Below are 374,235 nucleotides of genomic sequence, written 5' to 3' on the forward strand. Positions count from 1 at the left end.
ACCTGGATTCCGGGGCGTTCGGCCATCGCCTGGCCGAGGCGCACCAGGCTGGGGAGCCTGCCCGCGCGGCGCGGCGCGGCGTCGTAGCCGGCGGGCAGCTCCGGGGTCCCGCCCGACTGCCACAGCCGCAGGTAGCGTCGCGCCACCGCCGAGTCCACCAGGAGGACCGCGGGCGTATCGGCCGCCAGGACCTGAAGGAGCAGCGCGACGGCGCGCAACTCCTGGACCAGTACCCGTGAGGGGCCGCTTGGGTCATGGGCGCTCGAACCCCAGGAGCGCATCCCCCATCTCCCATCGGAGGTCACGTACCCCATGCCGGCATGGCGTCCCTTGACGCTGGCGTCGGTGGCGGCGACCAACGGTGTCGTCCCGCTCCACCGCTGCACCCTGCCGTGGTGTCCGCTGAGCGTCCGGGCGGCGCGGCGCGCGCTGATCTCGGCGTCCAGGGCCTCGGCCCGGGCCAGCATCGACTCCGCCGCCGCGAGGTCGCCCACGTGTGCGGCGTCGAAGGCCAGTGCCATCGCCTCGGACACGCTCCTGCGACGCGGTCCGGCGGGGGAGTAGACGACGTGGCCGCGCAGTGCGCGGGCCCGTCCGGCCAGTCGCGGGGGGAGCCGCCCGGCGCACGCGTCGAACTCGTCCGGAGCCACGCCCGCACCACCGTCCCCTCCGCGCCCGGAGAAGAGTCCTTGTCCCTGACTAGGATTTATATGGCCGCACCCCGCGTAGCGCAAGACCTGCGCGCCGTGCATGCGACCAACGGTCCTACCAGTTCGTGGTGATCGCTTCCCCTACCTGGTCGAGATGGTCCAGCATGGTCGCGACCAGTTCCTTGAGATCGGTGCGCCCGGAGCGGCACCAGGCGGTGTGGCCGTTCTGGACGGTGGCGAAGAAGACCGCGGCCACGAGCCCCGGGCGGGGGTCGGTCGCCGGGTCCACCCCGGCGCGCTCGGCGAGCAGGGCCGCCAACTGCTCCTGCCGTTCGTGGCAGTAGCGCAGCTGGGCCGCGAGGAGGTCGGTGTTGGTGTCGATCAGCCGCAGCGCCTCGCCCTGGGCGTGCATCACCGCGGTGTCGGATAGCTCCCATTGGTCGCGCAGCGCGTTGCGCGCGGCGGTGAGCGCGCACTCCTGGAGGGGGCGCGCGCGTACCGCTTGGTAGAGGAGTTCGTCCATGCCCTCCTGGGCGGCCAGGACGAGCTCCTCCTTGGAGCCGAAGTAGCGGAAGAAGGTGCGCTGGGAGACGTCGGCGGACGCGGCGATCTCCTCGGTGGTCGTGGCCTGGTAGCCGCGTTCCCCGAAGAGCCGCATCCCGGCTTCGACCAGGGCTTCCCTGGTGCGGGCCTTCTTGCGTTCGCGCAGCCCCGTGGGCCGGTGTTCGGCGATTGCGGTACCCATGCCGGCCTCCCGGGTGTCACGTGCTTTACCGGGGAGGATACACGCGTGGAACATTGGCGTCATAAGTTGCCAAATGTCAGTGACTGACATACTCTCCATGAGGTTTGCCGGCTCCACGACACCCGCAGGGGGATACATGACGACCACCGCCGCGCCGCCGGTCGCGCAAGCGACGGGCTTGCGTGCCAGCCCGTGGGGGACCCTGGTCGCCATCGCCTTCGGTGTGATGATGGTGGCCCTGGACGGCACGATCGTCGCGGTGGCCAACCCCGCCATCGGTGCGAGCCTGGGGGCCTCCCTCGCCGAGCTCCAGTGGGTCACCCACGGCTACCTGCTCGGCCTCGCGGTCTTCCTCATCACCGCGGGGAGACTGGGCGACCGCTTCGGCCACCGCAAGATGTACCTGGTGGGAACGGTCGGCTTCGTGCTGGCCTCGGTCGCCATCGCCCTGTCCGCCGGTGTCATCATGCTCATCGCGTTTCGCATCCTGCAAGGCGTTTTCGGTGCCCTGCTGCTGCCGTCGGCGATGGGACTGCTGCGCTCGGTCTTCCCCCCGCACAAGCTCGGCCGCGCCTTCGGCGTCTTCGGCAGCCTGATCGGCGCGGCCACCGCGGGCGGCCCCATCATCGGCGGCCTCCTCGTCGGCTCCTTCGGCTGGCAGGCGGTGTTCTACATCAACGTGCCGGTCGGCGCGGTCGCCCTGGGACTGGGGCTGTGGCTACTCGCGGCCAACCGGCCCACCGATCCCGGGTCCCGGCTGGACGTCCCCGGCATCGTACTGCTCAGCGTCGCGATCTTCGCCCTGGTGTGGGCGCTCGTCGAGGCTCCGGCGGTGGGCTGGACCCACCCCGTCACCCTCGCCTCGCTGGGTGCCGCACTGCTGTTCGGGGCGGCCTTCGTGCTCTGGGAGCGTCGCCCCGCCCATCCGCTGCTGCCGCTCGGGATCTTCGCCAACCCCTCCGTGTCCATCGGCACCGTGCTCATGGTGCTCATGGCCCTGGGCCTCATGGGCTCGCTCTTCTTCATCACCTTCTACCTCCAGGGTGTGCGGGGCATGTCGCCGGCCCAAACCGGTATGCAGCTCATCCCCATGACCGCGATGATGGCGATCACCTCGCCCATCGCCGGGCGGGTGCTGGACCGCTTCGGCGCGCGCATCCCCACGGCGCTGGGGCTCGTGCTGTCGGCACTGGGGATGTTCCTCCTGTCGCGGCTCGACGCCGACAGCGGAGTCGCCCACATCTCCATCGGTTTCGTGCTCCTCGGCGTCGGCCTGAGCCTGGTGATGACCGGCGCCACCGCGGCGATCATCGGCAACGCCCCGGTCCGTTTCGCCGGGGTGGCCTCCGCCGTGCAGCAGGCCGCGATGCAATTGGGCGGTTCGCTGGGGACGGCGGTCCTCGGCGCGGTCATGTCGGCGACCATCGTCTCCACCCTCCCCGGGCACTACGCCGCGGCAGGACTGGACGTACCGGCCGGCGAGGAACTGGCCGGGATGCAGAGCCTGGTCGCCCAGGGCGGCGCGGCGCTGCCGGAGGGCGTCGCCCCGGAGACGGCCCAGGCCATCACCCAGGCCAGCAATCTCGCCTTCCTGGACGGAATGCATCTGGCCTTCGGGATCGCCGCCGTCGTGATGACGTTCGCCGCCGTATTGTCGCTGGCGATGCGCTCGGGCACGACCACCGGCGAACCGGCCGTGCACGTCTGACCCCGGGGCCGGACGTCACCGGCCCCGGTCGTAGGCGCTCACCAGGGAGCGCACCCGGGCGGGGGTGGTGGCGCCGTGCAGCGCCGCCAACCGCCCGGGGGAGTCCAGCATCGCGGTCAGTTCCGCCAGCACGGCGCAGTGGCGGTCCCGGTCCACCCCGGCCAGTCCGATCACCAGCCGCACCGGATCGTTCTCGGGGTGACCGAAACGCACGGGGGCGGCCAGCCCGGCCAGTGACAACCCGGTACGCAGCACGGCGCGGCACGGGCGGGCATGGGCCAGCGCGAGGCCGGGGGCGACCACGATGTAGGGCCCGTGCGTCTCGACCACCCGCTGCATGCGCACGATGTAGTCCTCGGTCACCGCCCCGACGGCCATCAGCAGCCCTCCTGCGGCACTGATGGCGTCGCGCCAGTCAGTGGCTTCGACACCGGTGGCGACCGCCCCTTGGCAGAGCAGGCCGGACAGTGTGGTTCGGGCCATGTGTCCCCCTCCCGGCAGCCGGACCGCCCGCGCTCACGGCGTCGCGGGAGGTGATCGGGTCAGGCTAGGCGCAAGAGGGCGATTTCGGCCCGGTCCGCCGCCCTATGGCGGGTCCGGATCGGGTGAAATATCGGTAAGCGTCGCATTACCGCAGGGAGGTACTCATTCCTCACCCTTGGTGATCTTGGCCGCGGTGCGGTCGCGGTGCTCCAGGGTGTTGCTGGTGGTGCGGGCGTGGGCCCGCATCAGCCGCCGGGCGTCGTCGGCGGCGGCGCGTGCGCTCTCGGGCCGGGCGGCCTGGCCGCGCGGCGCGTCGTCGCGGGGCAGGCCGATCCCCTCGGGAAGTCCGGAGCGGCCCACTACGCGCAACTGGGCGTTCTCCTGGGAGACCGAAGGACGGATATCACCGGTGGGGGTCTTCCAGTTGCGCAGCCGATGGTCCAGCCACTCCGGCCCCTGGTAGCCCTCTCCCCGCGCCCAGGGGGCGCCATCGGGCCGCATACTCAACGCGTGCAGCAGGTCGGCGATCGACCAGCCGGCGGAGAAGAACCGCGACGCCTCGTCGCGCAACCTGGAGAACTCCACGCCGTAGAGCGATGCATCACGCCTGCGCAGCAACTCGCACGCCTCGTGGACGTCGCTGCGGGTGTGCACCGGCTGGTTCATCGGATCGGCCGCCGTGCGGGTCAACAGCGCGTCCTCGACGGTCAGGATGACCTCTCCGTCGCGCTTGTCCCAGACGCTGATCCGCTCGCGCGGCCAACCCTGGGACTCGGCAAGAGCAGTGGCGAGCTTGCGCAGGTCAAAGCCGTCACCGGAGGAGATTCGCAACTCCGCCATGGGGTGCCTCCCGACTTCCTCGTCACACCGGTCGGGCCCAGCCTAGGACACCCCGGGGACAGGAACCGGGCCCGCGTGAGCAGGCCGGTTCCTCGGCCTTGTCTTTTGCGTCCGAGTGGATTAGACCGATTCGTGACTGCGTGAACCGGAAAAAGTGGCCGCTGGGGACAGCGGTCGACGATGAGGCGGGGTGGACATGGCCGACGGCAGGGTCTGCGGACACCGGTCCGACGTGCTCCCGGAGGTGGGGCTGGTGGACCTGGACGGCGACACGCCCGTTGTGGCGGCGCTGCGGGCGGCAGTCATGCGGCACCGGCTCGGTCCCGGCCAGCACCGCTTCGTGCAGTCACCGGTCAGCACCCTGCCCCGAGCCGACGCCGACCCCAACCGCACCCCCTTCGCGGTCGTGCACGAGGGCGCCGCGGTGGGTTTCGGCATTATCGACCGGGACGGTCAGCTCCGCGAGATCGCCACGGACCCGGTCCACTCCGTGCTCCTGCGCGCCTTCTACATCGCCCCCCGCTGGCAAGGGCGCGGCCTGGGCCGCGCGGCCTGCGTCGCGGTCCCCGCACTGGTGACCGCCATCGTCCCGCACGCCAGGGCCGTGCTGCTCACCGTCAACGAGGCCAACCCGGCCGCCTACCGGACCTATACCGCTGCGGGCTTCGTCGACACCGGCCGCCGCTACCTCGGCGGCGACGCCGGACCCCAACACGTCCTGCTGCACACCATCGGTGGCTGAGAACGGCCCGCGCCGTGCGTCGGGCACCGCGTCGAGCGTGTCCGGCCTCAGACCGCCTACCCGTTTGCGACCGGCCGATAGGGTGTGACCCCGCGGATCGACAGCGGCCGACGCCGCGCAGGTCACGGTTGCGGCTGGTTATCGAGTCCCCCGCGGTTCGGCGTTGCGACCGGGCCCCGCGCCGGACAGGATCGGTCGCACGGTCCGCACCGCCATAGAGCCACCACGAGGAGAGCCGCCTGTGAGTACCACCGCCCACGACCGCGCCCGGGAAGCCGCCGACGCGCTGCGCTCCCGCACCGGTGTGGACTCCTACAAGGTCGCGCTCGTCATGGGTTCGGGCTGGGCCCCGGCCGCCGACCAGTTGGGGGTCGAGGGGGAGGAGTTCGAGGTCAGCGAACTCCCCGGGTTCCTCGCGCCGACCGTGCAGGGGCACAGCGGCAAGGTGCGCAGCATCATGGACGCCCAGGACGGGGCGCTCCTGGCCTTCCTCGGCCGCACCCACCTCTACGAGGGCCACGGCACGGACGCCGTCGTGCACGGGGTGCGAACGGCCGTCGCGGCGGGCGCCACCACCGTCATCCTCACCAATGCCGCGGGGTCCCTCAACACCGACCTCGGGGTCGGCCAACCGGTTCTGATCAGCGACCACCTCAATCTCACCACGCGGTCGCCGATCGTGGGCGCCAATTTCGTCGACCTCACCGACACCTACGCGATCCAGCTGCGCAAACTCGCCCACGAGGCGGTGCCGGACCTGCCCGAGGGCGTCTACGCCGCCATGCCCGGTCCGCACTACGAGACCCCGGCCGAGATCCGCATGCTCCGCGCGATGGGCGCCGACCTGGTCGGCATGTCCACCGCGCTGGAGGCCATCGCAGCCCGTGAGCTGGGCGCCTCCGTCCTCGGCCTCTCCCTGGTCACCAATGTCGCCGCCGGACTCACCGGCCAGCCGTTGAACCACCAGGAGGTCCTGGACACCGGCCGCGACGCCGCAGCCGATGTCGGCCAGCTCCTCGCGGCCATCGTCGAGCGCATCTGACCCCGGCGCTACTCCCCACACAGAGAAAGGGCGGCACGGCGCGATGACGGTGACCCACCAGCGACAGGCCGAGCAGTGGCTTGCCCAGGACCCCGACCCCGAGACCCGGGCCGAGCTCAAGGCACTTCTCGATGCCGGGGACGGAGCCGAACTGGCCCGTCGGTTCTCCGGGCGCCTGCAGTTCGGCACGGCCGGACTGCGGGGGGAACTGGGGGCCGGTCCCACCCGGATGAACCGGGTGACCGTCATGCGCGCCGCTGCGGGGCTGGCGTCCTGGCTCCCCGACGGATCGACCGTGGTCGTCGGTCACGACGCCCGGTACCGCTCCGCCGATTTCGCCCACGACACCGCCGCGGTCCTGACGGGGGCCGGTCACCGGGCGCTGCTGCTGCCGGGCCCCCTCCCCACCCCGGTTCTCGCCTACACCGTGCGCGCCCACGGCGCCGATGCGGGCGTCATGGTCACCGCCAGCCACAACCCGCCGCGCGACAACGGGTACAAGGTCTATGTCGGCGGCGCCGCCGACGTGGCCGGCAGCCAGATCGTGCCGCCCGTGGACACCGAGATCTCCGCGGCCATCGACGCCGTGGGGTCGGTGGCCGACCTGCCGCTGCGCACCGACTACACGGTTCTCGGCCCCGAAGCCGTGGACGACTACGTCGCGGCCGTGGCCGCACTGCCGTTGGGAGCGGCCCGCGATCTCTTTGTCACCTACACGGCGATGCACGGGGTGGGCACCGCGGTCCTGCTCGCCGCCTTCGAGCGGGCCGGCTTCGCGCCGCCCCGACTCGTTCCCGAGCAGGCCGATCCCGATCCCGACTTTCCCACGGTGGCCTTCCCCAACCCCGAGGAACCCGGCGCGATGGACCTCGCGCTGGCTGCCGGGCAGCTGCACGGCAGCGACCTGATCCTGGCCAACGACCCCGACGCCGACCGGGTCGCGGTGGCGCTTCCCGGCCACGGCCTGCTCACCGGTGACGAGGTCGGCGGACTGCTCGCCGAGCACGTCCTGGCCCGGACCACGGGCGCCGACCGCCTGGTGGCCGCCAGCATCGTCTCCGCGAGCCTGCTCCCCAAGATCGCCGCCGGCCACGGCGTGCACTTCTCCGAGACCCTGACCGGGTTCAAGTGGCTGGTCCGGGCCGGCGGATACGACGAGCTGGGCCGCCCACTGCGCAACGTCTTCTGCTACGAGGAAGCCCTGGGCTACTGCGTCAGCGGGGACGAGGGCCGCCCCGTCGCCGACAAGGACGGCATCAGCGCCGCACTGGCCCTGGCCTCCCTGGCGGCCGAGGCCAAGCAGGAAGGCCGGACCCTGCTGGACCTCCTGGACGACCAGGCCCGCCGCTACGGACTGCACCTGACCCGTCAGCTCTCGGTCCGGGTCAGCGACCTCGACCTGCTCACCTCGACCATGCGCGGGCTGCGGTCCCGGCCGCCGCTCACCTTCGGGGAGCTGAGGGTCGACGCGGTGGAGGACTTCGCGGAGGGCAGGGGCGCGCTGCCGCCCACCGACGCCCTGCGCTACCGCCTGAACGGTCCGCTGCGTGCCACGGTCACGCTGCGCCCTTCGGGTACGGAGCCCAAGCTCAAGGCCTACCTGGAGGTGGTCCTGGCCGATCCCGGGGAGGACGTGCCCGCCGCCCGTCGCGCGGCCGAGGTGTGGCTGGAGGCGCTGCACGAGGCAGTGGCCGCCCTCATCCGGGGATGAACTACTCCACCCGTTCGATGACCAATGGGCGGGGCGTGTACGCGCCGCCGATCGTGTAGCTGCCCGCCAGGGACTCCTCGGCCCGCTCGAAGCGGTCGGGGTCGTCGGAGTGCAGGGTGAACAGCGGGTCGCCGGCCCGTACCTCCTCACCCGGTTTGACGTGCAGGGTGATTCCCGCACCGGCCGAGACCGGGTCCTCCTTGCGTGCGCGTCCCGCCCCCAGGCGCCAGGCGGCCACGCCCACCGCGTGCGCGTCCAGCCGGCTCAGGACACCGCTCCCGGAAGCCAGGACCTCGCGGGTCCGCGCGGCCACCGGCAACGGCGCGTCCGGGTCGCCGCCCTGGGCCGCGACCATGCGACGCCAGGAATCCATCGCCGAGCCGTCGTGCAGCGCCTCTGCCGGATCCTTGGCCCCGGCCAGGCCGGCTGCGGCCAGCATCTCCCGTGCCAGTGCCACCGTCAGCTCGACCACGTCGGCGGGGCCGCCCCCGGCGAGCACCTCCAGGGACTCGGTCACCTCCAGCGCGTTGCCCACGGTACGGCCCAAAGGCGTGTCCATCGCGGTCAGCAGGGCCACCGTGCGCACCCCGTGATCGGTGCCGATGTCCACCATGGTGCGCGCCAGTTCGCGCGCGGACTCCCGGTCCTTCATGAACGCGCCCGCCCCCACCTTGACGTCCAGGACCAGCGCACCGGTCCCCTCGGCGAGCTTCTTGGACATGATCGAGCTCGCGATCAGCGGGATGGACTCCACCGTCCCGGTCACATCGCGCAGCGCGTAGAGCTTGCGGTCGGCTGGTGCCAGCCCGGTGCCCGCCGCGCACACCACCCCGCCCACGTCGGCCAGGATGCGCTGCATCTCCGCGGGCGACACCTCGGCGCGCCAGCCCGGGATGGATTCAAGCTTGTCCAGGGTGCCGCCGGTGTGCCCCAGCCCGCGCCCTGACAACTGGGGTACGGCCGCGCCGCAGGCGGCCACGGTCGGGGTCAGCGGAAGCGTGATCTTGTCGCCCACGCCGCCGGTGGAGTGCTTGTCGGTGGTCGGTCTGTCCAGACCGGAGAAGTCCAGGCGCTCGCCGGAGGCGAGCATCGCCTCGGTCCAGCGCCCCACCTCCGAGCGGCTCATCCCACGCCATACGATCGCCATGTTCAGCGCCGCCATCTGCTCCTCGGCGACCTCACCACGGGTGTAGGCGTCGATCACCCAGTCGATCTGGTCGTTCGACAGCTCTTTGCCGTCGCGCTTGGTGACGATGATGTCGATGACGTCCATGCGCTACATCAGCCTTTCTCGCGTCGGGGCCCCGCGCAGCGCGCGGTCCTGTCCCCATCAAAAACCGAAGGGCCCTCCCGGTCCGCGCGCCGCGCGGACCGGGAGGGCCCCGTGTCCTGGTCCGATCTCATCGGGGTCGGTCGAGGTCGTCCGGCCCGAACGCCTGCGGGAGGAGTGCGCCCAACGGCAGCACGCCCTCGGGAGTGTCCACCAGGAGCCGCGTCCCGCCGTGCTCGTGGAGCAGTTGGCGGCAGCGTCCGCACGGCATCAGGGCGTTTCCCGCCCCGTCCACGCAGGCGAACGCCACCAGGCGCCCGCCCCCGCCGGCGTGCAGCGCCGAGACCAGGCCGCACTCCGCGCACAGCCCCAACCCGTAGGAGGCGTTCTCCACGTTGCAGCCGACCACCGTGCGTCCGTCGTCCACCAGTGCCGCGGCGCCCACCGGGAAATTCGAGTACGGCGCGTACGCGCCGTGCATCGCGGTCGTCGCCGCGGCGCGCAGCCCCGGCCAGTCGACCTCGTGCGGGCCCGTCACGACTTGCCTCCCGGGCGCCACTGCCGGCCCACGGCCGCGGGGGGCCGCAGCCGCTGGGTGGCCAACGCCATCACCAGCAGGGTCGCGATGTGCGGGCTGTAGGTGACCAGTTCGCGCGGCAGCGTGTCGGTCAGCGCCCACCACACCACCAGCAGGGCCGCGACCCCAAGCGAAACGACCGCGCTCAGCCGCTTGCCGCGGGTGAACTGCCAGATCGCGACCGCCACCAGGACGGCGGCGACCAGCAGCAGCAGCGCGTGCACCGCCGCACCCGAGCCGCGGACCTGGAGGGCGTCGGTGAACCCGAACAGGCCCGCGCCCATCGCCAGACCGCCCGGCCGCCAGTTGCCGAAGATCATCGCGGCCAGGCCGATGTAGCCGCGCCCGCCGGTCTGGCCCTCCTGGTAGATGGACGAGGACACCATTGCCAGGAACACACCGCCCATCCCGGCGAGACCACCCGAGACCAGCACCGCGACGTACTTGTAGCGGTACACCGAGACACCCAGGGACTCCGCGGCCTCCGGGCTCTCGCCGCACGAGCGCAGCCGCAGTCCGAACGGCGTCTTCCACAGGATGTAGTAGGAAGCCGGGATGAGCAGGATCGCGACCAGGGTCAACAGGGAGATCCCGGTCGTCAGGCCCAGCACGAGCCCGGCCAGGTCCGAGACGAGGAACCAGCGCTTGTCCTCCAGCGGACCCAACAGGCCCGACACGAAGGGCAGGTCCACGAGCGGGAAGCGCGGCAGCGGCGGCGACTGGGCCGCACCGCCGCCCGGCTGGTCCTGGAAGTACAGGATGGACAGGTAGCGCATGGCGCCCACGGCCAGGATGTTGATCGCCACACCGGAGACGATGTGGTCCACCCCGAAGGTCACCGTTGCCACGGCGTGCAGCAGACCGCCGATGACACCGCCCAGGACGCCTGCGACCAGGCCCGCCCACGGGCTGCCGGTGTTGTAGGCGGCGAACGCCCCGGCCCAGGTGCCCAGCACCATCATGCCTTCGAGGCCGATGTTGATGATGCCGGCGCGCTCGGCCCACAGGCCGCCCAGTCCGGCCATCGCGATGGGAATCGCGAAGGCGAGGCTGGCCTGGATCGTGCCCGAGTCGGTCAGCGCGTTCTGCCCGGTGATCACCCGGACGCCCGCCAGCGCCACGAACACGGCGACGCCGAGGCTGACCAGGCGCCAGGGGGTGACGACACGGCGCGGCGGTTTCTTCTCCGGCGTCGCGACTTCTACGGTCTGGCTCATGACGCGGCCACCTTCTCCCGGCCCAGTTCCCTGCCGACTTGGCGCTGTTGGTAGCGACGGCCCCAACGGTGGACCAGTTCGTACACCACGACGATGGTCAGCACCATCGTGGCCTGCGTGACGACGGCGATCTCCTTGGGGATGCCGTCGATGTCCAGGATTTGCGACGACTGGTCGAGGAAGGCCCAGAACAGCGCCGCGGCGGCGATCCCCACCGGGTGGTTGCGGCCCAGCAGCGCGATCGCGATGCCGGTGAAGCCCAGCCCCAGCGGGAAGTCCAGCGCGTAGTAGTGCGACGAGCCCAGCAGCTGCGGCATCCCGACCAGTCCGGCCACCATGCCGGAGATGACCATGGACAGCACGACCATCTTCTTCACGTTGACGCCGCTGGCCTGGGCCGCGGTCGCCGACTGCCCGGTGGCGCGCAGCTCGAACCCGAACCGGGTGCGGTTGAGCATCCACCAGTAGCCCACGCCCACCGCCACGGCGAGCAGGACCAGGCCGAAGATGGGGCGGGTGGCGCCCATGAAACCCGCGGGGATGCCCGGGACCCACCCGGATTCGGCGATGGGCCGGGTCCCGATGTTGTTGGTGCCCAACTCGACGGCGAGCCGGTTGGTGTTGAGCAGGTAGGCGGTCACGCCGGTGGCGATCGCGTTCAGCATGATCGTGGAGATGACCTCCGACACGCCGCGGGTCACCTTCAGCCAGCCGGCGATACCGGCCCAGAAGCCGCCGACGGCGACCGCCACGGTGATGATCACGATCTGGTGCAGGACGGGGGGAAGCACGAACGCGCCGCCCACCGCCGCGGCCAACAACGCGGCGAGCCGGTACTGGCCGTCCACCCCGATGTTGAACAGCTTCATCTTGAAGCCGATGGCCACGGCCACCGCGGACAGGTAGTAGGTGGTGCCGGTGTTGAGGATCTGCACGACGCTGTTGGGCTGGGAGCCGTAGTTCAGCATCCGCTCGAAGGTGTGCAGCACCTCGACGCCGGTGGCCAGGAGGACCAGGGCGGTGATGCCCAGTGCCAGCACACCGGCCGCTGCGACCGCGCCGAAGGCCAGCGCCAACTGCGTGGGCAGCCGGCGGTACAGCAGTACCGCCACCGCCCCGCCGGCGGCCGCGCCGACGGGGTAGGCGACCGGTTCGATCAGCCACAGGTCGAGGACGATCGCGGCCAACAGGGCGACCAGGACCGACAGCACCAGCGCGATCGGCGTGACCAGGAGCCGGTGGATGCCGGTCGTGGCGTCCTCGGCATCGGAGCCGACCGCCAGCAGCGGGACGGCGAAGGCCAGTGCCACGCCGATGGCCAGTGCGGCCGGTGCCAGTAAGGCAAGGTCGAGAAGGAAGGTGACGGCGGCGGCGGAGAGGGCCGCGACCGCGATTCCCGCGGGTGCGGGGAGGGATTTGATCATGCTCCTGCCTCGTTTTCCGTGGCCGCGTCGTTGCCGTTCGCGGCCCGCGGGTCCAGCCCGGCACCGGTCATCGCCGAGCCGAGCTGTTCGGGGGTCACCGAACGTGGGTCGGCCTCGGCGACCAGCCTTCCGCGCAGGATCACGTACAGGGTGTCGGACATTCCGATGAGTTCGTCCAGATCGGCGGAGATCAGCAGTACTGCGAGCCCCTGGGCGCGCGCGGCGCGCAGGTGGTCCCAGATGGCGGCCTGGGCACCCACGTCCACACCCCGGGTCGGGTGTGCGGCCACGACGACCTTGGGGGAGCCGCTCATCTCGCGGCCCACGATCAGCTTCTGCTGATTGCCTCCGCTGAGCGCGTCGGCCTGCACGTCGATCCCGGGGGTGCGCACGTCGAACTCCTCGACGATGCGCTGGGTGTCGGCGCGTGCTCCCGCACGGTCGATGAGTGGCCCCTTGGCGTTGGGGCGCTGGGTCTGGTGGCCGAGGACGCGATTCTCCCACAGCGGGGACTCCAACAACAGCCCGTGGCGGTGCCGGTCCTCGGGGACGTAGCCGACCCCGGCCTCGCGGATGGCGCGGGTCTGCCAACCGGTGATGTCGGTACCGTCCAGGGTGATGCGGCCCTTGGCGGCCGGGCGCATCCCCATGACGGCCTCGATCAGCTCGCTCTGGCCGTTGCCCTCGACCCCGGCGATGCCCACGATCTCCCCGGCGCGGATGGCCAGGTTCACGCCGTCCACGACCGTGCGGTCCTGGGCCGACTCCACGGTGACGTCGGCCAGCTCCAGCACCACCCGGTCGGTGACGGTGGACTCGCGCAGCTCGGGGACGGGGAGCTGGCCGCCGACCATGAGGGTGGCCAGTTCGCGGGCGGTGGTGTTGGCCGGGTCCACCGTGGCCACGGTGGTGCCGCGCCGGATGACGGTGATGTCGTCGGCGACCGAGAGCACCTCGTCGAGCTTGTGCGAGATGAAGATGACGGTCAGCCCCTCCTGCTTGAGCTCGCGGAGGTTGTCGAAGAGTTCGTCGACCTCCTGCGGCACCAGGACGGCGGTGGGTTCGTCGAGGATGATGATGCGCGCGCCCCGGTAGAGGACCTTCAGGATCTCCACCCGTTGGCGGTCGCCGACACCCAGGTCCTCCATGAGGCGGCCGGGCTCGACACCGAGTCCGTACTGGGCCGACAGCCGGGTGATCGTGGCGCGGGCCTTGGCTCCGATGCCGTGGAGGTGCTCCGCGCCGAGGACGACGTTCTCCAGGACGGTGAGGTTGTCGGCGAGCATGAAGTGCTGGTGCACCATGCCGATGCCCTGCTTGATGGCTTCCGACGGGGAGTTCAGCTGGACCGTGCTCCCGGCGATGGCGATGGTGCCCTCGTCGGGTTGGTGCATGCCGTACAGCGTCTTCATCAGCGTCGACTTGCCTGCGCCGTTCTCACCCACGATGGCGTGCACTGTCCCCGCGCCGACGGCGATGTTGATGTCGTGGTTGGCCACGACGCCGGGAAACCGCTTGGTGATCCCGTGCAACTCGACGGCGGCGGGAGGTGCGGCCCCGTCGCCGGGATGCGTGCTCATCCGACTCCTAGTTCGTCAAGGTGCGGCCGGCGGCCTTGTGAGCCGGTCCGGGCGCCGGCCGCCCGATGCGGATCCGCGTGGGCGGGGGACCGGTGCCGCCGCCCGGTGGGCAACGGCGAAGCGGCGTCCCGCTGCCGTGAGGGCACATTCCCCTCCACGGGCAGACGGGACGCCGCGATGGCGTCGACGCCGGTGGGTCAGGGGGCGGTCGGAACCGTGATCTCACCGTCGATGATCTGCTGCTTCAGCGCGTCGAGCTCCCCCTGGATGTCGGAGATCTCCTCGCTGTTGGACGTGGCGTAGTCCACGCCGCCGCTGGCGAGGTCGAAGCGCTGGATGCCGCCTTCGGCACTGCCGTCCACGATCCCGCTGACGAACTCGAACACCGCGGTGTCCACACCCTTGAGCGCGGAGGTGACGATGAACGGCTTCTGTGCGTCGGAGGCGCCCTCGTACTGGTCGCTGTCGACGCCGATGAACAGCTTGTCCTTGGCCTCGGCCGCGTTCAGCACGCCGTTGCCCGAGGCGCCGGCCGCGTGGTAGATGACGTCGGCGCCGGCGTCGTACTGGCCCTCGGCGGTGGCCTCACCGCGGGAGGGGTCCTGGAACCCGCCGAAGTCCGGGGGCTGGGTCAGGTAGGCGACCTCGATCGTGATGTCGGGGTTGATCTCCTGGGCGCCGGCGGCGTAGCCGGCCTCGAACTTCTTGATCAGCGGGGTCTCGACGCCGCCGATGAAGCCGATGTGGTCCTCTTCGCTCTTGAGTGCGGCGGCCGCGCCGGCGAGGAAGGACGCCTGCTCCTCGGTGAAGACCAGGCTGGTGACGTTGTCGATGTCCTCGATCTCGGAGTCGACGATCGCGAACTGCACGTCGGGGAACTCCGGGGCGACGGCGCGCACGGGCGCGTCGTAGGCGAAACCGACGGCGATGACGACGTTGTAGCCCTCTTCGGCCATGAGCGCCAGACGCTCTTCCTTGGCCGACTCGGGCTCGCCGTCGGTGGGCTCGAGGTCCTGGGCGTCGGTGATGCCCAGTTCGTCCTTGACCCGCTCCAGGCCGCGGTAGGCGGAGTCGTTGAAGGACTTGTCGCCCTTGCCGCCGATGTCGTAGGCCAGGCCCACGCGGATGTCGGACTCGGCCGTGGCACCGTCTCCGCCGGCGGTGCCCTCGTCAGTGCCGCTTCCGCTGTCACAGGCAGTCATCGCCAGGGCCAAGACCCCGGCTGCCGCCATCGCACCGAGACGGGCGACTGTGTTGCGCTTCACGCTTCCTCCCCTTCGAGCCCGTGACCGGTTCGCGATGCGCGAACCGCCGGGTTATGCAGCCGGACACTATCCGTTTGTGCAAATGCCACCAATCGCCACAGGTGGGTTGTTATGAAGGCGAGAGCGGAGTGAAACGGACGTTACCAATGAGTTGTCGTCCAGCTCACATTTCGGCCTTCATGGCAGGTGGCGGGGGTGGCCGCAACGGCAATTATTGCCAAAGGGGGGATGTGTCCAGGTCGGCGCTCGGGGTGATTAGAAACACCCCATATCGCCACAGTTCGGACATGGGGCCTCGGGGTGGCCACCGAGGAGGCCCCGGGCGGGCCGTGCCGGGGGCTCGGCGACGCGCCCGCGGACTGGTCACTCAGGGTGACCAAAGTCGAAGCGTCCGGGAGCTGCGAAGCGTTGCTACCCGGTGTAGTCGGCAGCGGTGCCCGCTCCCCGATCCGGACGATCCAGGAACGCCACCGCGGCCCGTTTGAACGATTGTGCCGACACGGCTGTGCGGTGGTCGCGCCGGGGCACCCGTAGCAGCTCCGCCCCTGCAAGATCCGCCGCCAACCCCTCCGCCCCCGCGGCGATCGGATCGAGCTCCCCGGCCACCAGCAGCACGGGGACGTCCGCCGGGGCGGGGACGGGACGGTAGGGCTCTCGCGCCTGCCCCTTGGCGCAGGCAGCCAGGGCCGTGGGGTCCGCACCGGGCAGGGCGGCCGCCGCGGCGAACACCGCGGCGAAGGGCCCCGCGTCCTCTCCGCCCAGCCGGTCGGGGTCCGTCCCGGCGAAGGCGTCCTCGGGGCCGAAGCCGCCCAGCACGATCCTGCGGACCGACGCGGGGTGGTCCACCGCCAGCTGCCAGGCCAGCCGGGAGCCCATCGAATACGCCACGACGTCGGCGGGTCCGTCGCCCGACTCGGCCAGTACCCGCGCCAGCAGGTCGCCGAGCGATCCGGGGGAGTAGTGGGAAGGGACGTGGGGCTTGGGGGAGCGGCCGTGCCCGGGCAGATCCACTCCGACGAACCGGCGCCCCGTACCTTCCAGCGCCGTCGTCCACCCGGTGCGCACCCAGTTGGCCGCGAAGTCGGAGCCGAATCCGTGCACCAGCAGCACCGTCGGGGCACTCGGCGCGGTGGCACCGCCCACGGTGTAGCGCAGGAGGGGAGCCCCGGTCGCGGGGTCGAGCAGTGTCCGGTCCATGCAGATCCTCACGGGCGGGGCGGGCGGGGGCGGTTCACTCGGACGGCGGTCGCAGACGGACCCGGCGGGTGGGTCGTTCCTCGGTCGGGACGGTCCCCACGATCCCCGCGGATGCCTCGACCTCGAAGGTGACCAGTGCGGCGCCCACCGCCAGCACCTCCCCCTCCGCGGCGTGCAGCCTGGCGACGGTCCCGCTGTGCGGCGAGGGGATCTCCACCGCGGACTTGCTGGTCTCCAGCTCCACCAGGGGCTGGTTGCGCTCGATGTGCTCGCCGGCGCGCACCAGCCATTCCAGGACGGTGGCCTCGACCAGCCCCTCACCGAGATCGGGAAGGGCGAACGTGCGCTCCGCGCCGCCGGGACCCGCGGTTTCGCTCATCGGGACTCCTTGTCGTCACTAACAGGTGGGGCCGACCGGGTCGTGCTCAGAACTCCAGCGTGCGCTGGACCGCGAGCAGGACCCGATCGGCGTTGGGCAGGTACTGCGGTTCCAGCGGCCCCGCCGGATAGGGCACGTCGAACCCGGTGACCCGCTGCACGGGTGCACGCAGGTCCCGGAAGGCGTGCTCCTGGACCAGGGCCGCGATCTCCCCGCCGAGGCCGGCGGTCAAGGGCGCCTCGTGCACCACGACGACCCGCCCGGTACGCCGCACCGACGCGGTCAGTCCCGCGGTGTCGATCGGCTTCAACCAGCGGAGGTCCAGCACCTCCAGTTCCACCCCGTCCTCCGCGGCGAACTCGGCCACCCGCAGGCAGTGGTGCACCATCGCCCCCCACGCCACCAGCGTGGCGTGGCGCCCCTCGCGCACCACCCGGCTCGCCCCGATCGGCAGGTCGGGTTCGGTCAGCGCGCCGGGGGAGCGATTCCAGTAACGGGCCTTGGGCTCCAGGTAGACCACCGGATCGTCGGCACGCACCGACTGCAACAGCAGCCGGTAGGCATCGGCGGGGTCCGAGGGCGAACACACCTTCAACCCGGGGACGTGCGCGAACAGGGCCTCCAGGCTCTCACCGTGGTGCTCGGGGGCCTGGATGCCGCCGAAACTGGGCAGGCGCAGGGTGATCGGCATCGGCGCGGCCCCCCTGGAGCGGTAGTGCATGCGCGCCACCTGGTTGACGATCTGATCGACCGCCGGGTAGGCGAACCCGTCGAACTGCAGTTCCGGGACGGGGCGCCAGCCGTTCATGGCCAGGCCGACGGCCAGCCCGACGATGCCTGACTCCGCCAACGGGGTGTCGAAAACACGCTGGTCGCCGAACTCCGCCTGGAGACCGTCGGTCACCCGGAAGACGCCGCCGAGCCGTCCGACGTCCTCGCCGAAGACGAGCGTCGCGGGGTCCTCGGCGAGAAGAGTGCGCAGCGCCGCGTTGATGGCCTGCTGCATGGAGTGTTCGGAAGCGGTCGCGTCTGCTGACGCGGGGGTGGTCGCGAGCTCGGTCATGACACGCTGCCCTCTCTGGCCGGGGAGTTCGGGCTTGCCGGGGCTGGGGGACGGTTCCGTCCAGAAACGGGGGTCATTGCTCGACCTCGTCGCGCCAGACCCGGTGCTGGCGGCGCAGCTCCTCGGTGGGCTCGCGGTAGACGTGGGCGAACATGTCCGAGCCATCGGGGGGCGGCAGTACGCTCACCTCGTCGCGGACGCGCACGCACTCCGCGCGCACCCGGTCCTCCACATCGGTGAAGAAGTCGGCGTTGGCGTGTTTGTCCCGTTCCAGGGCGCGTCGCATCAGGAGCAGCGGATCGCGTTCGCGCCAGCGCAGTTCCTCGGCCGGATCGCGATAGCGACCGGCGTCATCGGAGGTGGAGTGCGGATTGACCCGGTAGGTCAGCGCCTCGATCACGGTGGGACCGCCACCGGCGCGGGCGCGTTCCAGCGCTGCCCGGGTCGCCTCGAACACCGCGACCACGTCCTGGCCGTCCACGGTGACCCCGGGCATCCCGTATCCGGCACCGCGCGCCGCTATGGAGCCGCCGGCCACCTGGGCGGAGTTGGGCACCGACAGTGCCCACTGGTTGTTCTGGCAGAAGAAGACCACCGGGGAGCCGAAGACCCCCGCGAAGTTCATCGCCTCGTGGACGTCGCCCTCGGAGCTGGCGCCGTCACCGAAGTAGGCGATCGCGCAACCGGGGCCGCCGCGCAGCCGTTCGCCCAGCGCCCAGCCCACCGCGTGGGGGACGGGGCCGCCCACGACGGCGTTGAGGCAGGAGAACCGCGAGGCGATCGGGTCGTAGAGCCCGCCGTGCCACAGGGCACGGTGGCTGGCCAGATAGCCGACCAGGTCCACGCCCATCGTGACGGCCACGGCCAGCTCGCGATAGGTGGGGAAGGCGAAATCGTGTTCGGGGTCCAGGGCTGCGGCGCTGCCGACCTGCGCGGCTTCCTGCCCGTGCAGCGATACGTAGGCGGGGAATACGCCCTGGCGCTGGAGGGCGATCGCTTCGCCGTCCAGCATCCGTGCGGCGAGCATGTGGCGATAGAGCGTGCGCAACGTTTCGGGTGCCAGCGTTCCCGCACCGGTTTCGATGCCCTGCGCGGTCTTCTCGGCGTGCATGTCGGGCGACTCCCTCGTGACCGGGGCGAGACGAGCTCTGGTCCGGCGTTGCCGGTATGCATCAGTGTGCGGAAGAGTTGACACTTTCGCTAGATTGCGACCAGGAGTCGATACGTAAAGTTCCTATCTGCTGATTTTCGTTCTTAAATGTCTAAAATATTGGGGAGTGCTGGCGGGTAAACGCAACACTCTGCTCACCCCTTGGCCAACCGTCGAGATCGGGGGTGCAGAGGGGGATGGGGAGGGGGTCGGTCGCCGGGAGGAAAATGCTGCCAGTTCGATTCGACCGACAGGCGGCGGGCGGATCCGTGTGACGAATAAAGGGTGCGCCGAAAATCGCCCCCCGCTGGCGTGAGGGTGAATAAAAATTGCTGGAACTGTGGTGGGTTGAACGAGGGGGATGCCTCTGTTTCGCGAGTGTAAAGAAAAAAGGTCGGCCTTTTCGGGAGCTGCCGATCGGGTCTGTGGTGCCGCTGTCGCCCCGTGCGCCCGGAGGGGGACATGGTTCTGTCGGGCCAGGCCATGGCGGGAGTCGGCCGTCAAGGGTGGTCGACTCCCGTCGGGGCCGATCGCGGGCGGGGCAGAAAATCCGGATGCCCGCCGAAAGAATGAGTACGGTGCGTCACTTTCCGATTCGGGAGAGTGGTGGAACGGTTGTGTGCGGGCGCGTCGGCGGTGTGCCCTGTTTTTGTCGGGAAAGCGCTTCATAATGATTTTTCGTCTCGGCAATTGAGAAGCAAATAGACGCAGCATCAATAATTCTGATATTTCATTACGAGACATCTAGCGGCTTGGAGCGCGGACATGGCCAACGGCGAGCAGCAACGTCCGGGGCGGCTTCCCGACGCCACCGACACCACCATCATCGGCGCGCTCGCCGATGACGCCCGGACCGGCATCACCGAGGTCGCCGCCATGGCGAACGTCTCCCGGGCCACGGCCTACAACCGGATCAAACGGCTCACCGACGACGGGGTGATCCGCGGATACTCGGTGGTCACCGACCACGTGAAGATGGGTCTGGGCGTCACCGCCCTGGTGCTGATCTCGGGCAGTCAGCCCGACTGGCGCGCCAACCGGGAGGTGCTCTCGTCCTACCCGGAGGTCGAGTACTGCTGGTACGTGGTCGGTTCCGCCGATATCGTGTTGCTCGTCCGGGTCGCCGACACCCATCAGCTCCGCGATCTCATTCTCACCCGGCTCCAGGCGCTCCCCGGTGTGACGGCCACCCAGACCCTGACGGTCATCGACGAGGTCGTCCACCGCCCGGTGGTCCGGCCCCCGGAGTAGTCCGAGCCCGCCGGCGGCGGTCGCCGTCCGAAGTTCCGGCGCTCCGGGCGGTCCGCGATAAAAACCGGCACGCATGCTTGTTTTGTCGGACGCGCCGTGTCACCCTCGTGCCCATGACCGGCACGCCACTGCGCATCGGCAACGCCTCAGGGTTCTACGGCGACCGCATCGACGCCGTGCACGAGATGCTCACCGATGGCGAACTCGACGTGCTCACCGGTGATTACCTGGCCGAACTCACGATGCTCATCCTCGGCAGGGACCGTCGCAAAGACCCCGCGCGCGGGTACGCGCGCACCTTCGTCCGCCAGATGGAGGACTGCATGGGTCTCGCCCTGGAGCGGGGGGTCACCATCGTCACCAACGCCGGCGGACTCAATCCCGGCGGCCTGGCCGCCGAACTACGCGCCATCGCAGCCCGCCTGGGATTGCAGCCGCGGATCGCCCACGTCGAGGGCGACGACCTACTGCCCCGGGCCGTGGAACTCGGGTTCGGCCGGCCCCTCACCGCCAACGCCTACCTGGGCGCCTGGGGCATCGCCCACGCACTCGACACCGGGGCCGACATCGTCGTCACCGGCCGCGTCACCGACGCCTCACTCGTCGTGGGACCCGCCGCGGCCCACTTCGGCTGGCGGCGCACCGACTACGACGCCCTCGCCGGCGCGGTCGTGGCCGGACACATCATCGAGTGCGGCGCCCAGGCCACCGGCGGCAACTACGCCCTCTTCACCGACCTCGGCCCCGACCGCGACCTCCGGCATCCGGGTTTTCCCATCGCCGAGGTCCACGCCGACGGTTCCTCCGTCATCACCAAACACCCCGGCACCGGCGGGGCGGTCACCACCGGTACCGTCACCGCCCAACTGCTCTACGAGATCCAGGGGCCCCGCTACGCAGGCCCCGACGTCACCGCCCGCTTCGACACCGTCGAGCTCGCCCAGCAGGGGCCCGACCGGGTCCGCGTCCACCCCGTCCGCGGCGAGGCCCCGCCCCCCGACACCAAGGTCTGTCTCAACCGCATCGGCGGCTGGCGCAACGAAGCCGTCTTCGTGCTCACCGGCCTGGAGATCCCCGCCAAGGCCGCACTCGTGCGCGAACAGTTGGAGACCGCGCTGGGCGCCGACGCCCCAGCCGAACTCCGCTGGACCCTGGCCCGTACCGACCAGCCCGACGCGGCCACCGAACAGCAGGCCAGCGCGCTGCTGCACTGCGAGGCCAAGGACCCCGAACGCGCAGCGGTGGGGCGCCCGTTCACAGCCGCAGCCGTCGAGTTGGCGCTCGCCTCCTATCCGGGCTTCCACGTCCTCGCCCCTCCGGCCGACGCCGCACCCTACGGCGTCTACCACGCCGGCTATCTCGCCTCCGAGCTCGTGGAACAGGTTGTGGTGCTGGCCGACGGCGAGCGTGTCCCCATCGCCGGGCCCCGGGAGACCCGCCCTCTCGCCGAGCTCCCCCAACCCACGCCACCGCCCTACCGGCCCTCTTCTTCCGCCACCCGATCCGTTCCGCTGGGCCGTCTCACCGGCGCCCGCAGCGGGGACAAGGGCGGCTCCGCCACCCTCGGGGTCTGGGCCCGACACGAACGGGCCTGGCCCTGGTTGGCACACACCCTCACCGTCCAGCGGCTGCGCGAACTGCTGCCCGAGACGGCCGAACTGCCGATCCGTCGGCACCTCTTCCCCCGTCTGCACGCGCTCGCCTTCGTGGTCGACGACCTGCTCGGCGAAGGCGCAGCCGCCCGGGCCCGTTTCGACCCACAGGCAAAGGGCCTGGGCGAGTGGCTGCGCGCCCGCCACGTCGACGTCCCTGAGGAGCTCGCCCGGTGACCGTCCTGCGCTCGACCCTCGACCCCACTAGCGGCGACTACGCGGCCAACCGCACCGCCATGCTGGACAAACTCGCCGCACTCGACACCGAGCACGCCAAAGCACTGGCCGGGGGCGGGGAGAAGTACGTGCGCCGCCACCGCGGACGCGGCAAGCTCACCGCCCGCGAACGGATCGAACTCCTCCTCGACCCCGACTCGCCCTTCCTGGAACTGTCGCCGCTGGCCGCATGGGGAAGCGACTATCCGGTCGGCGCCAGCGTGGTCACCGGGGTCGGCGTGGTCGAGGGGGTCGAGTGCGTCATCGTGGCCAGCGACCCGACCGTTCGGGGCGGCTCCAGCAACCCCTGGACCGTCAAGAAGACCTTCCGGGCCATGGACATCGCCGCCCAGAACCGGCTGCCCCTGATCAACCTGGTGGAGTCCGGCGGTGCGGACCTGCCCAGCCAGAAAGAGATCTTCATTCCGGGCGGACGCCTGTTCCGCGACCTCACCCGCCTCTCCGCCGACAAGATCCCCACCATCGCCGTCGTCTTCGGCAACTCCACCGCCGGCGGTGCCTACGTACCGGGGATGAGCGACCACGTCGTACTCGTCGACCGGCGCTCCACGGTCTTTCTGGGCGGTCCGCCCCTGGTCAAGATGGCCACCGGGGAAGACAGCGACGACGAGTCCCTGGGCGGGGCGCGTATGCACGCCCGCGAGTCGGGACTGGCCGACCATCTCGCCGCGGACGAACCCGACGCCATCCGTGTCGCCCGGCGCATCGTCGCCCGACTCGGTCAACGCACGCCTGACCGCCCGCGGCGGCCCGTCCACCCACCGCGCGCCGACCCCGAGGAGCTGCTCGGCGTGGTCCCCGGTGACCTCAAGGTTCCCTTCGACCCGCGCGAGGTGATCGCCCGTGTCGTGGACGACTCCGACTTCGACGAGGTCAAGCCGCTCTACGGTGCGAGCCTGGTCACGGGGTGGGCCCGCCTGCACGGCTACCCCGTCGGCATCCTCGCCAACGCCCAGGGCGTTCTCTTCAGCGCCGAGGCGCAGAAGGCCGCCCAGTTCGTCCAGCTCGCCAACGCCGCCGACACCCCACTGATCTTCCTGCACAACACCACCGGCTACATGGTGGGCCGCGAATACGAGCGCGGCGGCATCATCAAGCACGGCGCAATGATGATCAACGCCGTCGCGAACAGCGGGGTCCCGCACCTGTCGGTCCTGATGGGCGCCTCCTACGGCGCCGGCCACTACGGCATGTGCGGGCGCGCCTACGACCCCCGCTTCCTCTTCGCCTGGCCCAGCGCCAAGTCCGCTGTCATGGGGCCGGCCCAGTTGGCCGGAGTGCTGTCCATCGTGGCCCGCCGGTCCGCGCTGGCCAAGGGGAACCCCTATGACGACGATGCCGACGCGGCCATGCGCGCCATGGTCGAGGCCCAGGTGGAATCGGAATCCCTGCCGGCCTTCCTGTCCGGCCGGCTCTACGACGACGGAGTCATCGACCCCCGCGACACCCGTACCGTGCTCGGCCTGTGCCTGTCCGCTGTGCACAACGCCCCGGTCCGCGGAGCCGACGGCTTCGGCGTCTTTCGGATGTGACCCCGTTGATGGAGAGCACCGTGCCCACGACCCGTATCGAGACCCTGCTCGTGGCCAACCGCGGCGAGATCGCCCGACGTGTCATCCGCACCTGCCGCGACCTCGGCATCACCACCGTCGCGGTCTACTCCGACGCAGACGCCACCGCCCCGCACGTCGACGAGGCCGATCTGGCCGTGCGCCTCCCCGGCACGGCCCCCGCCGACACCTACCTGCGTGCGGACCTGCTCGTCGCCGCAGCCCGCGCCACCGGCGCCGACGCCCTGCACCCCGGCTACGGTTTCCTCTCCGAGAGCGCGGCCTTCGCCGCCGACGTCCTCGCTGCCGGGGTGACCTGGATCGGGCCTTCACCCGAGGCGATCAGCCGCATGGGCGCCAAGATCGAGGCCAAGCGGCTCCTCGCCGAAGAGGGCCTGCCCGTCCTACGGCGCCACGACCCCCACGAGGTCACCGAAGAACTGCTCCCCGTACTGGTCAAGGCGTCCGCCGGCGGGGGCGGGCGCGGTATCCGCGTGGTCACCGAACTCGCCGGGCTGGAACGGGCCGTGGCATCGGCGGGCGCGGAGGCCGCAGCTGCCTTCGGCGATCCCGCTGTGTTCTGCGAACGCTATGTCCGCCACGGCCGTCACGTCGAGGTCCAGGTTCTCGCCGACACCCACGGCACCGTGTGGACACTGGGCGAACGCGACTGCTCCGTCCAGCGTCGCCACCAGAAGATCATCGAGGAGACCCCCGCACCCGGTCTGCACGACCGGCTGCGCACCGACCTCGCCGCAGCGGCCACGCGCACGGCCCGCTCGGTGGGCTACGTCGGCACGGGAACCGTGGAGTTCCTGGTCGAACCGGACGGCGCCTTCTGGATCCTGGAAATGAACACCCGGCTCCAGGTGGAGCATCCCGTCACCGAGTGCGTCACCGGGCTGGACCTCGTCGCCTGGCAGGTGCGCGTGGCCGAAGGCGCACGCCTGCCCGCCGACGCCCCTGCCCTGCGCGGCCATGCGGTGGAGGCGCGGCTCTACGCCGAGGACCCCGCTGCCGGCTGGCGGCCCTCCCCGGGGGCCCTGTTCGCCCTGGACGTCCCCGGCGTGCGCGCGGAGTTCGCCCCGCTCCCCGAACCCGGCGTCCGCCTCGACGCCGGAGTGCGCGGCGGCGCGCAGATCACAACCTCCTACGACCCCATGCTGGCAAAGGTGATCGCCTGGGCACCCGACCGAGGTGAGGCGATACGCCGACTCGCCGCGACCCTGCGCCGCACCCGGCTGCACGGCGTCACCACCAACCGCGATCTCCTGGTGCGGATCCTGACCTCGCAGGAGTTCACCGACGCCGAACTGCACACCGGATTTCTCGACGGACCGGTCCTGGCCGACCTCGCCCGACCGCTCGCCGACGCCGCCGCGACCCGGCTGTCGGCGTTGGCCGCCGCGCTGGCCGACGCAGAGGCGAACCGCGAGCGCGCCGAGATCTGGGCCGACGTGCCCTCCGGCTGGCGCAACCTGCCGTCACAACCGCAGGTCAAGGGCTACCGCGACACCACCGATACCGATATCGAGGTCCGTTACCGACACACCCGTGCCGGCCTTCGTGTCGAGAACCACCCCGGAATCATCCTTGCCGAAGCGTCCCCCCGTCGCGTGGTCCTGATCGAGGACGGAGTGCGTCGCGCCTTCGATGTCACGGCCTACCAGGATCTGACCTGCGTCGACTCCGGGCTCGGAGCCGTCCGCCTGGTCCCCCTCGATCGCTTCCCCGACCCCGCGGCCCGCCTCGACCCGGGCACCCTGCTCGCCCCCATGCCCGGCACCGTGCGCCGGGTGGTCGTCGCAGCCGGCGACACGGTCGAGTTCGGCCAGCCGCTGCTGTGGATGGAGGCCATGAAGATGGAGCACCGCGTCACCGCCCCCGTCGCCGGGGTCGTCAGCGTGCTGGAGGTCGGACCCGGCGCCCAGGTGGAGGCCGGAGCCGTCCTCGCAGTCGTCGACCCCCGCCCTTGACCCGCGGCCACCGCCCGTTTCACGTCACCGGAGCCCAAGGAGCCGACCATGGCCTTCACCGAACCCGCTGAACGCGTCGCCCTTCGCGAGGCCGTCGCCGCCTTCGCGGCCGACTACGGGACCGCCTACTTCCAGTCCCGCGCCAGGGCCGGGGAGTACCTCACCGACCTGTGGCAGGCGGCGGGCCGGTTGGGCTACCTCGGCGTCAACCTGCCCGAGGAGCACGGAGGCGGCGGGGGAGGGATCGCCGACCTCGCGGCGGTACTGGAGGAGCTGAGCGCAGCCGGCTGCCCCACGCTCATGATGGTGGTCTCCCCGGCGATCTGCGGAACCGTGCTGGCGCGTTTCGGCACCTCCGAGCAACAGAGGCGTTGGGTGCCCGCGATCGCCTCCGGCGAGACGATCCTGGCCTTCGCCATCACCGAGCCCGACGCCGGATCCAACTCCCACACCATCACCACCACCGCCCGCCGCGACGGCGACGACTGGCTGCTGACCGGCCGGAAAACCTACATCTCCGGTGTCGACGTCGCCGAGGCGGTGCTCGTCGTGGCCCGCACCGAGGACGCCCGGACCGGGCAGCTCAAACCCGCACTGTTCCTGGTTCCCACCGATGCCCCGGGATTCGAGGCGCGCCGCATCGAGATGGATCTGGTCAGCCCCGACCACCAGTTCGCCCTCTTCCTGGACGACGTACGACTGCCCGCCGACGCGCTCGTGGGCGATCCCGGAAACGGCCTGCGCCAGCTTTTCGCCGGCCTCAACCCCGAGCGCATCATGGCCGCCGCCCTGGCAACGGGAACGGCCCGTGACGCCTTGCAACGGGCCGTCTCCTACGCGCGCCAGCGCCGGGTCTGGGGAGTGCCCATCGGCGCCCACCAGGGGCTTTCCCATCCTCTCGCCCAGATCAAGATCGAACTGGAACTCGCTCGACTGATGACCCAGAAGGCCGCGGCCTGCTACGACGCAGGGGACGACGACGCGGCCGGTGAGGCCGCGAACATGGCCAAGTACGCTGCCGGTGAGGTGGCGGTACGTGCTGTCGACCAGGCGGTGCAGACCCTTGGGGGCAACGGCCTGGCCAGCGAGTACGGTCTCGGGGCGGCCATCGCGACGTCGCGCTTGGCCCGGATCGCCCCGGTCAGCCGGGAGATGGTTCTCAACTTCGTCGCCCAGCACTCCCTGGACCTTCCCCGGTCCTACTGAGCACAGTCGGTTCCACCGCGCAAGACCCCACCCGCAACGCCCGACGCGTGCCGCCACGACACCGAACGCCAGGGACGGAGAGGCAGATGACGGACGCCGCCACCGGGCGCGAACCGCGCCAGGAGCGCAGCCGCGCAACCCGGCACCGGCTGTTGGAGGCCGCACTGGAATGCCTGGCCGATGTCGGGTGGAGCGCCAGCACGGTGGGGAGGGTCGCCGCACTGGCAGGTGTGTCCCGGGGGGCGGTCCAGCACCACTTCCCCACCAGGGAGGCGTTGTTCACCGCCGCCGTGCGCCACATCAACGGGCGCCGAACCGAGGAGCTGACCCGCCGCGCCGCGGCACTGCCGCACGGTCCCGGCCGCACGGAGGCGGTCGTGCGGATGCTGGTGGAGTCCTACACCGGGCGTGAGTTCGCGGCGGCGGTCCAGCTGTGGGCCGCGGCGGCCAACGACCCGGCCCTGCGTGCCCACGTGCTCCCCTTGGAGGAGGACGTGGGGCGTGAGGCGCACCGCAACGCCCTCGACCTACTGGGCGCCGACGAGTCGCAGCCGGGGGTGCGCGAGTCGGTGCAGGCCACCCTCGACCTGGCCCGCGGCCTGGGCCTCGCCGACCTGCTCACCGACGACCGGGTCCGGCGCACCCGCATCATCGAACAGTGGGCCAGGACCCTCGACGGGGTCCTGGCCCGGACGTGATGCCGGTGCGGGCGCGAGAGTGGGGGCCGCACCGGGGCCGCGTGCCGTCGTGCTGTGCGGCCTTCTCAAAGACGCGCCCGGCTGCCCGGTCGCGGCGGCGGGTCTCCCGGAGCCGACGCGCGCTGGTCACGAGCCGCCGAACAGGCGCCGTCCGCAGTACTTCTTGTGGGCGGCCTGCTTGGACACTCCCAGGGCCGATGCGATCTGCGCCCAGGTGGCGCCGTTCACGCGCGCCCGGCGAACCAGCACCGCCTCCGCCTGCTCGACCTCCGCGCGCAGCTGCGCCAGTGACGCCAGCCCGGCCATCGGGTCGTCGTCGGCCACGTCCTGCGCCAGCACCACCATCTTCTCCGCGCCCATGGGGAAACCGTAGTCAACGGGTGGGGCGTGGTCCATTCCCGGATGCGCCGAGCCCTCGGGGGGCGAAACATCGGGGCCGTCCGTCCCCGGCCGGTAGGCGGCTTTCAGAAAATCTACCTTGTAAAGGTAGGGCTTATCTGGAAATTAGGAGTCGGCGCCGTCGATAGACGAGGGGCAAGCACGTCCCGGGGCGGTTCACCCGAGAACTCCGACCAGCCCCGGCGAGCCCTCTCGGTGTCGACGGTGGTCAAGCTCTCCCTGTCGCACCGGTTCACAGAGTAGGGCGTCGTTGGAGTCGGTCGCCGGCAAGTCGCCGGGACCGCCGTCGGTTTCGACCGGGACGACGCCGGTACCGTCGCGCATGCCGCGCTCGGCCGCCCGGCCCCCTTGCCTTGCGATCGCAGTATGGCGACGGTAGTTCGGTTCGGTGCCGCCGACACTGCAATCGGCCGATTCCGGCCACCATTTTCGTGCGCCATTCGAGCGATTAATTTTTTGTGGCTCCTGGATTTTTTCCTTCGGGGGGTGTATCTGGACGCGGCCAAGCGGCCTGTCGTGATGGCATTTGGGATATGAATGGTGTGACGTTTTCGTCCGGGAAAAGGAAAACAAGTGGAAAAAGGGAAAATCGGATTTTCCTGTCTTGTCGTCCTCGTTCTGCTGTCCTCGTTTCTGTTCGGTACGGCTTCCGCGGAAACCGATCCGGCCAACCAGGGGGCCTACACCGTCACTTCCGTCGACGACGGTGTCCGGTCGACCCTGCGTATCACCCTCGAACCCGAAACGGACGGTTCGCTTCCGGAGCTTACCGCTGCCGAGCAGGAACAGATCGATGCACTCCTCGCCGAGTCGAGCGTTGGTGCCGCTCCGCTTGCGGAGGGAGGTGGCGCGGCTCCTCAGGCGCAGACCCTGGCCGGAAAGAAAAAGGGTCCTTTCTTGATGAAATGCGACAAGAATTCGAAATGGTCAGACGGAAACGGCACGCTCAACGCTCGGTTCAACTGTCGGAGCAACGTCATCAACTGGGGGTATGAAATCTCCACGAAGGTGCGTGGAATCATTACCGGGCAGGTGAACGAGAGGGGGGTCAGCTGGTGGAAGAACGGTACGAGGATACCGAAAGGCGCGCCGCATCTGGTGGGCAAGAACTGCCATTTCCATGGCACGCTCAAGCCGGTGAAGAGCGGTGATGTCGTACAGTTTCAGGATTACATGACATTTCGGGTGAGGGTCGGCGGCAAGACCGGTACCGGCTCGATCACCTGGGCGTCCAACGTCAAGGCCGGGAAGTAAGCAATGGATGCGACCGCCACTTCTGTTCGCCGTTGGGCCGAGGACATCCTGGGGCAGCTCGCCCCACCCCCCGGCTGCACGCTCACGGTCGCGGAACCGCCCTTCGGCGGTCCCGCCCCGACCTTCGAGGGAAGCCCGGGGTTCACGTCACGACTGGCGGTCGACTGGGACGCCGATTTGAAAGACCCGCTCCACCTCGACGCCTCGGTCGTCGTGGGGTTCCCCGACGGGTCGGCGGTCGGCGTCGAACTCACCGAGGCCATGACCGAGGCCGAGGCCGTCGTCACCCTCGCCGACCAGCTTCAGGACACCGTCATGGAGCACACCCACGGGGCCCCGGTCCCGCCGTGCCCCGGACACGGCCACCCGGCGGTGGCCGCAGTGGTGGACGGCGTCGCCTCCTGGACGTGCCCCGACGGCGACGGTGCGCACCGGCCCATCCTCACCGGGAGGGGGTAGCCCGCTGACGTGGTCGGTCAGGCTGCCGGGGAGAGGCCGGGGAACCCCGGGCCGGTTGAGTCAGGGCTCCCGGTCCTGTAGTGGTTTGCGGGCCTCGAAGAGCGTTCGGCAGGAGTACGCGACGAACGGGCCTTCGGCCACGATCAGTTCGTGCAGGTCCCGGAGGCGGTCGCGGTACCGCTCGACGGTGAAGCCCGGTACCGTCCAGAGCACCTTGCGCAGGAAGTACACGACCGCGCCCACGTCGAAGAACTCCATCCGCAGCCGTTCCATCGGGACGTCTGCTACCTCCAGCCCCGCCGCGCGGGCCTGCGCGGCCTCCTCCTCGGGGTGGCGCCGGCGGCGTGGTTCCCCGGTGAGCGGTCCCAGGAAGAACTCGGTCAATGCGAAGACCGTCTCCGGTCCCACGTGCTGTGCGAAGTACGTCCCGCCCGGTGTCAGCACCCGGGCGATCTCCGTCCACCACACGCTTGCCGGGTGCCGGCTGGTGACCAGGTCGAACACTCCATCGCCGAAGGGCAACGGAGGTTCGTCGCGCGCCGCGACGACGGCGACGCCGCGCGGCCCCAGGCGTGCGGCGGCCCTGGCGACGTTGGGCGGCCAGGACTCCGTGGCCACCATCACCGGCGGCAGCCGCTCGACGCCGGCCAGGACTTCCCCGCCGCCGGTCTGGATGTCCAGGGCACGCGACGCCGACCGCACGTGCTCGCCCATCAACCTCTGGTAGCCCCACGAAGGACGCTCCTCGGTGGCCCGCCCCTCCAACCAGGAGAAGTCCCAACCGTCCAGACAGGCCGAGTCGGCCTCGGCCACAAGTTCTTCGAAGGTGCGCGACATGACCGCATCATCGCGGCACGAGGGCGCGAAGCCAACCACTTTTGCCCCCGCGGCACCGGGGTGTGCCCGATTCGTTCACGACGGTTCGCTGTCCCCGGGACGCCATCGGTCCCATGCGTGCCAAGCGCAGATCCGACATGGCTCGGGCGTCTGTCCGACTTCCCCCCGTCCCCACCGCCCGCTCCGCGGCCTGATGGACGCGACCGGAATCAGCGCCGGCCTCGACCGGCTCACGCCAGGACAGGAGGACGGCGGCTGGACGGCGGACCGGGCGGTCCGTTCCCCGGCCGGGGGGCTGGACCGGCGCGGGGACGCGATCGTCGGGTCAGCGGGTGGTGTGCAGGCGGAGTTCCGTACAGATGCGGTCCCAGACGGGAGCGGTCGGGTCGATCACTGCGAAGTGGCCGCCGGTGTCCTCGATGACGGTGACCGGATCGGTTGCGGCGATCGCGTCCCGGACGTAGGCGCGGCTGGTCTCCAGCAGGTTCGGGTCGTCGTCCACGCAGCACACCACGACCTGTCGCAGACCCAGGGGAAGCCGGTGCGCAGGGGAGGACTCCTCGTAGATCGCGGATGCCGCGCCGTAGCGGCCGCCGAGGGCAGCCGACACCGCGCCTTCGCTCAGCCATCGTTCGTCGCCCAGCCGCAGGTCGAGTACCCCGGCCAGTGACACCGCCACCGTCGGGCACACCCGCATCTCCCCGTCGGCAACGGCGTCGGCGCATGCTCGCAGCGCCAGTTGCCCTCCGGCCGAATGCCCCAGGACCGCCACCCGGTCCAGGTCCAGCAGCGGTGCCTGTTCCAGGTCGGCGAGTGTGTCCACCGCCGCGGCCACGTCATCGGTCGTCGCCGCCCACCCGTGCTCGTCGGGCCGACGGTATTCGACGTTCCACGTGGCGTACCCGCGCGCGGTCAGGTCCACGGCCGCGGCGTCCATGAGGTCGTACTCCCAGCGCGAACGCCAGTACCCGCCGTGTACCAGCACGGCCACGGGGAACGGGCCCACGCCGTTCGGCAGGCGCAGTTCGGCGCGTTGTTCCCAGTGGTCGCCGTAGTCGACGACCTCGCCGGGAAAGAACCGGTGGTGGTACCAGCTGTCCACCGCGAAGCCGAGGCCGTCCAGTCCGCGCCCGCGGATGTGTGCCCGTACCCCGGCGGACCGGTCGGGGGAGCACTGGCCGAAATCCACCCGCAGTACCTCGGCAGCCCAGCCCCAGCCTCCCGGGCCGGGGTCCACCGAGCCGGGCACCACGATCGCCTCGCCGTCGGCGCTCGCGATCACCGACCGGATCTCGCTCGCGTCGCCTGCGACGACCAGTTCGCCACTCAGGCCGCGGGCCTCCAGGGCACGCGCGGTGATCTCCTGCGCGGTCCGGACGTGCGTCAGCGCGTCGGACGCGGCGACGATCGTCAGGTGGGGCGCCGGTGCGTTCATCGTCGGGGCACATCCCATCATGTCGGTGAGGAAGGGGAGCGGCTTACCCGCCGGCGGGCGGGTCGGGCGGGGCCATGCCCGACACCAGGATGGTGACGAGGTCGAGGACCCGGGTGCTCTGGTGCCGGCCCGCCATCGTCTGGACCTGGGCCCGACGCTGTTCGAAGACCGGGTGGTTCACCCGGACGTGGACCAGGCCCTCCGAGGGGGCGGTCTCCGCCCGTAGCGAGCTGGCCAGTGCCACGCCGCCCCCGGCCTTGGCGAACTCGTAGATCGGGGCGAACCTGCCGCATTCGAGGACCGGGCGGATGGTCAGCCGCTCCATCCGCACCGCTGCGTCGAACAGTTCCCGCTGGCTCGTGCCTTCCGAGGAGAGCGCCAGCGGGTGCTCGCACAGTTCGGCGAGGCCCACGGAGGAGCGGCCCGCGAGCGGGTGGTCGGGGCGCACCATCGCGAACAGCGGAACGACGACCGAGTGCTCGACCCGCACGTCGTTCTGCTGCCCGATCGCATAAGTGACGGCGATGTCGGACTGCCCCTCCACCACCTGGCGGGTCGCCTCCTCGCGGGTCACCACGTCCAGCCGGAAGGACACCGTTTCGTGCACGCGGCGCAGGGCGGCCATCGCCTGCGGCACCACACGGTAGGAGAACCCCTCCGTGCAGGCCACGCTGACGGTGCGCGATTCGGTGGTGTCGATGCTGCGGATCTCGGTCAGCAGTGCCGAGGTCTCGATCTCGGTGCGGCGCACGTGCGCGAGCAGCCGGTGCCCGGCATCGGTGAGCGTCATCCCGCGGGTGTGCCGGTCGAACAGGGAGGCGCCGACCTCGGATTCCAGTTTCGCGATCTGGCGGCTCACGGCGGAGGTCGCGATGTGGTGGCGTGCGGCGGCCTCGGTGACGGAGCCGGTGCGGGCCACCTCATGGAAGTAGACGAGAGCGGTGGGCATCAACCGCAGCACGGCGCGCTCCCTCCGCACGAGGCGGGAACCGGGTGTCCGTTCCACGGCAACAAACGCTTTCTTGACACTCGCTTTGCTTTATAAGCAAAGCCGACACCGGAAAACGGTAATGGTGCTGGCCGCGGAAGTGACGTTAGCCTCATGCGACGACTCTAACAGCAGCCGGGGGAAGCGCAGATGGATCGTGGTAGTGCTATCGACTTGGCCAGGCAATACTTTGACTCCGGTCGGTTTTTCACCGAGCTTTCCGCTTTGGTGGCGTATCCCACCGAGAGTCAGAATCGTGACCGGCGCGTTGCCATGGAGGCATACCTGTCTGAGGCGATCGAGCCGATCCTCGACGGCCTGGGATGCGAGACGCGCCTCTTCGCCAACCCCGACGAGGCGGGTGGCCCCTTCCTCGTCGCCACCCGGGTCGAGGACAGGGAGCTGCCCGTTGTCCTCTGTTACGGCCACGCCGACGTCGTCGTCGGACAGCAGGGCCGGTGGAGCGAAGGGCGCGACCCCTGGACGCTCACGGCGGTGGGCGACCGCTGGTACGGAAGAGGGACCGCCGACAACAAGGGGCAGCACCTGATCAATCTCGCGGCGTTGCGGCTGCTGCTCGACGAGCGGGGGAGTCTCGGCTTCAACCTCACGGTGCTGTTGGAGACCGGTGAGGAGATCGGTTCGCCCGGTCTCGCCGAGTTCGCCAGGCAGCACCGGGACCTGCTGGCGGCCGACGTGCTCATCGCCTCCGACGGCCCCCGGCTGCGCGCGGACACCCCCACCCTCTTCCTCGGCGCGCGTGGCGGAGTGACCATCGAATTGGATGCCGACCTGCGTGCCGGCTCCTACCACTCGGGCAACTGGGGCGGACTGCTGCGCAACGCCGCCACCACCGTCACCGGAGCCGTCGCCACCCTGGTGGACGGGCACGGGGTCATCACCTGCCCGGCCCTGCTGCCCGGCGCCCCCTCGGAGACGGTCCGCCGTATGCTCCACGAGGTGCGGATCGGCGGATCACCCGGGGATCCGACCGTCGACGAGGACTGGGCCGACCGTTCCCTCAGCGACGCGGAGCGGGTGTTCGCCTGGAACACGCTGGAGGTCCTCGCCCTGGAGGCCGGCGACGCCGCCAGCCCCGTCAACGCCATCCCGGGCAGGGCCCGCGCCGTGCTGCAACTGCGCTTCGTGGTCGGCACCGACCTGGACGGAGCGGCCGACGCCGTGCGTGCCCACCTGGATTCCCACGGCTATCCGATGGTCGGGGTGCGGGTGCTCCAGTCCTTCCCCGCGAGCCGGACCGAGCCGGACCACCCGTGGGTGCGCTGGGCGATCGCGTCGCTGGAACGCACTGTCGACGGGCCCGTCGCGGTACTGCCCACCATCGGCGGTTCCCTGCCCAACCACGTGTTCACCGACATCCTCGGCCTGCCCACGGTCTGGCTGCCGCACTCCTACCCCGGCTGTCTCCAACACGCCCCCGACGAACACCTGCTCGTCGACGTCGCGCGGCAGGGCCTCGAAATCGCAGCCGGTCTGTTTTACGACCTGGGAACCGCCGACCCCGCGACGCGCCCGCCGCGCCCGGCCGGACGCGCGGGCGCCTCCGACCTCGCCCCCACCGCACCGTGAACCAACGCCGCAGCCCCGGCCCGACCGACAACGGACCCCGGACCGTCGACAGGGAGAGTCCCGTGCCGCCCCACACCCACCCAGTGCCCCCCGCCAGGACGGGGCCGCGTCCGGCGCGCGTCATCGTCGCGGCGACCATCGGAAACACCCTGGAATGGTTCGACATCGCGATCTACGCGCTGTTCGCCATCTACATCGGCCGTAATTTCTTCCCCGCCGCCGACCCCGGCGTCGAACTGGTCCAGACGTTCGGCGTCTTCGGGGTGTCCTACCTGATCCGACCGCTCGGCGGCCTGCTCCTGGGCTCCTACGCCGACCGGAAGGGGCGCAAGAAAGCCCTGGTCCAGACGATCAGGCTCATGGTCGTGGGCACAGCCATGATCGCCTTCATGCCCACCTACGAATCGATCGGGGTGCTCGCGCCCCTGGGCATCATCGTCGCCCGCCTGATCCAGGGATTCGCCGCGGGCGGAGAGTTCGGCGCGGCCACTTCGCTCCTCGTCGAGCAGAACGGCGAACGCCGCGGGTTCCTCGGCAGTTTCCAGTTCGCCAGCCAGGGACTCGCCACCCTGCTCGCAGCCGGGTTCGCCGCGGGGCTCACCGCTGTGCTCTCCGACGCCGACATGACCTCCTGGGGGTGGCGCGTCCCCTTCGTGTTCGGACTTCTCGTCGGACCCGTCGGCTACGTCATCCGCCGCTACGTCGACGAGTCCCCGGCGGTGGCCGGGCGTGACACCGGGAACGCGTCCCCGGTCCGCGAGCTCTTCCGGCAGCACTGGGGCGGACTGCTCATCGCGGGAGGGGTGCTCGTGGTCTCGACCGCGCTCAACTTCATCCTCCAGTACCTGCCGACCTTCGGAATCAGCGAGTTGGGGCTCGCCCCTTCGCTGTCCTATGTGGCGCTGGTCATCACCGGGGCCATCCTCACCGTGGTCACCCCGATCGTCGGAGGGGCCTCCGACCGGTTCGGGCGGCTGAGGATCATGCTTCCCTCCGCCGTCCTGATCGGGGTCAGCGTCGTCCCGTTGTTCATGTGGTTGATCGCGGTGCCCTCCTTCGCGACCCTGGCGGCCATGATGGTTCTCCTCGGCCTGCTCAAAGCGCTGTACTTCGGGGCGCTGCCCTCGGTGATGGCCGACGCCTTTCCCGTCGGGGCGCGGGCGACCGGGTTGTCGTTCAGCTACAACACCACCGTGGCGATATTCGGCGGTTTCACCCCCACTATCGCCGCTGCCCTGATCGCCGCGACCGGCCAGCAGGTCTCCCCGGGGTACTACCTCTTCGCCGTCTCGTTCGTGAGCATCGCCGCTCTGCTGGGCGCGGTGCGCTTTCGCGGAATCCGGTAGCCCCGGGGCAGCGCCGGACAGGTAACGGAAAATACGATCAGTGGCCTGTTGGCCGAAGCGACGAGAAGGGTCGAGGACACCATGACGGTAGAGGCGAATTCCAGATCCCTGGAGAAGGAGATCGTCACCGACTTCAGCTCCCGAATGAGCTACGGCTCCTACCTGGAGCTGGAGACGCTGCTCAGCGCGCAGAACCCGGTGAGCAGGCCCGAGCACCACGACGAGATGCTGTTCATCGTCCAGCACCAGACGACCGAACTGTGGCTCAAGCTCGTCCTGCACGAGCTTCTCGCCGCGCGTGCGGCGTTCGACGCGGACGACATGAGCAAAGCCCTCAAGTGCATCGCGCGGGTCAAGCACATCCAGAAGACCCTGACCGAGCAGTGGTCGGTCCTGGCGACGCTCACCCCCACCGAGTACTCCGAGTTCCGTGGCTTCCTCGGCAACTCCTCGGGATTCCAGTCCCACCAGTACCGCGCCGTGGAGTTCGTCCTCGGGAACAAGAACGAGGGCATGCTCGCGGTTTTCGCGTCCGACCCCGACGCCCACCGGCTGCTCGCCGCGCTTTTGAGCGAACCCAGCCTCTACGATGCCTTCTGGCGCTGCCTGGACCGGCGCGGCTACGAGGTCCCGGCCTCGGCACTGGAACGCGACGTCACCAAGGCATATGTCAGCAACCCGGAGCTGATCGGGCTGATCACCTCGGTCTACACCGACTCCGAGAAGAACTGGGCGGTCTACGAGGCGTTCGAGGAGTTCGTCGACCTGGAAGAGAACTTCCAATTGTGGCGGTTCCGGCACATGCGCACGGTCCTGCGCACCATCGGCATGAAGCGGGGGACCGGGGGCTCCAGCGGAGTCGGTTTCCTCCAGCGCGCGCTGGAACTCACCTTCTTCCCCGAGCTGTTGGAAGCCCGAACCGAAATCGGTGCCTGACCCACCCGTCCGCTTCTCCGGTAGAAACGAGAGCACGATGCCCGACAGCGACCTCACCGCACGCGCCGCCGAACTCGACCGGGCCGACCCGCTCGCCTCCTACCGCCAGTTGTTCGTCGGGGTCGACGACCCCGACGTGGTCGCCTACCTCGACGGCAACTCCCTGGGCCGCCCGCTCAAGGCGAGCGCCGCAGAGGTCTCCGACTTCGTCAGCCACACGTGGGGCTCCCGCCTCATCCGCGCCTGGGACGAGCAATGGTTCGACCTTCCCCTCGCCATTGGTGACCGGCTTGCAGCCGCAGCCCTCGGTGCGGCCGGCGGGCAGACCGTCGTCGGCGACTCCACCACGGTCCTGCTGTACAAGCTGGTCCGCGCAGGACTGGCCCTGCGCCCCGGCCGCACCGAGATCGTCGTCGACCGCGACAACTTCCCCACCGACCGCTACGTCCTGGAGGGGGTCGCAGCCGAGCTCGGCCTGACCCTGCGGTGGATCGAGTCGGACCCGTGCGGCGGTGTGACCCCCGAAGAGGTCCGGGCCGTGGTGGGGCCGCGCACCGCCCTCGTCGTGCTCAGCCACGTCGCCTATCGCTCCGGCTATCTCCTCGACGCCCCCGCTGTCACCGAGGCGGTGCACGAGTCCGGGGCACTGCTCCTGCTGGACCTGTGCCACTCGGTGGGCTCGGTGCCCGTGGACCTGGACGCATGGGGCGTGGATCTCGCGGTGGGCTGCACGTACAAGTACCTCAACGGCGGTCCGGGTTCTCCGGCGTTCGCCTACGTGCGTGCCGAGTACCTGCCCGATTTCGCCCAGCCCATCTGGGGGTGGATGGGGAGCGCTCGGGCGTTCGAAATGGGGCAGGGATATGTGCCTGCGGACGGCATCCGCCGGGTGATCAGCGGAACGCCCGTGGTCTCCGCGATGATCGCGATGCAGGGCACGATCGCGCTCATCGAGGAGGTGGGTATGACGGCGATCCGTGCGAAGTCCGTCGCCCTCACCGAGTTCGCCCTCCGGCTCGTCGACGCGTGGCTGACCCCCTACGGGGTCGAGGTCAGTTCGCCCACCGACGCCGAGCGGCGCGGTGGGCACGTCACGATCGACCACCCGGCCTTCAAAGGCATGGCCGAGCGGTTGTGGGAACGCGGGGTCATCCCCGACTTTCGCCGCCCCCAGGGCCTGCGGCTGGGCCTGAGTCCGCTGAGCACGAGCTTCACCGAGGTGCTGACGGGTGTCGCGGCGATCCGCGACGAGCTCGCCCGGGCCTGAGGGGCATCCGCGCCCGCCGGCCCCGGTACGGCGGGCGCGGACACCGAAACCCCCACGGTCGACTGCCCTGCCGCCCGCCATGGTGCCCGCTCCCGTGATGCCTACCCGGCCGCGACCGGGGCCCCCGCGCAGCGCTGCTCCTCCTGGCGGGCGTCCTCCGCCCCCAGGGCGATGGGGGCTGCCAGCCACTCGTCGTTCAGGCCGAACGCGTCGACCAGGTCCCGGGCGTGCGGACGCAGCCGCTTGCACAGGTCGTTCACGGTCGCGGTGACCGCCTTGGCCCGTGCGGGAGTCAGACGCTCGTGCTCCAGGAACCAGGCGCGATCGGCCTCGATCACCGAGAGTGCGTAGAGATCGCACAGCTGGTTCAGTACCGTGCGCACCCCCTCGTCCTCGGCGCGTTCGATGCCGGCCACGAACGCCTCCAGCACGATCCGGTCCACGTGCGCCCGCCCGGCCAGCAAAACGTGGTCCTGGGCGTCGTTGAACACGTCGAAGGCGTCCACCCCCGGAGCCGAGGAGCGTCGCAGCCGCTTGGCCAACCCTTCCAGGACATGGGCCTCACGGTCCTCCAGCAGCTTGCACTGCCAACCGCGATCCAGCAGATCGGCCTCCTCGCCCCGACCCGGCGCCGCGCTGACCAGACGCTCGATCAGCGACCGGGCGGCGGTGCGCTCGATCACCGTCTCGAAGAACTGGCCCGCCGCGAACCTGGCCATGCCCAGCGTGTCCAGGCTGCCGAACTCGTCGCGGTAGTTGGTGAGCAGGCTCTTGCCCACCAGTTGCAGCAGGACCGTGTTGTCGCCCTCGAACGTCGTGAAGACATCGGAGTCGGCCTTGAGCTGGGGGATGCGATTCTCCGCGAGGTATCCCGCACCCCCGCACGCCTCCCGGCACGTCTGAATGGTGTGCGTGGCGTGCCAGGTCGACACCGCCTTCAGCCCGGCCGCGCGCGACTCCAACTCCCTCTGGTCGTGGTCGCTCAGCGCAGGCCCTTGGGCCCCGTCGTGCAGCGCCGACACCAGTTCCTCCTGCGCGAAGTGCAGGGCATAACTGGTGGCCAGCGCCGGCAGCAGTCGCCGCTGATGGGCCAGGTAGTCCAGCAGCCGCACCTCACCGTCCCCGCCCGGCCGGTCGAACTGCCGGCGCGCCTCGCCGTAGCGCACCGCGATGGCCAGTGCGGCCTTGGCCGCCGTACCCGCGCCTCCGGCCACGCTGATACGCCCCCTGATAAGGGTGCCCAGCATCGTGAAGAACCGGCGGTTGGGGTTCTCCACCGGACTGGAGTAGACACCGTCGGAATCCACGTTCCCGTACCGGTTGAGCAGCGACGTGCGCGGCACCCGCACCCGGTCGAACCAGAAACGCCCGTTGTCCACCCCGTTCAGTCCCGCCTTGGTGCCGCAGTCCTCGATGCGCACACCGGGCATCGCCTCGCCGGCGGCGTCACGCACCGGAACCACCAGCGCGTGCACGCCATGCTCCTGCCCGTCCGTGATGAGCTGTGCGAACACCACCGCCACCCGGCCGTCCCTGGCGGCGTTGCCGATGTAGTCCTTGCGCGCCGCCTCGTCAGGGGTGTGCACCACGAACTCGTCGGTGTCGGGATCGTAAGTGGCCGTGGTGCGCAGCCGCTGCACGTCCGAGCCGTGTCCGGTCTCGGTCATGGCGAAGCAGCCGGGCACCTCGACCGACATCACCTTGGGCAGGTACTCGGCGTGGTGTGCCTCGGTTCCCAGCGCCTGGATCGCGCCGCCGAACAGTCCCCACTGCACGCCGACCTTCACCATCAGCGACATGTCGCACACCAACATCTCGAAGGCGACCACCGACGCCCCGATGTCGTCGGCCCCGCCGTGCGCCGAGGAGAAGCCGTATGTCGGGATCTCCGTCCGCGCCAGCGCGTGCAACTGGTCGGTCACCCTGCTGCGGTGCTCCTCCACTCCGAGCCCGTACACGGGCGCGAAGTCCGGACCGCGCAGCACCTCCCGGGCACGATCGCGGATCGCCCCCCAGCGCCCGTCCAGCAGCCTGCGCATCGCCTGTCCATCGATCCCGCCCGATTCCCGGGGGTCACTCATGTGCTCTCCGATCGTTCTTCCCACCCGTCGTACCACTTCTACTCAACCCGCCTCGAACCCGACACGCCCGGTCCGCGCAAGTGCGCAACGGTCCCTTTCCCTCCCCACGGCCGGGGGTGGCCATCCACGGCCGTGTGGTCCACCTCCTGTGCTGCCGTGGTTCTTCCGGTCAGGACATCTTTGTGTCTGGAGAACGGTGGAAAAGGCAAAAAGCAGGTTCCAATCCAGGGCCACCGGGCAAACCTGAAAAGTACGTTTCCGACGTTGGGAGATCCGCCATGGCCCATCTCAGCGAAACCGACCTCCATGACTACATCCGAGGGATCTGCTTCAAGACCGGTCCGCCAGGAACCGTTGGGGCAGAAACGGAATGGCTGGTCAGTGATGTTTCCAGCCCTGGTGCTCCGGTCGCCATCGACCGCCTCCGATCGCTTCTCGCGGATGTCGGACCACTACCCGCCCGCAGCGTCATCACCTTCGAACCCGGCGGACAGATCGAGCTCAGCTCCCCGCCGCAGGACGGGCCAGGCGAGGCCCACACGGCGCTCAGCGCCGACATCGCCCATATCTCCCCCCGATTGAAGTCCGCCGGGCTGCGCCTGCGCGGACTGGGGCTCGACCCTGACCGGCCACCGGTCAACCAGCTCGCAGTCGCCCGTTACACCGCCATGGACCACTACTTCGCGTCCGGCGGCGACGCAGGGCGCACCATGATGTGCTCCACGGCCTCCCTCCAGGTCTGCCTGGACATCGGGGCCGACACCGGTGACGCCCACCGCCGCTGGCGCCGGGCGCAGCGGCTCGGCCCGTTACTGGTCGCGGCCTTCGCCAACTCGCCGCTGTGGCGTGGCCGTCCCACCGGCTGGCGTTCAACCCGCTGGGCGATCTGGGCGGCTATGGATTCCACCCGAACCAGTCCTATGAGCTGCGACGACCCTGCCCGGACCTGGCTGCGCTACGCCCTCGACGCCCGGGTCATGGCCGTACGCTCCGAACACGACCCCTGGACGGTGGACCCCGGGCTCACCATGCGCCAATGGCTGGCCGGTGCGGGTGCGCGTCCGCTCACCATGGACGACTTCGTCTTCCACCTCAGCACCCTGTTTCCGCCGGTGCGTCCACGCGGCTGGCTCGAACTGCGCATGATCGACGCGCTTCCCCTCCAGTGGTGGGGCGTCGCCGTGGGTGTGGCCAGCGCGCTCATCGACGACCCCATCGCAGCGGGCGTCGCCGAAGAGGCCACCGACAAACTCCTCCAGGGCGGTGACCCCCGCCCCCAGGACTGGCTGCGTGCTGCCCGCGACGCTCTCACCGACCCCGAACTGGCCCGGTGCGCCCGGGTCTGCTTCGAGGCCGCTATCCGGGCACTGCCCGGTATGGGCGCCCCCGAACTCGCCGGGCTCGTGCACGACTACGCCGACCGCTACGTCGAACGCGGCCGGTGTCCGGCAGACGACCTGGTGCCCGTGAAGGAGCTCACATGACCGAGGAGACGAGCAGCGACCGCCTCAAAGAGCGCATCGCCACGGAGCTGGGGCGTGCCCGCGCGCGCAGCAACGGGCTCACCGTCGACGCCCTGGACACGCCGGGACTCCAGGCGCAGCACTCCCCGTTGATGTCCCCGCTGGTCTGGGACCTCGCCCACGTCGGCAACTACGAGGAGCAGTGGCTGGTCCGTGCAGCCGCCGGCCAGGAGGCCCTCCGCCCCGACATCGACCGCCTCTACGACGCGTTCGAGAACCCCAGGGCCGCTCGCGTGCAACTGCCGCTGCTCACCCCGCAGGAGGCGGTGCGCTACAACGCCGATGTCCGCGCGCGGGTGCTGGACTCCCTCGACCGCGCCGACCTCTCCCGCTCCGCCCCATTGCTCGCCGACGGGTTCGTCTACGGCATGGTCATCCAGCACGAGCACCAGCACGACGAGACGATGCTGGCCACCCACCAATTGAGAACCGGTGATCCCGTCCTGGCCGGTCTGCTGACCCCCGGCCCGGCCGCGGCCCCGCTCGACCCCGCCGAGGCATGGATCGAACCCGGCCCCTTCACCATGGGCACCGACGACGACCCCTGGTGCCACGACAACGAACGCGGCGCGCACACCGTCGACCTGCCCGGCTACTTCATCGACACCATTCCCGTACGCAACGCCGACTACCTGCAGTTCATGGCTGACGGCGGATACGACCGGCAACACTGGTGGAGTCCCGTCGGGTGGGAGTGGCGCACGCGGTCGGGCAAGCGTGCCCCGGCGTTCTGGCGCCAGGAGGCGGGGGAGTGGACCCGCCGCAGATTCGGCCTGGTCGAACCCGTCCCACCGGAAGAGCCGGTCCAGCACGTCTCCTACCACGAGGCCGATGCCTATGCCCGGTGGGCGGGCAAGCGCCTGCCCACCGAGGCGGAGTGGGAGAAGGCCGCCCGCCACGATCCGGCCACCGGCCGGTCGCGCCGCAATCCGTGGGGCGACCTCGATGCCGGCCCCGATCACGCCAACCTGGGCCAACGCCTGCTGCGCCCCGCGCCTGCCGGGTCCTTCGCCGCTGGGTCCTCGCCGCACGGCGTGCACCAGCTCATCGGTGACGTCTGGGAATGGACTTCCACCCCCTTCCAGGCGTACCCGCGCTTTCGCGCCTTCCCCTACCCGGAGTACTCCGAGGTTTTCTTCGGCGGCGATTACAAGGTGCTGCGCGGGGGGTCCTGGGCCACCCACCCCAGCGTCGCCCGTTCGACCTTCCGGAACTGGGACCACCCCATCCGCCGACAGATCTTCGCGGGTCTGCGCTGTGCGAGGGACGCCGAGTGAGGACCGCCCGCAGCCCTCGACCGGACCGCGCCGCCCCGAACGAATCGGAGGTGTCCTGAATGTGCCGGCACCTGGCCTACCTGGGTCCGGCCCGGACCCTGCACGAACTGCTCTACGCCACGCCACACTCCCTGCACACCCAGTCCTACGCCCCCCGTGAACAGCGGCACGGTTCCGTCAACGCCGACGGGTTCGGGGTCGGCTGGTACCACCCCGACCGTGCCGAACCGGTGCGCTACCGCCGTGCCATGCCGATCTGGGCGGACGCCTCCTTCGCGGACGTCGCCCGGGTCACCCGCAGTACCTGCGTCGTGGCTGCCGTACGCGACGCCACCGTCGGTTTCGCCGTGGACGAGTCCTGCGCCCAGCCGCTGCGCGCAGACACCTGGTTGTTCAGCCACAACGGGGCCGTCGCCGACTACGAGGCGGTGGCCGACGTCGTCGGTCTCCCCCTGCCGTCCGGCGCCCTGGAGGCACGCGCGCCCGTGGACTCCGCCCCGCTGTTCGCCATGGCGGTCCGGCTGTGGCGCAAGGGCGAGGAACTGGGGTCGGCCCTGGCCGCGGTCGTCGCCGCGGCCAGGGCCGTCTCGCCGGGGCGCTACAACCTGCTCGCCTCCGACGGGCACACCCTTGCGGCCACCGTCGCCGGCGACACTCTCTACCTGCGCAGCGACGGCGAATCCGTGCTCGTCGCCTCCGAACCCCTGGACGACGCCTCCGGGTGGGAACGCGTCCCCGACAACTCCGTACTCACCGCCTCGGCCACCGGCCACCACGTCGTACCGATCCGCTGACCGCGTCCAACCGGGAGACCTGATGCCCACCGTCGAGACCCACATCACCGCCGCCGACCTGCACGCGGCCCTGCGCCATGACGTCGAGCAGGGGCTCACCACCCGCCCGCGGACCCTGCCACCCAAATGGCTCTACGACGAGCGTGGAAGCGCGCTGTTCGAGCAGATCACCCGGTTGCCCGAGTACTACCCCACCCGCACCGAGCGCGCCATCCTCGCCTCGGCCGCCGTCGACATCGCCGGGCTCGCCCGCGCCGACACCCTCGTCGAACTGGGGGCGGGGTCGGGGGAGAAGACCCGCCTGCTCCTGGACGGGATGCGCGACACCGGGTTGTTGCGCCGCTTCGTCCCGGTGGACGTGAGCGGCGACTTCCTGGAGGAGGCCGCCGGCAAGATCGGCCTGGACTATCCGGGGCTGGCCGTGCACGCCGTCATCGCCGACTTCGACCGCCACGTCGAACAGCTGCCGGTGGACGGACGTCGCATGGTCGCCATGCTGGGGTCCACCATCGGCAACCAGACCCCGGGGCAACGCCACGATTTCCTCAGTGGGCTGCGCGCCACCCTCAAATCCCAGGATTCCCTGTTGCTGGGGGTCGACCTCGTCAAAGGAATCGACCGTCTGTTGGCCGCCTACGACGACCCCGCGGGGGTGACCGCTTCGTTCAACCGCAACGTACTCCGGGTGATCAACAACGAACTCGGCGCCGACTTCCATCCCGGCCGATTCGGTCACATCGCCCGATGGGACGCCGAGCACGAGTGGATGGAGATGCGACTGCGCTCGGACGAACAGCAGCTCGTGCACATCCCCGATCTCGGACTGACCATCGAGTTCGACCGCGGGGAGGAGATGCGCACCGAGATCTCCGCGAAGTTCCGCATCGACGGCGTACGCGCCGAACTGGCGGAGTGCGGGCTCCCCGTCACCCGGGTCTGGACCGACCCGGAAAAGGACTACGCGGTGCTTCTCGCCCGGCCTTCCTGAGCATCGCCAGGATTCGGCCCGATAACATTCCGGTCCACCGTGAACCGGATGCCGTCCGCCTGCGTCCAAAACCATCGAATCTGTATAAATGGGGGCGGGTAGGCTCGCCGACAGCGGGTATCGCCGGTGCTAAAAGGGCAAGGGAAGCGGGAGAACCTGGTGATCGAACTGGTCGTGGTCGCGCTCATCGTCGGGGTGGTCGTGGGAGTGGTGGTCTATCTGTTGGGTCGATCGAAGAAGGCCACGGTGCCCGCTCCCGCAACGCCACAGCCGAAGGCGCCCGCGGACCCCTTCGCCGAGGTCGGGGGGACCGAGGGCGACCCGCGTTCGCTCAAGGCCGGCGACATGGTGGACTTCGGTGTGGAGCGGAGCTGGATCCGCGGCTCCCTGCGGCTGTCCGAGGGCGGCTCGGTGTGGTCCGAGCACTTCCTGGAGGTGGAGGGCGGCCGTCGCTGGCTGTCGGTGGAGGAGGACCCCGACGTCCAACTCGTGATGTGGACCGGGCGCCCCGACCTCGACCTCGTTCCCGGCCCCAAGCGGCTTGAGGTCGACGGCGTTCAGTACGGTCTCAGCGAGCGCGGTACCGCCTCCTACCGTTCCGAAGGCACCACCGGTCTGCGCGAGCGCGGCGGTATGGACTACGCCGACTACAAGAGCCGCGACGGCCACCACCTCTCCTTCGAGCGCTTCGACCACGGCAGCTGGGAGGCCAGTCTCGGCACCTCGGTGGCACCCGGCTCCTTCACCATCTACCCGGGCAGCTAGACCGTGCGCGCCGCCATCGACGTGCCCTTCACCGACACCAAGGCCGCCGACCTCGCCTGGAGTATCACCCACCCCCTGATCCCGCCGCTGGCCGACCGGGTTCTCTCCCTGGCCGGTGCACGCGTGGAGCTGCGCGTGCTGGGCGCCTCCCACCAGGTGCTCCTGGAACGCGGTGATGTCCGGCTCGTCGAAACGGTGGCCTGTCTGCCCGGACTGCCCGCCGACCTCCCGGCCACGGCCACGCCCGCGGTCCGCGGGGTGGCGCGCCACGACTTCGCCAGCTCGGTCCTGCACCTGACCCCCGACGACTTCACCTGCGCAGTGGCGCGCATCCGCGAGCACCTGGCCGGGCGCCCCGACGCGCTCCTGGCTGTTTTCCCCGGCCACCCCCTCGCGGTGACCGCGCTGCTGGCGCTGGAGGCCGGCCCGGTCGTGCACTGGTGCAGCTGGCACGCCTACCCCCAGACCGGCGAGCTGGTGCGGACCTCTTCCACCACGGTCCTCGCACCCGGCTCCGAGGAAGGACGCTGACCCATGGCACGAGCACGCTCCTCCATCGTGAGCAGAACCGCGCGGGCACGGCGCACCGCCACGGCACTCGCCGTGAGCCTGGCGCTCCTGGCCCTGCCCGCCTGCTCCGAGAACCGACGCACCTGCGGCGACTACCGCAAGGTCGGCAACAACTACCAGTACGATCCGGACCGCGGTACCCACAAGCGAGAGGGCGGCGGCTTCGTCTACGTCGGCGACTGTTCCTCGCGTTCGGGGGGCGGCGGTGGCGGCTTCTGGTACACCGGGGGCGGTGCCAGCGGAAACAACAACGGCAGCGGTAGCGGGGGCATCGGCGGCAGCGGAAGCGGCAACCGCGGCGGCGGACCCGGTTTCGGCAAGTAGCCCCGCCCCTTTTCCACCTTTCCCACCCACGCCCATGAGGATCCTGTGCAACTCCTTCTCGAAGTCATCGCCTGCCTGTCCTACGGACTCGTCGGCACCGCGCTGATGGCCATCGGCTACCTGATCGTGGACGTGCTCACGCCGGGCAAGCTGCACGAACTGATCTGGACCGACCGCAACCGCAACGCCACCCTGATCGTCGTCGCCAACACCCTGGGCGTGTCCATCGTGGTGGCCTCGGCGATCCTGGCAAGCGGGCCCGGTCTGCTGTTCGGCCTGACCAGCACGGCCGCCTACGGTGCGGTGGGGCTGCTGCTGATGGCGCTGTCCTTCTTGCTCATAGACGCGCTCACCCCGGGCAAACTCGGCTCGATCGTCGCTGAGTCGGAGCTGCACCCGGCGGCCTGGGTCAACGCCAGCGCGCACATCGCGGTGGCGATCGTCGTGGCGGCCGCGATCTCCTGATGAGTGATGTGGTCGCCGCCCCGACCGGGGCGGACGAGCCCGCCAAGCCGCGCCTTCCGGTCCGTCCGCGCGTCGCCCGGTTCCTCGTCATGCTCGGGGTGTTCATCTGCGCGGCGTGCGGTCTGGTCTACGAGCTCTCGCTTGTCGCCCTGGGCAGCTACCTGCTCGGCGACACCATCACCCAGGCGTCGGTGGTGCTGTCGGTCATGGTGTTCGCCATGGGTATCGGGTCCTTGGCGTCCAAACGCCTGACCCACCGCCCCGCCTTCTACTTCGCCGTCATCGAAGGACTGCTGTCGCTGATCGGCGGCCTCGCGGTACTGCTGCTGTACGCGGCCTTCGCCTGGTTCTCCCTCTACCAGCCGGCACTGATCGGCATCGCTTTCGTCCTGGGCGCCCTCATCGGCGCCGAGATCCCGCTGCTGATGACGCTCATCCAGCGGATTCGCAAACAGGACGCCGCCAGCGCCGTCGCCGACCTCTTCGCCGCCGACTACGTGGGCGCCCTCATCGGGGGCCTCGCCTTCCCCTTCCTGTTGCTGCCGGTGTTCGGGCTCCCCAGGGGACTGCTGCTGGTCGGTGCGGTCAACGCCGTCATGGGGGTGGCGGTGGTCCTCTGGTTGTTCCGCCGCTCGCTGACCCGGGCCTCCCAGGCCCTGCTCGCCGGAGGGCTGGCACTGGTCCTACTGGTCCTGGGGTCGGCCTTCGCCTTCTCCGAGCAGTTCGAGCTGAGTGCCCGTCAAGCGCTGTACCGCGACCCCATCGTGCTGTCGGAACGCTCCGAGTACCAGGAGATCGTGGTCACCCGGGCGTTCGATGGAACCGACCTGCGTCTCTTCCTCAACGGCGACCTCCAGTTCTCCTCCCTGGACGAGTACCGCTACCACGAGTCGCTGGTCCACCCGGCTATGGCCGAGGCGCACGCCAGCGTGCTCATCCTCGGCGGCGGCGACGGGCTCGGACTGCGCGAAGTGCTGCGCTATCCCGACGTCGAGCGAGTGGTCCTGGTGGACCTGGACCCCGCGGTCGTACGCCTGGCCCGCACCGAACCCGTCATCAGCAGGCTCAACGAAGGGTCGCTGGACGACGACCGGGTGGACGTGGTCAACGCCGACGCCTTCAACTGGCTGCGTGACAACGACGAGCGCTTCGACGTCGTCATCGCCGACCTTCCCGATCCCGACGACGTGGGCACCGCCAAGCTCTACTCGGTGGAGTTCTACACCCTGGCCGAGCGGGCGATGGCCGAGAACGCCCGGATGGTCGTGCAAAGCGGTTCGCCCTACTTCGCAGCCCAGGCGTATTGGAGCGTCGGGCGGACCATCCAGGGGGCGGGCCTGCACACCACCCCCTACAACGTGGACGTGCCCAGTTTCGGGAACTGGGGATTCCACCTCGCCGCCGCCGGGACCGCCCCCGACGTGCGGATGCCCAGCGAGCACCCCGAGACCCGGTTCCTGGACGAGGAGACCCTCGCCGCGGCACAGTCCTTCCCCAAGGACCGCCGCCCCAGCGACACCGACCCGGAGCTGGCCTCGACGCTCCTGCACCCGCGCATCATCGACTACCACCGTGGGGCCTGGCAAGGGTACTGATGTGTGTGAGCGTATGCTCACGCGTCGGAGCGTACGACTGCTGAGCCGCGCGGGTACCCTCGCTCTGACAAGCAGTCCCCGGGACGATCCGGGGCCGCCACCGGTGGATCGGGGAGCACAGATGTCCAGCGGCGCGGTAACGCCACGGACCCGGCAGCGACAGGAGCGCAGCGAGCAGTTGCTCGCCGTCGCCATCGACCTGTTCCGCAGGCACGGCTACCACCAAGTGGGTATGTCCGACATCGCCGCGGGGGCATCCATGTCGGGCCCCGCCCTTTACCGTTATTTCACTGGTAAGGGCGAACTGCTCAGTCGTGCCGTGCGCTCGGCAACGGACGCCTACGTCGCCGTTGAGGCCGACCACGTCCCGGGAAGCCCCGTCGCAAGCGCCTTTCCGTCACTTGCCCTGATGACCGTGGACCGGCGCGACGAGATCGCGCTGAGCCTGCGCGATCACCGCTACCTGGGGGAAACCCAGAAAGCGGAGGGCATTCGCCAGGCCGCGACGTCGTTCGTCTTCTGGCGCACCGAGCTGTGCCGGGAACGCCCCGGGCTCACGGTCGAGGAAGCCGCGGTCCTGGTGGTGGGCGTCTACGGTGTCCTCGGCAGCACGGGGCGCCACCGGGTCCGGATGCCCCGCGCCCGCTACGCCGAACTCCTGGCCCAGGCCGCAGCCCGCGTCCTGCACACCCGGTTCCCGGCCCCCGAGCAGGACTTCCTGCCCGTACTTCAGCCGCTGCAACCGGCCGGTTCGCGACTGGAGGCGGTCACGGCCGAGGCGGCCCGCCTGTTCCGCGAGCGCGGATACCACGGGGTCAGCATGGAGGACATCGGTGCGGCCGCCGGCGTGACCGCCGCCGCCCTGTACAAGCACACCCCCAGCAAAGCGGCCCTGCTCACCGACATGTTCCATTCGGCCTCGGACCGCCTCAACACCGCCACTCGCGAAGCCCTGGTCGGCGTCTCGGATCCGTTGAGCGCCCTGAGTCGGCTCGCCGCGACCCGACTGGGACTGGTCCCGCACTTCAGTGACCTCCTCGCGGTCTACGTGACCGAGAGCGAGAACCTCTCCGACCGCGAACTGGGTCTCCTGCGCCGCCGCCAGCGCGACTATGCCTCGCTGTGGGCCCGATTCATCATGGAGATGCGCCCCCAGGAGGACACCGCGAGCGCCAGGGTCCTGGCCAACTGCGCGATCAACACCATCGACGAATTCGCCAACATCGCCGATGTCACCGCGCGTCCCGCCTTCCGCAACGAGGCAGTGGAGATCGTCCTGCGTGCCATGGGGGTTGTCCCCGCTCCCCGGTAGGAGCCGGGCATCGTCCGTCGACGCCCCCTGCTATGCACCGACCTGGACACATTCGGACGGACGTGACGTAGGGCAGCGTTTCGGTTACTCTGCCCAGCGAATCAAGGGGCGGGAAGCAGCAGACAAGCACCGGCGGCCGGAGTCGCAGCGGCTGTCGTGGGTCGGCTCGGCGCCTCATGGCCGCAAGCCGACGCCGTTTTCTCCCGCCTCATGCTCCGATCGTCCGGGAAAGGACATTGATGCGCCCCATCCCCCTTGCGCTGCCCCCCACCCCCGACCGGCGGCGCCGCTTTGCGCTCGGCGTGTCCGTCGTGGCGGTTGCCGCTCTGATCGGGCCAGCGGCTACCCCCGCCGCGGCCGACCCGGTCGCGGGCCCGGTGGCCGACCTGCGCGCCGACATCAGTGCCCTGCTGGACTCACCCGAACTGCAAGGGGCCACGTCCGGTGTCACGGTGCGCAGCCTCGACAGCGGCGAGCTGTTGTACGGCAACGATGCCGCGACCCCGCTGATCCCGGCGTCCAACGCCAAGCTGCTCACCTCCGCCGCCGCGCTCGACGTCCTCGGCCCCGACCACACGTTCCGCACGACCGTCGACGCGGGGGAGGACCCCGGCGACGGAGTGGTCGAGGGCGACCTGATCCTGAGGGGCACGGGTGATCCCACACTGACCGCCACCGTCTTCGACGCTCTCGCCGCGGAGGTCGCCGGCTCGGGAGTCACCCTGGTCACCGGTGATCTTCTCGCCGACGACACCTGGTTCGACGACCAGCGTCTCGGCGCGGACTGGGATCCCACCGACGAGCCCTACTACTACGCTTCGCAGATCTCCGCACTCACCGTCGCGGCCAACAGTGACTTCGACACCGGTGTGGTCAACGCCACCGCCGCACCCGGTGTTCTGCCCGGGCTGGCGGTGGACCCCGAGCTCGTTCCCGCCGGAGCCAACCTCCAGATCGTCGACCAGGCCACCACCGGCGAGCCCGACAGCGTGGCGACGCTGGGGGTGAACCGCGCCCCGGGCACCAACACCTTCGGGTTCACCGGCTCGCTCCCCGCGGGAGGTTCTGCCTTCCAGACCCTGCGCACCGTGCACGAACCCACCGACCACGCGGCCCACCTCTTCGCCGCGGCTCTGGAGGCCGAGGGGGTCGAGATCGCCGGTGAGGTCCGTCGAGGGTCCGCGCCCGGGACCGTCCATCAGCTGGTCGAGCACGAGTCGATGCCGTTGCAGGACCTGCTCGTACCGTTCATGAAGCTCTCCAACAACGGCCATGCCGAGATCCTCGTCAAGGCCATCGGCCACGAGGCCCTCGGAGAGGGCACCTGGGAGGCGGGGCTTGCCGAGGTGGAGGAGGCGATCAACCGTCTTGGCGTCACCACCGACGACCTGGAGTTGACCGACGGCTCCGGCCTCTCCCACACCAACCTCGTTCGGGCCGACCTCATCGACGACCTGCTCACCGAGGCGACGGATCAGCCGTGGTTCGAGGTGTGGAAGACGTCGCTGCCCTTGGCCGGCGAGGCAGACCGCCTGGTCGGCGGCACACTCGCCCAGCGCATGCGCGGCACCGCGGCCGAGGCGAACGTGTACGCCAAGACCGGCAGCCTCACCGGCGCCAGCGCCCTGTCCGGCTACGTCACCACCGCCGACGGTGAGGAACTGGCGTTCTCCATCGTCAACAACGGCTACCCGGGGATCCCGCCGCGCGCCGTCCAGGACGCGATCGCCGTTCGTCTCGCGGAGTTCACCCGTGACGACCAGGTCCGGCCCCTGTCCCGTTCCACCACTCAGTACGAGAACGAGCAGAGTTACACCGGCGACCTTGAGTGCACCTGGTCGGGCGCCTGCTGAGAGCCTTCCCGCCGTTGATCGTGACCCCGCCCACCGGTGACATGGGGGAGAAGGGGGCGAGGGGTCACGATCAACGGAGGACGGGGGCCTGCACCGCGATCAGCAGCAGCCCCACCGACGCAACGGTGAACGGCACGATCCGACGCGGGCTGACGGCCAGGAACGCCAGATGGGTGGGGACCGCCAACCCCACGACCACGACTCCCGGCAACAGTCCGAGCGCACCGAGTCCCAGGGTCAACTCGACCAGGGCGGCCCCGATCGCCGCCGCACGGAGCAGCGGCAGGAACCAGGGGCCCTCCAGGAGTCCGGCCATCACCTGTGGCGAGGGTACGCGGAAGAAGTCGGGGCTGCCTGCGCGCGCCTGGTAGGCCCCGTAAGCGATGTTGTCCGCTAGGACTCGCCCGCTCATGAAATGCGGGGACCCCAGCTTGCGTATCCCCGCCACCAGATAGAGCTGTGCGGCCCCCAGCGACGCCGCAGCCCCTGCCGGGACCGTCCCGGCCACTCCGACGAGAGGGAGACCCAGGCGCAGCACCAGCACCGAGGCCAGCAACGTCATGCACACCGACGTGTAGCGGGCGGTGTCCAAGGCCCCGTCGCGCACCAGCCAGGCAACACAGGCACAACACAGCGCCAGGGTGGTGTTCTGCGTCCAGGGGGCCGGAACGATAACGGGAGCCAACGCCATCGCCACGGCCAGGAGCAGCCCCAGACGGGCCAACGCCCATCGCGACCGCAGCCGGCCCGGGTGCGTCCAGCCCGCGCCCGGCCGGTAGACCCGGAGGTCGGGATGGTGCAGCCGGATGGTCCGGCTGTCCAACAGGGTCAGACTCGTTCGCCAGGCCAGAGCCAACGCCAGGCAGTACAGCGCAGTCGTCGTCGCGGTGGCACCGGCCCCCCCGTCGGTCAGGCTCACTCGACCTTCCGCAGTACGCAGGTCAGCGCCGGGATCTCTGCCCCGTGGGCGATCTGGGCCACCCGTAACCGGCGCGACTCCGGATCGTAGGCCACCCGCCAGTTTCCTTTGGAACCGATGATCACGCCGTCGAACGCTGGAACCGGACTCGGAACGCACAGTGCGCGCCGCAACTCGACCGGATCGAGGAAATGGCCGTCGGGAGACACGTGGAATTTTTCCAGCGGCAGAGGAATCGTTCGATTTTCGACTGTGCTGTAGAGAAAACCTTTGGCCGATCCCGAATACATGCCCCACGCGAACGGTTTCTGTGGATCGGTTCGCACGCCCCAAACAACAGAAAAGACCAACAGGGCAATACCGCCGACGCTCAGGGCAGACACATCAGGGGCCCATCCCGTCATCGCTCGTCCCTTCCGTCACGGTGTTTTCTGGTAGACCGACACGTGGTACAGAGAGTCGTCGGCCAAAGGACGGCCGCTCCAGTCCCCGTACCTGTCCCGCAGGTGCAGGCCGGCCGCCTCGGCCATCAGGTCGAGCTCGCCCGCTCCCGCATAGCGGAAGGGCACGTGAACGTGGTGCACGCCCTCGCCCGTGGTGACGACATAGTGCGACTCGTAGCGCTGGGTGGAACGGTGCACCCGGCGGTACAGCACCACCAGGTCCTCGTTGCCAGTGGGCACCACGTGCCCACCGCTCATTCGCGGACTCTCCAGCGCCTCGGGCAGCGGCGCGTCGAACACGAACAATCCACCCGGCCGGAGCCGGAGGGCCGCATTGCGCAGGCAACGCACCTGTTCCTCCTGGCTCTGTAACTCGAACAGGGTTCCGCCGACGAGATAGACGAGGGCGTGGCCGCCTTCGTCGGGACCGTCGACGAAGTCGCCGAAGGAAACCGGCACGACGTCGTCGCCGGCCTTCTCCCGCAGTCGCTCCACCATCGCTTTGGACGCCTCCACCCCCCGGACGTCCACGCCCGACCGGGCCAGGGGCAGGGCCACCCGACCGGTGCCGATCCCCAGTTCGACCACGCTTCCGCCATCGGCCACCAGCGAGGCGAGCAGTCGGACACAGTCGTCGGTGGGCGCCGCCGCGCCGAACCAGCGGTCGTAGTTCATGGACAGGAGGTCCTCGTAGGAACGGCCGCTCACCCGGATCGCGTCATCAGACATGGTCACCTTCCGAACGTGGGAACAGACAGGTTCTCGGTGGAGCGGCCCCGCAGTTCAGCCCAGCGGATGCGGGGGGATTCCCGGTCCGCGAGTCCCAGTGCTGAGCCGTTCCGTCACCGGGAGACGACGAGCGCCGGGAGCGACGGTGCGCACCACCACCGCACCGGTGGAGGCCAGGTTCGCGACGGTGGTGTCCACCCCGATGACGTCGCGCTCGGTATGGTCGGCCAGCGTCTGGGCCTGGACCGGCCGGGGAACCATACGGCGATCGGGGTCGGGCCAGTGCATCCGTCCCGCGCAACTCATCAACCGTCCCAGACCGTTCTGCCGGTGGAACGCGTGCAGGGCATGGGCGACCGGTCCGCTGATCCAGGGATTGCGTTCGGTGGCCAGCCAGTCGGCGACCGCGCCCGCTGCCGGAGTCTCCATGCTCCAGCGCACCATCAACGCCTCGTGCGCCGCTGCCCGGGCAGCGGCGGCCACAGCGGGACCGTCCGTGACGTCCCCGACCGCCCGCGCGCCGAAACTCTGCCGGCGCTGCTCGGGGGAGTGCAGGCAGCACAGGATACAGGCGCTGCCCCTGGGGCCGGGCAACAACAGGAACGTACTCGCGAGCGTCAGCGCGTCCAGGGCCTCGCGCAGCGGTTGCGACAACGGCGGGCGCCCGGTCAATTCGAACCGGGGTGCGTAGTCGTACCAGGTGCGGGCGATCAGGTCCCTTTCAAGGACCTCCAGTAAGCCGTGCACCCCCGCTGCGGCATGAGTGGCATGTGCCGCCAGTCCGGTCGAACCCGGCGACGGCAGCGCCACCGAACCCAGGGATGACCGGTGGGCCAAGTACACGGCCCAGGCCGGGACCAGAACCTGCCCGCCGCCGGTCAGGGACTCTCCCGGGACCCATAGCATCTCGGCCTCGCGCAGCCCCGGGTAGCCGGCAAGCTCCGGCCAGGCGAGAGGGTCCAGTGCCGGACGGCCGGTGCGGCGCAACCGGTCGAACCGGCCCATGAGCGCGCCGGGGACCCGCCCCCGCTCGGCCTCGCGACCGGCGACGACGTTGTGGACGCGTTCCAGGAGTTCTCCGCGGGCGCGCACCGTCACCGACTGGGCGGTCTCGCCTGCGGCAGAGCCGATCAGGACCCGTTGGCCGCCGGCAGCGTCGTTGGGCGCGAAGTCGGGTGAGCGGGCCGCGACCCGCCCCATCAGCAGTCCGCTGACCTGGGGGACGGGGGTGAACAACCGCACTGGCCAGCCGGGGGTCACCAGATTGTGTGGCCGTCCGACGGTCTCGGGGACGGGAGGAACCGTGTCAGCGGTGCTCGTCATGCGGACCGCTCCAGGAGTGCAGCTGCTTCCTCGACCATCGAGTGGCCGTGCACGGTGATGCTGTCGGCATGCGCGCGCATCGTCACTACGCCTTTCCTGCCTTGTTCGGCGAGAACCGCCCGGCGCTCGCGCACCGCGTCCCCGTTTGCTCCGGCCCGCAGCGCCCTGTCGTAGAACTCCATGCTGCGTGCCAAGACGATGACCTGTTGGAACAGTCCGGACAGCGGGCGCGGGTCGGCCCTGAGCGGAGTCTGTACCAGGGGGGAGGCCCCACTGTCGGGGAGCAGGAACGGCTCGGCGACAGCAGCGGCATTGCAACGGTTGTGGGTTCCTTCGTGGACCAGTGCCTCGGCGAAGCGCACCGAGCCGGGGAGGCCGTCCTGAGCGTCCTCCAGTCGTTCGCTGTTCACGAACACCACTCCGTGGACGGTGAAATCGGTGAACCCCTCCAGGCCGTGGCCGTCCAGGAGCGCGATCTGGCGCAGGACCACCGCCAACTCCGCGAGCATTTCCGGCCACGCCGCGCCCAGGAGCCGACACGACGCGCGCAGGGCCGCGCGCCGGTCGTCATTCCACGCACCGATGACGACCTCGTCAGCGGTGGTGGTGCGGCCGGGGACCGCGGCGACCTGCGCTGCGGCTCGGCGCACACTCGCGGTGAGGTGCCGTTCCGGGCCGGGGAGGCCCACCTGCCAGAGGTCGTGCACCTTCTCGGTGAACGCGGTTGCCACGACCCGGGTGGCAGCCGCTGCCGTTTCCGCGGTGAACCGACCGCGGACCCCGGCGTTGACGTCGCCACGTCGAGCGGCGCGCTGTGCCGCATGGGCCAGTGAATGGAAGGCGGGGTGCCGCAGCGCCGAGGCCGGGGGCACGCTGTCGGGGCCGATGAGTTCGGTGAGCCGGCCGCGCACCAGTCGGGCGAGATGCTGTTCGTCGCGTTCGGCGGATTGTGCCTCCGGTGCCACCCGCATCCGAATTCCCTTCGCAGAGATTCACCGTGTGAGTGGGGCGGGCCGGCTGACAACCCCACCCCACTGTCTGTCCTGACAGTCGGTCGGTTATCCGGGGACGTCGACCATAAGAGCGAACTCGGGCAGTTCTTCGCCGTCGACCATTTCGATGTCGACGTCGTGCGTGTCTTCCACTATTCCTCCTGGAATCGGGAATTGGGTGTCGCTCCTTCTCGATCGCCGGGCGACAGGAAAATGGTTGCACGGTCAACGGTTCGGGTCTAGATGCCAATTCGTGGGGGCGGCGATGTCCACGCCTTTTGGCAATCCGGGATTCGCGTATTCGCGCACCTCACGAAGATGCGTGAACTAAGGGTTGTGTTGGTTCGGTGACATTCGTGTCACCAGAAAACACGGTGGGAACGCCACGTGAGGAATTCTGGACTTCGAGGCAGGGGAGTCCGAGAGGAATTGTCCGCAGCGGAGTGCGTATTCCGCCGAATCGTTCAGTGGCGAGTGGATCGGGGGCGGTCTCGCTCGCGTGAGCCGGTGGCGGGCGCGCCACTGCGGTGCGGTCTGCGGCCGCTCCGGGAGTGAACCCGGTCACACGGTGCCGGCCCGCGATACGGCCCCGGCGCCCTGTTGTGCCACGTCGCGCCGCGCGACGGGAAGCCGCCGGCCACGGCACGGGCACGAAAGCCGGTCCATGGTGTTGTCGGGGCCGGTCGCCGTGCCCGTGCGGCCGTGCGCAGTCGATGCGGGGTGGTCGCCCCTCGCGGTGAAGAGGGGAAGCGTCAGGCCAGCGCCTCGCTGATACGCGGAACGAGGCGGTCGATCGCGTAGGGAATGGACAGGACCGAGTTGTAGGTGATCGCCCCGCGCTGGTCGAGCGCGGTGGACACGATCGCGTCGGCGCCCACCACGTCCAGCGTGTCGAAGACCGGGGAGTCCTCGGTCACGTCGAAGTCCTCGTCGTCGCCGAGGACGAGGAGGACGTTTCCGTCGAGCATGTCCACTTCTTCGGGGGAGATCTCGACGAAGAAGCTTTCCCCCGTGTCCTGGGCTGTGATCGCTTCGGGGATCTCGAAGCCGAGGGAGACGAGGAACTGTCCACGGGCGTCCCCGGCGAGGAAGGCACCGTACTTGCCCTCGTAGGGCAGTACGGCTGCCCCGGTCCGCCCCGCGAACTCCGGGTGGGCCGCGCGCGTCTCGGCCAGGAGTTCGTCGGTGGCCTCGTTGAGCGCGGCGCCTTCGTCGGGTTTGCCGAGCGCGGTGGCGATGAGCTCCGTCGCGTCCTCCCGGGGGACGGTGTAGGCGGCGACTCCGGCAGGCCGCGCGACCACCGGGGCGATCTGGGACAGGCTCTCGTACACGGAGGCGTCGAACCCTGCGGAGACCCCGATGATGAGGTCCGGGGCCAGAGTCGCGATCTGTTCGATGTTCGGCTCGGAGTCGGACCCGATATGCGTCAGTTCGGCCCCCTCGACGAGGTCGTCGGTCCACGGACCGAGGCCCGTCTCGAAGAACGCGAAACCCGTGTTGCCGACGGGGACCACGCCCAGCGCGAGTACCACGTCGGCGTCGGTGACCCCCAGAGTGACGATCCGCTCCGGTCGCTCCTCGATCGTGGTGGTGCCGAATTCGTGGTCGATCGCCACCAGGAACGGGTCCGCGGAGTTCGTCGGTGCTTCACTGGCGGTGCCGCACGCCGAGAGAAGAACGAGGGAGGCTAGTGCGCAGGTGAGCGTGCGTCCGGGGGACATGGAACTCCGTTCGACTAAGGTTAGGCGTACCTACATTAGCGATTCCTTTCGGAGGCGCCCCGGCGGGGTTGCGGGTCGGGGGCGGCCGCCCCCGGTGTTCTCGACACCGCAGACGTTCGTTGACGAAGGGCCCGGGGAGTGGTGGGCGCGGATGCTGCGGTCGGGGTCCGTCTCGTGGGCCCGGCCAGGGAGGTTTTCGCGTGGCCCGCGGTCCGGTCCCGTTGGGGAGTCGGTGCGGCGAGTCCCGAGGCCGTGTGCCCGTGCTGTCGGGGAAGGGTCTCCGTGTCGGGCGGCAGATGCGTTCCGCGTCTGCTTTCGGTGATTTCCCCTCCTCCGGAGAAGGCATTCCGCGTCCGGGCCTCCGGGGCGGCGGTTCTGTCGCGAGAAAAATTCCTCCAGGTCAGAAGTTGTCTACGTTTCTTCAATCGCGGGGAACGGCGGGTAGTTGCATGACCCCTTCGGCAAGGGGTGGTTATTTTTTTCACCCACTTGGCTTTGTCTGGTGGTTTCCTACAAGGAGTCCCCGCCTCCTTCCCGGCTCCGGCAGTCGTGCCGGTGGGCCGCCGGGAGATTCGTCTCGGATGACGTGGGCGGAGGGACTGCCGGTCGCGCTCCGGCTCCCTCTCTCCCCCGGCTATGGGGCGCGGGGGATCGGCGGACGGTCGGGATCAATTGCCCGGATCGGTGGACCGGCCAAGCGTTGAGCTGTGCTTATCCGGCTCGTATTGTTTGAAGATTTTGGGTTGCGTTTCTGGTCGCGTGCAATATGGTATTGCCTTTCGTGGCGATCGGAGGTGCGTGGTTTAGAGGTTCTCCCGGTTTCCGGAGGTGGTTTTTCTTATTTCTGTCGTAGTGTTCATTTCGTTCCTTGCGGCGCGATCCGCAACGGTTGTTCCCTGGCGAAGGATGCCGTTTTCGGAGACGTTTTCTCGTCTTCATTCGATTCGGTTTGGTGTGGCGTGCCGATCACCCGAATTCGATTGTTGCTTCCGGGGGCGAAACTTTTTTGGTTCACCGGGTGCCTCTGGAGGAGTAAATTTTTGTGGCGGTGTTCGGGGACTTGTCCCGCTGTGTACCAAGGAATGGGGTCGGGGACCTGCTTTCGGTGCTCAGGGGCCAGTTCCTGACACGTTCGCCGGAGCCCCTCTTTGGTCCTTCTCGGGGCGTCCGTGCGCACACCACGTCTCGGCCGTCGCCGGCCCCATGTGTGCCGGGCGGAGGAGAGGAGGAGTGCTGCGGGAACCGGCGCTTTCCGGCTCCGGAAGTTGCTCGTCGGCTGCTCGTCCTGGTGCCGGACGTTCGGGAGAACCGTGCGGTTCAGGAGGTCAACACCCGGTCGATCGCGCCCGCCGTCCGCCCGGGGTGAGCAGGTCCCGCGCCTCCGGGGGGCGTCATCGGTCGGCCCCGCCGCCGTCGGGCGCCTGGGCGGGACGGGCGTTGACCGCGGGTTTGGGCGGTGGCTCCGTAGACCCGTCGGTCGATGACGAGCCCTCCCGCCGCACAGGACTGATCGGCGTCGGAGGGCAGCGGTGGTCATATCGGCCCGGCCACCCTGGTCCCCGGTGTTCCCGGCCGGTTCACCGCTTTCGTTCCGCTCCCGGCCCGGACCTGTGCGGTAGCGCCCGGAGCCGTCCAAGGGGGTCGTGCCGGAACCTGACCCCTTCTGGAGTGGCGACTCCACACATTCGATCCCGACAGCACCGAACACGGACCTCGAATGGAGAAGGCGGCGGGCTCGGACAGGATCGAGGCCCACGGGTTGTGTCGGGTGCGTGGTCCGGTTGCGGGCGCGGGGCCCGGGGAGTGAGTGCTGCGACCTTCGGCGTCGGTCCGCCGATGCGGGCCGACGCCGAAGACGGTCGGGTCCGGATTTGGTGCGTTCGTCTAGCCGCGGTCGACCAGGAGCTGTCCGTCGGTGGACTGCCGGCCGGCCAGGCCGCTGCCGTAGTTGGCCTGGACCCGTGAGCGCTCGGAGGCGTTGGGGGTGGAGTTGGTGCAGCTCACGCCGCCGGTGGAGCCCGACATCAGCGACGAGCACGGGCCGGGCTTGGCGTCGGGCAGGCCCAGGCTGTGGCCCAGTTCATGTGCGGCGATGCGCACCGCGTTGTAACCCTCGGCGGTTCCCTGGCGGCCCATCCAGACGGTGACCTGCCCGCCCGGGCGCACCGGCCCCAGGTTGGCGCGGGGCCAACCGTTGTCGGCGATGATGCGGATCTCGGCGCGTCGTCCGGCGGGGGCCGGCTCCAGGCGAACATTGCTGACGCTGGAGTTCCACACGCGTACGGCCGAGGACACGGCGGAGGCGTACTCCGCGGCCTGGCCGGCGTCGTAGTACAGGATGGTCTGGGCCAGCGGCCGGGGCTGCTCCGCGGGTTCCGCGGTGGCCGGTGAGACGCCTACGAGCGTCAGCGTCAGCGCGCTCAGCGCGACGAGGAGGGGAGTGAGGATCCGTCTCAGCATGGGGGCTCCCTGGGGTGAGGGTGCTGATTCTTTTGGTGACCCGGTGGGGTCGGCCTGATGCTATGTGTAGTGGCGTATTGCTACAAGATGTATAGAACGCCCAATTTCGGCGCTGTATATCGGCCTGAAGATCCTGAGGTGGGGAGAGCTGCGGCAAGCTCCCCCAGGGGCCCGCTCGCCCGTTCGGACGCGGTGTCCGAAGCTGTGCGTCTTCCACCGCGGCTGCCGGGATCGCCGACTCGAACTTCCCCGCACCAGCGGATGCAGCCCCGTCGGGTTCGACGCATCCGCCCGAACGCTCGGGGAGGGGCACGGGAAGCACTCGGTCGTCTCGAAGCGTCGCTCGACCTTCCCGAGCGCCGTTGGCATCGATGCGGGTCTGGTCGAAGGACTCCATCGGTCGGCAAAACCGGTCGAGGCCTCGACTGGTCTTGACAGGTCTAGACCGCCCTGTTTAGGTGACGGCACCCCCCGGCGGCGCGCGACCGGACGTCGCGCCGCATTCAAGGAGTGTGATCACGTGATCCGACGTCTCCTGAGTCAACTGTTCGCGCTCGGTGTGTTCGCCGCTGCGCTCGTCGTCCTCCCGGCGGCCGCCGCGCAGGCTGCCACCTGCGCCCCGGCCTGGAACCCCTCCGCCGTCTACACCGGAGGCGGTGAGGTCTCCTACCAAGGCCGCAACTACACCGCCAAGTGGTGGACGCAGAACGAGCGTCCCGGCGCCTCGGACGTCTGGGCCGACAAGGGCGCCTGTGGCGCCGGCGGAGGAGGTGAGCAGCCCAATCCCAGTGGATTCGTCGTCAGCGAGGCCCAGTTCAACCAGATGTTCCCGAACCGGAACTCCTTCTACACCTACAGCGGCCTCACCGCCGCCCTCGGCTCCTACCCGGCGTTCGCCAAGACCGGCAGCATCGAGGTGCAAAGGCGCGAGGCGGCCGCTTTCCTCGCCAACGTCAGCCATGAGACCGGCGGGCTGGTCCACATCAAGGAAACCAACCAGGCCAACTACCCGCACTACTGCGACTGGGGCATGCCCTACGGCTGTCCTGCGGGTCAGGCCGCCTACTACGGCCGCGGCCCGATCCAGCTCAGCTGGAACTTCAACTACAAGGCCGCTGGTGACGCCCTCGGCATCAACCTGTTGAACAACCCCTACCTGGTGGAGCAGAACGCCTCGGTCGCCTGGCGGACCGGCCTCTGGTACTGGAACACCCAGACCGGCCCCGGCACGATCACCCCCCACAACGCCATCGTCAACGGCCGCGGTTTCGGCGAGACGATCCGTTCGATCAACGGTTCCATCGAGTGCAACGGCGGCAACCCGGCGCAGGTCCAGAGCCGCATCAACAAGTTCACGCAGTTCACCCAGATCCTCGGCACCACCACCGGCTCCAACCTGAGCTGCTGACCTCCGGACCCGTCGAGGTCCGCGTACAGCGCACCGGGGCGGGGGCGGGTCCGGCCGTCATGGCCGGGGACGCCCCCGCCCCGGTATTTCGGGAGCGGCCTCAGGCCGGGAAGCCGGAGAAACTGCCGGGGTCCCGCTGAGGTGCTCCCTCTCCCACCGGATCACCCCACGGTCCGGACGCCTCGGTTCCGGGGGCGCGCCGACGGGGCACGTCGCCGACCGTTTGCGTGCCCATCCGTTCAGGGGCGCAGCGGGGTGAAGTCGCGCGAGGCGACGAAGCCGGGGCGGCGCTCCCGAGCGGAGAAGGGTTCCACCAGGGCGTTGTCCACGCTGTTGAAGACGACGAAGAGGTTCGAACGCGGGTAGGGCGTGATGTTGTTGCCGGATCCGTGCATGCTGTTGCAGTCGAACCACAGGGCGGACCCGCTGGGACCGGTGAACTGCTCGATACCGTGCCGACGGGCCAGTTCGGCGATGTCCTCCTCCTGGGGGACGCCGACCTTCTGGGCCTTCAGGGAGGACTGGTAGTTCTCGTCCGGTGTACGGCCCAGGCACGGAACGAAGGTGCGGTGCGCACCCGGCATGAGCATGAGTCCGCCGTTGTAGGCGTAGTTGTCGGTCAGCCCGATGGAGAGGCTGACCGCCCCCATCCGGGGCATACCGTCCTCCGCGTGCCAGGTCTCGAAGTCCGAGTGCCAGTAGAAACCGTTTCCGCTGAAGCCCGGCATGAAGTTGACCCGGCTCTGGTGGACGTAGACATCGGAGCCCAAGAGCTGCCTCGCCCGATCCAGGATGCGCGGTTCCCTGATGAGGCGGGCGATCCGTTCGCTGATCAGGTGCGCGTCGAAGACGGAGCGGATCTCGTTGGAGGCAGGCTCGGTGACGGTTCGCTCATCGGCGCGGAGAGCGGGGTCCCCGACCATCGAACGGAGCTCGTCCAGGCAGGCGGTCACCTCCTGTTCGGAGAGCAGGTCCCGTTGCACGTGGAACCCGTCGCGGGCGTGGTTGCCGAGTTCCGTGCCGGACGCGGGCCCCTCGGGGACACCGGGCCGCACGGTCGGTTCGTCGCTCGTGATCCACGCCAGTTCGGACTCGGAGTCCACGCGTGTCGGGTACTGATCCTGGACGTGGGCTTCTAGGAGCGTCACTGTTGACCCCTTTCTCTAAACGGGTTCCGACAGGGTTTCCCGTGTCCCGGTGCGATCCTCGGGGCCTCGCGGCCGGACTCCGCCGTGTTCGGCCGTGGCCGGGGTGTGCCGGCCGATGGGCGCGTGAGGCGCGACCTACACGGGTGGGGCGGTCGAGAACGTGGAACGCCGATCACCCCTCGAAACTCACGCTGCCCTCCCGATGGAGCGGATAATCACCGGAGCGGACGCCGTTCTCCCGATGGACTCGGTCCGAGGCGGGTCCGGCGCTCCTCGCCGGGGCACCGGTCCGGACTCCACAGCGCACGCGAGGAACACGTGGAGTGCCAGTAGGGTCGGCCGTCGCAGAGGGTCAGACCACGGTCTCGCGGCAGACGTCGATGAAGGCCTGCACCCGCCGCACCGGCCTGCGTCCGGCGAGCCGCATGATCTCGATACCGAGTCCCTCGGAGCGGATGTCGAGTTCCCTGGCCGCATAGGGCAGATCCTCGTAGCTGCGTTCGAGCACGGTGCGCTGTGTGAGCAGGGCGTTGCCCAGGCCGCGGGCCACCAGGGCACGCACCATCTCGAAGCTCGTGGTTCGAAAGCGCACGTTCGGGGTCAGGCCGGCCTTGTCGAACAGGCCGATGAAGTAGTCACCGCCGGGCGGCAGGTCGAAGAGGATCAGGGGCTCGGGGGCCAGGTCGGCGAGGGTCAGCTCGTTCTTCGTGCTCAGGACGCCGTCCACCGGGGTCAGCGCGTAAGGGGGGTCGGATCGCAGCCACTGGGTGGTCACCCCGGTCGCGGGGCGCACGGAAGCGAGTTCGTAGTGGTAGGTGATCGCCAGGTCGATGCGGGAGTTGAGCAGGTCGTCCAGGAGGGCACCGTGGGCCGCTTCGACGAACGAGAGCTGTACCTGCGGGTGCCGATGAGAGAACTCCGCGATGACCTTCGGCAGGAGGATCGGCGCGATGGTCGCGTAGCAGCCGATGGTGAGGTCACCCTCCACCTCCTCCCGCTCCCGGTTGGCCGACTCCCGGAGCTGTTCGAGGTTGGCCCGCACGTTGTCGGCCACAACCAGGGCACGCTGCCCCGGGGCCGTCAGACGCATCCCCCTGGGGGAGCGGACGAAGAGGGTGACCCCCAGGGCCGATTCCAGGTCGGTCAACGCCGTCGACACCGCTGACTGCGAGACGAACAGCTCCCGTGCCGCCGCCGTCACCGATCCGAGCCTGGCGACGGCTCTGAGGTACTCCAACTGCCGCAGGCTCACGTCGCTCATCGGACCGGTCCACCCTCCGACCCATCGATTTTTCCGAAGGAGATCTTCGGATCTATGTGTTTTACAGATCTTACTCTCCGCCTGAATAGTGGTGACCCATGACACAGGCAGGTCGGATGCCGACAGCACCGGTGGCTCTACCGAGTCCCCCGTAGGCGCTCGACTCCACACACCCGCGTACGAGCGACCTCCTGATCATTCACAGCAACGCCCTGCGGCGACGCAGGCCACCGCGGCCTCCGGGGTTTCCGAGGCGTATGAGAACCAGGCTCCAGGAGGAGAAATGTCGAGCGAGATCTCGGAAAAGGTGGACAGGAAGGACTTGCGGCGGAGTGTGTTCGCCGGGGCGGTGGGCGTCTTCGTCCACTGGTTCGACTGGGCCGTCTACGCGTACCTGGCCACCACCATGGCGAAGGTGTTCTTCCCCGAGCAGGACGGCACGACCGGTCTGCTCTCGGTCTTCGCGGTCTTCGCCGTCGCGTTCTTCGTACGCCCGATCGGCTCGGTGCTCTTCGGCCACCTCGGCGACCGCTTCGGCCGCAAGACGACACTGTCGATCGTCATCATCGCGATGGCCGCGGGCACGCTCATGCTCGGGCTGCTGCCCAGCTACGCGTCCGTCGGCATCATCGCGCCGATCCTGCTCGTGGTCGCCCGCATCATCCAGGGGCTCGCCGCGGGCGGGGAGTTCGGCTCGGCAGCCGCCTTCCTCGCGGAGTTCTCGCCGCCCAAGCGCCGCGGATTCGGCTGCTCGTGGATCGAGTTCGGCTCGGTCGGCGGGTTCCTGTGCGCGTCGTTCGTCGTGTGGGCCCTGCACGCGGTCTTCCCGCCGGAGGTCGTCCTCGATTGGGCGTGGCGGATCCCCTTCCTGCTGACGGTGCCCATGGCCGCGGTCGGTCTCTACATCCGCCTGCGTATCGAGGACACGCCCGAGTACCGCGCCCTCGAGGACATGAACAACGTTCCGAGCCAGCCGGTCGTCGAGGTGTTTCGCTCCAACGGCAAGCAGTTCCTCCAGACGGTCGGTATCGAGACCTTCATGAACTCGACCTTCTACATCGTCCTCGTCTATCTGATCACCTACCAGGAGGAGATCGTCGGGATCCCCGCCGACCGGGCGGCCCTGCTCTCCGCGGCGGCCTCCGTCGTGGCCATGGGGATCATCCCGCTCTCGGGCATGGCGTCCGACCGCGTGGGCCGCAAGCCGGTGCTCTACACTGCCGCCGCCCTGCTGATCGTCGCCGCCGTTCCGTTGTTCCTGCTGATGCAGGCGAACGCGTCGTGGGCGGCTTTCGCCGCGACCTTCGGCCTTGCCGCCATCCTGGCGATCATCCTGGGCACGCACGCCTCCGCGGTGTCGGAGCTCTTCCCGACACGGACCCGGCAGAGCGGCCTGTCGATGGCCTACAGCGTCGCCGGCGCGTTCTTCGCGGGGACGCTGCCGTACCTCATGACCTGGCTCATCTCGGTCACCGGAAGCAGCATGGTCCCGGGATTCACCATGGTCGTGATCGGCGTCATCGGTGTGATCACACTGCGCACGATGCCCGAGACGAGCGGTTCCGACCTGCTGCACGAGAGCGACCGAGCCCTGCGCTGAACAGCGGACGGGCCGCAGACCGTTCGCGGCCGCGCCGCGCACCCACGGTTCTGCGGTCCGCCCGAGAGCAGACCCACCCGCTCGGCGGCCACGGCCGGGAGCGGCCCGGCGGACCCCGCGGACACCACCCGTACGCGGTGACGGAACCCGCCGGCAAAGCACGCAGGGCGTGAGCACCGCCGCTGCGCAACCACACGCGCTCATCGACCCCTGGAGGTTCCGGATGTCAGTTCAAGAGATCGAGGTCGTCGTCGTCGGAGGAGGGCAGGCCGGGATCGCGATGAGCGAGCACCTCGGCGACCGCAAAGTGCCGCACGTCGTCCTGGAGAGGAACCGGATCGCCGAACGCTGGCGCTCGGAACGATGGGATTCGCTGGTCACGAACGGGCCGGTCTGGCACGACCGGTTCCCCGGACTCGAATTCACGGGCCTGGACCCCGAGGACTTCGCCTCGAAGGAACAGGTGGCCGAGTACCTGGCCACCTACGCCGAGAAGATCGGCGCACCGGTTCGCTGCGGTGTCGAGGTGACCTCCGTGCGCAAGCACGCCGGCCGGAGGGGGTTTCGGGTGCGGACCTCGGAGGGGGACTTCGACGCCCGCTACGTGGTGGCCGCCACCGGCCCGTTCCAGCGGCCGGTCGTCCCCCCGATCGTCCCTGAGGACGCGGGGCTGGTCCAGCTCCACTCCAGCGCCTACCGCAACCCCGCGCAACTGCCCGAGGGGGCCGTCCTCGTGGTCGGATCGGGCTCGTCGGGGGTCCAGATCGCCGACGAACTCCGTGCCTCCGGCCGACAGGTATACCTCTCCGTGGGGCCGCACGACCGCCCGCCGCGCAGCTACCGGGGGCACGACTTCGTCTGGTGGCTGGGCGTCCTCGGCAAATGGGAGGCGTCGGCGCCTCCGCAGGGCGCCGAGCACGTCACGATCGCGGTCAGCGGTGCGCACGGCGGCCACACCGTGGACTTCCGTGCCCTGGCCGAACGCGGCATCACCCTGGTCGGCCGGACGGAGTCCTTCGACGCCGGGACCATGCGCTTCGCCTCCGACCTGCGGGACAACATCGCCTTGGGCGACGCCAACTACCTGTCGTTGCTGGACGAGGCCGACGCCTACGTCGAGCGCAACGGCCTCGACCTCCCGGAAGAGCCGCAGGCCCGGGTGCTGGGCGCGTACCCGGAGTCGGTGACCGACCCCGTCCTCGAACTCGACCTCGCCGCCGCCGGGATCACGTCCGTCCTCTGGGCGACCGGTTTCACCGCCGACTACGACTGGCTGGAGGTGGACGCCTTCGGTGATGACGGCAGACCCAGGCACCAGCGCGGGGTCTCCTCCGAGCCCGGCGTCTACTTCATGGGGCTGCCGTGGCAGTCCCGACGCGGTTCCAGCTTCATCTGGGGGGCCTGGCACGACGCCAAATACGTGGCCGACCAGATCTCGATCCAGCGCGGCTACATGGAACACAACGACTCGAACCCACGTCCGTCCCACGCCCAGGGGTAATCATGACCACGCACACGCGTATCCGCACGTTCAACACCAAGGACACCTACCCGGAGCAGAACCTCGACAACGACCTGTGCCAGGCGGTGGTGGCGGGAGGAGTCGTGTACCTGCGCGGCCAGATCGGCCAGGACCTGGACACCCGGGAGTCCGTGGGCGTCGGCGACGTCCGCGCGCAGACCGAGAAGGCCATGGCCAACATCGACCTCCTGCTCAAGGAGGCGGGGAGTGACTTGCGGGACATCGTCAAGGTGACGATCTACCTCGTCGACCCGCGCTACCGCGAGGATGTCTACCGCGAGGTGGGGCGCTGGCTGAAGGGGGTCTACCCGGTCTCCACGGGTATCGTCGTCCAGGCCCTGGCCCGGCCCGAGTGGCTCGTGGAGATCGACGCGACGGCCGTGATCTCAGGAGGCGGAAAGTGACCTTCTCCATCGCAGCCCACCACGGGGGCAGATTCGGCATCGCCGCCGCCTCGTCCTCGCCCGCCGTCGCCGCGCGGGTCGTCCACCTGCGCGACTCCGTCGGCGCGGTCGCCTCACAGAACATCACCGACCCGCGTCTGGGGGCGGTGCTGCTGGACCGGCTCGCCGCGGGCCAGAGCCCGCGGGAGGCGCTCGACTCCGTGGTCGGCAGCGAGCCGAGCGCGGAGTACCGGCAGCTCACCGTGGTGGACGCCTCCGGTGCCGCGGCCACGTTCAGCGGAGGCCGCACCCTCGGCGTCCACGCAGAGGCCAGCGGGCCGCACTGCGCTGCGGCCGGGAACATGCTCTCGGACCCCGGCGTTCCCGCCGCCATGTGCGACGCCTTCGACTCGGCCGCGGGAGAGCTGGAGGAACGCCTCCTCGCAGCTCTCGCCGCCGGCCTCGCGGCCGGGGGCGAGGCCGGGCCGGTGTACTCCGCCGGGCTGGCCACCGTGTCCGCGAACGGCTGGCGCGACACCGACCTGCGCGTCGACTGGCAGGAGAACCCGATCGAGGCGCTGGGAGGACTGCTCGAAATCTGGCTCCCGCAGCGGGACGACTACGTTCGGCGCGGCCTGGAACCGGCCGCCGCACCGGGATACGGGGTGCCGGGCGATGACCGTTGACCCCAGCGGGCTGCCGGGCGTCTCGGACCACCTGGAACGCCTGATCGCCTACTCCGAGACGTTGCACGCCCATCCGGAGACCGCCTGGGAGGAGCACCGCGCCGCGCGGTGGACGGCGGACCTGCTGGAGGAGTTCGGGTTCGCCGTCGAGACCGCCTACCTCGGCTTCCCCACCGCACTGCACGCCTCCTTCGGTTCGGGACGGCGCCGGGTCGGCCTCGTCGTCGAGTACGACGCGCTGCCCGGCCTGGGCCACGCCTGCGGGCACAACCTGATCGCCGCGATGTCGGCGGGCGCGGCGATCGCGCTCCGCCCGTGGGCGGACCAACTCGACCTGCGCGTCGACGTGATCGCCACCCCGGCCGAGGAGGGCGGCGGGGGCAAGATCGAGCTGCTCGACGCGGGGGCCTTCCGGGATCTGGACCTGGCACTGATGGCCCACCCCGGCCCCGTCGACGCCCCGCGGGCCGAGCCCTACGCCGTCGCCCACGACCACGTCCGCTTCACCGGTCGGTCGGCACACGCCGCCGCCTATCCCCACGAGGGCCGCAACGCCAACGACGCCTTCGTCGTCGCACAAGTGGCCCTCGGCCTGCTGCGCCAGCAGCTCCCGCCGGGGACCCGCGTCCACGGAATCCAGACGGTTGGGGGCCAGGCGCCCAACGCCATCCCCGGCTTCACCGAGGGCCGCTGGTACACCCGGGCCGAGAGCCTGGCCCAGTTGGAACCGTTGCGCCGACGGGTGGAGCAGTGCTTCGAGGCGGGGGCACTCGCGACGGACACCGCGATGGAGTTCACACCGGAGTCGCAGCCCTACTCCGAGTTCCGTACGGACGAGCGGGCCCTGGAGATCTACACGCGGCACGCCCTCGACCTGGGGCGGCGCTTCGACGCGCCCGTGGAGCAGCAGACGATGAACCGCGCCTCGACCGACATGGGCAACGTCTCCCAGCACGTGCCGGCCATCCACCCCTACATCGGTCTGGACTGCTTCCCCGTCAGCAACCACCAGCCCGAGTTCGCCGCGGTCTGCGTGGGGGACGCCGCCAACCGGGTCATCGCCGACGGCGCCACACTGCTCGCGCGCACGGCGCACGAGTACTTCGCCCGCGAGTCCGAAGCCGGTGCCGCCGGCCCGTGGCCGCGTTCGACGAAGGGACCGGCATGAGCGCGGACACCACCGAGGGGAGGACGAGGACGGAGACCGACTCGCTCGGTGAGGTGACCCTCCCCGCGGACGCGCTCTGGGGGATCAACACCGCGCGGGCCATGGCGAACTTCCCCGTCACCGGCCGGCCCTGCGGCGATCTGCGCGATCTCGTGTGGGCCTACGGTGCGGTCAAGCTCGCCGCGTGCCGGGCCAACGCCGCGCAGGGGCTGCTGGACCCGGCCCAGGGGCGGGCGATCGCCGAGGCCTGCCGCGAGCTCATGCGGGGCGACCTCGACCAGGAGATCCTCGTCGACCGGGTCCAGGGCGGTGCCGGGACCAGCACCAACATGAACGTGAACGAGGTTCTGGCCAACCGGGCCCTGCGGCTGCTCGGCATCGCGCCGGGAACGCACGCGGTGATCGACCCGCTGGACCACGTCAACCGCAGCCAGAGCACCAACGACACCTATCCCACCGCGGTCAGGCTGGCGCTCCACCGCGGCGTCGAGCGCCTCCTGCCGGCGCTCGGCAGGCTCGCCGCCGAGTTCGACGCCCGCTCGGCGGACTTCCGCGACATCGTGAAGATCGGCCGCACGCAGTTGCAGGACGCGGTGCCGATGACCCTGGGGCAGGAGTTCGCGGCCTTCGCGGAGACGGTGCGGGAGGACGCCGCCCGGCTGGAGGAGTTCCTGCCCCACCTGCGCGAGGTCAACCTCGGCGCCACGGCCATCGGTACCGGCATCACCGCTCCCGCCGGATACCGGCGAAGCGTGGTGGCCGAGCTCAGCGAGGTCACGGGGTACCCGCTGACCCCGGCGAACGATCTGATCGAGGCGACCTCCGACACCGGTGTGTTCGTACTGGCCTCCGGGCTTCTCAAACGCTGCGCGGTCAAACTGTCGAAGATCAGCAGCGACCTCAGGCTCCTGGCCTCCGGTCCGCAGGCGGGGCTGCGGGAGATCGTGCTCCCGGCGGTGCAGGCGGGCTCGTCGATCATGCCGGGGAAGGTCAACCCCGTCATCCCGGAGACTGTGAACCAGGTGGCGTTCCTGGTCGTCGGCGCCGACGCGACCGTGACCATGGCGGCCGAGGCAGGACAGTTGCAGCTCAACGCCTTCGGACCGGTCATCGCCTCGTCCCTCCTGGACTCGGTCGCCCTGCTGACGAGCGCCGCTGACCTGCTCACCGAGCGCTGCGTGAGCGGCATCCACGCCGACGGCGCGTCCATCACCGCGCGGACCAGGGACAGCCTCGCCGTCGCGACCGGCCTCGTCCCCCTCCTCGGGTACGCGTCCACGGCAGCCCTCGTGAAGGAGGCGCTGAACGGCCACCGGACACTGGCCGAGCTGGTCCTGGAACGGGGGCTGCTCGACGAGGGGCAGCTCGACGCCGCGCTGGCGCCGGAGAAGCTGACCGGTGAGGGCGCCGCCGTTCGCTAGCGCCGCGTCGGGCGGCGTTCGCCTCGGATAGGCGGGGCGGGCGCATCCCATTGAGGCAGGGCGGCCGTCCGGTTATGTCGGTGCCGGAGCGTATCGTCCGAGCCATGAACACCCTTCGCCTCGAATCCTGGTCCGAGACAGGCCTGCAGATCCTGCGACGCCAGAACACCCCCGAGATGACCGAGCAGCTCGGGGGACCCGAGACCGAGCAGACGGTCCTCGACCGCCATCAGCGCTACCTGCGTCTTGACAGCGGCGAGATGCTGATGGTCCACCTCGGTGAAGTGGCGATCGGTTCGGTCGGGTACTGGGAACGGGAGTGGGACGGTGCGGACGTGTACGAGACCGGATACGCGATCTTCCCGGAGTTCGGCGGTCGCGGATACGCAGCCGAGGCCCTGCGGCTGGCCGCGGGCCGGGCGGCGGCGCGCGGCGCACGGCGTTACCTGCACGCGTTCCCCCACGTGAGCCACGCGGCGTCGAACGCGGTGTGCCGCAAGGCCGGGTTCGAGCTGTTGGGCGAGGTCTCTTTCGAATACCCCAAGGGCACCTGGGAGCAGTCCAACGACTGGCGGCTCGACCTGAGTGCCCTGGGCGTCTGACGGCACCGGTCGGACAGGTGCACGAAGCCGTTTCGGCGGTCGGGCGACGGGCCGGCTACCGCGTCAGGCGGCGCCGGCCCTGTCATCGCGTCGCCTTCCAGCACCCCCGTGCCCGGAAGGAATCGGGGTCAGCCCCCGCGGATGGTCATTTTGGCGAGCTTGTGACCGGCGGTGGCGAAACTGAACACCGACCTGCCGTTGGCGTGGTCGCTACGCCAGTCACCGATGACGGTGACCTCATCGCCGGTTGCCGTGACCTCCTCGGGTGTGAGGGTGCCGTTGGAACCGATGAACTCCTTTTCGCTCCAGGCCGTGATCGCTTCGCGGCCGACGAAGAGGCGGCCCCAATCATCGACCGCCCCGTCGGGTGTGAAGGCGTCGAGAAACCCGGTCGCGTCGTGACGGTTGACGGTGTCGATGAACGAGGCGACGGGTTCGGGGATGTCCGGATCTGACATCAGTGCTCCCTGATTCGTGAGAACGGGGTGGATCAGCGGGTGGTGTAACCGCCGTTGGCGAAGATCGTCTGTCCGGTGATCCACCACCCCTCGGTGGCCAGGAAGCGCACGATCGGGGCGATGTCCTCGATCTGGGTCAGCTGGTTCCCCATGGCCTGGGACTTGTGGAACTCGACCCGTTCGGGGGTCTCCTGGCCGTAGAAGAACGGGGTGTCCATCGGCCCCGGGGCAATCGCGGTGACCGAGATGCCCCGCTCAGCGAACTCCTTGGCCGCGGCGCGGGTGAAGTGCTCCACCGGGCTCTTGCCGCCCGCGTACGTGGAGTAGCCGTCCGTGAAGGCCCCCAGCAGTGCGGTGACGATCGTGACGATCTTCCCGCCGTCGGCCAGGTGCAGGCCGGCCTCCTTGATGAAGAAGTAGGCGGCCTTGGAGTTGATGTCGAACATCGAGTCGTACTCGTCTTCGGTGGTCTCCGTGATCGGCTTGCGCAGCACCTTGCCCACTGTGTTCACCGCGACGTCGATCGGTCCGAGCGCCGTTGACGCATCGGCGAACAGCCTCCCGACGTTGACCGGCTTCGTCAGGTCTCCTTGCAGGAGGACTCCCTTGCCGCCCGCGGCCTCCACGTCCGCGAGGGTCGCCTCGGCCTCGGGGCGCGAGGACTCGGAGTTGTAGTGGATCGCCACGTTCGCCCCGGCGGCCGCTGTCTGACGGGCGATGAGCCCGCCGAGGTTTTTCCCTCCCCCGGCGATGAGAACGTTCTTGCCTTTGAGCGTGTGTTCGGCCATTGCCTCTCCTGGTCTCCTATCGCTGCTACGGAATTGCATATCAACGATATAAGATAATGTAGCAAAATGACAGAACCGACGCGCGGTGACACGCGGACACTGCTGCTGGGTGCGGCCGCCGCCCTCATCGCCGCTGACCCGGGCGAGGACTTCTCCCTGCGCGCGGTCTGCGACGCGGTCGGCGTAAAGATGCCGACCCTGTATCACTTCTTCGGCAGCAAACAAGGACTCATCGAGGCCGTTATCGAGCGCGGTTTCGACATGTACCTGGAGCAGAAGGCCTCCACCGAGTCCACTGGTGGTCCGATCCAAGACATCCGCGCCGGATGGGACACCCACGTCGCCTTCGGTATCGCCAACCCCGGCTTCTATACGCTCATGTACGGCAAGGTCCGGCCCGGGCACTCGCCGGCAGCGCAGTCACGGCCGAGCCGGATCCTCCAAGAGCTCATGCGCCGTGCCGAGGAGCAGGGCCGTCTGGTCGTACCCGCCGACCAGGCCGCCGCCCACGTCCTCGTTACCAACATCGGGGTCACACTCCGGCAGATCGTTCTCGGCGAGGAGGACCGTGCCCTGTCGATCGCCGTGCGCGAGGGGGCGATCGCCGCGATCACCGGAACCGTGCAGGTGACGGACAACCGTTCCGTGTCCGGCCGCGAAGTGATCGAGTACGCCGCCGCGCACCCCGACATCCTCGGTACCACCGAGACGGAGCTGCTCATCGAGTGGATCCGGCGGCTGCGGGATTCGGACCGGCACCGCCCTGCGAGCTGACCGCTCGCGGGGCGGTGCCGGTCGCTGACCCTCCCGGGTTTTTCCGGGGCGTCCCCGCCCGAGGCGGACGAAACCACCGCCGTGCTTTCACCCGGGGCCGTGGCCCGGGCGGGGGACGGGACTACCGCCCCTTCATACGGGCCTCTCATGGCAGGTCGCTCTCGTGTACGTGGTGGTCCACGCGCGCGTTGACACGGAGAGGGCGGGGTTCCGTCAGGCCAGTCGGGTGGCCCGAAGTCCGGCAAGGGGATACTCGTGGGGGAGTTCCGCCGGATCGCCGGGAACGGTGATCTGCACAGTGATGTGACGTGATTCGCCGGCCGGCAGGAGCTGGTCGCTCTGGGAGTCCAAGTACGCCTTGCCGCCCTCGTAGAGCACGTCTACACCCGAAGCCTCGACCTTGCTTCCCGGGAGCGTCGGCAGATCGAACGAGATCCGGAATTTGCGTACGTCGGCGTTCTTGCCGGGGCTGTTCTTCCCGGCGGAGGCGCTCAGCACCAGATCGAAGCTGTACACCCTGCCCTTGGGGTCGTAGCTTTCCCATGAGGTGGTGAACTTCTTCGTCACGGTGATCTCGTCGTAGCTGGGTTTGAGGGGCATCTGCGTGATCAGGCCCGCCCCGTTCATGACCTCCAGGCCGTCCACGGGGATCTTCCCGTTGCCGATGCGTTCGGCCTTGGCCGGGATCTCGCCGCCGCTCAGGTCCAGGTGGTTGACGTTGCCCGCAGAGTCCACCGCGTAGAAGTTGCCGACGGTGTCGAAGAACATCGCTGAGTAGGCGCGCCTGGACCCGGAGGAGGAGCTTGCTTCGGCGGGCCGGAATACGCCTGGTTTGAGTACGGTCTTCATGGGGTTCTTCTGCGGGTCCACGTTGAGGAGGTCGCCGTTGTCACCCTCCACTGAGATCAAACGGTGGTCCTTGGGATGCTGGGCGAAGTCGTCCCAACGACCGCCGCCAGGGGGGTTCCCAGCGGTCGCCGTTTTGTTCGCGACATCGATCGAGTAGCTGTGGCCTTGGGGGTCGCCCGCGACGAACAGGGTTTTTCCGTCCGTGCTCATGTCACCGTCGTACCAGGTGACGCCGGTCGGCAAGCCCTGGACGGGGTGTTGGGCGACTGTCCCGGCCTCGACGTCGATGACGACGAGGCCGCCCCCGCTGACCGCGAAGAGCAGCGGCTCTTTGCCGTCTTCCCTGTACTGCGCGCCCATGGCGGTGAAACCGCTCTTGTACGGGGCCACGTTATCGACCAGGCGTGTGTCGCCGTCGATCGGATCGAAGCGATAGATTCGGGTGTTCTTCCTGCCAACTGCGAGATACACCTTGCGGTGAGTCACCGAGAGACCTCCGAAGAAGGTGGGCGTTGCCTGTGCCAGGCCCCTGCCCGAGTCAAGGCTGCCCCGGCCAGGGCTAGCGATCCCGACGGGGTTATTACTCCGGATGTTCTCAGTGTCACCGTGAGTTACTGGTTGGTACTTTCGATTATGACGTGTATTACACCCAGGCGTGGGGCGGGGAGGGCGGGTTCTGCCCACCTGTGGACGGGGCGATTGCGTCGTTCGGGACGTGGTGGGGGCTTCGGTGCGGGTCGGGACCGTCTCCCGTCATCCACACGGAGCGGGCCATCGTTGGACCTGCGACAGTCATGTCCGGCCGGTTGGGCGGTGTTGCCGACGGCACGTGCGGCGGCCTGCTGATGGAGTGAACCCGCCACCGGCATCACCTTCGCCCCCGGCCCGCCGCGGCTGAAAAATCGGGGGTGAAGAGAACACGGCCTGCCGGAAAATTCCGCGCGGTGGAGCGACCGGATCCGGGCGGAGCTTGAACGAGGCCCCGCTCAGGGGAGACCCAGGTCCCGGTTTGGGGGTGCTGCCCCACGTCTTCGAAGCCGGGGCCCGCCCTTCCCGGTGCTTGCCGTTTAGAGGGCGGGGCGGCCGTCCTCGCATGTGGGGGACTGGTTCACCCGCGTTGCGCGTGCGGAGGGGAGCCCGCCCATCACGTTGCGCGGGCTCCGCTATGAGCCGGTCTCGATGGCGTCCGTGGCGGAGGTCGGGAGGTGGTCCCGGCCGAGCCGGGCCATTCCATCGCCCACTTCACCCAGGACGCCTACCAGGCGGTGTTCCCGGCCGAGACCACAACGCCCCTGCCACACAGGGCCGTGCCCGCCAGGGGCGGCCGGCGTATGACCGGCCCGGTGGGCCTGACGGTAGGGAGGGGCGCTCGGAGCCGCCCCGTCGTCACCCTTGGGGCGAGTAGGGTTTGAGATGGGTCCTCCGGCCCGTCTGACCTGGGGTTTTGTGGCGCACCCGGCAGGATTCGAACCTGCGACCATCGGATTAGAAGTCCGGTGCTCTATCCACTGAGCTACGGGTGCTCGGATTCAATTGTCCCGTGAGCCGGGAGCCCTTGGTTACCCTTTGACCTGGGGGTTCATGGATTGGTGTACGAACCGTGGTCGCTGTGGGGCGGGGGTGGCCCCATGGGGCGCACGGGGGTGGAGGGGCCGTGGGTGCTGCGGGGCCCTTGGGGCGACATTATAGAGGATTCTGTCCATGTCGCTCAGGCCCGGGCGAAATCGTATCAACTACTGCCATTCGTAGTTGCGTCTCGTTAGCACGCGCTCCCCATCAAACCGGCTGCTATGGCGTCGCCGAACACGTTACCCGTCATCAACGCCGGTAGTGGTGCGCGGAGATGGTGTTTCGCGAACTCGATCCCCCGCCCCACGGCTGTTTCCGCTGTTCCCTCACCAGGTCCAGTACTGTCCCAACCCGATGAGGATCTCGACGATCCAGGTCGTGCGCACGGTGCTCCCTCCTCTCCGGCCCGGTCGGGCGAACGGGGACGGCACGGAGGGGCCCGGTTGCCCTTGAGCATGGGCGGCAGTAAAACGCGAGGTCAATACGGTTGCCCGATTCTTGACCCCGTCCCGTCCACCGGTTGCCCCGTACGTATCGCGCACCCGGTCCGGCACGCCCCCCCGCGCGTGCGGTCGAACTAGGGTTGAGGGGTGAGGACACAGCACAGACGCGCCTCGGGCCGGTCGTGGGCATTGGGACTCGTGGCCGGAGCGGTACTCGACCGGCGGATACCCGATCCCGCACACCGTCATCCGGTGGCGATGTACGGCGACGCCGCCTCAGCCCTGGAACGCCGCCTCTACGCGCCCAGCCGTGTGCGCGGTGCGGTCTTCACCGTGCTGGCGGTGGCGCCGGTCGTGGCCGCCGGCGCGCTCGTGCAGAGCCGTGCAGGCACGGCTCGTACCGTCGCCGCCACCGCGGCCGCCGCCTGGATCACCCTCGGCGGGGCGATGTTGGGCCGCGAGGCGACCCGCATGGCCGAGGCGTTGGAGGACGACGACATCGAGGCCGCGCGCCAACGGCTGCCGAACCTGTGCGGACGGGACCCGGGCGGCATGGATGCGGGGGCGCTGGCCCGTGCGACCATCGAGTCGGTCGCGGAGAACACCTCCGACGCGGTGGTCGCCCCCTTGTTGTGGGGAGCGCTCCTGGGGCCGGCAGGTCTGCTGGGCTATCGCGCGGTCAACACCCTGGACGCGATGGTGGGTCACCGCTCCGCCCATTACGAGCGGTTCGGCTGGGCCTCGGCACGCCTGGACGACGTCGTCAACTGGGCGCCGGCCCGGCTCACCGCGCTGCTGGCGGTGGTGGCCGCCCCGGTGGCGCAAGGCGATCGCCGGGCCGCCTGGCAGACCCGTGCCCGCTACGGCGACCACCATCCCAGCCCCAACTCGGGTCAGTGCGAGGCGGCCTTCGCCGGGGCGCTGGGGATTCGACTGGGCGGGCGCAACGTCTACGGCGGCCGGGTCGAGCACCGCCCCGAACTGGGGCACGGCCGTGAACCGGCGGTCGCCGACATCCGTCGCGCGGTTCGGCTGGCCGGTGCGGTCAACACGGGGGCCGCGCTCGTGGCGGCGGCCCTCGCCTGGTCGCTGGACCGTTGACCTTTCCCCGGTTCAGTTCGGCGCGAACGACGCCAACGACTCCTCGCGGATGCCCTCCTGCTCGTCCCACGCCTCGGCGGGAGTGCCCCACGCCAGCGTGACGTACTGGCCCTCGGCCACGGTGATGTTGCGCGTCATGACGCGTCGGGAGCGTTCGCCGGAGTCGTAGGTGAACTCCCATTCGGCGACCGAGACGTAGCCCACCTGCTCGGTGACGTCCTCCAGGCGGATCTGCTCGTAGCCGGGGAAGCTCCCCGCGGTGAGGGCGTGGTGTTCGTTCTCCACCAGGTTCTGATACTGGTCGTCGGACTGGTTCGGCCGCTGGTCGATCTGCAGGTAACTGCCTCCTGGAGAGTCGAAGTAGACGCTGTCGCCCTGTACCCGCCGCTCCCACCCCTCCGGCACCACGATGGTGAACCCGGCGGGGTCCTGGACCATGCCGTCGGGGAGTTCGGCCCCGCTTTCGGCAAAATCCTCGGCGCCTGTGGGCCTGGCCGGTGCTTCCCCGCCCGCGTTGACCCCTTCGGAGCTGGTGTCCCCCAAGGCGCCGTCCTCCCCGGTGCCGTCCTCCCCGGAAATGAGGAAGAGCCCGCTCGCCAGTACCGCCACGAGCGCGGCCGCGCCCAGGACCGCGCCCAGGGCTCCCAGCAGCAGCGGCAAGGAGAACCGCGACGCCTTGGGGCCTGGCTGGTGGGGCTGGGGCCCGGTGTGCCGCCCGGGGGCCGTCGTCTCGGGCGGTCGGTGGTACTGCGGCCCGGTGGGGGAGCCACCGGTGGTCCCGGTTCCGCCCTGGGGTCGGACGTCCCGCTGGGCCGTCCACGGTTCCATGGTCCCGGGCAGGGGAGTGGTGCCCCAGGCCGGTGTCCCCGGGCCGGTCGGGGAGTGCGGCGTCCACGCGTGCTGGTGCGGTGCCATCGCGGCACCGAGAAGTCCCCGTGCCTCTTCCGCCCCCATGCGCCGGTTCGGGTCCTTGTCCAGGAGCCCTCGGACCGCCGCTGCGAGGGGAGGGGGGACATCGGCCCCCAACGGAGGCGGGTCCTCCCGACGCACCGCCAGCACCGTCCCTTCCAGGGATTGGCGGTGGAACGGTGAGATGCCCGTCAACGCCCCGTGCAGGGTCGCGCCCAGCGCCCACAGGTCCGAGGCCGTCGAGGCGGGTGCGAACGACAGCCGCTCCGGAGAGAGGTAGGCGGGCGAGCCGACCAACCCGTTGGTCTGGGTCAGGCTGCTGTCGCCCTCGATCACCGCGATGCCGAAGTCGGTCAGCACCGCCCGCCCGCTGTCGGTGACCATGATGTTGGCGGGTTTGACGTCACGGTGCAGGATGCCCAGTCCGTGCGCGGTGTGCAGGGCGTCCAGCACGCTGCTTCCCCAGGCCGCGACCTGGAGCGGTTGCTGCGGCCCGTCCTGGGTCATCGCCTGTTTCAAGGACCGGCCGGTCAGGAACTCCATCACGATCCACGGGCGGTCGTCGTCGTGGATCACGTCGTGGACGGTGACGATCGAGGGGTGCGCGCCCATCGCGGCGGCCTGCGCCTCGCGGCCCATGCGCAGGGACAGGCGTTCGCGCTCGGCGCCGTCCAAGCTCTCGGGAAGCAGGAGCTCCTTGAGCGCGACGGTCCGGTTGAGGCGACGGTCGTGGGCCCGCCACACCCGCCCCATCCCGCCACGGCCGAGTTCGGCACCCAGTAGGTAGCGGTCACAGACGAGCCGTTCCTCGTCGGGGGCTGTGGTCATGGGGTCCGCCAGTCCTGTGGAGGGGGTGGGGGGCACACGTGCGGAGCGTTCGGCACCGGGGCCGGGACCCCGCACCCGCACTGCGGGTGACGCCTCGGACGGTGATCCGGTTGTCCGGTTATATCGTGATGCATGTCGGGAGTGCCCTTCACGCGCCGGGGTCGCCGGTGGCCGTCGCATTCCCCCGGTGCGTTGAGGATGTGCGCAGATGATCGACCCGGAGCAGGCGGCTCCCGCGCTGCTGGTGGCCGGAACCACGTCCGACGCCGGCAAGAGCGTGCTCACCGCCGGGCTCTGCCGCTGGCTGGCCCGACAAGGGGTTCGGGTCGCGCCTTTCAAGGCCCAGAACATGTCGCTGAACTCCGTGGTGGCCCCTGACGGCGCCGAGATCGGTCGGGCCCAGGCCATGCAGGCGGCGGCCTGCGGGATCGAGCCCGGTTCCGCCATGAACCCGATCCTGCTCAAGCCGGGCAGCGACCGCAGCAGCCAGGTCATCGTGCGCGGTCGCGCGATCGGAGAGGCAGACGCCCTCACCTACCGCAGTTACACCGACCATCTGCGGAGGGTGTCGCTGGAGGCGCTCGCCGAACTGCGCGCCGACTACGACGTCGTCGTCTGCGAGGGCGCGGGCAGTCCTGCGGAGATCAACCTGCGTGCCGGCGATCTTGCGAACATGGGCCTGGCCCGGGCCGCCCGCCTTCCGGTGCTCGTCGTCGGCGACATCGACCGGGGCGGCGTGTTCGCCGCGCTGCACGGCACGCTGGCACTGCTGGAGCCCCGCGACCAGGCCCTCGTGGCGGGTTTCGTGATCAACAAGTTCCGTGGGGCCCGCGAGATCCTCGACCCGGGCCTGGACATGATCCGTGCGCTCACGGGGCGGCCCGTGTATGGGGTGCTGCCGTGGTTGGACGGGTTGTGGCTGGACGTCGAGGACTCCCTTGCACTGGGCGCCGACCGCGGTCCGGTCCGCGCGCCGGTGGGCGCGCGCTCGTTGCGGGTGGCGGTGGTGCGTCTGCCGCGGATCAGCAACTTCACCGACATCGACGCCCTGACGGTGGAGCCGGGGGTGGATGTGCGGTTCGTAACCTCCCCGCACGAGATCGCCGACGCCGATCTCGCCATCGTGCCGGGCAGTCGCGCCACGGTCGCCGATCTGGCATGGCTGCGCGAGCGCGGGCTGGCCGCGGCCGTCATCGACCGGGCGCGCCGTGGCGCCCCGGTGCTCGGGGTGTGCGGGGGATACCAGATGCTGGCCCGCAGTATCGACGACCGGGTGGAGTCGGGTGCCGGAACCGTCGCGGGTCTGGGCCTGTTGCCCACCCGGGTGGTCTTCGCCCAGGAGAAGACCCTGGGGCGTCCGTCGGGGATCGGGTACGGCCATCCGGTGCACGCCTACGCGATCCATCACGGTGCGGTCCACGCCGACCCCGACGCCCGCACCGAACCGTTCCTGGACGGTCACCTCTTCGGTGCGGTGTACGGCACCACCTGGCACGGGGCCTTGGAGAACGACGCCTTCCGGCGGGCCTTCCTCGCCGACGTCGCGGCGCGCGCGGGCCGCGACTTCACCTGTGCCCCCGACACCGACTTCGCCGCCGAGCGGACCCGTCGCCTGGACGCCCTGGGGGACCTGGTCGAACAGCATCTGGACACCGACGCACTCTGGCGCCTCCTGGAGCAGGGGCCGCCCCACGGTCTGCCGATCGTCCCCCCGGGAGGACCGGGCGGGGCGGCCTGAGCCCTGTGCACGCCGCGGGGCCCGACCGAAACGGTCGGGCCCCGCGGCGAGCCGGTCGGTCACAGCAGGCTGTCGGCCTCCTTGATGAAGCCTTCCGCGACCAGCCAGTCCATGGCCACATAGACGGGGTCCTCGCCCTCTTCGTCGGCCTTGGCGTTGAGCTGGGTGATCGTGTCGTTGTCGAGCTTTTCCGCGATGGGGGCGAAGATCTCCTCCAACTGCGGGTACTGCTCGGCGAAGTCCTGCTTGATGGTGATCGCCGGGTTGTAGATGGGGAACGCCTGGCGGTCGTCCTCCAGCAGGGTCAGCCCCAGCGCGTCGATCCGCCCGTCGGTGCTGTACGCCGAACCCAGGGTGCAGTCGCCGTTCTTGACGGCGGGATACACCACACCCGAGGACATCGTGGTGCTCTCGGAGGGGAACTCGTCCTCGGAGAGGTCGTAGTCCTTGTACAACGACACCAGGCCGTCGTCGCGGTTGGCGAACTCCACGTCCATGCACAGCGACCGCTCGGGCTCGGGGACGTTGCCGAGGTCGGAGATACCCTCCAGGTCGTACTCTTCGGCGGTCTCCGGCGTCACCACGATCGCGTAGGTGTTGTCCATCGGTGCCGGTGGGTCCAACCACACCATCTCGTTCTCTTCGAGGTCGAGATCGCGGATGGCCTCGTACTGCTCCCGGGGGTCCTTGATGACCTCGTTCTGGCCCTCGTAGATCAGCCACGCCGTGCCGGTGTACTCCCACATCAGGTCGTTCTCACCGATCAGCATCGACCGGCGCGCGTTGTCGCTGCCCTGGATGTTGGTCTGGTCGACGACCTCGAACCCGGCCGCGTCCAGTGCCAGCACGGCGATCTTGCCGAGGATGACCTGTTCGGTGAGCTCCTTGGAGGTCACCCGGACCTGCGCGCCCTCCAGTTCCGGGTAGGGCTGGATGGAGCCCGGTTCGATCGCGGGGATGAACCCGGAGGCCGCCTGGAGACCGCAGCCGGCGGTCAGTACGGTCAGGCCCGCGCCGGCGGCGATCAGCCGCGTGTGGCGACGCATCTTCACAGTCCCTTCGGTTGCAGCGCCTTGGTGACCAGGCCCGCGATCCAGTCGACGAGCAGGGCCAGCAGGGCGATCAGGATCGAGCCGACCAGGAGGGTGACCGGCCGGCTCGTGTTGACACCGGCGACCACGATCTCGCCGAGTCCGCCGGCGCCGATGAATCCGGCCAACGCCGCTACACCGACGTTCAGTACCAGGGTCGTGCGGATGCCGGCGAGGATCACCGGCACTGCCAGAGGCAGTTCGATCTTGGCAAGTACCCGCCAGGCCGGCATGCCGATGCCCCGGGCTGCGTCGATGAGGGCGGCGTCCACCTGTTGCAGGCCGACCATCGTGTTGCGCAGCGCGGGCAGCACGCTGTAGACGACCAGCGCGATGATGGCCGGCCAGAAGCCGATACCGACGGTGGCCGCCAGCAGCACGATCGCGCCCACCGGAGGAGTGGCCTGGCCGACGTTGGCGATGCCCAGCACCGCGGGTGTGGACCACCGCATCCAGCGCCGGCTGACCAGGACCCCCAACGGCAGCGCGATGGCCAGCACCAGCACCGTGGAGATCGTGGTGAGCCCGATGTGTTCCCACAGCTTGTCCGCGAGGAAGCCGAGAGAGAGGGAGCGGGCCTCGGTGGAGTCGAGCTCGGCGAACCGGGTGTAGCCGATGGTGGCCGCACCGACCAGTAGGACGGCGAGAGGGGTCAGCAGCACGCGCCAGCGGGAGCCGATCGGGGCTTCCTGCTGTTGTTTCTCCTGTCCCCGGGGGGCCGTGACCGTCGTGCTCACACCGCCACCCCCGGCTGTGCCTCGGCGGCGCGCTGCTTGCGCTGCCGGCGCTCGCGCTCCTTGATCTCGGCGATCGCCTGCTGCACCGTGGACAGCGTCACGGCGCCGACGTAACGGCGCCGCCTGCCGACCACCGGTACGACCTCGGCCTCGGCGTTGAGCAGCGCCTCGACGGCTTCCTGGAGCGTGGCGCGGCCACTGATCACGGTGTCGAACAGGTCGTCCTCCCCCGCGGTCAGGTCGCCGATGGTGCCGGTCGCGCCCTCCAGGTCGGCCAGGCTCTCCCAGCGCAGCGGCCGGTCCTGGGCGTCCAGCACGATGACCCAGTCGCTCTCGGCCTCCTCCAGTTTGCGGCGCACGTCCGCGGCGGAGTCGGCCTCGGTGGCCCGCACCGCCTGCTCCAACGCGACGTCGGAGACGCGGGTGAGCTTCAGCAGTTTCATCGCCGACTCGCCGCCGATGAACTGTTCGACGTAGGAGTCGGCGGGGTTGGTGAGGATCTCCTCGGCGGTGGCGTACTGCACGATCTTGGAGCCGGTCCCCAGAATGGCGATGCGGTCGCCCAACTTGAGCGCCTCGTCGACGTCGTGGGTGACGAACACGATGGTCTTGGACAGCTCGTCCTGGAGGCGCAGGAGCTCGTCCTGGAGGTTTTCCCGGGTGATGGGGTCGAGCGCACCGAACGGCTCGTCCATGAGCATCACCGGCGGGTCGGCCGCCAGCGCCCTGGCCACGCCCACGCGCTGCTGCTGGCCGCCGGAGAGCTGACGCGGGTAGCGGTCGCGAAACTCGTCGGGGGCCAGTCCCACCAGCTCCAGCAGTTCGTCCACCCGGGCGCTGATGCGGTCCTTCTCCCAGCCCAGCATCTGTGGGACCTGCGCGATGTTGCTGCCCACGGTCAGGTGCGGGAACAGCCCGGCCTGCTGGATGACGTAGCCGATGTGGCGGCGCAATTCGTCGGGCTTCTGGGCGCGTGCGTCCAGTCCGCCGATCAGGATGCGTCCCGACGTCGGTTCGATCAGTCGGTTGATCATCCGCATGGTGGTGGTCTTGCCGCAGCCCGAGGGGCCGAGCAGGACGACGATCTCCCCCGCCGGGATGGTCATGGTCAGGTCGTCGACCGCGGCGCCCTTGGTGCCGCTGAAGCGTTTGACCACGTCGATGAGCTCGATCGGCACGCCGCCGGTCCGCTCGCCATCCGCGGCGAGCTCGGCCAGGGACTGCGGGGTTTCGGTGCTCTCAGGCATGGATACGGATCCCTCGTGAAGTGGTGAGTTTGCCGACCAGGACCAGCACGGCGTCGAAGATCAGCGCCAGGACGACGATGCCGATCACGCCGACGAGCGTGGCGTTGAGCGCGTTGGCGGCGCCCACCCGGGCAAGGCCGGAGAAGATCTGGTCGCCCAGGCCGGGGCCGGACACGAACGCGGCGATTGCGCCGATGCCCATGGCCAGTTGGGTGGCGGTTCGCACGCCCGACAGGATGACCGGCCAGGCCAATGGCAGCTGGACACGGGTAAGGACCCGTGTTCTGCTCATGCCGATGCCACGAGCCGCGTCCACGAGGCTGGAATCCACGCCGGTCAGCCCCACGATGGTGTTGCGCAGGATCGGCAGCAGCGCGTACAGCGTGATCGCCGTGACGCTGGGCCATACCCCCAGACCGAGCGGGACGACGAGCAGGCCCAGAAGGGCGAGCGACGGAATGGTGAAGATGAGGCTCGTCGTGCCGGTGGCCAGGGCTGTCGCGCGCTCGTTGCGGTAGACGGCGATGCCCAGGGCCACCCCGATCAGGGTGGCGATGAGTACGCACTGCGCGATCATGCTGGCGTGCTGCAGGGTCTGGAACGCGAGCATGTCCGAGCGGCTCGCGATGTACTCCCATAGGGTCACGGCGAACCCGCCCGCCGGAGTCGGGTGAGGGGGCTAGCTGCGATTTCGGTCATGAGCCCCGTTTTGACCAGCTGAAACCGAAGTACTCCCCCAAGCAGGGCAAAGTGATGGTTCTGTTATGCGTTTGCCAAGGCCAGGCCAATGGGTCGTGGTACCGCCGGCCCAACGCAAACCCTGCGGCCAGGCGGTATCACGGCCGAGGAAAGACCTCAGAACGCCAGGGTGCGCGCGTACTGGAATTGGTCGTGGATCTGGCGTGCCTGCCCGACCGAGTGCACCGGGATCTGGGTGGTGTGGAAGTTGTCGCCCTGGCGGACGCTGACCTGGATGCTGCCGCTCACGGTGGTCTCCTTCACCATCAGGAAGAAGAGACTGAAGACGCAGACGAAGAAGAAGCCGACGAGTGCGACGGCGATCGCCCAGCCGGGCATGTCGCGGCGGACGAACGTCATGTCGTTGAGCGTCCACATGCTGCCCTTGATCGGGAACACTCCGGCCGGCGTCATGACCGTGGACTGCGTCACGGTGATGTCGCCCAGTACCGCGAGCGGCTGCTCGGGGTAGGCCGGCTGCATCTGGGGCGAGTACCCCGGGGGCGCCTGGTAGCCGCCTGTCTGCGCGGAGTAGGGGGACAGGTGCGCGTTGGGGTTGGCGTCCATCGGCGGCGGGACCTGAGGGTTGGGGTGGCCGCCGGTGTTCCAGACGTTGGGGTCGCCCGCACCGTGGTGCGGGTCGGGGTAGTGGGTCATGGTGGCGATTCTCGCAAATCCGGCTGGCCGCGGTAGGCGATCCCGGGTCGGCGGCCGACCCGTTCCCGCCCTACGGGCGCCGCGGACGGGACAACCGTGATCTGCGTGGGCGCTTCTGGTGCACAGAGGGCACCTCTGCCGTCGTTCTTGTGGTCCACATCACTGGCAGTGGCCGGAAGTGGCCAGTGTCGTTGCTTTTCCCCCGATTGCGCGATTGCGGAGGGTTCTTGTCGTGTCACTCCTGGTCGTGCGGCCGAGGGGTGCGAGGTGCACGCCTCGCTCGGAAGGTGCCGTGTCGGAGGAGGCGGGGGCGGCGGCGAAGAAAAACATGAAACTCTTTCGCAAATCGTCCATGGCTACGTAACCTGCCGCCAACCCCGCGTGAACGGAGAGTGCGGATATGATCCAGCACGCTCGTGGACGTGCGGCCGCCGCGGCAAGTGTGGCGCTCGCGTGTCTGGTGACCGGCTTGGCGACGGCGCCCCCCGCCGCGGCCCAGCCCCGGCAGCCCAGCCCCTCCGAACTGATGGCGGCCGTCGAGGACTACTGCGGCGACGGGTGCCGCGACATCCTCGCCCCCGGCCAGAACGGCAACGCCACCCTCGTCGAGATCCTCGGCAACCAGGTGTTCGGCACCCGACCGGCGTTCTCCGACACCCAGCTGGAGGCGTACGACGACCTCCTGCACGACTACGACGGTCTCACCGACGGCGCGCTCGGCGACTACTACCTCGACGCCTCCTTCGGAGTGGACCCCGCCGACGTGGGGCGCACCTACCGGCCCCGCTCCGACGTCACCATCGTCCGCGACAAGCACCACGGAATCCCGCACATCTACGGCACCACCAGGGGCGGCACCATGTTCGGTGCCGGCTACGCCGCAGCCGAGAACCGGCTGTTCCTCATGGACCTGCTCCGCAACCTCGGCAAGGGCAAGCTGACCGCGTTCGCCGGCGGAGCGCAGAGCAACCGCGAGCTGGAACAGAGCCTGTGGGCCGGCGCCCCCTACACCGAGGCCGACAAACAGGCGCAGATCGACCGGGTGGCCGCATCCGGGCCGCGGGGACAGCAGGCGCTCGCGGACGTGGACGCCTATCTCGCCGGCATCAACTCCTACATCACCCGCTCCCAGCAGCCCCTGGTCTGGAACTATCCCGGCGAGTACGTGCTCGCCGGACACAAGGACTCCATCACGCAGGCCGGGACCATCCACCACTTCACCCGTACCGACGTCGTCGGGATCGCCGCGATGGTCGGCCTGCTCTTCGGCGGCGGAGGCGGCGGCGAGGTCCAGTCCGCGCTGCTCAAGTCCGCCTTCCAGGACCAGTATGGTCCGGAGGAAGGCGAACGGGTCTGGCGGACCTGGCGGACGGAGAACGACCCCGAGGCGGTCACCACCGTCTCGGGCACCTTCGACTACGCCCAGACCCCCGACGACGCAGTCGGCCAGGTCCTTCCCGACCCCGGGTCGGTCGTGGACTACGACCTCGTCCACGACGCCACCGGATCGGCTGCCGCCGGCGCCACCGCCGCCCCACTCGCCGCTGCCGCACCGGAGGAGGGGCAGAACGGTTCCGCAACCCTTGCCGACCTCCCCGAGCAGTCCAGGAAGAAGCTCGACCAACTGATCGAGGACGGGGACCTGAGCTCGGCCGAGGGCATCTTCAACAATGGGGTGCTGCCCGCCGACCTGTTCGAGGGCGAACCCAGCATGTCCAACGCCGTCGTCGTCGGCGGGGAGCACACCCGGGACAACAACCCCGTCTCGGTCTCGGGCCCCCAGACCGGCTACTACTCGCCCCAACTGCTCATGGTCCAGGAGTTGCAGGGCCCCGGGATCAGTGCCCGCGGCGCGTCCTTCCCCGGAGTCAGCTTCTACGTACAGATCGGCCGTGGCGCCGACTACGCCTGGAGCCCCACCTCCGCCAACCAGGACATCACCGACACCTTCGCCCTCGAACTGTGCGAGCCGGGCGGCGGGCAGGCCGACCTGGACACGCGCCACTACCGCGACGGCGCCGACTGCGTGGCCTTCGAAGAGCTCAGTGTCACCAACAGCTGGTCGCCCACCGTTGCCGACCAGACCCCCGCCGGCTCCTACCGCCTGACGTCACTGCGCTCCGCGTACGGGCTCGTCGACTCCTTCGGGACCGTCGGGGGAGTCCCGCACGCGTTCGTCCTGCGCCGGTCCACCTACCAACACGAGGTGGGATCCATCATCGGGTTCCAGAAGTTCAACGATCCCGAACTCATCACCTCGGCGACCGCCTTCCAGGAAGCCTCGACCGACATCGGCTACGCCTTCAACTGGCACTACAACGACGCCGACGACATCGCTTTCGTCAATTCCGGGCTCAACCCGGTGCGTCTGCCCGGAACCGATCCCAATCTGCCCATCGCCGTCGACTCGGCGGCAGGCTGGGCGGGCTGGAACCCCGCCGACAACTCCGCCGACTACACACCGCTGTCCCAGCATCCCAACGCACTCAACGACGACTACTACGTCAACTGGAACAACAAGCCCGCCCCCGGGTACACCTCCGGGTACGCCACCGGTTCGGTGCACCGCGCCGACCTGCTGGACGACCGCATCGGTGCGCTCGTGGGCTCCGGGAACCCCGTCACGGCCGCGCAGGTCGTCCAGGCCATGGAGGACGCGGCGAACGTCGATCTGCGCGGTGAACAGGTACTCCCCGAACTCCTGGCGGTCCTCGAGAGTGAACCCGTCACCGACCCCGCTCTCGCCGCCACCATCGCCGAACTCCGGGTGTGGATGGAGTCGGGGGCCAACCGGCGCGAACCCACCAAGGGAGCGGGGACCTACGCGCACTCCCGGGCGATCCGCGTCATGGACGCTTGGTGGCCGCGACTGGTGGAGGCCCAGTTCCGGCCGGGGATGGGCGACGACCTCTACACCCGGATGACCTCGGTCGCCCAGATCGACGAGTCCCCGTCCGGATTCACCGGGGGCGGGGGGACAGGCGGGATCAACCAGGGCCAGGCCCACAAGGGATCCAGTTTCCAGTACGGCTTCTGGTCCTACGTGGACAAGGACCTGCGGGCCGTCCTCGGTCAGGACGTCCAGGGGCCGTTGGGAGACGCCTACTGCGGTGGCGGCGAACTCGCCGCGTGCCGCACGGTTCTGGTGGACTCCCTGACCGCTGCCGCTGCCGTACCCGCCAATCAGGTCTATCCCGGTGACGCCGAGTGCGCTGCCGGCGACCAGGTCTGCGCGGACTCGATCGTGCACTCCAGGCTCGGTGGCATCAACCTGAACAGGGTGGCCTGGCAGAACCGTCCCACCTATCAGCTCGTCCACCAGTTCGGGGCGAGACGGAACTGAACCGCCTGTGCAGCCGTTGTAATGGGTGCCGGAACATTCCGGCACCCAGCACCCGATCCGGGTACAGACAGATTCCTCGCAGGTGTGATCCCGGGCTCATCGGGGGTAGTTCTACGGCATACCCGCCACATGACGGGAGGGCGATTCCATGCCGGTGTGGGTTCTCTGGCTGATCGCGGGCGCGGCGCTGGGCGTCGCGGAAGTATTCACCCTCACTCTGTCCCTCGGCCTACTGGCCGCAGCAGCCATCGTCGCCGGAGTCGTCGGGGCACTCGGTCTGGGAGTGGCGTTCCAAGTCGTCGCTTTCGTCGCCACCGCCTCGGCCGGCCTCCTCGTCGTCCGCCCCATCGCCCGTCGGCAACTGGGACAGCCGCCCCTGCTCCGCTCGGGGACCGACGCCCTGGTCGGTCGCTCCGCTGTCGTCATCCAGGAGATCGCCGCCGACCGGGGCCGGATCAAACTCTCCGGAGAGGAGTGGTCGGCCCGCGCGCTGGACGACACGCTGACGATTCCCGCGGGCGCCCAGGTAGATGTCATGGAGATCGAAGGCGCCACCGCGGTCGTCTATCCGCGGGAGATGCTGCCCTGACCCCTGGCATCGCGATCTAGGGCTCGCCAGAGCCACCGATCTGGAAAGGAGCGGCGTACGCAATGGAGATCCTGTTCATCGCATTGGCGTTCATCGCGGTCATCGTGGTGGTCTCCACGGTGCGAATCGTGCCGCAGGCCCGTGCCTACAACATCGAGCGTTTCGGTCGCTACATGCGAACCCTGCAGCCCGGACTCAACTTCATCATCCCGGGCGTGGACCGGGTCAACACCAAGTTCGACCTGCGCGAGCAGGTGTTCACCTCGCGGCCCCAGCCGGTCATCACCGAGGACAACCTGGTCGTCAACATCGACACCGTCCTCTACTACCAGATCACCGTGCCCAAGTCCGCGGCTTATGAAGTGGCCAACTACCTTCAGGCCATCGATCAGCTCACCGTGACCACCCTGCGCAACGTCATCGGCGGGATGGACCTGGAACGCACGCTGACCTCGCGCGAAGAGATCAACTCCCGGCTGCGCGGGGTCCTGGACGAGGCCACCGGCAAATGGGGGATCCGGGTGAACCGGGTCGAGATAAAGGCCATCGATCCTCCGCCCTCCATCAAGGAGGCCATGGAGAAGCAGATGCGTGCCGAGCGCGACAAGCGCGCCACGATCCTGCACGCCGAGGGTGAGCGCCAGTCGCGCATCCTGACCGCCGAAGGCGCGCGTCAACAGGCCATCCTGGAGGCACAGGGAGCGCAGCAGTCCGCCATTCTGCGCGCCGACGGTGAGGCCAAGGCCATCGAGCGGGTCTTCCAGGCGGTGCACGCCAACAACGCCGACTCCAAGCTGCTGGCCTACAAGTACCTGGAGACGTTGCCCAGCCTGGCCCAGGGAGAGGGCAACACCTTCTGGGTCATTCCGGGCGAGCTCACCCAGGCCATCCAAAACGTCAGCAAGGCGTTCGGGCCCGACGCCGGTGATGCCTCGGCGCAGACGCGGCACACGCCGGGCGACGACGAGGACACCCGGGAGGCGGAAGGGCCGCAACAGCTCACCTCGGGCGACCCGGCCGATTCCACGGCCCTGCAAGCGGCCACCGAGGCGGCCGAGAACGCGGAGGCCGCAGTGGCCGAGGCCAAGGCGGAGGCAGACGCGGCGTCCAACCCCACCACCCTGTCGGGTAAGCGCATCACCTAGATCCGCCGGGACGGCCCCGGTGCCGCGTTCCTCGATTCGAAAACGCGGCACCGGGGCCGTCCGCCGACACGGCTGCGATGCCGTGGGGCCCTCGACCGGGCGGGTGCTCGTGCCGTCGGCAGCCGAGCCGGATCGGGATCAGACCAGGAGAAGTTTGCCGGTGGTCGCGCGCGCGGCAAGGTCGGTGTGCGCCTTGGCCGCCTCGTCCAACGGATAGTGGCCGCCCACGTGCACGTTGAGACTGCCGATCCCCACCAGGCCGAGCACATCGGTTGCACGTTCGAGCAGTTCTGCGCGTTCGGCCGTGTAGTGCACCAGGGTGGGCCTGGTCAGGTAGACCGATCCGGCGCTGTTGAGGCGCTGCGGGTCCACCGGGGGCACCGGTCCGCTGGCCTGCCCGAACAGGACGAGCACACCGCGCGGGCGCAGACTGGCCAGGCTCGCGTCGAAGGTGTCGGCCCCCACACCGTCGTAGACCGCTGCCACACCGGCGCCGTCGGTCAACCGCGCGACCTCCTCGGCGATGTCGGACTCGGAGTAGCGGATGATCTCGTCTGCCCCGGCGTCCCGGGCCTGCTTCTCCTTGGCCTCGGTGGAGACCGTGCCGATCACCCTGGCGCCGCGCAACTTGGCCAACTGGGTGATGAGGAGTCCGGTTCCGCCCGCGGCGGCGTGGACCAGTACGGTGTCGCCCGGTTGGATCGAATACGTGGAGTGGGTCAGGTAGTGGGCCGTCAACCCCTGGAGCAGTACGGCGGCCGCCTGCTCGGTGCTGACGCTGTCGGGCAGCGGCACGAGGGCGTCGACCGGGACCACCGCGCGTTCCGCGTAGGAGCCCGCCACCGCCACCGAGCCGACCCGGTCGCCCACCGCGAACTCGGTGACGCCCTCGCCGACCGCGCTCACCCGGCCCGCGCCCTCACTGCCGGGGGTGAAGGGGACGGACATCGGGTAGGCGCCGGAGCGCTGGTAGATCTCGATGAAGTTGACCCCGCGGGCCTCGATGTCCACCACGACCTGTCCCGGTCCTGCGACGGGGTCGGGCGCCTCGGCCGGGCGCAGTACCTCAGGACCGCCGGTCTCCCCAATGACAATCGCGCGCATACCCGTCAACTCCCTGCTGTTCGTCTGGACACCCATCGTGGGGTGGCCCCGGGCCCGGTCGCGGCCGTGCCGGGGCCCACCCCATGATGGGTGCAATGGTGTGGTGGCGGCTAGTTCGACGAAGGTGTCGCGATCGGGTTGTTCCCGTCGACGGCGCCCAACTGGTAGAGCGCGAAGTCGTCGAAGGCGACCTGGGTGAGTCGGCCGCCCTGCCCACCGGCCACGGCGAGTCCGGGGGAGGGGCCTTCACCGGTCGAGGGCAGTGGCTGTTCGTCCACCGCCTCCAGCACGTGCTCGCCGTTGACCCACAGGTTGAGGGTCATCGTCGCGGCGGTCTCGTCCAGCTCGCAGGAGAAGTCCAGTTTGTTACGGGGGGAGTCCGCGCCCCGATCCCCGGAACCGTTCTCCGCGGGAGCGAAACCGGGGACAGGGTCTCCGCCGACCCTGTTCAGGCTCCGTGATCCGCCTTCGCCGGCCTCGCGCCGGATCTCCGCCTCTGCTCCGTCCACCCGTACGTAGGCCCGGTAGTAGGTGGAGTCGTCGTCGTTCTCGTACTTGAAGCAGGACAGGCCGAAGGCGCCGTAGGCCGGTCCGCTCTGGACGACCGCCGTGGCGCTGACCAGGACCCGGGAGGGGACGCCCAGGATCTCGGGGTAGGCGCCGCTGGAGACCTGGCGGTCACCGTCCGCGGACACGACGAACGTGTCGTCCTGGTAGCCCACCCAGCTGCTGTTGCTCCCCGGGTCGAACTCGCGGTCGGGCCAGGCGTTGTCCTGGACGGCGAAGTCGTGACTGTAGAACTCGGTCCCGGTGGGAACCGGGGGGCCGCCCCGCAGCCAGATCCCACCGGCCACCGCCGCACCCGCCACCACGAGGGCCAGTGCTGCGGCGCCGACCCACTTCGTCGGGAAGGGGGTGCGGCCTGAGACGACGCCACCTCCGGGCGGGGTGGGGCCGCCGAAGTCCCCGTTGCGGGTGTCCCCCGGGTACCCGTAGGGCGGCTGCCCGTTGTAACCGTGACCGCCCTGCCGGCCGGGCGGTGGATAACCGCTCCCGGGGTACCCGAAGCCGGGCTGGTTCGGTCCTGAAGGCCCACTGTAAGGGGGCTGCGGGGGACGGGCCGCCGGGGCCGGAAGCGCGTTGGTGCGCTGCTGGGCGAAATCGGTGGTGGGCTCTGCGGGAGGCGAGCCGTCGGGCCGGAGACCGCCGGGCGCCGGTGGAGTCGCGCCGGTGGGCTCCGCCGGGCGCGGACCGGTGTCGGGGATCACGGATCGGTTGGTCGAGGGCGGGGTCCAGGAACGCACCACGGTTTCGTCGATCACCGCGGGGCTGGGGGACTCCTGGCCGATCAGGATGTTCAGCAACTGCTGCGCGGTGGGGCGGTTCGCCGGCGTTTTGTCCAGCGCCTGTCGGACGAGCCCCAGCAGGTGGGGGTCGAGACCGGTGAGGTCCGGCTCCATCGAGATGATCTGGTGCAGGACCGCGGGCACGGTGGGCCCGTCGAAGGGCGTCCTGCCGGTTCCGGCGAAAGCGACGAGACAGCCCCAGGAGAAGATGTCGGCGGGCGGGGCCACCGAATCCCCGGAAATGAGCTCGGGGGCCAGGTAAGCGGGGGTCCCCATCAGTTGACTCGACCGGGTGACCGAGCCGTCGGCGTCCATCGCCCGTGCGATTCCGAAGTCGATGACCTTGGGCCCGACCGAGGACAACAGCACGTTGGCGGGTTTCAGGTCGCGGTGGACCACACCCGCACCGTGGATCGCGCTGAGTGCGGCGGCCACCCCCATGGCCAGACCCTCCAGGGTGCCTCCTGCCATCGGGCCCTCGCTCTTGACGGCCTCGGCGAGGGTGGGGCCGGCCACGTACTCGGAGACGATGAAGAGGGGGTCGCCTTCGAGGCGGGCGTCGATCACCGAGGCGGTGGAGAAACGGGCGACGCTGCGCGCTGACCGGACCTCGCGGGAGAAACGGCGCCGGAACGCCTCGTCGTCGCTGAGGTCGGGGCGGATCAGTTTCACCGCCACGTTGCGGTCCGCGGAGTCCTTGGCGAGGTAGACCGTTCCCATGCCGCCCTGGCCCAGGCGTCCGACGATGCGGTACCCGCCCAACTCGGTCGGATCACTCGTGCGGAGGGGTTGGGTGCGCTCGTGCCCGTTTGGCGTCACAGTGATGGGTTCCTTTGGGGATCGCGTCATTCGCGCCTCACAGCGTATCGACCTCTGAGGGGCATCCCCGGGGCCGCTCGGGAAAGGGGCGCAGGTCTACGGGGGTGCGTCCCCAGAAGCTAACCATGGCCGGGTGTTTTGCCGCGAGCCGGGAGGAGGCGCCTGCCGGTTGTCCGGTGCAGTGGTTCTCGGGACGGGGGCGCGGGCGGATCGCTTCTCGCTGTCAGTGGCCTTCGCTATGATTAGTACATACGTTCGATAATGTTCGAGTGTGTCGCCGACCAGCCGGACGGCACGCAAACTCCTTGGGTCGGGTGAGGACGGTGGTGGTGGCTCGTGTCTACGGAGTGCCGGTGCGGGTGTGGGAACACGGCGGGCGACCTGCACGTTTCGTCTGGGAGGGGCGCGTATACGTGGTGCAGCGCATCATCGACCACTGGGTGACGCCGCGTTCGGGTGCTGCTTCCGCCAAAGGACAGGGCCCGACCGCTCGTTCGTCCTGGCGCGTGCAGGCGGGGGCGGGGGCCGCGTCGGGGCACTACGAACTCAGCCACGACTCCGTGAGCGGCGCCTGGCTGCTCGCCAGGGTCGCGGAGTAAGGAATCACCTGCGGCCGGGGCGTGTTGAGGCCACTGTCACGACCCCGGCCACGAGGAGCCAACCCCATCATGCTCAAGGCGTCTGTCCTCGACTACGTGCTGAGCCCGCCAGGCGTCAGCGCCCACGAAGCGTTGACCGAGGCGGTGCGCTCCGCAGTTCTCGTCGAGCAACTCGGTTACGAGCGGCTGTGGTTCTCCGAGCACCACAACTCGGCCGGCCTGGCGTGCAGTGCGCCCGAGTTGATCATCGCGCGGGTCGCCGCCGAGACCTCGCGTCTTCGCGTGGGGGCGGGCGGCATCATGCTGCCCAACCACGCGCCCCTGAAGGTCGCCGAACTGTTCCACACCCTCGAAGCCCTCTATCCGGGGCGCATCGACCTCGGCCTCGGGCGTGCCCCGGGGACGGACGGCGCCACCGCTATGGCTCTGCGCGGATCGCGTCGAGCCGTCGTCCAGGTCGATTTCGACTCACTCGCCGAGGAACTGTTCGGCTTCCTGGACAACAGCTTCCCGCTGGGCCACCCGCTCGCCGACATCGTGGCCTCTCCGGCGGTCCCGGCACCGCCGCAGGTCTGGATGCTGGGCTCCAGCGACTACGGCGCCACTTATGCGGCGGCGCACGGTCTGCCCTTCTCCTTCGCCCAGCAGATCAACCCCGACGCGGCAGTCGCCATGCTGCGCCGTTACCGCGACACCTTCCGCCCCTCCGAACGCGCGGCCACGCCCTACAGCAGTTTCTCGGTCGTCGCCTTCGCCTCCGATGACGACGAGGAGTCGGAGGACTTCGCAGCCTACTGGGCACTGACCATGACCAAGCTGCGCTCCAACGTACGCACCCCCACCAGTCTGGACGAGGCGCGCGCGTTCCGTACGGGGGAACGCTATGCGTCCATTCGCGCGGCCATGGCCGATCGCCTGTTCACCGGAACCCCCGACGAAGTGGGTGCGCGGGTGCGGGCGGTCGCGGAACAGGCCCGGGCCGACGAGGTCGTCCTGGCGGTCCCCATGCCCGACCCCCTGCTGCGGCACAAGGCGCTGCGCCTGCTCGCCACGGAGTTCGCCCTTCCCGCGGGTGGTTGATCTCGCTCGACCCGGGCGGTGTGGACCTTCTTGACGAAGGTCCACACCGGCTTCCGCCACCGCTTCAGGACAACGGCGGCCGTCGCTCGCCGAAGCGTGTGGCTGCCTCGAAGGCCCGGCCCACTTCCAGTACCCGGCGCTCGGCCAGGTGCGGGCCGACGATCTGTACCCCCACCGGAAGCCCCGATTCCGTGAACCCCGCCGGCACCGACAGGGCCGGGCAGCCGGTGACGGAGATCCAGTACGCCGAGCGCATCCAGTCCAGGTAGGTCTGCTGCACCTGGCCGTCGATATCGGTGGGGTACTCCTGGGCGGCATCGAAAGGGGCCACCTGGCTGACCGGCAACAGCAGCACGTCGTAGCGCTCGAAGAACACGCGCACGCGGTGGAAGAGTTCGGTGTGCAACCGTTCGGCACGGGCGAGGTCGGGGCCGGTGAGCCTGCGGCCCGCTTCGATGTTCCACACCACCGACGGCTTGAGCTTGGACCGGTCCGCGTCCAGCAGCGCACCGAAGTTGCTCTCGAACACCCAGGCGCGCAAGGTTCGAAACACCTCGTCGGCGCCGCTGAGGTCAGGCGCGTCCAGCTCTACCGTGCAGCCGAGGTCGGAGAATGTGCCCAGCTGCGCGGTCAGGGTCTCCACTACGGCCCGCTCGCAGGTCAGCGCCCCGTTCAGATCCGGTGACCACGCCACGCGCAGTCCGCTCAGCTCGCGGTCCAACGGACCGGCGGAGGGATCGAAGACGCTTCCGGGCTCGGCGACCGCGATCGGACTGCGCGAGTCGGGGCCGGCCAGTACCGACAACAGCAGGGCGGTGTCGCCGACGTCACGGGCCATGGGGCCCTGGACCGAGAGGGTCGACCAGCCCAGCGGTTCCGGGTGGGCCGGCACCCGGCCGGGGGAGGGCCGTAGTCCCACCACATTGTTGAACGAGGCCGGATTGCGGAGCGAGCCGCCCATGTCGGAGCCGTCGGCCAGGGCGTGCATGCCGCACGCCAGAGCAGCGGCCGCGCCCCCGCTGCTGCCGCCGGCCGACCGGCTCGTGTCGTAGGGGTTCACCGTGGTGCCGAACAGGGTGTTGAACGTGTGCGATCCGGCCGCGAACTCGGGCACGTTGGTCTTGCCGATGGTGATCGCGCCCGCTGCGCGCATCCGTTCCACGATCAGCTCGTCGTGGTCGGGAACGTGGTCGGCGAAGAAGGGCGAGCCGAAGGTGGTGCGGACACCGGCGGTCGCATGGGTGTCCTTGTGCGCGATCGGCAGGCCGTGCAGCGGACCCGGGGTCCCCCCGGACGCCATGAAGTCGTCCGCCGCCGCCGCCTCCTCCATCGCGCGTTCGCCGCACACGGTGACCACCGCGTTGATCCGGGGGTTCACCTCCTCGATCCGTGCGAGGTGGGCCGCGACGACCTCGCGCGCGGAGATCTCCCGCTTCCGCAGCATCCGGGCCAGTTCCCGGGCGGGACGGTAGACGATCTCCTCGTGCATCGCGCGCTCCTTCTCGGGGGTGCAGGCCACCATCCCAGCCTGCGTTTCCACCGTGAACTACGGTAGCGATTGCCGGAAAAACAAGGTTTGTTGGGCGATATTTGCGGTCGGTTCCGGCCGATGGGAGCTGTTTCGCCGTCATCGCGCGCAGCTCCGGCTGCGCGATCGACCGCCGTGCGTTCTCCCCGGGGCCGTGCCACGGTACGAGGCGGCTCAGTCCCCTCCGCCGCCACCGCTGTCGCCACCGCTGTCGCCTCCGCTGCCGCCCGAGTCCCACGACCCCCAGGCCCAGGCCCCGCCGCCGTCTCCGCCCCCGCCCCCTCCGCCCCCTCCGCCCCCTCCCGATGGGCGTCGCCGCGCGGGTCCGGCGCTGTCGCGTGTCCGGCCTGCGCGGGAGACGAGTACGACCACGACCAGGGCCACCAGGGCGATCGCGGTCACGAGGACGGCGACGATGACCAGGGGGGTGAAAAGAAGGGTTGAGACGGGGGTCTCCACGGACGATGCTCCAATGTGCGAGTCCTGTACGGTCGCGGACAAAAGGATCTAACCAGGTGGTGCCGTGGTGTTCCACCCGTTCGGCGCAGTGATGCGGCCGGAGTCGGCCGATTCCCTGACCGTGCGGATCCGTGCCGCTACGGTGAACGCCATGACTGACCTGCTGGCCGGAGCCGTCGACGAGGCCGTTGAGGCGTTCTGGGCGCTCGGTGGAGAGACGCGCGCCCTCAACGGCGCGCACCTCGTGCGCAACCGGTCGGCCGGCCACGTGGGTTTCGCCAACTTCGTGACCCGTCTGGTGGGTGACGACCCCGTTCAGGTCGCCGACGTCCTCGGCCGGGCCTGGGAGTGGATCGGTGCACCGTCGGCCCGGGTCCAAGTGGGAGCCAGTACCCCACCCGCCACCGAGGCGGCGCTCGTGTTGAAGGGGTGGCGCCACAACGCCACCCGGATCGCGCTCGTGGGAACCGCCCCACCGCCCGCCCGGCACGCCGACACCGAGGTCCGTTCGGTGGACAGCCCCGAGGACTGGGCCCGTCTGGCCGAGCTGTTTCGCGCCGACCACGAGGAAGAGGACCGGTCCAGGGGCAGGCTGCCGCGCCCGATCGAACACACCGAGCAGGCGGTGCTCGTGCGCAGGGCCAAGACACCCGACGTCCATTACTGGCTGGCCTGCAAGGACGGGGTCGCCTGTGGTTTCTTCTCCTCCTGGCAGGGGGCAGGCGTGCTGTCGGTGGTCGAGGACCTCTTCGTCCATCCCGACCACCGCGGAGGCGGAATCGCCGACCAGCTGCTGCGCCACGCCACAGTGGATGCGGGGCTCAACGGCGCACGCCCGGTCCTCGTTCTCCCCGATGCAGGGGACCGGCCCAAGAACTTCTACCATCGCCGCGGTTTTCGCCCGGTGTCCACCATCCGTTACTACGCGCCTCCGGATCGACGGGTCTGAGGGGCGTTGTCGCCTGTTCGACCTGGCACACTATGGGCGCTGTGCCCGACCACGGGGAAGCGGCCCGTGTCGTGCCCACAGCCAACCGTTTCGACCGGAGAGAACATCCGTTGAATCCTGACCCCATCTGGCCCAGCGTCATCCTGGAGACCGACCGATTGGTCCTGCGGGCCTTCACCGCCGATGACGTGGATGACGTCTACCGAGCCGCCAACGACCCCGTCACGCAGCGCTGGGTTCCGCTGCCCGAACCAGGCCGGCGTCCCTACACCCGCTCGGACGCGGAAGAGTGGTGCACGGTCATCGCCCCGCATATGCGCGCCAGCGGTGACGGTCAGCAGTGGGCCGTGGTGATCCGCGACACGGGCGAGTTCGCCGGCGCGTTCGGTCTGGTGCGCACCCTCTGGCGCGCGCGCACCACCGAGATTGGCTATTGGACGGCTCCGTGGGTCCGCGGCAAGGGCGTTGCCACCGAAGCCGTCGCGGTGATCGCCCGCTGGGCATTGCTGGAGCAGTCTTTCGAGCGGGTGGAGATCAAAGCGGCCACCGCCAACACCGCCTCCCGCAGGGTCGCCGAGAAGACGGGCTTTCTCTACGAGGGCACCGAACGCAGTGCGATGCCCCTGCACGAAGGGCGCGTCGACCTCGCCGTCTACGGCCTCGTCCGCGCAGATCTGACCCACTCGGATTCATGACCCGCCCGCGTGTCCCGGCTCGTCTTTTGACATCCTGTGACACGTGAACGAATTGAACATCCGCCGTGCCGCGCCCCGGGACCTGCCCGCCATCGTCGCCCTTCTGGCCGACGACGAACTGGGCGCGGCCCGGGAGAACCCCGGGGAGCTGGGGCCCTACCGAGAGGCGTTCGCCGCCATTGACGCCGACTCCCACCAGATCCTCGCTGTTGCCGAGCAGGACGGTGATGTGGTGGGCACCCTCCAGCTGACCTTCCTGCCGGGGCTGTCGCACCGGGGAGCGACCCGCGCCCAGATCGAGGCGGTGCGGGTGCTCAGCGCACTACGGGGCAAAGGGCTCGGTTCCCAGCTCGTCACCTGGGCGGTGGGCGAGGCGCGGAAGCGCGGCTGCCTGATGGTCCAGCTCACCTCGAACGCCTCCCGGGCCGACGCCCACACCTTCTACGAGCGACTGGGGTTCACCCCCTCCCACATCGGGTTCAAGATGGCGTTGGGGCAGGATTGACCTTTCGGTCAACGGTCGGTGCGGGGTGAGCGCGAACAGGGCGGAGCCGTCGGGCCGCAGGGATGCGACGGGCAGCGAGGCGGCCACCGCCGTCGTCACGGAGGGACCTCCACCATGGTCGATCTGCGTCACCACGGTGATCGCGAGGTCGCCCCGGGCATGGTGGACTTCGCGGTCAATGTACGGGTTGCGACTCCGCCGCGCTGGCTGGCCGAACGCCTTGCCGCCTCCGTCACCGACCTCGCCGCCTACCCCGACCCCGGTCCCGCCCGCGCAGCTGTGGCCCGCCGTCATCGGCGCGACCCCGCAGAGGTTCTTCTGACCGCCGGTGCCGCCGAGGCGTTCGTCCTGTTGGCCAGGGCCCTGAACCCACGCCGCGCCGTCGTGGTGCACCCGCAGTTCACCGAACCCGAGGCCGCGCTGCGCGCAGCCGGACACCGGGTGGACCACGTCGTTCTCACCGGTGGCTTCACCCTCGATCCGGCCCTGGTCCCCACGGACGCCGACCTCGTCGTGATCGGCAATCCCACCAACCCCACCTCGGTCCTGCACCCCGCAAAGACCCTGGCCGGGCTGGCCCGCCCCGGGCGCGTCCTCGTCGTCGACGAGGCGTTCGCCGACTGCGTGCCGGGGGAGGCGGAGTCCCTCGCCGCGCGGACCGACCTCCCCGGTCTCGTCGTCGTGCGCAGCCTCACCAAGACGTGGGGACTTGCGGGATTGCGCGTCGGCTATCTGCTCGCCGCACCCGAAACGGTCGGGGCCCTGGCCGCAGCCCAACCGCTGTGGTCGGTCTCCACCCCGGCACTGGTGGCCGCGGACGCGTGCAGTTCTCCACGAGCCCTCGCCGAGGCCGACGCCTGGGCCGGTGCCCTCGGTCCTCTGCGCGACGACCTCGCCGTCCGCCTCCGAGAGCTGGGTCTGACGGTGACACCGAACCCCCGAGCCTCGTTCGTACTGGTGAACGCGTCGGGAGCCGATGGGCTGCGTCGGAGGCTCAGAGACGAAGGTGTCGCCGTTCGCAGGGGCGACACTTTTCCCGGACTGGGACCCGACTACGTGCGGATCGCGGTGCGAGACTTCGAGACCAACGCACGGATGACCCGAATTCTGGCAAAGTTGCTCTAGCCCGGGTGCGCCCGGCCGCCGGCGCCATCGCCCGTTTCCAGGGCCCTATCAGCGAGTGCTGTCGGAGAAGACCGCGGTGCGACGACCGCGCAGTCCATTGGGGGACGACATGCCGACGACGAGACCGCAAACCGTGACCGCGGAGGATCTCCATGACTGGTGACGACCGCGACAGCGGCGTGGCAGAACCCGAGGACGGGCGGGGGCGCCCCCAGGGGCGCTGGGACGTGGTTCCCCCGTCCGGCGACGCCCTTGCCGGCGGCCTCCTGGACGACCTGCCCGAGCAGGGGAGAGGCGCCGGCGCGTTGCGCTACCCCGCTTTGCGCACCCCGCAGGCCGCGCCCCGCCGCCCCGGCCTCAACCCCGACCGCCCGCCTGTCGATCCTCTGCCGCGGGTCGCCCAGTGGTCCCCGTTCTCCCAGCAGGGCCGCCCTTCCGTCCCGGCCCCGGAGGAGCCATCGGAGCCGCCTCCTGAGCCGGTTCGCCAACCCAACGTGATTCCGTTCCGCAGTGCGACCGTCGAGCGCACGCTGCCCCCGCGCCAGCCGGTGCAGCCGTCCCCGCCAAGCGACTCCGTGCCACCGCCCCCTGCGCCGCCCCAGGACGCCCCCGCGCCCTCCGTGCCAGCCGAACCCGAGACCGATGGTGAAACAGTGAACGCAGCAGCCGCCGCGGTCCCCTTTCCGGACCCCGTTGAGACCGAGCCCGCGACAGAGGAGCCGGTCCCCGCGCTGCTGGAGCCGGCTCCCGCCGCCGAGGCCGCCCCCGAGGCCGCCCCCGAGCCGCCGGAGCCGCCCGTGCCGCCTGTGCAGCCCGCGTCGACCCCGCGTCCCGCGCCGCTCCAGCCCGGGCCCCAGTATTTGGAGCAGAGCGCCGCGCCGGCGGCACACGCCTATTCCGAGGCCGAGCGCGCGACCGTCTACCGGGCCATTCGCGAGCGTCGCGACGTCAGGGCCGGTTTCCGTCCCGACCCTGTCCCCGACGCGGTCCTGACCCGGGTCCTCCAGGCCGCCCACCAGGCGCCGTCGGTCGGCTTCTCCCAACCCTGGGATTTCGTCGTGATCAGCGACTCCGAGGTTCGCACCCGGGTGCGCGACCTCGTCCAGCGCCAGAGCGAGGACTACGCCCGGGCTCTGCCCGGGGCCCGGGCCCGCGCGTTCTCCGGTCTCAAGGTCGAGGCCATCTTGGACACCCCGGTCAACGTCGTCGTCACCGTCGACCCCACCCGCGGTGGGCGTCCGTCGCTCGGTCGCCACGCCCAGCCGCACGCGGCCGGCTACTCCGCGGCCCTGGCGGTCGAGAACCTCTGGTTGGCGGCCCGTGCAGAAGGACTCGGCGTCGGCTGGGTCAGTTTCTCCGCTGAACGCGAGCTCGCCCGCGCGCTCGACCTTCCCCCCCATCTCCAGGTGGTCGCCTACCTCTGCGTGGGGTACGTGGAGGACTTCCCGACCGAGCCCGAACTGTCCCTGGGCGGTTGGGCGCAGCGTCGCCCCCTCTCCTGGGCGGTGCACCACGACCACTACGGCCAGCGCGGCCTGCCCGGCGAGCAGCCCACCAGCCTGCTGGAGGAGACCGTGGCCGCCATCGCGCCGCTCAACCAGCGTGCGGTGGGCGAGGCCCGCGACCGCCAGGCCCGCATGACCAAGCCGGCCGGATCGTTGGGTGTTCTGGAGGACCTGTCCGCGCAGCTGGCCGGACTGACGGGGGAGTGCCCGGCGCCGTTGCCGGAACCGGCGACCGTCGCGGTCTTCGCCGCGGACCACGGGGTCGAGGCCCAGGGGGTCACCATTTGGCCCCGGGAGGTCACCGCGCAGATGGTGCGCAACTTCCTGGCCGGGGGTGCAGTGGTCAACGCCTTCGCCGCGCAGGTGGGGGCGGAGGTCACGGTCGTCGACGTCGGTGTGGTCGAAGACCTGCCCGAGGGGCCGGGGCTGCTGCCGCGCAAGATCGCGCGCGGTACCGCCGACATGACGCTGGGGCCGGCCATGACCCGGACCCAGGCAGGGTATGCGCTCGAAGCCGGGATCGAGGTCGCCCGCGACCTCGTGGCGGCCGGCAACCGCTGCTTGGTCACCGGTGACATGGGGATCGCCAACACCACGGCTTCGGCCGCGCTCGTCGCGGCGTTCACCGGACAGGACCCGGCCGTCGTCACCGGCCGTGGAACCGGGGTGGACGACGCCATGCACGAGCACAAGATCGAGATCGTGCGTGCGGCACTGCGGGTCAACTCCATCGATCCCCACGACCCGGTCGGAGTGCTCGCAGCAGTCGGGGGTCTGGAGCATGCCGCGCTCACCGGGTTCATCCTCGGTGCGGCAGCTCTTCGGGTCCCCGTGGTGATCGACGGCGTGATCGCGGCCTCGGCCGCACTGGCGGCCGTGGCGCTGGCCCCCGACGCCGTGCACGCCTGCATCGCCGGCCACCGCTCGACCGAGCCCGGCCACACCGTCGCCCTCGACCACTTGGCCCTGCGGCCTTTGGTGGACCTGGAGATGCGGCTCGGCGAGGGGTCGGGCGCGCTACTCGCGGTTCCCCTCGTCCAGGCCGCTGCACGGGCATTGCGTGACGTCGCCACCTTCGACGACGCAGGGATCGCCCAGCGCGGCTAGTACCGGGAGCGTCCCGCCGCAGAAGCGGGGAAGGGGCGCTCCCGACGCGCGGGTGTGACCCGGGAGGGAAGCAGTAGCGGGGCGCGGCACGGTATTTTGGGCGTGTCCGGCAATAAAGGCTGCATGGCCCGGGTCGGGGCGGATCCGCCGGGACACGCGCCCCGTTCGCCCGGTCGGCGCAGGCCCGGGCGGCCCGCTGCGGTTCGCAGGCGAGGCATCGACATCTGGAGGCTGTCTCGATGACGTATCTTCTCGGCCTGCGCCTGGAGGGACGCGACGTGCTGGTGGTCGGCGGCGGTCACGTCGCCCAGCGGCGCGTTCCCGTCCTGCTTCGGGCCGGGGCCCGCGTCACGGTGGTCTCCCCGGAGCTCACCGCGACCTTGGAGGACCTGGTCACGGCCGGGCGGCTGGTCTGGCACCGGAGGCGTTACCGGACCGGAGACCTCACCGATCCGCGGTTGGGCGCTTTCTGGCTGGTCCACGTTGCCACCGACGTCCGAGACGTCAACGAAACCGTCAGCGCCGAGGCCGAGGCCGCGCGCATCTGGTGCGTACGCGCCGACGACCGTCATGCGGCCACCGCCTGGACCCCGGCCAGTGGGAGCACCTCGGGCATCACCGTCGGCGTCATCGCGGGGGGAGACCCCAGGCGGGCAGCCGGACTGCGCGATGCCGTTGTCGACGGGCTCGCCGACGGGACACTGGACGCCCGCAGAGGGCGTGAACGGATGCGCGGTGTCGCGTTGGTCGGGGGTGGGCCGGGCGACCCCGGTCTGATCACGGTGCGCGGCCGTCAACTCCTGGCGCAGGCCGATGTCGTCGTGGTCGACCGCCTGGCCCCGATGAGCCTGCTGGACCAGTTGCCAGGGGAGGTCGAGATCATCGACGCCGCCAAGATCCCCTACGGTCGCTCGATGGCTCAGGAGGCCATCAACGACGTTCTCGTGAACCGCGCCGAACAGGGCAAGTTCGTGGTGCGGCTCAAGGGCGGCGATTCCTTCCTCTTCGGCCGCGGGGGGGAGGAAGCCGCAGCCTGCATCGCACGCAATATCCCCGTCACCGTGGTGCCGGGGGTGACCAGTGCGCTGGCAGCCCCCGCCAGCGCGGGGATCCCCGCCACCCATCGGGGTGTCGCCCAGCACATCCACATCGTCTCGGCCCACGTCGCCCCCGGGGACGAGCGTTCCACCGTCGACTGGGCCGGCCTAGCGCGTTCCGGTGGCACGATCGTCGTCCTCATGGGGGTCGAGCGCATCGGCCGTATCGCCGACGCCCTCATCGGGTACGGTCGCGATCCTGAGACTTCCGTCGCCGTTGTTCAGGACGCCACTCTGCCGACCCAGGCGACTCTCCTCGCCTCGCTGGCCACGGTGGAGACGGCCGCGCGCGAAGCGGGGGTCAGGGCGCCGGCGGTCGTCGTCATCGGAGAAGTGGTGAAGGCGGCTCAGGAGCTTGACATACTGCACGGGGGTCAATACACCACGGACCTGTCGACCTCGACGGGGCGGCCGGCCGACCAGGAGTGATATGTGGCCTAGGGGAATCGGGTGCTGTGACCACGAACACCGATGAGAAGGGCGGAGCCGACATGACCCGGCCGCCTGCTGTGCCGGAACCGACAGGGACGGGTGGTTCGACACCGCTCGCCTTCGAACAGGCCGAATCGAGTACGGTCGGCACGTCACGAAGCCGGACCGCGCCCGAACCAGGTTCGTCGGGCGGGCGGCACGGTTCCTCCCGCTCCGCAGGAGCCCACCGTGGCCCCGCCGCCGGCGCCGCGCAGCTCGAACAGAACTTGGAAGCGCTGCGCGCCAGGATCCGCGGTATCGAGTTCACCGACGGCCTCCCCGGGGCTCAGGAGGGGCGTACCGCTCGCGCCGACGTGCTCGACCAGCTCAGCGATTACGTACTCCCTCGTGTGCGAAAGACCGACACCCCGCTGCTCATCGCAGTTGCGGGTTCGACCGGTGCGGGCAAGTCGACGCTGGTCAACAGCCTGGTGGGCGAACAGGTGACCACCACCGGGGTGCGCCGTCCCACGACCAACAGTCCCGTCCTGGCCTGCAACCCCGCCGACGTCGACTTCTTCAGCGAGGCGGCCTTCCTCCCCTCCCTGCCCCGTGTGCGCCAACAGGGCCTTGCGATGCCCGGCAAGGACGGCATGCTGGTCCTCGCCGCCAGTGAGTGCATGCCCGAGGGCGTCGCCCTGTTGGACACCCCCGACGTCGACTCGGCCGTCGCAGCCCACCACGAGTTCGCCGCCAAGTTCCTCGACGCCGCCGACCTCTGGGTGTTCGTCACCACCAGCCGCCGTTACGCCGACGCCCGTGTGTGGGAGTTCCTCCAGGTGGCCCGCGACCGCGACACCTCGCTCGCCGTGGTCCTGTCCCGCGTTCCGCGTCGGGGGCGAAAACAGCTCGTGGACCACTTCGGCGCAATGCTCGAAGCCAACGGGCTGGCCAGGGCCACTCGCTTCACCATTCCCGAGACCGACCAGATCGCGGGCGGTCGCTTCACCGCCAACACCGCCGACCAGATCCGCGACTACCTCGTCGACGTGGCCGCCGATCCGGTCGAACGCGAGCGTGTCTCGCGCCGCACACTCCTGGGAGTACTGGAGAGTTTTCGTACCAGGATCCCCGAACTCGCCAAACAGGTCGAGGTCCAGGCACAGGTGGGGCGCACCCTCGCCTCGTCGGCGGGGACGGCGTTCGCGGCGGCCCTGGCAGAGGTCGAGCGCGGTACGTCCGACGGTTCGCTGTTGCGCGGCAACGTACTGGCCCGTTGGCAGGACATCGCCGCCAGCGGGGAACTGGTCCGCTCGTTGCGGCTGCGTACCAAGCGCAAGGCCCGGGTCGATCCGGACGAGCCGTCGCGGGTGCACGCCCTTGAGCAAGCGATCCGGGACGCTGTCGAAGCACTCGTCGTCTCCAGCGCGGAGCGCGCGATCGAGGAGACGATGGAGCGGTGGTCCGCGGTGCCCGGCAGCCAGGACATCGCCCAGCAGCACCGGCTGGCCGAGTTGCCCGAGGACTTCGCTCGAAGGGCCCGCGCAGCCATCGCCGAATGGCAGCGCAGGGTCATGGAGCTGATCGCCTCCGACGGCGTTGCCAAACGTTCGGTGGCGCGCTTCGTCACCTACGACGAGGAAGCGTTCGCGCTCGTCCTCATCGTCGGTCTGCTGGGTTTCGGGATCTTTGAGAGCGAGCGGGGCTCCGCATCGTCCAAGGCCGCGCCGCATCGGCTGCTCAAGGGTCTTTTCGGAGCCGAGTCGCTTCGCAATATCGGCACCCGGGCGCGCGACGATCTGCGCGCCCGCACCAGCGCTGTCTTCGAAGAGGAGAAGCACCGATTCGCCGAGGCACTGTCCGCGGTGAACCTGCCGGACGAGTCCGACGCCGTCCAGCTCTACCAGGCCACGTACAACCTTGAGATTGCGTGATGACGACTCATCGGAATTCCGCGCACCCCGAGCAGGATCCTGATCTGCTGCGATCCGCTGCACCCGACGCGGACCCTGCTGATGCCGACCGTGTCGAGGCACCGTCGGGCCGTCCCGAAGCGGGCGGCGACGCAGCACGGCCCGACTGGGGCCATGGCTGGGCGCGCCCGTCCGGCTCCTGGCCGGCCGCTGAGGAGTCCGAGGAGGACTCCTACCCCGATCTGCGCCGTGCGGTCGACGACCACTCGGGCCCTCAGGAGCCTCAGCCCGAGCGGCCTGCCGCTTTCAGCTACAAGGTGCCCATCGCGCCGGCCGAGCCGGAGCCGGGGCCGGCCGCGGCGGTCGCCGAACTGGCCGACGAGATGGCGGCCGAAGCAGAGCGATCCGCGGAGCGTCCCCAGCAGGGCCGGCACACCTCGAAGGCCCAAGAAGCCGTGCCTGCCGACAGCGGAGGCTCCGACGACCCCGATGATCCCGATGATCCCGACCAGCTCGCCGAATGGGTGGGCAGCCTGGCCGGCGCGGTCGGTGAGCAGGACCAGATCGCCGGACGGCGTACCGGTCCCATTTCCGCGCTTCCCCGAGACGCGGTGGACACCGCAGCTGCTCCCCAACCGCAGGAAAGCGCTCCGTTCACCTCCGGTCGGACCGTCCCCGAGCCCCCGGAGAACCCGCGCGGTGGCTGGGTGCAGGACGTCGAGGAGGACGAGGGGCCGTCATGGGAGACGTCGCCTTCGGCCGAGGACGACGACCACGATGACGGCGGCGAGTATCGTCCCTCAAGCGGTGACGACTGGCAGCCCATGCCGGCCACCACCCGCGCCGAGCTGATCAATCGCCTCGATGCGCTGGCCACGCTCGTCGAGATCGGCCGTGACCATTTCGCCCCCAAGCTCATCGACCGGGCGCGGGGCCTGCTCACGCATGCCGGAGCCCGCCTCCGGCTCTCGGCCGATCATACGGTGATCGCCCTGGCCGGTGGGACCGGAAGCGGTAAGTCCTCGCTGTTCAACGCCTTGAGCGGACTGGAGCTGTCCAGAGTCGGCATCACCCGCCCCACGACCTCGTCGGCGCACGCCTGCGTGTGGGGACTCGAAGGAGCGGACGGGTTGCTCGACTGGCTCGGCGTTCCGCCGCGCCATCGGCACTCCCGCGCCAGCGAACTGGACAAGGGCGATTCCGAGCTCACCGGTCTGATCCTGCTCGACCTGCCCGACCACGACTCCGTGCGCGCCGCGCACACCGCCGAGGCCGACCACCTGATCGGTGCGGCCGATCTGCTGGTGTGGGTGCTCGACCCGCAGAAGTACGCCGACGCAGCCGTGCATCACCGCTATCTCGCCGAGATGGCCGGGCACGGCGCGGTGATGGTGGCCGTGCTCAACCAGGTGGACCGGGTCGAACCGGAAGAGGCCGAAGAGCTGCTCACCGATCTGCGCCGCCTGCTGGAGACCGAGTCCGGTGTCCATCCCCGGGTCCTCACCTCCTCCACGATCACGGGGGAGGGCCTGCGCGACCTCCGGGCGCTGCTCACCGAGACGGTCGCGGAGCGCAGGGCCGCCATCGACCGGCTCGTGGCCGACCTCGAACAGGTCATCGTCGATTTCGAGGAGTACGGCGTCGCCGACGCCGAAGCGGGGTTGTCCCAGCCCGTGCGTCGTGAGCTGCTGGACCGCCTGGCCGGGGCCAGCGGTGTCGCGGCTATCGCAGACGCCACCGAGACCTCCTACGAGCGCAAGGGCGCCAGGCGAGTGGGGTGGCCCCTGGTCCGCTGGGCCAAGCGGCTGCGCCGCGATCCTCTGCGCGCGGTTCAGCTGGACTTCCTCAACGAGGACGACTCGGGTGAGGCCGTGGGTCCGGTCGGCGCGCAGCGGGTCGAACTCGACACCGCGATCGTGGCGGCCTCCGACGCCTCTGCCGCCGGGCTGCCCGGACCGTGGCCCAAGCGGGTGCGCGCGGCCGGGCGTTCGCACCTGGAGACGCTGCCCGACGAGTTGGGGACGGCTGTGGCCGCGGCGGTGCCCGACGACACGGACACCCCGTTGTGGTGGGGAGTGGTCCGTGTGCTCCAGTACTTCCTCGTGGGAGTCGCCGGTTTCGGGATCGTGTGGCTGGTGACCCTCGCCGTCAGCTGGTTCCTGGGCGGGGTCACCGGTCTCGCGGTGCTGGACGACGCGATCTTCATGGCCTTCGCCGCGGTGCTCGCGGCATCGGGCCTGCTGCTCGGCTGGCTGACCGGGATCGGGTGCCGCAGCCTCGTCTCCGTCGAGGCCGGCCGTCGGCGCGAGCGGGTCGAGGAGCAGGGGACCGAGCGGGTGTTCGCCATCATCACCGAACGTGTCGTCACCCCCATGGAGCGCGAGCTCGCCGACTACGTTCGCTACGGCCAGGCTCTGGGCACGGCGCGAGCCAAGGAGTACGAATCCGTGGAGTGAGCCCGGCCGCACGCGGTCGGACGCGTGCACGAGCTTGGGCGACGCCTGCATCACCAGGATGATGGCGCAGGTGAAAGCGGTACAAGGCTGAGTCGAGAGGCGCCGACCGGGGGAACCCGGTCGGCGCCTTCGTATTGACACCGTGGCCATCCAATGGATCTGTTTTCGCATCGGTGTGCACTGTTAGCGATTAGGGTATTACTGAATGTGATCTCCGATCGTGTCCCGACCACCGCCCTCGTGTGCGCGAAACGGTGAAAAGCAGCGATGGAAACGGTGAAGTGGCCGTGTCGGATCGGCTGGCGGTAAGGAGACCAGAATGACGGCAGCGCGGTTCACCGTCACTGATCGTGACGGAACGGCGGTTTTTCGTCCCCGCGCGTGGCCCCTCTTCGCGCAGCCCAGTGCAGTGGTGGCCTTTGTCGTGACCGTCGTCGTCGTCGACGTCGTCCTCTTTCTGGCAGGCGTTCTCACCACCACCCTGCGCATGGAGGAGATGCTCACCGGTGCGGCGTTGATCGCTTCAGGAGCGGTCTGCGTCGAGGCGATGCGTCGACTGGGAATGCCCCAAGGGCTGGTGCGCGACCTGCTCGGCGCGTGGTGGATTCCCACGCTCCTGCTGCTCCCGCCCGTGTATTCCATGATCATTCCGGTGCCGCTCTACTTGATGCTGCAATACCGCATCAAGCGCACGGTGGTCTTTCGGCGGGTGTTCAGCGCCGCCGCCGTCGCGCTCGCCGGGTTCGCCGCCTCCTCGGTCTTCCATGCCTCCGTTGCCGGGCGGATCGTCCTGCTCGACGGAATCTCCGGCGCGGCCGCGCGCAGTGTGCTCCTCACCGGCGACGCGGTGTTGGCCGCGGTGCTGTGCGCGGCGTTGTTCACGGTCCTGAACACGCTCCTGGTGGCGGGTGCGATCCGGCTGAGCAGCCGGGGCGGGCCGCGCCGCAAGATGATCTGGGACTTCGAGTCGCTCATGCTCGACGGGGTCGAGGTCTGCGTCGGCCTGGTCGTCACCATCCTGTGCGGACTCTCCCTGTTCCTGTTGTTCATCGTCTTGCCCCCGGTCCTGCTCCTGCAGCGCAGCCTCCTCTTCCAGCAGTTGCAGACCGCCGCGCGCACCGACCCCAAGACCGGGTTGCTCAACGCCGCCACCTGGGAACAGGAGGCCGAGGCGGAACTCGCACGGTCGATCGCCTCCGGGCGCCCCATGGCTGTGCTGATCGTGGACATCGACCACTTCAAACGGGTCAACGACACGCACGGGCACCTCTTCGGCGACCAGGTGTTGGTGGGGGTCGCCACCACCCTCACCCACCAACTGCGTCAGTACGATGTCGTGGGCCGATTCGGCGGTGAGGAGTTCGTGATCCTGCTGCCCGGTGCGGACATGGCCGAGGCATGCCGTATCGCCGAGCGCCTGCGCACAAGGGTGGGGAGGATGGCGCTGCCGGTCGGCGAGATCGCCGTTGCCGTCACCGTCTCCATCGGTGTGGCGCTGCTGCGGGTGCACGGCAGGGACCTGCTGGAACTCATGACCGCAGCCGACCTCGCGCTCTACCGCGCAAAGGACTCCGGACGCAACCGCATCTGTCTGCCGGTCGCCCCGACCGCCGGGGTCCCCGCTCAGGCACGCCAGAGCGAGGTCGCCGAGGAGCAGCACAGCGGCGAACCGGGATAGCGCCGGTCGATCCAGGGTTGTCCACAGATCGCCCATCCACCCCGTCCCGGTGCTGCGTGCCCGCCGCATCGTGGAGGCATGGCTGTTCACGAAACCCCGCCGTCACCGTCTCCACTACGACTGCGCACCCCCGTCGATCTTCTCGCCGCCGTGCCCTATCTGATCGGGTTCCAGCCCGAGCACGGGCTCGTCGTCCTCGGCATCACCGAGCCGAACGAATCCGTGGCCTTCATCGCCGGGGACGCCCTGCCCCCAGACCCCGCAGCCGGGTCCACCGATCCCGCCGACCGGCTGGCCGCCCTGTTCGTCCAGGAGAACTGCCGTTACGCGCTCATCGTCGGCTACGGCTCCCCCGAGCACGTCACACCGTGCGCGGCTGCTTTGCGAGGGCGGTTGGCGGCCCTGGACGTCCTGGTGCTGGACGCGCTACGTCTTCACCAGGGCCGGTACTGGTCCTACACCTGCACTTCCGCCGCGTGTTGTCCACCAGAGGGGCGGCCCTACGCCCCCGAGGACTCACCGGTCCCGTCCGCCGCGCTTGCCGCCGGTTTCCGGGCCGGACGCCCCCGGGCCGAGAGCGCGCGGCTGCTGGAACCCGTCACGGGTGAGTCACGCCGGTCCATGAGCGAGGCCATCCGCTCCGCGGAGGCACGCGGCGCCCGGTACCGCAGCATCTCCGACACCGCTTTCCCCACCGAGGGCAGCCGTGCCGTCCGGCGCGCGATCGCGGCGCTGCTCGCGGGACAGGGCCCGCCGCGATCCCACGACGAGACCGGCTGGTTGGGAGTCGCGCTGACCGACCTACGGGTCAGGGACGAGGCATGGGCCGCGATCGACGCTCCGTGTGCGGCCCGGCACGTCCGCCTGTGGTCGCATGTGCTGCGCCGGGTCGACGCCGGTTACGCCGCTGCCCCGGCATCACTGGTGGCTTTCGCTGCCTGGCAGGACGGCGACCCGATCCTGGCCCATCTCGCGCTCGACGTCGCCCTGGCGGCACACCCCGGTTATCCCATGGCCACGCTGGTCCGCCAAGCGTTGTGGGCCAATGTCTCCCCCGCACGCTGGAGGCCGCTCCGATCCCGTGGGCCGGTCGGGTCGGCTGACGGCCGAGGAGTGTCCGGGGCACCGGAGCGGACGCTCTAGGCTGGTGGACATGCCGGAGTACATCTACACCATGCAGAGCGTGCGCAAAGCGCACGGCGACAAGGTTGTCCTCGACGACGTCTCGGGATCGTTCCTCCCCGGAGCGAAGATCGGCGTCGTGGGACCCAACGGCGCTGGTAAGTCCACGCTCCTGAAACTGATGGCCGGTATCGAGCAGCCGTCCAACGGCGAGGCCCGGTTGATGCCCGGTTTCACCAGCGGACTGCTCGCCCAGGAACCCCAGCTCAACCCGGACAAGACGGTTCTCGAGAACGTCCAGGAGGGCGTCGCCGAGACCAAGGGCATGCTCGACCGGTTCAACGAGATCGCCGAACTCATGGCGACCGACTACTCCGACGCGTTGCTGGAGGAGATGGGCAAGCTCCAGGACAAACTCGACCACCGCAACGCCTGGGATCTCGACAGCCAGCTCGCCCAGGCCATGGACGCCCTGCGCTGTCCGCCCGCCGACGCCGACGTCTCGGTCCTCTCCGGTGGCGAGAAGCGCCGCGTGGCACTGTGCAAGCTCCTGCTGGAGCAGCCCGACCTGCTGTTGCTGGACGAGCCCACCAACCACCTGGACGCGGAGAGCGTGCAGTGGCTGGAGCAGCACCTGGAGAACTACCCCGGCACGATCATCGCGATCACACACGACCGGTACTTCCTCGACAACGTCGCCACCTGGATCCTTGAGATCGACCGCGGCCGGCTCTACCCCTACGAGGGCAACTACACGACCTACCTCGACACCAAGGCCACCCGACTGAAGGTCGAGGGAGCCAAGGACGTCAAGAAGCAGAAGCGTCTGCAGGACGAGTTGGAGTGGGTCCGCTCCAACGCCAAGGCCCGCCAGACCAAGAGCAAGGCGCGGCTGCAACGCTACGAGGAGATGGCGGCCGAGGCCGACAAGACCCGCAAGCTCGACTTCGAGGAGATCCAGATCCCGCCGGGCCCGCGTCTGGGCACGACGGTGGTCGAGGTCAAGAAGCTCACCAAGGGCTTCGACGAGCGCATTCTCATCGAGGACCTCAGCTTCTCGCTTCCGCCCAACGGCATCGTGGGCGTCATCGGCCCCAACGGTGTGGGTAAGACCACCCTGTTCAAGATGATCGTCGGTGAGGAGCAGCCGGACACCGGTTCGATCCGGGTCGGCGACACCGTCAAGATCTCCTACGTCGACCAGTACCGCGGGCGCATCGCCGACGACAAGAACGTCTGGGAGGTCATCTCCGACGGCGAGAGCTTCATCCGGGTCGGAAACGTCGAGATCCCCAGTCGCGCCTACGTCGCCGCGTTCGGCTTCAAGGGCTCGGACCAGCAGAAGTCGGCCGGTGTCCTCTCCGGTGGTGAGCGCAACCGGGTCAACCTGGCGCTGACCCTCAAGCAGGGGGGAAACCTGCTCCTGCTGGACGAGCCCACGAACGACCTGGACGTCGACACCCTCGGTTCGCTGGAGAACGCCCTCCTGGAGTTCCCGGGCTGCGCCGTGATCACCAGCCACGACCGCTGGTTCCTGGACCGCGTCGCCACCCACATCCTTGCGTGGGAGGGCGACTCCGACTGGTACTGGTTCGAGGGCAACTTCGAGTCCTACGAGAAGAACAAGATCGAGCGCTTGGGCCCCGAGGCAGCCCGCCCGCACGCAGTCACCCACCGCAAGCTCACCCGCGGCTGACCGCACGATCCGTTTGCGGCGCGGGTCGGGCGTCACTGGACGCCCGGCCCGCGCCGCGTCGTATTCCCTCGGCGCAAGCCCGCTCGCGGTACTGCCGTCCAGCACGTAGTCTGGTTGCGATCATGACTTCCCCGCGCGATGACCAAGTGACCTTCTTTGAGGCGGCCGGCGGCGAGGAGACGTTCACCCGTCTCGTACGCCGCTTCTACCAGGGTGTAGCCGCCGATCCCGTGTTGCGTCCGATGTACCCCGAAGAGGATCTCGGCCCAGCCGAAGAGCGGTTCCGGCTGTTCCTCATCCAGTACTGGGGCGGCCCCCGCACCTACAACGAGCAGCGGGGCCATCCGCGATTGCGGATGCGCCACTTCCCGTTTCGCATCGGCGCACTGGAACGCGACCACTGGTTGGCCCACATGCGCGCGGCCGTCGACGAGATCGCCCTGCCGCCCGCGCTGGAGCAGCCGCTGTGGGAGTACATGGTGCACGCCGCGCACAGCATGGTGAACGTACCCGAAGAGACCGGTGCCCCCACGGTCACCCAGGTCGCAGACCCCACTTCGATCACTGTTCGCAATGACGCCCGCGGTCGTGACGACGGCGACGAGGGCGAGACGGTCCGGATCTCCCTCAAGTAGTCCGCAGCGCGGCCCGACCGGCAGCCGGGACCACGGCGATCGCCGCGATGCTGAACAGTGCCGCCGCAGCGAAGGCCGCCGGGAATCCCTGCCAGCCGATGATCGCCCCCATCAGGATCGGGGTCAGTGCGGAGCTCACCGCCTGTAGTGAGTTCTGTGCTGCCATCGCCCGACCAGCCCACGCCATTCCCGCGGTCTCGGCCACCGCGGTGAAGGTCAGTCCGTTGTGGCTCATCGTCAGGACCGTGCTCAGCACCAGCAGCGCCACCGCGGTGGCAGGCAGCAGCAGTGAGGTGCCCGCCAGCAGGAGCAGGGAGACAGCCCCGCCCGCGGCGATCACACGTACCGGAGCCATGCGGCTGCCCACCCGGTCCGACCACACGCCGGTGCCCAGACGGGCGAGGGCCGCAGGGACCTGGACGAGTGCGATCAGCACCCCCGCGCCGGGAGCGGACCACCCGTGGTCCTCGACGAGGTAGACCAGGGTGTAGGTCATCACGGTCACCTGGGCGACGCCCAGCAGCATGCTCACGCCGTGCACCCGCCAGATGGTGGCGTGTCGATAGGGAGAAAAGGGGCGGGTCTCTCGTGGTGGGGCAGCTGCCCCCGCGTCGGCCCTTCGGGGTGGTACCGCAAAGATCAGTATCAGCGGTAGTACCAGTATCGAGAGCACCGCGGGCAGCAGCATCGCGGCAGCGAACCCGTACAGTTGCGCCACCAGCGGCATCGCCGCGGCAGCCATCCCCATCCCCAAGGGCTGGGCGGTCTGGCGGATGCCCATCGCCAGGCCGCGCTCGCGCGCCGAGAACCAGCCCAGCACCAGACGTCCGCCCGCCGCGTTCACCGGACCGCCCGCGGCGCCCACCAGAACCAGCACCGTACCCGCGGCCAGAGGGGTGTGTGCGACGCCGAGCAGGACGAGGAACAAGGCCGTCAGGGTGAGACTCGCGGCCATCGTGACGCGTTCGCCGTAGCGGTCGATGATGACGCCCCACCCGAGCAGGGTCAGCAGCAGACCAAGGCTGGGCAGCCCGGCAAGGGTCCCCGCCTGGGCGATACTCAACCCGTACTCCTGGCGCAGTGCCGGCAGGACGAGCGGAACCCCGAACAGTGACGTCAGACTCGCGATCTGGGCGGCCATGGTTAGCGACAGGATCAACCAGCGTTTCCCCACCGGAACAGGGTAGTCAACAGCGTTTACCGATTGGGTGCGGGGTCGGGGCAAGGAACGGCATCCGAGGGCCCAACCCTCAGGAAAACGAGATGACGTGGGGCTTTGTCCTTGCTAGTTTCGGACACCATGGATTCCGCCGCAGATGACGCCATCCGCGCGTCCTTCGTCAACTGCTCGAAAGGCGAGGCACGCCGCCTCAACCTGCCCACGGCCTTTCCCGAGACGCCCTGGCCCGACCTGGACTTCCTGGGGTGGCGCGATCCGGGGGCGCCTGATCGCGGCTACCTCGTGGTCGAACGTGACGGACGGCTGACGGGGTTCACGCTCCGGGTACCGCCGAGAGTGAACCGCAGCCTCACCAACACGGCCCTCTGCTCGATCTGTCTGACCGGCCACTCCGGATCGGGGGTCTCCCTGCTCACCGCGCCCAAGGTCGGCGCCGCGGGACGCCAGGGCAACACGGTCGGGGTCTACATGTGCGACGACCTCGCCTGCTCCCTCTACGTTCGAGGCAAGAAGAAATCCGCGCGGGTCAAGAAGTACGAGGAGTCCCTCACCGAGGGGGAGCGGATCATCCGGCTCCGCACCAACCTGGACCTCTTCCTGGACCGGGTCATGGATCTGCCCGCCCCCTCCACGGCCGCACGCTGACAACCGGGGGTGCGTCGGCGCTGGATCAGCGCTCCGGCGGAGCGAGCGGTGGCCCGGGGCGGCCCCGCCTGACCGGCATCATGGGAGCCGAAACCGAGCCGTCCACGAAGTCCAGTGCCAGGGACGCGCACAGCTCCGGCCGTTCGAACACGAGCGTGTGGGAGGTCCCGGGCACCACGGCCAACTCGGATCGGGGGATCGCCCGGTACATCGCCACGGCGTGTTCCAGAGCGACGATGTCGTCGTCGGCGACCATCACCTGCACCGCCACGGCAACGTGTGCCAGGTCGTCGACCGTGAGGGTGGGCCCCTCGACGGCCATCCGCATGACTTTGGCGGCCACCACCGGAAGGTGCTCCACACCGTCCGGGGACACCTCCCCGTAGGCGTTCACGATCAGGTCGGGCAGTCCGGCGGGTTCTCCCGACGTGTCGTCGAGTATTCCCGGCACGGTCCCCTCGTGGTGGAAGACCCCGCTGATGGCGACCGCACGACGCACCAAGTCGGGACGCAGCAACGCGACCTGCAACGCAACGGTCGCCCCGTCGCTGTAACCGACGAGATGGGCCGGGCCGTTCACCACGCTCTCCAGGAAAGCGATCGTGTCGTGCGCCATCAGCGCGTAACTCATCGGTCCCTCGACATCTGGAGTGCGGCCATGGCCGCGCCGATCCGGGCGAAACACCCGGTATCGCGTGGCGAACTCCCCGACCACGCCGTCGAAGTCGCGAGAATCGCCCAGCCCGCCGTGCAGCATCACCAGAGGTTCACCCGCACCGTGTTCCGCGTACCAGGTGTGCACGTCCCCCAGTCGCACCTGCGCCGCCATACCGCCCCTTTCCTCGACCGACTGTCGTCCGGACCCCATCCAACCCCTCGGATGTGACGGTTTCCTGTCGGCAGAAGCAGGGCCTAGCGTTGCGCACCGCGCTGGCGGGCCGCTTCGTAGAGGATGACGGTGGCGGCGTTCGCCGCGTTGAGCGAACTCGCCGAGCCGGTCATGGGAATACGGACCATGGTGTCGCACGCCTCACGCCATGCAGCGCTGAGCCCGGAGGTCTCGTTGCCGATCAGCAGCAGACTCGGACCGGTGAGGTCGTGATCGGAGATGTCGGCGTCGCCGTCCTCGTCCGTACCGACCAGGGACAGCGCGACCCCCCGGGCCCGGATCTCCTCGACCCAGGCGAGTACCTCTTTGGCGGACGGCGCGCGTACCACCGGCGTGGCGAACAGCGATCCTGTGCTGGCCCGCACCGCCTTGGGGTCGTAAGGGTCGGCGGCATGTCCGCTCACGATGACCCCGGACCCGCCGAAGGCATCCACCGAGCGCATGATCGTGCCGATGTTGCCCGGACTGGTCGGGCGGTCGAACACCGCGCCCAGGAAGTCCGGCCCCACCGTGATCCGGGACAGTTCGTCGGAGGGCATGGCGACCACGGCCAGCAGCTCCGGAGTCTGATCGGCGCCGTCCTTCTCCCCGAGCTCGCGCAGCAGCTCGGGCGACATCGCCACGTGCTGGGCACCCGAGACCTCGTACAGGATGTCCTCGGCCCACCGTGACAGCGACCGGTCCATGTCGTAGAGGACGGCGCGCACCGGCCACCGGTACTCCACCGCCAACGAGATCGGCCGCACCCCCTGCACCAGGAACTCGCCCGCGCGCTGGCGCTTGGTCCGGTTGGACAAGAGCGCCTGCCACTGCTGGAAGGCGGCGTTGCGCGCCGTCACCCGCAGATCCCTGCCCACGGTTCACCATCACTCTCGACCCGCTGCCCCGGCCCGTTCACCGGACCCTTTCGCGCCAGCATCCCATCTCCGGCGCGGTGCCCGGGTCATTCGGTCGGGGACCCCAGCAGGTGGGCGCGCTCCTCCTCGCCCAACCGGCGAATCGCCTGGGTCTCCAGGTCGAAGCCGACCAGCACCGAACGGGCCCGCAGATAGACGTGGTCGTCGTCGAGGATCTCGTACTCCAGGGTGAAACTGGCGTTCTTGACCTCGGTCACCCAGGTCTCCACCCGCACCGGTTCGCGGCGCAGTTGCAGGGGACGCACGTAGTCGACCTCGTGCCGGGCCACCACCAGGCTGCCGAAGGGCGGACCGCCGTCCACGTCCCAGCGCAGGAAGGAGACGCGGGCGTCCTCCAGGTAGGTGAGCATCCGCACGTTGTTGACGTGGTTGAGCGGGTCGAGATCGGCGAAGCGGATGTGCGCGAGGTGCACGTGTCGCCTGCTCCGTGCCGTTTTAGCCTCGGGCCCGCTCCCGTTCCTGCCCGCTGTTGCCGTTGCCACCTGCATCCGCTCCTATCCGTCCTCGGTCGGCGTCGACCCGATTGTGCCAACCGCGCACCTCGCAGCCGTGGCCGGGTGCGGTGGGCCGCGCGTCGTCCACGCTACGCGCGGCCCATGAGCGGTCAGACCGTCGGTTCGGCACTCCCGGCAATCACCAGACCGGTGTGATGGGCCAGGAAGGACAGCTGGTCGGCACTCAGCCGGACACTGCGGCTGACCGACCTGGAGCTGTGCCCGACCTCCGCCTCCCGGCGCAGCAGCACCGGAGCACGGTCCCTGGGTGCGCTCGTGGCGTGCTGTAGTGCCGCGCACATCTTGCGAGCGTGCAACGGGTCCACGCGGGTGTCGTTGTCGAACACGGTGAACAGGGTCGCCGGGTAGGCAGTGCCTTCGAGAACGTTGTGGTAAGGGGAGTAGGCGAGCAGCCAGGCGAGGGCGGCGGGGTCCTCGGCGCTTCCGTACTCCACGTTCCACAGTTGGCCCAGTCCGAACCGCTCGTAACGCACCATGTCCAGCAGCGGGGCAGAGCAGACCGCGGCCGTGTAGAGGTCGGGGCGCTGGGTGACGGCGGCACCGACCAGCAGCCCGCCGTTGCTGCCACCCATCACCGCGAGCCGGTCGGCAGTGGTGACGCCGGTGGCGATCAGATGCTCGGCCGCGGCATGGCAGTCGTCGAAGACGTTCTGCTTGTTGGCGAGCATGCCGCCCCGGTGCCACTCCTCGCCCTCTTCGAGACCGCCGCGCAGGTTGGCGATGGCATACACGCCGCCCGCCCGTACCCAGGACAGCACCGATGCGGAGTAGCCGGGGGTCAGCGAGATCGAGAAGCCGCCGTAGCCGTACAGCACGGTCGGCAGCGGACCCTCGGCACCGGGCGGTGACATCACCAGCATCCGTACCTGCGTGCCGTCGGCAGAGGTGTAGGTGACCTGCTCGGTGCGGACCTCGGGGAGGTCGAGGCCGGTCCGGGGGCCCCGCCAGGCCACGACCTGGTCGGTGCGCAGGTCATAGCGGTACACCTGGGAGGGGGTGGTGTTGTCGGTGTACCCGAACCACGCCTCGCTCCCGCCCTCCGGGCGTGTGACGAGGCCGCCCACCGATCCCAGGCCGGGCAGTGCGATCGCGCCCAGCCTGCTGCCGGAGACAAGGTCGTGCCGGCTCACCTCGCTGATCGCGTGGCGCTGCCAGCTGACCAGCAACGCCGATTCCTCTTGGTCGGGGCCGTCGACGACGGCGTAGTCGCTGAGCACCGCGTCGGGGTCGGTCGCCACGAGGGTGCGCCAGTCCTGATATCCGGGGGCGGTCGGATCGGCCACGCACAGCCGTCCCCGCGGTGCGTCGCGATCGGTGAACAGGTACAGCCGGCCGTCGCGTCCGACGCGCGGAGAGACCTCGGCGTCCACTCCCTCCTGGATGGTCTGCCATCGGGGGGACGCCACCGGAGCCGCGGTCAGGTCGGCGATCCAGGCGTCGTTGCGCGGGGCGGTGCCGGGGGAGGCGGTCAACACCAGCCAGCGTCCGTCCCAGCTCACCGACAGCCCGTAGTACTCGGTTTTGTCCCGGCCCTCTCCGAAGACGAGTACGTCCTCGGAGACGGGGGTGCCCACCCGGTGCAGGTAGACCCGTCGGTGGTACTGCTCCTCGCCTTCCGGAACCGAACCGGGGGCGAGCCTGCGAACGTAGTAGAAGGCGTCCTCGCCGGCCAGCCAGGCGATGGGGGAGTAGGAGCAGCGGTCGATCGGACCGTCGACGACCGTGCCGCTGGCGACGTCCATCACCCGCAGCATCGACTGTTCGTTGCCGCCCTCGGAGAGTTGGTAGGCCAGTAGCCGCCCGTCGCGATCGGGACGCCAGGAGTCCAGCGTGGTGGTCCCGTCGGGCGCGAGTTCCGTGGGGTCGATCAACACACGCTCGGTTCCCCCGGCGTCAACGTGGTAGAGCACTCCGTGCTCCTGTTCGGCGCTGCGCCGGGTGAACAGGTGCTGTTCGCCACGCCAGACCGGGGTGCCGACGTAGCCCGCGCGCAGCAGTGACTGGACCTGGTCGCCGAACCACCGCGTCGCGGGCCAACCGCGTGCGGTTTCGGCGAAAAGGGCGTCTTGTGCCCGCGCCCATTCCTTCGTGGCGGTCGAGTCGGCGTCCTCCAGCCAACGGTAGGGATCACGGACGTGATGGCCGTGCGATTCCTCGATGAGGTTCTCTCGGATCGCGTCGGGATAACGGGCTTCAGACATGAGGTGAACTCTAGCGATCACGTACAGACACAGAACATCGCAAAAGTACGACCCGACGGGAGTTGATCGATTTCACGCGGTTTTTCGCGACCCGAAGGAAAATAGGGTGGCGGTGACCAGGTCCGACCAAGCAAACTGATTGCGGGACGTTACTCGGCGGGAACCACCCACGGGAGGTCCGTGTGGCAACGCGAAGAGCACCGGTCGTCTGGCCGGTCCATAGGGAGGTCTCCTGGCTTGCCGACAGGCACGCCGGGGATGAGACACGGGTCGTCGGCTCGCCGGCGACCCGGAGACTGACGTGAGCGCCAGGCGCGGTACGGAGGGCGGCACAGCCAGCCGTCACGTGCTGCTGCTCAATGCCAGCTACGAACCACTGACGACCGTCCCGCTGCGCCGGGCGATTCTGCTGGTGCTGAGGGAAAAGGCCGAGGTCGTCCACGGCGATACCGCGGGGGCCATGCTGCATTCGGCCACCACGGCGTTGTCGGTGCCCTCGGTGATTCGACTGCATCGCTATATCCGGGTGCCCTACCGGCGCAGAGTACCGCTCACCCGGGTGGCACTGATGCGGCGCGACGGCCACCACTGCGCTTACTGCGAGAAGCGGGCCGAGACGATCGACCACGTCATTCCGCGTAGCAGGGGAGGCGCACATGTCTGGGAGAACGTCGTCGCCTCCTGCCGTGCGTGCAACCACAGAAAAGCCGACCGCCTCCTGGACGAACTCGGCTGGGAGCTGAACGTGACCCCCACGGTTCCCCGGGGAATGCACTGGAGGCTCATCAACGGCGAGCACCACGGCGACCCCCAATGGGCCCCTTACATGGCCAGAGCAGCGGCCTGACCGCCAGCGCCCGGGTTCGGGTCAGGGTCCCACCCCGACCCCGGGACGCGTAGCGCCCCCCCGAACGACCGATGGTCGTCCACGCCGTCCCCGTATCCTTGCTCCATGCCTCGTTATGACTACCGCTGCCGCGCATGCGGCGAGACTTTTGAACTGTCCCGCCCCATGGCGCAGTCCGGCGATCCCGCCACCTGCCCGCAGGGGCATCCCGACACCGTCAAACTGCTGTCCACCGTTGGGGTGGGCGGGGTCGCCCAGGCTCCGTCGGCCTCCGGCGGCGGATGCTGCGGGGGTGGCTGCTGCGGGTGAGCGCGTCCCGACCCGGGCCGGGGAACACGCACCGGTTCCGACCGCGGGGCCGGGGCGTGTGCCCCGGCCGCACCTCGTCGGGTGTCAGGGGCGGGGCGCTTCGACCTGGCTGACGTCGCGGGCGGCCCCGGTCGAGGCGGAGGTCGCCATCGCGGCGTAGGCGCGCAGAGCAGCGGTCACGGTGCGCTGACGATCGCGGGGACGAAAGCCTCCCAGTTCCTTGCCCAGGCGCTCACGGCGCTCGTTGAGCTCCTCCTCGGAGACCTCCAGCACGATCCCGCGGTTGGGGATGTCGATGGTGATCACGTCGCCGTCCTCGACCAGGGCGATGTCGCCGCCCGCCGCCGCCTCGGGGGAGACGTGTCCGATGGAGAGCCCCGAGGTGCCCCCGGAGAAGCGCCCGTCGGTGATCAGTGCGCAGGCCTTGCCCAGCCCACGGCCCTTGAGGAAGCTCGTGGGGTAGAGCATCTCCTGCATACCGGGGCCGCCCTTGGGGCCCTCGTAGCGGATGACGACGACGTCACCGGCTCCGACCCGCTTGTTGAGGATGCCGTCCACGGCGTCGTCCTGGCTCTCGAACACCCTGGCCGGGCCGCTGAAGGTCCACAGCTCCTCCTCCACGCCCGCGGTCTTGACGATCGCGCCGGCGGGGGCGAGGTTGCCGGTGAGTACCGCGAGGCCGCCGTCCTTGGTGTAGGCGTGCTCGACCGAGCGGATGCATCCTTCCTCGCGGTCGTAGTCCAGCGTGTCCCAGAGCACCGACTGGGAGTATGCCTTGGTGGTCCGTTTGCCGCCCGGCGCCGCGTGGAACAGCTCCACGGCCTCGGGGAGCACCGTCGGGGAAGCGATGTCCCACTTGGCGATGAACTCGCCGATGCTCGTACCGTGCACGGTGGGCCGGCTGGTGTCCAGCAGCCCGCCGCGGGCCAGTTCGCCCAGGATGGACGGGATTCCGCCGGCTCGGTGCACGTCCTCGATGTGGTACTTCTCGGTGTTGGGAGCCACCTTGCACAGGCACGGGACCTTGCGCGACAGTGCGTCGATCTCCTCCAGGCCGAAGCCCACCTTCGCCTCGGTGGCCGCGGCGAGCAGGTGCAGGATGGTGTTGGTCGACCCGCCCATGGCCACGTCCAGGGCCATCGCGTTGCCGAATGCCTCGGGGGTGGCGATGGACAGCGGCAGGACCGAGGAGTCGTCCTCCTCGTAGTAGCGCTTGGCCGCCTCCACCACCAGACGTCCGGCGTCCTCGTAGAGACGCTTGCGGGCGACGTGGGTGGCCAGGACCGTACCGTTTCCGGGCAGCGCCAGGCCGATCGCCTCGGTGAGGCAGTTCATCGAGTTGGCGGTGAACATGCCGGAGCAGGAGCCGCAGGTGGGGCAGGCGGCCTCTTCCATCTCGTCCAGTTCTGCCTGGGAGACGTTCTCGTCGGCCGCCGCGATCATCGGGTTGATCAGGTCGAGCTTGCGCACGGTGGTGGCAGAGCCGTTGACGACGGTGACCTTGCCGGCCTCCATCGGGCCGCCGGAGACGAACACGGTGGGGATGTTGAGGCGCAGTGCTGCCAGCAGCATGCCCGGGGTGATCTTGTCGCAGTTGGAGACGCACACCAGTGCGTCGGCGCAGTGCGCACTGACCATGTACTCCACGGCGTCTGCGATCAGTTCGCGACTGGGCAGGGAGTACAGCATTCCGCTGTGGCCCATCGCGATACCGTCGTCCACGGCGATCGTGTTGAATTCGCGGGGCACGCCGCCGGCTTCCTTGACCGCACGCGCGACCACGTCGGCGACCTCGCGCAGGTGCACGTGGCCGGGCACGAACTCGGTGAAGCTGTTGGCGATGGCCACGATGGGCTTGCCGAAGTCCTCACGTTCGACGCCGGTGGCGCGCATGAGTGCGCGGGCACCGACCATGTTCCTGCCGTGGGTGACCGTGCGTGAGCGAAGCGCGGGCATGTGATGTGCTCCCGTCGAGAAGAACCGGGACCAGCGGCGAGATCACCAGTGACGCCCGGCAGAGATCTGCGCGGACGGAGCCTCTTCGACTGGTCTCCCGCCGTGGGATCGGGGCTTACGTTGTGGTTCTCCTGATGGTAGCCCCCATGGTCGAGTGCTCGTGTCTCGATCTGGAAGATCAAAAGTCCGAATAATGAGACGGGGCGGCGCGTGCGCCGCCCCGGGATTTTTTTCGGAAGGTGGGTCGGTCGGAGTGGATGGGGACGAACGTCAGTAACGGGGCGGAAGTACGCGTTGGGCCGCCGTGTAGATCTCGTCGATCTCCCGTTCGCTGAGTCGGTCCTTTCCGCTGCGCAGCCACTTGCGCACCTTGGTACCGGTGATGATGTCCACGCCGCGAAGCCGGTGGCTGTCCCACGGCATGGTGGGCCCGTAGATCGCCAATGACGCGCGAACCTTGATCTCGCGGCCCAACTCCTTGCTGATGAGCCGTTCCGCGTTGCGCGCCTCGGCGAGTGCCTCGTCGATGCGCTCGTTCTTGGAGAACCGCCCGTGATAGAGCTTCTCCAGCTTGTTGCGCAACGGAAGACGCTTGTCCCAGGACTCGGAGTCGATTGCGAACGCGCCGCGCCGGCCCACGATGAAGTGGTCGATCTGGCCGTTGCCGTCCTGGATGCCACGGGCGTGCAGGGTGCGGTAGCCGAACCGCTGCATCATCTTGAGCTGTGCCTCGGTGCGGCGCTGCGCTGCTGAGGGCTTGCGCCATTGCGGCACTTCCGACTGCCGTCGGGAGGAGTGCACAGCCATGGCGACCAGCACCGCGACCGCTGCCGTGGCACCGATCCGCCAGTCCGAGACGACGAGGCCGATGAGTGTGCCGGCCGCGGCGCAGGAAAACCCGCGAATCAGCCAGCGTCGAGCGACTCCGGGCCGGAGCAGGGCTCGGTAGGTCGAGCGGGCGGCGTCCTTGGGGTCCTTCGACCGACCGTTTCCGGAGTGGGCGATGAAGGGCGACGTTGACGACCGGGAGGACCGACTGCCCTTGTCGGCGCTCTGGTCCGTGCTCTGCTGGGTGCTTGTTGCCGATTCCACAAATCTGAGCGTAGTTCGTTTTCCTGCGCCCTCCTAGTCCATCGAAACTCACACTTTTATTCCCTGTGCGAGAGCCACCAGGGGGTGTCCGGAGGCGGCCACGTGGGAACGAACGCTCTTATCGCCTTCTCCGGAAAACCCTGAGCCATCGCCGAGTCGCGGTCGGCCGCCGTTTTCCCTAGTCTCGGCGGTCGTGAGCGAAATTCATGACTTCACCGCAGTCGAGCAGGCCGAGCTGATCAGCCGCCGGGAACTCTCCCCGGTGGAGATCACCGACCACTACCTCGACCGCATCGACCGACTGAACCACGAGGTCGGAGCCTTTATTACGGTTGCTCCGGAACTCGCTCGGGAGCAGGCGCTAACCGCCGAAAAACGGGTGCTCTCCGACACGCCGGAACTCCTGCCTCCCCTGCTCGGGGTGTCCGTTCCGCTCAAGGACCTCGACATGGTCGCCGGGATGACGTGCACCTGGGGGTCGGCGCTGTTCACCGAGCACGTCCCCGAGCTCGACGAGGCGTTCGTCGCCGAGCTCAGGTTGGCCGGAGCCGTCTTCACCGGCAAGACGAACACCCCCGAGTTCGGTGCGTCCTGCTATACCGAGAACGACATCGCCCCACCCGCTCGCACTCCGTGGGATCTCACCCGCTCGGCGGGCGGCTCCAGCGGGGGCGCGGCAGCGGCGGTCGCCGCAGGTCTGGCCCCCCTCGCCCAGGGCAGCGACGGAGGCGGCTCCATCCGCATTCCCGCCAGCGCCTGCGGTCTCTTCGGGATCAAACCCAGTCGCGGTCGGGTCAGTGCCGCTCCTGCCCGTCCGGACCTGATCGGCCTGTCGGCCACCGGTCCGCTGGCCCGCACCGTTGCCGACGCGGCCCTGCTACTGGACGTCATCGCGATCAGCCGGCCGGGCGACTACTACTCCGCGCCTCCACTGCCCGAAGGGGACAGCTTCCTGGCCCACACGGGACGGGCGCCGGGCCGGCTGCGTATCGCCCGCTTCGCGGCACCGAACGTCGAAGGAGCGACGGTCCACCCCGATGTCCTCGTCGCCTACGAGAACGCCGCGCTGCTGCTCGCCGACCTGGGCCACGACGTGGAGGAGATCGACCATCCCTTCGACGCCGGCCTTCTCGACCACTTCGAGGTCGTGTGGACGGTACTGGCGGCCCGAACGCCTGTCGCCCCCTCCGACGAGTCCGGGCTGCGCCCGCTCACCCGCTGGTTGCGGGAGAAGGGGCGATCGGTGTCCGCCACGGAGTACCTCGACGCCACCACCCGATTGCAATCGGCCAACCGTGCGGCACTGTCGGCGATGGCTCCCTACGACGCGGTCCTCACCCCCACGCTGGGGCTTCCCCCGGTCCCCATCGGGCATTTCGACGCCGATGGCGACCCCCGCGCCGAGTTCGCCCGCATGACGGAATTCACCCCGTTCACCAGCATGTTCAACATTTCCGGACAGCCCGCTGTCAGCGTTCCCCTGCACACGGGTCCCGAGGGCCTGCCCATCGGGATCCAGCTCGCCGGACGCATCGGCGGGGAAGGGACCCTGATCTCCCTGTCGGCCCAGTTGGAGTCGGCCCGCCCCTGGAGCGACCGCAAGCCCGAGATCTGGTTCCGCTGACCCCCGGAGGGAAACCGGCCGCCGCGGATCACCCGACAGGCGTGGGAACGGTGGTCGGCTGCGGTCTGGCGCCGGGAACCCACAGGGTGAGTACCGCCGCCGACAGTGACAGGGCCACGCCGCCGGCAACCCCGGCCGCGATACCGCCCAGATCGATCAGCCAGCCGGTCATCGGAGCGGCGATCGCGACGCCGGTGGTCACTCCGGTGTTCATCCAGCCGAAGGCTTCGGCCCGGCGGTTGTCGGGCGCGACGTCGCCGAGGCGCTCGGTGACCGCGGCAAGGGTCGGAGCGACCGCAAGTCCCGCCACGAACAGCATCGGGGCGATCAGCCACGGAGTGGGAAGTTCCAGAATCGGCGGCAGCAGCGGGATCAGCAGCGCGACGCCCGCTGCCGCCGCGAACGCCCTTCGCGACACCCGAGGTGCGCCGGGCAGGCCCCCGGCGACCAGGCCGCCCACCAGCGAGCCCAGCGCCCAGATCGCAGCCAGGGCGCCCGCGTAGCCGGGGGTGCCCAACTCCCGGGCCCACGCGACGATCACCAGATCGACGGCCGCGAGACCACCGACCAGCATCATGCACACGACTACCAGTAGGGCGAGCGGTCCGATGGTCAACAGGGACCGGCGCGCCCCCTCGTTCGCCCCCGTTTCGACGGCGGGGGTGCGGGTCAGCCCCGCCACGCGCAGCATCATCGCGAACCCGAGCGCCCCGATCAGGGAAATGACGGCCAGCATGACCAGTGCCGCCCGTCCTCCCGACAGGCCCACCACGGCCGCGGTCAGCACGGGGCCCACCACGAACAGCACTTCCTGGAAGGTCGCCTCCATCGAGTACATCGCCTTCCGGTTCTGGCCGCTGGTCAGCCGGGGCCACAACGCTCGTCCGATCTGGCCGGCAGGTGGAAGGAACAGACCTGTCACCAGGGACAGCGGCAGCGAGATCCACCACAGCGCCGCGGGCAACAGCGTGATCAGCAGCAGTCCACCGCTGTAGACGACCCCGCACACCACCATGATCCGATCGGCGCGTCCCCGGTCCGCCATTCGGCCGCGGATCGGCCCGGCAAGGGCGGTCCCCACGGTCAACGCGCCGCTGACCAGGCCGGCCAAGGCATAGGAACCGGTCCAGTCGGCAACCAGGAAGGTGATGGCGATCGGCAGCCCTGCGACCTGGAGCCGGGCGATCAGTGACCAGATGAAGAGCCCGGGGAGGTGGGGGATGGAAAACAGCGGACGATAGGACTTCAGCATTCGCTCAGTATGGCTGGCCGAAGCGACCATTTATTGACATTTTGACCAGTGGGAATGCGCCCACGGCCGGTTTCGCCCGGGTTCGGTCCTGCCCGCTCGAACCGGATCGTCGGCCTACCGGCGCACGCCTCCCGATTAAGGCATCATCGGGTGCTGTGAGCGATGCTGAGTTGATCCGCCTGGCAGAGGAACACGGGGTCTCGACGAGTTACGTGGATTGGAAGGGCGCACACGTCAAGGTCCCCCCGTCCACGCTCCGCCACGTCCTGGGAGCTCTTGGTCTGGACGTGCGCGACCCCCGAGCGGCACTGGAGGCGCACTGGGAGCACCAGTCCAAGCGGCTGCTCCCCGCCGCCGTCGTGGTTCGGCAGGGTCGGGCACCCGACCTGCGACTCCCCGACGGCGCGCGGACCTGGGTCGAACTCGCGGGCGGTGACTGGGCGGAGCCCGGCACGAGCCTGCCCCTGGGGGTGCATCTACTGCACGTCGAGCACGGCGACCGCCGTGAGCGTGCCCCCATCCTGGTCGCCCCCAACCGGCTGGCCGGTGCGCAGGCCGGCGCCCCCGTCCGCCAACTGGGGCTCATGGCACAGCTCTACTCGGTCCGTTCGCGTGCCTCCTGGGGCATCGGCGACCTCCGCGACCTCGCGGAGCTCTCCGACTGGGCCGCCCGCGACCTCGGAGCGTCCTTCACCCTCATCAACCCGATCCACGCCACCGAGCCGGTGGCGCCCCTGGAGCCCTCTCCCTACCTTCCGGTCGGCCGTCGTTACGCCAGCGCCCTCTACATCCGCATCGAGGACGTTCCCGAGTACGCCGGCCTCACCCCGGCCCAGCGCGAACAGGTCCAGGCCCTCGCAGCGGGACCGCGTGACCGGTCCCGGGGCTCGGAACTGCTCGACCGCGACTCCGTCTGGACCGCGAAACGGGCCGCGCTGGAAATCCTCCATCGGGTCCGCCGCACTCCCGAGCGGGAAACCGCGCTGCGCGCCTACCTGGATCGGGAGGGATCGGACCTGGTGGAGTACGCGACCTGGTGCGCCTTGGCCGAGGAACACGGTTTCGACTACCGGAGCTGGCCCGAACCCTTGCGCGACGTGCGCGGATCGGTGGTGGGCGCGGAGGCTCTGCACCGGTGGGGCACCGTGGACTTCCATCGCTGGGTGCAGTGGGTCCTCGACGAGCAGCTCGCCGCGGCCCAGGCCAGCGCCCGCGCCGCGGGGATGGGCACCGGTATCGTGCACGACCTCGCAGTGGGAGTACAGGGCGGCGGTTCCGACGCCTGGATGTACGGCGACGTCCTCACCCCCGGAATCCAGGTGGGCGCGCCCCCGGACGCGTTCAATCAGCAGGGGCAGGGGTGGGGCCAGCCCCCGTGGCACCCCATCCGCCTCGCCGAAGAGGGGTATCTGCCCTTCGTCTCCCAGATGCGTCAGGTGATGCGGCACGCCGGTGGAGTCCGGGTCGACCACGTGATGGGACTGTTCCGGTTGTGGTGGGTTCCCGAGGGGGCCTCGCCGGCCGAAGGGGCCTATGTTCGCTACGACCACGAGGGCATGGTCGGTGCACTCCTCCTCGCGGCCCACGAGTCCGGTGCGCTGGTCGTCGGGGAGGACCTGGGGACCGTCGAGCCCTGGGTGCGCGACCACCTGAGCGAGCGCGGGGTGCTGGGAACGTCGGTGCTGTGGTTCGAGCGCGACTCCTCCGGAGAGCCGCGTCGTCCCGAGACCTGGCGAACCGACTGCCTGGCCACCGTAGCCACACATGACCTGCCCCCGGTGGCCTCCTACATCGCCGCCGAGCATGTCGACCTGCGCAACCGGCTCGGCCTGCTCACCCGGCCGGTCGAAGAGGAGCGCGCCGACGCCGAGTCCCAGGTCGCCGAGTGGTGCGCACTGCTGGTCGGACTCGGCCTGTTGGACGCATCCGTCGATCCGGTCGCCGACCCCGCCGCCGTGGTCAAGGCCCTGCACGCCTACCTCGGCCGTACCCCCTCGTCCATGGTCGGCGTCGCGCTCACCGACCTGGTCGGCGACCGCCGTATGCAGAACCAGCCCGGGACCAGCACGGAGTACCCCAACTGGCGGATCCCCCTCACCGACGCAGAGGGGAGGCCCGTTCTGCTCGACGAACTCATCGCAGATCCGGTCCTCACCCAGGAGATCCGCGGACTCCTGGGGCCGCTGGCCAGCCCGGAACCGCCTTCGCGGTGAACGGGCGGCGGCCGCCGCCTCCACCAGCAGGGAGACGGCGGCCGCCGAGGGGTGCCTAGGCGCCTGCTTCGGCGTCCTTGGACCGGGCGTGCAGCGCACGCTCCACACCGGCCCTTCCCTCCAGCAGGAGGCGACGCAGTGCCGGAGCCGGGTTCTCCGTCTCGAGGTAGACGTCGGTACGGTCCAACGTCTCCTTCTCGACCAAATAGCTCGGGTAGGCGACCTCGGCGAAGGTCTGCGCGAACTCGCCGGTCCATTTCTCCCACGCCTCTTTGAGCAGGGCGAAGTACTTCTCGGTGTACTCGCGGAGCAGTTCGGCGTGCGCGGGCTCGATGAACCCGCCCAGGGTGGAACGGAACTCGGCGTTGGCCAGGTCCCCACCGGTCATGCGCTCCCAGGCAAGGGCTTTGGCCTCGGGGGTGGGAATCGCCGCCCGGCACCCCGCGGCCGCACGGGCACCGGTGGCGGTCGCGTCCCGTTCCAGCTCCGCGGCGATCTCGGTCTCGTCCGCTGCGCCGGCCGCCACCAGACGGCGCAGCAGGGTCCAGCGCAGGTCCGTGTCGATCTCCAGGCCGTCCACGGCGATCGCGCCGTCGAACAGGCCCTGTAGCAGGGACAGGTGCTCCGGGGAGCGCGCGGAGTCGGCGAAGCCGTGCGCGTAGGCCAACTGGAGGTCGCTGCCGGCCTCCGCGGTGCTGAGCAGGTCGCGCAGTCGTGCTGCCAACAGGTCGAAGCCTTCCGCGCGCCACGCGGGGTCGGCGTAGTTGATCAGGGCGCCCAGCGCCTGACGCTGGAGGGTCTGGACAACGGCGACGTCGCCGACCCCGCCCAAACCGGAGACGACCAGTCGCACGTAGTCGCGCGCGGCCATCTCCCCGTCCCGGGTCATGTCCCAGGCGGCGGAGAAGGCCAGGGCCCGGGGCAGGGACTCGGAGATCTCCCCGGCGCCGTCGACGACCGTCTGCAGACTGCGCTCGTCCAGGCGCAGTTTGATGAAGGTGAGGTCGTCGTCGTTGATCAGCACCAGGTCCGGCTGGGCTTTGCCGACCAGCTCCGCCACCGCGGTGCGCTCGCCGGTGACGTCCAGTTCCACCCGTTCCCGGCGCACGATGCCGTTGTCGGTGCGGTCGTACAGGCCGATGGCCAGGCGGTGCGAGCGCAGCGTCGGGTAGTCGGCCGCGGCCTCCTGGAGGACGGCGAAGGACGTGAAGTTGCCCTCCCCGTCCACCTCGAACTCCGGGCGCATGGTGTTCACGCCCGCGGTCTCCAACCATTCGCGTGACCACAGGGAGAGGTCGCGTCCTGATGCGTGCTCCAACTGGCGCAGCAAGTCGGAGAGTTCGGTGTTGCCCCAGGCGTGCTCGGCGAAGTAGGCCCGCACGCCGGCGAAGAAGGCGTCGACCCCGACGTAGGCGACCAGCTGTTTGAGCACCGAGGCGCCCTTGGCGTAGGTGATGCCGTCGAAGTTGACCTCGACCGCCTGCATGTCGGGGATGTCGGCGGCGATGGGGTGGGTGGAGGGCAGCTGGTCCTGGCGCAGCGCCCACGCCTTCTCCACGTTGGCGAACGTGGTCCAGGCGTCCTTCCACTTGGTGGCCTCGGCCTGGCAGTAGACGCTCGCGTAGGTCGCGAACGACTCGTTCAACCACAGGTCGTCCCACCAGCGCATCGTGACCAGGTCGCCGAACCACATGTGCGCCATCTCGTGCAGGATCGTCTCGGCGCGGCGCTCGTAGCGCGCGTCGGTGACCCGCGACCGGAAGACGTAGTCCTCCAGGAAGGTGACGGCACCGGCGTTCTCCATGGCCCCGGCGTTGAACTCGGGCACGAACAGCTGGTCGTACTTCCCGAAGGGGTAGCGCACGCCGAACAGGCCGTGGAAGAAGTCGAAGCCCTGGCGCGTGACGTCCAGGATGGCATCGGCGTCCAGGTACTCGGCCAACGAGGCGCGGCAGTAGAGCCCCAGAGGGATGCCGTCGTGCTCGTCCCGCACCACGTGATAGGGGCCCGCGATCAGCGCGGTGATGTAGGTGGACATGCGCGGGGTCGCCGGGAAGTGCCAGCGGACGGCCTCCGAACCCTCGACGGGTTCGCGGGAGGCGTCGGGCGCGCTGTTGGAGACGACCTCGTACTCGGCGGGAGCCAGCACCGTCAGCTCGAAGGACGCCTTCAGGTCGGGCTGGTCGAAGCAGGCGTACATCCGGTGCGCGTCGGCCGTCTCGAACTGGCTGTACAGGTAGGTGCTGCCGTCCACCGGGTCGACGAACCGGTGCAGTCCTTCGCCGGTACGCATGTAGGCGGCGTCGGCCACGACACGGAGTTCGTTGTCGGCCTGCAGGGACGGAAGGGCGATCCGCTCTCCGTCGAACACGTCGGCCGGGGCCAGCGCGGTCCCGTTCAGTTCGATCTCGCGCACCGTGGGAGCGGTCAGGTCCACGAAAGTCGCGGCCCCCGTCTCGGTGCTGCTGAAGCGGATCACGGTCGTGGAACTGAAGGTCTGGTCGCCCGAGGTCAGATCGAGCTGTACGTCATAGGAGTCGACGCTAAGAATCCGAGCCCGTTCCCGAGCCTCGTCACGTGTCAGGTTGCCTGCCACGGCCCACTCCCTTCGCGGCCGCCGTTCCCGCCGGCCGTTTTGATGACCGCCGTCACGCCCCGCAGGTCTGTGTGGGGGTGACGACCTGGCTGATTGCTGTTGACGATCCTGCCATTAGTGGCGCTGGAATGCGGAACCCTTCGCCGTGGTTGCCGAACGTAGGGGTGGTACGGGTTCCTCTGGGCGTCCCGGACCGCTGGAGCAAGGCGAATTTGAGGAGAACGACCATGGCCGAGGAACACGTACCCGCTGACCTTTGGTTCGATCCGCTGTGCCCTTGGGCGTGGATGACCTCCCGTTGGCTGCTCGAAGTGGAGAAGGTCCGTCCGGTGCAGCCTCGCTGGCACGTCATGAGCCTGGCGGTGCTCAACGAGGACAAGGACGTCCCCGAGGACTACCGGAAGCTGCTCAAGGAGGAGGCGTGGTGGGGGGTCCGAGTGGCCATCGCCGCTGAACAGCGCCTCGGCAACGAGGTGCTCGGCCCGTTCTACACGGCACTCGGCACCCGTTTCCACACCCGTGGCGAGTCGCGCGGCCTGGAGACGATCGCGGCGGCGTTGGCCGATTCCGGCCTGCCCGCCGACCTGATCGAGGCGGCCGAGAGCACTGACTACGATGAGGCTCTGCGCGAGTCGCACCATGACGGGATGGACCGGGTGGGCCAAGAGGTCGGAACCCCGGTCATCTCGGTCGAGGGCGTCTCGTTCTTCGGCCCGGTCGTGTCACCGGCCCCCAAGGGCGAGGCCGCGGGCAAGCTCTGGGACGGCGTGCTCCTGGTTGCGGCGACCGACGGGTTCTTCGAGCTGAAGCGCAGCCGCACCCGCGACCCCATCTTCGACTAGAGCCGTACACGGCCCGGAGGTTCCTGCACCCATGAGTGGACCCGACGACGAGCGCTGGGTGGTCTTCGACGACCACGACCTGCTCCCCGACACCACCGCTGACGAGCGCGGTGAGTCGTGGGGCGAGGCCGGTGACGAGCGATCGCGTCTTGAGGAGATGCTGCGCGACGTTCCACCGCACTGGGGATAGGCGTCCCCGGCCGACCCGCCCCCGATCAGGGGCGGAGCCGGATCCATGTGAAAATAGGGCCAGAGTTGTGCCCGTTCCCTCCAAGGTGGTTTGAGTTGAGCCAGGTGTCTGAGTCCAAGGCCGGTCCGCTGAGCAAGGACGTCATGGCCATCGTGTTGTACAACGTGATCGCCATCGTCTCCCTGGTCCTCTTCGCAGCGATGGGGCTCGGTATCTTCCAGGCGGCGGTCGGTTTCTAGCCGTTCGCCACGACGCCCGGCAACCCGTTCGACGGGCTGCCGGGCGTCGGCGTATCCGCCCCCGGGCCGTGGGCGCGGTCATGACCTGCAAGACTGGCACCGTGCGTGTTTACATTGGATCTGACCATGCCGGCTACGAACTGAAGGAGCACCTCGTCTCCTGGCTCAAGGACCAGGGACACGAGGTGATCGACGCCGGGCCTCTCGCCTATGACGCCCTGGACGACTATCCGCCGTTCGTGTTGCGTGCCGCGGAGGGGGTCGCGACCGATCCCGGTTCGCTGGGCGTCGTCATCGGCGGTTCCGGCAACGGTGAGCAGATCGCAGCCAACAAGGTGAAGGGCGTGCGTTCGGCCCTGGCCTGGAGCGTCGAGACCGCCGCACTGGCCCGCGAGCACAACGACGCCAACGTGATCAGCATCGGTGCGCGGATGCACTCCCAGGCCGAGGCCACGGGGTTCGTCGAGGTGTTCCTGACGACGCCCTACAGCGGGGAGGGGCGGCACACCCGCCGGATCGACATGCTGTCGAACTACGAGCAGACCGGCGAGTTGCCCCCGCTGCCGTAACTCTTCCTGTTTTCTGTCGGCCGCCCGCCGTTGGGGGCCTGCGTCGTCGGTGCGACGACAGCAGAGGCCCGCTCCGGCGGGTTTCTGCTCAGAAGATGACCGAGCAGTTCGGTACCGATGCGGTGGTCAGGGCGGTCGACAGCTCCGCTACCGATCCTGGGCGGTGCTCGGTCACCAGTCCGGCCGCCGAGTAGGAACTGAGGCGCTCCCCTCCGGCGTAGGCCGAGCTCAGCGTACTCACCGAGAGCGTGAGGTCCGCCGGCTCGGTGGTGCCCTCGCACAGTGCGGCCCCCGGTCCGCCCGACAGCCGCCACCGTCCCGCGTTCCACGGACACACGGGATCGGTGACCTCGATGACGGTCTCCACCGCAGCCGCGTAGGAGCGCTCGGAGAGCGCTCGGGGGACGTCCACCAGCCGCATCCACAAGCCGGTGTCCAACGTCATGCGGGCCCGGTTGCGGTCGGCCAGCATATACAGGAGGGAGTCGTCGCTGGGGCGCAGTTCTGCGCGCACCGAACGAACCAGGTCACGGTTGAGGAGGAACTCCCACAGCATGGCGTAGGCCGCGGGTGCGGTTGCCTGCAGCTCCACGATGCCCAGCAGCGAGTCGGCGACGCCGAAGTCGTCCCACTGCTGTTTGACCCGGTACAGGGCGTAGCCCAAGGGGCCCGCGCCATCCTCGACCAGCACGCATTTGTGGCCGCTGTAGCCGCCCCGGTCCTCTTCCGGATCGCGTAGCACCCGGTCCCACCAGCGCTCGTCACGGGAGAATTCCCCGATCCGGTTGGCAGCGGACGCCTGGTGGGCCACCGCCAGTTCTTTGCGGATCTCGCGGGGTTCGACCATGCGCAGGCGCAGGGCGGGATCGCGCGGGACGTCCGGGCGCAAGGCGCCCTCGCCCCCACGGACGGTGATCGTGCCGCTGAGCGCGGCCAGACCGTATCCGAACCGTCCGTAGATGCCACCCTCTGAGGCGAAGAGGGCCGCCACGGCCTCGACCCCGCGTTCGTGAATGTCGTGCAACTGACGGCGCATCAGGGCGCTGAGCACTCCGCGACGGCGGTGGGTGGGCAGTACCCCGACACAGGTGACGCCGGCGACCGGGCGGATCCCGCCGGGCAGTGTCATCTGGAAGGAGTAGGCGCCAGTCGTGCCGATGAGCTGTGCTCCGTCGAACGCGGCCAGCGTGCGGTCGATCTCGGTGTTGGTGCGGTGCCGGGCGATCCGCTCCTCGTCGATGGAGGAGCTGAGCAGCGCCTCGCTGCAGACCTTGGAGAAATCGGTGAACTCGGATTCGGTGACAGGGCGGATCGGCCATGCCTCCGCGGCTCCTGAGCGGGCCGCCTCTCGCGAAATGGGCATGCCTCTGTCACTACCAGTGCTGCGGTTGCGTACGCCACTGATTTTCGGTCGCCCGCCCAGCCGGATGCTGTCGTGTCCCGCCCGTGGCGCACGGGGCGACCGTACTCCGATGAGCATCGAGTTCGGTTACATTTCTGGTTCGGGAACGGTCAGGTCCAGTGATCTGTGGCCAAAACACGGGTAGGCACCGTTGCCGGCCTGACGCTGGGGTGATTCTGGGCCCATACTGGACCATGAGTAGTTCTGCGGATTTTTCGGGCTGTCCGCTCGGCAATTATCGGTTGCCCCGTTATTCGGTCGATGAGGAAGTGCATCCGTGGTGCGAGGTGCTCGGCCTGGTTTCGCACGCTACAGTTCGGCAGCGATGAGCACTCCTCCGACTGCCCGACTCCTCCGCCATGCCCGTTCGCTGGCCCAGCGCGTTGTCGCCGTGCTCAGACGCAAAGTGCTGTTTCGTTATCGCCTGGTGCTGATCACGCTCGTGATGCTCGCGGTCGGCGTCGGCGTCGGAGCGGTCTGGGGTCCCACCGGCTGGTTCCCGCCCAGTGCGGTGATCCTCACGGTGCTGGCGGGAGGTTTGCTGCTCAAGCGCAAGAGCCTCGCCTTCCTGCTCGTGGTGGTCGCCGCGGTCCTGCTCTTCACGGCCTTCGCGCTCGACTTCGGCCAGGTCGGCCCCGGTCTGCTGGTCACGATCGGTGTTACCGCGGTACTCGCCTACCTCCTCGCCGGTGTGCGCGAACGCCTGGGCGTGCAGGGGCTCAGCGGGGAGAAGATGCTACTGGAACTGCGCGACCGGCTGGTCGCGCAGGGACGGTTGCCCGCAATGCCCCCGGGCTGGGGGTCAACCGCGATCCTCCAGCAGGCCGGCGGATCCTCCTTCGGGGGCGACTTCGTGGTCTCCATGCGCAAGGGCGACCGCCTCGACGTCGCCGTCGTCGACGTGTCCGGCAAAGGCGTGGACGCGGGAACCCGCGCACTCCTGCTCTCCGGAGCATTCGGCAGTCTCGTCGGCGCGGTTCCTCCAGGACAGTTCCTGTCCCACTGCAACGACTACCTCATGCGTACCGCTATGGGCGAAGGCTTCGTCACCTCGGTGCACGTGTCCATCGACCTCGGCACCGGTGACTATTCCATCGCTTCGGCCGGCCATCCGCCGGCCGCCCAGTTCGACAGTTCCACCGGCGGTTGGACGACCACCGATGCCAAGGGCGTCGTGCTCGGGGTGATCCCCGAGATGAGCTACACACCCGTCCACGGCAGGTTGCGGCCGGGTGACGCCATCATGCTCTACACCGACGGTCTGATCGAGACCCCCGGTGAAGACCTCGACGCCGGGGTCGACCGGCTCCTGGGCGCGGCGCAATCCTTGGTCGCCGACGGCTTCGGCCCGGGGGCCAAGGGCATCGTGGACACTCTGAGCAAGGACAAGAACGACGACTGCGCCCTCGTGGTGATCTGGCGGTCCTGAGCAGCCGGCCCTGCTCCCAGGCTCCGGAAAGCGCCGCGGTCCTGCCGCACCGGTAGGGTCGGGATGTTCTCCGGTCGGGTGGGCCGGGCCTTTCCTGCTGCGGCCGCACGCCACGCCCAACGCCGGCCCGGACCCCTGCCGAAACAACCGCGGGGAGTCTTCCGGCCGCGCCCGCCCCGTACCCACAGAACACCCGAACGGCATCCGCCGGTCCCCCCATGGTCCGGCGGCGCGCGATGACGAGGGGGTGCTCGCCCATGAACGACGACGAGACGGTCGAACTGGCCGACCTGGTCCGGGACAACGACCTGATGGGGATCCGGCTGTGGCTGGCCGAGCATCCGCCCTACGCGATCGCCGACGAGCTGGTCCGTATGGACCACAACCAAGCGATCGTGCCGTTTCGCCTGCTGGACAAGGACCGCGAACTGGAGGTCTTCGAGGAACTGGACCTCCCCCAGCAGCAGGCCATCCTCATGGGACTGCGTGACGGAGCCTTCCGCGAGCTGCTGGAGGAAATGGACCCCGACGACCGTGCCCGGCTGATCGGGGAGGTCCCCGCCAAGATCGCCACGCGCGCACTGGCCGGACTCAGCCCGTCCGAGCGCAGGATGACCGCCGCTCTGCTTGGCTACCCCGAAGGATCCGTCGGGCGTTACATGACCCCCGAGACGGTCCTTCTGCACCGCGACCTCACGGTCGGCCGGGCGCTGGAGGTGGTCCGGGCCAAAGGCGCCGACGCCGAGACCGTCTACACCCTCCCGGTGGTGGACGGTGGCCGGCGGCTCGCCGGTATGGTCCAGCTCAGCGACTTGGTCACCAGTGATCAGGACACACTCCTCAAGGACCTGGTGGACGTCTTCGCCCCCAGAGTCAGGGCGACCGAGCCCGCCGAGGGCGCGGCCCGTCTCATGCAGGAGGCCAACCTGGTCGCGCTGCCCGTAGTTGACTCCGAGGAGCGTTTCGTCGGCCTGCTGACCTTCGACGACGCCCTCGAACTGATCGAGGCTGCCGATTCCGAGGACATCGCGCGCCAGTCCGGTGCCAGTCCGGTCAACACCCATTACGTGGCGGTCGGGGTGCTGCGCCTGGCCCGTGCCCGTTCGGTCTGGCTGTTGCTGCTCATCGTGGCCTCGACCCTGACCGTCAACGTCATGCAGGGGTTCGAGGCGACCCTTGAGCAAGTAACCGCCCTGGCGCTCTTCGTGCCCATGCTCACCGGTACCGGAGGCAACGTCGGCTCGCAGTCGGCCACCGCCATCGTGCGAGCCCTGGCAGTGGGGGAGGTCCGCCTCCGCGACCTCCCCAAGGTCGCCTGGAAGGAATCCAGGGTCGGTTTCCTGCTGGGGCTCATGCTGGCCGCGGTGGCACTGGTCATCGGCTCCTTCCTCGTGGGGCCGGAAATCGCCGTGGCGGTGGCAGCCTCGGTCGTGGTCATCTGCACCTGGGCGGCCGTCATCGGCAGCACCATGCCGCTGCTGGCGCGCCGGGTCGGCGTGGACCCGGCCGTGGTCTCCGCCCCGCTCGTGTCGACCCTGGTGGATGCGACCGGCCTGCTCATCTACTTCACGATCGCCCGAGCGGTCCTGGGGATCTGACCCACACAGGGCAGAGGCGTTAACGGTGCTCAGGCGGGGTATGCCGTGCCAGGACACGGAAATTGTTTCGCGCCAGACACGGGGGTAGTGACGATGGCCGGTTTCGGAGACGCCTTCGACAAGATCAAGAAGGCCGCCAGCGAGCACGGGGACAAGGTGAGCGGCGGTCTCGACAAGGCCGCCGACTTCGCCAAGCAGAAGACCGGCGGCAAGTACGACGACCAGATCACCAAGGCGACGGACAGCGCGACCGATTACCTCAAGAGGCAGAACAAGAACAATGCCGGACGGCCGGACGCCCCTGCCCGCGGTGACGACCCCAGCCGGGAGGACGGCCCGCACCGGGGAGACGGTCCGGCCCGCGGTGACGGACCCGTCCGCTGATTTCACGCCGGTGGCTTCGGCCGGTAGCGGCCGAAGCCACCATCGGCTGACCACAGACGCTTCGGACGACTTCGCAGATCCATGGATATGCGGGAAAAATCCTGCCGCTGATCTGCGGGGTTCTTCTTCGGGCGAGGGCGGTGCATCGGCTCCTCCGCATAGTGGAGGGCCGCACGGGCAGCGAAGAAGGTGACTGCGAACGCCACTGAGGGAGTGACTGCGATGTCTACTGTTGACCGCCTTCTTGCCCGAGCCCGGCGCGCCATCAACGGCTCTGGTCGTACGACCCGACCCGCACGCCCGGGCCCCGCGTCCCGCACCACCCGCGGCCCCCGCCGTACGACCGGCGGCGGTGAACTGGGTCGCCTCACGCGCAAGCTGCGCGGCATGACCCGCTCCAGGAAGGGCGGCCCCCGACTCTAGCCGCTGGTATTCCACCGGCCGGTGTGCCCGGACCCCGTACGGGGTCCGGGCACACCGCGTCTGCGGTGCCGACAAGCGGGATGATGGGGCCATGCCCCGCGATCCTCTTCCCCCGCCCGCACGCCTGCCCGTACTGCTCGCCCGGTTGCGCCTTCCCCTCATGTGGTCGGGGACGCTTCTGCTCGCTTTCGGCGGGTTCGCCGGAGTGTCCTGGTGGGTACGCGGTCCCGTCTTCCTCGTCGGTCTGGCCGTCTACCTGCGGTTGGGGCTTGTACGCGGCACGCCCCGGGTGGTCGAGCCGCCGGTTCGCGGGAGATGGACGGCACTGGCCAGTCCTGCCGACCGGGTCCCCAGCCAGGGAATGCATGCCTACGGGCAGAGCTACGCGCTGGCACTGCTGGCCGATCCTGCCGACAGCACCAGGCCCGACATCGGCTGGCGTCCGCTCAGTCGCGCGCCCGAGGAGTTTCCCGGGTTCGGTGCTCCGGTGTACGCCCCGGTCGAGGGGGTCGTGGTTCGTGCCGTCGACCACATGCGCGACCATCGCAGCCGGACGTCCTGGCCGTGGCTGTTCGCAATGGTCGTGGAGACGGCAGTGCGCGAACTGGGCGGGACGAGCGGGCTCTTGGGCAACCATGTGGTGATCGACCTGGGCGACGGCGCTTTTGCGATGCTCGCCCACCTGCGCCGTGGCTCCCTTCGCGTGCGGGAAGGGGACCGGGTGAGTGTGGGGCAGGAGGTCGCGGCATGTGGGAACTCGGGTAGTTCGCCCGAGCCGCAGGTGCACTTCCAACTGATGGACCACCCGCGCGCCTGGCTGGCAGCCGGGCTGCCGTTTCGCTGGCCTTCGGCCGCAGCGACCCCGCTGAGCGGCGGGGACCTCCCCGAGACCTGGGTGCCCTTCGACGTTGGTGACCCCGAGTCGCGCGGCTACGGTGTGGGGGAGACGGGCAGAGCGAACGCAGCAGGGGGAGGTTGATCGAATTGACTTCGGGGGGACAACCGTGCCGGCTCGTGGTGTGTCGCGGATGCTGCTGCGGTCGGAAGAAGAAGCGTCCCGGTGTCGACCACAAAGGACAGCTGGCCAGGCTCAGTGAACTGCGCGACCATGAGGGGCGCGACGTGCCGGTCCGGGTCAGCAAGTGCCTGGGCATCTGTTTCAAGGCCAACGTGGTGGTCGTGCAACCCTCCTCGACCGGACGTGCTGCGGGCGGGCGGCCGGTCTGGCTCGGCGATTTCACCGAGGAGAAACTGATCGGTGAGCTCGACGATTGGGTGTTCGAGGGAGGGCCGGGCATCGCTCCCTTGCCGGAACTACTCGAACCCCACATCACCAGCAAGGATGCCAAGAAGCCCAAGAAAGCGAAGAAAGAGAAGAAGATCAAGGCCGCGAAGAAGGCCAAACAGGAGAAGGCGGAGCCGGGCGTGGCATCGGGCAAGGACAAGGACGAGAAGCCCAAGAAGGGCAAGGTGGCGGCGAAGGCCGCCAAGAAAGCGGGACAGAAGTCCAAGAAGGCCAAGGCCGCTGCCAAGGCCGCCAAGAAACTGGCGGCCAAGAAGTAGTCGTACGGCGTGAGCGGCTGTTCCTCCGTGATCGGTGTCGAACAGGCGGGACACCAGGCGGGTGGCAACCCCGCGGTAGAGGCCGCCCGGAGCGCCCGGACGAAGAGAACGAGGGGGTTCTCCCGTCGTCGGGCTGCGACGGCACCACCACGGCCGGGGAGCGGAACCGAGCGTTGCGGACGGAAGTCCGCGTGCTGCGGTCGCGCTTCCCCCGGACGCCGAAAGACGCCCGGCCGGGACCTTTGAGCCGAGCGTCCTTTCTAGTCCTTCTCGTCACCACATGTCGATGACCGTATGCCGCGACAGCCCCCTGGGTTCGCCGGCGGCCGGTGCGGGGCCTTGCCGGCCCTGGACAACATGCGGGGCAGACAACCTCGCTAGCGGTTCGAGCCCTTGAGGGTGCCGGTGGTGTCACCGGCGGGGTCGACGACGAAGCACAGGATCTCGCGGTCGTCCAACTGGTCCCAGGACTGCTCGACCGGGTACAGGTAGGTCAGGTCGAGCTCGGACTCGTCGTAGTTCGTCCCCACGAAGGTCTCGAACTCCTCGCGGCAGTCGGTGTCGGCCTGCTCAAGGATGGCGTCCTCGCCGGGGTAGTCACCGTCGGGAACCATGAAGCTGGCGTACACCTCGGAACTGTGCGGCTCGGAGCACTCCACGGTCTCCACGCTGGAGACCTCGCCCTCACCGGTCTCCTCGGGGATGCAGTCGCCCACCGAGAGCTCGAAGACGTCGCCGCCGATGAGCCCGTTCAACACGCCGCAACCCGACAGCGCCAGGGCGCCCGCGGCCAGTGCGGCGGTCCCCGTGATGCGGCGCACGCGAGTCCGGAATGTTCCGTTAGTCATTAAATCTCCATTTTTCGGGGGAATGCGAAGCTTAAAGATAGCGGCAGCCGGGGACAGTGGCACGCTCATTTCGGCGAAGCTCCCGTTGTGGCCGCCTCGGCGTTCCTCCAGTTCGGGGGCCAGTTGCCGTTTTTCTATGAGTCTGGCCGGATCTATGAAGTTCCCAACTTCCGATCTCTTTTCGGTAACGAAGCGAGTTTTTTGCCCAAAGGTACAGTGATTGCCGCCTGCGCTAAATCTTTGCATCTTGCGCAAGTTTGCATCGTATGTAATGATCGGCCGGTGGCTGATTCGACCCAAATGGGGTTGCGCGAGCGTAAGAAGCGCCAGACGCGCAGGGAACTTCAGCGCCAGGCCCTGCGGCTCGTCGTCGAACAGGGGATCGAGCGCGTCACCGTTGAAGAGATCGCTGCGGCGGCCAACGTGTCGCCGCGGACATTCTTCAACTACTTCCCCTCCAAGGAGGAAGCGGTCCTCGGGGAAGGGCCGCCCATTCCCGAGGGGGAGACCCGAGCCGTCTTCGTGTCCGGCGGCCCAACCGGTGAACTGTTCGAAGACCTCAAGATCTGCCTGGTGACACCGCTCGACGAGTACTCGCCCTCCCTGGAGGAGGTCCACCTGCGCAAGCAGCTGCTGAGCGGCGAGCCTCAGTTGCTCCCCAAGTTCATGGCCGGCTTCGCGGCAATGGAGCGGGCGCTCGCGGAGGCCATAGCCGAACGAATCGGCGACGATCCCGTCAACCTCCGGCCACAACTACTGGCCGCCATCGGCGCCGCGGCGATGCGTTTCTCGATGCGTCGTTGGGTATCAGGCGAGCACGAGCGCTCTGACCTGCAGACAGTTCTCGCCGAAACCTTCAGTGAACTGAAGAAGGAGTTCACCGGGACCTGAGGATCCCCGTGTCTGCCGCCGAGCCGGTCCCGCGTTCAACGCGGACGGTTCCACCACCGTTTTGCGACCGTGCCCAGAGGCAGGCCGCCCGATCCGAAGCAGGAGCATCTGCGCCATGGCACTACGTCCGGACGGCGAAGCAGCCGCCGACCCCGAACCCAGATCGGCCCAGGACGCTCCTGTCCTCAGCAAGCGCCAGGTCGGATGGGTCTTCGTCGGCCTCATGCTGACGATGCTCCTGGCCGCGTTGGACCAGACCATCGTGGGCACCGCACTACCGACCATCGTGGGCGAGTTGAACGGGCTGGAGCACCTGTCCTGGGTGATCACCGCCTATATTCTCGCCACCACGATCGGGATGCCGATCTACGGCAAGGCAGGTGACCTCTTCGGCCGCAAGAGCGTTTTCATCTTCGCGATCGTCGTATTCCTGATCGGCTCGATCCTCTCGGGCATCGCCCAGAACATGACCCAGCTCATCGGGTTCCGCGCACTCCAGGGAATCGGCGGCGGCGGTCTCATGATCGGCGCCCAGGCCATCATCGCCGACATCGTTTCCCCCCGTGAACGCGGAAAGTACATGGGACTCATCGGCGGTGTCTTCGGCCTCGCCTCGGTCGCAGGCCCACTGCTCGGCGGTTTCTTCACCGATAACCTGAGCTGGCGCTGGATCTTCTACATCAACATCCCGCTCGGCCTGCTGGCGCTGGGCGTCACCATCGCCGTACTCAAACTTCCCAAGCCCCGGTCCGCCGAAAAGCCGAGTCTGGACTACCTGGGCACCGCCCTGCTCGCCATCGCCAGTACCGCGCTGGTCCTCCTGACCAGTTGGGGCGGCGGCACCTACGCCTGGAGCAGTCCCGTCATTCTCGGGCTGATCGCGCTAACCGTCGTCGCCGCCGTGCTCTTCGTCGTCGCCGAGAAGTACGCGGTCGAGCCCATCATCCCGCTGGAGCTGTTCAAGGACCGCAACTTCTCCCTCGCGGCCGTGATCGGAATGACCGTGGGCGTCGCCATGTTCTCCACCGTCTCCTACCTGCCGACCTTCCTGCAGATGGTGAACGGGGCCACCGCCACCGAATCGGGACTCATGATGATCCCCATGGTGGTGGGAATGCTCACCGCCACCATCAGCACCGGCCGTCTCGTCTCGGCAACCGGCCGGTACAAGATCTATCCGATCGCCGGTTCCCTGATCCTGGCCGTGGGCCTGTTCCTGCTGTCGCGGATCTCGGTGGACAGTTCCTACCTGTTCACCGCCACCGGCATGTTCGTGCTGGGCCTCGGGGTGGGGTCCTACATGCAGAACCTCGTGCTGATCGTGCAGAACAGCGTGCCCAGGCGTCATCTGGGCGCAGCGACCTCCGCGCACAGCTATTTCCGCCAGATCGGTGCGTCCTTCGGTATCGCGGTGTTCGGCACCATCTTCGTCAACCGGCTCACCGAGCAGGTCGCCCAGGCGCCGCCGCAGGTCGCCGCGAAGATGGGGCAGATCGGTGGGGGAGAAGGCGGCATCGGCTCGCTCACTCCGGACATCCTGCGCTCGTTGCCGGCCCCGGTCAGGGAGACGGTCGCCAACGCCTTCGCCCACGCCCTACCGCCGATCTTCCTCTACGCGGTCCCCATCGTCCTCCTCGGCTTCGTGCTCGCCTTCTTCATCAAGGAGGCGCCTCTGGCGTTGACCCCAGGGGGCGGAGCAGCCGACAAGGAGCCGGTCGAGGCACAGCCCTGATCCAGGACGCGCGTCTCGTCGGGGAGCGGAGCGCGCCGGTCCCGGAAACGGATTCCTTGAAGCAACGGACGATCGACGATCTGATCGCCTGGTGCCGGTGAGGTGCCCCTGCCGCAGCCGCGGCAGGGGCAGGGACACTCTGTTGTCGGAAACGATCCGGTGCTGTCGGGAGCAGGAGGCAGTCCGCGCCGCGAGACCGCCCGACAGGCCCTGCCCATCGACCCTGTAGGAGTTTCGCGGTGCGTCCCGGCTAGAGGTCGGTGTCGGCCGCGCCATACCAGCGCCAGGCGGTGCGGCGCGGGAGACCGGGCAGTGCGATTCGCCCTGTCGCCCACAACAGGGTTGGCCAGGGGGCCGCATCCTTCGTCGGGACGTCCGGAAAGAGCCGCGCGAGTACCCGCGAGCACAGCTCGGCGGGAGGGTCCCACGCCAGGTCGAGCCCTTCGGCCAGGTCATGAGTGTGCACCAGGGTTTCCACGATCCCCATCGCGGCAAAGCCCTCGGGGTCGGAGACGCCGTGGCTGTGGTAGGCGCGAACCCGCGACGGCGTGGTGCGCACCATGGCGACCAGAAGCGCTCCGCTGGCCTCCAGCACCTGGAGGAGCCCCGAGGGTCCCGCAGTGCGGTCGGCGTGCACGGAATTCGCCGGGCCACCAGGCCGACGACTCTCACACGTGAACGGAACGCTGCCGGTCAGAGGCGGTGTCCGGGGGCCCAGTTGCACGGCATAGGCGAAGAGATCGTCACTGAGGTGTTCGACGGTCTCCCAGCAGTCCCAGTCCAACGCCCCGGCCCTGGCGTCCCAGGACCCCGCGGGCGCCTCCCGAAGAGCGGCGACAGCGAGGTTTACAGCATGGTCGAGGTCGTCCGCGGTGACAGGCGACCGGGGGGTTTCGGCTGATGGGCGCATGACAGGAACCGTAGCGCGGTCGGTGGCAGCGTCCCCTTCTGGGAGGCCGCGCCGTGCCTCCCAGGAGGGGATCGGAGAGGAAGAGCCCCTCTAGTGCCTGGCCTGCGGGGCGAACTGCGTCCGGTACAACGCGGTGTAGAGGCCACCCTGCTCCAAGAGGTCCTCGTGGGTGCCGCGCTCCAGGATGCGGCCGTCCTCCAGCACCAGGATCAGGTCGGCTTCGCGGACAGTGGCCAACCGGTGGGCGATGACCAGAGACGTGCGTCCGGCCAACGCGGTCGCCAGCGCCTCCTGGACCGCGGCCTCGGATTCGGAGTCCAGATGCGCGGTCGCCTCGTCCAGCACCACGACGGACGGCGCCTTGAGCAGTAGCCGCGCGATCGCCAGACGCTGCTTCTCGCCCCCGGAGAGGCGGTAGCCGCGATCGCCCACCATCGTGTTCATACCGTCGGGAAGCAGGTCCAAAAGCGTGCCCAACTGGGCGGACCGCATCGCCTCGGCCAAGTCCTCATCGGATGCCTCGGGCCGGGCGTAGCGCAAGTTGGCGCCGATGGTGTCGTGGAAGAGCTGGGTGTCCTGGGTGACCACGCCCACCCCCTCGCGAAGTGAGTCCATGCTGGCTTCGCGCAGGTCGACCCCACCGATTCGCACCGTGCCCTCGGTGGGGTCGTAGAGGCGGGTCACCAGGTGGGTCAGGGTCGTCTTTCCGGCTCCGGAGGGGCCCACCAGCGCGACCAGCGAGCCCGCGGGGGCGGTGAAGGTCACCCCGCTCAGCACTTGGGCGTCATCGGTGTTCTCGGGCTGCGGAAGCAGTTCGAGCGACTGCAACGAGGATTCCTCGGACCCCGGGTAGCGGAAGGAGACCTGGTCGAACTCCACCGACCGCGGGCCCTCAGGCAACCGCATCGCGGCCGGGTGTTCGTCGATCATCGGCTTCAGGTCCAGGATCTCGAAGACCCGGTCGAAGCTCACCAGTGCGGTCATCACGTCCACCTGCACGTTGGACAGAGAGGTGAGCGGCCCGTAGAGCCTGGTCAGCAGAGTGGCGAGTGCCACCAGGGTGCCCAGGTCGAAGGCATTCGAGACCACCAGGTTGCCGCCGATGCCGTAGACCATCGCGGTGGCCAGCGCCGTGATCAGGCCGATCATCGAGAACAGCAGGCCGCCGTAGACCGCCTGGGTCACTCCCACCTCGCGGACCCTGCCCGCCTGATGCGCGAAGGACGCGCTTTCCTCTTCGGGACGTCCGTACAGTTTGACCAGCATCGCGCCACCGACGTTGAACCGCTCGGTCATCAGCGAGCTCATCTCGGCGTTGAGGTTCATGCCCTCGCGCGACACCGTCGCCAGCTTGCGTCCGATCCACCGGGCAGGCAGGACGAACAGCGGAACGGCGACCAGTGCGGCCAGGGTGATCTGCCACGAGAGCACCAGCATGGTGCTCAGTACCGCCAGGGCGCTGATCACGTTGGACAGCACCGACTGCAGTACCGACGTGATGGCTTTCTGCGCCCCCACTACGTCGGTGTTGAGCCTGCTGATCAGGGAACCGGTCTGGGTCCGGGTGAAGAACGCCAGCGGCATCCGCTGCACCTGGGTGAACACCTGGGTACGCAGCAGGTAGATGACGCCTTCGCCGATCCGCGCGGACAGCCATCGTCCGACCAGCCCCAGTGCCGTCTCCAGCAAGGCGAGGGCCGCTACGGCCAGTGCCAACCAGGTCACCAGGGTGGGGTCGTCGTTGCCGATCCCACGGTCGATGATCGCTTTGAGGAGCAGCGGATTGGCCACGATGATGCTGGAACTCACCGACGCCACCAGCAGGTACAGCAGAATCCGTTTCCAGTGCGGACGCGCGTAGGCGACGATGCGCCGCGCAGTCCCGGGACGCACCGACGCGCTTTTGGCGGTCCCGTCGTTGACCAACCCCCTAACCGAGGTCGGGCCACCACCCATCATGCTCGCCACCTGGCCCTTCGCCCAAAAGAATAGAGACGCGGCTCCGCTCGGGCAGGGAACGGCCGTACAAAAGGCAGCCGAGAACGGGAGCCGGATGCGGGTCCGGCCCCAGAGCGGTGCTCCGCGTCGAAACAGTTCAACACGCGACCAGGCCGGCCTCTTCCCGGGACCGACCCGCGCCCGAGCAGGACACGCGAGGTGAAGGGTGCTATGCCCGGACGGTTCGGTTCCGGACCGCGCAACCTGCGCCGTCGCGCGCGGCCCGCATCGTGGCGGGGGAGAGCGAGTTGTCGACCGGTGTCACAGCGAGCGCGCCAACTGGCCCAGGGTCGCGCTGGTGGAGCGCCCGAGGGTCAGGGGCAGTTCCCAGGCGGCGGCGTTCAGGGCGTGCGCGCCACGCCGTTTCGCCTCGGAGTAGGGATCTCCCTCGGTGAAGGCGAGCGCGGCGGGATGCAGGGGGCCCAGCAGGTTCGCGTAGTGTTCCCAGCTAGTCGCGGAGGGAGGGCCGGAGACGACGAACACTCCGTCCACGCACGTCAGGGCCGCGAGCATCTCGGCTCGCTCCTCGGCCGGATTCAGCGGCCGGGTCGGCCCCTTCCACGCGCGTACCCGCTCGTCGGATTCCACGCCCACCAACAGCGGTGCACCGCGTTCGCGCACGCTCCTGAGGTAGCGCACGTGCCCCACGTGCAGGATGTCGAAGGCGCCGGTCACGATCGCCGGCGGTTCGACCGGTGTGGGGCGTGCGAACCAGTCCAGCGCCAGCGAGTGCGCGGTCCCCTGCTCCGGCTCGGTTCCCGTCATTTCCCACCTATCGCAAGTATCGGCTCGTTGTCGAAGATACCTTCAGGCGGAAGCGCAGGGGGGACGCGCCGCCACTGTTCCCGCCGGTGTCACCGCGTACTCCTACCGTTGTCCGGACACCGACGCACGGGTCGGGCGGCGGAAGGGACAACCGGTGGGTAGGAAGACGGCGTTCGCGGTGCGTACTCCGGCAGCCGAACGAGAAATGTTCACCGCCGGACTACGAGCCGGGCCGGAAACCGCGCGTGCCGTCGCGGAAGAGGTGTTCGGTGCCAGCGCCGTCGGTGCGGTGCGCGGCGAGCACACGTTCGATGAACCGGATGGGCCACTCCAGCACGCGCGCGATGACCGGGCCCGTGCACTGGCCGACAAACTGAGGGAGCGGGCCGCACGCGAACTCGACCGTGCGCGTGCCGACCGGATCGGAGACGACGAGGACGGCCAGGAGCCGCCTCCGGCCTGAACACGTCGCTGAAAAACTCGAAATCACGACCTCTGTGGCACGTATGTGGCACACGTCGGGACATGGGTGGTGAATGAGAGAAGGACCAGGGCGGGGGAGCGTATCCCCTGGCCTGGCCCTTCTACGCGTGGAGCGGGTGACGGGAATCGAACCCGCACGACCAGCTTGGAAGGCTGGAGTTCTACCATTGAACTACACCCGCGTGTCATCAGGCCCTTCGAGTTTCCTCTAGACTCGTGGAGCCGACGGAGAACACATTACCGTCTCTTCGGTGTGAGTGACGCATTGACGCTCGGTCAGTGCTGTCACCGCGAAAGTTTGCGGGGAGTAGCGCAGCTTGGTTAGCGCGCATGCTTTGGGAGCATGAGGCCGCGGGTTCGAATCCCGCCTCCCCGACGAGATGGTTCGACGGTGCCGTCTGGGCGCGTACGCGCCCAGGCCCGGTGCTGCCGTCAACCCCTTCGTACCTGCCCTAGACTGAGCGTGATCAGTAAGAGAATCACGCAGGAGACTCTAGACAGTCCCCAAGTGACGCCCCCGCCGGTCGGCGCCGCGCCGGACACCGCTTCGTCGCGTTGTGTCGATTCAGCCGTGCCACCCGCCGGGTCGTACCGGAAAACAGCCGGAAACCTAGGAGTACCGCCCCGTGAAGACCGATGTCGAGGAGCTGAGCCCGACCCGGGTCAAGCTGACCATCGAAGTTCCTTTCGAGGAGCTCGAGCACGCCTTCGACGTGACATACAAGTCGCTCGCCAAGCAGGTCCGGATCAAGGGCTTCCGCCCCGGTAAGGCGCCGGCCCGGCTCATCGACCGCTACGTCGGCCGCGGCGCGGTGATCAGCGAAGCGGTCAACCACGCGGTTCCCGAGCTCTACAACGAAGCCGTCCAGAAGGAAGACGTCTTCGCACTGGGCCAGCCCGACGTGGAGATCACCAAGCTGGAGGACGGCGACCAGCTGTCCTTTACCGCAGAGGTCGACGTCCGTCCCAAGTTCGAGGTCTCCGACTACGAGGGCCTCGAGGTCACCGTCGACGACGCCGAGGTCACCGACGAGCAGGTCGACGAGCAGCTGGACAGCCTGCGCCAGCGCTTCGCCACCCTGACCGGGGCCGAGCGTCCCGCGCAGGACGGCGACCACGTCTCCATCGACCTCTCCGCCGCCATCGACGGTGAGAAGCTCGACGACGTCCAGGCCAGCGGGATCTCTTACGAGATCGGCACCAACACCATGCTTGAGGGTCTCGACGAGGCGCTCATCGGCCTGGAGGCCGGTGGCACCACCACCTTCTCCACCAAGCTGGTCGGCGGTGACTACGAGGGCAAGGACGCCGACGTCACCGTCACCCTGCACAGTGTGAAGGTCAAGGAGCTCCCGGAGCTCGACGACGAGTTCGCTCAGCTCGCCAGCGAGTTCGACACCATCGAGGAGCTGCGCGCCGACGCCGTCACGCGCCTCGGGGAGTCCCGCCGCTACCAGCAGCTCGCCCAGGCCCGCGACCGCGCCCTGGACAAGCTCGTCGAATCCGTGGACATCCCGCTCCCCGAGAGCGTGATCACCGAGGAGATCGACCGCCGCCGCCAGAGTCTGGAGCAGCAGCTTTCCCAGAGCGGGCTGACCAAGGACGCCTACTTCGAGGCCCAGGGCCAGACGGAGGAGGAGTTCGAGGCCGAGCTCACCAAGGGCGCCAACAGTGCTGTCAAGGCCGGATTCGTCCTGGACCAGCTGGCCCTCCAGGAGGAGCTGGCCGCTGACAACGACGAGCTGAGCCAGTACGTCGTCGACCAGGCCCAGCGCATGGGGGTCTCGCCCGACCAGCTCGCCCAGCACCTCGTGCAGTCGAACCAGATCCGGGTCGCCTACACCGAGGTCGTGCGCGCCAAGGCCATGAACCTGGTCGTGGCCAAGGCCAAGGTCACCGACGAGTCAGGCAACGTTGTTGCCCAGGACACCGTCGAGACCGCCGACGAGGAGACCGAGACGATCACCGTCGAGGCCACTGAGGTCGAGGCCGCCGAGGCCACCGAGGCCACTGCCGCGGAGGCGGACGACACGGAGAAGGCGGACAAGGCATAGCCGCTGTCCCACTCGGGATCCAATAGCACACGGGCTCCGCGCCCCGGTCTGACATCGACCGGGGCGCGGGGCCCGCGCGCGTTTCGCCGGGCGCTTAACACCCAGGTCGCCGCGGGGCTCACCTGCGCTCAAAGCGAACAGGGCCGTGAACGGTGCGAGCTGGACGGTCAGGCGCGTTAGTGTCGCAAGCGTCGCAACCGTTTCGATTCCGGAGCAGGTGACGAGAGTGCCGCCGACCGAAAATGAGTCCATGCGAATCGATGCCCGTACGGCAGAGTCGCCCGTTCCCTCGATGTTCGATCAAACGTCGCAGCGTCTGCTGCGTCAGCGCATCGTCGTCCTCGGCCAACAGGTCGATGACGACATCGCAAATCGCATCGTGGGCGAGCTACTGCTGCTGTCTGCCGAGGACCGCCAGCGAGACATCACGCTTTACATCAACTCGCCCGGCGGTTCAGTGACCGCAGGCATGGCGATCTACGACGTCATGCAGTACATCCCCAACGACGTTCGTACCGTCGGCATGGGCCTGGCCGCTTCCATGGGTCAGATGCTGTTGTGCTCCGGTGCGCCGGGCAAGCGCTATGCGCTGCCGCACACCCGGGTCATGATGCACCAGCCCTCGGGCGGGATCGGTGGTACTGCCTCCGACATCCGCATCCTGGCCGACCAGCTGATCTACGTGAAGAAGATGTTCCTGGAGCGCATCTCGATGCACACCGGTCAGACGGTGGAGCAGATCGAGAAGGACGCAGACCGGGACCGCTGGTTCACCGCCGAGGAAGCCCGTCAGTACGGCTTCATCGACGAGGTGCTGTCGGACACCCTCGACGTCACGGGCAGCGGGGCATAACACGCCCCACCCATCAGCCCCTTTGTGGACAGGCGCAGTGTGGAAGGCCAGGTAATGACCGAGTACGACATCAGCCCTTACGGCGCTGGGATGGCCCCGGCGGCTCCGCAGAGTCGCTACGTCCTCCCCTCATACGTCGAGCGCACGACGTATGGCGTCAAGGAGATGAACCCCTACAACAAGCTGTTCGAAGAGCGGATCATCTTCGTCGGCGTCCAGATCGACGACACCTCGGCGAATGACATCATCGCGCAGCTGATGACGCTGGAGCACATCGACGGCGATCGTGACATCCAGATGTACATCAACTCGCCCGGGGGGTCGTTCACCTCGCTGATGGCGATCTACGACACCATGCAGTTCGTGCGCCCCGACATCCAGACGGTGTGCGTGGGGCAGGCCGCCTCCGCCGCAGCCGTTCTGCTCGCCGGCGGAACAAAGGGCAAGCGCACCGCGCTGCCCAACGCGCGGATCATGATCCACCAGCCGGCCACCGAGGGGTCGCACGGCCAGGCCAGCGACATCGAGATCATGGCCAACGAGATCATGCGCATTCGGACCCAGCTGGAGACCACGCTGGCGCGCCACACCGGGCGCAGCGTCGAGCAGGTCTCCCGCGACATCGAGCGCGACAAAATCCTCACCGCGGAGGAAGCAAAGGAGTACGGCATCATCGACGACGTACTCCCTTACCGCAAGGGCTCGTTGAAGTAGGCTCTGGCCTACGACCAGGTGTGATGAGAAGATGGGCCGGTCGAGCCCGTGCGGTGCGACCGTGCGAGGTGAAGCCGGCCCGCTTCTTCGCTTAGGCTCGTGTGAACGACGCACAGACCACACCGTTAATCGCCGGGTGCCGAGCGCTTATCCTGAAAATCGGTAGCCTGCTCGTAACACGGGCTCGCCGGCCGTCTCGTCAGAATCACGCCGGAAGCCCGCTGGGATGTTCCAGCCCCGTTTGGGTGGGGATGGACCGCGAGACGGGGTGGCCTACGTTTTAAGGAGTAGCTGGGTGGCACGCATCGGCGACGGTGGAGACCTGCTGAAGTGCTCGTTCTGCGGCAAGAGCCAGAAGCAGGTGAAGAAGCTCATCGCGGGCCCCGGTGTGTACATCTGCGATGAATGCATTGACCTGTGCAACGAGATCATCGAGGAAGAGCTCGCGGATGCTACCGAGCTCAAGTGGGACAGCCTGCCGAAGCCGCGCGAGATCTACGAGTTTCTCGACTCCTACGTGATCGGTCAGGAGCAGGCCAAGAAGGCCCTGTCGGTCGCGGTCTACAACCACTACAAGCGGGTGCAGTCCGAGGGCGATCGCCCTCGTGACGAGGACATCGAGATCGCCAAGTCCAACATTCTGCTCCTGGGACCCACCGGTTCCGGCAAGACCCTGCTGGCCCAGACTCTGGCCAAGATTCTCAACGTCCCCTTCGCCATCGCCGACGCCACCGCCTTGACCGAGGCCGGCTACGTGGGCGAGGACGTCGAGAACATTCTGCTCAAGCTGATCCAGGCCGCCGACTACGACGTCAAGAAGGCCGAGACCGGCATCATCTACATCGATGAGGTCGACAAGGTCGCGCGCAAGAGCGAGAACCCCTCGATCACCCGGGACGTCTCGGGCGAGGGTGTGCAGCAGGCGCTGCTGAAGATACTGGAGGGAACCACGGCGAGCGTGCCCCCGCAGGGCGGCCGCAAGCACCCGCACCAGGAGTTCATCCAGATCGACACCACGAACGTGCTGTTCATCTGTGGAGGGGCGTTCGCGGGTCTGGAGAACCTTATCGAGGCACGCGTGGGCAAGCAGGGCATGGGCTTCAACGCCATCCTGCGCTCCAAGCAGGAGATGGAGTCCAGCGACCGCTTCGGCGAGATCATGCCCGAGGACCTGCTCAAGTTCGGGATGATCCCGGAGTTCGTCGGTCGTCTCCCGGTCATCACCAGCGTGCACAACCTCGATCGCGCCGCGCTGATCCAGATCCTCACCGAGCCGCGCAACGCGTTGGTCAAGCAGTACCAGCGGTTGTTCGAGCTCGACAACGTGGAGCTGGAGTTCAGCCCGGACGCCCTCGACGCCATTGCCGAGCAGGCCATCATCCGCGCCACCGGTGCGCGTGGCCTGCGCGCCATCATCGAGGAGGTCCTGCTCTCGGTGATGTACGAGGTGCCCAGCAGGGAGGACGTCGCGCAGGTGATCATCACCCGTGAGGCCGTCATGGAGCACGTCTACCCGACGATTGTGCCGCGTGCGCAGATCGCCGACGAGCGGGAGGAGAAGAGCGCCTAGCGCCTCTTCGCCCCGTGGGGAGTCCGCCGGACGAACCGGCGGCGCTCCCCACGTGTTTTCCCGTCTCCGGTGTCGCGGTGGTCGCGGGACATGACCGCGGCGGTCCGTTCTGCACCGGAGGAACAAAAAGCGGCCACCGGACCGGTCGCCGCTGACGGCTTGTGTGCGGGGGCGCCGCTCCTCAGTTCTGGAGGGCCGACTCCAGACGTTCGATCTCCAGGCTCTGGTCGGTGATGAGATCGTTGGCCATCTGAAGAACCTGGGAGTGCCGGCCGTCGATCATCGCGTCTTCGGCCATGGTGATTCCGCCCTCGTGGTGAGTCACCATCAGTTTCACGAACAGTTCGTCGAACGCTGCGCCCGACGCGGACTCCAGCTCCGCCATCTGCTCGGGAGTGGCCATGCCGGGCATGTCCGAATGATCGGTGTCCAGTTCCACGCAGCCGGCCTCGTCGCCGTGGTGGTCGCCGCCGAGCCCGCAGTAGTTCTGGTGCGCCGGGTTCCGACGGGCCGGCTGGTAGACGTTGACGTCCAGCCATTCCTCCATGATGGTCAACTCACCCTGCTGGGCGACGTCGATCCGGTCCGACAGCGCACGGATCTTCGCGTTCTCCACCCGGTCGGGCACCAGGTCGGCCATCTCCACCGCCTGCTCGTGGTGCATGATCATCTTGACCATGTAGGTGACGTCGGCCTCGTTGTGCCCGTTGCCGTCCTGGGCCGCGGCCAACTGCTCCTCGGTGGCGGGGGAGGCGGACTCGCCCGGCGCGCCCGGGGCCAGGACCGGCGGTGCGTCAGCGGCTGTTCCACCGTTTGTGCAGGCAACACAGGACAGCCCTAGTACCGCCGCGCCTATCGCGGCCGTCAGCCCTCGTCGCACCGGTTGCTCCTCGTCGCCAGTTCAACTGCCTTGTTGCGGACTGTCTACGCAAGACCCTGCTTCTTGTCCAGTGTGTGATTGGGATAAAGAAAATTTTACGGCGTGTGGTCATCCCATGACCTGCGGCAACTACGTTCTGTCATTTTTGTGCGATTTCAGTCATCTATTCACGGCAGGTGCCCGTTGGCTATCTTTGCGCTAATTTCGGCGTGCGTTGAACAGGAGTCATCATGCCGGTGTCCCCCAAACCGTCCACGAGACGGCCCGCGCGATTTCGGGTCGGAGCGCTGGCCGGGGTCGCTGCTCTCGCCCTTGCCGGGGCCCTCGTTCCGGCAACGGCCTCAGCAAGCCCCGAACCCCCGATCGCTGAGATCGTGACCAGCGACAATGTTGAGCACATCGCCAACATCCCCAAGACCCAGGCGCTGACCAACAACAACAGCGACCTCGCGTTCACCGGTGACTACGCCATCGGCGGCAACTACGACGGCTTCACCATCTACGACATCAGCGAGCCCGAAAGCCCGGTCATCGTGACCCAGGTTCTGTGCCAGGGCGGCCAGGGCGACGTGTCGGTCAGTGGCGACCTGCTCTACTTCTCCGTCGACTATCCCCGCGCCGACGAGAACTGTGGCAGCCCTGCCGTGGGAGTGGACGACCCCAACGGGTTCGAGGGAATCCGTATCTTCGACATCGCCGACAAGGCCAACCCCGAGTACGTGGCCGCCGTGCGCACCGACTGCGGCTCGCACACCAACACGCTGGTCCCGAGCAAGGACGGCACGACCGACTACGTCTACGTCTCCTCCTACTCGCCCTCCGCGCGCTTCCCCAACTGCCAGCCGCCGCACGACAAGATCTCCGTCATCGAGGTCCCGGTGGACAACCCGAGTGCGGCGGCCGTCGTCAACGAGCCCGTCCTGTTCCCCGACGGCGGCAACCCCGGTGGCACCGCCCCCAACGGCAACCGGGTCTCGGCCACGACCGGCTGCCACGACATCACCGCCTTCGTCGAGCTGAACATCGCTGCCGGGGCCTGCATGGGCGACGGCATCATCCTCAACATCGCCGACCCCGCGAACCCCACGGTCGTCGAGCGGATCCGCGACGACGAGAACTTCGCCTTCTGGCACTCCGCGACCTTCAGCAACGACGGCAAGAAGGTCCTCTTCACCGACGAACTCGGTGGAGGCGGCGCGGCCACCTGCCTGGAAAGCGTCGGCGACACCCACGGGGCCAACGGTTTCTACCGCCTCAACGGTCACATCAACGACCACGGCAAGGGCGACATCCGCCTCAAGTTCGACGGGTACTTCAAGATCCCGCGTCACCAGGAGCCCAACCAGAACTGCGTCGCCCACAACGGCTCGCTGATCCCGGTCAAGGGCAAGGACTTCTTCGTGCAGTCCTGGTACCAGGGCGGCGTGTCGATCATCGACTTCAACAACCCCCGCAAGGCCACCGAGATCGGGTTCTTCGAGCGCAACCCGCTCACCAACCAGTCACTGGGCAGCGGAACCTGGTCGGCCTACTACTACAACGGCTACATCTACTCCAACGACATGGGGCAGGGTTTCGACGTGCTCAAGGTCGACGACCCGCGTCTCAACGGGGCGGAGGCCGTCACCCACGACGAGTTCAACCCCCAGAACCAGACGAAGTACTAAATCGGCGCCCGGTCCGGCCCTCGCTGTCGGGGCGACCACCGCTGACCAGGCCCCGTCCCAGGCGCAATGCGCCAGGGGCGGGGCCTGCCCGCGTGGCGCGGGGCAGAGCACCTAGACTCGGGGCTGCATCCGCACCCACCGTGACCTTGAAGAAGCCAGTGATCTCAAGCCCTGAATACCGCGCCGCCGAAGCCGCGATCCTGGACCGCGCCGGCGAGTCGATCATCCATCCGACCCTGGAACGCATCACCGCGCTCATGGACCTGCTGGGCCAGCCGCAGCGCAACTACCGTGCCGTGCACGTGACCGGTACCAACGGCAAGACCTCAACCGCGAGGATGATCGACGGGCTGTTGCGTGAGCGCCGGCTGCGCGTCGGACGCTTCACCAGCCCGCACCTGACCAGCATGCGCGAACGCATCGTCATCGACGGCGAACCCATCTCCGAGGAAGGGTTCGTGGCCGTCTTCGACGACGTCATGCCCTATGTCGAGATGGTCGACGCTGCCCATGACGTGCGAATGTCCTTCTTCGAGGTGCTGGTGGGCATGGCCTACGCGGCTTTCGCGGACGCCCCGGTGGACGTCGCTGTCGTCGAGGTCGGCATGGGGGGAGCATGGGACGCCACCAACGTCATCCAGGCCGACGTCGCCGTGATCACGCCCATCTCCATCGACCACGCCTCCTACCTCGGTGACACCGTCGCCGACATCGCCGTCGAGAAGGCGGGGATCATCAAGGCCGACTCGGTCGCGGTCCTGGCCCAGCAGCCGGTCGAGGCAGCGGAAGTGCTGCTGCGCCACGCCGCTGAGGTCGGTGCCCAGGTCGCCCGCGAAGGACTGGAGTTCGGGGTCGCCCACCGCGACATCGCGGTGGGCGGTCAGCAGCTTTCCCTGAAGGGCCTGCGTGCCGGATACGAAGGGATCTTCCTTCCTCTGTTCGGTGCCTATCAGGCAGGCAACGCCGCCGTCGCGGTAGCCGCGGTGGAGGCGTTCGCGGCCCCCGCCGAGGGCGACGACAGTCTCGACCCCGACCTGGTCCGCACCGCCCTGGCGTCCGTGTCCTCACCGGGGCGGATGGAGGTTGTGCGACGCAGTCCCACGATCCTGGTGGATGCGGCGCACAATCCTGCCGGGATGGCCGCCACCGCCGAAACGCTCACCGAGGCGTTCTCCTTCAGCCGGCTCGTGGGCGTGCTGGCCATCGTGGCCGACAAGGACGCCGAGGGCATTCTGGAACCCCTGGAGCCGCTGCTGGCCGAGGTCGTGATCACCCGGAACTCCTCCGAGCGCAGTATGGAGCCTGCTCGGCTCCTCGCCTTGGCCGAGGAGGTCTTCGGGCCCGACCGGGTCCACCTGGCCGAGCGGCTGGACGACGCGATCGACCAGGCCGTCGCCCTTGCGGAAGAGACCGGTGAGCTCAGCGGCGCGGGTGTGCTCGTCACCGGTTCGGTCATCACGGCGGGCGACGCCACCCACCTGTTGAAGAGGGACTGACCGTGCGAACGATCTGTGCTGTTCTCCTTGTTTTCGAGGCAATCGTCCTGGGTCTGGCCATCCCGGTCGCCATTCAGCTGGGCGGCCTCTCCCCGGGTTTCGCCGGAGGGGTGTGGGGCGGCCTCGCGCTGGCGGCTCTGGTGCTGGCCGCTCTGCAACGGATGCGCTGGGCGTTCTATCTGGCGTGCGTGCTCCAGGTCGCGATGGTGGTCAGTAGTTTCGCGGTTCCGGGGTTGCCCTTCGCAGGGCTGGTCTTCGCGGCCCTGTGGATCGCCGGAGTCGTTCTCGGACGCAGGACCGATGCGATGAAGGCCGAGTACGAGAGGGCCCGTGCCGAGTACGAGGCATCCCAGGACGTCTGACCCGGAAGGGCTGCCACCTGGTCGATGTCCCGATTCGGCCGGGCAGGGGGAGGCGAACCGGTAGGGTTGCGCACGGCCAAAGGTAAAAACCTCCCCATCCCGGTGGGGTGCAAACCGGCGGCGAATTTTCGAACAGTGCAATATGCCGAGGAGAGAATCACCGTGGAGCGCACCCTTGTCCTGATCAAGCCCGATGGAGTGCGACGCAACATCATCGGCGACGTCATCTCCCGCATCGAGCGCAAGGGACTCAAGATCGTCGCGCTGGAGCTGCGCACCCTGGACGCCGACACCGCGAAGACGCACTACGAGGAGCACGCGGCCCGTCCCTTCTTCCCCTCCCTGGTCGAGTTCATCACCGGTGGCCCGCTCGTGGCGATGGTCGTCGAGGGCGAGCGCTCCGTCGAGGCGTTCCGCGCGCTGGCGGGGGCGACCGACCCGGTCGCGGCCAGTCCCGGCACCATCCGCGGCGACTTCGCCCTGGAGGTTCAGGCCAACATCGTGCACGGCTCGGACTCCACCTACTCCGCGGAGCGCGAGATCAAGCTTTTCTTCCCCGACCTGGGGTAGTACCACTCTTCAGCAGGGTCAGGCGAGATTCGGACGGTTAGCCGGCTGGGTCACGCCTGGCCCTTTTCGCGTTCTCTGTGCTGTAAAGATCGGCGCGTTTGTGTAATCATGCGACTCCCTAGCGTTACGATACGAGTATTCCGATCCCCATTCGCGACGGATCAGAGCTGTATCAACCGTCTCGGGTGAGCCGCATCCCTTTTGGCGCCGCTGAGGACGTTTCATGACCAATAACCTTGCTTTTCTCGGCCGGGACATGGCGGTTGATCTCGGTACCGCCAACACCCTGGTGTACGTCCGCGGCCGGGGCATCGTCCTCAACGAACCCTCGGTGGTGGCACTCAACACCTCCACCGGCAGGATCGTCGCTGTCGGCACCGACGCCAAGCAGATGATCGGACGCACACCGGGCAACATCACCGCGGTGCGTCCCCTCAAGGACGGTGTGATCGCGGATTTCGAGATCACCGAGCGTATGCTGCGCTACTTCATCCAGAAGATCCATCGCCGCCGCCACTTCGCCAAGCCGCGCATCATCGTCGCAGTACCCAGCGGCATCACCTCGGTGGAACACCGAGCGGTGAAGGAGGCGGGATACCAGGCCGGCGCGCGCCGCGTCTTCATCATCGAAGAACCGATGGCCGCAGCCATCGGGGCCGGCCTCCCGGTCCACGAGCCCACCGGCAACATGATCGTCGACATCGGGGGCGGCACCACCGAGGTCGCGGTGATCTCCATGGGGGGCATCGTCATCTCCCAGTCCATCCGGGTGGGCGGTGACGAGCTCGACGAAGCCATCATGACCTTCATCAAGAAGGAGCACTCCCTGATGGTGGGGGAGCGCACCGCCGAGGAGCTCAAGGTCGCCATCGGTTCGGCTTACCCCGACGGCGGCGAGGAGCTGTACGCAGAGGTCCGTGGCCGCGACCTGATCAGCGGCCTGCCCAAGACCATCGTCATCAGCGCCACCGACGTCAGAGAGGCCATCGAGGAGCCCGTCACCGCCATCATCGACGCGGTGCGCACCACACTCGACAAGTGTCCGCCCGAACTCTCCGGCGACATCATGGACCGCGGCATCGCCGTGGCCGGCGGCGGCGCACTGTTGAGGGGCCTCGACGAGCGGCTGCGCCACGAGACGGGAATGCCCATCCACGTAGCGGAGAACGCACTGGACTCCGTGGCCCTGGGCTCGGGTACCTGCGTGGAGAACTACGAACGCCTGAACCAGGTACTGGTCCCGGAACGGCGGCGTTGACGGTGCGCCACGACAGTCCGCGGGCGCGGACACTCCTGGCGATCCTGCTCGCGGTCTGTCTGGCCCTCCTCGTCCTGGACTCCCGTGCCGGGGACAATCCGGTGGGAGTCGGTGCGCGCGCAGCCGGTGCGATCGCCTTCGGTCCGCTGTCGAGCGCGGTGGCGACCGTCGCGGAGCCCCTGAGTAGCTTCTACACCACGCTGACGAGGGCTCCGGGCGCGGCCAGGCACATCGAGGACCTGGAGCGGCGCAATGCCGACCTCGCCGCCGAGGTGGAGGCCCTACAGGCCGACGGGGTCCGATCCGCGGAACTGGCCGACCTGTTCACCCTGTCCGGACTGGGGGGCTACGAGATCGTGCCCGCCCAGGCCGTGACCCGGGCCACCGGTCAGGGGTACTCCCAGACCATCACGCTGGACGTGGGGGAGCGCGACGGCGTGGCCGCCGACATGACGGTGATCAACGGAGAGGGCCTCGTGGGGCGGGTCATGGACGTCACCTCCCGTACGAGCACGGTCCTGCTCCTGACCGACAGTTCTGCCTCGGTGGGCGCTCGAATGGCCGGTTCCAAGGAGATCGGAGTGGTCAGCGGCTCCTCGCACGCCATTACCGAGGACGCACCGCTGAACTTCGAGCTCCTGGACGCCACCGCCACCGTCAAAACCGGCGATCGCGTTGTCACGCTGGGCTCCCACGACGGCGCACCCTTCGTTCCGGGGGTGCCCGTGGGCAAGGTCCGAAGCGTCGAGGATACGCCCGGTGCGCTCAGTCGTACCGCGCTGGTCACCCCGTTCGTTGACGTCAGCCGGCTCGACGTCGTCGGCGTGGTGGTGGCCGCACCCGAGACCGATCCGCGTGACTCCGTGCTCCCCGACGATCCCAGCAAAGGCGACAAATGAACAGAGGACTCCTGGCCGGGCTTCTGGTCGCGGCCGCAGTGATCGTGCAGATCACCGTCGTCAACCGGCTCCCGATGCCCTGGGGTGTCGCTCCCGACCTGGTGGTGCTGACCGTCGTCGCGGTCGCGTTGCGCACCTCCGCCGTCGCCGGCGCCCTCTCCGGTTTCGTCGCGGGCCTCGCCGTTGACGTCGCCCCGCCGGCCGATCACGAGCTCGGTCGCTACGCCCTGGTCCTCTGTCTCGCCGGCTACCTGGTCGGCCTGCTGCGCGAACCGCTGTCGAGTTCCTGGCGGTGGCCCTACGGAGTCGCCGCCGCGGCGATCACCGGAGTCTCGTTGGGATACGCCCTCGTGGGGGTGGTGCTGGGCGACCCGCGCATCAGCCTCGCCGCGGTCGCCTCGATCCTTCCCGTCTCCGTGATCATGACCATGATCGTCTCGCCGCTGGTGATCGCCCCGGTCTCGTGGGTGATGCGAAGCCTCGTCCCCGATGATCTCATCACGGTGGGAGACGTCTCCTGGGCGAGCGGGAGGAACCGGTTGTGAACCTGCCACCTGTCACCGGACCCGGCCGGGGGCACCGGCCCGGCCGGATCGGACTGTTCATCGCCCAGGCGCTCTCCCTGGCGCTGCTGTTGGTCCTCGCGGGGCGGCTCTGGTACCTCCAGGTCCCCAGGGGCGAGCACTACCAGAGCCTTGCCGCGGCCAACCGGACCCAGGACCTCGTCATTCCGGCCACCCGCGGTCAGATCCTGGACTCCAACGGGCGCCCGCTGGTGCGCAATCACACCGAGCTCATCGTCTCGGCCGACTTCCATGCCCTGGCCGAGGAGAAGGACGGCGGTGACGCCGTACTCGCCCGTCTCGCCGATGTCTTGGACACGCCTTTCGAGGAGTTGCGCCAGCGGATGCGGTTGTGCGGCCCTGAGGTCAGCCGCCCCTGCTGGCCGGGGTCGCCCTATCAGCCGATCACACTGGCCGAGGGTATCGAACCCCGGATGGCGTTGCAGATCATGGAGCGCAAGGAAGAGTTCCCCGGGATCTCCGCGCAACAGCACGCCGTGCGCGAGTACCCGCAGAAGGAGAGCGCCGCCCAGGTGCTCGGCTACCTCCAGCCGGTCACTCAGGAGGAGCTGGAGGCGCGCGAGACGCTGCGTACCCAGTTCAGCGGGGTCGACCAGGTCGGACGCGACGGCCTGGAGTTCGTCTACGACGATCAGTTGCGCGGTACCGCGGGAGTACGGAAGCTGGCCGTGGACAGCCGGGGCAACGTCACCGGGGTCGTCGAGGAGGTCGTACCGAAGCCGGGTATGCACCTGGTCACCGGTATCGACGCCACCGTGCAGCAGGCCGTCGAACAGGCACTGAGCAAGGGCATCGAGCGTTCCAAGGGCGCAGGGTACCCGGCGGACGCAGCGGCGGGGGTCGTCCTGGACGTGCGTACCGGCCGGTTGATCGCTATGGCGAGCGTTCCCACCTACGACCCCAGTGTGTGGGACGGCGGCATCGATCAGAGCACCTACGAGAAGCTGCTGTCGGAGAAGGCCGGCCAGCCGCTCATCTCCCGGGCGCTTCAGGGGCAGTTTCCGCCTGCCTCCGCTTTCAAGGTCTCCTCGCTGTCGGCGGCCGTGGAGAACGGCGCCAAGCTCACGGACAACTACGACTGCCCGGGGTCCATGAACGTGGGGAACCGGGAGTTCCGCAACTACGAGAGCGGTGCGTACGGTTCGCTCAGCCTGCACCGCGCCATCGTGGTCTCCTGCAACACCGTCTTCTACAAGTTCGCCTACGACCAGTGGCTCGCCGACGGCGGTACCAATCCGGTGGGCGACCCCAAGGACCCCATGGTCGACATGGCCCGGGGGTTCGGCTTCGGCCGCGCCACGGGAATCGACCTGCCCAACGAGGTCACCGGGCGTATCCCCGACCGGCAGTGGAAGAAGGACTACTGGAAGGCGACCAGGAACGATTCCTGCAAGCGGGCGAAGTCGGGCTACCCCGAGCAGGACGATCCGCAGCATGCCGCCTACCTCAAGGCGGTGGCCACGGAGAACTGCACCGAGGGCTACACATGGCGCGCCGGCGACGCGGCGAACTTCGCGATCGGCCAGGGCGACGTCCTGGCCACCCCGCTGCAGATGGCCGTCGCCTACGCGGCGATCGCCAACGGGGGCACCCTGTACGAGCCGCGGGTCGCGAAAGCGCTCATCTCGGCGGACGGCAAACAGGTCCAGGAAGTTCCTCCGGTGGAGGCGGGCGAACTGCCCGTCTCCGACACGACCCTCGCCTATCTGCGCAACGCGTTGGCCGATGTGCCCAAGGAGGGGACGGCCGCGGGTGCGTTCGGCGGGTTCCCCCAGGACAAGGTGGCCATCGCGGGAAAGACCGGGTCGGCGACCGTCGTCGGCCAACGGGAATCGGCCTGGTTCGCCTCCTACGCGCCTGCCGACGATCCGCGCTTCGCGGTCGTGGTGTTCATCTCCCAGGGCGGGACCGGGGGCAGCGCGGCGGCTCCGGTCGCACGTGAGATCTACGAGGCGATCTACGGGTTCGGCCCGGAGCCGGTGGACCCGGCCAAGACCGAGGTGGACATCAAGTCCGACGAGCAGGACGAACGCGACGGGGCGGAGCAGAAGCAGCCCAAGCCCGCGCTCCCCGGCGGCGAGCCGCCGTCCGGCCTGCCCACCGTCCGGCCGGACGGCACCGTCCAGGCGCCCTGACCCCGATCACGATGCTAGCGAGGCGGACCATGTCGCTCTACCCGAGTAAGCACGCTCGGCCCACGCTCGGCACACGCGCCGGGCGCCTGGTGGCCTACGGGATGCCGCGCCGTCTCGACTGGGTGCTGCTGTCCGCGGTGCTTGCCCTGGGAGTCATCGGCACGCTTCTGGTGTGGGCCTCGACCATGGTCAGCGGTCAGGCCGGCGGGCTCACCGACTTCGCCCAGCGCCACGTCGCGCACTTTGCCGTGGGTCTCCTGATCTGCCTGGTCGTGGCCTCGGTCGACTATCGTGCCCCGCATGCCTACGCTCCCGTGATCTTCGTGGTGGCCGCCATCGGCCTCGCCCTGGTGCTCACACCCCTGGGGCAGGTCATCAACGGGTCCCGCTCCTGGATCGTCATCGGCGGTTTTCAGGCCCAGCCCGGCGAGATCGCCAAGATCGCGTTGATCCTGGGCACGGCCATGCTGTTGGGGGAGCCCCGCGACGGCGAGCACGCTCCCACCGGCCGCGACGTCGTGTTCAGCCTGGTGGCCCTGGCGGTGCCGATGGGCTTGATCCTCGCCCAGCCCGACCTGGGAACAGCCATGGTGCTCGGCGCGATCTACCTGGGCATCCTCATGCTGTCGGGAGCACCGCTGCGCTGGGTCCTGGTGATGCTGCTCTCCGGACTGTTGGCGATCTTCGCCGTCTGGTGGTTCGGGCTGCTCAAGGATTACCAGTTGGCCCGCTTCGCCACCTTCATCGACCCCACCGCCGACCCGCAAGGAGCCGGCTACAACGCCAACCAGGCCATCATCGCCATCGGTTCTGGCGGATTCAACGGCACGGGCCTGTTCAACGGGGACCAGACCAGCGGAAAGTTCGTCCCCGAGCAGCACACGGACTTCATCTTCACCGTTGCGGGGGAGGAGTTGGGATTTGTCGGCGGACTGACGATCATCCTGCTGCTGGGCGTGGTGGTCTGGCGGGTCCTGCGAATCGCCGCGGGCTGCGAGCAGCCCTATGCCCGCCTCGTCTGCGTGGGGGTGGCCGCATGGGTGGCCTTCCAATGCTTCACCAACATCGGGATGAACCTCGGGATCATGCCGATCACCGGTCTGCCCCTGCCGTTCGTCTCCTACGGGGGAACCGCTGCGATCGCCGGCCTCGCCGCGATCGGTCTGGTCCTCGCCATCCATGCCCGGGACCGCGGATTCGAGTGAGGACAGGGCATCGACCGGGCGGTGCAGCAGGTGAGGGCTCCGGGCCGAGTCCAGAGCCGCGGCGAAGGACCACGGGCAGGGGAGCCGGTCGGGGGAGGAGTCCGCGTGGACGGGAGGGAACACCGCCGAGGAAAATACGCGAGGACTCTGCGTACGAAGAGATGTACGGCCCGGCGCCCCGCTCGCGCCGGGCCGTACACGTACTTAGACGACCCGGTGCCGCGGACGGTTGTCAGGAAATCAGGATTTTTTGAAGAAAAATTCTGAATCCTCGGTCGTTCCTCGACCAGTCGCCGTGCCGATAGGGGGCCGAGGCGACCAAACCGGAATGACCTTATCGGTCCGTTCGCTTTTCAACTCGTTCGCGACAGGGAAGAGCAGGAATGTGCAGACCGACCGGCACGCAATATGCGGGCCTGTTCTGTCAGGTTGGGTCAGTGGTGCGAGAGTCCCGGTGCGCACCGTACGCTGAAGTGGACAGAAACCTCCCGCGCCGGGCACGGAAGTCGACACGTGACCCCGGCTGCGAGAGCGCTGGAGGAAAGGAGCCGAACTGCCCCCCGCACCAGAGGGCGTCACTTCGCTCTCCAACGGATACCAGGGCTTCCGGCAGCGCGTGCAGTACGACAGGCGCCACCGGAGGTGGCTCGCGAGCGATCGCGACGCCGTCCGTATGTGCGGTCCCCAGGTTCCCACTGCCTTCTCGACGGGGTTCTCGCCTCACCCCACGATTCCCCTTGCGGGCGCCGTTCCCACCGGGGCGGCACGTGAGGCGAAGAACATCGAACCCGAGTCGACCAAGCCGCGCGACCCCGAACAGGTGCGTGTTCACCTTGACGCGTCCATGCCCGAGGGCATGGACGTCATCGAGGCGGTCCAGGCTGTGGCGGACGGTCATCCTGACCGTCCGGAAGCATCGGAGAGGCAGTCCCGACTGCCTGGCGTTCCCGTCAAGGGTGCCGTGACCGCGACGACCGCGTCCACGGCAGTCGAGCGGGTCGAGACGCAGCGGCCCGCAGGTAAGGGCCACAGTCGCCTCGAAGCGCGATCACCCTTTCGATACCCTTGTGGTGACGGGCGCGCCACAGAAGAGCGACAAGACACATATGCGATACTTCGCTTGATCGTCGGGCACACGACACCTGCCCTACGAACAGACGACGTGGTGACCGGCCTTTGTCAGGTTGCCGGCCTCGCGCCGCCGTCATCGCTGGTGATGACCAGGCTGGCGCAGGGGCCGCTCGACGAAGTCACCGGTGCGACAGCCGCCCCGTCCGCCGCGGATCACGCGGCCTCGGAACCAGCCACCACCGTCGTCAGCGCACACGTTGGGGCCGCCTTCGCGCGGGCCCGAGCGGGGAACGTGCGCGCGCCACAAGGACTTTGAGCCGATGCCGCTAGTAGCGACACCGGTACAGACATTAGTGACGACAGTTCTCGTGAGCCGCGGCCCAGGCGTACAGCGCCGGGACCGCGCCTGAGGACTCTGACGGGAGACCGCCCGGATGCTCGAAAACGAGCCCAGCAGCGGTGCCAATGGCACTGCGGGCACAACTGAACTGAACGAGGCCGAGAAGGCGCCACGCGAATCGGCGAGCGTCGGCGCGTCCGAGGGGGCGGTGACCAAGCCGGTGCGCCGACGGCGTACCGCCAGCCGCCCGGCCGGCCCGCCGCCGGAACCAGAGCCTGCACCCGAGCGCGCGCCTGTCGTCGCCGCTCCCGTGGAGTCGGTTCCCGCTGAGGCCGGGGCAGGCGCGCCCGAGCCGGCTGCCGATTCCGGTCAGGCCGCGGAGGAACCCCCTGCCGCCGCGCCCAAGAAGCGTGTCCGCAAGGCCGCCGCACCCAAGACCACCACCAAGAGCACCAGGACCCGCACTCGGAAGAAGGCCGCGGAACCCGACCCCGCGGCCGAGACCACCGAGCCGGTCGAGCCCCAGCAGGCCGTGGAACCCCAGCCTGCGCCGGAACCGGCCCAGGCCGAGGAACGCCCCGGCCAGTCGTCGGCCGCAACCGTCACGTTCCAGCCGCCGATGGTGCTGTTCCAGCCGCCGGTCGCGTTCACCCCCCCCGTTGAGAAGGCGGTCGTGCGCACCGAGGCCGCTGTCGCGCCTGCCGTGTCCGAGCCAGAGGAGTCCGAGGACCCCGAGGCCGATGACACCGACGACGAGGACCGTCCCTCGCGGCGCCGACGCCGGCGCGGTGGTCGCGGCCGCGGAAAGTCGCGTCCGGGGGAGGAGAACACCGACGACGACACCGAGCCGGCCGAAACGCGCACGGACGCGTCGACCCCTCAGCCCGAGCAGGAACAGGGCGACGACACGGACGAGAGCGCCTCGGCCGAGGACTCCGACCGCGACGACGAGTCCGCCTCCTCGGGCAGCCGCCGTCGCCGCCGCCGCAGGCGTCGTTCCGGTGGTGACGCCGAGGGGGAGGCACCCGACGAGTCCGACGACCCGCCCAACACCGTCGTGCGTGTGCGTTCGCCGCGTCCGGCCCGCGCCGAGCGCCCCATCGAGGACGAGGTTCAGGCGGTCCGCGGCTCCACCCGACTGGAGGCCAAGCGCCAGCGTCGGCGCGAAGGGCGCGAGCAGGGACGCCGTCGCCCGCCGATCATCACCGAGTCCGAGTTCCTCGCCCGCCGAGAGGCGGTCAAGCGTGACCTGGTCGTGCGCCGCACCGGCGAGCGCACCCAGATCGCAGTGCTCGAGGACGACGTCCTGGTCGAGCACTATGTCGACCGCGCCGACCACAAGTCCTACGTCGGCAACGTCTACCTGGGCCGGGTGCAGAACGTCCTGCCCTCGATGGAAGCGGCCTTCGTCGACATCGGCAAGGGGCGCAACGCAGTCCTCTACGCCGGCGAGGTGAACTGGGACGCCTCCGGTCTGGAGGGGCAGCCGCGCCGCATCGAGGCCGCGCTCAAGTCGGGCCAGTCGGTCCTCGTCCAGGTCACCAAGGACCCGCTCGGCCACAAGGGAGCCCGGCTCACGAGCCAGATCAGCCTTCCCGGCCGCTACCTGGTCTACGTGCCCGACGGCTCCATGACCGGCATCAGCCGCAAGCTCCCCGACAAGGAGCGCGCCCGGCTCAAGCAGATCCTGAAGAAGGTCATGCCCGCCGGAGCCGGCGTGATCGTGCGCACCGCGGCAGAGGGCGCCAGCGAGGAGGAGCTGGAGCGCGACATCTCCCGCCTCGCCAAGCAGTGGGAGTCGATCAAGCGCAAGTCCAAGTCGGCGACGGCCCCGGCCCTGCTCAACAGCGAGCCCGACCTCACCGTCCGCGTGGTCCGCGACGTCTTCAACGAGGACTTCTCCAGCCTCGCCGTCTCCGGTGACGATGCCTGGGAGACCGTGCACGATTACGTGGACCACGTCGCTCCGCATCTGGCGGAGCGACTGTCGCACTGGACCGGCGAGCGCGACGTCTTCGAGGCGTACCGGATCGACGAGCAGATCGCCAAGGCCCTGGACCGCAAGGTCTGGCTGCCCAGCGGCGGTTCATTGGTGATCGACCGCACCGAGGCCATGACGGTGGTCGACGTCAACACCGGCAAGTTCACCGGTCAGGGCGGCAACCTCGAAGAGACCGTCACCAAGAACAACCTTGAGGCCGCCGAAGAGATCGTGCGGCAGCTGCGGTTGCGCGACATCGGCGGCATCATCGTCATCGACTTCATCGACATGGTGCTGGAGAGCAACCGCGACCTGGTGCTGCGGCGCATGCTGGAGTGCCTGTCCCGGGACCGGACCAAGCACCAGGTGGCCGAAGTCACGTCCCTCGGCCTGGTCCAGATGACCCGGAAGAGGGTCGGTCAAGGGCTGCTGGAGGCGTTCTCGCACTCCTGCGACCACTGCAACGGCCGCGGGTTGATTCTGCACACCGAGCCCATCGAGACCAAGCCCGCCAACGGTAACGGCGCCGGCAACGGAAACGGTGGTGGCAGCAGCAACGGCAACGGTGGCCGCAAGAAGAAGAACAAGGGCGGCGCCGACAAGCCCGACCCCGCCAAACAGGACAAGCCCGAAAAGGCGGAGAAGCAGGACAAGCCGGAGAAGGCGGAGAAGGCGGAGAAGGCAAAGACCCCTGACCCGGTCGTCGAACCGGCCCCGGCCGCCGAGTCCGAGCCCGCCCAGGCTCAGCCCGAGCCCAAGGTGACCCGTCGTGCACCGCGGCGGGCCAAGCGTGCCGCAGGGCCGCCGCCCGAGCCCGACGAGGCGGTCCAGGAGGCGCAGTCGGCCCCGGAGCCTCAGGCCGAGCCGGCCGAGGCCGACGCGAGCGCAACCGATGGGACTCCGAGCGACGGTGACGCCGAGCGTCCGCGCCGTCGTCGCTCCCGTCGCAAGGCCACCGCTGCACCAGAGGCCGCGAGCGTCGAGGCAGGATAGATCCGCGACCGACCGGGTCCTCCGGGCCCGGTCGGTCGCGTTGTGCAACGTGCTCACCCTCAACGGGCGGATGGTAATCTAAGGTCCGGTGCGTCGGCGCGCCCCACATGTTCGCGCGCCCGAGACCTACTTTCGATTCCCTCACCGCCCTCGTGACCGAGGGGGAGCGGGTTGATGACTGCGGTCGATTTTGAGCGCATTTTTTCTGAAGCGAGCAGGAAGTGAGTTTCCCGGTGTACGCGATCGTGCGAGCGGGCGGCCGACAGGAGAAGGTTTCCGTCGATGACGTCTTGAACATCGACTTGGTAGCCGACGAGGTCGGCGCCACCCTCAAGTGGGAGCCGCTGCTTGTCGTCAACGACGGCAATGTCATCAGCGAGGCCGCCGAGCTGGGTGGTTACCTGGTCACCGCCGAGGTGATCGGCGAGGCCAAGGGCCCCAAGATCAACATCCTGAAGTACAAGAACAAGACCGGTTACAAGAAGCGCCTGGGTCACCGCCAGAAGTACACCCGGGTCCGCGTCACCGGTATCGCCGCGAAGTAGCAGGAGGAGCTCGAAATGGCACACAAGAAGGGCGCATCGTCCAGCCGTAACGGGCGCGACTCCAACGCCCAGCGACTCGGCGTCAAGCGCTTCGGCGGCCAGGCCGTCAACGCCGGCGAGATTCTCGTCCGCCAGCGCGGTACCCACTTCCACCCGGGCGACAACGTCGGCCGTGGTGGCGACGACACCCTGTTCGCCCTGGTCGCGGGCAAGGTCGAGTTCGGTAACCGTCGCGGCCGTAAGGCCGTCAGCATCGTCCCCGTCCCGGCCGCCGCCGAATAAGGCCCGGCAGGACAGACGACGCAAGTACCAACGCGCGAGGCGGGCCAGTGTCCTTACTGGCCCGCCTCGCGTGCGTTCTGCAAGCAGTATCGAGCAGTACCCAGGGGAGAGACACATGCCCGATTTCGTCGACGAAGCGGTCTTGCAGATCAAGGCCGGGGACGGCGGGCACGGCTGTGCCTCCATCCACAGAGAGAAGTTCAAGCCGCTCGGCGGCCCGGACGGCGGTAACGGCGGTCGCGGCGGTGACGTGATCCTCCAGGTCGACCGCAACACCGCGACGCTCCTGGACTACCAGCGCCGCCCGCACCGCAAGGCCCGCAACGGTACGCCCGGGCAGGGCGGCCACCGTTCCGGCGCCCAGGGGGAGGACCTGATTCTCACCGTCCCCGACGGCACCGTGGTGACCGGTTCGGACGGCGAGGTCATCGCCGACCTCGTGGGCGAGGGCACCCAGTTGGTGATCGCGACCGGCGGCCACGGCGGCCTCGGCAACGCCGCGTTGGCGTCCACCAAGCGCAAGGCGCCCGGTTTCGCACTGAAGGGCGAGGCCGGCGACGAGCTGGAGATCCGCCTGGAGATCAAGACCATCGCCGACGTCGGTCTGGTGGGTTTCCCCAGCGCTGGAAAGTCGTCGCTGATCGCGGCGCTGTCTGCTGCCCGCCCCAAGATCGCCGACTACCCCTTCACCACGTTGATCCCCAACCTCGGCGTGGTCGAGGCGGGTGAGACCCAGTACGTGGTCGCGGACGTGCCCGGTCTGATCCCCGGGGCAAGCGAGGGCAAGGGCCTGGGGCTGGCGTTCCTGCGCCACATCGAGCGCTGCTCCACTCTTCTGCACGTGCTCGACTGCGCGACCTTCGAGCCGGGCCGCGATCCGGTGAGCGACCTCGAGGTCCTGGAGGCGGAACTCGCCGCTTACGCCGCGCAGACCGAGGTCGACCTCTCCGACCGTCCGCGCATCGTCGCCCTGAACAAGGTGGATGTTCCCGACGGACGCGAGCTCGCCGACATGGTCACTCCCATGCTCCAGGAGCGCGGCTACCAGGTGATCCATGTCTCGGCTGCCTCTCGTGAGGGCTTGCGCGAGCTGTCCTTCGCGCTTGCCGCCCAGGTGGCCACGGCGCGAGAAGCCAAGCCTGTGGAGGAGCCCACCCGACTGGTGCTGCGACCCCGTGAGATCGGCGAGGTCGGGTTCCAGGTCGTCAAGGCCGGGGAGAACACCTTCCGTGTCATCGGTGACAAACCGACCCGCTGGGTGCGCCAGACCGACTTCACCAACGAGGAAGCCGTGGGCTACCTCGCCGACCGCCTCAACCGCCTCGGCATCGAGGCAGCGCTGGCCAAGGCCGGTGCGACCGAGGGGGCCGAGGTGCAGATCGGTGACACCGACGACGCCGTGGTCTTCGACTGGGACCCGACCATCGACGCCGACGAGATCGTTCCCGGTCCGCGCGGTACCGACGCCCGATTGGCCTGACCCCGCGACGACGATCCCCCGAAAGGACACGTGACATGAGCGCCGAGGACCTTGGCCAGGCGTGTTCGGCCATGACCCGGGCCCGACGGGTCGTGGTCAAGGTGGGGTCGTCGTCGTTGACCACGGCTGAGGGCACCATCGACCACGACCGTGTTGCGCAGTTGGCCGATGTGCTGGCACAGCGCCGTTCGGCCGGGGTCGAGATCGTCCTGGTGTCCTCGGGCGCGGTCGCGGCCGGGATGACTCCTCTGGGGCTGACGCGCCGCCCCAGAGACCTCGCCACCCAGCAGGCCGCGGCCAGTGTGGGCCAGGGGCTGCTCCTGGCCCGCTATGCCGCCGAGTTCGCCCGGCACGGCCTCACTGCCGCCCAGGTCCTGCTGACGGTGGAGGACATGATGCGGCGCGTGCAGTACCGCAACGCTCAACGCACCCTGATCCGGTTGCTGGAAATCGGTGCCGTCCCCATCGTCAATGAGAACGACACCGTGGCCACCCACGAGATTCGGTTCGGAGACAACGACCGCCTCGCCGCACTCGTGGCGCATCTGCTGCGCGCAGACGCCCTCGTGCTGCTCTCGGACGTGGACGCCCTTTACGACGGGAACCCCGGTCTGCCCGGTACGAAACGCATCGCCCGGGTCGACGGCCCCGCTGACCTTGAGGGGGTGGACGTAGGCAGCGCGGGCAAGCGCGGTGTGGGGACCGGCGGGATGGTGACCAAGGTCGACTCCGCCCGTATCGCCACCGCTGCCGGGGTCTGCACCGTTCTCACGTCAGCTGCCAACGCGCACGCGGCGCTGACCGGTAGTCCGGTCGGCACGTTCTTCGCTCCGGCTCGGCACCGGCGCCCCTCCACCCGCCAACTCTGGCTGGCGCACGCCACCGCCGGGCGCGGCAGCGTCGTCCTGGACCCGGGGGCGGTGCGCGCCGTGGTGGGGCGCAACGCCTCGTTGCTTCCGGCCGGAGTGGTGCGGGTGGAGGGCGACTTCGTGGCCGGCGACCCGGTGGACCTGCTCGACGAGACCGGCAGCGCGGTGGCGCGCGGCCTGGTCAACTACGATGCCGCCGAAATCCCCGAACTCATGGGCCGCTCCACCCGCTGGCTCGCCCGTGAGCTCGGATCGGAGTACAAACGCGAGATCGTGCACCGCGACGACCTGGTAGTGCTCTAGCGAACGGTCCGGCGAGGCCGCGAAGAATTCCGGCGCGGATCGGTGCGCGGCGACTCACCCGGGCTTAGGCTCATGGCGCCCGACCCACTTCGCTGAGGAGTCGTTCGCCGTGTCTGCCGAAGGAAGCACCAAAGCCGTCATCACTGCGCTCGGCGCGAACCTGGGGATTGCCGCGACGAAGTTCGTCGCCTGGGCGTTGACCGGATCCTCGTCGATGCTCGCGGAGTCCATCCACTCCGTCGCGGACTCCGGGAACCAGGTCCTGCTGCTGGTGGGCGGCAAGCGCGCGAAGCGGGAGGCCACACCGGAGCACCCGTTCGGGTTCGGCCGTGAGCGCTATGTCTACGCCTTCGTCGTCTCCATCGTCTTGTTCAGCCTCGGCGGTCTCTTCGCGTTGTACGAGGCGTGGCACAAACTCAGCGACCCCCACCCGATCGACAGTTGGCGGTGGGTGCCGATCGTGGTGCTCCTGGCGGCCATGGCGATGGAGGCCACGGCGCTGCGCACCGCGGTCAAGGAGTCCAACCGGGTGCGGGGTAAGGCCAATTGGGTGCAGTTCGTGCGCCGGTCCAAGTCCCCCGAACTGCCGGTGATCCTCCTGGAGGACACCGGGGCGCTGCTGGGATTGGTCTTCGCGCTGATCGGCGTGGGCCTCACCCTGATCACCGGCAACGGCGTCTGGGACGGTCTGGGGACTGCGGCTATCGGTCTGCTGCTGGTGACCATCGCTGTCGTTTTGGCGATGGAGATGAAGAGTCTGCTGATCGGGGAGTCGGCGACGGCCGAGCACGTACGGCTGATCCGTGCGGCCATCGAGGCCGGGGACGACGGCGAGACCGTCATCCACATGCGGACCCTGCACCTGGGGCCGGAAGAAATTCTTGTTGCGGCAAAAATCGCGATCGACCCGACCGAAAATACTGTTGACCTGGTGCGGGCGATCAACCGTGTCGAGGGACGAATCCGGGCTGCGGTACCGATTGTGCAACTTATCTATCTGGAGCCCGATATTCTACGCATTGCCCCACCCCCTACGGGATAATTCCGCCGGGGTTCCCTCAACGTTGGAGTTTCATGTACCCCGCTGTCTCCAGCATCCCCGTGTCGTCCCCGCGCTCCGCGGCCGGTCTCCTCGGCGCCGCAGCGCTGGGCGCCGTCCTCGTTCTCTCCGGGTGCTCCTCCGCCGAGGACATCGCGCCCGTCAGCGCCACGGACGACACCGCCTCCACCGGTGCCCAGGCCGCCGCCGTTGAGCTTCCTCCGGCCGGTGCCCAGTTCGACTACCAGCTCGGCGGTGCGTACACCCCGCCGGAAGGCACCGAGATCGTTGTCCGCGACAGCACGGCTCAGCCGGCCGCCGGCCTGTACTCGGTCTGCTACGTCAATGGCTTCCAGACCCAGCCGGGCGACCGCGACCTCTGGCTGGGGGAGCGGGCCGACCTCATCCTGCGCGAGGGCGGCCAGCCGGTCATCGACCCCAGCTGGCCCAGCGAGTTCATCCTGGACACCTCTACGGCCGACAAGCGCGAACGCATCGCCGCGATCATGCAGGACTCCATCACGGCCTGCGCGGACAAGGGCTTCGACGCGGTGGAGATCGACAACCTCGACACCTTCTACCGGTTCGACGAACTGCTGACCATGGACCACAACATCGCCATGTCCACGTTCTACGCCGACATGGCCCACAGTGCCGGCATGGCCATCGCGCAGAAGAACACCGTGGAGCTGGAGGAGCGCGGCCGCGACGAGGTCGGCTTCGACTTCGCAATCGCGGAGACGTGCGCGCAGTGGAACGAATGCGGAGACTACGTCGACGTCTACGGAGAGCACGTGCTGGCCGTCGAGTACACCGACGCCCAGGACCGGGTCCCCTTCGCGCAGGTCTGCGCCGCCTCGGACAGCCCTGAGAGCCTGATTCTGCGCGACCGGAACCTGGTTCCCGCCGGCCGCTCGGGCTACCACTACGAGACCTGCTGAGTGAGCTGATCGAGAAGGGCCGCCCGTCCGAACAGAGGCGGGCGGCCCCAGCACCCGGGAACGCCGAACGGGCGGGAAGCGATCGTCGACCGCCCCGTCGCCCCGCCGCGGTTGGGACCGTCGCGCAGTACCTCCCCCCGAATGCTCATGCCCTCATCGAGGGGCGGCGATGACGGCGTTGAGCGCACCGGCGCATGCGCTCGGGTCCGCCCGAGCGAGCTCGCCGTCTCCGGGAAAGGCCGTTCGGTCGACGTCCAGGCCGATCACCTTCGGATATCCGGTTGCGGAGGTCCGGACGTGCCCGCTGAACTCCACCGAGGCGAGCGGGGGGTCGGCGTCGAAGAGGTCGCGGACGCACAACAGGGCCACCTGGCTGACGACGCTGCGGTAGAGGGTGTCGATCTCCTGTTCCTCGCGGGCAACAGGGTGGTCCTCGTCCTTCGTCGGGTAGTAGCGGTGGTAGAAGACGTCCGGGACCACCGTGCGCGGCGGGATCGTGAAGCGAACCGTTGCCCTTGCCGTACCGGGGGTGAACACGACCTCGGCCTCCCTGGGGAAATCGCCGGGAAGCGGGACGTTCTCCAGCACCTTTTTCAGATAGAACTCGACGCTCGCCTTTTCCCGTAGCTCGTATCCGGCGATGTGGCGTTTGACGGCCGCGCTGTGTTCGCGGCTCCTGGCCTCCGCGTCCTCGCGGGCCCGCGCATGGTGCCGGTTCGCCGCCGCGACCTTTCGCAGGCGTGCGGACTCCTGTTCGCTTGCTTCGCGGGCGGCTTTCTCATAGGCCGTTTTCGCCTCGGCGAGGCGTTGGGCCTGACGTCCTCCTCCGCCGAAGATGCGGGACAGTGCGCCGGGAGCATCGGGGGCGAAGTCCTCCCATTGCGGAGTGGGGACGGGTGTGGTGAGGTCGTCGTCCAAAGCGGGTGGAGCGGACTCCTGTTGTTGCGGCGGCGTACTGAGGTCGACCCGTGCGGAACGCTCCACCCCCGAGCTCAGGATCTTCTCAAGGCCCTCGACGGCCATGCGGATCTTGTGGTTCTTCAGCTCGACCTCGGCCTGGCGGTATTCGAGGTAGCGGCGGCGCTTCTCCTTTTTGTCGACGGCTTTTTTGCGGTCGGTTTCCTTGCGCTGCTTCTGCCGGGCCTGCGCGGCAGCCTGCCGCTGGCGTGCCTGTGCTGCTGCCTGCTGTTGTCGCTGCCAGTCGGAGTTTCCGCCTCTGCCTTTCGCCATAGCCGCTCCCAAGTGCGCGCCGTTTTATTCTCTTTTCCGTAACGAGAGCGTATTACATTGCGTGGGGCCGGTTGGTGGAGGATTTCTGTCGCGCTTTTTCGGTCACAAGAAAAGGACGAATTATCTCCCTGCTTGATCGGTGGATTGGGGATTCGGATGCGGAAGCGGACAGAGTCCGTTCAATGGTGTGCGGAAGGGGTCGGGACATCGCGGTGGGAGGCGGACCACTCGCGGTCCGCGACCGTGGCCGTCGGAGAAGACGGACCGATACGGTGGTTTGATTCGCGCGCGGCGAGGTGGCGGACGCACCTGCCCTCGTCCCGCGTGCGGAAGCCGGGGCGCGGCAGGTCGTCAGCGACTCGAGACACGCGCACCTCCGGCAAAGGGCAGTACGGGCACGCCGTGGAAGATCTCGACGCGGTCGTCGGCGGTAGTTGGCCTGTCGACAGGACCGGCTCAGTTCTTCAGCCTGTCGGCAACGGAGTCGAACCATGAGTTCGCATGTGGGCACCTGCCCCTGATCTGGTCAAGGCCGGTCAGGGAGATCGAATCTGGACCGTCAGAGGTTTTTTTGTAGCGGGGGTAGAGTTTCGCCAGGCGTTTCGAGGGAGCTGTCGCCGCTCCGTCGTTGACGAGTTCGGGGCTGTCCACATTCTCCAGCAGGTTTTTGACCGATCCGGATAATTGTGGATTATCGGTGACGATTTCCAGTGCCTCGTGGCAGGCCAGTACCCAGGTCTCGATCTCGTGCAGAACGAGGTGCGGGATGAAACGGGGGTCGCCTACGGCTTCGGCCATTGCCCGTTCCACATGGGAGACCCGTTCGTAGGGCGTCCCGTCGGGCCGATCTTCCATGCCGGGAACATCGCCGGGAAGGCCGTAGTAGTCGAAGAGAGTCGTCAGCACAGTGGTCGAGGAATCCCTTAGCAGCAGGCGAATCTCGTGCTGGACCTTGCTCCATTTGGACATGCCTCCCCGGAAGGTGCTTCCGCTCGCAGGCCGTTTGGTGTTGAGGATGGAGAACGCCGTATGGCACTGGCCGGGGGAATCGAAATACGGTGCGATCGTCTCACGGACGATCGTCTCCTCGGTCTGGCCCTCGCACAGGATGTGGAGTTTGCGCACGGGTCACCCGCCCTCGGGGATCGGGCGTCCGCCGAGGAGGTTCTTCTGCCACAGTTCGCCGAGTGAGTACTCGTCCAACCAGTCCTGGAGGCGCTCCGGGTTCGGGCGGCCGAAGGTCGAGGCCCCGTCCTGGCGTTCCACCACGATGAGGTCGTCCAACGCGAACTGGTCCATCAAGGTCACCGACTGGGTGGCGACGACCACCTGGCTGTCCTGGCTGGCCGCACGCAGCATGTCGGCGAGTTGGACGATGGCGTAGGGGTGCAGGCCGAGTTCCGGCTCGTCCAGGACGACGAGTCCGGGAAGGTCCGGCAGGTTGAGCAGTGTGGCGAGACAAACGAAACGCAGTGTGCCGTCGGACAGGGCGTTCGCGGGGAAGACGGTGTCGGACCCTTCCTGTTTCCAGCGCAGTTGCAGTCGCTCGTGCTGTTCGACGAGCACGAAGTCCCGGAAAAAAGGAGCCACCTTCTGCACGTCGCGCACGATCCGCTGGTAGACGGGGGAGGAGGAGTTCCGGAGCCGGAGAAGGACGGCTGCGAGGTTGCGGGCGTCGGGGTGGAGCGTGAGGTTGTCCGCCGCGTAACCGCTCTGTTTCACAGGTGCGTTGGCGCTCGTGTCATGGAAGTGGAAAACACGGCAGCCGTGCAGCACCCGTGTCACATGACCGGCGATCGCGCGTTGCTGTTTGACCTCTTCGGTGAGTCGTGTCTCCCGGTGGCCCGCCCCCAAGGAGAGAACGAACGGTTGCTCGTACCCTTCGCCCTGAAACAGGACGGTTTCTCGTCCGAAGATGAGTTCGTCGCCGACGGAGGGGACGAGATCGGCTTCGTAGCCGTTCGGTGCGAAATCCAAGCGGAGGCTGATCCGCGTCGACCCCTTCGCGCCGTTGTGGAGGAGAACTCCCGCACCGCCCGCTGTCCCGACGAACAGGTTCAATTCACCGTCCACGATCCTGCCGAGCATGGCCAGGGCCGAGACGAAATTGCTCTTGCCCGCGCCGTTGGCGCCCACGAGGACGTTGAGGTCCCGGAGTTCCACGGTCGACGAGCGAAGCGAGGTGAACCCCTCGATCGTGATTGCTTCTAGTCTGCGGCGCGTCATAGGGCAACTCTAAGTGGGTACATCGTCAAATTCCTTGCCCTGTCCGCCTCGGTCGGGGAGCGGCTTCCACGCGGTTGGGCGGCCCTGCCGGGAGCCAGGACCGGTGGGGCCGCCCGAGCGTGTGGCGGGGTCAGGACACGGAGCAGGACACCGTCCGGGATTGGAGGATGACCGCGCCCTTCGGCAGGGGGGCGGTGTCACCGGGCAGGATCGTGCGGATCCACAGGTCGGTGTCGCGGGAGTAGAGGTCGTGCCGGTCCAGCGTCTCCCAGAGGTCGTAGGGCATGGGGACGCAGCAGCACGCGCACTGTCTGAGGCCCAGTGTCGGGGTGAGCGGCGAGACCATCCCGGCGAGGGAGACGCCGGCGTCGTCGGGCTCGCCGCCCTTGATGAGCTGGACGATCGTGGTCGACACGTCGGTGGATTTGATGGAGGGCACGGAGGCGACTCCTTGTCGTGAGGAGAGGGCACCACGGTGGGTGCTCGACTGGCTCCAATATTAACTTAAGCATGTCAAGATTCAAGAAATTTTCTTTGATATGTCAAAGTTATTTTGTTGGATGTCGCGGACTACGATCGAGGCACCCATCAAGGAGGAACATCGTGACTACCGGCCAGGCCCCAGGAGTGCGACGGCGCCGACTGTCGGCGGCTCTGAGGCGACTTCGGCTGGACCTCAAGCTCTCCTCGCCGGATGTGGCCGACCAGCTCGGCTGGTCCACCGGCAAGGTCACGCGGATCGAACGCAACGAGTGGAAACGGCCTGGGGCAAAGGACGTCACAGCGTTACTGGATCTCTATGGCGTCCTCGGTGAGGAGCGCGCGCATCTGCTCAGTCTGACCGAAGAGGCCCGTGGGCGCAGCGATTGGCATCAGTACCAGGATCTTTTCCCTGGTTCATTGCCGGAACTCGAAGCGGAGGCGGTCCGGATTCGCACCTACGAGTCGGTACTGGTGCCCGGTTTGCTTCAGACACCGGGTTACGCCTGTGCTGTCTCCAAAGCGAGCCAGATTGTGCCCGCTGACAAGATCGCGCGCAAGGTCGAGTCCCGGATGCTGCGCCGTAGCGTGCTGGACGCGCCCAGTGGTCCGCACCTGACGGCGGTCATCGACGAGGCGGCTCTGCGCAAGGTGGTGGGATCGCACGCGGTGATGGCCGAGCAGCTGCGCTTCCTGACCGGGATGGCCGCGCACTACAAGGTGACGGTGTTGGTGGTGCCGGACGAGGCGGGTGCGCACACCGCCATGGACGGCGCGTTCACCCTGTTCGACTTCCCGCGTCCTGAGCCCGGAATTGTCTCCATTCCCACTGGGCTGGAGGCACTCTACGTAGAAGACTCCGTCTATTTCGACCGGCATACGCTGATCTTCGACGGCGTACAGAACCTGGCGTTGGAGCCGGAGCGGTCCCTGGCGCTCATCGACTCCATCGCCGCCGAACACGAGAGGCGTGCCCGCCCATGATGCTTGAGTTCCGTAAATCTTCTTATTCCACGGGCCAGGACAACTGTGTGGAGGTCGCTCCGATCACCCCGGTCTTTCGCAAATCGTCCTACTCGTCAGGGGGCGAAAACTGCGTCGAGGTCGCCGACCTCCCCGCCGGGGCGGCGGTCCGTGACTCCAAACACCCCGGGCTGGGGCACCTGGCCTTCGGCGCGGCAGAATGGACCGCGTTCACCCGGGGCCTGCACCTCGGTGCGTTCGACGGCTGAGCACCGTCGCCGCCGACCACAAAAGTCCTTCCCGGTCGGCGGCGACCCCGATAACGTCGGGACCACCACCCGGACAGCGGAAAGCGGAGACACACCATGACTGACATCGAGCGGGACGTCCGCGAGGTCGCCGAGCGCGCCCGGGATGCCGCTGCCGACCTCGCCCCGCTCAGCCGGGCCGCCAAGGACGCTGCACTCCTCGCCGTCGCCGACGCGCTCGTGGCACGCGCCGAGGAAATCGTCGCGGCCAACAGCGAGGACGTCGCCAAGGCCCGCGAGAACGGCACCGGCGAGGCCATGATCGACCGGCTGACCCTGACCGCCGAGCGCATCGGCGCCATCGCCGGCGCCGTGCGCGAGGTCGTGGAGCTGCCCGACCCGGTCGGGGAGGTCGTGCGCGGCCAGACGCTGCCCAACGGTCTGGAGATGCGTCAGGTGCGGGTCCCGCTCGGGGTCATCGGCATCATCTACGAGGGCCGGCCCAACGTCACGGTGGACGCCGCCGCACTGTGCCTGAAGAGCGGAAACGCCGCCCTGCTGCGCGGTTCCTCCTCGGCCTACTCCTCCAACACGGTCATCATCGACGTCATCCGGGGCGCGCTGGCCGGCACCGAGGTCCCCGTGGACGCCGTCCAGCTGGTCCCCGGCCTCAGCCGCGACTCGGTCAAGCACCTCATGCGGGCGCGCGGCCTGGTGGACGTGCTGATCCCGCGCGGCGGGGCCGCGCTGATCCAGACGGTCGTCAACGAGTCCACCGTGCCCGTCATCGAGACCGGCAGCGGCAACTGCCACGTCTACATCGACGAGGCCGCCGACGTCGAGCGCGCGCTGGCCATCACGCTGAACAGCAAGACGCACCGGGTCTCGGTGTGCAACTCCGCCGAAACGCTGCTCGTGCACGCGGGGATCGCCGAGGCCTTCCTGCCCAAGGCGCTGGCCGCGCTGCGCGACGCCGGAGTGACCGTGCACGGTGACGACCGGGTGCGCTCCTACGACGACTCCGTCGTGGCGGCAACCGAGGACGACTGGGGCACCGAGTACCTGTCCCACGACATCGCCGCCCGGGTCGTGGACTCCCTGGACGAGGCCGTGGTGCACATCCGCACCTACTCCTCCGCGCACACCGAGGCCATCGTCACCGACTCCCAGACCGCGGCGCGCCGCTTCGTGGCCCGGGTGGACTCCGCCGCGGTCATGGTCAACGCCTCCACCCGCTTCACCGACGGCGGCGAGTTCGGCTTCGGCGCCGAGATCGGCATCTCCACCCAGAAGCTGCACGCCCGTGGCCCGATGGGCCTGCCGGAGATGACCTCCACCAAGTACGTAGTGACCGGCGAGGGCCACGTCCGTTAGCGCCGTCCCCGGTTCGGTCCTCCCCCGGGAGAACCGAACCGGGGACCGGGTCAGCGCAGGAACCTGATGACGGTGGTCCACTCGCCCACCGCCAGCAGCACGGCCCCGCCGAGCAGCACCAGGGCGCAGACCGCGTAGAGCCACCGGGGGTGCACGGTCCTGGTGATCACCGCGAACAGCACTCCGCAGCCGATCGGCACGCACAGCAGCAGCGACCAGATGGCGAGTGCGGCGGGCAGCAGGGGGCCGCTGGGCAGCGGGCCGCCCGTCACCAGCACTGTCCGGGCCATCCACAGCAGCGGCGGCGCGAGCAGTGCGGCGGGCAGCGCGATCAGGACGGCGAGAAAGGCCCGCAGCCGCCAGCCTCCGGTCGGCGCAAAACGCGCACGGGGCGCGGACGGACGCGCGGGGTCATCGGTGGGGGCGTCGCTCGCCCGGTCGCTCATGGCTGGAAAGTACTGCTTGCGCATCAATTGGACAAGATGCCGGAACGCTTTATCCGCAAGGGTTCTCGGTCGCGGTGACCGATCGGGGCCGGGGGTGCCGGGCGTCCCCGAGGAGCGCCGGCCCGCCGCAGCAGGCACCGGGTACGGGGTGCTCGCGGGTGGGCGCCCGGGGGAGCCCACAGGCCCGGGGCGGTCGGCCCGCAGTGGTACAGGTCAGGGGGGTGCGCGGCCGTCGAGCGGCTTCACCACCGACCGCCGGGGCGTTGACGGTCGGGAAAGCCGCGCCCCGTGTTGCCTGGCAGGACGAACGGACCGCGCCCCGCCAGGCGGCCCGCCCCTGAGCGGCTCCGTCGCCGTCGGTCGTGCCCGACCCCCGCGCCCACAGCCGGTCGAGGGCACGGGGCGCGGTGCCGATCAGGTACGGGCCGCGGCGGGAATCCCGGCGAGGTCGAGCATCAGGTCGCGGACCTCGGTGGCCGCGATCCGGTCCCGGGCGGAGCCGGGATCGCTGCACAGCAGTACCGGACCGTGCGCGGGGTCGCCGCCGGTGCGCCCGTGCGTACCGCGCACCCAGTGCGCCTCCATCGGAACCACGTTCATCGCGTAGCGCAGCCCCAGCTTCTTGCGGACCAGCCCCAACCCCGCGCGCAGCTTCGCGGTGGGATCGGCCGGGTCGAGGAACAGCTCGGCCGGGTCGTAGCCGGGTTTGCGGTGGATCTCCACGCCGCGCGCGAAGTCCGGTGCGCGGGTGTCGTCGTTCCAGTAGTAATAGGTGAACCACGCCTCGGGCTCGGCGACCAGCACCAGTTCACCCGACCGCTCGTGGTCCAGCCCGTGCTCGGCCTGGCCCTCGCGGTCCAGGACCAGCTCCACCCCCGTCAGCCCCGCGCACAGTTCGGCCACCGCCGCGCGGTCCGCAGGGTCCGCCACGTAGACGTGCGCAACCTGGTGATCGGCCACGGCGAAGGCGCGCGAGGTCCACGGGTCGAGATACTCCATACCCTCCTGGACGTACACCTCCAGCAGTCCGGCCTCGCGCAGTGCCCGGTTCACGTGCACCGGCCGGGAGGCTGGACCGATCCCGTACTCGCTCAGCGCGATCACCGACGCGCCCAGTTCCCGTGCGTCGTCCAGCAACGGCGCGAGAGCCGTGTCCACGGCGCGTACCGCGGCCACGGCCTCGGGGGAGTCGGGGCCGAACCGTTGGAGGTCGTAGTCCAGGTGCGGCACGTAACACAGGGTGAGGTCGGCGCGCGGCAGCAGCCGCCGGCTCGCCGCCACGATCCATTCGGTCGAGCGCAGGGAGGCGGTCGGGCCCCAGTACTGAAACAGTGGGAACGGCCCGAACGCCTCGGTCAGTTCGTCGTGCAGCTCGGGCGGGCGTGCGTAGCAGTCGGGGGACTTGCGTCCGTCCGCGTGGTAGACCGGCCGCGGTGTCACCGTCCAGTCGGTGGTCGCACCCATCGCATACCACCAGCACACGTTCGCGGTGCGAAAGTCCGGTCGGTGCCTCCGGGCGGTCTCCCACACCTTCTCGCCGCCCACGAGCCGGTTGTGCTGGCGCCACAGGTGGACCTCGCCCAGATCACGGAAATACCATCCGTTGCCCACGATGCCGTGGCCGCGGGGCGTCTCCCCGGTCAGGAAGGTCGACTGCACGGAGCAGGTCACCGCGGGCAGCACGGTCTCCAGCGGGGCCTGCCACCCCTGCTCGGCCAGCGCGCGCAGTCGCGGTGCGTGTTGCAGCAGGGCGGGGGTGAGTCCCACGACGTCGATGACGAGCAGGCGGCTCATGCGTCCTCCAGTCCGATGCGGGTGAGCCGTCGGTGCACCCATGCCAGCTCCGCGGCCAGGCCCTCGACCAGGCCCTTGTCCCCCTCTGGGCGGCTGCCCTCGGGCAGCACCGACCAGGTGTAGGTCTCGACCTCCAGGTGGTCGGTGACGGGAGCGCCACCGCCGAACAGCGCGGTGAGGGTGTGCGACAGGTGATCCTGGGTGCCCTCGAGCGGGGCGAGCGGACCCTGGTGCAACGGGACGTGGAAGTGCACCCGCCACGGTCCGGCGCCGGGCAGCCGGGCGGCCCCGTCGAGCGCGGCCGGCAGGTCGTCGCGGGCGCGCACCCCTTCGGGGGCGGCCTCGCGCACCTGGTGCAGGAACCGGTCCTCGGCGAAGGAGCCCAGCGCGGCGCGCACCTCGGCCTCGCCCGGGTGCGATGCCTGGACCGCCGCCGACGCCTGGACCTTGACCACGGCCAGTCCGGCCCCGGCCAACCGGGCCAGCGCCTTCTCCGGATCCTCGAAGGCGACCGCGAGGTGGCAGGTGTCCAGGCAGACCCCGATGTGCTCGCGATCGGCCCCCGCCAAAACGCGCGCGGCCTGTTCGGTGGTCTCCACCACGCATCCCGGTTCGGGTTCCAGGCCCACGCGCACGGGGCGGCCGGTTTCCGCGGTCAGGGCGCGCAGACCGGCGGAGAGCCGGTCCAGGTTGTTCAGGGCGAGACGTTCCCGTCCGGTGTCCCAGGGGGTGCGCCAGGCCAGCGGCAGCGTCGAGATGCTGCCGCGCCGGGCGTCGTCGGGCAGCAGCCGGGCCAGGACCCGTGCGCAGTCCAGTGTGTAGTCCAGCCGTTCGTCTTGGGTCCAGTCGGGGTGGTAGACCTGCCCTTTCACCACGGGGGCGTGGAAGCCCGCGTAGGGGAAGGCGTTGAGCGTCACCACCTCCAGCCCGTGCCGGGCCAGGCCGGTGCGCAGCCGGTCGGTCTCTTCGGGGGACCCGGCCAGGCGGCGGGCCAACCGCGCGGGCAGCCACAGGCCCAGACCCACCCGTCGGGTTCCCAGAGCGGCGCGTACCGGGCCGCCGTAGCGTCGTAGTTGGTCGAGCACGCCGTCGAGGTCTTCGGCCGGGTGCACGTTGGTGCAGTAGGCGACGTGCACCGGGGTGCCGTCGGGGTGGCGCATCCGCACCGTCTCAGCCCTCCCGTCCGCCGCGCAGCACCGAGTTGTCGGCGAAGGTGGCCGAGGAGTCGCCGGTGATATCGTCCACCAGCAGCCGCCCGCTCTGGGCGTAGAACTCCACAGGATTGCGCCACAGCACCCGGTCCACGTCGTCCTCGGAGAAGCCGTGGGCGAGCATGGCCCTCCCCGTGGCGGCGGTCTTCAACGGGTCGCTGCGCCCCCAGTCGGCAGCCGAGTTGACCATGATCCGGTCCAGGCCGCGCTCCGCGAGGATGCGCACCATCCGGTGCTCGTCCATCTTGGTGTCGGGGTAGATCGAGAACCCCATCCAGCATCCGCTGGCCGCCACCAGGTCCAGCGTGGTCTCGTTGAGATGGTCCACCACCACGCGTTCCGGGGGCAGACCCGAGGCCGCGACGAGGTCCAGGGTGCGGCGGGTCCCGGCGGCCTTGTCCCGGTGCGGGGTGTGCACCATGACGGGGAGTTCGTGCTCCACCGCCATCTCCAACTGGCGGGCGAACGCCTTCTCCTCGGCGGCCGTCATCGAGTCGAACCCGACTTCGCCCACGGCCACTACCCCGTCCTTGGCGAGATAGCGAGGCAGCACGTCCAGGACCTCCGCGCAGCGGGGGTCGTTGGCCTCCTTGGGGTTCAGTGCGATGGTGCAGTGGTGGCGGATGCCGAACTGGGCGGCCCGGAACCGCTCCCAGCCGATCAGTCCGTCGAAGTAGTCGGTGAAGGACCCCACGTTGGTGCGCGGTTGCCCCAACCAGAACGCCGGTTCGACGAGGGCCCGGACTCCGGCGGCGTACATCGCCTCGTAGTCGTCGGTGGTCCGCGAGGTCATGTGGATGTGCGGGTCGAAGATGCGCATTCCGTCTCCTCGGGGTGGTGCTGGAGGGCCCGGTGCTGGGCGAGGGCGAGTCCGGCGGCGGCGCGGCGGTCGGGGTGCGGGGAGCGGGCCTCGGTCGCCAGCGCCTCCAAAGTGGGCGGATGGTCGCCCACCAGCAGCCAGGTGGCGTCGGGGACGGTGCGTCCGGCGGCGACCCGCTCGGCGACGAAGCCGCCGGCCATCCTGGTCAGCTCGGCGTCGCACCGCGTCCGCAGCCCGTGCACCGCAGCCAGCGGGACCCCGATGAACAGGCACTTGAGCACGCCGTGGCGCCAGTCGGCGTCATTGAGGTGGTGGTATCCGCAGGGGCCCATGGCCGCCGCCACCAGGCGCGGGTCGTTGGTGCGCAGCGCATCGGCCACCAGTTCCGCGGTGGCCGGACCGATCCGCACCCCGTCGGGGCCCTCCAGCCCGCGCAGGACGGCACGCTTCTCGTCGGAGTCGCCGAACCGGTAGAGGTCGGCCACCTCCGCGGCTACGCGCTCGGGTCGCCCCGCAAGGGTCGGGGCATCGCGCAGGGCCCGCAGCAGTGCGCCGCGCGCACGGTCGGCGGGCGTGGGGCCCAGAAGCCCGGCCGGGTCGGCGGGATCGGTCCGGGCGCCGGCCACCAGCCGCGCCGCGGCCGGGAAGCGTACGGCGACGGCCGCCGGCCGCTCGGTGATCTCGGCGACCAGGCCGTGCAGCCGGGCCCGCGATGCGTCGTCGAATCCGGCCAGCGGATCGTCTCCGCTCCGGGCGTTCACGCGTTCGTCCCGACGCCGACCTCGGCGAGCGCGTGACGCAGCGCCGCCATGGACCGGGCGGCCACGGCAGGAGCCCCGTGACCGTGCCGGGGGAGTTCCACCGACGCCAGACCGGTGTACCCGGCTTCGACCAGGGCGCCGAGGACGGCGGGGAGGTCGAGGTCGCCCGTTCCGAACTCCAAGTGCTCGTGCACCTCGGGACGCATGTCGTCGAGTTGGACATTGGTGAGCAGGGGCGCTGCCGCGTGCACCGTCTCGACGGGGCCCCGGGGCTCGTTGCACACGCAGTGCCCCACATCCAGGGTGACGCCGAGGACGTCGGGGTCGTCCAGGCGCGCGCGCAGTTCCAGGACACCGTCGAGGGTGTCCACGAACATGCCCGGTTCGGGTTCGAAGGCCAGGCGCACCCCGCGCCGTTCGGCCTCGGCCAGGACCGGGGCGATCCCGGTCACCAGCCGCTCCCACCCGGTGCGGTCGTCGGTCCCCGGGGGGAGGACGCCCGACCAGAAGGAGACGGCCTCGGCGTCCAGGTCCGCGGCCACCCGGACGGCTCGGCACAGCAGATCCACCCGACGCTCCCTGCCCTGCTCGGAGACCAGGGTCGGCTCGTGCTTGCGCCATGGATCCAAGAGGTAACGGGCTCCCGTCTCCACCATGACCGCCAGTCCCAGTGACTCCACACGCCGGGCCACCGCTGCGGTTCGTGCCGCGAGGTCGGGGGCGAAGGGGTCGAGATGGGGATGATCCAGGGTCAGGGCGACCCCGTCGTAGCCCAGCCCGGCGATCACGGCGAGGGCGTCGTCGAGCCGGTGGTCGCCGAAACCGTTGGTTCCGTATCCCAGACGCAGGCTCATGTCGGCGACACCACCTTCGAGGCGGCCCGGGCGATCGGCCCGGCACACAGCAGCGCGGCCGCCGCGCCGACATGGCCCGACCGGGCCAGCAGTGCGGCCTGCAACGGGATCATCCCCCGGATGCCCGCGCCGGTGGCGCTGCGTACCGTCGCCGCATCGGGACTGCGCAGCGCCTCGGTCTGGGCGGCGCCCACGGTCGAGGCGAACAGTGCGGCGAATGCCGGAGCGGTTGCGGATCTCCCGCCGGGAGCGGGCACACAGGCCAGGGCGGCCCCGGTGAGCGTGGCCGACAGGGCGAGCCCGGCGTCGGCGGGTGCAGCACCGTTGACCTCTCCGCGGCTCAGTGCCGTCACCCCGGCCGTGTGCACGGCCATCGCCAGTGCAGGGACCGCGGCCGTCGAGCGTCCCCCGGCGCCCATCAGTACGTCCAGTCCACGTGCACCCGCCATCAGGGCCGGGCCCACGGGGCCGCGGCGTCCCGCCAGGTCGTAGCACCAGATGGTGGCGGCCAGTGGCAGCGCCACCGTGAGCGCGCGCCGCCCACCGCCCCAGGTTGCGGCGCCGACACCGGCCGCGGTGAGGCCGGTGGCCAGCGCGAGCGCACCTCCGGGACTGACCCGGCCGGAAGGGATCGGACGCTCAGGGCGCTCCACGGCGTCGATCGTGCGGTCCGCGTAGTCGTTGAGGGCCATGCCGGCCCAGTACAGCAGGGTGGAGGCCACCGGTAGGGCCCACGTGCGGCGGCCGTTGGGCCACCCGCTGGCCGCGGCTCCCGCGAGCGTGTCGCCGGGCACGGTCAGCGCCGCGGGCAGCCGGACCAGTTCGGCGGCGTCGCGCAGCCTCACGCCTGTCCCTCCGGAGCCGGGCGGGCGCACCAGTCGGCGAGCGCCTGCCACTGCGCCGAGAGGCGGTGCTCGTCGCTGCCGGCGGGGTCCTTGAAGAAGAACCCCATGGCGCCCACCGGGCCGGTCTCGCCCATGGCATGGGCGCGTGCCATCAGGCGCACCAGGTCCAGCACCAGGGGTGCGGCGAGCGCGGAGTCGCAACCGGCCCAGGTGAACTGCAAGGACATTCGCACCCCGAGGAACCCCTCGAAGGAGATGTGGTCCCAGGCGGTCTTCCAGTCACCGAGGTCGGGGGTGTAGTCGATGTGCAGGGGGCCGTCCACGGGGTGGCCGAGGATCGACTCCAGCCCGCGTGCCTTCGTGGTGATCTTGCTGGCGGCGTTCTCCGGGGAGGCCAGGGTCGCGCCGTCGCCGCCGCCCAGCAGGTTGTACGAGGCCCAGGAGCGGACCTGGAGCGCCCGAGTGGCGAACATCGGCGCAAGGGCGGTCTTGACCAGGGTTTCTCCGGTCTTGGCGTCGCTCCCGGCCCAGGGCAGGCCCTCGCGCGCGGCGAGTTCGACCAGGGCAGCGGGGCGTACGGAGGGGCTGGGGGTGAAAGCCACCAGGGGGCAGCCGGCGCGCAGCGCGGCATAGGCATAGAGGGAGCTGAGAGGCAGGGGTGTCTCGCCGGAGTCCAGCGCTCGTTCGAGGGACTCCAGGTCCGCAAGGGCCGGTTCAGCTCCCACAGGCGGCTCGGTACTGGTCAGATCGACGACGATCACACGGTCCAGGGCGTTGTCGTCGCGGAAGGCGCGGATGTCGGCACTGAGCCGGTCGGTGGCCGCGCGCTGGGACTCGCCCGGGCCGGTGCCGGGTCGCAGCCGTGCTTCGATCTCGGCCAGTCCGTCGCCCAGCGCCGAGGGCAGGTGGGGCGGCAGGACGCCCGACGCGGCCAGGGCCTCGGCCTTCTTCGCCAGCGGTGTGGCGCTGACGTCGTGGCCGCCGATGACGATCGGGCCCGTGGGCAGCAGGGCGGCGTCGGCGATCCCGGGGAGTTCGGTGACGCATCCGGTCCGCTCACCGAGCCCGGCGGCCAGGGCCAGGGCCCCGACCGCCGCAGTGGTGGCGACGGAGCCGCGAGCGCCGAGGAACCAGGCGCCGACTCTCTCCTGCGGGTGGTGACGACCTGGGGGTCTGGTGCTGACGTCCTCCGTCGAGGAGGGCTGCTGCTCGTGCTCGGGGGTGGGGGCGGACAAGGCGTCCTCCTCGCGACACGCAGGCCGAATGGCGTGTGTTCTCAGTCACGGATGTGCGTCGGATGTCTCGAAAGTTAAACCTGGTAACTACCGACGGTCAAGAGTTAGGAAACACAATGTTTTCCTGCTTTGTCATCCGATATGGCTAAGTCACCTGGTTGTCGCGTCCTGGAAACCTGTCTGTGCAGGCTGGGGCGTCCTCCAGCTCGCGCGTCACGGCGGCGGTCTCCATGTATTTCTGCTGGTAGGGGCGCCATGCTTTGCGTTTCTCGGTTCGCGGCACCATCAGCTTTTGTTGCTGATTGTCGGATTTAACTGTCCGTGACTTTGTTAGCCGACTGGACAAAGATTGAAACTTCTTGGCCGAAGATATGGCTCTTGGGCGGTTATGTGTGTAACTTCACGTCTGTACCGGCCCGGTTCGCTCCAAGGATGCGCTAGGGCGCTTCCCTAGGGTGCGGGTCGCCCTTCACCGGACCGTGCGTTCTCGCACGGTCCCCCTGGTGGCGCGCCGGCGCGCGCCGCCTCTGCGGAGCGCCCCCGACTGCATGAAGGAGAAGGCATGGCCAGAATCGACAGGAGCGAATTCGGAAGACGCGGATTCCTCCGGACCCTCGCCGCCGGCACCGTGGCGGTGAGCGCGGGGGCCCTCACCGGAGCTGCCGCCGGCCCCGCCCACGCCGCCGCAGGACGGCTGATCCCGCCCGGCAAGATCGGCATCCAGCTTTACAGCATCCGGGACAAGGTGAGCAGCCTCGGCTTCCGGGTCGTACTGGAAGAACTCGCCCGCATCGGCTACAAGGAAATCGAGTTCGCCGGTTACACCCAGGGTTCGGTCGGCGCCATCACGGTGCAGGAGATCCGCCAACTGCTCGACGACAATGGGCTCAAGGCAGTGGGCAGCCACGTCGGCCTGGGCGCCTGGCGCGCCAACACCGAGCAGGAACTCGACAACGCCGAGATCCTCGGCCTCAAGCACGTCGGCACCGCCAACGCCCCTACCAACGTCAACACCGTTGCGGGATACAAGGCCGCCGCTGACGAGTTCAACGTCTTCGGCGCGGCTGCCGCCTCGCGCGGCATCAAGTTCTACCAGCACAACCACGCCGGGGAGTTCGGCTTCGCCACCGACCAGCCCAGCGTCCGCCTCTACGACGTCTTCCTGGAGAACACCGACCCCAACACGGTCTTCCTGGAGATGGACATCTACTGGGCCTTCGCCGGCAAACACCTCTACCCGGGGTTCGAACCGGTGGACTACGTCAACGCCAACCCCCGGCGCTACCCGCTGTTCCACGTCAAGGACGGCAAGACCAACAACGCCAACAGCAACGGCTACGACATCATCGAGTTCGGCGCCGGTGACCTGCCCTTCCAGAAGTTCTTCAGCTCGCTGCGCACCCGCGGTGCCCACCACGGCATCTGGGAGCAGGACAACGCGGGATCCACCGCGGTCCCGCCCCACCCCGTGGACTCCATCGGCAACGCCGAGCGCAGCTACGACGCGATCTACCGGCTGCGCGGCTAGCCCCCCGGCCAACCACCCCGCACCCCCACCCGGCGCCGTTTCCCAGGCGTCCGGGCGTGGCACCCGTGTGCCCGACACCCCCAGGGATCCGTCTCCCGCCAAGGAGCACCCAGCGTGAAATCTGCATCACGACGTCTGCTCAGCCTGTTCTCCGGGCTGATACTCCTGACCGGTTTCATGGTCGCCGGCCCCACCGCCGCCTTCGCCCATCCCGACGACCCCCACGACGACGAGCCGGCCCTCGACTGGAACAACTACGAGCGGGTCACCCTCACCAAGAGCGTCGGAGAGCCGATCGACCTGGCCCTCATGCCGGACGGGTCCATCCTGCACACCGCCCGCAACGGCGAGGTACGCCGAACCGACCCCGCGACCGGGCTCACCAAGATCATCAACACCATCCCGGTCTACGCCAACTCCGAGGACGGCCTCCAGACGATCCACCTGGACCCCGACTTCGACGAGAACAACTGGGTCTACGTCTTCTACGCACCCCCGTTGGACACCCCGGCCGGTTCCGCCCCCCAGCGGCTGCCCGCCGGTGCCGACGACTCCTACTGGGACGCGTGGAAGGGCCACAACCAGCTCTCCCGGTTCAAGTGGGACGACAGTGCAGGGGCGCTGGACCTGGCCAGCGAACAGGTCATCATCGAGGTCGAGGTCCAGCGCGGCCAGTGCTGCCACGTCGCCGGCGACATCGCCTTCGACTCCGCGGGCGACCTCTACCTCGCCACCGGTGACAACACGCCGGCCTCGGCCCCCGGCGCCAACGGGTACGCGCCCAACAACGACGCCCCCGGCTTCAACCCCGGCTACGACGCGCGTCGTTCGGCCGGCAACACCAACGACCTGCGCGGCAAGATCCTGCGCATCAGCGTCGAGGACGACGGCTCCTACACGGTCCCCGAAGGCAACCTCTTCGCCCCGGGCACCGAGGGAACCCGCCCCGAGATCTACGTGATGGGCCTGCGCAACCCGTTCCGCATGGAGATCGACCCCGCCAACGACGCCCTCCTGTGGGGCGAATACGGTCCCGACGCCGGGACCGCGAGCGACACCCGCGGCCCCATGGGCTACGTCGAGTGGCAGTCCACCAGCAAGCCGATCAACGGCGGCTGGCCCTACTGCCACGGCCCCAACGCCGTCTACAACGAGTGGGACTTCGCCACCTCGACCCCCGGCGAGTGGTTCGACTGCGACGCCCCCGTCAACAACTCCCGTTGGAACACCGGCCTCACCGACATCGGCGTCCCCGCCACCGAACCGCAGCTCTGGTACGGCGACTCCGACGACGACCAGCCCTGGCCCGAGCTGACCGCCTTCGGCGGCAGCGGCCAAGGTCCCATGGGCGGCCCGGTCTACCACTACGACCCCGACAACCCCGCCCCGGGCAAGTTCCCCGAGTACTGGGACGGCAAGGCGTTCTTCGGGGAGTTCTCGCAGAACTACATGGCCGCCTTCGCGATCGACGACCCCGACGGTCCGGTCACCCATATCGAGAACTTCCTGCCCAACGAGCACCTCGACTCGATCGTCGCCCCGCCCTGGCGCGGTGTCATGGACTTCGAGTTCGGCCCCGACGGCTCGCTCTACGTGCTGGAGTACGGCACCGGCTTCTTCCGGGAGAACCCCGACGCCGGCCTCTACCGGATCGACTACGCAGAGGGCGTCAAGGCGCCCACCGGACGCTTCACGGCCACCCCGCGTTCCGGACAGGCGCCGTTGACCGTCGAGTTCGACGCCTCCACCTCAACCGACCCCGCCGGAAGCGAACTCACCTATGAGTGGGACTTCACCGGCGAGGGCGAGTTCACCGAGACCGGCGTCACCGCCACCCACACCTACACCGAGAAGGGCGAGTACTTCCCCCGCCTGCGCGTCACCAACGCCGAGGGCAAGTTCAGCCTGGTCTCCCAGACCGTCGTGGTCGGCAACACCGCCCCCGAGGTCGAGATGATCCTGCCCGTCGACGGCGGTTTCTTCGAGTGGGGCGACGAGGTGCCCTTCGAGTCGGTGATCACCGACCCCGAGGACGGCGACGACATCAACTGTGACCGCGCCCTGTGGCAGTTCGGCATCGGCCACGACGGTCACGCCCACCCCGGCGGCACCGGCTCCGGCTGCTCGGGCACCATCCCCACCCCCTCCGACTCCGACCACGGCGAGACGGAGAACACCTACGGCGTCTTCCTGCTCACCTACACCGACTCCGGTGCCGAAGGCGTCGGGCCGGCCACCGGTGAGGGTTCCGCCTACATCAACCCCAAGCTGCGCGAGGCCGAATGGGCCGGTGAGATCAACGGCGGCGAGATCGTCAACGACAGCAGCGCCAGCGGACAGCGCAAGGTCACCGGTCTCGGCGAGGGGGATTGGATCTCCTTCGACCGGTTCAACTTCACCGGCATCAGCGGCGTGACGTTGCGTGCGGCCGCGGCCCAGAGCGGCACCGTCCAACTCCGGTGGAACGCCGCGGACGGACCGGTGATCGGCGAGGTCGAGTTCGACGAGAACAGCGGCTTCACCAGCGCCTCCACCTTCCTGGAGAACGCGCCGGACGAGACCGGGACGCTCTACATCAGCGCCAGCGGCGGGATCGACCTGGACTCGCTGATCTTCCGTGGTCACGGAGTCGCGGTTCCGGTTCCCGCCGGTGACGCCCTGACCGGCCTGGAGGCCCTCGTGGCCGACTCCGGACTCGACCGGAAGGCTGAGAAACTCCTGGGAACCACGCTCGACGTGGTCTCCCGCCACCACGCCAACGGTCGCACCACCCAGGCCGTCGCGGAACTCCAGAAGTTCCAGAACCAGGCCACGGACGGTACCAACGTCACCGACACGGCCCTTGCCGAGGACCTTTTCTGGGCAGCCCAGGGGGTCATCGAGAGCCTCGGCGACTGACCTTCCGCCCCCTACCGCAGCCGCCCGGACTACCGGTACAGTCCGGGCGGCACCTCCGGCCTCAAGGGCTACTCGGGACCGGGATCCCCCACATGTGTTCTGTCCAGAAAGGGACACCCCCATGAAGCTTCGAAGCATCGTCGCCGCCACCTCGTTGTTCACCATCGGAGGCATGGGCCTCTTCGCAGCCCCCGCTAGCGCCGACCTCGTCACCACCTGCAACGGCGTCGGCGGCGCGGTCACCGTCCCGGGTGACCTCATCGTCCAGGCCGGCAAGTCCTGCTCCCTCACCGGCACCACCGTCGAGGGCAACGTCACGGTGCGCGCCGGTGCCGACCTCGTCGTCAACGGCGGAACCTTCAAGGGCAACGTCACCGTCCAGGAGGACGGCTACTTCGACGCGGTGGACACCACCATCTCCAACGCCGTCACCGCTCGTAGCGCGTTTGGCACCTACCTGGAGGACAGCTCGCTGGGGGCCAACCTGCGCGCCGTCCCCATCGCCGGATCCGACGTGAGCGGTTTCGTCTTCGGCGTCGGCTCCAGCGTCGGCGGCGCCGTCAACGCCACCACCGGCGACCTCTTCCTCGACGGGGCCACGGTCAGCGGTGCGGTCACCGCCGACGGCACCGGCTACGCCGACATCTACGACACCGTCGTCAACGGCAACCTGCGCATCGCCAACAACGCCGACGGCAGCGTGTTCTGCGGCGGCGAGGTGTACGGGGGCGCCACCTACATCAACAACTCCAGCATCGTGCAGGTCGGGTCGGACGGTCCCGCGTCCGCCTGCTCCGACGTCAGCTACTGGGACAAGAACGTCACTATTCGCGACAACACCGCCACCATCCACGTCGACAACAACATCGTTCGCGGCAACCTGACCGCGCAGGGCAACTCCCCGGCCGCGCTCGCGGGCGAGAACAACCGCGTGCGTGGGACGATTACCGGGGACCTTGGCACCATCGGTTCCGGCTTCGCGGCCCGCATGGCCCAGGTCGACCACTCCGCTGAGCTCGAGGCCAAGGCCGAGGAGCGCCGCGGCGAGGCCAAGGCCGACGCCAAGCAGGCCGGTAAGGCCTTCTAGCACTCGGGCCGGGGCCTGTTCGCCCGGAGGGCTCCCGCTTCGGCGGGAGCCCGATCGCGGTCCGGGAAGCCCCGGACCGCGCACACACTAGGGGTGGATATTGCTCGGGGGACAGGACACCGATCGGGCCTGGGCCGCACCGGAACAGGTGTGGCAGGATGCACATGTGGCTGCAACGCTCGCCAGTAGGGCGGAGACCCGCACCCAGGCCCGTATCCTGCGGTTGCTCCGTGACGAGGGGCCGCTCTCGCGCGCCGAACTCGCCGACCGGCTCCAGGTGTCGCGCACCACGGTCGCCGCCGAAGTCGGGCGCCTCACCGAACTCGAACTCGCCGAGGACGCCGGACCGGCCTCCTCCCGGGGCGGACGCCGTTCCACGATCGTGGACTTTCGCGCAGACCTCTGCTTCGCAGGCATCGACATCGGCGCCACTTCACTCAACATCGCCGTCACCGACGGGCGACTGGCCATCCTGGCCCGCGCCACCGAGACCATCGACGTCCGGCAAGGGCCCGAGGTGGTCCTGCCCAAAGCGCTGCGCGCCATCCGTGACCTGCTCGCCGGCCTCAACCGGCCGCACCGCCTGGTGGGCGCCGGGGTCGGGGTTCCGGGGCCGGTCGACTTCCACCGCGGTGTCCCGGTGTCACCACCGATAATGCCCGGCTGGGACGGCTACCCCGTCCGGGACGCCCTGGCCCGGGAACTCGGCTGCCCCGTCCAGTTGGACAACGACGTCAACGTGATGGCGCTGGGGGAGCACCACTCCGGTGTCGCCCGCTCGGCGCACGACTTCCTGTTCGTCAAGATCGGCACCGGCATCGGCTGCGGGATCATGGTCGACGGCCATATCTACCGTGGTGTCCACGGTTGCGCCGGCGACATCGGCCACATGACCGTCGAGGAAACCGGTCCGGTGTGTGCCTGCGGGGAGAAAGGCTGCCTGGAGGCCATGTTCGGCGGGGCCGCACTGGCCCGCGACGCCACCATCGCCGCCCGCGCGGGCCGTTCCCCCGCCCTGTTGGCCCGCCTGCAGGAAAACGGGGTGCTCACGGCCGCGGACGTGGGCGAGGCCGCCGGGCGCGGCGACCCCTGCGCGGTGCGCATGGTGCGCGACGGCGGACAGAGGGTGGGCCTCACCCTGGCCGGACTGGTGTCCTTCATCAACCCCGGCATGATCGTGATCGGTGGCAGGGTCGCCGACCTCGGACACCTGCTGCTCTCCGAGATCCGCGGGGTCGTCTACCGCCGTTCCCTGCCCCTCGCCACCCAGAACATGCCCATCGTCCTCAGCGAACTGGGTCCGGACGCGGGAGTCGTGGGTGCCGCGCGCATGGTCAGCGAAGCGGTGTACGCGGCGGAGTGAGTACCGCCCGCCGGTTCTTCAGCCGACGGGCCGGTACCCAGAACGGGGCACGCTCAGCCGGCCGAGCCGTCACGGCTGCCACTGTTCTTCCAACGCTCGGCGACGCTGTCGAAGATCTTGCCGCCGGTGCTGGCCGCGCTGCCGGCCACGTCGCGCAGCGTTCCCACCAACGGGTCGGTCGTGCGCGACCAGGACTCACGGTAGGAGTCCGCGGCGTTGCGCACCTCGTCGCCGATCTTGGCGTCCTTGTCGCTGTCCCGCCGCGGGTACTCGCCGTTGATGATGCGGTTGTAGGAGCCGTCCTTGATCCAGCGGTCCAGTTCGGCCAGGCGAACGACCGCGAACGGGTGGGTCTGGCCCTGGGTGATGAGCAGTTTGAGGAACCCGTCGCGCACGTCGCCGGCGGCGTCGTACTCCTTGGCCTGCTCCAGGAACGCGTCGGCGTTCATCTGGGCCAGCCGGGAGCCGCCCGCCATCTTCATCAGGGCGCGCTTCGCGGCGTCGGGGTCCTGGGCTGCCAGCAGGCCTGCGCGGTCGCACGACAGTTCGGACTTGCGGTACCACTCCTCCAGCGCTGCCACGATCGCGCGCAGGCCGATGTAGCCCAGCGGGATCCAGGCCACCCGTGCGGCGAGGCGGATCAGGGCGAGCAGCATCGTGCGGTACACGGCGTGCCCGGACAGGATGTGGCCGACCTCGTGGCCGACCACGAAGCGCTGCTCGGAGGCGTCCAGGAGGTCGAACAGTCCGCTGGTCATGACGATGAAGGGCTTGCTGCTGCCGATCGCCATGGCGTTGGGCTGCGGGTTCATCTGGATATAGAGCTCGGGGACCTCGTCCAGGTCGAGGACGTAGGCGGCGTCGCGGACGTAGTCGTAGACGTCGGGGAACTGCTGTTCGCTCACCCGTACCGCGCTGCCCAGGAACATCAGGCGCAGGGCACGTTCGTTGAACAGTCCGGACATTCGTTTGAAGACCTCGTCGAATCCACGCAGCGACCGCAGCGCGACGAGTGCGCCGCGGTCCGCCGGGTGCTCGTAGGCCCGTGAGGAGATTGCTGGGAGACGAACGCGAGTGCGGTCAGGAGTAGTCGACATGCCCGCATGGTATGTGCCGTCCACGCGCAAATCCATGATTTTCGCGAACGAGATATGACGCGATTCGCGGAGCGGTTTTGCGTACCTCCGGTGGGGGCGCGCGACAGTTCGACGGACATGCGGGCTAATCTCTGCGGTGAGCAGCCCATCCCGACCAATCGGGGACGAACCGAAAGTGATGGCCGTGCCCAAGCAGAAGACGAACGTGAAGCCGAGCGAGACCCGGCCCACCGGAGCCCCGCGCCGGGTCGGCATCATGGGCGGCACCTTCGACCCGATCCACCACGGACACCTGGTGGCCGGGAGTGAGGTGGCCCACTTCTTCAACCTGGACGAGGTCCTCTTCGTCCCGGCCGGTCAGCCCTGGCAGAAGGAAGAAGACAAGGTCACCCCGGCCGAGCATCGCTACCTGATGACGGTCATCGCCACCGCGGAGAACCCCCAGTTCCGGGTCAGCCGCATGGAGATCGAGCGCGCGGGGCCCACCTACACCATCGACACACTGCGTCAGATGCGCCAGTACTACGGCGCTGACGTGGAGCTTTTCTTCATCACCGGCGCGGACGCCCTGGGCGCTATTCTGAGCTGGCACAACGTGGATGAACTCTTTGAACTCGCGCATTTCGTAGGCTGTAACCGTCCTGGACACCGGCTCGCCGATCCCGGACTGCCGGAAGGCAAGGTCAGCCTGGTGGAGATCCCCGCGTTGGCCATCTCCTCGACCGAGTGCCGTGAGCGCGTCCGCAAGGGCGAGCCCATCTGGTACCTGGTGCCCGATGGCATCGTCCGATACATCAACAAGACAGGGCTCTACCTCGGCGACGAGTAAGGGGCGGCGCCAGCCGCTCCCGTGCGACCGCTCGCCGACAGAGCCCACTGGAGGCAGCAACCCCTCGTGACCGCCACTGACCGGGCCGTCGAGCTCGTGAACATCGCCGCGTCGGCCGCGGCTGAGAAACTCGCCCAGGAGATCATCGCCTACGACGTCAGCGAACAGCTGGCGATCACCGATGCCTTCGTCCTGTGCTCCGCACCCAACGACCGGCAGGTCCGCTCCATCGTCGACGAGATCGAGGACCGCCTGCGCGAGTCCGGCGCCAAGCCGGTCCGCCGCGAGGGCGAGCGCGACGGCCGCTGGGTGCTGCTGGACTACGTGGAGATCGTCGTCCACGTCCAGCACGAAGAAGAACGCGGCTTCTACGGCCTTGAGCGCCTGTGGAAGGACTGCCCCGAGATCACGCTGCCCAAGGGGTCGCGCGGCGCCGCCCGCGAGGCCCAGGACAGCGACGTCAGCTGATCCACGCCCCCGACCCCCCAGGAGCGCACCTGTGACCCAAACCCGTCGCATCATCTGCTGGCGTCACGGACAGACCGACTGGAACGTCGAATCCCGTTTCCAGGGCCAGACCGACATCCCGCTCAACGAGCAGGGCGTCGCCCAGGCCGAGCGCGCCGCCAGCCTACTGGCGACGCTGCAGCCCGACGCGATCATCGCCTCCGACCTCCAGCGCGCCGCCGACACCGGCGCCGCACTGGCACGGCTCACCGGGCTCACCGTCGAGCACGACCCGGGCCTGCGCGAACGGTTCGGCGGGCCCTGGGAGGGGCTCACCCGGGACGAGATCTCGGCCAACTGGCCCGAGCAGCACCGCAGGATGGACATCCCCGGCGGCGAGTCGATGCCCGACGTCGGCGCCCGGGTGGCCGAGGTGATCGTGCGCGGGCTGGAGAAGGTGCCCGACAACGGGCTGCTCGTGGTCGCCAGCCACGGAGCCGCCCTACGAGCCGGCATCCACACCATGTTGGGGCTTCCCGAGGACCAGCTGGAGGCGCTCGGTTCGCTGAGCAACTGCGCCTGGTCGGTGCTCGGGCCGCGCCGCCTGGGCGGATGGAGGCTGCTGGAGCACAACGCCGGCACGCTGCCGGAGGGGACGGTCCTCGGCGACGACGGGTGACCCGTTTCGACGAACAGGCGGATCTCCGCTATTGTTCAGGGAGTCGGCAGGGGCGAGAGCCTCCGCCCGGCTCCCGCAAGGGGCTATGGCGCAGTTGGTAGCGCGCTTCCATGGCATGGAAGAGGTCTGGGGTTCGAATCCCCATAGCTCCACTCGACTCCGAGACGGCCTTGCTCGGGGGACTTCGTCCTCCGAGCCGGGTCGTTTCGTCGTTTCTGCTGGGGGGCGACCCCCAGGCCCCCGGTGCGGGGCTTCGCCCCACGGGGGGCGGTGACGTCGACCGAGCGGCACGGTGCGAGAAAACCGAGGGGTGCCCCGATCCTCGAAAAGCGTCACAGCCAGGGGCTGGAGTCAGGTAGAGTTGTTCTCGCAACAAGGGGCTATGGCGCAGTTGGTAGCGCGCTTCCATGGCATGGAAGAGGTCTGGGGTTCGAATCCCCATAGCTCCACTCCACTTCGAAACGACCTTGCTTGGGGACTTCGTCCGCCTCGCCGGGTCGTTTCTTCGTTTTCTCTGAAGAAGCCCCAGGCCCCGATGTGGGGCTTCGCCCTGCGGTGCAAGGCCGCCCCGCAAGGGGTCTCGCCCAGGACCATTCTGATCCGGGGTGGTCCTGCCTGCGCGTGACCGCGCTCGGCGGGCCGCCTTCGTCGCAGCCCCGGTCGGTTGTCCCGGTCGGCCACAGCGCCGTGCCGCCACTGCGCGCTGTCCCCGTCGGCCGCCCGCGGTATGGGACAACCGGCCCCGCCCCTCGGCCGTCGCCCGGTGGAATCCCCGTGACCAGCGACGATCATGGGGATTCCCGACCGCTGTGCGTGGATTCGCGTGGCGTTCCCGACGTGCCGAAAAGCCGGGAACGGGGTAGTGGAGGAGAGCACCAGCCACACGATCCACAACGGGGAGCCCACCATGTCGTTGACCTTCGGAGCCGGACCGCTGGCGGCCCATCCGCCGAAGACGGTGAACTACCGGCTCGAATCCCCTGCGCACGCGCTGTTCATGCACCCCTTCGCCCGCAGGGTACGCGCACTGAGGGAAGGCAAGGTCGTCCTTGACACCGACCGCGGGTTCCTGCTGCACGAGACCGGACTGCAGCCGGTCCTCTACGCGCCCGTCGAGGACTTCGCAGAGGAGCTGCTCACCCCCACCGACCACACCACGCACTGCCCTTTCAAGGGCGACGCGTCCTACCATTCGCTGACCGTGGGGGAGACGACCGTCGACAACGCGGTGTGGTCCTATCCCGACCCCACCCCCGAGGCTCTCTGGCTGCGCGGTCTGGCCTCGCTGTACTGGGACGCCGCCGACACCTGGCTCGACGAGGACGAGCGGGTCCGAGGGCACCTGCGCGACCCCTACCACCGGGTCGACGTCCGATCCTCCACCCGGTTGGTCCGTGTGGCCCTGGGCGACACTACCCTTGCCCTGACCAGCAGTCCCAAGGTGCTCTCCGAGACGGGCCTGCCCAACCGGCTCTACATTCCCCTCGCGGACGTCCACCAGGAGTACCTGGCGCCCAGCCGCACCCGCACCCACTGCCCCTACAAGGGCGACGCGGTCTACCACGACGTCCGCGTCGGGGGCACGGTCGCCTCCGACGCGGCCTGGTCCTACCGGCGCACCCTCAAGGACGGCTACGACGTCCGCGACCACGTGTGCTTCCTGCACGACGATCTCACCGTCACCGAGGAGCTCCAGCCCTGAGCCCGTCCCCGTGATCGCTGCCGTACCGGCGGCGCACGGCTTCGAGGACGCCCGTGCAACGGGGGCGGTCCGGCCACGACAACGGGGGCCGTGCCGGGCCGCCGGCAGCCGGACGGGGCAGCCGCGGAGAAAGGGCCGGCCTCCTCCGGCCGGGCACGCTGTGGACAACCGGCCCGGAGCGTCACCGCGGGCCGGTACTGTCACATGCGTGCCTGATCTTGCCGACGTCGAAACACTGCTGGACACCGCGGTGCGCGCGCTCGGGGGAGCGCGGCGCGAGGGACAGGTGGCCATGGCCACCGCGGTCGCCGAGGCCATCGAGACCGAGGAGCACCTCGTCGTCCAGGCCGGCACCGGGACCGGTAAGTCGCTGGGCTACCTCGTCCCCGCGCTGCGCCACGCCCTCACCGCCGACACCACCGTCGTGGTCTCCACCGCCACCATCGCGTTGCAGAACCAGTTGATCGCCCGCGACCTCCCCCGCCTCGCCGAGGCCCTGCGCCCCTTGCTCAAGCGCGAGCCCAGGTTCGCCATCCTCAAGGGGCGGCGCAACTACCTCTGCCGCAACCGGTTGGACACCGCGGGCCAGGACGCCGAGGAGGAGGCCGAGCTCTTCGACCCCAGGGCGCTGTCCTCACTGGGCCGCCAGGTCCAGCGTCTGCATTCCTGGGCGGAGGAAACCCTTACGGGGGACCGCGACGAGATCGTTCCCGGAGTCAGCGATCTCGCCTGGCGCCAGGTCTCGGTCGCGGCCAACGAGTGCATGGGGGCGGCCGTGTGCCCCTTCGGCACCGAGTGCTTCGCCGAGCAGGCCCGTGCCGAGGCCGCCGAGGTCGATGTCGTGGTCACCAACCACGCGCTGCTGGCCATCGACGCGATGCAGAACTACCACATCCTTCCCGAGCACGACCTGCTCATGGTCGACGAGGCCCACGAACTCGTCGACAGGGTCACAGCGGTGGCCACCGGCGCGCTCAACGAGAAGGCCATCACCCTGGCCGTCAAGCGCGCGACCCGGCTGTGCGACATCGAGCTCACCGAGCGCCTCTCCGAGACCGCGGACGGCCTCGCGATGCTCTTCACCGACGCCGACCCCGGCCGACTCGACCACATTCCCGACGCCCTGGCCACGGCGGTGGCCGCGGTGCGCGACGCAGCGCACGGCTGCGTCACCGCGATCGGCCCCGACAACAAGAACGACCCCGAGGCATCCAACGCCCGCCGCCTCGCACTGGCCGCGCTGGGCGAGGTGCACGACACCGCGGTACGTCTCCTGGAGTCCTTCGAGCCGCCGCTGCGCGAACGTCAGGACGTCGTCTGGCTGACCAAGGGCGATCGGCAGGCTCCGGCTCTGCACGTTGCACCACTGGGCGTGGGAGGTCTGTTGCGCGAGAAGCTGTTCGGTGACCGCACTACCGTCCTGACCTCGGCGACACTGGCGCTGGGCGGGTCGTTTCGTGCCCTGGCCGCGCAGTGGGGGCTGGGCCGTGAGCGCAGCGACGAGCCGCCCACACCGGAGCCGCGGCCCGAGGGAGCCCCCGAGCCCGAAGCAGGACAGCCCGGATCGGCCACCGAAGGGGAACCCCGTTGGCGCGGGATGGACGTCGGATCTCCCTTCGACCATGCCCGCAGCGGAATCCTCTACGTGGCCAAGCACCTGCCCACCCCCGGGCGCGACGGGCTCGATCCCCGCTACCTCGACGAGATCGCCGAGCTGATCGAGGCGGCCGGCGGGCGCACGCTGGGCCTGTTCTCCTCCATGCGGGCGGCGACCCAGGCCACCGAGGAGCTCCGTGAGCGCCTGGACTTCCCGATCCTGTGCCAGGGGGACGACTCCACCGGGCAGCTCGTCAAGGAGTTCGCCGCCGACGAGGGAACCTGTCTGTTCGGCACGCTCTCCCTCTGGCAGGGGGTGGACGTTCCAGGGCCGTCACTGCAACTCGTCGTGGTCGACCGGATCCCCTTCCCCCGTCCTGACGACCCGCTGGCATCGGCCCGGCAGCGCGCGGTCGGGGCGCGAGGAGGCAACGGGTTCATGTCGGTGGCGGCCACACATGCGGCCCTGCTCCTGGCCCAGGGGACGGGACGGCTGTTGCGGTCGATGACCGACAAGGGGGTCGTCGCGGTCCTCGACCCACGACTGGCGACGGCTCGCTACGGTGGGTTTCTGCGCTCCTCGCTGCCGCCTTATTGGGGGACCACCGACCCCGACGTCGCCCGCGCGGCCCTGAAGCGGCTCAACGGCGCGGTTCCCGTCTGACGGCGCGCTCCGGGGTGCGTCTTGGGCACGACGTATCCCGGACCTCAGCGCCTGGCCCGGAAACCGAACAGCCGGACGGCATAGCCGGGGTTCTCGCTGTCGGCGGGCTGGATGTACCAGCGGTCGTCGTGATCGCCGATGGACAGTTCGTTCCACATCAGGTCGATGAGTTTGAGCCGCGCCACCACGGAGGCGTTGGGGTCCAGCACGATCGAGTAGGCGCGGTCGGTGAGGCGTTGGGTGACCATGCCCACCGGCTGGCCGTTCCAGATCGCGGGCACGGGCGCGTGGCCGATCTCGACGCCACACAACCGTAGCTGTTCGACCTCTTCCTCCAGTGCCTCGGCCGCGAGCGCGTCGTCCAGGCGCAGCGCGTCCTCGAGTTCGTCGCGGTCCTCGTCAGGACGCATGTAGGCGTGGTAGGTCCGGTATCCGCAGGCCCGACAGACCCGCCACACCACGCACCTGGCCAGCCCGTAGGCGGATTGTGCCTCACCGATACCGCGATAGTCGCTGACCTTGCGGATCGCCCCGCAGTCGCAGCACAGAGCCGTCAACTCCTGTTTCATCCTCACAGTCCTCCTCCCACGTGTGAGTATGCGATGCCTGCCCTGTCTTAGGGAACCGATTCCGTGAAGCAGTTCCCACAAACTGTTGCCATCAACGCCCCAAAACTCCCGAGGCGTCGGTATTGCCCAGTCATTTCGCTTGAATTGCGACTTTCGGGTGCGGTAGGTTCCGCTTTTTCATGCATATCGCCGCTGACTAGCCCTGGCCGGCGTCTTTTCCGAGAGATTTTGCCGGTTCCGGCGGACTCACGCCAGGGGATTCGGATACTGGCTTGTCTGGTTCCACGCGGTCCGCTTCCGGGCCCGGTGGAGCCTCCGCATCCAGCAGCGGGTGTCCTTCGACCTTGTACCGCTTGATGTAGATGCTGAGAAAGGTCTGCAGGCTGGCGCCGACGGGCAGGGCCAGCAGCGCCCCGGGTGCGTTCAGCACCGCCGCGCCCGCGAGCACCGAGCCGAATGCCACCGCGGGGTGCATGTCCAGCGTCTTGGCAGTGATACGCGGTTGCAGCACGTAGTTCTCGAACTGCTGGTAGACGGTGATGAACACCAACATCCATAGTGCCTGCCACGGTCCGGCCATCAGTGCGACCATCACCGGGACCGCACCGCCGATGTAGGTACCGACGGTGGGGATGAACTGCGAGAGCACCCCCACCCATAGTGCGAGAGCGAAGGCGAACTGGACGTCCAGGACGATCAGTGCGAGGTAGTGCGCGCCCGCGCAGATCAGGGCGAGCAGGGCTCGGGAGTAGATGTAACCGCCCGTCTTGTCGATGGCGATCTCCCAGGCGCGCAGCACCTCACGCTGGGTCCGCGGTGGCAGCACCGAACAGATGGTGCGCCGGAAGCGCGGCCCGTCGGCGCACAGGTAGAAGGTGAACAGCGCGATGGCCAGGCCGTTGAATATCAGGACCAGCAGAGTGGTCCCCGCCCCCAGGACGTTGCCCGCGACGCTGGAGGCGTACTGCTCGACCAGTCCGCTCACCCCGGAGATCTCGCTCAACAGCGTCGTCGGTGAGAACGAAGTGTTGAAGGTCGAGTTGATCCAGTCCATCGCCGAGCGGGTCATCGTCGGCAATGCCTCGACGAATGCCACCACCTGGCTGAGCAGCATCGACCCCAGAACGGTCAGGAACAGTGCCAGCACGCCGAAGGCCACCGACATCACCGCGCCGGTGGCCGGTCCGCGCGGCCACCGGCGGCGGTGCAGCCAGTTGACAGCCGGTTCCAGCGCCAGCGCGAGGAACAGGGCGATCAGCAGAAGCACCAGCAGGTTCTGCAACCGGACGAACAACCACCAGGCGATGCCGAACGCCGCAACCGTCCACACCGCCATGATCATGGCGCGGGGCAGCCACGAGGGCATCGGACTCTTGGCGTCCGGACGCAGCGGCGCCCGGTGTGGGGATTGAGCGCTCATCGACCGACGCGACTTCCTAGCTCACTACGTTTCGGGGTGTCCTGTGCGCCGCGGACAGACGGGAGGACGGGGCGTGCGGACTCAAGGGGGTGTGCCTAGTCGTCCAGTGACAATCCGCGCTTGTTGCGGGTGGTCCATTCGCGCATCCGCTTGGGGTAGCCGACGATGTTGACGTCGTAGGCGGGGGCGGCCAGGTCATGGGCCACTTTGCGTAGCACCTCGGGGGAGCCGACCCTGCGTCGGATCCACTCTCCGTCGTGGGCCACCGCCACCGCGGTCGTTCCGGTCGCGAAGGTCTCCGGTTCGACGTAGAACTCTACGCCGGTCCGGTTCTTGGTGAATTCGATCAGGGCCTTGACATCGGAATCGTCGGCCGCGCGGTCATAGCGGACTTTTCCACCCTTGCGCTGTGCCCTACGGAGTCCGAAACGGTCCCGCCATCCCATACCGCAGTGCTCCCATCGGTTGCGCGAAACGGCCCAGATCACCGGCCGTCGACGACCCTTGCGAGTCTATAGCCCTGTTCCAACAGCACTTTTCGCATTTGCTCACGCGAGAGTGACCGCGCTGCTACTTTCAGTGTCGCCGTGCGTGAGGGGGAGGGTTCATGACATTGTGGACATGGGGCGATGAAACAGCCCAGAAGATGCGAGCGGACGGGCAAACCGTCCTGGCCGACGCGTTGGTACGGATGCCTGCGCTGGCCGCAGAGGGAGACCTCGACCGAATCGTGGCCGAACTACCGGACGCCCTGATCGGCGCCGAACGCGAGGGAGCGCCCTCCTGGGCGTCCCACTATCTGCACTACTGGGCAGTTGCCGTACGCGTCGGAGATCGGGCCGAGGGCGCCGTGGCACTGGCCGATGCCGAGCGGCTCGCCCATACGGTCCACGCGCAGGGGGCCGGGCACTGCCCGCCGGGGGCCTGCCCGACCATCGCGGTCCTGGCCTGTCACGCCAACGCTGACGGTCCCGGGCACATCGCCGCCCGGGCGATGCTGTTGGCCGAGTCCCTTCCGCACACCCAACCGGGAACACCGGCCTTCGAGGCCCTGACGCTGGCGTTCGCCGACATGCTCATCGACGACGACCGCGCCGACGAAGCCATCGGATACCTGGACGCCCAGGCCGAGGTGGTGCGCGCCACCGGAGTCGACGTCGGCCTTTACTACGGATTCGGTTACGTACGCGCACTGCGCCACTTGGACCGCTACGACCAGGCCCTGGCCGTGCTGGACCATTTGGAGGGCAACGGGGTCCTCACCTGGCCCGCCGGGCCGGCCCGCTCCGACGCCCAGCGTCGGGTCTCCTTTGAACGTGCCCGGCTGCTGGCCTGGTTGGCCCGCGCCGGCAAGCGTCCCGTCGCCGATGCCCTGGCCGCTCTGCCTCCGGTCGAAGAAGCGCAGGCGCACCCCTACCTGCGCACGGCCTGGGCCGACGCGGTCGAGCACCTGGTCGCCCTCGACGCGTTGCGCAACGATTGGCAGCTCGGTCACACCCTGACCGTCTGGGCCTGCTACCAGGAAGAGGTCGGAGCTCACCGGCGGTGCCTGGAACTGTCCACCGCCGCAGCCCGGCTGGCCGTCCGTCGAGGTGCTCGATGGGCGGCCGAGGGGGCCCTGCACCGCGCCCAACGCGCCCTGTTCCGGGTGCGACGCGACGACGACCTGATCGGTGACCTGGCCGAGGCGCGTACCGATACCGAGGAGCTCCCTGCGGCCGCGTCGGCTGTTCCGGCAGACCGGCTGGCCGCGTGGCTGCGCGAGGAAGGCGCGGAAACCGACCCCGAGACACGGGCCGACCTGCTGGTGGCGGCGTTGGCCGAGCGGCCTGCCGACACCGATCTGCTCAACGCCCTGGGAACGACCGGCCGTGTCCTGGGCCTGGCCGAGGCCGCGGCCCAACCCCAGTGGAGCAGTGTCCGAGCGGACCCCGGGAACACCGTCGCGGCGCTGGGGCTCCTGGAGTCCCTGCTGCACGACGATGACACCGACGGCGTTCGCGACCTGGTCCGCACACTCGCCGAGGCAGCCGCTCACCGGATGGCCGGGCGAGTCGCCACCGTCTGAGCACGGGTACGGCGACGAGTCGTCCTTGCGACATCTCTTCCTGTTGAGGGGACTCAGCCGGAAGAGGCGCCGGCCTGCCGGCCGGTGGCGTTGGGTGATCGGGCCAACAGGGCCCCGGCCGGGTAGACCAGCGCGGCCGGCGGCAGCGTCGCGAGGCGTCCGCTTGCGTAGACCGTCAGGGTTCCGGTGTGTGGCGCCTGCGGACGCGCCGAGGAGTTCAGGCGACGCAGCGTCTGGGCGGCGACCGCCCCCGCCGCTGTCAGCAGTGCCGGCCGGTGCCCGAGGGCTGCCCCGATGTGCTCGGAGACGAGATCGTAATGGGTGCACCCGAGTACCACCGCTGACGTTTCCACGGGAGTGCGCTCGGTGGCCCGCGCGATCGCGTCGTGCACGGCTCCCGGATCGGCTGTGTCCACGGCCTCGGCGAGTCCGTGACAGGCGACCGGCGCGACCGGGACACCGTGGGCGAACCGTTCGACGAGTTCACGCTGGTAGGGGCTGCCGGTGGTGGCCGGGGTCGCCCAGATCGCGATCGGCCCACCGCGGTCGGCCGCGGGTTTGACCGCGGGCACGGTTCCGATGACGGGGATCCCCGGTTCCAGTTCAGCGCGCAGGATCGTCAGCGCGTGCACGGAAGCGGTGTTGCAGGCGACCACGACGGCGTCGGGGGAGTCGCGCATGGCCGTCTGCGCGCCGGCGAGCGCCCGCTGGCCGATTTCGGCCGCGCTGCGCGGTCCCCAGGGCATGTGGTCGGGGTCCATGGACAGGATCAGGTCCGCGTCCGGCCGCGCCTCCCGCAGGGCGGCGGCGGTGGAGAGCAGACCGATTCCGGAATCGACTAAGGCGATGCGCACGTCAGCCGATGATATGCGTGCCGGACGCCTTGGACGGTCGTCCGCCTCACCCGGACGAGGTCATCGTCCACCTAAACCGGCAGGTATTCCCGCCTTGGGCGATCCGTAACGAAGAAGTCGGGAAAACGCCGGAAAGCCCTCGTGCGGTGCCGGAAACGGAGGACTAATCTGTCTCCAGGCCACGCCGAGAAGTGGCCCTGACCGGCTTGAAGACCGTACGAGAACCCCTTGTGACTAGCGGGTGAGTGTGATTCGTCAGCCTTTTACGTCAGACTTCGCCGACCATGTGGCCGCCGTGCGGGAGACGCGCCGTGCCTACTCCGAACTTCCCCCGGACGCGCCCGTCCGATTGGCCAAACCGACCTCCAACCTGTTCCGGTTTCGCGCGGAGACAGGCGGCCCTCGACTCGACGTCAGTGCGTTCTCCTCGGTGATCAGCGTCGACCCGGTCGGGCGCACCGCCGAGGTCGGCGGAACGACCACCTACGAGGATCTGGTGGCGGCCACGCTGGTGCACGGCCTCATGCCCTTGGTGGTGCCCCAGTTGCGGACCATCACCGTCGGGGGCGCGGTCACCGGGTTGGGAATCGAATCCAGTTCGTTTCGCAACGGCCTGCCGCACGAGTCGGTGGAGGAGATGGAGATCCTCACCGGTGCGGGCGACGTCGTGGTCGCCCGACGCGACAACGACCACCGCGACCTCTTCCACGGCTTCCCCAACTCCTACGGGACCCTCGGCTACAGTCTGCGGCTGCGTATCGAACTGGAGCCGGTCAAGTCCTACGTCCATCTGCGGCACCTCCGCTTCACCGACGCCGACGAGACGATGGCCGCGATGGCGCGGATCTGCGCGGACCGTGAGCACGACGGAGAGCCGGTCGACTTCGTGGACGGGGTGGCTTTCGGCCGCGACGAGCTCTACCTGAGCCTGGCGACGTTCACGGACGAGGCGCCATGGACCAGCGACTACACCGGCTCCGATATCTACTACACCTCGGTGCGGCGCTACAGCGGACCGGGAGCCGGCGACTACCTCACCACACAGGACTACCTGTGGCGTTGGGACACCGACTGGTTCTGGTGCTCGCGGGCGTTCGGCGTCCAGCATCCGATGGTGCGCAGGCTGTGGCCGCGCGCGCTCAAGCGTTCCGATGTCTACCGCAAGCTCGTGGCGCTTGACCGCCGTACCGATCTCAGCCGTTTGCTCGCCTACTACCGTGGGCAGCCGCCCGCCGAGCCGGTCATCCAGGATGTCGAGGTGGGGGTCGATCGGGGAGCGGAGTTCCTGGACTTCTTCCACCGCGAAGTCCCGATGGCGCCGGTGTGGATGTGTCCGTTGCGCCTGCGGGAGGGCCACGAGACGGGGACCGTGGAAAGCGGTCACGCCTGGCCGCTCTATCCGCTCGAACCGGGCCGGTTGTACGTGAACTTCGGCTTCTGGGGCATGGTGCCGATGCGTCGTGGCGGAGGACGGAGCTACCACAACCGGGCCGTCGAAGGCGAGGTGAGCCGATTGGGCGGACACAAGTCGCTCTACTCGGACGCTTTCTACACCGAAGACGATTTCTGGGAGCTCTACAACGGCACGGCCTACCGGAGTCTCAAGAAGGCCTACGATCCCGGCGGCCGCCTGCTCGATCTGTACGCCAAGTGTGTGGGGAACAGGTGACACGCCGATCCACGCGGCGGGTCAGAGCGATCGGCCGGCAGGCCGGAAGGGGAGTCCAATGCGACTGGCAGACATGTTCGAACGCGTTGTCGGTCCGGGCAGTCCGATCCGGCTGCGCGCCTACGACGGCAGCACGGCGGGCGATCCCGACAGCGATGTCACGCTCGTGGTCCGATCACCGGTGGCCCTCAACTACCTCGCGCAGTCACCCGGCGGTCTCGGCCTGACCAGAGCCTACGTCTCCGGGCACATCGACATCGAGGGGGACTTCTCCACCGCGCTTCGTGCCATGGCCGACCTGGTCGTGAAATCCGGTGTCTCGGTCGGCACGGGTGACCTCGTCCGGATCGCCGCGAACCTCGGCTGGGTCAAGTTCGTCAACCGGGTCCCGCCGCCTCCTCAGGAAGTCCGCCGATCGAAGCTGTCCTACTTGGGCCTGCGCCACTCCCGCCGTCGCGACGCCCAGGCCATCCACCACCACTACGACGTCTCCAACGCCTTCTACGAAATGGTCCTGGGCTCCTCCATGACCTACACCTGCGGCGTCTACCCGTATCAGGGGGCCACCCTGGAGCAGGCCCAGTTCCACAAGTACGGCCTCGTCTCGCGCAAGCTGGGGCTGGCGGAGGGGATGCGGCTGCTGGATGTGGGCTGCGGGTGGGGCGGGATGGTCATGCACGCTGCCCGCGAGCACCGGGTCAAGGCACTCGGGGTCACCTTGTCCAAGGAGCAGGCGGAGTGGGCGCAGAAGCGGATCGCCCAGGAAGGGCTCGGCGATCTCGCCGAGGTCCGGCACATGGACTATCGGGAACTTCCCGACGCCGGATACGACTGCATCAGTTCGATCGGTCTGACCGAGCACATCGGTCGCAGACAGGTCCCCGGGTACTTCGCGGCGCTGCACGCCAAGCTCCGGCCCGGTGGCCGGCTGCTCAACCACTGCATCACCCGCCCGCGCAACGACCTGCCCCCGATCCAGCCCAACGGCGTCATCAACCGCTATGTCTTCCCCGATGGGGAACTACTGGGGCCCGGTTGGTTGCAGACCCGGATGAACGATGCCGGCTTCGAGATCCGCCATCAGGAGAATCTGCGCGAACACTACGCCCTGACCCTGCGCGACTGGGCCGCCAACCTGGAGCGCAACTGGGACGCTGCGGTGCGGGAGGTCGGCGAGGGGACCGCCCGGGTGTGGCGCCTCTACATCGTCGGCTGCGTGCTCGGTTTCGAGTTGAACGCGGTCCAGTTGCACCAAATGCTCGGGGTCAAGCCGGACGGGGCCGACGCGAGGATGCCCCTTCGTCCTTCCTTCGAGCCCCCTGCCGGTTGACCCGGGCCGTGCGCCCCGTATCGGCCGACCCCCGGGCGGTGGCCGGCATTGGGCATTATGGGGACATGCCTGGGACAGACGACGCCACCATCAAGCGGATGGCCATCGGCCTCATCGAGACCTATGTCCAATCCGACCCCAAGCGGGTCCGCGCGATCGCCGAGGGCCTCAACGCCGAGGACCTGGCCGCGGTCACCTCCGAACTGAAGGTCTTCGCGGCATTTCTCACCCGGCGGGTCCAGGAGACCGGGGTGGTCTACAAACCCGCCGACTCCAGGGAGGCGGTCGCCCGTGCGGTCGCCGACCTGTTGGAGCCGGAGGTCGAGTTCGCGGTGATCTCGGCCTGGGAGGCGTACTCGATCGGGGAGTACGAGGCCGCCGAAGACCTGACCCGCGGTGACCCGCTCATCTTTCCCCACATGTTGGCCGCCTTCTCCGCGGCCGTGGGCCAGGCCGTCTACGAGCCGGCCGAACTGTTGTCCACGCTGCGGATCGCAGCCGGAATCGACGAGTGAGACGGTGGTGTGCCGCCGCCCGCCGCGGGCGGCGGCACACCCCCGGCACATGACTGCTTGACGGCACCGGGTCCCGTGTCGAGAGTGGAGGTGATGGGCGTCACACGAGCCGGGAGGAAGTCGTTATATGCCCCATGTGCCCCAGATGTCACGACCCGCGGACGTCTCCGACATCGACCTCTCCGACCTCGCTTTCTGGGAGCGTCCGCTCAAGGAACGACACAAGGCATTCGCCCGCCTCCGCCGGTACGACCCCCTCTTCTTCGCAGAGGCGGACATGGGGCCGGTTCCCATCGGCCCCGGATACCACGCCCTGGTCCGCCACGCGGACGTGGTCGAGGCGAGCCGTACGCCGTTGGTCTTCACCTCCGAACCGAGTGCGATCTCCATCCCGGACATGCCACGGGAGTTCAGCGAGTTCTTCGGCTCGATGATCAATCTCGACGACCCCAGGCACGCGCGCATGCGGCGCATCGTCAGCCGAGGCTTCACCCCGCGCATGCTCGCCAAGCTCGACGCCGACATCCAGCGGGTCGCCGCGCGCATCATCGACGACCTGCTCGACACGGGGCCGTGCGACTTCGTCCCCGCTGTATCGGCGCGCCTGCCGCTCACCATCATCTGCGAGATGATGGGAATCCCCGAAGAACAGCACCGACGGGTCTTCGACAACTCCAGCATCGTGCTTGCCGGCTCCGACCCCGATTACCTGGGCAATGATCCCGAGACCGCCGTCCATCGGCTGCTGGCCGCCGGGGGCGAGCTCGCCGCGCTGCTCACCGAGCTTGCCGCCGAGCGTCGGCGCGCCCCGCGCCAGGACCTCACCTCGGCCCTGGTCAGCGCCGACATCGACGGTGACGCACTGACCGACCAGGAAATCGGCTCCTTCTTCATCCTGTTGGCGGTCGCCGGCAACGAGACCACCCGCAACGCCATCTCGCACGCGTTGGCACTGCTCACCCGTTTTCCCGACCAGCGCGACACCTGGTGGTCGGATTTCGAGGCGCACGCGGCCACGGCCGTCGAGGAAATCGTGCGCTACGCCTCCCCGATCACCTGGATGCGGCGCACCCTCAGTCGCGACCACGAAATGAACGGCACCCACTACCGGGCCGGAGACAAGGTGCTGTTGATGTACGCCTCGGCGAACCGGGACTCGGCGGTGTTCACCGACCCCGACCGCTTCGACGTGACCAGGTCGCCCAATCCACACGTCGGTTTCGGGGGGCCGGGGCCGCATTTCTGCCTCGGCGCCCACCTGGCCCGCCGGGAGATCACCGTCATGCTCCGGGAGATGCACCGCAGGGTGCCCACCATCCGCGCCACCTCGGAACCACAGCGGCTGCTGTCCAACTTCGTGAATGGGATCAAGAGCCTGCCATGTGACTTCTAGTCGCGGGCGTGGTCAATCAGCAAAACCGTCACTCTCGGTAGTCATAATGTGACTCATGCGACTCATGTCGCATCACACCACGAGTGACGGAGGCCGTATGGGCCGTACCAGGGCAGCCGTGTCCGTCTTCGCGGCGGGCACGGCACTCGTACTCGCAGCCGCCACGGGATGCACGGCCGGGCACCAGAAACCGACCCTCACCGTCTGGATCATGGCGGGTACCCACCCGGACGCATCCGCCTACTTCGCCGACGCCAACGCCGCCTTCACAGAGTCGACCGGGGCCGACGTCACGGTCGAGTTCATCCCGTGGGGCGACGCCCACGACAAGTTCATCACCGCCATCGCCGGGAACACCGCTCCCGACGTCGCCGAAGTCGGGACCACATGGACCCCTGAATTCGCCGCGGTCGGCGCGCTGGCCGACCTCGGCGACATGGGTTGGCACCCCGGTGCCCACGTGCCCGGACTTGTCGAGGCAGGAACCGTGGACGGTCGGCTCTACGGGGTGCCCTGGCACGTCGCCGTCCGCGCGGTGCTCTACCGTACCGATGTCTTCGAGGACCTCGGCCTGGAACCGCCACGGACCTGGGCCCAGCTGCGCAAGGTCGCACGGACGATCGCCGATCGGCGTCCTGAGCTGACCGCCTTCCCGGTTGCAGGGGGAGCGGAGTACCCCCTGTTGTCCTTCATCTGGGGGGCCGGGGGCGAGATCGCCCTCCAGAACCCCGACGGCACCTGGACGTCGGGCCTGGACAGCCCGGAAGCCCGCGAAGGCATCGCTTTCCTCACCGGCCTGGCCCGGCACGACGGCGTTTCCTCAACGGGCGCGGTCACCTGGCAGGAGACCGACGTCCAGGACAACTTCACCGATGAGCGCGTGGCCATGGCCGTGCTCGGCAGCTGGGCGCCCAAGGCCATCCTCGCCGCCAACCCCGACCTGCGCGGTCGCTTGGCGGCGTTTCCCATACCGGGCAGGGACGGCGGCTACAGTCCTTCCTTCCTGGGCGGCTCCCACCTCTCGATCTTCGAGGGCAGCCGCGAACCCGACCTCGCCCGGCGCTACGTCCAACTCCTGACCGGGGACGAGTATGGGCCGCGTTGGGCACAAGAGACCGACTACTTCCCCGGGCGTACCGATCAGCTGGCGGCCTTCACCGGCTCCACGGATCCGCTGGTGGGACCCTTCGCGGTTCAGCTGAGCGAAGCCGGCAAGGGCTTGCCGGTCACCCCTGCCTACGGTCGTGTGCAGGGACGCAAGATCCTGACCGCCATGGCCCAGGCGATCCTGTCAGGGGAGGATGACGTCGAAGGTGCTTCGACGACCGCGGCGGACCGAGTCACCCAGACCCTCAACGAGGACTCCTAGTGGCGCGCACCGCCGTTCCCGTGCGGGGCGGCCCGGCCGTTTCGGTCAGGCCCACGCCGACGCGCACCTCCCGGCGTCGCCACCGTGCCCCGCTGCGCCCGTTGCTGCTGCTGGCACCGGCACTGGCGGTTATGGGGATCCTGCTGCTCTACCCGTTGGTCCGGGTGGTGCTGTTGTCCTTCCAGGACTACACCCTCGCCAACGTGGTATCAGGTGCGTCCGACTACACCGGTCTGCGCAATTACACCCTCCTGCTGCGCGACCCCTACCTTTGGACGGTCGTTCTTCCCAACACCGTCGTCTTCGCGATACTGGCGGTCGGCGGCACAGTGGTGCTGGGCACCCTCGTCGCACTCCTGCTGCAGTCCCTGCGTCCGCTGTCGCGCACCATCGTGATCGGTTGCGTCCTGGTCGCCTGGGCCATGCCCGCGGTCACCGGCACCTATGTCTGGATCTGGATCTTCGACGTCGACCGAGGAATCGTCTTTCAACTGCTCCACGGAACCGGTCTCCTCGGGGCGGAAGGCCACAACTGGTTCACCGACCGGGTGTCCTTCTACGCCATCGTCGTCCTCAACGTCGTCCACCACGGTTTCCCATTCGTCGCGGTCACCGTTCTGGCAGGACTGCTCACCGTCCCCGGTGAACTCCACGAGGCCGCCCGCCTGGACGGCGCGACGGCCTGGCAGCGGTTTCGCCACATCACCTTTCCCGCAATCCGCCCGGTGTTCGCCGTGGTCACCATCCTCTCCACCATCTGGGACTTCAAGGTGTTCGCGCAGGTCTACCTGATGCCCGGGGGAGCGGGGTCCAACGCCCAGGTCCTCAACCTGGGGGTATGGTCCTACATTCGCTCCTTCGCCCAGCAGAGCTACGGGACCGGAGCGGCGATCGCGGTCCTTCTCACCGCCCTGCTCCTGGCCATCACCCTCGTCTACCTGCGGGTGCTGTTCGGCAGTGAGGAGTTGCGATGACCACCATCGTTCGTTCCGCGACCGGCGCGGCCAGGGCCGGCGCCGTCGCCGTCCTGCTGTCCTTCACGCTCTTTCCCGCCTACTTCATGGTCATCAGCGGCCTCTCCGCCGGCGCAGCCTCGGGAACCGAGGTGCTGGTGCCGGTCAGGCTCACCCTCGCCCACTTCGAGCAGGTCCTGCTGCACGGCGACTTCCTGCGCTATCTGCGCAACTCGGCGGTGGTCGCGATCATCACTGTCGTCGGTTCCGGACTGCTCGCCCTGTTCGCAGCCGTCGCGGTCGCCCGGTTCCGCTTCCGGATGCGCACCACTGTCCTGGTGATGGTCCTGGTCGTCCAGATGGTTCCGCTCGAAGCCCTGGTCATCCCGCTGTTCCTCATGGCCAGGGACCTGCGCATGCTCAATTCGCTGATCGGGCTGGCCGTCGTCTACATCGCCTTGTCGCTGCCGTTCGCCGTGTGGATGCTCCGCGGCTTCGTGGCCGCGGTTCCGGTCGAGGTCGAGGAAGCCGCTGCCATCGACGGCGCCTCCTGGGGCCGCACACTATGGTCGGTGCTGCTCCCACTGGCGGCCCCGGGCCTGGTGGCCTGCTCGATCTTCTCCTTCATCACTGCCTGGAACGAGTTCATCCTTGCCTTGACCTTTATGAACGACAGCGACAAGTTCACCGCGGCCGTCGGCCTGCGCCAGTTCTTCGGGCTCAACACCACCGCGTGGGGGCCGGTCATGGCGGCCTCGACGCTCATCACCCTGCCGGTCATGGTGTTCTTCCTCTTCGTCCAACGAGGACTGGTCTCGGGCCTGGCGGCCGGGGCGGTCAAAGGATGACCGACCCCGAACTCCACCGCATGGCGTCCACCGTCCTCATGCCCGGTTTCTCCGGAACCCGGGTGCCCGACTGGCTGGCCAGAGCCATCGACGACGGCCTCGGTGCCGTCCTTTACTTCGCCCACAACCTCACCGAGGACCCGGCCGGGCTGTCCGCCCGACTGCACGCGCTCCGCCCCGACCTCTTGGTGGCATCCGACGAGGAGGGCGGCAGGGTCACCCGGCTGCACGCGGCCACCGGTTCGCCCTACCCCGGCCACTCCGAGCTGGGACGAGCGGGTGACGTCCGCCTGACCCAGGCCACGGCCGCGGAGCTCGGACAGGACCTGCGGGCGGCCGGGATCGACCTTGCCCTCTCGCCGGTGGTTGATGCCAACACCGATCCCGCCAATCCGGTGATCGGCGATCGTGCCTTCGGCTCCGACCCCCGGACGGTCGCCCTGCACGGGGCGGCCTTCGTCACGGGAATGCAGTCCACCGGGGTCGCGGCCTGCGCCAAGCACTTTCCCGGTCATGGGGACACCCGCACCGACTCCCACCTCGACCTGCCAGTGGTCGACATCGATGCCGCAACCCTGCGCGGCCGGGAACTCGGACCTTTCGCCGAGGCGATCCGGGCCGGGGTACGTACCGTCATGGTGGGCCACATCCGCGTTCCTGTCCTGGACGAGGCCCCGGCCAGCGTCGCCCCCCGCGCCTACGCACTGCTGCGCAAAGAGCTGGGTTTCACCGGGGCAGCCGTCACCGACGCACTCGACATGCGTGGGCTCAGCCGGTACACGGGGGCGACGACGGTGGAGGAGGCGGTCGGAGCCGGCGCGGTAGCAGCGTTGGCCGCGGGAGCGGACCTGCTGTGCCTGGGCAATCCGGTTCGCGACCCCATCGGTGGTGAAGCGGTTTTCAGCGCCGCCAGGGATCGCCTCCTGGCCGGGATCGCCGATGGCTCGGTCCATCCAGACCGACTCGCCGAGGCAGCCGCTCGAATGCGTGAACTGGCCCGCTCGTCGATACGCGCGCCCGGGGTGCTTGACCAGCGCGGTGGTGGTCGTGGATCGTTTCCTCGACGGTGACGCCCGCCAGGCGGTGCCGTTCCGGGGGACGGTGCCGGGGAGGGCGCCGTCCGGTTGGGCCCGGACCACGCGACAGCATGGGGAGACCGCCGTGAACACCCAGCTCGACAACCATCCGATCGAGCCTGCCGACCCCTGGCCGCAGAGCCCGACCGACGTCCCCATCCGCTGTAACGTCTGCATGGATACGCGGTTTTTCGCCGACCGCCATGCCGGTCACCACGAGGACTACCGTCCGGGGCCCCACTGCAGGACGTGTGGGAAACCGATTGAGTTTCGGTGTACCGCATGTGACTCTCAGTGGAGGCCGCTGTCCTGAGGGGAAGCTGATGTCAACCTGCAGAACCTGCAACGGAACCGGGGAGATCGACATCATCACCACGGACGAGAACGGAGATCGGGTCAAGCGGCACCAGCCCTGCCACGCGTGCGGGGGAGCCGGTGAGCGCCACGACTGGCCACCGCCCGGACGGCGCTAGCGTCGTCCGGATCGAAATTCCGTGGAGATGGCTTCCGGAGGCGCTGTCGGCGGACGTCCGCCGACAGCGCCCGACGGGACCGAAGGGCCGCGGGGCAGGAATGCCGCGACGGCGCCTCGTCAGTTGAGCTGCCAGATCGCGAAGTTGAGCGCACCCGCGTACGTCACCCAGGCGATGTAGGGCACCAACAGGGCCGTGGCGACGGTGCTGTGGCGACGAAACAACACGATGGTCGCCACGACCGTCAGCCACAGCAGGCCGATCTCGGCCAGTGCAAGGCCGTAGAGCCCGGCACCGAAGAACAACGGGGTCCACAGGGCATTGAGCACCAATTGAACGGCGTAGACCGTGAGCGCGGTGGCAGCGCCCCGCCACCCCGACGCCCGCCACACCAACCAGCCGGCGATCGCGATGAGGATGTATAGGACCGTCCAAGCGGGTCCGAACAGCCACTGAGGAGGAGCCCAGGAAGGCAGCGTCAGCGCGTTGTAAACCTGGCCGGCGTTGGCGGAAGCGAGACCACCGATCAGCGCGGTGGCCAGCACCGCAGCCCCGAACGCCACCCCTGCCGTCAGCCCCGGTCCCCAGGTCGACCGTGACGGTGTATGAGTCGTCATAAGAACCTCTCCGCACTAGGTCGTGACCGTCGGTAACGAACTGCCCGGGAAGGGTGACAGCAAACACGGGACAGCTGTTCGGCCCCTGCGCCCGCTTCCCTAGCGGAGCTCGCGTTTGAGGATCTTGCCGGTCGCGGTCATCGGGAGCGCATCCAGGAATTCCACGATCCGCGGGTACTTGTAGGCGGCCAGTTCCTCCTTGGACCAGTCGATCAGTTCCTGCTCGGTGGTCTGAGAACCATCCGCCCGGATCACGTAAGCCTTGATCTCCTCGCCGTGGGTCTCGTGGGCCACGCCCACGACCGCGCACAGGCTCACCCCGGGGTGCGTCATCAGCACCTCTTCCAGCTCACGCGGGTAGACGTTGTAGCCGCCGCGGATGATCATGTCTTTGGAACGGTCGATGATGAAGTAGAAACCGTCCTCGTCGCGACGTGCGATGTCACCGGTACGGAACCAGCCGTTGCGGATGACCTGCTCGTTGATATCGGGGCGTTCGTGGTAGCCCTTCATGACGCAGTGGCCGCGCACCGCGATCTCGCCCGTCCCGACCCCCTCGACGGCGGCGAAGTCCTCGTCGACGAGCATCATCTCCACTCCCCAGATCGGCACACCGATGGACCCGGTCCTGGACAGCTTCCGTGGATTGTTGAAGGAGACCACGGGGGAGGTCTCGGAAAGGCCGTAGCCCTCCAGGATGTCCACCCCGAACTTCTCCTTGATCTGTTTGGTGACCTCCGCGGGCAACGGGGAACCGCCCGAGACGGCGGTGGTGAGGGCGGAGGTGATCGCGTCGAGATCGTGCTCGCCCTTGGCGTTCAGCAGCCCCCAGTACATCGTCGGGACACCGGCGAAGATCGTCACGCCTTCGCGCTCCATCAGCGTCAGTGTCTCGTCGCCCTCGAAACGCGCCTGGAGCACGATCGTGCCGTGCCGGTAGAACCCCAGGTTCATCATCGTGGTCTGTCCGAAGATGTGGAACAGGGGAAGGACCGCCAGGAAGACGTCGTGGTCGGTGGGGGACCGCCCGAACAGGCCGTCACAGGCGACCGCGTTGAACAGCAGGTTGTTGTGCGACAACTGCGCGCCCTTGGGTTGACCGGTCGTTCCGCTGGTGTAGATGATCACCGCGGTGTCGTCCGCCTCGGTGCGAACCGTGTCGAAGGTGCCGGGCTGTCCTTCCAGCGCGGCCCAGAAGGTCTGCGCACCCTCGATCGCGGACTCCGTCGCCCCGGCCACCGGGGGCAGGTCGATGTAGACCGCGCACTCCTCGACCGCGGTGAACGCCTTCCACGCCCGCTCGCCCAGAGGGAGCTCGGCTGTTCCGGTGAAGGCGAACAGCGCCTTCGCGCCGGAGTCGCGCAGGTGGTATTCGATCTCACGAGGGGTCAACAGGACGTTCAGCGGGACCACGACCGCGCCTGCCTTCAGCGCGCCGAAGTAGACGAACGGGAAATAGGGCAGGTTCGGACACGCGATCGCCACCCGGTCCCCACGCCCGATCCCCTTGGCGACCAGGAGATTGGCCACCTGGTTGGCGAGCATGTCCACCAGCGTGTAGTTCAACCGGAGGTCACCGAAGACCACGGCGTCGCGCTCAGGCTGGTTCCGGGCCCCGTCCTCCAGCAGTACCGAAAGGTTGAGCATCGAGTCCCCTCCTAAGAGTGTTGTCGATCACTGTTCTACCGCACGGTAACTTCTGGGAGAAGGGCGGGGCGCCGAGGCGACTCAGTTCTTCCTGGTGAGCGTCGTGGAACCGGGCATCGAGTCGCTGAAACCCAGTTCGGAGACGCGCCAGGTCTCGCCGCCCAGTTCCAGTTCGTCACCGTGGCCCAGCGTGTGCTCGGCGCTCTCGCCGCCTTCGGGCGCCACCGTGATGTCCACATTGCTCTCCGGGCCGTCGCTGTGCCCGGTGATCTCCAGTGCGATGGTCTCCGAACCCGACGTCCGCAGCGTGTAGGGGATGCCTTCGGTCAGCTGGATGCGGTCGTCGTTCTCGCCGAGGACCGGGGCAGGGCTTCGATCGGCTGCCACGTCGGCCTGGGGCTCCTCGCCGGAGCAGGCGGTGAGCCCGGCGCCGAGGGTCAGACCGATGGCGGTGACGGCTGCGAGGCGGGCGAGCCCGCTGAAACGTTCGGGGACGGTCATGAGCTGTGTGTCTCCAAAGGCTGTGGGACGCCGGAACGCCGGCGCGTCCGGCGGCGTGCTGTCAAGTCTGATCCCGACCTGCGGTAACGGTGTGCTGGACACGCGGGTGTCGGGGAGACCGGGGGGCGGCCACGCGTTGTGCATTCTTGCACCGGTGGGCGGCGGGGCGGTTGCCGTGCAGTTGGCCCACCCGCGTACCGAAACACCGGGTGGTCGCCTCCGCCGTATGGCGGTCGGCATGTTCGTCGCGCACGTCCGGGGAGAACGCCCAGATCGGGTAGGGCTGCTCGGTTGATGTCGAATGGCGCGCAACTGTTCGCGAGTTCCGCGCGGGCCGCTGGGCGTTCAGGCGGCGGCGCAGCGATTCTTCGGAAAAATCTTACTCTTTTGCGCAATATCACCGCGCTTTCGGCGAGTAAAAACTCGCACAGTATGGTGAAGGTCGCAAAAAAGTGCAAAGTTTGCAGGCTCTCTCTTCTTGGTCAAGCGGGTTGCCCGCGAGGAGGGGGCGAAACGCGCTGACCGGTCCCGCGTCGACAGGGGGCCGACCGTGTTGCCCGCTCCGCACTTTTTGGTCGAAGGGTGCTGAGCCCCGTGTGCCACCAGCTGCCCGTCCCCGAGGGGCGGACAGCCACTGAAGGCCGACGGTCCGTCCGTGACCTGCGTTCTGCGCATGGCCTGCCTGAGGGGTCGGTGCAGGTCATCTTGGTTTCGGGGGTACCTGTTCGCCGCACTGCCGGCGCTCTCGCCGCTCCGTCAACGGCTCCGGTGGTGGCGCGCTAACCTTGAGGTTCAGACACCCGGCCGGCGGTACGTTTCCGGTGCGCCCGATCCACGGTGGCGCGCACATGGTCCGCCCGGTGCGCAAGCCCGTCTGCCCCCAGGATGAACCCGGTAGAGGACACTTCCAACAATGACAGCGGTTAGCGGCGAGCAAGCGGTGAGCGACTCCTACGACGCCCGCGTGCTCCAGGACAAGTGGCAGGCCCGCTGGGCCAAGGAGAACCCCTTCGCGGCCAGCGAGGACCCGGCCGACGACCGTCCGCGCAGCTTCATCGTGGACATGTTCCCTTATCCCTCGGGCGACCTCCACATGGGGCACGCCGAGGCGTTCGCGATCGGTGACGTGATCGCGCGCTACCGTTTCCAGCTCGGGGAGAACGTCCTTCACCCGATCGGCTGGGACTCCTTCGGTCTGCCCGCCGAGAACGCCGCGATCAAACACGACACCCACCCCGCCGAGTGGACCTACGCCAACATCGAGACCCAGGCGGAGTCGTTCAAGCGCTACGGCATCGCGCTGGACTGGTCGCGTCGGTTGCACACCAGCGATCCGGAGTACTACCGCTGGAACCAGTGGATGTTCGTCCGTTTCTTCCGCAAGGGCCTTGCCTACCGCAAGGACGGCTTGGTCAACTGGTGCCCCAAGGACCAGACCGTACTGGCCAACGAGCAGGTCGTCCAGGGTCGGTGCGAGCGCTGCCACACCGAGGTCGAGCGTCGCGCACTGAACCAGTGGTACTACAAGATCACCGACTACGCCCAGCGTCTGCTGGACGACATGGAGCAGTTGCGCGGCGGCTGGGCCGATGACGTGCTGACCATGCAGCGCAACTGGATCGGCCGCTCCCAGGGCGCTGACGTGGACTTCGCGATCGAGGGGCGCGAAGAGCCGGTCACCGTCTTCACCACTCGTCCCGACACTCTTTACGGTGCGACCTTCTTCGTGGTGGCCGCAGACGCTCCGCTGGCCGACGAACTGTGCGCGGCCGAGCAGCGCACCGTGTTCGAGGAGTACCGCGCCAAGGTCGGCAAGCTGTCCGACATCGAGCGCCAGTCCACCGACCGTGAGAAGACCGGCGTCTTCCTGGGCCGGTACGCCATCAACCCGGTCAACGGCGAGCGCATCCCGGTATGGGCAGCGGACTACGTGCTGGCCGACTACGGGCACGGTGCGATCATGGCGGTACCCGCGCACGATCAGCGCGACCTCGACTTCGCACGCACCTTCGACCTGCCCGTGCGCGTCGTCGTCGAGACGGGTGAGGCCGACCCCGCCGAGACGGGGACCGCCACCGCCGGCGAGGGCACCCTGGTCAACTCCGGCCCGCTGGACGGCATGACCAAGACCGACGCCATCCCGCAGATCATCGAGGTCCTGGCCCAGCGCGGCACCGGTTCGGGCACCATCAACTACCGATTGCGCGACTGGCTGTTGTCGCGCCAGCGGTTCTGGGGCACCCCGATCCCGATCATCCACTGCCCCGCGTGCGGTGAGGTCCCCGTCCCCGATGACCAGCTGCCGGTGCGGTTGCCCGACAACCTCCGCGGCGCCGACCTCGCCCCCAAGGGGGTCTCCCCGCTGGCCGCGGCCAGCGACTGGGTCAACGTCGACTGCCCGGAGTGCGGTGGCGCAGCCAAGCGCGACACCGACACCATGGACACCTTCGTCGACTCCTCGTGGTACTTCCTGCGCTACTGCTCCCCGGACTTCGACACCGCGCCCTTCGATCCCGAGAAGGTCGCCGAGTGGGGGCCGGTGGACCAGTACATCGGCGGAAAGGAGCACGCGATCCTGCACCTGCTGTACGCGCGCTTCTTCACCAAGGTGCTGTACGACATGGGCATGATCTCCTTCACCGAGCCCTTCACCCGGCTGCTCAACCAGGGCCAGGTGATCAACGAGGGCCGGGCCATGTCCAAGTCCCTGGGCAACGGGGTCGATCTCGGCAAGGAGATCGACCGTTTCGGGGTGGACGCGGTACGCCTCACCGTCATCTTCGCCGGGCCGCCCGAGGAGGACATCGACTGGGCCGATGTCTCCCCGGCCGCGTCCCTGAAGTTCCTCAACCGTGCCTACCGCGTCATGGCTCAGGCCGGTGCGGCTTCCGCTCCAGGTCTGGACCCCGTTACGGGAGACCTGGAGCTGCGCAAGGCCACGCACCAGGCGTTGGCCAAGATCACGGAGGCGGTCGAGGCCCAGCGCTTCAACGTCGCCATCGCACGCACCATGGAACTGGTCACCGCTGCGCGCAAGGCCATCGAGGCCGGCCTCGCGGCCGACCCTGCGGTGCGCGAGGCCGCCGAGACCATCGCCATCACCCTGGCGCTGTTCGCCCCCTACGTGGCCGAAGAAGGCTGGGAACTGCTCGGCCACGCCGGCTCGGTGACCGTGGGCAACTGGCGTAGTCCTGATCCCGCCCTGCTGGTCCAGGAATCCGTCACCTGTGTCGTCCAGGTCGCCAGCAAGCTCCGCGACAAGATCGAGGTCGCCCCCGACATCTCCGCCGAAGAGTTGGAGCGGTTGGCGCTGGCCTCGGAAAAGGTCAAAAACTCCATCGGCGACCGTCAGATCCGCAAGGTCGTCGTCCGTCAGCCCAAACTGGTGAACATCGTGGTCGCCTAGACCGGGCACGGTATCTTCGGCGCGGGCGGGCCCGGTGGGCCCGCCCGCGCGTTCATCCACCAGAAGGAACGGCAGCTGCGCAACGAACGGGGCGGGCAGATGACCCAAGCGAGTCGGCGCAATGTCCTGCTGCGCTTGGCGGGAGCCGTTGTCGGCCTCGTGGTGGTGGTCGCGCTGGCCATCACCGGTGGCCTGATGGTGGGGGAGCGAACCCCGGCCGGACCGGCCGGGGCCGACGACCATGCAACGGCGCCCGCCTGTAACGCCGCACTTCCCCAGGACGTCATCGAGGCCGCCGTGCCCTCGGCAGTCCTCGACGCTGCGGACGAGGGGCCGCTGTCCGACGGAACCATCACCACGTGTGCCTGGTCAGCGACCGAGGGCCCTGCGCGAGCCCTCACCCTTGCCTTCTCCGTGTACTTCACCGATAGTGCAGCGGAGACCACCGGTGAGGAGCTGGCCACAACCAGGCTCGAACGACTGACCGATGCCAGTGGTGCGGACGGGACCGAATCTGTCGACTCGCTCGGCGACGGAGTTCTCGTGTGGCCGGATTCGGCCATCCCGGGGTCGGCGCAGACCGTCTTCCGGGACAAGAACCTGGTGGTCCGGGTCTGGTACAGCGGAACCAGGTCGGACAACGACGCACCCCTTCCCTACACAGACGCCCGGGACACCGTTGTCGACCTGGCCGAACAACTGGCGTCCTCCCTTTAGGGAACCGAAGAGCGGCAGCGTTGTTCTCATCCACCGAGCGGCCTGTGTCGATCCGGTAACCGGTGCCCTTTTTGTGGGGAGTCGGAAGGCGCTGATAGTAGCGTTGACCTGTGCACGGGCCGTTCGGACAACCACGGCCGTGACGAGGAAGGAACCGATCCACATGGTCCAGCCGCCCCACGGGGGGTCCCCTGCCCCCGTGCAGGGGAGCTCTCCGACGCAACCCGGTCAGCCGGATGCGTCATCCGATGTTCCCGCTTCGGTCGAGGCGGCCCCGAAGAGCCGCCGCGGTTGCGCGGCCATCGTCCTGATCAGTGCGGTCACTGTCATCCTGCTCCTCGGGGGAACGGGCATCGGCGTCTACGTTTGGCTGAGCGGGCCGGGAGGTCGGTACGAGGCGGCTCCTGGCTGCGTGCAAGCGGAGGGAGACTCCCTGGCGCAGCTCGTCAACGACCCCGACCTCGACCTCGACGGCCCTATCGACACCCGGGGACAGGCCTGGTGGGACGGCAACCAGTGCCGATGGACCACCACCGAGACCTCGGCGGGGATGCCTGCCAGCGCCAGCGTCTCGTTCATCCGCAGCGGGAACCGCATGGGTATCGGCGGGGAGACCGCGGCGAAGGACGACCTGGAGCGCGCCCCCGGAGGCATCGTCTACACCGATCTCGACGACCTCGGCGATGAGGCGATCCGGTGGTACGACGACCGCAGCCGGCACGGTTGCGCTGCCAGTCGGATCTCCAACCTCGTGGTCACTGCTTGTTACGAAGCCAGCAAGGATTTCGCGGCGAGCAAGGACATCGGCCAGGACGAGGCGATCAAAGGGGCGGTGAACCTGGCGAGGGAGATCGTCACTTCCGTGCAGTAAGACTGATCCCCACCCGTCGGCCGCATTCTTCCCCGGACAGCCGCGCGCAGCGCGCCCATCCCCTGTCACCCAATCCATCTGCCAGTGAGGACGTCTCATGGCTCAGCCTCCCAGTGGTCCCCAGCAACCGTATGAACAGCAGCCCCACGGGGAGGGAGGAGGCCCCCCTGAAGGTCCCGGCGGGGCCTACGGTCATCCCCAGCAGCCCTACGGGGAACAGTCGTACGGGTCCGGTGGTTATCCGCCGCCCGGCTCCCCCGGTCCCGGCGGGGCCTACGGTCATCCCCAGCAGCCCTACGGAGAGCAGTCGTACGGGTCCGGTGGTTATCCGCCGCCCGGCTCCCCCGGTCCCGGTGGAGCATACGGTCATCCCCAGCAGCCCTACGGCCAGATGCCGTACGGCGGTCAGCCCGGTTATGGCGGAGGGTTCCAGCCGCCGCCTCCCGCCAAGAGCAACGGCTGTCTGATCGGAGGGATCATCGGGGCGGTCGTTGTCCTGCTGCTGGTGATCGGACTCGTCGTGGTGGTCGTGGTCGGACTGTCCGCCAGCGACTCCTCCTCGGGGCCGTCCGATTCCGGCACAGGCACCCCTGAAGCGACCTATTTCAGTCAGCTTCCCGGGTGCGAGGTCTTCGAGGGGCCGCAACTGGAGGAGATCGTCCCCGACCTCCAGAACCAGACGGACGAGGCCAGCGACACAGAGGGAGAGGACTGGTGGGAGGGGCGCACCTGCGTGTGGCAGACCAGCCCCAGCAGCTTCGAGCGTTCCGGCTACGTGTGGGCGATGGTCATGCGCAACGACGACGAGGGCTTGACCAGTGCAGACCAGTGGGCAGCGGACGACTTGGCCCTTTACGCCGAGGACTATCCCACCACTGACGTCCCGGGGCTGGGCGATGGGGCTGTCAGCTGGTACGACACCGATAAAAAGCTGGGATGCGTGGCGGCCTACGTCAGCAATGTCTCGCTGGCCACCTGCTATGACTCCTTCACCAGCGCCGAGGACTCCATTCCCGAGGCCGACGCCGTCGCTTCAGCCGACGAACTCGCCCGTGCCGCGATGACGGCCATCGAGGAGGGCGACTACCGCTGAGCCGACGGCTCCGGCGGTGAGGGACGAATCGTGCCCCGGTGCTCCGACCTTGTCGATGCGCCGGGGCACCGCCTCGTCCGGGGCCGCTGCCTGGTCGGCAGGAGGACGCGCTAAGGGCGGGAATGACGGGCGAGAAAGCCCTCGATCGCCTCGCCGACCTCGGGGGCGAAGGTCCGGTGGGAGTCCAGGACAGGGTCGCCCGGTTCGGTGCCGTACTCGCGGAAGATGTGGTCGGTGGCGGGAATGTCGACCCGCTCGACGTTGGTGAGAGCCTCCGTCAGACGGTCCACCTCCGAGCCTTCGACCTGGCTGTCGGCGGTCCCCCACAGCACCAGCGTCGGGGTCGAGGAGGGGAGGGCGGCGGCCAGTTCTGTCGGGTCCAACCGGTCGATCTCCTGGAGGAACGGCTCGACACCGGGGTAGAAGATCGAGTCCAGCGCCGTGCCCCGGTCGAGGTCGACCTCCTCGCCTGCACGGACGCGCGCGATGGCGTACCGGGTATCGCTCAGCATCTGGTCCACGTCGGTGCCCGCCATGCCCTGGCTCTCGGCCAGTCGAAGCTGTTCGGTCAGTTGCCGGTCCATGACGTCGAGATAGCGCGCTCCTACCGGAGCGGCCAGGATCAGCGCGGCGGGGGCGGGCTCGGTCAGTTCCGGGGCCCGCAGGGCGAACAGGCTGCCCTCGCTGTGACCGAGCACGATCAGTCGCTCCGGGTCGACCTCGGGTTGCGCCGTCAGCTCGGCGTAGGCGTCCGTGACCTCTTGGTCGAAGACGCCCAGGTCGACCTGGGCGCCTTCGGTACGGCTGGCCATGCCGGTCGTACCGGAACCCAGCTTGTCGTAGCGAAGCGAGGCCACTCCGGCATCGGCCAGCGCCGCCGCGAAGTTGCGATTGGTATCGGCGTCCGGCCGTCCCGGGTTGTTGCCGTCGCGGTCGGTGGGGCCGCTGCCGGAGATGATGAGAGCCGCAGGGACGGGGCCGGTGGTGTCATCAGGAACAGCGAACGTTCCGAACAGCGTGTCCGGGCCGCTGCTGAACTCGACCTCGCGTTCGGTCGCTGCGATCTCGTGCTCGTCCGATCCAACGGTGTCCGGGGGCGATGTGCATGCCGCGGTCAGGACGAGAGAGCCGCACACGGCAAAGGAACCGAGTGCGCGAGCGAACGGCGGGCGGGGGGCAGAGGGCATGTTCCTACCGTATTGGGAGCTATGGCGGGGACTGGCACCCGGTCGCGCAGCGAAGCAGAAACGGGCCCGCGATCGGATTGATCACGGGCCCGTGCTAAACCGAGGCGAAGTCGTTACACCTTGCGCAAGACCGCGACGACCTTGCCGAGGATGGTGGCCTCGTCGCCGTTGATCGGCTCGTAGTCGTCGTTGCGGGGAAGGAGCCAGATGTGGTCGTCGTCGCGTTTGAACGTCTTCACCGTGGCCTCGTCGCCAAGTAGAGCGGCAACGATGTCGCCGTTGCTGGCTTCCGGTTGTTGGCGGACAACGACCAGGTCACCATCGGTAATGGCGGCGTCGATCATCGAATCGCCGACCACGGTCAGCATGAAGAGCTTGCCCTCGCCGACGAGTTGCCGGGGCAGGGTCAGGATGTCCTCGACCGCTTCCTCGGCCAGGATCGGCCCGCCCGCGGCGATACGTCCGACGACCGGGACATTGGTCGCCCGGGTCTCAGTTGTGTCCCGTTCGTGGTCGAGTTCGTCCCACGAACGGACTGGCGGCTGGCCGGGAATGCGAATTTCGACCGCCCGTGGGCGATTTTGATCGCGATGAAGGTAGCCCTTGCGTTGCAACACCTTCAGTTGGTGCGCGACACTGGAGGGGCTGGACAGTCCCACTGCATCACCGATCTCTCGGATGGACGGCGGGTAACCGCGTTGTCGCACGTAGCGGTGAATGACGTTCAGAACACTCTGCTGGCGAGCGGTAAGTTTCGGTGCCTCGGCCGGTTCCTTCACGGGGGCCCGCATGGTGTCGCTTCCCGTTTGGGCGGACCGGAGTGCGGAAACGGCCTTCCCTCTCACGTGAGGTTCCTGCGTTCCGTTGTTCTCCTCCGGCACGTCCGGCCTCCTCGGCGGTCGGTGTTCTCGGTGTGGGGCTTTCGGTGCTTGCGTCGGTGCTGTTTCACAAGGTGTATCGCGATGGTGTGACAAGCGCTCATCATCGGTATACAGCGGCGAAACATGTCCAACGTTAGTCTCTGCTCAAGGCAATATCAAACAAACGTTCGAGATGGTGCTGAAAAAATCCCTCGGATGCGGTAGTACTCGAATATCGGTTCCAGCGAACAGATGTTCGAAGGGAAAGGTCATGTCCGGACCCGTCCTACCGTCCGTCCCCCGCCCTGGTCATGCCGTGCTCGTCGGCAGGTCAGGGGCACCCGCCCGCTCCCCCCGGTGCGTGCACGGTGCACATGCGGTACAGGATCAGCCCGGCCCGGACGCATGTGACTGGTCCCGGGTGATTCCGGAATGGCGAGGAGAGTTTGTGAACGGTGAGAGCGGCGCTACCGCGATCGCGGCCCCCCCGGTTTTCTCTAATCTTCCCGACCTCGGGTCGTTTACACCACCTCCGCGAAGAAAAGCGGCTCGCTCCGCACCGCGTCCTTCCGGCTCCCCGCGGCTGACCCGCCGAGGCCGTCTGGTGCTGGTCTCCGCGGCCGGTTCGGTGGCGGCCACCGCTTTCGCCTTCACCGTTCTCGCAGCTGTCGCCCTGGGGGCCTCCAGTGCCGGAGCCTCCACCGAAAGCCTCTTCGGCCTCGCCGAGTCCTCGACGGTCGTCGTCGGCGAAGGCGACACTCTTTGGGACATCGCCCAACGGGTACGTCCTTTCGAGGACCCGCGCCGCACCGTCCAGGACATCGTCGACCTCAACGGTCTTTCCGGCTCCGCGCTGGAGCCCGGCCAGGAGCTCGTGCTCCCCTCCGTTTCCTGACCGCGTCCGCCCCAGGGTGCACACGGTCCAGGCGGGCCCCGCGAAGCTGCGTGCTTTGGGGGTCCGCTTCTCCATGTCGGGGCCTCGGTCGTGGTGCCTGATTGTGGGCGGTGTGTCGATCGCGTTCCCCGCGGGTTGTGGCGACTTGCGTCGATCTGGCACCAGTCGTAAGTTTTGACCACAACATCTAGTACTTGCTTTGCACAAGTTGCCCAATAGCTTGTGCTTTAGTGGGTATCTAATGAGTCCGGGGGGCACGGTCTCCGGCAGTCGTGCACGGCACACAGTCGCCGCATCGCCCGAAAGGGGGGCGGCGTGCGGTCGTGCGACGACCACAAGACGAATAAGCCGAAGGGAGGCGAGCGGGCATGCACTGTCCGTTCTGCCGGCACCCTGACACCAGGGTGATCGACAGCCGTTCGGCCGAGGACGGGGCGGCTATCCGCCGTCGCCGATCCTGTCCGATCTGTGAGCGCCGCTTCACCACCCAGGAGACGGTTCTCCTGATGGTCGCCAAGCGCTCCGGGGTCACCGAGGCGTTCTCGCGCACCAAGATCATCGCCGGTGTGCGCAGGGCCTGCCAGGGGCGTCCCGTCACCGAGGACGCTCTCGCGATCCTCGGTCAACGCGTGGAAGAGGCCGTTCGCGGGCGAGGCGCGGCCGAAGTGCCCGCCCACGAGGTCGGGCTGTCCATCCTGGGGCCGCTGCGCGAGCTCGACGAGGTCGCCTACCTGAGGTTCGCCTCGGTCTACCGCAGCTTCGAGTCCCTTGAAGATTTCGAGAACGAGATCGCCGGCCTGCGAGCGGACCGGGTCGCGTCAGTGGAATGACCGCTCCTGCACCCAGTGGCAGGCCGGAGAGCCGTTGGTGCCGCAACGAGTCGCGTCCCACCGGGTACGCGGCCTGTCGAGCGGCGGCGACCGGATGCGGCCGAGCTGAGGGGGGCGTGCCATGACCGGGACGGTGAACACGGAGGACAAGAACAACAGGGGCGAAAACCGTTCCGGTGCGGGGCTGCGGATACGGAGGGTCTTCACCTCGTCCGACGTCCATCCCTACGCAGAGCTCGAATGGGAGCGCCGCGACGTCGTCATGACCAACTGGCGCGACGGCACGGTCAACTTCGAGCAGCGCGGCGTGGAGTTCCCGGCCGCCTGGTCGATGAACGCCGCCCAGATCGTCACCACCAAGTACTTCCGCGGGACCGTCGGTGCTCCCGAGCGCGAGTGGAGCCTCAAGCACCTCGTGGACCGGGTGGTCGGTGTCTACACCGCGACCGGGCGCAGCCACGGCTACTTCGCCACCGACGAGGACGCCGAGATCTTCGACCACGAGCTCAAGTACGCCCTGGTCCACCAGCTGTTCAGTTTCAACTCCCCGGTCTGGTTCAACGTCGGGACCGGCTCCGCCCAGCAGGTCTCGGCGTGCTTCATTCTGGCCGTCGACGACACCATGGAGTCGATCCTCGACTGGTACAAGGAAGAGGGGGTCATCTTCAAGGGCGGGTCCGGCGCCGGGGTCAACCTCTCCCGTATCCGTTCCAGTCGAGAACTGCTCTCCTCCGGCGGAACCGCTTCCGGCCCCGTCTCCTTCATGCGCGGGGCCGACGCCTCGGCAGGAACGATCAAGTCCGGTGGGGCCACACGTCGCGCGGCCAAGATGGTCGTGCTGGACGTGGACCATCCCGATATCGAGGAGTTCGTGCGGGCGAAGGCGCACGAGGAGCACAAGATCCGCGCTCTGCGCGACGCGGGGTTCGACGTCGACCTCGGCGGTGCCGACCTCATCAGCGTCCAGTACCAGAACGCCAACAACTCGGTACGCGTCTCCGACGCCTTCATGCGTGCGGTCGGGACCGGTTCGGACTTCGGGCTCACCTCCCGACTGACCGGAGAGGTCGTCGCGACCGTGGACGCCGGGGGATTGTTCCGCACGATGGCTCGGGCCGCCTGGGAGTGCGCCGACCCGGGGATCCAGTACGACGGCACCATCAACGACTGGCACACTTCGCCCGCGGCCGGGCGGATCAGCGCGAGCAACCCGTGCTCGGAGTACGTCCACCTGGACAACTCCTCGTGCAATCTGGCCTCGGTCAACCTGATGAAGCTGCTGAAGGGCGACGGCGCCTTCGACGTCGAGCGGTTCGAGCGACTCGTCGAGCTGGTCGTCACCGCGATGGACATCTCCATCGCCTTCGCCGATTTCCCCACTGAGAAGATCGGCGCCACCACCCGGGCCTTTCGCCAGTTGGGGGTCGGTTACGCCAACCTCGGCGCCCTGCTCATGGCGACCGGCCACGCCTACGACTCCGACGGCGGCCGGTCCGTCGCAGCCTCGATCACCTCGCTCATGACCGCGACCGCCTACCGTCGCAGCGCCGAGCTCGCCGAGGCGGTCGGCCCCTACGACGGTTACAGCTCCAACGCCGTCGCCCACAAGCGCGTCATGCGCAAGCACGTCGCGGCCAACAAGGCCCTGCGCACCGTCGGTGCGCTGGAGAGGCCCATCCATCGGGCGGCGACCCGTGCCTGGCGGGAGTGCCTGGCAGCGGGAGAGCGCAGTGGCTGGCGCAATGCCCAGGCCAGTCTGCTCGCGCCCACCGGGACCATCGGTTTCATGATGGACTGCGACACCACCGGCATCGAACCGGACTTCTCGCTGGTGAAGTTCAAGAAGCTCGTGGGCGGCGGCTCCATGCAGATCGTCAACCAGGGGGTGCCGCGCGCGCTGCGCAACCTGGGCTACCGGGACGACCAGGTCGAGGCCATCGTCGACCACATCGCCGAACAAGGGCATGTCGTGGGCGCCCCCGGGCTCAAAGCGGAGCACTACCCGGTCTTCGACTGCGCGATGGGCAGGCGTTCCATCGCACCCATGGGGCACGTGACCATGATGGCCGCTGTCCAGCCGTTCCTCTCCGGCGCGGTGTCCAAGACCGTCAACGTCCCCGAGGACGCCACCGTCGAGGATTTCGAGCACCTCTACTTCCAGGGCTGGAAGCTCGGGCTGAAGGCCCTGGCCGTCTACCGGGACAACTGCAAGGTCGGCCAACCGCTCTCCGTCGGCAGAGCCGAGGGGAAGACGGAGCAGGGGCCGTCCTCCAGGGCGGAGGAGGACCGTGCCCGGGGCCCGGTCCGTCGCAGGCTGCCCAAGAGGCGTCCGAGCCAGACGGTGTCGTTCAGTCTCGGTGGTGCCGAGGGTTACATCACGGCCGGGTCCTACCCCGACGACGGTCTCGGCGAGGTCTTCCTGAAGCTGGGCAAGCAGGGATCGACCCTGGCCGGGGTCATGGACGCCTTCTCCATCGCGATCTCCATCGCCTTGCAGTACGGGGTGCCCCTGGAGACCTACGTTCAGAAGTTCACCAATATGCGCTTCGAACCGGCCGGCATGACCGACGACCCCGAGATCCGTATGGCGCAGTCCGTGGTCGACTACGTCTTCCGTCGTTTGGCGCTGGACCACCTCCCCTATGAGCAACGTGCTGCCCTGGGCGTCCTCTCCACGGATGAACGGGCAGCCCAGGTGGCGGGGGAGGATGCGTCCCAAGTCGCCACCCAGGTGGAGTCCTATGCCCAGTCGGCTCCGCCGGCCGGCTCCGGGGCTAAAGACGTACCCGCGCGTACGGTGCACGACTCCACCGAGTTGATGGAGCTCAAGCAGGGGTTCGTCGCCGACGCGCCGCTGTGCGTCGACTGCGGCACCAAGATGCTGCCGGCGGGGAGCTGCTACGCCTGCGAGGGCTGCGGCTCCACCAGCGGGTGCAGCTGACCCCTCGTCCGCCGGCCGTCCGCGGTGCGACTCGACCCGTGCACCCGAGAAGCCGGGGATCGAGACCGACGCGCTTTTCGCGGCCGGGGAGGATCCGACGCCTTTCACGCAGAACAAGAAGAGGGGCGGCGTCCTTCGATGCTGATCGGGCGCGCCGTCCGGTTCCGCGGGGCGCCGGATGCCGACCGTACAGGGGAGGACGCGCTGAGTGCACGCCCAGCCAATCGTCACTCTTGGTTACGAAGTACAACTTTTTTATGACATCGATGTCGAATGATGCAACGGTTCCATGACATCTGTCCTGATTGGCGGGGTCAACGCGCATATAGCCGCTTTGGCGGGTGAGACTCTGCGGGTCGTTCCAACGGTTTTCGTAACCGTCCCGCCACGGAGGAGCAGATCCGCCTATGCAACAGCTGACCGATGCCATCGGTGCCTTCAACGACGGCCTCTTCTGGCCCCTGCTCATCGTCATCCTGGCCGTTTCGAGTATCTACTTCTCGGCTCGGCTGGGCCTGGTGCAGTTCCGGTTGATCCCCGATATGTTCCGCGCGCTGAAAAGTGGCCCTGACTCCTCACACGAGGGTGGCAAGAAGCAGTCCATCTCCTCGTTCCAGGCGTTCGCGATCTCGGCCGCCGGGCGAGTGGGCACCGGTAACGTCGCCGGCGTGGCCACAGCGATCTCGGTCGGCGGCCCCGGCGCGGTGATGTGGATGTGGATCATGGCGATGGTGCTGGGGGCGGCGAGTTTCGTCGAGTCCACGCTCGCCCAGCTCTACAAGGTCCCGCACAGCACCGGGTTCCGCGGTGGTCCCGCCTACTACATGCAGTACGGCCTGGGGCGGCGCTGGATGGGGGTGCTCTTCGCGATCACCATCACGGTGACCTTCGGGTTCGTGTTCAACGCGGTGCAGTCCAACACCATCTCCACCACGTTGGTCGGCTCGGTCGGTGAATTCGGTGCCGACACCGACGCCCTGCCCTGGCTGCCCGCGGCCATCGGTGTCGGGCTGGTGCTGCTCACCGCGGCCGTCATCTTCGGCGGGGTCAAGCGCATCGCCAACGTCGCCCAGACCCTGGTGCCGCTGATGGCCGGCCTCTACCTGCTCCTCGGTATCGCCGTTGTGGCCATGAACGTGGAGAAGATCCCCGGGGTCATCGCACTGATCGTCACCCACGCGTTCGGTATCCGCGAGGTCGCGGCGGCCGGACTGGGGACCGCCATCATCCAGGGAGTGCGGCGCGGCATGTTCTCCAACGAAGCCGGTCTGGGCTCCGCTCCCAACGCCGGTGCCACCGCCTCGGTCAGCCACCCTGTGAAGCAGGGGCTCGTGCAGACGCTCGGCGTCTACTTCGACACCCTCGTCGTCTGCTCCATCACCGCTTTCATCATCCTGGTCGCGAACCCCACCTACGGCGAGGACCTGGGGGCCACCATGACCCAGGACGCGCTGGGCGCGAACCTGGGCAGCTGGGCGGTGCACGTGCTCACCGTCATCATCTTCCTGCTGGCCTTCACCTCGGTGCTGGGCAACTACTACTACGGCGAGTCCAACATCGGCTTCCTCAACTCCAGCGAGAAGGTGATGACCGCCTACAAGTGGGTGTTCCTCCTGGCCACCTTCCTGGGGTCGATCGGTTCCATCCAGCTGGTCTGGACGCTGGCCGACACCACCATGGGCTTTATGGCCCTGGTCAACCTGGCCGCGATCATCCCGCTCGGCGCGGTCGCCTACAAGCTCCTCAAGGACTACCTCGACCAGCGCAAGCAGGGACTGGACCCGGTCTTCACCCGGGACCGTCTCCCCGAACTGCGCAACGTGCAGTGCTGGGAAGCGCGGACTGCGGAGCGCGACAGCGCCCTGAGCTGAGCGTGAAAGGGCGACGGACGTCTTGAGCGGGTGCGAATTTCCGTTTCCGGTCGGCCGTTGCTCCCAGCTCCTCCAGGCTCTCCGCCCCGTACCAGTGACCCCGCTGCCATCCGACGAATGGCAGCGGGGTTACTGCTGAAGGAGAGGGGGTAGCCCGTCGGACACCGACAGAAAGGTGTCCGCCATGCGTATCGCGGAAATTCTGCGGAAAAAGGGGGCCGCAGTCGTCACCGTGGCCCCCGAGACGACCGTTGCAACGCTCATCACCGATCTGGCCAGGCACAACATCGGAGCGATGGTGGTGGAGCGCAGCGGTGAGATCGCCGGTATCGTCTCTGAGCGCGATGTCGTACGCCGCCTCGCCGAACGCGGCCCGGAGGTGCTGTCCGCGCCGGTGGCCCAGATCATGACCGCTGTGGTGGTCATCTGCACCCCGCACGACACCGTGGACACCCTCACCGTGCTCATGACCGAGCGCCGTGTCCGCCACGTCCCCGTCATCGCCGACGGCGGCCTGGCCGGGATCGTCAGCATCGGCGATGTGCTCAAGAACCACATCAAGCAGTTGGAGGAACACCGCGAACAGCTAGAGGCCTACATCAGTCAGGGCTGAGGCGCGGTCACTCCGACGAGTGCCGGGTGTGCGCCCCGGTCGCCCGTTCACCGTGAGGACGAGAAGAAGGACCACGACCAGCCGCGGCCCGGAACCGTGCCCCGCTCCAGAGCGGCCACCGTCGTCCCCGGGCAGCCGGGCGGGCTGGTTCCGATGCCGTACGCGTCCTTCACCGGCAACCCTCCGTGGTCGGTCCTGTACGTGTTCTGGCCCATGAGTAAAGAGGCTAGAGCGGTATCGACTGTCGTGTAGTGCTTTCTCCGCTATCGGTGGAAGAGGGGCACCAGGTATCCAGATAGCGGATGGTTACTTTCTCTCCACCTGCATGTCCGGATTCCTGTGGGAAGATTCCAGGACTCTGACCAGGGGCTGCGGAACCGTGCCGATGCCAGGCACGTCGGAATGGCAGTCACCCCAAGTGCCGGATACCTAAGGAGTCTTCGCCTATGTCCTTTGCGCAGACCGTGCGCGGGGCCGCGGGAGCGGTCGCCCAGGGGGGCGATCCGCGCCAAGCGGTCACCGACGCCCTCAAGCAGTCCTCGGACGGATTCGGACTCGACCCCGGAGACTTCCTGGCTGCGCGGGACCAGGGAGCCTCGGTGGGCACCCGCATCGAGCAGCAGACCTCCTCGCTCAGCAACGCGGGAGAGGTCCTCAACCGCAGCAAATTCGAGCAGGACCGGGGCGGTTCCGTCCACGTCATCTGCCCCATGGTGATCCCGCGCGGCCGTACGCTCGGTGCGGTCGTCCCGGTCGCCCTGCTGACCGTCCTGGGTGTGCTGGGAACCGCCTTCACCTGGTTCATCCCCAACGCCACCCTGTTGTTCTTCGGCCCGCACTACTGGCTGGTCGTGGTCCTGGTCGGCGTCTTGATGTGGTGGCGCCAGGGAATGGTGATGATCCCCGAGGGCTGTGAAGCCCTGATCACCAAGTTCGGCAAGTTGGAGGACGTCCACGGCCCCGGCCGGGTCACTCTCTTCAACCCCTGGAAGCGTGTCTCCTACATCGTCAACACGACGCGGGAATACCCCTTCAACGCCCCCATCCGTGAAGCACCGACCAAGAGCGGCGTGAATGCCTCGGTCGACCTCTTTCTGCAGTTCCGTATCCGCGACCCCAAGGAGTTCATCTTCACCCTGGGCGCGGTGCAGGGGTTCCAGGACAAGCTGAACAACGCCATCAGCGAGACCACGCGCAGCCTCATCTACGACCAGCAGGCATCGGACATCTACGACCTGGTCGGCGAGAACACCGCCCGGTTGTTGGACCAGCTCAACCAGCAGTTCTCGCCCGCGGTCGAGCTCACCAACGCCAACATCACGCACGCCGAACCCTCCAGCCAGGACTACCGGATGGACCTCGCGGCACCGGAGATGGTGCGGGTGGCCAAAGAGGCCTACACCTACGAGTACGAGCTTCAGCTGCGCAAAGAGCAGAACGAGGGTGACCTCAACAAGGAACTCGCCTCCCTGAACGAGACCCTCTCCGCCATCCAGGCCGACATCGCCCAGTACCAGGCGCAGATGGACACCGCTCTCGAACGCGAGACCAACCGCGCCCGCGCGCTCGCCCGTCAGCGCTTCGTCGAGGCCGAGAGCAGCGCGCACGCCAATGCCGCGCTCCTCGAGGCGCAGGCTCTGGATATTCGTGCCGTCAGCGCCGCAGAGGCTCCCGAGATCCTCAACTACCGCTTCCAGCAGGATCTTCTCGACAAGTTGGAATCGGTTGCCGAGAGCCTGCCCCAGGTGGTTCAGATCGGTGCGGCCGACGCGGCGAGCATCAACTTCCTGGAGGTGGCCCGCCAGATCATCGGCAGCACCGACGAGCTGCTGTTCTCCGATGCCGACATGGCCGAGGTCCGCGGCCGACTCGCCGACATCTCCGAGCGCATCTCCTCCCGGGAGGACGAGATCGCGGAACTGTTGGAGGTCGGCGCCACCACCGTCGAGCGCCCCGACCCGGCCGACGCCGCCGACGTCCCTGGGGCCGACCGGGTCGAAGAGATCCGCCAGTCGGTCGCCGACGACGCCATCGACCAGCGCCTCAACGGGGAGCAGGACGCCCCCCAGGACTCCGGCCCCCAGGCCCCGGCCGCTCCCTACGGCCAGCCGCTCACCGGCGAGCCGTCCTATCCCGACGCCTTCCCGCCGCCCTCGGGACCGCCCCAGCCATGGCCCAATCCGGGGCAGACCGGACCCAACACGGGAGGAGAGTAGATGAGCCAGCAGACACCGCACGGCCGGGGATCCTCGCACATCAAGGAGTCACTGGCTTCTTGGGGCGACATCGCCCGGTTGCTGCGCGGCGGTGACCAAGGGTCCCTCGTGCCCGTCGTCATCCCGCGGGACGGGCGCGGCCTCAAATGGCTCTCCCTGGTATGGATCGGTTTCTATCTGATCCTCACCGCACTCTTCGCCGCGGTGTTCGCCGAGACCATCATGGCGCCCGTCGTAGCGATCCCCTCGCTGTTGTTGGGGCTCGCCTCGATCCTGCTCGGGCTGCTGTGGTGGTGGCGCTCCTCCATCGTGGAGATCGAGCAGGGCACCACGGGCGTCCTCACCAAGTTCGGCAAGGTCGTGGGAGAGCTGGCCCCCGGACGCCACTACCTGTGGCACCCGTGGGCACGGGTGGACTTCGTGGTGGACACCTCCACCGAGATCCCCTACAACGCGCCGGTCCTGGCATGCCCCACGCATGAGAACGTGCCACTGAAGTCGATCGAGTTCTTCCTCAAGTTCAAGATCACCAATGCCACCGCCTTCATCCGCACCATCGGCGCCAGCAACTTCGACCTGGTGCTGTCCAACGCGGTGCAGGACGCCATCCGCCAGCGCAGCCGGCAGGTGCAGACCGAGAACGCCTTCGATCTGCGCGGTTCCGACGTGGCCGACATGCAGGGACTGCTGAACCGCCAGCTCAGCCGGTACGGCGTGGAGATCAGGGGGTGCAACATCCCCGACGTCCAGCTGCCCAACCAGTACCAGCAGCACCTGGCGACCCGGGAACGGGTCTCCAAGGAGCTGGTGGCCTACGAGCAGGAATGGGAGCTCACCCGCAAGCGGCGCATCGACACCCTCCTCATGGACATCGAGCGTTCCAAGAAGACCCGTGACGCCAAGATCGTCGAGGTCAACGCCGCGCTGAACAAGGCGCGCAAGGACGTCGCCCAGATGCTCGAGGAGCAGGAGACCGAGGCGCAGCGGGTGCGCTACGAGATCGAGACGCAGGGGCGGGCCGACCTGGTCGCCGCCAGCAACGAGGCCAAGGCGCAGGGCCGCCTCGCCACCTCCTACCGCGACAACCGCGCCGTGCTGCAGTACGAGCTCGCGCGGCGTCGGCTGGACGTCGGAGCCAAGCTCGCCGAGAGTGCACCCACTCCGGTCGTGGTGCGGACCGACGCCGGTTCGGGTGACACCTCGGCGCTGTCCACGCTCCTGTTGGCCCAGTTGCTCCCCACCCTGGGGGAGGGGAAGAAGCGGTCGGGCGCCAAGAACGCGGCCAAGCTGGTCGCCTCGGCGGAGTCCTCCGACGTCTTCCAGCAGGTCCAGGGGGCGGTGGGTTCGGCGGCTCAGCGTCAGCAGCAGCTCCAGGAGCAGTACACCAAGGAGCAGCAGCAGGCGATGCAGCAGCAGTTCCAGCAGGGCGAGGGCTACGGCCGCAAGAACAACCGCCGCTGACCTTCGCAAGCCGCAGTTCGACCGTTGCACAAGGAGGGGGACCCCAGTGGGGTCCCCCTCCTTCCTTCTTGCCCGGGGGATCAGGTGGCGCGTGTCAGTTCCTGATAGCCGCCGTCGATGTCCACTCCGTGCCTGGCGGCGATCTCCACCAGGTCCTCGATCTCCCCGGCCTGGCCGATCACCAGTTCTTCGTCGCCGCTGCGGTGGGCCCGGCGAAGGGACTCCACCGCGTCGTGGATGCGTAGGTGGAGCGTGCGCATGAATTCAGCCATCGTCTTCCCCGTCCGTCCCGACCCGATGTCCTCTATGTACCCTTCGCCGGTTAAGGGAAGGTGAGGAGGCGGCGGACGTCGCTCACCCCGCTGCGAGGAAATCCCCGGTCACCTCGGCCAGTCGTTCGTGCGCCAGCGCGGTGGAGATGTCGGCGGTGTTGTCCCTCGCCTGGGGGCCGTAGGCCCCGAACTGGGCGTGGTTCATCCCCGCAATGGTGGCCGTCTCGGCACCCGGGGGAAGGTTCGCGCGGTTGGCGGTCACCTTCTCCGGGGTCGACAGTCCGTCCCGTCCCCCGCCCACCGACAGCACGCGCAGATCCGTTCGGCCGGCAAGGTGCGCACCTTCGGTCGCGTAGGAGCCCCAGAGCACCAACCCCGCGGCATCGACACCGGGGGAACCACCACCGAGGTAGGAGGCCGCCATCGCCCCGCCCAGGGAATGGCCACCGACGTACCAGGTGGCGACCTCCGGTGCGGCTGTCACCGCGCTGTCGGCCCGGTTCACGTCCAGCACCGCCAGGTTGAGACGGAGCTCGGGCAGGACCACGGTCACCCCGGTCGCGGCGGTGATCGGCGCCCACGCGGCCACGTAGGCGTCCGGTTCCACGCGTGCCCCCGGATAGAAGACGACACCGGTGTCCGAGTTCCCTGCGGTCGGCGTGATCACGACGGCGTCCGCGAGCCGCTCCACCGCGACCCCGGAGAGCTCCTCGGCCGCTCGCAGCGGTGCGGGCTCGGCGCGATAGGGGGAGCAGGCCCACCAGGTGAACGCGAGGGCCGCAACGAGAAGGAGGGCGACCGCGGCCGCCGCCGTACGCCAGAGCAGCGTCCGGACCCGCGGGCGGGGCCTCCCCGCACCCCGCTCGGCGTCCATCAGTAGCTGGTCCAGGAGTACCAGGGGCCGAAGACGTGCTCGTAGACCAGGCCGCGGTGGCCCGGGACGAAGACGTCGGTCGGCAGCGGGTCCGGACTGTAGGCCAGACCGGACTCGCGGAACAGGCCCGCGTCCTCGACGGTGAACAGCGTGACGCCCTCATTGAACGAGGCCGACTCCAATGGGTAGAACCCGAACCACTCACCGTTCAACGGTGTGGAGTCGGTGTCGTCCACCAGGGTCCGCGCCTGCATCAGGTCCTCACTGGAAGCCTCGACCCGCGCCTGCAAAGGGGCGTCGGTCAGGGACAGCGCGATCGCGGCCGCCGCGATCAGCGGAGGAGTGGTCCAGCGCAGCCAGTGCCGTCGGATGATCGGTCGGGCGATGGACAGTGCCATGCCCAATCGCAGCGCACCCATCGCGGCCAGCAGGCCACCGCCCCCCATGCCGATCACGAAACTGGGCAGGTGGCCGCCGGGCACACTGTCCTCGTACAGCAGAACCAGTGCAACGATCACGCAGCAGGACAGGTAGAGACGGCCCGGCGGGCGCGAGGCCCAGGAGATGAGCCGCTGACCGACAGTCGGTTTCCGGGCGATCTCGATGAGTTTGGCGACCGAGTCCTCGTCCGCTGTCGAGGTTTCTCCGGTCTGCGGAGTACCAACGGGTCCGGGACTGGCGGCGGACATGAGGAAGCCCCCAACAAAGAGATTACGACGACGACAGTGACCAGGTCGGCTGCTAAGTGGGTCGGGGCGCGGTTGACGCGCGCGACGGCCGCCTCGTAGTGACCTGCTCCTCAGAATAAGGGAGTGGCGGGGCTTGGTCGGGCCGCTTGGCCGATCCGCCGGTGCCTTCCCGGTCCTCGGAGCGGGCCGGGCCGCCTCGTCGGCCGAACAACCAGCGATCCATGGTGACCCGTCCGGGATTCACCGCGACAAGCACACTGAGCAGTGCCGTTGTCATTACATAAGGATGTTCTGCGGCGATGGGGAGCAGGTCCTTGGCGGGAGGGAGCGCGTCGTCGGATGCTCCGAGTAAAAGGGCTCCGCCCATGGCAATCGCCACGCTGATTCCGGCGATCGGTGTCAGCAATCCGACAGTGATCGCGACCCCGCCGGAGAGCTCCAGGTAGGGCAACGCCTGTGCGACCACCTCGGGCAGCGGCATCCCCGCGTCCGGCCCCACGGCCGCCGTGGTCGGATCCGCCGGCAGTCTCAGCAGCGCGTGCGCGGCGAGAATCGCTCCCAGGCCCATCCGCGCGGCCAGCGCGGCGGCGTCGTACAGCGCCATACGGGTCACGCCCATCTCGGCCTCATATCGGTTCGCTCAGGTCAAGGTGAGACCGAAGTTACCCAAAGTAATGGACGGTTCCTCTGTGTCACACGCGGTACTTGTCGGAAAACCGCAACGGGAGCGCGCAAGCGGCGAACCGTCCGGGATGCGCGACGCGTTGGTCATGGGGACGAGCGAAAAAGCAGCAGACGCAGAGCTTCGTTGCTTGGTGCACGCCCCACGCGAACGGGCACCGACTACGACGACGTCCTCGCGGAGGGAGCTGGTGGAGCGGATCAGCGACGAAGTCGATCAGCTCATCGACCTCCGGTCGAAGCGGTACCACGCGTCCTTTGCCGGCAGGGCGGAGCCGGCCGAGTGGTGGGGGCGCATCCGCGTAGACGATCGCGGTGGCCGCGCTCAGTACCTGGTTCGGCGGTTTCGTCTCCGTTGCGGCCCTTGCCGGGGCCTTCGTCCGCGAAACGGTTTCCTTCCTTGCGGTAGTGGCCCTGACCTGGTTCATGGGCGCGGAGGTGGACGTCGCCTACGCCCTCTACCGGGACCTGGCGGTGCGCGGGCAGTGATCGGCACTACTCTTGGCCGGATGGCAGACCTTTCCCGCCCGGCTCGCAGCCGGGTCGCCCCGCCGACCTACGAGCTCGAGCGAGAGCTGACCGAGCACGGCGCCACGTTGATCGCCGGAGTGGACGAGGTCGGACGGGGAGCCTGGGCCGGCCCGGTCCTTGTCTGTGCCGCCGTCACCGATGGTTCGCCCGCACCCGCGGGGCTCACCGACTCCAAGCGGCTCAGCCCCAAGCGCCGGGTGGCGATGGCCGACCTCGTACGCCCCTGGGTCCGCGACCACGCCTTCGGCCGGGCCGAACCCGCTGAGATCGACGAGTTCGGTATGACCGAGTCGTTGCGCCTGGCCGCCACCCGGGCACTCAACGGTCTCGCCGAGCGGCCCGACAGCGTCATCCTGGACGGCAAGCACGACTTTCTCGGCCGCCCGTGGCAGGTGCGCACCCAGATCAAGGCCGACCTCACCTGTGTGACCGTCGCGGCTGCCTCGGTCCTGGCGAAAGTGGAGCGCGACACGATGATGGCGGCCCTGGACGAGGAGTACCCGGGGTATGGTTTCGCGAGCGCGGCCGGTTATCCCTCCCCCCTCCACCGCGCCACCCTCGCCGATCTCGGTCCGACCCCGTACCACCGGATGTCGTGGGCCTATCTCGATGACCTGCCCAAATGGCAACACCTGCGCACCTTCCGGTCTGCGCCGGGCGGCCAGCTGAGCCTGCTCTAGACCGCGGTCCGCCACGCGACACGCGGGGCACTCCTTACGAAACCCGCTTCGCAGGCGGCAGTATGGGATCAACACGAACTGCCGTATCCGTGCGGCACCTCGGGGGCCGACAAGCGAAAGACACGAGGGGGCAGCCAATTGGGGCGCGAGCACGAACCCCGGGCCGCACAGCGGCCTAAGGCGTCCTCGCTGCAGCGGATACGCGCGGCCTACGACCGTCTTCCGCTCCAGACCCGTTTGCTCGCCGGCCTGGGAGTGCTGGTCGCCGCGGCGCTGGTGGCCTTCGTCGCCGGATTCCCGGTCCTTTCCGGACTGGCCGTGGCACTCATGCTTCTCGGCTTGTTCGCGGCACTGATGCGCTCCTCGGCCGCCATCGCCACCGCCGGCGTGTGCGTGCTGTGGGTGCTCATCGCCTACCCACTGTTCCTGATGTCGCTCGGGCCGGCGCCCATCCTGCTCCTGTTGCCGGTCCTGCCGTTGGCGGTCTCGTTGATCGCCACCAGGATCACCGCTTTCCCGGTCTGGCACACGACGCTGCTCTCGTTGCTGCTCGGCCTGATCCTGGGCTTCGCCGTGGCGCTGACCAGTATGATCACCGACGCCGTTCCACCGGCCGCGGGTGTCCTCACCACTGTCGGGGCGGCCCTCGCCGCGCTGCTGTGGCGGGCGGTCGCCGGACGGCGGTTGACCGCCGAGATGCGCAAGTACCAGCCTTCCGGCGGCCACACCGGTTCCTCCGACCACCGCGGCGCCCCACAGGACCGGCTTCGCTCGCACAGCGGGCCCGGGACACAGACCGGTACCGACACCGATCCCCAAGAGCCGGTCCCGGTCCACGAGGCGCTCGCCCAGTTGGAGGCGATGATTGGTCTGGACCCGGTCAAGCAGCAGGTCAGGGCCATCGCTGCATCGATCGAAGCCGCCCGGCTGCGCGCCGATGCCGGATACGTCGTGGACAAGCCCCTGCGCCACCTCGTCTTCTCCGGTCCCCCCGGCACCGGCAAGACCAGCGTGGCCCGCACCCTGGCCACCATCTTCCATTCCTTCGGCCTGCTGCCCTCACCCCGCGTGGTCGAAGCCCAGCGCGCCGACCTCGTGGGCGAGTACCTCGGAGCAACCGCCATCAAGACCAACGAGCTGGTGGATCGGGCATTGGGCGGTGTGCTGTTCATCGATGAGGCGTACTCCCTGGTCAACGATGGTGATGGCCAGCCGGACCGGTTCGGCAACGAAGCGGTGCAGACACTCCTCAAGCGGGCCGAGGACGATCGCGACAACCTCGTGGTCATCCTCGCCGGGTACCACGAGGAGATGGACCGCTTCCTCGCCTCCAACCCCGGTCTTGCCTCACGGTTCGCCACCCGCGTCACTTTCCCCAGCTACTCCCCGGACGAGTTGCAGCGCATTGCCGAGGCCCTTTTCGATCAGCGCGGCGACGTCCTGGACGGTCCCGCCCGCCCCGAACTGCGGCTGCGACTCGACCAGGTCGAACGCCAGGGTGCGGTCGACGTGTTGGGGAACGGTCGGTTCGCCCGCTCCCTGGTGGAGAAGGCCGCCGAGGCCAGGGACGTGCGGGTGGTGACCACGAATGGGACCGAAGGGCGGCCCGAGGCCCACGACCTCGTGACGGTGCGCGCAGCAGACGTCGCCGCCGCCTATGACGAGCTGACCGCGCGCCTCCCCGGCTTCGCCAAGACGCCCGATGTCGCCGAGGCCCTTGCCGAACTGGACGCCCTGATCGGCCTGGAACCGGTCAAGCAGCAGGTCAAAGCGATCGCGGCGCAGTTGCAGGTTGCCAAGCTGCGACAGGGGCAGGGGCTGCGTACGCATCCCCCCATGCGTCACTTCGTCTTCTCCGGCCCGCCGGGCACCGGTAAGACGTCGGTGGCGCGCATCCTGGGCCGCGTGTTCGCGTCCCTGGGGCTGCTCAACCGCCCCGACGTCGTCGAGGTCGGTCGAGCCGACCTGGTGGGCGAGCACCTGGGCGCCACGGCGGTCAAGACCAACAAGGTGGTGGATCGGGCACTGGGCGGTGTGCTCTTCGTCGACGAGGCGTACTCCCTGGTCAACCCGGGGTACAGCGGAGGCGACGCGTTTGGCGCAGAGGCCATCCAGACGCTGCTCAAGCGGGCCGAGGACGATCGCTCCCGACTGGTCATCGTGCTCGCCGGTTATCCGGCGGACATGGACCGCTTCCTCACCAGCAACGCCGGCCTCTCCTCGCGTTTCAACGTCAGGGTGGCCTTCCCCAGCTACTCGCCCACGGAACTGACCGAGATCGCCGAACTGGTGGCCGACCAGACCGGGGACCTCTTCGACGGCGAGGCCCGCGAGGACCTGCTCCAGATCTTCGGCTACGTGTGCGACGGCGGTTGGATCGACGAGTTCGGCAACGGCCGATTCGCCCGTTCCCTGTTCGAGAAGGCGTGCTCCTACCGGGACCTGCGCGTGTCCGAAGGGATCGGCGCTGACTTGAGCGCAGCCGAGTTGACCACGGTGACCAGCGTCGACCTGCGCGAAGCCTATTCGGAGATCACTCAGCGCTAGCCTGCCCACACCGGCGGGATGCGCCCGGTACGGCCGAGCGTACTGCGGGGGCGGGCCGGTGCGGCCGGCGCCTTTCGGAGTTCGGCGGAGAAAGAGCCGCCCACTGCTAGGGTCCGCTCATGAGTCGTTCCAGCGAGCCCATTCGCCAGGCCGTCATCCTGGCCGGAGGCCAGGCCACCCGCCTGCGTCCCTACACCGACACCCGTCCCAAGGCCATGGTCGAGGTCGCCGGCCGGCCGATCGTCGACTACCAATTGGAATGGCTTGCCCGGCACGGTGTCGAACACGTGGTGGTGTCCTGTGGGTACAAGGCCGAGGTGCTGCGCGAGCACCTGACGGCCCGTGACCATGGGCCCGAGGTCACGCTCCTGGTCGAAGACGAGCCGCTGGGCCGCGGCGGCGCGCTGCGCTTCGCCGCCTCCGGCCTCAAAGACGACACAGCCCCCTACTTCGCCCTCAACGGCGATGTCCTGACCTGGTTCCCGTTGGACGAGTTCACCACCTACCACCGGGAGCAGGGCGGCTTGGTCACCCTGGCGCTGGCCCAGTACCGCACCACCTGGGGCATCGTGGACGTCACCGACAGCGGGCTGGTCGAGGGGTTCACCCAGAGCCCGCTGCTACCGTTCTGGATCAACGCGGGCGTCTACATCTTCGAGTCCGGTACCACTCCGTTGCTGCCGGTCAAGGGCGACCACGAGTCCAGTACCTTCCCCGAACTCGCGCAACAGGGCCGCCTCTTCGGCTACCGCATCGACGGCTTCTGGCGCGGTGTGGACACCGTCAAGGACGTGAAGGAGGCCAGCGAACAGGTCCCCGGCGTCCTTCGGGGTCTCGCCACCGACTGACCCGTCGCCCCGCCGGTGCGGGCCCCGCCGTGTGCAGCAGCGGCCCGGCGGCCGTGCCCCGCGCCGGTGGAGTCGTGACCGCTCAGGTCAGAGCTCGTCCAACCCCTTGCTCAGCGACTCCTCATCCTCGGCTTCGGCGATGGCGTCCAAGAGCGACTCCAGTACCGCCGGCCGGGTGTGCCCACGGTCCAGCAGGCGCTGCGCCGCGCTCCACAGGTTGGCCGGATCGCCTCGCCACAGTCGGTCGGCCAGTCGTTCGTGCGCGGCCACAGCCTCCTCGTCCACCTCCTGACGATCGTGCCTCGCCTCCTCGCCGGCGGAGTGCCGGCCCCGTGCCGGGCGCGGATCGTCATAGGCACCGAAATGGTCCAGGAGCAGCAGGGCGCGACGCCCCGCCGCAGTGGTGGGGTCGAAATCCCCGTCGTTTTCGCTCAGCAGATCCCCCGCCAGCAGCGGGAAGGCGAACATACGACGGGGAAGGGCTGCGAGGTCGCCGTCGGGCAACAGCCGTCTCATCACCTCGCGGCGCAGACCGAAGGCGGACGAGGGGTCCCAGTAGGAGCGGGAGAAGACCGCGGTCGCCTCCCACACCGCGTCCACTGTGGCGTGCAGTGCGATCTCGGGGAGCCCCTGGAACGGTCCGGCCCAGCGGATCCAGGCAGCAAGCACGTGCGGCATCGCCTCCTGTTCCTCCGGCAGCAGCACCACGCGACGGGGTAGCCAGTTCAGCATGAAGGCGTCCACCTTGCGCGGACTCATCCGCAGCGGCCGGCCGAAGTCGGCGTCGCAACCGTAGTCGATGATGTGATCGGCGCACCTGCTGGCGGCGTAGCTGTCGGAGAGGTCCGACGCAGCGCTGGAGGCAAGAAACCGCGCTGCGAGGGTTGCACGACGATCGCGTCGCCACGCACCCGAACGGCCCGGTTGTTCGCGGGGGAGCGTACGCGCCCTGGCCCGGATGAGGGGGAGCAGCGCCAGAAGGGGGCCTGCGGGTTCGTACCCCGGTCCTTCGTCGGGTGTCGCCGCGACGAGGCGGTCGGTGCGCTCCAGGGCGGAGGTGAGCAGGGTGTGCGCCCGCTCGTGGCTGATCTGGGTGAAGTTGCGCATCGGGTCGCTGCTCGCCTCTTCGGTACAGTGCTCGAGCAGCTGGTCGACCTTCGTGCTCACCCAGGCGTCGCGCAGGATGCCGCCGGCGTTGTGGTCGATGATGGTGATCAGCGCGTGTTCGGTTGCGTCGGGACCGTGTCCGTGATCCCGGCGAAAGGTGCACACGAGTTCATCGGCGTCGCCGAACTTGGACCTGGACAGGTGCGCTTCGACGGGGTGCGCAAGGGCGGGGGAGCCACCCCACGTGGGGCGGGCGATCCCTTGCTCGACCAATGAACGCGCTCCGCGCATCGCCACCGAACGGTGCCGGTGGGAGGATCCCAGGGCCGCGACGCCGGCGAGTAGTGCCAGTGCTGCGGGGGTGGCGGCCTGTCGGGCGTAGTCCAGCAGGCCCTCGCCGAGGACCTGTTCGATGTCGACTCCGGGAATGCGGCTTGCCCGCCAGGCGCCCAAGAGTTCGCTGACGACCAGTTCGGCGTCGAGCGGATGCCGTATCGCCAGTAGCGCGCGTGCTGCACGCAGCATTTCGGCGAAGACCTCGTCGGGCGGGGACGCCGACCCCGACGCGTGGCCGTGGGGAGGTAGGGGCACCCATTGAGAGTATGGCAAGGCCCGCTGTGTGTCTGGAAAGTCGTGCCGTGCCCGGGTGTCCGGTTTGGCGGTCGGGGCGCGCTCCCTGGGAATCGGTGGTGAGGCGCGCGCGTCCCGTTCGCTAGCTCAACTCGCCGTTGCGCGGCTGGGGCGTCGACGGGGGTTCGGACTTGATGAGGGCCCGCAGGTGCTCCCGGGCGATTCGTTCGACGAGTGCCGGGGTTGCCTCGAAGCCGAGATGTTCGGCACACCGCCAGGTGTCAGCCACACAACGTTCGACCGAACGTTGCGGCAGCACCTGGAACTCGGTATGCAACCTGGCAGTGACCCGTTGCACGTCAACGGGTTGGTACGTCTTGAGCATCCGCGCTCACGCCCCCTCTGGCGTTGGCCTGGACGGTGACCACCATCCATTTCACAACGTCGGATCAGGGTGTCAAGACCTGGAAACGGAGCTCTTGCCCAACTTTGGTGTTGCCATGGACACACTGGACCAGGATCATTGCCTTGGACTGGGCAACCGGTGGTCTCGCCCCTGTCCGACGCGCGGTACGTCCGGCGGTGCCGGAGGCTGCCGTTGCCCCGGCGATGCCGGGGCAACGAGGCCGCGCTCCGAACTTAGCGACGAGGTCGCCGCTGGTGGGGAAGCCACACGCGAACAACTTTCGGTCATCGTGGAATCTGTGGCGATCACCAGTCCTACCGGGTATTTTGTCCGGATAGTTCGCGCTTGGTGGCCGAAAAGGTTGACCGAAATGGTCGAACCTTCCGCATGTAAGACTGTTAACGCATATTCTTTACTTTCCGCGATCGCATCGGGCTTTCAACCTGGAGTGACCCGGCGGCGTTAAGCCGAGGTGGCCTATGCTTGGCCGGTGCGGTTGCAGGTGGTGCCGTTAACTCGGGAGGGTCTACGGACACCCGACGCGCCTTGGCGCCTGGGCCTTCAGGCGGGGAATCAGGAGTGGTCACCGCAATCACAGGCCGGTCCCCCGTGACGCTGGGGGCGGACCGCACCTCTGGTAGATGAGGCGATGTTCGTTATGCTGCCGGCGTTCGATAGCCCGAAGCCCCCCTCCAACGACGGGGAAAGGACCCCGGAGGTGTCACGAATGAGCACCGAGACGTCCGTTCCGCCTCCCCGGTTCTCCCAGCTGAATCCGGTCGACGCCGCGCTGCTGGAAACCCTCCTGAAAGAGGCGCCCATCGGGTTTGCCTTCTTCACCCCGGACTCGCGTTTCCAGCGGGTCAATCGCACCCTCGCCGCGATCTACGGCCTGGCCTCCGAGGACTGCCACGGCTGCACCCCCACCGAGATCCTGGGCTCCTCCGACGCCGCGGCCCACGAGAGCGCGCTGGCTGCGGTGCTGGCGGGAGAGGCAGTGGTCACCAGCGACCACCACCTCATCGGGGGCACCCCCAATCAACCGGACGACGACCGTCACTGGGCGATGTCGTGGTTCCCCGCCTACGGAATCGAGGGCGAGATCACCGGAGCCGCGCTCATCGCTGTGGACATCAGCGAGCGACACAAGGCCGAGGTCACGCTGCGCCGCAGCGAGGAGCGTTACCGTGCTCTGCTCCAAGCGGGAAACCAGATCGTATGGGCAGCCGCGCCCGACGGTCGTGCCCACGAGGACTGCCCGGAGTGGCGTGCTGTCACCGGCCAGTCCGAGGAGGAGTACCTCTCCCGCGGCTGGTTGTCCGCACTGCACCCCGACGATCTGGAACGCGCCGAGCTGGCCTGGGGCGACGCCATCGAGGACCGCACCATCTACGACGCCACCTTCCGGGTTCGCGTCCGTTCCGGCGAGTACCGCCACTACCACTCCCGTGCGGTGCCGTTGGTCCGTGGCGAGCAGATCCTGGAGTGGGTCGGTACGCACGCGGACGTCACCACCCAGCGCGACGCCGAAGAGGTTCGCCAGCGCCTCACCCAGCAGTTGGAGAAGGCCGCAATGCGTACGGTGCGCTTGCAAAAGGCCACCTCGGACCTTGCCGAGGCGCTGACCGTCGACCAGGTGGTGCGGGTCATGACCGAGATCGGCGACACCGCGGTGGGGGTGTTTCGCACCGCTGTGGCCATGCTCGACCGGGAGCGGTTGCGCTTGCAGTTGCTCAACCCCGACGGCATTCCCGACGTCCCCGGTGCGCCGCCCAGCGAGGTCGGGCTGGAATTCCTCAGCACCATGACCCTTGCGGTCCGTGAGGGGCGCCCGATCATCGCGGAGTCGCCCGAGGCGTTCCTGGAACTGATGGAGGAGCACGAGAACGCCTCGGCATACATCGCGCACACCGATGAGCGGGCCTGGGTGGCGCTGCCGCTCATGAGCGCAGGCCGACCACTGGGAGCGCTGCGTTTCGCCTTCCGTGAGGAGCGCGAGATCTCCGACGAGGAGAAAGTCTTCCTCGAAGCGCTCGCCGGCCAGTGTGCACTGGCGCTGGAGCGCGCAACGCTCTACGAGCGGGAGCACAGCACGGCGGAGGCGTTGCAGAACAGTCTGCTGCCCGAGGCGCTCCCTGATGTTCGGGGCATCAAGTTCGCCCAGCTCTACAATCCCGGGACCAAGTACGTCCAGGTCGGCGGCGACTGGTACGACGCTTTCAGGCTCGCCGACGGCCGGGTGGCCGGAGTGCTCGGCGACGTCATGGGCAAGGGCATCAAGGCGGCAACCGGCATGAGCCGGGTACGCAACGCCCTGCGTGCGCTGGCCTTCAGCATGCCCGAGCCGGCCGATGTGCTGACCGGCCTGGACCGGATGTTCGATGCGACGGAGAGTGAAGACCAGATCACGACGCTGATCTATTTCGTCCTGGACCCGGAGACCGGCCGAGGGCATCTCGGCAACGCCGGCCACCTGCCCGCCCTGCTCATCGCCCCGGACGCGACCCCGCAACTGCTGGAGATGGACAAATCCACTCCGCTCGGCGTGCCGCTTCCCCGAGAGCACCATAATTTTTTCGTGCCACCCGGTAACACTGCCGTCCTCTATTCCGATGGACTAGTAGAGAACCGCAAGCGTTCCGCGGGAGCGGGTCTCGACGAACTTGTTACCGTAGCGTCGCAAGCACCGGCGGAGGTGGTGGGCGATCCACAGAAAATCCTCAAGTACCTTGTGGAGAGGATGCTCACGGGGTACGAGCAGGATGACGATGTAACCTTGCTCGCTGTCCACGTGCCTGCAGAGCGGGACTAGGTCGCGTGAGCAGCCGGTAGATAGGTCAGTGAAGAACACGTCCACCTTGTCCAAGGTGGGATTCAAAGATCCAGAGTGGTCCCCGCCAAGCGCGGGGATGATCCGAAACCCGACCACAGGGGCGTTTCATCCGCGGAACGGCATGACCCGCGGTGAAAACCTTACTGGGCAGATGTGCCGAAGCGCTAGAGAAGGCGCATACGCTCAACGAGGAAAACTCAGTGGTTCCCCGCACGCGCGGGGTGTTCTCGGGCTTGAGCCAGGAATGCGAAGCACCTTCCTTCCCGACTCCTCGGGTCGTCGAGTCCAGCAATCTCGCCACACGTCCGTTCGAGAGGTGTTTGTGTCACCTGCCAGTTCGACCCGCTCTAAGCAGCCGGAGTCGCTGCAAGAGCCCGTCATCCAGCAGCTGATCGAGCGTGGGCGGTCCCAGGGGTACCTTGAGCCCGAGGACGTGCGCCGTGCGTTTGAAGAGGCCGACATTCCGATGTCGCAGGCGCAAGCTGTGCTCCGCAGCTTGACCAAGGAAGGCGTGACCCTCGTCGTCGGAGCGGCAGAGTCCGCGCCGACCCGGCGCAAGTCCACGCGACGCAAGGCCGCTGCCCCGCGTACCGCTGCTGCCACCTCCACCACACGCGCCAAGCGTGCGGCAGCGGCTCAGGAGCAGCCCGAAACGGTGACCGCCGTCGTCGACGCGGGGGAAACCCCCGCCAAGGCAGCCGCGCCCAAGAAGCGTGCAGCCAAGACGGCCACCACCAAGGCCGCTCCCGCGAAGCGGGCGGCAGCCGGCAAGAAGACCGCGGCCAAGGGCCCGGCCAAGAAGACCAAGGACGACGACGTCGTTCTCGCCGCCGAGGACGAGGACATCGACCTCGAGGCGACCGAGGCGACCGAGGACTTCGAGGAGGGTACCGCCGACCTCGAACTGGTCGAGGACACCGAAGAGGTTCCGGAGAAGATCGTTGCCGGCCCCGTCGGCAAGACCGGCAAGGGCGGTACGCCCGAGAAGACCTCCACCAGTTCCGAGGACGAGTCCTTCGTCCTCTACGACGACGACGATGACGCCCCCGCCGCGCAGGTCGTCGCAGCCGGGGCGACCGCCGACCCCGTCAAGGACTACCTCAAGCAGATCGGCAAGGTCCCGCTGCTCAACGCCGAGCAGGAGGTGGAGCTGGCCAAGCGCATCGAGGCCGGTCTGTTCGCCGAGGAGAAGCTGGCCGACGAGGCCGAGACCCTCGACTTCGACGGTCGCGACGAGCTGGAGTGGATCGCCGAGGACGGTGGTCGCGCCAAGAAGCACCTCCTCGAGGCGAACCTGCGGCTGGTCGTTTCGCTGGCCAAGCGCTACACCGGCCGGGGCATGCTCTTCCTGGACCTCATCCAGGAGGGCAACCTCGGGCTGATCCGCGCAGTGGAGAAGTTCGACTACACCAAGGGCTACAAGTTCTCCACCTACGCCACGTGGTGGATCCGCCAGGCGATCACCCGCGCCATGGCCGACCAGGCCCGCACCATCCGCATCCCGGTGCACATGGTGGAGGTCATCAACAAGCTGGCCCGGGTGCAGCGTCAGATGTTGCAGGACCTGGGCCGGGAGCCCACTCCGGAGGAGCTCGCCAAGGAGCTCGACATGACTCCGGAAAAGGTCGTGGAGGTGCAGAAGTACGGCCGCGAGCCGATCTCGCTGCACACCCCGCTGGGCGAGGACGGCGACTCCGAGTTCGGTGACCTGATCGAGGACTCCGAGGCGATCCAGCCTGGTGAAGCGGTCAGTTTCACCCTGTTGCAGGAGCAACTGCATTCGGTTCTCGACACGCTCTCCGAGCGCGAGGCCGGTGTGGTGTCCATGCGGTTCGGGTTGACCGACGGCCAGCCCAAGACGCTCGACGAGATCGGCAAGGTCTACGGCGTGACCCGCGAGCGGATCCGCCAGATAGAAAGCAAGACCATGTCGAAACTGCGGCACCCGTCGCGTTCCCAGGTGCTGCGCGACTACCTGGACTAGTCCAGGCGCTACGTACTCGATCGTGGTCTCGGTGCGGGCTGGTGGTTCTTCCTCAAGGGAGACCCCGGCCCGCACGTTTGTGCCGGTGTTCCCCGGTGGTGGACCCGGGACGGTTCACGATCGGTCCATGGTTCCCGTATCCGGGGCGCAAGCACCACCGCCGTACTGTGGGCGGACAGCCCCGTCCGCAGCCATAATGATGCAGCGTGCGGTGTATGGCCCAGATAAAGCACCGATGCAGCATTGTGACCTGGTTTCCGCGGTGGTGCGGGTGGCGTGTTCTCGCTGCCCCTGATTGCTGTGCGGCTGCCCGGGGTGGTTCCCTTCGGCTGTGCGGACACAGTTGAATCATCCCTGAGGTATGTCGGCAAATGTTATTGAAAGTCGCTTTTCCTGGTTGCCGTGATCGGTAGTCTTCTGTATCCATGGGGCTATTCGGGCGCAAAGCCGCCGATAAGACGCAAGACGCGCTCGTTCGTACCCTCGTCGACGGACGCTGTTGGAACGACCCTGCTCTGGATGCCGGGGTCGACGCGGTCGAGGAAGGCCATCTGACCGCCGGCCTGACCCTGCTCAAAGAGTCACGGACCGACCCCGAGCTGCGGTCGCTCTATGTGGAGGCCCTCGGCAACGCCGCCATCGGACGCAGTGGTCAGGTACACGGCCTCCTGACGGAGGACACCGCTCGTGAGGACGCCGCCGACATCCTGTTGTGGCTGGGACGCACGCTGATCGACGAGGCATGGGAGATCCGTGGTGCGGGGAGCGCGGACACGGTCGGAGCTGAGCGGTTCAAACTCTTCTTCGCGACCCTGGGCAACGCCCGGGAGCCGTTGCTGGCTGCCGCCGAGATCGCTGCCGACGATCCTGTCCCGTGGGAGTGCCTCCAGTGGTTCGCCCTGGGAATGCAACTGGAGCGCGACGAGAAGGACTACATCTGGCAGCGTGTGGTCGAGCGCTGTCCCACGCTGTATCCGGCGCACTGGGGGCGGGTTCAGACGCTGGCCGCCAAGTGGGGCGGCTCGCACGAGGAGATGCTCGAGTTCGCCCGGGGGTCGGTGGACATCGCGCCGCCCGGACATCCCCTGACCTCCATGGTCGCGCTGGCGCACGTCGAGCGGCTCATGGGACTCTTCGACGATCTCGCCCAGCGCAGGAAGTTCGTCGCCGCGGTCAAACTCAACGTGCGCTACTACGACGAGCAGGTGCGTGACGAGCTGACCCGGGCCGCGCAGAAGTGGTGCGCCGCCCCGGTCGCCCATCCGCGGGATCTGCAGGCGCATCACCAGTTCGGATGGGTCTTCAAGGAGGCCCAGGAGAAAGAGCGCGCCCGCTGGCACCTCTACCAGGTGGGGGACAGGGTGCACCACTGGCCGTGGGCGAGCACGGGAAAACCGGTCGAGGCATTTGCCAAGGCGCTGAGCAGCCTGGGCCTGGCCTAGGTGCGGGCGGGGCCTGCCGGCGCCCTCGGTCGTTCGTTCGGCGGGAGGTACCGTCCTGCACCACCCTCGGGGCGGGGAGGCGCGGATCAGCCGGTGACGACGACATCGAGTGAGAACGGCTTCCCCCGACGTTCGGGGGAGCGCAGTTCGACAGTATGCCCGAGACCACCGAGCGTCTCGGCGAGTTCGTGTGGGGTCTGTGGGGACAGCCCCTCGGCCAGGAGGGTGTGGGCGATCTCACCGCGGGTGGCCTTGGCCATGTGACTCACCACCGACCGTTTGGCCACTCCCTCCGTCACCGCCTCGCGGAGAACCCGGACGGTGACCGTCCGTTCGGCGGTGTCGGCATCGGGTCGAAAGGCTGCGGCGTAGGCCGCGGAGCGGCAGTCCACGACGAGTTGCCCCGCCGCCCGTTTGCCCAGGGCTTCGCTCAGATGGCCGCGCCAGAAGGCCCCGAGGGCTCCCAGGGGCGGCAGTTTCACCCCCATGGACAGCCGGTAGGGGGGAAGCGCGTCCCGTGGCCCCACGACGCCCCACAGGCCCGAGAAGATCAGTGTCGACTCCTCGGTCAGGGCGGAGGTGGAGCCGGCCAGCAGTTCGGGAAGCCCGAGTGCGTCGTAGAGCACCCCGGTGTAGAGGTCAGCGGCCCGCAGTGTTGCGGAGGTACGCAATTCCCGGTTGCGGTGGAGCGCGTCGGTCTGTCCGGGAGTGAGCCCCAGCACCTTCCTCGCCTCGGCTTCAGGACGTGCGCACACTGCTTCGAGCGCCGTCATGACCTGCTCGCGAGCCGGAGTGACCTCGCTGAGGCCGAGTTCGGTGAGCTCCAGCGCGGATCCGTTGCCGGTGGTCGCCTTTCCCTCTGAAGGGGGCAGGAGGATGAGCATGGGCGGCCTTCGTCGTCTCGGGCCCTGCGGAGTGCGTGTGCCCCGCAGGCGAAAATGCTCAGGGCAAAGACATCGGCGGCGGCCCCGGGAGAGGGGCCGCCGCCGGACGTCTTCCTTATCGAGTTCTAACGGTCGTCCTCAGCCACATCGGCCTTGGTCGAGTGGAGTCGGTCGGTCTCGTCCTGGATTTCCGACGCAATCTTGCGGATCGAGTCATCGTGCTTGCGCATGTGGTGGGCGCAGAACAGAAGTTCACCACCGGAGCTGAGCACCACGCGGACGTACGCCTGTGCGCCGCACCGGTCGCAACGGTCAGCAGCCGTCAGCGGCTGGGTGGGGGCAAGAGTTCCAGTCACTTCGCCTTCCTCCATACTCGGCGTTAGTCACTCAGGACAACATCTAACCGGACGAAGAGCTTCCCGACCAGCTCTTCTGTACGCCGACAGCAGAATCGGCCCGGTTTGTGACCTACCTCTCCGCTTTGTCTAGTTGTCTGATCGGGGTTCTACCCTGCGACACGCGTGCTTACGCCGAAGCGCGGAAATGCGGCTTGCCACAACTGCGGCTACCCTGCAATCCGAACTACTGTGCTATCGCACCCTTTGTTTGAGCGCGCGGAGATGGCCGCAGGGCCCGCGCGCTCGACTTTCACCGCCCCTGTCCGCCCGCGGCCAGACACCGGAGCGGCATCAGAGCTTGCTCCAGTCCTCAAGACATCGCAGGAGAGTCCACGTGACCGCCCTCACCCAAGCCGTCCACGACCCCGAGGACTACTCGGCTCGGCACCTTTCGGTCCTGGAAGGTCTGGAGGCGGTTCGCAAGCGGCCCGGTATGTACATCGGCTCCACCGACAGCCGGGGCCTCACCCACTGCATGTGGGAGATCATCGACAACGCCGTCGACGAGGCGCTGGGGGGCTACTGCACCCGCATCGACGTCGCCCTGTACCCCGACGGCTCGGTCGAAGTCCGTGACAACGGGCGCGGCATCCCGGTGGACATCGAACCCAAATCCGGGCTCAGCGGCATCGAACTGGTCATGACCAAGCTGCACGCCGGCGGTAAGTTCGGCAGCGGCTCCTACACCGCGTCGGGTGGTCTGCACGGTGTGGGCGCCTCCGTGGTGAACGCCCTCTCGGCCCGTCTGGACGTCGAGGTGGACCGTCAGGGGCACACCCACTCGATCAGTTTCCGTCGTGGCATCCCGGGTTCCTTCGCCGCTGCCGGCCCCGACACCGAGTTCACCCCCGGATCCGGTCTGTCCGAGGGCCGCCGCATCGCCAAGAAGGTCACCGGTACCCGGGTGCGGTTCTGGGCGGATCGCCAGATCTTCCTCAAAGAAGCCGACATCACCCGTTCCGCGCTGCTGGACCGCGCCCGCCAGACCGCCTTCCTCATCCCCGGTCTGACCATCGCCGTGCGCGACGAGCGGATCACCGAGGAGCCCCCCTACGAGGAGGAGTTCCGCTTCGACGGCGGAATCGGCGAGTTCTGCGGCTACCTCGCACCCGACCAGGGCCTCAACGACGTGCTGCGCATCGAGGGCACCGGCCAGTTCACCGAGACCGTCCCGGTCCTCGACGACCAGGGGCACATGACCGCCACGGACGTCGACCGTCGCCTCGAAGTCGACGTCGCGTTGCGCTGGGGGACCGGTTATGACACCACCGTGCGTTCCTTCGTCAACGTGATCGCCACCCCCAAGGGCGGCACCCACATGGCCGGGTTCGAACGGGCGCTGGTGCGGGTGATCAACGACCAGTTGCGCACCACCAAGCTCCTCAAGGCCAGCGACGACCCGGTGAACAAGGAGGACGTCCTCGAAGGTCTTACCGCCGTGATCACCGTCCGGTTGCCGGAGCCCCAGTTCGAGGGCCAGACCAAGGAGATCCTCGGGACCTCTGCGGCCAGCCGGATCGTCTCCCAGGTCGTGGGCAAGGAGATCCGGGCCTTCCTCACTTCGACCAAGCGTGCGGAGAAGCAGCAGGCCCGCACGGTCCTGGAGAAGGTCGCCAACGCGGCCAAGGCCCGTCTGGCGGCCCGCCAGCAGCGTGAGACCCAGCGCCGTAAGAACGCCCTGGAGTCCTCTGCGCTGCCGGCCAAGCTGGTGGACTGCCGCAGTGAGGGGCTGGACCGCAGCGAGTTGTTCATCGTCGAGGGCGACTCCGCCCTGGGCACGGCCAAACTCGCCCGCGACTCCGAGTTCCAGGCGCTGCTGCCAATTCGCGGCAAGATCCTCAACGTGCAGAAGTCCTCGGTCGCGGACATGCTCAAAAACGCCGAATGCGCGGCGATCCTCCAGGTCATCGGGGCGGGGTCCGGGCGTACCTTCGACCTTGAGGCGGCCCGCTACGGCCGGGTCATCCTGATGGCCGACGCGGATGTCGACGGCGCGCACATCCGGTGCCTGCTCCTGACGCTCTTCTACCGTTACATGCGCCCGATGCTTGAGGCCGGCCGGGTCTTCGCCGCTGTGCCACCGCTGCACCGCATCGAGCTCACCAACGTCCGCAAGAAGCGCGGCGCCAAGCCCGAGGACCGCTACATCTACACCTACTCCGATGCCGAGCTGCACCGAAAGACGCTCGAACTGGACAAGAAGGGCATCTCCTGGAAGGAGCCCGTCCAGCGTTACAAGGGTCTGGGCGAGATGGACGCCGACCAGTTGGCGGAGACCACCATGGACCCGCGTTTTCGCACTCTGCGGCGTATCCGTGTCGAACACGCGGAAGAGGCGGCCTCGGTGTTCGACCTTCTCATGGGCAACGAGGTCGCCCCCCGCCGTGAGTTCATCAGCAAGGGCGCCCAGGAGCTCGACCTGGCGCGGATCGACGCTTAGTCAGGGCCGGGCGGTGCGGGGAACGACTCCCTGTACCGCCCGCTCCCCGTACGGCACGACCTTTCTCGGCGCACACCCTGCCCCGACGGCCGTCAGGCCGGTGGGGCCCATTCACCGTCGGTCAGGAAGCGCTCCAGCGCCGCGGTGTAGGGCGCGAGGTCCATGCCCTGGGCCGCCACCCAGTCGTCGTCGTAGTAGCTGTGCCGGTAGCGTTCGCCGCCGTCGCAGATCAGGGTCACCACACTGCCCCGGGTGCCGTTCCGGCGCATCCGGGCCACCAGCTGCCATACCCCCCACAGGTTGGTCCCGGTGGAGCCACCCGCGCACAGTCCCATGACGGTGTCCAGATGTCGGGCCGCCGCGATACTCGCGGCGTCGGGCACCGGAATCATCAGGTCGATCACCGAGGGCACGAAACTGGGCTCCATCCGGGGCCGCCCGATCCCTTCGATGCGCGAGGGCATCCCGGTGGCATAGTCGGCAGTGTCGGTCACCCAACCGGGGAAGAACGCGGAGTTCTCCGGGTCGACCACGGCCAGACCGGTGCGATGGCGGCGATAGCGCAGGTAGCGGCCGATCGTCGCCGATGTGCCCCCGGTCCCCGCCCCCATCACGATCCACTCCGGGACCGGATAGCGTTCCAGTTCCAGCTGCTGGAAGATCGATTCGGCGATGTTGTTGTTGCCCCGCCAGTCCGTGGCGCGTTCGGCGTAGGTGAACTGGTCCATGTAGTGGTGGTTGGGCTTCGCCGACAGCCGTTCGGCCTCGGTGTACATCTCGTCGGGCACGTCCACGAAGTGACATCGCCCGCCATAGCGTTCGATGAGCGCGATCTTCTCGGGGCTGGTACTGCGCGGCACCACGGTCACGAAATCCACTCCGACGAGCCGGGCGAAGTACGCCTCCGATACCGCCGTCGATCCCGAGCTGGCCTCCACCACCGTGGTGTGCTCGGTGATCCACCCGTTGGCCAGCGCGTAGAGGAAGAGCGATCGGGCCAGTCGGTGTTTGAGGCTGCCGGTCGGGTGCACCGACTCGTCTTTGAGGTAGAGGTCGATTCCCCATTCCGCGGGCAGCGGGAAAACGTGCAGGTGGGTGTCGGCGCTGCGGTTGGCGTCGGCCTGCACTCTGCGGATCGCCTCGTCCACCCAGGCGCGGGCGCTGGTGCTGGTGCGATCGACCCAGGCTGGCTCGTCTGGCTGCGCTCTCATGCCCAGCAGCTTAGATCAGGCGGTGTTTCGTCTTCTCGAACACGCAAAGGGCCGCCCTCCCGGACCCGGGAGGGCGGCCCTTTGCGAATCGGGCTGTTGCGGGGTCAGTCCAGTGACCCGCCCGACATCACCGCGTGCATCCTGCGGTAGGGAGCGGCCTCTGCGCCGCGGTTCTGTCGTTCCAGGGAGCGCGCCAACGCGATGTGCGCCCAGGCGTCGCACGGGTCGAGCTCGATGATCCTGCGGAAGGTCTCCTCGGCTCGGGAGAGCTGGGCGGAGTGGAAGTAGGCCCTGCCCAAAAGCTCCAGGACGGTGCGGTTGTCGGGGGACTCCTCGGCGAGCGGCGCCAGTAGTCGCGCGGCTCCGATCGGGTCGCCGAGGTCGAAGGACCGCCGGCCGCGGGCGTAGGTGTCGTAGGTCGTCTCCGCCATGCGAACTCCCTTCATCAGGGATCACAACAGTGGTGCGGAGTAGGACATTCCCCACCTTCGCGTGTCCGACACCGATCGGTGCAGCGCGCCTCCTCACTCCGTGACGGGGGTAACCGTGCCGGTGTCCACGTCGTACACCGCACCGGCCACGGCCAGGTTCTTCGGCAACAGCGGGTGGTGGCGGATGCGCTCCAAGTCGTGGCGCAACGCTCCCAGCTGGTCCTTGTCGGTGTGGAACTCCAGACTGCGGGTGTCCACCCCGTGCCGTGCGGCGATGATGTCGTGCACCTCCGCGTCCCCCGACACCGACGCCATCTTGCAGCGGGTGTGCGGGAGCACCATGACCCGGTCCACCCCGAGCAGGTAGACCGCCAGCACCAGGGTGCGCAGAGTGTCATCGGTGACGCGGGCGCCGGCGTTGCGCAAGATCTTGGCGTCGCCGGGTTTGAGCCCGAGCATCTCCAGCGGTTCGATTCGAGAGTCCATGCACGTCACGAGGGCCAGGCCACGCGCGGCCACGGGTTGCAGGCCACCGAGGTGGAACCGGCGGACATAGTCCGCGTTCGCGGTGAGGACGTCGTCGAAGGCATCGGTCACAGTTTCCTCCAGGAACGGTTGTGCAGGATGAGGACAGCATGGCAAAGCCGTGCCGACCGATGTGGGTCGACACGGCTTTTCGCCGGATGCCGGGCGTCAGCTCGTCGAGAGCGCCGCCGCGACCTCACCAGTATCGGACCGTCCCGTTCCGACCACGGCGATGGGGCGGGGCAACGCCTCGCCGGAGCCGTCGCGGCGGGGGTCGGCGTCGGGCAGACGGACGGGGCCGCCATCGGCACGGAAGGCGCGTGCGGGTGCGCGGCCGATCCAGGCGAACAGCAGTACGTCCTCGCCCTTGAGGAAGCGTTGGCAGCGCACGCCGCCGGTGGCCCGTCCCTTGACCGGGTAGGCCGCCAGCGGGGTGGTCTTTCCGCTGCCGGCCTGGGTCCCGGCAAGGGCCTGGCTGCTGCCGGCGATCGTCACCACCACGCAGTCGTCGGGGTGGGTGGGCGCGCCGAACCACAGCGCATGGGCGTCCTCGGACAGCTTCACCCCGGCCACGCCGCCGGCAGGCCGGCCCTGGGTACGTACCGACGAGGCGGGGAAGCGCAGCAGCTGCCCCTCGGAGGTGATGAAGACGAGGTCCTCGTCCCCGGTGACGAGCTGGGTCGCGCCGACCAGCCGGTCGCCTTCCCTGAGGTTGATGACCTCGAAATCGTCCTTGTTCTGCGGGAAGTCGCCGCCGACCCGCTTCACGATTCCCTGGCGGGTGCCCAGGACGAGACCCGGACCGTCGGCGGCCAGCGAGGCGAGCGCGATCACCTGCTCGTCGCCGTCCAGTTCGACGAACTCGGTGACCGGTGAGCCGGCGGCCAGCGCGGGGGAGTCTCCCGCCTGGGTCGGCAGCTCGGGGAGCTCGAGTACCGGGACCTTGATCAGTCGGCCCAGGTCGGTGACCAGAGCGAACTCGCCGCGCACGGTGGTGCGCAGGTTGGCGGCCAGGGCGTCGTGCTTGGCGCGCGGCCCCTCGAACATCGGGGGCAAGGCGGCCCCGGCGCTACGGCCGAGCATCCCGCTGCTGCTGAGCAGTACGTGACAGGGATCGTCGCCGACCTCCAGCGGGACAGCGGAGCTTCGGGTGGCGCCGTTGCTCTCCTTGAGAACCGTGCGGCGCGGGGTGGCGAACTCCTTGGCGACCTCGGCCATCTCCTTGGAGACGACCTTGCGCAGCAAGGTGTCGGACTCCAGGATCGCGGTCAGCTCGGCGATCTCCCGGTTGAGCTGGTCGCGTTCGGTCTCCAGTTCGAGCTTGTCGTACTTGGTCAGGCGCCGCAGCGGCGTGTCCAGGATGTAGCGGGCCTGGGTGTCGGACAGCTCGAACGTCGTCATCAGGCGCTGGCGCGCCTGGCCGGAGTCCTCGGAGTCGCGGATAAGCGCGATGACCTCGTCGATGTTGATCAACGCGATCAACAGACCGGCGACCAGGTGCAGTCGTTCCTGGCGTTTGCCCCGACGGTGTTCGCACCGCCGGCGTACTACGTCGAGGCGGTGCTGCACGTAGACCGACAGCAGTTGGCGCAACCCCAGGGTCTGGGGCTGGCCGTCCACCAGCGCCACGTTGTTGATGCCGAAGGACTCCTCCATCGGCGTCAAACGGTACAGCTCCTCAAGGACGGCTTCGGGATTGAAGCCGTTCTTGAGCTCGATGACCAACCGCAGCCCCTGGTTACGGTCGGTGAGGTCTTTGAGGTCGGAGACGCCCTGCAGTTTCTTGGCCTGGACCAGGTCCTTGATCCGGCTGACGACCTTCTCCGGGCCGACGTTGTAGGGCAGTTCGGTCACGACCAGGCCGGTGCGGCGCGGGGTGATCTTCTCGACGGCCACGGTGGCGCGGGTGCGAAACACCCCGCGACCCTTGGTGTAGGCGTCGCGGATGCCGTCGAGTCCGTTGATGGTTCCGCCGGTGGGCAGGTCGGGCCCCGGAACGAACTCCATCAGGTCTTCGAGAGTGGCCTCGGGGTTGGCGATGAGGTGCCGCGCCGCGGCGACGACCTCCCCCAGGTTGTGCGGGGCCATGTTGGTGGCCATGCCCACCGCGATCCCGGACGCGCCGTTGACCAGGAGGTTGGGGAACGCCGCCGGCAGGACCTCCGGTTCGTTCTCCTGGCCGTCGTAGTTGGGCCGGAAGTCCACGACGTCCTCGTCGATGGACGCCACCATCATCCTGGCGGCCGGATTGAGCCGGGCTTCGGTGTAGCGCATGGCCGCGGGAGCGTCGTCGCCGCCCAGCGAACCGAAGTTTCCGTGCCCGTCCACCAGGGGGACCCGCATGGCGAAGGACTGGCTCAACCGCACGAGCGCGTCGTAGATCGAGCCGTCACCGTGCGGGTGCAGCTTGCCCATGACCTCGCCCACCACGCGGGCGCACTTGACGTGCGCGCGCTCGGGCCGCAGTCCCATCTCGTTCATCTGGTAGAGGATGCGCCGCTGGACGGGCTTCATCCCGTCCCGGGCGTCTGGGAGCGCACGCTGGTAGATGACCGAGTACGCGTACTCCAGGAAACTGCCACGCATTTCCTCGGAGACGTCGATATCGATGATCTTCTCGGCGAGTTCCTCTGGGGGCGGGGACGTAGTACGGGCCATGCCCGTCATTGTGGCCTGAGCCAGGGACACGCGCGAACCGGGAAGCACCCGGCGGAGTCGGCGTGTCGGACCGTGGCGAGCGCCGCAACGGTGCGGAGTGAGGCGTTTCATGCGCGCCCAGGGAGGAAAAGTCTTGGGGATGGCCCTGGGCTGTCAACGCTGTGTGACCACCCTCCGGGAGAACAAGGTGTGGACGCCGGCCCCCATAAGTGGGACGCTGAGTTTCAGCTAACGCATTCGGTGAGATCAAACACCTTGATTTCTGGAATGGGCTGCGTGTCGAGAACGCCCTTCCGGTCACATTCTCTCCCTTACCAGTGAAAACACGGAGAGTAATCATGGCTGGGGGGGAACGTGGGGCAGCGAATGGTACACCTGCTTTCCCCTACGTCAAGGTAGATGTTTGTAGTGCCGGTAACCTTTGCGTGTCCCATTCGTCCACTCATGCTTCACCCCGCCCCGTACGCCGCCCGGTGGTGAGAAAGGTTGCGCCCCCGGTCCCAACCGCCCTAGACACTCATGCTGCTGCCCTTTATTTTTGCGCTCCATGCCATCGTGGCCGTGGTCGTACCGTCGCTCGTACGCGTCATGGGCTCTCGTGCGTTCCTCGTGGCGAGTGTCCCTCTGGCCTTCTCGGCGATCTGGGTGCTCACCCAGGCGCCCGGGATCGTCGGCGGTCGCCCCGTGGTCGCCTCCGTGCCCTGGGTACCGGCTCTCGGCATCACCTTCGACTTCCGGATCGACGCGCTCTCGCTTGCGATGGTGCTGCTCGTCTCCGGTGTCGGCGCTGTCATCTTCTGTTACAGCGCCGCCTACTTCCATGCCGGAGAGCGTGCACTGGCCCGGCTGGCCGGCATCCTCGTGCTGTTCGCCGGAGCAATGCTCGGTGTGGTCACCACCGACAACCTCTTCGCGCTGTACGTTTTCTGGGAGCTCACGTCGGTCTCCTCCTTCCTGCTGGTCGCACACTCCGACCACAAGGAGAACGCCCGCCGCGCCGCCACCCAGGCGCTGGTCACCACGGCCGGCTTCGGTCTGCTCATGCTGATCGGGTTCATCCTGCTCGGCCAGATCGGCGGCACCTACCGCATTTCCGAACTGGTCGCCAACCCCCCGGTCGACAGTCCGTGGCTGCCGCTCGCGCTGATCCTGATCCTGGGCGGCGCGTTCGCCAAGTCCGCGCAGGCGCCGCTGCACTACTGGCTTCCGGGTGCGATGGTCGCGCCCACCCCGGTCAGCGGATACCTGCACGCTGCGGCGATGGTCAAGGGCGGCGTCTACCTCATCGCCCGCCTCGCCCCGGGCTTCGCCGACGTCGACCCCTGGCGGGCCATGGTGCTCGCCTTCGGGCTCGCCACCATGATCATCGGTGCCTGGCGGGCGCTGCGCCAGGACGACCTGAAGCTGCTGTTGGCCTACGGAACCGTCAGCCAACTGGGGTTTCTCACCCTGCTCGCCGGGGTGGGCACCCACACGGCCGCCGTGGCGGCGATCGCCATGCTGTTGGCCCACGGTTTCTTCAAGTCGACGCTGTTCCTCACGGTCGGGGTCGTCGACCACCAGGCAGGGACCAGAAGTATCAGCCGTCTCACCGGACTGGGCCGGCGCATGCCGGTGCTGGCCGTGGCCGCGGGGCTGGCGGCCGCATCGATGGCCGGGTTGCCCCCTCTGCTGGGGTTCGTCGGAAAGGAGGCAGCGCTCGAAGCGTTCGTGCCAGGGCATGAGGCCGCCCTGTCCACGCCGGTCGCCGCTGTCATGCTCACCGGGATCGTGCTCGCCTCGGTGCTCACCTTCGCCTACAGCGCCCGGTTCGTCTGGGGGGCTTTCGCGGACAAGCAGACCGTCTCGGGATTCCCCTTCCCCAAGCCGAGCCGTCCTTTCATCGCGGCTCCGGTGCTGTTGTCGGCCACCGGACTGCTCCTGGGCGTCCTGCCCTTCGCGGTCGACCCCATCGCCCAGTCCTATGCCTCGCCCTACAGCGGATCCGGCTACGACTACCACCTCGAACTGTGGCACGGGTTCACTCCGGCGCTGGGCCTGTCGGTGCTGCTGACCGCGGCCGGCGTGGCGCTGTTCTGGCAGCGCAGAACGGTGACCAAGGTCCAGAACTCGATGCCGAGCTGGCCCGAGGCCGAGGTCGGATACCACCTGTTCATCCACGGCATCTACTCCACGGCCCTCCAGGTCACCCGTCGGACCCAGAGCGGTTCCCTGCCGGTCTACCTCGGCATCATCTTGGCCACCATGCTCGCGCTGCCCGGCGTGCGATTGCTCTCCGCGCTGGTCAGCGGGGACGTCGCCCTGCCGGACAACGACACAGGGCTGCGACTGTGGGACAACCCGCTGGAGATCGTGGTCGCGCTCGTCATCCTGGTCACCGCGGTGGCCACGGTGCGCGAGCACCGACGGTTCCCCGCGCTGATCATCATCAGCGCCCTCGGTTTCGGAATCGCCGGCCTGTTCGTTCTGCACGGCGCACCCGACCTGGCCCTCACCCTGGTCCTGGTCGAGACACTGACCACGATCATCCTGGTGTTCGTGCTGCGAAGGCTGCCGGCGAACTTCGGCACCCGGCCCAACGGCTGGGCCAAGCGGCTCACCGTGCTGCTGTGTGCTGCGGCCGGAAGCTTCATCGCGGTCTCGCTGTGGGTGATGTCCGCTGCCCGCACCAGCGCACCCATCTCGGAAGAGTTCGCTCTCTACGCGGACGAGGCCGGCGGGCACAACCTGGTCAACATCATCCTCGCCGACTTCCGTGCACTGGACACCTTCGGCGAGACCATCGTCCTGGCCACCGCCGCGGTGGCGGTCGCCTCACTGGTGCTGCTCAACCGGCGCGACCGGGTGGTCGACGAGACCGACGACAACGACGACATCGCGGTCAACGAGACCGAGGCCGACGCAGCGGTCCTGGACGGGGCGGCCCCGAACAGTGTCGCTTTCGCGGACAGCCCCGCCGACCACCCCCGTAAGGAGGGCTGACCATGCCGACGGAGTCCTTCGAGACCGGTCGCCCGTTCATAGCGGGCCCCGGTGTACCCGACGAATCGGGGGGGTTGCCCGAGGGCTGGGAGGCACCGAGGGAACGCTGGCTCAGTACCGTGGTCCGCCCCGCCTTCGGCCCCCGCTCGGTACTGCTCGAGGTCGTGGCCCGGCTGCTGATCCCGGCGATCCTCGTGCTGTCGGTGTTCCTGCTGGTCTCCGGACACGATCGGCCGGGCGGGGGATTCGCGGGCGGTCTCGTGGCCAGCATGGCCTACGTGCTGCGCTACATCGCCGGCGGACGCCAGGAACTCATCGCCGGGCTTCCACTACGTCCCAACGCCCTGCTGTCGCTGGGCATGTTGATCGGTTGTACTGCGGCCGGGCTGCCACTGCTGTTCGGCAGCCCCGTCCTCGACACCGCCAAATGGGAGCTGGTCCTCCCGGTCTTCGGCGACGTCAAGGTTCTCAGCGCGCTCTTCTTCGAGGTCGGTGTCTACCTGATCGTCGTGGGTCTGGTGCTGTCGGTGGTCGCCGCACTCGGTGCGCGGATGGAGGCCGAGGAAGAGGAGGCCCGTACCGAGCAGGAGCAGCGCATCGCCAGGCAGGCCCGACGCACCGCGCAACGGTCGGACGCCGTGCGCGCGGCCGAATCCCAGGACACCCCACAACCGCCCCCCATGAACCCAGGAGGCGAGACGCGATGACCACTCCCAGCCTCTTGCTCATCATCACGGTGGCCGTGCTCTACTCCAGCGGCTTCTACCTGCTGTTGCAGCGCTCTCTTATGCGCGTGGTCTTCGGCATCCTGGTGCTGGGCCACGCCGCGAACCTGTCGTTGCTGCTCACCGACGTCGCAATCACGCTTCCGCCGCTGTTGGGCGGACCCGAGGGCGAGCTGTCGGACCCGCTTCCGCACGCCATGGCGCTGACCGCCATCGTCATCACCTTCGGTGTGACGACCTTCCTCCTGGCCCTGGCCTACCGGGTCTGGCTGGGAGACGAGAACGACGAAGTACCCGACGACCTCGAGGACCGACGCATCAGCAGCCTGACCGAGCCGGAGGACTCCTCGTGAACGTCCTCTTGGCCATCCCTCTCATCGTTCCTCTGCTCGGTGCGGCGGTGACGCTGCTGCTGCGCCGAACGCCCCGTTCCCAGCAGATCGCCAGCGTGCTGACGCTGAGCGTCGTCGTGGTCAACGCCGCGGTCCTGCTGTGGCAGACCCGCGACGGCGCCATCATGGTCAGCCAGGCCGGAAACTGGCCGGCGCCGCTGGGCATCACACTGGTGGCCGACCCGATGGCCGCGCTGCTGGTGCTGACGTCCTCGGTGGTCCTGCTGGTCGTGCTCCTGTACGCCATTGGACAGGACATCGGCGGTCTCAGCCGGGCCACCCCGCAGATCTTCCATCCGATCTATCTGGTGTTGACCGCCGGGGTCTGCCTCAGCTTCATCGCCGGGGACCTGTTCAACCTGTTCGTCGGCTTCGAGATCATGCTGACCGCCAGCTATGCGCTCATCACCCAGGCCCCCACCCGGGCCAGGGTCCGAGCCAGCATGATCTACACGGTCGTCAGCCTGACCTCCTCGATCCTGTTCCTGACCGGGATCGCGCTGGTCTACGCCCTGACCGGCACCGTGAACATGGCCGACATCTCCGAGAAGCTGGGGACCGCGCCACCCGAACTGCGCATGGTGCTCGCGCTCCTCTTCTTCGTGTTCTTCGGGATCAAGGCAGCCATCGTGCCCATGCACTTCTGGTTGCCCGACAGTTACCCGGTGGCACTCACCAGGATCTCGGCGATCTTCGCGGCCCTGCTCACCAAGGTCGCGGTCTACGCCATCATCCGCACCCAGACCCTGCTGTTCCTGCGCGACGACATCTCCACGGTCATCATGGTGGTGGCGATCGCGACCATGATCGTGGGAATTCTCGGTGCGCTGGTCCAGGACGACATCAACCGAGTGATGTCCTTCGCGCTGGTCAGCCATATCGGCTTCATGATCTTCGGGTTGGCCCTGGGGACCGCTGCTGCTCTGGCCGGTGTCGTCTTCTACCTGGTGCACCATATCGTCGTGCAGGCCACACTCTTCATGGTCAACGGCCTCATCAGGCAATACGTCGGCCATACCTCGCTGCGGGCGATCCGTGGCCTCACGACCGTCTCCCCGGTACTGGCGCTGTTCTTCTTCCTGCCGGCACTGAGCCTCGCCGGACTGCCGCCGATGTCGGGCTTCATCGCCAAGGTCGCGTTGTTCGAGGCCGGTGTGGCGAGTGGCGGAACGCTGGCCTGGACCGGTGTCGCGGCAGGGGTGCTCACCAGCCTGCTCACCCTGATTGCAATCTTCAGGATCTGGACCAGGGCGTTCTGGGGGACTCCGCGCCCGGACATGGTCGAGGCCAAGAAACAGTTGCGCTCCGGTTCCAACCTGGGCGGGCTGCACGTCATGACGGCGATGACCGGGGTGATGGTGGGAGTCGGACTGCTGGTTGCGGTGGCCGCGGGCCCGCTGATCGACGTCAGCATGACCGCGGCCGAAGACCTGGTGGACGGCCGCGCCTACATCACCGCGGTGCTCGGCGAGGAGGGGCGATGACAGAAGGCGTGATCCCCACAACCTATGAGCAGAGCGAAAGCACCAGCGCGATCGACGGCAACCGCCCTTGGTACCGCAGGCTCGTCGCACGGGTACCCACGGTGCTGCTCCTGGCCGCCATGTGGGTAACCCTGTGGGGTGACCCGAGCCCGGGCACCATCCTGGCCGGCATCATGGTGGGCACGCTGTGCTACTCCGTGGCCAAACTGCCGCACTTCCCGGTGCGGCTCGGCTTCAGTCCGTTCTACGCGACGAAACTGGCCGGAAAGATCGGCCTGGACCTGTTGTTGTCCAGCACGCGGGTGGCCTTCCACGTCCTGTGGCGTCCTGCCAGGGTGCGCGGCGCGATCGTGGCGGTGCCCATGCGCACCAACTCCGATTTCCTGCTGGCCATGGTCAGCGGTTCGATGTCGCTCATCACCGGAAGCCTCGTCATCGAGCTGAACCGGGAACAGGGCGTCATCTACGTGCACGGCTTTCCGGCCGCCTCCGAGGCCGAGGCGGACCGGTTGCGCAACCAGATCGCCCACACCGAGGAGCTGTTGGTCCGTGCCTTCGGGACCCGCAGCGACATCGCCGAGCTGGAGGCCCGCACCCCGGCTGCGGCCGAACGGACCGAGGAGGGGACCGCATGAGCCTGATGTACTACGTCTACGTCGCGACCTTCACCATGCTGGGTCTCGGCGTGCTGTTCACGCTGTACCGGTTGGTGCGCGGCCCGTCCGTGCTGGACCGGGTCGTGTGCCTCAATACGCTCTCGGTGCTCCTGGTCAGCGCCATCGCGGTTGAGGCGTCGGTACGCGGCGACACCGCCTATTTCGGGTTGATGGTGACAATCGCACTCCTGGGTTTCGTCGGCACGATCACGGCGGCCCGGTTCGCGGAAAGGCGGGCCCATGACCGCGGCTGACTGGACCACCGCGGTGCTGCTGCCGCTGGGGGCGTTGTTCGCGCTGATCGGAACGATCGGCCTGGTGCGCTTCCCGACCCTGCTGGGTCGCATGCACGCCGCCACCAAACCCGACACCGTCGGCCTGGTGCTGCTTCTCCTGGGTGCGGCATTCCAACTGCCCGGTGTCGGCGCAGCCGCACCACTGGTACTCGTCGTGCTGTTCCAGTTCGTGACCGTCCCGGTCCTGGCCCAGACCTTGGGGAGGGTGGCCTACAGCAGGGGCGAGACCAGCAACGACCACCTTGTCCTGGACGAGTTGAACGAGGCCATCGAGTTGGCGAAGAAGGATGCGGGCAACTCCGGCGGAGAACAGGACCGGTGATCGGCGCACACGGCGCCGATCACCGGCCGGGCCGACCGGACCGGGAGCGGTCCCGGTCCGGCGGCGCTGGTCGTGCGGGCGTCAGTCGCGGAACGGGATCCGCAGAGTCGCCTGAGCACCGTCGGGAGCATTGATCCGAACCTCGGAGGAATGGGCGCCCAGCGCGCTCCACAGTTCGAGCCGGACGGTTCCGCCATTCAGGTCGCCCAGCGTCCCGGTGCTGGACGCGATTCCCTGCGACTGGGCGTAGGTCTCCCAGCCGGGCAGATCGTTGGTCGCGAAATAACGGTAGGTCTCGACCCTGTCGAAGGTCCCGTCCCCGGTCAGGTCGTAGGAGACGCGGGCTTGGACGGCATTGCCGACCGAAGCGCCCGAGTCCACCGGTAGGGAGAACTGGGTCGTGCCCGAGGCACGGGTTCCGGTAAGGTCCTCGATTTCGAACACCACCGGGTTGGCCGGGGCGCCGTCGTGGTTGGCCCCGCCGGCCGACGGGATGGTCAGACCGGCTGCCGCCGAACCCGGGGTGGTCGAGAGTTTTCCCTCGCCGAGGTGAAGGGTTCCGTCCCCCACGTTTCCGGGGTCACCGGGGTCACCGGGGTCCGGAGACGGTTCGGGGGAGGGCTCGGGATCGGGACCGGGGCCACTGCTGCCCTCGCCGGTGGCAAGGTGCCCCGGCTGCACGGTGAGCGTCTGACCGTCGGAGAAGGCGACGGTGATCGGCTCGGTTCCGGCGTTGAAGGCCGCGTGGGTCCGGGTGCCGTCCTTGCTGAAGACCGCGTAGTGCGGGGTGTCGGCCGTGACTGAGGTGTCCACGGTTCCCACGTCCGCCAGAGTGGATACCCACTGGTAGGTGTGGGCCTTGGACGACCCGGATTCGGGCTCGTAGCTCTGCCACTGTGCCTCGAACTTGCTCAGTGCCGCCTCGGGGTCCGACATTGCGAGTTGGGCCCAGTGGATCTCGCGCCAAACCTCGGGGTCGCGGCCGAGTTTGGCCACCAGCGAGTCGTACATGGCGCCGGCGTGCTCGGTGTCGTATCCCAGGTAGAGCGATCCTGCGGTGATGGGCAGGTAGTTGATCCCGTAGTGCTCCTCGTCCTGGCCGTCCCACCAGATTCGGTAGTCGCCGCCGTCGCCCCAGACCATGCCGACCACGTCGTGGTCGAAGTCGGCGGGGAAGGAGTCGCCGTCGGAGTCCTGCCAGTACCGGCTCATCGCCGACGCCTGGGTGGTGTGCATGTAGACGCCGAGGTCGCGCAGTTCGTCGTCGCCGGTCAGCGATCCCAGGAGAGCGGTACTCGCCGCGAAGTGCATGGCCTCGGAAGAGGATTCCTGGTTGTTGCCGGCTGCGAAGCCGGCGTGACCGGAGGCCCAGCCGTGCCCGGCGTAGGGGGAGAAGGCGCGCATCCAGGGGAAGCGCTCGTCGTCGCGGTCGGGGTTGTTCGCATCCTTGAGGATGGTCTTGACCATCGATCCCCACTGGTCGTCGGAGATCCAGGCACGGTCATAGCGGGCGATCGTGGCTGCGGCGGTGACGAAGTAGCCGTAGTGGAAGTCGTGGTCGTTGAGCTCCCTGTCCGCACCGAAGCTGGACGGGTAACCGATCAGGGTGCTCCACTCGGAGCTGTAGTAGAACTGGGCGTTGTCGCCGTTGCCGTCGGCGGTCAGCCAGTCCTCCATCTTGTTCTCCAGCAGGTCCAGCAGGCCGTCGCGGCCGGCGGAGTAGCCGATGGAGTCGGCGATCGGGACGAGTTGGGCCAGTCGGCCGAGGGCCTTGCCGGTCCAGTAGGTGTCGGTCGCCTCCTTCCAGGGGTCGTCGGCGTTCAACTCCTCGTCGATCAGCGTGCGCAGTCGCTGGTGGTCGGCGGAGTCGACTGTGGGCAGGCTGGGCAGGATGCCCTGGGTCGGCAGTTCGGTGGTGAAGTGGTCGCCCGCCACGACGCGCATCGTGCCGCGGGGGGAGGCGTACTCCAGGTCGAGCAGGGAGTCGGAGGTCTCCTTCCACTGGTGCGGGTAGAGGGCGATCAGGGTGCCCTCGGTGGAACCCTCGCGCGCTTCGGTCGTGACTTCGTAGCGGCTGGTGAGGCTGGCGGCCTCGGGGTCGTAGTCGTAGCTGAGCGTGCTGCCGGTGACGAACGAGTACGCGTACTCGGCGTAGTCGTCGAGGTCGGTGGTCTCGGGCAGGGCGGCGACGGAGACGTACCCCTGCTGGCCCAGGTCCGCGGTGAACACCGATCCCGAGCCGGACCAGGTCACGCCCGAGGGGGCGAACAGTGCGTAGTGCTTGCCGTTGACGGTTGCGCCGATGGTGGAGCCGCTCTCGTGCCACACGGTGGGCGCGGCGGAGAATTCCACTCTGGCGGGGCCGCCGGTGATGTCGGCGTAGGTGAAGGGCAGTCCCTGGCCGATGGTCGCGCGCAGGCTCCGGGAGGCGTCGGAGAGGTCGGCGGTCACGGTCCAGTCGCTGTAGTCGGCGACCTTCGCGCTGGGGGCGTTGAGGCCGCTGATCCCGAGGGTGAGGTCGGGGGAGTGCGAGTACTCGTACTTGAGCCCGTTGCCGACCAGTTGGTGATTGGGGGTGTAGCCGATTTCCAGACCGTCGGATCCGGCCTTGAAGGACAGCGGGTGGGCGTAGAGGTTCTCGCCGTAGGGGTTGTCGGGATAGCGCTGGAAGATCAGGGAGGACCACCAGTCGTTGGTGGCGGCCGGCTTGTCGAAGTCCTCGGTGACCTTGGGTGAGACCGGTTGGTCGTTGAGGTTGCTGGGACCGAGTGTGCCGGCGGGCTGTGTGGTCGTATAGCTGCCTGCACCGACCTGTACCTGGTCTGCGGAGGCGGGAAGGGCCTGGGACACGAGCAGGGTCCCGGCCAGGAGGGTGACCGCTGCGGCCGGAGCCGCTACGCGTCGTAGTCGGCGACGGGGAGGATGGGACATGGGCAGCCTTCTTCACGGAGATAGCGGGGAGCTGCAGGTAAGCCCGGGGTAAAACTGGGAGCGCTCCCAGTCATGAGACCCGCATCACAGCGTTGCCGTCAATACGAAGAAATGCCGCTGTTACCCAGGTGTTACTTACTTGAGGGGGGAATGTCATATCAAAGTCGATTTATGGCTTTTGTTCGAGGGAGTCTCTCGCCGTGTCCGACAAGAACCGACCGCTTCCCCCAACGGTGGCCGACCGCCTGGAGCATCCACCCTCGGTAGAGCTGCTCCTCGACGCCGATCATCACGATCCGCCGCAACGGGGAGAGAACGCCGAAGAGAATGACAAACGCGACCTCGACCGGTCCACCGGGGTGGAACCCGGCGAAGTGAACCGTTCCGGAAGCCAGACCGATCGACACCCAGGCGGCCACGAACACCACCGCGACGCCGACCCCGGACCCTAGGCCGCGCAGCGCACCACGGTCGACGGGAAGGCCGGTAGAGGCGAACAGGGCACGCCCCTCGTAGAAGCGCAGCACAGCAGCAGGGGGATGTAGGGGAGCAGGTTCTGCACGATCTGGATCAGGAAGCCCACGGCGCCTCCTGCCCAGAGGCCGGCCGTCTGCGCGACGGCTCCCGCCACGGACGACAGCGGGATGCCGACCATGATCACCAGGTAGAACACCTGGCACAACATGACCACCAGCAGCGGATGCGTCACCCGTCGTCCTCGCGCACCCAACCGGACGAAGTCCTCAACTGAGGAAATGTTTCTCATGAGGGGAACCGTAGGAACGGGGGCCCCCGCAGACATCGGGCGCCGGGCACGTGCCGGTCACGACCGGGGCCGACACCGCGATGCTGGCTTCGCGGTATGACCCCATCGGGCCTCGCGAACCCGATCGGTCGCCCTCTTCCGGGGCCGCCGCGCTCTCCGACCGCGAACGCGAGGTCGCCGCCCTGGTCGGCACGGGAGCGACCAACCGGGACATCGCCAGTGGACTGTTCATCACCCAGGGAACGGTCAAGAACCACATCTCCAGCGTCCTGCGCAAGCTGGGGCTGCGCGACCGCACGCAGCTGGCCGTCTGGGTGAGCAGTCAGCGGGCGCGCTGACCCGGCCCCGGCCGGCACGCGGCAAGCACGCACGATGGTCGCGGGGGTCTGATAGCAAGGGGGCATGGCCACTCCAGCGTCCCCAGAAACCGATCTCGACATGCGCGAAGCGGCAGAGACCCACCTGCGCGCCCTGGCAGGTGAAGCCGCTCGGCTGCGCGAGGACCAGTGGCGGGCCATCCACGCCCTGGTCGCCGAGCGGCGTCGCGCCCTGGTCGTACAGCGCACCGGCTGGGGCAAGTCGGCCGTCTACTTCGTGGCCACTGCGCTGCGCCGGGCAGAGGGCGCCGGTCCCACCGTCATCATCTCTCCGCTACTGGCCCTGATGCGCAACCAGATCGCCGCAGCCGAACGCGCCGGAATCCGGGCGCGCACGATCAACAGCGCCAACATCGACGCCTGGGAGCAGACCTACGCCGACATCGCCGCAGGTGAAGTCGATGTTCTCCTGGTCAGTCCAGAACGCCTCAACAACCCCGACTTCCGCGATCGTGTCCTGCCCGAGCTCGCTGCCGGAGCCGGACTCGTCGTCATCGACGAGGCGCACTGCGTCTCCGACTGGGGCCACGACTTCCGTCCCGACTACCGGCGCATCCGCACCCTGCTCGGTGAGCTTCCCGCGGGCATTCCCGTCTTGGCCACCACTGCCACCGCCAACGAGCGGGTCACCCGCGACGTCGCCGAACAGTTGGAGACCGGGGACGGTGCCGCCACCCTCGTGCTGCGCGGCGGTCTCGACCGCGAGAGCCTCCACCTGGCCGTGGTGAACCTGCCCGACAGCACCGCACGGCTCAGCTGGCTGGCGCAGAACCTCGGCGAGTTCGAAGGTTCCGGCATCATCTACACCCTCACCGTCGCCGCTGCCACCGAGACCGCCGAGTTCCTCGCCGCACGCGGTTACGACGTCCGCTCCTACAGCGGCCAGACCGATATCGAGGACCGTCGCCGCGCCGAGGACGACCTTCTCGCGAACCGGACCAAGGCATTGGTGGCCACCAGCGCGCTGGGAATGGGCTTCGACAAGCCCGACCTCGGCTTTGTCGTGCACTTGGGCGCTCCGCAGTCGCCCATCTCCTACTACCAGCAGGTCGGGCGTGCCGGCCGAGGCGTGCACCGTGCCGAGGTCGTCCTCTTGCCCGGCCGCGAGGACCGCGAGATCTGGGCCTACTTCGCCAGCATGGCGTTTCCCCCAGAACCCACTGTGCGCCGCACCCTGGACGCCCTGGGCGCAGCGGAGGGACCGACCTCGCTGCCGAGGCTGGAGGCCCAGGTCGATCTCGGTCGCAGCCGTCTGGAACAGATGCTCAAGGTCCTCGACGTGGACGGCGCCGTGCGTCGGGTGCGCGGCGGCTGGACCGCCACCGGTCAGCCCTGGAGCTATGACGCCCAGCGCTACGCCGCAGTGACCGCCGCCCGTGAGGCCGAGCAGCGCGCCATGCTCGACTACATCGACGCACCCGGTTGCCGAATGGAATTCCTGCGCCGTCAGCTCGACGACCCCGATGCCCGGTCGTGCGGCCGGTGCGACAACTGCACCGGCCGCCGCTGGGCGGCCGACGTCGACGCCCACCAACGAGAGGCCGCCGCCGAGCATCTCAACCGTCCTGGCGTCGCGGTCCAGCCCCGCAAGCAGTGGCCCACGGGGATGACCGCGCTGGGGGTCACGGCCTCCGGCGCCATCGCTGCGTCCCGGCGCGCCGAGGAGGGGCGCTCCCTCGCCCGTCTCACCGACATCGGGTGGGGCACCGCCTTGCGCAGGCTGCTGGCCGAGGACGGCCCCGACGCCCCGGTGAGCGAAGAGGTCTTCCACGGGGTGGTGCGGGTCCTGGCCGCCTGGGGATGGGAGCATCGCCCGGTCGGAGTCGTGGCGATGCCCTCGCTGCGCCGTCCGACGATGGTCACCGATCTGGCCCGCCGCCTCTGCGAGGTCGGCCGGCTCGCTCCGGTCGGACTGATCGGCTACGCGCGGCCGACGGGGACCGGTCCACGCCGCCACAACAGTGCGCAGCGCCTTGCCTCGCTGTGGGACGCCTTCACCCTCGACGACGAGCTGCGCGCCGGTCTGGCCGGACTGGAGGGGCCGGTGCTGCTGGTCGACGACTACACCGACACCGGGTGGACCTTGACGGTTGCCGCCAGCCTGCTGCGCGAGGCGGGAGCACCGGGTGTACTGCCCCTGACCCTCGCCAGCCGCGCCTGAGCCCCCGACAGGACACCCGCCCTGCGGGTGGGCCACGACGGACCGAACCCGTAGTGGACCCACTCGCACAGCGGGTGGAGGAAACGCGCAGGACCGAGGTCAGCCCAGATCGGGGCGCGCGCCGGGCTGGTGCAGGGCGCGCGCGGCCAGACGCTGGGCGCTGATCAGGGCGTCCTTGGGGTGCTTGCCCGAGAGCCACGGGGGAAGGAAGCCCGCGACGAAGGCGTCACCCGCACCGATCGAGCCGGGGGAGGGCTCCACCGGCTCGGCGGGAACCCTGATGGTGCCTTCACGTGCCTTGGAGGCCCACAGCGCGCCCTCGTCGCCGAGCTTGATGACGATGTTGGGGAACCAGGCGGTGAGAACCTTGGCGGCAGCGTCAGGATCATCGCGCCCGGTCAGTACCGCCGCCTGCTCCTTGTTGGCGAACAGCAGCCGCGCGCCGCTGGTCCAGTCCAGGAAGGCCTCGGCCCCGGCGCGCTCCAGGGGTGCGTGCGAGCCGCCGTCCACCGAGATGGACATGCCGTTCTCCCGGGCGAAGCGCAGCGCGACCCGTGCGGCCCGCCGCGAGCCCTCGTTGATCAGCGTGTAACCGGAGACGTGCAGGTGGCCGTCGGGACCGAACACGTCGCGCGGAAGGTCCTCGGGCTGAAGGGCGGCATTGGCGCCGGGATCGCTGAGCATCGTCCGGTCGCCACGATGCGTGATCATGACCACACATGTCCCGGTTGCGCGCTCGGGGTCCATGACCATCCGGGCGTCGATGCCGTAGCCCATGAGTTCCATCTCACGGGTGCGCCCGGCGATGTCCGCGCCGCGCCGCCCGATAAGGGCGGTCTCGGTCCCTTCCAGCGCCAGCCATGCGGCGACATTGGCGGCGGAACCGCCGCCGTACATGATCACCGAAGCGGGGGTGTCACTGCCACGGGCCAACGGATGGAAGGCCCGTGCGACGGCGTCGGTCATGAGATCACCGACTACGACCACTCGCGTCATAAGACGTCACTTCCTTGCCCGACCGCGGAGCGTGCGGGACCCTGATAACCGCACGCGCCCTGAGACGTTAACAGGTCCAGGGACCCGTGCGGGTAACGAACTGACAGATGTGGAACGCTCCGCACCACACCGGATTTGGTCCGTTCAAAGGAGGACCAACGGACGTTTCGTTGGCAACGATGCCCCACGGTCCGAGCAATCTCGTTTAGGCTCAAAACCGTGCAGTCATACCCGAAACACTGGGAAGCCGACGTCGTCCTCACCGACGGCGGTACCGCGCATCTACGGCCGATCGCCCCGGACGACGCAGATCTACTCCAGGAGTTCCACTCCAGACTGTCGCCGGAGACCATCTACTACCGGTTCTTCGCGCCCTATCCGAAGCTGTCGTCGCGTGACGTGACCCGTTTCACCACGGTGGACTACGAGGACCGCGTCGCCCTCATCGCGACGATCGGCGAGTCCATGGTTGCGGTTGTGCGTTACGACAAGGTCGGCGGCGACGAGGCCGAGGTCGCCTTCGTGGTGGAAGACGCCCACCAGGGCAGGGGCCTTGCCTCGGTGCTGCTCGAGCACATCGGCGCTGCGGCCCGCGAGCGCGGGGTCCGGCGTTTCATCGCCGACGTCCTGCCGGAGAACCGGCGCATGATCAACGTTTTCCGTGAGGCCGGCTACACCGCTCAGCAAACCTTCGACGAGGGGGTCATCCGACTCACCCTCGACCTCGAGCCCACAGACGATTCCCGCGAGGTGATGCGCGCCCGCGAGCAGCGTGCCGAGTCGCGGTCCATCGCCAGGCTGCTCTTCCCGGAGTCGGTGGCCGTCATCGGCGCCAGCCGCACCGCCCACACCATCGGCCAGACCGCACTGCGCAACCTCATCGCCGGAGACTTCCAGGGACCCGTCTTCCCGGTACACCCCGAAGCCAAGGCGGTGGCGGGGGTGCGCGCCTACCCCAGCGTGCTGGACATCCCCGATCCCGTGGACCTCGCCGTTGTCGCGGTGCGCGCCGACATGGTCGCCGATGTCGTGGAGGAGTGCGCGCGCAAGGGGGTGCACGGCCTGGTCGTGGTCAGTTCGGGGTTCGGTGAGGCAGGCCCCGAGGGGCGCGGCCGCCAGGAGGCACTGGTCCTTACCGCGCGCGCGGCCGGAATGCGGGTCGTGGGCCCCAACTGCCTGGGCATCGCCAATACCGATCCGGCCGTCTCGCTCAACGCCACCCTCTCGCCCGACGTCCCACCGCGCGGCAGGATCGGTTTCTTCTCGCAGTCGGGTGCGCTGGGCCGCGCCATCCTGCAACGTGTCGCCCAGCGGGGAATGGGGCTGTCCACCTTCGTCTCCGCGGGCAACCGCGCGGACGTCTCGGGCAACGACCTCATCCAGTACTGGGAGGAGGACCCCAAGACCGAGGTGGTCCTGCAGTACCTGGAGTCCCTGGGCAACCCGCGCAAGTTCACCCGGTTGGCGCGCCGGCTGGCCCAGCACAAGCCGTTGGTCGTGGTCCGGACCGGAGGCTCCGCACGAGGCGTCCCCATGGGCCACGCCGCCGACGCCCTCACCCTGCCCGACTACGCGGTGAGCTCCCTGTTCCAACAGGCCGGACTGGTCCGGGTCGACGACATCACGCAGATGTTCGACGTCGCGCAGATTTTTGCCTACCAGCCGATGCCCAGGGGACCAAGGGTCGGCATCATCGGCAACTCCGACTCCCTGGAACTACTGGTCAAGGACGCCTGCCTACGAGCCGGCCTGCGCCCGCACGAGCCGGTCGACCTCGGCCCCAAGGCCACGGCCCAGGACTTCGCCGATGCCCTCGACACCGCACTGGCCGACGACTCCGTGCACTCGGTCGTCGTGGTCTTCATCCCGGCACTCGCCCCCATCTCCGGTGACGTCGCCGAGGTCCTGCGGGAGCGGTCCGAAACCGCCGTCAAGCCGATCCTCACCAATTACCTGGGCTACCAGGGACTGCCCGAGGAACTGCGCCAGGTCGGGCCGGACGGGGAGACACTGCGCGGTTCGGTGCCCTCCTACCCCGCACCCGAGGATGCGGTGCGCGCGCTGGAGCACGTGACCCGGCACGCCATGTGGCGTGAGCGCGACCCCGGCCGGCATCCCGAGATCGGTGGGATCGACCGGGCACAGGCGCGCGGCCTCATCAAGGCCGCACTTGGACAGGCCCAGGCAGAAGGGGTCCCCGAGCACTCGGTCTGGTTCACCAGCGAGCCGGTGCACAACGAGGAGTCGGCCGTGCCGGCCGAGACCGCGCGCCGCCTGTTGGGCTGCTACGGGATCGACGTCTGGCCCGACGTCCCGGTGGCCTCCGAGAAGGAGGCGGTGGCCGCGGCAGAGGAACTGGGGTATCCGGTCGTGGTCAAGGCCAACGCCCCGGACATGCGGCTGCGTGCCGGCGGCCGGGGGATCCGGGTCGAGCTCAACTCAGCGGACGAGGTCCGCCACGCCTACGCCACGTTGGACGAACGTCTGGGCGCCGAGGCGATGCTGGTGGTCCAGTGCATGGCGGTCCCCGGCGTTCCCACGGTCATCAGGGCGGGCGAGAACCCCTCGTTCGGCCCGGTTGTCGCCTTCGGCCTGGCCGACGTCACCGCCGAGCTCCTCGACGACCGCGCTTACCGGCTCGCCCCGCTCACCGACGCCGACGCAGCCGATCTGGTTCGAGCGGTGCGTTCCTCGCCGCTGCTCTTCGGTCTGCCCGCCGGCGCTTCCTCGCTTGCGGACCAGCCCGACGTCGAAGCGCTGGAAGAGATCCTGATCCGGGTCTCGCGGCTGGTGGACGCCGTCCCCGAGGTGGCCCACGTGGATCTCGACCCGGTCATCGTCAATTCCACCGGCGCACACGTCCTGGGGGCCCGGGTCTGGTTGCGGCAAGCCCCGGACCTGCGGCCGGACGCGGGGCCCAGACGACTACGGGTGCCCTGACAGCACAGAAACCGGGCCGGGCCCCGGTGTAGGGGGCCGGCCCGGTCGGCCTCGGCACGGTCCGCTCTGCTGCTAGACCGGCTCGGGCTGGGGTTCCGGCCCCGGCTCGGGAATCGGCGGTTGGGGCGGTGCGGGGCTGGGCGCGGGCGGTTCGGGTGGATTCGGGCCCGGTACCGGGGGTTGGGGAGTCGGAAACGGTTGACCCGGGGTCGGCGGCGCTGGGACCGGCGGAATCGTGGCATCCATGACCACACCATTCCCGTCCCTTACCGCACTACACATCCGGCACGGCCGGTAGCGCCGGGCGCGGGTGCGTGCGGTCACCCGGAGGGGGCAGGATGGACACATGAGGAAAACGCGTGCCGTGTCCACCGATTGGCGCTTCGAGATCGAACGCAGCGGGTACTACCCGGGTCTTGTCGCCGACGCGGTGGCCACCACTCTCGGAACGGAGGCCGCCGAGGCGGCAGTCGTGCACCATGAGGCCACCTTTGATCCAGGGATGGAGGTACGCCGCCACATCACCGTGCTGGTACTCACCCGGACCCGCCTCATCGTCTGCCATACCGACGAGCACCCGCCGGTGGCCCCGGACGACCGTCCGCACGCCTCCACCACCACCGACGCGATCAAGATCGACAACATCCAGTCGGTGGCGCTCACCAGGGTCGTGCCCGACCCCGCAGCCTATTCGCCAGGCACCCCGCCCAGTGAGGTGGTGCTCAGCATCAGCCTCGCGGTGAACTGGGGCGCTATCGCCCACATCGACCTTGAGCCGGCCTCCTGCGCCGATGAATCCTGCGAGCTGGACCACGGCTACACCGGTGCGATCACGGCCGAGCCCCTCACGCTGAGGGTCAGTCAGGCCGCCGACGGCACCGAGGCCGTGACGAACCTGCTCAACTTCGCCCAGGCACTGGCCGAAGCCACCGCACAGTAGATCGGCAGGGGAGCCGGAAATGGCCATTGCCACGGGTGGGTTCGACAGTCCTCGCTACGGCGCTGCTTCACTGGCCGACCTGGCTCCCTCCGTGCTGGCCTCGCTCGGCGTACCCCGGGAGACCAACAGGCTCGGCCTGGGGCCCGCCCAGCGGGCCTGCGTCCTCCTCGTCGACGGGCTGGGGTGGGAGGCGCTACTGGCCAACGCCGTGCACGCACCCTTTCTGTCCTCCCTCGCGGGCAGCGACTCCCCTTTCACGGCTGGATTTCCCACGACCACGGCGACCAGTCTGACCTCGTTGGGGACCGGGGCCCCTCCCGGCAGCCACGGAGTGTTCGGCTATCAGGTCGCCGTTCCGGGGGAGGACCGGATCCTCAACTCGCTGCGTTGGTCCCCCGACATCGATCCAGAGGCGTGGCAGCCGCACCGCACGATCTACGAACGTGCCCGGGCGGCCGGAGTGGCGACCGCCTACGTTGCGTCGGGAGCCTTCGAGGGAGGCGGTTTCACCCGTGCCTCCGCCCGTGGAGCGCAGTACCGCCCCGCTGAGGACATCGACGAATTGGCGGCCGAGGCCGAGGCCGCCCTCAGGGAGTGCGGTTACGTCTTCGTCTACCACTCCGTCCTGGACACCATCGGCCACGTGGCCGGAGTGGACTCCGACCGCTGGCGGGAGCACCTGAGCCGGGTGGACCGGCTCGCTGAGCGGTTGGCCACCGCGCTTCCCCCCGGCGGCGCCCTCTACGTCACCGCCGACCACGGCATGGTCGACGTCGCGGTCGAGGACCGGGTGGACGTCGAGGAACCCGCCGAACTGTCGACCGGTGTCCGTGTGCTGGCAGGCGAGCCGCGGATGCGCCAGATCTACACGAGGCCGGGCGCCGAGGCCGATGTCCTCGCTGCCTGGACCGAGTGGCTTGCCGATCGCGCCACTGTCCTGCCCCGGGCCGATGCTGTTCGTCGCGGGTGGTTCGGCCAGGTGGACGCAGCACTGCTGCCGCGCATCGGTGACGTGCTCGCCCTCGCCCATGGCTCGACCGCCCTCATCGCCCCCACAGCCGAACCCGCCGGGTCCGCCCTGCTCGGCCAGCACGGCTCGCTGACGACCGCTGAGCTCTACGTTCCTTTGCTGCGTGTCGATCCGCTCGCGTAGGGTTGCCGTTGTGAACAAAGGCGAGCAGGCACCGGACTTCGACCTTCCCGACCAGCACGGCACCAGGCGCAAGCTGAGTGATTTCCTCGCGCAGGGACCACTCGTGCTCTTCTTCTATCCGATAGCCCTGAGCTCGGGGTGCACCGCGGAGAGCTGTCACTTCCGTGATCTCGGAGCAGAGTTCGCCGAGCTCGGCGCGCAACGCGCGGGAATCAGCAACGACACTGTGGAACGCCAGCTCGAATTCGACAAGACCAACGCGTTCGGCTATCCGCTGTTGTCCGACGAGGACGGCGCCGTCGCGACCGCCTTCGGAGTGCGGCGCACCGGCCTGCTCGCCGGTCTGTCGCCGACCCGCCGTCAGACCTTCGTCATCGACACCGACCGCACGATCCTGGACGTCGTCAAGTCCGAGGTGCGGATGCAGGCACACGCCGAAGGGGCGCTCAAAGCTCTGCGCGCCCGTACCGCCTGACCTGAGAACGCAGCTTCCGCAGGTCGGGCGAAGGGGGAGTCGGCGGAGCGGCCCCGCCCCGCCGGCTGCCGGCGGCTTCGGGCAGGATCGGTGGTGCCCGCGACAACACGGTCACAAGGACGGTAGACGATGCCAGAACCCGAAGAACACCTGGTGTTGAGCTCGGTCGAGCGGGGGGTGTGCACCCTCACCCTCAACTCTCCGCGCAACCGCAACGCGCTTTCCGCCCGGCTGCGTACCGAGCTTGCCGCAGGGCTGACCGAAGCGATCGCCGACGATGACGTCCGCGCCGTCGTCCTGACCGGGGCGGGCCCAGCTTTCTGCGCCGGGGCCGATCTCAAGGAGGTCGCCGCCCACCAGGCCGGGCAGCCTGTCACCGACCCGCACGCCCCGGGGATGGCCGAACTCTTCTCCGCGATCATGGACGCCCCCAAACCGGTCATGGCCGTGCTCAACGGCCCGGCGCGTGCCGGTGGCCTCGGCCTCGTCGCCGCTGCCGACATCGCCATCGCCCCAGACACCACCACCTTCGCCTTCACCGAGGTTCGTATCGGCGTCGTCCCCGCCATCATCTCCGTCCCGGTCGCGCGTCGGATGGACGACCGGCGCATGACCCGCTACTTTCTCACCGGAGAGACCTTCGACGCGGCCACCGCAGCGGAGTCCGGACTGATCACCACGGCGGTGGCACCCGATCGTCTCGACGAGGTCGTCGGCTCGGTCCTGAACGGCCTGCGAACCGGCGCTCCGCGCGCGCTGGCCCGCACCAAGACGCTGCTCGGCGCGAACGGCTACCCGGAGCGCAAGAACGCCTTCGCCGAGATGGACGAGTTGTCCGCTGCCTTCTTCGCCAGCTCGGACGCGGCCGAAGGCCGTGCTTCTTTCCTGGAGAAACGCCCGCCCCACTGGGCGCTGTGACCGATGGCCGGGCGAATGCTCCCGCAGCTTGGGTCATCGCCCGGCCATTCGGCACAATGATGCGGTGACTTACTCCGGAGACACGCGAGTCGGCGGACCCGCTGACGTACGCGAACTGCCCGCACTGACCATCAGCAAGCTCGCGGTCGGCCCGATGGACAACAACGCCTACCTGCTGCGATGCGCCCGTACCGGTGAAGGGGTGCTCATCGACGCGGCGAACGAGGCAGACCGGCTCCTGGAACTCATCGGGAGCAAGGGGCTCGCCAGAGCCGTCACCACGCACCGCCATGGTGACCACTGGCAGGGACTGGCCGAAGTCGTGGGAGCGACCGGTGCGCGTACCGTCGCCCACCCCGACGATGCCGCGGAACTGCCCGTTTCGGTCGACGAGCCGGTGGTCCACGGAGCACAGGTACCGGTCGGAGAGTGCGTCCTCTCCGTCATCCACCTGCGCGGCCACACACCCGGCTCCATCGCGCTGCGCTACGACGACCCCGAGGGCGGTTCCCACCTGTTCACCGGGGACAGTCTGTTCCCCGGCGGGGTCGGCAAGACCTGGAACGAGACGGACTTCCGTTCGCTCCTCGCCGACGTCGAGGAGCGGGTCTTCGCCGAACTACCCGACGACACCTGGGTCTATCCCGGTCACGGAAAGGACACCACGCTCGGTGCACAGCGTCCGAGCCTCCCAAAGTGGCGGGAGCGCGGCTGGTGACGCTCGCGGCCCCCGGGAGCCGATCCCGGGGGCCGCGTACCATGCGATGCCGTCACAATTCCCGTGGTTCCCCCTCCACACGGACGGCCTCCTCCTCGGCGCTGTAACCCCCGCCGTCCGCACCGTCCTCTTCGGCGATCAGATCGGAGGAGTCGCCCCCGTCGTCCTCGGCGGTGAGGCGCCCCGCAGCAGGGTCGGCGTCCACACCACCCTTCGGATCCAGTCCGTGGCGGTTCCAGACGTCCGGCTCCTCCCGCGCCAGGGCGGTGTCCAACGGCTCGCCTGCTTCCCGCTCCGTCCCAGTGGTGCCGAACTCGTTCATCGCGATCGGCCGCTCGCCGGGAAGCACCGTGTCCTCGGTGCTGTCCTCCAGCGCGGGCAGTCCGGCGTCCTCCCAGTCGGAGTCCTGCGCGTTGATCGGGTCTTCCCTGGGGTCCTCGCGGTTCTCGCTCATGGCGCCCCGCTACCACCGCCGGGCTCGATCATGCGTGTGATCACCGACGACTCAACCGGCCCCGAAACACACGAAACCGCTGCCGGCCAGGTGCGCTGCGACCATCGCCGCCGGTGCGGCGCCCTCGCGCAGGCCCTCGTGAACGCGGCCCATCGCTCCGGCGACCTCACTGTCGCGTACCGGCAGCACACTGGCGATGACGGTGGCGCAGCCCCGGGCCAGCAGAGCAGCCGAGACCCCCAACGGGAGACCCGACGAGGCAGGGGCGCTGCGTCCCACCTCGCACGAGGAGAGCACGGTCAGCAGGGGAGGCCGGGGGAGCCGTTCGAGATCGTAGGCCAGCAGTGGGCCGTCCACCAAGGACAACCCCGCGCACATCGGCGGTTCGGAGGGGGCGAAGCCGTGTGTGCTCAAGTGGGCGAGATCGGCCCGGCCGAGCTCGTGCAGGACCCGTGAGGTCCTGGCCTCGTTCCCGGTCAGTACCCTGGCCCGTCGGTGCAGCCTGCGCAGTCCGCGGACCTCCGCCTCGGCCCCGTTCAACCCCGCGCCGGCCACGAGTAGGACCCGTCGAATGCGACGGGCGCGCTGTCTGTGGAAGCAGCGCGCCCAGGTGCGCGCCGACGGCACGACGCTGACCTGGCGGCCCCGCAGCGCGGGAAGCAACCCCCATGCCACGGCCTGGGTACGCGGCCCCGGCGCGATGACCAGTGGCCGGTCGCCGATCGCGTCAACCACCGGATCGATCAGCAGCGCCGAGAGATCCGCTGCCCGCTCATCGGTCAGCGCAGCTTCCGTGGGCCCGGGCGTCACGGCATCGGTGCGAGCCGAATGGCTCAAGGACGCGGTGACCGCGTCGAGTGCGCCGGTCGACGACAGGGGATGAATGCGGACACACCCGTCGATCAGACTCAGTGCCACACGCTGTCCGGGCAGGTCGGGATAGCACACGAAAGCCCGGTTCCCCAGAACGGCGGCCAGCACCGTGAGGGTGCGCCGTCCCGGACGGCGCGCCCTGGCCGCTCTGCTGTGGCAGCCCGGATGCCACTGGGAGACCGTGAGCTCGCGTTCCAGACGGAGAAGTTCCTCCCGCGCCGGTTCCGATCCCGTCTCGGCGCGCGTACGTGCATTGCGGTAGCGGTCCAGCAGCGCCGCCCACTCACGGTCCCGGCAGCACCGCGCGGGCATCCCGACTTCTCTGGCCTGTTCCACCCACCCCAGTGCGGCCCGGGCGTCACCGACGGAAACGGCAGCAGCGGCCCGCCCCAGAGCCTCGTCGCTCCACAGGCCCCAGGCATGTGCGGTGAGCTCCGTGTGCGCAGAAGGAACCGCCGACGGGGTACTCATCCCGTGGTCGCGCACGGAGTTGCCGTCGCCCGGTGTCGGCAGAGCGTGCGTGCGCGCGGGCCCGACAAACCAGGGAGCCGGCTTTTCGGCTGCGGCGATCCGCTCTGCCTCGCGCGTCCACAGCGATCGCGGGCCGAACCGGGAACGCAGCCACTCGGCCGCCGGGCGCAGGCGTTCCCGATCGCCTCGGGCGGCGTGCAGTCTCATCGTCAGCAGGGCGGCGGTTGCGAGCTCCGCTCCGTGGGAGCGCCGCCAGGAGACAGGGCGCAGAAGGTCCGCCGCGGCGGACCACATGCCCGCGTCCGCCAGCGTGGTCGCGCGATCGACGGCCAGTGCCGTCGGCCTGGGCCCCGGGCCGAGCAGCGGCTCCGCGGCGGTGAACAGCTCCATGGCCTGGGCGGTGTCGTTTCGAGCCGCGGCCAGACATCCCAGGTTCTGGGTCACCGAGCCCCGAAGACGGTCCAGGCCGTGACCTTCGGCCATCGCCAGGGCCCAGGACAGGTCCTCTTCGGCCGCGGCCAGCCGGCCCGAGTGGACCTGGGCAATACCGCGATTGCACAGTAACCCCGGTAGTAATCGGGGGTCCCAGCCGTTCCCGACAGCGTCCAGTGCATCGGAAAAGAAGGCCACCGCCCGGTCGAACCGGCCTTGTTGGCACGCGGCAACACCCGCATTGAGCAGGCGCAGTGCGGTGGTCATGGGCGTCGGCGCGGTGGTCGGTCGAGCCGTCGGCGCCAGGCCGCGCCGGGCCAGCAGGCCGGTTTCGGAGGATCGGGACAGCGCGGCCGCCCGGTGGAGCGCTGCCTCTTCCGCGACCCGTGCCGCGGCGCGCAACCGGCGTGTCGCCTCGGTCGAACGGCCCAACTCGTAGGCGGCCAGGCCGCTGACCCGTAGAGCGGCGGCACGGGCCGCCGGGCTCGGGGCCTCGCCGAGTACGCGGGCGGCGTGACGTTCCGCAGCCTCGGGATCGCGTGCCACGAGGGTGATGGACAGGTCCGTACTACGCCCGATCGCCATACGCTTCGCCTCTTCGTCGCAGGGCACCGACTTGTCGGCAACGGTCACAACCGCCTGCTCTCGGCGCAAGCGGGGGCCATTGCGTCACTCTCAGTGATAGCAGGGGCAAAGGTGCGACGCCGACCATTCCCCGAAACGGGAAGAACCGTGGCCCCGTGGTGACATCGGGCTATCTCCTCAGAGCAGCGTCCACGGCAGGATCATCGGCTGTGCGGTCCCGGTTTGCGGAGTGCAGACCAGACTGACGGGCCCCGGGCCGGGGACCCGCAGGACGAAGGCGCCATCGGGGCCAATCGCATGCTCGGTCCGGAGGTCGGCCCAGCGCAACTCCACCGTGGCCCGGCCGGCCGGATCCAGTTGTCCGCTGAGGTCATGCCCCTCGCCGCGGACCTCCACCAGGATCCGCAGCAGCAGGCCGGGCACGCCGAACGACAACATGCGAGGCCCAGCCGTCCGGCCGATCGGGTGGCGCAGACCGTTCGGCGGGTTCTCCGCGGAATCGCTGATGAGTTCGGCGACCCGGATTCCGGGGCGGCGCATTCGGTAGGCCGCGCGAGCAGCCGCCAGGACTCGCTCGGGGGGACGTTCCCAGGCACGCTCCGGCACGTCGTCTCTTCCCGAGGGGCTCATCCCTGTTCCTCTTCTGCCAACAGCCGCAGCAGCCTGCGTCGTGCCCGACGGCGAATTCGGGTGACATCGCCCTCAGCGATCCCCGTTCGGCGCGCCACCTCGGCCGCGGCCAGTCCCGGGTCGCGCGCGTCGAGCCGGGCTACGTAGCGATCGGGTGGACGGAGACGCTCCAGCGCGGCACGGACCCGATCGGCGCCCTCTTCCAACAGGTGGATCGTCTCGGGGGAGCGGTGATCGGCCACCTCCAGGTCCTGGGGGGCAAACGGTCGGCTCTGAGTAGATCTTTGCAGGTGACGCAAGCATTCGTTGCGAGTCACCACTCGAAGCCAGGCCCCGACCCGGTGGGGCTCGCGCAGCCGGTCCAGATTCTCCGCCAAATTACACAGCACAGTTTGGGTTATGTCCTGTGCATCGTGGAAGGAGAGGGGATGCGTTCGGACGATCATCCAGACCAGTCCTGAGAAACGGTCGAGGAGGGCGCTCCATGCATCCTCGTCGTTGTCGTCCGCGGCGCGCCGGACCAGTTCTCCGACCTCAGTGGCCTCGTGGGTCTGGTCACCCACCGGCACCCCCAGTAAAATCGCACATCCGGTCACGCCTTGAGACAACACGCTAACCGCCGGATGCGCTTGATGCTGGGCGGTCCGTTATTTCTGACGTCAACGGACCTGGTGCCGCTGATGCACATGGGGCACAATAGGACGAGGAGAAGACCCAACGGACATCTCCTCTGGAGAGTACGAGAGCGTCGGGGAAGCGCACTCGTCGTATCAGGAGGTTCGGTGTCCGCACGTGGCGTCTTGTACGTTCACTCCGCGCCTGCGGCGCTGTGCCCACACGTTGAGTGGGCGGTCGCGGGTGTTGTTGGCGTACCTGTAAAACTTGACTGGGAGTCGCAACCAGCGGCCCCGGGAACCTACCGTGCCGAGCTCAACTGGCAGGGGGCCCCAGGGACCTCGGGGGCAGTCGCCTCAGCCCTGAAGGGCTGGCAGCGTCTGCGCTATGAGATCACCGAGGAGGCCACCCCCGGTTGTGACGGGGTGCGCTACAGCTGTACTCCCACACTCGGGTTCTTCTGCGCCGTGACCAGTGCCTCCGGTGAGGTAATGGTTTCCGAAGCGCGGTTGCGCAACGCCATGGAGCGTTCGATCGCCCAAGATCTCGACCTCGTTGAGGAATTGGACAAGCTGACCGGGCGTGCCTGGGACGAGGAGCTGGAACCTTTCCGCTATGCGGGTGACGGCGCCCCCGTTCGCTGGTTGCACGCGGCAGGGTAATCCCTGCCTCAACCAGCCGGTCCCGGACCGCCGTCGATATCGCGGCGCCGGTCCGGGTCGATCTGGTGACGTCCGAGGTCGCCGTTGCGCGGGCGTTTTTTCTCGTAGTCGCCGCTCAGTGCACCTGCGGCGGTGAAGACGAACATGAAACCGATCGGCCATGCCGGCCAGAACGGCTGAAGGCTGCCCGACAGCAGGCTGGTGACCGTCCAGATCCCGGTCAGGATGACCGCGATCGCGGCCAATCCGCGCCACGGTTCTAGCCGTTCGCGCCAGCGTCCCTCGCCGTTTTGCCCACCACCGGGAACCGGGGCCTCCGCCGGCGGCGGAGCAGTTTCGGGGAGGTCCGCGGTCAGTTCGGCCAGTTCCCCCAACGTCTTGGCGCGCATGGTTGCGCTCAGCCGGTCGTCGTACTCGGTCAGGTCCAGGCGCCCCTCGGACAGTGCTCCGGCAAGCCGCTCGGCGATGGCGTCGCGATCGGCGTCGGATGCGCGCATCCGCTTGACGGGCAGGCGTTCTTCGTCCATTCCCGCCCCCTTTCCGTCCTGTAAACCAGGGTATGCGCTCGCCGGGTTCAATGGGGGGAGCCGGAAGCGTCATCGGGCCACACCACCGCAGCCACCAGGATCGCGGCCCAAATACCGAGCGGGACCAGCGGCCAGAAGGGCAGTAGTTCACCGCCGACCACACTGGTCACGCCCCAGATGGTGCCCATGATGATCGCTGCGCCCAGCCACCAGCGCCACTCGTCGACCCAGTTCTTCCAGGCAGAGTTGAGGACCGGTTCCCGGTGGCCGGCGTCGACAAGTGCGCGGTGGGTCGGACCGGTGGGGGCAGGCGGAGCGGGCCGGGGAAGATCGGCGGTCAGCGGCCCCAGGTCCCCCATGAACACCGCCGTCATGGCCAGGGACAATCGACGGTCGTATTCGGTCAGGTCCAGGCGTCCCTCGGTCAGGGCTACCGCGAGACGCTCGGCCACGAGGTCGCGGTCGGTGTCCGAAGCGCGCATGCGTTTTGGGGGCACGCGTTCTTCGTCGTCCACATCCCCACCCCCTTCGCACACCCGATGGGGAGTCCCAGGATACGACGGAGGGCCCCGCGGGACAGCAGGCCCCGAAGCCAGGTCATCCTGCCTTTCGGGTACCGCCCCGCAGTTCCGGGCTGTCGCTGTTCTCCCGTTCGGGCGTCCCGGGCGGGGACGGATCGGCCGCGGTCCGGACGGTGTGCGATGAGCGGTACCAGTACGCCACCGTGGCGGTCGGCCGCGCCGATCAGTCCGGCGTGCTCGAAGGAGCCGGTGCAGCCGAACCGTGCTCCGGCGAGTGTGCGCACCGCGCCGCCTGCCTCGGCCGGCACCAGTTCGGGGCCGTCCGCGGCCAACGCGCGCTGCATGTCCCGGCAGACCTGTTCGATACGCGGATTGCGGCGGGAGACCGCGAACTTGGCCACCCCGTGTTCGAGAACGACCTCCTTTGATCGCGATGGGGACGCGGAGGCTTGGCAGGCCGTCGTGACGACGACGGTCGGTCCTGTCGGATGCTGATGAACGGGCACCGGTGCACCCTTTCCGTCGAACGGTAGGTGCTAATTGCGTGGATCCGGTTCCTGAAGAGCCGGTTGGGTGCAATGGTCCTGGCTTTTTCGTGAGCCTGTTGGACTTATCGCCGGTGTATGGAGTAGTGGCCGATTTTGGATTCCAGGACAACCGAAAGGAGGGGGCGGGCATGGTTTCGGCAATTTTGGAGGGAAGCGTTTTCCAATTCTTGTTTTTCTGGCGAATCCCTTGTGACCTGGGCTATCGTGTCTACTGGTGCCCTAACTAGGTACTTTTGGGGCGGTGGGCAATCGCGGCGCGGCGAATACCCGCCGCCTCGAAAAGTCGCTCGTGGTGAATTGTGGGAAAAAGTCTGGCAATTTGAGATCTGCGGTTGCGTAAGGCGACTTTTCGCGTGGCCCGTATTTTTGGTGGGTCACGGAGCGAGAAAGGGGGCGCCTGAATTTATCCTGGTTCCGACAGTGACAGGAAACTGCACGGTCGACCGTTGCGGGCATGGTCCGCGTGAGTGTCTCGCGGCCTGCTTCCCCGTGGCCGCGGCTCGGTGCGAGCAAGGACTGCCCGATGGCGCCGTCACCGCTTGCCGGTTTCCATCGGTGGACACCGGCATCCTCGGTTCTTGGAGTGCGGGCGCGGTGAGACAGAACCAGCAGGTGGTGAGCAGTGCGTAACGGCCCGTCCGCCCGGAAGGCGGCACCGGGGGAGAAAGCCGAATCACGGCGAACCGGACCACCGGCGCGCAGTCAGTAGGAGACCCCGACCTGGTCGAGGAATTTTTCCAGCCCGGCCCCGTCGGTGTAATGGTGCGCGACAATCCCCAGTTCGGCGGCCGCACGGACGTTCTCCTCCCGGTCGTCGATGAAGGCCGTTTCCTGTGGGCTTGAGCCGAGCGCGTCCAGTGCGTGCTGGTAGATCGCCGGATCGGGTTTGCATACGCCGATGTCACAGCTGAAGAAGACCGCGTCGAAGCCGGACAGTACGGGAGAGTCGCGCAGCGCGCCGGCAAAACCGAGGGCTGCGTTGGAGAGAAGGGCGAGGCGGGTCGACCCCGCGGCCAGGCGGTCGATCAGCGCGATGGTGGAAGGCTCGGGATGCAGCCAACTGGTGAGGTCCGCACGCCATAGGGCCTGAAGCGTCGCCAGATCCCAGTCGGCGCCGGTATGCCGGGCGACGCGGTTCCAGTACTCGTGGCCGCTCAAGCCGGCATCGTAGTCGAGTCGTTCTGCCCAGTACGCAGCCCAGAACCCGACCGGGGGTACGCCGCTCAGCTCCTCCATCCGGGCGAGGTCCGCCGCGGGCTGCGGAGTGCAGATGACGTTGCCGTAGTCGAAAACCACGGTCGTGATGGGTGATGGCGCCGTCACGTTATCCCTCACTTTTTGAATGTTTGAATTGAGTCAATCCAAACATAATTTGTGTGAGATTCCGATTGTGGTGGCACGCGGCATCCGCGAGTCCCCTTGTGAACGGGGGACTCGCGGCGGAGGACGCCGTCAGTCCTGGGTGTAGACCGGCGTGATCGTCGCCCGGGCCAGGGTGTGGAAGAACAGGTTGAACCCGAGGAAAGCCGGGCTCGCCTGGTCGTCGATGCCGAGGCTTTCCACATCGAGGGCGTGCACCACGAAGAAGTAGCGGTGCGGGCCGTGGCCGGCAGGAGGCGCGGCCCCGACGTAGTGCTTGCCGCCGGCGTCGTTGCGCAGGGTCACGGCCTTGGCAGGCAGGCCCGCGCCTCCCTCGTTGCCCGCGCCGGCCGGCAGCCGGGTGGTCGACGCCGGGATGTCCAGGACCGCCCAGTGCCAGAAGCCGCTGGCGGTAGGCGCGTCGGGATCGAAGCAGGTCACCGCGAAGCTCTTGGTTCCCTCGGGGAAACCGCTCCACTCCAGTTGGGGCGAGATGTCTTCCCCGCCTGCGCCCATCATTCCGCTGACCTGTGGTTTCGCAAGGGGCTTGCCATCGACTACGTCATCACTGGTGACGGTGAAATCCGCAACGTCGGGCAGGAAGTCATACGGAGACGGCGGTCGGGTCATGAAAGCCTCCCGGTTGGGTCAGGATTGGTGCTTCGCCTCTCCTACCCAGGTAAAGGTGCCGGAACCGCGCGCCCGAAACGCGCTCCGTATCCGACTGATTACGAGGATTCACTGTGGCGTGTGGACGTCGCGAGCCGTAGTCGGGGAGGGACCGCATGGATCGTGCACAGGGTAAGGCTCAGCGGTCTGCGGATGATCGAGTGCGACCGCGGACCAAGACGGCCCGTTATGCGGCCATGCCTACCGCTGTCGGGTGCGCCCGCCGCGAGGCGGCTGACAGCCTCAGATCGTGGGGGTGGGGAGAACGCGCCGAAGCGGCTGAGCTGCTGGTCTCGGAATTGGTCACCACCGTGGTCAGTGCCACCGGTCCGCACGGGGGGCGCCCGGTTATGCCGAACTCGCCGGCCTGCCCACGGTGATCCTGCAGTTGCGGGTCGTCCCGGGCGTGGTACGGATCTCGGTGTGGGACGGCGACGCCCGCCCGCCGGTGATGCAGGACGTGAGCATGGGGGAGAGGCGGGGTGCACCTGCTCACTGTGATCAGCAGCCGCTGGGGCTACTACCTGCCCGAGAGCGGCGGCAAGGTCGTGTGGTGCGAACTTCTCCTCCCCGGCACGCTCTGACCGCTGGCGGGCCTGTCGGCTTTCGCCGATCGGTCGACCGTCGAGGCAGGGAAGAAAAGAGAAAGCAGGCCAGAGAAAATCTCTGACCTGCCTCTTGGTTGGTGGGCGATACTGGGATTGAACCAGTGACCCCTACCGTGTCAAGGTAGTGCTCTCCCACTGAGCTAATCGCCCAAGTTCCACAACTTGGAAACCGAGCGGACGACGGGATTCGAACCCGCGACCCTCACCTTGGCAAGGTGATGCTCTACCACTGAGCCACGTCCGCGTGGTGCCCTCGGCCCCACGGTGTTACGAGCGGACGACGGGATTCGAACCCGCGACCCTCACCTTGGCAAGGTGATGCTCTACCACTGAGCCACGTCCGCGCGGCGATCTAGTGTCCCCGCCGTGACCGGCCGGGTCTCGCTCGCTGCGTTAGGAACTCTATCGGATTCCAGCGGTCCTACAAACCTGAAACACACGAACCCGGCGGCGGCCCGTTCGCCGGGGGCGGGCGAAGCGGGCGGCTGCTCCGGTGTGGCCGGTCGTCGTGGCTGCCGCCGGGGGTCACGGGCGGCACGCCGTGATCGGGCTGGGTCAGCGTTCGATGCGGGCGGGGGTGGTGGGCATGTCCGGACGTGGGGGAGCGGTCAGGTATTGGCCTACGCGCTGGATGACCATGTTCATCTCGTAGGCGACCATGCCGACGTCGCACTCGGAATCGGCGATGACGGCCAGACAGGCGCCTTCGCCGGCGGCGGCGACGAACAGGAACGCCTTGTCCATTTCGATGATGCTCTGCCTGATGTTGCCAGAGCCGAACTGCCGGCTCGCTCCTCCTGCCAGGCTGTGCAGCCCCGAGGCGATGGCGGACAGGTGCTCGGCGGCGGAACGGTCTAGTTGACTCGACGATGCCATCAACAGTCCATCGGTGGACAGGACGATGGCGTGGTGTGTGCCCTCCGCACGGGTGAGGAGGTCATCGAGCAACCAACTCAGTTCTCCAGGGGCGGTGCTCCGTGAAGTCATGGCTCTCTTGATCTGTGTCGTCATCGGGAGGAAGGACGTGAGAGGGGCCGGATGGATGGTTTTCCGGGCTTTGCGGGAAGAGTGGAAGGCGCCCGCATCCCACAAGTGTTGCCCAGATGATAGTCATTCGTAACGTGGGCGTCCGGTTTTGGTAGGGGTTGCGCAGCCTTCGGCAGATCGTCGTTGATGGAGTGTGTCGCGCAGATTCGTTACGGTACTCCTGCGTTTCGCGCAGGTCCGGGCCCCGGCCGAAGTCGGTCATCCTTGGCTTTTCCCCTTGCCCGCCCCGAAAAGAAACGTGGTGCTTCGGCGGTACACCTGCGGTGGCAGGATCAAGGGAAGGCGTACGACCAAGAGATGGGGGCTGACCAGCGATGAACATCTGGATTGCCGGGGCCGGTTACGGCTCCGGGCAGGTCGTTTCGGCGGATGAGGCACGGATTCCGGCACTGGATCACGGAATCACGGTGGGCGACGGCGTCTTCGAGACCGTGAAGTCCATCGGAGGGCGTCCGTTCGCGCTCACCCGGCACCTGCGACGACTGGCGCGCTCGGCGCGCGGTCTCGGCCTGGGCGAGGTGGACCTCGGCCTGATCTCCGACGGTGTGCGCCGTGCGCTGGACGCCAACCCCGGCACCGATCCCGGTCGCGTCCGCATCACGGTTACCGCGGGCCCGGGGCCACTGGGGTCTGAGCGAAGCGGCGAGGGCCACACGATGATGGTGGCGATCGCCGACTTCCCCGCCCCGGCTGCCACCGTGGACCTCGCGGTCCCGCCCTGGGCCCGCAACGAGAACGGTGCGCTGACCGGGTTGAAGACCACCTCCTACGCGGAGAACGTGCTGGCGTTGGAATACGCGCACGGCCGCGGTGCAGGGGAGGCGCTCTTCGCCAACACCGCGGGAAACCTGTGCGAGGGGACCGGGAGCAACATCTTCGTGGTGAGCGAGGGGCGGTTGATCACCCCGCCGCTGTCGGCGGGACCGCTCGCCGGGATCACGCGCGAACTGGTCCTGGAGTGGTTCGGTGCAGAAGAGGCCGATCTTTCGATGGCGCTGCTGCCCACGGTCACCGAGGCGTTTCTGACGTCGACGGGCCGTGACGTCCAGCCGGTGCGTGCGATCGACGGCCACGTCCTGTCCGAGGCGCCTGGGCCGCTAACTTCCAAGGCGGCGGCGGTCTTCGCCGAGCGGAGTGCCGCAGACCTGGACCCCTGATCCGTGTGGTCGGGGTGCAGTGCGCCCGGCCGCCGTGACGACGAATGCCGCGACTTTGCCAAGTCGCGGCATTTTTTGTCGATCGCCGTACTTGGCGGGTTTGGTGATTTTTGTGTCGGGTAAGCCATCTGACGGGATTCTAGGCATCTGTAATCGATTGAGGCATGCCAAATAGCGCGTCCTCGTTCGAGTTGATCGTCCTGATCCGTCCCTACATGCAGAGGTGCTGCTCGATCTCGGCGTCGAGGTCGACGTAGTCGCCCTCCTGGCCGGCCGGAACAATCTCATAGGTGCGGTGCAGGAATTCCGCCAGCGGCGAGATCGCCGCGTCGAACTGGGCTTCACCGAACGGTGACGACAGCGAGATGTTGATGATGCGCTCGCCCTCGCCTGCTGCGGGCCACACCCGGACGTCACCCTCGCCGACCTCGCGGACAATGCCCACGGTCAGGAGTTCGCGCGCGAAGATCCACTCAACGGGTTCGTCCTCCCCCACGTGGAAGGCGACCTTGATGGCGTAGGGGTCGTCGGCGGTGTAGTCGAGCCGAGCCACCAGGGGGACCGCAGTGCGGTCGGGAACGACGAGCCGCAGGCCGAGCTCGCTGGTGGCAGTGGTGCCGCTGCTGTTCATATGCCAAACCTTTTCTCGTCCGGCCCCGCGCTTCGGGGATCAGTTGCTGTCTCACCCGCTCCAACGCGGTCGATCGATGTCTATGACGCGCAACCGGGGAACTTTTTTTACTGGGCGTTGAGGCGGCGGCGAGCCGGTTCTTCCCACGCCCTTCGTCACTCTAATGAGCTGCGGAAACGAAGAATTTCCGGTTGATCTGTGTGCCACGTCACTCATGTGCGACGTGATCGCCTGGTACGTCCTGGGATGTGGGCTTGCATCGCCCCTAGGTGAGGCAGTTTCACATTTAGCGGAGGTTACCGCTTTGCCAACCGCAGGTAATGTGACCTCGGTCACTCATTGCTGTACTGGGCTTCCACTGCCGAGTGGACCACCCATCCCATCGGATGCGCTAGAGTTTTCCTTGTTCGACCCGCTGGTCGGGGCGAGACGAGGGCGATTAGCTCAGTTGGTTAGAGCGCGTCGTTCACACCGACGAGGTCACTGGTTCGAGTCCAGTATCGCCCACCCGATCATAGAAACGGCCCTGCACTTCTGTGCAGGGCCGTTTCTTTGTCTTCATCGAAGTGAAGCCGCAGTGTGACGGCCTTGCGCGTCAGGATCGGCGCCTGCGCATGCGGCGCGTCTTGATGGCCACCTCGGCGCGTACCCGAGCCATGTGCGCATAGCGCTGCGCGCGTCGGAGCAGGCCGTGGGCCCAGGCGAACTCCGTTGACAGGATCGCCAGCCCCAGGATGATCCCGCCGATCCCCGGACCGGGGGTGACGCACATGACGAGACCGGCCACCACCACGAGCGTGCCGACGACGCCGATGGTGACACGCCAGGTGAGATGGAGTGCCGGATGGGAGCGCATGTGCATCCGCCAGATCCGGACCCGGGTCCGAGCCCGGCGCCAGCGCCGTCTCCTGTCGTGAACAGGGGCCGCCGTCGGGTCCGGCTCGCTGGTACCAGCGGGAGAGCTCGGGGACATGCGGACACACTATGCCGGAGGACAAATATCGGTTAGTTAAAAATCACGTGCCGTTCTGTCTTCAACGGCCAGGTCAGGGGATGGTCGGACTGAGAAGCCGCTCCTCGACCGCGACGTCGTAACCATAGATATCCGGAGCCTTCCGGTTCTCCCGCTTCACCAGGAACTCCGCGCTGGAGGCCCGGGACCGTTCGGCGCTGCGCATCTCCCGGATCAGACTCGTGGACAGCTCCTCGACATAGGCGGCCCGTGCCTGCCGGATCGCCGCGTAACGCTGCAACAAGGATTCGACCGTGCCCAGCGTGGCCGATCGCAGGCAGTGCGCCAGGGCGATCGCGTCCTCGATCGACTGGTTCACGCTCTGGTTGAAGAACGGCATGATCGGGTGCGCGGCGTCGCCGGTGAGTACGACACGGCCTTTGCTCCACTCCGGTACGGGGGCCCGCTCGTGCAGGGCCCAGACCCCGATCCAGTCGGCGGCCGAGATCATGTCCAGGACCTCGCTGCTCCAGCCCGAGAAAGAAGCGCGTAGATCCCCGATGCGGCTCTGCGCGTTCCATGACTCCGGCCGGGCGTGGGAACTGGGGATCGTGGCATTGAAACTGACGGCCCGCCCGGAGTCCACCGGGTAACAGGTGAAGTGTCGGTCCTCGCCCATCCACAGCGCCACCCTAGGGCTGCTGTCCCCGCCCACCCGGAAGGGTACGGACGCCAGGCCGCGGAAGATGCTCAGCCCGGAGAAGGACTGGTGGTCCGGCCACAGGCTCGCCCTCACCACCGAGTGGACGCCGTCCGCAGCCACCACCATGTCGGCGTGCACTTCCCGGCCGTCGGCACAGCGCAGCGTGATGACGTCGCTGCTGTCCAAAACATCGGTCACGTAGTGTCCGGAGCGTACGGTACCGGCAGGAACCGCGGCCAGCAGCGACTGGTGCAGGTCCGAACGCAGCATCGTGTAAAGAGGCGCCCCGAAACGCTCGGTGAAGTCGCGCCCCATGGGCAGGGAACCGAGCAAGGAGCCGTCGCGCCAGTCCAGGACGTCGCGGCTGTTCGGCTGTACCGCCATCCGCTCCAGGGCGTCGCCCAGCCCCAGCCGTAGCAGTAGACGGGTGGCATTGGGGGTGATCTCCATCCCCGCTCCCAGCAGTTGCGGACGCTGGGACTGCTCCAACACCGTCGAGGCGATGCCCTGGCGTGCCAGCGCGGCCGCGAGCGTGAGCCCGGCAATCCCCGCCCCAACGATGACGATGCGCACCTGAAGTACCCCCAATGACGGTTACGCACTATCTCTGCTGCATACCCGTAAGTCGCCGACCTGCACCATCAACAGCGCAGGCAACGTCAGCAGCCGGGGGCCGATAGCATCGACGGGTGGGCGGTGCCCCGCGTTTCCCCGCGGGCTCCGCGCGCTTCACATCGAGCGATCCCTGAGGAGTCACCGTGTCCGCCGTGCCTGAGCTGCGTATCACCCTCGCTGGAGCCGAGCGTGTGGTGGCGGCCGGCACTACGGCCGGTCAGGCTCTTGAAGCCGACGGGCGAACGGTCATCGCCGCCCGGGTCAACGGAGAATTGCGCGACCTTGCCCGAGAGCTGGTCGAAGCCGACACCGTCGAGGCCGTCACGATCGATTCCGACGACGGTCGCGCGATCCTGCGGCACTCCTGCGCACACATCCTGGCCCAGGCCGTCCAGGAACTGTTCCCCGAGGCCAAGCTTGGTATCGGCCCGCCCATCGACAACGGTTTCTACTACGACTTCGATGTAGAGCGGCCCTTCACCCCCGACGACCTCAAGCGCATCGAGAAGAAGATGCAGGAGATCGTCAAGCAGGGGCAGCGCTTCTCCCGGCGCGTCGTCTCCGACGACGCCGCGCGCGCCGAACTGGCAGCCGAGCCCTACAAGCTCGAACTCATCGGCCTCAAGGGCGGCGCCGTCGAGGCGGCCGAGGGTGCCGGTGTCGAGGTCGGCGCAGGCGAGCTCACCATCTACGACAACCTGCACGCCCGTACCGGCGAGCTGTGCTGGAAGGACCTCTGCCGCGGTCCCCACCTGCCCAGCACCAAGACCATGCCCGCGTTCAAGCTGATGCGTTCGGCAGCGGCCTACTGGCGGGGCAGCGAGAAGAACCCGCAGCTCCAGCGCATCTACGGAACCGCCTGGGAGTCCAAGGACGCACTCAAGTCCTACCTCGCCTTCCTGGAGGAGGCCGAGAAGCGCGACCACCGCAAACTGGGAGCCGAACTCGACCTGTTCTCCATCCCCGAGGAAATCGGTTCGGGGCTGGCGGTCTTCCACCCCAAGGGCGGCATCATGCGCCGGGTGATGGAGGACTACTCGCGCAAGCGGCACGAGGAGTCGGGTTACGAGTTCGTCTACACGCCGCACGCCACCAAGGGCAAGCTGTTCGAGAAGTCCGGTCACCTCGACTGGTATGCGGACGGCATGTACCCCCCCATGCAGCTGGACGAGGGCCAGGACTATTACCTCAAGCCCATGAACTGCCCGATGCACAACCTGATCTTCGACGCACGGGGGCGGTCCTATCGCGAGCTGCCGCTGCGCCTCTTTGAATTCGGGACCGTTTACCGCTACGAGAAGTCCGGCGTCGTGCACGGGCTGACCAGGGCACGCGGTTTCACCCAGGACGATGCGCACATCTACTGCACCAAGGAGCAGATGGCCGACGAGCTGGACTCGCTGCTGACCTTCGTGCTCGACCTGCTCCGCGACTACGGCCTCAACGACTTCTACCTGGAGCTGTCCACCCGCGACCCCAAGAAGTCCATCGGCTCCGACGAGGCCTGGGACGAGGCCACCGAGACGCTGCGCCAGGCCGCGGGCAAACAGGGGCTGGAACTGGTCGACGACCCCGAGGGGGCCGCGTTCTACGGCCCCAAGATCTCGGTGCAGGCCCGCGACGCCATCGGGCGCACCTGGCAGATGTCCACCATCCAGGTCGACTTCAACCTTCCCGAGCGTTTCGACCTGGAGTACACCGCGGCCGACGGTTCCCGTCAGCGGCCGGTGATGATCCACCGTGCGCTCTTCGGCAGCATCGAGCGTTTCTTCGCCGTACTGCTGGAGCACTACGCCGGGGCGATGCCGCCATGGCTCGCCCCCGTGCAGGTCACCGGAATCCCCATCACCGACGAGCACGTTCCCTACCTGCAGGACGTGGCCGCCAAGCTGCGTGCCGAGGGGATCCGTGTCGAGATCGACGCCAGTGACGACCGTATGCAGAAGAAGATCCGCACCGCCCAGAAGCAGAAGGTTCCCTTCATGCTGCTGGCCGGTGACGAGGACGCCGGCCGCAACGCCGTCTCGTTCCGTTACCGTGACGGTTCCCAGAACAACGGTGTTCCCATCGACGACGCGGTTGCCGAGATCGTCGCCGCGGTTCGCGAGCGCCGCCAGGCGTGACCGAATCACCCCCGGACACCGCTGAACGGTTGATCGGTGAAGCCGTCCTCGCGCTCTCGCGCGAGGACGGCGCGGCGTTCGAGCGTGCGGCCGATCGAGTGGCCGCCGGACCGGGGACCGCCGACTGGCAGGGCACTGCGGAGGCCGTGCTTGCCGAGTCGCTGCGGCGCTACGTCGCGGCCGCGTGGCGGCGCGGTTGGCAGCCGACCGACCTCGTCCACTACGTCCGCCGCAGGTTCGGCGACCAGCATGCCGTGGTCGTGGTCGACGCGATTGCCGCCGAGCTTGCGGACTACCCTGCTGAGACCGTGCACGAGCGGTGGCGCGCCCAACTCCAGGAACTGGGCGGTCCCGAGGTGCGCGTCCCCGGTGCCGACCGTCTGCGGCTGTGGCGTACGGGGGAGGGCCTGGTCTGGCCCGTCGCGGTGCTGTGCCTATTGGAGACGGTCGCTCTGTTGGCACTGCTGCCGGAGCTGCCCCAGTTGTGTCCACCGCCGGGACGGGCGCGTCCGGCCGTTGTGCCCGCCACCACCGGTACCCGAGGGCGGGCCGGGCGCCGCATGCTCGACCGGGTGCGCGCGCTGCTCGCCAAGGCCGAATCCACGGAGTTTCCCGAAGAGGCGGAAACCCTTAGCGCGCGGGCCCAGGAGCTCATGGCCCGCCACGGCATCGACGTGGCGCTCCTGGACGAGGTTCCGGGGGCACCGTCTGCTCCTGTCGGGATACGCGTCCCGGTCGAGGGCCCCTACGAGGCGTCCAAAGCCACCCTGTTGGAGGTCGTGGCCACGGCCAACCACTGCCGGACCGTCTGGCACTCCGACCTCGGTTTCTCCACCGTGCTGGGTTTCGGGGCCGAACTGGAGGCGGTGGAACTCCTGCATACTTCGCTTCTCGCCCAGGCCACGACGGCCATGGTGCGGGCCGGATCGGGGCCGCCCGGCAGAGGCAAGAAGGCGCGGGCCCGTACCAAGGAGTTTCGTCAGTCCTTCCTGGCCGCCTACGTCCAGCGTGTCAGCGAGCGATTGGAGAACATCGCCCACGCCACCGAGCGTGCGGCTGCCCAGCAGGGCGAGCCGGACCTGCTTCCGGTACTGGCGGCCCGCGACGTGGCCGTGGAAGAGGCCGTCGAGGCGATGTTCCCCGGACTGGTCCGCACCCGCACGCGTGCGGTCGGTGACTACGACGGTTGGGTCTCGGGGCTGGCCGAAGCCGACCGCGCCCCACTGCGCGCCCGCCACCAGGTCCACGACGGTCCCGGCGACGGTTGAGGCACCGGTTCAAGGAGCAGGCCCGGCACCAGGGCGAAATCGACGTCCTGGTGGCAGGATGAGAGGCGATGACTACGCCTGAGCCCCAGCACCCGGACCCGGGTGCCAACGCCATGACCGACCGGTTCCGCGATGTGGCCGAGAAAGTCCTCGACCGGCTGCTCTTTGATGATCCCGAGTGGGCGGACGGGCTCGGTGACCACCGTTTCGCCGACCGCCTCCCCGACTACTCCGAGGGGGCCCTGGCCGACCGCGCCGACACCCTCGCCGACGCCCTTCGCGCCCTCGACGACATCGACGACACGCTTCTGTCCACTGCCGACCAGGTCGACCTGGAGACCCTGCGGACCAGGGTCAGCGCGGACCGATGGCGGCTGACCGAACTGCGCCCGCACGACTGGGACCCCCTCCATCTGCTTCCCGGCGACGCGTTGTCCACCCTGGTGGGCCGCGACCGGCTGCCGCGGGCCGAGCGTCTGGACGCCCTGGCCGCACGGTGCGCCGCGATACCGGACTTCCTGCGCCACGCCCGCGAGCGGCTGGCGAGCGGCCCGGGAATGCCCCGGGTGCACGTGGAGACCGCGATCGGCCGGACACACGGCGCGGTCGGACTGTTGGGGGAAGAACTCGACCGGCTGCTGGCCGGTCCCACCGCGCCGCCGGCCGCCTTGGGGAGTGCCCGAGACGCAGCCCGCCAGGCCCTGACCGAGCACGCCGAGTGGCTGGCAGCCGAGGCCCCCGCGGCAACGGCCGACCCACGCCTCGGAGCCCGGGATTACGCCGCGCAACTCTGGTACGCCCTCGACTCGCCGCTGAGTCCCGAGACCCTGCTCACCCGTGCCGAGAGCGATCTCATCGCCACCGAGGACGAGATCGCCGAGGTAGCCGCCGAGTACGACGCGCGGGCGCGCTATCCGGGGCAGGTCCGCGAAGTCCTGGACCGACTCGCCGTCAAGGGCGCCACGAACGCGGCGGACGTGCGCTCACTGTGCGAGCGTGCGCTGGAACACCTGCGCACGCGGACCGACGACCTGGGCCTGGTCAGTGTCACCGACGATCCGGTACGCGTCATCGACATGCCCGAGACGCGTCGGGGTGTGGCGGTGGCCTATTGCGACCCGCCCGGGCCGCTCGGCCCCGCGGGTGCCGCGCCCACCCTGGTGGCGGTCGCCCCACCGCCCGAGGACTGGCCGGTCGAGCGGCAGGAATCCTTCTACCGCGAGTACAACGCCTACATGCTGCGCAACTTGATGGTGCACGAGGGCACCCCCGGTCACGCCCTCCAGCTTGCCCATTCCGCCCGCTACCGGGGGCCTACCCGGGTTCGCAGCGCCCTGGGCAGCGGGTCCTTCATCGAGGGGTGGGCGGTCTACGCGGAGGAACTGCTCGCCTATGCGGGGTGGGGCGGAGGAGAGGACGATCTGGCACTGCGCCTGGTCCAGCTCAAGATGCGATTGCGGATGATCCTCAACGCGATTTTGGATGTGCGCACCCACACCGGTGACGTCGACGAGGAGGAAGCGCTGCGACTGCTGACCGAGCGCGGTCACCAGGAGGAGGGAGAAGCAGCGGGAAAGTGGCGTCGGTCCCTTCTCACCAGCGCTCAACTCTCGACCTACTACGTCGGCTACCGCGAGGTCAACGACGTCGCCCGGGACCTCGCCGCTGCCCGTCCGCACGCCGACCAGCGAGCCGTGCACGACGAGATGCTGGCTTTCGGGTCCCCGTCGCCCCGTCACCTGCGCACCCTGCTCGGTCTGGCCTGAGGCGGCGGTGACCGGTCGCCGCACATCCGGATGTGCGGCGACCAGACCCGACGGGGTGGGCGGGCCGCGGTGCCCGCGGAGAGGGCCTTGGTCCCTTACCCGTGACTTATCTCGGTTTCCCTAGATTCCTCAGGCCAGTGTCGATACTCCACCACCCCGCTGCCTCGGAGTCAGAAACCTTATGACCACGGACCTCATCATTGGATTTCTGACGCTGACAGTGTTGGAGATCGTGTTAGGGATCGACAACCTCGTCTTCATCTCGATCCTGTCCAACAAGCTTCCCGAGCATCAGCGCGAGAAAGCGCGCAAGCTCGGCATCGCCCTGGCGCTGATCACCCGCCTGGCGCTCCTGGCCTCGATCAGTTGGATCGTGCAGCTCACCGAACCGCTGTTCTCGGTCGCCGGGTTCGAGTTCTCCGGGCAGGCGCTGATCCTGCTCGTGGGCGGGTTCTTCCTGCTCGCCAAGGGCACCTACGAAATCCATGAGAGCCTCGAAGGCGACCACGGGCACAAGGCATCCACGACCGGTGCGGTCTTCGGTGTCGTGGTCGCACAGATCGTCGCCCTCGACCTGGTCTTCTCCCTCGATTCCGTGATCACCGCAGTGGGGATGATCGACCCCGAGGGGTTGGGCATCTGGGTGATGGTGGCCGCCGTGGTCATCGCCGTCATCGTCATGCTGGTCTCGGCCAACCCGTTGGCCCGGTTCGTCAACGACCACCCCACGGTCAAAATGCTGGCCCTTGCGTTCCTGCTGCTCATCGGCATGAGCCTGGTGGCAGAGGGCTTCGGCTTCCACATCGAGAAGGGCTTCATCTACACCGCGATGGGCTTCTCGCTCTTCGTCGAGGTCCTCAACCTCCTGGCCGGTCGGCGCCGTCGCAAGAAGCGCGAACTGGCCGGAGCCGAGCCGGTCAGACTGCACAACCGCTTCGTCCCGGCCCGCCAGGGAGCAGTCGCCACCACGGTCGCCGCCTCCCCGACTGCCGAGGAGGGGCGGCCCTCCGCCTCCGAGACGCCGTAGGGCGTTGCCGTTGTCGCCGCGCTGTCGGGGTGCCCGACGGCGCGGCGACACCGCCCCGTCCTATGCTGGCGTGGAGGCGAAGAGGAGAGGTGGGCGAGTCGGTGAGCAGCACCCAGCACGACGTTTCGGACACCGGTGCCGGAGAGGAGCAGCCGCATGATCCCGACGGTTTCCAGCGGCTGTGGACCCCCCACCGAATGGCCTACATCAAGGGCGAGAACAAACCGACCGGATCGGCGCCGGAGGACGGTTGCCCCTTCTGCCGTGCGCCCTCGCTCCCCGATGACGAGGGACTGGTGCTCGCGCGTGGCACCAAAGCGTTCGCGCTGCTCAACCTCTATCCGTACAACAGCGGTCATCTGATGGTCTGCCCCTACCGCCACGTCGCCGACTACACCGAACTCGACCCCCGAGAGGCGGCCGAGGTCGCGGAGCTCACCAAGGCCGGGATCACCGCGTTGCGCACGACCGCCGGTCCCCACGGCTTCAACGTCGGGATGAACCTGGGGACCGCGGCGGGAGCGGGTATCGCCGCGCATCTGCACCAGCACGTCGTCCCGCGCTGGGGCGGTGACACCAATTTCATGCCGGTGGTCGGTCGGACCAGGGTGCTGCCCCAATTGCTGACCCAGACGCGGGAGCTGTTGGCCGAGCATTGGCCTGCGCCATGAGCGCTGTATCGCCGGTCCTCGTCTACGACGGCGACTGCGCCTTCTGCACCGTCGCTGCCCAGGCAGGCCAGCGCCACATCACCGGGGGAGGCCCCGTCGTGTGGCGGCCCTGGCAGTTCTGCGAGCTGTCCACTCCTTTGGAGGAGCGCGCGCAACGCGAGATCCTGCTGCTGCACCCCGACGGCCGCCGGGTATGGGGTGGCGTCGACGCGGTGGCCGTCCTGCTCCTCAACAGCCCGCACCGCTACTGGTGGCCGCTGGGGTCCCTGCTGCGGCGGCCTGTTGCCAGGGGCTTCGGGGGCGCCGTCTACCGCTGGACGGCCCGCAACCGATACCGGCTGCCCGGCGGGACTCCCGCCTGCCAACTGCACAGTGACTGAGGGCCGCGCGTTTCGGCGCGCTCGGTGCGCCGGAACACCGCGAGCGCTCTACGATCTGAAGAAGTCATGCTGAGAATTCTGCGTCCCGTCATCGCCCGCCTACTGCGACCCGTCGGCCGCGGCCTCGCCCAGCTCGGTGTCAGCCCCGACATGATCACGATCGTGGGCACCATCGGCGTCGTCGTGAGTGCGTTCGCCTTCTACCCTCGCGGAGAGCTCTACCTCGGGACCGTCGCTGTCACGGTCTTCGTGCTGTTCGACATGCTCGACGGAGCGGTTGCCCGGGCCGGCGACGTCGAGAGCCGTTGGGGGGCCTTCCTGGACTCGACCCTCGACCGGCTCGCCGACGCCGCCATCTTCGCCGCGCTGCTCATGTGGTTCATCAGCGACGGCCACGATGAGCCGCTTGCCTGGCTCACGATGTTCTGCCTGATCAGTGGGTTTGGTGTGTCCTACATCAAGGCCAGGGCAGAGGCACTGGGAGCCAACTGCGACGTCGGTATCGCCGAGCGGACCGAACGACTGATCATCACGTTGGTCTCCGTCGGCCTCGCGGGGTTGGGCGTTCCCTACGTTCTCGCCGGCGGGCTCTGGGTGCTCGCGATCCTCAGCGCAATCACCATCGTCCAGCGCCTCGTGGAGACCCGTAACCGGTTGACCGAGCCCAGTCCCACGTACGGCGCCACCGAACCGAAGGGCTGAGCACTCCGCTATGGGAGATCGCACCACCACGGCCGCCTACACGCTGGGTTGGACGCTGATTCGCCACGTCCCCGAGCGCTCCGGTCGTTGGGCTTTCACCAAACTCGCCGATCACGCCTGGCGTCACCGGTTGGGCGGTGTCCGGCAGTTGGAGGCCAACCTCCGTCGGCTGGTCGGCCCCGACGCCTCCCTGGCCGAGCTCCGAGCGTTGTCCAGGGCGAGCATGCGCTCCTACATGCGCTATTGGTACGAGTCCTTCCGGCTGCCCGCTATGGGGCGGGACCTCATCGCGGACCGCACCCGAAGTACCGGGATCGACGCACTGGAAGCCCACATCGCCGCAGGCCGGGGAGTGGTCGCAGCACTGCCGCACATGGGCAACTGGGACCACGCCGGAGCGTGGATGACGGTGCGCGGGACCCGGTTGACCACCGTTGCCGAGCGATTGCGGCCGGAGAGCCTCTTCGAGAAGTTCGTGGGTTTTCGCGAGGAACTGGGGATGGAGGTGCTGCCGCTCACCGGAGGACCGTCCAGTGCGGCCGGGACGTTGGCACGCCGACTGCGTGCGGGCGGCCTGGTCTGCCTGCTCGCCGATCGCGACCTCACCGAGTCCGGCATCGAGGTGACCTTCTTCGGCGAATCCGCGCGGATGCCCGCGGGACCGGCTGCGCTGGCCCTTCGCACCGGCGCCGCGCTTTTGCCCGTTTCGCTATGGTTTGACGGTCCGTGCTGGGGTATTCGGGTGCATGCGGAGATCGCGCCGCCCGCGGAAGGCGACCGGTCGGAGAAGACCCGCGCCATGACACAGGAACTCGCGACGGTGTTCGAGAGCGAGATCGCCGAGCACCCGGAGGACTGGCACATGCTGCAACGAGTGTTCACCGCCGATCTCGACCCCGAACCGCGGCGGCGGTGAGTCCGATTCGTGTGGGCCTGGTCTGTCCCTACACCTGGGATGTCCCGGGCGGCGTGCAACAGCATGTGGGCGACCTCGCGGAAGCGCTCATCGGACTGGGGCACCGGGTATCGGTCCTCGCCCCCTGCGACTCCGAGACCGAACTGCCCCCGCACATCGTCTCCGCGGGCCGGGCGATCGCAGTGCCCTACAACGGGTCGGTGGCACGTCTGAGCTTCGGGCTGCGCGCCGCGGCCAAGGTCCGCCGCTGGATCCGCGAGGGCGACTTCGACGTGCTGCACGTGCACGAGCCCGCTGCGCCGAGCCTGTCCCTGCTCGCCTGCTGGGTGGCGGAGGGCCCTATCGTCGCCACCTTCCACACGTCCAACCCCCGCTCGCGTGCGATGGCCGCCTCGGCGACGATGCTGCGCACCGCCCTGGAGAAGGTCAACGGTCGGATCGCCGTGTCCGAGGCGGCCCGCAAGACGCTTGTGGAGCACCTGGGCGGGGATGCCGTCCTCATCCCCAACGGCGTGCTGGTGGACCGTTACACCGAGGCGGAGCCCCTCCAGGGGTGGCCCGGAGAAGGCGGAGCGATCGGTTTTCTGGGCCGGATGGACGAACCGCGCAAGGGGTTGTCGGTACTGCTCCAGGCGTTCGACCGGATCGGACCGGATTTTCCCGGCCTGCGCCTGCTCCTGGCCGGTCCCGGTGACGCCGAGGAGGCGCGTGCCAAGATCGCGCCGGCACTGCGCGACCGGGTGGTCTCCTTGGGGCTCGTCAGCGAGGCGGACAAGGTCCGGGTCTACCATTCCGTCGACGTCTTCTGCGCCCCCAACCTGGGAGGGGAGAGCTTCGGCATCGTCCTCACCGAAGCGATGTCGGCGGGGGCGGCGATCCTGGCCAGCGATATTCCGGCGTTCCGCCATGTTCTGCGGGAGGGGAGGGCAGGACAGCTGTTTCCCACCGGCGACCCTGCCGCGCTGGCGGCCGGCGCCGTGGAGCTCCTCCACGATCCCGATCGCCGGGCCGCGCTGTCTCGCGCGGCCCGTGTCGCCGTGCAGCCCTATGACTGGAGTGCGGTGGCCGCGGACGTGGTGCGCGTCTACGAGGCCGTACTGCCCGAGCCCGACGCACCCGTGGTCGCCGCCCGGCCCGTCGCAGAGACGGGGTGAGAGCGTGCTCTCCACGCTGACCACGGTGTTCGCCATTCTGGTGATGTTCTCTTTCTACCTCTCCTGGCGGGCCACCCGACTGGACCGACTGCACACCAGGTTCGAGACGGCTTCCGCCGCGCTGGACGCTGCCCTCGCCCGGCGCGGAGCGGTCGTGGGTGAGCTCGCAGGCGCCGCACTGCTCGAACCCGCCTCCAACGTGTTGCTGGCCGACGCCGCCGCCCAGGCGCGCCGTGCACGTGGCCAAGCCGACCGCGAGCTGGCCGAGAGCAACCTTTCCCGGACCTTGCGCGTGGTGTTGGCAGAAGCGGACCTGTCGGACGAAGGCACCGGTCTTCTCGCCGAAGTGCACGCCGCGGCCAAGCGGGTCTACATCGCCCGGCGGTTCTACAACGACGCGGTCGCCGCCACCCACGTAGCCCGCTCTTCCCGTCTGGTGCGGGTCCTGCGCCTGGCAGGACGCGCCGAACTGCCCGACTATTTCGAGATGGACGACGAATCGCCGGGGGCGGGGACCCTGGGATGATCCGGTCGGCTCCGTCCGACGACGACCGTCGGGAATTCCCGATCGGCGGTCGTCGTTCCACCTAGGCGTGCACCACGCGAGCGCTCTTTCGCGGATGCAGTGGGCACGGACCGCCAATGGCCCGGACACCTTTGGTGTTATGTCCTGAAAGTGGCGCTCAAGGGAGGATCTACCATGGAGAACACAGGAGCAGGCGAGGCCGACGTCAAGCCCGTTCGTGTGACCCCATAGGATCCTTCCCGCACTGAGGGATTTGAGAGCCGTGTCCACCCAGAACCTGGAGTCCGCAGCCGTGACCAACACCGTTGAGAACACGACCGAAAGCACGGTCGGCACCGCCCGCGTCAAGCGCGGCATGGCCGAGCAGCTCAAGGGCGGTGTGATCATGGATGTGGTGACGCCCGAGCAGGCCAAGATCGCCGAAGACGCCGGCGCCGTCGCCGTCATGGCACTGGAGCGGGTTCCCGCCGACATCCGCAAGGACGGCGGCGTGGCTCGCATGTCCGATCCCGACATGATCGACGGCATCATCAGCGCCGTCTCCATCCCCGTGATGGCCAAGGCCCGCATCGGTCACTTCGTCGAGGCGCAGGTCCTGCAGTCCCTCGGCGTTGACTACATCGACGAGTCCGAGGTCCTCACCCCCGCAGACGAAGCACACCACATCGACAAGTGGGCTTTCACCACTCCTTTCGTCTGTGGCGCCACCAACCTGGGCGAGGCCCTGCGCCGCATCGCCGAGGGCGCGACCATGATCCGCTCCAAGGGTGAGGCCGGCACCGGCAACGTCGTCGAGGCGACCCGCCACATGCGACAGATCCGCAGCGACGTCAAGCGCCTGGGAACCTTGGACGAGGCCGAGCTCTTCATCGCGGCCAAGGAGCTGCGCGCTCCCTACGACCTGGTGAAGGAGGTGGCCACGCTGGGCAAGCTCCCCGTCGTGCTGTTCACCGCCGGTGGCATCGCCACTCCGGCCGACGCAGCCATGATGATGCAGCTGGGCGCAGAGGGCGTCTTCGTGGGCTCGGGCATCTTCAAGTCGGGCGACCCGGCCAAGCGCGCCCAGGCCATCGTCAAGGCCACCACCTTCCACGACGACGCCGAGACCATCGCCAAGGTCTCGCGCGGTCTGGGCGAGGCAATGGTCGGCATCAACCTGGACGACCTCAGCGACAACCAGCGTTACGCCGGTCGCGGCTGGTAACGGCCCCGCCGCGGGCCGGGAGCCCGACGACAGTGGTTCCCGGCCTTTTCGGCCCCGCCCGCGCCAACCAGGTACCTACGCCGGTGAACGCGGGCTTCGGCGTTCTACGGACGCCGTCCACACAGCCGGGCCCTCCCCGGGGAACGGTGATGAACGAGCAGTTGAGCGAGGTTGCCTCTTGTCCGCCACCCCCACCATCGGCGTACTCGCCCTCCAGGGCGACGTACGCGAGCACACGCATGCGCTCGAACGGTCGGGTGCCCGCGTCGTCACGGTGCGGCGCCCGACCGAACTCGACACCGTGGACGGACTTGTCGTGCCGGGAGGGGAGTCCACCACGATGTGGAAACTCGCCGAGGCTTTTGAGGTTTTGGAGCCGCTGCGCAAACACATCGCCTCCGGAATGCCCGCCTACGGATCCTGTGCGGGAATGATCATGTTGGCCGACCGCATCGAGGACGGCGTCCAGGGGCAGAAAACCATCGGCGGGATCGACATGACGGTGCGCCGCAACGCTTTCGGGCGCCAGGTCGACTCCTTCGAGGCGGGGGTGACGGTTACCGGCGTGGACGGCGGTCCGTTCGACGCAGTGTTCATCCGCGCGCCCTGGGTCGAGTCCGTCGGAGCGGGGGCCCACGCGCTCGGACACGTCGCCACGGGAGAACGTGCCGGTAGGATCGTCGCGGTACGACAGGGGGCGCTGCTGGCAACCTCGTTCCACCCCGAACTCACCGGGGACACGCGTATCCACAGGCTCTTCGTCGACATGGTGAAAGGACACGCATGAGCGGCCACTCCAAGTGGGCCACCACCAAGCACAAGAAAGCCGTCATCGACGCGAAGCGGGGCAAGCTCTTCGCCAAGCTGATCAAGAACGTCGAGGTGGCCGCACGCACCGGTGGCGGAGACCCGGACGGCAACCCCACGCTCTTCGATGCCATCCAGAAGGCCCGCAAGAACTCCGTGCCGCTGGACAACATCGAGCGCGCGCGCAAGAGGGGCGGCGGCGAGGAAGCCGGCGGTGCCGACTGGCAGACCATCATGTACGAGGGCTACGGCCCGGCGGGCGTGGCGCTGCTGGTGGAGTGCCTCACCGACAACCGCAACCGCGCGGCCTCCGAGGTCCGTGTCGCGGTCACCCGCAACGGCGGCTCCATGGCCGATGCCGGATCGGTCTCCTACCTCTTCAACCGCAAGGGCGTCGTCATCGTGCCCAAGGAGGGGACCACCGAGGACGACGTCACCCTCGCGGTGCTGGATGCCGGCGCCGAGGACATCAACGACCTGGGCGAGGCATTCGAGGTCATCAGCGAGGCGACCGACCTCCTCCCGGTGCGCACCGCACTCCAGGAGGCCGGGATCGAATACGAGTCGGCGGAGACGAGTTTCCTGCCGAGTATGGAGATTCCGGTGGACGAGGAGGCGGCCAAGAAGGTGCTGCGTCTCGTGGACGCCTTGGAAGACTCCGACGATGTGCAGAACGTCTTCACCAATGCCGACATCTCCAACGAAATCTTGGAGAAGATCGGTTAATCCCCCCGTTTCACTCACGCGCGCCCCGGCAGCAGTGCCGGGGCGCGCGTGTGTCCGCACCTCTTCGGTGGAAGGGCGACCCCGGAGACGGTAGATATGTGCAGTCACCCCTGACGAAACGGAGCCCGGCCATGTCCTATCCCCCCGACCCCAACCAGCAGCCCTGGCAGCAGCCGTCCGGTCCCTATCCCGGACAGCCCCCGCAGGGGCCGCCCCCCGGTTCTTACGGGGTGCCGCCCGGTATCGGGTACCAAGGGGCGCCGCCCCCCGGCGGACCCCAGCCGGTCCTGGAGAAGGGTTTCTTCGGGGCCCTGTTCGACTTCGGGTTCACCACCTACGTGACCTCGAAGGTCATCAAGGTCCTCTACGTCATCGGCCTGGTGCTCGTGACGATCGCGACGCTGTCCTTTGTGGTCAGCTCGTTCTCGATGATGGGGAGAGGGGGCTTCGATACGTTCTTCGGCATCCTCATGCTGCTGTTCAGCCCGGTGCTGGCCCTGCTCTATCTGATCCTGCTACGGATCTGGATGGAACTGCTCATCGTGGTCTTCCAAATCGCCGACGACCTCCGGGCGATCCGGATCCGCGGCGGTTTCTGACACCGCTCACCGGCTCGCTCCGCGAGGGAGGGAGCCGGTGACCCCCCTTCCGGGTAGGCTCTGCGAACGGACGTTCGAGAATCAGGGCGGGGAGGCCGCAAGGTGCGCGTGCTGGGAGTCGACCCGGGGTTGACCCGGTGCGGTATCGGAGTGGTCGACGGGGCCATCGGCCGCACACTCACCATGGTCGCCGCCGATGCGATCCGCACCTCTGCCGATGCCGAACTCCCCGTCAGGCTGCTCGGCATCGAGCGCGGGATCGAGCAGTGGCTGGACGACTACCGGCCGGACGCGGTCGCCGTGGAACGGGTGTTCGCCCAACACAATGTCAGCACCGTTATGGGAACCGCGCAGGCCAGCGCGTTGGCCATCGTGTGTGCCGCACGTCGTGGCCTGCCCGTGGCCCTGCACACCCCCAGCGAGGTCAAGGCGGCGATCACCGGAAGCGGCCGCGCGGACAAGGCGCAGGTCGCCATGATGGTGGCACGGATCCTCAAACTCGCGGAGCCCCCCAAACCCGCCGACGCCGCCGACGCCGTCGCCCTTGCGGTCTGCCACCTGTGGCGCGGCGGCGCCCAGGCACGCGTTGCCCAGGCCCAGCAGGAATTCGCCCGCAAGGTGGAGCTCGCCCGTCAAGCACGCGGCATCTAGTAGTCCCGTACGACACGAGAGGGAAGAAGTGATCGCGTTCCTGACCGGCCGGGTCGCAGCCCGCGGCATCGGATCGGCTGTCATCGAGGTGGGCGGCGTCGGTATGACCGTGCAGTGCACCCCGGCCACCCTGGCACGGCTGCACATCGGTGAGCAGGCCACTGTTGCCACCTCACTGGTGGTCCGGGAGGAATCCCTGACCCTTTTCGGCTTCGGCGACGACGACGAGCGCGACGTCTTCGAGCGAGTGCAGACCGCCAGCGGAGTAGGGCCCCGCCTGGCGTTGGCGATGCTCTCCGTGCACACCCCCGACTCGCTGCGGCGCGCCGTGGCGGCCGAAGACACCGGCGCGCTCACCCAGGTCCCGGGAATCGGCAAGAAAGGAGCGCAGCGCATCGTCTTGGAGCTCAAGGACAAGCTCGGTGCGCCGCTCGACCCCGGTCCTGCCCCGATCGGGGCCGCCGTTTCCGCTCCGGCCGCCCTCGCCTGGCGCCCCCAGGTCGTCTCCGGTCTGGTCAACCTGGGGTGGACCGCCAGGGACGCCGAGGCCGCGGCCGACGCAGTGGCCACCGATGCCGAGGAAGGCGCCGACGTCGCCGTCCTGCTGCGCAGCGCACTGCGCAAACTCAGCCGCGCCTAGCCGCGGCGTCTCTGCCGACCGGAGCGGGATGCCCTTTGCGGCAGCCCGCTCCTGTCAAGAAAGCCCGGGCTGGGCGGGGAACATCCGATCGCCCCGCGACATCCCCCGGCGACCAGCGTAGAAAGGCCGCACCGATGAACGAGCACGACCGCGAACTCGTCTCGCCCGACGCCGACGTGGACGAGCGTGCAGTCGAGGGAGCACTGCGGCCCAAGAGCCTGGACGAGTTCGTCGGCCAGGAGCGCGTGCGCGAGCAGCTGTCCCTCGTGCTGCGCAGCGCACAGCGAAGGGGCAAGGCACCCGACCACATCCTCATGTCGGGGGGCCCCGGCCTGGGCAAGACCACTCTGGCCATGATCATCGCCGCGGAACTGGGCGCACCCCTGCGCATCACCTCCGGGCCGGCCATCGAACGTTCCGGTGACCTCGCCGCGGTGCTGTCCACCCTGCACGAGGGCGAGGTGCTCTTCCTCGACGAGATCCACCGAATGGCCCGTCCCGCGGAGGAGATGCTCTACGTCGCGATGGAGGATTTCCGGGTGGACGTCGTGGTGGGCAAAGGGCCCGGCGCCACCGCGATCCCTATCGACGTGGCGCCGTTCACCCTCGTCGGAGCGACCACCAGGGCGGGAATGCTGCCCGCTCCGCTGCGTGACCGGTTCGGCTTCGTCGCACACATGGACTTCTACCGGCCCGACGAATTGGAGCGGATTCTGACCCGTTCCGCCGGACTGCTGGGGGCCGAGATCGATCCGGACGCGGCAGTGGAGATCGCCGGACGCTCCCGGGGCACGCCTCGGATCGCCAACCGGTTGCTGCGCAGGGTCCGCGACTACGCGGAGGTGCGTGCCGACGGGCGCCTCACCCTGAAGATCGCCCGTGCGGCCCTCAACCTCTACGAGGTCGACGACGAAGGTCTCGACAGGCTCGACCGTGCGGTGCTCGACGCCCTGCTCCGCCGGTTCCGCGGGGGACCGGTCGGCCTGTCCACGTTGGCGGTGTCGGTGGGGGAGGAGCCCGAGACGGTCGAGACCGTTGCAGAGCCCTTCCTCGTCCGTTCGGGATTCATTGCCCGCACTCCCCGCGGCCGGGTCGCAACCCCCCAGGCGTGGTCGCACATGGGGGTGGCTCCGCCTCCGGACGCGGCCTTCGGTGCCGCGGCCCTGATGGAGGAGACCGAAGGGTCGTAAGCTGGACGTAAGCCGGTCTCCGGCTCGACGCCGGTCGGTTCGGGAACCCGCAGCCGGGGCCGTTCGTTGGAGCAGGGCGTGCCGCCCGTTGTGCTGTGGTGCGGCCAGGACATACCCCAGGAAAGGACGCCCAGTGCAGGGCCTACTGAATTTCGCAGCGGAGGGCCAGGGCCAAGGCTCTGGAGTCCTCGGCCAGATCCTCATCTTCGTTCTCATCATCGCGGTGTTCTACTTGCTGTTCTTCCGGCCGCAGCAAAAGCGCCGCCAGCAGGAGATGCAGATGCAGAGTGAGCTGGGCCCGGGGACCGAGGTGATGACCAAGGCCGGTATCTACGGCACCATCACCGAGGTTCACGACAACGACGTCGAGCTGGAGATCTCGCCCGGAACCCGCATCCGGATGGTCAAGGCCGGCGTGGGCGAGGTGATCAACCCGCAGGAGCCCCAGGTTGACGACACCCCTGTCGAGGATCGACCCGATTTCGGCAATGACCCCGGCGACGGCAGGGGAGACAACAAATAGTCTGGCCTGCCCAGCGCGCAGCGAAGACTTTTCACCCGGTACCGGCCCCGCATGCGGGGCCGGTACCGTTTTTGGTCCGACAAACCGGAGAAGGCCCCCGATGACCACTGACCTGATCGCTCTCATCGACCGCCACGTGCGTGACATCCCCGATTACCCGCAGCCCGGAGTCGTGTTCAAGGACATCACTCCGCTGCTGGGCGACCACGCCGCCCTGACCGCGACGGTCCGCGGCCTGGCCGACCCCTTCAGGGACGAGCGGATCGACTACGTGGTCGGGTTGGAGGCCCGCGGATTCATTTTCGGGACACCGGTCGCGCTGGAACTGGGGGCGGGTTTCGTCCCGCTGCGCAAAGCAGGGAAACTGCCCGCACGAACCTTGAGCCAGTCCTATGATCTGGAGTACGGCACCGCGACGGTCGAGATACACGCCGACGCGATCACTCCCGGGAGCCGGGTGCTCATCGTGGACGACGTTCTCGCCACCGGGGGTACGGGGCACGCCGCGGTTGAATTGGTCCGACGCGCGGGTGGTAACGTCGTGGGACTCTCGGTCCTGATGGAACTCGGTTTCCTCAAGGGGCGCGAGAGGCTGCCCGACGTCGAACTGCGCGCTCTGATCGCTCTCTAGCGGTCCGGCGGGGGACGCCGACCAATCGGGGTGCTTGTGCCCCACCGCACCGACGTGCTGATATGTCGTCCCTTGCGGTATGCGAACCGTGGAATGACGGCATGGCGGCACCGCGTTACAGGACCCAAGGGCTGACCGCCCACATCACACATCAAACCGATGCATCGGGCGGCGACGACGACGTCCCACCACCTCGGTTTTGAAGAATCCGGTCCGGCGGAAGCCAACGAGGCGACCATCGGTGAAGCCGCGGGAGGTTGTCCATGCGCAGTGAAATGGTCTCGACCGAGGCGGTTTCCGCACGGTCGGACGAGCCGGACCGAAACCGCGACCAGCAGCCCGGAGACGCCCCGCGCGTCGAGACGGCAGACGAGTGTCAGGGGGGCGCCGTCTCCGACGAGGTGCCCCACACCCCAGTACCCGACGCCGTGGCCGGTGCCGCCGCGGACTCCTCCCACACCGGCAGGACGGATGACGATCCTGACCCAAGGCCAGCTTCCACCACTCCATCCGCCCCGTCCTCTACCGTGCGGGTCCGCCGCAGACTCGCACGACTCGGCGCTCAGCGGGGAGCGAACATGAACCCGGTTCTCGAACCTCTCATCAAGACGGTGCGTGCCACGCACCCCAAGGTCGACGTCCGACTCATCGAACGCGCCTACGACGTCGCAGCGCATCACCACCGCGACCAGAAGCGCAAGAGCGGTGACCCCTACATCACCCACCCCTTGGCGGTCGCCACCATCCTGGGCGAGCTGGGGATGCAGGAGCCCACCATCGCAGCGGCCTTGCTGCACGACACCGTCGAGGACACCTCCTACACGCTTGGGCAGCTGCGCACCGACTTCGGCGACGAGATCGCCGAACTGGTGGACGGAGTCACCAAACTCGACAAGGTCAAGTACGGCGAGGCCACCCAGGCCGAGACCGTGCGCAAAATGGTCGTGGCCATGTCGCGCGACATCAAGGTCCTGGTCATCAAGCTGTGCGACCGTCTGCACAACATGCGCACGCTGCGCTATCTGGCGCAGCCCAAACGGGAGAAGAAGGCCCGCGAGACGCTGGAGATCTTCGCCCCGCTCGCCCACCGCCTGGGAATGAACACCATCAAGTGGGAGCTGGAGGACCTCGCGTTCGCCACGCTGTTCCCCAAGCGCTTCGACGAGATCGCCCGTTTGGTCTCCGAACGTTCCCCGCGCCGCGACGTCTATCTCCAAGACGTCATCGAGGCCGTCTCGGCCGACCTGCGCGAGGCCAGGATCAAGGCGACGGTGCGGGGGCGGCCCAAGCACTACTACTCGATCTACCAGAAGATGATCGCCCGCGACTGCGGCTTCGACGAGATCTACGACCTCGTGGGCATCCGGGTCCTCGTCGACAGCGTCCGCGACTGTTACGCGGCCCTGGGCACCATCCACGCGCGCTGGAACCCGGTGCCTGGGCGGTTCAAGGACTACATCGCGATGCCCAAGTTCAACATGTACCAGTCGCTGCACACCACGGTGATCGGTCCGGCGGGCAACCCGGTCGAACTCCAGATCCGCACCCGGGCCATGCACCGCCGGGCCGAGTACGGGATCGCCGCGCACTGGAAGTACAAAGAGGACCGCAACACCGGTGGCAAGAGCGCCGAGCCCAAGGCCAAGGGCGGTTCCGGCGACCTCGCCTGGCTGCGGCAGCTCATCGACTGGCAGCAGGAGACCAAGGACCCGGGCGAGTTCCTGGAGTCGCTGCGGTTCGACCTCTCCGTGCAGGAAGTCTTCGTGTTCACCCCCGACGGTGATGTGATCGCGCTGCCGCAAGGGGCCACCGCTGTCGATTTCGCCTACGCCGTACACACCGAGGTCGGTCACCGCACCGTGGGGGCACGGGTCAACGGCCGACTGGTTGCGCTGGACAGCGAACTCAGCAATGGCGAGACCGTGGAGATCATCACCGCCAAGACCGCGGACGCCGGCCCCAGCCGCGACTGGCTGAATTTCGTCAAGAGCGCCCGAGCCCGCAACAAGATCCGCCAGTGGTTCACCAAGGAGCGGCGCGAGGCCGCGATCGAGCAGGGCAAGGACGCCATCGCCAAGGTGATGCGCAAACAGGAGCTACCGGTCAAGCGGCTCTTCAGCGGTGAAGCACTGATCGCCCTGGCACACGACCTCCGGTACCCCGATCTCGACGCGCTCTACGCCGCGGTCGGGGAGAACCTGATCAGCGCGCAGAACGTCGTGGAAAAGCTGGTCGACGCCCTGGGCGGTCTGGACGGTGCCGAAGAGGACATCGCCGAGACCGCGGTGCCCACCCGGCCGGTGCGCCAGCGCGCGGCAGGCAATCCCGGCGTGGTCGTGGAGGGCGATGCCGATGTCTGGGTGCGGCTGTCCAAGTGCTGCACGCCGGTCCCGGGCGACCCGATCATCGGTTTCGTCACCCGTGGCTCCGGTGTCTCGGTGCATCGCAGCGACTGCGTCAACACCAAACACCTCGACCCCGAGCGCATGGTCCAGGTGCAGTGGCAGCCCACCGAGAAGTCCATGTTCCTGGTGGCACTCCAGGTCGAGGCGTTGGACCGCACGCGCCTGCTCTCCGACATCACCAGTGTGCTGTCCGATCAGCACGTCAACATCCTCTCGGCGACCGTGCAGACCAGCCGGGACCGCGTCGCGCTGAGCCGGTTCACCTTCGAGATGGCCGATCCCGCTCACCTCGGGCACGTCCTCAAGGCGGTACGCGGTGTGGACGGCGTCTACGACGTCTACCGGATGAAGAACTAGCCGGGGAGAAACCTGCGGCCCGCGCCGCCCCGTTGATACGGGGACGGCGCGGGCCGCAGGCTGTTGAGGGTCGACGAGCCGTCAGCTCATCTCCTCCAGCGCCTTCTGCGCCTCGGCGAGCCAGGACCGGCGCGCGGTCAAAGCATCCTCGGCTTCGCGAACCTTGCGGTCGTTGCCGGCGGTGCGGGCCTTCTCCAGCTTGCCCTCCAGGTCCGCGATGGAGTTGCGCAGCTGGTTGACCGTCGCCTCGGCACGGGCACGTGCCTCGGGGTTGGTCCGCTCCCACTCCTTCTCCTCGGCCTTGCGCACAGAGTCCTCGATCGTGCGGAAGGCACCTTCCAGGCGTTCCCGGGAGTCGCGCGGCGCCATACCGGCCTCCTCCCAGCGCTCCTGGAAGTCGCGCAGCCGCGCACGGGCTTCACGCGGGTCGGAGAGGGACAGCAGTTCCTGGTTGGCCTCCTCCAGCAGTTTCTCCTTGGCTTCGGCGTTGACCCGGAGTTCGGCGTCGCGTTCGGCGAAGACGGAGTTGCGTGCCTGGAAGAACCGGTCCTGTGCACCCTTGAACCGCTCCCAGAGCGCGTCCTCGGTGGCGCGGTCGGCACGGCCGGTGCTCTTCCACTGCTGCATCAGGTCGCGGTAGCGGCCGGCCGTGGGCCCCCAGTCGGTGGAGTCCGCCAGGGTCTCGGCCTCGGCGACGATCTTCTCCTTGTCGGAGCGCACGTGCTCGCGCTGCTCGTCCAGACCGGCGAAGTACGCCTTGCGCCGCTTGGAGAAGGCGTTGCGGGCAGTGGACATCCGCTTCCACAGTGCCTGCTCGGTGGGGCGGTCGGCACGGGGGGCGGCCTTCCACTCCTCGATGAGCTGGCGCATCCGCTCGCCGCCGGTCTTCCAGTGCGTGGTCTCCTCGGCCACCCGCTCGGCCTCGACGACGATGCGTTCCTTGATGTCGCGGGCTTCGCCGCGCGCCTGCTCCTGGGCCTGCTTCTGTTCGACCTTGCGCTGCTCGGCGCGTTCGGTCAGCGTGTCCAGGCGCGCCGAGAGCGACTCCAGGTCTCCCACGGCGTTCGCGTCGGTCACCGAGGTGCGCAGTTTCTGCACGCTGCTCAGAGCTTGGGCCGCGGAGAGGTCGGTCGTCGCCAGCCGCTTTTCCAGCAGCTCCACCTCGGTCAGGAGCGCGTCGTACTTGCGCTGGAAGAACGCCAGCGCCTCTTCCGGAGCGCCCGCCTGCCACGATCCGACGACACGTTCGCCCTCGCTCGTGCGCACGTAGACCGTGCCGTCGTCGTCTACGCGGCCCCAGGGGTCCGTGGTCACCGTGATCCTCCTGCTGTGATGAGCCTGACGATTAGCCAGGTCGATGTGGTCGTGGACAGCATGTCCCGTACGGCTCGCCCCGCCTGAGCGGTGGTCGGCCTTTGGGGGTGGGCATGAATCTACCCGTACCGGCTGAACTGACCTATGTTGTCGCTGCCCAGAGTGTGTACGGTCCGGGCTCCGACCAATATGGCACTGTCGCGGCGATTGGCAAAGAGCCATCGGCCGCGTGGTGACCGAATGGTGATGAATCGTCGGGGTGGCTCGCCTCGGCGCGAGCGGTGGTCTCGTCCGGATAACAGGTCGCTCACCCTCCGCGACCTCGGTAGGCTCGGGGGGCCCGGACCGGGCACCCGCAGTCGTCAAGAAACGAGGTCGGCGCTCACCGTGTTCATCGCAGACTTTCCCGCCGGACCACTGGCCGCGAATTGTTACGTGGTCGCGTCCGCCGCGGGAGGGCGATGCGTGATCGTCGATCCCGGACAGGACGCGGTCGACAGGGTGGCGGGGCTGGTCGCCGAACACGGCCTGACCGTCGATGCGGTGTTGCTCACCCATGGCCACTTCGACCACGTCTGGTCCGCGGCGTCGCTGTGCGAGACCTACGCCGTCCCGGCCTATTTGCACCCCGCCGACCGTGCACTGCTCACCGATCCTGGCCGCGGCCTCGATCCCGGTCTGGCCGCGCAACTGCTCGACCTGTTCAAAGGCCAGGTTCCCGGGGAGCCGTCCGATCTTGTGGCCGTAGCCGACACCCAGGTCGTCAGGCTCGCGGGCCTGGAGTTCACGGTCGATCACGCTCCCGGACACACCCCCGGATCGGTCACCTACACCGTGCCCGGAACGGGAGACGCCCCGGCGGTGATGTTCACCGGAGACCTCCTCTTCGCCGGCTCGATCGGACGCAGCGACTTCCCCGGCGGCGACCACGCCGAGATCCTGCGCAGCCTCGATCGGGTCTGCCTGTCCCGTGACGACGACACCGCGGTCCTTCCCGGCCATGGGCCCCGGACGACCATCGGCCAGGAGCGGGCCACCAATCCCTTCCTGCGCGACCTCTAGGGCGCTTGCGCTTCCGTTTCAGCACGATCGTGAAGAATGATGACCAGCACTGCACCGCACGCGGGTTCGGACTCGCCGCTCATGCCCAGACGAGATACCGGCACCGGTTGCCCTCCTGAGTAACCGGAGACCGCGCATGTCAGGCAAGATGAGACAGTCCTAAACCGTTGAAGGAGAACCCCGTTGATCCGCACGCATGACGCGGGCACGCTGCGCGCCGAGCATGCCGACGAGACCGTAGTCCTGGCCGGCTGGGTGGCACGCCGCCGTGACCACGGCGGCGTCGTCTTTTTGGACCTGCGCGAGGCGTCCGGCGTGGTCCAGGTCGTGGTGCGCGAGGACGACCTCGCCCACGACCTCCGCTCGGAATACTGCATCAAGGTCACCGGCACCGTCCGGGTCCGCCCCGAAGGCAACGAGAACACCGAGATCACGACCGGGGCGATCGAGGTCGTGGCCACCGAGATCGAGGTCTTGAGCGAGGCAGCCCCACTGCCCTTCCCGCTGGACGGCTCCCAGGAGGTGTCGGAGGAGGCGCGGTTGCGCTACCGGTACCTCGACATCAGGCGCCCAGAACGTTCGGCTGCCCTGCGAGCCCGTTCCCAGGCCACCTATGTCGTCCACGACGTCATGCGCGAGCACGGCTTCGTCAATGTCGAGACGCCTTACCTCACCCGTTCCACGCCTGAAGGCGCCCGCGACTTTCTTGTCCCGGTGCGACTCCAGCCCGGACACTGGTACGCCCTCCCTCAGTCCCCCCAGCTGTTCAAGCAGCTGCTCATGGTGGGCGGCATGGAGCGCTACTACCAGATCGCCCGTTGCTTCCGCGACGAGGACTTCCGGGCGGACCGCCAGCCGGAGTTCACCCAGATCGACATCGAGATGAGCTTTGTCGACCAGGAAGATGTGATCGCGCTGGGCGAGCAGTTGGCAGCCCGGCTGTGGAGCGAGGTCGTGGGCTATGAGATCCCGCTGCCGCTGCCCCGTATGCCGTTCAACGAGGCGATGGACAGGTTCGGCTCCGACAAGCCGGATCTGCGTTTCGGCCAGGAACTCACGGAACTCACCGAGGTCTTCGCCGACACCTCGTTCCGTGTTTTCCAAGCGCCTTACGTAGGTGCGGTCGTCATGCCGGGCGGGGCCTCCCAGACCCGCAAGCAGCTGGATGGGTGGCAGGACTGGGCCAAGGCGCGCGGTGCGCGGGGACTGGCCTATGTGTTGATCCAGGAAGACGGGTCTCTTGGCGGTCCCGTGGCCAAGAATCTCTCTGACACGGAGAAGAGCGGCCTCGTGGCCGCGGTGGGAGCAAAAGCGGGAGACGCGGTCTTCTTCGCCGCAGGTGCACGTAGGGCATCCCAAGAACTGCTCGGAGCGGCTCGTCTGGAGATCGGCAACCGTCTTGGCCTCATCGACGAGTCGAAGTGGTCCTTCCTCTGGGTTGTCGACGCTCCGATGTTCGAGGAGACCGATGACGGGGGGTGGACCGCAGTGCACCACCCCTTCACCGGCCCGAAGCCCGAGTTCGAGGCCACCTTCGACACCGAGCCAGCCAGCGCATTGGCCTATGCCTACGACATGGTCTGCAACGGTTCGGAGATCGGTGGCGGGTCGATCCGTATCCACCGCGGCGAGATTCAGCAGCGCGTGTTCGATGTGCTGGGAATCAGTAAAGCCGAGGCGGAGTCGAAGTTCGGGTTCCTGCTGGAGGCGTTCAAGTTCGGCGCACCTCCGCACGGGGGCATCGCATTCGGTTGGGACCGCATCATTACCTTGTTGACCGGTGGCGACTCCATTCGTGATGTGATCGCGTTCCCCAAGACGGCATCCGGGGGAGACCCGCTGACCGGGGCGCCGACCCCGATCACGCCTGTGCAGCGTCGCGACGCCGGGGTCGACTTCGTTCCGGAGAACGAGGACGCCTGAAGCGTTTTCATTGACAGGTGAGGTGACCGGGGTCTGTGCGCCACAAGGGTGCTGGGCCCCGGTTCTCGTTTCGCGCAGTTCCTGGCCGTCGGACGGGAATCGGGGAGGCTGTCGGTGCAGGGAGGCGTGAACGGCAGGCCGGGGCCGTCCGGTCGCGACCGGAGTCGTGAAGAGCCGACCCAGGATTCCTCCGACCCTTCCGCTTTTTGCCTTTGAAGCCCTTCCTGGCGCCTTTTGGGGCAAATAAAGAGTATGGCCGCTTTGCGTTTTCGTGGCATGGGAAGAGGTTGTCGGGGCTGACGGTTCTCCCGGGCTCGGCGGTCCCTGTCCCTTCGCGGTCAGGCGGTTGATTCTCCGCCGGGGGTGCTCGGTGTTCGGCTGTCGCAGCGCTCCTGGGGGTATTCGCGCCAGAGGACGGCTTCCGTGGCCGTCGGGGAACCCGTGCCAACACGGATCCTGAGCACCGGACGGGAGTGCGGCCAAGCCGCTAAGGTGGAAACTCGCCCGCCGGGGCGCCGGTTGGTGCCGAGGAACTCTGGTCGGCACACTTTCCGGGCGATATTGCTTCGGTTGTGAACGATCGATCCACTTGTCGGTACTTTGTTTGCATTTTCATGGAGATGTCCGAAGTACTGTTCGGGCAGAATGGTTCCCGGTCCGCCTTCGGCCGGTTCGACCACTCCCACCTGCCTGGACAGACGCTCATATCGCTAAACTAGGGCGAATCGGATGCTCTCGGGAGACCCGCGACTCACAGGTTGGGCATTCGTGACGACACAGGGATGATCTATACGTGAACGGTTCTACCGGCACCACGGACGGCTTTGCCGGTTCCGGAGGATTAACCGATGCCGCTTTCACCGCGGAGATGGGTGACCCCGCCGGTGCTGCGTTCCTGCATGCCCCGGCTGCAATGCTCGTCGCCGACAACGCCGGCGCGATCGTGTTGGTGAACAAGGCGTTCACCCGCTTCACCGGACTCACCTCAGCCGCGGCGACAGGCCGGGCCTGGCCCGAGCTCTTCACCGAAACCGATCAGGGGCGCGGGTGGGAGCTGCACCGGGCAGCCATCGACCCTGCCGACGTCCGTCCCGCCACCGACCTCACCCTCCAGACGACCCAGGGCGCTCCGCGCCGCACCACCGTCACCCCGCGTCCCCTGCCCGCGCACAGCGACTCCGTCAACGGAGCAATCGTCTCGCTCTCCGAGGTCGGGCGGGACGAGGAGACCCTGCGGGTCGTCACCGAACTTCGGCTGCGCGACGCCGACACCGCGCTGTGGAGCCTCGACCTCACCAACGGTGAACTCGGTGAACTCTTCGGTCCTTCACCGCTGGGGCGAATGCTCGCCGGCGACATCCGCACCCTCGAAGAGTGCCTTGCCCGAGTGCACCGCGACGACATCGCGCGGCTGCGCGACGCGTTGGAGGCGTCCTACCAGGGGCGCGACTACGAGCAGCGGTTCCGCATGTTCGACCAGGTCGGAGATGAGCGCTGGCTCTACGCTCGCGGCTGCTACGTGGGCGGGGAGAGCCCCCGCCTCGTCGGGATCATCGACGACATGACCGAGCACGTCCAATTGGTCCGGCGCCTGGCCGACCGCCGTCGGATCGAAGCCGCGCAGGGGCGCCAGGTCAATGAACTGGCCGCCAAACTCGTCTCCGCAACTACGGTCGAAGAGGTCACCGGACTGCTCAGCGAGGAGTTCGTTCCGATCTTCGGTGGCGACGACGCAAGCGTCATGCTCCTGGACGACGGTCGCCTCAAGCTCTACCCGGCCTCGGCCGCCGACGGGGACTCGGTGCGCATGATCGACGGCCGCGACCCTCATGACGCCTCCTATCCCATGGGCGCGGTCATTCAGGACCGCCAGCCCCGGTTCTTCGAGAGCCGCGCCGAGGTCCTCGAACGTTTCCCAGCCGTCGAGGAGTCGTTGCACCGCACCAGCGCCCAGTCATGGGCGATCGTCCCGATCTTCGGTGATCGCCGAGTGGCCTTGGGGGTGTGGTCGGTCTCCTGGACCCAGCCCCACCATGCCACCCCGGACGAGCGTGCCCTCATGCTGACCCTGGCAGGTCTGGCCGGGCAGGCGCTCCAACGTGTCAACCGCCAACAGGCCGAACTCGAACTCGCCGACGCCGTCCAGCGCCGTATGCTTCCCACCCAGCCACCCGACTTCCCCGATCTCGACGTCGCCGTGCGCTACCTGCCCTCGCGTGCGGGGTGGCGGGTCTGCGGCGACTTCTACGACGCCATTCCGCTCCCAGGCCGCCGTGTCGGCCTGCTGGTCGGCGACGTCCAGGGACACGGAGTGGAGGCGGCCGCGGCGATGGGCCAGATCCGGATGGCGTTCCGTGCGTACGCCACCAATCAGAGCGACCCCGGAGTGGTGCTGACCGAGACCAACCGGCTGCTCAGCGAGACCGGAGAGATCGTCTTCGCGACCTGCGGCTACCTGGTCCTTGACCTCGACTCCGGCAAGCTGCAGGCCGCCTGGGCCGGCCAGCCGCCGGTGGTCCTGGCGACCGAGTCCGGCTTCGACATCTGGGAGCCCGAAACCGGCCCGCCGGTCGGGGTGGACATCGACGCCTCCTATCCCGTCAGCAGCCGGGAGCTGGCTGTCGGAGCCACCCTGCTGATGTGTTCGGACGGCCTGGTGGAGAGTTCCAAGGTGCACATGGAGGACGGCCTGGCCGAGGTCGGCAACGCCCTGTCGGCGATGGCTGCCGACGTGCACCAGGCAGCCACCTCCCTTGCCGACCTCGTGCCGGCCGGCCGCGGCGACGACATCGCGATCCTGATCGCCCGGATGCGTTGACCACGGACCTGCGGGGAGGCCCGGTCGGGCGGAACCGCTGGGTATGACCGGTGCCGTGCCGGGTACGGGTGTCACTCATGAGACAACGATCAGCCGTGCCGCCCCCCGCGGCCTCGGGCACAGAAGTATCCCCTCGCCTGCTCGGCTGGGCCGCCGTCATCCTGCTGCTCGGGTTCGTGGCCCTGAGCGCTGTGCTCCTGATCGATGTCCGCGCGCCTTTGTTCCAACGCGGCGACGAAGCCGTCACCGCGACCGTCGCAGCCGGCCAGACCGGAGCGCTCACCACGGTGGCCCTCTTCCTCCACCACTTCGGCCAGTGGCCGTTGGCGACCGTGTGGTTGGTCGCGCTCTTGCTCCCGTTGGCCGTTGCGCGGCGGTGGGATTCCATCGCCCTGGTCGTCGGGGCCTGGGCCGGCACCTCGCTCCTGGCCGTGCCGTTCTTCAAGGCCGTGGTGGATCGCGTCCGCCCGCTTGAGCAGTTGGTCGTGATGGCCTCGCCGTCCTACCCTTCCGGGCACACCGCCTTCGCCGCGGTCGTCACGATGTCCGCTGTGGCGGTCTGCCCCCCGAAATGGCGGGCGTGGGCACTCGTGGGGTCGCTGGTCTGCACCGCGGCAATGGGGTGGAGCCGGATCTACGTAGGCGTTCACTGGTTTTCCGACACCATGGGCGGTGCACTGCTGGGCTGGGGGATCGCGCTCCTGGCGTGGTGGGCGGTGGCCCGGGTGCACGGTATCCGTGCCGGCCGAATCGACTCCGACGCGTCCTGAACCCGTCTGGACGTCCGCCCGGACCGGTCAGCCCAACAGGAACAGCACCGCGATCACCATCGAGATCACCACGCCCAGAACACCGCCCCAGTCACTGCGGCCCATCTCGTGGTTGAACGTCTTCCTGGCCGCTCCCAGCAGCACGAACCAGCCAGGAACCACGGTGGCCAACAGATAACCCAGCCGGAGCGCGTGCAGGAAGCCGTCAGCGGTGAAGAACCCCGGGTAGTGCCAGTCCGGTAGCAGGGTGGCCTGGGTGAACCATGCCCACAGCGCCGAGGCCATCCACCCCACGGGCAGTTGGATCACCGGAAGCGCGAACAGCAGGAGCATTCCGATCAGCGCTCCCTGGAACGTCTCACCGTCGGGGACGGCCTCCTCCGCCGGCTTCTCGGGGTCTTTCCCCGTTTCGGTGTCGTCCCCGTCGGAGTCCACGGGTTCGCCCGGAGCGTCGCGGACGTCGGGCACGCGTCCGCTGCCGGCCGCGTCCGCATTGACCAGGCGCTCGATATCGGCCAGCGTTCGTTCCGGAGCCATCGTCTCGGCGGCTTGGAGATCGGAGCCTTCGCCCCACCGTCGGGTCGGGGCGACAGCCGGAGTCTCGCCCACCGGGACCGGGGCGGTGCCGGACAGGGGGGCGGCTCCGCGTGCGTCACCCAGCCGGTTCAGGATCTCTTCGGGATCGGGGCGGGCGGCACGCTCCTTGGCCAGGCAGTCCAGCAGGAGCGGCCGCAACGAATCGGGCACCCCGCTCAGGTCCGGTGGGTCGGTGCTGACCCGTTTGAGCATCGTCAACGCCGCTCCGGTGCCAAAGGCGGGCCGTCCGCTCGACGCGAGCACCAGGACCGCGCCCAGGGAGAAGACGTCGCTCCTGGCGTCCAACTCCTGGCCCTCCACCTGCTCAGGCGACCAGTAGCCGGGGGTGCCCACGGTTACCCCGGTTCCGGTGATGGCGAGTCCGTCGGCGGCCCGGGCGATACCGAAGTCCAGCACCCGGGGCCCGTCCTCGGCCAGCAGTACATTCGCCGGTTTGAGATCGCGGTGGATCAGACCGCACCGGTGCACATCGATGAGTGCCTCCGCGAGGCCGGCCGCGAGTACCCGTACCTCGGATTCGGCCATGGGGCCCCGGGCCTCCACCTCGGCCTGCAGGGTGGGGCCCTTGATGTAGGCGGTTGCCAGCCACGGGATCTCCGCCTCGGGATCCGCGTCCAGCACCGGTGCGGTGAAAGCGCCGCTCACTTGCCGGGCAGCCAGTACTTCGCGCGCGAAGCGGATCCGGAACTCCTCGTCTGCGGCGTATTGACGGTGCACGGTCTTGACCGCAACCAACCGGTCCCCCGGGGAGCGGGCCAAGTAGACCTGACCCATTCCGCCGGCCCCCAACCGATTGAGCAGGGTGTAGCGCCCCACGTGGAGAGGGTCGGTGGCCTCCAGCGGCTGCACGACGTCACCTCCTCGGAGCGATCGGAACGGGGCAGTATGGCACAGTCCCTGTCCCATACTGCCCCAGAAGCCGGATCTTGCGGCATTCATCCCTCCGTGTGGCGTGTGCTCGCCCGTTGCCGTCCCGCCGCTCTGCGTGGTCGCCTACGCTGAACACGTGTCCGAAACACTGTTCGACGATGCCGGGGCCGAGGCCCAGCGCGGCCAGGAACCACTGGCGGTGCGGATGCGCCCGCGTACCCTCGACGAGGTCGTCGGCCAGCGCCACCTCCTCGGTCAGGGCAGCCCGCTGCGACGCCTGGTCGAGGACGACGCCCCGATGTCCCTGCTTTTGTGGGGGCCGCCGGGTACGGGCAAGACGACCCTGGCCACCGTGGTCAGCAAAGCCACCAAGCGCCGCTTCGTGGAGCTTTCCGCCGTCACCGCCGGGGTCAAGGACATCCGTTCCGTCGTCGACAATGCACGGCGCGAACTCGGTATGCGCGGGACCCGCACGCTCTTGTTCGTCGACGAGGTGCACCGTTTCAGCAAGACCCAGCAGGACGCACTGCTGCCGTCGGTCGAGAACCGCTGGGTCAGCTTCATCGGGGCCACCACGGAGAACCCCTTCTTCTCGGTGATCAGCCCGCTGCTGTCCCGCTCGCTGATGCTCACCCTGGAGTCCCACACCGATGACGACATCCGTGCCGTCGTCGATCGTGCACTGACCGACGGCAGGGGGCTCCGAGGCCGCTACACCCTCAGTTCCGAAGCCGCCGAGCACCTGGTCCGTCTCGCAGGGGGCGACGCCCGCCGTTCGCTCACCTATCTGGAGGCAGCGGCCCTGGTCGCCGGTGGGCGAGAGGAGATCGCCCTCGCCGACGTCGAGCGCGCGGTGGACCGAAACGCGGTGCGCTACGACCGCTCGGGCGACCAGCACTACGACGTCACCAGCGCGTTCATCAAAAGTATGCGTGGCAGCGACGTGGACGCGGCACTGCACTACCTGGCCCGCATGGTCGAGGCCGGAGAGGACCCGCGCTTCATCGCCCGTCGCCTCGTCGTGCACGCCAGTGAGGACGTCGGGATGGCCGACCCCAGCGCACTGCAGGTGGCTGTTGCGGCGGCCCAGGCCGTGGAGCTGATCGGTCTGCCCGAGGCACGGATCAACCTGGCCCAGGCGGTCATCCACATCGCGCTCGCGCCCAAGTCAAATGCCGTCGTCCGCGCCATCGACGCCGCATCGGCCGACGTGCGCGCAGGCAAGACCGGAGCGGTCCCCCCACACCTGCGCGACGGCCACTACAAGGGTGCGAAGGAACTGGGACACGCCCAGGACTACCTTTACCCGCACGACCATCCAGGCGGAGTCGTCGCCCAGCAGCACGCCCCCGACTCCCTGGACGGCACGCAGTACTACCATCCCACCACGCACGGGGCAGAGCGCCGGTTCGGCGAGGTGCTGGAGCGGATCAAGGGAGTTCTGCGTCCGTTGTGAACAACGGCGCCTGTTCACCGCCCGTCCCGTGCCCACCCGCAGCGGAGGGCGAGGGCCGTGACGAGAAGGCTGGGGATCACCCTCCGCCGTCGATCTGTGGGACTTCGGTGACCGCGGACAGCCGCAGTGTCCCGTCGTCCTCGGTGGTGTAGGTGATCTCGACCGGGATCGGGTCGGCACGATCGTTGACCGACCACACCAGGTCCACCGGGGTGGTGATCCAGGTGGGCGACCCCGTGGGGTCGAACAGGGGCTCGGTGACCCAGTCGGGAGCACACAGCAGCCCGCACCTGACGTCGGCGTCGGGCAGGACCTGCGCCCACTGGACCACTGCCTGCTCGGAGATGCCCCACAACGGCTTGCCGTAGGCCACCGAGGCCGTTTCCTCCTCCACCACCTCCGCCTGGAGGTAGTTCACCGCCAGTCGTCCTGGCGGACGGGTCTCCGCCGATTCCACCTCCGAGGCAAGGAAGACCACCGCCCGGCCCTGCTCGGGCAGCGGTGGCAGCGTCACGGCGGTCGTGACGGGCGACGAAGCCGAGGCGGGGGTGGCTTCGGGAGCGGACACCGAGCAGCCGCAGGCACACAGGACCAGCGCTGCCACGGTGCAGGGCAGTACCGGGGGAGAGAGCCGCATCCCCCGATTATGAACGCCCGGCCCCCGGGGTGTCCGCTCCTTGACTGAAACCGGTCACCGTCGGCACGAAGGGGCTCGTCGCGCAAGCGCGACGAGCCCCTTCGCCTTTCGCCCCCGGACGTCAGGGTGCAGGCGGGTACACCTCGGTGACCTGAATGATCGAGGGAGTCCCCGTCTCGGGGTCGGGCTCACCGAAGGTCGCCTCCGCGATCACCACATCACCCCAACTGAGGTAGTTGACCAGGTCGCGGCCGGTCACCGTATAGGTGCCCCGGTTCTGTTCGTCGGTGTAGACCTGTCCGGCGGCCAGACAGAAGTGCGCGCACAGCACCTCGGCATCGGCGGCGATCAGCGCCTCCAGCGGTTCTTCGGCACCCTCGACAGGTGTCCACCGCGCGCTCCACTCCTGCGGAGTGACGATCTCCTCGGACGAGGGAAGCCCGGCGTCGGGGTCGACCTCCTGCACCGGCGTGTAAGGCCAGGGGCCGGCCAGCAGGTTGTTCTCCGCAGGGCCGTCGAAGCGCACCATCATCGTCCCGCTGTCCAGCGGAGGCGGCGGCGTCGGGGAAGAACTCGGAGAGGGGCTGGGGGAGGGCAGCGGTGCGGCGGTACCCAAACCCCCGCCGAACGCGGCCACCCCGGCCCACGCCGCTCCGCCCAGCAGGACAGCACCCAGCACGGCGCTACCCGTCAGCAGCAGGGCGCGGCTGCGGGGCGCCTTCGCGGCAGAGGCGGTGGCCGTCGACGCTGCCGGCCGGAGGGCCGAAGTCTTCGCCGCGGCCTTGCCGGTCTTACCTTTGCCACGCTCGTTCAGGTGCACCACCCGGGGCAGGAGCGCAGGTTCCACGATGCCCTGCCATTCCCGGTTCAGCAGCCGGGTCACGCCCGTTCCGGGCCCCGCCTCGGTACCGACGGTGCCCAGCCCCTCCTCCCACAGTTGGATGGAGGCGCGCAGCAGTTCTTGACCATCGGGACGTTCGGCAGGGTCCTTGGCCAGTGCTGACTCCAGCAGCGGCCGCAATTCGGAGGGAACGCCTTCCAGGTCGGGGGCTTCCGACTCGACCCTGGCAGCCAGGACCGCGGGCTCGCCCATGCCGAACGGCAACCGTCCAGTCGCCGCGAAGGAGATGATCGCCCCCCAGGCGAAGGCGTCGGATGCGGGACTCGGTGCGGCGCCGTGGTGCCGCTCCGGGCCGAGCCACGCCGCGGAACGCCGCAGCGACTCGGGATCGCCGGGGAGGGAGCAGTCGAGAATGCGCGGGCCGGTGGAGCTGAGCAGAATGTTGCTGGGGGTCAGGTCGCCGTGGGACAGGCCGTGCGCGTGGAGGGAGCAGAGACCCTCGGCAAGCCCCGCAGCCAACGCGATCAGCCGGCCGGGGGTGAGGGGACCGCGCTTTCGGGCGTATTGCGCCAGGGGGATACCGGAGGCGTAGGGCATTGCCAGCCAAGGCGGATCGCCGGCGGAGTCGAAGGTGACGGGCGCCACGTAGCAGCGGCCGTCCACTCCGGCCAGTGCGCGCAGCCGCCGGTCCAATTCTGCGCGGGCGTTCCGGTCGGCGACGCGCGCGGGAGGCAGCGTCTTGACCGCGAGCAGGGAGTCCGTGCCCGCGGCGGGGTTCACCGCCGCATAGACGGTGCCCGTGCGGCCCGATCCGAAGCGGCCCACCAGCACGTAGGGGCCGATCGCCTGCGGGTCCTCGGGGGCGATGGGGCCCAGATCGGGCGGTACCAGAACGGAAATTGTCCGTTCGGAACGTCGGCTCATCGTGGTCCTGTCTCAAGGGATGCCGTGGGGGAGGGGAAACAGCGGGAGGCGCGGAGCCGCGCTGCGCAATCGTAACGAAAACCGCGTGTTGTGGCGCCGTACGTTTAGGACGCGCTATCCGGGTTACGGGTTTCCGGATGGTCGGAGGCGGTAGTGTCCCCCTGTCCGGCTCCTCTCGACCGCGAGGACCGCGTTCCCGGTCACCGACCGTGACTTTTCACCAGCCCAGCGCGTGGCAACGCGGTGCCCGCGCCGTTCCCGCTCGTTCCCTGTCCGAACGAACCAACAGTTAGCGGAGTTCGCATGCTGACCGGAGGAGAGCTCGCAGCCCTGATCGCCGTCGTGATCTGGGCGGTGCTGGCCGCATTCCTTTGCGTTGCCCTGATCAAGCTCACTCGGTTGTTGTCCGAGACGACCAAGGCGGTGTCAGAACTGCGCGAGCGCACCGGGCCGCTGCTCGACGATGTCACGGCCACGGTCGAGCGCGCCAACGGGTCCCTCGACCGGGTCGAGGAGATCACCGCCAACCTCGCCACCACGAGCGAGGACGTCTCCACGATGACGTCCCTCACGCGTTCGGTGGTCACCGGCCCGCTCGTCAAGGCGGCATCACTCTCGTACGGGGTGCGCCAGGTACTGGGCCGTCGTCGGGCTGTCGCCCTGATCCGCACCCGGCGCAGGAGGCAGCGCGCATGATCGGCAAAGGAATCTACTTCGTTGCGGGGGCCGCACTCGGCGGCTACCTCGTGCACAAGCTCAACCGGACCGCGCGCTCCTGGGGGCCCAGCGGAGTGGCCGACCGTGTCGGCGACCGGGTCCTGGAGTACCGCTCCGCCATCCGCGAGCTCAACGACGACATCGCCGGAGCGGTGGAAGAGCGCGAGGCCGAACTGCTCCGTCGTTACGGGGCCGAGGACACCGCCGCTGTGGAGCCTCGAAGGCACAGGGGCGTGTTGCCCGGGGCGTAACGGCGCGGGCCCGGGGCCCTTCACCCTCCGAGGGCGTCCGGGGGCCTCACGGGGCCGCCCGGGGCCCGCGCCGGTGGACTCTACCCCGTGTGGCCCGGCGCCGTCTCCTCGACGACCGATCGGGCCGGCCGGGCCGTGCCAAGGCCGGTTGCCACGAGGTACAGCAGCGCGTTCATCGAGGTTCCCGACACGAGTTCGCGTTCGGCCACCAGCGCAGGCACCCGGTTCAACGGGACCCATTCGATGCGTTCGGCCTCCCAGTCCTCCTGCGGTGCGCCGATATGCTCAGCGGACCGGGCGAAGAAGATGTGGTGCGCCGAGTCGGAGATCCCGCTTGAGGGCTGGGTATACAGCAACGGCCGAAGCGGGCCAGGTCGCCAGCCCGTTTCCTCCTCCACCTCGCGGGCGGCCGCGGCCGCGGGCTGTTCGCCCTCCTCGACGCCCCCGATCGGAATCTCGTATCCCCAGGTGTCGGTGATGAACCGGTGCCGCCACAGCAGCAGCACCTCGCTCGCCTCGTTCATGACGACCGCGCCCGCGCCGGGCGCCGAACGGATCACCCGGTGTTCGAGGTGCCTGCCGCCGGTGACCTCCACGTCGGCGACACGGATGTCGAGCCACCGGTCCTGGTAGAGCGGTTTCTCGGAGTGGACGGTCCAGCGCATGATGCTCCTTGCCGAGAGTTTTGTGGGCCAAGGCAACCACAGGGGCTGTCACTGCCGCGTCCCGCACTGCTCCCGGTGTCTCGGCGAGGTGTGTGCGCCCGGGCGGTGCCTCGGCTGCCCCGTCCCCGCCCGATCGACGGGAACAGCCGATGGAACAAGGACGACCAGGGTTCTCGCCACTCCCCTCAGCGGGACGCCGCCCCGCTGACCGGGAGGGCCCGGCTCGAAGGCACGGAGCCGACGCGCGCCTGTTCCGGTTCGTTGACGCTCGTCCGGTAACGGTTATGCCACACGCCCCGATCGCACTATTGTTCGGGGTGGTGGGCACTGGGCGTGCGTTTCGCTGTTTGCATGTGTGGCTTTCTTGCGCCTGCGACATGCTTTGCGCGTCGATGAATAGGCTTGGCGGTAGATTCGGGGCGGCCCTGCCCGGCCGGCAGACCGGAGTCGACTACCGGTACCAATCCGCACCACCTGGACGTTCCCGGCGCCCGCGCCCGCGGCGCAGGCGCGAACCGATGAGCGTCCACACGACCTTTAACCCTACGATGGGCGCCTACGTTGTCGTAGGCCATGCCGCCGGGAACCGCGTACCGCTGCCGGTGGCTGTAGGACCGATACGGGAGGGCACCAATGGAGACGGCAGAGATCGCTCGCCGATTCCTCACTTTCTTCGAGAACAACGGACACACCGTCGTGCCCTCGGCAAGTCTCGTCGCAGACGACCCGACGCTGCTGTTCGTCCCGGCCGGGATGGTGCCGTTCAAGCCGTACTTCTTGGAGCAGGCGACACCCCCCTACGACCGGGCCACCAGCGTCCAGAAGTGCATCCGCACCAACGACATCGAAGAGGTCGGCAAGACCTCGCGTCACGCGACCTTCTTCCAGATGCTGGGCAACTTCTCCTTCGGTGACTACTTCAAGGAGCAGGCGATCCCTCTCGCCTGGAAGCTTGTCACCGACCCGGTCGCCGAGGGCGGCTTCGGTATCGACCCCGACCGTCTCTGGGTCACCGTCTACCTCGACGACGACGAGGCCGAGGCGATCTGGCGCGACAAGGTGGGCGTGTCGCCCGACCGGATCCAGCGCCGCGACATGGAGGACAACTTCTGGTCCATGGGCGTGCCCGGACCCTGCGGCCCCTGCTCGGAGATCTTCTACGACCGCGGTCCCGAGCACGGCGCCGAGGGCGGCCCGGTCGCCGACGAGGACCGTTACGTCGAGATCTGGAACCTCGTGTTCATGCAGTTCGAACGTGGGGAGGGCGGCACCAAGAAGGGCTACCCGATCCTCGGTGACCTGCCCAGCAAGAACATCGACACCGGCCTGGGACTGGAGCGTCTCGCCTCGTTGCTCCAGGGCGTCGACAACATCTACGAGACCGACACCCTCGGCCGCATCCTCCAGCGCGCGGCCCACCTCACCGGTGTCGCCTACGGTACGAATCCCCGTGCCGACGTCAGCCTGCGGGTCATCGCCGACCACGTGCGCAGCGCCACAATGCTCGTCGCCGACGGTGTGAAGCCCGGCAACGAGAAGGGCGGCTACGTCCTGCGTCGTATCCTGCGACGCTCCATCCGCAACCTGCGGCTGCTCTCGGGGGACGAGTCGTTCCACATGCACGACCTCACCGAGACCGCGATCAGTGTCATGAGTGAGCAGTACCCCGAACTGCGGGCCAACGCCGACCAGATCCACGGGGTCATCGACGCCGAGGAGAAGAACTTCGCCGACACGCTGCGCTCAGGCACCACGCTGTTCAACCGCGCAGCGGAGCGGACCAAGGCCGCGGGGAGTACCGGCTTCTCCGGGGCGGACGCCTTCCAGCTCCACGACACCTACGGCTTCCCCATCGACCTCACTTTGGAGATGGCCGCTGAGCAGGGCCTCACCGTGGACGAGGACGCGTTCCGCCGGCTGATGCAGGGACAGAAGGACGCGGCCAAGGCCGACGCCAAGGCCAAGAAGATCGGCAACGCGGACGTCAGCACCTATGCGCGGCTGCTGGAGAGGTCCGGTCCCACGGACTTCCTCGGCTACACCGAGACCGAGGGCGAGGCCACCGTTCTCGGCCTCGTCGTCAACGGCGAGGACGCCACCATCGCGCGCGCAGGGGACAAGGTCGAGCTCGTCCTGGACCGCACCCCCTTCTACGCCGAAAGCGGTGGCCAGCTCGCCGACAAGGGCACCGTCACCATCGACGGCCGCGGCGTCGTCGACATCGACGACGTGCAGAAGCCCATCGCCGGGCTGTTCGCCCACCGCGGTACCGTGCGCAGCGGCGAGGTCGTCGTGGACGACACCGTCCACGCCGCCATCGACACCGGTCGCCGCGGCTCGGTGTCGCGCTCGCACTCGGCCACCCACCTCATCCACTCCGCGCTGCGCAACGCACTTGGCCCCTCCGCCGGCCAGGCCGGGTCGGAGAACCAGCCGGGGCGTCTCCGCTTCGACTTCACCGCGGGCAAGGCCCTTACCGGCGACCAGCTCGTCCACGTGGAAGAAGAGGTCAACACCGTCCTCGCCGAGGACATCGAGGTCCGCTACCACGAGACCACGCTCGACAACGCGCTGGCCATGGGCGCGCTGGCAATGTTCGGCGAGAAGTACGGCGACACCGTGCGCATGGTGGAGATGAGCGACTACTCCCGCGAACTGTGCGGCGGTACCCACGTCGGTGCCACTGGACAATTGGGCCTGGTCAAGCTGCTGGGCGAATCCTCGGTGGGTTCCGGGGTACGCCGGGTCGAGGCCCTGGTCGGTATCGACGCCTTCCGGCGTCTGTCCACCGAGTCGGCGCTCGTCGGCCAGCTCTCCGAGCAACTCAAGACTCCGCGCGAGGACCTGCCCCAGCGCATCGACACGATGGTCTCCCGGCTGCGCGCGGCCGAGAAGGAGATCGAGAAGCTGCGTGCCGCCCAGGTCCTCCAGGCCGCGGACGGTCTGGCCAAGGGCGCGCACGACATCGGCTCCGTCCGGGTCGTGGCCCACCGTGCGCCCGACGGGACCGGACCCGACGATCTGCGCACGCTCGCCCTCGACGTGCGTGGCCGCCTGGGCGAGGACCACCCGGTCGCCGTCGCGATCGTGGCGGTCCCCAAGGACCGTCCCGTCGTGGTGGTCGCGGTCAACAAGACCGGGCAGGCCGCCGGTCTCAAAGCCGGTGACCTCGTGGGTGTCGCTGCCCGCGCGCTCGGTGGCGGCGGCGGTGGCAAGGCCGACGTCGCCCAGGGCGGCGGGACCGACGCCTCTGCCGTGGACGCGGCGCTGCGCGCCGTGGAACAGCGAGTCTCGGAGGTCCCGTGACCGGCCCGGATCGCGCGCCGACCGTCCCCGCGGTCGGCGTCGCCGGCAGGCGCTGCGAGGTGCTCTTCCGTTGAGAAACGGTGTGCGACTCGCGGTGGACCCCGGAAACGCCCGGATCGGGATCGCGCGTAGCGATCCCAGCGGCACTCTGGCAACCCCGGTGGAGACCATCCGCCGGGGGGCCGGTGACCTCGACCGCATCGTCGCCCTCGTCCTTGAGTACGAGGCGCGTGAGGTCGTTGTCGGTTATCCGGCGTCGCTCTCTGGAGCGGAGGGGGCCGCCGCGCGCAGCGCGCGCTCCTTCGCCCGCGCCCTAGCGCGCAAGCTCGCCCCCGTCCCGGTGCGTCTGGTGGACGAGCGTTTGACCACCGTCACCGCACAGAACCAGCTGCGGGCGGGAGCCTCTTACGGCAAACGAGGTGCCCAAGGCGGCCGGGCAAGGCGTTCGGTCATCGACCAGGCCGCCGCGACCGTGCTGTTGCAGAGCGCACTCGACGCCGAACGGCGCACCGAGCAGCCCCCCGGTGAACTCGTCGAGGAAGACCCATGAGCGGCAACGACCACCACATCGATCGTCCCCGTGCATCAAGATCCCCCCGTGACCCTCGCGTGCGCCGACCCGAACCGGTGACCGATCCCTGGCAGTCCGCGGACGACGCCGAGTTCCGACGGCGGGGAGAGCCGGGTGCACGCGCCCACCGCGACGAACACGGAGTCGGCAGACGGGGGGAAGGCCCCGCGCCGGAAGAGGCGGACCGGCCGCGCACGCCCGCGGCCGGACTCGACCTCGGCGCGGACACCGAGAGGCCGCGTGGCCGACGTCGCCGGCCGGGCCCGGCCGACACCGGCTCGATGCCCCGTATCCAAGACGACACCGCCGCACCAGTGGCGGATCCGCTCCAGGAACAACCCAGGGGCCGCCGCCGCAGGTCCGACACAGGTGCCGAGGAACTCGGTGCGCACCCCGGTACCGGTCCGATCCCGACCGACCGCCGCCGCGGTCCGCGGCGGCGACCTTCCTACGACGAGTTGGCCCCGGAGTCCGACCGGAGTTCCGGACGAGGGCCCGATCCGCTGGACGACGCTCCCCCTCCCCGCCGCCGTCCGCGTGCGGTCGCCGACGAGGGAACGGGGGAGCAGACCGGGGCGTTCGCGGCGCCGGCCGACAGCGACCCCGTGGACACTCCCCGGCGTGTCCGGCGCGGCGCCGAACCGGCGGACGGTCGGCGCTCACGCCGTGCCGAGCCCGCGGAGGAGCCGGTCGAGGCGCTGGTCGGAGTCCCTGGTGGGGATCCGGCCCCGGAGCGGGGCTCCCGCCGCTCGCGCCGCGAGCGCGACATCGATTCCGACCCGGAGGAGGGGACGGGCTCGCTGCCCCTTCCCTTCGACGCCGAGGAGCACGGCGAGGACGACGAGGACGAGCGTCCCCGCTCGCGGCGTTCCAGGCGCGGTGACGATGACGACGACCGGGGCGGACGCCGAGGAGGCGGACGCCGCAAGGCCAAGGGCAAACGGAAGCGCAAGGGCGGGTTCGCCTCGTTCTCCGCGGTCATGGTGCTCGTGGTGCTGCTCGGCGTCGGCGGTTTCGGTGGCTACACCCTGCTCAGCACCTACGTGATCCCCCCCGACTACTCCGGCGAGGGCAACGGTGAGGTCGAGATCGTCATCGAGAACGGCGACTCCGGGACCACGATCGCCCAGAAGCTGGAGGAGGCCGGTGTCGTCAAGAGCGTGCGTGCGTTCACCAACGAGCTTCGCGGTCAAAACGCCAACTTCGCCCCCGGTACCTACCTGCTGCGCTCGCAGATGAGCGGGGCCGCGGCCGTGCAGCTCCTCCTGACCCCGGAGGCCCGGGTCGGGGTGCGCCTCACCATTCCCGAGGGACTGCGTGCCGTCGAGATCCTGCCGCTGATCGCGGAGGAGACCGGCATGGAGCCGGCGGACCTGGGTGCCGCCTACGCCGATGAGGAAGCGCTCGACCTGCCCGACTACGCCGAGAACGGGCCCGAAGGGTTCCTCTTCCCCGACACCTACCAGATCGATCCCGGCACCACCGCAGCCGACCTGCTGAAGCAGATGGTCGACCGGCACAAGAGCGTCGCCGAGGAGATCGACCTGGTCGAGAGGGCCGAGGCGATCGGGTACACCCCCAACGAGGTCATGGCCACAGCGGCGATCATCCAGGCCGAGACCGGCAGGGTCGAGGACATGGGCAAGATCTCCAGGGTCGTCTACAACCGTCTCGACATCAATATGCAGTTGGGGATGGACAGCACCTGCTTCTACGTCCTCGACGAGTACGGCACCGCACTCAACGACGACCAGCTCATTCGTTGCAGGGACTCCGGCAGCGACTACCGCACCTACTACCGAACCGGTCTGCCCATCGGTCCGATCGTCAGTCCCGGTGCGGATGCCATCGAGGCCGCATTGGAGCCGGAGGAGGGGGAGTGGTTGTTCTTCGTCGCCACCGACCCCAGCAGCCTGGTCACCAAGTTCGCGGTGACGGAGGCGGAGTTCACGCAGCTCAAGGAAGAGTTCGAGGCGAACCGTCTAGCGCAGGCACAGGAGTGAGCACGATGACGTCCATACGACGCGCAGCCGTCCTCGGCTCGCCGATCGCCCATTCTCTGTCGCCGGTGTTGCACACGGCCGGGTATGCGGCCCTCGGCCTGGCTGGGACGTGGGACTACGGACGTCATGAGTGCGACGAACAGGGGCTCGCGGCGTTCCTCGCCGGTTGTGACGACTCGTGGGCCGGCCTGTCACTGACCATGCCGCTGAAGAGGGCGGCGCTGGGCCTGGCCGACGAGGTCGACGAATTGGCGATTGCGGTGGGCGGGGCGAACACCGTCGTCTTCGGCCCGGACGGTCACCGCTACGCCTACAACACCGACGTCGAGGGAATCGTCGCGGCCAGCGTCGAATCCGGTATCTCCGGTCTGCGCACCGCCACCATAGTGGGGGCCGGGGCCACGGCGGCCTCGGCGCTTGCCGCGGTACGCCGGCTCGGTGCCACAGAGCCGGGGGCCGTCACGGTGCTTGCCCGCGACCTCGCCCGTACCGGTGAGCTGGTCGATGCCGCCGAGCGGATGACGGCGAAACCCGTGCTGGCCCCACTGTCCGAGGCCGCCGCCCACCTGGAGACCGATCTCGTCATCTCGACACTGCCCACCGGCGCGGCCGACCACCTCGCCGAGGCGGTCGCGCAATCGGGGGCCCCGGTCTTCGACGTGGTCTACGCGCCCTGGCCGACGGCGTTGGGTGCCGCTGTGGAACAGGCGGGTTCGGTCGTGATCGGGGGCTTCGCCATGTTGTTGCACCAGGCGGGTGCCCAGCTCAGTCTCATGACCGGGCGGGCAGCACCGATCGAGGCGATGCGCGCCGCCGGCCTGGCGGAACTGGCGCGTCGAGCGGCCGGGGAATGACCGGCGCGGTCCTGCGGTTGTAGTGATCGGGGGAACCCCTTGGTGCGGTGCCTGTCGTGGAGGTCCGCGACGTCCCTATTTCTTGATAGGGTGAGGCACTGACCTGATCCGGTGCACGTGTGCGCCGGATATGTAAGCGGAGGGCGATCCTCCCACCTGTAGGGCGAACAGCCTCTGCGGGTTCCGGTTTCAAGCGGTACCGGTTCGCCGAACCAGTCGGTTCGGCACGGTGTCGCGGTTCGAGCACCAAGCCCTCGGGCGACGTTCTCGCACCAACCGGTGGATCGATCACCCCGCTTGCACCAGCTGGCGGGGTTTTTCGCGTCTTGGCACTGCACCGTTGGGAAACCCCCCACATATCAACGAGATACTCGACGAAATTTAGGGAGGGGTCCCATCAGCGCTGAGCAGCCCCGCATTAACGACCGCATCCGGGTACCCGAGGTCCGCCTCGTAGGACCCAACGGGGAGCAGGTCGGAATCGTCCCTGTCAACGACGCCCTGCGTCTCGCACAGGAGGCCGATCTCGACCTCGTAGAGGTCGCACCGACCGCCCGTCCGCCGGTCGCCAAGCTGATGGACTACGGAAAGTTCAAGTACGAGTCCGCGGTCAAAGCCCGTGAGGCGCGCAAGAACCAGACCAACACGATCATCAAGGAGATCAAGCTCCGTCCCAAGATCGACCCGCACGACTACGAGACCAAGAAGGGTCACGTCGTTCGGTTCCTCAAGGGCGGGGACAAGGTCAAGGTGACGATCATGTTCCGCGGCCGGGAGCAGTCCCGCCCGGAGCTGGGTTTCCGTCTGCTGCGCCGGCTTGCCGAGGACATTCAGGAACTGGGTCAGGTCGAATCCCAGGCCAAGCAGGACGGCCGAAACATGGTCATGGTGATCGGACCGCACAAGCGGCGCGCCGAGCACAAGGCCGAGGCCCGTGCCGCCGCTGAGGCCGCCAAGGCGCGCGACGAGCGCCCCGCGGCTGACTCCGAGTAGGCATAAGCAGCATCCGCCTGACGCATCGAGACGAGCGCGGGCGCGCGGTCCCCACCGGGACCGCGCACCCCGCTCTCTTCATGCCCGGCGTGGACATTCGCACCACCGTCACCGATGGTGCACCGACTGATAGTTGAGAAGGAGCGACGGCGCCAATGCCGAAGAACAAATCGCACAGTGGAGCCAGCAAGCGTTTCCGCGTCACCGGCACCGGCAAGATCATGCGTCGCCGCGCCAACAAGAACCACCTGCTTGAGCACAAGGCCACCAAGCGCACGCGTCGCCTCACCCCGGACGTGCAGCTGTCCCCGGCCGACACCAAGAAGATCAAGAAGCTGCTCGGCTAGTTCGGTCCCTCGGGCGGTCCCCTTCGCCCGATCTGCACGTTTGTTTCGACTGGCCCCCGAATCTGGACGGATTCGGATGCGGCCGACCGGTGGCGCGCACGAAGCCCACCGGCTATTCATGAGGAGTTCCAAGTGGCACGCGTGAAGCGGTCTCTCAACGCCAAGAAGAAGCGCCGCGTCGTTCTCGAACGCGCCAGCGGATACCGCGGCCAGCGGTCGCGTCTGTACCGCAAGGCCAAGGAGCAGATGCTCCACTCGATGACCTACGCCTACCGCGACCGCAAGGACCGCAAGGGCCAGTTCCGTCGTCTGTGGATCCAGCGCATCAACGCCGCCTCCCGCGCCAACGGTCTCACCTACAACCGCTTCATGCAGGGGCTCAAGGCATCCGGCATCGAGGTCGACCGCCGGATGCTCGCCGAGCTGGCCGTCAACGACTCCGCGACCTTCGCGACCCTGGTCGAGACCGCCAAGAAGGCCATCCCGGCCCCCGCCAAGTCCGCGGCCTGAGCGGCGGCGTAACACAGCTATGGCGAGCCACGAGTTCACGAGTATTCGGTCACCCAGGATCAAGGGAGCTCGTCGGCTCGCCAAACGCGCTTTCCGGCAACGCGAGCGGCGCTTTCTCGCGGAGGGGCCGCAGGCGGTGCGCGAGGCGCTGGCCCAGCCCGGCGTCGTGCACGAGTTGTACAGCACGGCCGAAGCCCTGCAGCGCCATGCCGACCTGGTGCATGTCGCGGAGGCCGCGGGCGTCCCGGTGCACCGGGTCACCCTTGAGGTCATGACCGAGCTCGCCCAGACGGTCACCCCGCAAGGCCTGCTCGCGATCTGCTCTTTCGTCGACGTCGGCCTGGCCGACGTCGGTGAGATCCGTCTCGCCGTAGTTCTCTCCCACGTCCGTGACCCCGGCAACGCCGGAACCGTGCTGCGTACCGCCGACGCCGCCGGCGCCGACGTGGTCGTCTTCACCGACGCCTCCGTGGATCCCTACAACGGCAAGTGCGTGCGCGCCTCCGCAGGCAGCCTGTTCCACCTCCCGGTCGTGGTCGGGCCGCGCGTCGGTGAAGTCGTGCGTCATCTTCGCGACTCCGGCGCGGCGGTGCTGGCGGCCGACGGCGGCGGCGACCGCGACCTCGACTCGGTCACCGATTCAGGCGGCCTTGCCGGACCGGTGGCCTGGGTCTTCGGCAACGAGGCGTGGGGGCTGCCCGAAGAGACGGTGGCACTCACCGACGGTGCGGTCAGTGTTCCCATCTACGGTGCGGCCGAGAGCCTCAACCTCGCCACGGCCGCGGCCGTGTGCCTCTACGCCACCGCTCGCGAGCAGCGTCGTGCCGCGGCCACCGCGTCCTTGGGCTGACGCCTCCCGCCCGCTCCAACTGTGTTCCGGTCACCCGTTGTTATGCGTCATACGCGTAACGACCCTTGAGTCGGGTAGCGCGCAGTCGCCGCTGGTCGTGTCGGACGCCACTCCCACTTTGGCTACGCAGTGTGCTGATTTACCCCCTGTTTTCGGGAAAACAGCGGCGTTGTCGGGTTGCCCGCCTACCCACAGTTGCCGATACGCTCATGCTCTTAGGCCCTACACACCCTTACGGGTGGACGATGCGACGTGCTCCGGGCGATCGGCGCAGTCGTGGGCGTAGTCGGCGAGAGCAGCGGGTAACTCCCTTCGGGGGTCGTGTCTGCGTCGCAGACGTCCACTGGACGCGCGCTGTACAACACGGGCGGTTTCGCGGTCGGCAGGAACGCGGATGTTCACATATGGCTTGGGAGGCGGTCGTGGGCGGCGACCAGTCGGCAGTTGGCGGTACGGGACAGGACATCTTGTTCTCGACCGAGGAGCTTCCTGACGGAGTGCTGATCGCCGACGCCCGGGGACGGGTGGTCGCCTTCAACCGGATGGCCGCCCACCTGACCCGAACCAGATCCGACTCGGCCATCGGACGCGATTTCCGTGATGTCCTGCCCCTCCAGGACGCCGAAGGACGCGACTGGTGGAAGTGCACGGACCCCTACGGCGGACTGGCCATCCGGGTCCGCCAGCCCGAACGGGTACTGTTGCTCCCCGACGGCCGCGAGGTCATGATGGCTGCCCGTTATGTTCGGGAGCGCCCGTGCGGTCAGGTCACCCGACTCGTGGTCACGCTGCGCGATGCCGCACATCGGGCGCGCTCCGAACGCAGCCGGGCCGACCTCGTCTCCACCGTCGCCCACGAGCTGCGCTCGCCGCTCACCAGCGTCAAAGGTTTCACCGCCACCATGCTCGCCAAGTGGGACCGCCTCAACCGGACCCAGAAGCTGTTCATGCTGGAGACGGTCAACGCCGACGCGGACCGGGTCACCCGGCTCATCACGGAGCTGCTGGACGTCTCCCGCATCGAGTCGGGCCGGTTGGAGATGCGCCGGCAAGTCGTGGACCTGGCCGAGCGCACGCGCAGGGTGATCACCGGGCGTATCGCTGCGGGCGACGCAGTGGACCGGTTCCGCCTCGATGTGCGCGGTCCCCTCCCCGAGCTCTGGCTGGACTCCGATCGCGTCGACCAGATCATGTCCAACCTCGTCGAAAACGGTGTGCGGCACGGCGCTGGTACTGTCACCATTGTGATCGAGCCGTTCGAGGGAGGGGCAGCCGTGTCGGTGCGCGACGAGGGCGAGGGCATCGCGCCCGACGCCGTGCCGCGCGTCTTCCGCCAGTTCTGGCGCAACAAGCGTCGCGGCGGCACCGGCCTGGGGCTGTTCATCGTCAAGGGCCTGATCGAGGCCCACGGTGGCGCGATCACGGTCGGCCGCGCGCCCAGCGGCGGCGCCGAGTTCCGATTTACCGTGCCCGCCGGTACCCCCGAGTTCGTCTGACGGTCTCGGCATCGGCGGGCCGACCCTGACTTCCCTGTCGGCTTGAGTCCGCCGCTTTGCCGCGGTGGGCCATGAGTGCCGCCCCGCATGGCGCGGGCGGCGAGGCAACCACCCTATGTCTGCACCGAACAATTCCCATGATCCCGTCGAGGCGCACGCGCTGAACCCGGACGAGGTCGCCCGTATGCGTGCCGAGGCGATGGAGGCCGTCGCCGCGGCGAACAGCCTCGATCAGCTCAAGGAGGTCCGGATCGCCCACGCGGGCGACCGGTCCCCGCTGGCACTGGCCAACCGTGAGATCGGCGGTCTCCCCCCCGCTGCCAAGGCCGACGCCGGCAAGCGCGTCGGCGGCGCGCGCAGGGAGATCTCCGAGGCGTTCAAAACGCGTCAGGCCGAACTCGAAGAGGAGCGCGACGCCCGCGTCCTGGTCGAAGAGGCAGTGGACGTCACCCTGTCCTTCGACCCGATCCCGCGTGGTGCCCGGCACCCGCTGACCACCGTCGCCGAGCGTATGACCGACATCTTCGTCGGCATGGGCTTCGAGGTCGCCGAAGGCCCCGAGGTCGAGGCCGAGTGGTACAACTTCGACGCTCTCAACTTCCTGCCCGACCACCCCGCCCGCAGCATGCAGGACACCTTCTTCGTCGAGGGGCCTGGCGGAGCCCACTCCGGTCTGGTGTTGCGCACCCACACCTCCCCGGTCCAGGTGCGAGCGCTGCTGGACCGCGACGCACCGGTCTACGTGGTCGCTCCCGGAAAGACGTTTCGCACCGACGAGCTGGACGCGACGCACAGCCCGGTCTTCCACCAGCTCGAAGGCCTCGTCGTTGACGAGGGGATCACGCTGGCGCACCTGCGGGGCGCGATCCAGGTGTTCGTCGAGCGCATGTTCGGGGAGGGTCTGCGCACCCGGATGCGTCCCTCCTACTTCCCCTTCACCGAGCCTTCGGCCGAGGTGGACATGGAGTGCTTCGTCTGCCGCGGGGCATCCGTGGGCGACCCCGACGCGCCCTGCCGGACCTGCTCCTCCGAGGGGTGGATCGAGATCGGTGGCTGCGGCGTGATGAACCCCCGTGTGCTGACCGCCGCGGGAGTCGACACCGAGCGCTACAGCGGGTGGGCGTTCGGCTTGGGCATCGAGCGGACCCTGATGTTCGCCCACGGTGTCAAGGACATGCACGACATGGTCGAGGGTGACGTCCGGTTCACCGCGGCCTTCGGGATGGAGATCTGATGCGCGTCCCCCTTTCCTGGTTGCGGGAGTACGTCGAACTGCCGGCGGAGGTCACTGCGCGCCAGCTCGCCGCGAAACTGATCTCGGCGGGGCTCGAAGTCGAGACCGTCGATGAACTGGGCACCGACATCACCGGTCCGATCGTTGTCGGCCGGGTCGCCACGATCGAGGAGCTCACCGAGTTCAAGAAGCCGATCCGCTTCTGCACCGTCGACGTGGGCCAGGCCAACGGCACCGGTGCGCCGCAGGAGATCGTCTGCGGCGCGCGCAACTTCGCCGAGGGCGATCTCGTCGTGGTCTCGCTGCCCGGCGCGGTCCTTCCCGGCGGGTTCGCCATCGGTGCGCGCACGACCTACGGCCGCATGTCGGCCGGCATGATCTGCTCGGCCAGCGAACTGCAGTTGTGGGACGATCCCTCCGGCATCATCGTGTTGCCCGCGGGAATCGCCGAGCCCGGTAGCGACGCCTACGCGCTGCTGGGGGTGCGCGATGACGTCCTGGACATTGCAGTGACCCCCGACCGCGGCTACGCGCTGTCGATGCGAGGGGTGGCCCGTGAGGCCGCCGCCCTCTACGACGTGGCCTTCACCGATCCGGCCGGCCTCGCCGCTCCGGCCGTGGAGAAGGACGGCTACCCCGCGACGGTGGCCGATTCGGCGATCTGCGGACGCTACGTCCTGCGCGGGGCCACCGGGTTCGATCCGGCGCTGCCCAGCCCGCCGTGGATGCGCCGCCGTCTCCACATGGCGGGGATCCGCTCGGTCTCCCTGGCCGTGGACGTCACCAACTACGTGATGGTCGAGACCGGGCAGCCCCTGCACGCGTGGGACCGCGCCACTGTGCAGGGTCCGATCCGGGTCCGTCTGGCGGAGCCGGGGGAGAAGCTGGAAACCCTCGACCACGTCGTGCGCACCCTCGACCCCGACGACATCCTGATCGCCGACGACTCCGGTCCGATCAACATCGCCGGGGTCATGGGTGGCCTGAGCACGGAGATCAGCGGCACCTCGACCGACATCCTGATCGAGGCGGCGCACTTCGCCGACACCCACATCGCACGCGCCTCGCGCCGGCACCAGCTCTCCTCGGAGTCCTCGCGCCGCTTCGAGCGGGGGGTCGACTCCGCGGTACAGGTGGCCGCGGCCACCCGCGCGGTCACCCTGCTCGCCGAACTGGGCGGTGCGGTCGTCGAGGACGCGATCACCCACGTGCACGGCACCACCCCTCGCGCACCCATCACGATCGCTGCGGGGCACGCCGGCCGGGTCGCGGGCGTGGACTACCCGGTCGAGACCGAGATCGCGCGGTTGCGCCTGGTGGGCTGCGAGGTCGAGGCGGACGGCGACACGCTCACGGTCACCCCGCCGACCTGGCGCCCGGACCTGACCGACCCCAACGACCTGGCCGAGGAGGTCATCCGGTACGAGGGATACGAGAACATCCCCGCGATCAGGCCGCGCGCGGTCGCGGGCCGGGGGCTGACCCGCAGCCAACGGCTGCGCCGCGCGGTCGGGCGCACCCTGGCCGACACCGGGTTCAGCGAGGTACTCAACTATCCGTTCGTGGGGGAGCGCGATCTCGACGCGCTCCAGCTGCCCGCGGACGACTCCCGCCGCGTCGCCCTGAGGCTGGCCAACCCGCTCAACGATGACGAGCCGCTGCTGCGCACCACGCTGCTTCCGGGACTCTTCAAGACCGTGGCCCGCAACGTCGGCCGTGGTTTCGCCGACGTCGCGCTGTTCGAATCGGGCCTGGTCTACCGGCCGCGGCCCGGTGCGCCGGAGGTGGCCCCGATCCTGGCGGTGGACCGCGGACCGACCCCGCAGGAACGCGCCGGCCTCGACGCCGCGATCCCCGACCAGCCGCGCCGGGTCGGCGCGGTCCTGGCCGGCCAACGCGAACGTGCAGGGTGGTGGGGCCCTGGCCGTGCCGCGACCTGGGCCGATGCGGTCCACGCCGCCCGCGAGGTCGCAGCCGTCGCGGGGGTGCGACTCGATGCGCGCGCCGCTCAGCACGCCCCCTGGCACCCCGGGCGCTGCGCGGCTCTGTACGCCGGAGCGACCCTGGTCGGTCACGCCGGTGAACTCCACCCCCGGGTGACCAAGGCGTACGGGCTTCCCGAGCGCACGGTCGCCATGGAGGTCGAATTGGACCTCGTGGAGGGCCTTGCGAGGAGCGGGCAGGCTCCGGAGGTAGCCACCTATCCGGTGGCCAGTCAGGACGTCGCGCTGGTGGTCGATGCCGGTGTGCCCGCGGGAGAGGTCGAGGCCGCCTTGCGGGAGGGGGCGGGTGCGCTGCTGGAGAGCATTGCGCTGTTCGACGTCTACACCGGCGAGCAGGTGGGGCAGGGAAACAAGTCCCTCGCCTACGCGCTGCGGTTGCGTGCTTCGGACCGCACCCTGACGGCCGAGGAGGCCACTGCCGCCCGTGATTCCGCGGTTGCGCTGGCAGCCGAGCGCACCGGGGCGGTCCTGCGGGGATAGGGCCCGCCGCGTTACGCCGACCCTCTCCGCCCCTGACCAGGCTCGGTCGGGGGCGGAGGGCTTTGGGTGGCGTCCTGCCTACCGAAGGGGTATTTTATTTTACGGGGAAGATATTTCTTGGGGGGTAAGCGATGACCACGCTGTCCGGCGGGCCGACCGACGACCAGATCACCGATGACGACCTCATCACCAGTTGGGGATTGTTCCACGAGGCGCTGAGCGCGACGATGCCCATCCTGCTGCGCGGGATCGATCCGTGCGGTCGTGACATGTCCGGCCCGTGGTTCGAGGTCATGATCCGCCTCCAGCGTTCCCCCGACAACCGTCTCCCCATGAGCCAGCTTGCCCGGGAGGTGTCGCTGAGCAGTGGTGGGTTCACCAAGCTGGCCGACCGGTTGGAGCGCAACGGCTTCCTGGTCCGCCAGTCCTGTCCTTCCGACCGCAGGGTCACCTATGCGGCACTCACCCCCGAGGGGCTGGAGCTTGCGGAGCAGGCCAGGGCCAAGCACGTGGCGCTGCTGCGTGAGCACGTGCTCGGGGTGCTCGGTTCCGAAGGGATCCACTCGCTGGCCGACCACGCTCGCAAACTCCGCGACAACTCCCGCGAGATCGCCTGACACCGCGTGGAGCGTACGCGAACACCAGTGCGTTAGGCTTGCCTAAGTTTTTTCTTGGCCAAATGGCGCCGGTATAACCGGTGTACAGGGGGAGCGGGATGACCGGGCTGACGGGGATGGACGACGCGGCGGTGGTCGCCGATCACGCCTCGTTGCGCGCGCTCGTCGGGGAGGCCGGCCAGAACGTTCTGGACAAGGACATCGGTCGCATCGACCGCCATGCCGCGGACTTCATCGCTCGCTCTCCCTTCGTGCTTCTGGCCACCTCCGGGCCTGACGGCACCTGTGACGTCTCGCCGCGCGGAGAGAATCCCGGCGGTTTCCTGGTGGTGGACGAACGCACCATCGCCATCCCCGACCGGCCCGGCAACCGCCGCCTCGACAGCCTGACCAACCTCATCGACAACCCCGAGGCCGGCCTGCTGTTCTGCGTTCCGGGGATGGAGGAGACACTACGGGTCAACGGTGCGGCCCAGATCGTCACCCAGGCGTCCCTCCTCCAGCAGATGGCTGTCAACGGCAGGCCCCCCACTCTGGCGATCCGGTTGCGAGTCCGTGAGCTCTACTTCCACTGCGCGAAGGCGTTTCGCCGATCGGGGCTGTGGAAGCCCGAGAGCTGGCCTGATCGCTCGGAGCTGCCCACCCTTGGACGCATCGTCAAGGACCAGAGCGGTACGACCGTCCCGGCCGCCGTCATCGACGCAGGTCTCGCCGCTGACGCCCGAACGAACCTCTACTAGGATCGCTGTCCCCGGGGGCCACGGCCCCCGATAGCCTGTGCCCAGAATGCCCGTATCTCAACGGGCGGCGGGCGTGCAACGTCGAGGGGAGTCCCAACCATGAAACTCATCGCGAGTGCGGCCGAGATGCGGGCGATCCCCCGGTCGACGGAGTTCCGCAACGGCGGTGTGTCCTTCTGGTACCGGGAGCAGGGACTGCCCGAGCGTCGCGCGCCGCTGCCCGGCTCCGCCGACTACGACGTGTGCATAGTGGGCGCCGGCTACACCGGCCTGTGGACTGCCTATTACCTCAAGAAAGCACAGCCCGACCTGCGCATCGCGATCCTGGAACGCGAGTTCGCCGGTTTCGGTGCCTCCGGGCGCAACGGCGGTTGGCTGTCCGCGGAGTTCGCGGGATCACGGGAACGCTATGCGGAGTCCCACGGCAAGGGGCCGATGATCGCCCTCCAGCGCGCCATGATGGCCTCGGTGGACGAGGTCATCGCGGTGGCGGAGCGCGAGGGGATCGACGCGGACATCGTCAAGGGCGGAATGCGCACGGTCGCCACCAACTCCGCCCAGGAGGCCCGCCTGCTGGAGGAGATCGCCTACCTCCAGGAGTGGGGCTACTGGCCCGAAGACATCTACCTGCTGGACCCCGGGCACGAACCCGCACTACAGGTGGCCGGTGCGGTCGCCGCCGCCTTCAGTCCGCACGCCGCGCGCATCCAGCCGGCCAAGCTCGCCACCGGGCTGGCCAGGGTGGTGGAGGCGTTGGGGGTGGACATCTTCGAGGACACCGCCGTCACCGAGATCACGCCCCGGACGGGGCGCGAGCACCCCTCGGCCGTGACGCCGGGGGGTACGGTGCGTGCCGAGCACATCATCCGCGCCACCGAGGGGTTCACCTCGTCCCTCGCCGGTCAGCGCCGCCAGTGGCTGCCGATGAACAGTTCCATGATCGCCACCGAACCCTTGGACGCCCGGACATGGGAGCGGATCGGCTGGAGCGGTCGGGAGGTCCTCGGCGACGCCGCGCACGCGTACGTCTACGCCCAGCGCACCGCCGACGACCGGATCGCCATCGGCGGACGTGGCGTGCCCTACCGGTTCGGCTCCGCCCACGACGCCAACGGGGCTACCCAGCCGCAGGCCATCGCGGAGCTGTGGCGGGCCCTGGTGCGGCTGTTCCCGGCCGCTGCCGAAGCCCCTGTGGCGCACGCCTGGTCCGGGGTGCTGGGGGTGCCCAGGGACTGGTGCCCGACCGTGCACGTGGACCACGCCGAGGGGCTGGGATGGGCCGGCGGGTACGTCGGCAGCGGTGTGAGCACCTCCAATCTCGCCGGACGCACCCTGCGCGATCTCGTGCTGCGCCGTACCACCGAACTGACCCGGCTGCCGTGGGTCGGCCACCGGGTGCGCGGCTGGGAACCCGAACCGTTGCGCTGGATCGGTACCCAGGTCATCTACGGCCTCTACCGGACCGCCGACCGCCGTGAGTCCGACCGCGTCTCCCAGACATCCGGTTTCGCCGATCTGGCCGCCAAGATCTCGGGGCGCTGATCGGTCGCCCGTCGGCCCGTCGGTCGATCCTTATGCGCTGGCTTGCATAAATTTTCAGCAGCGTGCATGATGGTGCACAACGCGCACCATCTCACGGGGGAGTCAAGCATGGGTCACACCGCTGCCGTCGCCGGTGCCAGCGGCTACGCGGGCGGCGAGCTCCTGCGTATCCTGCTCGACCACCCCGACATCGAGATCGGCACACTCACCGCCGGCGGCAACGCCGGCACCCCCCTGGGCGCACACCACCCGCACCTGATCGCTTTGGCCGATCGCGTCCTCGCCGACACCAGCGCCGCGACACTGGCCGGCCACGACATCGTGTTCCTGGCCCTTCCCCACGGCCAGTCCGCGGCCATCGCCGCCGAGCTGGGCGAGGACGTGCTCGTCGTGGACCTGGGAGCCGACTTCCGGCTCACCGACGCCGACGACTGGACGGCCTTCTACGGCTCGGAACACGCCGGGACCTGGCCGTACGGTCTCCCCGAACTCCCGGGAGCCCGCACGGCCCTCACTGGTGCCAGGCGCATCGCCGTACCCGGCTGTTACCCCACCTGCGGAACCATCGCCCTGTTCCCGGCCTATGCAGAGGCGCTCGTGGAGCCCGAAGCCGTGGTCGTCGCCGTCTCAGGAGCCTCCGGAGCGGGCAAGGCCCCCAAACCCACCACCGTGGCCTCGGAGGTCATGGGCTCGGTCAGCACCTACGCCGTGGGCGGTGCACACCGTCATACGCCCGAGTTCGCACAGAACCTCTCGGTCGCTGCCGGTGCCCGCGTCACCGTCTCCTTCACGCCGATGGTCGCGCCCATGCCCCGCGGAATCCTGGCCAACTGCTCGGCCCCGCTCAAGCCGGGGATCACCGCGGCCGACGTTCGCGCCGCCTATCAGCGGCACCTCGCCGACGAACCCTTCGCGCACCTCCTGCCCGAGGGCACCTGGCCCAGCACCGGAATGACGGTGGGCGCAAACCACGCGCTCGTGCAGGTCACCGTGGACGAGGCCGCCGGTCGTCTCGTCGCTGTCGCTGCCATCGACAACCTCACCAAGGGCACCGCGGGCGGGGCCGTGCAGAGCACCAACATCGCCCTGGGCCTGCCCGAGACCACCGGCCTGCCCGCCGCCGGTATCGCACCCTAGCCACCGCCCGGCGGACCGTGTCCGCCCCGAACCATCCAGCGCGGTCCCGCCCACCCGGCGGGGCAACCGACGAAAGGCAGCACAGTGAGTGTTACCGCGCCCCGCGGTTTCCGAGCCGCCGGAGTGGCAGCCGGAATCAAAGGCGGTGAGCACCGCGACGTCGCCGTGATCGTCAACGACGGACCTTCCCGAGCCGCCGCAGCCGTCTTCACCACCAACCGGGTGAAGGCCGCGCCGGTCCTGTGGTCCCAGCAGGTCCTCGCAGGCGGCCGGGTGTACGCGGTGGTCCTCAACTCCGGCGGCGCCAACGCCTGCACCGGTGCGCCCGGCTTCCAGGACACCCACGCCACCGCGGAGCGCCTCGCGGACGCGTTGGAGGACTCCGCCGCCGAGATCGTCGTCTGTTCCACCGGCCTGATCGGCGAGCGGTTGCCGATGCCCGAGCTCCTGGCCGGTGTGGACGCGGCAGCGTCCACCGTTGCCCGCGACGGCGGCCTGGACGCCGCCGACGCGATCCGCACCACCGACAGCGTCTCCAAGATCGCTTTCCGGCGCGGTGGGGACGGCTACACCATCGGAGGTATGGCCAAGGGCGCCGGAATGCTCGCCCCCTCGCTGGCCACCATGCTCTCGGTGCTCACCACCGATGCCGACCTCACGTCCGAACAGTGCGACACGCTGCTGCGCGCGGCCACCGCCTGCACGTTCGAGCGGGTCGACGCCGACGGCTGCACCTCGACCAACGACACCGTGCTCCTGATGGCCTCCGGGGCCTCGGGCGTGGTGCCCGACACCGCCGAGTTCGCCCGGCTGCTCACCGAGGTCTGCCAGGACCTGTGCAATCAGCTCATCGCCGATGCAGAAGGCGCCTCCAAGACCATCGCCATCGAGGTGGTCGGCGCGGCCAGCACCACCGACGCCGTCGCTGTCGGCCGCTCCATCGCCCGCAACGCGCTGTTCAAATGCGCGATCTACGGTGAGGACCCCAACTGGGGGCGGGTGCTCTCTGCGGTAGGCACCACCGACGCCGTCTTCGAACCCGACCACCTCAACGTCGCCATCAACGGAGTGTGGATCTGCCGGGGCGGTGCGGTGGGCGACGACCGCTCCAAGGTCGACCTCAAGCCCCGTGAGGTGACCGTCACCGTCGACCTCTCCGCCGGAACCGAAGCCGCCACCGTCTGGACCACCGACCTGACCGCCGAATACGTCCACGAGAACTCGGCCTACTCGACATGATCTCCAGAATCCACGCCGCTGCCCTTGAGAAAGCCAACATCCTCATCGAGGCACTGCCCTGGCTCGGCGCGCTCCACGGCAAGACCGTCGTCATCAAGTACGGCGGAAACGCGATGACCGACCCCGAACTGCGGGAGCGCTTCGCCGAGAACATCGTCTTCCTGCACTATGCGGGCCTTCGCCCGGTCGTCGTGCACGGTGGCGGCCCGCAGATCAGCGCCCACCTCGACCGGCTCGGCGTGGAAAGCACCTTCGCCGGGGGACTGCGCGTCACCACGCCCGAGACGATGGACGTCGTCCGGATGGTCCTGGTCGGGCAGGTCAACCGTGAGATCGTCGGGCTGATCAACGCCCACGGCCCTTTCGCCGTAGGCATGTCGGGTGAGGACGCCCATCTGTTCACCGCCGAGCGCAAGCCCGCCATCGTCGACGGCGAGCCCGTCGACATCGGTCTGGTCGGCGAGGTCGTGGACGTGCAGCCCGGTGCGGTGCGCAGTCTGCTCGACGACGGCCGGATCCCGGTCGTGTCCAGCATCGCCCGCTCGACGGACGGCGTGTACAACGTCAACGCCGACACCGCGGCGGCAGCCCTGGCCGTGGCGCTGGGCGCGACCAAACTCATCGTGCTGACCGACGTCGAAGGCCTCTACGCCGACTACCCGGCCAACTCCGACCTGATCAGCTATCTTTCCGCCACCGAGCTGGAGCAGCTGCTTCCCGAGCTTTCCTCGGGCATGGTGCCCAAGATGGAGGCGTGCCTGCGGGCGGTTCGCGGCGGTGTCCCGCAGGCGCACGTGCTGGACGGCCGGGTTCCCAACGCGATGCTCCTGGAAATCTTCACCGACGACGGCATCGGCACCATGGTGCTCGCCGACGAGTCCACCGAAGGAGAGCTGCCATGAGCGCCACCGAGCAGCTGCGCGCACGGTTCGAGTCCGTCTTCATGCCCAATTACGGCACGCCGCCGATCGCACTGGTCAAGGGGGAGGGACGCCACGTCGTCGATGCCGACGGCAAGCGCTACCTCGACCTGATCGCGGGCATCGCGGTGTCCGCGCTCGGCCACGGCCACCCCGCCCTCGCCAAGGCGGTCGCCGCGCAGGCAGAAACGCTGGCCCACACCAGCAACCTCTTCCTCAACGAGCCCGAGATCGCGCTTGCCGAACGGCTCGTCGGCCTGCTCGGCGTACCCGCCAGGGTCTTTCTCGCCAATTCGGGCACCGAGGCCAACGAGGCCGCGCTCAAGCTCGTCAAGCGCGTCGCCGGTCCCGACCGTACGTACTTCGTCTCCACCGTCGCGGGTTTCCACGGGCGCACCTCCGGATCGCTCGCCCTCACCGGCAAGGACGCCATCCGTGAACCGTTCGGGCCTTTCGGCCTGGACGTGCGGTTCGTCGCGCACGGGGACGCCGAGGCCCTGCGCGCGGCGGTCACGCCCGCCTGTGCAGGAGTCTTCGTCGAACCCATCCAGGGCGAGGCAGGAGTGGTCGCCCCCGACCCGGATTACCTGCACGCCGTGCGCGAGATCTGCGATGAGAACGGGGCGGCGTTCGTCCTGGACGAGATCCAGAGCGGCGTCGGACGCACCGGTCACTGGTTCGCCCATCAGGGGCACGGTGTGCTGCCCGACGTCATGACCCTGGCCAAGGGCCTGGCCGGCGGGCTTCCTATCGGGGCCTGCATCGGTTTCGGACCCTACGGGACGGCCTTCGCCAAGGGCGACCACGGTTCCACCTTCGGCGGAAACCCGATCGCGGCGGCCGCAGCGCTGGCGGTCCTGGACACCATCGAGGCCGACGGTCTCCTGGAGTCGGCAGCCCGGCTCGGCGCGCTGCTCGCCCAGGAGATCCTGGACGTCCACCACCCTCTGATCACGGGGGTACGCGGAGCCGGCCTGTGGCGCGGCATCGTGCTGGCCGCCCCCGTCGCCGCCCGGGTCCAAGCGCGCGCCGCAGCCGCGGGTTTCCTCGTCAACGCGGTTACCCCCGACACGATCCGCCTCGCCCCGCCGCTGACGATCACCCGTGGCGAGGTCCTGGAGTTCACCGGTGCACTGCCCAAGATCCTGGCCGCCGTGGCCGCAGAGGGCGACGGGGACGGGGCAGGGCGACGATGACCGTCGATGGTGTGAAGGGCTCCCCGCTCACCAAGGCCGCCCGGCACGCCCGGATCACCGAGGTGCTGACAAAGAACGACGTCCGCTCCCAGAGTGATCTCGCCAGGCGGCTGGCGGAGGCTGGTGTGCAGGTCACGCAGGCGACGCTGTCGCGCGACCTGGACGAGCTGGGAGCGGTCAAACTCCGCACCGTCGACGGAAACCTGGTCTACGTCCTCCCCGGCGAAGGCGGTGAACGCCTGCAACGGGCGCGCACCGACAACCTGGGCCTGGAGCACGTGTTCAACTCACGTATGAGCCGACTTGCCGAAGACCTCCTGGTCTCGGCCGAAGCCTCGGCCAACATGGTCATCGTTCGCACCCCGCCCGGGGCCGCGCAGTACCTGGCCTCGGCGATCGACCACACCGACATCCCCGCGATCCTGGGCACCATCGCCGGCGACGACACCATCCTGGTGATCGCCCGCGATCCCCAAGGGGGCGGGGAGCTCGCGGCGGCGTTGCTTCGGCTCGCCAACCGGCGCCCCTGACCGGGCGCCGAGCACAAGGAACGGCCGAAGCACGCGCATCGGCGTCCACCATTTCCACGTAGGAGAGAAACTCATGACCGAGCGGGTCGTACTCGCGTACTCCGGCGGACTCGACACCTCCGTCGCCATCGGCTGGATCGCCGAAGAGACCGGCGCCGAGGTCGTCGCCGTCGCCATCGACTGCGGCCAGGGCGGCGAGGATCTCGACGTCATCCGCAAACGCGCACTGGACTGCGGCGCGGTCGAGGCGGTCGTCGCCGACGCACGCGACGAGTTCGCCAACGAATACTGCGTCCCGGCCCTCCAGGCCAACGCGCTCTACATGGACCGCTATCCCCTGGTCTCGGCACTGTCGCGGCCCCTGATCGTCAAGCACCTCGCCGACGCCGCCCGTTACCACAACGCCACCATGGTCGCCCACGGCTGCACCGGCAAGGGCAACGACCAGGTGCGCTTCGAGGCGGGCCTGGCCGCGCTGTTCCCCGAGCTCAAGGTCCTCGCCCCGGTCCGCGACTCCGGCATGACCCGCGACAAGGCCATCGCCTTCGCCGCCGAGAAGGGGCTGCCGATCGACGTCACCAAGAAGTCCCCGTACTCCATCGACCAGAACCTGTTCGGTCGTGCCGTGGAGACCGGCTTCCTGGAGGACATCTGGAACGGTCCCATCGAGGACGTTTACGACTACACCCAGAACCCGGCCGAGGAGCGCCCGGCCGACGAACTGGTCATCTCCTTCACCGCGGGTGTCCCCACCGCGATCGACGGCAAGGAGCTCACCCCGCTCCAGATCATCGAGGAGCTCAACCGGCGTGCCGGAGCCCAGGGAATCGGCCGCATCGACATGGTCGAGGACCGGCTCGTGGGAATCAAGAGCCGCGAGATCTACGAGGCTCCCGGTGCCATCGCGCTGATCGCCGCCCACCAGGAGCTGGAGAACGTCACCGTCGAGCGCGAGCTCGCCCGGTTCAAGCGCGGGGTCGACCAGCGCTGGGGCGAGCTGGTCTACGACGGCCTGTGGTTCTCCCCCTTGAAGAAGGCCCTGGAAGGATTCATCGTCGAGGCCAACCAGGCCGTCACCGGCGACATCCGTATGGTCCTGCACGGCGGTCGCGCCGTCGTCACCGGCCGGCGCAGCGAGGCGTCGCTCTACGACTACGAGCTGGCCACGTATGACACCGGTGACACCTACGACCAGAGTCTGGCCCGGGGCTTCATCGACATCTGGAGCATGCCCGCCAAGATCGCCAGTCTCCGGGACCACAAGCTCTCCTGAGCCCTAGGCTCGCACCAGCAGCAGTACCGTTCGGCCGCCGCGGCGATATGCGCGGCGGCCGAACGCCTTCTCCCGCTCCTTTCGACCACTGACGAGATTTAAGGACCTACCGTGGCACACGAGCCCGACGACCAAGCCGTGCGGCTGTGGGGCGGACGCTTCGCAGGTGGCCCCTCCGAGGCGTTGGCCAGGCTCTCCCTCAGCACGCACTTCGACTGGCGACTCGCCCGCCACGACATCGCAGGGTCACGCGCCCACGCCCGGGTCCTGCACGCGGCCGGGCTGCTCACGCCCGACGAGCTCGCCCAGATGATCAAGGGCTTGGACCTGCTGGAGACCGACGTCGCGTCGGGAGCCTTCACACCGGTCCTGGCCGACGAGGACGTCCACACCGCACTCGAACGCGGTTTCATCGAGCGGGTGGGAACCGAACTCGGGGGACGGTTGCGTGCCGGGCGCTCCCGAAACGACCAGATCGCCACACTGGTCCGGATGTACCTGCGCGAGCAGGCCCGCGTCATCGCCGCAGAGGTTCTTGATCTGGTCTGCGCGTTGGCCGACCAGGCCGAGGCCAACATCGACGTCGCCATGCCCGGGCGCACCCACCTCCAGCACGCACAACCCGTGCTGCTCGCCCACCACCTCATGGCGCACGCCTGGCCTCTGGTCCGCGACGTGCAGCGGTTGCGCGACTGGGATGCCCGTGCGGACGTCTCCGCCTACGGTTCCGGCGCGCTGGCGGGTTCCTCGCTGGGCCTCGATCCCGAAGCCGTCGCCGCCGATCTTGGGTTCTCCCGGTCGGTGGAGAATTCCATCGACGGCACCGCTGCACGCGACGTGGTCGCGGAATTCGGTTTCGTCTCGGCGATGATCGGGGTGGACCTGTCCCGCTTCGCCGAGGAGATCATCCTGTGGGCGACGAAGGAGTTCTCCTTCGTCACGCTCGACGATGCCTTCTCCACCGGATCCTCCATCATGCCGCAGAAGAAGAACCCCGACATCGCCGAGCTGGCCCGCGGCAAGGCCGGTCGGCTCATCGGCGACCTCGCCGGCCTGCTCGCCACCCTCAAAGGGCTCCCACTGGCCTACAACCGGGACCTCCAGGAGGACAAGGAGCCGGTCTTCGACGCGGTCGACAACCTCACCATCCTGCTCCCGGCCTTCACCGGAATGGTCGCGACCCTCACCTTCGACGGTGAACGGATGGCCGAGCTCGCCCCGCAAGGGTTCTCCCTCGCCACCGACATCGCAGAGTGGCTCGTGCGCAGCCGTGTCCCGTTCCGGGAGGCCCATGAACTGGCCGGCGCGTGCGTGCGCGTGTGCGAGGAACGCGGTATCGATCTTCCCGACCTCACCGACGCCGATCTGGCTGCTGTCTCCCCCCACCTCACACCAGAGGTACGGGAGGTACTGACGGTCGGGGGATCGTTGGGCTCGCGTTCGGCAAAGGGGGGAACGGCCCCGGTCAGGGTCGCCGAGCAGCTGGCCGATCTGCGCTCCGCCATCGCCGGTCACCGGTCCTTCACCGGCTGACCCGACCGCTTCCTGCCGTAGGGCGGGCCGCGACACGTGCCGCGACCCGCCCTGCCCGTGTTCCCCGATCGAGTCCTCTGTCGTATCAGGGTGGATTTTGGTCAAAGCTCCCACAGGCCCCTTTGGCATCAGGTAGCGTCCAGAACCTGTCAGCACCAAGCGTGTGCATCCCCTGGCACAAAGTGAGGGCGATGCGTCCGGGGTCAGCCGCGGGGGAGGAGCTCAATGGGGAAGCCCGACGGTAGCGTCCGCAGTATTCGGTCACAGCTCAACCGGGTCGTGTTGATACCTGCGGTGACCTTCCTGCTGCTCTTCGCCGTGTTGAGCGCGGCCACGCTGATGCAGGCGTTCGCACTGCGTTCGGCCGGCGACGACGGCAGGAACGGGGTTTTCCTCTACCGCGCGGTGGTCGAGTTGCAGAACGAGCGCAGGCTCTCCGTCGAGTACGCCGCGGACCCGTCCCGCGCGACCTTCGAGTTGTTGCGCGATCAGTACGTCGCCACCGACGCCGCTGTCGCCGCCATCGGTTCGCGTGGCGAGCAGGTGGACACCGCCGCCACCGATACGGTCGCCGATCTCACCGACTCCTTCTTCGACGCCCTGCACGGGCGTGCGGCCTTGCGCGAGGAGGTCTCGGGAGGACAGGCCGATCGTGCAGGCGGCCATGAGCGATACAGCCATATCATCGACCTGGCGTTCGCGCTCTACGACGCACGGGCCAGACTCTTCCAGGACGGTGCCTCCGTTGCGTCGGCGGCCACCACCCTGGAGGCGCTGCGCACCCAGGAGGCGTTCTCCCGGGCCGACGCACTGCTGTCTGGGGCCCGCGCCGACGGCACCCTCACCACCGCCGAGCAGACCGATTTCACCGGCCAGTTCGCCGACGTACGCCAGCGTCTCTCGCAGATCGTCGCCAACCTCGACGAATCCGCCATCGGTCATCACGACGCGTTGACCGTTTCGCCCGACTGGAGCAGCCTGGTCGGCACGGCCGAGGCGATCTCGTCGTGGGCACCGCGGCCACCGACGCCCCCGGCCATCGGAATCGACCCCGAACCGGAACCGGTCGCGACCATTCCCAGCGAAGCGGAGGACTGGCGCCCCGTCGCCGACACCGTCAACGCCTCTCTCGTCCTGATGGCCGACACGCAGGCCGAAGCCACCATCGCGACCACCGATGCCGCAGGGGCGCGCAGTCTCTCGATCGCGATCGGCGGAGGCATCCTGGCGTTGTTCGCCGGTGCGCTCGCCTACGGCGCAGCCTCGAAGGCGGCAGGGCGCCTCACCTACCGGCTCGGTCGATTGCGTCAGGACACCCTTGACCTCTCCGGCACGGAACTGCCGCAGATCATGCACCGGCTGGAGCGCGGAGAGACCATCGATCTCGAAAGACAGCCGCGCTGTCTGGACTACGGCACCGACGAGGTCGGTCAGGTGGCCGATGCCTTCAACACCGCGCAGCGCAGGGCGGTGGGGGCCGCGGTCAAGCAGGCCGAGATCCGGGAGGGCGCGAACCGGGTCTTCCTCGCCATCGCCCACCGCAACCAGTCGCTCCTCCAGCGACAACTGCACCTGCTGGACCGGGTGGAGCGTGAGGAGGAGGACCCCGACCTGCTGGAGGACCTCTTCCAGCTGGACCATCTGGCCACCCGCGGTCGGCGCAACGCCGAGAACCTGATCATCCTGGGGGGCGGCCAGCCGGGGCGGCGTTGGCGCAACCCGATCCCATTGGTCGACATCCTGCGCGGAGCCATTTCCGAGACCGAGGAGTACGCGCGGGTCAAACTCCGGGTGGTTCCCAATCTGTCGCTGCGCGGTGCGGTCGTGGCCGATGTCATCCATCTGCTGGCGGAACTGGTCGAGAACGCCGCGGCCTACTCACCGCCGCACACCAAGGTGTTCATCCACAGTGAGATAGTGCCCAAGGGCGTAGTCGTGGAGATCGAGGATCGCGGACTGGGGATCAGCGACGAAGACCTCACGCAGGCCAACATCACGCTCTCCACCACACCGGAGTTCGATGTCATGGCACTCACCGAGGACGCCCGGTTGGGGCTCTTCGTGGTGGCCCGCCTGTCCAACAAGCACGATATCCGGGCGCAGTTGTGCACCTCTCCCTACGGCGGGACCCGCGCGGTGGTCCTCATTCCCTCCGCGCTGGTCGTCGACCCCGCCTCGCCCCCGTCCCCGACGGCGCGTTCCCGGCCCTCCGTGGCCAAGCCGGGGCGGGGGCGGGAGGACTTTCCGCGGATTCCCGACGACATCGGGGACCTGTTCGACCAGTCGCGCGCCGGAGCGACCCGGACACCGATGCGTGGTGGGACCGCGCCCGGTTCCCGAGGGAGCAAACCTCAAGCACCCAAGTCCGAGTCAGGTGACCGCCGTTCTCCCGGTTCGGCGGATTTCCCGGGCCAAGCACGCGAATCGGGGCGACCCTCCCCGGCTACTTCTCGTAATGCCCGGCCGGTGGGCGACCCGGTGCCGTATAACGTAACTGGACCTGTGGACCGGTCGTCTGCGACGCCGTCCACCGACGGCCGTCCTGCTCTGCCCACCCGGCACTCGGGGCCGGTCCGTCCGACGCAGGAGGGCCACGACCCGCGACCCGAACTGCCCAGGCGTCGCCGGCAGACCCACTTGGCCCCGCAGTTGCGCGAGGAGCAGCCGACCATCGCGCACCAGCCCGCCGGTTCGGCCGACGCACGGTCGCCCGAAGAAGCCCGCACGATGATGAGGGCTTTCCAGAACGGGACGCGTCTGGGACGCGCGAGCGAATCCGAGGAGACACCCGTGCACGAGCCCGCGTTGAACGGCTCCCGCCGTCTTGAACACGGATCGGGCGTCAGCACCCCGGCATCCCAGGGGCCGGGACGGCCGGTCCGTCCAGGCGACCACTCCGATAAGAGCGAATGAGGCATGTAGATGAGCAACGCTACGGGCGACCTGAACTGGCTGCTCGACGATCTGGCCGATCGGGTCGTGGGCGCTGACCACGCTGTCGTGCTTTCCGCCGACGGTCTTCTCATCGGTAGGTCGCGTGCCCTCTCGACAGAGGACGCCGAACACCTCTCCGCAGTGGCCTCTGCCTTTCAGAGCCTGGCCCGGGGGACCGGACGCCAGTTCGGCGGCGGGTCGGTGCGCCAGACCGTGGTGGAGATGGAGCACGCCTACCTGTTCGTCACCGCGGCGGGGGAGGGGGCCTGCCTTGCCGTGCTCGCCTCCGAGGCGGCCGACGTCGGCCTGGTCGCCTATGAGATGAACACCAGGATCAAGCGAGTCGGACAGTTCCTCAGCAGCGCTCCCCGATTCCCGGAAACCTCGACGTCAGGCTCGCCCCAATCATGAGCAGCGGTGGTTACCGGGAATCCCCTGACGGGGATCCGAAAAAGCCGGTCTTCTACTCGGACGTGGGAGCGGGGCCACTGGTACGGCCCTACGCCATGACGGGCGGGCGCACCCGTGCCATGGCGACCACCCTGGACATGATCAGTGTCGTCGTCGCCTCGCGTCGGGAAGTGGACTGGGCGGCGGTTCAGCCCGAGTCCGCATCGATTCTGAAGCTGTGCCGCAGACCGATCTCGGTCGCGGAGCTCGCAGCGCACATGGATATTCCGATGACGGTGGTCAAGGTACTGCTCAGCGACCTCGTCGGCAAAGGGTTCGTCCTTGCTCGGGCACCGCTCCCCGCGGCCGAAAATCCCCAACTGAACGTACTTCAGGCGGTTCTCGATGGCATCCGTAGACTCTGACATCCCCACCACCGAACGGGGCCTCCCTCAGGCCCTCAAGATCCTGGTCGCCGGGGGCTTCGGCGCGGGCAAGACGACGCTGGTCGGCTCGGTCAGCGAGATCACCCCGCTCAGCACCGAGGAGATCATGACCGAGGCCAGCCTCGGTGTGGACGACCTCAAGGGGGTGGAGGCCAAGACGACCACGACGGTGGCCCTGGACTTCGGCCGGATCACCATCAACCCCGAACTCGTCCTCTACCTCTTCGGCACCCCCGGCCAGCAACGCTTCTGGTTCATGTGGGACGAACTCGCCACCGGGACGCTCGGCGTGGTGGTCCTGGCCGACACCCGCCGCCTGGACACCTGCTTCTCGGCCGTGGACTTCTTCGAGCGCCGCGGCATCCCCTTCGTCGTCGCCGTCAACCGCTTCGAGGGTGCGGCCGACTACACTCGCGACGAGGTGCGGGAAGCGCTCGACGTCGGTTCGGACGTACCGATCGTGCCCGCCGACGCCCGTCAGCGTGACTCCGGCAAAGAGGTCCTGCTTACTCTTGTCGAGCACGTAATCCGGCGCCGAAGCCCCATCTCCACGGGCTGAGCGCCATCCATGCCACAGTCCATGGGATGATCCGTTACCACGGTGCGATCTTCAGTGACGAAAATCGACCGAAGTAGGTCCATCACCCCCGAGTCGATAGCCTCTCTCGCGTGAATTCAGACGGTATGCAGAATTCTGACAGACTTCCTCCCCGTGCCCTCCCCCGGCGCCGCTCTGGTCGGCACCGTGATCCCCTGTCTTTCGACAGCTGGGTCGGCACCCCAACGCTTGTCCTCGCCGTGCCCGGTGACGCCGCGGATGGAACCACGGGGGCCGAACTCGGTGCCTCGATGGCAGACCTGGTGCGGTCCTACCGGCCCGAGGTACCCATCCGCTTCGCCCATACCGAGGGGGAGGCCGGCGGGATCACCGAAGTCCTCGCCGGACTGGTGCCCGAAGGAGCGCCCAACGAAGAGGAGCGCCCGCCCGGCTACTGCGACGCGGTCATCGTTCCCCTCGTCACCGGAACCCATACAGCAATCACCGCGACGATCGCCCAGGCGTTGCCGGCCTCCGGAGCCGTCGCCCGGATCACGGACGGGCTCGGGCCGCATCCGATGCTGGCCGAGGCACTGCACTTGCGCCTGGCCGAGGGCGGGTTCGCCCGTGCCGACCGGATGCGGCTGATCAGCGTTGTCGCGGCCAGTGACACCACGGCAGACGGCGTCATGGTCGGCTCCGTGGGCGGCCCGGAGGCGATCGACGAGGCCGGAGTGAGCGCGGTCCTGTTGGCTGCCCGACTCGGTGTGACCGTGCTGCCCGCGGCATTGGACGACCCTGCCCACGTCGCCCAGATCTTCGACCAGCTCGCCGCCGCCGGTTCCCGGCGCCCGGTCATCGCCCCGAGCGTCATCGGGGCGGAGTTCCCGCAGGAACGCATTGCCGAGCTGGCCGCCGAACACGGAGCCTCCTACAGCGCGTCGTTGGGCGCCAGTTCCACCCTGGCCAAGATCGTCGCGCTGCGCTACGCGGAGGCCCTCAACGCCTTGGGGATCGATCAGCAGCCGGCACTCGAAGAACTGCCTGCCCCGGTCGGCTCGCGGCACCGTCCCGAGCACTGACCGGTGAGCCGGATGCGGCCGGTCCTTCCGTCGAGGAGGGCCGGCCACCCGTGTCTCCGGCCCCTTTGCGGTGGCATCCGGCCGATGACGTGCTCCTCCGGGCGGACCGAATTCCCGGCCGCCCGGATGGGGCGCTGCGTCAGTATGAGTACCGGTCCTGGCCCTCGGCCCCGCCGTGCCTGTTCGTGGGCAGGTTCGCCCCGTACCGTCCTCTGATCGGTAGCGGGTGCCCTCACCGGAAACGTCCCTCCGATCCCGAGGGCTTTCGGGGCTTCTGTCCGTGGCACGACAACGACAGGCCGGGGAGCCCCGACCAGAGTGCCGAGGTACGCGGTGTCGTGTTCCCGCGCGGATCTCGGTCGGGAGAACATGATCGTCGGGTGCGCGCCTGCCTGGTACCGGCCGCCGAACACCCGGGCGCGGCCCCTTCGGCCCGCCCGTGCCAGGAAGAGTTGCTTCGGGCGGCGGGCGACGACGAATTCCTTTCCCGTCCATTCGGCAAAAACGGTTCGCCTGAAAAGGCGGAATGATCTTTCCGAAGCCGTGACGAATTGTGGTGGAACCGGTTGAACGGCCTGCGATTCGAGGCAGGGCGAGGGGTGGATGCCCGGTTGGCCTGGTAGGGGGAGCTCGCCCGTTAAGCCCACTCTGAGCAGCGGAGACGTGAGAGCGGCAGGTTTTTCGTGACTACTATTTGTTACTAGTCGGCCACGCAAAGCCATGATTTTCGATACGGTCAACTCGCGTCCGATGCCATGGGGAGGCCGTTATGAACGCAGGTTCTGATAATCGTGGCGGACCGGTTGCGGGACGCACGATCCGCAGTCAGTTGACCCGAATGGTCCTCATCCCCAGCCTCGGTTTCCTTCTTTTGTGGGCGATACTGACCGCTGCCAGCACACTGGGCGCCCTGAACCTCATCTCCTCGGTGCGCGATGGGCGAGCCGGCATGGTGGCCTTCGGTGCGATTGCAGCGGACCTGCGCTACGAACGCGCCCAGACCCAGGTCTACCTCGGTGACCTCGCCACCGAGACCCGGGCCGACTTGGACCGGGGGCGCGAGCGTGCCGACGCCACCTTCGCCCGGGTCCACGCGCGGACCGGGGCACTGCTCGACGCCGATCGCGGGGAGTTGCCCCGACGCGTCGCAGACTTCTTCACCGCCTGGGACGAATTGCCCGATCTGCGCGCCGCGGTGGACGGGGGCTCCCTCACCAGGGAGGAGGCACTGAGGGAGTACACCGCGCTTCTCGATGGCATCCTGCTGGTCAACGATGCGATCGTCGTTCAGCTCTACGGCGACTCCTCGCGGGCCGACGGTGTCACCGCACTGGAGTTACTGCGCGCGCACGATCGCTTCTCCCAAGCCGGTGCACTGCTCTCGGGCGCACTGGCCGCCGGCGAGATGAACCATGACGAGACCGCGCACTTCACCTTCCTCAGCGCCTCCTACCGCGACATGCTCGGTGCGGCCCAGCCCAACATGACCGACCGGGTACGGGCCCTGGACACCCAGATGCGTGAGAGCTCTCCCTGGTCGGCCGCGGAGGACCTGAGTCTCAAAGTCGTCTCCCGATCACCCGTGAGCGATTCCACGGAACTGGGAGAAGCCGCGTTCAACAGCCGCATTCCCACCGACGCCACCGCATGGAAACAGGCGGTGGCCGGAACCGACCCGTTGTTGCGGGGCCTGGCCCAGTCGCAATTCCAGGCCGCCCTGGACGTGGCCTGGGGGTCGGCGATGCGCGTCATGGTCATCAACGCCGCGGGATCCCTCATCGCCCTGGGCGTGGGCGCCATCGGAATCGTTCTTGCCCTGCGCTCCTCCCGGCGCCTGACCGGACGCCTGCACCGTCTGCACGACGAGACCTTGGAGGTCGCCGACACCCGGTTGCCCGCGATCGTGGCCAAGGCCCAACGTGGTGCACGAGTGGACGTGGCGGCAGAGCTGCCCCCGTTGATGCACGGTTACGACGAGATCGGCCGGGTGGCCGACGCCTTCAACACCGCGCAGCGCACCGCGGTGGGGTCGGCGGTGAAGCAGGCGGAGATCCGCGAAGGAGCCAACCGGGTCTTCCTCGGGATCGCCTACCGTAACCAGGCACTGGTGCAGCGCCAGCTCCAACTCCTCGACGAGATCGAATCGGCGGAAGACGATCCGGAGACCCTGCGTAAACTTTTCCAGCTCGACCATCTCACCACGCGCAGCCGACGCTACGCGGACAACCTGATCATCCTCACCGGCGCCCACTCGACCCGGCGCTGGCGCGAACCCATGCCGGTGGTGGATGTGCTGCGCGCCGCGCTCTCGGAGACCGAGGACTTCGAACGGGTCCGACTCAAGTCCGCGCCGCGGGCGTGGGTCCGTGGTTTCGCGGCGGCCGACGTGGTGCACCTGCTCGCCGAACTGGTGGAGAACGCCACCCAGTTCTCCCCGGCCGGCAGCCGGGTCGACGTGAACAGCAGCAGCATCCATAACGGGCTCAGTATCGAAGTGGAGGACCGAGGGCTCGGGATGACCGAGGCGGCCTGTGACGCCGCCAACCGCACCCTGGCCCGTCCCCCCGAGTTCGATGTGATGGCGTTGCCCGACGAACCGCGGCTCGGACTGTTCGTCGTCGCACGTCTCGCCGCCCGGCACGGAGTGCGGGTGCGCCTGTCACCGTCGCCCTACGGGGGGACGCAGGCCTGTGCGGTGCTGCCCTGGGCACTACTGGCCGACACACCGGCCGACGCGCTGGTGCCGCGGCAGGAGCGCAGCGCTCCTCCACGGCCCCTGTCCGAGCGTGAGCCGCTGCCGTGAGCGGGCCGGGAGGGTTCGACCCCGGTCCCGGGCGGCTGCTCCGGCCTTTCGCAGTGGTCGCCAATTCCCCGGGGCGGATCCGGACGCCCCGTCTTGACCTGGCCGCCCTTCTCGTGGCGACCCGGACGCCTCGGCACGGTGACGAACTCCGGCCGGAGCAGGAGCAGATCCTGCGGCTGTGCGCCACTCCGCGCTCGGTCGCCGAGCTCGCCGCTGCCCTGGCCATGCCGACCAACCTGACCCGGCTCCTGGCCGTCGACATGCTGGCAACCGGCTCGCTGCGCCAGTGCGACACCTCTTATGAGGGAAAGGACGTCATTCTGGCGGCTGTCCTGGAAGGTCTGCGTGCACTCTGACATCAGCGCCTCGTCCGCCCCGGTGCGTGTTCCACGGGTGAGCGCAGCCGCCTTTGCCGCCGGTGCCCTTCGGCCGCTCCGGGAGGCCACCGTGGTACCGGCCACAATCGGCTCGGACCGGGGGTGCCGACACTTCTGTGAATCCTCTTTTCCTGTTGTCCGCCGACCAGCCCCCCGCCGATCTCGCCCCGCACATCCGAATGTGGGAGCCCCATCCAGCCAACGCTTCGCGTAGCGGACAACGGCCATCGGCTCCCGATCATCACTGCCCTCTCGCGGGTGCGCTCGCTGCCCCGACCGTGTACTGAACATCCGCGCGCTGTCGGGCCGAACCCGCGCGCCTTTTGGCGCGACTATCCTTGGTCACGAGAGACTTCCCAGGTCAGACGCAGCTCAATCGGTCCGACGCATACACCTAGGGAGCACGACCGCTATGACTCAGGAGCACGCACCCCTCATCGTGGTCGCGGTGCGCCACGACGACCACCCCCAAGCCATCACCCCGCTCAACGGGATCGCCCGGCCCGAAGGGCATACGAGTGCCCTGGGAGAAGCCGATCGCTGCGCTGTCGAGCACGGCCTGCGCATCGCTGAGGAGCTCGACGGACGTTGTGTCGTGGTCGCGATGGGCCAGTCGGTCGCCGATGCGGCCCTGCGGGTAGCGCTCGCCGCCGGCGCAGCCGAAGTGCTGAGGATCGAGTCCTCCCGTGCCGGAGTCGGCGACGAGGACGGTGTCGCAGCCGCGGAGGTGCTCGACGCCGCGTTGGTAAGTACCTTTGGTCCTCCGGACCTCGTCCTGTGCGCTGATCGCTTCGCCGACAGCGGGGCCGAAACCCTGTCGTCCCTTCTCGCGGTCCGTTTCGGCGCGACCCATGCGCGCGGCCTCCTCGAACTCACCGCGGACGATGGCGAGACCACTCTGACCGCACTGCGCCGTCTCGACGAGGGGCGAAGGGAACGCCTCACCGTTCCGCTGCCGGCGGTCTGCTCGGTGGAGCCAGGTTCCGCGATCCTGCGAGAGGCGACCCTGCCCGCCACCGTCCGCGCCGGTCGCGCCGGTGTCCCGGTACTCGTCGTCGCCGCGGAGCCGGCTCCCGTCACGCGGCTCGCCTCCGTGCACGCCTACCGGCCGCGCAGCCGGGTCGAGCCGGCGACAGGCCCCACCGACCCGCACGGACGACTCATGGAGCTCGTCGACCCCCTCGTCCTGCGCGATTCTTCGCGCGGTCCGCGTGCTGCCGGCCCTGCTGAGCCCACCGAAGAACTTTTGTCCTCCCCCCGCGGGCGCGGGTATCTTCCGGCCGACACCGCCTGAGCAGAACGGCTCCGTGTGGTTGTCGTGCTCGGACGACACCGAAGCCGGCGCCCCAACGGGCACCGGCTGCGGGAGTTCAGGGCATGCGGGTGATCAGCAGGAGCTGTTCAGCAAACTGGTGAGCTTCGTCTTCTCGGCGGAGTCGACACTCAGGTTCCAGTAGTCCTTCACATGGATCCAGGTCTTTGCGTAGTCGCAGTGCACAGCGGTCCGGGTCGGCATCCATTTGGCCGGGTCCTTGTCCCCCTTGGAGGAGTTGCTGGTCCCGGTGACCGCCCACAGTTGACCGGTGGTCAGGTCGTTGGCGAACTGCTGCCGACGGCTGGTCGACCAGGTGTCGGCACCCGAACGCCATGCTTCGGCCAGAGGGACGAAGTGGTCGATGCTGATCTGCGACGGAACCGACGTGGTCACTCCGTCGTAAACGCTGTACCAGCTGCCGGAGGTCGGGTAACAGTCGTTGCCGACCGTGACGTTGGTGCCGTCGCGGCGCAGGACCCATTCACGCGTGTTGCAGTTGCCCTCGACCGTGCTCCAGTGGGGGAAGAGGCTGCGGTCGTAGGCCGAGGACGCGCCCTCGGCCTTTACGGTCAGTCCCGACAGCATCGTGCGCGCCTGCGCCAGGCTGGGGGGAGCGGGGGGAGCGGCGAGTGCAGGGGAGGAAGGGATGACGAGTGCGGCCAGGACAAGCGTCGTGGTGCACGCGACCGAGGCCAGGCGACTGAGGACGGTGGCCATGCTTATCTCCAAAGCAAGAGCGGGGGTGCCTCCGGACGAGACAAACGATCGTCCATCAAGCAGGCCTGATCCATAGCTTAGGGTGAGCAAACGATGACGAAAAGTCGCCGATCTTTTTGCTGGTAACGCCCTTGACGCCAAATCGGGCTCGCATTTCCCCAGGTCACAGTCATCCAAGCAGGTCGCTGGTAAAAAATCCGCCCAGGAGCAGGGACACACTCAGGCTGTAGAGCAATGCCCCGGTCCGGTAGGGCTGGTCGCGCATTGTCCGCCGTGTGTACAGCGCCGCTCCGACGAATACCAGCAGCCCGTCCACGAGTGCGGCGGCCGCGGGGGTTTCCCCCAGTCCGAGGACGATCAGCAGTAGATCGCCGGTATCGCTCGGGAGGATCGCGATGGCCGGCCGGTGCGCCAGCAGGTCCGGTAACCAGTGGCTGAGGACCGTTCCCGCCACGACCTATCCCGCACCGGGGCTCCAGCGTCCTTTCACCAGTAGGTGCACCAGTGCTCCCGCCAACGCCGCCAACAGCACATTGGACACCAGGGCGTGGGAGTACAGCGCGTCGATCCACAGCGATCCGTACCCGCGGGCGCCCGCAACTGGTTCCAGCGCCTCCACCCCGACCGCGGAAAGAGGAAGGAACGCCAGGTCGGGGAGCTGGGAAGCCACCAGCAGTACTCCGAGCAAAAGCTCCGGGCGCCGCGCTTTCACGGCTGCCGCGACTCCGAAATGCCCCGCAAGCATCAGTGCACTCTCCTGTCGGAGTCGGAGGGCCATGTCTGAAGGGCGCGGATCAATCCTTCGACGAGCGCCCGGTAACTGGCATCGACGTTCTGCGGCAGGCCGAATCCGCCCCGGGTCTCCAAGTCGACGAATCCGTGCAGTCCGCTGCGCAGCATTCTGACCGCGTCGACCATCGACTCCTCTGCCAGGCCGAATCCGCGCACCACGGCGGCGATCACTTCGACCGTGCGGGCCGCTGCTGCCGTAGCCTCGGTGTCCTCGGACAGCGGTGCCACTTGCAGAGCGGCGTAGCGTCCCGGGTGGCGGGTCGCGTAATCGCGGTAGGCGGCAGCCAGGGAGTGCACCGCGTCGACCCCGGAGCGTCCCAGTGCTGCACGGCCGAGGACCTCGGCGAACTCAAGGACGGTCAACAGGGCGAGATCGCGTCGCAGCCCCTCCAGTCCGCGCACGTGTTTATACAGGCTGGGAACCGCAACGCCCAGACGTTTTGCCACGGTCGCCAGCGACAGCTGCTGGTAGCCCTCCTCGTCGCTGATCCTGGCAGCCTCGGCTGCGACCAGCGCCGGGGTCAGCCCCGCCCTAGCCACGGGTGGAGCCGGCCGTGAACGCCAGAATGGCCGCGGCGACCAGGTCGGGCCGCTGTTCCTGGGGATAGTGGCCCGCGTCGGGCACCATCATCAGTTCTGATCCGATCCGTTCGCCGATCCAAGCCGCTTCGCGGGCAGGGTCGGGCCAGTCCGGATCGAGTGCTCCCATGAGCACGAGCGAGGGTGCGGTCACCTCGTCCAGCCGTTGCTCCACCTCGCTGTGCGAGGTGACCAGCGTCTTCGCGATGGCACGGTAGCGCTCCTTAGAACGTAGCGCTGTGCGCACCGCTGCCATGTGCCCGTCGTGCCCGAGCGGGGTACGCCCCGCGTACAGCTTTTCCAGGTACCCCCCGAGCACTGCCGGCCCCCAAGGCCGCAAAGACAGCAGGCGTATCGCCAACCGCGTGGGTGCACCGCCCGAATCGCGGAGGAACGGACCGATCAGGACCAGTGCAGCGACCAATTCCGGACGCTCGGCGGCCACCCACGTGCTGATTGCGGCTCCCATCGAGTTGCCGACCAGCAGTGCCCGGCCGCCGCCCAGGTGTTCGATCAACGCGATGAGATCGGAGCCCCCGGCACTGTCCCCGTAGTCGTCGAAGCCGGTTGTGCTGTCGCCGTGACCACGCAGGTCCAGTACCGCGACCCGGTATCCCCGTTCGGCCAGTGCCGGTGCGAGGAAGCGGAAGCTGCTTCGGGAGGAGGCCATACCGGGGACGCATACCGCGAGGGGCCCCTCGTTGCGCTCCCCGTGCATTTCGTAGGCGACGGATCCGCCGGGACGCGACAACAGGCGAACCGGAAGAGATCCTGATTGGCTAATTTCCATAACCCTGAGGCTAATGCCATTAGCTTCAGGTGGCAAGAGAATCCAGCGCGGCTCTTGGGAGGGAACCGCTACCGTAGGGGGCGACGGTCCGGTGAAGCCTCAGGTGGGCCGGACGTGAAGCCAGTGAGCGCTACGGAAAGACCACATGACCGACATCATCGACGAACTTCAGTGGCGAGGCCTTCTCGCACAGACCACCGACCTTGACGCATTGCGCAAGGCGCTGGCCGATGGTCCGGTCACCCTTTATTGCGGCTTCGACCCAACGGCCGGGAGCCTGCACGTCGGCCACCTCACCCAGGCGCTGACGCTGGCCCGGTTCCAGCGTGCCGGTCACCGGCCGGTCGCCCTTGTGGGGGGTGGAACCGGCATGATCGGCGACCCCAAGCCCAACGCCGAACGCGCGCTCAACTCGCCGGAGACCATCCGCGGCTGGGTGGGCGCCCTGGGCGGGCAGCTCTCCGCGTTCTTGCGCTTCGCCCCGGACGGGGTGGCCGCGGGGGCAACCGACGCAATCCTTGCCGACAACGCCGACTGGCTGGGCGGTTTGTCGGCGATCGGCCTTATGCGCGACGTCGGCAAGCATTTCGGCTTGAACCAGATGCTGGCCAGGGAGACGGTCAAGAGCCGTCTTGACGGTGTCGGCATGAGTTACACCGAGTTCAGTTACGTGTTGTTGCAGTCCTACGACTATGTCGAGCTGTACCGACGGCACGGGTGCACGCTTCAGATCGGCGGCAGCGACCAGTGGGGCAACATCACTGCGGGGCTCGACCTGATTCGCCGCATGGACGCGAACGAACCGCACGGTCCGGCACACGCATTGACCACAAACCTGCTCACCAAGGCCGACGGTACGAAGTTCGGCAAGACCGAGAGTGGGACCATCTGGCTCGACCCCGAACTGACCAGCCCCTACGCCTTCTACCAGTTCTGGTTCAATTCCGACGACCGTGACGTCGTCCGCTACTTGCGCACGTTCAGTTTCCGTTCCTGCGAGGAGATCGAGGAACTGGAGCGCCAGACCGCTGAGCGTCCTGCCGTCCGTGCGGCGCAGCGGGCGCTTGCCGAGGAGCTGACCACGATGGTGCACGGAGAACAGGAGTGCCGCAACGTCGTCGAGGCGAGCAAGGCGCTGTTCGGTCAAGGGGACCTGGCCTCGCTGCCGGAGGCGACGCTGCGTGCTGCGCTCTCGGAGGTGCCGCGCAGTCAGATCGAGGGGCCGGTTGCCGACCTCCCGCCACTGCTCGACCTGTTCGCCCAGATCGGTCTCGTCCCCAGCAAGACCGCTGCGCGGCGGATCGTGCAGGAGGGCGGTGCCTATCTCAACAACACCAAGGTCACCGACATCGAGGCCCGGGTCGGGGCCGAGGACCTGCTGCACGGGCGCTACTTGGTGTTGCGTCGGGGCAAGCGCAATATCGGCGGCGTCGTCCTCGGTTAGCCGTCTTCCAGTCGTCCCTGGCGGGCTTCCCCTCGGAAGAGGGGAAGCCCGCCGCGCTTGTGCGGTCGAGGAAAATTTTTCAGGATCGGGGTTTGGGTCTGCCACGCCGCGGGGAGGACTGTCTCTGCCTAACCAGTAAGTCCGATCCACCGCGCAGGTCTGAACTACAGAGCCGCGCGATCCTGAAGCGTCTAGACCTGATCAAAGGTCTTCCACCTCGCTGACCTGGGGATTAACGCCAAGGTCGAGGTCGCGTTTGACGTGTCTTCAGGAAGAACTTATTCTTGCCAAGCACCGCGACGTGTTGGGCGCTCACGCAGCGCCCGTTTCACCCCCTCGCGGTTCAACTCAGAGGGATCTCCGGTCTGAGCATTGCTCAAGGCTGGTAATCTTTCATCTCGGCCCTAAAAAGCCGTGAAAATGGATTGCTTTGGACATTTCGAAACACCGGTTCGGTGCAAGGAAATGTGCTGGTAATCTGGTAGAACAAGAACTCGAGGACATAAGTTCTCACCGTTCTTCACCAGCTTCATCAAGGGTTTGCGAAAAGCGCGGATTTGCGCCGGAACAAACACCCTGATAAAGTCGGGAACACAACAAAGCGGAAACAACGCCGCACCGATACGAAGAGCGTGACACGCGGGCCTGGCCCGCTGGGAATGCTTGTAGACGGTTAAGCGGTTGCTTTTTGAGAACTCAACAGCGCGTGTTTATTTAC

The 374,235-nt window shown here is 68.6% G+C and carries 326 protein-coding genes, 9 tRNA genes and 1 pseudogene (1 of these 336 running past the window's edge); 214 read left to right on the forward strand and 122 right to left on the reverse strand.

Annotation, left to right across the window (positions count from 1 at the left end; all coding sequences use genetic code 11):
• A protein-coding gene (locus QSJ59_RS10690) for an RNase H family protein (RefSeq protein ID WP_285759100.1) crosses the window boundary here: on the reverse strand, positions 1–650 show its 5' portion. It extends 232 nt beyond the left edge of the window; the window shows 650 of its 882 coding nt (coding positions 1–650); the start codon lies at positions 648–650; its stop codon lies off the left edge, out of view.
• A gap of 115 nt (positions 651–765) precedes the next feature.
• On the reverse strand, positions 766–1,395 hold the full coding sequence (locus tag QSJ59_RS10695) for a TetR/AcrR family transcriptional regulator (RefSeq protein ID WP_285759102.1): 630 nt from the start codon (positions 1,393–1,395) through the stop codon (positions 766–768).
• A 136-nt stretch (positions 1,396–1,531) separates the two neighbouring features.
• Here QSJ59_RS10695 and QSJ59_RS10700 point away from each other — a divergent pair, with 136 nt between their 5' ends.
• Positions 1,532–3,103, forward strand: a complete 1,572-nt coding sequence (locus QSJ59_RS10700) for a DHA2 family efflux MFS transporter permease subunit (protein ID WP_285759103.1) — start codon at positions 1,532–1,534, stop codon at positions 3,101–3,103.
• A 15-nt stretch (positions 3,104–3,118) separates the two neighbouring features.
• Here the strand turns inward: QSJ59_RS10700 and QSJ59_RS10705 are convergent, their stop codons facing one another.
• Together QSJ59_RS10705 and QSJ59_RS10710 are read right to left on the reverse strand one after the other, a co-directional pair.
• Positions 3,119–3,586: a PTS sugar transporter subunit IIA gene (locus QSJ59_RS10705; RefSeq protein ID WP_285759105.1), complete on the reverse strand. Its 468-nt coding sequence runs from the start codon at positions 3,584–3,586 to the stop codon at positions 3,119–3,121.
• 162 nt (positions 3,587–3,748) lie between these two features.
• The gene (locus tag QSJ59_RS10710) at positions 3,749–4,426 is read right to left on the reverse strand and encodes a hypothetical protein (protein ID WP_285759107.1); all 678 of its coding nucleotides are present in this window, start codon (positions 4,424–4,426) and stop codon (positions 3,749–3,751) included.
• 196 nt (positions 4,427–4,622) lie between these two features.
• Here QSJ59_RS10710 and QSJ59_RS10715 point away from each other — a divergent pair, with 196 nt between their 5' ends.
• The 3 genes from QSJ59_RS10715 (at position 4,623) to QSJ59_RS10725 (ending at position 7,921) form a co-directional block, all read left to right on the forward strand.
• Positions 4,623–5,168, forward strand: coding sequence for a GNAT family N-acetyltransferase (locus tag QSJ59_RS10715; protein ID WP_285759109.1), 546 nt, complete (start codon positions 4,623–4,625; stop codon positions 5,166–5,168).
• Between the two features lie 241 nt (positions 5,169–5,409).
• Complete coding sequence (locus QSJ59_RS10720) at positions 5,410–6,210, forward strand: purine-nucleoside phosphorylase (protein ID WP_285759111.1); 801 nt, start codon at positions 5,410–5,412, stop codon at positions 6,208–6,210.
• Positions 6,211–6,253: 43 nt separating this feature from the next.
• Positions 6,254–7,921 carry a phospho-sugar mutase gene (locus QSJ59_RS10725; RefSeq protein ID WP_285759113.1) on the forward strand — a complete coding sequence of 556 codons (1,668 nt, stop codon included), beginning with the start codon at positions 6,254–6,256 and terminating at the stop codon, positions 7,919–7,921.
• Between the two features lies 1 nt (position 7,922).
• Here the strand turns inward: QSJ59_RS10725 and QSJ59_RS10730 are convergent, their stop codons facing one another.
• The 10 genes from QSJ59_RS10730 to QSJ59_RS10775 form a co-directional block, all read right to left on the reverse strand.
• Positions 7,923–9,194 (reverse strand): thymidine phosphorylase, encoded by a 1,272-nt coding sequence (locus tag QSJ59_RS10730; protein WP_285759115.1) that lies wholly within the window; start codon positions 9,192–9,194, stop codon positions 7,923–7,925.
• Between the two features lie 127 nt (positions 9,195–9,321).
• Positions 9,322–9,729 (reverse strand): cytidine deaminase, encoded by a 408-nt coding sequence (locus QSJ59_RS10735; protein WP_285759116.1) that lies wholly within the window; start codon positions 9,727–9,729, stop codon positions 9,322–9,324.
• Positions 9,726–10,985, reverse strand: coding sequence for an ABC transporter permease (locus QSJ59_RS10740; protein WP_285759118.1), 1,260 nt, complete (start codon positions 10,983–10,985; stop codon positions 9,726–9,728). Before QSJ59_RS10740 ends, QSJ59_RS10735 begins: the two co-directional genes overlap by 4 nt.
• Entirely contained in the window at positions 10,982–12,409 is a 1,428-nt protein-coding gene (locus QSJ59_RS10745) for an ABC transporter permease (protein WP_285759120.1), read from the reverse strand. Before QSJ59_RS10745 ends, QSJ59_RS10740 begins: the two co-directional genes overlap by 4 nt.
• A complete protein-coding gene (locus QSJ59_RS10750; RefSeq protein WP_285759121.1) occupies positions 12,406–13,989 on the reverse strand; it encodes an ABC transporter ATP-binding protein in 1,584 nt (527 codons plus the stop codon). The genes QSJ59_RS10745 and QSJ59_RS10750 overlap by 4 nt, the downstream gene beginning before the upstream one ends.
• Before the next feature lie 197 nt (positions 13,990–14,186).
• Positions 14,187–15,254 (reverse strand): BMP family lipoprotein, encoded by a 1,068-nt coding sequence (locus QSJ59_RS10755; RefSeq protein WP_285759122.1) that lies wholly within the window; start codon positions 15,252–15,254, stop codon positions 14,187–14,189.
• Positions 15,255–15,665: 411 nt separating this feature from the next.
• Positions 15,666–16,451 (reverse strand): alpha/beta fold hydrolase, encoded by a 786-nt coding sequence (locus QSJ59_RS10760; RefSeq protein ID WP_285759123.1) that lies wholly within the window; start codon positions 16,449–16,451, stop codon positions 15,666–15,668.
• Between the two features lie 34 nt (positions 16,452–16,485).
• Entirely contained in the window at positions 16,486–16,830 is a 345-nt protein-coding gene (locus tag QSJ59_RS10765; protein ID WP_285759124.1) for a biotin/lipoyl-containing protein, read from the reverse strand.
• Positions 16,831–16,876: 46 nt separating this feature from the next.
• Entirely contained in the window at positions 16,877–17,893 is a 1,017-nt protein-coding gene (locus tag QSJ59_RS10770) for an alpha-ketoacid dehydrogenase subunit beta (protein WP_285759125.1), read from the reverse strand.
• Between the two features lie 73 nt (positions 17,894–17,966).
• Complete coding sequence (locus QSJ59_RS10775) at positions 17,967–19,004, reverse strand: thiamine pyrophosphate-dependent enzyme (RefSeq protein WP_432707464.1); 1,038 nt, start codon at positions 19,002–19,004, stop codon at positions 17,967–17,969.
• Positions 19,005–19,808: 804 nt separating this feature from the next.
• Here QSJ59_RS10775 and QSJ59_RS10780 point away from each other — a divergent pair.
• The 6 genes from QSJ59_RS10780 to QSJ59_RS10805 all read left to right on the forward strand — a co-directional run bounded on the left by QSJ59_RS10780 (position 19,809) and on the right by QSJ59_RS10805 (position 27,613).
• Complete coding sequence (locus tag QSJ59_RS10780; protein WP_285759127.1) at positions 19,809–20,294, forward strand: Lrp/AsnC family transcriptional regulator; 486 nt, start codon at positions 19,809–19,811, stop codon at positions 20,292–20,294.
• A 113-nt stretch (positions 20,295–20,407) separates the two neighbouring features.
• Complete coding sequence (locus QSJ59_RS10785) at positions 20,408–22,123, forward strand: acyclic terpene utilization AtuA family protein (RefSeq protein WP_285759128.1); 1,716 nt, start codon at positions 20,408–20,410, stop codon at positions 22,121–22,123.
• Positions 22,120–23,715 (forward strand): acyl-CoA carboxylase subunit beta, encoded by a 1,596-nt coding sequence (locus QSJ59_RS10790; protein WP_285759129.1) that lies wholly within the window; start codon positions 22,120–22,122, stop codon positions 23,713–23,715. The genes QSJ59_RS10785 and QSJ59_RS10790 overlap by 4 nt, the downstream gene beginning before the upstream one ends.
• 20 nt (positions 23,716–23,735) lie before the next feature.
• Positions 23,736–25,709 (forward strand): acetyl/propionyl/methylcrotonyl-CoA carboxylase subunit alpha, encoded by a 1,974-nt coding sequence (locus QSJ59_RS10795; protein WP_285759131.1) that lies wholly within the window; start codon positions 23,736–23,738, stop codon positions 25,707–25,709.
• A gap of 48 nt (positions 25,710–25,757) precedes the next feature.
• Positions 25,758–26,915 carry an acyl-CoA dehydrogenase family protein gene (locus QSJ59_RS10800; protein ID WP_285759132.1) on the forward strand — a complete coding sequence of 386 codons (1,158 nt, stop codon included), beginning with the start codon at positions 25,758–25,760 and terminating at the stop codon, positions 26,913–26,915.
• A gap of 86 nt (positions 26,916–27,001) precedes the next feature.
• Positions 27,002–27,613 (forward strand): TetR/AcrR family transcriptional regulator, encoded by a 612-nt coding sequence (locus QSJ59_RS10805; protein WP_285759133.1) that lies wholly within the window; start codon positions 27,002–27,004, stop codon positions 27,611–27,613.
• Between the two features lie 126 nt (positions 27,614–27,739).
• Here QSJ59_RS10805 and QSJ59_RS10810 read toward each other — a convergent pair whose 3' ends face one another.
• A complete protein-coding gene (locus tag QSJ59_RS10810; protein WP_432707465.1) occupies positions 27,740–28,009 on the reverse strand; it encodes a hypothetical protein in 270 nt (89 codons plus the stop codon).
• 576 nt (positions 28,010–28,585) lie between these two features.
• On the opposite strand from QSJ59_RS10810, the gene QSJ59_RS10815 reads away from it, so the two are divergent.
• The gene (locus QSJ59_RS10815) at positions 28,586–29,266 is read left to right on the forward strand and encodes a hypothetical protein (protein ID WP_285759134.1); all 681 of its coding nucleotides are present in this window, start codon (positions 28,586–28,588) and stop codon (positions 29,264–29,266) included.
• A gap of 3 nt (positions 29,267–29,269) precedes the next feature.
• A complete protein-coding gene (locus QSJ59_RS10820) occupies positions 29,270–29,725 on the forward strand; it encodes a hypothetical protein (protein WP_285759136.1) in 456 nt (151 codons plus the stop codon).
• A gap of 60 nt (positions 29,726–29,785) precedes the next feature.
• Here QSJ59_RS10820 and QSJ59_RS10825 read toward each other — a convergent pair whose 3' ends face one another.
• From QSJ59_RS10825 to QSJ59_RS10835, 3 genes are all read right to left on the reverse strand, one after another.
• Positions 29,786–30,562, reverse strand: a complete 777-nt coding sequence (locus QSJ59_RS10825; protein ID WP_285759137.1) for a class I SAM-dependent methyltransferase — start codon at positions 30,560–30,562, stop codon at positions 29,786–29,788.
• A gap of 325 nt (positions 30,563–30,887) precedes the next feature.
• Positions 30,888–31,997 (reverse strand): alpha/beta hydrolase, encoded by a 1,110-nt coding sequence (locus tag QSJ59_RS10830; RefSeq protein WP_285759138.1) that lies wholly within the window; start codon positions 31,995–31,997, stop codon positions 30,888–30,890.
• A 43-nt stretch (positions 31,998–32,040) separates the two neighbouring features.
• A complete protein-coding gene (locus QSJ59_RS10835; protein WP_285759140.1) occupies positions 32,041–33,003 on the reverse strand; it encodes a LysR family transcriptional regulator in 963 nt (320 codons plus the stop codon).
• Positions 33,004–33,135: 132 nt separating this feature from the next.
• On the opposite strand from QSJ59_RS10835, the gene QSJ59_RS10840 reads away from it, so the two are divergent.
• From QSJ59_RS10840 to QSJ59_RS10855, 4 genes are all read left to right on the forward strand, one after another.
• Positions 33,136–34,575 (forward strand): M20 family metallopeptidase, encoded by a 1,440-nt coding sequence (locus tag QSJ59_RS10840; protein WP_285759142.1) that lies wholly within the window; start codon positions 33,136–33,138, stop codon positions 34,573–34,575.
• Between the two features lie 83 nt (positions 34,576–34,658).
• Positions 34,659–35,921 carry an MFS transporter gene (locus tag QSJ59_RS10845; RefSeq protein ID WP_285759143.1) on the forward strand — a complete coding sequence of 421 codons (1,263 nt, stop codon included), beginning with the start codon at positions 34,659–34,661 and terminating at the stop codon, positions 35,919–35,921.
• An 81-nt stretch (positions 35,922–36,002) separates the two neighbouring features.
• Positions 36,003–36,857, forward strand: coding sequence for a tryptophan 2,3-dioxygenase (locus QSJ59_RS10850; protein ID WP_285759145.1), 855 nt, complete (start codon positions 36,003–36,005; stop codon positions 36,855–36,857).
• 37 nt (positions 36,858–36,894) lie between these two features.
• Positions 36,895–38,124, forward strand: a complete 1,230-nt coding sequence (locus QSJ59_RS10855; protein WP_285759146.1) for a kynureninase — start codon at positions 36,895–36,897, stop codon at positions 38,122–38,124.
• A 101-nt stretch (positions 38,125–38,225) separates the two neighbouring features.
• Here the strand turns inward: QSJ59_RS10855 and QSJ59_RS10860 are convergent, their stop codons facing one another.
• Positions 38,226–40,205 (reverse strand): acyl-CoA dehydrogenase family protein, encoded by a 1,980-nt coding sequence (locus tag QSJ59_RS10860; protein WP_285759147.1) that lies wholly within the window; start codon positions 40,203–40,205, stop codon positions 38,226–38,228.
• A 278-nt stretch (positions 40,206–40,483) separates the two neighbouring features.
• Here QSJ59_RS10860 and egtA point away from each other — a divergent pair, with 278 nt between their 5' ends.
• The 11 genes from egtA to dacB all read left to right on the forward strand — a co-directional run bounded on the left by egtA (position 40,484) and on the right by dacB (position 51,671).
• Positions 40,484–41,689 (forward strand): ergothioneine biosynthesis glutamate--cysteine ligase EgtA, encoded by a 1,206-nt coding sequence (gene egtA, locus QSJ59_RS10865; RefSeq protein WP_285759149.1) that lies wholly within the window; start codon positions 40,484–40,486, stop codon positions 41,687–41,689.
• Entirely contained in the window at positions 41,686–43,005 is a 1,320-nt protein-coding gene (egtB, locus tag QSJ59_RS10870; RefSeq protein WP_285759151.1) for an ergothioneine biosynthesis protein EgtB, read from the forward strand. The genes egtA and egtB overlap by 4 nt, the downstream gene beginning before the upstream one ends.
• A 59-nt stretch (positions 43,006–43,064) precedes the next feature.
• Positions 43,065–43,799 carry an ergothioneine biosynthesis protein EgtC gene (gene egtC, locus QSJ59_RS10875; RefSeq protein ID WP_285759153.1) on the forward strand — a complete coding sequence of 245 codons (735 nt, stop codon included), beginning with the start codon at positions 43,065–43,067 and terminating at the stop codon, positions 43,797–43,799.
• Positions 43,800–43,821: 22 nt separating this feature from the next.
• Positions 43,822–44,787: an L-histidine N(alpha)-methyltransferase gene (egtD, locus tag QSJ59_RS10880; RefSeq protein ID WP_285759155.1), complete on the forward strand. Its 966-nt coding sequence runs from the start codon at positions 43,822–43,824 to the stop codon at positions 44,785–44,787.
• A gap of 156 nt (positions 44,788–44,943) precedes the next feature.
• Positions 44,944–45,552, forward strand: coding sequence for a DUF4178 domain-containing protein (locus QSJ59_RS10885; protein ID WP_285759558.1), 609 nt, complete (start codon positions 44,944–44,946; stop codon positions 45,550–45,552).
• Between the two features lie 3 nt (positions 45,553–45,555).
• Complete coding sequence (locus QSJ59_RS10890; RefSeq protein ID WP_285759156.1) at positions 45,556–46,083, forward strand: DUF2617 family protein; 528 nt, start codon at positions 45,556–45,558, stop codon at positions 46,081–46,083.
• Positions 46,084–46,086: 3 nt separating this feature from the next.
• Positions 46,087–46,446, forward strand: a complete 360-nt coding sequence (locus tag QSJ59_RS10895) for a hypothetical protein (protein WP_285759158.1) — start codon at positions 46,087–46,089, stop codon at positions 46,444–46,446.
• Positions 46,447–46,491: 45 nt separating this feature from the next.
• Positions 46,492–46,911 carry a DUF350 domain-containing protein gene (locus QSJ59_RS10900; protein ID WP_285759159.1) on the forward strand — a complete coding sequence of 140 codons (420 nt, stop codon included), beginning with the start codon at positions 46,492–46,494 and terminating at the stop codon, positions 46,909–46,911.
• The gene (locus QSJ59_RS10905; protein ID WP_285759160.1) at positions 46,911–48,506 is read left to right on the forward strand and encodes a polyamine aminopropyltransferase; all 1,596 of its coding nucleotides are present in this window, start codon (positions 46,911–46,913) and stop codon (positions 48,504–48,506) included. Before QSJ59_RS10900 ends, QSJ59_RS10905 begins: the two co-directional genes overlap by 1 nt.
• Before the next feature lie 121 nt (positions 48,507–48,627).
• Positions 48,628–49,818 carry a TetR/AcrR family transcriptional regulator gene (locus tag QSJ59_RS10910; protein WP_285759161.1) on the forward strand — a complete coding sequence of 397 codons (1,191 nt, stop codon included), beginning with the start codon at positions 48,628–48,630 and terminating at the stop codon, positions 49,816–49,818.
• Between the two features lie 239 nt (positions 49,819–50,057).
• Positions 50,058–51,671 (forward strand): D-alanyl-D-alanine carboxypeptidase/D-alanyl-D-alanine endopeptidase, encoded by a 1,614-nt coding sequence (gene dacB / locus QSJ59_RS10915; RefSeq protein WP_285759162.1) that lies wholly within the window; start codon positions 50,058–50,060, stop codon positions 51,669–51,671.
• A 70-nt stretch (positions 51,672–51,741) separates the two neighbouring features.
• Here dacB and QSJ59_RS10920 read toward each other — a convergent pair whose 3' ends face one another.
• From QSJ59_RS10920 to QSJ59_RS10950, 7 genes are all read right to left on the reverse strand, one after another.
• Positions 51,742–52,590, reverse strand: a complete 849-nt coding sequence (locus QSJ59_RS10920) for a hypothetical protein (RefSeq protein ID WP_285759164.1) — start codon at positions 52,588–52,590, stop codon at positions 51,742–51,744.
• The gene (locus tag QSJ59_RS10925) at positions 52,587–52,973 is read right to left on the reverse strand and encodes a hypothetical protein (protein ID WP_285759166.1); all 387 of its coding nucleotides are present in this window, start codon (positions 52,971–52,973) and stop codon (positions 52,587–52,589) included. Before QSJ59_RS10925 ends, QSJ59_RS10920 begins: the two co-directional genes overlap by 4 nt.
• 36 nt (positions 52,974–53,009) lie before the next feature.
• Positions 53,010–53,762, reverse strand: coding sequence for a class I SAM-dependent methyltransferase (locus tag QSJ59_RS10930; protein WP_285759167.1), 753 nt, complete (start codon positions 53,760–53,762; stop codon positions 53,010–53,012).
• A 54-nt stretch (positions 53,763–53,816) separates the two neighbouring features.
• On the reverse strand, positions 53,817–55,085 hold the full coding sequence (locus QSJ59_RS10935) for a YcaO-like family protein (protein ID WP_285759169.1): 1,269 nt from the start codon (positions 55,083–55,085) through the stop codon (positions 53,817–53,819).
• Positions 55,082–56,056, reverse strand: a complete 975-nt coding sequence (locus tag QSJ59_RS10940; protein WP_285759171.1) for an aKG-HExxH-type peptide beta-hydroxylase — start codon at positions 56,054–56,056, stop codon at positions 55,082–55,084. The genes QSJ59_RS10935 and QSJ59_RS10940 overlap by 4 nt, the downstream gene beginning before the upstream one ends.
• Positions 56,057–56,829: 773 nt before the next feature.
• Complete coding sequence (locus QSJ59_RS10945) at positions 56,830–57,798, reverse strand: iron-siderophore ABC transporter substrate-binding protein (protein ID WP_285759173.1); 969 nt, start codon at positions 57,796–57,798, stop codon at positions 56,830–56,832.
• Positions 57,799–59,682: 1,884 nt separating this feature from the next.
• Positions 59,683–60,258: a snapalysin family zinc-dependent metalloprotease gene (locus QSJ59_RS10950; protein ID WP_285759175.1), complete on the reverse strand. Its 576-nt coding sequence runs from the start codon at positions 60,256–60,258 to the stop codon at positions 59,683–59,685.
• 520 nt (positions 60,259–60,778) lie between these two features.
• Between QSJ59_RS10950 and QSJ59_RS10955 the strand changes: the two genes are divergently transcribed.
• Complete coding sequence (locus QSJ59_RS10955) at positions 60,779–61,666, forward strand: glycoside hydrolase family 19 protein (protein ID WP_285759177.1); 888 nt, start codon at positions 60,779–60,781, stop codon at positions 61,664–61,666.
• Positions 61,667–61,905: 239 nt separating this feature from the next.
• On the opposite strand, the gene thpD is transcribed toward QSJ59_RS10955, so the two are convergent.
• Positions 61,906–62,814 carry an ectoine hydroxylase gene (thpD, locus tag QSJ59_RS10960; protein WP_285759178.1) on the reverse strand — a complete coding sequence of 303 codons (909 nt, stop codon included), beginning with the start codon at positions 62,812–62,814 and terminating at the stop codon, positions 61,906–61,908.
• Positions 62,815–63,166: 352 nt separating this feature from the next.
• On the reverse strand, positions 63,167–64,075 hold the full coding sequence (locus QSJ59_RS10965) for a LysR family transcriptional regulator (protein WP_285759179.1): 909 nt from the start codon (positions 64,073–64,075) through the stop codon (positions 63,167–63,169).
• A gap of 283 nt (positions 64,076–64,358) precedes the next feature.
• Between QSJ59_RS10965 and QSJ59_RS10970 the strand changes: the two genes are divergently transcribed.
• The 7 genes from QSJ59_RS10970 (at position 64,359) to QSJ59_RS11000 (ending at position 71,457) form a co-directional block, all read left to right on the forward strand.
• Complete coding sequence (locus QSJ59_RS10970; RefSeq protein ID WP_285759180.1) at positions 64,359–65,675, forward strand: MFS transporter; 1,317 nt, start codon at positions 64,359–64,361, stop codon at positions 65,673–65,675.
• A gap of 223 nt (positions 65,676–65,898) precedes the next feature.
• Positions 65,899–67,176 carry a flavin-containing monooxygenase gene (locus tag QSJ59_RS10975; RefSeq protein ID WP_285759181.1) on the forward strand — a complete coding sequence of 426 codons (1,278 nt, stop codon included), beginning with the start codon at positions 65,899–65,901 and terminating at the stop codon, positions 67,174–67,176.
• Between the two features lie 2 nt (positions 67,177–67,178).
• Positions 67,179–67,601 carry a RidA family protein gene (locus QSJ59_RS10980; RefSeq protein WP_285759183.1) on the forward strand — a complete coding sequence of 141 codons (423 nt, stop codon included), beginning with the start codon at positions 67,179–67,181 and terminating at the stop codon, positions 67,599–67,601.
• Positions 67,598–68,266 carry a DUF1028 domain-containing protein gene (locus tag QSJ59_RS10985; RefSeq protein WP_285759184.1) on the forward strand — a complete coding sequence of 223 codons (669 nt, stop codon included), beginning with the start codon at positions 67,598–67,600 and terminating at the stop codon, positions 68,264–68,266. Before QSJ59_RS10980 ends, QSJ59_RS10985 begins: the two co-directional genes overlap by 4 nt.
• Positions 68,256–69,434 (forward strand): M20 family metallopeptidase, encoded by a 1,179-nt coding sequence (locus tag QSJ59_RS10990; protein ID WP_285759185.1) that lies wholly within the window; start codon positions 68,256–68,258, stop codon positions 69,432–69,434. The genes QSJ59_RS10985 and QSJ59_RS10990 overlap by 11 nt, the downstream gene beginning before the upstream one ends.
• On the forward strand, positions 69,431–70,855 hold the full coding sequence (locus QSJ59_RS10995) for an aspartate ammonia-lyase (protein ID WP_285759186.1): 1,425 nt from the start codon (positions 69,431–69,433) through the stop codon (positions 70,853–70,855). The genes QSJ59_RS10990 and QSJ59_RS10995 overlap by 4 nt, the downstream gene beginning before the upstream one ends.
• A 104-nt stretch (positions 70,856–70,959) precedes the next feature.
• Entirely contained in the window at positions 70,960–71,457 is a 498-nt protein-coding gene (locus QSJ59_RS11000; protein WP_285759187.1) for a GNAT family N-acetyltransferase, read from the forward strand.
• A gap of 128 nt (positions 71,458–71,585) precedes the next feature.
• Here QSJ59_RS11000 and QSJ59_RS11005 read toward each other — a convergent pair whose 3' ends face one another.
• Both QSJ59_RS11005 and QSJ59_RS11010 read right to left on the reverse strand, forming a co-directional pair.
• Positions 71,586–71,915, reverse strand: a complete 330-nt coding sequence (locus tag QSJ59_RS11005) for a nuclear transport factor 2 family protein (protein ID WP_285759188.1) — start codon at positions 71,913–71,915, stop codon at positions 71,586–71,588.
• Positions 71,916–71,947: 32 nt separating this feature from the next.
• Positions 71,948–72,703: an SDR family oxidoreductase gene (locus QSJ59_RS11010; RefSeq protein ID WP_285759189.1), complete on the reverse strand. Its 756-nt coding sequence runs from the start codon at positions 72,701–72,703 to the stop codon at positions 71,948–71,950.
• 66 nt (positions 72,704–72,769) lie between these two features.
• On the opposite strand from QSJ59_RS11010, the gene QSJ59_RS11015 reads away from it, so the two are divergent.
• Positions 72,770–73,477 (forward strand): TetR/AcrR family transcriptional regulator, encoded by a 708-nt coding sequence (locus tag QSJ59_RS11015; RefSeq protein WP_285759190.1) that lies wholly within the window; start codon positions 72,770–72,772, stop codon positions 73,475–73,477.
• 213 nt (positions 73,478–73,690) lie between these two features.
• Here the strand turns inward: QSJ59_RS11015 and QSJ59_RS11020 are convergent, their stop codons facing one another.
• Positions 73,691–74,812, reverse strand: coding sequence for a YncE family protein (locus QSJ59_RS11020; RefSeq protein WP_285759191.1), 1,122 nt, complete (start codon positions 74,810–74,812; stop codon positions 73,691–73,693).
• A 961-nt stretch (positions 74,813–75,773) separates the two neighbouring features.
• Positions 75,774–75,849 (reverse strand) — tRNA-Arg (locus QSJ59_RS11025).
• Between the two features lie 636 nt (positions 75,850–76,485).
• On the opposite strand from QSJ59_RS11025, the gene QSJ59_RS11030 reads away from it, so the two are divergent.
• Entirely contained in the window at positions 76,486–77,439 is a 954-nt protein-coding gene (locus tag QSJ59_RS11030; RefSeq protein WP_285759192.1) for a cobalamin biosynthesis protein, read from the forward strand.
• Between the two features lie 12 nt (positions 77,440–77,451).
• Here QSJ59_RS11030 and QSJ59_RS11035 read toward each other — a convergent pair whose 3' ends face one another.
• Positions 77,452–79,176: a serine/threonine-protein kinase gene (locus QSJ59_RS11035; RefSeq protein WP_285759194.1), complete on the reverse strand. Its 1,725-nt coding sequence runs from the start codon at positions 79,174–79,176 to the stop codon at positions 77,452–77,454.
• A 208-nt stretch (positions 79,177–79,384) separates the two neighbouring features.
• Between QSJ59_RS11035 and QSJ59_RS11040 the strand changes: the two genes are divergently transcribed.
• Positions 79,385–80,914 (forward strand): cobyric acid synthase, encoded by a 1,530-nt coding sequence (locus QSJ59_RS11040; protein ID WP_285759196.1) that lies wholly within the window; start codon positions 79,385–79,387, stop codon positions 80,912–80,914.
• Positions 80,915–80,973: 59 nt separating this feature from the next.
• Here the strand turns inward: QSJ59_RS11040 and QSJ59_RS11045 are convergent, their stop codons facing one another.
• The 5 genes from QSJ59_RS11045 to QSJ59_RS11065 all read right to left on the reverse strand — a co-directional run bounded on the left by QSJ59_RS11045 (position 80,974) and on the right by QSJ59_RS11065 (position 85,384).
• A complete protein-coding gene (locus QSJ59_RS11045) occupies positions 80,974–81,960 on the reverse strand; it encodes a glycine betaine ABC transporter substrate-binding protein (protein WP_285759198.1) in 987 nt (328 codons plus the stop codon).
• 2 nt (positions 81,961–81,962) lie between these two features.
• The gene (locus tag QSJ59_RS11050) at positions 81,963–82,742 is read right to left on the reverse strand and encodes an ABC transporter permease (RefSeq protein ID WP_285759199.1); all 780 of its coding nucleotides are present in this window, start codon (positions 82,740–82,742) and stop codon (positions 81,963–81,965) included.
• Positions 82,739–83,989 carry an ABC transporter ATP-binding protein gene (locus tag QSJ59_RS11055; RefSeq protein WP_285759201.1) on the reverse strand — a complete coding sequence of 417 codons (1,251 nt, stop codon included), beginning with the start codon at positions 83,987–83,989 and terminating at the stop codon, positions 82,739–82,741. The genes QSJ59_RS11050 and QSJ59_RS11055 overlap by 4 nt, the downstream gene beginning before the upstream one ends.
• Positions 83,982–84,599 carry an ABC transporter permease gene (locus QSJ59_RS11060; RefSeq protein ID WP_285759202.1) on the reverse strand — a complete coding sequence of 206 codons (618 nt, stop codon included), beginning with the start codon at positions 84,597–84,599 and terminating at the stop codon, positions 83,982–83,984. The genes QSJ59_RS11055 and QSJ59_RS11060 overlap by 8 nt, the downstream gene beginning before the upstream one ends.
• A gap of 245 nt (positions 84,600–84,844) precedes the next feature.
• On the reverse strand, positions 84,845–85,384 hold the full coding sequence (locus QSJ59_RS11065; RefSeq protein WP_285759204.1) for a hypothetical protein: 540 nt from the start codon (positions 85,382–85,384) through the stop codon (positions 84,845–84,847).
• 400 nt (positions 85,385–85,784) lie between these two features.
• On the opposite strand from QSJ59_RS11065, the gene QSJ59_RS11070 reads away from it, so the two are divergent.
• From QSJ59_RS11070 to QSJ59_RS11080, 3 genes are all read left to right on the forward strand, one after another.
• On the forward strand, positions 85,785–88,727 hold the full coding sequence (locus QSJ59_RS11070; protein ID WP_285759205.1) for a penicillin acylase family protein: 2,943 nt from the start codon (positions 85,785–85,787) through the stop codon (positions 88,725–88,727).
• Between the two features lie 148 nt (positions 88,728–88,875).
• Positions 88,876–89,316: an NfeD family protein gene (locus tag QSJ59_RS11075; protein WP_285759206.1), complete on the forward strand. Its 441-nt coding sequence runs from the start codon at positions 88,876–88,878 to the stop codon at positions 89,314–89,316.
• A 62-nt stretch (positions 89,317–89,378) separates the two neighbouring features.
• Positions 89,379–90,461: an SPFH domain-containing protein gene (locus QSJ59_RS11080; protein WP_285759207.1), complete on the forward strand. Its 1,083-nt coding sequence runs from the start codon at positions 89,379–89,381 to the stop codon at positions 90,459–90,461.
• 138 nt (positions 90,462–90,599) lie between these two features.
• Here QSJ59_RS11080 and QSJ59_RS11085 read toward each other — a convergent pair whose 3' ends face one another.
• Both QSJ59_RS11085 and QSJ59_RS11090 read right to left on the reverse strand, forming a co-directional pair.
• Positions 90,600–91,565, reverse strand: a complete 966-nt coding sequence (locus tag QSJ59_RS11085; RefSeq protein WP_285759208.1) for a quinone oxidoreductase family protein — start codon at positions 91,563–91,565, stop codon at positions 90,600–90,602.
• Positions 91,566–91,675: 110 nt separating this feature from the next.
• On the reverse strand, positions 91,676–93,730 hold the full coding sequence (locus QSJ59_RS11090) for a serine/threonine-protein kinase (protein ID WP_285759209.1): 2,055 nt from the start codon (positions 93,728–93,730) through the stop codon (positions 91,676–91,678).
• 329 nt (positions 93,731–94,059) lie between these two features.
• On the opposite strand from QSJ59_RS11090, the gene QSJ59_RS11095 reads away from it, so the two are divergent.
• A complete protein-coding gene (locus QSJ59_RS11095; RefSeq protein WP_349497201.1) occupies positions 94,060–94,329 on the forward strand; it encodes a DUF6504 family protein in 270 nt (89 codons plus the stop codon).
• 69 nt (positions 94,330–94,398) lie between these two features.
• Positions 94,399–95,409: an LLM class flavin-dependent oxidoreductase gene (locus QSJ59_RS11100; RefSeq protein WP_285759211.1), complete on the forward strand. Its 1,011-nt coding sequence runs from the start codon at positions 94,399–94,401 to the stop codon at positions 95,407–95,409.
• Between the two features lie 64 nt (positions 95,410–95,473).
• Here the strand turns inward: QSJ59_RS11100 and QSJ59_RS11105 are convergent, their stop codons facing one another.
• Both QSJ59_RS11105 and QSJ59_RS11110 read right to left on the reverse strand, forming a co-directional pair.
• A complete protein-coding gene (locus QSJ59_RS11105) occupies positions 95,474–96,949 on the reverse strand; it encodes an amidase (protein WP_432707466.1) in 1,476 nt (491 codons plus the stop codon).
• Between the two features lie 162 nt (positions 96,950–97,111).
• Positions 97,112–97,396 carry a hypothetical protein gene (locus QSJ59_RS11110; RefSeq protein WP_285759212.1) on the reverse strand — a complete coding sequence of 95 codons (285 nt, stop codon included), beginning with the start codon at positions 97,394–97,396 and terminating at the stop codon, positions 97,112–97,114.
• A gap of 151 nt (positions 97,397–97,547) precedes the next feature.
• Between QSJ59_RS11110 and QSJ59_RS11115 the strand changes: the two genes are divergently transcribed.
• The 12 genes from QSJ59_RS11115 (at position 97,548) to QSJ59_RS11170 (ending at position 114,290) form a co-directional block, all read left to right on the forward strand.
• Positions 97,548–98,345, forward strand: a complete 798-nt coding sequence (locus QSJ59_RS11115; RefSeq protein ID WP_285759214.1) for a GNAT family N-acetyltransferase — start codon at positions 97,548–97,550, stop codon at positions 98,343–98,345.
• Positions 98,346–98,455: 110 nt separating this feature from the next.
• Positions 98,456–99,040: a GNAT family N-acetyltransferase gene (locus QSJ59_RS11120; protein WP_285759216.1), complete on the forward strand. Its 585-nt coding sequence runs from the start codon at positions 98,456–98,458 to the stop codon at positions 99,038–99,040.
• A 43-nt stretch (positions 99,041–99,083) separates the two neighbouring features.
• Complete coding sequence (locus QSJ59_RS11125; RefSeq protein ID WP_285759217.1) at positions 99,084–99,545, forward strand: GNAT family N-acetyltransferase; 462 nt, start codon at positions 99,084–99,086, stop codon at positions 99,543–99,545.
• Between the two features lie 114 nt (positions 99,546–99,659).
• A complete protein-coding gene (cobC, locus tag QSJ59_RS11130) occupies positions 99,660–100,670 on the forward strand; it encodes an Rv2231c family histidinol phosphate aminotransferase CobC (RefSeq protein ID WP_285759218.1) in 1,011 nt (336 codons plus the stop codon).
• Between the two features lie 152 nt (positions 100,671–100,822).
• On the forward strand, positions 100,823–103,282 hold the full coding sequence (gene cobT, locus QSJ59_RS11135) for a nicotinate-nucleotide--dimethylbenzimidazole phosphoribosyltransferase (protein ID WP_285759219.1): 2,460 nt from the start codon (positions 100,823–100,825) through the stop codon (positions 103,280–103,282).
• A gap of 239 nt (positions 103,283–103,521) precedes the next feature.
• The gene (gene cobA / locus QSJ59_RS11140) at positions 103,522–104,808 is read left to right on the forward strand and encodes a uroporphyrinogen-III C-methyltransferase (protein ID WP_285759220.1); all 1,287 of its coding nucleotides are present in this window, start codon (positions 103,522–103,524) and stop codon (positions 104,806–104,808) included.
• A 62-nt stretch (positions 104,809–104,870) separates the two neighbouring features.
• Positions 104,871–106,724 carry a GTPase gene (locus QSJ59_RS11145; RefSeq protein WP_285759560.1) on the forward strand — a complete coding sequence of 618 codons (1,854 nt, stop codon included), beginning with the start codon at positions 104,871–104,873 and terminating at the stop codon, positions 106,722–106,724.
• A complete protein-coding gene (locus QSJ59_RS11150; protein WP_285759221.1) occupies positions 106,724–109,159 on the forward strand; it encodes a GTPase in 2,436 nt (811 codons plus the stop codon). The genes QSJ59_RS11145 and QSJ59_RS11150 overlap by 1 nt, the downstream gene beginning before the upstream one ends.
• 319 nt (positions 109,160–109,478) lie before the next feature.
• The gene (locus QSJ59_RS11155; RefSeq protein WP_285759222.1) at positions 109,479–110,837 is read left to right on the forward strand and encodes a GGDEF domain-containing protein; all 1,359 of its coding nucleotides are present in this window, start codon (positions 109,479–109,481) and stop codon (positions 110,835–110,837) included.
• Positions 110,838–110,915: 78 nt separating this feature from the next.
• Positions 110,916–111,980, forward strand: coding sequence for a DUF4192 domain-containing protein (locus QSJ59_RS11160; RefSeq protein ID WP_285759224.1), 1,065 nt, complete (start codon positions 110,916–110,918; stop codon positions 111,978–111,980).
• A 10-nt stretch (positions 111,981–111,990) separates the two neighbouring features.
• Positions 111,991–113,655, forward strand: coding sequence for an energy-dependent translational throttle protein EttA (gene ettA, locus QSJ59_RS11165; RefSeq protein ID WP_285759225.1), 1,665 nt, complete (start codon positions 111,991–111,993; stop codon positions 113,653–113,655).
• Positions 113,656–113,777: 122 nt separating this feature from the next.
• On the forward strand, positions 113,778–114,290 hold the full coding sequence (locus QSJ59_RS11170; protein ID WP_285759226.1) for a globin: 513 nt from the start codon (positions 113,778–113,780) through the stop codon (positions 114,288–114,290).
• Here QSJ59_RS11170 and QSJ59_RS11175 read toward each other — a convergent pair.
• Positions 114,283–115,464, reverse strand: coding sequence for an MFS transporter (locus QSJ59_RS11175; protein ID WP_285759227.1), 1,182 nt, complete (start codon positions 115,462–115,464; stop codon positions 114,283–114,285). The genes QSJ59_RS11170 and QSJ59_RS11175 overlap by 8 nt on opposite strands.
• Positions 115,465–115,590: 126 nt before the next feature.
• On the opposite strand from QSJ59_RS11175, the gene QSJ59_RS11180 reads away from it, so the two are divergent.
• Entirely contained in the window at positions 115,591–116,115 is a 525-nt protein-coding gene (locus QSJ59_RS11180) for an FBP domain-containing protein (RefSeq protein ID WP_285759229.1), read from the forward strand.
• Between the two features lie 25 nt (positions 116,116–116,140).
• Here QSJ59_RS11180 and QSJ59_RS11185 read toward each other — a convergent pair whose 3' ends face one another.
• The 4 genes from QSJ59_RS11185 to QSJ59_RS11200 all read right to left on the reverse strand — a co-directional run bounded on the left by QSJ59_RS11185 (position 116,141) and on the right by QSJ59_RS11200 (position 120,637).
• Complete coding sequence (locus QSJ59_RS11185; protein WP_285759230.1) at positions 116,141–116,944, reverse strand: alpha/beta fold hydrolase; 804 nt, start codon at positions 116,942–116,944, stop codon at positions 116,141–116,143.
• A gap of 83 nt (positions 116,945–117,027) precedes the next feature.
• Complete coding sequence (locus QSJ59_RS11190) at positions 117,028–117,861, reverse strand: TrmH family RNA methyltransferase (protein ID WP_285759232.1); 834 nt, start codon at positions 117,859–117,861, stop codon at positions 117,028–117,030.
• 86 nt (positions 117,862–117,947) lie between these two features.
• Entirely contained in the window at positions 117,948–118,409 is a 462-nt protein-coding gene (locus QSJ59_RS11195; protein ID WP_285759234.1) for an acyl-CoA thioesterase, read from the reverse strand.
• A gap of 116 nt (positions 118,410–118,525) precedes the next feature.
• Positions 118,526–120,637: a prolyl oligopeptidase family serine peptidase gene (locus QSJ59_RS11200; protein WP_285759236.1), complete on the reverse strand. Its 2,112-nt coding sequence runs from the start codon at positions 120,635–120,637 to the stop codon at positions 118,526–118,528.
• A 346-nt stretch (positions 120,638–120,983) separates the two neighbouring features.
• Here QSJ59_RS11200 and QSJ59_RS11205 point away from each other — a divergent pair, with 346 nt between their 5' ends.
• Positions 120,984–121,484 (forward strand): HNH endonuclease, encoded by a 501-nt coding sequence (locus tag QSJ59_RS11205; protein ID WP_285759561.1) that lies wholly within the window; start codon positions 120,984–120,986, stop codon positions 121,482–121,484.
• Positions 121,485–121,589: 105 nt separating this feature from the next.
• The gene (locus tag QSJ59_RS11210; RefSeq protein ID WP_285759237.1) at positions 121,590–121,793 is read left to right on the forward strand and encodes an FmdB family zinc ribbon protein; all 204 of its coding nucleotides are present in this window, start codon (positions 121,590–121,592) and stop codon (positions 121,791–121,793) included.
• Positions 121,794–121,877: 84 nt separating this feature from the next.
• On the opposite strand, the gene ilvD is transcribed toward QSJ59_RS11210, so the two are convergent.
• Entirely contained in the window at positions 121,878–123,749 is a 1,872-nt protein-coding gene (gene ilvD / locus QSJ59_RS11215) for a dihydroxy-acid dehydratase (protein WP_285759239.1), read from the reverse strand.
• Between the two features lie 270 nt (positions 123,750–124,019).
• Positions 124,020–124,754, reverse strand: a complete 735-nt coding sequence (locus QSJ59_RS11220; protein WP_432707472.1) for a nuclease-related domain-containing protein — start codon at positions 124,752–124,754, stop codon at positions 124,020–124,022.
• A 280-nt stretch (positions 124,755–125,034) separates the two neighbouring features.
• On the opposite strand from QSJ59_RS11220, the gene QSJ59_RS11225 reads away from it, so the two are divergent.
• Positions 125,035–126,465 carry an amidase gene (locus QSJ59_RS11225; protein ID WP_285759240.1) on the forward strand — a complete coding sequence of 477 codons (1,431 nt, stop codon included), beginning with the start codon at positions 125,035–125,037 and terminating at the stop codon, positions 126,463–126,465.
• Positions 126,466–126,493: 28 nt separating this feature from the next.
• Here the strand turns inward: QSJ59_RS11225 and QSJ59_RS11230 are convergent, their stop codons facing one another.
• A complete protein-coding gene (locus tag QSJ59_RS11230) occupies positions 126,494–127,717 on the reverse strand; it encodes an MFS transporter (RefSeq protein WP_285759242.1) in 1,224 nt (407 codons plus the stop codon).
• 155 nt (positions 127,718–127,872) lie between these two features.
• On the opposite strand from QSJ59_RS11230, the gene malQ reads away from it, so the two are divergent.
• Positions 127,873–129,930 carry a 4-alpha-glucanotransferase gene (gene malQ / locus QSJ59_RS11235; protein WP_285759243.1) on the forward strand — a complete coding sequence of 686 codons (2,058 nt, stop codon included), beginning with the start codon at positions 127,873–127,875 and terminating at the stop codon, positions 129,928–129,930.
• Positions 129,931–129,985: 55 nt separating this feature from the next.
• Here the strand turns inward: malQ and pepN are convergent, their stop codons facing one another.
• The gene (gene pepN, locus QSJ59_RS11240; protein ID WP_285759244.1) at positions 129,986–132,526 is read right to left on the reverse strand and encodes an aminopeptidase N; all 2,541 of its coding nucleotides are present in this window, start codon (positions 132,524–132,526) and stop codon (positions 129,986–129,988) included.
• 227 nt (positions 132,527–132,753) lie between these two features.
• On the opposite strand from pepN, the gene QSJ59_RS11245 reads away from it, so the two are divergent.
• The 4 genes from QSJ59_RS11245 (at position 132,754) to QSJ59_RS11260 (ending at position 134,366) form a co-directional block, all read left to right on the forward strand.
• A complete protein-coding gene (locus QSJ59_RS11245; RefSeq protein WP_285759245.1) occupies positions 132,754–133,368 on the forward strand; it encodes a mycothiol-dependent nitroreductase Rv2466c family protein in 615 nt (204 codons plus the stop codon).
• A 31-nt stretch (positions 133,369–133,399) separates the two neighbouring features.
• A complete protein-coding gene (locus QSJ59_RS11250) occupies positions 133,400–133,558 on the forward strand; it encodes a hypothetical protein (RefSeq protein WP_285759246.1) in 159 nt (52 codons plus the stop codon).
• A gap of 95 nt (positions 133,559–133,653) precedes the next feature.
• A complete protein-coding gene (locus QSJ59_RS11255; protein ID WP_285759247.1) occupies positions 133,654–133,797 on the forward strand; it encodes a hypothetical protein in 144 nt (47 codons plus the stop codon).
• A 101-nt stretch (positions 133,798–133,898) separates the two neighbouring features.
• Entirely contained in the window at positions 133,899–134,366 is a 468-nt protein-coding gene (locus QSJ59_RS11260; protein ID WP_285759248.1) for a ribose-5-phosphate isomerase, read from the forward strand.
• Between the two features lie 88 nt (positions 134,367–134,454).
• Here QSJ59_RS11260 and QSJ59_RS11265 read toward each other — a convergent pair whose 3' ends face one another.
• Positions 134,455–135,729 carry a GNAT family N-acetyltransferase gene (locus tag QSJ59_RS11265; RefSeq protein ID WP_285759249.1) on the reverse strand — a complete coding sequence of 425 codons (1,275 nt, stop codon included), beginning with the start codon at positions 135,727–135,729 and terminating at the stop codon, positions 134,455–134,457.
• A 364-nt stretch (positions 135,730–136,093) separates the two neighbouring features.
• Between QSJ59_RS11265 and QSJ59_RS11270 the strand changes: the two genes are divergently transcribed.
• From QSJ59_RS11270 to QSJ59_RS11295, 6 genes are all read left to right on the forward strand, one after another.
• The gene (locus QSJ59_RS11270) at positions 136,094–137,197 is read left to right on the forward strand and encodes a PP2C family protein-serine/threonine phosphatase (RefSeq protein WP_285759250.1); all 1,104 of its coding nucleotides are present in this window, start codon (positions 136,094–136,096) and stop codon (positions 137,195–137,197) included.
• A 257-nt stretch (positions 137,198–137,454) separates the two neighbouring features.
• A complete protein-coding gene (mgtE, locus tag QSJ59_RS11275; RefSeq protein ID WP_285759252.1) occupies positions 137,455–138,795 on the forward strand; it encodes a magnesium transporter in 1,341 nt (446 codons plus the stop codon).
• Positions 138,796–138,888: 93 nt separating this feature from the next.
• Entirely contained in the window at positions 138,889–139,179 is a 291-nt protein-coding gene (locus QSJ59_RS11280; RefSeq protein ID WP_285759254.1) for an antitoxin, read from the forward strand.
• 222 nt (positions 139,180–139,401) lie between these two features.
• Positions 139,402–139,602, forward strand: coding sequence for a hypothetical protein (locus QSJ59_RS11285; protein WP_285759256.1), 201 nt, complete (start codon positions 139,402–139,404; stop codon positions 139,600–139,602).
• A gap of 91 nt (positions 139,603–139,693) precedes the next feature.
• The gene (locus QSJ59_RS11290; protein ID WP_285759258.1) at positions 139,694–140,581 is read left to right on the forward strand and encodes a M23 family metallopeptidase; all 888 of its coding nucleotides are present in this window, start codon (positions 139,694–139,696) and stop codon (positions 140,579–140,581) included.
• A gap of 35 nt (positions 140,582–140,616) precedes the next feature.
• On the forward strand, positions 140,617–141,165 hold the full coding sequence (locus tag QSJ59_RS11295) for a (2Fe-2S) ferredoxin domain-containing protein (protein ID WP_285759260.1): 549 nt from the start codon (positions 140,617–140,619) through the stop codon (positions 141,163–141,165).
• 377 nt (positions 141,166–141,542) lie between these two features.
• On the opposite strand, the gene QSJ59_RS11300 is transcribed toward QSJ59_RS11295, so the two are convergent.
• The gene (locus tag QSJ59_RS11300; protein WP_285759261.1) at positions 141,543–142,013 is read right to left on the reverse strand and encodes a septum formation family protein; all 471 of its coding nucleotides are present in this window, start codon (positions 142,011–142,013) and stop codon (positions 141,543–141,545) included.
• Positions 142,014–142,295: 282 nt separating this feature from the next.
• On the opposite strand from QSJ59_RS11300, the gene QSJ59_RS11305 reads away from it, so the two are divergent.
• Together QSJ59_RS11305 and QSJ59_RS11310 are read left to right on the forward strand one after the other, a co-directional pair.
• Positions 142,296–142,904: an acyl-CoA-like ligand-binding transcription factor gene (locus QSJ59_RS11305; protein ID WP_285759262.1), complete on the forward strand. Its 609-nt coding sequence runs from the start codon at positions 142,296–142,298 to the stop codon at positions 142,902–142,904.
• A 115-nt stretch (positions 142,905–143,019) separates the two neighbouring features.
• Positions 143,020–144,636, forward strand: coding sequence for an MDR family MFS transporter (locus tag QSJ59_RS11310; protein ID WP_285759263.1), 1,617 nt, complete (start codon positions 143,020–143,022; stop codon positions 144,634–144,636).
• A 250-nt stretch (positions 144,637–144,886) separates the two neighbouring features.
• Here QSJ59_RS11310 and QSJ59_RS11315 read toward each other — a convergent pair whose 3' ends face one another.
• From QSJ59_RS11315 to QSJ59_RS11325, 3 genes are all read right to left on the reverse strand, one after another.
• Positions 144,887–145,546 carry a hypothetical protein gene (locus tag QSJ59_RS11315; protein ID WP_285759264.1) on the reverse strand — a complete coding sequence of 220 codons (660 nt, stop codon included), beginning with the start codon at positions 145,544–145,546 and terminating at the stop codon, positions 144,887–144,889.
• A gap of 90 nt (positions 145,547–145,636) precedes the next feature.
• A complete protein-coding gene (locus QSJ59_RS11320; protein ID WP_285759266.1) occupies positions 145,637–147,505 on the reverse strand; it encodes an ABC transporter ATP-binding protein in 1,869 nt (622 codons plus the stop codon).
• Positions 147,506–147,805: 300 nt separating this feature from the next.
• Entirely contained in the window at positions 147,806–148,309 is a 504-nt protein-coding gene (locus QSJ59_RS11325; RefSeq protein WP_285759267.1) for an adenylyltransferase/cytidyltransferase family protein, read from the reverse strand.
• A 154-nt stretch (positions 148,310–148,463) separates the two neighbouring features.
• Here QSJ59_RS11325 and QSJ59_RS11330 point away from each other — a divergent pair, with 154 nt between their 5' ends.
• Positions 148,464–148,772: a hypothetical protein gene (locus tag QSJ59_RS11330; RefSeq protein WP_285759268.1), complete on the forward strand. Its 309-nt coding sequence runs from the start codon at positions 148,464–148,466 to the stop codon at positions 148,770–148,772.
• 128 nt (positions 148,773–148,900) lie between these two features.
• On the opposite strand, the gene QSJ59_RS11335 is transcribed toward QSJ59_RS11330, so the two are convergent.
• A tRNA-Gly gene (locus QSJ59_RS11335) sits at positions 148,901–148,974 on the reverse strand.
• A gap of 119 nt (positions 148,975–149,093) precedes the next feature.
• On the opposite strand from QSJ59_RS11335, the gene QSJ59_RS11340 reads away from it, so the two are divergent.
• The 5 genes from QSJ59_RS11340 (at position 149,094) to clpX (ending at position 153,983) form a co-directional block, all read left to right on the forward strand.
• Positions 149,094–149,168 (forward strand) — tRNA-Pro (locus QSJ59_RS11340).
• 250 nt (positions 149,169–149,418) lie between these two features.
• Positions 149,419–150,846 carry a trigger factor gene (tig, locus tag QSJ59_RS11345; protein ID WP_285759269.1) on the forward strand — a complete coding sequence of 476 codons (1,428 nt, stop codon included), beginning with the start codon at positions 149,419–149,421 and terminating at the stop codon, positions 150,844–150,846.
• 250 nt (positions 150,847–151,096) lie between these two features.
• Complete coding sequence (locus tag QSJ59_RS11350) at positions 151,097–151,699, forward strand: ClpP family protease (protein ID WP_285759271.1); 603 nt, start codon at positions 151,097–151,099, stop codon at positions 151,697–151,699.
• Positions 151,700–151,753: 54 nt separating this feature from the next.
• Positions 151,754–152,413: an ATP-dependent Clp protease proteolytic subunit gene (locus QSJ59_RS11355; RefSeq protein ID WP_285759272.1), complete on the forward strand. Its 660-nt coding sequence runs from the start codon at positions 151,754–151,756 to the stop codon at positions 152,411–152,413.
• A 295-nt stretch (positions 152,414–152,708) separates the two neighbouring features.
• Entirely contained in the window at positions 152,709–153,983 is a 1,275-nt protein-coding gene (gene clpX / locus QSJ59_RS11360) for an ATP-dependent Clp protease ATP-binding subunit ClpX (protein WP_285759273.1), read from the forward strand.
• A 181-nt stretch (positions 153,984–154,164) separates the two neighbouring features.
• Here the strand turns inward: clpX and QSJ59_RS11365 are convergent, their stop codons facing one another.
• Entirely contained in the window at positions 154,165–154,863 is a 699-nt protein-coding gene (locus QSJ59_RS11365) for a DUF305 domain-containing protein (protein ID WP_285759274.1), read from the reverse strand.
• 230 nt (positions 154,864–155,093) lie between these two features.
• Here QSJ59_RS11365 and QSJ59_RS11370 point away from each other — a divergent pair, with 230 nt between their 5' ends.
• The 17 genes from QSJ59_RS11370 (at position 155,094) to QSJ59_RS11450 (ending at position 174,883) form a co-directional block, all read left to right on the forward strand.
• Entirely contained in the window at positions 155,094–156,530 is a 1,437-nt protein-coding gene (locus QSJ59_RS11370; RefSeq protein ID WP_285759275.1) for an LVIVD repeat-containing protein, read from the forward strand.
• Between the two features lie 161 nt (positions 156,531–156,691).
• Positions 156,692–158,026 carry a bifunctional folylpolyglutamate synthase/dihydrofolate synthase gene (locus QSJ59_RS11375; protein ID WP_432707473.1) on the forward strand — a complete coding sequence of 445 codons (1,335 nt, stop codon included), beginning with the start codon at positions 156,692–156,694 and terminating at the stop codon, positions 158,024–158,026.
• Positions 158,027–158,028: 2 nt separating this feature from the next.
• Positions 158,029–158,388 carry a DUF4233 domain-containing protein gene (locus QSJ59_RS11380; protein WP_285759278.1) on the forward strand — a complete coding sequence of 120 codons (360 nt, stop codon included), beginning with the start codon at positions 158,029–158,031 and terminating at the stop codon, positions 158,386–158,388.
• Between the two features lie 162 nt (positions 158,389–158,550).
• Positions 158,551–158,958 (forward strand): nucleoside-diphosphate kinase, encoded by a 408-nt coding sequence (ndk, locus tag QSJ59_RS11385; RefSeq protein WP_285759279.1) that lies wholly within the window; start codon positions 158,551–158,553, stop codon positions 158,956–158,958.
• Positions 158,959–159,181: 223 nt separating this feature from the next.
• The gene (locus tag QSJ59_RS11390; protein ID WP_285759281.1) at positions 159,182–160,216 is read left to right on the forward strand and encodes a rod shape-determining protein; all 1,035 of its coding nucleotides are present in this window, start codon (positions 159,182–159,184) and stop codon (positions 160,214–160,216) included.
• Between the two features lie 2 nt (positions 160,217–160,218).
• Positions 160,219–161,115: a rod shape-determining protein MreC gene (gene mreC / locus QSJ59_RS11395; RefSeq protein ID WP_285759282.1), complete on the forward strand. Its 897-nt coding sequence runs from the start codon at positions 160,219–160,221 to the stop codon at positions 161,113–161,115.
• Complete coding sequence (mreD, locus tag QSJ59_RS11400) at positions 161,112–161,660, forward strand: rod shape-determining protein MreD (RefSeq protein WP_285759283.1); 549 nt, start codon at positions 161,112–161,114, stop codon at positions 161,658–161,660. Before mreC ends, mreD begins: the two co-directional genes overlap by 4 nt.
• A complete protein-coding gene (gene mrdA / locus QSJ59_RS11405) occupies positions 161,657–163,834 on the forward strand; it encodes a penicillin-binding protein 2 (protein ID WP_285759284.1) in 2,178 nt (725 codons plus the stop codon). Before mreD ends, mrdA begins: the two co-directional genes overlap by 4 nt.
• Positions 163,835–163,863: 29 nt before the next feature.
• Positions 163,864–165,039 carry a rod shape-determining protein RodA gene (gene rodA, locus QSJ59_RS11410; RefSeq protein WP_432707467.1) on the forward strand — a complete coding sequence of 392 codons (1,176 nt, stop codon included), beginning with the start codon at positions 163,864–163,866 and terminating at the stop codon, positions 165,037–165,039.
• Between the two features lie 616 nt (positions 165,040–165,655).
• The gene (locus QSJ59_RS11415) at positions 165,656–166,426 is read left to right on the forward strand and encodes a DUF2344 domain-containing protein (protein ID WP_285759286.1); all 771 of its coding nucleotides are present in this window, start codon (positions 165,656–165,658) and stop codon (positions 166,424–166,426) included.
• Positions 166,427–166,544: 118 nt separating this feature from the next.
• Positions 166,545–169,424 (forward strand): Rne/Rng family ribonuclease, encoded by a 2,880-nt coding sequence (locus QSJ59_RS11420; protein WP_285759287.1) that lies wholly within the window; start codon positions 166,545–166,547, stop codon positions 169,422–169,424.
• A 233-nt stretch (positions 169,425–169,657) separates the two neighbouring features.
• A complete protein-coding gene (gene rplU / locus QSJ59_RS11425) occupies positions 169,658–169,969 on the forward strand; it encodes a 50S ribosomal protein L21 (RefSeq protein WP_285759564.1) in 312 nt (103 codons plus the stop codon).
• A gap of 15 nt (positions 169,970–169,984) precedes the next feature.
• Positions 169,985–170,251, forward strand: a complete 267-nt coding sequence (rpmA, locus tag QSJ59_RS11430) for a 50S ribosomal protein L27 (RefSeq protein ID WP_285759288.1) — start codon at positions 169,985–169,987, stop codon at positions 170,249–170,251.
• 115 nt (positions 170,252–170,366) lie between these two features.
• Positions 170,367–171,731 carry a GTPase ObgE gene (gene obgE, locus QSJ59_RS11435; RefSeq protein ID WP_285759289.1) on the forward strand — a complete coding sequence of 455 codons (1,365 nt, stop codon included), beginning with the start codon at positions 170,367–170,369 and terminating at the stop codon, positions 171,729–171,731.
• Between the two features lie 35 nt (positions 171,732–171,766).
• The gene (gene proB / locus QSJ59_RS11440; RefSeq protein WP_285759291.1) at positions 171,767–172,903 is read left to right on the forward strand and encodes a glutamate 5-kinase; all 1,137 of its coding nucleotides are present in this window, start codon (positions 171,767–171,769) and stop codon (positions 172,901–172,903) included.
• A 109-nt stretch (positions 172,904–173,012) separates the two neighbouring features.
• Positions 173,013–173,945, forward strand: coding sequence for a cation diffusion facilitator family transporter (locus QSJ59_RS11445; RefSeq protein ID WP_285759292.1), 933 nt, complete (start codon positions 173,013–173,015; stop codon positions 173,943–173,945).
• Positions 173,946–173,977: 32 nt separating this feature from the next.
• On the forward strand, positions 173,978–174,883 hold the full coding sequence (locus QSJ59_RS11450) for an endo alpha-1,4 polygalactosaminidase (protein WP_285759294.1): 906 nt from the start codon (positions 173,978–173,980) through the stop codon (positions 174,881–174,883).
• A gap of 153 nt (positions 174,884–175,036) precedes the next feature.
• Here the strand turns inward: QSJ59_RS11450 and QSJ59_RS11455 are convergent, their stop codons facing one another.
• The 4 genes from QSJ59_RS11455 to QSJ59_RS11470 all read right to left on the reverse strand — a co-directional run bounded on the left by QSJ59_RS11455 (position 175,037) and on the right by QSJ59_RS11470 (position 178,778).
• The gene (locus tag QSJ59_RS11455; protein WP_285759296.1) at positions 175,037–176,113 is read right to left on the reverse strand and encodes a hypothetical protein; all 1,077 of its coding nucleotides are present in this window, start codon (positions 176,111–176,113) and stop codon (positions 175,037–175,039) included.
• A 456-nt stretch (positions 176,114–176,569) separates the two neighbouring features.
• The gene (locus QSJ59_RS11460; protein WP_285759297.1) at positions 176,570–177,238 is read right to left on the reverse strand and encodes a DUF4276 family protein; all 669 of its coding nucleotides are present in this window, start codon (positions 177,236–177,238) and stop codon (positions 176,570–176,572) included.
• A 3-nt stretch (positions 177,239–177,241) separates the two neighbouring features.
• Complete coding sequence (locus QSJ59_RS11465; RefSeq protein WP_285759299.1) at positions 177,242–178,339, reverse strand: AAA family ATPase; 1,098 nt, start codon at positions 178,337–178,339, stop codon at positions 177,242–177,244.
• Between the two features lie 130 nt (positions 178,340–178,469).
• Positions 178,470–178,778, reverse strand: coding sequence for a hypothetical protein (locus tag QSJ59_RS11470; protein WP_285759300.1), 309 nt, complete (start codon positions 178,776–178,778; stop codon positions 178,470–178,472).
• 164 nt (positions 178,779–178,942) lie between these two features.
• On the opposite strand from QSJ59_RS11470, the gene QSJ59_RS11475 reads away from it, so the two are divergent.
• From QSJ59_RS11475 to QSJ59_RS11485, 3 genes are all read left to right on the forward strand, one after another.
• Positions 178,943–179,803, forward strand: coding sequence for a helix-turn-helix domain-containing protein (locus tag QSJ59_RS11475; RefSeq protein WP_285759301.1), 861 nt, complete (start codon positions 178,943–178,945; stop codon positions 179,801–179,803).
• Entirely contained in the window at positions 179,800–180,051 is a 252-nt protein-coding gene (locus QSJ59_RS11480; protein WP_285759302.1) for a DUF397 domain-containing protein, read from the forward strand. The genes QSJ59_RS11475 and QSJ59_RS11480 overlap by 4 nt, the downstream gene beginning before the upstream one ends.
• A 96-nt stretch (positions 180,052–180,147) precedes the next feature.
• The gene (locus tag QSJ59_RS11485; protein ID WP_285759304.1) at positions 180,148–181,404 is read left to right on the forward strand and encodes a glutamate-5-semialdehyde dehydrogenase; all 1,257 of its coding nucleotides are present in this window, start codon (positions 180,148–180,150) and stop codon (positions 181,402–181,404) included.
• A 50-nt stretch (positions 181,405–181,454) separates the two neighbouring features.
• Here QSJ59_RS11485 and QSJ59_RS11490 read toward each other — a convergent pair whose 3' ends face one another.
• The 8 genes from QSJ59_RS11490 to QSJ59_RS11525 all read right to left on the reverse strand — a co-directional run bounded on the left by QSJ59_RS11490 (position 181,455) and on the right by QSJ59_RS11525 (position 189,370).
• A complete protein-coding gene (locus QSJ59_RS11490) occupies positions 181,455–181,850 on the reverse strand; it encodes a hypothetical protein (protein WP_285759305.1) in 396 nt (131 codons plus the stop codon).
• A 414-nt stretch (positions 181,851–182,264) separates the two neighbouring features.
• A complete protein-coding gene (locus tag QSJ59_RS11495; RefSeq protein WP_285759307.1) occupies positions 182,265–183,644 on the reverse strand; it encodes an alkaline phosphatase family protein in 1,380 nt (459 codons plus the stop codon).
• Positions 183,641–184,810, reverse strand: a complete 1,170-nt coding sequence (gene eboE, locus QSJ59_RS11500; protein ID WP_285759308.1) for a metabolite traffic protein EboE — start codon at positions 184,808–184,810, stop codon at positions 183,641–183,643. Before eboE ends, QSJ59_RS11495 begins: the two co-directional genes overlap by 4 nt.
• Before the next feature lie 4 nt (positions 184,811–184,814).
• Positions 184,815–185,675, reverse strand: coding sequence for a TatD family hydrolase (locus QSJ59_RS11505; protein ID WP_285759310.1), 861 nt, complete (start codon positions 185,673–185,675; stop codon positions 184,815–184,817).
• Positions 185,645–186,436 carry an EboA domain-containing protein gene (locus QSJ59_RS11510; protein WP_285759312.1) on the reverse strand — a complete coding sequence of 264 codons (792 nt, stop codon included), beginning with the start codon at positions 186,434–186,436 and terminating at the stop codon, positions 185,645–185,647. The genes QSJ59_RS11505 and QSJ59_RS11510 overlap by 31 nt, the downstream gene beginning before the upstream one ends.
• Positions 186,433–187,290 (reverse strand): sugar phosphate isomerase/epimerase family protein, encoded by an 858-nt coding sequence (locus tag QSJ59_RS11515; RefSeq protein WP_285759314.1) that lies wholly within the window; start codon positions 187,288–187,290, stop codon positions 186,433–186,435. Before QSJ59_RS11515 ends, QSJ59_RS11510 begins: the two co-directional genes overlap by 4 nt.
• Positions 187,287–188,135 carry an SCO3242 family prenyltransferase gene (locus QSJ59_RS11520; RefSeq protein ID WP_285759315.1) on the reverse strand — a complete coding sequence of 283 codons (849 nt, stop codon included), beginning with the start codon at positions 188,133–188,135 and terminating at the stop codon, positions 187,287–187,289. Before QSJ59_RS11520 ends, QSJ59_RS11515 begins: the two co-directional genes overlap by 4 nt.
• Positions 188,132–189,370 (reverse strand): inositol-3-phosphate synthase, encoded by a 1,239-nt coding sequence (locus tag QSJ59_RS11525; RefSeq protein WP_285759317.1) that lies wholly within the window; start codon positions 189,368–189,370, stop codon positions 188,132–188,134. The genes QSJ59_RS11520 and QSJ59_RS11525 overlap by 4 nt, the downstream gene beginning before the upstream one ends.
• 562 nt (positions 189,371–189,932) lie before the next feature.
• On the opposite strand from QSJ59_RS11525, the gene QSJ59_RS11530 reads away from it, so the two are divergent.
• From QSJ59_RS11530 to QSJ59_RS11545, 4 genes are all read left to right on the forward strand, one after another.
• Positions 189,933–190,898 (forward strand): sugar phosphate isomerase/epimerase family protein, encoded by a 966-nt coding sequence (locus QSJ59_RS11530; RefSeq protein WP_285759319.1) that lies wholly within the window; start codon positions 189,933–189,935, stop codon positions 190,896–190,898.
• 114 nt (positions 190,899–191,012) lie between these two features.
• Positions 191,013–193,796, forward strand: coding sequence for a PQQ-dependent sugar dehydrogenase (locus QSJ59_RS11535; RefSeq protein ID WP_285759320.1), 2,784 nt, complete (start codon positions 191,013–191,015; stop codon positions 193,794–193,796).
• 121 nt (positions 193,797–193,917) lie between these two features.
• A complete protein-coding gene (locus QSJ59_RS11540) occupies positions 193,918–194,883 on the forward strand; it encodes a hypothetical protein (protein ID WP_285759321.1) in 966 nt (321 codons plus the stop codon).
• A 166-nt stretch (positions 194,884–195,049) separates the two neighbouring features.
• Positions 195,050–196,246: an ROK family transcriptional regulator gene (locus QSJ59_RS11545; protein WP_285759322.1), complete on the forward strand. Its 1,197-nt coding sequence runs from the start codon at positions 195,050–195,052 to the stop codon at positions 196,244–196,246.
• A 53-nt stretch (positions 196,247–196,299) separates the two neighbouring features.
• Here QSJ59_RS11545 and QSJ59_RS11550 read toward each other — a convergent pair whose 3' ends face one another.
• On the reverse strand, positions 196,300–197,343 hold the full coding sequence (locus QSJ59_RS11550; protein WP_285759324.1) for a M48 family metallopeptidase: 1,044 nt from the start codon (positions 197,341–197,343) through the stop codon (positions 196,300–196,302).
• Between the two features lie 178 nt (positions 197,344–197,521).
• Here QSJ59_RS11550 and nadD point away from each other — a divergent pair, with 178 nt between their 5' ends.
• The 7 genes from nadD to QSJ59_RS11585 all read left to right on the forward strand — a co-directional run bounded on the left by nadD (position 197,522) and on the right by QSJ59_RS11585 (position 203,260).
• A complete protein-coding gene (gene nadD, locus QSJ59_RS11555) occupies positions 197,522–198,172 on the forward strand; it encodes a nicotinate-nucleotide adenylyltransferase (protein ID WP_285759325.1) in 651 nt (216 codons plus the stop codon).
• A gap of 66 nt (positions 198,173–198,238) precedes the next feature.
• Positions 198,239–198,640: a ribosome silencing factor gene (rsfS, locus tag QSJ59_RS11560; protein WP_285759327.1), complete on the forward strand. Its 402-nt coding sequence runs from the start codon at positions 198,239–198,241 to the stop codon at positions 198,638–198,640.
• A gap of 31 nt (positions 198,641–198,671) precedes the next feature.
• Positions 198,672–199,298 (forward strand): histidine phosphatase family protein, encoded by a 627-nt coding sequence (locus QSJ59_RS11565; RefSeq protein WP_285759328.1) that lies wholly within the window; start codon positions 198,672–198,674, stop codon positions 199,296–199,298.
• A 79-nt stretch (positions 199,299–199,377) separates the two neighbouring features.
• Positions 199,378–199,450: transfer RNA gene (locus tag QSJ59_RS11570), tRNA-Ala, on the forward strand.
• Positions 199,451–199,674: 224 nt separating this feature from the next.
• A tRNA-Ala gene (locus tag QSJ59_RS11575) sits at positions 199,675–199,747 on the forward strand.
• Positions 199,748–200,160: 413 nt separating this feature from the next.
• Positions 200,161–201,000 carry a DUF427 domain-containing protein gene (locus QSJ59_RS11580; protein ID WP_285759329.1) on the forward strand — a complete coding sequence of 280 codons (840 nt, stop codon included), beginning with the start codon at positions 200,161–200,163 and terminating at the stop codon, positions 200,998–201,000.
• Positions 201,001–201,208: 208 nt separating this feature from the next.
• On the forward strand, positions 201,209–203,260 hold the full coding sequence (locus QSJ59_RS11585) for an ATP-dependent DNA helicase (protein ID WP_285759331.1): 2,052 nt from the start codon (positions 201,209–201,211) through the stop codon (positions 203,258–203,260).
• Between the two features lie 44 nt (positions 203,261–203,304).
• On the opposite strand, the gene QSJ59_RS11590 is transcribed toward QSJ59_RS11585, so the two are convergent.
• The 3 genes from QSJ59_RS11590 to QSJ59_RS11600 all read right to left on the reverse strand — a co-directional run bounded on the left by QSJ59_RS11590 (position 203,305) and on the right by QSJ59_RS11600 (position 205,695).
• Positions 203,305–203,829, reverse strand: coding sequence for a DUF6315 family protein (locus tag QSJ59_RS11590; RefSeq protein ID WP_285759333.1), 525 nt, complete (start codon positions 203,827–203,829; stop codon positions 203,305–203,307).
• Positions 203,830–204,025: 196 nt separating this feature from the next.
• A complete protein-coding gene (locus QSJ59_RS11595; RefSeq protein ID WP_285759335.1) occupies positions 204,026–205,249 on the reverse strand; it encodes an AI-2E family transporter in 1,224 nt (407 codons plus the stop codon).
• A 95-nt stretch (positions 205,250–205,344) separates the two neighbouring features.
• Positions 205,345–205,695 (reverse strand): hypothetical protein, encoded by a 351-nt coding sequence (locus QSJ59_RS11600; protein WP_285759336.1) that lies wholly within the window; start codon positions 205,693–205,695, stop codon positions 205,345–205,347.
• Between the two features lie 161 nt (positions 205,696–205,856).
• Here QSJ59_RS11600 and QSJ59_RS11605 point away from each other — a divergent pair, with 161 nt between their 5' ends.
• Complete coding sequence (locus tag QSJ59_RS11605; protein ID WP_285759337.1) at positions 205,857–207,317, forward strand: hypothetical protein; 1,461 nt, start codon at positions 205,857–205,859, stop codon at positions 207,315–207,317.
• Positions 207,318–207,370: 53 nt separating this feature from the next.
• Here the strand turns inward: QSJ59_RS11605 and QSJ59_RS11610 are convergent, their stop codons facing one another.
• A complete protein-coding gene (locus tag QSJ59_RS11610; RefSeq protein WP_285759339.1) occupies positions 207,371–208,171 on the reverse strand; it encodes a glutamate racemase in 801 nt (266 codons plus the stop codon).
• A gap of 241 nt (positions 208,172–208,412) precedes the next feature.
• Between QSJ59_RS11610 and QSJ59_RS11615 the strand changes: the two genes are divergently transcribed.
• The 9 genes from QSJ59_RS11615 (at position 208,413) to QSJ59_RS11655 (ending at position 217,797) form a co-directional block, all read left to right on the forward strand.
• Positions 208,413–209,840: an FAD-binding oxidoreductase gene (locus tag QSJ59_RS11615; protein WP_285759341.1), complete on the forward strand. Its 1,428-nt coding sequence runs from the start codon at positions 208,413–208,415 to the stop codon at positions 209,838–209,840.
• Positions 209,841–209,898: 58 nt separating this feature from the next.
• A complete protein-coding gene (locus tag QSJ59_RS11620; protein ID WP_285759343.1) occupies positions 209,899–211,170 on the forward strand; it encodes an SAM-dependent methyltransferase in 1,272 nt (423 codons plus the stop codon).
• 65 nt (positions 211,171–211,235) lie between these two features.
• A complete protein-coding gene (locus QSJ59_RS11625) occupies positions 211,236–211,685 on the forward strand; it encodes a hypothetical protein (protein ID WP_285759345.1) in 450 nt (149 codons plus the stop codon).
• A 127-nt stretch (positions 211,686–211,812) separates the two neighbouring features.
• Positions 211,813–213,078, forward strand: coding sequence for a cytochrome P450 (locus QSJ59_RS11630; RefSeq protein WP_285759346.1), 1,266 nt, complete (start codon positions 211,813–211,815; stop codon positions 213,076–213,078).
• 55 nt (positions 213,079–213,133) lie between these two features.
• Positions 213,134–214,447, forward strand: coding sequence for a sugar ABC transporter substrate-binding protein (locus QSJ59_RS11635; protein WP_285759348.1), 1,314 nt, complete (start codon positions 213,134–213,136; stop codon positions 214,445–214,447).
• A complete protein-coding gene (locus QSJ59_RS11640) occupies positions 214,447–215,421 on the forward strand; it encodes a carbohydrate ABC transporter permease (protein WP_432707468.1) in 975 nt (324 codons plus the stop codon). Before QSJ59_RS11635 ends, QSJ59_RS11640 begins: the two co-directional genes overlap by 1 nt.
• Positions 215,418–216,248, forward strand: coding sequence for a carbohydrate ABC transporter permease (locus tag QSJ59_RS11645; RefSeq protein ID WP_285759350.1), 831 nt, complete (start codon positions 215,418–215,420; stop codon positions 216,246–216,248). Before QSJ59_RS11640 ends, QSJ59_RS11645 begins: the two co-directional genes overlap by 4 nt.
• The gene (locus QSJ59_RS11650) at positions 216,245–217,318 is read left to right on the forward strand and encodes a glycoside hydrolase family 3 N-terminal domain-containing protein (RefSeq protein WP_285759351.1); all 1,074 of its coding nucleotides are present in this window, start codon (positions 216,245–216,247) and stop codon (positions 217,316–217,318) included. Before QSJ59_RS11645 ends, QSJ59_RS11650 begins: the two co-directional genes overlap by 4 nt.
• A gap of 329 nt (positions 217,319–217,647) precedes the next feature.
• Positions 217,648–217,797, forward strand: coding sequence for a hypothetical protein (locus QSJ59_RS11655; RefSeq protein WP_285759353.1), 150 nt, complete (start codon positions 217,648–217,650; stop codon positions 217,795–217,797).
• Between the two features lie 119 nt (positions 217,798–217,916).
• On the opposite strand, the gene QSJ59_RS11660 is transcribed toward QSJ59_RS11655, so the two are convergent.
• From QSJ59_RS11660 to QSJ59_RS11670, 3 genes are all read right to left on the reverse strand, one after another.
• Positions 217,917–218,414: a TspO/MBR family protein gene (locus QSJ59_RS11660; protein WP_285759354.1), complete on the reverse strand. Its 498-nt coding sequence runs from the start codon at positions 218,412–218,414 to the stop codon at positions 217,917–217,919.
• A gap of 99 nt (positions 218,415–218,513) precedes the next feature.
• Complete coding sequence (locus tag QSJ59_RS11665; RefSeq protein ID WP_285759355.1) at positions 218,514–220,061, reverse strand: long-chain-fatty-acid--CoA ligase; 1,548 nt, start codon at positions 220,059–220,061, stop codon at positions 218,514–218,516.
• 81 nt (positions 220,062–220,142) lie between these two features.
• Positions 220,143–220,562 (reverse strand): DUF6406 domain-containing protein, encoded by a 420-nt coding sequence (locus tag QSJ59_RS11670; RefSeq protein WP_285759356.1) that lies wholly within the window; start codon positions 220,560–220,562, stop codon positions 220,143–220,145.
• A gap of 913 nt (positions 220,563–221,475) precedes the next feature.
• Here QSJ59_RS11670 and leuS point away from each other — a divergent pair.
• The 4 genes from leuS to QSJ59_RS11690 all read left to right on the forward strand — a co-directional run bounded on the left by leuS (position 221,476) and on the right by QSJ59_RS11690 (position 226,649).
• Positions 221,476–223,968, forward strand: coding sequence for a leucine--tRNA ligase (leuS, locus tag QSJ59_RS11675; protein ID WP_285759357.1), 2,493 nt, complete (start codon positions 221,476–221,478; stop codon positions 223,966–223,968).
• A 99-nt stretch (positions 223,969–224,067) separates the two neighbouring features.
• Positions 224,068–224,685 carry a hypothetical protein gene (locus tag QSJ59_RS11680; protein ID WP_285759358.1) on the forward strand — a complete coding sequence of 206 codons (618 nt, stop codon included), beginning with the start codon at positions 224,068–224,070 and terminating at the stop codon, positions 224,683–224,685.
• Between the two features lie 163 nt (positions 224,686–224,848).
• Positions 224,849–225,556, forward strand: a complete 708-nt coding sequence (locus QSJ59_RS11685; protein WP_285759360.1) for a hypothetical protein — start codon at positions 224,849–224,851, stop codon at positions 225,554–225,556.
• A gap of 97 nt (positions 225,557–225,653) precedes the next feature.
• Positions 225,654–226,649, forward strand: coding sequence for a hypothetical protein (locus QSJ59_RS11690; RefSeq protein ID WP_285759362.1), 996 nt, complete (start codon positions 225,654–225,656; stop codon positions 226,647–226,649).
• 110 nt (positions 226,650–226,759) lie between these two features.
• On the opposite strand, the gene QSJ59_RS11695 is transcribed toward QSJ59_RS11690, so the two are convergent.
• Together QSJ59_RS11695 and lexA are read right to left on the reverse strand one after the other, a co-directional pair.
• Entirely contained in the window at positions 226,760–227,836 is a 1,077-nt protein-coding gene (locus QSJ59_RS11695) for an alpha/beta hydrolase family protein (protein WP_285759364.1), read from the reverse strand.
• Between the two features lie 113 nt (positions 227,837–227,949).
• Positions 227,950–228,717 carry a transcriptional repressor LexA gene (lexA, locus tag QSJ59_RS11700; RefSeq protein ID WP_285759366.1) on the reverse strand — a complete coding sequence of 256 codons (768 nt, stop codon included), beginning with the start codon at positions 228,715–228,717 and terminating at the stop codon, positions 227,950–227,952.
• Between the two features lie 583 nt (positions 228,718–229,300).
• Between lexA and QSJ59_RS11705 the strand changes: the two genes are divergently transcribed.
• The 5 genes from QSJ59_RS11705 to QSJ59_RS11725 all read left to right on the forward strand — a co-directional run bounded on the left by QSJ59_RS11705 (position 229,301) and on the right by QSJ59_RS11725 (position 235,846).
• Complete coding sequence (locus tag QSJ59_RS11705; protein ID WP_285759368.1) at positions 229,301–229,591, forward strand: LysM peptidoglycan-binding domain-containing protein; 291 nt, start codon at positions 229,301–229,303, stop codon at positions 229,589–229,591.
• A 368-nt stretch (positions 229,592–229,959) separates the two neighbouring features.
• Positions 229,960–230,421, forward strand: coding sequence for a transcriptional regulator NrdR (gene nrdR, locus QSJ59_RS11710; RefSeq protein WP_285759370.1), 462 nt, complete (start codon positions 229,960–229,962; stop codon positions 230,419–230,421).
• A 121-nt stretch (positions 230,422–230,542) separates the two neighbouring features.
• Positions 230,543–233,362, forward strand: a complete 2,820-nt coding sequence (locus QSJ59_RS11715) for a vitamin B12-dependent ribonucleotide reductase (RefSeq protein ID WP_285759371.1) — start codon at positions 230,543–230,545, stop codon at positions 233,360–233,362.
• A gap of 407 nt (positions 233,363–233,769) precedes the next feature.
• A complete protein-coding gene (locus QSJ59_RS11720; protein ID WP_285759372.1) occupies positions 233,770–235,233 on the forward strand; it encodes an alanine/glycine:cation symporter family protein in 1,464 nt (487 codons plus the stop codon).
• 184 nt (positions 235,234–235,417) lie between these two features.
• Positions 235,418–235,846 (forward strand): CBS domain-containing protein, encoded by a 429-nt coding sequence (locus tag QSJ59_RS11725; RefSeq protein ID WP_285759374.1) that lies wholly within the window; start codon positions 235,418–235,420, stop codon positions 235,844–235,846.
• A 47-nt stretch (positions 235,847–235,893) separates the two neighbouring features.
• Here QSJ59_RS11725 and QSJ59_RS11730 read toward each other — a convergent pair whose 3' ends face one another.
• Complete coding sequence (locus tag QSJ59_RS11730; protein ID WP_285759376.1) at positions 235,894–236,061, reverse strand: hypothetical protein; 168 nt, start codon at positions 236,059–236,061, stop codon at positions 235,894–235,896.
• 231 nt (positions 236,062–236,292) lie between these two features.
• On the opposite strand from QSJ59_RS11730, the gene QSJ59_RS11735 reads away from it, so the two are divergent.
• A complete protein-coding gene (locus QSJ59_RS11735) occupies positions 236,293–238,062 on the forward strand; it encodes an SPFH domain-containing protein (protein ID WP_285759378.1) in 1,770 nt (589 codons plus the stop codon).
• The gene (locus tag QSJ59_RS11740; RefSeq protein ID WP_285759380.1) at positions 238,063–239,523 is read left to right on the forward strand and encodes an SPFH domain-containing protein; all 1,461 of its coding nucleotides are present in this window, start codon (positions 238,063–238,065) and stop codon (positions 239,521–239,523) included.
• Between the two features lie 80 nt (positions 239,524–239,603).
• Here the strand turns inward: QSJ59_RS11740 and QSJ59_RS11745 are convergent, their stop codons facing one another.
• From QSJ59_RS11745 to QSJ59_RS11760, 4 genes are all read right to left on the reverse strand, one after another.
• Positions 239,604–239,795 (reverse strand): hypothetical protein, encoded by a 192-nt coding sequence (locus QSJ59_RS11745; RefSeq protein ID WP_285759383.1) that lies wholly within the window; start codon positions 239,793–239,795, stop codon positions 239,604–239,606.
• Between the two features lie 82 nt (positions 239,796–239,877).
• Positions 239,878–240,669: an alpha/beta hydrolase gene (locus QSJ59_RS11750; protein ID WP_285759384.1), complete on the reverse strand. Its 792-nt coding sequence runs from the start codon at positions 240,667–240,669 to the stop codon at positions 239,878–239,880.
• Positions 240,669–241,358, reverse strand: a complete 690-nt coding sequence (locus QSJ59_RS11755; RefSeq protein ID WP_285759386.1) for a hypothetical protein — start codon at positions 241,356–241,358, stop codon at positions 240,669–240,671. Before QSJ59_RS11755 ends, QSJ59_RS11750 begins: the two co-directional genes overlap by 1 nt.
• A gap of 52 nt (positions 241,359–241,410) precedes the next feature.
• Positions 241,411–241,977, reverse strand: coding sequence for a DoxX family protein (locus QSJ59_RS11760; RefSeq protein WP_285759387.1), 567 nt, complete (start codon positions 241,975–241,977; stop codon positions 241,411–241,413).
• A 377-nt stretch (positions 241,978–242,354) separates the two neighbouring features.
• Between QSJ59_RS11760 and QSJ59_RS11765 the strand changes: the two genes are divergently transcribed.
• The 4 genes from QSJ59_RS11765 to QSJ59_RS11780 all read left to right on the forward strand — a co-directional run bounded on the left by QSJ59_RS11765 (position 242,355) and on the right by QSJ59_RS11780 (position 246,645).
• Entirely contained in the window at positions 242,355–242,528 is a 174-nt protein-coding gene (locus QSJ59_RS11765; RefSeq protein WP_285759388.1) for a hypothetical protein, read from the forward strand.
• A 20-nt stretch (positions 242,529–242,548) separates the two neighbouring features.
• The gene (rnhB, locus tag QSJ59_RS11770; RefSeq protein ID WP_285759391.1) at positions 242,549–243,250 is read left to right on the forward strand and encodes a ribonuclease HII; all 702 of its coding nucleotides are present in this window, start codon (positions 242,549–242,551) and stop codon (positions 243,248–243,250) included.
• A gap of 138 nt (positions 243,251–243,388) precedes the next feature.
• Positions 243,389–245,797 carry an AAA family ATPase gene (locus tag QSJ59_RS11775; protein ID WP_285759392.1) on the forward strand — a complete coding sequence of 803 codons (2,409 nt, stop codon included), beginning with the start codon at positions 243,389–243,391 and terminating at the stop codon, positions 245,795–245,797.
• A 119-nt stretch (positions 245,798–245,916) separates the two neighbouring features.
• A complete protein-coding gene (locus tag QSJ59_RS11780; protein ID WP_285759393.1) occupies positions 245,917–246,645 on the forward strand; it encodes a nucleotidyltransferase family protein in 729 nt (242 codons plus the stop codon).
• Positions 246,646–246,732: 87 nt separating this feature from the next.
• On the opposite strand, the gene QSJ59_RS11785 is transcribed toward QSJ59_RS11780, so the two are convergent.
• Together QSJ59_RS11785 and QSJ59_RS11790 are read right to left on the reverse strand one after the other, a co-directional pair.
• Positions 246,733–248,277 carry a hypothetical protein gene (locus QSJ59_RS11785; RefSeq protein WP_285759566.1) on the reverse strand — a complete coding sequence of 515 codons (1,545 nt, stop codon included), beginning with the start codon at positions 248,275–248,277 and terminating at the stop codon, positions 246,733–246,735.
• Between the two features lie 187 nt (positions 248,278–248,464).
• A complete protein-coding gene (locus QSJ59_RS11790; protein ID WP_285759394.1) occupies positions 248,465–248,707 on the reverse strand; it encodes a hypothetical protein in 243 nt (80 codons plus the stop codon).
• Positions 248,708–249,455: 748 nt separating this feature from the next.
• Here QSJ59_RS11790 and QSJ59_RS11795 point away from each other — a divergent pair.
• The 3 genes from QSJ59_RS11795 (at position 249,456) to QSJ59_RS11805 (ending at position 254,987) form a co-directional block, all read left to right on the forward strand.
• A complete protein-coding gene (locus QSJ59_RS11795) occupies positions 249,456–251,540 on the forward strand; it encodes a SpoIIE family protein phosphatase (RefSeq protein WP_285759395.1) in 2,085 nt (694 codons plus the stop codon).
• Between the two features lie 343 nt (positions 251,541–251,883).
• Positions 251,884–253,545 (forward strand): RNA polymerase sigma factor, encoded by a 1,662-nt coding sequence (locus QSJ59_RS11800; protein ID WP_285759397.1) that lies wholly within the window; start codon positions 251,884–251,886, stop codon positions 253,543–253,545.
• Positions 253,546–253,970: 425 nt separating this feature from the next.
• A complete protein-coding gene (locus tag QSJ59_RS11805; protein ID WP_285759399.1) occupies positions 253,971–254,987 on the forward strand; it encodes a hypothetical protein in 1,017 nt (338 codons plus the stop codon).
• 86 nt (positions 254,988–255,073) lie between these two features.
• Here QSJ59_RS11805 and yaaA read toward each other — a convergent pair whose 3' ends face one another.
• Positions 255,074–255,871, reverse strand: a complete 798-nt coding sequence (yaaA, locus tag QSJ59_RS11810; protein WP_285759401.1) for a peroxide stress protein YaaA — start codon at positions 255,869–255,871, stop codon at positions 255,074–255,076.
• A gap of 125 nt (positions 255,872–255,996) precedes the next feature.
• Complete coding sequence (locus QSJ59_RS11815) at positions 255,997–256,227, reverse strand: DUF7455 domain-containing protein (RefSeq protein WP_285759403.1); 231 nt, start codon at positions 256,225–256,227, stop codon at positions 255,997–255,999.
• A gap of 376 nt (positions 256,228–256,603) precedes the next feature.
• Here QSJ59_RS11815 and QSJ59_RS11820 point away from each other — a divergent pair, with 376 nt between their 5' ends.
• A complete protein-coding gene (locus QSJ59_RS11820) occupies positions 256,604–258,709 on the forward strand; it encodes a DNA gyrase/topoisomerase IV subunit B (protein ID WP_285759404.1) in 2,106 nt (701 codons plus the stop codon).
• 92 nt (positions 258,710–258,801) lie between these two features.
• Here the strand turns inward: QSJ59_RS11820 and cds1 are convergent, their stop codons facing one another.
• The 4 genes from cds1 to QSJ59_RS11840 form a co-directional block, all read right to left on the reverse strand.
• A complete protein-coding gene (gene cds1 / locus QSJ59_RS11825) occupies positions 258,802–259,920 on the reverse strand; it encodes an L-cysteine desulfhydrase Cds1 (RefSeq protein WP_285759406.1) in 1,119 nt (372 codons plus the stop codon).
• Positions 259,921–260,024: 104 nt separating this feature from the next.
• Positions 260,025–260,351, reverse strand: a complete 327-nt coding sequence (locus QSJ59_RS11830) for a tetratricopeptide repeat protein (RefSeq protein ID WP_285759407.1) — start codon at positions 260,349–260,351, stop codon at positions 260,025–260,027.
• Positions 260,352–260,444: 93 nt separating this feature from the next.
• Complete coding sequence (locus tag QSJ59_RS11835; protein ID WP_285759408.1) at positions 260,445–260,948, reverse strand: beta-class carbonic anhydrase; 504 nt, start codon at positions 260,946–260,948, stop codon at positions 260,445–260,447.
• A 96-nt stretch (positions 260,949–261,044) separates the two neighbouring features.
• Entirely contained in the window at positions 261,045–263,534 is a 2,490-nt protein-coding gene (locus tag QSJ59_RS11840) for a DNA gyrase/topoisomerase IV subunit A (protein ID WP_285759410.1), read from the reverse strand.
• A 561-nt stretch (positions 263,535–264,095) separates the two neighbouring features.
• Here QSJ59_RS11840 and mbhE point away from each other — a divergent pair.
• From mbhE to mnhG, 7 genes are read left to right on the forward strand one after another with little or no spacing between them, the layout of a single operon-like run.
• Positions 264,096–266,516, forward strand: coding sequence for a hydrogen gas-evolving membrane-bound hydrogenase subunit E (gene mbhE, locus QSJ59_RS11845; RefSeq protein WP_285759411.1), 2,421 nt, complete (start codon positions 264,096–264,098; stop codon positions 266,514–266,516).
• A gap of 2 nt (positions 266,517–266,518) precedes the next feature.
• Positions 266,519–267,223, forward strand: coding sequence for an MnhB domain-containing protein (locus QSJ59_RS11850; protein WP_285759412.1), 705 nt, complete (start codon positions 266,519–266,521; stop codon positions 267,221–267,223).
• On the forward strand, positions 267,220–267,594 hold the full coding sequence (locus QSJ59_RS11855) for an NADH-quinone oxidoreductase subunit K (protein WP_285759413.1): 375 nt from the start codon (positions 267,220–267,222) through the stop codon (positions 267,592–267,594). Before QSJ59_RS11850 ends, QSJ59_RS11855 begins: the two co-directional genes overlap by 4 nt.
• A complete protein-coding gene (locus tag QSJ59_RS11860; RefSeq protein ID WP_285759415.1) occupies positions 267,591–269,117 on the forward strand; it encodes a Na+/H+ antiporter subunit D in 1,527 nt (508 codons plus the stop codon). The genes QSJ59_RS11855 and QSJ59_RS11860 overlap by 4 nt, the downstream gene beginning before the upstream one ends.
• The gene (locus tag QSJ59_RS11865; protein WP_285759417.1) at positions 269,114–269,752 is read left to right on the forward strand and encodes a Na+/H+ antiporter subunit E; all 639 of its coding nucleotides are present in this window, start codon (positions 269,114–269,116) and stop codon (positions 269,750–269,752) included. Before QSJ59_RS11860 ends, QSJ59_RS11865 begins: the two co-directional genes overlap by 4 nt.
• A complete protein-coding gene (locus tag QSJ59_RS11870) occupies positions 269,749–270,027 on the forward strand; it encodes an MrpF/PhaF family protein (RefSeq protein WP_285759418.1) in 279 nt (92 codons plus the stop codon). The genes QSJ59_RS11865 and QSJ59_RS11870 overlap by 4 nt, the downstream gene beginning before the upstream one ends.
• Complete coding sequence (mnhG, locus tag QSJ59_RS11875) at positions 270,014–270,391, forward strand: monovalent cation/H(+) antiporter subunit G (protein WP_285759420.1); 378 nt, start codon at positions 270,014–270,016, stop codon at positions 270,389–270,391. The genes QSJ59_RS11870 and mnhG overlap by 14 nt, the downstream gene beginning before the upstream one ends.
• An 81-nt stretch (positions 270,392–270,472) precedes the next feature.
• On the opposite strand, the gene QSJ59_RS11880 is transcribed toward mnhG, so the two are convergent.
• Positions 270,473–273,322, reverse strand: coding sequence for a glycosyl hydrolase (locus tag QSJ59_RS11880; RefSeq protein WP_285759422.1), 2,850 nt, complete (start codon positions 273,320–273,322; stop codon positions 270,473–270,475).
• A gap of 200 nt (positions 273,323–273,522) precedes the next feature.
• Between QSJ59_RS11880 and QSJ59_RS11885 the strand changes: the two genes are divergently transcribed.
• The gene (locus tag QSJ59_RS11885; RefSeq protein ID WP_285759423.1) at positions 273,523–273,774 is read left to right on the forward strand and encodes a hypothetical protein; all 252 of its coding nucleotides are present in this window, start codon (positions 273,523–273,525) and stop codon (positions 273,772–273,774) included.
• Here QSJ59_RS11885 and QSJ59_RS11890 read toward each other — a convergent pair.
• Positions 273,771–274,088, reverse strand: coding sequence for a hypothetical protein (locus QSJ59_RS11890; RefSeq protein ID WP_285759425.1), 318 nt, complete (start codon positions 274,086–274,088; stop codon positions 273,771–273,773). The two genes, QSJ59_RS11885 and QSJ59_RS11890, sit on opposite strands and share 4 nt — an antisense overlap.
• Before the next feature lie 146 nt (positions 274,089–274,234).
• Between QSJ59_RS11890 and QSJ59_RS11895 the strand changes: the two are divergent.
• Both QSJ59_RS11895 and QSJ59_RS11900 read left to right on the forward strand, forming a co-directional pair.
• Positions 274,235–274,426 (forward strand): annotated as a pseudogene (locus tag QSJ59_RS11895) (helix-turn-helix domain-containing protein); the annotation flags it as partial.
• A 64-nt stretch (positions 274,427–274,490) separates the two neighbouring features.
• Positions 274,491–276,626 carry a RecQ family ATP-dependent DNA helicase gene (locus QSJ59_RS11900; protein ID WP_285759427.1) on the forward strand — a complete coding sequence of 712 codons (2,136 nt, stop codon included), beginning with the start codon at positions 274,491–274,493 and terminating at the stop codon, positions 276,624–276,626.
• 99 nt (positions 276,627–276,725) lie between these two features.
• On the opposite strand, the gene QSJ59_RS11905 is transcribed toward QSJ59_RS11900, so the two are convergent.
• Complete coding sequence (locus QSJ59_RS11905) at positions 276,726–277,613, reverse strand: carbohydrate kinase family protein (protein ID WP_285759567.1); 888 nt, start codon at positions 277,611–277,613, stop codon at positions 276,726–276,728.
• Positions 277,614–277,841: 228 nt separating this feature from the next.
• Here QSJ59_RS11905 and QSJ59_RS11910 point away from each other — a divergent pair, with 228 nt between their 5' ends.
• From QSJ59_RS11910 to QSJ59_RS11935, 6 genes are all read left to right on the forward strand, one after another.
• Complete coding sequence (locus QSJ59_RS11910) at positions 277,842–280,562, forward strand: bifunctional acetate--CoA ligase family protein/GNAT family N-acetyltransferase (protein ID WP_285759428.1); 2,721 nt, start codon at positions 277,842–277,844, stop codon at positions 280,560–280,562.
• A gap of 346 nt (positions 280,563–280,908) precedes the next feature.
• On the forward strand, positions 280,909–281,502 hold the full coding sequence (locus tag QSJ59_RS11915) for a DUF5998 family protein (RefSeq protein ID WP_285759430.1): 594 nt from the start codon (positions 280,909–280,911) through the stop codon (positions 281,500–281,502).
• A 19-nt stretch (positions 281,503–281,521) separates the two neighbouring features.
• Entirely contained in the window at positions 281,522–282,655 is a 1,134-nt protein-coding gene (locus tag QSJ59_RS11920; RefSeq protein ID WP_285759432.1) for an alkaline phosphatase family protein, read from the forward strand.
• A gap of 10 nt (positions 282,656–282,665) precedes the next feature.
• The gene (locus tag QSJ59_RS11925; protein ID WP_285759434.1) at positions 282,666–283,130 is read left to right on the forward strand and encodes a peroxiredoxin; all 465 of its coding nucleotides are present in this window, start codon (positions 282,666–282,668) and stop codon (positions 283,128–283,130) included.
• Positions 283,131–283,259: 129 nt separating this feature from the next.
• Positions 283,260–284,048 carry an enoyl-CoA hydratase-related protein gene (locus QSJ59_RS11930; protein ID WP_285759436.1) on the forward strand — a complete coding sequence of 263 codons (789 nt, stop codon included), beginning with the start codon at positions 283,260–283,262 and terminating at the stop codon, positions 284,046–284,048.
• 64 nt (positions 284,049–284,112) lie between these two features.
• Positions 284,113–284,766 carry an MBL fold metallo-hydrolase gene (locus tag QSJ59_RS11935; RefSeq protein ID WP_285759437.1) on the forward strand — a complete coding sequence of 218 codons (654 nt, stop codon included), beginning with the start codon at positions 284,113–284,115 and terminating at the stop codon, positions 284,764–284,766.
• 52 nt (positions 284,767–284,818) lie between these two features.
• Here QSJ59_RS11935 and QSJ59_RS11940 read toward each other — a convergent pair whose 3' ends face one another.
• From QSJ59_RS11940 to QSJ59_RS11955, 4 genes are all read right to left on the reverse strand, one after another.
• Positions 284,819–285,220: a DUF5709 domain-containing protein gene (locus QSJ59_RS11940; RefSeq protein WP_285759438.1), complete on the reverse strand. Its 402-nt coding sequence runs from the start codon at positions 285,218–285,220 to the stop codon at positions 284,819–284,821.
• Between the two features lie 51 nt (positions 285,221–285,271).
• A complete protein-coding gene (locus QSJ59_RS11945) occupies positions 285,272–287,629 on the reverse strand; it encodes a CHAT domain-containing protein (RefSeq protein WP_285759440.1) in 2,358 nt (785 codons plus the stop codon).
• A 129-nt stretch (positions 287,630–287,758) separates the two neighbouring features.
• Entirely contained in the window at positions 287,759–288,211 is a 453-nt protein-coding gene (locus tag QSJ59_RS11950) for a hypothetical protein (protein WP_285759442.1), read from the reverse strand.
• Entirely contained in the window at positions 288,208–288,774 is a 567-nt protein-coding gene (locus QSJ59_RS11955; protein WP_285759444.1) for an RNA polymerase sigma factor, read from the reverse strand. The genes QSJ59_RS11950 and QSJ59_RS11955 overlap by 4 nt, the downstream gene beginning before the upstream one ends.
• 219 nt (positions 288,775–288,993) lie before the next feature.
• Between QSJ59_RS11955 and QSJ59_RS11960 the strand changes: the two genes are divergently transcribed.
• A complete protein-coding gene (locus QSJ59_RS11960) occupies positions 288,994–289,488 on the forward strand; it encodes a DUF3145 domain-containing protein (protein WP_285759445.1) in 495 nt (164 codons plus the stop codon).
• Between the two features lie 8 nt (positions 289,489–289,496).
• Here QSJ59_RS11960 and QSJ59_RS11965 read toward each other — a convergent pair whose 3' ends face one another.
• The 9 genes from QSJ59_RS11965 to QSJ59_RS12005 form a co-directional block, all read right to left on the reverse strand.
• The gene (locus tag QSJ59_RS11965; RefSeq protein WP_285759446.1) at positions 289,497–290,015 is read right to left on the reverse strand and encodes a DUF1707 SHOCT-like domain-containing protein; all 519 of its coding nucleotides are present in this window, start codon (positions 290,013–290,015) and stop codon (positions 289,497–289,499) included.
• A gap of 47 nt (positions 290,016–290,062) precedes the next feature.
• Positions 290,063–290,497 carry a DUF1707 SHOCT-like domain-containing protein gene (locus QSJ59_RS11970; RefSeq protein WP_285759447.1) on the reverse strand — a complete coding sequence of 145 codons (435 nt, stop codon included), beginning with the start codon at positions 290,495–290,497 and terminating at the stop codon, positions 290,063–290,065.
• Entirely contained in the window at positions 290,446–290,937 is a 492-nt protein-coding gene (locus QSJ59_RS11975; protein WP_285759448.1) for a hypothetical protein, read from the reverse strand. The genes QSJ59_RS11970 and QSJ59_RS11975 overlap by 52 nt, the downstream gene beginning before the upstream one ends.
• Positions 290,938–291,786: 849 nt before the next feature.
• The gene (locus QSJ59_RS11980) at positions 291,787–292,407 is read right to left on the reverse strand and encodes an HAD family hydrolase (protein WP_285759449.1); all 621 of its coding nucleotides are present in this window, start codon (positions 292,405–292,407) and stop codon (positions 291,787–291,789) included.
• Positions 292,408–292,536: 129 nt separating this feature from the next.
• Positions 292,537–293,073 (reverse strand): YbhB/YbcL family Raf kinase inhibitor-like protein, encoded by a 537-nt coding sequence (locus QSJ59_RS11985; protein WP_285759450.1) that lies wholly within the window; start codon positions 293,071–293,073, stop codon positions 292,537–292,539.
• A gap of 722 nt (positions 293,074–293,795) precedes the next feature.
• Positions 293,796–293,870, reverse strand: a tRNA-Val gene (locus QSJ59_RS11990).
• A gap of 22 nt (positions 293,871–293,892) precedes the next feature.
• Positions 293,893–293,964 (reverse strand) — tRNA-Gly (locus tag QSJ59_RS11995).
• 28 nt (positions 293,965–293,992) lie between these two features.
• Positions 293,993–294,064, reverse strand: a tRNA-Gly gene (locus tag QSJ59_RS12000).
• A 211-nt stretch (positions 294,065–294,275) separates the two neighbouring features.
• Positions 294,276–294,707: a roadblock/LC7 domain-containing protein gene (locus QSJ59_RS12005; RefSeq protein ID WP_285759452.1), complete on the reverse strand. Its 432-nt coding sequence runs from the start codon at positions 294,705–294,707 to the stop codon at positions 294,276–294,278.
• Positions 294,708–295,081: 374 nt separating this feature from the next.
• Between QSJ59_RS12005 and QSJ59_RS12010 the strand changes: the two genes are divergently transcribed.
• Positions 295,082–295,924 carry an aminotransferase class IV gene (locus tag QSJ59_RS12010; RefSeq protein WP_285759453.1) on the forward strand — a complete coding sequence of 281 codons (843 nt, stop codon included), beginning with the start codon at positions 295,082–295,084 and terminating at the stop codon, positions 295,922–295,924.
• A gap of 211 nt (positions 295,925–296,135) precedes the next feature.
• On the opposite strand, the gene QSJ59_RS12015 is transcribed toward QSJ59_RS12010, so the two are convergent.
• The gene (locus QSJ59_RS12015; protein ID WP_285759454.1) at positions 296,136–296,555 is read right to left on the reverse strand and encodes an SsgA family sporulation/cell division regulator; all 420 of its coding nucleotides are present in this window, start codon (positions 296,553–296,555) and stop codon (positions 296,136–296,138) included.
• 433 nt (positions 296,556–296,988) lie between these two features.
• Between QSJ59_RS12015 and QSJ59_RS12020 the strand changes: the two genes are divergently transcribed.
• Positions 296,989–297,062, forward strand: a tRNA-Val gene (locus tag QSJ59_RS12020).
• Between the two features lie 88 nt (positions 297,063–297,150).
• Here QSJ59_RS12020 and QSJ59_RS12025 read toward each other — a convergent pair.
• Positions 297,151–297,528: a PGPGW domain-containing protein gene (locus QSJ59_RS12025; RefSeq protein WP_349497202.1), complete on the reverse strand. Its 378-nt coding sequence runs from the start codon at positions 297,526–297,528 to the stop codon at positions 297,151–297,153.
• Between the two features lie 73 nt (positions 297,529–297,601).
• Positions 297,602–298,783, reverse strand: coding sequence for an FAD-dependent monooxygenase (locus tag QSJ59_RS12030; protein ID WP_285759456.1), 1,182 nt, complete (start codon positions 298,781–298,783; stop codon positions 297,602–297,604).
• 185 nt (positions 298,784–298,968) lie between these two features.
• On the opposite strand from QSJ59_RS12030, the gene thrS reads away from it, so the two are divergent.
• The 20 genes from thrS to QSJ59_RS12130 all read left to right on the forward strand — a co-directional run bounded on the left by thrS (position 298,969) and on the right by QSJ59_RS12130 (position 319,091).
• A complete protein-coding gene (gene thrS / locus QSJ59_RS12035) occupies positions 298,969–300,948 on the forward strand; it encodes a threonine--tRNA ligase (protein WP_285759458.1) in 1,980 nt (659 codons plus the stop codon).
• Positions 300,945–302,216 (forward strand): DUF2786 domain-containing protein, encoded by a 1,272-nt coding sequence (locus QSJ59_RS12040; protein WP_285759460.1) that lies wholly within the window; start codon positions 300,945–300,947, stop codon positions 302,214–302,216. Before thrS ends, QSJ59_RS12040 begins: the two co-directional genes overlap by 4 nt.
• Before the next feature lie 68 nt (positions 302,217–302,284).
• The gene (locus QSJ59_RS12045; RefSeq protein WP_285759461.1) at positions 302,285–303,982 is read left to right on the forward strand and encodes a DUF885 domain-containing protein; all 1,698 of its coding nucleotides are present in this window, start codon (positions 302,285–302,287) and stop codon (positions 303,980–303,982) included.
• A gap of 181 nt (positions 303,983–304,163) precedes the next feature.
• Entirely contained in the window at positions 304,164–305,009 is an 846-nt protein-coding gene (locus QSJ59_RS12050) for a TerC family protein (protein WP_285759463.1), read from the forward strand.
• Positions 305,010–305,110: 101 nt separating this feature from the next.
• Positions 305,111–305,680, forward strand: coding sequence for an HIT family protein (locus QSJ59_RS12055; protein WP_285759464.1), 570 nt, complete (start codon positions 305,111–305,113; stop codon positions 305,678–305,680).
• A complete protein-coding gene (locus QSJ59_RS12060; RefSeq protein ID WP_285759465.1) occupies positions 305,677–306,060 on the forward strand; it encodes a thiol-disulfide oxidoreductase DCC family protein in 384 nt (127 codons plus the stop codon). Before QSJ59_RS12055 ends, QSJ59_RS12060 begins: the two co-directional genes overlap by 4 nt.
• A 66-nt stretch (positions 306,061–306,126) precedes the next feature.
• Positions 306,127–306,762: a phosphatidylinositol phosphate synthase gene (gene pgsA, locus QSJ59_RS12065; protein ID WP_285759467.1), complete on the forward strand. Its 636-nt coding sequence runs from the start codon at positions 306,127–306,129 to the stop codon at positions 306,760–306,762.
• A 10-nt stretch (positions 306,763–306,772) separates the two neighbouring features.
• Entirely contained in the window at positions 306,773–307,678 is a 906-nt protein-coding gene (locus QSJ59_RS12070) for a phosphatidylinositol mannoside acyltransferase (protein ID WP_285759469.1), read from the forward strand.
• 5 nt (positions 307,679–307,683) lie between these two features.
• Complete coding sequence (locus tag QSJ59_RS12075; protein ID WP_285759569.1) at positions 307,684–308,832, forward strand: glycosyltransferase family 4 protein; 1,149 nt, start codon at positions 307,684–307,686, stop codon at positions 308,830–308,832.
• 43 nt (positions 308,833–308,875) lie between these two features.
• Positions 308,876–309,358, forward strand: a complete 483-nt coding sequence (locus QSJ59_RS12080) for a hypothetical protein (RefSeq protein WP_285759570.1) — start codon at positions 308,876–308,878, stop codon at positions 309,356–309,358.
• Positions 309,359–309,635: 277 nt separating this feature from the next.
• The gene (gene pdxS, locus QSJ59_RS12085; protein WP_285759571.1) at positions 309,636–310,562 is read left to right on the forward strand and encodes a pyridoxal 5'-phosphate synthase lyase subunit PdxS; all 927 of its coding nucleotides are present in this window, start codon (positions 309,636–309,638) and stop codon (positions 310,560–310,562) included.
• Positions 310,563–310,740: 178 nt separating this feature from the next.
• Positions 310,741–311,349 carry a pyridoxal 5'-phosphate synthase glutaminase subunit PdxT gene (gene pdxT, locus QSJ59_RS12090; protein ID WP_285759470.1) on the forward strand — a complete coding sequence of 203 codons (609 nt, stop codon included), beginning with the start codon at positions 310,741–310,743 and terminating at the stop codon, positions 311,347–311,349.
• Complete coding sequence (locus QSJ59_RS12095; protein ID WP_285759472.1) at positions 311,346–312,095, forward strand: YebC/PmpR family DNA-binding transcriptional regulator; 750 nt, start codon at positions 311,346–311,348, stop codon at positions 312,093–312,095. The genes pdxT and QSJ59_RS12095 overlap by 4 nt, the downstream gene beginning before the upstream one ends.
• Before the next feature lie 131 nt (positions 312,096–312,226).
• The gene (locus tag QSJ59_RS12100) at positions 312,227–312,694 is read left to right on the forward strand and encodes a DUF4282 domain-containing protein (RefSeq protein WP_285759474.1); all 468 of its coding nucleotides are present in this window, start codon (positions 312,227–312,229) and stop codon (positions 312,692–312,694) included.
• 102 nt (positions 312,695–312,796) lie between these two features.
• A complete protein-coding gene (ruvC, locus tag QSJ59_RS12105; RefSeq protein ID WP_285759476.1) occupies positions 312,797–313,345 on the forward strand; it encodes a crossover junction endodeoxyribonuclease RuvC in 549 nt (182 codons plus the stop codon).
• A 28-nt stretch (positions 313,346–313,373) separates the two neighbouring features.
• On the forward strand, positions 313,374–313,985 hold the full coding sequence (gene ruvA / locus QSJ59_RS12110; RefSeq protein ID WP_285759478.1) for a Holliday junction branch migration protein RuvA: 612 nt from the start codon (positions 313,374–313,376) through the stop codon (positions 313,983–313,985).
• A gap of 134 nt (positions 313,986–314,119) precedes the next feature.
• A complete protein-coding gene (ruvB, locus tag QSJ59_RS12115) occupies positions 314,120–315,175 on the forward strand; it encodes a Holliday junction branch migration DNA helicase RuvB (RefSeq protein ID WP_285759480.1) in 1,056 nt (351 codons plus the stop codon).
• A gap of 133 nt (positions 315,176–315,308) precedes the next feature.
• Positions 315,309–315,698 carry a preprotein translocase subunit YajC gene (yajC, locus tag QSJ59_RS12120; RefSeq protein ID WP_432707469.1) on the forward strand — a complete coding sequence of 130 codons (390 nt, stop codon included), beginning with the start codon at positions 315,309–315,311 and terminating at the stop codon, positions 315,696–315,698.
• Positions 315,699–315,798: 100 nt separating this feature from the next.
• Positions 315,799–316,329 carry an adenine phosphoribosyltransferase gene (locus QSJ59_RS12125; protein WP_285759482.1) on the forward strand — a complete coding sequence of 177 codons (531 nt, stop codon included), beginning with the start codon at positions 315,799–315,801 and terminating at the stop codon, positions 316,327–316,329.
• 578 nt (positions 316,330–316,907) lie between these two features.
• The gene (locus QSJ59_RS12130) at positions 316,908–319,091 is read left to right on the forward strand and encodes a RelA/SpoT family protein (RefSeq protein WP_285759483.1); all 2,184 of its coding nucleotides are present in this window, start codon (positions 316,908–316,910) and stop codon (positions 319,089–319,091) included.
• Between the two features lie 81 nt (positions 319,092–319,172).
• Here the strand turns inward: QSJ59_RS12130 and QSJ59_RS12135 are convergent, their stop codons facing one another.
• Complete coding sequence (locus QSJ59_RS12135) at positions 319,173–320,405, reverse strand: DUF349 domain-containing protein (protein ID WP_285759484.1); 1,233 nt, start codon at positions 320,403–320,405, stop codon at positions 319,173–319,175.
• Between the two features lie 387 nt (positions 320,406–320,792).
• Here QSJ59_RS12135 and QSJ59_RS12140 point away from each other — a divergent pair, with 387 nt between their 5' ends.
• The 4 genes from QSJ59_RS12140 to QSJ59_RS12155 all read left to right on the forward strand — a co-directional run bounded on the left by QSJ59_RS12140 (position 320,793) and on the right by QSJ59_RS12155 (position 326,978).
• Positions 320,793–321,467, forward strand: a complete 675-nt coding sequence (locus QSJ59_RS12140; RefSeq protein ID WP_285759487.1) for an MBL fold metallo-hydrolase — start codon at positions 320,793–320,795, stop codon at positions 321,465–321,467.
• 183 nt (positions 321,468–321,650) lie between these two features.
• Positions 321,651–323,390, forward strand: coding sequence for an aspartate--tRNA ligase (gene aspS, locus QSJ59_RS12145; protein WP_285759488.1), 1,740 nt, complete (start codon positions 321,651–321,653; stop codon positions 323,388–323,390).
• A gap of 793 nt (positions 323,391–324,183) precedes the next feature.
• Entirely contained in the window at positions 324,184–326,208 is a 2,025-nt protein-coding gene (locus QSJ59_RS12150; protein WP_432707470.1) for a SpoIIE family protein phosphatase, read from the forward strand.
• Positions 326,209–326,285: 77 nt separating this feature from the next.
• The gene (locus QSJ59_RS12155; protein WP_285759489.1) at positions 326,286–326,978 is read left to right on the forward strand and encodes a phosphatase PAP2 family protein; all 693 of its coding nucleotides are present in this window, start codon (positions 326,286–326,288) and stop codon (positions 326,976–326,978) included.
• 27 nt (positions 326,979–327,005) lie between these two features.
• Here QSJ59_RS12155 and QSJ59_RS12160 read toward each other — a convergent pair whose 3' ends face one another.
• Positions 327,006–328,424 carry a serine/threonine-protein kinase gene (locus tag QSJ59_RS12160; protein ID WP_285759491.1) on the reverse strand — a complete coding sequence of 473 codons (1,419 nt, stop codon included), beginning with the start codon at positions 328,422–328,424 and terminating at the stop codon, positions 327,006–327,008.
• A 157-nt stretch (positions 328,425–328,581) separates the two neighbouring features.
• Between QSJ59_RS12160 and QSJ59_RS12165 the strand changes: the two genes are divergently transcribed.
• On the forward strand, positions 328,582–329,901 hold the full coding sequence (locus QSJ59_RS12165; protein ID WP_285759492.1) for a replication-associated recombination protein A: 1,320 nt from the start codon (positions 328,582–328,584) through the stop codon (positions 329,899–329,901).
• A gap of 76 nt (positions 329,902–329,977) precedes the next feature.
• Here QSJ59_RS12165 and QSJ59_RS12170 read toward each other — a convergent pair whose 3' ends face one another.
• Positions 329,978–330,538, reverse strand: a complete 561-nt coding sequence (locus QSJ59_RS12170; RefSeq protein ID WP_285759494.1) for a hypothetical protein — start codon at positions 330,536–330,538, stop codon at positions 329,978–329,980.
• 121 nt (positions 330,539–330,659) lie between these two features.
• Positions 330,660–332,303 (reverse strand): serine/threonine-protein kinase, encoded by a 1,644-nt coding sequence (locus QSJ59_RS12175; RefSeq protein WP_285759495.1) that lies wholly within the window; start codon positions 332,301–332,303, stop codon positions 330,660–330,662.
• A gap of 303 nt (positions 332,304–332,606) precedes the next feature.
• Between QSJ59_RS12175 and QSJ59_RS12180 the strand changes: the two genes are divergently transcribed.
• Positions 332,607–332,999: a DUF948 domain-containing protein gene (locus tag QSJ59_RS12180; protein WP_285759496.1), complete on the forward strand. Its 393-nt coding sequence runs from the start codon at positions 332,607–332,609 to the stop codon at positions 332,997–332,999.
• The gene (locus tag QSJ59_RS12185) at positions 332,996–333,271 is read left to right on the forward strand and encodes a DUF6167 family protein (protein ID WP_285759498.1); all 276 of its coding nucleotides are present in this window, start codon (positions 332,996–332,998) and stop codon (positions 333,269–333,271) included. Before QSJ59_RS12180 ends, QSJ59_RS12185 begins: the two co-directional genes overlap by 4 nt.
• A gap of 80 nt (positions 333,272–333,351) precedes the next feature.
• Here QSJ59_RS12185 and QSJ59_RS12190 read toward each other — a convergent pair whose 3' ends face one another.
• Positions 333,352–333,936 (reverse strand): NUDIX domain-containing protein, encoded by a 585-nt coding sequence (locus QSJ59_RS12190; protein ID WP_285759500.1) that lies wholly within the window; start codon positions 333,934–333,936, stop codon positions 333,352–333,354.
• 633 nt (positions 333,937–334,569) lie between these two features.
• Here QSJ59_RS12190 and alaS point away from each other — a divergent pair.
• From alaS to QSJ59_RS12335, 29 genes are all read left to right on the forward strand, one after another.
• Positions 334,570–337,242, forward strand: coding sequence for an alanine--tRNA ligase (gene alaS, locus QSJ59_RS12195; RefSeq protein ID WP_285759501.1), 2,673 nt, complete (start codon positions 334,570–334,572; stop codon positions 337,240–337,242).
• 70 nt (positions 337,243–337,312) lie between these two features.
• Complete coding sequence (gene ruvX / locus QSJ59_RS12200; RefSeq protein ID WP_285759503.1) at positions 337,313–337,792, forward strand: Holliday junction resolvase RuvX; 480 nt, start codon at positions 337,313–337,315, stop codon at positions 337,790–337,792.
• Complete coding sequence (gene mltG / locus QSJ59_RS12205; RefSeq protein ID WP_285759504.1) at positions 337,789–339,816, forward strand: endolytic transglycosylase MltG; 2,028 nt, start codon at positions 337,789–337,791, stop codon at positions 339,814–339,816. The genes ruvX and mltG overlap by 4 nt, the downstream gene beginning before the upstream one ends.
• Before the next feature lie 5 nt (positions 339,817–339,821).
• On the forward strand, positions 339,822–340,670 hold the full coding sequence (locus QSJ59_RS12210) for a shikimate dehydrogenase (protein WP_285759506.1): 849 nt from the start codon (positions 339,822–339,824) through the stop codon (positions 340,668–340,670).
• 279 nt (positions 340,671–340,949) lie between these two features.
• Positions 340,950–341,663 (forward strand): translation initiation factor IF-3, encoded by a 714-nt coding sequence (gene infC, locus QSJ59_RS12215; RefSeq protein ID WP_285759508.1) that lies wholly within the window; start codon positions 340,950–340,952, stop codon positions 341,661–341,663.
• 155 nt (positions 341,664–341,818) lie between these two features.
• Positions 341,819–342,010, forward strand: a complete 192-nt coding sequence (gene rpmI, locus QSJ59_RS12220) for a 50S ribosomal protein L35 (protein WP_285759510.1) — start codon at positions 341,819–341,821, stop codon at positions 342,008–342,010.
• Between the two features lie 132 nt (positions 342,011–342,142).
• Positions 342,143–342,520 carry a 50S ribosomal protein L20 gene (gene rplT, locus QSJ59_RS12225; RefSeq protein WP_285759511.1) on the forward strand — a complete coding sequence of 126 codons (378 nt, stop codon included), beginning with the start codon at positions 342,143–342,145 and terminating at the stop codon, positions 342,518–342,520.
• 19 nt (positions 342,521–342,539) lie between these two features.
• A complete protein-coding gene (locus QSJ59_RS12230) occupies positions 342,540–343,370 on the forward strand; it encodes a TrmH family RNA methyltransferase (protein WP_285759512.1) in 831 nt (276 codons plus the stop codon).
• A 404-nt stretch (positions 343,371–343,774) separates the two neighbouring features.
• Positions 343,775–344,866 carry a sensor histidine kinase gene (locus tag QSJ59_RS12235; protein ID WP_285759513.1) on the forward strand — a complete coding sequence of 364 codons (1,092 nt, stop codon included), beginning with the start codon at positions 343,775–343,777 and terminating at the stop codon, positions 344,864–344,866.
• Positions 344,867–344,981: 115 nt separating this feature from the next.
• Entirely contained in the window at positions 344,982–346,100 is a 1,119-nt protein-coding gene (pheS, locus tag QSJ59_RS12240; RefSeq protein ID WP_285759514.1) for a phenylalanine--tRNA ligase subunit alpha, read from the forward strand.
• Entirely contained in the window at positions 346,100–348,583 is a 2,484-nt protein-coding gene (gene pheT / locus QSJ59_RS12245; RefSeq protein WP_285759515.1) for a phenylalanine--tRNA ligase subunit beta, read from the forward strand. Before pheS ends, pheT begins: the two co-directional genes overlap by 1 nt.
• A gap of 131 nt (positions 348,584–348,714) precedes the next feature.
• Complete coding sequence (locus QSJ59_RS12250) at positions 348,715–349,200, forward strand: MarR family winged helix-turn-helix transcriptional regulator (protein WP_285759516.1); 486 nt, start codon at positions 348,715–348,717, stop codon at positions 349,198–349,200.
• A 98-nt stretch (positions 349,201–349,298) separates the two neighbouring features.
• The gene (locus QSJ59_RS12255; protein ID WP_285759517.1) at positions 349,299–349,940 is read left to right on the forward strand and encodes a pyridoxamine 5'-phosphate oxidase family protein; all 642 of its coding nucleotides are present in this window, start codon (positions 349,299–349,301) and stop codon (positions 349,938–349,940) included.
• 99 nt (positions 349,941–350,039) lie between these two features.
• Entirely contained in the window at positions 350,040–351,482 is a 1,443-nt protein-coding gene (locus QSJ59_RS12260) for an NAD(P)/FAD-dependent oxidoreductase (RefSeq protein WP_285759518.1), read from the forward strand.
• A 108-nt stretch (positions 351,483–351,590) separates the two neighbouring features.
• The gene (gene argC, locus QSJ59_RS12265) at positions 351,591–352,619 is read left to right on the forward strand and encodes an N-acetyl-gamma-glutamyl-phosphate reductase (RefSeq protein WP_285759519.1); all 1,029 of its coding nucleotides are present in this window, start codon (positions 351,591–351,593) and stop codon (positions 352,617–352,619) included.
• 84 nt (positions 352,620–352,703) lie between these two features.
• Positions 352,704–353,858: a bifunctional glutamate N-acetyltransferase/amino-acid acetyltransferase ArgJ gene (gene argJ, locus QSJ59_RS12270; RefSeq protein WP_285759520.1), complete on the forward strand. Its 1,155-nt coding sequence runs from the start codon at positions 352,704–352,706 to the stop codon at positions 353,856–353,858.
• Complete coding sequence (gene argB / locus QSJ59_RS12275) at positions 353,855–354,760, forward strand: acetylglutamate kinase (RefSeq protein WP_285759521.1); 906 nt, start codon at positions 353,855–353,857, stop codon at positions 354,758–354,760. Before argJ ends, argB begins: the two co-directional genes overlap by 4 nt.
• Positions 354,757–355,974: an acetylornithine transaminase gene (locus QSJ59_RS12280; protein WP_285759522.1), complete on the forward strand. Its 1,218-nt coding sequence runs from the start codon at positions 354,757–354,759 to the stop codon at positions 355,972–355,974. The genes argB and QSJ59_RS12280 overlap by 4 nt, the downstream gene beginning before the upstream one ends.
• Entirely contained in the window at positions 355,971–356,504 is a 534-nt protein-coding gene (locus QSJ59_RS12285; protein WP_285759524.1) for an arginine repressor, read from the forward strand. The genes QSJ59_RS12280 and QSJ59_RS12285 overlap by 4 nt, the downstream gene beginning before the upstream one ends.
• Positions 356,505–356,577: 73 nt before the next feature.
• Complete coding sequence (locus tag QSJ59_RS12290; protein ID WP_285759526.1) at positions 356,578–357,777, forward strand: argininosuccinate synthase; 1,200 nt, start codon at positions 356,578–356,580, stop codon at positions 357,775–357,777.
• A gap of 111 nt (positions 357,778–357,888) precedes the next feature.
• Complete coding sequence (gene argH / locus QSJ59_RS12295; RefSeq protein WP_285759527.1) at positions 357,889–359,310, forward strand: argininosuccinate lyase; 1,422 nt, start codon at positions 357,889–357,891, stop codon at positions 359,308–359,310.
• Positions 359,311–359,535: 225 nt separating this feature from the next.
• Positions 359,536–362,223 carry a sensor histidine kinase gene (locus QSJ59_RS12300; RefSeq protein WP_285759528.1) on the forward strand — a complete coding sequence of 896 codons (2,688 nt, stop codon included), beginning with the start codon at positions 359,536–359,538 and terminating at the stop codon, positions 362,221–362,223.
• Positions 362,224–362,232: 9 nt separating this feature from the next.
• On the forward strand, positions 362,233–362,655 hold the full coding sequence (locus QSJ59_RS12305; RefSeq protein WP_285759529.1) for a roadblock/LC7 domain-containing protein: 423 nt from the start codon (positions 362,233–362,235) through the stop codon (positions 362,653–362,655).
• A 95-nt stretch (positions 362,656–362,750) separates the two neighbouring features.
• Positions 362,751–363,059, forward strand: a complete 309-nt coding sequence (locus QSJ59_RS12310) for a DUF742 domain-containing protein (RefSeq protein WP_285759574.1) — start codon at positions 362,751–362,753, stop codon at positions 363,057–363,059.
• Complete coding sequence (locus tag QSJ59_RS12315) at positions 363,040–363,639, forward strand: GTP-binding protein (RefSeq protein WP_285759530.1); 600 nt, start codon at positions 363,040–363,042, stop codon at positions 363,637–363,639. The genes QSJ59_RS12310 and QSJ59_RS12315 overlap by 20 nt, the downstream gene beginning before the upstream one ends.
• Positions 363,640–363,764: 125 nt before the next feature.
• The gene (locus QSJ59_RS12320) at positions 363,765–364,700 is read left to right on the forward strand and encodes a sirohydrochlorin chelatase (RefSeq protein ID WP_285759575.1); all 936 of its coding nucleotides are present in this window, start codon (positions 363,765–363,767) and stop codon (positions 364,698–364,700) included.
• Between the two features lie 769 nt (positions 364,701–365,469).
• Positions 365,470–367,503 (forward strand): sensor histidine kinase, encoded by a 2,034-nt coding sequence (locus tag QSJ59_RS12325; protein ID WP_285759532.1) that lies wholly within the window; start codon positions 365,470–365,472, stop codon positions 367,501–367,503.
• The gene (locus QSJ59_RS12330) at positions 367,500–367,859 is read left to right on the forward strand and encodes a DUF742 domain-containing protein (protein ID WP_285759534.1); all 360 of its coding nucleotides are present in this window, start codon (positions 367,500–367,502) and stop codon (positions 367,857–367,859) included. Before QSJ59_RS12325 ends, QSJ59_RS12330 begins: the two co-directional genes overlap by 4 nt.
• A gap of 433 nt (positions 367,860–368,292) precedes the next feature.
• Positions 368,293–369,174, forward strand: coding sequence for a mycofactocin-associated electron transfer flavoprotein beta subunit (locus QSJ59_RS12335; protein ID WP_285759536.1), 882 nt, complete (start codon positions 368,293–368,295; stop codon positions 369,172–369,174).
• A 93-nt stretch (positions 369,175–369,267) separates the two neighbouring features.
• On the opposite strand, the gene QSJ59_RS12340 is transcribed toward QSJ59_RS12335, so the two are convergent.
• The 5 genes from QSJ59_RS12340 to QSJ59_RS12360 form a co-directional block, all read right to left on the reverse strand.
• Positions 369,268–369,912, reverse strand: a complete 645-nt coding sequence (locus QSJ59_RS12340) for an HNH endonuclease family protein (protein WP_285759538.1) — start codon at positions 369,910–369,912, stop codon at positions 369,268–369,270.
• 169 nt (positions 369,913–370,081) lie between these two features.
• The gene (locus QSJ59_RS12345) at positions 370,082–370,366 is read right to left on the reverse strand and encodes a hypothetical protein (protein ID WP_285759540.1); all 285 of its coding nucleotides are present in this window, start codon (positions 370,364–370,366) and stop codon (positions 370,082–370,084) included.
• A gap of 3 nt (positions 370,367–370,369) precedes the next feature.
• Complete coding sequence (locus tag QSJ59_RS12350; protein ID WP_285759541.1) at positions 370,370–370,657, reverse strand: hypothetical protein; 288 nt, start codon at positions 370,655–370,657, stop codon at positions 370,370–370,372.
• Entirely contained in the window at positions 370,657–371,244 is a 588-nt protein-coding gene (locus tag QSJ59_RS12355) for a TetR/AcrR family transcriptional regulator (protein ID WP_285759543.1), read from the reverse strand. The genes QSJ59_RS12350 and QSJ59_RS12355 overlap by 1 nt, the downstream gene beginning before the upstream one ends.
• Positions 371,237–372,073: an alpha/beta fold hydrolase gene (locus QSJ59_RS12360; protein ID WP_285759545.1), complete on the reverse strand. Its 837-nt coding sequence runs from the start codon at positions 372,071–372,073 to the stop codon at positions 371,237–371,239. Before QSJ59_RS12360 ends, QSJ59_RS12355 begins: the two co-directional genes overlap by 8 nt.
• 145 nt (positions 372,074–372,218) lie before the next feature.
• Between QSJ59_RS12360 and tyrS the strand changes: the two genes are divergently transcribed.
• Positions 372,219–373,517, forward strand: a complete 1,299-nt coding sequence (gene tyrS, locus QSJ59_RS12365) for a tyrosine--tRNA ligase (protein WP_285759546.1) — start codon at positions 372,219–372,221, stop codon at positions 373,515–373,517.
• Positions 373,518–374,235 lie beyond the last annotated feature (718 nt).

The sequence above is a fragment of the Nocardiopsis ansamitocini genome (assembly GCF_030268225.1).
GTDB classification, from domain to species: domain Bacteria; phylum Actinomycetota; class Actinomycetes; order Streptosporangiales; family Streptosporangiaceae; genus Nocardiopsis_D; species Nocardiopsis_D ansamitocini.

Excerpts from the sequence above, each read along its gene's own strand:
- QSJ59_RS10695 (WP_285759102.1), bottom strand. The coding sequence starts at position 1,395 with ATGGGTACCGCAATCGCCGAACACCGGCCCACGGGGCTGCGCGAACGC.
- QSJ59_RS10700 (WP_285759103.1), top strand. The coding sequence starts at position 1,532 with ATGACGACCACCGCCGCGCCGCCGGTCGCGCAAGCGACGGGCTTGCGT.
- QSJ59_RS10705 (WP_285759105.1), bottom strand. The coding sequence starts at position 3,586 with ATGGCCCGAACCACACTGTCCGGCCTGCTCTGCCAAGGGGCGGTCGCC.
- QSJ59_RS10710 (WP_285759107.1), bottom strand. The coding sequence starts at position 4,426 with ATGGCGGAGTTGCGAATCTCCTCCGGTGACGGCTTTGACCTGCGCAAG.
- QSJ59_RS10715 (WP_285759109.1), top strand. The coding sequence starts at position 4,623 with ATGGCCGACGGCAGGGTCTGCGGACACCGGTCCGACGTGCTCCCGGAG.
- QSJ59_RS10725 (WP_285759113.1), top strand. The coding sequence starts at position 6,254 with ATGACGGTGACCCACCAGCGACAGGCCGAGCAGTGGCTTGCCCAGGAC.
- QSJ59_RS10730 (WP_285759115.1), bottom strand. The coding sequence starts at position 9,194 with ATGGACGTCATCGACATCATCGTCACCAAGCGCGACGGCAAAGAGCTG.
- QSJ59_RS10740 (WP_285759118.1), bottom strand. The coding sequence starts at position 10,985 with ATGAGCCAGACCGTAGAAGTCGCGACGCCGGAGAAGAAACCGCCGCGC.
- QSJ59_RS10745 (WP_285759120.1), bottom strand. The coding sequence starts at position 12,409 with ATGATCAAATCCCTCCCCGCACCCGCGGGAATCGCGGTCGCGGCCCTC.
- QSJ59_RS10750 (WP_285759121.1), bottom strand. The coding sequence starts at position 13,989 with ATGAGCACGCATCCCGGCGACGGGGCCGCACCTCCCGCCGCCGTCGAG.
- QSJ59_RS10760 (WP_285759123.1), bottom strand. The coding sequence starts at position 16,451 with ATGGACCGGACACTGCTCGACCCCGCGACCGGGGCTCCCCTCCTGCGC.
- QSJ59_RS10765 (WP_285759124.1), bottom strand. The coding sequence starts at position 16,830 with ATGAGCGAAACCGCGGGTCCCGGCGGCGCGGAGCGCACGTTCGCCCTT.
- QSJ59_RS10770 (WP_285759125.1), bottom strand. The coding sequence starts at position 17,893 with ATGACCGAGCTCGCGACCACCCCCGCGTCAGCAGACGCGACCGCTTCC.
- QSJ59_RS10775 (WP_432707464.1), bottom strand. The coding sequence starts at position 19,004 with ATGCACGCCGAGAAGACCGCGCAGGGCATCGAAACCGGTGCGGGAACG.
- QSJ59_RS10780 (WP_285759127.1), top strand. The coding sequence starts at position 19,809 with ATGGCCAACGGCGAGCAGCAACGTCCGGGGCGGCTTCCCGACGCCACC.
- QSJ59_RS10785 (WP_285759128.1), top strand. The coding sequence starts at position 20,408 with ATGACCGGCACGCCACTGCGCATCGGCAACGCCTCAGGGTTCTACGGC.
- QSJ59_RS10800 (WP_285759132.1), top strand. The coding sequence starts at position 25,758 with ATGGCCTTCACCGAACCCGCTGAACGCGTCGCCCTTCGCGAGGCCGTC.
- QSJ59_RS10805 (WP_285759133.1), top strand. The coding sequence starts at position 27,002 with ATGACGGACGCCGCCACCGGGCGCGAACCGCGCCAGGAGCGCAGCCGC.
- QSJ59_RS10810 (WP_432707465.1), bottom strand. The coding sequence starts at position 28,009 with ATGGACCACGCCCCACCCGTTGACTACGGTTTCCCCATGGGCGCGGAG.
- QSJ59_RS10820 (WP_285759136.1), top strand. The coding sequence starts at position 29,270 with ATGGATGCGACCGCCACTTCTGTTCGCCGTTGGGCCGAGGACATCCTG.
- QSJ59_RS10825 (WP_285759137.1), bottom strand. The coding sequence starts at position 30,562 with ATGTCGCGCACCTTCGAAGAACTTGTGGCCGAGGCCGACTCGGCCTGT.
- QSJ59_RS10830 (WP_285759138.1), bottom strand. The coding sequence starts at position 31,997 with ATGAACGCACCGGCGCCCCACCTGACGATCGTCGCCGCGTCCGACGCG.
- QSJ59_RS10840 (WP_285759142.1), top strand. The coding sequence starts at position 33,136 with ATGGATCGTGGTAGTGCTATCGACTTGGCCAGGCAATACTTTGACTCC.
- QSJ59_RS10850 (WP_285759145.1), top strand. The coding sequence starts at position 36,003 with ATGACGGTAGAGGCGAATTCCAGATCCCTGGAGAAGGAGATCGTCACC.
- QSJ59_RS10855 (WP_285759146.1), top strand. The coding sequence starts at position 36,895 with ATGCCCGACAGCGACCTCACCGCACGCGCCGCCGAACTCGACCGGGCC.
- QSJ59_RS10860 (WP_285759147.1), bottom strand. The coding sequence starts at position 40,205 with ATGAGTGACCCCCGGGAATCGGGCGGGATCGATGGACAGGCGATGCGC.
- egtA (WP_285759149.1), top strand. The coding sequence starts at position 40,484 with ATGGCCCATCTCAGCGAAACCGACCTCCATGACTACATCCGAGGGATC.
- egtB (WP_285759151.1), top strand. The coding sequence starts at position 41,686 with ATGACCGAGGAGACGAGCAGCGACCGCCTCAAAGAGCGCATCGCCACG.
- egtC (WP_285759153.1), top strand. The coding sequence starts at position 43,065 with ATGTGCCGGCACCTGGCCTACCTGGGTCCGGCCCGGACCCTGCACGAA.
- egtD (WP_285759155.1), top strand. The coding sequence starts at position 43,822 with ATGCCCACCGTCGAGACCCACATCACCGCCGCCGACCTGCACGCGGCC.
- QSJ59_RS10895 (WP_285759158.1), top strand. The coding sequence starts at position 46,087 with ATGGCACGAGCACGCTCCTCCATCGTGAGCAGAACCGCGCGGGCACGG.
- QSJ59_RS10905 (WP_285759160.1), top strand. The coding sequence starts at position 46,911 with ATGAGTGATGTGGTCGCCGCCCCGACCGGGGCGGACGAGCCCGCCAAG.
- QSJ59_RS10910 (WP_285759161.1), top strand. The coding sequence starts at position 48,628 with ATGTCCAGCGGCGCGGTAACGCCACGGACCCGGCAGCGACAGGAGCGC.
- dacB (WP_285759162.1), top strand. The coding sequence starts at position 50,058 with ATGCGCCCCATCCCCCTTGCGCTGCCCCCCACCCCCGACCGGCGGCGC.
- QSJ59_RS10930 (WP_285759167.1), bottom strand. The coding sequence starts at position 53,762 with ATGTCTGATGACGCGATCCGGGTGAGCGGCCGTTCCTACGAGGACCTC.
- QSJ59_RS10935 (WP_285759169.1), bottom strand. The coding sequence starts at position 55,085 with ATGACGAGCACCGCTGACACGGTTCCTCCCGTCCCCGAGACCGTCGGA.
- QSJ59_RS10940 (WP_285759171.1), bottom strand. The coding sequence starts at position 56,056 with ATGCGGGTGGCACCGGAGGCACAATCCGCCGAACGCGACGAACAGCAT.
- QSJ59_RS10945 (WP_285759173.1), bottom strand. The coding sequence starts at position 57,798 with ATGTCCCCCGGACGCACGCTCACCTGCGCACTAGCCTCCCTCGTTCTT.
- QSJ59_RS10950 (WP_285759175.1), bottom strand. The coding sequence starts at position 60,258 with ATGCTGAGACGGATCCTCACTCCCCTCCTCGTCGCGCTGAGCGCGCTG.
- QSJ59_RS10965 (WP_285759179.1), bottom strand. The coding sequence starts at position 64,075 with ATGAGCGACGTGAGCCTGCGGCAGTTGGAGTACCTCAGAGCCGTCGCC.
- QSJ59_RS10970 (WP_285759180.1), top strand. The coding sequence starts at position 64,359 with ATGTCGAGCGAGATCTCGGAAAAGGTGGACAGGAAGGACTTGCGGCGG.
- QSJ59_RS10975 (WP_285759181.1), top strand. The coding sequence starts at position 65,899 with ATGTCAGTTCAAGAGATCGAGGTCGTCGTCGTCGGAGGAGGGCAGGCC.
- QSJ59_RS10980 (WP_285759183.1), top strand. The coding sequence starts at position 67,179 with ATGACCACGCACACGCGTATCCGCACGTTCAACACCAAGGACACCTAC.
- QSJ59_RS10990 (WP_285759185.1), top strand. The coding sequence starts at position 68,256 with ATGACCGTTGACCCCAGCGGGCTGCCGGGCGTCTCGGACCACCTGGAA.
- QSJ59_RS10995 (WP_285759186.1), top strand. The coding sequence starts at position 69,431 with ATGAGCGCGGACACCACCGAGGGGAGGACGAGGACGGAGACCGACTCG.
- QSJ59_RS11000 (WP_285759187.1), top strand. The coding sequence starts at position 70,960 with ATGAACACCCTTCGCCTCGAATCCTGGTCCGAGACAGGCCTGCAGATC.
- QSJ59_RS11005 (WP_285759188.1), bottom strand. The coding sequence starts at position 71,915 with ATGTCAGATCCGGACATCCCCGAACCCGTCGCCTCGTTCATCGACACC.
- QSJ59_RS11010 (WP_285759189.1), bottom strand. The coding sequence starts at position 72,703 with ATGGCCGAACACACGCTCAAAGGCAAGAACGTTCTCATCGCCGGGGGA.
- QSJ59_RS11015 (WP_285759190.1), top strand. The coding sequence starts at position 72,770 with ATGACAGAACCGACGCGCGGTGACACGCGGACACTGCTGCTGGGTGCG.
- QSJ59_RS11035 (WP_285759194.1), bottom strand. The coding sequence starts at position 79,176 with ATGACCACAGCCCCCGACGAGGAACGGCTCGTCTGTGACCGCTACCTA.
- QSJ59_RS11040 (WP_285759196.1), top strand. The coding sequence starts at position 79,385 with ATGATCGACCCGGAGCAGGCGGCTCCCGCGCTGCTGGTGGCCGGAACC.
- QSJ59_RS11045 (WP_285759198.1), bottom strand. The coding sequence starts at position 81,960 with ATGCGTCGCCACACGCGGCTGATCGCCGCCGGCGCGGGCCTGACCGTA.
- QSJ59_RS11055 (WP_285759201.1), bottom strand. The coding sequence starts at position 83,989 with ATGCCTGAGAGCACCGAAACCCCGCAGTCCCTGGCCGAGCTCGCCGCG.
- QSJ59_RS11060 (WP_285759202.1), bottom strand. The coding sequence starts at position 84,599 with ATGCTCGCGTTCCAGACCCTGCAGCACGCCAGCATGATCGCGCAGTGC.
- QSJ59_RS11065 (WP_285759204.1), bottom strand. The coding sequence starts at position 85,384 with ATGACCCACTACCCCGACCCGCACCACGGTGCGGGCGACCCCAACGTC.
- QSJ59_RS11070 (WP_285759205.1), top strand. The coding sequence starts at position 85,785 with ATGATCCAGCACGCTCGTGGACGTGCGGCCGCCGCGGCAAGTGTGGCG.
- QSJ59_RS11075 (WP_285759206.1), top strand. The coding sequence starts at position 88,876 with ATGCCGGTGTGGGTTCTCTGGCTGATCGCGGGCGCGGCGCTGGGCGTC.
- QSJ59_RS11080 (WP_285759207.1), top strand. The coding sequence starts at position 89,379 with ATGGAGATCCTGTTCATCGCATTGGCGTTCATCGCGGTCATCGTGGTG.
- QSJ59_RS11085 (WP_285759208.1), bottom strand. The coding sequence starts at position 91,565 with ATGCGCGCGATTGTCATTGGGGAGACCGGCGGTCCTGAGGTACTGCGC.
- QSJ59_RS11100 (WP_285759211.1), top strand. The coding sequence starts at position 94,399 with ATGCTCAAGGCGTCTGTCCTCGACTACGTGCTGAGCCCGCCAGGCGTC.
- QSJ59_RS11115 (WP_285759214.1), top strand. The coding sequence starts at position 97,548 with ATGACTGACCTGCTGGCCGGAGCCGTCGACGAGGCCGTTGAGGCGTTC.
- cobC (WP_285759218.1), top strand. The coding sequence starts at position 99,660 with ATGGTCGATCTGCGTCACCACGGTGATCGCGAGGTCGCCCCGGGCATG.
- cobT (WP_285759219.1), top strand. The coding sequence starts at position 100,823 with ATGACTGGTGACGACCGCGACAGCGGCGTGGCAGAACCCGAGGACGGG.
- cobA (WP_285759220.1), top strand. The coding sequence starts at position 103,522 with ATGACGTATCTTCTCGGCCTGCGCCTGGAGGGACGCGACGTGCTGGTG.
- QSJ59_RS11145 (WP_285759560.1), top strand. The coding sequence starts at position 104,871 with ATGACCCGGCCGCCTGCTGTGCCGGAACCGACAGGGACGGGTGGTTCG.
- QSJ59_RS11150 (WP_285759221.1), top strand. The coding sequence starts at position 106,724 with ATGACGACTCATCGGAATTCCGCGCACCCCGAGCAGGATCCTGATCTG.
- QSJ59_RS11155 (WP_285759222.1), top strand. The coding sequence starts at position 109,479 with ATGACGGCAGCGCGGTTCACCGTCACTGATCGTGACGGAACGGCGGTT.
- QSJ59_RS11160 (WP_285759224.1), top strand. The coding sequence starts at position 110,916 with ATGGCTGTTCACGAAACCCCGCCGTCACCGTCTCCACTACGACTGCGC.
- ettA (WP_285759225.1), top strand. The coding sequence starts at position 111,991 with ATGCCGGAGTACATCTACACCATGCAGAGCGTGCGCAAAGCGCACGGC.
- QSJ59_RS11170 (WP_285759226.1), top strand. The coding sequence starts at position 113,778 with ATGACTTCCCCGCGCGATGACCAAGTGACCTTCTTTGAGGCGGCCGGC.
- QSJ59_RS11180 (WP_285759229.1), top strand. The coding sequence starts at position 115,591 with ATGGATTCCGCCGCAGATGACGCCATCCGCGCGTCCTTCGTCAACTGC.
- QSJ59_RS11185 (WP_285759230.1), bottom strand. The coding sequence starts at position 116,944 with ATGGCGGCGCAGGTGCGACTGGGGGACGTGCACACCTGGTACGCGGAA.
- QSJ59_RS11195 (WP_285759234.1), bottom strand. The coding sequence starts at position 118,409 with ATGCAGGTGGCAACGGCAACAGCGGGCAGGAACGGGAGCGGGCCCGAG.
- QSJ59_RS11200 (WP_285759236.1), bottom strand. The coding sequence starts at position 120,637 with ATGTCTGAAGCCCGTTATCCCGACGCGATCCGAGAGAACCTCATCGAG.
- QSJ59_RS11210 (WP_285759237.1), top strand. The coding sequence starts at position 121,590 with ATGCCTCGTTATGACTACCGCTGCCGCGCATGCGGCGAGACTTTTGAA.
- ilvD (WP_285759239.1), bottom strand. The coding sequence starts at position 123,749 with ATGCCCGCGCTTCGCTCACGCACGGTCACCCACGGCAGGAACATGGTC.
- QSJ59_RS11230 (WP_285759242.1), bottom strand. The coding sequence starts at position 127,717 with ATGCTGAAGTCCTATCGTCCGCTGTTTTCCATCCCCCACCTCCCCGGG.
- QSJ59_RS11245 (WP_285759245.1), top strand. The coding sequence starts at position 132,754 with ATGGCCGAGGAACACGTACCCGCTGACCTTTGGTTCGATCCGCTGTGC.
- QSJ59_RS11250 (WP_285759246.1), top strand. The coding sequence starts at position 133,400 with ATGAGTGGACCCGACGACGAGCGCTGGGTGGTCTTCGACGACCACGAC.
- QSJ59_RS11265 (WP_285759249.1), bottom strand. The coding sequence starts at position 135,729 with ATGCCCATTTCGCGAGAGGCGGCCCGCTCAGGAGCCGCGGAGGCATGG.
- QSJ59_RS11270 (WP_285759250.1), top strand. The coding sequence starts at position 136,094 with ATGAGCACTCCTCCGACTGCCCGACTCCTCCGCCATGCCCGTTCGCTG.
- mgtE (WP_285759252.1), top strand. The coding sequence starts at position 137,455 with ATGAACGACGACGAGACGGTCGAACTGGCCGACCTGGTCCGGGACAAC.
- QSJ59_RS11280 (WP_285759254.1), top strand. The coding sequence starts at position 138,889 with ATGGCCGGTTTCGGAGACGCCTTCGACAAGATCAAGAAGGCCGCCAGC.
- QSJ59_RS11285 (WP_285759256.1), top strand. The coding sequence starts at position 139,402 with ATGTCTACTGTTGACCGCCTTCTTGCCCGAGCCCGGCGCGCCATCAAC.
- QSJ59_RS11290 (WP_285759258.1), top strand. The coding sequence starts at position 139,694 with ATGCCCCGCGATCCTCTTCCCCCGCCCGCACGCCTGCCCGTACTGCTC.
- QSJ59_RS11300 (WP_285759261.1), bottom strand. The coding sequence starts at position 142,013 with ATGACTAACGGAACATTCCGGACTCGCGTGCGCCGCATCACGGGGACC.
- QSJ59_RS11310 (WP_285759263.1), top strand. The coding sequence starts at position 143,020 with ATGGCACTACGTCCGGACGGCGAAGCAGCCGCCGACCCCGAACCCAGA.
- QSJ59_RS11315 (WP_285759264.1), bottom strand. The coding sequence starts at position 145,546 with ATGCGCCCATCAGCCGAAACCCCCCGGTCGCCTGTCACCGCGGACGAC.
- QSJ59_RS11320 (WP_285759266.1), bottom strand. The coding sequence starts at position 147,505 with ATGATGGGTGGTGGCCCGACCTCGGTTAGGGGGTTGGTCAACGACGGG.
- QSJ59_RS11325 (WP_285759267.1), bottom strand. The coding sequence starts at position 148,309 with ATGACGGGAACCGAGCCGGAGCAGGGGACCGCGCACTCGCTGGCGCTG.
- QSJ59_RS11350 (WP_285759271.1), top strand. The coding sequence starts at position 151,097 with ATGCGAATCGATGCCCGTACGGCAGAGTCGCCCGTTCCCTCGATGTTC.
- QSJ59_RS11355 (WP_285759272.1), top strand. The coding sequence starts at position 151,754 with ATGACCGAGTACGACATCAGCCCTTACGGCGCTGGGATGGCCCCGGCG.
- QSJ59_RS11370 (WP_285759275.1), top strand. The coding sequence starts at position 155,094 with ATGCCGGTGTCCCCCAAACCGTCCACGAGACGGCCCGCGCGATTTCGG.
- QSJ59_RS11390 (WP_285759281.1), top strand. The coding sequence starts at position 159,182 with ATGACCAATAACCTTGCTTTTCTCGGCCGGGACATGGCGGTTGATCTC.
- mreD (WP_285759283.1), top strand. The coding sequence starts at position 161,112 with ATGAACAGAGGACTCCTGGCCGGGCTTCTGGTCGCGGCCGCAGTGATC.
- rodA (WP_432707467.1), top strand. The coding sequence starts at position 163,864 with ATGTCGCTCTACCCGAGTAAGCACGCTCGGCCCACGCTCGGCACACGC.
- QSJ59_RS11420 (WP_285759287.1), top strand. The coding sequence starts at position 166,545 with ATGCTCGAAAACGAGCCCAGCAGCGGTGCCAATGGCACTGCGGGCACA.
- rpmA (WP_285759288.1), top strand. The coding sequence starts at position 169,985 with ATGGCACACAAGAAGGGCGCATCGTCCAGCCGTAACGGGCGCGACTCC.
- obgE (WP_285759289.1), top strand. The coding sequence starts at position 170,367 with ATGCCCGATTTCGTCGACGAAGCGGTCTTGCAGATCAAGGCCGGGGAC.
- proB (WP_285759291.1), top strand. The coding sequence starts at position 171,767 with ATGAGCGCCGAGGACCTTGGCCAGGCGTGTTCGGCCATGACCCGGGCC.
- QSJ59_RS11450 (WP_285759294.1), top strand. The coding sequence starts at position 173,978 with ATGTACCCCGCTGTCTCCAGCATCCCCGTGTCGTCCCCGCGCTCCGCG.
- QSJ59_RS11455 (WP_285759296.1), bottom strand. The coding sequence starts at position 176,113 with ATGGCGAAAGGCAGAGGCGGAAACTCCGACTGGCAGCGACAACAGCAG.
- QSJ59_RS11465 (WP_285759299.1), bottom strand. The coding sequence starts at position 178,339 with ATGACGCGCCGCAGACTAGAAGCAATCACGATCGAGGGGTTCACCTCG.
- QSJ59_RS11480 (WP_285759302.1), top strand. The coding sequence starts at position 179,800 with ATGATGCTTGAGTTCCGTAAATCTTCTTATTCCACGGGCCAGGACAAC.
- QSJ59_RS11485 (WP_285759304.1), top strand. The coding sequence starts at position 180,148 with ATGACTGACATCGAGCGGGACGTCCGCGAGGTCGCCGAGCGCGCCCGG.
- QSJ59_RS11490 (WP_285759305.1), bottom strand. The coding sequence starts at position 181,850 with ATGAGCGACCGGGCGAGCGACGCCCCCACCGATGACCCCGCGCGTCCG.
- QSJ59_RS11495 (WP_285759307.1), bottom strand. The coding sequence starts at position 183,644 with ATGAGCCGCCTGCTCGTCATCGACGTCGTGGGACTCACCCCCGCCCTG.
- QSJ59_RS11505 (WP_285759310.1), bottom strand. The coding sequence starts at position 185,675 with ATGCGCATCTTCGACCCGCACATCCACATGACCTCGCGGACCACCGAC.
- QSJ59_RS11515 (WP_285759314.1), bottom strand. The coding sequence starts at position 187,290 with ATGAGCCTGCGTCTGGGATACGGAACCAACGGTTTCGGCGACCACCGG.
- QSJ59_RS11530 (WP_285759319.1), top strand. The coding sequence starts at position 189,933 with ATGGCCAGAATCGACAGGAGCGAATTCGGAAGACGCGGATTCCTCCGG.
- QSJ59_RS11540 (WP_285759321.1), top strand. The coding sequence starts at position 193,918 with ATGAAGCTTCGAAGCATCGTCGCCGCCACCTCGTTGTTCACCATCGGA.
- QSJ59_RS11550 (WP_285759324.1), bottom strand. The coding sequence starts at position 197,343 with ATGTCGACTACTCCTGACCGCACTCGCGTTCGTCTCCCAGCAATCTCC.
- nadD (WP_285759325.1), top strand. The coding sequence starts at position 197,522 with ATGGCCGTGCCCAAGCAGAAGACGAACGTGAAGCCGAGCGAGACCCGG.
- QSJ59_RS11590 (WP_285759333.1), bottom strand. The coding sequence starts at position 203,829 with ATGAAACAGGAGTTGACGGCTCTGTGCTGCGACTGCGGGGCGATCCGC.
- QSJ59_RS11595 (WP_285759335.1), bottom strand. The coding sequence starts at position 205,249 with ATGAGCGCTCAATCCCCACACCGGGCGCCGCTGCGTCCGGACGCCAAG.
- QSJ59_RS11600 (WP_285759336.1), bottom strand. The coding sequence starts at position 205,695 with ATGGGATGGCGGGACCGTTTCGGACTCCGTAGGGCACAGCGCAAGGGT.
- QSJ59_RS11605 (WP_285759337.1), top strand. The coding sequence starts at position 205,857 with ATGACATTGTGGACATGGGGCGATGAAACAGCCCAGAAGATGCGAGCG.
- QSJ59_RS11620 (WP_285759343.1), top strand. The coding sequence starts at position 209,899 with ATGCGACTGGCAGACATGTTCGAACGCGTTGTCGGTCCGGGCAGTCCG.
- QSJ59_RS11625 (WP_285759345.1), top strand. The coding sequence starts at position 211,236 with ATGCCTGGGACAGACGACGCCACCATCAAGCGGATGGCCATCGGCCTC.
- QSJ59_RS11630 (WP_285759346.1), top strand. The coding sequence starts at position 211,813 with ATGCCCCATGTGCCCCAGATGTCACGACCCGCGGACGTCTCCGACATC.
- QSJ59_RS11635 (WP_285759348.1), top strand. The coding sequence starts at position 213,134 with ATGCGACTCATGTCGCATCACACCACGAGTGACGGAGGCCGTATGGGC.
- QSJ59_RS11645 (WP_285759350.1), top strand. The coding sequence starts at position 215,418 with ATGACCACCATCGTTCGTTCCGCGACCGGCGCGGCCAGGGCCGGCGCC.
- QSJ59_RS11650 (WP_285759351.1), top strand. The coding sequence starts at position 216,245 with ATGACCGACCCCGAACTCCACCGCATGGCGTCCACCGTCCTCATGCCC.
- QSJ59_RS11655 (WP_285759353.1), top strand. The coding sequence starts at position 217,648 with ATGTCAACCTGCAGAACCTGCAACGGAACCGGGGAGATCGACATCATC.
- QSJ59_RS11660 (WP_285759354.1), bottom strand. The coding sequence starts at position 218,414 with ATGACGACTCATACACCGTCACGGTCGACCTGGGGACCGGGGCTGACG.
- QSJ59_RS11665 (WP_285759355.1), bottom strand. The coding sequence starts at position 220,061 with ATGCTCAACCTTTCGGTACTGCTGGAGGACGGGGCCCGGAACCAGCCT.
- QSJ59_RS11670 (WP_285759356.1), bottom strand. The coding sequence starts at position 220,562 with ATGACCGTCCCCGAACGTTTCAGCGGGCTCGCCCGCCTCGCAGCCGTC.
- leuS (WP_285759357.1), top strand. The coding sequence starts at position 221,476 with ATGACAGCGGTTAGCGGCGAGCAAGCGGTGAGCGACTCCTACGACGCC.
- QSJ59_RS11680 (WP_285759358.1), top strand. The coding sequence starts at position 224,068 with ATGACCCAAGCGAGTCGGCGCAATGTCCTGCTGCGCTTGGCGGGAGCC.
- QSJ59_RS11685 (WP_285759360.1), top strand. The coding sequence starts at position 224,849 with ATGGTCCAGCCGCCCCACGGGGGGTCCCCTGCCCCCGTGCAGGGGAGC.
- QSJ59_RS11690 (WP_285759362.1), top strand. The coding sequence starts at position 225,654 with ATGGCTCAGCCTCCCAGTGGTCCCCAGCAACCGTATGAACAGCAGCCC.
- QSJ59_RS11695 (WP_285759364.1), bottom strand. The coding sequence starts at position 227,836 with ATGCCCTCTGCCCCCCGCCCGCCGTTCGCTCGCGCACTCGGTTCCTTT.
- nrdR (WP_285759370.1), top strand. The coding sequence starts at position 229,960 with ATGCACTGTCCGTTCTGCCGGCACCCTGACACCAGGGTGATCGACAGC.
- QSJ59_RS11715 (WP_285759371.1), top strand. The coding sequence starts at position 230,543 with ATGACCGGGACGGTGAACACGGAGGACAAGAACAACAGGGGCGAAAAC.
- QSJ59_RS11720 (WP_285759372.1), top strand. The coding sequence starts at position 233,770 with ATGCAACAGCTGACCGATGCCATCGGTGCCTTCAACGACGGCCTCTTC.
- QSJ59_RS11725 (WP_285759374.1), top strand. The coding sequence starts at position 235,418 with ATGCGTATCGCGGAAATTCTGCGGAAAAAGGGGGCCGCAGTCGTCACC.
- QSJ59_RS11730 (WP_285759376.1), bottom strand. The coding sequence starts at position 236,061 with ATGGGCCAGAACACGTACAGGACCGACCACGGAGGGTTGCCGGTGAAG.
- QSJ59_RS11735 (WP_285759378.1), top strand. The coding sequence starts at position 236,293 with ATGTCCTTTGCGCAGACCGTGCGCGGGGCCGCGGGAGCGGTCGCCCAG.
- QSJ59_RS11740 (WP_285759380.1), top strand. The coding sequence starts at position 238,063 with ATGAGCCAGCAGACACCGCACGGCCGGGGATCCTCGCACATCAAGGAG.
- QSJ59_RS11745 (WP_285759383.1), bottom strand. The coding sequence starts at position 239,795 with ATGGCTGAATTCATGCGCACGCTCCACCTACGCATCCACGACGCGGTG.
- QSJ59_RS11750 (WP_285759384.1), bottom strand. The coding sequence starts at position 240,669 with ATGGACGCCGAGCGGGGTGCGGGGAGGCCCCGCCCGCGGGTCCGGACG.
- QSJ59_RS11755 (WP_285759386.1), bottom strand. The coding sequence starts at position 241,358 with ATGTCCGCCGCCAGTCCCGGACCCGTTGGTACTCCGCAGACCGGAGAA.
- QSJ59_RS11760 (WP_285759387.1), bottom strand. The coding sequence starts at position 241,977 with ATGGGCGTGACCCGTATGGCGCTGTACGACGCCGCCGCGCTGGCCGCG.
- rnhB (WP_285759391.1), top strand. The coding sequence starts at position 242,549 with ATGGCAGACCTTTCCCGCCCGGCTCGCAGCCGGGTCGCCCCGCCGACC.
- QSJ59_RS11780 (WP_285759393.1), top strand. The coding sequence starts at position 245,917 with ATGAGTCGTTCCAGCGAGCCCATTCGCCAGGCCGTCATCCTGGCCGGA.
- QSJ59_RS11785 (WP_285759566.1), bottom strand. The coding sequence starts at position 248,277 with ATGCTGCGTGCAGCACGCGCGCTACTGGCGATACGGCATCCGCTCGAC.
- QSJ59_RS11790 (WP_285759394.1), bottom strand. The coding sequence starts at position 248,707 with ATGCTCAAGACGTACCAACCCGTTGACGTGCAACGGGTCACTGCCAGG.
- QSJ59_RS11795 (WP_285759395.1), top strand. The coding sequence starts at position 249,456 with ATGAGCACCGAGACGTCCGTTCCGCCTCCCCGGTTCTCCCAGCTGAAT.
- QSJ59_RS11805 (WP_285759399.1), top strand. The coding sequence starts at position 253,971 with ATGGGGCTATTCGGGCGCAAAGCCGCCGATAAGACGCAAGACGCGCTC.
- yaaA (WP_285759401.1), bottom strand. The coding sequence starts at position 255,871 with ATGCTCATCCTCCTGCCCCCTTCAGAGGGAAAGGCGACCACCGGCAAC.
- cds1 (WP_285759406.1), bottom strand. The coding sequence starts at position 259,920 with ATGAGAGCGCAGCCAGACGAGCCAGCCTGGGTCGATCGCACCAGCACC.
- QSJ59_RS11830 (WP_285759407.1), bottom strand. The coding sequence starts at position 260,351 with ATGGCGGAGACGACCTACGACACCTACGCCCGCGGCCGGCGGTCCTTC.
- QSJ59_RS11840 (WP_285759410.1), bottom strand. The coding sequence starts at position 263,534 with ATGGCCCGTACTACGTCCCCGCCCCCAGAGGAACTCGCCGAGAAGATC.
- QSJ59_RS11850 (WP_285759412.1), top strand. The coding sequence starts at position 266,519 with ATGCCGACGGAGTCCTTCGAGACCGGTCGCCCGTTCATAGCGGGCCCC.
- QSJ59_RS11855 (WP_285759413.1), top strand. The coding sequence starts at position 267,220 with ATGACCACTCCCAGCCTCTTGCTCATCATCACGGTGGCCGTGCTCTAC.
- QSJ59_RS11865 (WP_285759417.1), top strand. The coding sequence starts at position 269,114 with ATGACAGAAGGCGTGATCCCCACAACCTATGAGCAGAGCGAAAGCACC.
- QSJ59_RS11870 (WP_285759418.1), top strand. The coding sequence starts at position 269,749 with ATGAGCCTGATGTACTACGTCTACGTCGCGACCTTCACCATGCTGGGT.
- mnhG (WP_285759420.1), top strand. The coding sequence starts at position 270,014 with ATGACCGCGGCTGACTGGACCACCGCGGTGCTGCTGCCGCTGGGGGCG.
- QSJ59_RS11880 (WP_285759422.1), bottom strand. The coding sequence starts at position 273,322 with ATGTCCCATCCTCCCCGTCGCCGACTACGACGCGTAGCGGCTCCGGCC.
- QSJ59_RS11890 (WP_285759425.1), bottom strand. The coding sequence starts at position 274,088 with ATGAGAAACATTTCCTCAGTTGAGGACTTCGTCCGGTTGGGTGCGCGA.
- QSJ59_RS11900 (WP_285759427.1), top strand. The coding sequence starts at position 274,491 with ATGGCCACTCCAGCGTCCCCAGAAACCGATCTCGACATGCGCGAAGCG.
- QSJ59_RS11915 (WP_285759430.1), top strand. The coding sequence starts at position 280,909 with ATGAGGAAAACGCGTGCCGTGTCCACCGATTGGCGCTTCGAGATCGAA.
- QSJ59_RS11920 (WP_285759432.1), top strand. The coding sequence starts at position 281,522 with ATGGCCATTGCCACGGGTGGGTTCGACAGTCCTCGCTACGGCGCTGCT.
- QSJ59_RS11930 (WP_285759436.1), top strand. The coding sequence starts at position 283,260 with ATGCCAGAACCCGAAGAACACCTGGTGTTGAGCTCGGTCGAGCGGGGG.
- QSJ59_RS11940 (WP_285759438.1), bottom strand. The coding sequence starts at position 285,220 with ATGAGCGAGAACCGCGAGGACCCCAGGGAAGACCCGATCAACGCGCAG.
- QSJ59_RS11950 (WP_285759442.1), bottom strand. The coding sequence starts at position 288,211 with ATGAGCCCCTCGGGAAGAGACGACGTGCCGGAGCGTGCCTGGGAACGT.
- QSJ59_RS11965 (WP_285759446.1), bottom strand. The coding sequence starts at position 290,015 with ATGGACGAAGAACGCCTGCCCGTCAAGCGGATGCGCGCATCCGACGCC.
- QSJ59_RS11970 (WP_285759447.1), bottom strand. The coding sequence starts at position 290,497 with ATGCGCGCTTCGGACACCGACCGCGACCTCGTGGCCGAGCGTCTCGCG.
- QSJ59_RS11985 (WP_285759450.1), bottom strand. The coding sequence starts at position 293,073 with ATGACCCGACCGCCGTCTCCGTATGACTTCCTGCCCGACGTTGCGGAT.
- QSJ59_RS12005 (WP_285759452.1), bottom strand. The coding sequence starts at position 294,707 with ATGACTTCACGGAGCACCGCCCCTGGAGAACTGAGTTGGTTGCTCGAT.
- QSJ59_RS12010 (WP_285759453.1), top strand. The coding sequence starts at position 295,082 with ATGAACATCTGGATTGCCGGGGCCGGTTACGGCTCCGGGCAGGTCGTT.
- QSJ59_RS12015 (WP_285759454.1), bottom strand. The coding sequence starts at position 296,555 with ATGAACAGCAGCGGCACCACTGCCACCAGCGAGCTCGGCCTGCGGCTC.
- QSJ59_RS12025 (WP_349497202.1), bottom strand. The coding sequence starts at position 297,528 with ATGTCCCCGAGCTCTCCCGCTGGTACCAGCGAGCCGGACCCGACGGCG.
- QSJ59_RS12045 (WP_285759461.1), top strand. The coding sequence starts at position 302,285 with ATGACTACGCCTGAGCCCCAGCACCCGGACCCGGGTGCCAACGCCATG.
- QSJ59_RS12050 (WP_285759463.1), top strand. The coding sequence starts at position 304,164 with ATGACCACGGACCTCATCATTGGATTTCTGACGCTGACAGTGTTGGAG.
- QSJ59_RS12060 (WP_285759465.1), top strand. The coding sequence starts at position 305,677 with ATGAGCGCTGTATCGCCGGTCCTCGTCTACGACGGCGACTGCGCCTTC.
- pgsA (WP_285759467.1), top strand. The coding sequence starts at position 306,127 with ATGCTGAGAATTCTGCGTCCCGTCATCGCCCGCCTACTGCGACCCGTC.
- QSJ59_RS12070 (WP_285759469.1), top strand. The coding sequence starts at position 306,773 with ATGGGAGATCGCACCACCACGGCCGCCTACACGCTGGGTTGGACGCTG.
- QSJ59_RS12080 (WP_285759570.1), top strand. The coding sequence starts at position 308,876 with ATGTTCTCTTTCTACCTCTCCTGGCGGGCCACCCGACTGGACCGACTG.
- QSJ59_RS12095 (WP_285759472.1), top strand. The coding sequence starts at position 311,346 with ATGAGCGGCCACTCCAAGTGGGCCACCACCAAGCACAAGAAAGCCGTC.
- QSJ59_RS12100 (WP_285759474.1), top strand. The coding sequence starts at position 312,227 with ATGTCCTATCCCCCCGACCCCAACCAGCAGCCCTGGCAGCAGCCGTCC.
- ruvB (WP_285759480.1), top strand. The coding sequence starts at position 314,120 with ATGAACGAGCACGACCGCGAACTCGTCTCGCCCGACGCCGACGTGGAC.
- QSJ59_RS12125 (WP_285759482.1), top strand. The coding sequence starts at position 315,799 with ATGACCACTGACCTGATCGCTCTCATCGACCGCCACGTGCGTGACATC.
- QSJ59_RS12130 (WP_285759483.1), top strand. The coding sequence starts at position 316,908 with ATGAACCCGGTTCTCGAACCTCTCATCAAGACGGTGCGTGCCACGCAC.
- QSJ59_RS12155 (WP_285759489.1), top strand. The coding sequence starts at position 326,286 with ATGAGACAACGATCAGCCGTGCCGCCCCCCGCGGCCTCGGGCACAGAA.
- QSJ59_RS12170 (WP_285759494.1), bottom strand. The coding sequence starts at position 330,538 with ATGCGGCTCTCTCCCCCGGTACTGCCCTGCACCGTGGCAGCGCTGGTC.
- QSJ59_RS12175 (WP_285759495.1), bottom strand. The coding sequence starts at position 332,303 with ATGAGCCGACGTTCCGAACGGACAATTTCCGTTCTGGTACCGCCCGAT.
- QSJ59_RS12180 (WP_285759496.1), top strand. The coding sequence starts at position 332,607 with ATGCTGACCGGAGGAGAGCTCGCAGCCCTGATCGCCGTCGTGATCTGG.
- QSJ59_RS12185 (WP_285759498.1), top strand. The coding sequence starts at position 332,996 with ATGATCGGCAAAGGAATCTACTTCGTTGCGGGGGCCGCACTCGGCGGC.
- QSJ59_RS12190 (WP_285759500.1), bottom strand. The coding sequence starts at position 333,936 with ATGCGCTGGACCGTCCACTCCGAGAAACCGCTCTACCAGGACCGGTGG.
- alaS (WP_285759501.1), top strand. The coding sequence starts at position 334,570 with ATGGAGACGGCAGAGATCGCTCGCCGATTCCTCACTTTCTTCGAGAAC.
- mltG (WP_285759504.1), top strand. The coding sequence starts at position 337,789 with ATGAGCGGCAACGACCACCACATCGATCGTCCCCGTGCATCAAGATCC.
- QSJ59_RS12210 (WP_285759506.1), top strand. The coding sequence starts at position 339,822 with ATGACGTCCATACGACGCGCAGCCGTCCTCGGCTCGCCGATCGCCCAT.
- rpmI (WP_285759510.1), top strand. The coding sequence starts at position 341,819 with ATGCCGAAGAACAAATCGCACAGTGGAGCCAGCAAGCGTTTCCGCGTC.
- QSJ59_RS12230 (WP_285759512.1), top strand. The coding sequence starts at position 342,540 with ATGGCGAGCCACGAGTTCACGAGTATTCGGTCACCCAGGATCAAGGGA.
- QSJ59_RS12235 (WP_285759513.1), top strand. The coding sequence starts at position 343,775 with ATGGCTTGGGAGGCGGTCGTGGGCGGCGACCAGTCGGCAGTTGGCGGT.
- pheS (WP_285759514.1), top strand. The coding sequence starts at position 344,982 with ATGTCTGCACCGAACAATTCCCATGATCCCGTCGAGGCGCACGCGCTG.
- pheT (WP_285759515.1), top strand. The coding sequence starts at position 346,100 with ATGCGCGTCCCCCTTTCCTGGTTGCGGGAGTACGTCGAACTGCCGGCG.
- QSJ59_RS12250 (WP_285759516.1), top strand. The coding sequence starts at position 348,715 with ATGACCACGCTGTCCGGCGGGCCGACCGACGACCAGATCACCGATGAC.
- QSJ59_RS12255 (WP_285759517.1), top strand. The coding sequence starts at position 349,299 with ATGACCGGGCTGACGGGGATGGACGACGCGGCGGTGGTCGCCGATCAC.
- QSJ59_RS12260 (WP_285759518.1), top strand. The coding sequence starts at position 350,040 with ATGAAACTCATCGCGAGTGCGGCCGAGATGCGGGCGATCCCCCGGTCG.
- argC (WP_285759519.1), top strand. The coding sequence starts at position 351,591 with ATGGGTCACACCGCTGCCGTCGCCGGTGCCAGCGGCTACGCGGGCGGC.
- argB (WP_285759521.1), top strand. The coding sequence starts at position 353,855 with ATGATCTCCAGAATCCACGCCGCTGCCCTTGAGAAAGCCAACATCCTC.
- QSJ59_RS12280 (WP_285759522.1), top strand. The coding sequence starts at position 354,757 with ATGAGCGCCACCGAGCAGCTGCGCGCACGGTTCGAGTCCGTCTTCATG.
- QSJ59_RS12285 (WP_285759524.1), top strand. The coding sequence starts at position 355,971 with ATGACCGTCGATGGTGTGAAGGGCTCCCCGCTCACCAAGGCCGCCCGG.
- QSJ59_RS12290 (WP_285759526.1), top strand. The coding sequence starts at position 356,578 with ATGACCGAGCGGGTCGTACTCGCGTACTCCGGCGGACTCGACACCTCC.
- QSJ59_RS12300 (WP_285759528.1), top strand. The coding sequence starts at position 359,536 with ATGGGGAAGCCCGACGGTAGCGTCCGCAGTATTCGGTCACAGCTCAAC.
- QSJ59_RS12305 (WP_285759529.1), top strand. The coding sequence starts at position 362,233 with ATGAGCAACGCTACGGGCGACCTGAACTGGCTGCTCGACGATCTGGCC.
- QSJ59_RS12310 (WP_285759574.1), top strand. The coding sequence starts at position 362,751 with ATGACGGGCGGGCGCACCCGTGCCATGGCGACCACCCTGGACATGATC.
- QSJ59_RS12315 (WP_285759530.1), top strand. The coding sequence starts at position 363,040 with ATGGCATCCGTAGACTCTGACATCCCCACCACCGAACGGGGCCTCCCT.
- QSJ59_RS12320 (WP_285759575.1), top strand. The coding sequence starts at position 363,765 with ATGCAGAATTCTGACAGACTTCCTCCCCGTGCCCTCCCCCGGCGCCGC.
- QSJ59_RS12325 (WP_285759532.1), top strand. The coding sequence starts at position 365,470 with ATGAACGCAGGTTCTGATAATCGTGGCGGACCGGTTGCGGGACGCACG.
- QSJ59_RS12335 (WP_285759536.1), top strand. The coding sequence starts at position 368,293 with ATGACTCAGGAGCACGCACCCCTCATCGTGGTCGCGGTGCGCCACGAC.
- QSJ59_RS12340 (WP_285759538.1), bottom strand. The coding sequence starts at position 369,912 with ATGGCCACCGTCCTCAGTCGCCTGGCCTCGGTCGCGTGCACCACGACG.
- QSJ59_RS12350 (WP_285759541.1), bottom strand. The coding sequence starts at position 370,657 with ATGCTTGCGGGGCATTTCGGAGTCGCGGCAGCCGTGAAAGCGCGGCGC.
- QSJ59_RS12360 (WP_285759545.1), bottom strand. The coding sequence starts at position 372,073 with ATGGAAATTAGCCAATCAGGATCTCTTCCGGTTCGCCTGTTGTCGCGT.
- tyrS (WP_285759546.1), top strand. The coding sequence starts at position 372,219 with ATGACCGACATCATCGACGAACTTCAGTGGCGAGGCCTTCTCGCACAG.